Here is a 460042-nt window from a genome sequence, read left to right as displayed (position 1 = left end):
GCCCACGAGCAAGAGGTATTGCTGCAGCGAGGCTTCCGACTCGGTGAGCCGGTCAGCCGTCTCGACCATGGCATTGGCGGCCGTGTAGGCGTCGTAGTCCCCCACGATCTGGGCGCCATAGGAACCGAGCGATTCTGCCTGCGTGACGATGTCGAGGCTGCGCCCCTCGTAGAACTGGATATCGGCCACCATGAACGGCTCGAGCCGCGCCCCGAACTTGGATGCCGTGCGCCTGACGCCCTTGGCCACGGCCCTCACCTTGCCGTGCTGGCGCGTGAGCAGCGTGAGGATGCGGTCGGCTTCGCCCAGTTTGTGGGTGCGAAGCACCACGGCTTCGTCACGGTACAGGGGCATGCCTTCATTATCTCTCCTCCCCCTGACAGTGGCCGGTTACGCGCGCCGCCCCGGGCCGTGGTAGATGTAGGTGGTGACCCCCCTCTTCGTGATTCCGCTCTGGGCCGACCTGCTCGCCGTGGGGGTCGGCGCCGTGCAGGGGGCCATGTTCGCATCGCGTTTTCGCGAGAGCAGGCTCGACATCCTGGGTGTGGCCATCATGGGCATCGTGACGGGGCTCGGCGGCGGTATCGTGCGCGACCTGCTGCTCAATCAGGTGCCCGCGGCGCTGCGCAGCGACTGGTACCTGCTGACGGCCGTCGGCGCCGCTCTTCTCGGCATGCTGTTGCTCGCGATTTTCACGCGCCTGAACCGACTCATCATCGGCCTGGATGCCCTCACCATCGGGCTGTTCGGCGCGATCGGCACGACCAAGGCGCTGGCCGTCGGCATCCCGCCCGTGCCCGCCGTTTTCGTGGGCATGTTGTCGGCCGTGGGCGGGTCGGTGCTGCGCGACGTCATGCTCAACATCCCCATCGCCCTGATGCATGTCGGCTCGCTGTATGCCGTCGCGGCACTGGCGGGATGCGCGGCCCTCGGCGTGCTGTTCGTGGCGGATGTGCCCATCGAGGTCGGTGCCATCGTGTGCGTGATCGTGACGACGCTGCTGCGTATTCTCGCGGTTCGCTTCGGATGGAGCCTGCCCGAACAGCGCGCGCTCAGCAGTTGGCCACGCTGGCGGCGCGGGCGCGCCTGACGTCACCGGCACACAGAACGGCCGGGAATCTGCTGGCGTCATCCTGCGCCGCGATACGCGAAAGCGGGGCCGCCCTCTCGGACCGACCCCGCCTCACGTTCGTCTGACTTAGACCGTCTGCAGCTCGGGCTCGCGAACCTCGGCGCGGATGGCACGGTTGGCGGCCGAGACGACGGCCTTCAGGGATGCGGTCGAGATATCGCCGTCGATGCCGATGCCCCACAAGCGCGTGCCGTTCACGTCGAGCTCGACGTAGGCCGCGGCCTTGGCATCGCCCGAGGCGCTCATGGTGTGCTCGACGTAGTCGTAGAGCGAGATCTCGATGCCGCGGCCGCGCATGATCTCGATGAACGCGGCGATCGGGCCGTTGCCGGATGCCTGAGCGCGCGACACCTCGTCGCCGTCACGCAGATCGACCACGAGTTCGACCTCGCCCTGGAAGTCGCTCGCCGTGCGCGTTGACGTGAGCTCGAAGCGACCCCACTTGGCGTCGTCGTCGGCTGCGGGCAGGTATTCGTCCTGGAAGATGTTCCAGATCGCGTCGCTCGTGACCTCGCCTCCCTCGGCGTCGGTCTTGCGCTGCACGACGCCCGAGAACTCGATCTGCAACTTGCGCGGCAGGTCGAGCGCGTGGTCGGTCTTCAGCAGGTAGGCGACGCCGCCCTTGCCCGACTGCGAGTTGACGCGGATGACTGCTTCGTAGCTGCGGCCCAGGTCTTTCGGGTCGACGGGCAGATAGGGCACGGCCCACTCCAGCTCGTCGACCGTCTTCCCCGTGCGCTCGGCCTCGGCGGCCATGGCCTCGAAGCCCTTCTTGATGGCATCCTGGTGCGAACCCGAAAAGGCCGTGAAGACGAGGTCACCGGCCCAGGGGCTGCGCTCGGGCACGGGCAGCTGGTTGCAGTACTCGGCCGTGCGCTTGACGCCGTCGACGTCGCTGAAGTCGATCTGCGGGTCGATGCCCTGCGTGAACAGGTTGATGCCGAGCGCGACCAGGTCGACATTGCCCGTGCGCTCGCCGTTGCCGAACAGGCATCCCTCGATGCGGTCGGCGCCGGCCAGGTAACCCAGCTCGGCGGCGGCGATGGCCGTGCCGCGGTCGTTGTGCGGGTGCAGCGAGATGATGACGTTCTCACGATTGTTGAGGTGTCGACCCATCCACTCGATCGAGTCGGCGTAGACGTTGGGCGTGGCCATCTCGACCGTGGAGGGCAGGTTGATGATGACCTTGCGCTCGGGCGTGGGCTCGAACACGTCCAGCACCTGGTTGCAGATGTCGACCGCGAACTCGAGCTCGGTGCCCGTGTAGCTCTCGGGCGAGTACTCGTAGAAGACGGCCGTCTCGGGGATGGTCTTCTCCATCTCGCGGCACTTGCGGGCGCCGTGCAGGGCGATGTCGATGACACCCTGCTTGTCGGTGCGGAAGACGACCTCGCGCTGCAGGATGCTGGTCGAGTTGTAGAGGTGCACGATGGCCTGCTTGGCACCCTTGATCGACTCGTAAGTGCGCTCGATCAGGTGGTCTCGCGCCTGCGTCAACACCTGGATGGTGACGTCTTCGGGAATCGCGTTCTCGTCGATCAGGCTGCGAACGAAGTCGAAGTCGGTCTGGCTCGCGCTCGGAAAGCCGACCTCGATCTCTTTGTAGCCCATGCCGACCAGCAGGTCGAACATGATGCGCTTGCGCTCGGGGCTCATCGGGTCGATGAGTGCCTGGTTGCCGTCGCGCAGGTCGACGGCGCACCAGCGCGGCGCCTCGGTGATGCGCTTCGACGGCCACGTGCGATCGGGCAGCTCGACCCGGATCTGCTCGTGGAACGGGCGGTATTTGTGCACCGGCATGGCCGACGGCTTCTGGGTGTTCTTCATGGTCTTACAGCTCCTCGCGAATCGAATTCAGCCGATGACGAACTCCGCGACGAGGGAGGCCTGGGATTAGGACTCGTCGCGGCAGCTAAGGAGGAGCGCACCGAACAACACCCGCTCAGGCTACACCACGGCGCGCGGCTCGCGCATGTCACGAACGAAGCGTGCGGCATCCGCGACCGAGAGCTCGGGAATGTAGGAGCGCACGAGCGCGACGCCGATGGCCGGCAGATGCACGGCGTCGGGGTAGACGAGCCACAGCGGCACGAACGTGGGCTGGAACTTGCGCTTGAAGTTCAGCAGCGAGCGGAAGCCGTAGACGGGTTCGAGCGAGGTGCCGATGTAGTCCAGCAGGCGCGCGATGGTGGATGCCTCACCATCCGCGTGTCCCCCACCGCCCGATTTGGCGAGCGGCGCGCCCGACAGGCTCATGAACTGGATGCCCTCGACCTGCATGGTGGTCGCCGACTTGGCGATCAAGAACTCCATGGTGCCGTTCATGCCGTCGGCGCGGCGCCGCATGAAGTCGAGCGTGTAGCCGATCACGCCGTCGGCGCCGTATGACGGCAACCAGCTCGTGGCCGCCTCGATCTGACCCTCGCCGTCCACGGCCAGCATGATGCGCACGGCGGGGTCGGCCAGTTCGTCGAAACCGCCGAGCGTGAATTCCATCTCGGGCAACTCCTTATCGGCCACCCAGGCCTCGGACATAGCCTGCACCTGAGACCTCTTCGACAACGACATCTCGGGCCACGAGGTCCACTCGGCGACGATGCCGGCCCGCTCCGCGCGGTTGATCGACGTGCGGATGTCCTGCCACTTCTTGCCCGTGGTCGACCACTGCTGCGGCAGGACGATGGCTTCTTCGGCGATCTCGAGGCGATGCCATCCGAGATCGTCGAAGGCCGACACCGAGCGGTCGTCGATGCCGTAGAACGCGGGCGTCCAGCCGTTGTCGCCGCAGAAGCGGATGAAGCGGCGGATGACGGCCGGATCGTCGTGGTCGGGGCCGAACGGGCCGCCCGTGGTGACGGCGACGGCCCCGCGCACGCGATAAGCGACGGCCGCCCTGACCTCGCCGTCGAACCAGAAGCTGTTGCCCGGCCACGTGGACATGAACGCCAACGTGTCGCCGCCGCCCTGTTCGAGGAGCGCCCGGGCGCGCAGGCGATCGTCGGTGCCGGGAACCGCCGAGGGCGACAACACGAGACGGGCCACGGCGGCCACGAGAACCAGGCCGAACAGGATCGACGGGCCGTACCAGAACAGGTCGGCCCACGGCGTGACGGGGATGAACCCGAGGCCGTCGGACACCACGAACGACGGCGGCGCGAGGCGGAGCGGCAGCTCCTTCAGGATGTCGAGAGCCGAGACGGCGGGACGGAACTGATCGCGCAGCATCCAGGTGCCGACGAACGAGAGGGCCGCCGCCGTGAGAGCCCCCGCCAGGATGGTCGCGACGAAACGCCGAACTGCCGTGCGCGTCGATCGCACTGCGACGTGACGGCGCATGACGATGAGGAGAAGCGCAACCGCCAGGGGCAGAAGCGCACACACGATGAACGACACCAGGGCGCGACGGTCGATCGCGGTGTCGAGCTCGTTGATCGTCGGGAACAGCTGCGGGAGCGTGGCCGGCGTCAGGCCGAAGTAGATGGAGATGGCGCCGCTCAGCAGCACGTTTGCGACCACCGCCAACCACAGGGCGACGCGTCGGCCGAGGAACACACCCCACGCGATGAAGAGCATCGCCAGCATGGGAAACACCGAGATGAGGGCGACCGCCGAATGCGCGTCGAGCAACGAATCTGCCGTCGACGAGCAGGGTGCGCTCGCCGAACCGAGCGCACACAACACCCCGTCGGCGCTCGACACCGGGTCGAAGGACAAGGCCCCGTAGAGCGACAACAGGCCGTCACCCGTGCCGATCTGGCCGGCCAGGATCGGACCGACACCGCCGAGAGCGACGATGGATGCCAGCAGCACGCGCGTCTCGTGATGAGAGCTGCGCACGAGCCTGAGGCGGGACCGGCTGCCGCCCAGCAGGAAACCGATGCCCAATCCGATGGGGACGGCCAGGAGCGCGAACAGGTCGCCCGCTCCCCCGGCATAGAGAAAGAGGGTGACGGCGAAGAGCGTCGCGAAGAGGCGGATGCGACGCCGCCACAACGCGCCCGTGAAAGCGCTCGCGGCCATCGCGGCGCACACGACACCCGTCGCCGGCGAAAGGGTGTCGACCGACGCCGCGCTCAAGGGGACATATTCGAGCACCGTGCGCTCGGCATAGCTGATCGCGAAACCGAGCAGGGCCGCGGTTGCGCTTCCCCCCAGGTAGGCGACGAGGACGCGCCAGGTGCCCATCAGGCGTTCGGATTCACCGACGACCACGAGCAGGAGGGGCACGACGGCGATGAGCGACGGCCATCCGTCGGCGGCGAGGAACGCCGTGAAGATGCCCCACCAGTGGTGCTCGACGAAGACGTCGTCCTGGCCGGTGGCGAGGATGTCCCAGCCCCAGCCGTAGGTCGACGAGGCGAAGCCGGACACGCTGAGCGCGGCGATCACGATCGTGAGCACGATCGTCACCGGGCGGCGGCGGGCCCAGCGGCCGATGCCGGTGAACACCCGGGTCGCGCGCGATGGCGGTCCCGGCTCGCCGAGCTGTGCGGGCGCGGCGGGCCGTGTGTCAGCCGACGGGACCGTTCGGTGGATGTCGTCGCTCATTCTGTCTTCAATCCCAGTCGTTCTGCCAGCAAGGGGATGCCCTTGCCGAAGATGTAGGTCACGGTGTTCCAGTCGTGCGCGGTGCCGGGCGACACGATCTCGGTCGTCGACACGCCCGCGGCCTTCATGGCCGCCTCGACCGCCTGCGTCTCGGGGCCGAGCCGGGTGTCGAGGGATCCGTAGCCCACAATGGCCGCGACATCCTGATAGGGCGCGTTCTTGGCCAAGATGGCGGCCGGTTTTGCTGCGTCGTACGCCGACTGCGAGCCGCCGAAACCATCCCGGACCGTGTTGTCGCCGATCGTCGGCGCCTGTTCGCCGGCGATATCGAACCACGTGCGATAAAGCTCCGGATGCGCGGGGCCGAACTGCGTGGTGCACGTGGCGCCCTGCGAGAACCCGCCGATGCCCCAGTAGCGGTGGTCCGTCGTGGCGGGCAGGTTGGCCTGGATCCAGGAGGTGACGTCTTGCGTGATGTAGGTGGCCGAGTTGCCGAGCGGCGAGTCGACGCACATGGGGTTCTTTTCGGGTGCACCCAACTGGTCGGGCACGACGACGATGGGCGCGAGACCCTTGTGCGCGGCCGCATAGGTGTCGAGCGCGTGAGCGAGCCCGCCCTTCGCGAAGAGGTCGTCCGGGGCGCCCGGCTGGCCCGAGAGCATCACCATGACGGGCAGCTTCGGGGGCGCCGCGACCCTCGCCGCCGGGGGCAGGTAGACGACGGCATTACGCACGTCGAAATGCGAGAGGGTGGCCGGGATTCGGATCTCTCCCACGGAACCGGTCGCGGGCATGTCACCGGGTGGCGTCCAGGCGGCAGCGAACCCGGGAGTCGCGACATCCGCTGCCCCGGCCGGGGCCTCACGGGGCAGCGACAGGGCCGGCACCTCGCGCGGGGTGAAGATGTCGCCGATGGTGCGGTACTCACCGAAGTCCGCATTGATGAAGAGGGCCGAGGTGGCGGCTATCGAGAGGATGGCCGCCACCGCCACCAGTTTGCGCCAGAGCTTCGTGTGGCGAAAGCTCATGGCCGCGAAGGTTCCCCCGGCCAGCATGAGGGCGACCCACAGGCGGAAGGTGGCCGTGAAGGTGTAGTCGAAGACATCCCACACATCGCCCACCAGCCAGACCAGAAGGATGCCGACGCCGGCGGCTGCAACCGTGGCCACGAGTGTGGGCACGATCCACCGGCGGACGTGTGGCCGTACGAGCAGTATCGCGAGCAGGACGACCGTTACGCCCAGTGCCGCGAAGAGCACTTTCGGATGGTCGATGCGAACCGCCTGCAGCCAGTCGATCATGGTCGTCCTTTCCGAAACCAGATCGAGTATGGCAGCACACGGGCGCGCCAGACTGGAGGCGGAATGGGAGCCGGATGGGAAGTTGCCGGGGCGTCGGGGGCATCACTCCGCGCGTTCCATAGCGAGCATGTAACTCGAGATTTGCTCAGGACTCGCGCCCGCCATTTCGTCGACGATCCGGCCGTCGGCGAGGAAGACGATGCGGTCGGCATAACTTGCCGCCACCGGATCGTGCGTCACCATGGCGATCGACTGCCCATATTCGACGCAGGCTCGCGAGAGCAGGTCGAGCACCTCCCGGCTCGTGCGGGTGTCGAGGGCGCCGGTGGGCTCGTCGGCGAAGATCAGGTCGGGCCGTGATGCGAGGGCACGGGCGATGGCAACGCGTTGCTGTTGGCCGCCGCTCATCTCGTGGGGGCGGTGCGTGAGACGGCCCGTCAGGCCCAGCGAGTCGGTGAGCGAGTCGATCCAGGCGCGTTCCTCGGTCGTGGGCGTGTGCTTGTCGAGGTCGAACGGCAGCATGATGTTGGCGCGCGCATCGAGCGTGGGCACGAGGTTGAAGGACTGGAAGACGAAACCGATACGCCGGCGCCGCAGCACGGTCAGCTCGGAGTCACCGAGGCGTCCGATCTCGGTGTTGCCGAGCCAGACCTCGCCCGTCGTGGGCTGGTCAAGGCCGGCCATGATGTGCATGAGCGTCGACTTGCCGCTGCCCGACGGGCCCATGATGGCGGTGAATTGGCCTCGGCGTACGCCGATGGAGACGTCGTCGAGCGCGAGCACCGCGCCGTCCCCTCGGCCGTAGCGCTTCGAAACGTTGGTCACGCGGGCGGCGAGGCCCATGTCGAGTGTCGTGAAGGTCATGCTTCAACGCTAGGGAGGTCGAGCGGGTGCCGCGTCGTCCGGGCGGTCTATCGCCCGTGGGCCCCGAGGACGATTCCTGAGCGATGCGTCGGGTGAGCCCTCGAGGAACGGCTACGCGATGAGGCCGTGCTCATAGGCGAAGATGACCAGTTGCACCCGGTCGCGCAGGCCGAGCTTCGCGAGAACGCGCGAGATGTGCGTCTTCACGGTCGATTCGCTGAGGAATTCGGTCGACGCGATCTCGGCATTCGAGAGGCCCCTGGCGGCGAGCAGGAAGATGTCCCGTTCGCGCGCCGTGAGCTGCGAGAATTCTGCCGGCGGCTGCGGTTTGGGGGCGTCGCCCATCAGGTGTTTCATCAGGGCCTGCGTCTCACCCGGCGCGATGACCGCGTTGCCCGCGTGCACCGTGCGGATGGCGGCGAGGAGGAACGGCGGCTGCGTGTCTTTCAAGAGGAATCCACTGGCACCCGAGCGCAGCGCGTGAGCGGCTCCCTCGTCGAGGTCGAAGGTGGTCAGGACCACGATCTTGGGGGCCTTCGAACCGCTGCGAGCGGCGTCTTCGAGTGCTCGGACCGTGGCCTCGATGCCGTCCATGACCGGCATGCGCACGTCCATCAGGACGACGTCTGGGCGGGTCTCGGCGATGAGGGCGAGCCCCGCGCGGCCGTCGCCCGCCTCACCGGCGAAGGCGAGGTCGGGTTGCGATTCGATGAGCATGCGGATGCCGGCCCGGAAGAGGGCCTGGTCGTCGACGAGGGCCACGCTGATGCGGCCGTCGGGCTGGCCGCCGAAGGGTGAGGCGGGCGGTGTGAGGCTCATCGGATTCCGTTCGAGGGGGTGTGGGCGGCCGCCGGGATGAAGGCCGTGACTTGGAAGACACCGGGGGCGACTTCGCGCGCGTCGAGGCGACCGCCCGCGAGGGTGGCTCGTTCCCGCATGCCCGGCACGCCGTGGCCGACGGAGGGCATGGCGCGCGGGGCGGTCGGCGAGGTCGGCGGAGCGATGTGACCCGTGACCGTGGCGACGCTGCCGGTGCGGATGTCGTCGCGGCCGGCCGGGGCGGTCGGCACCGTCACCGCGTTCTGGATGTTGAGCACGACGCCGTTCGCGCGCCAGTCGAAACGCACTGACACCGGCGTTCCGGGGGCCCCGTGGCGGAGCGCGTTGGTGAGCCCCTCCTGCGCGATGCGATAGACCGCGATCTGGTGCCCGGTGACGACAGAGACCGGGGTTCCGACCGATTCGAGCCGCACATCCAGGCCCGCGCTCCGCATCTGTTCGACGAGATGTGGGATGTCGGCGATCATCGGCTGGGGGCCGTCGGTCTGTCGGTGCCGCAATTCTGCGAGCAGCACGCGAACGTCTCCGAGGGCTTCCCTCGCCGTCGACGAGATGGTTTCGAGGGAGCGGTCGACGACGGTCGGGTCGGATGCACGGGCATAACGTGCACCATCCGCTTGGGCGATGACGACCGCGAGCGAGTGGGCGACGACGTCGTGCATATCGCGCGCGATGCGGTTGCGTTCCTGCTCGACGATGACCTCTTGCTGCGTTTGCACGTTGAGCTGCTGGGCGACGTAGCGCTCGTAACCGGCGGCGCGTGCTTCGCGGCCCGTGCGCGCGAGCAGACCGAGCACCCACGACAGGGTGAGCACGAAGATGCCGGCGGCCGAGCCGACGGCGGTGGTGAACGTGTATTGGGCTTGCTGGTCGGGGTCGAAGAGGACGCTGACGAGGCCGCCGGCACCCGGTGTGGTTGCGGCGCCGATGATGAGGAGGGACGTGTAGGCGGCCGCGATGATGCCCCCGCCGAGTGCTGAGACGAGTCCGAGCCAGCGCACGCGTGGGCTGCCGAGTGACGCGGTCGAGTAGAGCACCACGAGGATGGCGATGTTGCTGACCTGCGGACTGACCATGCCGAGCATCTGGACGACGGCCGTGAGCCAGGCGAGCGTGAGGGCCAGTCCTGGCGATGCCCGGTGCAACGCGAGCGACACGGCCATGCCGAGCAACACCACGTAGGCGAGGGTGGGCTGCCCGATGAGCGCCGTGAAGCCCAGCCCGAGAAGCAGGCAGAACAGAGCGATGATGCCGTCGACCCACTTCTGGGTGGTCGTCAGGGGGCGGAACATGTTTCCCACGTTACGGGGTGCGGGCACGGGAGGTGTTGCCCGCGGCCGAACATGGTCCTCCCGATGGATGAATGACATGCCGTGGTGCCGGGTGAGATCTGCGCCGTTGACGCCCGCTGCCGCGCCGGCGCTAGAAGCCGAGACGCCCGAGCAGCTTCGGGTCGCGCTGCCATTCCTTGGCCACTTTCACGCGCAGGGAGAGGAAGACCCGCGTGCCGACGAGGGGTTCGATCTGGGCGCGGGCGCGTTCACCCACGTCACGCAGTCGCGATCCCCGGTCACCGATGATGATGCCCTTCTGACTGTCACGTTCGACGAAGATGTTGGCGTAGATATCGGTCAGGTCGGTGCCTTCTCGTGGCACGATGTCGTCGATCGTGACGGCCAGCGAGTGCGGCAGCTCGTCGCGCACACCCTCGAGCGCCGCCTCGCGGATGAACTCGGCGACGCGGTCCTCTGTGGACTCGTCGGTGACGGCCTCTTCGGGGTAGAGCGCCTCTGACCGGGGCATGAGTGAGACCAGCTCGGCGGCGAGCACGTCGAGCTGGGTGCCCTCGACCGACGAGATGGGGATGATGCTGTCCCACTCCCGCAGTTCTTGCACGGCGAGCAGCTGGGCCGCCACGTTCTTCTTCGAGGACGCGTCTACTTTCGTGATGATCGCGACCTTCTTGGCCCGGGGGAACCCGTCGAGCTGCTCGTTGATGAAACGGTCGCCGGGGCCGAGCTTCTCGGTGGCGGGGATGCAGAAGCCGATGACGTCGACGTCACCGAGGGTCGACTGCACGAGGTCGTTGAGGCGCTGGCCGAGCAGTGTGCGGGGGCGGTGGATGCCGGGGGTGTCGACCACGATCAGCTGACCGTCTTCGCGGTGCACGATGCCCCGGATGGCGCGGCGCGTGGTTTGCGGCTTCGACGATGTGATGGCCACCTTCTGCCCGACGAGCGCGTTCGTCAGGGTCGACTTGCCCACGTTGGGGCGGCCGACGAACGACACGAACCCGGCGCGGTAGTCGCCCTCGACCTCGTCGCGCTGCGGCTCGCTGGTGCCGCCTCGCGGTTTGCGGACCTTCTTATCGTGCGACTCGTCGGACGCCGCCGCGGGCTCGGTGACGGCAGTCTCGGTGACGACAGCCTCGTTGGCGTCGGCCGCTTCGGCGTGGCCGGATGTGCCCGATGCCGAGCTGTCGGGAACGATGCCGGTCGTGTTGTCTGCTGCGTTGTCTGCGGTGCCGTTGTCCACGGTCACTCCTTTGATTGGTCGAACGACGCTTGCACGTCGGCGAGGGCGTCGGTGCGTTCGACGATGACGGTTGTGAGGCGACCGCGTCGCCCCTCGGTGCGGTCTGCGGTGATGACGAGCCCGCCGACGGTGGCTTGCGAGCCCTGGACGGGGAGTCTGTCGAGCGTCTTTGCGAGCAAGCCGCCGATGGAGTCGACGTCGTCGTCGTCGAGTTCGATGTTGAACAGTTCGCCCACCTCGTCGGCGGCGAGCCGCGCGTCGACCCGGTAGCGTCCATCGCCGAGGTCGGTGACCTCGTCGGTGTTGGCATCGTATTCGTCGGAGATGTCACCCACGAGCTCTTCGATGAGGTCTTCGAGCGTGACGAGCCCGGCTACTCCGCCGTACTCGTCGATGACCATGGCGAGGTGGTTCGACTCGGCCTGCATCTGCTGCAGCATGGCGTCGGCCTTCTTGGATTCGGGAACGAACAGCGGTGGACGCGCCAACTCGCTCGCGATGCGCTCCCCCGACGTCGGACCGCCCTCGTGCAGCGCCCGCGCCAGATCGCGCAGGTAGAGGATGCCGATGACATCGTCGATCTCGTCCGCGCGGACGGGGGCACGAGAAACGCCCGTGCGCAACAGGACGCTCATGGCCTGGTCGACCGTGAGGTCGTCTTCGATGGTGATCATGTCGGTGCGCGGGACCATGACCTCGCGCACGACGGTCGAGTTGAACTCGAAAATCGAGTGGATGAGTTCGCGGTCGTCTTCTTCGAGGACATCTTGCTCGGCTGCCTCGTCGACCATGCTGAGCAGCTGCTGCTCGCTAGAGAACGACCGGTTGCGCGACACACCCGGTGTGACCCGGTTTCCGAAGGCGACGAGGGCGTTGGGAAGCGGCCCGAGCACGACACGCACGAATCGCACGACGGGCGCCGCGACCGTGAGAATGGCACCGGCGTGCGTGCGCCCGAACCCACGCGGGCTGGCGCCCACCAGGATGAACGACACGACCGTCATGACGAGGGCCGACACGACGAGCGCGATCCACAACTCGTCGATCGTGAACGAGAAGACGAGGGTGACGAGCACGGCCGCCGTCGTCTCGGCCGTGATGCGTACGAAGTTGACGGCGTTGAGGTGGGGCCCCGGGTCGTCGGCGATGGCGGTGAGCGATCTCTTCGCCCGCGAATGCAGCGCCAGGTCGGCGATGTCGGCGCGCGATTGCACCGTGATAGCGGCATCGACGGCGGCCATGAGACCGGCGAAGGCGACAAGGAGGAAGGCCGCCGTGATGAAGAGGGCTACCGGCATGTCAACCGCGTCGCTCTTGCATGGCGAAGCCGATCAGGATGTCGCGCTGAATGCCGAACATCTCGCGCTCTTCGTCGGGCTCGGCGTGATCGAAGCCCAGCAGATGAAGGATGCCGTGGGTGGTGAGCAATACGAGTTCCTGCGTCGTCGAATGCCCCGCGTCGTCGGCCTGCGACTCGGCGACCTGCGGGCACAGAACGATGTCCCCGAGCAGGCCGGCGGGCGTCGGGTTGTCTTCGGTGCCGGGCCGCAATTCATCCATCGGGAAGCTCAGCACATCGGTGGGGCCGGGCTCGTCCATCCACTGCACGTGCAGCTGTTCCATGGCCCCCGTGTCGACGAGCACGATGTTGAGGTCGGCCTCGGCGTTGACGTGCATCGCCTGGAACGCATAGGTGGCGAGCCGGAGCAGGGCAGCCTCGTCGACGGGCATCTGTGACTCGTTGTTGATCTCGATGCTCACGCACGGGGCCTTTCAGGAGTATGGGGGTGTGATGGGCAGACGCCTCTCAAGAAGCGCTACCGCGGCGCGGTTGCCGGTCTCGAGGTGCACCTCGACGCTCGGCCCGATTGGCGAACTCGGCCGCCTGCTCGCGCTCGAAGCGCTGGGCCTGCTTCGTCTGATCATATTCGCTGTAGGCATCGACGATGCGGCCGACGAGCGTGTGCCGCACGACGTCGTCGCTCGTGAGCTCGGCGAAATGGATGTCGTCGATCTCACGCAGCACGCGCGTGACGAGTCGCAGGCCCGACGAACCGGTGGGCAGGTCGACCTGCGTCACGTCGCCCGTGATGACCATCTTCGACCCGAACCCGAGGCGCGTGAGGAACATCTTCATCTGCTCGGGCGTGGTGTTCTGAGCCTCGTCGAGCACGATGAACGAATCGTTGAGCGTGCGACCACGCATATAGGCGAGCGGCGCGACCTCGATCGTGCCGGCTGCGAGTAGCTTGGGCACGAGTTCGGGGTCCATCATCTCGTTGACCGCGTCGTAGAGCGGCCGAAGGTAGGGATCGATCTTGTCGGTCAGAGTGCCGGGCAGGAACCCGAGGCGTTCGCCGGCTTCGACCGCCGGGCGAGTGAGGATGATGCGCGTGACCTCTTTGCGCTGCAACGCTTGCACGGCCTTGGCCATAGCCAGGTAGGTCTTACCCGTTCCGGCCGGGCCGATGCCGAACGTGATGGTGTTCTCGTCGATGGCCTCGACATAATCGCGCTGGCCGGCGGTCTTCGGACGAATGGTCTTGCCGCGCGACGACAGGATGGCCTGGCTCATCACATCGGACGGGCTCTGGCCCTCGTCGAGCATCTTGGCCGAGGATCGCACGCCCTCGGGGTCGAGGTCGAGGCCGTTCTTCACGAGGGAGATGAGCTCATCGACGAGCGCGGCCGCCTGATTCACCTCGGCGCGGTCGCCGCTCAGGGTGACCTCGTTGCCGCGAACGTGCACCGCGACGCCGGGGAACTGCTTCTCGATCGTCGATAGCAGTCGATCCTGCGGGCCCAGCAGACGCACCATTGCGACGCCGTCGATAGTCAGATGGCGGTCGACGTGGGTGCCGGCGGCATCGCCGGCTCCGGGTGCGGACACGAGCGTCGCGTCGACGGACGTATCGGGCGTGTTCGGCGTGGCCTGGGCGTCAGCCGAACGGGACGAATCGTCAGAATGTGGCAAGTGAGCCCTCCGAAAGGTCTCCCGCGAGGACGTGCGCGTGCACGTGGAAGACGGTTTGACCGGCGCTTTCGCCGGTGTTGAAGATGAGTCGGTAGTCGCCACCTGCGCGCTCTGCGGCGACGCGTGAGCCGACCTCGACCAATTCGGCCAGGAGGTCGGGCTCGGCGGCCGCCAACTCGGTGACGTTGCGGTAGGCCTCGGTCTTCGGCACCACCAGGACGTGGACGGGCGCTTTCGGCGCGATGTCTTCGAACGCGATCACACGATCGGTTTCAGCCACGATCGTGGCCGGAATCTCGCGAGATACGATGCGGGCGAAGATGGAGCGTTCAGAATCGGACATGGTTCCAGTCTAAAGAAACACGGCCCCGACGAAGCGGTTATCCACAGATCGGTTCGCTCTCAGCGTGGTGCGGGCGATGAGCCGACATCACGGCCATCGTCACCAGCGCCCGAGCCGCACATTCAATACTGCGAGGGCGGCGGGACCGGCCGTCGACGTGCGCAGGACAGTCGACCCGAGACGCACGATGCGAGCCCCCGCCGACGCCATCCGGTCGAGTTCTGCCGGCGACACACCACCCTCGGGACCCACGACGATGACGATTTCACCATCGGACGGGAGGTCGGTCTCGGCGAGGGTGGTCTCACCGCGGGGGTCGAGCACGAGCACGAGCGCTCGGGAGGCGCGTTCCGCCAGCTGAGCGGTCGATTGCAGCGGTTCGACCTGGGGCAACCAGGAGCGGATCGACTGCTTGGTCGCCTCGCGGGCGATGGTCTGCCAGCGCTGCCGCCCCTTCTCGGCCTTCTGCGCGTCCCAGCGGGAGATGCTGCGTTCGGCCGACCACGGGACGATCGCGTCGACGCCCAGTTCGGTCGCGGCCTGAACGGCGCGCTCGTCACGGTCGCCCTTGGCCAGGGCTTGCACGAGCACGAGCGCCGGGGTCGCGGCATCCGCCCGCTCTGAGTGCTCGACACGGATGACGACGCTCGACGGGCTCGACGCCTCGACCACGCCCGTGGCCAGGAGCCCCGCGCCGTTGCCGACGCTGACCGTTTCGCCCACGCGGACACGGTTCACGGTTGCTGCGTGTTTGGCTTCGGCGCCCGTCAATTCGACGGTTTCGCCGACGGGCGCCTCGGTCAGATCCTCCCGCAGGAACAGGCTGCTCATATCGGTGCCCGCTAGGCGTTCATGAAGCGGTCGCGCAGCTTCTGGAACAGCCCCTGCTGGAACTGTCCGAGCTTCGGGCCCGACTGCTTGCGGTGCGACGCGAACGACTTGATGAGCTCGCGCTCCTTGTGGTCGAGCTTCGTGGGCGTGACCACATGGATGCCGACGCGCAGGTCACCGCGACCCGAACCGCGCAGCTTGGTGATGCCGCGGCCCTTGATGGTGAGCACCTCGGACGACTGCACACCCGGGCGCACCTCGAGCGGCACATCTCCGTCGAGCGCGGGCACGGTCGTCTCGGTGCCCAGGATGGCGTCGGTCATGGGAACTTCGAGCGTGCACAGCAGGTCGTCGCCGTCGCGGCTGAAGATGTCGTGGTGTCGCACCTTCATCTCGAGGTAGAGGTCGCCGTTGGGGCCGCCCGCCTGGCCGATCTCACCCGAGCCGGGCATCTGCAGGCGCAGGCCCGTGTCGACGCCGGCGGGGATGTCGACGGGAACCGTGCGGCGCGCGCGAACGCGACCCTGGCCCTGGCAGGTGGCGCACGGCGCGGGGATGACGGTTCCGTAGCCGCGGCAGGTGCCGCAGGGCGCCGACGTGACGACGTTGCCGAGCAGCGAACGCACCTGGCGCTGGATCTGGCCCGAACCGTGGCAGATGTCGCAGGTCACGGGAGACGTGCCGGGCTGACAGCACGAACCTTGGCAGGTCTCGCAGAGCACGGCCGTGTCGACCTCGAGGTCGCGGTGTGTGCCGAAGATGACCTCGCTGAGGTCGAGCTCGACGCGGAGCAGAGCGTCCTGACCGCGCTCCTGGCGCGATTTGGGGCCGCGCTGCTGGCCACCGCCGCCGAAGAACGTGTCGAAGATGTCGCCGAAACCGCCGAAGCCGCCCGCGCCACCGAAACCGGCGCCGCCCTGATCGCCCAGGTCGTAGCGCTCGCGTTGCTGCGGATCGCTCAACACGTCATAGGCGTGGGTGACGTCTTTGAACCGCTCGGAGGCCTCGGCCGCCGGGTTCACATCGGGGTGCAGCTCACGCGCCAGACGGCGGTATGCCTTCTTGATCTCGTCGGGGGAAGCGTCGCGCGACACGCCTAGTACGTCGTAGTGGTCAGCCACCGAAGGCCTTTCGTCGATCCCGGTCGGAGGGGTCTCCGGGCCGGGAAATGTTCAGAGGGTAATGAGGTCGAGAAGTGGTGCAGAAAGTGTGGTGCAGAAAGTGTGGGGCAGAAAGAGAGGGGGTCAGCCGTCGCCGAGTTGCCGGGACAGATAACGGGCCACCGCGCGAACCGCGGCGATGTTGTTGGAGTAATCCATTCTCGTCGGTCCGAGAACGCCGAGGCGCGAGAGTTCGCCCGCAGAGGAACGGTAGTTGCTCGTGACGATAGAAGTCTGGGACAGACCGAACGACGCATTCTCCTGCCCGATGCGCGCGATGACGCTCGACGACGCGACGCCGGACGGGTCGGCCTGCAGCTCGCCGAACAGGCGCAACAGGATGACCTGCTGCTCGAGCGCCTCGAGCACGGGATAGATGCTGCCCGAGAAGTCCTCTTCGGTGCGAGCCAGGTTGGCGGCCCCCGCCATCACCAGCCGATCTTGACGATAGGCCGAGAGCTGGTCGATCAGGGCGGCGACGATGGATGCGATGAGCGGGGCCTCGTCGGGACGCGCATCGTTGGCGAGTCGCTCGAGTGCCGCCCCGGCATCCGCCACACCGATGCCGACGGCCGCCTGGTTGAAGCGCTGCTTGAGCGACTCGACGTCGGTCTCGAGCGTGACGAGCGGGGACTCGACGACGCGCTGCTCGACCCGGCCGTTATCGGTGATGAGCACGACGAGCAGGCGGTGGTCGGCGAGGAAGACGAGCTCGATGTGCCGAACCTGGGCCCTGGCGAACGACGGGTATTGCACGATCGCGACCTGGTTGGTGAGTTGAGCGAGCAGACGGACGGTGCGCGACAGCACATCGTCGAGCCCGACCGACTGCCCGAGGAATGCCTCGATGGCCTCACGCTGCGCGGCCGAGAGCGGGCGCCGATCGGCGAGCTGGTCGACGAACAGGCGGTAGCCCTTGTCGGTCGGCACTCGGCCGGACGAGGTGTGCGGGGCGACGATCAGTTCTTCGTCTTCGAGCTGCGCCATATCGTTGCGGATGGTGGCCGCTGAGACGCCGAACGAATGACGCTCGACGATGGCTTTCGACCCGACCGGCTCACGGCTGGCGACATAATCTTGCACGATGGCACGGAGGACTTCGAGACCGCGATCGGATGGCATCGGCTACTCCCCTCGGTGTCGGCAGTGTCGCTCGGCCGCATCGGGCGGCGGGCCGGTTGGCACTCGTTTGCTCAGAGTGCCAATTCTACCTCCGTAACCTCGGCTCGGCCAATTGCCGCACGGCACCGCGAGGCGCTACTTTGAGGGCATGACTGATGCACACGGGCAAGACCCGGCCGAGAAGAAACCCGACGACGCGTCGAACGGCGCGCCGGTGCCACCGATCGACGGCAGCGCTGCGGGCCGCCAGCCGGGCCAGCCCGAGGCCGCTTCACCGTACGGACAACCGCAGCAGCCCTCGCAGCCGCAGGCGCCCGAGCAGCCTCACGCACCCGAGCAGCCGCAGGCGCCCGGTTCGCCCTACGGCCAGCAGCCTGGCCAGCCGCCCTTCGGTGCACCCGCGGGGCAGTCGCAGCCCGGGCAGTCCCAGCCCGGTCACTTCGGTCAGCCGCCGCAGGGTGCTCCTTATGGCCAGCAGTCCCCGCAGCAGCCGTTCGGTGCGCCGAGCGGTCAGTCTCAGGGCCAGCCGGGACAGTACGGTCAGCCCCAGGGCCAGCCCGGACAATACGGTCAGCCCCAGGGCCAGCCCGGACAGTACGGCCAGCAGGGCCAGCCGCCCTATGGCCAGCAGCCGGGTCAGCCATACGGCCAGCCCGGCCAGCACGGCGGCCCCGGCGGCCCCGTTCCCCCGCAGTTCGGTGGGCAGCCCGGTTACGGCCCCCAGCCCCTCTCCCCCGCCGATGACAAGCTGTGGGCCAGCCTCTCGCACTTCCTCGGCGTGCTGTGGCTCCTGCCCTCGCTCATCATCTTCCTCGTCTTCAAGGACCGCGGCCCGCGCGTGCGCGAAGAGTCGAAAGAGGCGCTGAACTGGCAGATCACGTTCCTCATCGGCTACATCGCGCTGTCGATCGTCATCGGCATCATCCAGGCCATCCTCTACTCAACGGGTGCCTACGGCATCGCGGGCATCTTCGGCCTGCTGCAGGGTGCGCTCTACGTCGTCAACCTGGTCTTCTCGATCATCGGTGGCGTGCGCGTGACGCAGGGCGGCAGCTACCGCTACCCGTTCTCGCTGCGCCTCATCAAGTAGCGCGACACCAGCTCGACCAGAAGGGCCGCCCCACTCGGGGCGGCCCTTCTGCCGTTGAGAAACACGCGGGCGTCAGCCGAGCTTCACTCAGTAGTCGGTCAGGCGCCTGACGACCGCGTCGGCCATGAGACGGCCGGGACGAGTGAGCACGAGGTGTCCGCGCAGGGCGGCTGCGGCATCCACGAAACCGTCGGCGATGAGCCCGGCGACGGCCACGCGACCCTCGGGCGCGAGTGAGCGGATGTCGAGACCGTCAGCAATGCGCACGCCCAACATGATGCGTTCCATCTCTTGCACGTCGTCGTCGAGCGTTTCGCGCCCGGCGGCCGGTGAGGATCCCTCGGCCATGCGGCCTGCGTAGGCGGCGGGATGCTTCACGTTCCACCAGCGCACGCCACCCACGTGCGAGTGGGCTCCGGGGCCAATGCCCCACCAGTCGGCGCCCGTCCAGTAGGACAGGTTGTGGCGCGAGCGGGTGTCGTGGCCCGTTGACCAGTTGCTCACCTCGTACCAGCCGTAACCCGCATCCTGGAAGCGCCCGTCGGCGAGGTCGTACATGTCGGCCTGCAGGTCTTCGTCGGGTTCGGCCACCTGACCCGAGCGGATCTGGCGAGCCAGCTTGGTGCCCGGCTCGACGATGAGCGAGTAAGCCGAGATGTGGTCGGGCTGCGTCGCCAGGGCCTGGTCGATCGAGCGTTCCCAGTCGGCCAGAGTCTCGCCGGGCGTACCATAGATGAGGTCGACCGACACCTGCAGGCCCACCTCGCGCGCCCAGGCGACGACGAGCGGAACGCGTTCGGGGTCGTGTGTGCGCTCGAGCGTGGCGAGCACATGCGGCACCGCCGATTGCATGCCGAAGGACACGCGCGTGAAGCCCGCCTCTTTCAGGGTGGCGAGGTAGTCCCGATCGACCGAGTCGGGGTTGGCCTCGGTGGTGACCTCGGCCCCGGGGGCGAAGCCGTGTTCGTCGCGCACGGCGGCGAGCATCAGGGCCAGGTCGGCCGCCGGCAGAAGGGTCGGGGTTCCGCCCCCGAAGAAGACGGTCGACACGGGGCGCGGCGCGACGCCGGACTCGCGGAGCACGTGTGCCGACAGCCGCACCTCATCGACGGCCTGACCCGCGTAGTCGGTGCGTTTCGCTCCGCGCAGCTCATCCGACGTGTAGGTGTTGAAGTCGCAGTAACCGCAGCGCACGCGGCAGAAGGGCACGTGGAGGTACATGCCGAAGGGTCGGTCACCCGAACCGGCCGCCGCCGAAACGGGCAGCAGTCCGTCGGCCGGGGCCGGGTCGCCGAGAGGCAACGCTCCGGCCACTAGGAACCCTGAGCGGCGGACGCGGGCGGCGCCGAGGGGAATGCGGGCGAGAGAGCGCGCAGGTAGGCCTGCGTCAGGCGCTTGCGGCGACGGCGGTCGAGCACGGGCAGCAGGCGGTAGGTCAGCGTCAGCGGGCGTGTGAAGGCGCGCACCGTGAACCAGACCGAATCGTCGTCGCGGTGTTCGAGCTGAAACGACTCCTCGCCCGAGACGGGGTGGGCGTCGACGGTTCCGTAGGCGAAGGCGACACGCGTCGGCTCCTCGACCACATAGACGACACGGATGCGGGCGTCGACGTGCGCGCCGTCGACACTGCCGCGCAGATGCGCCGTCGTGCCCGCGGCGATGTAGGGCGAGCCATCCGACCCGAAGCGTTTCTCGCTGGCCGCGTGGATGGGCTCGAGCGCCGAACCGTCTTCTGCGTAACGGATTCCGCCGTACTGGGCGCCCTCATCGACGTGGATGTCGCTCACCGTGATGCCCGAGGCGTGCTGCACGCCCCACGTGAGCAGCTGAGCCGCGGCCGTGTGGAATCGTTGCTCGCCGCTGCCCAGGCGGATGGACGACTCGCTCGGCACGAAACCCTCAGGCGGGTACTGCATCAGGTCTGCTGCCTGGGTGGCGCCGACGGCCGCGTAGTTCACGGGCAGGTCGACGAAGTTGCTGCGACGCACGCTACTTCTTCTCCTTACCTTCGGTGTCCCCCGACAGGGCGGCGATGAACGCCTCCTGCGGAACCTCGACCTTGCCCACCATCTTCATGCGCTTCTTGCCCTCTTTCTGCTTCTCGAGCAGCTTGCGCTTGCGGGTGATGTCACCGCCGTAGCATTTGGCGAGGACATCTTTACGCATGGCGCGGATGGATTCGCGCGCGATGATGCGGGCACCGATGGCGGCCTGAATGGGCACCTCGAACTGCTGGCGCGGGATGAGCTTCTTGAGGCGCTCGGTCATGAGCACACCGTAGGCGTAGGCCTTCTCGCGGTGGACGATGGCGCTGAACGCGTCGACCTGCTCGCCCTGCAGCAGGATGTCGACCTTCACCAGGTCGGCCTCCTGCTCACCCATGGGCTCGTAGTCGAGCGAGGCATAGCCCTGCGTGCGGCTCTTCAGGTGGTCGAAGAAGTCGAAGACGATCTCGCCGAGCGGCATGCTGTAGCGCAGCTCGACGCGGTCTTCGCCGAGGTATTCCATGCCCAGCAGGGTTCCGCGGCGGGACTGGCAGAGTTCCATGATCGTGCCCACGTAGTCCTTGGGCGCCAGGATGGCGGCGCGCACGACGGGCTCGGACACGGCTTGGATCTTGCCGGTCGGGAACTCGGACGGGTTCGTGACCGTGACGGTCTTCTTGTCTTCGGTGCGCACCTCATAGATGACGGAGGGCGCCGTGGTGATGAGGTCGAGGCCGAATTCGCGCTCGAGGCGTTCGGTGATGATCTCGAGGTGCAGCAGGCCGAGGAACCCGCAGCGGAAACCGAAGCCCAGGGCCACGGATGTCTCGGGCTCGTAGTTGAGCGAGGCATCCGACAGCTTGAGCTTGTCGAGCGCTTCGCGCAGGTCAGGGTAGTCGCCGCCGTCGATGGGGTAGAGGCCGGAGAAGACCATGGGCTTCGGGTCGGTGTAGCCCGGGAGCGCATCGGTTGCGGGGCTCTTGAGCGTGGTGACCGTGTCGCCGACCTTGGAGAGACGCACGTCTTTCACGCCCGTGATCAGGTAGCCGACCTCGCCGACGCCCAGGCCCTTGGACGGGATGGGCTCGGGGCTCGAGACGCCGATCTCGAGCAGCTCGTGCGTGGAGCGCGTGGACATCATCTGGATGCGCTCGCGCGGCGACAGGCTGCCGTCGATCATGCGCACGTAGGTGACGACGCCGCGGTAGCTGTCGTAGACCGAGTCGAAGATCATGGCGCGCGTGGGCGCGTTGGCGTCGCCCTTCGGTGCGGGGATGCGCTCGACGACGCGGTCGAGTAGGTCTTCGACACCCATACCGGTCTTGCCCGAGACGCGCAGCACGTCGGCCGGGTCTCCCCCGATGAGGCTCGCCAGCTCGGCGGCATACTTGTCGGGGTCGGCGGCCGGCAGGTCGATCTTGTTGAGCACCGGGATGATCTCGAGGTCGTTCTCGAGCGCCAGGTAGAGGTTGGCGAGGGTCTGCGCCTCGATGCCCTGTGCGGCGTCGACCAGCAGGATGGCACCCTCACACGCCGCGAGAGAACGCGAGACCTCGTAGCTGAAGTCGACGTGGCCGGGGGTGTCGATCATGTTCAAAGCGAACGTGTCGGCGCCCTGCGACCAGGGCATGCGCACGGCCTGGCTTTTGATCGTGATGCCGCGCTCGCGCTCGATGTCCATGCGGTCGAGGTATTGGGCGCGCATATCGCGGTCGGAGACGACGCCCGTCATCTGCAGCATGCGGTCGGCCAACGTGGACTTGCCGTGGTCGATGTGGGCGATGATGCAGAAGTTCCGGATGAAAGCCGGATCAGTGGCAGAGGGCTCCTGCGCGCGGAGGGCTTTGGGACTCACGACATCCTCACGGGAAGTAGAACAGATGGACGAAGCCCCATTGTCCCACGAGTGGGCGTCGGGTGCCGTCGCCGGTCGTCTCGCGTGGCGGTGGAGGGCGGTCCGTCGTCAGTCGGTGCCGACGATGTCCCGCACGGCGGCGTCGAGATCGGGCTGTTCGAACTCATAGCCGGCCGCGGTCAGACGCTCGGGCAGCACCCACCGGCTCTTCAGGAGCAGCTCGGATTCGGTGCGGATGGCCGAGGCGCCGAGCTCGGTCATCCAGCGGAAGAGCGGCAGCCCGAGTGGCATCTTGACGGAGCGGCGGATGATGCGCATGAGCGTGCGGTTGTCGACGGGATGTGGCGACACCACGTTGACGGGCCCGTCGAGCTCGTCGTGCTCGACGAGGAAGCGGATGATGCGCTCGACGTCGCGCACGTGCACCCACGAGAACATCTGTCGGCCGTGCGTGGCGCGGCGCTCGTGGTAGACCCCGGAGGCGCGGCGGCCGGGCGTGCCGAACCAGCGACCGTCGTACTGCGGCCCACCGAAACCCGCGCGGGCGAGCGCGATGAGCGGGACGAGCGCCGAGCCGTGCCCGAGGACGATGGCCATGCGCAGCGCGACGCGGCGGGTGCCGGGCAGATCGCCCTCGAAGAAGGCGCCCTCCCATGCGCGGGCGACAGCGACCGAGAAACCTTCACCCAGTTCGCCCGTCGATTCGGTCTGCGGGTGGTCGAAGGCGTGGCGGTAGATGGTGGCGGTGCTGGCGTTCAGCCAGACGCGCGGCGGGTTCTCGGCGCGTTCGATGGCCGCGTGCAGCTGACGCGTGGTGGTGAGGCGGGAGTGCAAGATCTCGGCCCGGCGGGCGGCACCGTAGCGCGCATTGACCGAGCGGCCGGCGAGGTTGAGCACGACGTCGGCACCGTCGACAAGGGAGGCGATGGCGGCCGCGTCACCCCAGGTCGCGTCGGCATCCGCTCGCCCGATCGTCGCCACCTGGAAGCCGTCGGTGCGGAACGAATCGACCAGGTAGCGGCCGATGAAACCGGATGCCCCGGCGACCACGATGCGAAGAGGAGTTGCCATGGTGCGAGCCTAGCTGGCGGGCGCGGGAAGCTTCTCGAGCCCCTGCAGCAGGCGGCCGCGCCCGGTGGCGACGCAGATGCGGATCCAGCCCTCGCCCGAGCGACCGAAGGCACTGCCGGGCGCCACGGCCACGCGTTCCGTCAGAAGGAAGCGTTCGGCCCAGGAGGCGACGTCGCCGTGGGTCGCATGTGAGACATCCGCCCAGAGGTAGAAGGCGCCGCGCGGTTCGAGATAGCGGATGCCGCGCCGGTCGAGCAGGTCGGTGGCGGCTTTCAGGTTGTCGCGATAGTGCTTCTTGGCGTCGTCGACGGCATCCTGAGGACCGGTGATTGCGGCGATCGCGGCGCGCTGGGCTGGCGTCGACACGCAGCTGATCATGGCCTCCTGCAGCGTGCGCATGACAGCCGCGAGCCCCGGAGGCGTCACGAGATAGCCGACCCGGATGCCCGTGAGCGCGTAGGTCTTCGACAGCGAGAAGACGCTCAGTACCCGGTCGTCGGTGTCGCGGCTCGCCAGCGAGATGTGAGGCTCGTCATAGACGAAACGTTCGTAGACCTCGTCACTGATCACCCAGAGCCCGTGCCGCTGCGCGAGAGCCAGGATTTTGTCGACCACGTCGGCGGGAAGCACCGTGCCGAGCGGGTTCGACGGCGAGTTCACGATGATCGCCTTGGTCTCGGGCGTGATGAGGGTCTCGAGCGCGTCGAGGTCCGGCTGGAAGTCGCGTTCGGCACTCAGCGGGTAGGCGACGGGCACGGCGCCCAGCATGCGCGCGTTCATGGAGAAGGTCGTATAACCGGGATCGGGCACGAGCACCTCGTCACCCGGGTCGAGGATGAGGCCCATGGCCTGGAACAACGCCTGCGTTGCGCCGATGGTCACCCAGACCTGCTCGCGGTCGACATGGACGTCGTTATCGCGGGCGAGTTTGTCGACGATCGCGTCACGCAGTTCGGGCAGGCCGCCGTTGGCCGTGTAGTTGGTCTCGTCTCTCCCCCAGGCCGCCTGCGCGGCCTCGATGATGTGGGGAGCGACGGGCACGTCGGGCTCGCCGACCGCCAGCAGATTGACATCGTCGAGCGTGAGCGCGATTTCGAACAGGCCGCGGATGCCCGAGGGCGGAACGAGGGCGATGTGGGAGGCTATTTCCGGCATGAGCCAAAGGTATCGGCGGGATGTTGCGAGCGTGTGTCGCGGCGGCCTGCACGAATTGCCGCGAACCCCTTTCGCTGGTATCGTTACCTGTTGGCTTGCGTGTGGATTCTTCCACATGATTTTCGCCGGAAAGCGCCCCTCTCGCGTCGACCGGCACGCCCCCGGGTTCATCCCGCGGAGCACGTCTCGGGTTTTTCCCGAGGCTCGTCCAAACGTCGTCGAACGAAAGCGTAATAACGTGGCAAATATCAAGTCGCAGATCAAGCGAATTGGCACCAACAAGAAGGCTCAGGAGCGCAACAAGGCGGTCAAGAGCGAACTCCGCACGGTCGTGCGCCACGCGCGTGACGCCGTCACCGCTGGTGACAAGACCAAGGCCGAGGCCGCCCTCAAGCTGGCCGGCAAGAAGCTCGACAAGGCTGTGAGCAAGGGTGTCATCCACCAGAACCAGGCCGCGAACCGCAAGTCGGCTCTCGCCAAGAAGGTCTCCGCTCTCTAAAGAGGCGCCGCTCTCTAAGCAGTCTCTCTTGCGGACGGCCCCTTCCGAGGAGCCAGCCCGCACAAGTTATCGAGATAGCCCCGCTTCGGCGGGGCTTTTTCGTATACGCGGGGTGGGGCGAGGCCGGTCAGCGCAGGGAGCGGCCGCGGGGTGGGGCGAGGCCGGTCATCGCAAGGAGCGGCCGCGCGAGGCGATGCCGGTGACCATGCGTTCGAGCGCGAAGACGGGGTCGCGACCCTGTCCCTTGACCGCCGCATCCGTTTCGGCGACGAGTTGGATGGTGCGGCCGAGGCCTTCGTCGGTCCAGCCGCGGAGGTCGCGCCGAGCTCGCTCGACCTGCCAGGGCGCGAGGCCGAAGCGGCGAGCCAGGTCTCCCGTCGAACCGCCCGCGCCGGAGACCTTGGCCATGGTGCGGATCTTACTGGCGAACGCCGCGACGATGGGAACCGGGTCGGCCCCCGAGTCGAGTGCATGCCGCAGACCCACGAGGGCTTCCCCGTAGCGACCGGCGATGGCGGCGTCGGCCACGGAGAATGCGTTGGTCTCGACGCGGCCGCCGTAGTATTTCGCCACGGTTGCTTCGGTGATCTCGTCGGCCGTGTCGGCGATGAGCTGCTGACAGGCGCTCGCGAGTTCGGCGAGGTCGTCACTGAAGGCGGCGACGATGGCGCGTAAGGCCGCGGCGCGGATGCTCTTCCCAGCGAGCTGGAACTCCGCCTGGGCGAACTCGTACTTCTCGGCGTCTTTCTTGAGGTCGGCGCAGACCACTTCGAGGGCGACGCCCTTGGCCGCCCGGATGGCGTCGAGGAGCTTCTTGCCCCGCACGCCTCCCCCGTGACGCAGGATGACGGTGGCACCCTCTGGCGGGCTCTCGAGATAGCGCAGGGCGTCTTCGAGGAAGTCGTCGGAACACTTCTCGACGGCGGACACGCGCACGAGCCGCGGCTCACCGAACAGCGACGGACTCGCCAAGCTGGCCAGTTCGCCACGCGTGTAGCCGTCGGCCGCGACGTCGCTCACCTCGAGTGCCGGATCTTCGGCGCGCAGGAATTCTCGCAGCGACTTCATGGCCCGATCGGCGAGGAAGCCTTGGGGGCCGGAGACGAGGACGACCGGCGCGGGCCGGATCTGATTCCACGACACCTGCGGGATCGCCACTTTGCCGGCGGGCTTTGCGCCCCCGCGGGCGTTCGTCGTGCGTGCTGCCGCCACGATTCTCCTTCTCGTCTTCCTCCAGATTAGCCGCCACCACCGACGTCGGGGGCCGCGCCCGACGTCCACACCTCGAGCGGCCCTCGGCCCGGGCCGGCTCGTCCAGCGGGACCCGACGTGGGATCCTCGGGTGCACCGACCGCGATGATCCCGTCCCGGTCGGTTCGGCGCACAATCGTGCCGACGCGCTCCAGCGTCTCGAGAATGGAAGCCGTCGGATGCCCGTAGTCGTTCTCGCCGACGGAGACGAGTCCGAGGGTGGCCTGCAGCCTCTCGTAGAGCAAGCTGCTCTGGTCTTTGGACCCGTGATGCGCGACTTTGACCACGTCGACATCCGGTGGAACGAGACGTGAGCGACGCAATCGGTTCTGCGCATCGGCACCCAGGTCGCCGAGGAACACGGCTGAGAGGGCCGGATGCTTCACATCGGGTGCTCCGCGGACCGCGCTCCGCGTCTCGATCACGACGCTCGCGTCGTTGCCCGGTTCGACCTCACCGCGCGCGGGCGGCCACAGCACGCTCCACTCCATCCCCTCCCCCAGCCTGCCGCGCTCGCCCGCGCGAACCTGACGCACCAATGCCCCGCCGTCGGACAACGATTCGACGATGCGTTCGTCGGCCGCGCCATCCGTCGGACCCACGAGTACCTCGGCAACCCGGCCGACGACTACCGCGTAGGCGCCGACGTGATCCGTGTCGAAATGGGTCAGCACCAGCAGGTCGAGCCGGTCGACACCCAAACGGGCGAGGCAGCGCGCGAGGAGTTCTTCATCGGCACCGACGTCGATGAGTCCGAAACGTGAGCCGTCGCGCAGCACGGTGGCATCCCCTTGTCCGACATTGCACGAGGCGACCGCCCACTCCCCCGGTGGAGTCGACGAATCACGGACCGCGGCCGGCACCACGGAGCCGACGGCGCTGCCGAGCACCACGACGACTCCCATCGCGAGCACTTTCGCGAGAAGCATCCTCTGCGATCTCATCGCCAGCGCGAGACCGCCGACGAGCAGCAGCGTCAGTGTCGTCACGAGAACGCCCGCCACGCCGGGCGGGAGCGGCACCCTCGCTGCCGGCGCGTTCTCGAACCACGCTGCCACCTGGGCGATCCACGCCGCCGGCAGCCAGGCGACCCACGCGACGGGCAGGGCCAGCAACGGCGTGACCGAGCTCATGAGACACGCGACGAGGCCCAGGATGGTGGCAGCCGGCGCCGCGGGGCCGGCCAACAGGTTCGCGACGACGCCCCAGACCGCCAGGGTGGGTTCGAGCATCACCAGGACCGGCTGGCACGCGAGTTGCGCCGCCAACGGCAACGCGAAGGCGGCGGCGATCGGCCGCGGCGCTATTCGGGCCAGAATATCCGTGAGCGGACGCGTGAGGACCAGCAACCCACCCGTCGCGAGCACCGACAGCGCGAAGCCGTAGTCGCGCGAGAGCCAGGGGTCGGCAATGAGAAGCACGACCACGACGGTGCACAGCACGGCGAGGCCCGCCGCCGGTCGGCCGCTGGCGAGGGCCACCAGCACGGCACAGGCCATCACCGACGCTCGGATCACGCTCGACTCGGGAGTGACGAGCACCACGAACGCGACAAGAAGCACGAATGCCAGGCCGATCCTTGCACTGCGGCGCAGCGCCAACGCACCACCCAGAGCGAATCCGATCGCGACGACGATCGCACAGTTCGCCCCGGAAACCGCCGTGAGGTGGCTCAGCGAACTCGCTTTCATGGCTTCGTCGAGCTCGACCGAGACCGCGCTCGTGTCTCCGATGGAGAGGCCCGGCAACAACTGGCCGCCCCAGCCGGGGAGCACACTCGCGACCCCGACGAACGATCTCCGCAGCCCGTGCGCCCACCTCAGGGCATCCGGAGCGGTGGTGATCATGGCTGGGCGGTCGTCACTGAAGACGAGCGCCGACACACGGTCGCCCACACCGGCGAGCTGCCACCGTCCGCTCACCCGAACCACGCTGCCGAGAGGGGGGCCACCCGTCTCGGCGACGTCGGACGCGAAGACCAACACCGGAAACGTAGCTGCGCGAACCTCATTTCCGCGTTGCAGCTGGGAGACCTGCCCACGGAATCGCACACTCGACGCGGAGGATGTGTCGCCCCACTCCTTTGCAGTCGGCCCTTCGACCGGTGAGCTCAAGGACGTCACCGTGACCTCTGCCGTCAGGGAGCGGGAGCCCCCCGCCCACTGTTGCAAGACGTCGGGGTGCCGCCCCTCTGCTCGGACCGAGACGACGCCCGCGACCGCGCACGAGGCCGCCAGCGCGATCACGATCGCCACGGACACGTCCACCCGGCGAAAGGAACCCGGTTGCGCCCGGTCCCTCGCCGAGAGGCCCGCTTCGCCGGACGGCGTACGTTCAACGCTCAGCACAGATCGAATCCAAGCAGCAATGGACGAAGACCAGCGCCGACCCGACCTGTCAGCAGACCGAGCGCCACGGCGCCGCCATCCGATCGATTCGACGACGAGGACGGCGACGACGGTGAACGAGCAGACAGCGATCACGCTAAAAGCGGCCTGCGGCGACCCCACGAGAACCCCCGCCGTGGCCCACGTGAGCATCGCTGCGAAGACGAGACCACAGCGGCGGCTCATAGGGTGACGAGGTCTTTCAACGACTCGAAGGTCTTATCGCCGACGCCGTCGACGTCATTGAGGTCTTCGATGGCCGAGAAGGCGCCGTTCTCGGCGCGCCAGGCGAGAATCTTGGCGCTCATCGACGGACCGACGCGGGGCAACGTCTCGAGTTCGGCCGCCGTCGCCGTGTTGAGATTGACCTTGCCTGCCGAACCGGAGGGCCCCGCAACGGCTCCGCCCGACGAGCTGCCGCCGCCCGCCGCTGAGGCGGTGGCAGCAGTGCCCGTGGCAGCAGTGCCCGCCGACGCCGGATCGTCGGCCCGCGGAACGAGGATCTGTTCTCCATCGACCACGAAGCGCGCCAGGTTGACTCCGCCTTCGCGCGCCTCGGGCGTGACACCACCCGCCTTCGCGACGGCGTCGAACACCCGCGCGCCGTCGGCGACCTCGACCAGGCCGGGTTTCACCACAGCGCCCGAAACGTGAACAAAGAGCGAGCGCGTCGACCCCGACGGGTTGCCCGCGCTCGTCGTGCCGCTGTTCGTCCCCGCGGGTTCCTGCCCCGGAGAGTCTCCCCGGGCCGACGCGGCACCCGACACCGCTGCGGCGCCCGAAGCCGACCCGAGGCCTGATGCCGACCCGGCACCGGACGCTGACGCAACACCCGAGGCCGATACAGCTTTGAATGCCGGCGCACCGGTCGGAGAGGCTGTCGTCGCGGTCATCCCGATCGTCGTGAGTGACCCCGCGCTTTCGGCCGCGACCGGAGACAACCACCAGGCTGCGAGAAATGCCGCCACAGCTGTGCCCAGGACAACGGCCATCGTGCGCCTCTGCGTGCGCACCGACTCTCTCGCCCGGGACACCGCGCGAACGGCACGACCATGAAACGCGGCGGCGCCGTGACGGCGAGGACGACGCGGGAGGTTCGGAGCGGTCGGGGCGGGATCGGTGCGGGGCATGCAGACAAGCTATGTCCGGCTGGCAGAAGCCCGGCCGCGATTGCCCGATCGGTGGACAGCGACCCGAAACCACCCTTGTGGAGAGCGGGAGGGACGAGCCACATCGGTGTGCACTCGCTCTGCAAAAGAAGCCACGCTATGGCGAAGGGGCCCGCAACCTCACGGTCGCGGGCCCCTCGTCAGACAGGCTCGAGCTAGCCCTTCACGGCGATGTTCACCACGCGCGGCGCGCGCACGATCACGTTGGCGATCTCGCGGTCGCCCACGGCCTTCACGATGGAGGGCAACGCGCGGGCCAGCTTCTCGAGCTCGGCGCCGTCGATGCGCGGAGAGACCTCGAGGCGGTCGCGCACCTTGCCGTTGACCTGCACGACGCACGTCACCTTCTCCTCGACGAGCAGCGTCGGGTCGGCCTTGCGCCACTGCGTCGCCGCAACGGTGGCCTCGTAGCCGAGCATGTTCCACATGTCCTCGGCCGTGTAGGGCGCGAACAGGTTGAGCGCCATGGCGATGACCTCGGCGGCCTCGCGGACGGCGGGGTCGCCCGCGCCCGCCCCCGTATCGATCGTCTTGCGCGTGACGTTGACGAGCTCCATGAGACGTGCCACGACGACGTTGAACTTGTAGGACTCGACGAGACCCGGGGCATCCGCGAGGAAGCGGTGGGTCTGGCGGCGGAGGGCCTGGTCGCCGTTCTTCCACACCACGTCGGGCGCCGACGTGACGTCCTGGGCGATGCGCCACGCGCGAGCCAGGAATTTGGAGGAACCGGCGGGCGAGACATCCGCCCAGTCGATGTCGTCTTCGGGCGGGCTGGCGAAGGCCAGCGTCACGCGCAGGGCGTCGGCGCCGTACTTCTTCAGCTCGTCGGCAAATTCGACCAGGTTGCCCTTCGACTTCGACATCTTGGCGCCGTCCATGAGCACCATGCCCTGGTTGAGCAGGGAGGTGAACGGCTCGGTGAAGCTCAGGTAGTCGAGGTCGAACAGAACCTTTGTGATGAAGCGCGAGTAGAGCAGGTGCAGGATGGCATGCTCGACGCCGCCCACGTACTGGTCGATCGGGGCCCACTTCTCGGCCTGCTTCTTGTCGAAGGGCTGCGTGGCGTCCTTGGCCGACAGGAAGCGCAGGTAGTACCACGAGCTGTCGACGAAGGTGTCCATCGTGTCGGAGTCGCGCTTGGCGGGGCCGCCACACGACGGGCACGCCACGTTGATCCAGTCCTCTGCGGCACCGAGCGGGCTCGTGCCCTTCGGCTGCAGGTCGAGACCGTCGGCCGCGGGCAGGGCGACGGGCAGCTGGTCGAGCGGCACGGGAACCTCGCCACACGCCTCGCAGTGGATGATCGGGATGGGGGCACCCCAGTAGCGCTGACGGGACACGAGCCAGTCGCGCAGGCGGTAGTTCTTGGCGCTTTTGCCGAGACCGGAACTCGCCAGAGCTTCGGTGATCTTCTTGATGGCGTTGTTCTTCGACAGACCGTCGAAGGGGCCTGAGTTGATCAGACGGCCGGTGCCCGTGAGCGCCTCACCCGTGGCCTTGGGGTCGACGAGCGGCAGGTCGTCGGGCAGCTCGCCGTCGACGAGCACGGGGATGGCGCCCGTGACGGGCTGATTGACGTCGACGACCACACGCACGGGCAGGTCGAAGGCGCGCGCGAAGTCGAGGTCGCGCTGGTCGTGCGCGGGCACGGCCATGACGGCCCCCGTGCCGTAGTCGGACAGCACGTAGTCGGCAGCCCAGATCGGGATCCGCTCACCCGTCAGCGGGTTCTTCGCGTAGCGGTCGAGGAACACGCCGGTCTTCTCGCGCTCCGTGCTGAGACGGTCGATCTCGCTCGTGCCCTGGACCTTCTCGAGGTAGTCCTGGAACGCCATGCGCACCTCGGGCGTCGACCCGGACGCCAGCTCGGCGGCCAGATCGGAATCGGGCGCGACCACCATGAAGGTCACACCGTAGAGCGTGTCGGGGCGCGTCGTGTAGACCGAGATGGGCTCGGAGCGGCCCTCGATCGTGAACTGCACGTCGGCACCGGTCGAGCGGCCGATCCAGTTCTTCTGCATGCTGAGAACCTTGGTGGGCCACTTGCCCTCGAGCTGGTTCAGGTCGTCGATCAGGCGGTCGGCGTAGTCGGTGATGCGGAAGTACCACTGCGTCAGCTTCTTCTTCGTGACGAGGTGACCGCACCGCTCACAACGGCCGTCGACGACCTGCTCGTTGGCGAGGACCGTCTGGTCGTTGGGGCACCAGTTGACCTGGCTGGCCTTGCGGTAGGCGAGGCCCTTTTCATAGAGCTTCAGGAAGATCCACTGCGTCCAGCGGTAGTACTCCTCGTCGCTCGTGTGCAGCTCGCGATCCCAGTCGAACGAGGGCGCATAGGTGCGGAACGAGCGTTTCTGCTGGTCGATGTTGTCGTACGTCCACCCGCGGGGGTCGATGCCGCGCTTGATGGCCGCGTTCTCGGCGGGCAGGCCGAACGAGTCCCAGCCGATGGGGTGCAGCACGTTGAAGCCCTGCTGGCGCCAGTAGCGCGCCACCACGTCGCCCAGACCGAAGGCCTCGGCGTGGCCCATGTGCAGGTCGCCCGAGGGGTAGGGGAACATATCGAGCACGTACTTGCGCGGGCGCGTGTCGGACTCGTCGTCGGTGCGGAACGGCTTCATTTCGTCCCAGATGGGAAGCCACTTGTCCTGAATCGCCTGGAAGTCGTAACGGTCGGGGGCTCCCGATTCGGTGCCCGCTACCGACGGGGCACTCTCGGACACGGCACTCTCGGGCGTTTCACGCTCAGACACAGCACTCTCAATTCGTTCGGGTGAATGAAGCCGGGGGATGTCGCGGCATCCGCTCTCTGACGGCCCAAATCTCAATGCTACTAAACGTTCGGCGGGGGCCCGCCATTCCGTGACGGCACTCAGGCAGGCGGATGACCGGAGGCCCCGAGCGCTTCGAGCGGGGCCCGCGCTTTCAGCACCATCTCGTCGACTTCGGCTTCCGCATCCGACGACCAGGTGATGCCGCCACCCGCCCCGACGCTGGCCCCGTGCGCGTCCATGACGATGCTGCGGATGACCATCGAGAGGTCGAGTGTGCCGTCGGCGCCGATGAGCCCGAAGGCGCCGGCGTACATCCCGCGGGGTGCGCCCTCGAGGTCGCCGAGGATGTCGATGGCGCTCTGCTTCGGAGCCCCCGTCATCGATCCGGCGGGGAACGTCGAGGCGAGGACGTCGACGGCATCGCACCCGTCTGCCAGCTGCCCCGAGACGGTCGAGACGAGCTGATGCACCTGCGCATAGCTCTCGACGTCGAAGAGCGTATCCACGCGCACGCTGCCGACAGCCGAGACGCGCCCCACATCGTTGCGCATGAGGTCGACGATCATGAGGTTCTCAGCGCGTTCCTTGGCGCTGGCCTGCAGGTCGTCTGCGAGCTCGCGGTCGATCACGGCGTCGGATGATCGGGGCCGCGTGCCCTTGATGGGCCGCACCTCGATGCGCCCCGAGCGATCCAGTCCGAGAAACTTCTCCGGGCTGGCCGAGACGAGCGAGAGGCCGCCGAACCGGAGCAGGCCGCCGCGGTGTGTGGGGCTCGAGCGGCGCAGTGCACGGAATACCTCGACGGGCTCGAAGGCGCCCGGAACGTCGATGCGGTTCGTGAGGCAGAGTTGGTAGGCGTCACCCCGGCCGATGCTGGCGCGGCACCGGTCGATGAGCGCGCGGTAGGCGGCCCGGCCGTGACGCCAGACGGGTTCGGGATGCGCGAGCCCCGTCTTCGCGGCCCGCTCCCGCGCCTCTTCAGCGAGGTCGGTGTGGGTGCCGTCATCCGCGTCCGCGGCGTCTGTGTCTGTGTCGCTGTCTGCGTCTTCCTCTGAGCCGTGGGCCCGTTCGATCGCAACCACGACGACATCAGCCCAGTCTTCGCCCGCCTCGTCATCGATCCAGACGACTGATGCTCTACCCGCCGAATGATCGACGACCACCAACCGCGTCACGCGGAGGAAGGCGGCATCAGGCGTCACACGGTCGACGGGGCGCCCCGCGGTGTCCCTGTGCCGCGCCGTCGTGGTCGATGATCCGGCGGCCCGCCACTCATAGCCGAGGAAGCCGACCCAGCCCGGCGCGAATTCGCCGAGAGAAGGTCGGTTGCCCCCTGAGCCGGGTCGCTCGTCGAAACGCTGCCGAAAGTACTCCCCGATGTCAGCGACCACGGCGACGCGGCCGTCTTCGGTGACGGAGTCACGGTTCGTACGAATGCTCGATGCATCCCCCTGCACGACGATTTCGTCGCCCGTGCCGAGGTAGCTCAGGCCGTTCGCCGCATCAACGCCCGCATCCAGCCAGAAGCCGAACGGCTGCGCCGCGAAGAGTGCATCATAAAGATGCTCGGTGCTCACCTCATCCGGGAGATCGACGGACCGCTCGCCGGACGACGCGCCGCGCCGACGCTCGCGTTCGGGGCCAGAAGAGGGGGCGGATGTCACCCTCACAGCTTACGGTCGCCGCGCGTCGCTCAGCCGGGCGTCACCGTCGGAGCGCAACGTGAGGCGGCGGCTGAACAATCCGGCCGGAACATCCGTATGCGAGATCAGGATGACGGTGCGTCGATCGCCGGCCGCAGCAACCAGGTCGCGCACGAGGGCGTCGGCCAGGTCGGCTTCGACATTGGCGGTCGGTTCGTCGAGCACCAGCACGGGGAAGTCGTGCAGGAGTGCCCGGGCAAGGGCGATGCGCTGGGCCTGCCCGCCGGATACCAGTGAGCCACGCTCGCCGACACGCGCGTCGAGCCCGCCCCGCGCCGCGACCCAGGAGTCGAGGCCCACACGGCGCAGCACGTCGAGCAGTTGCGCGTCGTCCGCGTCGTCCTTGGCGAAGAGGAGGTTCTGTCGAATGGTCTCGTCGAACAGGTAGGGCGTCTGCTCCGAGAGCCCGACGATGCGGCGAACCTCGTCCTGTGGCATCCGTTGGGCGGGCACGCCGTCGATGAGATAGCCGCCGTCGACGTCGACGAAACGCACGAGCGCCTGAGCAAGGCTCGTCTTTCCGGCGCCGCTCTCGCCCTCGACGAGCAGTCGGTCCCCCGGCTCGAGCGTCACGGTGACACCGCGCACGGCCCTGTCGGTGCGCCCCGGCCACCGCACGCTGAGGTCCGTCAGCTGGATGCGGGGCACGCTGGACGCCGCATCGTCGCCACGACGGCCACCTGCGCCCGCTGCTACTCCTACGCCCCGGTCGCCGTCGACAGAAGCGGCCGGATCGTCAACGGGGATACCGGCGGGCACCGTTGCGGGCACCACCTCCGCGATCCGCGCCGCGCTCGACCGCACCTGGCGGAAGACGCCGACCGCGACGGGCACCATGGCCACGATCTCGAACACGGCGAGCGGCACGAGCGCGATGACGGCAAGCTCGGGAGCGCTCAGGTTTCCCGCCCCGAAGGCCGGGATCCCCGCGATGACGGCGACCACGACCGCGAGGCCCGAAAACAGGCTCAGGGTGGCGGCCGCGATGCCGGCACCGCCGGCGCGACGCACGACGGCCTGCGTGAGGTCGGCATCCGCTCGCTCGATGCGCCTCCGAGCCGCGGCGTCGGCACCGTAGGCGGTCAGCACGTCGAGATTGTTGAGGTAGTCGAGCAGCGCGTCGAGCACGGCTGCGCGGCGGGGCGCGATCGACCGTTCGGCGCGCGCCGCATAGCGCGTGACCCAGAGGGCGCTCACCGCGAAGGCCAGCACGAGGCAGACGGCGAGGCCGAGGGCCGCGACGGGCGACAGGAACGCGACGCCCACGACGGCGACCACGGCGACGCCGAGTGAGGTGACGATGGGCTGAACGACGCGCAGGGGCAGGTTCTGCAGGTCGTCGACATCCGAGACGAGGGCCGAGAGTAGCGAACCGCGTTTGGCGCGACCGAGACCGCCCGGCGCCAGTGGAATGAGGCGGCGCAGCACCTCGACCCGCACGACCTCGAGTTGCCGGAAGGCCGCGTCGTGGCTGAACAGGCGCTCGAGGTAACGGAAGAATGCGCGCCCGAGGGCGAACGCGCGCACCCCGACCACTGCCATGGACAGGAACAGGATGGGCGGCTGCTCGGCGGCCTTCGTGATGAGCCACGCGCTCGTCGCGAGCAACGCGACCGTGCAGAAGGCGGCGAGGATGCCGACCAGGATGCCGGGAAGCGCGACCCTCAGGCGCGGCTGAGCAAGCCTCAGGATGCCGCGGGCCTCGGCGCGAGCGTCGCCCACCGTATTGCGGCTCATCGTTCCGTTCCTTTCGGCACGCCCGTCGTTGCACCAGGCCGCGCTCGTGCGGTCACCCGTGTCGCCGACACTGGTCTGATGGCGACCACGGTGTCGGCGGCGGTCAGGAACGCCTGACGGTGGCTGACGACGATCACGGCGACGCCAGCCCGCGCAACCTCGCGCAGGCCATCGATCAACCGAGCCTCGGTCGCATGGTCGAGAGCCGAGCTGGGCTCATCAAGAATGAGCACGCGGCATCCGCGGGACTCGAGTCGGTAGAGCGCACGGGCGATGGCAACGCGCTGCGCTTGACCGCCCGAAATGCCCGAGCCGCCGACGCCGAGTTCGAGCCGCGGGTCGAGCCCGTCGATGGCGGCACGCTGGAGCGATCGACGCACGAGCGGCTCGTCGGGCTGCGCATCGCCCAGCGCCACGTTCTCGGCGACCGTGCCGAAGACGAGCCCCGGCTTCTGTCCCGCCCAGGCGAGCCAGGCGCGATCATCCGCCAGACGATCGGAGGCGATCTGCCGGCCGTCCACGGTTATGCCACCCGAAGCGGAAACGAACCCGTTCACGGCGGCCACGATGGTCGACTTGCCGGAACCGCTCGGCCCGGACAGCACCGTCAGCGAACCGACAGCGAACGTCGCGGAGAAGTCCTCTACCGCCACGGCATCACCATAGGCCACGGTCAGGCCAGTCACCGACAGCCCGGCGGCGGCACCAGCGTCAACGTCAGCGCCGGCGCCAGCGTCAGCGTCAGCGTCAGCGTCACGATCGCCACCCGAACCGACGACTCCACCGGGAACGGCAGGTGCACCCGGAACGACAGCACCACCCCGCGCAGCACTGTGCCCCTCACGACGCGCCCGCGCCTCGTCCAGAATCGCGAACGCCTCATCCGCCGCCGTCACACCCTCGGCCGCCGCGTGGAAGTTCGCCCCCACCTGCCGGATCGGCAGGAACGCCTCGGGTGCCAACAACAGCACGAACAGCCCGGCCGGCAGCAGCATCGAGCCGTCCACCAGCCGCAGACCCACCGAAACGGCGACGATGGCCACCGACAGGCTCGCGGCGAGCTCCAGCGCGAAGCTCGACAGGAACGACACGCGCAGCACCTTCATGGTCTCGACGCGGTACTCACGCGTGATGCGCGACATCCGCTCGACCTGTCGATTCTGCCGGCCGAAGATCTTGAGGGTCGCCAGCCCGCCGAGCGTGTCGACGAACCCGCGCGACAGTCGCCCGAGCGCCTGCCACTGCCTCTGCTGCACGGCCTGCGTGGCCCAGCCGATCAGGATCATGAAGACCGGGATGAGCGGCAGCGTGACGATCACGATGACGGCGGACAGCCAGTCGGTCACGAACATCGAGAGCACGATGACGGGGGTGGCGATGGCGGTCAGCAACAGCTGCGGGATGTACTTCGAGAAGTAGTCGTCGAGGGCGTCGACGCCGCGCCCCGCGAGCGTCGCGATATCGCTCGACGAGCGGCCAGACATCCAGGCCGGGCCGAGGGTAGTGGTGGCGTCGACGATCTGCGTGCGCAACTCGCTCTTCACGCGCGCCGCTGCCCGGGCCGAGAGGGCGTCGTTGGCCCAGACCAGAACCGCACGAACCAGGATGACCGCCACCAGTGCCCCGACGAACGGCCACAGCGTGTCGAGCGGAGCGCCGTCGATGGCCCGCGTGATGAGCGTCGTCAGGAGGAACGCGAAGGCGACGATGCACCCGGTGGTGGCGAGGCCGACAGCCCCACCGGCCACCAGGAACAGTCGCGCGCTTTTCGCGTAGCGCAGCAGACGCGGATCGAGGGGTTTCACCGTGTCAGGCTAGTGCGCGGCGGATTCGATGTGCGAACGGGAGACCCGCTTGCGGAACACCCAGTACGTCCAGCCCTGGTAGAGCAGGATGAGCGGCAGCGCGATCACCGCGACCCAGCTCATGACCTCGAGCGTGTACTGCGTCGACGACGCGTTCGCGATGGTGAGGCTGTTTGCGGGATCGTTCGAGGCGGGCATCACGGCCGGGAACAGCGCCACGAAGAGCGTCAGCACGGCCGCCGCGATGGTCGCGGCCATGAGGGCGAAGGCGCGCCCCTCCTTGCCGAGCGCGTTGGCGATGTAGGCCAGGATCAGCAGCACGGCGGCCGCGGCGGCACCGATCACGACACCCGACTTCTCGGGGTGCGCCAGCACGGTCCAGCCGAGGAACGTCGCGGCCACCAGGATCGTGACGATGCCCGAACGCGCCGCGAGCTTGCGGGCCCGCTCGCGCAGCTCGCCGTCGGTCTTGAGCGACACGAAGATGACGCCGTGCGTGAAGAACAGCAACAGGGTCGTGAGCCCGCCGAGCAGCGCATACGGGTTGAGTAGGGCGAAGAAGCCGCCGATGTAGTTGTGATCGGCATCGAGCGGCACACCCTGCACGATGTTCGCGAAGGCCACACCCCACAGCAGGGCCGGGATGGCGCTGCCCACGATGATCATGGTGTCGAAGCGCTTCTTCCACGACGCTTCGGGCCGCTGGTGCCGATACTCGAACGACACACCGCGGATGATGAGGGCCAGCAGGATGAGCAGGAGCGGCAGGTAGAACCCGCTGAACAACGTGGCGTACCACTCGGGGAAGGCCGCGAACAGGGCAGCGCCCGCCACGATCACCCACGTCTCGTTGAGGTCCCACACGGGCCCGATGGTGTTGATGATCACGCGGCGGTCGGTGTCGTCTTTGCCGAGGAACGGCAGCGACATGCCCACACCGAAGTCGAAGCCGTCGAGGACGAAGTAGCCCACGAAGAAGAAGGCGACGATCCAGAACCAGAGGATTCCGAGGTCCATGATTATTCTTCCTGTCTCGCTAGTAGACGGTGGTGACCGGTTGGTGGATGCCGGACTCTTCGTCGACGGCGGGCGCATCGTCCGGCCCCTTCTGGGCGGCCTTCTTGATGAGCTTGAACTCGACCACCGCGAGGGTGCCGTACACGGCCGTGAACGCGATCAGCGAGATCAGCACGTCGAGACCCGTGATGTTCGGGGACACCCCGTCGGCTGTCTTCAGCAGGCCGAAGACGAGCCATGGTTGGCGCCCCATCTCGGTGAACACCCAGCCGACGATCATGGCGGCGAGCGACGCCGGGAACGACCAGATCGCGATCTTCCACACCCACTTCTGCTCGGGCATACGCCCCTTGCGGGTGAGCCAGAGACCCGTGAGGGCCACGAGGATGTGGAAGATGCCGAGGCCGATCATCCAGCGGAACGACCAGTAGGTGACCCAGATGATGGGCGTGTAGTCGCCGGGGCCGTAGAGCTGCACGTACTGCGCCTGCAGGTCGTTGATGCCCTCGACGGTTCCGTTGAAGGTGTGCGTCGACAGGAACGAGAGCAGATAGGGGATGCGGATCGAGAACAGTTCGTGCACGCCGTCGGGGGTGCCGAGCGTGAAGATCGAGAAGGATGCATCCGCGCCCGTCGACGTGTGGTACATCGCCTCGGCTGCCGCCATCTTCATGGGCTGCGTCTGCACCATCGCGAGGCTGAGCTGGTCGCCCGCCAGAGTGGTGAGCGCGCCCGCGATGAGCATCGTCCACAGGCCGAATTTCAGGGCCGGCTTCATGGTGTCGAGGTGCTGGTTGCGCGAGAGGTGGTAGGCCGCCACCGTGATGACGAGACCGGCCGAGACCATGAAGCAGGCGAAGATCGTGTGCGGGAACGCCGCCAGCGCGACCTTGTTCGTGAGCACGTCGACGATCGAGGTGAGCTCGGCTCGCCCCCGCTCCTCGTTGATCTGGAATCCGACCGGGTTCTGCATGAACGCGTTGGCCGCGATGATGAAGTACGCGGACAGGATGCTGCCGACGGCCGCGGCCCAGATGGTCAGCAGGTGGATCTTCGGCGAAAGCTTGTCCCAGCCGAAGATCCAGAGGCCGATGAAGGTGGCCTCGAAGAAGAAGGCCAGCAGACCCTCGAGCGCAAGCGGGGCACCGAAGACGTCGCCCACGAAGCGGGAGTAGTCGGACCAGTTCATGCCGAACTGGAACTCCTGCACGATGCCCGTGACGACACCCATGGCGAAGTTGATGAGGAAGATCTTGCCGAAGAACTGCGTCATCTGCAGGTAGTGCACCTTGCCCGTGCGCACCCAGGCGGTCTGGAAGATGGCGACCGTGGTGGCCATTCCGATCGTCAGGGGGACGAACAGGAAGTGGTAGATGGTCGTCAGACCGAACTGCCATCGCGAGAGAAGCAGCGGGTCGAGTAATTCGTTCACTGAGAGCTCCGTTTTCAGAGGTCCGCTAGCGGCTGATCCCCCGGGCAGCGTGTCGCCGGATCGGCGGAATCGAGCGGGTTTGGTGTCCCGCTGAATCAATCGTAGCGCGATTTCGGCCTGTGGTCTGACCACACGCTCACCTTTTCGGAAAGGCACAAAAACGAGCCCCGATCACGGTGCGAATATCGGGTCTTCTCCAGCCTCGATCACTAGGCTGCGGCTCGTGAACGACATCCTCATGTGGCTGCTCGACCTCGTCCAGAGCGTCGACCCCGTGCTGCGCACGCTGCTAGCCGGGCTGGGCATCTTCCTCGAGACATCCGTGCTCGTGGGTCTCGTCGTTCCCGGCGACACCATGGTGTTGGTGGCCTCTACAGCGGTCGACGGGCCCGTGCAATACCTGTCGATGGTGCTCGTCGTGATAGCGGGCGCGCTCGGCGGCGAGTCGGTGGGGTTCGCGCTCGGCCGCTACTTCGGCCCCAAGATCCGCGCATCGCGCCTCGGCCGCAAGATCGGTGAGCACAACTGGGTGCGCGCCGAGAACTACCTGCAGCGGCGAGGCGGCATCGCGGTGTTCGTGTCGCGGTTCCTGCCCGTGCTGCACTCGCTCATCCCGCTCACCGTCGGCATGAGCACCATGACCTACCGCAAATTCATGGCCTGGACCATCCCGGCGTGCGTCATCTGGTCGACCGCCTATGTCACCGTCGGCTCGGTAGCTGCGGGCACGTTCCGCGAACTCTCCGAGAAGTTGCACTTCGCGGGGTACCTCTTCGTGGGCGTCATCGTCGTGTTCCTCGTGGCCGTCCTCATCGTCAAGAAGGTTCTGCACCGCAGCGAAGAGCGCCACATGACGGCGGATGTCGCGAGCGACGCGGTTGCAACCCCCGAGGCAGGCGCCGCAACCATGACAGACTTGTCGGGTGCCCCACGACAGCGACCGCTCCCCCGACGCACCCCTCGTCGCCCACGCTAGACGAACGCTCCACCGCGCCGCGCGCATCGACGATGCCGTGCAAGATTGGCGCCACCGTCGCGCCCGCAAACGCGGTGACATCGCCACGGTCGTGCCCTTCACGGGCTACGGTTCCACCACATGGGTGCGGGTCCTCGCGCGCGTCGTCCTCACGCCGCCCAAAGTCGCCACACCCGCGAAAGAGCTCGACAAACCCGACGAGCGCATCCGCGGGTGGCGCAGCTTCACGAGCATCCCCGTCGTCGAGGCAGACGTGTGGGTGCAGGTCGGCGACACGAAACACCGCGTGCAGGCCGACCGCGGCGGTGTCGTCGACGTCGTCGTCACGGCCGACCTCGAGCCCGGCTGGCAGAGCATCACGCTCGGCACCGAAGACACCGAACCCGTCGAGGCCCGCGTCTACATCGTCGACCCCAGCACGCGCCTCGGCGTCATCTCAGACGTCGACGACACCGTCATGGTCACAGCGCTCCCCCGGCCCTTCGTCGCCGCGTGGAACACCTTCGTTCTCGACGAACACGCACGCACACCCGTCCCCGGCATGGCCGTCATGCTCGAGCGGCTGACGCGCAGCCATCCGACCGTGCCCGTCATCTACCTGTCGACCGGCGCCTGGAACGTGGCACCCACGCTGACGCGCTTCCTGTCGCGCAACCTCTACCCGTCGGGCCCCCTGCTGCTCACCGACTGGGGTCCCACGCACGATCGATGGTTCCGTAGCGGGCGACTGCACAAGGAGACCAACCTGCGCCGCCTCGCGGACGAGTTCCCCGACATCCGGTGGTTGCTCGTGGGCGACGACGGGCAGCACGACGAAGAGATCTACGGCGCGTTCTCCGAGGAGCGTCCCGAGCACGTCGCGGGCGTCGCCATCCGGCAGCTGTCACCCGGTGAGGCGGTCCTCGCCGGTGGTCGATCGAAGCCCGACGAGCACGCGCCCTCGCAGGCGCACTGGATCTATGCGCCCGACGGTGCCGGGTTGCTCGCCCGCCTTTCGGAGTTCGATCTGTCCTAGGTGGTGTGATCGGGTCGTGCAACGGCCCGACGACCGATGCGAAGGGAGAACCGGATGCCGCGCCGAAACCGCTTGCGTTCGTTGACGCTCGCGACACCCATCCGCACCCCCAAGCGCCTGCCCTTCATCCAGGCCGTCAAGACGTCGGTCGCCACCATCGCCGCCTGGTTCGTGGCCATCACGGTTCTGCCGGGTCAGTTGCCCATCTTCGCGGCCATCGCGGCCCTGCTCGTGGTGCAGCCGAGCGTCAACCAATCGCTCGGCAAGGCCGTCGAGCGCAGCATCGGCGTCATCGCGGGTGTGCTCATCGCGTCGGGCATCGGTATCGTCTTCGGGCAACAGGGCTGGATCGTGCTCGCCGCCATCGTCGTGTCGATCCTGATCGGATGGGCGCTGCGCCTGACGCCCGGTTCGTCGAACCAGATCCCGATCAGCGCCATGCTCGTGCTGTCGATCGGCGCCACGACACCGGGCTATGCGGTCGACCGGATCATCGAGACCCTCATCGGCGCGGCCATCGGCGTGATCGTCAACGCTCTCATCGTGCCGCCCGTCATGATCGGGCCGGCGCGCGCGGATTCCGCAGCCCTCGTCGCAGAACTGGCCGCGAGCCTCGACCGTCTGGCCGACATCCTCGCCACACCGCACAGCCACAACGCCGTCGAGGGGGCCATGATCGAGGCCCGACTGCTGCGGCCCATGCGCGACAAAGCGGTCGAATCGCTGTCGAAGGGCGAAGAGTCGCTCACGTTGAACCCGCGGAGGTCGGCTCACCGCGACGAGCTGCGCCAGATTCGTGAGCTACTCGATCGGCTCTCCCCCGTGGTCACCCGCACGATCGGCATGACCCGGGCCGTGCGCGATCACTACGACGCGACCCTCTCCGAGGAATCGACCGTGCAGCAGATCGCGCGCGAGCTGCACCGTGCCGCGCACGACCTCCGACTGCTCAGTCGCCCGGCCGGCGAGGACCGCGACGAGGATGCCGAACCGGTCACGGCAGAGATCCCCGCGTTGACTGCGCCGCTGATCATTCAGCGGCCGCACCCCGACCACTGGATCCTGATCGGCTCCCTGCTCGAAGACCTGCGGCGCGTGCGGGAAGAGATCGTCGGCGCGAACTCCTGAGCGACCGCGCGTGCGCGGGGGCGCGGCGACCGGGTGGATGCGCACCTCTCCCCGATGCAGCGTTCGACCGCGGAATGAGCACGGAAGCTGGCGGGGCTCGTACGCCCCGGCGAAGGCGGAGACGCTCGACATCCAGGTCTCGAATGTTCACGATTCCCGCGCGCGCAGAAAAGCGGCGGAGAGTCCCGAGGGATTCTCCGCCGCTTCTGAGTGGCCGCGAGGGGCGACAGGCTGACGATTCGTCAGCGGATTGCGGGCGACGAGGATTCCGTCATCCCTGTCGTCTCTGCGGGCCGACGAGGTGGGACTACGCCTGGAGGGCGGCCTGCAGCTCGATGGTGATGGTGACCTTCTCGCCGAGCAGCACGCCGCCGGTCTCGAGGGCGGCGTTGTAGTTCAGGCCGAAGTCTTCACGGTTGATGACGGTGGTAGCGGTCGCGCCGGCCTTGTAGTTGCCGTAGGGGTCCTGGCTGAAGCCACCGAAGTCGAAGTCGAACGTGACGGGCTTGGTGACACCCTTGATGGTGAGGTTTCCGTCGACCTTGAAGTCGCCCTTTTCCTGGCGAACGGCGGTCGAGACGAAGTCGATGGTGGGGTACTTCTCGGCCTCGAAGAAGTCACCGGTGCGCAGGTGGCCGTCGCGGTTGGGCTCGTTGGTGTTGATCGACTCGACCTTGGCGTGCGCGGTGACGCTCGAGTCGAGGGGGTTCTCGCCCGTGACGAGCGTGCCCTCGAAGAGGTCGAACGTGCCGCGGACCTTCGAGATCATGAGGTGGCGGATGCTGAAGCTGACTTCGGAGTGCGTGGGGTCGATGACCCAGGTGCCGGCCTTGTAACCGGGAATGTCGATGGTGTCCGTCATGAGGTGCTCCTTGTTCGTTCTGTGATCCGGATATCGGACCGTGGCGGGCTCATCGCCACCGAACTATGCAAACACATGTAAATGGATCTCTATTCCACTTTCGCCAAACTTCTTCTGAACGATGTCGGATGCCGCGACATCCCGCCCCTGCCCGCGCCGCAACACCCCTGATAAGATCGGGTTTCATCGGTCACGGTCGCGCGAACCCGAAGCTCGCCGGCACATGAACGCATGTTGCACCACCCTGGCGTGTCGCATGCACGGCCGCTCGCAAGGATTGGGGTTTCCATGACGCAGCCCGTCGCCCACGCATCGGCCGAGCCGCTCGACGAGCTCGCCGGCGCCACACCCGTGAGTGCTGCAGCGCAGCGCGCCCTGCCCGTTCGCGATCGCATCCTGAATGCGGCGACGGCCCTGTTCTACGCCGAGGGCATCCGTGCCGTCTCCGCCGACAAGATCATCCAGGCCGCCGGCATCACCAAGGTCACGTTCTACCGCTACTTCCCGTCCAAGGACGACCTGGTCGTCGCCTACCTCGAGAATCGTGCCGCGTGGGAGCGCGCCGGCATCAGCCACGTGCTGGCCCGGGCCGCGAATCACCCGTCGATCGCGCTCGGCCTCGTGGCGCGTGCGCTCGGCGACGAGGCCTGCGTGCCGGGGTTCCGCGGGTGCGCGTTCCTGAACGCCGGTGCCGAATACCCCGACCCCGAGCACCCCGTGCGGGTGGTCATCGATGAGCACCGCCGCTGGGGCATCCGCACGGCGCGCGAGGCTCTCGAGAGGATCGGCGTGCCCGACGCCGAGTCGGTGGCCGAAGAGCTCATGATGCTGCGAGACGGCGCGATGATCTCGGGTTACGTCAGCGACCCTTCGACGGTCGGGCAGAACCTCTTCAAGGCGGGGCGCGCGGTCATCCAATACCGCGGCTGACGGACGCGGAGACCCGCCGCTCAGACCGTTTCGCTCCGAATGGTCCGTCGTTTTTACGCCTCGGGATTCGACACCTTCCGCGCAAAAAAAATATGGCCCGCAGACGATTCTGCGAGGCCATATTTTATGTTTTGGTGGATCTGAGGGGACTCGAACCCCTGACCCCCTGCATGCCATGCAGGTGCGCTACCAGCTGCGCCACAGACCCAGATTTTGTCTCCGATCGCTCGAAGCAACCTGTTTAGATTACTACACGAATCGGCCGAAGACGAAATCGAGACGGCACTTATCGAAGATCTTCTGTCGACGACTGCGTGACCTTCTCGGGCAGGGGCAAAACAGGGCAATCTTTCCACAGGCGTTCGAGCGAATAGAACATGCGCTCCTCTTCGTGGAACACGTGCACCACGATGTCACCGAAGTCGATGAGCACCCAGCGGCCGGCACCGTGGCCTTCGCGGCGCAGAGTCTTGTGCCCGGCCAGGTTGAGCTGATCTTCGACTTCGCCGGCGATGGCCTGGACGTTGCGTTCGCTGCGGCCGGTGGCCAGCAGGAAAATGTCGACGAACGGGAGGGGCTCTGACACGTCGAGCGCGACGAGGTCGTCGGCGCCCTTCGAGTCGGCGGCTTCGGCGGCGATGGCCAGAAGCTCGAGCGAGGTGTCGCGTGCGGTCACGGTGTGGATCCTTTCACGGTGGGGAGTCCCACCTGCGCCGCCACGGGCGGAGCGTTGATACGAGGGAGGGCTAGAAGGCGCCCACGACGAAGCCGACGATCACCACGGCGAGCACGGCCGTGAGCAAAGCTCCGGCGGTGATGGCCAGGATGATGAGCAGGCGGTGGTCGCGGCTGGGCGCCGGAGGGTTGATCACGTCGCCCGTCTGCGTGTGCGTGCTGACGGCACGCGCCGCCGAGACGGGGGTGCCGGCCGTTGCGGGCGCAGCCTCTTCGTCGGCCTCGAACATGGTGTCGAGTTCGGCTTTGTCGAAGTAGTTGGGGTGCTGCCCGGTGGAGGACAGGCTCGCGGGCAGGTCGATCGAACCCGTGACGATCACATTGCCGTTCGAGGAGATCGGCCCGGTGAGCGAATCGTTCGTCGGCATGGTGGGCAGAATGAGCGCGTTCGAGGCGGCTTGCGCCTCGGCTGCTTCCACACCACGCGCGATGATGCGGTCGAAGGGCTGCTCGTGCGGAACGGCCGTGCTGGACGCCGTGCCCGCTTCGAGAACTTGCTCGCCGAAGCCTTCGGCGAGTTTGGGCGCATCGGCGTCGGCCTCATCCGCCGCGTCATCTCCGGTCGCGTCGGCGTCATTCTTCGCCGCCGAAGAATCAGAGTCGCGCGAGTCCTCGACGACCTCGGGGACGACGATCGTTTCGCGAGGCTTCGCCGGGTCGGAGCCACGGGACGTCGATGCGGCATCGGTGTCCGAGTGAGCATCGGTGTCCGAGTGGGCCTCAGTGGCCTCGTCGCGACCAGCGCCGCCGGCGTCCTTCGTCTGGGCGTCGGCATCGTCCTTGGGCGTCGACTGTTCGACTGTCGTGTCACCAGCGCCGAGAGGCGTGTAGCTCGAGCGACGCGGACCGGGGCGACCCGAGGCCTCTTCGCCGTCGACCGAACCGGAATCGAGGCGCTCGATGAGGGGCGCGGCACTCGCGGCCGGTTTGCCGATGAAGGCGGGACGGATCGGAGCGACAGGCGTCGCAGGTTGCGCCGCCACACCGTTCGAGCCGGCAGCCGCTTCGGCCTCTGCAGCCTCGCGGGCAGCTTCTTCGGCGCGCTTGGCCTCTTGAGCAGCCTTCTTCTCGGCACGCTTGGAACGTTTGGATGACTTGGCGGGCGCCGTTTCTGCCGCGTCGTCGCCGCGGGTCACAGCGCCATTGGCCGCGTCATCGGAGGCTTCGCCTTCGCCGCTGTCGGTGTCGCTGCCGGTACCAGCATCGGAACCGCTGTTCTCGACAGCGCCATCGTCGGCGTTGCTGTCGTCGGCGTGGCTGTCGTCGGCGTTGCTGTCGTCGGCGTCGCTGTCCGTGACCACGGTCGCATCGGGTTCGGCGACGACTGCTGCAGAGGCCGCACGAGCGGCTGCAGCATCGGCCGCGCTGATGATGGGAACCGAGGCGGTCTTGGCCTTCTCGAGGTCGCGGGCCTGACGCCTCGTCAGCGGGATGCCCGCCTGTGCACGCTTCTCGAGCTCGGCGATCTCTTCGAGGGACAGAGCGGGTGCGGTCTGCCGCGCGGCTTCGGCCTTCTCGGCGTCGGTGGATGCATCGGCCGCGGCTCGCTCGGCCGCCTGCACATCGGGGATCTGGCCGCCGGCAACGGCGGCCGACGTGGAAACGCGTCGCGAACGGGTGGCGGGCGCGGCCGGAACCGTCTTCGCGGCATCGCCCGTGGTCGTGGAGCCTTCGCCGGCGCCGACGATGGGCACGCCTTGTGTGTCGACCCCGCGCCGCTCGCGCATCTGGCGGCGGGTGAGTTGTGGCTCGTCGGTGTTCGAACTCATGGGCTACTCCGGTAAAGGTGGTGTTTGGTGATGTACTGCACGACACCGTCGGGAACTAAATACCAGACCGGGAAGCCCCGGTTAACCCGGCTCCGACAGTCGGTGGACGATATCGCCAGCGCAGGAACCTCCAGCAAGCTTACGTCTTGCTGTGGCAGCCCCGAAATGTTGAGTGGATGTCCCGGACGACTCACAGCGACGAAATGTGCCAGCGACCACAGCTCGTCGTGGTCTTTCCAGCCGAGGATCTGGGCCACGGCATCGGCACCCGAGATGAAGAAGAACTCGGCATCCGGACGCTGCTTACGCAGATCACGCAGGGTGTCGATCGTATATGTGGGCCCGCCACGGTCGATGTCGACGCGACTGACGGTGAACTGCGGGTTGGATGCCGTGGCGATGACGGTCATCAAATAGCGGTGTTCGCTGCTCGTCACCGTCTGTTTATGCCACGGGCTGCCCGTGGGGACGAAGATGACCTCGTCGAGACCGAACGACTGCGCGACCTCGCTGGCCGCGACCAGGTGCCCATGGTGAATGGGGTCGAACGTGCCACCCATCACGCCGATGCGTGGCCGGGTGGTGCTCGCGGCGGAGGTCACAGGTCGTCGACTGCTATCTGGCGCCCGACTTAGTGGCCGTGGCCCGAGACGTCGTTGTCGTGGATGCGCCCCGCGCGGGCGTTGGCCTTGGCGGCGTGACGGTTGGCGACGTCGCGGTAAGAGAACGTGGCGAGGCCGAGGAGAATGAAGATGATGGCGGCGATCAGCGCGTACATCCAGGTCGGCATGGGCAGCTCGACGTGTGCTTCGGCCGCGGCCAGCACGATGGTCGCAAAGGACATCAGTTCTCCGTTCGATGTTTTTTCACGGCTCCGTGCGCGGTATCACGCCGAAAGAGCCTCGTAGTAGTGTACCGGCTCGGCACCGGCTAGGCGCGAACCTGGCCGGACCCGCGCACGATCCACTTGGTGCTCGTCAATTCGGGCAACCCCATGGGGCCGCGGGCGTGAAGCTTTTGAGTGCTGATACCCACTTCGGCACCGAACCCGAATTCTCCGCCATCCGTGAAACGAGTGGATGCATTGACCATGACGACGGCCGAATCGATCTCGGCGAGGAAGCGTTCGGCCGACGCGACGTCGTCGGTGATGATCGACTCGGTGTGGCCCGTCGAGTAGCGGCGGATGTGGTCGAGAGCTTCGTCGAGGTCGTCGACGATGCGCACCGCGAGGTCGAGCGTCATGTACTCGGTCTGCCAGTCCTCCTCGGTGGCCGGCACCACGTCGGGGGCGAGAGCGGAGGTGCGTGCGTCGCCGTGCACGGTGACACCGGCGGAACGCAGCCGCTCGAGCACCTGGGGCAACACGCGCGCCGCGGCATCCCGATGAACGAGCAGGGTTTCGACGGCGTTGCACACGCTCGGCCGCTGCACCTTGGCGTTCTCGACGATGTCGACCGCCCAGTCTTCGCGCGCCGAGGCGTCGAGGAAGATGTGCACGACGCCGGCGCCCGTCTCGATGACGGGCACCTGCGAGTCGCGGACGACGGTCTGGATGAGCGCAGCACTCCCCCGCGGGATCAGCACGTCGACGAGGCCCCTGGCCCGCATCAGCTCGGCGGCACCGGGACGGCCGAAGTCGTCGATCGTGTCGACGGCGTCGGCCGGCAGACCGGTGCTCGTGAGCGCCTCGCGGATGAGGGTGACGAGCACCCGGTTGCTGTTCTCGGCGGCCGTGCCACCGCGCAGGATGACGGCGTTACCGCTCTTCAGCGCCAGGGCCGCGATGTCGATCGTCACGTTGGGCCGAGCTTCGTAGATGGCGCCGACGACGCCGAACGGCACGCGCACCTGGTCGATCTTGATGCCGTTGGGCAGGGTGCTGCCGCGCACCGTCTGGCCGAGGGGATCGGTGAGGCTCGAGATCTGTCGCACGGCGGCTGCCAGCCCGTGCAGGCGCGCCTCGTCGAGACGCAGCCGGTCCAGGAGCCCCGGCGCGAGACCGTTCTTCTGACCGGCCTCCAGGTCGAGGGCATTGGCCGCGACGATGCGCTCGATGTTCGCCTCGATGCCCGTCGCGATGGCGTGCAGAGCTGCGACGCGTTGATTGCCCGTCGAACCGGCCAGGACGCGGGATGCCGCACGCGCCGCGATCAGCCGCCCGTGCACGCCCGCCACGACGTCGTCGACGGGCCCGCCCGCCGCGGTCGCCGCGGGGCTGTCATCACCGGAAACGTGCTGCGAAACATCGGCTGCCAGAGTCATGACCCGAGTTTAGCGATCGGGATGCTCGGGCGACACCGTGTGACGGCCCGACGGCCCCACGGCCAGACGGCCCGACGGCCCGACGGGCCGACGGCAACGGGGCGCGGCGCCGGCCGCTTAGCGCGGGTGCGGCTCGAACCAGGTGCCGATGGGCGCGCCGTCGAGCGCCTGCTCGACCAGGGCGGTTGCCGTCACCAGGACGGCGGTGCCGGCATCCGCTGCCAGTCGCGCGGCCGAGACCTTGGTGGCCGCTCCCCCGGTGCCGACACCCGAACCGGACTCGCCGAACGAGACGCCCTCGAGCTGTTCGCCGGCGGAAACGTTGTCGATGCGCTGGGCACCCGGCTCGCTGGGCGGTTTCGTGTAGAGCGCGTCGACATCGCTCAGCAGCACGAGCACATCGGCGCGCACGAGCTGAGACACCAGGGCGGCGAGTCGATCGTTGTCGCCGAAGCGGATCTCGTGCGTCGCGACCGTGTCGTTCTCGTTGACGATGGGCAGGATGCGGAGCGACAGAAGCCGTTCCATCGCACGCTCGGCGTTGCTGCGGTGCGTCGGGTTCTCGAGGTCGCCAGCAGTGAGGAGCACCTGGCCGGCGACGATGTCGTAGCGGCGCAGGCTGTCCTGGTAGCGGTAGATGAGCACGTTCTGCCCGACGGCGGCCGCGGCCTGTTGCGTGGCCAGATCGGTCGGCCGTGAGTCGAGGCGCAGGTGCGGCATGCCGGTCGCGATGGCGCCGGACGACACCAGGATGACCTCGACCCCACGCCCGAACGCCCGCGCGAGCGCATCGACCAGAGGTTCGATCTGGCCGGCATTCTCGCCCGAGATCGACGACGATCCGACCTTCACGACGACACGTCGGGCGGCGGCGATGTCGCCGCGCCCGCGCACCTGCACAGCTTGCGCCATGTGTTACTCGGCTTTCTCCTCGGAGGAACCCTCGTGTTCGGAGCCCTCGGCGCCGGATGTCGCAGCCGAATCGGCCTCGGCATCGTTCTCTTCGTCGACGTTCCACAAGCCGGCTTCGCGTTCCCGCGCCAGCTCGGCACGCGCCTCTGCCTTGGCATCCATGCGCTCGAAGTAGTTCTCGCGGCGCTGGTTGCGGGTGGGGCGGAAGTTGTCGTCGAGTCGGGCGTCGGCACCACGCGGCGTGGTGATGAGCTCGGCGGTCGACGTGAGCGTGGGCTCCCAGTCGAAGACGACACCCTGGCCGGGGCCGATGACGACGGTCGAGCCGGCGACGGCACCCGCCTTGAAGAGCTGGTCTTCGACGCCGAGCTTGGCCAGGCGGTCGGCGAGGAAGCCGACGGCCTCGTCGTTGGTGAAGTCGGTCTGCGCAACCCACCGCTGCGGCTTTTCGCCCAGGATGCGGTAGACGTTGCCGTAGGTTCCACCCTCGACGACGACCTTGAAGCCGCTGTCGTTGACGGCCTGCGGGCGGATGACGATGCGCGGGCGAGCGGCGGCCTCGGCCTCGCGGGCACGGCGTTCGGTTTCGACGAGCTCGCCGAGCGCGTAGGACAGCTGACGCAGCCCCTCGTGGCTGACGGTCGAGATCTCGAACACGCGATAGCCGCGGGCTTCGAGGTCGGGAGTTACGAAGTCGGCGAGTTCCCGGCCTTCGGGCACGTCGATCTTGTTGAGCGCGATGAGCTGCGGGCGCTCGAGAAGCGGCGTCTGGCCTTCGGGCACCGGGTACTTTCCGAGCTCGTTCAGGATGATGTCGAGATCGGTCAGCGGGTCACGACCGGGTTCGAGCGTGGCGCAGTCGAGGACGTGCAGCAGCGCGGAGCACCGCTCCACGTGACGCAAGAACTCGAGCCCCAGACCCTTGCCTTCGCTGGCACCCTCGATGAGACCGGGCACGTCGGCCACGGTGTAGCGAGCGTCACCGGCCTGAACGACGCCGAGGTTGGGGTGCAGCGTGGTGAACGGGTAGTCGGCGATCTTGGGCTTGGCGGCCGAGATGGCGGCGACCAGGCTGGACTTGCCCGCGGACGGGTAGCCGACGAGCGCGATGTCCGCGACGATCTTGAGTTCGAGGAAGACGTCGCCTTCCCAACCCGGGGTTCCGAGCAGGGCGAATCCGGGCGCCTTGCGCTTGGTGCTCGAGAGGGCCGCGTTGCCGAGGCCGCCCTGGCCGCCGGGGGCTACGACGAAGCGCATGCCGGGTTCGACGAAATCGACGAGTTCGTTGCCCTCGGCGTCTTTGACGACGGTGCCGACGGGCACGGCGAGTTCCATCTCTTCGCCCATGAAGCCGGCGCGGTGGTCGCCCATGCCGGCGCCGCCGTTCTGCGAGTGGCGGTGGGGGGCGCGGTGGTAGGCCAGCAGAGTGGTGGTCTGGGTGTCCGACACGAGGACGATGTCGCCGCCGTGTCCGCCATTGCCACCATCGGGGCCGGCGAGGGGCTTGAACTTCTCGCGTTTCACCGAAACGCAACCGTTCCCGCCGTTACCCGCACGCAAGTGCAGTGTTACTCGATCGACGAATGTCGCCACGAGCCCACCTCCTTCACCCTCAATTGTTCGCCGGATGTCGCCCGACGGTGTTGTAGCCAAAAAAACAGTGGGCGAGCCGAGGCTCGCCCACTGTCAGAAATCACTGCAGCGCCTTATTGCGCCGCACGCGAATCGATGCTTATTCGGCAGCCGATGCGACGATGTTGACGACCTTGCGGCCGCCCTTGTTGCCGAACTCGACCGCTCCGGCCGAGAGGGCGAACAGCGTGTCATCGCCGCCACGCCCGACGTTCACGCCGGGGTGGAAGTGCGTGCCGCGCTGGCGGACGATGATCTCGCCCGCGAGGACGACCTGACCGCCGAAGCGCTTGACACCGAGACGCTGTGCGTTGGAGTCACGACCGTTGCGAGTGGAACTCGCACCCTTCTTGTGTGCCATCTGTTCTTCTCCTCGATGCCTTACTTGATGCCGGTGATCTTGACGCGCGTGAGCTCCTGACGGTGCCCCTGACGCTTCTTGTAACCGGTCTTGTTCTTGAACTTCTGGATGACGATCTTCGGACCGCGAAGGTTGCCGAGAACCTCTGCCGTGACGGTCACCTTGGCGAGCGAACCCGCGTCGGAGGTGATCTTGTCGCCATCGACGAGCAGGACAGCAGCGAGCTCGACGTTGCCTTCTGCATTGGCCTTGATCCGGTCCATCGTGACGATGGTGCCGACCTCTACCTTTTCTTGCCGACCGCCGGCGCGCACAACTGCGTAAACCACTACTCGTACCTATCTTTGGGGAGCTCTACGCTCCGGTGAACATATTTCGGACAGTCACTGCCCGATGTTTCAGACAACTCCTGCACAGATTGAACGATTCCGGATGGATATCCACACCGCTCGAGACCTGCACCGGTTGATCTGTACCGCTCGGCACCCCGCGAACGGGATGACCTGTCGGTGTCAGAAAACCTGTGTGATGCGCGGATTGAACAACGCACACCAACGGTCAACTCTACTCGATTACTTCTTCGGCCACAAATGCGACCGGAGCTCTCTCGACACGTTCCTAAGATTGTCTCATGACCATCCTGATCGACCCTGCCGACTGGCCGGCGCACGACACGTTCTGGTCACATTTGGTGAGCGATTCTTCGATCGAGGAGTTGCACGCATTCGCGAAACGCAACGACGTTCCGGCGCGCAGTTTCGACCTCGACCATTATGACGTGCCCGCCCGCGCTTACGAGCGTTTGATCGCCGCCGGGGCGGTTGCCGTTCCGTCGAACGAACTGGTGCGGCGCCTGATCGCCTCGGGCCTCCGGGTAAAAGCGAAGGACCGAGCCCGTAAGCCCGGTCCTTCGTCACGCTGAGCCGCCCAGCGAGGTGCGTTCCCGCATCCGATGGGCAGCGCCGCCGCGTTAGTTTTCTTGAGTGTCTTCCGCGCGCTTCACGGGCGTGGGCTCGTGGCGCACAGGCGTGCCCTGCAGGGCCGCCGTGGTGACGCGACGGCTCTTCGAGCGGCCCTGACCGGGCTGCTTCGGCTCGGGCAGCGCGTCGAGCACGGAGCCGAGCAGATCATCGGCGTTGCGACGCGCCGGACGCTCGACCTTGTTCGCCACGATGGGGAGGTCCAAGATGCGGGCGGGTTCGGCCTGGCGCTCGGGTGCGGCTTCGCGGGGAGGGTTCGACGCCTCGGTCGCGGGAGCCTCGACGGGAGCTGAAGAGCGCTCGACAGGGGCGGCTGCCGACTCTGCCTGAGCTGAGGCATCCGAGCTGGATGCATCGGCCGCACGCTCGTCACGCGGCGCACGATCGTTCTGCTGCTTGTCGCGCTTGTTGCGGCTGCGCTTCTTGCGCGGCGACTCGGATGCCGAATCGCCCGACCCGTTCCGCTGCTGACCGTTGCCGGGCTGCTGACCGTCCTGAGCGTCGCGGCGACCCGTGTCGCCGTTCGCCTCGGTGGATGCCGCGGGCTCGCCGTGTGCGGCCGCCTGAGCGTCCTGCTCACCCTGCGCCGACTCGTCACCCGAGGAGTGCGCCGCGAGCGTGCTGGCGGCGATCTGGGCGAGAGCGTTCTTGGCGTCGTCGGTAATGGCGTGGGCGGCCTTGGCGGCCTGGCTCAGGGCATTCTGCCCGTTGCCGTTGCCGTTGTTGGCACCGCCGTTGTTGTTGCCACCGTTGTTGTTGCCACCGTTGTTGTTGCCACCGTTGTTGTTGCCACCGTTGTTGCCGCCGTTGTTCGACGAGCCGTTGTTCGACGAGCCGTTGTTGCCGTTGCCGTTCTGGCCCTTGCCGCCTCGGCGACGCTCCGGCTGGGGCGTCTGCTGCTGCTGGCGGTGCTTGAACACGGGTTCGTGGTGCACGATGACGCCACGGCCGGCGCAGGTCTCGCACGGCTCGGAGAACGACTCGAGCAGGCCGAGGCCCAGCTTCTTTCGCGTCATCTGCACGAGGCCGAGCGAGGTGACCTCGGCGACCTGGTGCTTGGTGCGGTCTCGCGAGAGGCATTCGACCATGCGCCGCAGCACGAGGTCGCGGTTGTTCTCGAGCACCATGTCGATGAAGTCGACGACGATGATGCCGCCGATGTCGCGCAGACGCAGCTGGCGCACGATCTCTTCGGCCGCTTCGAGGTTGTTCTTGGTGACGGTCTCTTCGAGGTTTCCGCCGGAGCCGACGAACTTGCCCGTGTTGACGTCGATGACCGTCATCGCCTCGGTGCGGTCGATGACGAGCGAACCGCCGGACGGCAGCCAGACCTTGCGGTCGAGCGCCTTCTCGATCTGTTCGCTGATGCGGTACTCGTCGAAGGAGTCCTTCTGGCCCTCGTAGCGTTCGACACGCTCGAGCAGGTCGGGGGCGACTCCGCGCAGGTAGCTTTCGATGACCTCGCGAGCGTCGTCGCCGTCGATGACCATCTTCTGGAAGTCCTCGTTGAAGACATCCCGGACGATCTTGATCAGCAGGTCGGGCTCGGAGTGCAGCAGGGCGGGTGCCTGTACGGACTCGACCTGACGCGAGATCTCGGCCCACTGGTTGATGAGGCGGTTGACGTCGAGCGTGAGCTGCTCTTCTGTCGCACCCTCGGCGGCGGTGCGCACGATGACGCCGTTGTTGTCGGGCAGGACCTCTTTGAGGATCTTCTTGAGGCGCGCGCGCTCGGTGTCGGGCAGCTTGCGGCTGATGCCGTTCATCGAACCGTTGGGCACGTAAACGAGGTAGCGGCCGGGCAGCGAGACCTGGCTGGTGAGACGGGCACCCTTGTGGCCGACGGGATCCTTCGTGACCTGCACGAGGACGCGGTCACCGGGCTTGAGGGCCAGTTCGATGCGGCGGGGCTGGTTGCCGGTTTCGGCGGCATCCCAGTCGACCTCGCCGGAGTAGAGGACGGCGTTGCGGCCGCGGCCGATGTCGACGAAGGCGGCTTCCATGCTGGGCAGCACGTTCTGCACGCGGCCGAGGTAGACGTTGCCGATGAGCGAGGCGTCCTGGTTGCGGGCCACGTAGTGCTCGACGAGCACACCGTCTTCGAGCACACCGATCTGGATGCGGCTGTGCTTCGAGCGCACGACCATCTTGCGGTCGACGGATTCGCGGCGGGCGAGGAACTCGGCCTCGGTCACGACCGTGCGGCGGCGTCCGGCATCGCGACCGTCGCGGCGGCGCTGCTTCTTGGCTTCGAGGCGGGTCGAGCCCTTGATGCGCTGCGGCTCGGTGATGAGCTCGGGCTCGCGCGGCTGACGCACCTTGACGACCGTGTTGGCGGGCTCGGTGCCCGATGAACGGTCCTCTTCGCCGGAGCGACGGCGGTTGCGGCGGCGGGCCGAGGAGGACTCGGTGTCGTCGTCGCGGTCGCGGTCCTCACGGGCACGGTCTTCCCGGGCGCGGTCGTCACGCGAGCGGTCGTCGCGGTCGTCACGGTCCCGGTCGTCGCGCGAGTAGCGGTCGGTGCGGTCGGAGGCGTTGCGGCCGCCCTGGTCGCGCGAACGTCGGTCGTCATCGCGCGAGCGGCGGTCGTCGCGGGAGGAACCCGAGCGGTCGCGCCATCCGCGGTCGTCGTCACGGTCGTCGGCGACCTGCGGCAGCACGGGAGGCGCCTGGAAGATGAGCAGAGTCGACGGTGCCGACACGAACGGCACCGGGGCCGCTTCGGGGGCGGCAGTCGGCGCGGATGCGGCGGCGGGCGTTTCAGCGCCTCCGACCGCTTCTCGCTTCGAGCCGGACGTCGCGGGCTCGGCAGCAGTAGCCGACGAGCCTGAGGTGGAGGACGAAGCGGAGGACGCGTCATCACTGCCGGCAGTGACAGGTGCAGAAGCCGCGGCCTCAGCGGCGCCAGAGCCGGAACCGTCGGTGTCAGTAGTGCCCGCGGTGCCCGCAGCATCCTGGACCTCGGTGGCGCCCGCAGCGTCAGCGTCAGCAGCGTCGGTTGAGTCAGCAGCGTCGGTTGAGTCAGCAGCGTCGGTGGTGTCGGCAGCGGCGGCGGTGTCAGCCGCCTCCGTGGTATCAGAGACTTCAGCGGAGGCCGAGTGGCCCGCGTCAGACGATGACTGAACGTCGTCGGTCGTGGCGCTGGGCGTCTCGGCACCGGCTGCCTCGGCGGACGGAGATTCGACCGGCGACGTCTCGTGCGTGGACGGCGCGTCGCTCACGGCTTCGGCCGACCCCGCACCTGCGAAGGGCGCCTCAGGCGCGACATGTGGCGTCTGGGTGTCGGACGTTTCGGTGTTGGGCGTTTCGGTGCTCGCGTCGCTCAGGGCGTCGTTCGCGGTGGTCTCGCCAGATTCGGACGAGTTGGAATCAATATTCTTTTTCACCATTACTGGTGCACTCCTCATCCGGCGAAGTGGCCGCGCCACCCTGCCGGGAAATCTCTGGTGGAGCAGCGCTGGTGCGCCGGTTCCACTCGTTAACACTCACAGCAACCGGCCACGTGGCTCTGGTCACCCTTCGGCCGATCACCGTGATCGGCACACAACTGCACTCTCCCCCGTATCAATTCGCTCGCGAAACACTCGCGGTGCGATTCGGATGACTCGGGTTCGGTGTAGCAAAGACATCATGCGGTGTCGGAGCGCGGCCCCGACGGTGCGCGTCCATTATCGCACGCACACGCCTCGGGGTGCGCGACATTCGAAGGGTTGGCTCGAACGCGCGTGCCATAATCCGACTGTGTCCCGAGAAACAGCCGCCCGCTCCCCCGAAAACTCCCGACGCACGTCTGACGTCGATGACGACATCGACACGAACGACGACACGCCAGACCGTGGCGACGATCACGAGGTGGGGCGAATTCATCCGCGCGGGTTGGCGATCTTCCTGATCATCGCCGGTGTCATCGGGTGGATCGCCGCATTCCAGCTGACGATCGAGAAGTTCCACCTGCTGCAGAATCCGGGTTCCACGGCATCCTGCGACTTCAACATCGTCGTTCAGTGCGGTGCGAACCTGGGGTCGGCTCAGGGTGCACTCTTCGGTTTTCCCAACCCGTTGATCGGTCTGGGGGCGTGGGTTGCGCCCATCGCGGTCGGCGTGGCGATCCTGGCCGGGGCCCGTTTTGCGCGCTGGTTCTGGGTGGCCTTCAACATCGGGTTGCTCGGCGCACTCGTCTTCGTCATCTGGCTCATCAGCCAGAGCATTTTCGTGCTGGGCACGCTCTGCCCGTGGTGCATGGTGACGTGGTCGGTGACGATTCCGGCGTTCCTCGCGGTGACGCTCTACAACCTCGGGTCGGGCAACATCCCCGTCGGCGCATCGGTGCGGCGCATCGCGCGGTCACTGGCCGGATGGGTGCCGCTCATCACCGTGCTCTGCTACGTGATGATCGCCATCCTCGCTCAGGCGCGACTCGACTTCCTGTCGTTCCTGTAGCCCTCCGCGCACACGAAAACGGCCGGTTCCCCTGAGGGAGACCGGCCGTTTTCGATGAGGTGGCTACTTGAACCAGAGCGCCAGTTCGCGGGCTGCCGACTCGGGGCTGTCGGAGCCGTGCACCAGGTTTTGCTGCACCTTGAGGCCCCAGTCGCGGCCGAGGTCGCCGCGGATGGTGCCCGGCAGAGCCGTGGTGGGGTCGGTCGCGCCGGCGAGGGCGCGGAAGCCCTCGATCACGCGGTCGCCGGCCACGCGGATGGCGACGATCGGGCCCGAGAGCATGAACTCGACGAGCGGCTCGAAGAAGGGCTTGCCCTCGTGCTCGGCGTAGTGCTCGGTGAGCAGTTCGCGCTCGGCCTCGACCAGCTTGATATCGACGAGCGAGTACCCCTTGGCCTCGATGCGGCGCAGGACCTCACCGGTCAGGCTGCGGGCGACGCCGTCGGGCTTCACCAGGACGAGTGTTTCTTGAACGGCCATTATTCGGTCTCCAGAGTGTTGTGCGAGTTGTTGCTGCGGTCTATGCGTCCTCCGGCATACATGGCGTACACCCAGATCGCGACGAACAGGATGCCGACCACGAACATGGCGGGCACGAAGATGCCGGTAGCCACGATAGCGGCTTGCAGCACCCAGCCGAGGATGATTCCGGCCCGCGTGTGCAGCAACCCGATCGCCGCGAACAGCGCCAGGCAGAAGACGGCCCCGCCGATCAGCGCGGGGGCGGGCGGCAACGCCTTGAGGCCGAAGATCACGAGCGCCGCCAGGAACACGACGACGGTTTCGAAGCCCAGGACGATCGAGGCGACGAGTTCGGTGACGCTGCGCTGGCGGCGGGGCCGGCCTGCGCGGCCCGCACCTCGGCCCGAGAAGAGTCCGCTCACGGCTTCCACTCCTCGTCGCGCGCCAGGTCGATGACCTCGCCGACGACCGTGATCGAACCGGTCACGACGACGAGCCGCTTGGACGATTCGGCGGCCCACTGACGAGCGTTCTGCACGGCGTCTTCGACGCGGTCGAGCACGAAGACGTCTTCGAGCCCTGTTGCCACGTGGGCGATCTCGGCCAGGGCGTCGGCCGGGATGGCTCGCTCCGATTCGGATTCGGTCACGTAGAGTCGCGTCGCGACGGGCCCGAGGGCCGTGAGGATGCCCGCGGCATCCTTGTCGTCGAGCACGCCCACGACGATCGCGACCTCGTCGAAGTCGAAGTACTCGTCGATGGCGACGCGCAGGGAGAGCGCCCCGTGGGGGTTGTGCGCGGCATCCACGAGCACCGTCGGCTCGGTGCCGACGAGCTGCAGTCGGCCCGGAGAGGTGACCTCAGCGAGCCCCTCGGTCAGGATCTCGGCCGACAGCGCGTGCCCTCCCGAACCGATGAAGGTTTCGACGGCCGCGATGGCCACAGCGGCGTTCTGGCCCTGGTGGGAGCCGTAGAGGGGCAGGTAGAGCTCTTCGTAGGTGGACGCGATGCCGCGGACGGCCAGCATCTGGCCCCCGACCGCGACCGTGTCACCGGTCAGCTCGAAGTCGCGTCCCTCGACCGCCAGGCTCGCCTCGCTGAGCTCGGCGGCGCGCTGCAACTCGGCGAGGGCTTCCGGCTTCTGCTCGGCCGTGACGACCTCGGAGGCCGGCTTGATGATGCCAGCCTTGGTGCGCGCGATCTCGGCGATGGTCGAGCCGAGACGCTGCACGTGGTCGATGTCGATGGGGGTGAAGACCGCGACGCGGGCGTCGGCGACGTTCGTGGAATCCCACTCGCCGCCCATGCCCACCTCGACCACGGCGACGTCGATGGGCGCGTCGGCGAAGGCCGCGAACATGAGCACCGTCAGCGCTTCGAAGAACGTGAGCGGGCCCTCGCCGCGTTCGGCGAGCCACGCGTCGGTCATCTCGAGGTAGGGCGAGATGTCATCCCAGTTGTCGCCCAGCGCGGCATCAGAGATCGGCTCGCCGTCGATGACGATGCGTTCGTTGAACGACACCAGGTGCGGGCTCGTGAAGAGGCCCGTGCGCAACCCGTAGGCACGCAGGATGCTCTCGATGATGCGCGATGTGCTGGTCTTGCCGTTGGTGCCCGTGAGATGGATCATCGGGTAAGCGTGGTGCGGGTCGCCGAGCAGTTCGACGGCGTGGCGGGTGGCGTCGAGTCGCGGGCGGGGCGAACCCTCTCCCGAACGGGCCATGAGCGCCTGGTAGACGCCCGCGGCGCGATCGGCGTCGTCCGAGAACAGGCCGTCACCGGCGGATGAGCGATCAGACATCGATGCTCCTTTCGATCTTGCGCACGGCCACCACGAAGCGACCCGCGTTAGCGAACTGAGTCGCCTTCACATCTTGGAAGAAGTCGGGCGCGAAGGGAACCGCCACGGGCAGCCACTCGGCGGGCGAGACGGCGCTCGAGGCGTCGAGGTCGAAACCGGTCGACGGCGAGGCGACCTCGAACGAGGTGGCCAGGGTCTCGCCGGGAACGTCGACACTCGAACGCGCCAAGGCGATGGCCTCGGCATCCCGCTCGTCGAAGAAGACGACGCCCAGGTCGATGCGATCGCTCACCTCGAAGCCGGCGGCCTTACGCGTGTCCTGCACGGCGCGGATGAGGTCGCGCGACAGCCCCTCGGCCTCGAGCTCGGGCGTGAGCTGGGTGTCGAGGATGACGAAACCGCCGCCCGGCAGCAACGCCAGGACGTTCTCGGCACCATCGACCGACTGCGTCTCGAGCACGAGGTCGTATTCGCCCTCGACGAGCTCGATCCCACCGGCCGTGACGACACCGTCGGTCTCGGACCAGTCACCCGAACGCGCAGCCTTGATGACCTGCTGCACGTTCTTGCCGAGGCGGGGCCCTGCGGCGCGCGCGTTCACCGTGAGGCGCGACGTGATGCCGTGCTCGGCCGCGCTCTCGTCGGTCTGCTCGGCCACGCTCACGCGCTTGACGTTGAGCTCGTCGCGCAGGATGCCCTCGAATGGCGCCAGCGCGTCGGCGTTGGCGGTGACGACCGTGAGCTCGGCCAGGGGCAGTCGCACGCGGAGGCCCGCCTGCTTGCGCAGAGCCTGGGCCGTGGAACTGATCTGGCGGATGCGGTCCATGGCCTCGACCAGGCGGTGATCCTCGGGCAGGTGCTCGGGGTTCGGCCAGTCTTCCAGGTGCACGCTGCGACCGCCGGTCAAATCCTTCCACACCCGCTCGGACACCAGCGGGATGAGCGGAGCCGCCACCCGGGCGAGGGTCTCGAGCACCGTGTACAGCGTGTCGAACGCCTCGCGACCGGCGCCGTTCTCGTCCACGCCCTGCCAGAAGCGGTCGCGCGAACGCCGCACATACCAGTTGGTCAGAACGTCGGCGAAGTCGCGCAGCTTGGCGGCCGCGATGGTCGCGTCGAGGTTCTCGAGGTTGTCCGTCACGTCGACGACGAGTTCGCGGGTCTTGGCCAGGATGTAGCGATCGAGGACGTCGGTGGATGTCGCATCCCAGCGCGCCTCGTAACCGCCCTCACGAGCGGTGTTGGCGTAGAGCGCGAAGAAGTACCACGTGTTCCAGAACGGCAGCAGCAGCTGGCGCACGCCCTCGCGGATGCCCTCCTCGGTGACGATGAGGTTGCCGCCGCGCAGCACAGAGCTGGACACGAGGAACCAGCGCATGGCGTCGGAGCCGTCGCGGTCGAAGACCTCGGAGACGTCGGGGTAGTTGCGCAGCGACTTCGACATCTTCTGGCCGTCGCTTCCCAGCACGATTCCGTGGCTGATGACGTTGGTGAAGGCCGGGCGGTCGAACAACGCGGTCGAGAGCACGTGCAGGAGGTAGAACCATCCGCGGGTCTGGCCGATGTACTCGACGATGAAGTCCGCCGGGTTGTGCGACTCGAACCACTCGCGGTTCTCGAACGGGTAGTGCACCTGGGCGAAGGGCATGGAACCCGAGTCGAACCAGACATCGAGCACGTCTGGGATGCGGCGCATGGTCGACTGGCCGGTGGGGTCGTCGGGGTTCGGCCGCGTCAGCTCGTCGATGTAGGGGCGGTGCAGATCGGTGGGGCGCACTCCGAAGTCGCGCTCGAGCTCGTCGAGCGAGCCGTAGACGTCGATGCGCGGGTAGTCGGGGTTGTCGCTCTTCCACACGGGGATGGGCGAACCCCAGTAACGGTTGCGGCTGATCGACCAGTCGCGCGCGTTGCCGAGCCACTTGCCGAACTGACCGTCTTTCACGTTGGCCGGAACCCAGTTGATCTCCTGGTTCAGGTCCTCCATGCGGTCGCGGAAGTCGGGCACGCGCACGAACCAGCTCGAGACGGCCTTGTAGATGAGCGGGTTGCGGCAGCGCCAGCAGTGCGGGTAGGAGTGCTCGTAGCTGGCCTGGCGCAGCAGTCGTCCCTCGGCCTTCAGCAGCTGCGTGAGCGGCTTGTTCGCGTCGAACCAGTGCAGCCCGGCGACCTCGGTGATCTCCGAGACGAAACGTCCGCCCGCGTCGAGCGAGAGGATGACGGGGATGCCCGCCGCCTCGCAGATCTTCTGGTCTTCCTCACCGTAGGCGGGGGCCTGGTGGACGATGCCCGTGCCGTCGGAGGTGGTGACGTAGTCGGCGACCAGCACGCGCCAGGCGTTCTCGGTGCCCCACGTCTCGGTGTCGGCGTAGTAGTCGAAGAGGCGGTCGTAGGCGACGTCTTCGAGTTCGCGGCCGACGACCGTGCGACGGATCGAGGCCTTCGCCTCGTCGGCCGAGTCATAGCCGAGCTCCTTGGCGTAGTTTCCGACCAGGTCGATGGCGATGAGGTATTCGCCGCCGAGCACCTCGACCGAGAGTGCGGGGTGCGATGCGGAGTCACCGGATGACTGGATGCTGCCGGGTGCGGAGCGCTCGTGTTCTCCGGCGCCGTCGCCCTCGCGGCGGGCCTCGGCCTGGGGCGCCGCTGGCGCGTGGTCGGCGGAGGCGTCGACCGAGGATTCCTCGCGCTGCACCGTCGCGTCGGGCGTGCCGTTCGGGCCGGCGGGCACTACCGCGTAGACGATGTCCGGACCGACCGCGAGGGCCATGTTGGTCGGCAGCGTCCACGGGGTCGTGGTCCAGGCGAGGGCGCGCACACCGGTGAGCCCCAGCGTTTCGGCCTTCGGCCCGACGAGTGGGAACGTGACCGTGACGGTCTGGTCCTGACGCATCTTGTACACGTCGTCGTCCATGCGCAGCTCGTGGTTGCTGAGCGGCGTCTCGTCGCGCCAGCAATACGGCAGCACGCGGTAGCCCTCATAGGCGAGGCCCTTGTCGTGCAGACGCTTGAACGCCCAGATCACCGACTCCATATAGGTGATGTCGAGCGTCTTGTAATCGTTGTCGAAGTCCACCCAGCGCGCCTGGCGCGTGACGTACTCCTGCCACTGGTCGGTGTACTTCAGCACCGAAGAGCGCGCGGCGTCGTTGAACGCGGCCAGGCCCATCTCCTCGATCTGGCTCTTGTCGGTGATGCCCAGCTGCCGCTCGGCCTCGAGTTCTGCGGGCAGACCGTGCGTGTCCCAGCCGAAGCGGCGGTGCACCTGCTTGCCGCGCATGGTCTGGAAACGCGGGAAGACATCCTTGGCGTAGCCCGTCAGCAGGTGGCCGTAGTGCGGCAGACCGTTGGCGAAGGGCGGGCCGTCGTAGAAGACCCATTCGTCGTCGCCGGCGCGCTGGTCGACCGAGGCCTGGAAGGTGCCGTCCTCTTTCCAGAACGAGAGGATGTCGGTCTCGATGTCGGGGAAGCGCGGCGACGGGGTGACACCGAAGGCTGCTCCGGGCACGCTGGGCTTGGTGTCGCTCGGCAGGGCGGCAGCAGCGCTTGCAGCGTTGGCGGATGCGGCAGCGCTGGCGTCAGCAGCGGCGGCGGATGCGGATGCGGCAGCGTCCGAGTTCGCGGGAACGGAATTCGAGGGGGCATCGCCCGATTGGGCACGGCGCGGGTACATGTCTCTCCTGGCAGGTCATCTCCTGCGAGGACGTCGCTCACGCAACGCGGTACCACCTCGCTTGCCCCCGCGACGGATGCTGTCGCGAGAACCGCTCATTCGGCTGTGACGGGCCCACCCGTTCGGTTCTACCGGCGCCCCGGCGAACCGGTGCGTTTTCTTCCGAAGGCTTCCCGGTGATGGCCGGATCGACGCCTGTACCTCAAGTCTACGACGTCAGGCGCCGAAACCCGAGCACACCGGGCGGATGGCTCGCTCGATGTCGTCGGAGAGCTCGCCACGCGCCACCCCGGCGCTGGCCCAGTGCATGGCTCCGGCCGCGGCTGCGGCGACGACGGCGGCCGCGAAGGAATGGACGACGAGGGGGTCGGTGCCCTCGGGAGCGGTGCCGGAGGGAACGGCCGGGACGCCGATCGAGCGCTCGATCATGGACATGGCTCGCGACATCCGGATGAGGCCCGATGCCTGCAACTCGGCCGACGTGCCCATGATCTCGCGTTGCGTGAAGCCCAGGGGAACGCGGCTGTGCGGGTGCCGGTGGGCGACCTCGGCGAGGGCGGCGCACACGGTGTCGATGCGCGCGGCGAAGGTGTCGGCAGCTTCACTTTCGGAGGATTCCGCGGGCGAGAGAGCCGCGTCGAGCGCGTCGAGGGCGGTGTCGACATCCACCCAGAGGAGGTCCGATTTCGAGCCGAAGTAGTTGAAGAACGTGTTGCGGCTGACGCCGGCCCGGCGCGCCACCTGATCGATCGTGGTGCCCGTGTAGGTCTGCTCGAGGAAGAGTTCGGCGGCGGCGTCTTCGAGGATCTGTTTCGACGACAGTTTGGGTCTTCCCACGGATGCGGAATATTTCGACCCCATCGAATGCTCACCAATCCTGTATATGTATTGAGTACAAATTTTCTAGCTAAGGATGCTCGTGTCGACTACACACTCTTCGCCCACCGCCGTGCGGGCATCGAACCCTCGAACGGCCAGGCGCGTCGCCGTGGCATCCCTCGTGGGGACCGCGCTCGAATCGTACGACTTCTACATCTACGCCTACTTTGCCGCATTCTTCGCGGGACCGCTCTTCTTCGATCCGCTGGGGCCGGTTGGTGCAACGCTGGCCGCGTTCCTCACGATCGCCGTGAGCTTCGTCGTGCGACCGATCGGTTCCATCATCTTCGGGCACCTGGGCGACCGCATCGGCCGACGCAAGACGCTCCTCATCACCATCCTGATCATGGGAATCGCGACGGGCCTCATCGGTCTTTTGCCGACCTACGCCATGGCCGGGTGGACGGGTGCCGTCATCCTCGTGCTGCTGCGCCTGGCGCAGGGCGTGTCGCTCGGCGGCGAGTGGGGTGGCAGCATTCTGTTGGCTTCCGAGCATTCCTCGCGCAAGAGCCGCGCGTTCTGGGCCGCACTCCCCCAGCTGGGTTCACCCATCGGCTCGATCCTGTCGGCAGCGTTCTTCCTCGTGCTCACGTCGGCCCTGCCCGCCGAAGAGATCGTCGCGTGGGCGTGGCGCATCCCGTTCCTCACCGCCATCCCGCTCGTCGCCATCTCGCTCTACCTGCGCTGGTCGATCGACGAGACGCCCGTGTTCGCCAACCTCGTCAAGAACGACAAGCGCGAGCGGATGCCGGTGCTGCGCGTCTTCCGTGAGCAGCCCGCCGCTCTCGCCCTCGCCATCGGCACGGCGCTCCTCGGCATCGGCTCGTACTCGCTCATGAACACCTACACGATCAACTACGGCGTCGCGGTGCTGGGCTTCACCTACGAGAACCTGCTCGTCGCGACCACCATCGGCGGCCTCCTCCAGCTCGTCACGATCCCCCTCTTCGGATGGTGGGCCACCCGCATCGGCTCGGCACGGGTGGTCGCCTATGGCGCGCTCGGCACGCTGCTGATCGCGTTCCCGATGTACTTCGTGTTGCAGCAGGCCACGTTCGGCATCCTCGTCGGCACCATGATCATCGGCGGCATCCTGCCCACCATGAGCTGGGCGGCGCTCGGCGGCACCATGGCCGACCTGTTCGGCGACCGTCACCGTTACTCCGCTCTCTCGATCGCTTACAGCATCGCGGCCGTCGTCTCGGGCTTCGTGCCCGCTCTCACCCTGGCGTTCGGCCAGGCGACGGGCCAGGCGTGGTGGCACCCGGGCGTCGTGCTCGCCGCCATGTCGGCCATCACGCTCGTGTCGGCGTGGGCGGTGCGCCGCTCGAGCGTCACGGCTCGGGATGCCGCGGCCGACGACTCCGAGGTCGCGGAACCCGCGCTGCAGAACTCGTAGCGACAGGGCTGAATCCCCGAGCGCCCCGGGCGGCTGACGCAGTTCGTTCTGCACAGCCGCGCGGGGCGTTCGTTCTGCACAGACATCCCGCGGATGTGCTCGGCGGGGTACGAATCGGTACGCTGGTGGGAGAGAACACACTCAGGCACGTACACACGGTGCCGCCCATAGCGATCAGGAGTCACAGCATGCCCGCGAGCGTTCCCGACAAACCGGCCCTCGAGGGCCTCGAAACCTCTTGGGGCACCCGCTGGGAAGAGTCGGGCGTCTACCGCTTCGACCGCACGGGCGTCACGCACGACGACATCTACTCGATCGACACTCCCCCGCCCACGGCATCCGGTTCTCTGCACATCGGTCACGTGTTCAGCTACACGCACACCGACGTCGTGGCGCGCTACCAGCGCATGTCGGGCAAGCGCGTCTTCTACCCCATGGGGTGGGATGACAACGGCCTGCCCACCGAGCGCCGCGTACAGAACTACTACGGCGTGCGCTGCGACCCGTCGCTGCCCTACGACGCCGACTTCGTGCCGCCGTTCGAGGGTGGCGACAACAAGTCGACCAAGGCCGCCGACCAAAAGCCCGTGTCGCGCCGCAACTTCATCGAGCTGTGCGAGCGCCTCACGGTCGAGGACGAGAAGCAGTTCGAGGCCGTCTGGCGGGCCCTCGGCCTGTCGGTCGACTGGACGCAGACCTACCGCACCATCGGCGACGAGGCCCTCTTCACCTCACAGCTCGCGTTCCTGCGCAACGTCGAACGCGGCGAGGCCTACCAGGCCATGGCCCCGACGCTGTGGGACGTGACGTTCCGCACCGCCGTCGCCCAGGCCGAGCTCGAAGACAAAGAGCAACCGGGCGCCTATCACCGCCTCGCGTTCCAGAAGGCCGACGGCGGTTCGGTCGAGATCGAGACCACGCGTCCCGAACTCCTCGCCGCCTGCGTCGCCCTCGTGGCCCACCCCGACGACGAGCGATACAAGAACCTGTTCGGCACGACCGTGACGACACCCGTCTTCGGCGTCGAGGTGCCCATCGTGGCGCACCACCTTGCGCAGCCCGACAAGGGCGCCGGCATCGCCATGATCTGCACCTTCGGCGACCTGACCGACGTCATCTGGTGGCGCGAGCTCGACCTGCCCAACCGCGCGATCATGGGCTTCGACGGCCGCATCATCGCCGAGGCACCCGACGTCATCACGAGCGAAAAGGGCCTCGCCGCCTACGCGCAGCTCGCCGGCAAGACCGTCTTCAGCGCCAAGCAGACGATCGTCGAGCTGCTGCGTGAAGAGGGCAGCCTCATCGGTGACCCGAAGCCCATCGTGCACCCTGTCAAGTTCTTCGAGAAGGGCGACAAGCCGCTCGAGATCGTGTCGACGCGTCAGTGGTACATCCGCAACGGCGCTCGCGACGAAGAGCTGCGCGCCAAACTGCTCGCCTTCGGGCAAGAGCTCGACTGGCACCCCGACTTCATGCGCGTGCGCTACGAGAACTGGGTCGGCGGCCTCTCGGGCGATTGGCTCATCTCGCGCCAGCGCTTCTTCGGCGTGCCGATTCCGGTGTGGTATCCGCTCGACGCCGACGGCAACCCCGTCTTCGATCAGCCCATCGTCGCCACGCGCGACATGCTGCCCGTCGACCCTTCCTCCGAGCCCGCACCCGGCTACGACGCGTCTCAGCGGGGCCAGGCCCGCGGATTCATCGGCGAGGTCGACGTGATGGACACGTGGGCCACGTCATCCCTCACCCCGCAGCTCGCGGGCGGCTGGGAGCGCGACGAAGAACTCTGGAACCTCGTCTTCCCCTACTCGCTGCGCCCCCAGGGCCAGGACATCATCCGCACCTGGCTCTTCAGCACGATGCTGCGCTCGACGCTCGAGTACGGCGAGAAGCCGTGGACGAACACCACCCTGTCCGGTTTCATCGTCGACCCCGACCGCAAGAAGATGTCGAAGTCGAAGGGCAACGTCGTCACGCCCGCCGACATCCTCGAGAAGCACGGCTCCGACGCGGTGCGCTACTGGGCCGCTTCTTCGCGTCTCGGCACCGACGCCGCGTTCGACCCGCAGAACCCGACGCAGATCAAGATCGGTCGCCGCCTGGCCATCAAGGTGCTCAACGCCTCGAAGTTCATCCTCGGTTTCGAGGTTCCCGCGGGTGCCCAGATCACCGAGCCGCTCGACGCCAGCATGCTCGCGCAGCTGGAACGTGTGGTTGCGGATGCCTCGGCCGCCCTGGCCGCCTACGACCACGCTCGTGCGCTCGAGATCACCGAGAGCTTCTTCTGGGCATTCTGCGACGACTACCTCGAGCTCGTGAAGGAACGCGCCTACGACGAGGATCACGAGGGTCAGGCATCCGCCGCCCTCGCTCTGCGCACCGCGCTCGGTGTGCTGTTGCGACTGTTCGCGCCCGTCATCCCGTTCGCCACCGAAGAGGCCTGGTCGTGGTTCAACGACGGCTCCGTGCACGTGGCCGCGTGGCCCACCGTGGCCGAGTTCGACGGGCTGCCCGACGGCGATGCGTCGCTGCTCACGCTCGCGTCAGAAGCCCTGACGAGCATCCGCCGCGCCAAGACCGATGCGAAAGCCTCGCAGAAGACCCCGGTGGCGCAGGCCACCATCGCCGGAACCGCCGAGCAGACCGAATCGCTCGCGCGCGCCGCCTCCGACCTCAAGGCCGTCGGACGCATCGACACCCTCACCTTCATCACCGCCGCCGAACTGGCCGTCACGGACATCGTGCTCGCGCCGGCCGACAGCTAAGGAGCACCACCATGTCCGAGAGCACCAGCGCTTCCCCCACCGCAGCCGTCACGATCCGCCCCATGCGCGACCGCGACTTCTTCTCGTGGCTGCCGCTCTTCGTCGAATACGGCGATTTCTACAACTCCCCCGTGACCGACCAGAAGGCCCTGCTCGTGTGGAGCTGGATCTCCGAGGGCAAGCATGACGTGCACGGCCTCGTGGCCGAGAACGCCGACGGCACGCTCGTCGGCTTCGCGCATTTCCGTGGATTCGCCCGGCCCCTCGCCGGCGAGGTGGGCGTCTACCTCGACGATCTCTTCGTGCAGCCCGACGCGCGCCGCAGTGGTATCGCCACGCAGCTCATCGAGGCCGTCGGCGAGGCAGCCCGCGCGCGCGGCGCCCGCATCGTGCGCTGGGTGACGGCCGAAGACAACGCCGACGCACAGAAGCTCTACGACCAGGTCGCGGCCCGCACCACCTGGCTGACCTACGACATGGGGCTCTAGGCTCATGCAGCTCGGCACACGTTGGACCTTCGGGCAGGACGCCCCGGCCAGCCTGCCCGCCGTCGTCACCGAGGCGGTGCAATCGGTCGAGGCCGAAGTCTCCGCCGGCGGCAGCGATGCGGCCGGTTGGCGCTGGACGCTGACCTGGCTCGAAGGCAAACCCGTGGTCGAGCTCGATGACGGCACCACCGTCACCTATCAGCCCGCGTCGGCCGTCGGGCCCGAGTCGGCGACCATTCGCAGCGCCGACACCGAGGACGACGAGGGCGCCTTCTAAGGGCACCCGCGCCGGCCAGGTGTCGTTACTTCGTGGCGAGGATCTCGCCGTGGGGCATCGCGAACCAGCCGGTCTTGTCGGCCACCCAGGTCTTCCAGGCCTCGGAGACCTCTTGCAGATCTTCGAGTGTGGCTGCCCCGGCCTCGATCGACTGGGGCGCGAAGCTCGACTCGAGGGCACGCACGGCCCAGTTGCCGCCCCACCACTCGCGATCCGCGTCATCCGCGAAGCACCAGATCGAGGCCCCCGTCGAGATGTTCTCGAAGCCGGCCTCCATCGCCCACGCCTTCAGGCTCGACCCGCCGTCAGGGTCGCCGCCATTGAAGCGCGCGACGGCCTGGTAGACATCCATCCATTTGCGCAGGCCCGGCAGGAGCGGGTGCCACACGGCGCCGCCATAGATGACGTCGCGCGCGGCGACGACGCCGCCGGGCTTCACCACGCGGCGCATCTCGCGCAAGACGGCGACCGGATCGGCGACGTGCTGTAGCACCTGATGGGCGTGCACCACATCGAACGTGTCGTCTGGGAAGTCGAGGTGATAGGCATCCCCCACCTGGAATTCGACGTTGGTCAGACCGTTGTCGTCGGCGAGGGCCCGCGCCTGGTCGCGGACGTCTTCGGCGGCATCGATGCCGACCACGCGGCCGCCGGCCACACGACGACCGATATCGACCGTGATCGTTCCGGGCCCCGACCCCACGTCGAGAACCGACGCGCCCGGCACCAGGTGTGGCGCGAGGTAGGCGGCCGAGTTGTCGACCGTGCGCCAGCTGTGGGTGCGCAGAACGCTGTCGTGGTGTCCGTGGGTATACCGTTCGATCGTTGCCATACCCCGACACTAACTCCCCCATCCGACGGCCTCGACGATGTGACGGCGGCGTAGGCTGGCGGGATGGCCGATACGACGAATCCCCTGATCGCACCCAGTCCGCTTCCGTACCGTTTGCCGCCGTTCGCCGATATCTCCGACGAACATTACGAACCGGCGTTCGAGGCGGGCATGCGGGCGCACCTCGAAGAGATCCGTGCTATCACGAGCAACGTCGACGAACCGACGTTCGAGAACACGATGATTCCTCTTGAACGCGCCGGGCAGATCCTGCACCGCGTCGCCACCGTCTTCTTCAATAAGAGCTCCTCCGACTCCAACGAAGCCACCAACGCGCTCGAAGAAGAGATCGCGCCCCGACTGGCGGCCCACGACGACGCCATCATGCTAGACGCCGCGCTCTACGCCCGCGTGCGCGCCGTGGCTCAGACATCCGACGCTCTCGACGACGAGTCGCGGTATCTGGTCGAGCGCTACCTCGCCGAATTCGAGCACGCGGGCGCCAACCTCGACGACGACGGCAAGGACCGGTTGCGGGCCTTCAACCAGACGCTGTCGACGTTGACCACGCGATTCGAGAAGAACCTGCTCGCCGACACCAACGACCTGGCCGTTCTCGTCACCGATGTCGAGGAGCTCGACGGCCTGAGCGACGGCGAGATCGCCTCGCTGGCCGCGGCAGCCCGCGATCGCGGCATTGACGACGCCTACCTCATCACACTCGTGCTGCCCACCGGACACCCCGTTCTGGCATCCCTCACCTCGCGCACACTGCGCCACCGCATTCTGGAGGCGTCGCGGGCGCGCGGCCGCCGCGGCGGACCGTTCGACAATCGCGAACTCGTGCTCGAGATCACCCGCCTGCGCGCCCAACGCGCCCGCCTGCTCGGTTTCAACAGCCACGCCGAATACGTGACATCCGAGCAGACCGCCAAGAGCCCCGAGGCCGTTTCGCGCATACTCGGTCAGCTGGCACCCGCGGCGGCCCGCAACGCGCGCGCCGAACAGGCGGCGCTGCAGCAGATCGTCGACGAGCACGAAGCTGAGCCGTTTGCCATCGAAGCCCACGACTGGGCGTTCTACAGCGAGCGGGTTCGCCAGGCCACCTACGACGTGGACACGCAGGCCATGCGGCCCTACTTCGAGGCCGAGCGCGTGCTGCGCGACGGTGTGTTCTTCGCGGCCACGAAGCTCTATGGCATCACGTTCACCGAGCGCCACGACCTGATGGCCTACCATCCCGACGCCCGCGTCTTCGAGGTGCACAACGAAGACGGCACCGAGCTGGGGCTCTACATCCTTGACCTCTACACGCGCGACTCGAAGCGCGGAGGTGCGTGGATGAACCCGCTGGTGTCGCAGTCGACGCTGCTCGACCTGCCGCCCGTCGTCGTCAACAACCTCAACGTGCCGAAGCCTCCGGCCGGGTCGCCGACCCTGCTCAGCTTCGACGAGGTCAACACGTTCTTCCACGAGTTCGGGCACGCGCTGCACGGCCTCTTCGCCCACGTCACCTACCCCAAGTTCTCGGGCACCAATGTGTTCCGCGACTTCGTCGAGTTCCCGAGCCAGGTCAACGAGATGTGGATGCTGTGGCCCGAAGTTCTCGAGAACTACGCGGTCCATCACCGCACCGGCGAGCCCCTTCCCGCCGACCTCGTCGAGAAGATCCAGGCGTCGGCCGCCTTCGACGAAGGACATTCGACCAGCGAATATCTTGCCGCCGCACTGCTCGACCAGGCCTGGCACCGCATCACGGCCGATGATGCCGTCGGCGATGTCGAGAGCTTCGAAGCGGATGCCCTCGCCGATGTGGGCCTCGACAACCCCGCCGTGCCCACCCGCTACTCGAGCACCTACTTCGCCCACACCTTCTCGGGCGGTTACGACGCCGGCTACTACTCCTACATCTGGAGCGAGGTGTTGGACGCCGATACGGTCGGGTGGTTCGAGGAGAACGGCGGGCTGACGCGTGAGAACGGCGACCGATTCCGCCGCCTGCTGCTGGGCGTCGGCGGCAGCACGGACCCGCTTGAGGCATACCGCGCATTCCGCGGCCGAGATGCCGTCATCGAACCGCTGCTCGCCCGCCGCGGTCTGGAGCACTGACGCGCCGAATCGTCGGGCGCAGCACGAAGGCCGGGAGGATATCTCCCGGCCTTCTTCGCGCAATACTCACTCCGAGGGTGAGACCCTACGCAGACTTGTCCTGACGCTGCTTCTGGCGCGGAACGAGCGTCGGCGCCGCGTTCTCGAGCACGGTCTCGCGCGTGACGATGACCTCGGCCACCTCGTCGGTCGAGGGAACCTCGAACATGATCGGCCCGAGCACCTCTTCCATGATGGCGCGCAGCCCGCGGGCGCCGGTCTTGCGCAGTACCGCGAGGTCGGCGATCGCTTCGAGGGCGTCGTTATCGAAGTTCAGCTCGACGCCATCAAGCTCGAACATGCGCTGGTACTGCCGCACGAGCGCGTTCTTCGGCACCGTGAGAATCTCCATGAGAGCCTCTTGGTCGAGCTGCGTGACGGTGGTCACGACGGGAAGGCGGCCGATGAATTCGGGGATGAGCCCGAACTTGTGCAGGTCTTCGGGCAGCACCTCGCCGAACAGGTTGACGTCGTCGCCCTTGGAGTGGAGCGGAGCCCCGAAGCCGATGCCCTTCTTGCCGGCCCGCGACGAGATGATCTCTTCGAGCCCGGCGAAGGCGCCAGCCACGATGAAGAGCACGTTGGTCGTGTCGATCTGGATGAATTCCTGGTGCGGGTGCTTGCGACCACCCTGCGGCGGAACCGACGCGACGGTGCCCTCGAGGATCTTGAGCAGCGCCTGCTGCACGCCCTCGCCCGACACGTCGCGCGTGATCGACGGGTTCTCGGCCTTGCGGGCGATCTTGTCGACCTCGTCGATGTAGATGATGCCCGTCTCGGCGCGCTTGACGTCGTAGTCGGCGGCCTGGATGAGCTTCAGCAGGATGTTCTCGACGTCTTCGCCGACGTATCCGGCCTCCGTCAGCGCCGTCGCATCGGCGACCGCGAACGGCACGTTGAGCCGCTTGGCCAGCGTCTGCGCGAGGTAGGTCTTGCCGCAACCGGTCGGGCCGATGAGCAGGATGTTGCTCTTCGCGATCTCGACGTCGTCGCCCAGTTGGTCGGCGGCCGTGAGCGTGTTGCGGGCGCGCACACGCTTGTAGTGGTTGTAGACGGCGACCGAGAGCGCACGCTTGGCGGCCATCTGACCGATCACGTACTCGTCGAGGAAGCCGAAGATCTCTTTGGGCTTGGGCAGTTCGAAGTCACCGGCGGGGGCGTCTTCGCCCGCTTCGGCCATGCGCTCTTCGATGATCTCGTTGCACAGCTCGACGCATTCGTCGCAGATGTACACTCCGGGACCAGCGATCAGCTGCTGAACCTGCTTCTGGCTTTTGCCGCAGAATGAACATTTGAGCAGATCGGCGCTCTCACCTATCCGAGCCATCCCGTCACGCTCCCTTTTCGCAGTTAGATCGTGGTTGTGCGTACTGTCGAGCCTAACCCGATTCGGCGTATTTGCCCCGAACCCGGCCGGTCGGTCGCGGCGCGTCGGATGCGTTCCGCCGAAGCGGTTGCGCGGCCCGAGGTGCGCCGTTCGTGTGTGGTCAAAGTCTGCGCCATGTCGCGCCGCCCACAAAATCGGTTCGCCCTCAGCGTGTGCCCCCGGCAGGGGACGTCGCCTGGCAGAGACAGAGGGCCGGATGCCGCGGCGTGCGCGTCATCCGGCCCTCTCCGTGCTGGGTGTCAGCTCGGTTGTTCTGTCTTACTGCGCGATGGCCGCGGGAAGCGACTTGCGGCTCGTGAGCACCTGGTCGATCAGGCCGTATTCGAGTGCCTCGCTGGCGCCGAGGATCTTGTCGCGGTCGATGTCTTTGTTGACCTGCTCCTGTGAGCGGTTCGAGTGCTTCGACAGCGTGGCCTCGAGCCAGGTGCGCATGCGCATGATCTCGGCGGCCTGGATCTCGATGTCCGATGCCTGTCCGCGACCGGCCTCGCCGACGGCGGGCTGGTGGATGAGGATGCGGGCGTTGGGCAGCGCGAGGCGCTTGCCGGGGGTGCCTGCCGCGGTAAGCACGGCGGCCGCCGAGGCTGCTTGGCCGAGGACAACCGTCTGGATCTGCGGACGGATGTACTGCATCGTGTCGTAGATCGCCGTCATCGCGGTGAACGAGCCACCGGGCGAGTTGATGTACATGACGATGTCGCGGTCGGGGTCCATGCTTTCGAGCACCAACAGCTGAGCCATGATGTCGTCGGCCGACGCGTCGTCGACCTGGACACCCAGGAAGATGATGCGGTCTTCGAACAGCTTGGCGTAGGGGTCTTGGCGCTTGTAACCGTAAGCGGTGCGCTCTTCGAAGCTCGGCAGGATGTAACGGCTGCCGGGCATCTGGACGCCGGATGCCTGACCCATCGAGCTCGTGGCGTTTCCACCGAATGTGGGGATGTTCATCTGTTTTCCTTCGTCGAGTTCGTGAGTCAGTTCGTTTCGGTTCCGCCGCCACCGGCGACGTCGGTGGCCGACTCGCGGATGTGGTCGACGAAGCCGTACTCGAGGGCCTCTTGCGCGCTGAACCAACGGTCGCGGTCACCGTCGAGGTTGATCTGCTCGACCGTCTTGCCGGTCTGGGCGGCGGTGATCTCGGCGAGGCGGCGCTTCATGTCGAGGATGAGCTGAGCCTGCGTCTGGATGTCGCTCGCCGTTCCGCCGAAGCCACCGTGCGGCTGGTGCAGCAGCACACGCGCGTTGGGCGTGATGTAGCGCTTGCCCTTGGTACCGGCGGTCAGCAGCAGCTGCCCCATCGAGGCGGCCATACCGATTCCGACGGTGACGATGTCGTTCGGCACGAACTGCATCGTGTCGTAGATGGCCATGCCTGCGGTGATGGAACCGCCGGGCGAGTTGATGTAGAGGTAGATGTCTCGGGTGGAGTCTTCAGCCGCCAACAGAAGAAGCTTTGCGGCGATCTCGTTGGCGTTGTCGTCGCGCACCTCTGACCCGAGCCAGATGATGCGGTCTTTCAGCAGTCGGTCAAAAACACTGGGTGACAGTGCTGGTTCGGCCATGTCGCGCTCCATTTCAGTTATCGCTTGGAATCGAATCTATAGGAGCTAACGTCGGCAAACGGGCGTGTTCGCCGTGGGCAGACGTTGCCGTGTCACTGCCGGGTCTTCTAGCGACGTGCGGCGTGTCGCACCCGCGCCGAATACATATCGGATGCCGGAGTGCCACGTTTGGGAGGGTGCGAGGTTTGCCCGCACCGAACGCACGAATGCCCCCGGCGTGAACCGGGGGCATTCGAGGTGTTCAGGCCGTGAGGCCGAACGTGGTCTTACTTCGCGTCTGCGTCGTCCGCAGCAGCGGCCTTCTTGGCGGCCGGCTTCTTGGCGGCAGCCTTCTTGGCCGGTGCTTTCTTCGCGGGCTTCTCGGCGGCAGCCTCGTCGGCCGGCGCGGCGTCGCTCTCAGCGGCGTCGGTGCTGGTCTCGTCGGTGGCGGCGTCGGTGCTGACCTCGTCGGCATTGGCGTCGTCGGCCTCGGGCACGAAGCCCGTGAGGTCGATGGCCTTGCCGTTGGTGTCGACGACCGTGGCCTTGCCGAGCACGACGGCGATGGCCTTGTTACGGGCTACTTCGCCGACCATGGCGGGGATCTGACCGTTCTGGTCGAGAACCTGGATGAATTCGCCGGGCTCCATGCCGTACTGCGAGGCACCCTGGATGAGGTACTGGGTGAGCTCTTCCTGGCTGACCTGCACCTTCTCTGCCTCGGCGATCGCGTCGAACAGCATCTGCTGACGGAACGTCTCGGTGGAGGAGACGCGAACCTCTTCGCGGTGGGCGTCGTCTTCGAGGCGGCCTTCGCCCTCGAGGTGACGGTGCACCTCGTCTTCGACGAGCTGCTCGGGGACGGGGATCTCGACCGACTCGACGAGCTGTTCGACGAGCTTGGTGCGAGCCTCGGCGCCCTGGCCGAAGGCCTTCTGGCGCTCGACCTGACCCTTGAGGCTCTCGCGCAGCTCGTCGATGGTGTCGAACTCGCTGGCGATCTGCGCGAAGTCGTCGTTCGCCTCGGGCATCTCGCGCTCTTTCACGGCGGTGACGGTGACGGCGATCTCGGCCTGCTCACCCTCGTGCTCGCCACCCAGGAGGGGGGCGCTGAACGTGGTGCTCTCACCGGCGGTGAGGGAGTCGAGGGCCTCGTCGATGCCCTCGATCAGCTCACCCGAGCCGAGCTCGTAGCTGATGGCGTCGGCGCGGTCGACTTCTTCGCCGTTGATGGTGGCGACGAGGTCGATCTGCGCGAAGTCACCGGTCTTGGCGGGACGGTCGACGCTGATGAGCGTGCCGAAGCGCGTGCGCAGGCGGTCGAGCTCTTCCTGCACGTCTTCGTCGGTGATCTCGGCGGGCTCGACCTCGACGGTCAGGCCCGAGTAGTCGGGCAGTTCGATCTCGGGGCGCACGTCGACCTCGACGTTGACCAGGAGGTCACCCGAGTAGTCCTTGTCGCTCGGCCATTCGATGATGTCGGCCTGCGGGCGGCCGAGCGAGCGGAGGCTGTGCTCTTCGACGGCGGCACGGTAGAAACCGTCGAGGCCTTCGTTGACGGCGTGCTCGAGGACCGCACCCTTGCCGACGCGCTGGTCGATGATCGCGGGCGGAACCTTGCCCTTGCGGAAGCCAGGAATGTTGACCTGCTCGGCGATGTGACCGTAGGCGTGCGTGATGCTGGGCTTCAAGTCGTCGGGCGTCACCGTGATGGCGAGCTTGACGCGCGTGGGGCTCAGCTGTTCGACCGTGGACTTCACGTGTTCAATCTCCTGTGTTCGAAACTCTTGTACTCGAACCCGGAACGACGCGGCAGTTGTCGCGTGGGGCGTTTCGGGCCGAGGATGACATGTGTGGTCGGGGCGACAGGATTCGAACCTGCGACTTCTCGCTCCCAAAGCGAGCGCTCTACCAAGCTGAGCTACGCCCCGAATGTCACACACTCGGTGAGGCAACCGCCGGGCGCGAACGCAGGCTGATTGACCTCGAAAGTCTAGTCTAGGGGGATGCCGCAGCGGTTGTGGCACTCAGCACGCCCGCGGCTGTAATAGTATGTTCAGGCACCGGTTCGCCGGGCACGGGGATGTAGCTCAATGGTAGAGCCTCAGTCTTCCAAACTGATGGTGCGGGTTCGATTCCCGTCATCCCCTCCGAATACGCTGACAGCCCGCCGATCACACCGATCCGCGGGCTGTCGTCGTATGTCCGCCCTGTTTTTGTCCGCCCTGTTTCGTCACGACGTCGGCGTGGTGAGCACCTCGCCGACGGTGTGGGCGTAGACAAGCAGACCTGAGATCGCGAGCACCCACCCGGCGATGCGGCCGCGGATCGAGGCGACCACGATGATCGCCGCGAAGATCATGAGCGGCAGACCGTAGCGAGATTGCGTGCCGATCGAGTGATAGAGCAGGTAGAACGTCACGGGCAGGAACACGAACGACAGCAGGATGCCCGCCGTCGCACTCATGCCGCCGACACGGGTCGTGTCGTCCGCCGCTGCGAGCGGCCTGAGCGCGAAAAGGAATACGCCACCGAACACGAGCGCCTGCAGGAGATAGCCGATGCTCCACAACTCGGGCGACGGCGGGAAACCGCTGTCGTGGATCGGTTGGAGAAGCGCCCGGACGCCGGAGAAGATCGCGTCGAGGATGCTGCCATCGGTGTACATGATGGTGTTCAATCCACCGTCGGGCTCGCGTCCGGGGACGCGACCCGCGATGCGCCAGGTATTCCATGCCGATTGCACGAGAAGCGGCAGGAGAGACAGCGCAATGCCGATGGCATATCTTTTCGCGTTTGCGCGGAAGTCGGACCGGAACGTCGACAGCGTCTGGGCACCGACGGGAAGGAACGTGGCGAACCAGATCCCGGCCGTGGCGAGCGGGATGAAGTTGGATTTGTTCAGGGCCGCCAGAACGGCGATCGTCACCGTGACGATGATGCGACGGCGCCACGACCCCCGCAGGGTCGCCGCCCAGACGATACCGGCAGCGAAGAGGGGGGCGAGGCCATCCGGGGTCACCGTCGACCCTTGTAGCAGGGCGAGTGGCGCGACCGACATGGCGAGGACGATGCCGATTGCGGCGCCTCGGTGGGCTCCGAGGCGGATCGCGACCGCCAGGAACAGCGCCGAACCGAGGGCGTAGAGGACGGAGGAGGCGGTGCGCGCGGCCTCGAAGAGGCTCATCCCCGTGACGGCTCGCAGCGGAACCGCGATGGCGGCGTCGAGGAGGTAGTACACCGGCGCGTACATGAGGACGTAGTTCACGCCGGCGACGGGGATCTGGTCGAGCGTGATGGGCGTGGAGCAGGTCGTCTCGGCGCCCCGGCACACGTATTCCTTCACCGTTTCGGGTGACAGCGTGTCGGCGACGGTGGGGAGCCCGCGCTCGTCGAGGATTTTGACGATGTAGTCGAAGTGCACCCCCTCGTCGAACTGGGTCAGGGGCGTGTAGGCGCGTCCGAGGATGATACTGATCACGAGCACGGCGATACCGACGGCCACCACGGCGACGACGTTCGCCCAGCGGGCGCGGCGTGTCAGGGCGGGGTTCGTCGCGGTGCGCGGGTTTGCCGCTTCGACCGCCTCGGAATTCGCGTGGTCGCCCTGCTGTCGGCCTCGATGTGATTCTGCGTCGTCGTCGGCGATATCTCGCATCGTTCCCCTGCTCGGTTCTGGCTCTGGCGGCTCGTAGAACCGAGCATAACGGTCCTCGATTGCCGTCCGGGAGCAGTCGAGGGCGGCGGCACGGGATGGCTCAGAACGGGCTGGCCCAGAACGGGCTGGCCCGGAGCGGGATGGCCCAGAGCGGGATGGCCCAGAGCGGGATGAGTCAGAGCGGGATGAGTCAGAGCGGGTTGACGAGGTCGGGCGAGTCGCCTGTCACGGGGCCGACGATGTGGAAGTCGAGCGCTTCGGCGACGGGTGTGGCCGCTTCGACCGCGGCGTCGACGAGCCCCTGGTCGCCCACGATGGTCGGGTCGAGCCACGTGTCCACGAAGTGCCGCGGCAACGTGACGGGTGTGCGGTCGTGGATGTCGCGCAAGCCCCCGACCGCCTCGCGGGTAAGTATCGTGGCCGTCAGGATCCACTCGTTTGAGCCCGGCGCACGCCACCACGAGTAGAGGCCCGCGAACGCCAGCGGCTCGTCGGCGTCGTGGATGTAATAGGGGGTCTTGGTCTTGCCGACCGTCTTCCACTCGTAGTAACCGGATGCCGGCAGGATGGCGCGCTTCGACCGCACCGAGTTCTTGAACGATGCCTTTTCGGCGGCCGTCTCGGACCGGGCGTTGAAGGTGGGGAACTTGGTCTTCAGCTCTCTCGACCAGGAGGGCACGAGCGACCAGCGGCCGGCCATGAGGCGGCGCACCACGGCATCCGGGTCGTCGCGTTCGGTGGCGTGGGCGTCGAACGCGGCTGCGGCGGCTGCCTCTGCCGAAGCCGCCCGCTCGTCGGTGTGGCGCGGCGACTCGAAGATGACGGGCACCGGATCGGTGGGGCGGATGTTCCAGGCCGGAGCGTTGGCATAGTCATCGAGCTCGGACACGTCGAAGTAGGCTCCGAGCTCTTCGCCCGTGAGGGAGTTCGTGAATCGTCCGCACATGCGCTTAGCCTATTGAGTGACGCCGACACTGCACAGGGCGAGCACGAGGATGCGACATCCGCGATGTGCCCCTGAGCGAGAAACCGAGAGAACGTGCTGAAAGTTCCTGCGACCTTCTGGTCGGGTCTGTGGACGATCGCGGGCGCGCTCATCTTCGTCGGCGCGGTTTTCGCCTTCGCGACGGCGCGATTCGGGTTGGGTGTCGCCCTCGTGGTGGCCACGCTCGTGTGCCTCAGCGGGAGCTGGCGCGCGCAACACCTCGCGAAGAAACGCGCTCGAGACCGACGGAGCTGACACGGGGCACGAGACCGACGGAGCTGACACGGGGCGCGACACGCTCGGTGTCCGGGCCTTGAGGAGCGCGAAACTCGGAGGCCACGAGAGCGGCGCACACCACGCGCATCGGCGTCGAGGGATGCGCAGCGGTCAGCGACGGGCGTGGAGCTCGGCGTTGCCGACGTAGCGGGCCGCGTTCTGGCGGATGCCGTCGACCTCCTCGTCCGTGAGGCTGCGCCGCACCTTTCCGGGCACACCGGCGACGAGTGAGCGCGGCGGAATGTGCGTGCCCTCGAGGACGACAGCCCCGGCCGCGATGAGGGATTCCTCGCCGATGACGGCTCCGCTGAGGACGACCGAGCCCATGCCGACGAGCACCGTGTCGCCGATGGTGCAGCCGTGCACGACAGCGTTGTGGCCGATGGACACGTCGCGGCCGATGGTGACGGGCCACGCGGCATCCACGTGCACGGCGACGCCGTCTTGGACGTTGCTGCGCTCACCGACCGTGATCGAGTTGTAGTCGCCCCGCAGGACCGCGTTGTACCAAACGCTCGAGGAGTCGGCGAGCGCCACATGTCCGACGATGCGTGCGCCCTCTGCGACGAAGGCGGTGGCCGCGAGGTGCGGGCCGTCGATGCCCGCGAGTGGGACGAGGGCCTGTGCGGCGGCGGCGGCGGCGAAGGAGGCGGCGTCGGTCATGCGGCCACGCTACCGGAGGGGCGGCGGGCGGCGGGGGCCGGTTTCTGCCACAGTGGTCCCACGATCGTTTCGAGGGGGAACCTCTGTGAATACCGAACCGTCGATGTGGCCGCCCCGGCGGGATGCACTCACCGACACCTCGCTGTGCCCGTCCTGCTTCGCCGTGCTGCGCGGCCCGGTGTGTGGGCGTTGCGGCTTCGACGCGAGCGTGCCGCGAGGGGCTGAACTGTTCGAGGCGTCGAAGCGGGTTCGGGATGCCGCGATCGACCGGTCTCGGCTCATCGGCCTCATGCGCGTCGAACAACAGGCGGCTGTGCAGGGGGCCTCGGCGTCGCGGGGTTCCGCCGAGACGATGTCGCCGCCGCCGATCGCGACCGCCCACGCATCCGACACTCGTGCCGCGCAACCGCACCCGGCACCCGGGGCTGGCCCCAAGGCACCCGAGGTCCCGTCCATCCCCGCTCGTCCTCCCCTGCCCGGGACGACCGACGGCCTGAGTGCCGCTTCGGCTTCGGCTTCGGCTTCGGCTTCGGCTTCGAAATCTTCTGGCACCGGCACTCCCGTCGGCCCCGTCACGCCCGGCGCGTCCCAGCCTTCCGCTTCGCCCGACTGGGGGTACCCGTCGGCGCCTGAGCCGCAACGCTCCGAGCCGCAGCCCTCCCCCGCGCAGCCTCCCGTCCCGCCCGTTCCTCCGACTCCGTGGTCACAGCAGAGCCCTCAGCAGGGCCACTCGACACCGGGCCAGCAGCCATACCCCTCGGCGAGCGCCGGTATGCCGCCGTTCCAGCCAGCGCAGGCCGCGCCTCCCGCGCAGCCGCGTCGCTCGGGCGTGCAGATTTTGCTGCTCATCGCCGGTGTGACGCTCGTCGGAATCGCCGCGCTCTTCTTCGCGGTCATCGCCTACGTGCTGACGTCGCCCGAGGTCCGCGTCGTCCTGCTCCTCCTGGCGGCGGCTGCGGTCGCGGCTCTCGGGATCGCGCTCCGCCGACGGCTGCCGGGCACGGCCGAGGCGCTCGTGACTCTCGGCATCGTCTTCGTCCTCGTCGACGGCCTCCTGGTCCGGTCGCAGGGCCTCTTCGGTTCTTCGGATGTCGAAGGCTCGACGTTCACGGGCATCTACGGCCTCGTGGCGTCCGCTGTCTTCCTCGGGCTCGCGCGGCTCACTCGCATGCGCGCGCCCTCTGTCGCCGCGGCCATCCTGATCCCCTTCGGCGGGTTCTTCCTTCTCGGAGGCCTCGTGGATGCCTTCTCCTCGACCGCCTCGTGGTGGGCTGCGGGTGTGGGTGGCGGCGTGTTGAGCGTTGCCGCAGCGTTCCTGTGGCCGCGTGTCGTCGGGCCTTTCCGCGGGGATGCTCTCTGGTTGCGCGGCGCCGGCGTCACCTTCGCGTCGCTCGCCACGCTCACCGCCGTGTTCGCGTTCCCCGAGTTGCGCTGGGCGACCCTCCTCACGTTCGGAGTCGTTGCGGCTCTCTGGGTCACCCTGGCGGCACTTCCTCCCGCCCCCAGTCCGCGCCCCCGCGCCCAGGGGTCGGATGCCCGGACATCTGCTTACGCGACGGCTTACCCGCCGGCCCAGAACGACGCTCCCCCACGCCCCGATGCCAACGCACAGGCACAGGCACAGGCACAGGCACAGCCGCAGTCTTCGACACCCCGTACCGAAGCCGGGAAGGCTCCCGATGCGGCGCCGCGCCACCCTGCGTCGCAGACATTCGCCGCGGTGGGCGCGGGCCTGTCGGTGGTCGCGGCCCTGGCGACGCCGATCTACCGGGTCGACGCCGATTGGTGGACGATCGTCCTCTTGGCTCTCACGGCGGGTGTGGGGTTCATCGCGCTCGCGGGGATCGCTCGCGCCCTGACCCGCACGAGTTGGCGCCATCGTTCCCGCGCCGCCGTGTGGGCCGGCGGTGTCGCCTTCGCGGGCGCCAGCTTCCCGCCGCTCGTCATCGGAAGTCTCCTGCCGTTCGGCTATGTCGCCATCGCGGGCCTCTCCCCCGCATTCTCGCTATCGGGGGCCGAGGGCTTCCTCAGGGAATCGCTCTTCGGCATGGGCGAGTACTACTGGCGGTTCGAGCCCGGGCTGGCGCTCCTCGTGGCTGCGGCCGCACTCGCCGTCGGCCTGGCCCTCCTCGGCCGACTGCGACGCGAGGCCTGGGCCCCGACCGTTCTCGCGAGCATGGGCCTTCTCACCGCAGCGGCCCTTCTGCCCGGAACGACGGGGGCCGCCGCCGGACTCGCCGTGGTCGCCGTGATCTTCACCGCCCTATGCGCTCCCGTCTTGCGGCGCCCCCGCGGCGTCACGGCCGTCTTCGTGATCTTCGCTGTCATCGCGCTCGGGCCCCTGGCGGTGGCCGGTCGACAGTCAGAGCCCCTGTGGCCGGTGGCGGCCCTCCTCGCGGTCGCCGTGCCGCTCGCCCTCCGGGTCTTCCTGCGTTCCGCGGGTCGCCGCTCTGCTGGCTTCCCTGGCTCTGCTGGCACCGCTGGCTCTGCTGGCACCGCTGGCCTCGCTGGCTCCGCTGGCACCGCCAACGCCGTCGCTCCGGCAACACCCCGGGGAACACGCTCCGGCTGGGATGCCGCGCGTGTCGCCCTGCTGGGACTGGCCATCTTCGGCTTCATCGGCGCCTTCTTCACCGCACCCGACTGGTTGGGGATCGACGGCGAAGCGGTGCCCACCCCCGCTCTCTGGGCAGCACTCGCCTCGCTCGCGATCCTCTGCGTCGCCCCCGCGGTGTCACGCAGATCGACGTCGCACGGCGGCAGCTCCCCCACAGCCGCTCCCGTCGCCTCCGATGCACCTGTCATCGGGACATTCGGCGAAACATCCGGCGCGACATCTGTTCGCTCCGTCCGCGGCGGTCGTTGGCTGTTGGCGGCACCCGATCGGATGGTCGTCACCTCCGTCTCCGGCATCCTCGCGGCCATCCTCGGCTTCATCGTCTTCGCCAGCTGGGTGACGTCGCGCGGGCCCCTCGGCGGATTCAGCGTGACCGACGGTGCCGGACGGGGCGATGCCACCTCGGCACCCCTCATCGCCGTTCTCGTGCTGGCCGCCGTCGCCGCCGTGCTGTGGCAAGTGCTGCCCGCCGTCGCCGACACGGCAGAGCGCCTCGTGTTCGCAGCCGTGGGCCCGCTGGTGATCGCGGGCGCCGCGACCGTCATCGTGCTCGATGCTCGGGGAGATACGGCACCCGCCCTCGCCCTGACGACCGTGGTGCTCGCGGCATCCGCTCTCGTGCTCTTCGCTCGGCGTTCCGCTCTGGGTCGACGCGCCCGTATCGTCTGGGATGCTTCGACGGCGCTCGTCGCCGTCCTCGGTCTGTTCGCCGCGGTCGGTGCGCCCGCCGACGCTCGATGGTTGAGCCTGCTGGTTCTCACCGTCGCCGCCCTGGTGCTGGCCTCGGGCGAGGGTGAGATCCTGCAGGGCGATCGCGCGCGCCACCACATCGCGTGGGCCGCCATTCCCCTCGGCCTCGCCGCGCTCTGGACCCTTCTCGCCGATGGCGGCGTCACGACCGTCGAGGCCTACACGGCACCCGTCGCCGGCCTCCTCGCGGCCCTGGCAGCGCTCTTCGTGTGGCGTCGCCCGGTGCCGACCGGACGTGCGGATGGTCGCATGATTCTGGCGGCCGCCGCCCTCACCGTCCTCGTGCTGCCGAGCGTCGTCATGTCGGGTGCCGCCGTCTCCGGGCCGAACCTGCTGCGGCCGGCTGCCTTGCTCCTCGGCGGGTTGGCCGTCGGAGCCCTCGCCGCGGCCTGGCCCACGGTGATCAGGGGGCTGCCCCTCCGCCGCATCCTCGTCGCCACCTCGCTCGTCGCGATCGCCGGTACCGGTCTCGTGAGAGGCCTCGGCGAGTTGCTTCGGGCGGGAAGCTACGGCATCCCCGATATGCCGTCGGGCTGGGGTAACGGCGATGACGGTGCACCGCCGTGGGTGTTGGTGCTGTTGGGCCGGGAACCCTGGCCCGCCATCGGTCCGCTGATCGAACCGTGGACGGGCCTCGCGGCCGCCGCGCTCGTGGTGCTCGCCATCGTGTGGATGCGGGAACGCGACGACAGGATGCCTCGGGCCGCCGTCCTCGCAATCGTCCTCGCCGTGATCGTCTTCGCACTTCCGGCCCTCATCATCACCCTGCGCCAAGACCTGCCGACCCTCGCGCCGTTCATCGCGGTCGTCGTGCTGTCGATCGTGTCGATCGTCGCCGCGGCCCATGACGCTCCCCCGATCGGGCGCCTCGTGCGCTGGACGGCGATGGGTGCGGCCCTCGTCATCACGGCCGCGGTTCTCGTCTCCGTCCCGCGACTGACGGGTGGGGCGCCATACGAGGCCGACATCTTGACGGTCATCGTCGGATCGGCTCTCGTCGTGGGCGGGCTCATCGATCTGGGCCGTCGCCCGGCCCTGCGCAGCTGGCCCGCGCTCGGCCCGGGACTCGTCGTCGCGCTCGTGCCGTCTCTCCTCGCCGACTACGGCCAGACCACCATCGCGCGCATCATCCTGCTCGGCATCGCCGCGATCGCCGTGTTGCTCTTCGGGGTGCTGCGCAAACTGCAGGCGCCCGTCATCATCGGCGCCGTCGTGCTGCTGCTGCACGCCCTCGCACAACTGTGGCCGTGGATCTCGGACCTCTACTCGGTCATCCCCTGGTGGCTGTGGGTGGGGGTCGGCGGCATCCTGCTGATCGTCGTGGCCGCGACCTACGAGAAACGCATTCGGGATGCGCGGGCGGTGGCTCGCAGCATCCGCTCGCTGCGGTGACCTCGGGCGAGCGACACCGATGCGGCCGCCACCGCGGATGCCGCCGCCAGGTGAGGGTAGCCTCAGCTCAAAACCTGCGCCGACCAGCGAATTAGCAGAGCCTAAACTTGCTTGCGGAATGTCTGAGCGTGAGTAGCGTTGGGGTCAACGTAGAGATCGAAGAGATCGAGAGAAGGGCACACACCATGACGAACGTCACCACCACCCACATCCCCCAGGCCGTCACCACCCCCGACACCGCCGCGGGAGTCGCCCAGTTCCTCAGCCCCGTGGTCGTCGACCTCACGGCCCTCGTCGTCAACGGCAAGCAGGCGCACTGGCACGTGCGCGGCGCCAACTTCATCGGCGTGCACGAGCTGCTCGACACGGTCGTCGCTCACGCGCAGGAATGGGCCGACCTGGCCGCCGAGCGCATCGTCGCCCTGGGCCTGCCCGTCGACGCCCGCCTCGAGACCGTCGCCGCGAAGAGCACCGCCGGCTCGCTGACCCCCGGGTTCCAGCAGTCGCAGGTCACCATCGCCGAGATCATCACCCACATCGACGCCGCCCTCGTCAACGTGAAGACCGCCATCGATGAGCTCGACGCCATCGACTTCACCAGCCAAGACGTGGCCATCGAGATCGCTCGCGGCCTGGAGAAGGACCGCTGGTTCCTCTTCGCGCACATCGCCGCGTAGTCACCGCCTGAGCGGCGGGTTCGCCCGTCGTCATAACAGAGCCGGGGTCACCATTGTGGTGGCCCCGGCTTTTCTGTGCGCGGCGGTGGTGCGACCCGTCGTTTCGGCGCGTGGTGGTTGGAGCGCCGTGGTCAGAACGCCGTGGTTGGAGCGCCGTGGTTAGAGCGCCGTGGTTAGAGCGCGTCGTGTGTGAACCGGCCGTTCACGAGGGTGGCGTCCACCCGGATGCGTCGTAGCGCGTCGGCGTCGAGCAGACGCGGGTCCTCGCCCAGAATCGCGAGATCGGCAGGCTCCCCGTCGGCGACCCGGGTGCGGGTGGACGCCCGAAGCGCCTCCTCGAGGGTGATCGCCTGCTCGGGATGCCACGGCTCCCGTCCCGCCCGCGACCGGTGCACGGCGGCCGACACGGCGACCCACGGGTCGAGCGGTGCGACAGGCGCGTCAGAGCCCAGCGCGAGCGCTGCGCCAGCATCCAACAGGTCCCGAAGCGGGAATGTGCGCTCGGTGTGACCGGCCCAGTGATGCTCGGCGACATCCCGATCGTCCATGGCGTGCTCGGGCTGCACGCTCGCGACCACGCCCAGCTCGGCGAAGCGGCGGATGTCGGATGCCTGCAACAACTGTGCGTGCTCGATCGACCCAGAAGCGCCCGTGTTCGCGAAGGCATCCAACGCGAGCGCGTTCGCCTGATCGCCGATGGCGTGCACGGCCGAGCGGATGCCGGCGCGGTGAGCCTTCGTCATGAGCGGTTCGAGCTGCTCGGGCGGAATCGTCAACGCCCCGTGATCCCCCTCCCCTTCCATGGGTTCGGGATAGGGCGCGAAACAGTAGGCGGTGCGGGTGTTGAGCGAGCCATCCGTGATCACCTTGTAGGGGCCCATGCGCAGCAGACCGTGCGTGTGAGCGATCGTCTGACCCGACTGGAGGCCGTCGGCGATGGCTCGGTCGAGGAACTGGGTGTAGACGCCGAACTCGACGCGCAGTTGCGTGTTGCCGCCCGCGATGCGGCGCTGCCAGACCTCCACGTTCCAGGCCATCTCCATGTCGACGATGCCGACGACACCACGCGCACTGGCCGCCCGAGACGCGTCGTGGGCCCACGCATCCGCCACCTCGTCTGGCACATCGTCGAGGCGTCGCAGCACCGTGAAGGCGTCCTCCTCGCGCAGAAGACCCGTCTCGTGGTCGGCGAGGCCATGCTCCACGAGGGCCAAACGGTTGAGCCAAGCCGCGTGCAGGTCACCCGAGATGAGGATGACGGGACGCCCGGGCGCGGCCGCGTCGAGGAGCGCTGCATCCGGCTCGTCGTCCCACAGGGCGTCGCGGAAACCGTAGCCGATGAGGGGCGCGTGGCCGAGCGACGTCTCGGCAGCGGTGGCGGCGCGCTCGGCGACGAGACGCGCGGCATCGGCGGCGGATGCGGCGACACCGACATCGAGGCGGCTCGCCGTGTGTGCCCACTGGGTGAAGTGCACGTGGGCGTCCCACAGGCCGGGCACGACAAACCGCCCCTGCAGGTCGCGGCGCACGGCGTGGTCGGACTCGGGGATCGTCGAAGCGGCACCGGCCGGGAGGACCGCCGCGATGGTTCCGTCGCGCAGGACGATGTCGCTGAGGGGGACGTCAGAACTCTCGGCGCCTCCCCGAGCATTCTCCCCCAGCGGCAGGACGCGTGCATTCGCGAGAACCGTGATGACACCTGACCCGGGGTTCGCCGCGCTCAACCTCAGCTTCATGCCTGCGGCACCTCAGGATCTAGAGGCACCTGGCGCACGCGGCGCATCTCGGCGGCCAGAGCGGGGTTGGGGTATTCGCTGCCGTTCTCGAGCTCGAAGATGATGGTCTCGATCGTGTCGTCGGGGCGGTTCTGGCTGAGCTTGCGCTTGCCCGTGACGCGCGTCGGGGTCAGCCGGAAACCGACAGTGCCCGCCGAGATGCGCGAGGCGTAGGCCGCGTTCTCGGGGGTGCCCTCCATGAGCCGGGGCTCGGGCATCCGCTTCTCGAAGTGTTCGACGAGGGCGCCCAGCACGCGGTAGTTCTCTTCGTCCGAGAGAATCTCGGGAACGCCGCTCAGGTGCGCGACGACGTAGTTCCAGGTCGGCACGGCCGGTTTGGCGTCGTACCATCCGGGCGAGATGTAGCCGTGGGGGCCCTGCACGATCACGAGAAGCTCGCCCTGGCCGAGCTCGAGGATCGCCTCGTCGGGCCGGCCGACGTGCCCCAGAATCGTGAGGTCGTCCCGGTCGGGATCGAGGACGACGGCGTAATGCGACGCCGCAAGACCGTTCGCCGTGTTCGCCACGAGGGTGACCCAGGGGTTCTCGGCGATCAATCGGCGGATGTCGGCCACATCGCCCAGCACGAAACTCGGGTTCTGACGCATCCGGTCCTCCTCAGGCCTGGCAGACGGGGCACCAATACAACTTGCGCGCCCCCATCTCTTCGAGCGAGATGTGGGTGCCGCACACGCGGCACGGCAATCCCTCGCGTTTGTATACCCAGTGACGGTCGGCGCGGCTGGCCATCGCCAGGCGGTAGGCCTCGTCGTCGAGATCGTCCATGGTCATCATCTGACCGGTCTCGATGCCGATCGCGAGCAGTCGCACCCAGTCGCGCCAGATGCCGCGCACGGTCTCTTCGGGCACGAGCTTGCCGGGCGTGTGCGGGTTGACCTTCGCGCGGAACAGCAGCTCGGCGCGATAGACGTTGCCGATGCCCGAAACGACTTTCTGGTCCATGAGCAGCAGCCCGATGGGCGTGGGTTTCTTGCGCACCGTCGCGGTGAAGCGGTCCTCGGCGGCCTTCGTGTCGTCGTGCTGCGGGTCGGGCCCGAGCGAATCGATGACGCGCTGCACATCAGCACCCGTGACGACCTCGCACGCCGTCGGGCCGCGCAGGTCGGCCACGGTCGTGTCGGTCAGCAGGCGCACGCGCACCGCACCGACGGGCTCGGGCGGGAATGTCTCGTCGTTCTCGGGCAGGCCTTTCGTCTGCTCCGACATGCGAACGCGGGCTCGGCGGGGCGCGCCGATGCTCGAGACCGAATCTTCACCGTCGGCGTCGCGCAGCTCGGCCAAGAGCACGTCGTCGCGCTTGTTGCCAGCGGCCGCCACGCGTCGCTTACCCGTGCGCGGGGCGTCGGATGCGGGAGCGTCGGTGTCTGCGTCGGCGTCGGCGTCGGCGTCGGCGTCGGCATGGGCGTCGGTGTCTTCAGCTCCAGAACCGGCCAGAACCGTCCCCCGCTGATTCGTCTGCCCCATGCGCCCGGCCGCCGACTCGATGGTCGGATCGGTCGTGATCTGGCCCGCGAAATCCCACGCGCCGTACATGCCGAGGTGCACGCGCAGCCAGACGTCGTCGCCGAAGTGCATGAACATCTGCTTGCCGACGGCATCGACATCCGTGATCGTGCGACCGTCGAGCACGGCCGCCCCCTCGGCGAAGCGGCCCTGCGGCGAGGCGGCGCGCACGGTCTTGCCCAGGAAGTTGTGCCGGAACTGCCGCGCGATGCGGTGGACGGAGTGACCCTCTGGCACTACTGGTCGACGCCCTTCCCGGCGATATCGCCGGCGGCCTCGTATTCGGCGAGCTGCGCGATGCGGCGCACGTGCCGCTCCTCGAAGCTGAACGGCTCGGCGATGAACGCGTCGATGAACGAGATGGCTTCGGCGACCTCGTGCTGGCGTGCGCCGATCGAGATCACGTTGGCATCGTTGTGCTGACGCGCAAGCTGAGCGGTGCTCAAGTTCCAGACGAGAGCCGCGCGCACGCCTCTGACCTTGTTCGCGGCGATCTGCTCCCCGTTGCCCGAACCACCGAAGACGACGCCGAGAGCCTCGATGCCGGCATCCTGATCGCGTACGACGGCCTTCGCCGCGTTGATGCAGAACGACGGGTAGTCGTCGAGAGCGTCATAGGCTGCGGGGCCGTGGTCGGTGACCTCGTGGCCCTGCTCGCGCAGATGCGTCTGCAGCTGCTGGCTCAGCTCGAGGCCGGCGTGGTCGGTGGCGATATGGATGCGCATGAGAAATCAGCCTAGCGTTCGGGGAGGGGTCGAATCGGGGTGCGGGTCAGTCGAAGATGGGGCCGACCGTGCGGCTGCGCTTGAGCTCGAAGAAGCCGGGGTATGCGGCCACCTGCACCACGCCATCCCACAGCTTCGCGGCCTCTTCACCCTTCGGCGCGGGCGAGATCACGGGGCCGAAGAAGGCGACACCGTTGACGGCGATGACGGGCGTGCCGACATCTTGACCGACGCGGTTGATGCCCTCGAAGTGCGAGGCGCGCATCTGCGGGTCGAACTCGTCGCTGTCGGCGTAACGTGCGAAGTCGGCGTCGAGACCCACCTCGGCGAGCGCCTGAGGGATGACCTCGTCGGGGTTGGTCGACCCACCGGGGTGGATGCGCGTGCCGAGCGCGTCGTAGAGCGGCTTGACGATCTGCTGACCATGGAGCTCTTTCGCAGCTGCGACGAGGCGCGTGTACTTGAGGGCGCGAGGGAAGAACGCGCGGTACTCCTCGGAGACGTCCTGGTCTTCGTTGAGCACGGCGAGGCTCATGATGTTGAACGTGACGTCGAGGTCGCGCAGTTTCGCCACCTCGTCGACCCAGCGTGAGGTCATCCAGGCCCAGGGGCAGGAGGGATCGAACCAGAATTCGACGGATGTGGGGGCAGCGGTTTCGGTCATGGTTCTAGCAAATCACGAAAGCCCCGGCACTAGGCTTTCCTCGGACACAATCCGCGAAAATGCTAGGAGCACACGTGCCAGGAGAAAACCTCACTCGCCTCGAGGCTGAGGAACGTCAATCGATCGTCCAGACCCACGCTTACGAGGTGTCGCTCGATCTCACTCAGGGGCCGGAAACCTTCCGGAGCACCACGACGGTGCACTTCGACGCTAAGCCGGGCTCCTCCACCTTCATCGACGCGATCACGAAGACCGTGCACTCCGTCACCCTCAACGGCCAGAGCCTCGACCCTGCCCAGGTGTCCGACGGCGTGCGCATCCAGCTCGACGGCCTCGCCGAGAAGAACGTGTTGGTCGTCGACGCCGACGCTTTCTACACGAACTCGGGCGAGGGTCTGCACCGTTTCGTCGACCCCGTCGATGACGAGGTCTACCTCTACAGCCAGTTCGAGGTTCCCGATTCCCGACGCGTGTTCGCGGTCTTCGAGCAGCCCGACCTGAAGGCCACGTTCCAGTTCACGGTGACGGCGCCCGACTACTGGGAGGTCGTATCGAACTCCCCCACGCCCGAGCCCACCCCGGCCGGCGACAGCAACTCCACGTGGGCGTTCGAGCCGACCCCCGTCATCTCGAGCTACATCACGGCCGTCGTCGCGGGCCCCTACGTCGTCGAGCGAAGCGAGCTGACGAGCGCCTCTGGCCGTGTCATCCCCCTCGGCGTCTTCGCCCGGGCGTCGCTCGCGCAGTACCTCGACGCCGACTACATCTTCGAGAAGACGCGTGAAGGTTTCGCCTACTACGAGGAGAAGTTCGACTTCCCCTACCCGTTCGCGAAGTACGACCAGATGTTCGTGCCCGAATTCAACGCGGGGGCCATGGAGAACGCCGGCGCCGTCACGTTCACCGAGACCTACGTGTTCCGCAGCAAGGTCACGGATGCGATCAAGGAACGTCGCGTCGTCACGATTCTGCATGAGCTCGCGCACATGTGGTTCGGCGACCTCGTCACCATGAAGTGGTGGAACGACCTGTGGCTGAACGAGTCGTTCGCCGAGTGGGCATCGACCATCGCGACGGCCGAGGCGACCGAATGGACCGAGGCGTGGACCACGTTCCAGGCCATGGAGAAGAGCTGGGCCTACAAGCAGGACCAGCTGCCCTCGACGCACCCCGTCGTCGCCACCATCAACGACCTCGAAGACGTGCAGGTCAACTTCGACGGCATCACCTACGCCAAGGGCGGCTCGGTGCTGAAGCAGCTCGTCGCCTGGGTGGGCATCGACGCGTTCTTCGCCGGCGTCGCCGCGTACTTCAAGAAGCACCAGTTCGGCAACACCACGCTGGGCGACCTGCTGTCCGAGCTCGAGACGACGAGCGGCCGCGACCTCAGCGACTGGTCGAAGCTGTGGCTCGAGACCGCCGGTGTCAACACGCTGCGCCCCGAGATCGAGACGGATGACGCGGGCACGATCACGTCGTTCCGCGTGCTGCAGTCGGCCGCGGCCGACTACCCCACCATCCGCCCGCACCGTCTCGCGATCGGGTTCTACAACCTGGTCGACGGCAAGCTCGTGCGTCAACACCGCGTCGAACTCGACGTCGACGGCGAATCGACCGACGTGCCCGAGCTCGTCGGCCAGGCCCGCCCGGCGCTCGTGCTGCTGAACGACGACGACCTCGCCTACGCGAAGATCCGTCTCGACGAGGTATCGCTCGCGACCGCTATCGAGCACCTGTCGAAGATCGAGAACCCGCTCGCCCGGGCCCTCGTCTGGGGTGCCGCCTGGGATGCCACACGCGACGCCGAGACGCCGGCGAGCGACTACGTCACGCTCGTGCTCGGCAACATCGCCTCCGAGACCGAGTCGACGACCATCCGCACGACGCTCAACCAGCTGTTGCTGGCCGCATCGAGCTACGTCGCACCTGAGAAGCAGAAGGCCACGTCCGAGCGCGTCGGCGACGCCCTGTGGACGCTCGCGTCCGAGGCCGAGGCCGGCAGCGACGCGCAGTTCCAGTTCGTGAAGTTCTTCGCGGCCATCGCGTCGACCCCAACGCAACTCGACAAGATCGAGGGGTTGCGCCGCGGCGATCTCCGCCTCGACGGCCTGTCGGTCGACACCGACCTGGCCTGGGAGCTGCTCATCGCCCTCGTCGCGGGTGGCCGCGCCGGCACGACCGAGATCGACGCCGAGCTGCTCGTCGACAACACGGCTTCGGGCCAGCAGTCGGCGGCGCACGCCCGTGCGGCCATCCCCACGGCCGAGGGCAAGGCGGCGGCCTGGTCCAGCGTGCTCGATTCGGACGACCTGCCCAACACGATCGTGCGCACCACGGGTCTCGGCTTCCAACGCGCCGCCGACGACGCTCTCCTCGAGCCTTACATCGACCGCTACTTCGAGAGCCTGCAGGGCATCTGGAAGGACCGCACCTACAAGATCGCCGAATACGTGGCCGTGCTGTTCTACCCGGGCGGTCTCGCCTCGGAGGAGCTGCGTCGCAAGACCGTGGCGTGGCTCGACGCAAACCCTGAGCCGGCGGCTCTCCGTCGCCTCGTGGTGGAGAACCTGGCGGGCACCGAACGTGCTCTGAAGGCTCAGGAGCGCGACGCGCAGTAACTCGGCATCTCGCAGTCACGACTCGTCTGCGCAGGCAGCACATCGTTCCACAGGGCGTCGGTCATCGCGACCGGCGCCCTGTCGTCGTTCGAGGAGAAGTCGCAGCGCAGGCACGGTGCAGCCATGGTGCAGGTACTGGGTTTTCAGGAGGGCCCGTGACGCGTCCATGCCGCGATCGGTCATCCCCACTCAGTGCCTTCCCACGCCGCGCCCCGTAAACTCGTCCGAATGGACTGGAACGCTTTTTGGACATCGGTGCAGGAATTTCTCGACACGACATTCCTCGGCATGTTGATCCAGATCGCCCTGATCATCATCTTCGCCGTCGTGGTCACGTGGGTGATGCATTTCGTGATCCGCCGGGTGGTCAATCAGATCGTCACGGGTGTCAAGAAGAACCAGAACGCGGACGACACCCAAGCGCTTGCCGCATCCCCGCTAGCCGCTGTGCGGGTCGTGCAACGCACGCGCACGCTCGGCTCGGTTCTCACGAACATCGTCAACGTGACCGTCGTGGTCATCACGGTCATTGCGGTCGTCAACACCATCGACTCGTCCCTCATCGGCTCGCTGGCCCTCCTGTCGGCCGCGATCGGTGCCGGCCTCGGTTTCGGTGCGCAGAACATCGTCAAAGACGTGCTGAACGGCCTCTTCATGGTCATTGAAGACCAGCTGGGTGTCGGCGACGTCGTGGATGTCGGGCCCGCCACGGGTGTCGTCGAGAAGGTCGGCGTGCGCATCACTCAGATCCGCGACGTCAACGGCACGCTGTGGTTCGTGCGCAACGGCGAGATCCTGCGCGTCGGCAACATGTCGCAGGGCTGGGCGCGCGTCATCGTCGACCTCGCCATCCCCTACGACACCGACATCGACGAGATGCAGGACAAGCTGCTCGAGACCGCGACGACACTCGCCAAGGAGCCCAAGTGGCGGCCGCGCGTGCTCGAACGCCCGGAACTCTGGGGCCTCGAGTCGATCTCGGAGGACGCTCTCGTCATCCGCCTCGTCATGAAGACGCGTACCTCGGCCAAGGATGACGTGGCCCGCGAGCTGCGCCTGCGCCTGAAGAAGACCGTCGACGGAATGGGCGTCAAGCTGCCCGCGTTGAATACCCTTGTGCTGACCGGTTTCGACGGCGCCGCGAGCGTGGGTGGGGCCAAGCCTCCCCGCACCAAGCCCGTCGAGGTGGTCAACCAGGCGCCCCGGCGCGGCAAGATCAAGCGCCAGCCGAAGCCTCCCATCGATCCGAAGGACACCCCGTGACGAACCTGCTGTCGAGCAATTTCTACGACGAGGTCGGCGGACGACCCGTCTTCCAGAAGCTCGTGCACGAGTTCTACCGCGGCGTGGCGGGCGACCCCGTGCTGAAGCCCATGTACCCCGAGGAGGACCTGGGCCCGGCCGAAGAGCGCCTGCTCCTCTTCCTCGAGCAGTACTGGGGCGGACCCGGCACCTACAGCGAACAGCGCGGCCACCCCCGCTTGCGCATGCGGCACATGCCCTTCAAGGTCAATCCGGATGCGCGCGACCGCTGGCTCCTGCACATGCGAGCGGCCCTCGACACGCTCGAGCTGTCGCCGATGCACGAGGCCGCCCTCTGGGACTACCTGGAACGCGCCGCCCACGCCATGGTCAACACCTTCGACGAGTAGCCCGCCGAGAGCGCCCCAGGGCGAGGGCTGACTCCGCGCCTAGAGCTTGACGAGCAGGTGTCCGCGCTGCGAACTCAGCCGCAGCCAGTTCGCCGTGCGGTACAGCGGGATCTCTTCGGGCTGCCCCAGGAACCCGAGGCCCACGGCACCGAAGGCGGCGCCGCCCGGCAACGGGCTCTCCCCCACGGGCCTCGACCAGACGGCCGACCGCACGTTGTGCACGATGTGGTCGCCTGCGTTGGTGGGCACCGCTTCGGCGATCTCGGCGGCCCCTTCGCGGGCGATGTGTTCGAGCAGCACCGAGTCGATCAGCGCGATCTTCTCCCAGCCATCCCGCGGTGCCGACACACCCGACCAGGGCGCCTGTTCGTCTTTCTCGGTGAGGCGGATGTCGGTGCGCTCGCCCCCGTCGAGTGCGGCGATGCGCTCCACCATGCTCTGCGGCGTCACGGTGCGGTCGAAGACGTCGATGGGGGCGGCGCGGAACGTGCGGAGCCCCAGGATGGTCGGGCTCTGGTCGAGGAGCCCTCGGCGGTATAGCACGGGCGCGTAGGCGGCGAGCGTGCCACCGCCGGCGATGAGGCGCACGGCTTTGTCGTCGATGCGGGCGGCGCGTTGCAAGTAGACGCGCAGGTCGGCCAGGGTGCGGGTGTCGTCGAGGTGGAGGGTGTCTGTCATGTCCCCTCTAAACTACCTAACGGGCTGGTGCGTCACTGCCGACGACCGTGCCCGACAGTGTTGTGGTGTGAGGAGTTGTGTATGCCGAATCCGTTGGAGTCTCTGCTCGAGGCGTTGACCTTGTCCGACACGGGCGCCCGAACCAGCGAGGACATCTTCACGGGTCCGTCGCAGTGGATGCCCATGGGCCGCGTGTTCGGCGGCCAGGTGTTGGCCCAGTCCCTCATGGCGGCCATGCGCACGGTCGCCCCCGACCGCATCGTGCACTCGATGCACGGCTACTTCTTGCGCCCGGGCGACGTGAACCTGCCGATCACGTTCTCGGTCGACCGCATCCACGACGGTCGTTCGTTCGGCACGCGTCGCACGCAGGCTTACCAGAACGGGCAGCCGATCCTGTCGATGATCGCGTCGTTCCAGGATGGCGGGCCCGGCCTCGAACACCAGGTCGTCATGCCGTCCGATCTCCCCGAGCCCGAGTCGCTGCCGTCGGCCGCCGAGTTGCTCGCGTCGGTGAAGCACCCGGTGGCACGATCGTGGGCTTCTGAGCGACCGTTCGATATGCGGCACGTCCCGTCGCCCATCTACCTCGGTGTCGAGGGTGAGCACGTCGCGCATCAGGCGGTCTGGTTGAAGGCCATCGGACAGCTGCCAGACGACGAGAACTTGCACCGCGCGGCCCTGGCCTATGCGAGCGACTATTCGATTCTCGAGCCGATCCTGCGGCGCCACGGGGTTCCGTGGGCGACGCCCGGCATCAAGGTGGCGTCGCTCGACCATGCCATGTGGTGGCACCGCTTCAGCCGTGTGGATGAATGGCTGCTCTACGTTCAGGAGTCGCCGAGCGCCTCGGGCGGCCGCGGTCTCTCGCAGGGCCGCATCTTCAACCGCGAGGGCATGCTGGTCGCCTCGGTGGCTCAGGAGGGCATGGTCCGCGTGCCGGACCCGTCGAAGGCTAGCCGCGGCTGAAGGCGATGGGTTCGCCCAGGTAGGGCTCCCACACCTGGCGTTCCGCGGGTGTGATGCGCCGGGGCTTGCCCGTTTCGGCGGAGGCCATGACGACGGCCGTGCGCGCACGAGCGACGAGCACGGGGCCGTCTGCTGCGGGCGAGTAGACCTCGTAGCAGACTTCCATGCTGGCGCCACCGATCTTGGACAGCCACATCTGCACGTCGAGCGGGTCGCGCTGATAGGGCACGGGCGCGAGGTATTCGATCTCGTGGTGCGCGACGAGCGTGAGCGTGTCGGTGTCGAGACCCGCGTCGATCACCGCTGTCGATGGGATGTCTTCGACGGCGCTTTCGGCCTGCCAGAACGCGCGCACGCGAGCTTCTTCCAGCAGTTTCAGCATCGACACGTTGTTCACGTGGTTGAAGGCGTCGAGGTCACCCCACCGCAGCGGGATCGGCACGTGCAGTCGCATTAGTCTCTCGTGAGCTTGCGGTAGGCGCTGCGGTGAGGCTTCGCGGCATCGGGGCCGAGGCGCTCGATCTTGTTCTCTTCGTAGGCTTGGAAGTTGCCTTCGTACCAGTACCAGTTGGCCGGGTTCTCGTCGGTGCCTTCGTAGGAGAGGATGTGCGTCGCGATGCGGTCGAGGAACCACCGGTCGTGCGTGATGACCACGGCGCAGCCGGGGAATTCGAGCAGCGCGTTCTCGAGGCTGCCGAGCGTTTCGACGTCCAAGTCGTTGGTCGGTTCGTCGAGGAGCAGCAGGTTGCCGCCCTGCTTGAGCGTCAGCGCGAGGTTGAGGCGGTTGCGCTCACCACCCGAGAGGATGCCGGCACGCTTCTGCTGGTCGGGGCCCTTGAAGCCGAACGTGGACACGTAGGCCCGCGACGGGATCTCGGTGTTGCCGACCTGGATGTAGTCCTGGCCGTCTGACACGACCTCCCACAGCGTCTTGTTGGGGTCGATGCCGCCACGCGTCTGGTCGACGTAGCTGATCTTGACGGTCTCGCCGATCTTCAGCTCGCCGCCGTCGAGCGGCTCGAGCCCCACGATGCTCTTGAAGAGCGTCGTCTTTCCGACGCCGTTGGGGCCGATGACGCCGACGATGCCGTTACGCGGGAGCGTGAACGACAACCCGTCGATGAGCTTGCGCCCGTCGAAGCCCTTTTCGAGCTTCTTGGCGTCGATGACCTGCGAGCCCAAACGGGGGCCGGCGGGGATGGTGATCTCTTCGAAGTCGAGCTTGCGCGTGCGCTCGGCTTCGGCCGCCATCTCTTCGTAGCGCGCGAGACGGGCCTTGGACTTGGCCTGGCGGCCCTTGGCGTTGCTGCGCACCCACTCGAGTTCTTCGGTGAGGCGCTTGGCGAGCTTCTGGTCTTTCTTGCCCTGAACCTGGAGACGCTCTTGCTTCTTCTCGAGGTAGGTGGAGTAGTTGCCCTCGTAGGGGTAGAGGTGGCCGCGGTCGACTTCGGCAATCCACTCGGCGACGTGGTCGAGGAAGTACCGGTCGTGCGTCACGGCGAGCACGGCGCCGGGGTACTTGGCGAGGTGCTGCTCGAGCCACAGGACGCTTTCGGCGTCGAGGTGGTTCGTCGGTTCGTCGAGGAGCAGCAGGTCGGGCTTCTGCAGCAGGAGCTTGCAGAGCGCGACGCGGCGCTTTTCACCACCGGACAGGTTGGCGATGGAGGCATCGGCCGGCGGGCAACGGAGGGCATCCATGGCCTGCTCGAGCTGCGAGTCGAGGTCCCACGCGTCGGCCGCGTCGATCTCTTCCTGCAGACCGCCCATTTCGCCGAGCAGCGCGTCGAAGTCGGCGTCGGGCTCGGCCATGGCGAGCGAGATGGCGTTGAATCGGTCGACCTTGTCCTTGATCGGACCGACACCCTCTTGCACATTCTCGAGAACGGTCTTCGACTCGTCGAGCTCGGGCTCCTGCATGAGGATGCCCACGCTGTAACCCGGGGTGAGCTTGGCTTCGCCGTTGCTGGGGGTGTCGAGCCCGGCCATGATCTTGAGGATCGTGGACTTTCCCGCACCATTCGGGCCGACGACACCGATTTTGGCACCCGGAAGGAATGCCATCGTGACGTCGTCGAGGATGAGTTTGTCGCCTACCGCCTTGCGGGCGCGGACCATGGAGTAAATGTATTCGGCCATATCGTCTACCAGTCTATGGCGCGCGTGTTGCCCACGAGACATTTGCCCGTGCCGAGGGCCGCAGCCACGGTGGAGTGGTAGCCGCCGACGCTCGGGCCGTTCTGACCGATCAGGCAGTTGTCGCCCATCTTCACCGAGAACTGGATCGAATCGGCCTTGTTGCCGATGGTGGTCGTGTCATTGGTGACCTCCATGGCCGCCTTGTCGAAACCGGCCGTGACGAGCCCGTCGACGAACGCGCGTCCGTCGGCCTCTGCGTTGGCCGCCAGGGTCTGCGTGTTCACCTGGTTGAAGTAGTCGAGGTTGCCCTCTGCACCCGCATCGGGCTGGTAGGCGAGCGGCGCCGCAGGAGTCTCAGCGCTCGCGGTGGCGGTCGGCGTCGGCGTGGCCGTGGGCTCGGCAGGCGCCGTGCACCCCGCCAGGAAGACCGTCAGGGCCAGCGCCCCGGCCGTCAGCAGCGTCGACGAGGTCGACCGCCGCACTCTCTCCGAAACCATCTTCACAGCGCACTACCCTTCGATGACCGTCTGCCCCACCGTCTGCCTCACCGCGTGCCCCACGGTGACGTTCAGCCGGAGATGTCGTCTGGCGAAAGTCTAGGGCGAGGGGGTTGCCGCGTTCCTCCGAAACCGCCGAGGGCGCGGCTCCCCCGGGGCCCGTCACACCGCCCGGGCCCGTCACACGAGCGCTCAGGCCGCCGATGCCGCGGCCACCGCATTCCCCATCTGTTCGGACGGAGGAGCCGTGTGCCACTCGGCCTGAGGGATGCCGAGGTCGGGCGTCGGCCGCGCGGCGTCGGGTCGGGGGCCGAGACTCTTGGTGAAGATCGTGCGGCCCCACAGGAGGTCATGCCCGACCGCCTCGGCATCGACCTCGACGGCGAGTCCTGATTTTTCATTCGCCTGCCAGTGCCGCACCTTCAACCGGCCCGTGACGATGACGCGATCGCCTTTCGTGAGCGACTCGGCGAGGTTCTCAGCGAGTTGTCGATAGGCCGACACGGTGTACCAATTCGTCTCGCCGTCGGCCCAGGCGGCCGCCGCCCGGTCGTAGCGTCTCTGCGTCGATGCGAGCCGGAAGCTCGCTATGGCGAGCCCCTCGGTGGTGTGGACGAAGCGCGGGATGGTTCCGACGATTCCGGTGGCCGTGATCATGTCGTTCATGGTGTGTCTCCCAGGTGGCGGGCCGGTGAGCGAGGTGCGCTCAGACATCCGATGTGCCCGTTGCTCGAGTGTGCAGCGGGCGGGCGAACAGGGGACGGCGGAACCCGGATCTGGGGAGAAAAAGCGAACGCCCGGCTCTGTGGAGAACCGGGCGTCGGCGTGAGCGATCAGACTCAGAGGCGCTCTGCCTAGAGGGCGTACTCCTGGAACTTCTTGCGCACCTTCAGAACCTTGGGGCGGGCCACGGCCATGCAATAGCCCTGACCCGGGTTCTTCGCGAAGAAGTCCTGGTGGTAGTCCTCAGCCGGGTACCACGTGCCGAGCGGAGAGATCTCGGTGACGAGGCCACCGTCCCACCAGTCGGATGCGCGGTCGCGAGCGGCCTCGAAGACCTGCTTCTGCTCCTCGTCGGTGTAGAACATCGCGGAACGGTACTGGGTGCCGACATCGGCGCCCTGACGGTTCAGCTGCGTGGGGTCGTGCAGGGTGAAGAACGCATCGAGAATGACCTCACCCGGGATGACGGTCTCGTCGAACGTGACCGCGACCGCTTCGGCGTGACCCGTGCGACCCGTGCACACCAATTCGTAGTTCGGGTTGGCCGTGTCGCCGCCCGTGTAACCGGACTCGACCTCGTGGACACCCTTGAGGTTGCGGTAGACCGCGTCGAGACACCAGAAGCATCCGCCGGCCAAGACATAGGTCTGCATAGAGATCCCCTTTCATCGAGCGCGGCGGGGACCGCGCACCTTTCTCCACAACCTACCGGTGCCTCGATTTGTTCCCTGTCACGGGTTGCGCCATCGGCCGACTTCTGCACTCAGTAACATGAGCGCATGACCTTCCTCGCTGACGAGAACCGTTACGAATCCATGCACTATGCCCGCACCGGCCGGAGCGGCCTCATCCTCCCCCGGGTGTCGCTCGGCCTGTGGCACAACTTCGGAGACGAACGCTCCTACGACACCCAGCGCGCGATCGTGCGGCGCGCCTTCGACCTCGGCATCACCCACTTCGACCTGGCCAACAACTACGGTCCTCCCCCCGGTTCGGCCGAGATCAACTTCGGGCGCATCCTGAAAGACGACCTGCTGCCCTACCGCGACGAGATCATCGTCTCGTCGAAGGCCGGCTACGAGATGTGGGCGGGCCCCTACGGCGAATGGGGTTCGCGCAAGACCCTGCTGTCGTCGCTCGACCAGAGCCTCGGCCGCCTCGGGCTCGACTACGTCGACATCTTCTACTCGCACCGCCCCGACCCCGACACCCCGATCGAAGAGACCATGGGGGCGCTCGCGACCGCCGTCCACCAGGGCAAGGCCCTCTACGCGGGCATCTCGAACTACTCCCCCGAACAGACCGTGAAGGCGGCCGCCGCGCTCGCCGAGCACAAGGTGCCGCTGCTCATCCACCAGCCGCGGTACTCCATGTTCGACCGCCACATCGAGGATGGCCTCTTCGAGGTGCTCGATCAGGTGGGCGCCGGTTCGATCGTCTTCTCGCCTCTGGCGCAGGGCCTCCTGACCGACCGTTACCTCGACGGCCAGGTTCCCGGCGACTCGCGCGCCGCGACGAGCCGTTTCCTCTCGGCCGAGAAGATCTCGGAGACCTACCTCGAGCGCGCCCGCGCCCTCAACGAGATCGCGTCGGGTCGCGGGCAGACGCTCGCCCAGCTGGCGCTCCGCTGGGTGCTGCGTCAGCCGCAGGTCACGAGCGCGCTCATCGGCGCCAGCTCGGTGAAGCAGCTCGAGCAGAACGTGGCCGCCCTCGACGCGCCCGATCTGACCGCCGATGAGATCGCCGCCATCGAACCCCACGCGGTTCACGGCACCGGGCTCTAGAGGTCACACGCTCTACCCGTTCCGCGCCTGGCGTGGATGTCGCGGCCGGTCCTGTTGTGGGGCCGGCCGCTTCGTCGTCCGAATGTCGGTGGTCCCCCGTAACGTCGGTCTCATCAGCAGATCGATCGATGACGGGAGAACACGATGACATCCATGCAGACCACGCGGGCGGCTCGATCAGCGCAGGCCGCACGGGCGGCGCGGGGCGGCGCATCGAGCTCGTCGCCGACCGCCCGTCATACGGTCTCGGGCGATGCCTGGGCGCAGTCGATCGAGCGCGTGGCGCAGGGGCGGCGGCCGGCCGTTGTCAGCGGGCTCGATCTGAAGCCGGTCAACGCGTCATTGTGGCGCGCGACGGCTCCCGATGGTCACGTCGTCGGCCACATCGAGCAGACCTTCTCGGCCGAGGGCGAGCGGTTCGTGGCCAAGCGCTACGCCCCGCACCGTTCGGCCTTCGTTGCCCTCGGCGAATTCTGGCAGCTGGCCGACGCCGCCGAATGCCTGCGCAATTCGTGAGCGAACTTCCAGGCCGTCGTCAGCACTCCTCGGGGCGGCTCAGACGCGCCGTTACGGCGATCGGCGACACGGCGGCGCGCATCCCGGCCGGGGCCCGTCCGAGAAAGTAGTCTGCCGCCATGCAGTGGTGGAATGAATTCGTTGCCTGGCTGACCGCGTCAGAGACCAGGCCTGTCCTTTTCAGCGCGGCGGTCATCGCCGTCGCCATCATCGTCGCGGCGCTTCTCGCGTCCGGCATCACCAAGGCCGCCGTGCGACGCCTCGTCGCCCAGCGGGATCGCGAGATGAAGGCAGCGGCTATCGCAGCGCTCGTCGACGCCTCCACCGAAGCGTCGGTGTGGTACTCGCTGACGCCCGGCGAACAGGTCCTCGCCGACCGCGCCGTGGGTCAGGCCGACATCCACATTCGCCTCCTTCCCATCAAGGGTGCGCCGCTGGCCGCCAACTGGGCCGCCCACCAGCTCGCCGAGATGAAGCGCAACTCATCGACCTTCGGCTACGAGCTCGAGCCCGTCGTCACCGAATTCCGCGACCGACTCGTGGAATGGCAGAACAAGCCCGGCCGCGCCAAGAAGATCTTCGAGGCCGACCTCGAGCGCTGGCGTTTCGAGAACACCGAGAACGAGCGTGCGCTCATCTCCGAGCAGGACAAGTGGTCGGCCAAACGTCACCGCGACGAGCACACCGACGACACCTCCTCCGCGAAGGCGTCGAAGAAATCCTCGACCGCCGACGACGTGTACCGGGACGACGAACGCGTCGTAGCCGTGCCCGCCACGGCCACCCAGCCGTCCGCTGAGTCCCCGCAGGAATCCGCACCCGAGTCGCACGCTACTCGCGCCTCGGCATCCCCGGCGGCCGAGACTCGCGCCAACCGCGAAGAGCCGGACTCCCCCTCGGCCGACTCCTCCTCCGCCGTGCCCACAACGTCGAGCTCCACCGATCCTGCGGCACCCGCTGCATCGGCCTCGGCCACATCTGCACCCGCCGCGGCGCTGCCCGCAGCTCCCGCAGCAACCGACCTGCAGACGCAGAAGCTCATGGACGACGTTGCGGCGTTGGACGCGCAGCTCGCCGCCGTCCGCAAGGACGACGAGCGCGACGACCAGGTCGGCGACGCCGGCCAGCGTACCGCCTAGGCTCGCGACCCGCCACGACAGACGCACGAAGAAGGCGCCCTCCCCACTCGGGACGGGCGCCTTCCTCTATGTTCCGGTCGTTATACGCTCAACGCCACCACTCGTCGGCGGGTGACACAGGCACGGTGCGCTTGTGCCGCGTCGCCGCGTAACGCGCCTCGATAGCTTCGGCGACGGCCGGGTCGACCTCGCGGCCCTCGAGGAAGTCGTCCAGGTCGGCGTAAACCAGCCCTAAGTTGTCCTCATCGGTCTGGCCCGGGTTCTCGTCGAGCAGATCGGCCGTGGGCGCCTTCTCATACAGACGGGCGGGGGCCCCCAGATGGCGCAGCACCGCCGCGCCCTGACGTTTCGTGAGACCGCTGAGGGGCAGGATGTCGGCTCCCCCGTCTCCGAACTTCGTGAAGAAGCCCGTCACGGCCTCGGCCGCGTGATCCGTGCCGACCACCAGATACCCGTATTGGCCGGCAAGAGCGTACTGCGCGATCATCCGAGACCGGGCCTTCACGTTGCCCTTGTTGAAGTCCGTGATGTTCTCGCCGGCCGCGTCGCGGAATTCATCCGCAAAACCCTCGACGGCGCGGTGGATGTTGAAGACGACCTGGCGGTCGGGTTCGATGAACGACAGCGCGAGCTGGGCGTCCTCTTCGTCGGCCTGTACCTGATAGGGCAGGCGGACGGCGATGAACGATGCCTCGGCTCCGGATTCGCGGCGACGTTCCACCGCGAGCTGGCACAAGCGGCCTGCGAGCGACGAATCTTGGCCACCGCTGATGCCCAGCACCAGCCCGCCGGCCCCGGTCGTCTCGAGGTAGTCGGTCAGAAAACGGACCCGGCGCTCGACCTCCGCGGCGGGATCGATCTCGGAGCGGACATCCAATTCGGCAATGATCTCAGCTTGACGTTCACGCATGCGACCAATCTACTCCGCGACGCGACCACGGACGCCCCCCCCGACTGGGCGGAGGCTGCCTCACTTCCAGGAGGCGATCAGCTCCGCGATCACGGGCACGGGGTGCGACAGGCGCCAGAGCGGACCGGGGTCGGGCAGCGACGCCTCGAGCAGCGCCGGGGCATCCCTTTCGGCGCCCGCAGCCGTCACGGTGGCCGTGCCGATGCGTTGGCCCTTCGTCGCGATACGCACCTCGTCGAGGGTGACGACGGGTTTTGCGGTGTCGGTCTTCCACACCATGCGCGGGGCGAGGCGCCCGGCCACGACGTCGGCCTCGCGGCCCCAGGCCGACGTCACCGTGCCGAGAACCGTGCCCGCGGGCAACGGCGGCGCGATCTGAACTCCCGCCTGGGCCGAATCCATGAGCGCCCGCACGCTCGCCTCGAGGCTCTCGTAGTCGGGCTGTCCGACGTAGGCGCCGTAGAAGGTGAGGCTCTGTCCTTCCTTGGAAACCGTGGCGGCGTAGAGGAAACTAACGCCCGCTGCATCCGTGTAGCTGCGCGAGAGGCCCGTCACGCCGAGGTCGGCGAGATAGGCGGTGGTGTTGTCGACGCCGCGCCGGGACGCCAATGCCGTCGACGGGTTGGACACGATCGCCGAGATGGCCTCGTTGTCGTCGGCTAGCTGGGCGATGCGCGCGAGATCGGATGCCGTCGCCACAGACTGCTCGGAGAGCCCCGTCGCGTCCGCCAGCGTCGTGTTCTGCATGCCGTTCTCGCGCAGCCAGGCGTTGGCTTCAGTGACGAACGTCTCGGTGCTGCCGAAGGCCCAGCGCGCCAACGAGTCCGCGTGGTTGTTCGACGAACCGAGCAGCAGCGCCTGCAGCATCTCGAGCTGCGTCCAGTTCTCGCCGAGGAAGACGGGAACCGTTCGTGCGCCGTTTTTCGCGTAATCGGTGTAGGAATCGAAATCGGCGCGCTCGATCGGAAGTGTGGCGCCCTGCTCGCCGGCGCCGAGCGGATGTTTGTCGAGGACGACGAGGGCCGTGATGACTTTCACGGTGCCGGCCGCCGGCAGAGGATCTGAGGTGCCCGCGGTGGCAATGGGTGCGTCGACGTCAGCCAGGGTGACGGCCGAAGAACCGGTTTCTGGAAGAGCGACAGGCGTGCCCATGACCTCGCTGGTCGCGGCGGCCGCTGGTTCGAACGTGGCGGCCGGCAGCGGGCCGATGAGCGTGGCCGGGCCGTAGAGGCCGACGGCCAGGATGGCGAGGGTTCCGAGCGGAATCCCGATGATGCGACCCCACCGCGCACGGGGTCGGTAAGAGGCACTCATGTGGTCAGAGTAACCGGATGACCGGGCGTGGGCGTTTAGCCCCACCCGAGTTCGTGCAACTTCTCGTCGTCGATGCCGTAGAAGTGGGCGATCTCGTGCACCAGGGTGACGTGGATCTGGTCGCGCAGCTCGTCGAGGTCGCGTGAGATGGCGAGGAGTGGTTCGCGGTAGAGGACGATGCGGTCGGGCATTTCGCCGAAGCCGTATTGGCCGCGCTCCGTCAGCGCGACACCGTCGTACAGGCCGAGCAGGTCCAGCGAGCCGTCCTCGGGGCGGTCCTCGACGACGAAGACGATGTTGTCGAGGCCGTCGACCATGTCGTCGGGAAGCTCGTCGAGTTCGTCGACGACGAGTTCCTCGAAGGGTCCCGCTGCGACGTCGAGGGGTTCGAAACCGGGGTGCGTCGACATCGGAGCCTCCGGTCACATTCGTGCGGATCGGTTCGAACACCCGGCCGAGATGCGAACGCGACTCGCCGGAACCAGAGTGCCTCTGGCATCGAATTCTACTTGGGGTGAGTAACGGGGCTTGAACCCGCGACCTCCTGAACCACAATCAGGCGCTCTACCAACTGAGCTATACCCACCATGCGCGTCTGAATCCCTCTCGGGCTCGAACGCAACTAGAAAAGTGTATTACATATCCAGGGCGAACTTGTCCACACTCGCCTGAGCGGCGGTTTTGGCCTCGTCGCTCGAGGGACCGGGGTCGGCTACGAACACGGCGTGGCGGTAGTAGTCGAGCTCGCGGATGGACTCGAGGATGTCGGCGAGGGCACGGTGGCCGCCGTTCTTCGAGGGGGCGTTGAAGTACACGCGCGGGAACCAGCGCTTGGCCAGCTCCTTGATCGACGACACATCGACGTTGCGGTAGTGCAGGTGCGCGTCGACGCGCGGCATGAACTTGGCGAGGAACGCGCGGTCGGTGCCGATGCTGTTGCCGGCCAGCGGCGCCTTCAGCTGGTCGGGCACATGCTTGAGGATGTACTCGAGCGTCTCGTATTCGGCCTCGGCCAGGCTCACGCCGTTGGGGATCTCTTCGAGAAGGCCCGAGGTCTGGTGCATGTTCGTCACGAACTCGCCCATATTGGCCAGCGCCGAGGCATCTGGCTTGATGACGATGCTGATGCCCTCGTCGACAGGCTTCAAGTCGAAGTCGGTGATGACCACGGCGATCTCTACCAATTCGTCGACGGCGAGGTCGAGCCCGGTCATTTCACAATCGATCCACACGAGGCGGTCTGTAACGCTACCCATGCCTCGATCCTAGTGTGGGCCCCCGACATAGGATTGAGCGCGTGACCGTTACCCTCGCCATCCTGCTTCTCGTGAACGCCGTCTGGAACGCCATCGTCTGGCCCCAGTTCTACAAACGCGTCAGCAAAGACACACGCGCTCGGGATGCCGCGGGCAAGCCCACCAAGTTCCTCATCGTGCACGCCGTGTTGATCGGCATCTCGCTTCTCATCGCGCTCGTATCGGCCGTCTTCGGCGTGATCGGCCTCGTGCAGGCCTGAGACCGCCCGGCGGCTGCGATAACCTGGAAGGGCAACCCTTCGCCTCCGTAGCTCAGGGGATAGAGCAGGAGCCTTCTAATCTCTTGGTCGCAGGTTCGAATCCTGCCGGGGGCACCACTTCTCGTGGCACTGAGCGCCGAGCGCCTCAGTCGGTGCGGACGACGGCATCGGCTCGCGCCCGATAGTCCGCCCGCGCGAGATAGTTGCGCCACTGGGCATCCCACATCTCCCAGTGGGCGTCGAAGGTGCCCGCGTCCCGTTCGAGGGCACGGCGCTTGCGAGTCTCGTCGGATGCTTCCACCCACACGAGCACGGCGGCGGGGTCGTCTGTCCAGCCGCTCGCGGCGCCGCATCCCTCGACGATGAGCGGATGTCCCGGCGGAATGTCGCGCCATCCCGCCGCAGCGTCGGCCGCCCAGTCCCAGCGCGCGTGGCCCGCGGGCTCGCCGTGACGCCAGGGGCCCAGCACATCGCGCGCGAGGATGGTGGTCGCCTCGTCGAGGCCGCCCCAGCCCGGGTAGATCTCATCCATGCGGATGAGGATGGCGCCCGTGTCGGAGAGAGCAGCGTGCAACTCGTCCGCGAGCGTCGATTTTCCCGAGCCGCTGGGGCCGTCGATGAGGAGGAGCCTCGCGGCCGGCGCGTGCGGTGTCGACGATGAATGGGTTGTCGAGGGCGGCGCAGAGAAGGTCGCGCCGTCCCTGAGGCGAGCAGATCTATCGTCCGGCGCTGCCGCCCAGGCGCGCCGCACGAGATCCGTCAGCGAGGCGAGGTCGGTCATGAGCCGCCCAGGATGAAGTTCCAGGTGCCCGCCGAAACGCTGACGACGACGGCCGCCGCAGCGATGCCGATGCCGATCAGGATGAGGACGGCATCCGCTCGGTGGAAACGTGAGACGCGCGACCAGGTGCGCGGGATGGGCGAGCCGAAGCCGCGGGCCTCCATGGCCGTGGCCAGCTTCGAACCGCGGCGGATGGCGAGCACGAGCAGCGCGATGCTCTGGCCCGCGAAACGTCGCAGACGGCCGGAGTCGGCGACGCCGCGGGCCCGACGAGCGAGGGCCAGCGAACGCCAGTCGTCGATGAAGAGGCCGACCATGCGCAGGCCGGCCAGGGCTCCGAGAACGAAACGGGCCGGGAGCTTCACGATCTGGGCGAGCCCGTCGGCCAGATCGGTGGGATCGATCGTGACGAAGAGAACGACAGCGGGCAGAGCGATGGCCACGATGCGCAGAGCCGTGGCCACACCGATCGCGATCGAACCATCCGTGACGTGCAGGATGCCGAACTGCACATAGGTTTCGCCGGAAGCCTGTCCATAGAGCACCATGCTGAGCCCGGCGAGCGGAGCCGCCAGCCAGATGGGCAGGGTGCGGCGCCAGAATTGCCGCCAGCCGAGGCCGGCCCAGCCGAGGAGCGCGAGTTCGAGCAGGAGGGCGACCGTGGCCGAGAGCCAGTCGAGCGTGAGCACGAGGGCGAGACTCAGCGGGATGGTGGCCGCGAGCTTGGCGACCGGGTTGATGCGGTAGATGACGGGGCCTGGGCGGGTGGATTCGGCGGGCATCGCTGATGCGGTCGTCATGCGATCACTCCCCCGAAGCGCTCATCCGTTCGGTGGGCCCCGCTCGTCGCGCGCACCTCGATGCGGCGGTCGGCCAGCACGCGCACGAAGTCGGCGTCGTGGCTGACGGCCACGATCGAGGTACCTCCGTCTCGGAGCTCGGCGAGCAGCGCCACGAGTTCGCGCCAGGTGCGGGCATCCTGCCCGAACGTCGGTTCGTCGAGCACGAGCACGCGCGGCCCCGTGACGAGCGCCGTGGCCACCGAGAGGCGTCGTTTCTCACCGCCGGAGAGCGTATAAGGGTTCGCCTCGGCGAGATGCGTGAGGCGCAGACGCTCGAGCACCTCGTCGACACGGGCGAGGATGTCGGCGGGCAGCGCCCTGCGTGAGCTCCCACCCGCGACGGCGCGCGGACCCACCAGGAGGTCTTCGCGCACGGTCGGCTTGAGGATCTGATGCTCGGGGTCTTGGAAGACCATGCCGATGCGGGTGAGGAGTTCTCGCGATCGCCAGCGGTGGGGTGAGACATCCACCCGGTTATCGCCCCGGAGCAGGTCGCTCGCGGTCACCGAGCCCGCCTGTGGGGCGAGCAGGCCCGCGAGAGTGAGCGCGAGGGTCGATTTGCCGGCACCGTTCGGGCCCTCGATCGCGAGGAGTTCTCGGTCGCGCAGGTCGAGCGAGAGATCGGTCTGCACGGGATGTTGACCGGGCCGTCCGACGGACAGGCCGGTTGCGCGCAGCAACACACCGTCGTCGGCACCAGCACCAGCACCAGCACCCGCACCCGCACCCGCACCAGCACCAGCATTCGCACCAGCACCCGTGGCCGTTCCAGAGGCGGAGCCCGATGCGATGCCCGAACTCGTTCCGGGCTGGGTACGCCGCGCGGGAGCCTCGGGGCGCCACCCGGGCACCCACACACCCGCCTCGCGCAAACGCTCGGCCGTCGCGGCATCCCCCAACACCCGCTCGACCGAGCCATCCGCGCTGACGCCGCCGTTCGGTTCGAGCACGACGACGCGGTCGACGACCGACGCCCAGGTGTCGACCCGGTGTTCGATCACGACGAGCGTCGCGCCCGTGCGTTCGAGCACGCGCGCCACGGCATGCCGCACCTCGGCCACACCCGCGGGGTCGAGGTTGGCCGTGGGCTCATCCAACAACAACAGGCCGGGATGCATCGCCAGCACACCGGCCAACGCAAGCCGCTGCTTCTGCCCACCCGACAACTGCGACGTGGGATGATCGAGCGCCACATCGAGACCCACCGCATCGAGTGCCCAGCCCACACGCCGCCAGATCTCGCCGCGGTCGACGCCGAGGTTCTCGCAGCCGAAGGCCACGTCGTCACCCACACGAGCCAGGATCACCTGCGAGTCTGGATCTTGCAACACGAGGCCCGCACGACCGCGGACGGCGGCGGGAAGCATCCCGTCGATGAGAAGGGAACCTCGTGATTCGCCCTCGTCGGCAGTGTCTCCGAGAACGCCGGCCAGGGCCTGGATGAGCGTCGACTTGCCGGCACCCGACGGCCCGAGGAGTAGCACGCGCTCCCCCGGCTCGATCGACAGGTCGAGCCCGTCGACCGCCCAGGCGAGCCGGCTGGCGTGCCGGAACGCCCAGCCGCGGGCCTCGACCCCGGCCGGGCGCACCGACATTGTCTCGTCGTCAGACACGTCGAGCGGATGCCCGTCCCGACGCGAAACGATCGAGCGCGCCCGTGCGAGCGAGCCCCTTGGCCGCGAGCCACGGCAACACTCCGGCGACGATGGCGCCACCGATGATCGCCGAGATCGTGTAGACGGCGACGAAGCCGAACGCCGAACCCGGGTACCACAGCACCAGGTCGTTGATGGCCATGGCGAGACCAGCGCCGGCGCCGGCGAGCATAGCGACGGGCAGGTTCCAGACGCGGTAGAAGAACAGCAGGAAGATGATTTCGGCGCCGAGGCCCTGCACGATGCCGGCCTCGATGGTGAGGAATCCTCCCCATTGGGTGCCGACGAGGGCCGAGACGGCCGCGGCGACGGTTTCGACGAAGATGGCCGCGCCGGGTTTGCGGATGACGAGGGCGCCGAGAACTCCGGCGGCCACCCACAGGGTGGCGAGCGATGCTTGCAGGCCGGGCAGGAACTGGAAGGGGGCGCTGATGGCGCTCCATCCAAGACCCCAGGCCCAGAAGACGATGCCGGCGGCGACGCCGAGAACGCTGGCCACGACGATGTCGACGACCCGCCAGCGGAACGGACTGGGGGCGGCCGGAGCCTGCGGTTGTGCGAGTGATTCAGTGCGCGTTGACACGATACGTGCCCCTTCTATTCGGTGAATGAGGGCACGGGTAAGGAGATGGATGCCTCCCTGCGCTGGCATGATCCAGATCAGGTTCGACGGTCGAAGGTTGAGAACCTTCCTCTCAGCCCGGCTCACCGGACTCCCGTGTTGACAAAATTATAGCCCCGCGGCGAGTTGCCGCGGGGCCGAGAAAGTGAGGACTACTTCTTGAGCGCCTTGATGATGCGCGCGAGGGCCTTACCCGTGACCCAGATGGCCGGGATGCCGACGGCGAGGAGCGAGACGACGTTGGGCTCGAAGCGGATGCCGTCGGCCGCCTTGACGTAGGCGCCGATCGGGATAGAGGCACCACCGCCGCCACCGCCCGAACCCGAACCGGCGACGTTCTCGTCGCCGTCTTCGATGTTCTCGCCTTCACCGGCGCCGAAGCCGTACCAGGTCAGTGCGACGGGAATGAGGGAGCCCCCCTCGAACTCGACAGGCTCACCGTAGACGGTTGAGACGCCGAGCGATTTGAAGGAGTTGGCCAGGTCGAGTGAAAGGTTGCTCATGCCCCAAAGTTACTCTGCGGGGCTTCCCCGTCCAAGGGGTTGCGGTCAGCTTCTCGACGCGCTTGGTCGGCCCGCTGGGCGGATGCGGCCGCCGCCTGATCGCGCCCGGTGCGCGTCGTTCCGCTGAGGAGCGCCGCCGAACCGATGGCGCCCGAGCCGAACCTCTTGCGCAGCGAGTCGATCATCGTCTCGGCCTCGCGCCACTCTTCGTCGGGATCCCACAGCAGGGCTCCGGGGCCACCCTCGGTCAGTTGCTCGGCTCGCACGCCGATGAGACGGATGGCGCGGCCATCGGTGTGCAACGCATCGAACAGGTCGGCGGCCTCTTCATAGAACCGCTTCGACACATTGCTCGGGTCTTCGAGCGTGCGCGAACGCGTGACGGTCGTGAAATCGGAGTATCGCACCTTGATCGACACGGTGCGCCCCGAAAGACCCGCCGCGCGCAGGCGCTGCCCGACGCGATCGGACAGGCCGAGGATCTCGCGTCTGATGCGCGCCGGATCGCGGATGTCTTCGTCGAACGTGACCTCGTGACCGACGCTCTTCTCGGTGGACTGCGTGACGATGCGCCGGTCGTCGATGCCGCGTGCGAGCTCGTGCAGCTTGCGCCCCGTGGCCGCGCCGACCGCCCGCTCGAGCACGGTCAGGGGCGCCGCGGCGACGTCGCCGACCGTGCGCAAACCCATGCGCAGCAACGATTCTTCGGTGCGCCCACCCACACCCCATAACGCACGGATGGGAAGCGGATGCAGGAACTGCAGCGTCTCGGCCGGCGGCACGACCAGCAGGCCATCGGGTTTCGCGGCCGACGACGCCAGCTTGGCCACGAACTTCGACCCGGCCGCACCGACCGAGCACGTGAGCCCCGTCTCTTCGTGGACGCGCCGGCGCAGCATGCGGCCGATCTCGGCGGGCGTGCCGAGCAGGCGGCGGGCGCCGGCCACATCGAGGAACGCCTCGTCGATCGACAGCTTCTCGACGAGCGGCGTCGCCTCTTCGAAGATGGCCATGACGCGCTTCGAGAAATGGCTGTAGCGCGCGTGATGCGGCTCGAGGATGACGGCCTGCGGGCACAGACGGATAGCCTTCGACACGGGCATGGCGGCCGTCACCCCGTAGCGGCGGGCCTCGTAGGTGGCGCTCGTGACGACCGAGCGGCCCGTCGGGTTGCCGATGATGACCGGCTTGCCGCGCAGCTCGGGATAGTCGAGCAATTCGACCGACGCGAAGAAGGCGTCCATATCGATGTGCAGAATGTGCGCGCCCTCGCCGGAGGCGTCGTCGTCGGAGACGCGACGCGAGAGACCATCTTGGCGGGACACACTTCATTCTCTCAGGCGCCACCGACATTCGAAGCGGGTGCTGGAGCCCGGGAATGGCTCGCGTGCCCGGGCGTTACAGTGGTCGGGGACACACCGACCGGGAGGCACCGATGACCGACTACGACTGGCTGGCACTGCAGCGCACCGCGCACGAAGAATTCACGCGCCGCCTCGAACAGGTCACCGATTGGGATGCCCCGACGCCCGACACCGACTGGAACGTGCGCCAGCTCGTGCAGCACGTGATCGACGAGCAGCAGTGGGTGTCCGCACTGCTCACCGGCATGACCACGCGGCAGGCGCAGGGGTTGCTCAACCCGCTGTCCGACGACCTGAAGGCCGAGTGGCACCGACACTCGGAGCGGGCCACCAACGCGTGGCAGGAAGCATCCCACGACGCACCCGTGCACCTCAGCTATGACACCGTGACCGTGCGCGAATACCTCGCCGAGCAGGTGTCGGATGTCGCGATCCACACGTGGGATCTCGCGAAAGCGGTGGGTGCCGACGAGCGGCTCGACGACGACCTGGTCGAGGCCGTATGGAGCGTCTTCGCACCCCAGAAGGAGACGCTCGAGGCATCCGGATTATTCGCGTCGCCTGTCGCGGTCGATGAAGATGCTCCCCTGCAGTCGCGCCTGCTCGCGCTCACGGGTCGCGACGTGCGCGCCCCCTTCGGCAGCTAGACCAGCCTTCACACGAGCGCCTCGACGATCGGTTCGAACCACGCCTGGAAGGCATCGGGATCGTCCCGCAGCGACGAGCTCACGACGATCGTGTCGGGCGCCACGACCCAACCGCCGTAGAGCGACAACGGAAGCACCGTGAGGTCGACACGGAACGAGTTGGATTGACGGCGCAGTTGCAGCTGTCGACGCTGGACGAGCCGGTAGATCGCCGGCAGCGACGACCCGCGCTGCCGGACCGAGCGCTCATATTCGGCGTGACGATCGATGCTCCAGCGCATGGCCGCGTCATAGTGTCGATAGAGCAGCTCCTGCAACTCGAGGGCTCGGTCGAACACCTCGAAATGCGGCGGGCGCACGGGCGACATGAATGGTCGCGTCTCGCGCAGGATGATCCCGGCCCACCATCCGCGCCACTGCGCCGCCAGCGCGACCCGGTCGATTCCCTCGAGGTCGGCGTCTGCAGCGGCTTCTGGCACCGGATGCACGGGCGGGATCGTCTCGGCGCACTCCCCCGCCAGGCCGGCCAGATCCCGGAGCGCAAGCGCGAGCAGCACGTCCCAGGGGCAGTCCTCTGTGACCTGCCAACGGATCGTACCCTCCACGAGCATGGCGTCATCGTAGACCTCGCTTCCGGAAACGCGCGAGGGGGTTGAGCCCGTGTATCTCGACTCAACCCCCTCGACGTGTCACGGGGCTGAAAGCGCCCGCGGCGAGTGGTTACTCTTCGACGGCCGCGGCACGCTCGAGCACGAGTTCGCGCACGCGGGCGGCGTCGGCCTGCCCCTTCATGGCCTTCATGACCGCGCCGATGACGGCGCCAGCCGCCTGCACCTTGCCGTCCTTGATCTTGGCCAGCACGTCGGGCTGCGACAACAGCGCCTCGTCGATGGCCGCGATGAGCGCTCCATCGTCGGACACGACCGCGAGGCCGCGCTTGTCGACGACCTCCTGCGGGGTGCCTTCGCCGGCGATGACGCCTTCGAGCACCTGGCGAGCGAGCTTGTCGGTCAGCGTACCGTCGTCGACCAGACGCGTGAGCGCCGCGACCTGCGCGGGTTCGACGAGCGAGGATGCCTCGACCCCCTGCGCGTTCGCGAGCCGGGAGATCTCGCCGGTCCACCACTTGCGTGCGGCCTGCGGGGTCGCGCCGGCCGTGACCGTCTCGGTGATCTCGGTGAGCAGACCGCCGTTGACGACATCCTGGAACTCGAGGTCGGTGAAACCCCACTCGCCCTTCAGGCGGCGACGACGCGCGGCCGGGGGCTCTGGCAGGGCCGCACGCAGCTCCTCGATCAGCTCGAGCGACGGCTCGACGGGCAGCAGGTCGGGCTCGGGGAAGTAACGGTAGTCGTCGGCGTCGGACTTCGGACGGCCGGCCGAGGTGGCGCCGGTGTCTTCGTGCCAGTGCCGCGTCTCCTGCGTGATGGTGCCGCCACCCTTCAGGATGGCCGCCTGCCGCTGGATCTCGTAACGCACGGCACGCTCGACCGAACGCAGCGAGTTCACGTTCTTCGTCTCGGTGCGCGTGCCGAGCTTCTTCTGGCCGCGGGGGCGCAGCGACACGTTGGCGTCGCAGCGCAGGTTTCCGCGTTCCATCTTGGCTTCGGAGATGCCGAGCGACACGACGATGTCACGGATGGTGGCCACATACGCCTTGGCGATCTCGGGCGCGCGGTGCTCGGCGCCATAGATGGGCTTGGTGACGATCTCGACGAGGGGCACGCCCGCGCGGTTATAGTCGACCAGCGAGTACTCCGCGCCCTGGATGCGGCCCGTCGAACCACCCACGTGCGTGAGCTTTCCGGCGTCTTCCTCCATGTGCGCGCGCTCGATGGGCACCGTCACGATGGTGCCGTCTGACAGCTCGACGTCGACGGACCCCTCGAAGGCGATGGGCTCGTCGAACTGCGAGATCTGGTAGTTCTTCGCCAGGTCGGGGTAGAAGTAGTTCTTGCGCGCGAAACGGCTCGACGGTGCGATCTCGCAGCCGAGCGCGAGGCCCAGGCTGATCGAGTAGCGCACGGCCTGGCCGTTGACGACGGGCAGCGAACCGGGCAGGCCGAGGCACACGGGCGACACGTTGGTGTTGGGCAGCGAGCCGAACTCGTTGGGCGCGTCGGAGAACATCTTGGTCTTGGTCGACAGTTCGACGTGCACCTCGAAACCGAGGACGGGTTCGAACAGTTCGAGTGCTTCGTCGAAGTCGAGCAACCGATCCTTCGCCATTATTTGCCTCCCAGGGCAGGTGCTTCAGAAATGAGGGTGTGGCCGCGGGCGTCGTCGAGCAGAGTCTCGAGCGCCGCGCCGACGCGGTAGAGACGCGCGTCTTCGCGGGCCGGGGCCATGAACTGGATGCCGACGGGCAGGCCGTCCTCGGGGGCGAGACCGATGGGCACGCTGATGCCAGGAACGCCCGCGAGGTTGGCGGGGATCGTGGTCAGGTCGTTGAGGTACATGGCCAGCGGGTCGCCGAGCTTCTCGCCCAGCTTGAACGCGGTCGTCGGAGCGGACGGCGTGGCGATCACGTCGACCTGCTCGAAGGCAGCGTTGAAGTCGCGCTGGATGAGCGTGCGCACCTTCTGCGCGCTGCCGTAGTAAGCGTCGTAGTAGCCGGCGCTCAGGGCATACGTGCCGAGGATGATGCGGCGCTTGACCTCGGGACCGAAACCGGCCTCGCGCGTGGCCGACATGACCTGCTCGACCGTTCCGCCGCCTGCGGGCTGAACGCGCATGCCGAAACGCACCGAGTCGAACTTGGCGAGGTTGCTGGATGCCTCGGCGGGCAGGATCAGGTAATAAGCCGACACCGCGTATTCGAAGTTCGGTGCCGAGATCTCGATGACCTCTGCGCCCTGCGCCTCGAGCTGCTGGACGGCCTCGTCGAAGCGGCTCTTGACGCCCGCCTGGAAACCGTCGCCCTGGAATTCGCGCACGAGGCCCACCTTGAGGCCGCGCAGCACCTGACCGGTGGCACCCTCGCGGGCGGCGGCGGCCATGGAGGGCCACTCGTCGCGGAGCGACGTGCTGTCGCGCGGGTCGTGGCCGCCGATGACGTCGTGCAGCAGACCGGCGTCGAGCACCGTGCGCGTGACGGGGCCGACCTGGTCGAGCGACGAGGCCAGCGCGATGGCGCCGTAACGGCTGACTCCGCCGTAGGTAGGCTTCATGCCGACGGTGCCCGTGACGTGGGCGGGCTGGCGGATGGAGCCACCCGTGTCGCTGCCGAGCGCGAGGGGCGCCTCGAAGGCTGCGACGGCCGCGGCCGAGCCGCCACCCGAGCCACCGGGGATGCGCGTCAAGTCCCACGGGTTCTTGGTGGGGCCGTATGCCGAGTGCTCGGTGGAGGAACCCATGGCGAATTCATCCATGTTGGTCTTGCCGAGGGGCACGAGGCCGGCCTCGCGCGCACGCTTGACGACCGTGGCGTCGTAAGGAGACATGTAGCCCTCGAGGATCTTCGAGCCCGAGGTGGAGGGCATGTCGGTGGTGACGAGGACGTCTTTCACGGCCAGCGGCACACCGGCGAGTTCGCCGAGCTGTTCACCGGCGGCGCGGCGCTCGTCGATGCGCTCGGCCTGCTGGATGGCGTGGTCTGAGACGTGCAGGAACGCGTGCACGTCGCCGTCGACGGCTGCGATGCGGTCGAGGTGGGCGCGCGTGGCCTCGACGGCGCTGATCTCGCGCGACGACAGCTTCTCGGCCAGTTCGGCCGCGGTCATGCGGATGATGTCGCTCACTGTTCCTCCCCCAGGATCGCCGAAACCTTGAAGCGGTTGTCGGCGTGTTCGGGCGCGTTCTGCAGCGCCTGCTCGATGGTCAACGTCTCGCCCACGACGTCGTCGCGGAACACGTTGGTGAGCGGGATCGGGTGGCTGGTGGCGGGGACGTCGTCGGTGGCGACCTCTTGCACCTTCTGGATGCTGTCGACGATCTGGCCGAGCTCTGTCGTGAGGCTCTGGATTTCGTCGTCGCCGAGGTCGATCCGGGCGAGGTTGGCGAGATGCGCCACCAGCTCCGGCGTGATTTCAGACATAACACTCCATCTGATTGGGGGTGGTGTGCCCTAATTCTATGGCCGACGCGCGTTCCGGCGGGTGCCCCGATCGCGCTCGACACCTAAAGTGGAGGCGTGAACCTCGAAGCGACCAACGAAGACGCGAAACCCTGGCTCAAGAGTTATGCCGAGGGGGTGCCCACCGACATCCCCACGCAGACCGGATGCCTGGTCGATCTCGTCGACGAATCGGCGTCCCAGTACGGCCGCACCGCCGCTCTCGAGTTCTTCGGCCGCACCACGAGCTACGACGAGCTGGTCGTGCAGATCGCGCGCGTGGCCGAAGCCTTGCGCCGGCTGGGCGTGTCGAAGGGCGACACCGTGGCCATCGTGCTGCCGAACTGCCCGCAGCACATCGTGGCGTTCTACGCCGTTTTGCGCCTCGGCGCCATCGTGGTCGAGCACAACCCGCTCTACACGGCGCGCGAGTTGCGGCACCAGTTCGAGGACCACGGCGCCAAAACGGCCATCGTGTGGAACAAGGTCGTGCGCACGGTGCAGGAGTTCCCCTCGGATGTCGCGGTCGACACCCTGATCTCGGTCGACGTCACACGCGCCATGCCCGCCCACACTCGAGCGGCCCTCACGCTTCCCATCAAGAAGGCGCGCGAATCGCGAGCCGCTCTCACCGAGAAGGTGTCGGGCACGGTGCTGTGGGAGAAGTTGGTCGCCTCGAAGAAGCTCGACGCGAAGCATCCTCGCCCCGAGACGGGTGACCTCGCGATCATCCAGTACACCTCGGGCACGACCGGGACGCCCAAGGGTGCGGCCCTGACGCACGGCAACTTGCTCGCCAATGCGGCGCAATCGCGCGCGTGGGTGCCCACGATCGAGCGCGGCAAGTGCACGGTGTATGCCGTGCTGCCCATGTTCCACGCCTACGGACTCACGCTATGCCTCACGTTTGCGATGAGCATGGGGGCGCGGTTGGTGCTGTTCCCGAAGTTCGACCCTGACCTGGTGCTGAAGGTGGCGGCCAAGCGCCCGCCCACGTTCCTGCCGGCCGTGCCGCCCATCGCCGACCGCCTGCTGCGCGCGGCCACCGAGCAGGGCGTGTCGCTGAAGGGCATCGAGATCGCGATCTCGGGCGCCATGACGTTGCCCGAGACGCTGGTCGAGCCCTGGGAGGCCGCCACCGGCGGATTCCTCGTCGAGGGTTACGGCCTGAGCGAGTGTTCGCCGGTGTTGATGGCGAACCCGGTGGCGAGCAACCGCAAGGCGGGCACGGTGGGGCTGCCGCTTCCCGGCACCGAGGTGCGCGTTGTCGATCAGGATGACCCGCGCGAGGTTCTGCCGATCGGTTCCGAGGGCGAGCTGTTGGTCCGCGGGCCGCAGGTGTTCGGCGGCTATTACCGCAAACCCGACGAGACGGCGGCCGTGTTCGTCGACGGCTGGTTCCGTACGGGCGACATCGTGTCGCTCGACGAGGACGGTTTCATGAGCGTCGTCGACCGCATCAAAGAGCTGATCATCACGGGCGGGTTCAATGTGGCACCGACCGAGGTCGAGAACGCGCTGCGCACGCATCCGTCGGTTGCCGATGCGGCCGTCGTGGGCGTGCCCTCGGTGCATTCGGGCGAGGATGTCGTGGCCGCTGTGGTTGCCGCGCCGGGCCAGACGATCGATGCCGAGGCGCTGCGCACGTTCGCGCGTGATCAGCTGACGCCGTACAAGGTGCCGCGCCGCATCGTGGTCGTGGACGAGTTGCCGGTGTCGCTCATCGGCAAGGTTCTGCGCAAGAAGGTGCGCGAGAACATCATCGCGGGCTAGTTGTCCGGGTGAGTCGCGCCGCCAGACCTGCAGGCGCGACGACCCGCTCACGCCTCGGGGAGGACGCTGCGTTCACCTCAGCGCCGTGCGGGAGCGTGCCGAGCTATTCAGCCGCTGGGTCCGAAGCCTCGGGCGACTTGGCCTCAGGGCCTTGGACCTCAGGGGCTTGGACCTCAGGGGCTTCGGCCAGCGCGGCCGGGCCTTCTTGCAGGAGAAGCGCGAACTGCTCGGCGTCGATGATGCGCACGCCGAGGGCCTCGGCTTTGGCGAGCTTCGATCCCGCGCCCGGGCCCGCGGCGACGAAGTCGGTCTTCTTCGAGACGCTGGATGCGGCTTTGCCGCCCGCCTGCACGATGGCTTCGAGGGCACCTTCGCGCGTGAACCCCTCGAGCGAACCGGTGGCCACGACCGTGACGCCCGAGAGCACTCCCCCGGCCTCGGTAGCGGCCCCCGGCCCGGGGTGACCGGGCGTCGAGAACTGCACGCCGGCCGCGGCCCAGCGCTCGACGATCTCGACGTGCCAGTCGACCTCGAACCACGCGATGAGCGCGTCGGCGATGATGCCGCCCACGCCGTCCACGGCCGCGAGTTCGTCGCGCGATGCGGCCCGGATCGCGTCGAGCGAGCCGAAATAGTTGGCCAGGGCCCGTGCGGCGACGGGGCCGACGTGGCGGATGCTGAGGCCCACCAACATGCGCCACAGCGGCTTGGTCTTGGCGGCCTCGAGGTTGGCGAGCATCTCGTGGGCGGTCTTCGACGGAACCGACGTCTCGTCGCCGTCGAACACGTCGGCCGCCGGATCGTGCGCGCCGTCTCGTTTGACGTTGCGGCGGCGGCGGAACGGGGTGTCGCGCTTGGGCTCGCCCTGTTCGGTGAGCTTCGGCATGCCCGTCTCGGAGTCGCGCACGACGACCTCGATGGGGAAGATGTCGGCCATCGTCAGGTCGAAGAGCCCGGCCTCGGTGGCGAGCGGCGGCGTCTCGGGCACGGCGGGCTGCGTGAGCGCCGCGGCCGCGACCTCGCCGAGCCCCTCGATGTCGAGCGAGCCGCGGGAGGCGATGTGCTCGACGCGCCCGCGCACCTGCGCCGGGCAGCTGCGCGCGTTGGGGCAGCGCAGGTCGATGTCGCCCTCTTTCGCGGGCTTCAGCGGGGTGCCGCATTCGGGGCATTCGGTGGGCATGACGAATTCGCGCTCGGTGCCGTCGCGCAGCTCGATGACGGGCCCGAGCACCTCGGGAATGACGTCGCCCGCCTTGCGCAGCACGACCGTGTCGCCGATGAGCACACCCTTGGCCTTGACGACCTGCTGGTTGTGCAGCGTGGCCTGGCGCACCTCGCTGCCGGCCACCTCGACTTTCTGCATGACGGCGAAGGGCGTTGCACGACCCGTGCGGCCGACGCTCACGACGATGTCGAGCAGTTTGGTGTTGACCTCTTCGGGCGGGTACTTGTAGGCGATGGCCCAGCGGGGCGCCCGCGAGGTGGCACCCAATTCTTCGTGCAGGCCCAGGTCGTCGACCTTGATGACGATGCCGTCGATCTGGTGCTCGACCGAGGCGCGCTGCTCGCCGTATTTCTTGACGAACCCGGCGACCTCGTCGATGGTATCGAAGACCCGGAAATGGGTGGAGATAGGCAGGCCCCACTGCTCGAGCAGGCCGTAGACCTCCGATTGCGAGGTGACGTGAGTGTCGCGCTCGAGCTCGCGCACCGGCCACGCGCCGATGCCGTGCACGAGCATGCGCAGGCTCTTCAAGCGATTCTGCATGAGGGCGAGCTTCTCGGCGCTCTTGCCCTCTTCTTTCTGGCGCAGCGACCCGGCGGCCGCGTTGCGCGGGTTGGCGAACACCCGCTCGCCGGCCTGGCGCTGGCGCTCGTTCAGCTGGTCGAACAACTCGACGGGGAAGAAGATCTCGCCGCGCACCTCGACGAGGGGCGGATGACCGGAGCCGGCGAGCCGCTCGGGGATGGTGCCCATGGTGAGCACGTTGCCCGTGACGTCTTCGCCGACGACGCCATCGCCGCGCGTGGCGGCCGTCACGAGCACACCGTTTTCGTAGCGCAGATTGATGGCGAGGCCGTCGATCTTCAGCTCGCTGAGGAAGCGCACACGCTCGGAACCCGCATCGCGCTCCACCTTGGCGGCCCACTCGGCCAACTCGTCCTCGCTGAAGACGTTGTCGAGGCTGAGCATGCGCTCGGCGTGCTCGACGGGCGCGAACTGCGTCGTCTCGGCGCGGCCACCGACGGTCTGCGTGGGGCTATCAGCCTTCTGCAGCTCGGGATGCAGCCGCTCGAGCTCGTCGAGCCGGCGCACCATTGCGTCGTAGTCGGCGTCGCTGACCGTGGACGCGTTCTTCTCGTAGTACTCGTCGCGCAGCGTGAGGATGCGATCGGTCAGCTCGTCGACCTCGTCGCGCGCTCGCTCGAGCTCGGCCACCTCGTCATGGGTGCGCTCGTCGACGGGGGCTGAAGAATCGCGGCTCGTGCTCATGGCACCAGTTTAGAGATCACCACCGACAAGCGAACGGGGTTGCGCCCCGTGCTCGAGCCCGGCAGCCGGGCAGCCGGGCACCCGACGGCTAGACCCCGACGGGGACCGCGCTGACCGTTCGATCGATCGTGAACTGGCCGAGAACGCGCGTGCCGACGTAGATGACGGCGGTCTGACCGGGGGCCACACCATTCAGCGCGATCTCGGGGGTGACGACGAACTCGTCGCCGTTCTCGGTCGACTGGATGCGCGCCACAGCGGGCACAGGGTCGGCGTGTGCGCGGATTTGCACCTCGCAGTCGAACGACTCTTCGGGGTGCTGCTGCGGGAGACCTGCCCAGGTGTAACGGCTTCCGGCGATCTCGGCGATGGCCAGCGCCTCCTTGGGACCGACGACGACCTCGTTGGTCTTCGGGCGCACCTCGAGCACGAAACGGGGGCGGCCGTCGGGCGCCGGCACGCCGAGGTTCAAGCCGCGGCGCTGTCCGACCGTATAGGCGTGCGCACCCTCGTGGGCGCCGACGGTGTTGCCCTCGCGGTCGATGATGGCGCCGTCGGCGATGCCGACACGCTCGCCCAGCCATCCCTTCGTGTCTCCGTCGGGGATGAAGCAGATGTCGTGGCTGTCGGGCTTCGAGGCCACGCTGAAACCGCGCTCGGCGGCCTCGGCACGCACGAGTGCCTTCGACGGCGTCTCGCCGAGCGGGAACATCGAGTGCGCCAGCTGCTCGGCGGTCAGGACACCCAGCACGTAGGACTGGTCCTTGGCCCAGGCGCTCGCGCGGTGCAACTCGCGGTTGCCCTGGTCGTCGGTGACGATGGTGGCGTAGTGGCCCGTGCACACGGCGTCGAAACCGAGGTCGATGGCCTTCTCGAGCAGCGCCGCGAACTTGATCTTCTCATTGCAGCGCATGCACGGGTTGGGCGTGCGCCCGGCCGAATACTCGGCGATGAAGTCGTCGACCACGTCGAGCTTGAAGCGCTCGGAGAAGTCCCACACGTAGTAGGGGATGCCGATGATGTTGGCCGCACGCTGAGCGTCGGTCGAGTCTTCGATGGTGCAGCACCCGCGGCTGCCCGTGCGCAGAGTGCCCGGCATGCGGGACAGGGCCAGGTGCACACCGACCACCTCGTGACCGGCATCGACCGCTCGGGCGGCAGCCACCGCAGAATCGACACCGCCAGACATCGCCGCAAGAATTTTCATCCGATAAGTCTACGCGCGTGTGAGAGCGGATGCGTCGGGGCCACTGTACGCGCGCCGGGAGGTGTCAGCGCGGGACGACCGCGCGGTCGGCGTGACCCGCCTTGCGCGCCTGGGCGTACGCCGACGGCAGGGCGGCCAGCAGCGCGTCGACGTCGGCGTCGGTGCTGCCGTGACCGAGGGTCATGCGCAGGGCTCCGCGCGACGCATCTTCATCGCGGCCCATGGCCCGCAGCACGTGGGAGGGCTCGGGGATGCCCGCCTGACACGCCGACCCGGTCGAGACGGCGACCCCCGCCATGTCGAGCAGGAAGAGGAGCGAGTCGCCCTCGCACCCGGGGAAGGAGAAGTGGGCGTTGGTGGCCACGCGGGAGTCGCCCGTCGGACCATTCAGCACGGCGTCGGGAACGGCCGCGCGCACCCCGTCCACGAGCCGGTCACGCAGACGAGCGAGCCGCGGGCCCTCGCCGGCCATGCGCTCGACCGCCGAACGCGCGGCGGCCGCGAAAGCCGCAGCGGCCGCGACATCCTGCGTGCCCGAACGCACCTGCCGCTGCTGCCCGCCGCCGTGCACGAGCGCCTCGATGGTGGCGCGACGCGAGAGCACGAGCGCGCCCGCGCCCACCGGTCCACCGATCTTGTGTGCCGACACGCTGAGCGCCACGAGACCCGCGCCGCCGGTGCTTCCGCTCGCGGCGCGCACCGCGGCCAGGTCGATGGGCACATGCCCGTAGGCGGCGACGGCGTCCACATGGAACGGCACACCGAAGCGGGCGGCGAGCGCCGACATCCGCTCGATAGGCTGGATGCTGCCGACCTCGTTGTTCACCCAGATGCTCGTGAGCAGCGACACACGGTCGCCGTTGTCGATGAGCTCGCGTTCGAGGGCGTCGAGCAGCACGAACCCGTCGCCGTCGAGTGGCAGCCAGTGCACCTCGGCCTGCTGCCGGTTGACAAGCCATTCGATGGCGTCGATGGTGGCGTGGTGTTCTCCCCCGGGCGCGAGGATGAGAGGCCGCGCCTCCTCGACGTTGCGCGCCCAGTGCAGCCCCTTGATGGCCGCGTTGATGGCCTCGGTGCCGCCCGACGTGAAGACCACCTCGATGGGGTCGGCGCCCACGCTCGTGGCAACGGTCTCGCGGGATTCTTCGAGCAGACGCTTGGCCTCTTGCCCCGCCGAGTGGATCGAGGACGGGTTGCCGAACGTGCCGAGGGCGCGCGTGTAGGCGTCGATCGCCTCCGGCAGCATGGGGGTGGTTGCCGCGTGGTCGAGATAGACCGCCATATCGTGCTCCTCAGACGCATTCAGGTGCTCGTAACATTGCCGTCGAACGCCCTTACTACTCTAGAACTCATGACAACCCCCGACCCGTTCGCGTCCCTCGGTGTGAGATTCGACGGGTCTGGCGGCCGCATCGGCGTCTGGTCCGCGAGCGCCACCCGCATCGAGCTCGTCCTGTTCGACGACACCGATCCCCAATGGGTGACGGGCCGGGTGCCCCTGACGCGCGGCGAATCGGATGTCTGGACCGCCAGCTCTCCCCTGCTCACCCCCGGGCGCCGCTACGCTCTGCGCGCCGACGGCCCCACCGGCCCGCGGCATCGCTTCGACCCCGACGCCCTGCTGCTCGACCCGTACGGCCGCGGTCTGCAACGTGTCGCCCAGGGCGAATGGCGCTCGACGGCCGTCGATGAATCCTTCGACTGGGGCGGCGTGCAGAAGCCGGCCGTGCCGCTCGATCGCACGGTCGTGTACGAGGCCCATGTGAAGGGGCTGACGAAGCTCAACCCGGCGTTGCCGGAGAACCTGCGGGGCAGCTACGCGGGGCTCGCGCATCCCTCGACCATCGAGCACCTCACGACCCTCGGGGTGACGAGCGTTCAGTTGTTGCCCGTTCACGCCTTCGTGTCGGAGCAACGGCTGCTGAAGCAGGGCATGACCAACTATTGGGGTTACAACACGCTGTCGTTCTTCAGCCCGCACGCGCCCTATGCGTCGCGCACCGCTCAGGCTGGTGGGCCCGCCGCTGTGCTGCGCGAGTTCAAGGGCATGGTGAAGTTGCTGCACGAGGCCGGGCTCGAGGTGCTGCTCGACGTGGTCTACAACCACACGGCGGAGGAAGGGCCGGATGGTCCGCGACTCAGCCTGCGCGGCCTCGACGACTCGAGCTACTACCGTCAGGACGATCGCGGGCGCTACGTCGACGTGACGGGCTGCGGCGACACGCTCGACACGAACTCGCCGGGCGGCCAGCGGCTCGTGCTCGACTCGCTGCGCTATTGGGCGAACGAGGTGCAGATCGACGGGTTCCGCTTCGACCTGGCGGCCGCGCTCGGGCGCAATGCGGGACACGAGTACGACCCCGAGCATCCGCTTCTCGCCGCGATCGTCGACGATCCAGCGCTCGCCGGCGTGAAGATGATCGCCGAACCCTGGGATGTGGGTATGGGCGGCTGGCAGACGGGCAACTTCCCCGACGGCTGGCACGAGTGGAACGACCGCTACCGCGACCGCGCCCGCAACTTCTGGTTGAGCGACGTGGACTATTCGCGGCGCGCAAGTGATCCGCCCGTCGGCATCGGCGGTTTCGCCACCCGGCTCGCGGGATCGTCGAACACGTTCAGCGCCGCGCGCGGGCCGCTGGCATCGGTCAACTTCGTCACCGCGCACGACGGTTTCACGCTGGCCGACCTGGTGTCCTACGACGTGAAGCACAACGTGGGCAACGGCGAATCGAATCGCGACGGCAGCGACAACAACCGCTCGTTCAACCACGGCGCCGAGGGCGAAACCGACGATCCGGGCATCCTGGCCACGCGTCGCAAGGCCATGCGCAACCTGCTGGGCACGCTTCTGCTGTCGGCGGGCGTGCCCATGATCACCGCGGGCGACGAGGTCGCGCGCAGCCAGCGCGGCAACAACAACGCCTACTGTCACGACAGCGAGCTCACCTGGTTGTCCTACCAGCCGACGCCTGACGAGCAGGCGTTGCGCCGGCACGTCGAAACGCTGACGCGTGTGCGCGCCGAGAACCCGGCGTTACGGCCCCGACGTTTCGGCAAGAGCGGTGTGCGCGTGCCGAGTGCGAGCGAGATGGACTGGTACGACGCCACGGGTGCGACCATGAGCGACGAGGACTGGACGTCGCCCCGCCACCGCACCTTGCAATATGTGGCCGCGTCGACGCCCGAAACCGAGGAGTTCAACCGCGTCCTGCTCATCGTGCACGGCGTCGAGACCGACGTGAGTGTCACGCTGCCGCATCACGACGGTGTGGTGCGCTATCGCTCGCTGTGGTCGAGCGCCGAAGATGAGGTGGCGGGTGCCGACGGCGCCGTCTTCGCGCCGGGCGATGTCGTCGACGTGTGCGCGACGTCGATGTGGTTGTTCCGGGCCGAAAACGACTAACCGCGGCGAGCGCTGACGACGGTGGCGTCGCCCTCGACCGAGCGGATGATCTCTGCCTCGAGTCCGGCCGCCCGCATCATCTGGGCCGACAGGTGTGCCTGCGCATTACCGGTTTCGACGAAGAGCGTTCCTCCCGGCGCGAGCCAGTCGGAGGCCCCTTCTGCGAGCCGGCGCTGGATGTCGAGCCCGTCGTCGCCGCCGTCGAGCGTGCCGCGCGGCTCGTACAGGCGGGCCTCGGGCGGCAGCAGCGCGATTTCGGCGGTCGGCACATAGGGCGTGTTGCAGACGAGCGTGCGGATGCGGCCCCGCAAACTCTCGGGCAGTGCGGCGTACAGATCGCCCTCGAAGACGTGCCCGCCCACCGGTTCGAGGTTCACGCGGGCCCAGGAGACGGCGCGGGGGTCGATATCGGCGGCGGTCAATTCGATGCCGGGCACCCGCCCGGCGAGGGCCAACCCGATCGCCCCCGACCCGCAGCAAAGGTCGACGACCGGGTCTCCCGGTCGGGTGACGGAAGCGGCCGCTTCGACCAACAACTCGGTGCGGTGCCGCGGCACGAAGACGCCATCCCCCACACGCACGCGGATGCCGTCGAACAGCGCCCAGCCGAGGACGTACTCGACCGGCACGCCCGAGACGCGTTGCGCCACCATCCGCTCGAGGGCGACTCGGTTTGCGAGGGGGTCCGGCCGCTCAGAACCGAGCATTTCTCCCACGAGCAAGGCGGCCTCTTCCTCGGCGAACACGCATCCGGCCGCACGCAGACGGCGCGCGACATCCGCTTCGATGTCGTGGGTGTCTCGGCTGCCGGGCTCGTTCACTGCCAGCCGATGCGGTTGCCATACCCGTCGACGAATCTGAGCTGCGGGAACTCGTGCGACAAACGCACCAGGAATTCTTGCCCCTCGGCCGTGGACACGGGCCACGCCCAGTTCTGCACGCCGCCCGAGCGTTTGAGCGCCTCGACGAACATGTCGCGTTCGGCTCCGGCGCCCTCATGACGCTTCGGCACCAGGACTCGCGTGATGCGCGCGTAGTCGTGCAGCACGATGAACTGGAAGCTCGACCCCGTCTTGTCGTCGCGCACGATGAATTCACGCGAACCCGGGATGTCGGGCGGAATCTCGACCGTATCGAACCGCCTGTTCGCCCCTGCCGCGGTCGACTGGCGATATGACCGTGCGAAGAAGAACAGCACCACCGCGATCATCGACATGACGACCAGGCCGCCGACGATGCGGCCGCCCGGGAACGCGTCGAGGTCGAACATCGGGTCAGCCCTCCGCGCGATCGGTGTCTGCGCCGCCGCCGTGGGCACCGTCCCCGTGGGCACCGTCCCCGTGTGCGCCGTGCCCGTGTGGGCCGTCCCCGTGTGGGCCGTCCCCGTGTGCGCCGTCGCCGTGGGCACGGCTATCCTCGCTGTCGGCGTGCTCATGCGCGCCGCTCTCCGACCAGCCGATCGCGTGCGAGGAACCCGCCGCGCCGGACCCGTCCGAATGGGAGTCACCGAAATCAGCGGGGCGCGAATCGCCGCTGTGGCCCCCCTGAGTCATCGGAAGCATCGTCTCGCCGAGCAATGACGGAACCCGCCCGAGCGCCTCGGCCGTCGCGACGCCCTGGCTGTCGTCGGGGTGGGCGATGAGCCCGAGTTCGCTGGGTGCCGCGAGGAGCGGATGCCGCGGCAATACTCGCACGGTGTAGCCGAACCCGCCCGAGTGCACGAGCCGGACCTCACCCTCGAAGATCGTCTCGCGCGATCCATCGGCCGGTTCATCCGGGGCCGTGCCCGCGTTCGCGCTCTCGGCGGGTCGCAGCTCGGCGATCCTCGTCGAGGTGAGTTCTCCATCGAAGGAGGCGGCACCGTAGACGACCTGCACGCTCAATTCATCCGGCGACAGACCCGCCGTGAGGATGCGGGCTCGCAGGCGCAGGACGTCGTCCACCTGCGGCACGTGCTCGAGTCCACCCGATTCGACGTGGGCGACCGCGACGCCCGGCCAGGCACCGCGCACGCGCTGCTTCCAGGCGGCCAACTCGCGGGCCGGGCGGGAGTTCTCGGGCGCGAGGGTAGCTCGCGAACGCGCCGCGGGAAGGTAGAGGTTCTCGACATACTCGCGCACCATGCGCTCGGCGCTGAGCTCGGGTGACAGGTGGGCGAGCGAATGCCGCACGCGCGACATCCAGGCCCTCGGCACACCGTCGTCGCCGCGGTCGTAGAACTCGGGCACGACGCGCGTCTCGAGCAGTTCGTAGAGCGCGTTGGCCTCGAACAGGTCGCGCTCCTCGCTGGCCCCCTCGCCCGGAGCCGTGGGAATCGCCCAGCCGTTGACGCCGTCGAAGTATTCGTTCCACCAGCCGTCGAGGATGGACAGGTTGAGCGAACCGTTCATGGCCGCCTTCATGCCCGAGGTGCCGCACGCCTCGAGCGGGCGAAGCGGGTTGTTCAGCCAGACATCCGTGCCCGGATAGAGCACCTGGGCCATGCGGATGTCGTAGTTGGTGAGGAACACGATGCGCCCGCGCACGGCCGGCTGCTGCGCGAACTCGACGAGCTTCTGGATGAGACGCTTGCCGTCCTCGTCGTGGGGGTGCGATTTGCCGGCGACGACGATCTGCACGGGTCGGTCGGGGTCGGTCAGGATGCGCGTCAGGCGCTCCTGATCGTGCAACATGAGCGTCAGTCGCTTATAGGTGGGCACGCGGCGCGCGAAACCGATGGTCAAGACATCGGGGTCGAGCACGTGGTCGATCCAGTCCGGCGTGATGCCGCCGCGGTTCTGCTCCAGCCACAGGGCCCGTTCGCGCTCGCGGGCATCCGACACCAACGCCTGCTTCATCTCGCGGCGCACGCGCCACAGGTCGTCGTCGGAGAGGGCTTCGGACTGCCAGTCGACGCTCGTCGTGTCGGTCGTGCCGAAACGCTCCTCGGCGAGCCGCACGAGCCGCGAATCCGTCCACGTCGCGGCGTGCACGCCGTTGGTGATCGACCCGATGGGCACGTCGGCCTGCTCGAAACCGGGCCACAACTTCTGGAACATGCCGCGCGACACGTCGCCGTGCAGCTCGGACACGCCGTTGGCACGCTGGGCCAGCCGCAAACCCATGAAGGCCATGTTGAACGCGGATGCGTCGCCGCCCGCGCCCGCGTCACCCCCGTCTGTCGGCTCGGCCCCGAGAGCGAGCGCATCGCCCGGGTCGACGCCCGGAAGCAAGTCGCCACCCTCGAGGTAACGCGCCACGAGACCCCGATCGAAGCGATCGATTCCCGCGGGAACGGGCGTGTGCGTCGTGAAGACCGTGCCGGCCCGCACGACCTCGAGAGCCTCGGCGAACGAGAGACCCTGCCCGATGAGCGACGAGATGCGTTCGAGGCCGAGGAACCCGGCGTGCCCCTCGTTGGTGTGGAAGACCGTCGGGAACGGGATATCGGACAGATCGCACCAGTATTCGACCGCTCGAACTCCCCCGATGCCGAGAAGAAGTTCCTGGCGCAGCCGGTGCTCGGTGTCGCCGCCATACAGGCGATCGGTGACGGCACGGTATTCGACCGTGTTCTCGGGGATGTCGGTGTCGAGCAAGAGGAGCGGCACGCGCCCCACCTCGGCGCGCCACACACGGGCCGACAAGGCTCCGCCGTCGGGCATCGCCAGGGTGACGACCACGGGGGTGGCGTCGGCGTTTCGCAGCAACTGGATGGGCAGGCCATCCGCATCGAGAACCGGGTAGCTCTCCTTCTGCCAGCCGTCGGCCGACAGCGACTGTGCGAAATAACCGGCCCGATAGAACAGGCCGACGGCCACGAGGGGCACGCCGAGATCTGACGCGGCTTTCAAGTGATCGCCCGCCAGGATTCCGAGGCCACCCGAATACTGCGGCAACGACGCCGCGATGCCGAATTCCGGCGAAAAATATGCGATGGATGTCGGCGCGTCGTCACCCAGCGATTGATACCAGCGCGGCTCCCGCAGGTAGACCTCGAGGTCGGAGCGCAGCCCGTTCGCCCACTCGACGAAGCCGCGATCGTCGGCCAATTGGCGCAGACGGTCGGCCCCGATCGCGCCCAGCAATGCCACCGGATCGTGCCCCGTGGACTCCCACAACTCGGCGCTCATCTCGCGGAACAGGCGCTTCGTCGGCTCGTGCCAACTCCACCGCAGGTTCGAGGCGAGCACGCCGAGCGCGTCGAGAGCGGGAGGGAGCACGGGCCGCACGGTAAATCGTCTGATCGCCTTCACCCGCTCAGCATAAACCGGTGGTGTGAACTCCCTCTTAGATGCTGTGCCCGGACGATACAACCCCTCACAGAGGCAGCCCGACTCCGGTACGGTCGGACAAGGACCAACGGTAAGGGGAGCGGCTCTCGTGGCAGCAGAAAAAGGCAACCGACGTCGGACACCGGCGAAGACCACCAAGAAGGCTTCGTCGCCCCAAGCGGCCGCGGCCGACGGGATTGTGACGAACCCGGGGGCAGTGGCCCCGGGCGCAGCGAACCCCGGCGCGGTGAACCCGGGCGCGGCGGATACCGTCGAAACCACGATCGTGGAACCATCACCGCCGACGCCGCCCGCGACGGCCGCGTCGCACACACCCGATTCACCGGCCGACGACGCTGCACCGGCCGCCGCCGACGCCGCACCGACCCAGCCGGGCACCGAGAACGTTCCGACCGAGGCATCGGGCGGCGACCTGCCGACGAGCGGTTCGACCGCCGGCGCCTCTGCCACGGCTGGCGCGGCCGCGCTCGACCTCTCGCTCGCTGCGAACCAGGGCGATTCCGCCACTCCGACGGCACCCGACGCTGCGCAGCAGGCGGCCAGCGACTTCCGACCCGTCATCGGTCGCATCCCCGTGCTCGACGTGACCCCCGCGCTCCCCGACCACCTGTGGCCGGCCAAAGCCGTCGTCGGCGAGGTCGTCGAGTTCGGCGCCACCGCCTTCCGCGAGGGGCACGACCTCATCGGCACGCAGCTGCTCCTCACCGACCCGTCGGGCACCACGACGGCTCACCGCCTCTCCCCCGGCGCCCCGGGCCTCGACCGCTGGGAAGGGCTCGTCCGCGTAGATGTCGAGGGCGACTACACCTTCCGCGTGCGCGCGTTCGCCGACGACTGGGCCACGTGGCAGCACGCCGCCGAAATCAAGGTGCCCGCCGGCATCGATGTCGAGCTCATGTTCCAGATCGGCGCGGGGCTCGCCGCCCTCGCCGCCGACCAGCCCGAACGCTCCGAAGACGCCCGCGCCCGCCTCTCGGCGGCCGCCCGCACGCTGCTCGACGACGAACGCTCGATCGACGAGCGCGCCGCCGTGATCGGCGACGAGACCGTGTCAGCGCTCCTCGCCGACATCCCGCTGGCCTCGCTCGAAAGCTTCTCCGACGAGCGCACCCTGCGCGTCGAGCGTCGCCGCGCCGGTGTCGGCTCCTGGTACGAGTTCTTCCCCCGCTCCGAGGGTGCCGTCAAGAATGCCGACGGATCCTGGCAATCCGGAACGTTCCGCACCGCGGCCCGGCGCCTCGAAGGTGTGGCGGCAATGGGCTTCGACGTGCTCTACCTGCCGCCCATCCATCCCATCGGCCACGCGTTCCGTAAGGGCCCGAACAACACCATGAACCCGGGGCCGCACGACCCCGGATCGCCGTGGGCCATCGGCTCGGCCGAGGGCGGGCACGACGCCATCCACCCCGACCTCGGCACCGTCGAAGACTTCGAATTCTTCGTCGCCGAGGCGCGGAAACACGGCATCGAGGTCGCCCTCGACTTCGCGCTGCAGGCGTCGCCCGACCACCCGTGGGTCACCGAGCATCCCGAATGGTTCACCACCCTGCCCGACGGCACCATCGCCTACGCCGAAAACCCGCCGAAGAAGTATCAGGACATCTACCCGATCAACTTCGACAACGACCCCGAGGGCATCCGCCAGGAAGCGCTGCGCGTGCTGCGGCACTGGATCGACCTGGGCGTGCACATCTTCCGCGTCGACAACCCGCACACCAAACCGCTCGACTTCTGGGAGTGGATCATGCACGAGGTGCGCCAGACGCACCCCGACATCGTGTTCCTCGCCGAAGCCTTCACGCGCCCCGCCATGCTGCAGGGGCTCGCCAAGGTGGGCTTCCAGCAGAGCTATAGCTACTTCACGTGGCGCAACACCAAGGAAGAGCTCGAGGAGTTCTTCCAGAGCATCTCCCACGAGACGAGCGACTTCCTGCGCCCGAACCTCTTCGTCAACACACCCGACATCCTCACCGAGTACCTGCAATTCGGTGGGCCGAGCGCCTACACGATCCGCGCAGCTCTCGCCGCGACGGCCGCGCCCGTCTGGGGTGTCTACTCCGGATTCGAGTTGTTCGAGAACGTGGCCCGACCGGGCGCCGAAGAGAACATCGACAACGAGAAGTACGAATACAAGCCGCGCGACTTCGCGGCCGCCGAACAGGCCGGCGCATCGCTAGGCCTGTACCTCGGGCTGCTCAACAAGATCCGCCGCGAGCACCCCGCCCTGCAGCAGCTGCGCAACCTGACGCTGCATGCGAGCGATGACGACAGCATCCTCGTCTACAGCAAATTCCTCGACGGCGCTTTCACCGAAAGCGGCACGAGTGACCGCATCCTCGTCGTCGCCAACGTCGACCCGCACTCCGTCCGCGAGACCACGGTGCACCTCGACACGACCGCGTTCGGCATTCCGCAGGGCGCCGCCTACGAGGTCACCGACCTCGTGACCGGCGACACCTACACGTGGGGGGACCACAACTACGTGCGACTGGATGCGTTCTCGCACCCGGTGCACATCTTCGAGGCGAAGGAGATCCGCCCATGACCCCTCCCCGTTTCCCCTGGTCCAAGAAGTCGGCCGACGAGCCCGACGAGACCACATCGACACCCGCACCGAAGGCTGAGGAACCTGTGACCGAACAGAACGAGAAGCCCGACGCAACCACGCCCGTCTCCGAAGCGCCGGGCGTGGAGCACGCGCACCACGCGGAGCCGTTCGGCGAATACGCCGGCCAGGACCGCGACCCCGAAACCATCTCGCCCGAGGCCGAGGCGCACGCCGACGAGGTCGAGGAAGAGCTGCCCGCCCAGGTCAGCCAGTTCGATGGCGATGCCTCGGATGTCGTGATCGACGTTCCCGGCAACGAGCCCGAGGCCGCGACCGCGACCGCGACCGAAGACAGCGCCGCCGCCCCCGAGGTCGTCCCGGCGGCCGACACCGCGACCGAAACAGCGGCCGACACCGCGACCGTCACACTGACCGCCGCGGCAACGGACGCACCGACGACCGATAGAGACGCATCCGCCGAGGTCGTCTCCTCCTCCGGCTCGCCCGACGACGGAGCGGCCGCATCGGCTTCAGCCCACGACTCTTCCGACGCACAGTCCTTGGAGGCGACCCCCGTCGACCCCACGGTCGACGAGTGGATTCTCGAAGCCGTCGCCGAGGGCCGGTACTACTCCCCCCACAGCGTTCTCGGCATCCACCCGCTCGGCGGTGGCCGCACGGTCATCCGCGCCCGACGCCCCTTGGCAGAATCGGTCACCGCGCACCTCGAGCCGGGCGGCACCGTCGCGCTCGAGCACGCCCACGCCGGCATCTGGCAGGGCGTCTTCGACGGCGACCCCGTCGACTACACCGTCGAGGCCACCTATGAAGACGGTCCCCCCTGGATCGCCGACGACCCTTACCGTTTCGCCCCGACCATCGGCGAACTCGACCTGCACCTCATCGGTGAAGGTCGCCACGAAGAGCTCTGGACCGCCCTCGGCGCGCACGTGCGAACCCACGGCGGCATCTCGGGCGTGAGCTTCTCGGTGTGGGCCCCCAACGCCCAGGCCGCACGCGTCGTCGGCGACTTCAACGGCTGGGATGGCACGGGCCACGCGCTCCGCAACATGGGTTCGACGGGTGTGTGGGAGATCTTCGTGCCCGGCCTCGAAGCCGACGCGCTCTACAAGTTCGACCTCCTGGGCCAGGACAACGTCTGGCACCGCAAAGCCGACCCGATGGCGCGTTTCGCCGAGCAGTCCCCCGGCACCGCGTCCATCGTCGCTCCGCCGTCGACACACGAATGGCAAGATGCCGCGTGGCTCGAGCAGCGCGCCACCACCGAGGTGCACCGCCGACCCATGAGCGTCTACGAGATGCACGTCGGTTCGTGGCGTCCGGGCCTCGGCTACCGCGAACTCGCCGAACCGCTCATCGACTATGTGCTCGCCCTCGGCTACACGCACGTTGAATTCATGCCGCTCGCCGAGCATCCCTTCGGTGGCTCGTGGGGCTACCAGGTGACGGGTTACTACGCCCCCACCAGCCGTTTCGGCAACGCCGACGACCTGCGCTACCTCATCGACCGTCTGCACGGCGCCGGCATCGGCGTTCTGCTCGACTGGGTTCCCGGGCACTTCCCCAAGGATGGCTGGGCGCTGGCGAACTTCGACGGCCAGCCGCTCTACGAGCACCCCGACCCGCGCCGCGGCGAGCAGAAGGACTGGGGCACACTCGTCTTCGACTTCGGCCAGCGCCAGGTCAAGAACTTCCTGGTCGCCAACGCGCTCTACTGGCTCGAAGAGTTCCACGTCGACGGCCTGCGTGTCGACGCCGTCGCTTCGATGCTCTACCTCGACTACTCGCGCAACGAGGGCGAGTGGCTGCCGAACCAATACGGTGGCCGCGAAAACCTCGAGGCGATCTCGCTGCTGCAGGAAGCCAACGCGACGGCCTACAAGCGCAACCCCGGCGTCGTCGTGATCGCCGAGGAATCCACCAGCTGGCCCGGTGTCACCAAGCCCACGAGCGAAGGCGGCCTCGGTTTCGGCTACAAGTGGAACATGGGATGGATGCACGACTCGTTGCAGTACATCCAGGAGGACCCGCTCTACCGTTCGTACCACCACAACGAGCTCACGTTCTCGCTCGTCTATGCGTTCAGCGAGAATTTCCTCCTGCCGATCAGCCACGACGAGGTCGTGCACGGCAAGGGGTCGCTCTTCAGCAAGATGCCCGGCGACCACTGGCAGAAACTCGCGAATATGCGCGCCTACCTCGCCTTCATGTGGGCGCACCCCGGCAAGCAGCTGCTCTTCATGGGCCAAGAGTTCGGGCAGCAGTCCGAATGGTCGGAGGGCCGCGGGCTCGACTGGTGGACCCTCGACCAGCCCAGCCACCAGGGCCTCTTCGACCTCGTGTCGCAGCTCAACAAGTCCTACGTCGCCAACCCGGCCCTGTGGGAGCTGGACGCGTCGCACCAGGGCTTCGAGTGGCTCGACGGTGGCGACGCCGAACGCTCGGTGATCTCCTTCATCCGCTGGGCTGAAGACGGCAGCGCGATCGCCGTCTTCGTCAACTTCTCGGGCTCTCCGCACCACGACTACCGCACGGGCCTGCCCTTTGCCGGCGAGTGGGACGAGATCCTCAACACGGATGCCGCGGCGTTCGGTGGATCCGGTGTCGGCAACATGGGCACCGTCACGGCGACCGACGACCCCTGGGCCGGCCGCAACGCGTCGGCGTCGATGTCGCTGCCGCCCCTCGGCGCGGTCTGGCTCAAGTACCGCGGATAGCGATACCCGTCACACGACGAAACGGCCGGGAGAGGATATGAATCCTTCTCCCGGCCGTTTCGTGTAAGCGGTGCGTGGACCGCGTCTAGAAGAGCAAGTTCGTGAGGCGCCCTCGCGCAATCGCGACTCGCGGGTCATCGAGCCCGACGACCTCGAACAGCTGCAGGAGACGCGCCCGGACGGTGTTCTTGCCGTCGGCGTCCTGCTCGGGGAACAGCATGAGCAGACGGTCGAAAGCATCCTCGACATGCCCGCCCGAGAGGTCGAGGTCGGCGACGTCGAGCTGGGCGCCGAGGTCATCGGGCTTTTGCGCGGCGGCCGAGCGGATCTCGTCGAGCGTCTTGCCGTTCAGGCGGTGCAGCAGGCTCACCTGGGCGAGCCCGGCGTGCGCCATCTTGTCGGTGGGGTTCTGCGCGATGGCCTTCTCATAGGCGCGGATGGCGGCCGGGTAGTCTCCCTGGTCGATCGCGTCGTAGGCCTCCTGGTGCAGCGGCGGCAGCGGCGGCTCCTCGGGGGCTGCGGCCTCCGCGCCCCCCTCGGCGGCCCCCACGACCGTGACCGAGCCCGAGACGCCGCTCTGCGCGGCGGCCTCGAGAACCTGCTCGAACACCTGGCGCACCTGGGGCTCGGGGATGGCACCCTGGAACAGTTGCAGCGGGCGTCCGCCGATGACGGCGGCGACCGTCGGAATGGACTGCGCCTGGAACGCCTGGGTCAGTTGCGGGTTCTGGTCGACGTCGACCTTGACGAGCACGAACCGGCCGCCGAATTCGGCGACGAGCTTGTCGAGGATGGGCGACAGCTGCTTGCACGGCTGGCACCACTCGGCCCACAGGTCGACGATGACGGGAACCTGAGCGGAGAGGTCGAGGAACTGGGTGAAGTTCTCATCGGTTCCGTCGAAGACGAGCCCGGGCAACTCGATAGCTGCGCCGGCAGCACCCGTGCCTCCGGGCTGGCCGGCCGCTGCCTGCCCTGGTGCGCCTGTGGGGGCCCCAGCACCCGCTCCGGCAGCCCCGGCACCATTTGTCGCGCCCGTGGCCTGTGCGGCCGCCTGAGCGTTGGCCCGGTTGACGAGCCCGGACAGGTCGACGGCTCCACGCAGAGCGGCGGGGTTCACATCGAGATTGGCCATGTCTTACAGATCCTCCAGTGATGACAAACAGTAGATGGCGGCGCGCTGCCTACGGCAGTTCGGTGGCGCTCACGAGCCCCTGGCTGAAGCCGAGCAGTCGAATCTTCTCGCTGCTTCCGGTCGGCGGCACGTAGAACAGCAGCTGATCTCCGTAGGTGCTCGTGACACCCTTCTTTGTCTCGGTGAGACCACTCAGTGCCGCGACGGCTCCGGATGTCTTCACGCTCGCGCCCTCTTCGACCGGCTTGACGGTCTCGGAGTCGGTCACGTTGACGGCGATGATGGCACCCGAGTCGTTCGTCGCGAGAGCCAGCGCCGGGCCGGATCCCGCCTTCGTGGCAAATTCGATCGACGCCGTGTCGGGCAGGTCGGCCTTCTTCTTCTCGCGGTCTTCTGACACCTGGGTGCGCAGCGTGTCGCCTTCGGCCGCGAACTGGGCCGCGTATTGCGACCCGTCGCCGTTGGCGAGCACGTCGGCGTAGGCCTCGGCGATCTTGTCAGGTGCGATCAGCAGGAAGCTCGAGTCCGGCGGGATCTGCGAGGCGCCGATGGTGGCGGGCGCGACATCCGGAATCTGAGCCTGGGGCTCGAGCCGCACGGAGTAGTCGATGAGGTAGTTGGCGCGCGGCGTCTCCTGCGTCAGCACGAGCAACGTCGGAGCGACGCTCGTGTCTTCGGCATCCTGGATGACCGTCATCACGGTGCGCGGCCACGTGTCGGAGGCCTGCGGCAGCGTGAGCGTGATGGGCGACGCGGGAATCGCGGCGGTCGCCTGAGCCTCTGCGTTCTTCGAACGGATCTGGTAGTTCGCCTTGCGCTCGTCGAGCGCGGGACCGGTCAAGCGCGTGGCCGCGACGTCGGCGCTCTTCTGCTCGTCGGCGTCGGCGACGACCGCCGAGATCTTCGACACGATGCGCTCGATCTGCGGCACGCTGACGACGGGCGCGGGCTGGCTGTCATCCGTGGCGGCCGCATCGGTCGAGGTGCTGGTCGGAGTGGCGCTCTGGGCCGGCGGCTGCGGCCAGAAACTCGGACTGCAACCGCTCAGGGCCAGCGACGAGACGAGGGCGACGGGGATGACCGCGATGAGGGCGTTGCGGCGTGCGGCTTTGGGGCGCTGGGCTTTGGGAGCGCGCGGCAGTTTCTTCTGGCCGTCGAGCGGCGGCAGCGACTTGCGGCGCGGGCCGCGCGAACGGCGCATGTGGCGCAGGCCCAGCAGGTAGAGCACGAGGCCGACAGCCAGCAGGATGATGCCGCCGACGATCAAAGGGCCTGCCCACGGTGTGGCGTTGTCGAGCGGCCACGAGAGCTTGACGGTGGAAGGGGCGGGCTCCGAGCCATCCGAAGCGATCAGCACACTCACGTCGTCGGGCACGCTCATGGGCGCAATGAGGGCGCGGTCTTCGGTGAACTCGCCGAGCCACAGGTCGGAACCGGCGGGGTCGGTCACGTCTGAGGCCGCATCGGCGTCGGTCGATGCGTCATCCCCCGAATTGGACCCGGTAGACGTGTCGGCGGGCTTCGGCGTCACGACGTCGGACACGAGCTTCTTCTCGTCATCGAGTGTCAGCAGGTTGTACTTCGACTCCCCCAGCCACGCCTTCACGTCGGATGTGCGGCCGTAGGCAAGATAGGCCTTCGACGAACCGGCCAACGTCACAGTCTGTTGACCAGGGTTGGCGTTCAGTGTGGTGCCGTCGATGACCGTGTAGGGCAGCTCGCCCGACACCTTCACGTCGACCGTCTGGGTCGGCGGACCCAGGAACACGGTGCGTTGAGCGATGCCCGTGATGATCATGGCGGCGGCCACGACGAACGCGGCTATAGCGAGTACGAATCGCACGAAATCTCCTCCTGGGTCGCCGTTGCGGGGGTTCTCGCACCCGTCGACAGGGGTTCGTGACGGGCGGACGGCGACGAACACAGACATTCCAGACTAGCGGCACAGTCTGAGAGGCGTCTAGAAAGTGAGCGGAGGCGCATGCGCAACGGGGTCGGCCCTCGGCGGGGCGGGGGCGCGCCGCGCGCTACGATGAAGCGATATTGCGGCCGGGGTCTCTCCGGCCGTTCGCGCCGAAGGGGCACCCATGAAGATTCAGAATCCGTTCCGGTTCGGCCTGGTCGCGACGCTCGGCGTCGGCCTCGGCCTGCTGATCATCACGTCGATCATCTCGCTGCAGACCATCCTGATCTATATCGGTGCGGCCCTCTTCATCGCCCTCGGTCTCGAGCCGATAGTCGGATGGCTCGAGAAGAAGCACTTCCCGCGCTGGTCGGCCGTGCTCATCGTCGTCGTGGGCGTCCTCGCGCTGGTCGCGGGCCTCGTGTGGATGCTCGTGCCCATCATCGCCGAGCAGATCACGAAGCTCGTCAAGCTCATCCCCACCATCCAGCAGCAGATCGGTGACCTGAGTCTCGTCGAGTACATCAAGGCACAGTTCCCCTGGGTGCCGGTCGACAACATCATCGGCGAGGTCGGCAAGTTCTTCAGCGACGTGAACAGCGTCGCCAACCTGACCGGTGGTCTGCTGTCCTTCGTCGTCGGAGTCGGTTCCGCGCTCTTCGGCGTGCTGATCGTCCTCATCCTCACCCTGTACTTCACGGCGTCTCTGCCCTCGATGAAGCGCGGCATGTACCAGCTGGTGCCCGCGTCGAAGCGTGCGAACTTCGCCGACCTGTCCGAGCAGATCACGTCCTCCGTCGGGCGTTACGTCATCGGCCAGGCATCGACGGCCGCCATCAACGGCGTGTTGTCGTTCATCTTCCTGTCGATCATCCAGGCGCCGTTCCCGGCCGTCCTCGCGGTCGTCGCGTTCTCGTTCTCGCTCATCCCGCTCGTGGGAACGCTGACGGGCTCCATCATCATCACGCTCGTCTGCTTCATTCCGGGCCTCGGCGGCGTGACCACGGCCATCACCGCGGCCATCTACTACCTCATCTACATGCAGATCGAGGCGTATGTCTTGAGCCCTCGCATCATGAGCCGGGCCGTCGCCGTGCCCGGAGCCGTCGTCGTCATCGCCGCCCTGGCCGGTGGCTCGCTGCTCGGACTCCTCGGCGCGCTCATCGCCATCCCGACGGCCGCGTCGATCCTGCTCATCATCAAACAGGTCCTCATCCCGCGCCAGAACGAGCTGTAGGACCTCCGCGCCGGCCGAAGCGTCAGCCGTTCCAGACGGTCGGCAGGGGCAACGCCTCGGGGTTCACGGCGCGCACGATCTCGGTCAGCACCGTGCGGGTCTGAGACTCCCCGACCCACAGGTGTTTGCCGCCGGCCACCGGGATGAGCGTCATGTCCGGAACCGACGCAAAACGTTCGGCCGCGGCATCCGGACGCAGGTATTCGTCGAACTCGGGGATCAGAGCGATGAGTGTGCGCGGGTCACCCTGCCAGGCCGCAACCTCCTCGGCCGTTGCGCGGTGCAGCGGCGGCGACAACAGGATGGCCCCGTCGACGTCGTGCTGTCGGCCGTACTTCAGCGCCAACTCGGTGCCGAACGACCAGCCCACGAGCCACGGATGCGGCAGCGAGAACTGCGCGACCAGGTCCATCGCCGCGCGCACATCGGCTTCTTCGCCGATGCCCTGCTCGAACGCCCCGTCGCTCGTACCCCGGGGAGACGTCGTTCCGCGCGTGTTGAACCGCAGCACGGCCAGTTGTGCCAGCGCGGGAAGCCTCGCCGCGGCCTTGCGCAGAATGTGCGAGTCCATGAAGCCGCCGTGGGTCGGCAGTGGGTGCAGCGTCACGAGCGTGGCGACCGGGTCGCCGTGTTCGGGGAGCGCCAGCTCGCCGACGAGCGTGAGCCCGTCCTCCGTGTGCAGCTCCACGTCTTGCCGCCGAGCGGGAAGCTCGACGCTCCCCCGGATCTCGATCTCGTCGCTCATACTCGTCCTGTCGCTTATCTTGTCGTTCTCTGTCTCTCGCCGCTGTCAGGCCACGTCATGCCGCGTCATGCCGCGGATGCCGCTGTAGCGCCGTGGATGTCGCCGCCGTAGTCTGGCTCAGGCGATGTTCCAACAGTGCAGGTGCCAGTGGCGCCGCGCGGCGAGGTCGGCCTCGTCACCCATGACGCCGTCTGCGCGCCACGCCACGATGTGCGCCACCCCGATCTGGATGCCGAGCTGGCACCCGGGGCAGATGTAGACCTTGGCGGCCTGGGTGGCCGACACCGGCTGCACGTTCCATTCACGGCCGCGGCGGGTTTCGGTACGCCGCCAACCCGACATCAGATAAGAGAGATCTTCATCGTTGTTCGAGGGTTTGCGCCCGCGGGGCCGGTTGCTTCTGGGCATGAAACCATCCTAGGGAACAACGAAGGGGCCGCATCCGAAGATGCGACCCCAGCGTGAGTGGTTCAGCGTTGTTCTTAGTACCAGTTCATGGCCTGCGAGTGAGCCCAGGCGCCACACGGGCTGCCGTAGCGCCCCGTGATATAGCCGAGACCCCAGGTGATCTGGGTGGCCGGGTTGGTCTGCCAGTCGGCACCAGCCGTCGCCATCTTGCTGCCGGGGAGCGCCTGCGGAATGCCGTAGGCACCCGAGGAGCCGTTGTTCGCGTTGACGCGCCAACCCGACTCCTTGTTCCACAGGGAAACGAGGCAGGAGTACTGGTCATCGCCCATGCCACGCGCCGCGAGCATGTCGCGCGCGATGGCCTTGGCCGACCCGGGGTCGGGGGCCGCGGCCACGGGAGCCACGCCCGAACCTGTTGCGGCCTTCTTGGTGGCGGTACCGGTGGCGGGGGTCTCGACGACCGGCGTCGGTGTCGGGGTCGGCTTGGGAGCCAACACGACCTCGTAGCCGTCGCGGTCGAAGCCGGTCTCGTACCCACCCGCGACGGCGACCGTCTGAGCGGCCTCGCCGTCGAAGCGTTGACCGGCCGGCTGGTAGTACGGCGACGCGATAGCGCCTGCCGTCGGGTCTACCACGTTGACCATGACGACCCCGGATGCCGCGGCGAATGCGAATGCGAAGAGCGCAATTCGCGACCGGGATCGAGGTCTGTGGAACGCCGCTCGAGTGCCTCGAGTCGGCTTGGATGCTGGAAGATTCACTACATGCTTACCCACGATCATCCGATTTTAGCCGAGATGTCGTGTATTAGCCACCCGAGGGGGGTCGGTTCAGCGAACCGCCAGCATGACTTCGACGACGCTGTCGAGGAGAAGGTCGACCTGCGACTCCCGATATCCCCCGCGCTGAGCGGAGAACGCGACCGTGCGGACCTGCTCTATATTGACCGGTTTTCCCTCTTCGAAATAGGCGATGAGGCGTTCGGCCAGGGCATCCACCTCTGACCGGCGGTAGCCCTTGGAGAGCACGCTCACTCGCGAGAAGCGTTCACCGTCGGGGCGGGCGAGCCGGTTCAGGATGACCTGCGCGGTCTCTCGAGCCGACGAGAGCCACTCGCGTTTCCCTGCCTCTTCGAACGCGCGCTCGCGTTCTCGCAGGAAGAAGGCGTCTTCGAGACGCTCGAGCGCGGCGTCCACATAGGCGGTCGAGTATCCACCCTTCTTCAGGCCGAACGACACGTGCCGAATCTCGTCGGATGTCATGCCACCCTCGTCATCGGCGTCATAAGCCGCGCGAGCCCGGGCGAGGAACGCGTCGACCTCGCGCTGGTCGTACCCTTTGCTGCGACGTTTGGCCGTCGGGAATGTCGTTGTCACGCGACTATTCTGCCTTACCGCGGCGGAGGCTCGGCGCGGAGCACGTGGCCCGCGTCATCCGAGCGGTGTCTGCAGGTTGACGATCAGGAACACGGCCAACGCGATGGGTGCCGACGGCAGCATGGAGTCGAGCCGGTCGAGGATGCCGCCGTGCCCGGGCAGCCACGAGCTCATGTCTTTGACACCCATATCGCGTTTGATCAGCGACTCGGTGAGGTCTCCCATGGTGGCGGTGCCCAGGATGAGCACGCCCAGGATGACTCCGACCCACCACTCGACCTGCAGCATGAAGATCGCCAGCAGCATGCCCGCGATGACCGCCGCGATGCCGGCCCCGATGAAGCCTTCCCACGTCTTCTTGGGGCTGATTCGCGGCGCCATCGGATGCTTGCCGAAGTTCAGCCCGGCCACATAGGCCCCGGTGTCGACCGAGACGACGAGGATGAGGAACGCGAGCACCCACCACTGGCCGCCCTCCTGCCGCACGAGGACGACGGCGAAGGATGCGAGGAACGGCACGTAGATCTGCACGAACGCTCCGGTCGCGAGGTCGGCGACGGTATCGATCGCGGATCGGCTCGTCTGGGAGGCCATCTGCGCCAGGAGGCGCCATACGACGACGACCGCGATCGAGCCGAGCAGAGCCGACCACCGCACGGCGCCGTCGCCGAGGTAGCCGGAAGCGACGATGCCGACGCCGAAGACGACCTGCGGTATGGCGTCGAGCCGGCGCCCCGACTTGTTGAGCGCCTGGACTAACTCGAAGGTCGTGATCGCGACGATGAGGGCCGCGAAGATGACGAAGACCCATTTGAGGAAGATGAGGCTCGAGATGAGCAGCAGACCGAGCACCAATCCGATGCCGATGGCGAGCACCAGGTTGCGCCCGGTGCGGGCCTCGATGCGCTCGTTGGCCTGGTCGATTTGCGCGCGCGTCGCCTGCACCTGCCGCTCGATGTCGGCGCGCTTGGCCTTCAGTTGCGACTGGAGTTCATCGCGGCTGAGGCGTTTGCGGGCAGCAACGCGCGGCACCTTCCCTGTGCGGGGTTCGTGTGGATCGGTCATCATATCGCCGCCTGGGGCGGACGCGGGTGTTCCACGAGGCGTCAGACCTCGAGGAGCTCCGCTTCCTTGCGCTTGAGCGCGTCGTCGATCTGGTCGATGTGGGTCTTGGTGAGCGCCTCGAGTTCTTTTTCGGCGCGGGCCACATCGTCGTCCCCGACCTCGCTCTTCAGCGCCTCGAGGTCATCCTTGCCCTTACGACGGATGTTGCGCACGGCGACCTTGGCATCTTCACCCTTGCCGCGCACGATCTTCACGTATTCGCGGCGACGCTCTTCGGTGAGCTCGGGAAGGGTGACGCGCACGATGGTGCCGTCGTTGGTGGGGTTGGCTCCGAGGTTCGGGGTGTCGCGGATGGCCTGCTCGATGTCTTTCAGAGCGGACTTGTCATAGGGCGTGACGATGAGTGTGCGCGCCTCTTGGTTCTGCAGCGATGCGAGCTGCTCGAGCGGCGTCGGCGTGCCGTAGTAGCTCACCTGGATCTTCTGGAACATCTGCGGGTTGGCACGGCCCGTGCGAACCGAGGCGAAATCGTCTTTGGCGACCTCGACGGCCTTGTTCATTCGGGCGCCGGTGTCTGACAGAACATCCGCGATCACGGGGACTCCTTCTCGTTGCGTGCAGTCGTCACCATTCTATGGTGAACGGATGATGACGACATACGGGTGGCGCCGGGGCGCCCGGGTGGGGTGGTGCTAGTTCTGGACCAGGGTGCCGAGGCCGGCGCCGAGGATGGCGGCGGTCACGTTGCCGGCCGGCTGCATGCCGAAGACCTGCATCGGCATGTTGTTGTCCATGCACAGGCTGAAGGCGGTCGAGTCGACGACCTTCAGGCCGCGCTGCAGGGCCTCCTGGTAGGTAATGTGGTCGATCTTGTGGGCGTCAGGGTTTTGGCGGGGGTCGTCCGAGTAGACGCCGTCGACACCGTTCTTGGCCACGAGTACGACGTCGGCACCGATTTCGAGGGCGCGTTGCGCGGCAACCGTGTCGGTGGAGAAGTAGGGAAGCCCGGCGCCGGCGCCGAAGATGACGACGCGACCCTTTTCGAGGTGGCGTTCGGCACGGCGCGGGATGTAGGGCTCGGCGACCTGCGTCATCGAGATGGCGGACTGAACACGCGTGGCGGCGCCGGCCTGCTCGAGGAAGTCCTGCAGGGCGAGGGCGTTCATGACGGTTCCCAGCATGCCCATGTAGTCGGCACGGCCGCGGTCCATGCCGCGCTGCGACAGCTCGGCGCCGCGGAAGAAGTTTCCGCCGCCGACGACGATGGCCACCTCGACCTCTTGGGCCGCCTGGGCGATCTCCTGGGCGATGGATGCGACGACGTCAGGGTTCACTCCGAGTGCGCCTGCACCGAATGACTCGCCCGACAGTTTCAGCAGTACCCGGCGCTTCTTCTTCTGGTCGGTCATGTGTGCACCCTTTCATCCTGATTTTCACTAAAGCTACTGTGTGCGCACCGCGCTCGGCGTGTGCGCACAAAAAAGGAGCTCGGATTGCGTGAATGCAATCCGAGCTCCTTCGGGGTATTAGGCCCCGACCTTGAAACGAACGAAGCCGGTGATGGTGAGGCCGGCGTCAGCCACAACCTTCTTCACCTGGACCTTGTTGTCTTTCGCGTAGTCCTGCTCGAGCAGTGCGACCTGCTTGAAGAAGGCGCCGAGGCGGCCTTCGACGATCTTGGGCAGGGCTGCCTCGGGCTTGCCCTCGTTGCGGGAGATCTCGGTGACGATCTCGCGCTCCTTCTCGACAGCGTCGGCAGGGACGTCTTCGCGAGCCAGGTACTGCGGGTCGGCGAAGGCGATGTGCTGGGCGATGCTGCGAGCGGTGTCGGCGTCGGAACCGGTGTACCCGACGACCACGCCGACCTGCGGGGGCAGGTCTTTCGAGGTCTTGTGCAGGTAGACGGCGAAGTCGTCACCCGTCACGACGGCGAGGCGGCGGAGTTCCACCTTCTCGCCGATGATGGCGGACTCTTCGTCGATGGCCTGGGCCACCGTCTTGTCACCGGTCGACGCGGCGAGTGCCTCGTCGACGGTGGTTGCACCGGCGGCAACAGCGGCGTCGAGGACGACCTCGGACAGGTTGATGAACTTGTCACCCTTTGCCACGAAGTCGGTCTCACAGGCCAGCTCGATGAGCGTGGTCGTGTTGCCGTTCTGCTTGGCGGCGACGAGGCCCTCGCTCGTGGAGCGGTCGGCGCGCTTGGCGTTCGACTTGGCACCCTTGAGGCGGAGGATCTCGACAGCCTTCTCGAGGTCGCCATCGGCTTCCACGAGTGCGTTCTTGCTGTCCATCATGCCCGCGCCGAGACGGTCGCGGAGCGCTTTCACATCAGCGGCAGTGAAGTTTGCCATTAATATCTGCTTCCTCGTTCTAGGAACTGGTAGGAGGGAAAATTATTCAGCGTCGGCGGCGGGCTGCTTCTCAGCCTCGGTCGCTTCTGCTTCGAGGCGAGCCTCGGTGTCGGCGTCGGCCTCGGGGGTCTTGGGGTCCTCGACCGGGGCGTCTTCCTTAGCCTCGTTCTTGGCCGCAACCTCGGCGTCGGCGTCGTTCTCTTCGGTGGGCAGCGGTGCGGCTTCGCTCTGCGCGAGCAGCTCCTGCTCCCACTCGGCGAGGGGCTCGGTCGGAGCGGAGGACTCGCCGGCTTCGGGCTTCTGGTGACGCTGGATGAGGCCCTCGGCGGCGGCGTCGGCGATGATGCGCGTGAGCAGGCTCACGGAGCGGATCGCGTCGTCGTTACCCGGGATCGGGTAGGTGACTTCGTCGGGGTCGCAGTTGGTGTCGAGGATGCCGATGACGGGGATGCCGAGCTTCTTGGCCTCGTCGATCGCGAGGTGCTCTTTCTTCGTGTCGACAACCCACAGGGCCGAAGGCGTCTTGGTGAGGTTGCGGATACCGCCGAGCGACTTGTGAAGCTTGTCGAGCTCGCGCTTCTTGATGAGCAGCTCTTTCTTGGTGAAGCCGGACTTCGACGAATCTTCGAAGTCGAGCTCTTCGAGCTCCTTCATGCGAGCGAGGCGCTTCGAGACGGTGCTGAAGTTGGTGAGGAGGCCACCGAGCCAACGCTGGTTGACGTAGGGCTGGCCGACGCGCGTCGCCTGCTCGGCGATGCTCTCCTGAGCCTGCTTCTTGGTGCCGACGAAGAGGACGGTGCCGCCGTGGGCGACAGTCTCCTTGACGAAGTCGTAGGCCTTGTCGATGTAGCCGAGCGACTGCTGCAGGTCGATGATGTAGATGCCGGAACGCTCGGTGAAGATGAAACGCTTCATCTTCGGGTTCCAACGGCGGGTCTGGTGCCCGAAGTGCACGCCGCTGTCGAGCAGCTGGCGAATGGTTACGACGGCCATGAGCCGTTCTCCTATTCTGGCGCCCCTGAGGAACGCCACTCGGTTGTTATCCCTGGCCGGATGGCCACTGATCCTGGTGCCCGGCACAGACATCCGCATCGCTCTTATTTGCTCGAACGAACGAGCAGGAAGAGGTGATGACCGATGGATGGTGTGGCCGAATGGGCACGCGTAGTCACCCCGACAAGCGAGGTGCTCGAATCAGCATACCAGTCTGGGGACTAGGAAACGGCTGACTTCTTCTTGTCCTTGCGCACGAAGAGCGTTTCGGCCTGCTCCAATTCCATGCCGTTCGTTTCGGGGATCTTGAAGAAGACGAAGAAGAACGAGAGGAGGGCGAAGAGGGCGTAGATGCCATAGGTGAGTGTGAGCGAGACATCTTGCGACAGGGGCAGGAACGTGACCGTGACGAGGAAGTTGGTCAGCCACTGGGCCGCCGCAGCAACACCGAGCGCCTTGGCGCGGATGCGGGTCGGGAAGATCTCGCCGAGCAAGACCCAGACGAGCGGGCCCCAGCTCACGCCGAACGAGATGACGAAGACGTTGGCGCCGATGAGCGCGATGGTGCCGAACGGGTCGTCCAGCACGGGCTTGCCGTCGACGATAGATGCCTGACTGAACGCCAGGGTCATGGCGGCGAGCGACAGCGTCATGCCGACCGAGCCGATCAGGAGCAACGGACGGCGCCCCACGCGGTCGACGAGCAGGATGGCCACGATCGTGACCGCGACGTTGGTGACGCTCGTGATGACCGAGATCGTGAAGGAGTTCGACTCGTCGAAGCCGACGGCCTGCCACAGCGTCGTCGAGTAGTAGAAGATGACATTGATGCCCACGAGCTGCTGCAGCATCGAGAGGATGATTCCGATCCAGACGATCGGGGCCAGGCCGAAGCGGTTGCCCTTCAGCGTTCCGGTCTTCTTGGCGATCTCGTCTTCCTCGATCGACTTCTCGGCCTCGCGCATGGCGCGGTCGACCTCGTCGGAGGGCCAGACGGTCGCGAAGATCTTCTTGGCTTCGGCTTCCTTGCCGCGGCTCACGAGATAGCGCGGCGACTCGGGCAGGCGCAGGGCGAGGATGCCGTAGATCACGGCGGGGATAGCGCAGGCGAGGAACATCCAGCGCCACGCCTCGAGCCCGAACCAGAACTCTTTGGCCGCGCCACCCGCTGCATTGGCGAAGAGGGCGTCACTCAAGAGGGCCGCGAAGATGCCGAGGGTGATGGCGAGCTGCTGCAGAGAGGCTAGGCGGCCTCGAATCTTGCGCGGCGCGATCTCGGCGATGTAGGCGGGCGCGATGACCGATGCGATGCCGATGCCGAGTCCACCGACGAGACGCCAGATGACCAGGTCCCAGGCGGCGAAGGCGAAACCGGCACCGATCGACGAGACGAAGAAGAGTCCGGCACCCAACAGCATGACCTTGATGCGACCCCAGCGGTCGGCCAGGCGGCCCGCCCCGTAGGCACCGGCGGCACAGCCGAGCAGGGCTGATGCGACGGCGAAGCTGGTGACGCCCGAGCTGAGGTCGAACTGACCCTGGATGGCGTCGACGGCACCGTTCACCACGGACGAGTCGAAGCCGAAGAGGAAGCCTCCGACGGCGGCGGAGATCGCCAGTCCGATGACCCTGCGGGTGAGTTGGGCTTGACTGGGCGGCGCCGGATTCGACGCGGTTGAGTTGGACATTTCGTAACCTCCCCAGTCAGGGCTCGCGGCATCCGAGGGGTGCCCGGCGAACTGACCTTCATTCTGGTCGTGTCGGTGCTGGCTGACAACCGTTTCTCCCGAAGCGCTGCGAGCGGAAGTCATCCACAGATCGCGGCGCAGGCAGCTGCACGGTTGCTCGCGCGGCCAGGCTGGTGAGCATGGCCCAGCAAGTATACGCACGCCCCCGCATCCCCTCCGGTTCAGGGGCGACGGCCCTTGCAGTGCCCGTCGGGGAGGTATACGTGTCGACGAAGCGGACTGTCGGGGCGCGATCATGGCCGTGTCCGTCGCTCCGGATTGCGCGCAATGTGGGCGTGACCAGGCACCGCGAAATTCCGCGATCCTCGGCTGACGAGGGAGACGCAGCTCGTTGTCCGAGCATGCGGCGGGACACCCGTGCTTTGGGGCCAGGAGCCCGAGACACTGCTCGGGGCCGTGGTCCGCTCATCCGCGGCGGGATATCGGGCGTGTTGATTTGTGTTTCCATTTTTGCCTTTGGGTTCGCGGACATGGCCGCGCACCCGGAATGGTCGGCGTCGGCACTACCCGTTGGTGCGCCAGCGGCATCGCCCCCGACATCGCCCGCCACTAGTGCGGCGGCAGCTCCCGTGGCAGCTCGATGGGTGTGGCCCGTCGGGCGGGGCCAGGTCAATCGTGCGTTCGAACGCCCGGTCGACGAATACGCGGCGGGCCACCGGGGCATCGACCTGCCGGCATCGATGGGTGAGGATGTCGTGGCCCCTGCCGCGGGCGTCGTTCTCTTTGCCGGAGTGGTGGTTGATCGGGGAGTCCTGTCCATTCGGCACGCCGATGGGACGGTGTCGAGTTTCGAGCCCATCTCCGCACTCGTATCGGAGGGCGACCAGGTGAGGTCGGGTCAGGCGGTGGGCCGAATCTCCGAGGGCGGGCACTGCGACTCGGAGTGTCTTCACGTCGGGGCTCGGGTCGGGGGCCATTACGTCGACCCCGAGCCCTACTTCGTGTTGAGGAGGAGAGCCGTTCTCGTGCCACTCGGCGATTTCGCTGCGCCGTGACATGCGGCGGCGGGTGGTTTGTCTAGGCCCGCGGATGGGCGCCGCGGTAGCTGTCTTTCAGACGTTCGAGCGAGACGTGCGTGTAGATCTGGGTGGTGCCGAGGGAGGCGTGCCCGAGCATCTCTTGCACGGATCGGAGGTCGGCTCCCCCGTCGAGCAGGTGTGTGGCCGCGGTGTGTCGCAGCGTATGGGGTCCGCCGCTCTCGAAGCCGGGCAGGGTTTCCAGGAGCCGGTTGACGACGTTATAGACGGCCTTCACGCCCATCCGCGATCCACGGGCTCCGAGGAACAACGCTCGATCTGAGCCGGCGGGCGCCGACATCGTCGTCGTGCCGGAATGAGTTGCGCGATCTTTCGATCGCAGGAGGAGTTCCGGTCGTGACCTCGTCAGGTAGTCGACGAGGGCGTTCTGTGCCGGCACCCCGAATGGGACGACTCGCTGCTTCGACCCTTTACCCGTAACCCGCGCCGTGAGCCGATCGAGGTCGACGTCGCCGACGTCGAGGCCGACCAGTTCCGAGACGCGTGTCGCGGACGCATAGAGCAGTTCGACGATCGCTACGTCTCGAATCGCGACCGCATCGCCGTCGTCGGCACGACCACGAAGGACTTCGACCAGCTGGGTCATCTGGTCCGCTGCGACGACGTGCGGCAAGTGGCGACCCGTTTTCGGCGAGCGCAACCGGGCATTCGCATCCGTCGCCGACGTGATGTGTGCCGCGTTCCACTTCGACCACCCGCGGATGGCGGCGGCCCGGCGGGCGAGGGTTGTCGAGTTCAACCCGCACTGCGAGCCGTGCCACAACCAGTCTCGGCCGAGTTCCAAAGTCACGTCGGATGCATCGACCACGTTGTTCTCGTCGCAGTATTCCCGCAGCTGTTCGAGATCTGACGCATAGGCGCGGACCGTAGCCGGCGACAGACGCCGGTCGTCGGTCAGGTGCGCCAGGTAGCGCTCCATCGATTCGCGAATCTGCATCTTCCTAGGATGCCGCGCCCCGGCGTCGACGATGCCCGCCACACCGGCAGCCTGCACTCTTCGGGGGTACTGATGCGATCGGAGCGGGCGGCGCCGGTGTCACCGGCGCTTCTGCGGCACATATAACCACCCCCTTTCCGTCGATGTCGCGGCTCCTCGCAGCTGGAGCGAACCCAGTTCGGCGACCACCTCGGTCAGGGGAAGCCCGGATTGCCGCGAAAGGTCGAGCGGCCGTCGCGGAGTGCGCGCGCTCAGGGCGTCGATCACGCGTCTCGCCCTCGGTTCTTCGTCTTTCGCATGACCGGGACCCGGATTGACGACCGGCGTCGATGCGAGAGCCTGTTCCGACGTCGACGTTGCAAGTGGCCCCGACGTCGACTTCTGATGTGAACCCGACGTCGAGGCTCGAGGCGGAATCGACGTCGAAGTCGGGCCCGCAGGCAGACTCGAAGTCGGCCGAGGAGCGGGAGCCGGCTGCGGGTCGGCCGGCGTCGATAGAGAAATTCGAAGAGGCTCGACGAGTTGCATCATCTCGTCGCCCGACGTGACACAGGTCGCGTCGTATTCGCGCAGGAGCCGGTGGCACCCGACCGAGTGCGCGGTGGTCACCGGGCCCGGCACCGCGCCGAGCGGCCGCCCGAGGTGTGCGGCATGGCCTGCCGTGTTCAGGGAGCCTGACCGCGACCCCGCCTCGATTACGACCGTTGCCTGGCTCGCGGCGGCAATGAGCCGGTTGCGTTGCAGGAACCTCCACTTTGTCGGTGTGGTGCCACACGGTACCTCCGAGACGAGGCCACCGTGCTCGATGATGGACTCGAGAAGAGCGTGGTGTCCGGCCGGATAGAGACGATCCACTCCCCCCGCGAGGAAGGCCACGGTTCGCCCGCCGGCTCGAATGGCGGCTCGGTGAACGGCTCCATCGATGCCATAGGCGCCGCCCGAAAAGAGCGTCACCCCTCGCCTGGAGAGATGCCAGGCCGCGTCGGTTGCGACCTGCTGGCCGTACGCCGAGCACGCGCGCGCGCCGACCAGGGCCACGGACGGGCGAGTGACGCCGAGGTCGCTCGGGCTCCCCCGCACCCACAAGACGATGGGCGCATGTCGGCCGAGGTCATCGACCCCGAGAGGCCAGTCGTCGTCCCCCGGGATCAGAAGCTCGGCGCCCACCGAACCAGCGACGGACAGGCTGAGGGACTGCTCGACGCGGTCGAGGCGCAGCATCCACGTTTCAAGAGATGCCGACACCCCCTTCAGCGCGGAATCGATGCGTGATCCACCGGAACCGGAGCTGCGATCAGCGCCCCGAGGCCGTCGGGGTGAGTCCACGCGGCCGCTGCGCGCGCTCCACTCCTCAGAGCGGAAAGGTTCGAGAACGTCGTCCCCCTGGTGCTCACCAGCTCTCGACGGGGCCAGGCTCGGCCCCTGGCCGCGTGCCCCGCCATCGAAGGAGGAGTCGCAGGCCGCAGCGCGCACACGGCGAGAGCGACCATCCCGATCTGACCCGGTCGCGCCGGGACCGGCTTCACCGCTTCCGGCACGGGAATCGGCGGCGGATCTATCGTCGTGCGCCCGAGCGCCGGTCCGCGCTACATCGTGGCCGCCGAGACCTGCGGCACCGTTCCGAGTCCGCCAGAGGCGATCCAGCAATTCGATCGCGCCGAATTCGACGAGGAGATCGCCGAGCACCCCGTCACCCGGTTCAGCGAGGGAACTGAGAATCACTCGCGATGTGCGTTCAGCCAGCCGTTCATCGCTCTCGAGCCGCGCAAACCGTGGACGGAGCATCGCGACCGTGTCGATGACACGGTGAGTAGCAGCCGGCTCGCGACGATGCCGGGACCGAACAGGACCGTCCGTGTTGGGCGACGTCTCGACACGACCTGTCGGGTCTGACAGCGCCGAGCGCCTCGGGCTGTCATCTGCCGGATCGAGCCGTTGGCGGTCTTTCGTCATGCTCGTGCCCCCTGTCGCATGAATGTGGCGAGGCCCAGATGCTCACCCGTTGGTGCTGCCGTGCCCTCGAGATCGGCCAAGGTCCACGCGATGCGGAGAACGCGGTCGTACCCTCGCATGGAGAGGGAACCGCGCTCGAGCGCGTCGTCGAGTTGCCCAGAGAGGCTGGCAGGCAGCCGGTGGGCGGAGTCGCGGAGCCAGTCACCCGGAACACGAGCGTTGAGACCCCAGGGCGTGCCATCCAGCCGTGCGGCGGCGCGCTGCCGTGCAAGGGCGACTCGTTCTCGCGCATCGGCCGTCGTGACGCGTCCGCTGCGCTCCGTGTGGAGAGCGGAAGCACTCACACGCTCGACGCGCACTCGGAGATCGACACGATCGAGCAATGGCCCCGACAGCCGCTCCTGGTATCGCCGCACCGATGACGGCGGGCACGTGCATGATCCGTCGCGCGAACCGAACTGGCCGCACGGGCACGGATTCGCCGCGAGCACCAATTGAAACCGTGCCGGGAACTGCGCCGTCACCCCCGAGCGATGGATGGTGAGCTGGCCCGACTCGAGAGGTTGCCGCAACGCGTCGAGCACGACCGCCGGAAACTCGAGCGCTTCATCGAGGAACAGGACTCCTCCGGTCGCTCGGGCCGCCAAACCCGGTCGTATCGTGCCGGACCCACCCCCCAGGATGGCGGCCGCAGAGGCCGCGTGATGCGGTGCCTCGAACGGCGGCCTCACGAGCAGATCTGGCCCGACCGCCTCACCGCCGAGGGAACGCACCGACATCACGTCGAGGGCCTCGTCGACCGACAGGTCGGGCAGGATGCCCGGCAAGCATTGCGCGAGCATGGTCTTGCCCGCGCCGGGAGGCCCGAGTAAGTAGATGTGATGGCCGCCGGCCGCCGCCACCAACAGCGATTGCACGGGCACGTCTTGGCCCGCTATTCGGCCCAGCTCGGGAACCACAGCCGGTGGAGCGACCCGACCGACGAAGGGAATCGCTTCCACGGTTTCGGGCGCGAGCGAGGCTCCATGGAAGATGGCAGCATCGCGCAGGCATGTCACGCCCACCGCATCGATACCCGGCACCAGCTGCGCCTCGGCCAGATTGGCGGCCGGAACCATGACGCGACGGCGCCCCGCACGAGCTGCCGCCAGCACGGCCGGCAGCACTCCGAAAATCGGGCGGAGCCGACCGTCGAGACCCAGCTCACCCAGGTGCACGATGTCGTCGATCGACGCGCGAGACACGACACCGTCTGCAGCGAAACAAGCGAGCGCGATAGCCAGGTCGAAGGCCGAACCATGTTTGGGCAGGCTCGCGGGTGACAGATTGACGGTCAGCCGCTGAGAAGAGAGGCTGCAGCCCGAATTGCGGGCCGCCTGCCGCACGCGGCCGCCGGCCTCGCCGAGCGATCGATCGGCTAAACCGATGATGATGAGCGCCGGGAGTTGCGCCGAGATATCCGCCTCGACTTCGATGACGGTGCCCTCGGACCCCGAGAGGGCGACAGACCACGTTCGCGCGACCGCCACGTCACACCGCCGCGAGGTGCTCGACGCGGGCAGCCCGGCCGCGCTGCAGGACGATGGCTACCGCATCCACTCGCACGCGCGCCTCTGGCCGGTCGCTCGACGCCCGCCACAGCTGCGCCAGGCGATACATGCGCACGCGTTTGGCCGGTGTGATGGCCTCGAACGGATGGCCGAACCGCTCGTTGGAACGTGTTTTGACCTCGACGGCGACGATGTGATCGCCCCGCCCCACGATCAGGTCGATCTCCCCGTGCCGGCAGCGCCAATTGCGCGCCAGCACCGAATAGCCGATCTTCTCGAAATGCTCGGCGGCGATGCTCTCGCCCAGCCGCCCCAACTCTGCGTTATGTCCCATGTGAACCTCCACAACGACTGTGGCGGCACAGGACACTCGCGCGGCGGCAGCTTCCCCATCTGTGGAGAAATCACGGCCTACGCGGGTTGTGCAGAACTACTCGTCGAGCGCGAGCTCTTTCGGCAATTCGAAGTCGCGCGTGGTCAATTCTTCGATGTTCACGTCTTTGAACGTGAGCACGCGAACCGACTTCACGAAGCGGTCGGAGCGGTACACATCCCACACCCAGACGTCTTTCATCGTGATCTCGAAATAGAAATCATGCTCGGTATCGCGTCGGTTGAGCTCCACCTCGTTGGCGAGATAGAAGCGTCGCTCCGTCTCGATCACATAGGTGAACTGGGAAACAACATCACGGTACTCGCGGTATAGAGCAAGCTCGACCTCGCGGTCGTAGTCCTCGAACTCGTCTTCATCCATCGTCCGTCCATCCTACGCGTAGGAGACGAGCCACGTGCGCCGGTGGAAGTCGCTCGGACCGAGCGCCCGCACGGCCTCCATATGCTGCGTGCTGCCGTATCCCTTATTGCCCGCCCACCCGAAATCGGGCCGAGTCTCGTGCGCGGCCACCATCAACTCGTCGCGGTGCACCTTGGCGATCACGGATGCCGCAGCCACCGACACGCAGTCGCGGTCGGCTTTCACGCGCGTGCGCACATCGAGCGGGCTGGACAGGATGGGATTCAGCCAGTCGCTGTTGCCGTCGAGCAGGATCGTGCTGGCGGCCACCGGAATGCCCGCCACATGCAACGAGCCGAGAGCCCGCTTCGCCGCCAGGCCGAGGCAGTGCACGATGCCCAACTCGTCGATCTCGTGAGGCGACGCCAGGCCGACGGCCGACGCGACCGACCACTCACGCAGAAGCGGTGCCAGCTCGACGCGCTTCTTCTCGCTGAGCAGCTTCGAATCTCTGACACCCGCAGGATGGGCGCCGCACGATGCCGACATGACGGACATTCCCACCGCAACGGGCCCGGCGATAGCGCCGCGTCCGACCTCGTCGACACCGATGACGAGCGTCGAGCCCGCCGCGAACAATTCACGTTCGACCAGATCGGTCGGTTCGACGACGGGCATTACTTCGACGGGCTCTCGGGAACGCCCTGGAATGTCTCGGGGTAGTTGCCGAGCCATCCGAAACGATCGAAGGGCCACGTGATCACGAACGCGCGGCCGACGACATCGTCGATGGGCACGAAGCCCTTGCCCGGGTCGTCTTGGTTGTAGCGCGAGTCGGCCGAGTCGTAACGGTTGTCGCCCATGACCCAGAGCGAGTCCTTCGGCACCGTGACGCTGAACTTGATCTCGGAGACGCTGTCTTTGCCCGGAGGCATGAGCACGTAGGGCTCGTTGAGCGGCACGCCGTTGACCGTCATCTGGCCGAGCGCGTTGCAGCACTCGACGCGGTCGCCGGGCAGCCCGATGACGCGTTTGATGAGGTGGTCGTCGCTGTCGGGCGAGGTGAGGCCCACGAGCGAGAGCACCCACTCGGCGCTGGCGGCGAGGGGGCCAGGATCGGGCTTGGGGGCGGCGGGAGGCAGCCACCCGCCCGGATCGCGGAACACGACGACATCGCCCCGCTCGAGCTTGATGACGTTGGGCACGAGCTCGTTCACGAGGATGCGGTCATCGATCTGCAGCGTGTCCTTCATCGACCCCGAGGGGATGTAGAACGAGCGCACCAGGAACGTTTTGATGAGGAAGGACACCAGCAACGCCACCACGAAGATGATGAGGATGTCGCGAACGAAAATCCAGCCGCCGCGCTTCTCGGAACGGTGGGCGCCCCGACGGGTCGTCGGATTCTCGAGGGTGGCCGCAGAATCGTCTGCAGCCGAAATGTTGTCTGTCATTTAACCGCCAAAGCTCCCCACCAGTGTATCGGCGGGGAGCCTGTAAGACGGCTGGAGCAACGCGCTTAGCGGTCGCGCTTTTCCTTGATCTTGGCCTTCTTGCCGCGCAGGTCGCGCAGGTAGTACAGCTTCGCGCGACGGACGTCACCGCGGGTGACGACCTCGATGTGGTCGATCACCGGGGAGTGCACCGGGAAGGTGCGCTCGACGCCGACCTGGAAGCTGACCTTGCGGACGCAGAACGTCTCGCGGATGCCCTCGCCCTGACGGCCGATGACGACGCCCTGGAACACCTGGATACGCGAGCGGCTGCCCTCGACGATGTTGACGTGCACCTTGACGGTGTCGCCGGCGCGGAAATCGGGGATGTCGTTTCGGAGGGATGCTGCATCGACGTGGTCGAGGATGTGCATGTTGCTTCGCTCTCTGTAACCGCCACAGGTCGACTACGAAAATAGGGGTTCGAATGAGATTTATGGTGTCCGACGTTGATGCTGGCTCCCCTGTGGCAGAGCAGGCCGCGGCACAATCGACCATTCTGCCACGCGGAGACCCCTCTTGGCAAAGCTCAGGGGCCCGCCCGGGCACAGCTCAGTTGCCCGAGGGGGCCTCACCCGAGCGGCGCTCCTCGTGGATGACGATGAACTCCTCGACCTGGGCCGGCTCTGACGGGCGCGGCATGCGGGGCGGCGAGGCGGGCTGACGGCTCATCTGCTCGTATTCGGCCATGGCGGCACGGGCGCGCTCGGCGGCACTGCGCAGCAACTGCCAGAGCTCGAACCAGAAGATCGCGATTCCGATGATGATGCCGGCGGTGGCGAGGATGGCGCTGGCGGGCGTGAAGAAGCCGAACGCAATGATCGTCGCGTGCCAGACCGAGAGGAGTGCGACATCCGCCCACGAGACGGCACGCTGCTGGCGCACGTCGAAGCGCGCGCGAATCAGGAAGGCGACGACCAGCAGGGCGATGAAGAGGATGGGCATCGCGACGACGAGTCCGAGGAACGTCCACCCGCTGCCACTGAAGATTCCGACGCTGATGAGCGGCCAGATGGGCAGCACGGCGGCTGCCAGGAACATCCAGTTGAAGAATGCGCGACGCACGAACATGGGAACAGCCTACGAGGATGTGGCTCGGAAAGCGCCGACAGGAGCCGGATTCAGGTCTCGCGTTCGCTCAGAGCGCGCCGACCGTTCCGCGCGGATCACTCCCCGTCGGGCAACAGATCGGGCCGCACGCGCTTGGTGCGCTCGACCTGCTGTTCATGCCGCCACCGGTCGATGGCTCCGTGGTTGCCGCTCAGGAGGATGTCGGGCACGCGATGTCCACGCCACTCGGCGGGCTTCGTGTAGCTCGGGTATTCGAGCAGACCGTCTTCATGCGACTCTTCGACGAGCGACTGCGGGTTGCCGACGACACCCGGGATGAGCCGACCGATCGCCTCGATCATCGCCATGACGGCGACCTCTCCCCCGTTGAGCACGTAGTCGCCCAGGCTGACCAGCTTGACGCGCGCACGCTGGGCCGTGTCGTCGAAGACACGCTGGTCGATGCCCTCGTAGCGGCCGCACCCGAAGATGAGTTGCGATTCGTGGCTGAGTTCACGGGCCATGGCCTGCGTGAAGACCTCGCCGGCCGGAGACGGGAAGATGACGACCGGTGCGAATGCCTCATCCGCGGTGTTCTCACCCAGGATCTGGTCGAATGCCTCACCCCAGGGCTCGGGCTTCATGACCATGCCCGCGCCGCCGCCGTACGGCGTGTCGTCGACGGTGCGGTGCCGGTCGTGCGCGAAGTCGCGCAGATTGTGCACCGAGAGGTCGATCAACCCGTTGGTGCGCGCCTTGCCGAGAAGGGAGATGTCCAGGACATCGAAGAACTCGGGGAAGATCGTGACGATGTCGAGTCGCATCGATCAGCCGGCGTTCGGAGTGGCCCGACCGCTGTCGGAATCGGCTGACGGGATGTCTTCGTCGGCTGGCGCATTCGCCTCGTCAACGTGCGCATTGGCAGCGTCGAAGTCGGTAGCCGAACCTTCGGCGGCCCCGCGCTCGGCATCGGCCGGGTCTTCGGGGATCTCTTCGAAGAGTCCCGTCGGGGGCGTGACCGTGAGGGTGCCCGCCTCGATGTTGACCTCGGGCACGATGGCGCCGACGAAGGGAACCATGACGTCGCCCTTCGGCGTGTCGATGATCAGCAGGTCTTGTGCCGGGAAGTGCTCGACGCGCGACACGGTGCCGACCTCGACACCGTCGCGCAGCACCTTCAGGCCCATGAGCTGGTGGTCGTACCAGGCATCCGGCTCGGACGACGCATCATCGTCGTGCTCGACCCAGAGGATGGCTTTGATGAGCGTCTCGGCGGCGTTGCGATCGTCGACGCCGACGAAGAAGCCGACAGGGTTCTGGTTGTACCAGCGCAGCTCTTTCAGCTCGAGCGTCTTGCCGTGCCACGGGGACGAGGTGGGCACCTGCAGCGAGAAGACGGCGCCGGGCACGAAACGCGCGGCGGGGTCATCGGTGTAGAGCTCGATCTTGAGGGCGCCCTTGAGGCCGTGCGCCTTGACGAGGCGGCCGACCCGGAGTTGGTCGGCCGGCGCCTGCGGGGTTTCCACGATCAGTTGTCGGTGTCGACGACGTCGACACGAACGCGTCGGCCATCGGCCAACGCGGCAACGAGCGTGCGGAGTGCTTTAGCGGTGCGTCCGGAGCGACCGATCACACGACCGAGGTCCTCGGGGTTCACACGAACCTCGAGGACCTCGCCACGTGGTGACGATTTCGCAACGACGCGCACATCGTCGGGATGGTCAACAATCCCTTTGACGAGGTGTTCGAGTGCGGGAGCGAGCAAGACTAGGCCTCGGTCGACTCTTCGGCAGCAGCCTCGGGAGCGGCCTCTTCGGCCGGCTTCTCGGCAGGCTTCTCAGCCTTGGGCTTCAGAACGGGCTTCTTCTTCTCGTCGGCGACGAAAGGAACCTTGGCCTCTTTCACGCGGACGGTGGAGACGGCGTCCTTGTCACCCTTGAACTTGCCCCAGTCGCCCGTGAGCTTGAGGAGAGCGGCAACCTGCTCGGTGGGCTGAGCGCCCACGGAGAGCCAGTACTGCGCACGCTCGGAGTCGACCTCGATGACCGAGGGCTCTTCGGTGGGGTGGTAGATGCCGATTTCTTCGATGACACGGCCATCGCGCTTGGTGCGCGAGTCGGCGACAACGATGCGGTAGTAGGGCGCGCGGATCTTACCGAGACGCTTCAGACGGATCTTGACAGACACAATTCTCCTGAAATTTTTGATGACTGATTCGTGCTCGATACCGAAAGGTGGGGGCACGCTCGGTACGAAAACTGTGATGGCGTCTGTACCCGTCTGATTAGAGGGTCGGATGGGTACGGACTCGACTAACCATTCTGTCAGATGCGGGGCCGTTTGTGATAATCCGAGACACGCGGATGTCGGGGCGTCGCACCTCCGTGTGAAAATGGCGGAAGCATCCGAACGGTAATCGGCCGAATGCACGAACAGACGAGGATCCACCATGCGTATCGATTTCGCCTCCTCGGAGCGCTCCACCGTCGGCCTCGAGTGGGAGTTGGCCCTCGTCGATCGGGACACGGGCGACCTCGTCTCTGCCGCCGATCAGGTGCTCGAGCAGCTGAGCACCGATGGCGCGCCGCATCCGCACATCACGGGTGAGCTGCTGCGCAACACGGTCGAGCTCGTCTCGGGTGTGCACCACAGCGTTCCGGATGCCATCGCCGACCTCTCCGGTCAGATCGACGAGGTCCGCGCCATCACCGACCCGCTGGGCATCGAACTCGTGGGCAGCGGCTCGCATCCGTTCGGGCAATGGTTCGACCAGGAGGTCACGGCGAAGGACCGTTACGCCAAACTCATCGACCGCACGCAGTGGTGGGGCCGCAACATGATGATCTGGGGCGTGCACGCCCACGTCGGCGTCGAGGACGTGCGCAAGGTGCTGCCGCTCGTGAACGGGCTCTTGACCTATTCGCCCCACCTGCAGGCGTTGTCGGCGTCCAGCCCGTTCTGGGGCGGCGTGGACACGGGGTATGCCTCGAACCGGGCGCTGATGTTCCAGCAGCTTCCGACCGCCGGTCTCCCCTACCAGCTCGAGCACTGGGGCGAATTCGAGTCCTACGTCGAGGACATGATGAAGACGGGCATCATCGAGGACTACACCGAGGTGCGCTGGGACATCCGCCCGTCGCCGCACTGGGGAACCGTCGAGATGCGTTCGTGCGACGGCGCCTCGAGCATTACCGAATTCGGGGCGTTGTCGGCCCTCATCCACTGCCTGGTCGAGCACCTGTCGTCGCGGCTCGACGACGGTGAGGCCCTCACCACACTGCAGCCGTGGTTCGTGCGCGAGAACAAGTGGCGCGCCGCCCGGTACGGCATGGAGGCCGAGATCATCGTGCGCCCCGACGGGCACGAGCGCCTGGTCACCGACGAGATCGCCGAACTGGTGGATGAGCTGAACCCCATCGCCCGGCGACTGGGGTGCGAGAAGGAATTAAATGATGCGCTCGTGATTCTGCGCGTGGGGGCGAGCTATCAGCGACAGCTGGCCGTGGCTCAGGCGAATGGCGGGAGCCTGCCCGCCGTGGTTCACATGCTGGCCAAGGAGCTGCGGCACGGGTTGCGCGTCGACGCCTGAGCGCTGCGCGAGTCGACGCGAGGCGCTGCGCGGATCAACATGGGGCGCTACACGCATCGGTGTCGGTTCCGAGGCGCTCGAGCCATCGCACGCAGAAAGCCGGGTCGGACATCTATGTGTCTGACCCGGCTTTCGTTCTGCGTCTGGCTTAGGAGCGACCGAGGAACTTCTGCAGCGTGGCGAGTTCTTCGGCCGAGGGGCCGGCTGAGGCATCCGCGCCCTTGGCACCCTTGGCGAGACCGAAGCCCGTGCCCACCGGGGCGGCGGGCTGGGCAGGGCCTGCCGCGAGACCGGCGTTCTCGGCCGCGCGCTTGGCCGGGTTGCCCGACTTGGAGCCACCCTTCTTCTTGGCGACGGGCTTCTTGGGCATGCGTCCGGCACCCGGGATGGGGCCCATGCCGGGCATCTGCGGCACGCCACCCTTGGCCACGGTCTTCATCATCTTGGCAGCCTGCTCGAACCGGTTGACGAGCGCGTTCACCTCGGTGACGGTGGTGCCCGAACCGCGCGCGATGCGCAGGCGACGCGAGCCGTTGAGCAGCTTGGAGTTGCGGCGCTCGGCGGGCGTCATCGACTGGATGATCGCCTCGGTGCGCACGAGCTCGCTCTCGTCGAAGTTCTCGAGCTGCTGCTTCATCTGGCCCATGCCGGGCAGCATGCCCATCATCTTCTTGATGGAGCCCATGTTCTTGAGCTGCTGCATCTGCTTGAGGAAGTCCTCGAGCGTGAACGTGTCGGTGGCAAACTTCTCTGCCATCTCGCGCGCTTCGTCTTCGTCGAACGCTTCTTGCGCCTGCTCGATCAGGGTGAGGATGTCACCGAGGTCGAGGATGCGGCTGGCCATGCGGTCGGGGTAGAACGGCTCGAAGTCGTCGAGGCTTTCACCGGTCGACGCGAAGATGATGGGACGCCCGGTGACCGACGCGACCGAGAGGGCCGCGCCACCCCGCGCGTCACCGTCGAGCTTCGACAAGACGACGCCCGTGAAGTCGACGCCCTCCTGGAAGGCCTTGGCCGTGGCGACGGCGTCCTGACCGATCATGGCGTCGATGACGAAGAGCACCTCGTCGGGGTCGATGGCTTTGCGGATGTCGGCGGCCTGCTTCATCATGTCGCGGTCGACGCCGAGGCGGCCGGCCGTGTCGACGATGACGACGTCGTGCAGCTTGGTCTCGGCATACTTCACGGCGTCCTTGGCCACCTTGACGGGGTTGCCGACACCGTTGCCGGGTTCGGGAGCGAAGACGGGCACGCCGGCCTGACCGCCGACGACCTGCAGCTGGTTGACCGCGTTGGGGCGCTGGAGGTCGGCCGCGACGAGCATGGGCGTGTGGCCGTCTTTGACGAGCCATTTCGCGAGCTTGCCCGCGAGCGTCGTCTTACCGGCACCCTGCAGACCCGCGAGCATGATGATGGTCGGCGGGCGCTTGGCGAACTGCAGGCGGCGCTGCTCACCACCCAGGATGTTGACGAGCTCTTCGTTGACGATCTGTACGACCTGCTGCGCCGGGTTGAGCGCGCGGTTGACATCGTCGCCGAGGGCGCGCTCGCGCACCGTGTTGGTGAACTGCTTGACCACATCGAACGCGACGTCGGCGTCGAGCAGTGCGCGCCGGATCTCGCGGACCGTGCCGTCGACGTCGGACGCCGAGAGCTTGCCCTTCGTGCGGAGGTTCTTGAGTGTGTCTGTCAGCCGTTCGGACAGTGAGCCAAATGTCGCCATGATCCGACAAGTTTAGTCGATCGGGTGCACGGAGTTCGCTGACCCCTCGAAACGGTTTATGGATCGAGTACACTAACTCGAAAAGCTTCCGGAAGGAGCCCGGCATGAGCGTCACCGTCAGCAGGACGATCGAGGCCGCGCGTCTCGTGCAACCAGGGTTCTCACCGCATCCGGTCGGGTATGGCGATGGTCTGCGACTGCAGCTCGACATCCACGCGGATGTGGTGGCGGATCGTTCACCCAACACGCTCGTGTTGCTCGAACACGAGCCGGTGTTCACGGCGGGTCGGCGCACGACCGACGACGAGCGGCCCGCGGACGGCACACCCGTGGTCGACGTGGATCGCGGGGGCAAGATCACGTGGCATGGGCCCGGGCAGTTGGTGGGGTACCCGATCGTCCGGTTGCATGAGCCCATCGATGTGGTGGCCTATGTGCGGGCCCTCGAGGGCATCCTGATCGAGGTGTTGAGTGGTTTCGGCATCACGGGCGAGCGCATCGAGGGGCGGTCGGGCGTGTGGGTGCAGCGGCCGGGCCTGGCAGCGGCCAAGATCGGCGCGATCGGCATCCGGGTGAACGATGGGGTGACGCGGCACGGGTTCGCCCTCAACTGCACGAACGACCTGGCGCCGTTCTCCGAGATCGTGCCGTGCGGGATCCGGGATGCCGGCGTGACGTCGATTCGCGAAGTGACCGGGCGGGATGTCGAGCCCGAGGCGGTCGCGGCCGTCGTTGCTCGCGCGTTCGGCGCGACGAAGGAGGCGTGGGCATGAGCGCGTGCGGGACGAGCAACGGGGCGCCGCACGGCGCGGCGACGACGGGTTGCGGAACGACGGGCGCTGCGGCAACAAGCGGCATGGCGACTGCGGGGACGGCGAGTCCGGCAGCGGGCGTGGGCGGGCGCAAGCTGCTGCGCCTGGAGGTGCGCAACGCCGAGACACCGATCGAGCGCAAACCGGCGTGGATCAAGACGAAGGCGCGCATGGGGCCCGAATACCAGCAGCTGCAGAGTCTGGTGAAGAGCGAAGACCTGCATACGGTGTGCCAAGAAGCCGGTTGTCCGAACATCTACGAGTGCTGGGAGGACCGTGAGGCGACGTTCCTGATCGGCGGTTCACAGTGCACGAGGCGGTGCGACTTCTGTCAGATCGATACGGGTAAGCCTGCCGACTACGACACCGACGAGCCACGCCGGGTGGCAGCATCCGTGCGAGCCATGCAGCTGCGCTACGCGACCGTGACGGGGGTTGCCCGCGACGACCTGCCCGACGAGGGGGCATGGCTGCACGCCGAGACCGTGCGTCGCATCCACGCCGAGAACCCGGGCACGGGTGTCGAGATCCTCGCGACCGACTTCTCGGGCAACCCCGACCTCTTGGGCGAGGTGTTCGAGGCACGGCCCGAGGTGTTCGCGCACAACGTCGAGACCGTGCCGCGCATCTTCAAGCGCATCCGCCCGGCGTTCCGCTACGAACGCTCGCTCGACGTGCTGACGCAGGCGCGGGCGGCCGGCCTGATCACGAAGTCGAACCTGATTCTCGGGATGGGCGAGGAGCGGCACGAGATCTCGCAGGCCTTGCGCGATCTGCACGACGCGGGCACCGACATCATCACCATCACGCAATACCTGCGACCGACGCCGCGCCACCTGCCCGTTGCGCGTTGGCTGCCGCCCGAAGAGTTTCTCGAGATCAAGGGAGAGGCCGACGAGATCGGTTTCTCGGGCGCGCTGGCCGGGCCGCTCGTGCGGTCGAGCTATCGCGCGGGTCGACTCTGGGCGCAGTCGATGCGCGCCAAGGGCCGCGTTCTCCCCGACGACCTCGCACACCTCGATCGCACCGACGGCGAGCCGGTGTTCCTGCAGGGGGTGTGATTCCGGCGCGCTACTCGACGATCGTGATCGAGACGGGTGTGACCGAACGACTGAGCGAGACGAGAAGCGCGAGGTCGGAGCCATCCGGATCGAGCGCGAACTCGAGGTCGACGAACGCCTCGGTGTCGGAGGACGCCGACGGGTGAACCGCCACGCGCGTGAGCACGAGCGAGCGGATGAGGTCGACGTCGAGGTCACCTGAGTGGTCGACGAAGAGGTCCTCGATGCCGTCGCCATACTCTTCGACGGCCTGCACGACGAACACCGACACATCGCTCTCGCGGTCGTCGACGGCCGAGAGCATGTCCTCGCGGGCCCGCAGGTCGAGGCCCTCGAGGGCCTGCAGCAGCGCCGCCGCGATGTCGAGATCTTCGTCGCTGACGCCTTCGCCGCGCGGAACGCTCATCGACAGGTCGACGTACTGATCGCCGACCTCGACCGATTCGGACCAGTAGAGCCCGCCGCCCGGCTGCTCTTCGATCAGGCCGAAGTAGTCGTGCTCGAGCGCCACTAGCCGACCAGCTTCTGCGCGAAGACGTGCGGCGTGAAACCGGTGAGGTCGTTGATGCCCTCACCCTGGCCGACGAGTTTGATGGGGATGCCGGTCTTCTCCTGCACGGCGAGCACGAAACCACCGCGAGCCGAACCGTCGAGCTTCGTCAGCACGAGACCCGTCACACCGGCGTGTTCGATGAACGCCTCGGCCTGCGACAAGCCGTTCTGGCCCGTCGTGGCGTCGAGCACGAGCAGCACCTCGCTGATGGGGGCCTGCTTCTCGATGACGCGCCGCACCTTGGTGAGCTCGTCCATGAGACCGCCCTTCGTCTGCAGGCGACCGGCCGTGTCGATGACGACGATCTCGGTGCCCGTGCGCTTGGCGTACTCGATGGTCTGGAAGGCGACGGATGCGGGATCTTGCCCCTGCTGCTGTGGGCGCACGATCGCGGCGCCGGCTCGCTCGGCCCACGTGGCGAGCTGCTCGACGGCGGCGGCGCGGAACGTGTCAGCGGCGCCCACGACGACCGTGCGTCCGTAGGTGCCGAGGAACTTGGCGAACTTGCCGATGGTGGTGGTCTTGCCGACGCCGTTCACGCCGACGACCAGCACGACGGCGGGGCGCTCGGTGAGCTTCAGCGTCGTGTCGTACTTCGACAGGCGCTCCTCGATCGACTCGCGCAGCATGCGCTGCAGGTCGCGCGGGTCGGTCGTGCGGTAGCGGGCGACCTTCTGCCGCAGGTCGTCGACGACGAACTCGGTGAGGTCGGGGCCGAAGTCGGCCGTGATGAGAGCGTGCTCCAGCTGATCCCAGGTGTCATCGTCGATGGTGGGTTTCTGGAACATGCCGCGCAGGGCGCCGGACAAGGACCAGGGTGTACGTTCTGCCATGCATCCAGCCTACGGCGTCGCCACGCGTTGACCGACGACAGCCGACACCCCGTCTTGACGCATCGACACGCCGTAGAGGGCATCCGCGATCTCCATGGTGCGCTTCTGGTGCGTGATGACGATCAGCTGGCTGGTCGAGCGCAGGTCTTCGAAGATCTCGAGCAGGCGGCCGAGGTTGGCGTCGTCGAGCGCCGCCTCGACCTCGTCCATGATGTAGAACGGGCTCGGGCGGGCCTTGAAGATGCTGATGAGCAGGGCCACGGCGGCCAGCGAGCGTTCGCCACCCGAGAGCAGTGACAGGCGCTCGATCTTCTTGCCGGCGGGTTTGACCTGCACCTCGATGCCCGTCGTGAGGAGGTCGTCGGGGTTCGTGAGCGAGATGCTGCCCGTGCCTCCCGGGAAGAGCACCGGGAACACTTCGGTGAAGGCGCGCTGCGTGTCGTCGAAGGCACTCCGGAAGATGGTCTGCATGCGGTCGTCGAGTTCGTCGATGATCGTGAGCAGGTCCTTGCGCGTCTTGGTGAGGTCGGCGAGTTGTTCGGTGAGGAACGCGTGCCGTTGTTCGAGCGCCGCGAACTCTTCGAGGGCGAGCGGGTTGACGCGGCCGAGCTGGGCGAGCTTGCGTTCGGCGCGCTCGAAACGCTTCTTCTGTGCGGCACGGTCGAAGGGGATGCCTCGGGGCGCGGCAGGCTGGGCGCCAGACGTGTCGTCGCCCCCGTCGATGCGACCCTGCGCGGAGGCGTCGGCGTTGTCGTCGCCGACCGGTGCGAGCGCCGTCTCACGGGCACCACTCACGACGGCGCCGGCGAATTCGCGGCGTGTGGAAGCAGCTACTCCCCCGCTGCCCGCCTCGGTCTCGGACTCGAGTTCGGCGATGACCGCGGCAGCGGCGGCGGCTTCCTGCGCTTCGAGCTTCTCCGCGACCGTGGCGAGCAGGTCCGCGTCATCCGGCACGAGTTGGTCGGGCCCGTATTCCGCCACGAGCACGTCTTCGACGAGGCCGAGCTCAGAACCGGCGCGCTCGAGCAAGCCCGAGAGGTGAAGCTTCTTCTCGTATATCTGCAGCTCGAGGCCGTGCACGTTCTCGGTGATGGCCTGCAGCCGCTCGCGCAGCCCGGCCTCCTGGCGACGCAGCGCCCCCAGTTCCTCGTTCTGGCTGCGCCGCTCGTCCTCGGCGGCGGCGAGACGCAGGGCGCTCTCGGCAACCGAACGGTCGACAGAGGCGAGCACGGCGGGGAGCGTCTCGATGACGTGGGTGGCCGCATCCACCTGGCGACGACGGATGACCGCGCGGCGTGCAGCCTCTTCGGCCTGACGACGCTCCTGGTCGCGGCGGCGCACGAGCGATCCGATGCGCGCGTCACCCTGGCGCACACGCTCTCGGGCCGTTTCGAGCGAGAGGCGCGCCTGCACTTCGGCCTCGCGGGCCGCATCGAGTTCGGCCATCACGGCGTCGCGCGCGCTGACGTCGAGGATGGGTCGCGGGCGAGACGAGGCCTGCTCGAGTGCCTGCGTGGCCTGGTCGAGAGCCGACTGGGCGTCGTTCACCGTGTTCTCGGCGAGGGCCAGGGCCGACCGGATGCGCTCGCACTCCGCCGTCGACGACTCGACCTGCACGAGCGCTCGGTTGACCTTCTCGCTGTGGGCGGCCAGCTCGGCGTCGTATTGGCGCAGCATCTGCAGCGCGTCGGCGGACTGTTTCTTCGCCACCTGGTTCTGCTGGCGCTGCTCGGTGAGTTCATACCGCAGGCGCTCGATGGTCGATGTGAGGCCCTCGAGGGCATCGGCCGCGGCGTCGCGTTCGGCCAACAGTTCGATGCGGCTGGGCTGTTCGCCCGAGCCACCCGAGAGCACGTGAGAGGTGAGCACGTCTCCGGTGTCGGTGACGACGGTCACCCGGTCGGGATGCGCGAGCGTGACGCGTTCACGGCGGGCGCTGTCGACATCCGGTGCGACGTAGATGGTCGAGAGGAGCGCAAGCACGCCGGCGGGGGCCTGCACGAGCGTGTCGGCGCGCACGAGGCTGCCGGCGCGCGCCGGGAGGTCGGTGGCGTGATCGACGGCCGCCTCTGCGTCTCCGGCGATGACGACGTCGACCCGCCCGAGCTTGTTGTCCCGGGCGTGGGCGACCGCGCGGGCCGCGTTCTCGTCGGTATCGGCCAGGACGGCCTCGGCGAGCGTACCGAGCGCCGCCGCGATGGCCGCCTCGGATCCCGGGGTCACCTGCACGTGGTCGGCGACGACGCCCAGGATGCCTTCGAGTCCAGCCGCCGTCAGGTCGGCCGAGCCGTTCTTCACGTCGAGGGCACGCGACAGGGCGCTCTTCTTGGCTTGCAGGGCGTCGCGCTCGCGCTCGGCCCGGTGCAGTTCGTCGCGCAGGCGTTCGATCTCGGCGTCGGTGTCGAACACCCGGGCCTGCGCGAGCTCGTACTCCTCGTCGAGACCCGACTGCCCGTGATCGGTGGGCGCCTCTTCACCCTCGAGCTCGGCCAGGCGGGCGGATGCGTCGAGCCGCCGCTGCTCGGCCGCCTCCAGCGCGTTCTGCTGCCGCAGGTGCTCCCCGCGCACGGCCGCCAGGCGGGACGCTGCCGTGTCGGCTTGCCCGCTGAGCTTCGAGATCTCGAGGTCGTGGCGTGACACGAGCGCGCTCTGGGCGGCGATCTCCTGGTCGATGCCGTCGAGGCCGGCCCGGGCCGTCGCGGTCTGGGCGGAGGCCCGCTTCCAGGCGTCGTCGGCATCGTCGACCGCGGCGGTCAGGCGCACGAGCTCGGCACGGGCCTCGTCGATGGTCGCCGCGCTCACGGTCGGCTGGGCGTCGGGCGCCTCGGCCTCGCTGCCGAGCAGCGCCAGTCGCTGGTTCGCCAACGTGTAGAGGCTACGCAGCCGCTCCTGCACCGATTCGAGCGCGAAAGCCGTGCGGCGGGCGGTGTCGACGGCATCGCCGATCTGCGCCTGTTCGAGACGCGAGGCACGCAACTGAGCCTGTTCCAGCTGCTCCTGTACGACGATGCGTTCGCTGTGACGCTCCTGCTCGCCCCGGGTGTGGTCGTCGAGGGCGCGGCGCAAAGCCACGACGTCGTCGGCCAAGAGGCGGGCTCGAGCATCCCGAACCACGGCCTGGATGCTCTGCGCCTCGCGTGCGATCTCGGCCTGATGTCCGAGCGGCTTCAACTGGCGGCGGATCTCGCCCGCGAGGTCGCTCAGACGTGTGAGGTTGGCCTGCATGGCGTCGAGCTTGCGCACGGTCTTCTCTTTGCGCCGACGGTGCTTCAGGATTCCGGCGGCCTCTTCGATGAACCCGCGACGCTCTTCGGCGCTGGCGTGCAGCACCTGGTCGAGCTGCCCCTGGCCCACGATGACGTGCATCTCGCGGCCGAGACCCGAGTCGCTCAGCAGTTCTTGCACGTCGAGCAGCCGGCAGCTGTCGCCGTTGATCGCGTATTCGCTGCCGCCGTTGCGGAACAGCGTGCGGCTGATCGTGACCTCGGTGTAGTCGATGGGGAGCGCGCCGTCGGAGTTGTCGATCGTGAGCAACACCTGCGCGCGGCCGAGCGGCCCGCGCGTCGACGTTCCCGCGAAGATGACGTCTTCCATCTTTCCGCCGCGCAGCGTTTTGGCGCCCTGCTCCCCCATCACCCAGGCGAGCGCGTCGACGACATTCGATTTGCCCGAACCGTTGGGCCCGACGACGCACGTGACGCCCTGCTCGAAGGCGAACGTCGTCGATTGCGCAAACGACTTGAACCCCTTCAGCGTGAGGCTCTTCAGGTACACCGGGTTCGCCCTTTCGGTGGCGGGAGACTTATCTTTCTACGCTAGCGGATGCGTTGCGCCGAGCCCCGGACATCCGCGCGTTTCAGGCCCTGTCGGCGGTGTGAGAAGCACCCACTGGCGCAGGTTTGCTCGTTGCACGCGGGCGCTTCTGGCAGAAGGGGCAGAAGTGCGAGCCCCGGTTCATGAACGAGACGCGTTCGATGGGGGTGTCGCAGCGGGTGCACGGTTTGCCCGTCTGGCCGTAGGCGTTGAGGCTGTGCGAGAAGTAACCGGATGCCCCGTTCACGTTGACGTATTGCGCGTCGAAGCTCGTGCCGCCCTCGGCCAGCGCCTTCTGCAACACGGTGCGCACCTCGTCGAGCAGCACGGCGGCCTGGCGACGCGTGAGGGCCGCGGCCTGCCGTTCGAAGTGCAGGCGAGCCGCCCACAGCGACTCGTCGGCATAGATGTTGCCGATGCCCGACACCACGGTCTGATCGAGCAGCACGCGCTTGATGCCCACCCTCTTGCGTGACAACGCCTCGAAGAAGGCGGGCTCGTCGAAGTGCGGGTCGAGCGGGTCGCGCGCGATGTGCGCCACCTGCGACGGGATGAGCGCGGCGGGCGGCACGTCGCCAGCGAAACCCGAGGGGAAGCCGTCGCGCGTGGGAACGAGGGTGTCGATGGCGAGCGAGCCGAAGATGCGTTGGTCGACGAAGTTGACGCGCAGATCGCCGTGCTCGGGATGCTCGAGCGACAGTCCGATGCGTGTGCGCTCGTCGAGCGTGCCGGGCTCCCGGAGGAGCATTTGGCCGCTCATGCCGAGGTGGCCGACGAGCGCGCGGGGGCGTTCATGCGGCTCGGTGTCGAGCGGGAACCAGAGGAATTTGCCTCGACGCACGGCGGCCGTGACGCGGCGGCCGCGGAGGAGTTCGACGAAGGTTCCGGAGGCGCGGTCGTGGCGGCGCAGCGACCGTTCGTCGTAGATGTCGATGTCGACGATGCGCGCACCCACGATGGCGGGTTGCAGGCCGGCGCGGACGACCTCGACCTCGGGGAGCTCAGGCACGGGGACCGCCTCGCAGCGCGTGTGTCGCTGAAATCACCGCGTGCGTTCGGGCTTCACGAAACCCGTAAGCTGCGACCAGGCGTCGAGTGCGGCGGCCATCTCGGCGTGCTTCTTGGACGAGCCCGTTCCTTCGCCGCGCGCGACGCGGCCGACCGTGACGATGGCCGTGAACCGGCGATCGTGGTCGGGGCCTTCGCTCGTGACGTCGTAGTGCGGCGCCGGCTGGTTCTGGCGAGCGGCGGCCTCTTGCAGGCTGGTCTTCGGGTCCATGGCGGCGCCGAAGCGCTCGCTGTCGGCGAGTAGCGGCCCGACGAGGCGGAGGACCAGGTCGGTCGCGACATCGGGACCGCAGCCCAGATAGACCGCGCCGATGATGGCCTCGACCGTGTCGGCGAGGATCGACGGTTTGCGCGCGCCACCCGTGAGGATCTCGCCGCGGCCGAGCAGGATGTGCGGGCCGAGCTCGATGCGCTCGGCAACCTCGGCGAGGGCGATCGTGGAGACCACGCTGGCTCGGCGCTTGGCGAGCTCGCCCTCTGACAGCTCGGGGTTGTCGCGGTAGAGCTTGACCGTGACGGCCTGACCGAGGATGGAGTCGCCGAGGAACTCGAGGCGCTCGTTGTGCGGCGTACCGCCGTGCTCGTAGGCGTAAGACCGGTGCGTCAGGGCCAACGACAAGAGCTCGGGGTCGAGGTCGACTCCGAGCGTGTCACGAAGAACGGACCGGTCGACCTGCTCTCCCGCACGGGGAGAAACAGCGTCGACCGATCCGGCAATTCTGCGTTCGGCGTTGTTCAGTTCGCGGCGGGGCGTCTTCTCGACAGGCGTGCTCTCGACAGATGCCACGGGTGAACCGATACCGAATGAACCGAGCGTCTGTTTAGACGTCGGCGACCTTGCGGCCCTTGTATTCGAGGAACAGCGCGGTGCCCGCGGAGTCTTCGACAACCTTGGCGCGGTGCGGCAGGCTGTAGGTGACCTTGCCGTTTTCGACCGTCTTCACCAGGGTGGGGACTTCGGCCTTCCACTGCGAACGGCGGGCGTGGGTGTTGGCGCGCGACTTTTTCCGCTTCGGGACAGCCATGGTTATCTCTCTTCTGTATCGGCAGCGTCGACGTCTCTCGAGCTGATGTCTGGGGTGAAACTCGCGAGCGCAGCCCAGCGAGGGTCAACGGGTTCGTGAGAGTCTTCGTCGGGTTGTTCAGCCAGCGGCTCGCCGGTTTCTAGGTCGAGACCGGGGCAGTCAGGCCGGCAAACCGGCTGAAACGGCAGTGACAAAACCACTGCATCTCTGATGAGAGGTTCAAGATCCACGTGGTCATCGTGAACCTCATACTCAGATGCTTCCTCGTTAGGATACGCGAAAAGCTCCTGGAATTCGACTTCGACAGGCTGGACGATGTCTTTCAGGCATCGACCGCACACTCCCGTGGCCCGGGTTTCGAGTTCTCCCGTGACCAGGATGCCCTCGTGCACGGACTCGAAACGGACGCGCTGGTAGAGCGGCTCGCCCTTCGGAACGGACACGAGACCCTCGCCGAGCTTCTCGGGCGACGGGATCTCGTAATCGTGCTCGCGCATCTCGCCCGGGTGCCGGACGATGTCCCGAAGGTTCACCGTAAATGGCGTCTTCTTCACATAACTCACCCCGCGAGTCTACCCGCCGCGTGCGGGGACGATACGCCGTTTCTCCGAGGGCGGACGCGGCGCGGCGCGGCTCAGTGCACGTCGGCGGGGGCCTGCTCGCGGCGAGCCGAGGGGGTGAGCACCGAAGCCGGCAAGGCGGCTGCCAAGATGCGGCGACCGGTCGGGCGAGAGCGTGCGAGGGCATCCAGAACCGTCGTCGTCGCTTGCTCGAGACTCACGCCCTCGGGCGGGCCCGAGGCGCGGTCACCGGCGAAACGGAGTCGCTCGACGGCCTCGAGGAGTTGGGTCAGGCGCGCGGACTCGAGCGGCGCGAACGGCACCTCGGCGGACAGAGACTCCGCGATCTGCCGGGGTGTCGCGGCGTCGGAAACCGAGAGGCCGAGATCGCGGGCGGTTTCGGAGATCTCGAGCCAGGCGACATCCGCCGACGCCGCTCCGGAACGCAGACGGCCGAGGCGGCGACGGCGACGCAGGGCTCGAACCGTGCCGGGGACGGCGGCGAGGACGAGCAGGAGGAGGGCGAGCAGCGGGGCCGTGGCGGGAGGGGTCGCGTCGTCGGCGCTTTCAGCGACGGATGTGTCGGTCGGGGCCGTGGCCGACGGCGTGGGCGTCGACTGCTGACCGTTCTGCTGTTGCGGGTCGACCGGGGCCGCCGAGGACGTCGACGACGTCGACTCGGGGATGGCGTAGTCGGGGACCTCGCCGCGGCTCGGCGTGGGCTCGAAGGGAACCCAGCCGACACCCTCGAAGTACAGCTCGGGCCACGAGTGCAGGTCATCCGACGAGACCGAGTACGAGATCTCGTCGCCCGAGGCCCCCGAACGCGTGCCCGGCAGGTAGCCGAGCGAGACGCGCGCCGGGATGCCCTCGAGGCGCGCCATGATGGCCATGGCCGAGGCGTAGTGCACGCAATAGCCCGACTTCTTCTCGAGGAACTGCGCGATGACGTCGAACCCGTCGCCGTCATAGCCCTCGTCGACGGGCGCCGATTCCGAGTAGAGGAAGTCCCCTGAGCGGAAGTACTGCTGCAGGTCGACGGCGCGCTCATAGGCCGTGGTGTCGCCATCGGTGGCCTGGTTCGCGGCATCCTGGATCGCGCCGGGCACATCGTCGGGCAGCTCGAGGAAGCGCGAGACATCCTCAGGGAAGCCCGCGGATGCCTCGGCCAGCTGCTCGGGTGTCGGCTCGATGTTCTGGCTGGTCGCCGTGTAGGTCTGGTCGCGCGTGCTCGAGATCCGGCTCGAGAGCGTCAGACCCTCGACATCCCACATCCACGTGCCGCGCAGATCGGAGACCTCGGTGCTGGGAAAGGGCACGGGAAGCCACGGGCTCTCCATGGTCTCGATCTCGACACGCGTCGTCGCCTCGGTGGTGGCGATATCGGGGCCGAGACCCGGGATGTCGATCGTCGTGTCGTCGTCATTGCGCTCGGTGCGATCGGAATCGGACGACGACCACGTGGTGCCGTCGAACTGGTCGAGCGTGAGGAGGCGGAAGTACTGGCGGTCCTGGCTCGTGGTGCTGTAGCGGAAGGCCTCGCTCGTGCCGGGTTGCCGCAGATCTTTGCCGAGGTCGATGAGCGGGCTCACTCCCCCGCCGATGCGCACGCCACCCGTGGATGGGACGAGCGAGGCGCCGTTGAAACCGGGCACGTTGAGAGTGGCGATCAGCGCGACGACGATGGCCGCTGCGCAGACGGCGGCCACACTGCCGAAACTGCGGCGGGCCAGGCGGCGGGCCCCCGCATCCGCCCACAACACCAGCACGTAGAACACGGCGCACAGAGAGAAGGACCACAGGTCGACGTCGCCCGTGAAGATGCCCGGCACGATGGCGAGCCCGATGACCGGCACGCCCACCACGGCGGGCATGCGGCCCGTGAACGCGACGACGTCGAAGAGCACGGCGAAGAGCCCAGCTCCCACGACGAGGAGGAACTGGATGCCGATGTCGAGCGCCGCGGGCGTCGCCTGCGAGTTGATGGACGCCGCACCGGCGTTGGCGAGAGACGAGATCGTATCGATGCTCGCGGGCGTGGGAATGACGAACAGGATCGAGTCGCCGGCCGCGAAGAGGACCACGATGCTGGCCAGCCAGATGACGGCCGCGCCGACCGAGGCCACCCAGCGCGGCGCGCCGAGCAGACGGATGATCTGGGCGCCCACGAGCACGACGATTCCGACGAGCGCGGGCTCGAACCACCAGTCGATGCCCTCGATGACGGGCGCGAGGCCGCTGATCGCGACCAGGAAGAGCGCCACGAGAGCGAGCGTGAGGGGCCAGAGCGTCGTGGCGCGAACGCGGCGGACGAAACGGGAGTGATCGGACACGGAGCGGTCGGCCGGGCGGTTCGGCGACGAGCCGCGGCCGCCACCGCTGCCGTTGCCGTTGCCGTTGCCGGAGGGCCGTGGAGCCGACGGGCGCGGAGGGGCTTGTGTGCTCATCGCCGAGCCCCCTCTCGATCGGTTCCGCCGACGGCGATCTGACGCCAGGCATCATCGATCGGGCGCCCGGCTGGCAGGTGGGCGGCGCGCCATCCGTTCGTCAGAAGAGAGTCGCGCAGCTCGGTTGCCGGGCGGGATGCTTCTGCAGCGACGATCGCGACGGCGGGATCGGCCGCGCCCTTGACGGCGGTCAGGCGGGTCGAACTCGCCGTTCCCGTGCCCGTGAGCACACAGAACACCGGGAGCATGCCGCCGAGGGATCGCAGGTGGCCGTCGACGCCCGACCACACGTCATCGTCGGGGGTAGTGCTCACACGTCGCACGTCGGCGAGGTCCATGAGCAACGTGGGGGCCGCACCGGGGCTGTAGTGGCGCACGCGGGGGGCTACGCGGTCGCCCGCGCGCTCGAGTGGCTTCGCCGTCTCGATGACCGTGACGGCGAAGCCGTCGGCCAAGAGCCGCACCGCGATGGATGCCGCAGCCTCGACTGCTCGCTCGAATTCCGCCTCTGCGGCCGAACCCGCCGCACCTGCACCCAAGCCCGGCGACGAGGCGCGCGGTGCCACGGTGGTATCGAGCACGACACACGCCTCGGGATCGCCCTGCTGCTCTTCTTGCCTCACCATCAACTCGCCACGACGTGCGGTCTGCCGCCAGTGCACGCGGCGCAGCGGATCGCCGGCGCGGTATTCGCGGGCGATCAACTCGTCGGCGCGGGGGTTCGAGGGCACATAGAGCTGGTGCCGGCCGCCCTCGCCCGAGGCGGTGAGCACGCCCGGCTGATCGAGAACGGTCACGCGTGGCGTCACGGTGAGCGTCGACACCTCGCCCGCCGGGCGGAGGGCGACGGCCAGGCCCAGCGGGTCGCCGTAGCCGAGCCAGAGGGGCCCGATGGGATAGCGGCCGCGCTTCGGAGCACGTACCCGGTATTCGACCATGCCACCGAAGCGTCGGGCGTCGGCACCGGCCGACCACAGGTCGCCACCCTGCTCGCCGAAGCCCGCGGGAAGCTGTTCGGCCCAGCGGTTCAGTCCGCGCGCCGAACCCGTGGCCTCGATGATCACGCGCACGGTCGCGAGTTCGCCGACGGCCACAGCGGGTTCGGCGAAACGTCGGCGCACCTGGACGCGGGGGCGCACCATCCAGACCAAAACGGCCGAGACGAGCACCAGAGTGAGCAGGAAGAAGCCCACGTAGAGACCCTCGCGCCGGTCGATGAGCGTCGAGGCCACCACGAAGGCGAGTGCTACTGCAAGAAATCCCCAGCCGCGCACGGTCGGGCGCACCGCGGCGCCGGAGGATCGTGAGCGTCTGGCCATGTTGTCTACCGCCCGGGAACCGGGACCGGCGTGTTCTCGACGATGCCAGCGAGGATGCCGGCGACGAGCTGATCGGCATACTGGTGCTGGCCGAGGGCACGGCCCGTTGGCACGACGCGGTGGCCCAGCACGGGCAGCACGAGCGCGTCGATATCGTCGGGCAGCACGAAATCGCGGCCCGACACGAGCGCGAGGGCCTTGGCCGCACGCACGAGCTGCAGGGTGGAGCGCGGGCTGCCGCCCAGGCGGATGTCGGGGTGCTCGCGCGTGGCCCGCACGATGTGCACGGCGTACTGCTTCACGGCTTCGGCGACATAGACGTGATGCACGGTCGCGATGACGCGTCTGAGGCCGGCCGTGGACAGCACGGGCTCGAGCGCCTGCAGCGGATTGGCCTCGTTGCGTGAGCTCAGCATGCGCAGCTCGGCCGTCTCGTCGGGGTAACCCATGGAGATGCGCGCCATGAAGCGGTCACGCTGGGCCTCGGGCAACGCGTAGGTGCCCTCCATCTCGATCGGGTTCTGCGTGGCCACGACCGTGAACGGGGTGGGCAGCGGATAGGTCGAGCCGTCGACCGTGACCTGGCGCTCCTCCATGCACTCGAGCAGCGCGGACTGCGTCTTGGGCGAGGCGCGGTTGATCTCGTCGCCGATGACGATGTTCGCGAACACGGCGCCGGGCTTGAACTCGAAGCGGCCGTCGACCTGGTTGTAGACCGAGATGCCCGTGACATCGGAGGGCAGCAGATCTGGCGTGAACTGAATGCGGCTCACGGTGGAGTGCACCGACTTGGCAAGGGCCTTGGCGAGCATGGTCTTGCCGACGCCCGGAACGTCTTCGATCAGAAGATGCCCCTCGGCGAGCAGCACGACGAGTGCCGTGCGGATCTCGGCCGATTTGCCGTCGATGACGTGCTCGACATTGGCCTGCACGCGCGCGACGACCTCGGTGGCCTCCTCGATCGTCATGGCGATGTCGGATGTCGCGGACGAGGCTTGCCCGTCGGTCGGCGCGCTGGTGGGGTAGGTGGTCATGATTCCTGCAAGAAGTCGGCGACGGGCGCGGGAACGTAGGGTCGGATGTCTCCGCCGAGGGAGGCGACCTGCCGCACGAGCGAGCTGGACACATGCGCGTGAGCGGGGTCGGGCAACAGGAAGATCGTCTCGACACCCGCCAGGTTGCGGTTCACGATGGCCATGGGCGTCTCATAGGCGACGTCGACCTGCGAGCGGATGCCCTTGACGAGCACGGTGGCTCCGACATCCGTGGCGTAGTCGACGAGGAGGCCGACGCTCCACGACGCGACGACGACGTTGGTGATGCCGAGCGCCGCGACCGACTTCTCGAGCAGGGCGACGCGCTGCGCGATGGGCAGCAGGGCCGCCTTGTCTGGGTTGTGGACGACGAGCACGTGGAGCTGGTCGAACAGCCCCGCGGCTCTCTCGATGACGTCGAGATGACCCAGGGTGACAGGGTCGAACGAGCCGGGAACAACGGCGATCCTCTGCATCGCCCCAGCTTACCGGCCGGTCGTTACCTTTCCGTGACGATCAGACAATCGTCAGGGAGGGTGAGGAAGCCTCTCAGTTCTTGGAGAGGGCAGCACGCTCGGCATCGTCGAGGCGGCGCTCGAGGGCCGAACGTAGGGCGGGATGCTGCGCCAGATCGGGATCGCCCGCGAGAAGTTCACCGGCGTGCTCACGGGCGCGCATGATGAGGTCGCCGTCGGAGACGACGCGCAGCAGCTTGAGCGAGGACCGCCCGCCGGATTGGCGGTTGCCCAGCACATCGCCCTCGCGCCGCAGCTCGAGGTCGATGGTGGCGAGCTCGAAACCGTCGATGGTGGATGCCACGGCCTCCACTCGCTCGCGTGCGGTCGTCTCGACGGGCGCACCCGTGACGAGCAGGCACAGGCCCGCGTGCTGCCCACGCCCGACGCGCCCGCGCAACTGGTGCAACTGCGACACCCCGAAGCGGTCGGAGTCGAGGACCACCATGGTGGAGGCGTTGGGCACATCGACGCCGACCTCGATGACGGTCGTCGCGACCAGGATGTCGATATCGCCGGCCGCAAAGGACTGCATGATGGCGTCCTTTTCCTCGGACGTCATGCGCCCGTGGAGCGCCTGGATGCGGAGCCCGGAGAGGGCGTCGAGCCGTTGCAATTCGGCGAGCGTGTCGACGACGGTGTGCGGGAGGGCGGGCGCTGGCTCGGCAGGGTCGGCTTCGGGAGCCGAGGCGTCATCGGCCGTCGCCGGCAGATTCTCTCCCTCTTCGGCGACGGCGCGGTCGATGGCCGAGCACACGACGAAGGCCTGGCGCCCCTTGGCGACCTCTTCGGAGACGCGCTGCCACACCCGGCCCATCCATCCCGGCCGGTCTGCCGTGGGCACGACGAAGGATTCGATGCCCGCGCGGCCCGCCGGCAACTCGTGGATGGTGCTGACGTCGAGGTCGCCGAACACCGTCATGGCGACCGTGCGGGGAATGGGCGTGGCCGTGAGCACGAGCACATGCGGGGGCACGTGGCCCTTCTGCCGCAGGGTTTCGCGCTGCTCGACGCCGAAGCGGTGCTGCTCGTCGACGACGACGAGACCCAGGTCGTAGAAGCCGACGGTGTCGGACAGCAGCGCGTGCGTGCCCACGACGATCTTGGCCTGGCCACTGACGACCCGCAGGAGGGCTCGTTTGCGCTCGGCCGTGGACAACTGGCCGGTGAGCAGGGTGGGCACGAGCTCGGCGGCGAGGTCGGGGCCGAGCGAGCGCACGATGGAACGGAGGTGTTGCGCCGCCAGCACCTCGGTGGGAGCGAGCAGCGCCGACTGGCCACCCGAGTCGGCCACGGCCAGCATGGCGCGCAGGGCGACGAGCGTCTTGCCCGAGCCCACCTCACCCTGAACGAGCCGGTTCATGGGCGCGGGGCTGCCCAGGTCGAAGAGAATCTCGGAACCGACGGACTGTTGGTCGCCCGTGAGAGTGAAGGGCAGCGCGTCGTCGAAGCGGTCGAGCAGCCCGCCGTCCTTCGGCACGCGCACGGTGGCGATGCGCGCTCGATCGCTCTGTCGCTGCTGCAGCAACGCCGCCTGCAGAATGAATGCCTCGTGATAGCGCAGCGTGTCGCGTGCGCGCATGAAGTCGGCGTCTTTCTGCGGGCGATGCATGAGTTCGTAGGCCTCACCGAGCCCGAGGAGCTGCTCTTCGGACCGCACCTCTGCGGGAACCGGGTCGTCGAGGGAGGGCAGCTGGTCGAGCACGAGCTCGACGGACTTCTGCACCTGCCAGCTGGCGATCGTCGACGTAGCCGGATAGATGGGGATGGGCATCTGAGCCCACTTCTTGGCCGCCTGCGAGTCGGCGGGGCGAGACGCCTCGTCGAACAGCTCGTAATCGGGATGCGCGAGCTGCAGCGCCCCGCGATAGGCACCGACCTTGCCCGCGAAGATGCCGCGCACGCCGGGCGACAGGTCTTTGGCACGCCACGCCTGGTTGAAGAACGTGAGGGTGAGGATGCCTTCACCGTCGGTGATCTTGACCTCGAGGATTGAGCCACGGCGGGCCCGCATGGGACGCTCGCGCACCTCGATGACCTCGGCCACGATCGTGACCGCATCGCCGATGGGCAGCTGATCGAGCGCCGTCAACTCGCCCCGGCGGGCGTAACGCCTCGGGTAGTGCGCCAGGAGATCGCCGACCGTGCGCAGGCCGAAGGCCTTCTCGAAAGCCGTTGCCGTGCGCCCACCGAGAATGCCCGACAGCGCGGCATCTAGCGGAGACTCGGTCATGGGACGAGTCTATTCGGGGCCACCGACATCGGCCGGTCGTCCCGCTATCGTGGAGCGGTGACCCGAATCGTCGCCGGCGCGGCCGGATCCCTCACCCTGCAGGTGCCGAAGCGCGGCACCAGGCCCACGAGCGACCGCGTGCGCGAGGCCATCTTCTCGGCCCTCGACGCCCGTGACCTCGTGCGCGGCGCGCGCGTGCTCGACCTGTACGCGGGGTCCGGGGCTCTGGGGCTCGAGGCCGCGAGCCGGGGGGCGGTCCACATCGACCTGGTGGAGCGCGGGGCCGAGGCGGCGCAGGTGTGCCGCCGCAACGCATTGGTCGTGCGCAAGGCGCTGGCCGGCGACATCCCGATCGATGTTCATGCCAAGTCGGTGCAGGGGTATCTGGACGGGACACCGGCGGGAAACTGGGACATCGTTTTCATCGACCCGCCCTATGACGTGGGTGAAGACGAGCTGACGGCGGTTCTGACGTCGTTGGCACCCCTCGTCGCACCGGGCGCGAGCATCGTCGTCGAACGCAGTGCCCGCACTCCCGAACCGACGCTGCCCGCTGCCCTCGAAGTCGAGCGCCGGAAAAACTACGGCGAGACCACGCTGTGGTGGGTCGGGCCCCTCGAAGAATAGGCGCGACCGAGCTGCGGGGGGTCCCCTCATCGCGGGGTAGGAGGACCTCGGGTCAGTGGCCGGCGCTCAGAGTCAGCCCTGCCCGCCGCCCCAGGAGCTGTACGGGTCCCAACCATGCGGGTCGACGTCGGTGCCGTCGAGGCTCACGCCCTTGCCCGTTATGACCCGGCCGATGACCGTGAAGCCCAGAGGGACGGCAGCCTCGGTCGGGAAAGTTGCGAGAAGTGAGTGGTCCTCTCCCCCGCGCAACGCGAACGGGCCGTGCGGTTCGAGGGCCGTGCTCGAGAGGTCGAGGCGCGCACCGGATGCCGCGGCCAGGCGTGACGCGTCGAGAAGCAGTCCGTCCGAGACATCCATCATGGCTGTGGCGCCGGCCTCGGACGCGATGACGCCGTGGCCGATCGGCGGGTGCGGGGCGGTCTGCGCCTGAATGAGGTCGGGGTATTCGGCGCGCAGGCGGGCTGTCGCCTCGACATCGGGGTGCCCATCGGCATCGACGCCCTGCCGGAACAGCAGGTCGAGGCCCTGGGCCGCGCGGCCCATCGAGCCCGCGATCGCGAGCACATCGCCGGTTCGGGCACCCGAACGGAGGACGGGTTCGCGGCCCTCGAGGTCGCCGAAAGCCGTCACCGCGATGGTCAGCGTGGCCGACACCGAGAGGTCTCCCCCGACGACGCCGCACCCCGGCGCCATGGCCGCACACCCCTCGCGGATGCCGTCGGCCAGCTGTTCGAGAAACTCGACGGGCAGGTCGGCCGTCGCCGCGAGCGCCACGACCAGGGCCGTCGGTCGAGCACCCATCGCCGCGACATCCGAGAGATTGGATGCCGCAGCCTTCCAGCCGAGCTCGAACGGCGTCGACCAGGCCATGCGAAAATCGGGCCCGTGCACCATGAGGTCGGTCGTGACGACGAAACGCCCGTCGGGCGCCCTCACCACCGCGGCGTCGTCACCGGGGCCCACGAGCGCCGCGTCGGCCGCGCGAAAACGCGGCAGGATGCGGGCGAGTAGCTCCGACTCTGCTGTGTGTCCGACGAGCTGGGGGTCGGAGCCTGAGGACGACATATCGACAACGGTAGCCTGGAAGCGATGTCTTCCCGAAAACGCCTCCTCCCCCTCGCCAGCACCTTCGGTGCCGTCGCGCTCGCCCTCGTCGTCACCGGTTGCGCGCCCACCGTGACCGCCACCTCGGCCCCCGACGCCAACAACCCGGCATGCGCCGACGTGACCGTGCGGCTGCCCGACACCGTGGCCGGCAAACCGCAGCGCGACACCGACGCGCAGGCGACAGGTGCGTGGGGAACGCCGGCCGCCGTTCTGCTGCACTGCGGCGTCGCCGTTCCCGGGCCGACCACCGACACGTGCGTGTCGCTCAACGGCATCGACTGGATCGCCGACGACAGCGACAAGCCCAACTACCGCTACACCACCTACGGCCGCACGCCCGCCATCGAGGTCTTCGTGAACTCGGATGCCGACACGGGCGGCGTCAGCGGCACGACGGCCCTCATCGACCTGGGGCCGGCCGTGTCGACCATCCCTGCGACGAAGGCGTGCACGGGCCCCGAAGACGTTCTCGGCGGTGTCGGCTCAGACAACGGCGACCCCACCGCCACGCCCGTGAACCCGGCCGAGCCGTCGACGGAACCGTCCGAGACGCCTACGCCGTAAGACGGCGGGCTCGGCTGCCGGCCTGGTCGCTGACTCGACCACAGGTGCCGCCGCGTGTGCGCACCATCCCCCAGGGCGACGACGGGCCGGCCCGGGGGGCCGGCGCTCCTAACCGCGTCGCGCGACCGCGACCTCGATGAGCTCGGTGATGAGCTCGGGGTAGCTCAGGCCCGACGCCATCCAGCACGTCGGGAACATCGAGATCGGCGTGAACCCGGGCATGGTGTTGATCTCGTTGACGACGAGGTCGTCGCCCGAGAAGAAGAAGTCGACGCGGGCCAAGCCCTCGGCGCCGATGGCGTCGAACGCGCGCACGGCGACGTCTTGCAAACCCGCGAGCTCGGCGTCGGTCAGGGCGGCCGGGCACACCAGCTCGATGCCGGGGGCGTCGAGGTATTTGGCGTCGAAGTCGTAGAAGTCGCGGCCCGTGATGATGACCTCGCCGGCCACCGAGGCTCGCGCGGGTTCGCCGGGGCGGCCACCGAGCACGGCGATCTCGACTTCGCGACCCGGCATGCCCGATTCGATGAGCACCTTGTCGTCCTCGTCGAACGCGATGCCCATGGCGCGGTGCAGTTCGGCCGCATCACTGACCTTGCTGACGCCGACGCTCGAGCCGGCGCGGGCCGGCTTGACGAACACGGGGGCGCCGAGCTCGTCGAGCGCCTGCTCGGCCACCGACGGTTCTGTCGCGTAGTCGAGGGCCGTGATGGTGCGCCATGGCGCCACCTGGATGCCGGCCTGCTGCAGCACGGTCTTGGTGAAGTGCTTGTCCATGCCGAGGCTCGACGCGAGCACCCCCGATCCCACATACGGGATGTCGGTGAGCTCGAGCATGCCCTGGATGGTGCCGTCCTCGCCGTAGGGACCGTGCAAGATCGGGAACACCAGGTCGATGTCGCCCAGCACCTCGACCGTGCCGTCTTCGCGCACGACGCGCAGTGTGCGCGAGCGCGTGCTGTCGGGCCACTGCACGCGCGTGCCGTTGTCGAGCACCTCGGGCAGCTTCACGGCGTTGAGTGCGAAGCGCGACGGGTCGTCGACCTCGAGCACGAACGCGCCGTCCCGCGTGATCCCCACCGGGATCACGTCGTAGCGTGTGCGGTCAATTGCCGCCAGAACCCCGCCCGCCGTGGCGCAGCTGATGGAGTGCTCGCTGGAACGGCCGCCAAAGAGAACTGCCACCGTCGGCTTGGGGTTCATCGTTCGTCCTTTCGCCCTGAGGTTCATCAGAGTCGGTGGTGAGGTGGGGGGCGATGTCTTTCGGGTTGAGAGTACCGTTCAGCACCTGTTCGACCTGTTGGACGATCGGCATGTCGACGCCGATGGTTCGCGCGAGTTCGAGAATGGGGGCCACGGATGCGAGGCCCTCCGCGGTCTGCTGCATCTGCTTCACGACGGCGTTGAAGCTGTAGCCCTGGCCGAGCAGCCGACCCGCCGTGTTGTTGCGGGACAGCGGGGACTGGCAGGTGGCGATGAGGTCGCCGAGCCCCGCGAGACCCGACAGCGTCTCGGCTTTAGCGCCGTGGGCGACCGCGAAGTCGGTCATCTCGACGAGACCGCGCGTGATGATCGACGCCTTCGTGTTCTCGCCGTAGCCGACACCGTCGACGATGCCGATGGCGACGGCGATGAGGTTCTTCAGCACTCCGCCGAACTCGGTGCCGATGACATCCGTGTTGACGAACGTGCGGAAGTAGCGGTTGCGCGCGAGCAGGGCCACGGCCTGGGCCGTTTCGAGGTTCGACGACGAGATGACGGCCGCGGTGGGCTGCTCCTTCGCGATCTCGAGCGCGAGGTTGGGGCCCGAGGCCACGGCGATGCGGGAGGGATCGATGCCGAGACCCTCTTCGAGCACCTGGCTCATGCGCAGGCCCGTGCCTTTTTCGACGCCCTTCATGAGCGAGACGACGATGGTGTCGGGGCCGATGAGCGGCTTGAGAGCGATGAGGTTGTCGCGCAGCGTCTGGCTCGGCACCGAAACGTAGATCTGCGCGGCACCACGCACGGCAGCCGCGAGATCGCTTTCGGCGGTCAGGTTCTCGGGCAGCGTGACGCCCGGCAGATAGTCGCTGTTGCGGTGGCGCAGGCGGATGTCGTCGGCCAGCTCGGGGCGGCGCGCCCACATGGTGACGTTCGTGCCGCCGTCGGCGAGGATCTTGCCGAAGGTCGTGCCCCAGCTGCCGGCACCGATGACGGCGACGCGTGTCGCGCCGGCGGGTTTACGACTCAAAGCGGCCCGTCTCCTTCTGGTTGTGCTTGGACGGGTCCCAGCGCTCGGCCGGTGCCTTCTCGCCCCGCAACTGCTCGAGCAGCTTCGTGATGTCATCCATCACGGCGGAGGTCGCCTCGGTGAGCGTTGCCGAGTCGAGCGGCCGGCCGGCGAACGCCGACAGGTCGACGGGCTCGCCGAGCAGCAGGTCGATGCGCTTGGGCGGGAAGAAGTTGATCTTCTTCGAGTAACGCGCCATGACCTTCTGCGTGCCCCAGTGCGCGATGGGGTAAACCGGGATGTCGTGGGTCAGGGCAATGCGCACCGCCCCCGTCTTGCCGCGCATGGGCCACATGTCGGGGTCACGCGTGAGCGAACCCTCGGGGTAGACGATGACGCCCTGGCCGGATTTCACGAGCTGCGCCGCGGCCGACACGGGGTCGTTGCCGCGCGTCGATCCTTCGCGTTCGACCGGGATCTGGCCCGCCTTCTTCAGCGTCCAGCCGAGGAGTTTGTTCTTGAACAGCCCCGCCTTGGCCATGAACCGGGGCGCGCGGCCGATCTTCCACACGGCGAGGGCGACCACGATGGGGTCGATCTCGCTGTAGTGGTTAGGCGCCAGGATGAACGGCCCGGTGCGCGGAAGCATCTCGGGATTGCGGATCTTGAGCCGCATCATGGACCACGACACGGGCACCACGATCGCCGCGAGGGGCCACAGGAAGGACGGTTTCGCCTTCTCGGGGCCCGCTCGCAGCCGGCCGGGTCGAGGGTTCAGCTCGGACTTCTGGTCAGGCATGGGTTCAGCCTTCGAGAACGAAGTCGGCTCCCAGCTGTTCCAGCTTGGTGATGAACTTCTCGTAGCCGCGGCTGATGATGCCGACGTTCGAGACGGTGGAGGAGCCTTCGGCGCTCAGGGCCGCGATCAGGTGCGAGAAACCGCCGCGCAGGTCGGGCACCACGATGTCGGCGCCGTGCAGCTTCGACGGGCCGGAGATGACGGCCGAGTGGTTGAAGTTGCGCTGACCGAAGCGGCACGCCTGGCCGCCCAGGCACTCCTTGTGGATCTGGATGGTGGCACCCATGTCGACCAGGGCGTCGACGAAACCGAAGCGCTGTTCATACACGGTCTCGTGCACGATCGAAACACCCTCGGCCTTGGTCAGGGCGACCACGAGGGGCTGCTGCCAGTCGGTCATGAAGCCGGGGTGCACATCGGTCTCGATGACCACGGGGCGCAGCGGCGTGCCGGGGTGGTAGAAACGGATGCCGTCGTCGTGGATCTCGAACTTGCCGCCGACCTTGCGGAACACGTTGAGGAACGTGAGCATCTCGGCCTGACGCGCGCCGCCCACGAAGATGTCTCCGTCGGTGGCGAGTGCGGCGGCAGCCCAGCTGGCCGTCTCGTTGCGGTCGAAGAGAGCGCGGTGCGTGTAGCCCTCGAGGCGGTCGACGCCCTCGATGCGGATGACGCGGTCGGTGTCGACCGAGATGATCGCGCCCATCTTCTGCAAGATGTTGATGAGGTCCATGATCTCGGGCTCGATGGCGGCGCCACGCAGCTCGGTGATGCCCGCCGCACGCACGGCCGTGAGCAGAACCTGCTCGGTGGCGCCGACGCTCGGGTAGGGCAGCTCGACCTTGGTGCCCGACAGGCCGTTGGGGGCCGTCATGCGGATGCCGCTCGGCAGCTTCTCGACCACGGCACCGAACTGGCGCAGAACCTCGAGGTGGTAGTCGATGGGGCGGTCGCCGATGCGGCAACCACCGAGGTCGGGGATGAAAGCCTCGCCCAGGCGGTGCAGCAGGGGGCCGCAGAAGAGGATCGGGATGCGGCTGGAGCCCGCGTGCGCGTCGATGTCGGCCATGTGAGCCGATTCGACGGCCGACGGGTCGAGCAGCAGCGTGCCCTCTTCGTCGCCCGGCGTGACCTTGACGCCGTGCACCTCGAGCAGGCCGCGCACGACCCGCACGTCGCTGATGTCGGGAACGTCGCGCAGCACGCTGGGCGTCTCGCCGAGAAGGGCGGCGACCATGGCCTTGGTCACCAGGTTCTTGGCACCCTTCACCTCGATCCGTCCGCGAAGAGGCCGCCCACCACGAATGGTGATGCGGTCACCCTTGAGGCCGACGCTCGCGCCGGCTCGGGAGGAATCTTGAAGAAGAGTAGTCATTTTCACCTGTATTACTTCGTTATCTGGCGGGAAGAGTCTTCGGGCGCCAGGGTGCTCGGGTTTCTTCGAATGCGGTGATCTGTGCTTCGTTGCGCAACGTCAGTCCGATGTCGTCGAGACCTTCGAGCAGCCGCCACCTAGTGTAATCATCGATGTCGAAGGAGACTGTGAGGTCGCCCGCCGACACGGTCTGTGCAACCAGATCGACCGTGAAGCTTATTCCCGGCTGTGCGTCGATGACCGCCCACAGCTTCTCGATGTCCTCCTCGGCCACCTCGGCAGCCAAGAGGCCCTGTTTGCCCGAGTTGCCGCGGAAGATGTCGGCGAAACGGGGGCTCAGCACGACCTTGAAACCGAAGTCGCGCAGCGCCCAGACGGCGTGTTCGCGCGACGAGCCGGTGCCGAAATCGGGTCCTGCTACCAGAATGCTCGCGCCCTGGAAAGGGGCCTGGTTCAGGATGAACTCGGGGTCTTGCCGCCATCCCGCGAACAGCGCGTCCTCGAAGCCCGTCTTGGTGACGCGCTTGAGGTAGACGGCGGGGATGATCTGGTCGGTGTCGACGTTGGAACGCTTCAGCGGGGCCGCGATGCCCTCGACGGTGATGAATTTCTCCATGATCAGTTCTCCAGGTCGCTCGGGCTCGACAGGGTTCCGCGGATGGCGGTGGCCGCGGCCACGAGCGGCGACACCAGGTGCGTGCGCCCGCCCTTACCCTGGCGGCCCTCGAAGTTGCGGTTGCTCGTGGAGGCGCAGCGCTCCCCCGGGGCCAGCTGGTCGGGGTTCATGCCGAGGCACATCGAGCATCCGGCGAAACGCCAGTCGGCGCCGAAGTCCTTGAAGATCTGGTCGAGACCCTCGGCTTCGGCTTCGAGGCGCACGCGGGCCGAGCCCGGCACGACCATCATGCGCACGTTGTCGGCCTTCTTCTTGCCCTTGATGATCTGGGCGGCCGCGCGCAGGTCGTCGATGCGGCTGTTGGTGCAGGAGCCGAGGAACACCGTGTCGACGGGGATCTGCTTCATGGGCGTGCCCGCGGCGAGGTCCATGTATTCGAGCGCGCGCTCGGCGGCGGCGCGCTCATTGGGGTCGGAGATGAGCGACGGGTCTGGCACGTTCTGCGAGAGCGAGACGCCCTGACCGGGGTTGGTGCCCCACGTGACGAAGGGCTCGAGGTCGTCGGCGTCGAGGAACACCTCGGCATCGAAGACGGCACCCTCGTCGGTCGGCAGGGTGCGCCAGTATTCGACCGCGGCATCCCAATCGGCACCTTCTGGGGCGTGCGGACGGCCCTTCAGGTAGGCGAACGTGGTCTCGTCGGGCGCGACCATGCCCGCGCGGGCGCCGGCCTCGATCGACATGTTGCAGATCGTCATGCGGCCCTCCATCGAGAGCGCGCGGATGGCCGAACCACGGTATTCGAGCACGTAACCCTGGCCACCGCCCGTGCCGATCTTGGCGATGACGGCCAGGATGATGTCCTTGGCCGTGACACCCTCGCGGAGCGTTCCCTCGACGTTGATCGCCATGGTCTTGAACTCTTTGAGCGGCAGCGTCTGCGTGGCCATGACGTGCTCGACCTCGCTCGTGCCGATGCCGAACGCCATGGCGCCGAAGGCTCCGTGCGTTGAGGTGTGCGAGTCGCCGCAGACGACCGTGATGCCCGGCATGGTCAGGCCGAGCTGAGGGCCGACGACGTGGACGATGCCCTGCTCGATGTCACCCAGCGAGTGCAGGCGGATGCCGAACTCCTCGGCGTTGTTGCGCAGCGTCTGAATCTGGGTGCGGCTCGTCAGATCGGCGATGGGCTTGTCGATCGCGACGGTCGGCGTGTTGTGGTCTTCCGTGGCGATCGTGAGATCCGGCCGACGCACGGGGCGACCCGCCAGGCGCAGGCCGTCGAAGGCCTGCGGGCTCGTGACCTCGTGCACCAGGTGCAGGTCGATGTAGATGAGGTCGGGCGTGCCGTTCTCGCCCTTCACGACGAGGTGGTCGGCCCAGACCTTCTCGGCGAGCGTGCGGGGCCCACCGTTGTCGGCGGCGACAGCTGCGGCCAAGGCGTGCGCGTCGGCGACGACGGCCTGCTCGGGCTGGCTCGTCTGGTCGGGCTGACTCTGGCGATCGGGCTGCCCGGCGAGGTTCGCGGCGCCCGTGGTGGAATCGGCGCTCGCAACCGGCGTGCCGGATGCTGACGTGTTCGATGCTTGCTGCATTGACGTTTTCCTTCGAGAAAGGGGGTGGTCAGGCACCGGCAAACTCCGCGTCGAGGGATGCCTGGAACTAGGCCTCGTCGCGGCAGCTAAGAAGGAGCAGACCGAACAACATCCCGTCAGACTACCATCCTGCGGGTCGTCTAGGCGTCGTCGGAGGGCGCGTGTACGGGCGGGGCCGTGACGCCGCGTTTGCGGTCCCGGCGGTCCTTGATGAGGCTCGCGATGGTGGCGATGGCCATGGCGCCGATGATGACGCCGAGCGAGGTCCAGGTGTCGATCTCGGGGGCCCACTCGATGTGCTCGCCGCCGTTGATGAAGGGCAGTTCGTTCTCGTGCATGGCGTGGAAGAAGAGCTTGACGCCGATGAACGCGAGGATGAACGCGATGCCGTATTTGAGGTAGTCGAGGCGGTCGAGCAGTCCACCCAGCAGGAAGTACAGCTGGCGCAGCCCCATGAGTGCGAACACGTTGGCCGTGAACACGATGAACGGGCTCTGCGTGATGCCGAAGATGGCGGGGATCGAGTCGATGGCGAAGATGAGGTCGGTCGTGCCGATGGCGATGAAGACCACGATCATGGGCGTGAAGAAGCGCTTGCCGTCGATGGTGGTGCGGATCTTCGAGCCGTCGAACTCGTCGGTGACCTTGAGCTTGCGCTTCATGAAGGTCGTGAGGCGCGTCTCGCCGTCCTCGGCGTCGTCGTTGTGACCGAAGGCCTGGCGGAACGCCGTGAACAGCAGGAACGCGCCGAAGATGTAGAAGATGAAGCTGAACGATTCGATCAGCTGCGCACCCAGCAGGATGAAGATTCCTCGCAGCACCAGAGCGATGATGATGCCCACCATGAGCACCTCTTGCTGGTATTTGCGCGGCACGCTGAAACGCGCCATGAGGATGACGAAGACGAAGAGGTTGTCGATCGACAGGCTGTATTCGGTCAGCCATCCGGCCAGGAACTGCCCCGCGAACTCACCGCCCGCGAACTGCAGCATGAGAAAAGCGAAGACGAGCGCCAGCCCGACGTAGAACACCACCCAGAGGGTCGCTTCCTTCATCGACGGGATGTGCGGGCGCTTCACGACATAGAGCAGGTCGAAGGCCAGCACCAGCAGCAGAACGACGTACGAGCCGATCTCGAACGGGAGGGGCAGAACGGGATGCATCGGCACGACGCCTTTCAGAGGGGTGCGCCCGGGCGCACGACGATGATCGAAAGTCTCTCCCGCGCCGATGGTGCCGGCGCCCCGTGCCCGGAACCGCGAAGATGCGGTTCGTGATGACGATCACGGTGTGAGTGGGATACTCCCCTTCGCAAGGGTCAAGCATAGACCCGGGGACGACGACGGGGTGGATGCTCGAGCATCCACCCCGTCTGTGTGAAACCGACCGCGCGAAAGGCTCAGCGGTTGCGGTTGCGTTTGGCCGCCTGCGCGTCGGGGTCGGGAACGGGCAGCGATGCCAGCAGCGTGCGCGTGTAGTCGTTGCGCGGCGCCGTGAGGATCTGCTCGCTCGTGCCCTCTTCGACGAGTTCGCCGTGATAGAGCACGCCGATGCGGTCGGCCAAGAGGTCGACCACGGCCAGGTCGTGGGAGATGAACAGCGCCGCGAAACCGAACTCGCGTTGGATCTCGGCGAAGAGTTCGAGCACGCGCGCCTGCACCGACACGTCGAGCGCCGAGGTGGGCTCGTCGGCGATGAGCAGCTTCGGGTCGAGCGCGAGGGCACGGGCGAGGCTGGCGCGTTGACGCTGTCCGCCCGAGAGCTCGTGCGGGTAGCGCGCGCCGAACGCCTTGGGCAGCTGGACGGCCTCGAGCAGTTCGCCGACCTTCTTCTGCGTCTCGCGTTCGCCGAGCGAGCGCCGGTGGATGCGCAGCGGTTCGGCGACGCAATCGGCGATCGTGAGCAGCGGGTTGAAGCTCGACGCCGGGTCCTGGAAGACGAAGCCGATGTCCTGGCGCGTCTTCTTGAAGTGACGCTCCTTGACACCGTTCATCTCCGTGCCGAGCACCGTGAGCGAACCGCCCGTGACCTGCGTGAGACCGGCGATGGCGCGACCGATAGTGGTCTTGCCGCTGCCAGACTCCCCCACGAGGCCGAGCACTTCGCCCGCCCGGATCTGGAACGAGACACCGTCGACGGCCGTGAACGAACCGCGGCCGAGCCGACCCGGGTATTCGATGCGCAGACCGGATGCCTCGACGAGCGTTTCGGCCGTTTCGAGCGATTCCTTCTTGGCGCGCTCCTCGGCCGAACCGTGCACGCGCTGGCCGATGCGGGGCACCGACTCGAGCAGCTTGCGCGTGTACTCGGCCTTCGGCGCGGCGAACAGCTCGCGCACAGGGGCCTCTTCGACCAGCTCGCCCTGATACATGACGGCGACGCGGTCGGCCAGGTCGGCCACGACACCCATGTTGTGGGTGATGAGCACGATCGCCGCACCGAACTCGTCGCGGCAACGGCGCAGCAGGTCGAGGATCTCGGCCTGCACCGTGACGTCGAGCGCCGTCGTGGGCTCGTCGGCCACGATCAGGCCGGGGTTCAGGACGAGCGCCATGGCGATGACGACGCGCTGCTTCTGCCCGCCCGAGAACTGGTGCGGGTAGTAGTCGACGCGCGTAGACGGGTCGGGGATGCCGACCTTGCCGAGAATCTCGATGGCCTGCTGCCTGGCCTCCTTCTTCGAGACCTTGTTGTGGGCGCGGATGCCCTCGGCGATCTGCCATCCGACCGTGTAGACGGGGTTGAGCGACGTGGACGGCTCCTGGAAGACCATCGAGACGTCGCGGCCGCGCACCTCGCGCAGACCCTTGCGGTCGAGCGAGAGGATGTCGTGCGAATCGCTGCCGTCTCGGCGGGCCAGAATGACCGCTCCACCGGCCGTCGCCGTCTCGGGCAACAGACCGAGGATGGTCTTGGCCGTGACGGTCTTGCCGCTGCCCGATTCGCCCACGATGGCGAGGACCTCGCCGGGCGCGACGCTCAGGCTGACGCGGTCGACGGCTTTGACCGCTCCCGCGTCGGTCGAGAACGAGACGTCGAGCTGCTCGATCGTGAGTACGGCGGCCGGACGGGTGGTCGAGGCATCCGCCCCGGGGGTTGTGACTGCGCTCATGGCCTGGTCTCGATTCCGTCGTCGCCGAATGTTTCTCCCGATTCGAGGCCGCCGAGACCCGCGGGCCCGGCGGTCTGTGCGCCACCCGGGACGACCGAGGTGGCGGCTACGGTTCCGGATGCCGCGGCGACACGTCGTCGCCCACGCAGGCGCGGGTCGGCCAGGTCGTTCAGGCTCTCACCCACGAGCGTGACACCGAGGACCGCGAGGACGATCGCGATGCCCGGAGGCAGGGCCGTCCACCAGACGCCCGACGACACGTCGACAATGGCCTTGTTGAGGTCGAAGCCCCACTCGGCGGCCGACGTCGGCTCGATGCCGAAGCCCAAGAAGCCGAGGCCCGCCAGCGTGAGGATGGCCTCGGACGCGTTGAGCGTGAAGATGAGCGGAAGCGTGCGCGTGGCGTTGCGCAGCACGTGGCGGAAGATGATGCGCGCGTTGCTCGCACCCACCACCTTGGCGCTCTCGACATAGGCCTCGGATTTGATGCGCACGGTCTCGGCGCGGATCACCCGGAAGTACTGCGGGATGAACACGACCGTGATCGAGATGGCGGCCGCGAAGACGCCACCCCACAGGCTCGACTGTCCGCCAGAGATCGCGATCGACATGACGATGGCGAGCAGCAGCGTGGGGAACGCGTAGATGGCGTCGCACACGACGACGAGCACGCGGTCGAGCCATCCGCCGAAGTAGCCCGACACGAGGCCGAGGAACACGCCGACGAAGATCGACAGGATGACGGCGACGACGACGACCGAAAGGGCCGTCTGCGCGCCCCAGATGGTGCGGGACAGCACGTCGTAGCCGCCGACCGTCGTGCCGAACAGGTGCTCGGCGCTCGGGGCCTGCTGCGAACCGAAGGCTCCGTCGTCGCCGCGCAACTGCGAATAGCCGTAGGGCGCGAGCAGCGGCGCGAGCAGGGCCGTGAGGATGAACAGCCCGGTGACGACGAGGCCGGCCACGAGCATGAAGCGCTGGATGCCCATGCTCTGGCGCACCTGGTGCACGATGGGCAACCGCGACAGCAGGCTGCGCTTGTGGTCGGGGGCGTCGGGAACGGTTTTGGGGGTCGTGACGGTCATGTCAGTACCTCACCCTCGGGTCGATGAGCGCCGCTATGACGTCGACGATGAAGTTGGTGAGCGCCACGATCACGGCGAGCAGGGCGACGATTCCCTGCACGGCCACGAAGTCTCTCGCCTGCAGGTATTCGGCCAGCTGGAAGCCCAGACCCTTCCACTCGAACGTGGTCTCGGTGAGGACCGCTCCGCCGAGGAGGAGGGCGATCTGCAGGCCGATGACCGTGATGATGGGGATGAGCGCCGGACGGTAGGCGTGTTTGCGCACGAGCCGGAGCTCTCCGACACCCCGTGAGCGCGCGGCATCCACGTAGTCGGTCGAGAGCGTGCCGATCATGTTGGTGCGCACGAGCCGCAGGAAGATGCCGGCCGTGAGCAGACCCAGCGTGATGCCGGGCAGGATGGCGTGCGCCAAGACGTCGCCGATGACGTCGGGGTTGCCGGAGCGCAGGGCGTCGATCAGGTAGATGCCCGTCTTGCCCTCGAGCAGCTGCAACTCGAGTTCGGACGACGTGGTCGCCCTGCCCGACACCGGCAGCACCTTGAGCTGCACCGCGAAGATGAGCTTCATCAGCAGACCCGCGAAGAACACGGGCGTGGCATAGAACAGGATGGCGAGGATGCGCAGCACGGCGTCGGGGAAACGGTCGCGGAAGTAGGCCGCGACCATGCCGAGCGGGATGCCCACGATGAACGCCACGATGAGCGCGTAGAACGCGAGCTCGAGGGTGGCGGCGCCGTAGGTGAGCACGACCTCGATGACGGGGCGGTTGTCGCTGATCGTCTGACCGAAGTTGCCCGTGAAGATCTGGCCGAGGTACTCGAAGTACTGCACGATCACGGGGCGGTCGTAGCCGGCCGCGACGATGCGCTCCTGCAGCTGGGCGCCCGAGAGACGGCCGCCGAGGGCTGCCGTGATGGGGTCGCCCGTCGTGCGCATGAGCAGGAACACGAGGGTCACGAGGATGAAGACGGTGGGAATGATGAGCAGGAAGCGGATCAGGATGTAGCGGCCGAGGCCGCCCGATCGACGCTTCTTCGCCCGGGACGAAGACTGTGGTGCGGGCGCGGCCGGAGCGGCTGCGGCATCCGCGAGTGTGGAGCTCAGGAGGATGACCCTTCTTCTGTACGGCATGAGCCGCACTCAACTGTGTGAGGGGGTGGAGCGGCGGAACGGAGGAACGGTGAAGCGGTGGAACGAGCCGGGCCGACCGGAGCCGGGGCCGACCGCGTGAACGATCGACCCCGGCTGACCGGCTGGTCCGTCGGCTACTCCCCCGGGAGGAAGCATCCGTCGGGCGTTGTTAGCCCTTGCTGAGCGGGGCGTAACGGAACTTGAACGACGCGTCGAGCGTGACGCCGTCGACGTCGGTGCCCGAAACGGCGACCTGGGCGCCCTGCAGCAGCGGCAGGGTGGACAGGTCTGCGGCCACGGCGGCCTGGATGTCCTCGATGAGCTTCGTGCGCTCGGCAGCATCAGGCGTGGAGGCCTGCTTGAGGATCATGTCGTTGACCTCGGTGTTGCTGTAGTGGTTGGCGAGGAAGTTCTCGGTGAGGAAGAACGGCGTCAGGTAGTTGTCGGCGTCGGAGTAGTCCGGGAACCAACCCAGCTGGTAGAGCGGGTAAACGTCGGCCGTGCGGTCCTTCGAGTACTGCACCCACTCGGTGGTCTGCAGGTTGACCTTGAACAGGCCGGACTCTTCGAGCTGCGACTTGATGAGCGCGTACTCGTCGCCCGAGGAGGGGCCGTAGTGGTCGTTCGAGTACTGCAGGTTGAGCTCGACGGGCTCGGTGATGCCGGCGTCGGCCAGAACCTTCTTGGCCTTGTCGAGGTCGGGCTTGCCCTCACCGTCGCCGTACAGGTCCTTCAGAACCGTGGTGGCACCCGTGAGGCCGTCCGGAACGTAGGAGTAGAGGGGCGTGTAGGTGCCCTTGTAGACCTCGTCGGCGAGTTCGTCGCGGTCGACCAGGTCGGCGACGGCCTGGCGCACGGCGAGAGCCTTGGCCGGGTCGGCGTCGTCGGTGGTGCCACCGAACGGCTGCGTGTCGAAGTTGAAGACGATGTAGCGGGTCTCGCCGCCGGGGCCGGTGTGGACCGTGACGTTCTTGTTCTTGCTGAGGTCTTCGACGTCGGTGGCCGACAGGCTGCGGTAGGCCAGGTCGATGTTGCCTTCCTGCACCTCGAGCTTGAGGTTGGAGGACTCGGCGTAGTACTTGACGTTGACCGTCTCGGTCTTCGCCTTCTCGAGCAGGCCCTTGTACTCGGGGTTGGCCTTGTAGGAGATGAGGTTGTTGAAGTCGTAGCTCGCGATCGTGTACTGACCGGCGAACGCGTCACCCTTCACGATGTCCTGGTCGGGCGTGAGAGCGTCGGCCGAGAAGACATCCTCGTCGACGATCGGGCCGGCGGGGCTCGAAAGGATCTGCGGGAAGACCTGGTCATTCTCGCTCTTCAGCGTGAAGACGACGGTGAGGTCGTCAGGCGCGTCGGTCTTCTCGAGGTTGTAGAGCAGCGAGGACGGGCCGTTCTCGTCGGCGATCTTCAGCTGGCGGTCGAACGAGAACTTCACATCGGATGCGGTGAGCTCGTTGCCGTTGGCGAACTTGAGGCCCTCTTTGAGCTTCACGGTGTACTCGGTGGGCGCGGTGAACTCGGCGGACTCGGCGATATCGGGTTCGACGTCGGGGCTGTTCGACGGCGTGTTCATGAGGAACGGGAACACCTGGTTCTGCACGTTGAACGAACCGTTGTCGTAGGAACCCGCGGGGTCGAGCGTGGTGACCTTGTCGGTGGTGCCGATCGTGAGCGACTTGGAGCCGCCCGACGAGTTGGAGCTGGATCCTCCGGCACAGCCGGAGAGGGTGAGCGCTGCAATCGCGACGCCTGCTGTGGCGGCTGCGATTCGGCGACCGGTGCGTGAAGCGGATGTCATATCCGTCTACCTCTTTCTGGGGTGGCAAGGCGCGGCACGGGCACAGTTCAACCGCGGCCGCTTTGCTGTGGTTGGGGATCATGCTTACACAGATCGCGCTCCCACGTCGGTCATTCCGGCGTTTGGCGCGCGGAAATAACATGACCGTAACCTGCCGAACAATGGCCGGAAACCTGGGATCGACGCGGATCGGGGCATGAAAAAATCCCCCTCTGCGATTTCTCGAAGAGGGGGATTTCGGTGCTGCGTTTCGTGAACGAATTCACTCGTGACCCCAGCGGGATTTGAACCCGCGTTACCGCCGTGAGAGGGCGACGTCCTAGGCCGCTAAACGATGGGGCCGTTTTTGCAACTTGACGATTATGACACGGATTCGAGGCACCGGGCAAATCGAGCGAGGAGGCGTCCGCGAGGCTTGCTCACGGCCGCGCGGAGGGGTTAGCTCGAACCATGAGACTGACCAAGCTGGAACACGCCGGACTACTACTCGAAGACACCAACAAGAAGCTCTTCGTCGACCCCGGCATGTTCACCACTCCCCTCACCGAAGTGGCCAACACCCTCGCCATCGTGATCACGCACGAGCACCCCGACCACTGGACGCCCGAGCAGATCGAGCGCATCGTGTCGAAGAACCCCGACGTGCAGATCTTCGGACCGGCTGGCCTCGCGCAGGCCGCCCCCGATCTGCCCCTCAACGTGGTGCAGGCGGGCGACGCCGTCGAGGTGGGGCCGTTCCGGCTGCGGTTCTTCGGCGGCAAGCACGCCGTCATCCACTCGAGCATCCCCGTGATCGACAACGTGGGTGTGCTCGTCAACGACACGCTGTTCTACGGCGGCGACGCGCTCGACGTGCCCGAGGGTATCGAGGTCGACCTGTTGGCCGCCCCCGTCGGTGCCCCGTGGCTGAAGATCGGCGAGGCCATCGACTATGTGCTCGCCGTGAAGCCGAAGCGCACGTTCCCCGTGCACGAGATGGTGCTGTCGAAGGCCGGCAAGGACATGGGCAACGACCGCCTCAAGTGGGCCACCGAGCAGGGCGGCGGCGAATACTTCGCGGTGCAGCCGAACGAGAGCCTCGACCTGTAGCGGGCGAGAGAACGACGACGGCGAGGGTCGGATGCTGAGGCATCCGGCCCTCGCCGCGTCACGGGTGTTGCGGGTGAGAAGACCTACGGGGTGCGCTGCGATCCGCTCGTCGACACGGTGTCGTCGTCGCCGCGAGCTTCGGAGGCCGCCAGGTGGGCGCCCGCACCGGGTTCGACGGGCTGACCTTCCGGTACGGCGACCGTAGTTGCCAGCGGGATCTCCTTGACGAAGAACAGCAGCACGAAGGCGACGAACATGAGGGGCACGAGGATCAGGTAGACCGGGCCCAAGGCGCTGGCGTAGGCATCCGCAACGGCGTCGTGGATGGGGCCGGGCAGGGCGTTGATGGCCGCCGGGGTGAGGCCGTTGGTATCGCCGACGGGAGCACCGGCCGGGAGCTGTTCGCTGAGCTGCGCGGTCAGACGCGAGACGAACAGGCTGCCCACGATGGCCGAGCCGAACGTGGCCCCGATCTCGCGGAAGAACGCGTTGGCCGCGGTCGCCGTGCCGAGGTCTTTGTGCTGCACCGAGTTCTGCACGATGAGCACCAGCACCTGCATCGACAGGCCGAGGCCCAGACCGAGGATGGCGAGGTAGGTGCCGCTCAGCCACGGCGACGTGTCGGCCGTCATGGTGGCGAACAGTGCGAGCGCCACCATCACGAGCGCGGCACCCGAGATGGGCATCCACTTGTAGCGGCCCGTCTTGGTGATGAGGAAACCTCCGCCGATGGCCGTCAGCATGAGGCCGCCGAGCATGGGCAGCAACAGCAGACCCGATTGCGTGGCGTTGACCGAGTTGACCACCTGCAGGAACGTGGGCATGTAGCCGATGGCACCGAACATGCTGATGCCGATCATGAGGCCGGCGATCGTCGTGATCGTGAAGTTGCGGTCGCGGAACAGGTGCAGCGGGATGATGGGCTCGGGCGCACGCGTCTCGGCCCAGATGAACAGGCCCGCGAACAGCACGGTCGAGACGATGAGGCCGATGATGAGCGGCGAATCCCAGTCGTATTCGGTGCCACCCCACGAGGTGACGAGCACGAGGCTCGTGGTGGCGATGGCGATGAAGACCGTTCCGAGGATGTCGAGCTGCGGTTTCTCGCGCTGCACCTTGGGCAGCTTGATGAAGACCATGGCCGTAACGATGGCCGCGATACCGAGCGGAACGTTGATCCAGAAGGCCCAACGCCACGTGAGCACATCGGTGAAGAGGCCACCGAGCAGCGGGCCGATGACGGCCGACAGTGCGAAGACCGAGCCGATGAAGCCGCCGTATTTCCCGCGGTCCCGCGCGGGCACCACGTCGGCGATGATCGCCTGGGCGAGGATCATGAGCCCGCCGCCGCCGATGCCCTGGATGGCGCGGCCCGCGATGAGCCACGGCATGTCCATGGCGAAACCGCCGACGAACGAGCCGACGACGAAGATGGAGAGCGCCGCGATGAAGAGCGGTTTGCGCCCGATGAGGTCGCCGAGCTTGCCGTAGACGGGCATGACGATCGTCACGCCCAGGATGTAGGCCGTCGCGACCCAGAGCATGTGGTTGACGCCGTCGAGGTCGCCGACGATGGTGGGGAGCGCCGTGCCGAGGATCGTCTGGTCGAGCGATGAGAGGAACATCGCGACCATAAGGGCGATCAGGATCGGGATGACCTTGACCGGAGGGGTCGCCGAAGCGGCGTCGCCCGGCGCGCCGTTCCTGGCTCGCTTCGTACTGGCGTTGGTGGGCGGCGGAGCCGTCGTGCTGTCGTGATTCGTCACGCTGTTTCCCTGTCTCGAAGGATTCTGGTGGTGTTCTCGACGGCTCTGTCGAAGTGGACGGCGAGTGGTTCGCCGCCCAGGTCTTCGCCCCAGGAACGGAACGATTGGTGGAAGAACGCGCCCATGATCGCAAAGATCGTGTAGGAATCGCGTGCGATCTCGGCGTCGGTGTGACCCTGGCGGCGCATGACATCGGTGACGAACGACGTGAAGTCGCGCTCGAGCGAGGTCATCTTCTCGAATTCGCGCTGCAGGAGCTCGGGATGCTGGGCCAAAACCTCGTGGCGCTTCTTGTTGACGCTCTGGATGGAGGCATCCCCGTCGCGATCGAGCGCGCGGAGCTTCTGCCGGAAGACGTCGATGACGACCGTGAGGGTGTCGGCCCCGGAGTAGTCGGCCAGGTCGACCTCGGGCAGCGGCTCGCGCTCGCGGTGCACGCCGAGGAAGGCGTCGTCTTTGTTGCGGAAATAGTTGAAGAAGGTGCGCGGCGTGACGTCGGCGCGTTCGGCGATCTGCTCGACCGTGACGGACTCGAAACCGTGCGCGTGCACGAGCGAAACCGCCGCAGCCTCGATGGCCGCGGCGGTTCGTTGCTTCTTGGTCTCACGAAGTCCCGGTTGTGTCACGTCTCCAATTTTTGCACGGTGTGCAATCTTTCGCAATGTGCAAATCAACCCCTGAACCGTTGAGGCGCTGACAAGTAGGAGCGAGACCATCCGGGCTCATAAAATGTGACGACGGTCACCGGGAGGTGGAGTTTCGCTGGGTCACAACAGCCCGTTCGTGATGTACTTCGAGAATCGATGCTGAAGGAGCCCGCATGACCGTCTTCCATCCCGATCTCGCGATCGGCCGCTTCATCCCGCCGGTATCGGTCGGGCCCCGGCTGGCGACGCTGGCGCAACGGGGTGGACGACGCGAACGGGAGATCCCCGAGGACATGCTCATCGACGACGTGCAGGTGCCGGGTGTGAACGGCGCTCCCCCGGTGGACGTGCGGCTCTACCGCCCGCGCATCCTGAACGGTGTGGCCCCGGCCCTGCTCTGGATCCACGGCGGCGGCATGGTGTTCGGCGATCACCTGCAGGACGAGGCCTCGAATATCGCGTTCGCGCGCACGCTCGGCATCACGGTGGCGAGCGTGAACTATCGGCTCGCGCCCGCCCACCCGGCGCCGGCCGCGGTCGAGGATGCGTACGCCGCCCTCTCCTGGCTGGTCGAGCAGGCGGCCGAGCGTGGCATCGACCCGTCCCGGATCGCTATCGGTGGCGCGAGCGCCGGCGGCGGCATTGCGGCAGGGCTCGCTCTGTATGCCCACGACCGGGGCGACATCCGGCCCGCTTTCCAGCTGCTGGTCTACCCCATGATCGACGACCGCACGGTGCTGCGGACCGATATGGACACGAAGAATGTTCGGGTCTGGACACCCGGGAGCAACCGGTTCGGCTGGACGTCCTATCTAGGCCAGGAACCCGGGTCGGCCGATGTGTCGCCGTATGCCGCCCCCGCGCGGCGTGAGGATGTCTCGGGATTGCCACCGGCGTGGATCGGTGTCGGCACGCTCGACCTGTTCCACGATGAAGACCTGCGCTACGCCGAACGGCTGGCGGCCGCCGGTGTGCCGTGCGAGATCACGCTCGTCGAGGGTGCGTTCCACGGTTTCGACGCTCTCTTCGCCCGCAAACCGGTGTCGCGCGAATTCTGGCGCACCCAGGCTGCCGCCCTACGCGGCGCGCTCTTCGCCTGACGATATCGTCAGAGACGGTCGACGGCCGAGGACCAGACCCACGCGCGTTGCACCACGCCATCCGAGTCGGTCCACTCGATGTGAACGGCGCGGCTCGTCCACTCGATGGCCCGGCCCTCGATGCGCGCGGAGGTCTCGGGGTAGCGCGTCCACGCGCGAACGGGGATCGGCTGACCGGGCCGGCGCACGGGATCGTGTTCGACGTCGAGCTCGGCATCGCTCAGGCTCACGGGTTTGGGCCGGATGAGGATCTCGGACAGCCGGCGCTCCATGAGCTTGTCGTAGTGATGCGCGTAGCGACGATTCGTGCCCATGACGACAGAATAGCCCGATTCGAACATATGTTCTAACGCGGAATGACGCGCGCTCGGGAGGCGGACCGCGGGGGTGCTGTGCGGAGGCGCTCACTGACGCGCCCGAGGATGCGCGCGAGATCGCTGGCGTCATCGTCATCGAGCGGCGTGAACAGAAGCTGATGCACGGTTTCGATGTGCCCCGGAAACACGACGGCGAGCACATCGCGGCCGGGTTCGGTGATCGTCACCACGGTGCTGCGCTCATCATCCGGCGACGGCGCGCGCACGATGAGCCCGCGCCGCTCGAGCAACTGCGCCTGGTAGGTGAGCCCACTGCGGCTATAGACAACCCCGTCGGCGAGGTCGGTCATGCGCAGGCTCCCCGCCGGCGCATCCCCCAGGCGCGCGAGCAGCTGGAACTGGATATAACTCAGTTCCCCCGCGTCGCGTAGCTGCTTCTCGACAGCGGGGCGAACGAGGCTGCCCACCTCGGTGAACGCCAGGTAGGCCTGGAGTTGCGTCGGCGTCAGGGCCTTCGGCGAATCGGTCATGAATCCATCTTAGGCGTTGCTTCGAGTTCGAAGCAGTGTTACAGTGACGTTATTCGCTTCGAATTCGAAGCATCTAACGAAAGGCAAGACCATGAAGGCAGTGCAATTCCACGAAGTCGGTGGACCGGAAGTCCTGCAGCTGACCGAGATCGACCGCCCCGAACCGGGCGCCGGGCAGGTGCGACTGCGCGTCGCCGCCTCGGCCTTCAGCGCGGCGGATGCCGGCATGCGCGGCGGCTTCCTGCCGATTCCGATCGAGCTGCCGCATGTGCCGGGATACGACGCGTCCGGCACCATCGACGCGATTGGCGAAGGCGTCGACGGACTCAACCTCGGCGACGCCGTCATCGCCTTCCTGCCCATGGAGCGAGATGGCGGCGCGGCCGAATACGTGATCGCGCCAGCCGAGGCGGTCGTCGCCGCTCCCACCCGCATCCCCCTGACCGATGCGGCCGGCCTCCCCTCCGTGGCCCTGACCGCCTGGCAGGCGCTCTTCGACAACGGACGGCTCACCGCGGGCCAGCGCGTTCTGATCGTCGGCGCCGGTGGCGTGGTCGGCAAATACGCCATCCAGCTCGCCGTGCGCGCCGGGGTGCACGTCATCGCCACAGCCAGCCCCCGAAGCTTCGAAGCCGTTCGCGACGCCGGGGCCCATCAGATCGTCGACCACACCACCACCGACGTCCTCGGCGCCATCGACGGCCAGGTGGATGTCCTCCTCAACCTCGCACCCGTCACACCCGAGCAGTTCGCCGCCAACGTCGCAGCCGTGCGCGACGGCGGAACCGTCGTGAGCACGACGGCATTCATGGAGACGCCGGGTGACGAGGAGCGCGGGGTGGCCGCATCCACGGTGTTCGTCGTGCCGAACCGCGAACGCCTCACCGAATTGGTGTCGCTCGTCGACGCAGGGTCACTCACGGTCGAAGTGACGCGCCGCATCCCCCTGGCCGAGCTGCCCGCCCTTCACGCCGAGGCAGAAACGGGTCGCATCTCCGGGAAAGTCATCGTCCTGCCCTGAGTCAGACGCCGCTGGTGAGCCCTCCCCCACGGTCGGCGACGGCGCTCCCAGCGTCAGCATCGGCAGCCGGATCCGCGCGGAGCGCCGAGACCATGCTGCGCAGGATGCGGAGTGCGGCGGCGTGGTCGGCGTCGGACAGGCCACTCAGCATTCTGACCTCGACCGACCTGACGGCCGCCGTCGCCTGCTCCAGGGAGCGGCGGCCGCGCGGCGTGAGTTTCGTGGGCAAAACCTTGCCGACGGGCGCCTCGCTCGGCCTGGTCACGAAGCCGTCACGCTCGAGCGCCTGCAGCAGCACGTTCATCGATTGCCGGGTAACGAAGGCGCCGCGGGCGAGGTCCGAGTTGGATGACCCCGGCCGCTGCGCGAGAAGTTCGAGACACGAGTAATGCGTGATCGTCATGTCGAGCGGCCGCAGCACCTCTTCCATCGCGGCGCGGAGAGCACTGGCCGCCTCTTTCAGCAGGTAGCCGAGGGAGGTTTCGAGATCGATGCCGGCGTCGTCTTGACTCATGTCAGATAACTGACACCAGCTAAGGAGAAGCACGATGCCCGCCACCGGACCCGATTTCATCTCACTACAGGTACGCAACCTCGATGCCTCGCAGGCGTTCTACGAGAAGTATCTCGGCCTCGTGCGTTCGCCCGCCGGGCCGCCGCACGCCGTCGTCTTCCAGACCCAGCCCATTGCCTTCGCGCTGCGCGACATCGTGCCCGGCACCGACCTCGCCGCCGCGGCCCAGCCCGGAATCGGCGTGGCCCTCTGGCTGCACGGCACCGACGTGCAGGAGATGCACGATGCCCTCGCCGCCGACGGCCACACCATCGTCCAGGCGCCCATCGACGGCCCGTTCGGCCGCACCTTCAGCTTCGCCGATTCGGATGGTTATCACGTGACGTTGCACGACCGCGCCTAGACATGGCAAAGGGCCCGCTCTGAGCTTCTGCTCGGAACGGGCCCTTTCGTCTTACTCACCGCGGGGCGGTGCTCCCTGGCGGGGAGGGGGAATTACTTGGTGGCGACGGTGATCTTGGCGACACCGACGAGCATTCCGCCGGCGACCTTGTCGGTGCCGAAGGTCTCGTTCAGAAGCGCAGCAGCGTCATCAGAGATGTGGACCGTGGTGCCCTCGAGGATCGCGTTGTCGCCATCCATCTGGAGCGGCTTCAGCGTGCCACCGTGCAGGTCGAACAGGACGGCGTCTTCAACAGCAACGGTTCCATCGACGGACACGTCACCCATGAGCTTCGAGGTGCCCGGGTCGATCACGAAGTTGCTGAGCTCGACGACCTTCGCGCCGGCGGTCAACGACAGGCCGGAACCCTCGTGGTCGATGGTGCCCTGAACGTAGGGACGGTAGTCCTCTTCGGGGTCGTAGTAGTCGACGTTGCCACCCGTGATCGGGAACGAGAACGTGCCATCGGTGAACGTGGCCGTTCCAACGGTGCCGGGAGTCAGACCCAGCGAGGTCAGAGCATCGACGAACGACGCGTCGACGGCGACCTGCGTGTCGACACCCTTCGAGAGGTCGGGGATCGACGCAACCGGAGTGGGCGTCGCGTCAGCCGACGACGAGGAGCTGGACGAAGGCGAAGAGCTGGACTCGGTGGTCGTGCCACCGGTCGAGCACGCGGCCAGAGAGAAAGCGAGAGCGCCAGCAGCAGCAACTCCGAGTGTGGTCTTCATGTACTTACGCATGGTGTCAATCCTTTGTTCGTGTGTGGGGCTGTGGGCGGAATGCCTGTGTGATGTGCCTGTCGTGCGGGGTGTTGATAGGGGTTCGGCACCCGCCCCTGAACGGATTGGTCTACCGCGCAAAAAAGTCTCCAACCCCCGGAAACAGGCGGGAGTTGGAGACTTTTTGGCGTGCGGTTGGGCTCAGACGCTGGTGGAACCCCAGGAGGCCGACTCGCCGGCGGGGGCCGTGGCGCGGGGCACCGAAGACGGGTTGCCGTCGCGCAACTCGGGCGGCAGCATCCGGTCGGGGGCGCTCTGGAACGCGACCGGTCGCAGGAAGCGGAGCAGCGCCGCCGTGCCGACCGAGGTCGACGAGTCGTTGGTCGTCGCGGGCCACGGGCCTCCGTGTTGCATGGCCGGGGTGACGGCAACACCGGTGGGCCAGCCGCCGAACAGCACGCGCCCGGCGTGACGGCTGAGGGCGAAGACGAGGCGGTCGAGGTCGGGCGTCTGCTCGGCGTCACCCGCATAGACCGTCGCCGTGAGCGAGCCCGGGAACAGGTCGGGCACGAGGCCAGCCAGATCGGTCGTGGTCGGGTCGTATTCGACGACGATGGAGAGCGGGCCGAAGGCCTCGTCGAGCAGGTCCTCCCCCGCCGACCTCAGCGTGTCGAGATCGACCGAGACGATCGTGGGCGTGACCCAGCCGTGGCCGTCGTCGTCGACCTCCACCGTGCCCGAGGCGATGGCGCGCACGCCGTCGACGCCGAGGATCGTGTCGCGGCGCTCCACGTAGCCCGACGTGATCTTGGGGTAGAGCAGGCGGTGGGCGGCTACAGCTTCGGCGGCCTCACGAATCGGAGCGTCGAGCTGCGCCAGGGTGCCGGTGGGCACGAAGAGGAAGCCCGGTTTGGTGCAGAGCTGGCCGGCCGAACCCGAGACGCTCGCGACGAAACCGGCGGCGAGGGCATCCGCACCCCCGGCCGAAACGAGACCATCGGCCGTGACGAACACCGGGTTGACGCTGCCGAGCTCGCCGAAGAAGGGGATGGGCGCGGGGCGCGAGGCGGCGATATCGGCGAGGGCGCGGCCGGCGTTCAGCGATCCGGTGAACGATCCGGCGGCGACGCGGGGGTCGCGCAGGGCCTCGATGCCGGCATCCTGACCCTCGATGAGCTGGAAGGTGCCGTCGGGCATGCCCGCCTCGGTGAGCGCGCGCAAGACGACCTGGGCCGTGAGGCGCGAGAGTTCCGGATGTCCGGGGTGCGCCTTGAGGATCACGGGGCAACCGGCAGCCAACGCTGCAGCCGTGTCACCACCCGCCACCGAGAAGGCGAACGGGAAGTTGCTGGCGGCGAAGTTGACGACGGGTCCGACGGGCACGAGGTAGCGGCGCAGATCGGGTCGGGCACCCAGAGCGAACCCGGGGTCGGCCTCATCGATGCGCACGTCGAGGTAGTCGCCCGCGCGCACGGTGTCGGCGAAGAGGCGCAGTTGCACGACCGTGCGGTTGAGTTCGCCCCGCAGTCGCGCCTCGGCCAGGCCGGTTTCGCGCATGCCTACAGGCACGAGCGTGTCGGCGTCTGACGCGAGCGCATCGGCCACGGCGACGAGCGCGTCGGCGCGGGCCCCGCGGTCGGTGAGGGCGAAGGGTGTCGAGGCGGCGTGAGCGCGCGCTGCCGCGTCGGCGGCGCTCGTGACGACTCTCTGCTCCTCGGTCGCCCGCGTCGCGGCGTCTGCGGACCCGGCCTCGGGGCCGTCGGGAGTGGTGTCGAGAGGGCTATGCGTCATCTTTTTCTCCTGTGAGCTATTCCTGCTGAACTATTCCAGATGGAATATTCCAACGGGAATAGTTCATCTGGAGGATCGATATTCGCGAAATCGTGTCGATGTCGGGCGCTTCGTCGGTGCATCGGCCACCTGCGAGGGGTGGTGTCGGCAGGCGGCGGCGGTGGCGCCGGGCGGTGGTGACGGCGGCGGCGGCGGTGACGGCAGCGGGCGGTCATGACGGCGGCGGGCCGCGGTGCCCGGCAAGCTGCGCCGGGTCGTTAGAGCTGGAAGCCCGTGGGGAAGGGGTCGCTCGGGTCGAGGAGGTATTGCGCCATCCCCGTCACCCAGGCGCGACCCGTGATGGTCGGGATGACCGCGGGCACACCCTCGACGGTCGTTTCGGCGATCAGGCGGCCGACGAAACGGCTGCCGATGAACGATTCATTCACGAAGTCGGTGTCGAGGGGCAGCTCGCCGCGCGCCCAAAGTTCGGCCATGCGCGCCGACGTGCCGGTGCCGCACGGGGAGCGATCGAACCAACCCGGGTAGATGGCCATGGCGTGGCGCGACAGCTCGGCCGTCGAACCGGGCGCGATGAACTCCACGTGGTGGCAGTGGTCGACCCCGTCGATGGTCGGATGCCGGGGCGGCGCCTGTTCGTTGATGGCCGCCATGATCGCGAGCCCCGCGTCGAGGATGTCGTGCTGGCGTGAGCGGTCGAACGGCAACCCGACGGCATCGAGGTCGACCATGGCGTAGAAGTTGCCGCCGAACGCGATGCTGTAGGGCACCGCGCCGAGACCCGGCACCTCGATGACCTGGTCGAGCCGTTCGACATAGCTCGGCACGTTCTCGAGCGTGACCGAATCGGCGTGGCCGTCGGAGACCGCCACCCGGGCGACGACGACACCGGCCGGCGTATCGAGCCGGATCGTCGTCACGGGTTCTTGCACGGGCACCATACCGGTTTCGACCAGGACCGTCGCCACACCGATGGTGCCATGACCGCACATGGGCAGGCACCCCGACACCTCGATGTAGACGACGCCCCAGTCGCAGTCATCCCGCGTGGACGGCTGCAGGATGGCGCCCGACATGGCCGAGTGCCCGCGCGGCTCGTTCATGAGGAACAGGCGCAGATCGTCGAGATGCTCGATGAAGTGCAGCCGTTTCTCGTTCATGGTCGCGCCCGGGATCACCCCCACTCCCCCGGTGACGACACGCGTGGGCATGCCCTCGGTGTGGGAGTCGACGGCCTGGATGACCCGAGACGATCTCACGTGATGCTCCTCAGAGTGAACGAACGGTTGAACGGATTGCCGAGTGCTAGCGCGTGGCCAGGTAGTCGAGGGCGCGACGCGTCTCGTGCGTGACCCGCTCGGCGTTCTCGGCGCTGAGCGGTCCGCGCGGCGGGCGCGTGGGTCCACCGTAGCTCTCGCCGGCGACATCGATCGACAGCTTGATGGCCTGCACGAACTCGGTCTTCGAGTCCCAGCCGAAGACGGGGACCAGCTCGCGGTAGAGCGTGCGCGCCTCGTCGATCTTGCCCGTGGTGACGAGCGTGTAGAGCTCGACGGCCTCGCGCGGGAACGCGTTCGGGTAGCCGGCGAACCAGCCCGTGGCGCCCGCGACCAGCGACTCGAACAGCAGGTCGTCGGCGCCGGCGATGACGTCGAGGTCGGTCTTGTCCTGGATCTCGAGCACGCGGCGGATGTCCGTCGAGAATTCCTTCACGGCGACGAGGTTCTCGAGCGACGAGAGCTCGGCCAACAGATCGGGCGTCAGGTCGACCTTGGTGTCGATGGGGTTGTTGTAGGCCATGATCGGCAGGCCGACCTCGTTGACCTTCGTGTAGTGCTCGATGACCTCAGAGCGGTTGGCGCGGTAGATGGTGGGCGGCAAGAGCAGCACGCCGTCGGCACCGTCCTCGGCGGCCAGTTCGGCCCAGTGGCGGGCCTGGTGCCAGCCGACACCGTGCACGCCGGCGACGACGAGGCCGCGGTCGCCAACGGTGTCGACGGCGACCTGGATGACCGTGCGACGCTCTTCATCGGTGAGGGACGAGTATTCGCCGAGCGATCCGTTGGGGCCGACGCCGCGGCATCCGTTCTCGATGAGCCAGTTGCAGTGCGCCGCGAACTTGTCGTAGTCGACGGCGAGCCCGGCCGGGGCGTTGTCGTCGGGTTTGAAGGCGAGCGTCGTCGCGACGATGACGCCGCCGAGATTGAGGGGGTTCTTGGCCATGGTGGCTGTTTCCTTCCGAGGGTGAGTGTGAAAAACGTTTCGTGGGTGTGGGAGGTGGTTGCGACGGGCGCGGGGTGGCCGCGGTCAGTCTTCGGCCGATCGCGCGGGTCGCGCATCGGGGAGGTCGAGGGGGTCGGGCGGGTCGAGAAAATCGGGCGCGGCAGAGACGACAGCGGCATCGCGGTCATCTGTCGAGCCGCCGAGGTCGACGGCGCCGAGCGATGGCCGGGCGGATGCCGCAAGCCCCGCCAATTCGCCGAGCCGAACGGGCGACACGATGGGTCGCCGATCGGTGCTCACGGGGGGACGGACGGGGTCGGTGCCGGAGTCGCCGGGCGCCGACAAAGAGGCGTCGGCTGTGACGGCCGGGTGTTTCGCCGAGGCCGTCGTCGAAACGGTCATCGACACCGAACCGTTCGCGGATGCCGAAGCCGAAGCCGGCGCGGCGTCGTGCTCGGCCGTGCGGATGAGCTCCTCGACCGTGCGCCCGCAGATGCGCGCCTGGCAGATGCCGAGGCCGGCCCGCGTGGTCAGCTTCACCGAGCGCACGCCCGTCTGTGCCGTGCGGCGCACGGTCGAGCGGATGGTTCCGCACGACACCTCCTCGCAGCGGCACGCGATGGTGTCGTCGCGCAACCAGCCGGTCCACCCGGCGCGGATGCCGTGCGCGCGCTCGAGGCGCGCGGCGAACGCGGTGAAGGTGCGACGGCGGCGGCGATCGGCGCGCAGCGACACGTCGGCCGGATCACCGCCCGCCGCCACATGTCCCGCCACGCTGCCCTCGGCCAGCGCGGCGTCGGCTCCGCCGATGCTCGTGATCTCACCCGCGGCGAAGACGCCAGGAATGCTCGTGCGGCCGACGTCGTCGACGCGCACGAAACGGTCAGAGGTGATGTCGCAGCCCGCGGCGATCGCGAGTTCGAGGCGCGGCGTGAAACCGTGGCTGACGGCGACCGCATCGGCGGCCATGCGACGACGCGTTCCGGGGATGGGGGCCCACGAGGCATCCACCTTCTGCACGGTGACGCTTTCGACGCGGTCGGTGCCGTGCGCCTCGACGACGGCCCAGCCGGTGCGGTACGGAATTCGGTGGCGCAGGTGACCGAGCGCGTAGTCGACGAGCTCGGGGGCCTTGCCGCGGGCACCGAGGAGCTCGAGGGGTTTCGACGACCAACCATGCAGGAGGCGAGCCGGGGTCGACGCTTCGAAGACGCCGACGACCCTCGCACCCGTCTGCGTGAGCGATTTGGCCACGGGCAGCAGGAACGGCCCGGCCCCGGCGATGACGACGCGGTCGCCGATCGAGACGCGCTCCCCCTTGGCGAGGGCCTGGGCGGCGCCGGCCGAATAGACGCCGGGCAGCTGCCAGCCGGGGAACGGCAGCGTGCGGTCGTGGGCACCCGTCGCGAGCACGAGGGCGTCGGGGCGGTAGGTCTGGGGCGTGCGGTCGGTTCCGTCGGGCGGGCCGACGAGCACATGCACGGTCACGGGACTCCGGCCGGCGGCATCACCGGTCTCGAGCGCCCACACCTGAGCCTCTGTCACGATCGTGCAGTCGGGATGCTGCGCCAACACGCTCCGGCGCCGCAAAAACCCCTGCCACCCGTGGTGCAGCCGCTCCTCGTGGGCCGCCGGACGAGCCGCCGGCAGGTGCCGCCAATACTGTCCGCCCAATTCGTCCGAGGCGTCGAGAAGCGTCACCCGGGCCCCCGCGGCTAGCGCGGATTCTGCGGCCGCGAGACCGGCCGGGCCGGCACCGACGACGAGCACGTGTCGAGCATCCGTCATGACGTCACCTCGGGAAGTTCATCGTGTTGCGTGCGCACCACGTCGCCGTCCTGTGCACGCCGCTGGCAGGCCCGGATGTCGCGCACCCCGTTGACCTCGACGATGCAGTCGAAGCACACGCCGATGCCGCAGAACACGCCGCGCGGCGAATCGCCCACGCTCGTGCGCCGCCACGACAGCACGCCCTCGGCCAGCAGGACCCCGGCGATCGTCTGCCCGCGCAGTCCCTCGTGCGGCGTGCCGTCGAGCGTGAGCCCGATGCGGTCGGCGCTAAGTGGTTGCACGGGGTCGTTCGATGCCCGGATCATGCGCGCGGCCATCACGCCACCTCCTCGAGGAACGGGGCCAGGCTCGGCCGGGACACCTGGAACGGCGCGGCATCGATGGATGTCGCGGCGCCCGACAGTTGGTCTGCCAGGAGTTCTCCGGTGGCGAGCGACAGCCCGATGCCCGCGCCCTCGTGTCCCGTGGCGTGCCACAACCCGGGCAGCCGGTGGTCGGCGCCGACGAGCGGCAGGTGGTCGGGCATGAACGGACGGAACCCGCCGTAGGCCCGCATGGCGCTGGCCGTCTCGAGGAACGGGAAGAGTCGCAGGGCCTTCGCGGCGACCTCGGCCAAGACATTCACGCGCAGGCTGTCGTCGAAGCCGATCTGCTCGCGGCTCGACCCGATCAGCACCGTGCCGGCCGCCGTCGATTCGACGACGCTGGAGGTTTGCAGGGCCGCATCGCTCGATTGCGTGGCGCCGAAGTAGTCGCCGTCGTAGACCTTGTGGAAGACGCGGTGCGGCATGCGGGTCGTCACGAGCACCATGCCGCGTCGGGGGCGAACAGGCAGCGGCGCACCCAAACGCTTGGCGACCTCGCCCGACCAGGGGCCCGAGGCCACGATGACGGCGTGGGCGTCGAAACGCCCGGCCGACGTCTCGACACCGATGAGACGGCCGTCGCTCCCCCGCACGGCGCCCGTGACGCTGACGCCCGGTCGCACATCGGCTCCCGCGAGGCGCGCCGAGGCGAGGAGCGCCTCGGTTGCCGTGACGGGTTGCACCTGGGCGTCTTCGGGGTAGAACACCGCGGCCGTGATGCCGCGGTTCAGCGAGGGCTCGAGCGTGAAGGCATCCTCGAGCGGGATGATGCGCGCGTCGACGCCCGCCGTGACCTGTCCGCGGGCGAAATCTTCGAGGGGCGCCGCACCCTCCTGGGTGGTGGCGACGACGAGGCCGCCCTTGCGCTCGAATTCGATCGAGGGGAAGTCGGGGCCGAGTTCATCGGCGAGTTGCGCTGCCACGGTCGGCCAGAGCGACGAGGCGTATTGGGCGAGGACCAGTTCGGGCCCGGCGCCCTTGTCCGAGAGCAGCAGGTTGCCTTCCCCGGCGGCACTCGTTCCGCTGGCCGCGGCCGCGCGGTCGAGCACGAGCACCGAGAGGCCCCGGCGGGCGAGGGAGCGGGCCGTTGCGGCACCGACGATGCCGGCGCCGACGATGATGACGTCCGTTGTCATGGTTCCGCCCCCTTCGTCCGGCCGATCCGTAGCTGTAGCTGTGTCCGTGTCTCTCAGTAATATGTCACACATTTACTCCGTGTGCACCGGTTTTCACCGGAATGACCCCGAGGTGTAACGCGCGCGTTACAAGACCGCGAGGTCGTCCTCGACGGTCTCGGCCCGGCCCGACCACCAGCCGAGCGCGTGATGGATGTGCCGATGCATGAGCGCGCCCGCGGATTCGGCGTCGCCGGCCACGAGATAGCCGAGCAATTCGTGATGTTCGGCGGCCGATTCGCTCAGTCGATCGCTCTCGAGCATGGCCGCCAGGCCCACGAGCCGCGTGCGGCTGCGCAGGTCGGACACCATCTCGGTGAGCAGCGGATTGCCGAGCAGGGCCGTCAACTCGCGATGGAACACCTGGTCGGCCTCGAGGTAGGCCTTGAGATCACCGGTCTGCGCACCCGCGACGATGGCATCGGCGCGCGCCGCGTGCTCGCGAGACTCGTCGGCGAAACCGCGACGGGCCAGCTCCTCCATGGCGGGCGGCTCGAGCAGCTGCCTCACCTCGACGATCTGGCGCAGGTGCTCGTCGCTCACGGCCGTGACCCGGAACCCCTTATTGCGCACCGACTCGACGAAACCACGCTTCTCGAGATCGAGCATGGCCTCGCGCACGGGCGTCGCCGACACGCGGAACTGCACGGCCAGCGTCGGCACGGACACGAGCGTGCCCGGGGCCAATTCGCCCGAGATGATGGCGGCCGACAGCGTTTTCTCGACCTGCGCGCGCAGGCTCGCCGGCTGCTCAGCTCGGTGGAGCGACGTGATGGTCACGGTGCGTATCCCCTCTCAGCCCGCCGTGCGGGAGCCGGTCGGGGCGGCGCGGTGCCGACGCATCCATTCTTCGATTCCGGACGCGTCGATGGGAAGCGCCTCCGACAAGACGTCGGAGCCCGACGGTGTTACGAGAATATCGTCCTCGAGGCGCACGCCGATGCCCCGCAATTCGGGGGGTACGGTCTCGTCGAACGAATGGAAGTAGAGCCCGGGCTCGACGGTCAGCACCATGCCGGCCTGCATCGTCGAACCCTGGTAGGCCTCGTAGCTCGATTTGGCGCAGTCGTGCACGTCGAGACCCAGATGGTGGCCGATGCCGCAGACCAGATAACGGCGGTGCTGCTGACCCTCGGCGCTCAGCGCCTCGTCGACCGACACGGGCAGGAGGCCCCAGTCGTCGAGGCCCTGCGCGATGACCTCCATGGCGGCCGTGTGGAAGTCCGTCCAGGCTCGTCCGGGGCCGACGGCGGCGAGACCCGCGCGGTGCGAGCGTTCGACCAGGTCGTGCACGGCGCGCTGTTCGGTGCTCCATGTGCCCGAGACGGGGAACGTGCGCGTGACATCCGCCGTATAGAAGGAGCGCGCCTCGACGCCCATGTCCAGCAAGATGGCTTCGCCCTCGTTCACGTCGCCGTCGCAGCGCACCCAGTGCAGCGTCGGGGCGTGCGCACCCGAGCCCACGATGGTCGAATAGCCCACGCCGTTACCGTGCGTGCGCGCGTGGCGGTCGAACGTGCCCTGCAGCCAGCGTTCGCCGCCGCCCGCTATGGCCTGGTCGAACTGCCCGATGACGGCCTCGAAACCGCCGACCGTGGCGTCGATGGCGTGGCGCAGTTGGCCGAGCTCCCAATCGTCTTTGATCATGCGCAGCTCGGACAGCGTCTGCCAGAGGGCCGCGGATGCCGCCACCCCCGTCAGCGCCTCGTGCACGTGGCTGCCCGCCAGGGTGGCAAGAACGTCGCGTTCGCCGGCCAGGTCGGAGTCGAGTAACGCGAGATCGCGCACGGTCACCTGGAGCGCCTCGGCCCAGTCGCCGAAGCCGGGAGCCGAGCCCACCCACAGTTCGCCGTGCGCGGCGTCCGCGAAGAAGCCGGTCTCGCCGGGGTAGGCCGGGGCGGGAACATAGAGGACCGCGTCGTGGCCGCTCCCCCGCGCGAACAGCACGACGACGGCATCCTCGGCCGTGCATCCCGTGAGCCAGTAGAAGTTGCTGTCGGGGCGGAACTCGTAATAGGCGTCGTTGCTGCGTACGGGCGCGCGTCCCGCGGCGACCACGAGCGTGCGGCCCGGGAAGGCGCCCGACAAGCGTTCGCGGTGCTGGGCCGATGCGGTGGCCACGCCGTCGACGGTCGGCGGCGTGCGGTCGGGGGTGCCCCAGCCCGTGGCCATGAAGTCACGGAAGGCCGCAACCTGGGTGAGACGCGGCAGGCGCGGATCCTTGGTCGCCGGGGCCGGCATCGACGACGCGCTCGCGGATGCCTCGGCGGGGGCCTGCCCGGCCGATACCGTCGCATCGATCGCCGTCTCGTCGGTTGTCGTTTCGTCGGTTGTCGTTTCATCGGTTGTCGTATCGTCGCTCATCGCGTCTCCTCGTTTGTCGCCGTCGCAGTTGTTGCCGATGCTGTCGATGTTGCCGCGGTTGTCGGTTCCGCCGCATCCGTCACGGTCACTGTGCCCACGACGCGCGCCATCGTCTCGGACGTCGCCTCCTCGGCGAGCGCCCCACCCCGTTCGGCGATCATCTGCCGCAACCGCGGGAACACGCGCGGCGAACCGATGCCGTCGTGCTCGTATTCGTTGGTCACCCAGGCGTGCGCGTTGCCGACGTGCGCCACGGTTTCGAGCTGCAGCCCCGCGTCGACATACATATCGTCGTAATACACGGCGGCGGCGAGCGGAACCTCGTTGGCGGCCAGCCGGTCGAGGTCGTAGAGCGGTTCCCAATCGGTGCGCTCGGCCAGCAGGTTCACGGCGTCGGCGAAGGGGCGCAGTGCGCGGATCTCGTCGAACATCCAGGGGTACATCATCTCCCCCGTGAAGGTGAGCGGCCTGGCCGTTTCGGCGAACTCGGGTCGCGAGTCGCGCTCGGCCTGAGCGGCCCAGCCCGTCGCCCCGGACGAAGCCTGCCCATAGATGCTCTCTTGCAGGGCCGCGAACAGCGGGTTGTCGTCATACGAGGACCGCGCCAGCACCTGCGCCAGGAACGTCTCGGTGAGCCCCGTCTCGGTGCGGTCGTCGAGCGCCTCGTCGACGAGCCAGTGCATGCGCTCGTAGCCGGGCTTCATACCGAAGTCGATGCCGAGGCTCTGGAAGCGCCGGACGGTCAGCACATCGCCGTCGGGCAGCCTCACATCGCCGCTCGACAGGCGGTCGGCAATGCGCGCGATCCGGTCGACGTCGTGCGGGTAGCGCTCGTAGAACTCGGCGTTCTTGGCCACAACGCGCGGGTAGGTGCGGCGATACACCTCGCGCGCATCGGGGCGGATGCTCGCGAGCCCGCCGGTCACATGGCTGGCGCTCAGGCCCTGCGGCGCCTGCGACAGGTAGGTGAGCGTGAGGAATCCGCCGTAGCTCTGGCCGAGCGTCTGCCAGCGCCGTCCGCCATAGAGCGTCTGACGCAGGTGTTCGGCGTCTTTCACGATGGAATCGGCGCGGAACATCGAGAGGTAGGCGGCCTGTTGCTCGGCCGTGCCGCGGGCGCGCAGGATGCCGCCCTCGATGCGTGTGCTGCGCCCCGTGCCGCGCTGGTCGAGCAGCAGCACGCGGTAGGACTTCAGGGCCTCGCCGATCCAGCCGTCGGGTCCCGTCGGCCGGGGGCCTTTCCCCCCGGGCCCGCCCTGCAGGTAGACGAGCACGGGCAGGTCCTCGCGCTGCCGCACGGGGTCGACGAGCTCGCGGGCGAAGAGCGTGATCGTCTCGCCGCCCGTGTGGCCCGCCGCATCCGCCCGCCAGTCGAGAGGAACGGGCACGGCATGATCGGTGATCCGGATGCCGGGAATCAGGTAGCTCGTCGAGGTGCCGGTCGAGCCGGCTGCGCTGGTCGTCATCGTCTCACTCTGCCAGTTCTTCGGCCAGGATCATCTCGGCGCGGCGACGCTCCCACTCGGGGTCGATCGTCGGAACCGCGCGCAGCAGATCTTTGGTGTATTCGTGTTGGGGATTGTCGAAGATCTGCTCGCGGTCGCCCTGTTCGACGATCTTGCCCTGCGTCATGACGGCCACACTGTCGGCGATCTGCCGCACGACGGCGAGGTCGTGCGCGATGAAGATGTAGCTGAGCCCGAGTTCGGATTGCAGGTCGCGCAGCAGCGTGATCACCTTGGCCTGCACGGACACGTCGAGCGCCGAGACGGCCTCGTCGCACACCACGATCTTGGGGTTCACGGCGAGCGCGCGGGCGATGCCGATGCGCTGAGCCTGCCCGCCCGAGAACTGGCCCGGGTAGCGCTGCACGTGATCGGGGTTGAGGCCCACGCGGTCCATGAGGTCGCGCGCGAGCTTGGTGTAACCCTGGGGCGCTTTGACGCCCTGGTACACGAGCGGCGCCGTGATGAGCTTCTCCACGGTGTGCCGCGGGTTGAGCGAGGAGAACGGGTCTTGGAAGACGACCTGCACATCGCTGCGGAAGGACTTGAGGGCCGCACCCTTGGCGCGCGATACATCCTCGCCTTCGAAGAGCAGCGAACCGCGCGTGATGTCGAGCAGTTTGGCGGCCATGCGAGCGGTCGTCGACTTTCCCGACCCCGACTCGCCCACGATCGCGAGCGTCTTACGCGCCGGCACCTCGAACGAGACGTCGTCGACGGCCACGAACGTGCGCTTGCCGGCGATGAAGGCGCCGTCGCCCCGGGTGGTGAACTCCTTCGTCAGCCCGCGGGCCTCGAGCAGCGGTGTCTCGCTCATCGGAGGCCCCCGTCCCGGGCGACGCCCAGCTCTTCGAACGGATCGTCGATGCGCGGCAACGCGTCGAGCAGCGCCCGCGTGTAGGGGTCGCGCGGGTTCGAGAAGATCTCCTCGGCCGTGCCGAATTCCACGGGGTCGCCGTTTCGCATGACCAACACGTCGTCGGCCACCTGGCTCACGACGGCGAGGTCGTGGGTGATGAACACCATGCCCATTCCGGTCTCCTTCTGCAGCGTCTTCAGCAGGCTGAGGATCTGCGCCTGCACGGTCACGTCGAGCGCCGTGGTCGGTTCGTCGGCGATGAGCAGATCGGGTTCGAGGCACAGCGCCATGGCGATCATGATGCGCTGGCGCATACCGCCCGAGAACTGGTGGGGGTAGTGGTCGACGCGTCGCGCCGCATCCTTGATCTGCACGCGTTCGAGCGCCTCGACGACCACCTGACGGGCGGCCTTGCGGGTGCCGCCGCGGTGCGTGCGATACGCCTCCTCGATCTGCAGCCCCACCGTGTAATAGGGGTTGAGCGAGGACAGCGGGTCCTGGAAGACCATGGCCATGCGCTCGCCGCGGATCTTGCGGTACTCCCGCTCCGGCAAACCGAGCAGTTCTCGGCCGCCGATCGCGATGCTGCCCTGCGTCACGCCGTTCGACGGCAGCAGGCCCATGATCGCGAGCGAGGTCATCGACTTGCCCGACCCCGATTCGCCGACGATGCCGACCGTGCGGTTGCGTTCCACCTGGAACGAGATCTTCTTGACGACATCCGTGTTGCCCGACGAGGTCGGGAACGTGACGGTGAGGTCGCGGACTGACAGCAGCGGGGCGTCGGAGGGTGCGGCATCCGCCTGGCGCCGCCGAGCTCGGAAGGACCCGGTCGGCGTTTTCTCGATGTGTTCGCTCATCGTGATTTGATCCTCACTCGGGGGTCGAGCGCCGTGTAGGCGAGGTCGACGACCACGTTGCCCACCACCACGAAGGCGGCGGCCAGCAGCGTGACGCCCAGGATGACCGGCTGATCGTTCTTCGAGATCGAGTCGGCCGCGAGCTTGCCCACACCGTTCAGGCCGAAGACCGTCTCGGTGATGAGCGCGCCGCCGAGCAACCCGGCGAAGTCCATGCCGAACAGCGTGACCACGGGGGTCAGCGACGGGCGCAGAGCGTGACGGCGCAGGATGAGTCCGGTCGGCAGGCCCTTGGCGCGGGCCGTGCGCATGAAGTTCTCGCCGAGGGTGTCGATGACATTGGCGCGCACGAGGCGGGCGTACATCGACGCATAGGCGAGGGCCAGAACCATCCACGGCATCAGGTAAGACGCGAACCACAAGCCGGGATCGTCGCCGAATGCCACGGCTGTCGGGAACGGCAGGATCTGCAGTTGGACCACGAGCACGTATTGCAGGATGAGGGCCACGAAGTAGTTCGGCAGGCTGATGCCGGCGAGCGCGACCATCATGGCGCCGCGGTCCCACCAGGTGCCCTGCTTGACGGCGCTCAAGAGGCCGCCCGAGACGCCCACGAGCAGCCACAGGATGGCGGCGCCGATGGCGACGGTGGCCGAGACGGGCAGGCGGCTCGTGATCATGTTGAGCACGGACTCGTTGGTCTGGAAGCTGTAGCCGAGGCACGGGGCCGCGCACGAGATCGCCGAGGCGCCCTCGCCATAGGTGCGGCCGACGAACAGCCCCTGCAGGAACTGCCAATACTGCGCCCAGAACGGCTGGTTGAGTCCGAGGTTCTCGCGGATCTGGTCGATGCGCTCGGGCGTGCAGGTCTTTCCGCAGATCTGCACGGCCGGGTCTGGCGACAGCACGAAGAAGATGACGTAGGTGAACAGGCTGATCAGCAACAGAATGCCGATCGCGGCGAGCACGCGCCGCACGAGATAGAGCACCATCAGGCAGCATCCCCCGCATCGATTGCTTTGCGCAGGTGGTCACCGAAGACGGTGAACGACAGCACGGTGAGGAACAGGAACATGCCCGGGATCACGAAGAACATGGGGTCGACCGTGTACCAGCCGACCGACGTCGCGATCATCTGACCCCAGGATGGCGTGGGCGGGATGACGCCGACGCCGAGGAACGACAGGCCGGCTTCCGTTCCGATGTAGCCCGGCACGGCCAGTGTGGCGATGACGATGATCGTTCCCCTCAGGTTGGGCAGGATCTCGCGGAACACGATGCGGGCCCCCGACGCGCCGGACGCCTGAGCGGCCTCGACGAATTCCCGGTTGCGCAGCGACATCGTCTGACCGCGGATGACGCGAGCGGTGTACGGCCACCCGAAAATGCTCAGCACCAGCACGAGCAGGACGGGTCGGTTGCCGGCGGGCAACGCCGAGAGGAGGGCGATCATGAAGATGAGGGACGGGAAGGCCATGAGGAAGTCCATGACGCGCGAGATGACCTGGTCGACCCAGCCGCCGTGGTAGCCGGCCAGCATGCCGAGCACGACGCCGACCGTGGTGGTGACGACCGTGGCCGAGGCGGCGATGAGCAGCGAGACCTGGGCTCCATAGGCGATGCGCGCGAAGATGTCGCGGCCGTTCTGGGGTTCGACGCCGAACCAGTGCTGGGCGCTGATGCCGCCGAGCTCGCCCTTGGGGATGCCGCCGAGGTCGGAGTCGATGGCCGACGAGTCGAACGTGTATGGGCCCCACCCGGTGATCGCGGACAGCCACGGCGCGAAGACCGCGAGCAGCACGACGAAGGCGAGGAACGAGACGGAGAGCACGACCGCCGGGGAACGGCGCAATTCGCGGATGACGCGGCGGGCGGGTGTGGGGGCGCCGCCCGTCGAGGGGCCGCCCTTCTCCCCCGCCTCGACGGCGAGATCGCTCGGGACTGTCGACATGTGAACCGTCTTTCGTAGTTTCTGTCGGAGTGTGAGGTCCTCGGGGTCGGCCGGCCAGGCGCTCGGCCGGCCGGCCCCGAGGGTGATGATTACTGCTTCGGGTCGGAGAGACCGACCGACACGAAGTCGATGCCACCGGAGAACGCGGCGTCGGAGTAAGCCCCGGCGACACCCTCGCCGACGACCATCACGGCCTTCTCGAACAGCAGCGGAACGGTCGGGGCCAGTTCGGCGATCTGCTCGTCGAGCGCACCCCAGGCCTTGTTGGCCTCGTCGGCGTCGGTCATGGCGTAGATCTCGTCGATCTTGGCGTTGACATCGGCGTCGTTCAGCTGGGCGATGTTCGAGTTGCCCTTCTCATAGATCTGGCGACCGTCGAACAGCGGCGGCAGGAACGTCGAACCCGACGCCCAGTCGGGGCACCAGCCGGTGATGGCGGCGTCGTGCTGCTGCGACGTGGTTCCGATGACCTCGTAGTAGGTCGCCGAGTCGATCAGGTTCAGCTCGACCGTGATGCCGGCCTTCGAGAGGGCCTGCTGCACGGCTTCGGCCTGCGCCTGCATCTTCGGCTGCGAACGGATGTCCATGGTTATCGTGAATCCGTCGGGAAGGCCGGCCTCGGCCAGCAATTCCTTGGCCTTCTCGGGGTCACCCTTCGAGTCCTTCGACGCGTACAGGTCGAAGTCGGTCTGGCCGGCGACCGTCGGGGGCAGCATGGTGGTGGCGACCTCGGCCAGCTGCGAGCCGCCCGTGGCATCCTTCACCGACTGCTTGTCGATGGCGTAGTTGATGGCCTGGCGCACGAGCGGGTTGTCGAGGTTCGGCTTCGTCGTGTTGAGGCCCATGTAGGTGGTGCAGCCCTGCACGCCCGAGATGGTGCGATCCTTCAGGGCGGGCGTCTGGATGCGGGCGATCGACGAGGCCTGAACGGTGCCGGCGATGGCATTCTTGTCGTTGCCCTGGCCGGCGATCATGCGCTCGTCGATGGTGGAGGCGTCGAGCCCGAACGTGAAGTCGAAACCGTCGGGGTAGGCGGCGCGCACGTCGTCGGTCTTCTTGTCCCAGTTCTCGTTGCGCTCGAGCACGAGCTTCGAGCCGCGCTGGTAGCTGGCCACCTTGTAGGGACCGGAGGAGATGGGCTGCTGATCGAGCGACGTCGTCGTGACGTCGGCGTCGGCGGGGAACGGGGTGAACACGTTCTGCGCGGCGGCCGACGGGAAGTCGGCGAACGGGCGGTTCAGCTTGAACGTGATGGTCTTGTCGTCGGGGGTGACGATCGAGTCGAGGTCGCCCGTGATGTAGGGGCCCTCGTAGCCGTCGGTGTCGGCGAGCAGCAGTTTGGCGTAGGGCGAACCGATCGACAGCGCCGGGTCGAACGAGCGCTCGACGCCGAACTTCACGTCGGCCGAGGTGATGGGCGAGCCGTCCTCGAACTTGACGCCGTCCTTCAGCGTGAACGTCCACTCGGTGGCGTCCTCGTTGGGCGTGCCGAGGTCGGTGGCGAGGTCGGGCACGATCTCGGTGCCCTTCGCGCCCTCGCCGACGCCCGTGGTGGTCAGCTGGCGGTAGATCAAGCGGTAAAAGTTGTTGACGCCGCCGTCGAAGCCCATGGTCGGGTCGAGGTGCGAGAAGTCGGCGTTCTGGAGGACGTAGAGCGTGCCGCCCTCTTTCGGCGTACCGCTGACGCCTGAGCCGCCCCCGGTGGAGGCGCCCCCTCCGCCCGTGCATGCGGTGAGCGCCAGGGTGGCGGCGAGGGCGAGCCCGGCCGCTGCGTAGCGTTTCTTCATGGGTGTCTACTTTCGTTCGGTGGTAACGGAAGGGATGTCGCGGCGCAGCCAGACCCGCATGGTGAGCGGTTCTCGGTTGCCCCAGAGGTAGTACGGGATGAGCGCCAGCTGGGTGGGCGACGCGTCGGGGGTGGTGGCGGGTGGGTTCCTCGCGGCGCGGGCGCCGGCCGTCGTGTCGGCGAGGCCCGACGTGGCGGCGGTGTCGGCAGATGCTGCGCGGCCGGACGTGAGCTCGGGATAAAGCTCGGAATAGGCAGGGGTCGCGGCGATCGTCGCGGGCAGGATGATGGCGACCGCCCGAGTCTCGGCGTGACCCTCCAGATCGGTCGGCACGACCCGAGCCCGGCTCACGTCGTCCACGCTCACGACGATGTCGTCGAGCGGCGCTTCGTTGTCCTCCTGCTCGGCGGCAAAAACGAGCGGGCCGCGCGCGATGGCGATCGCACCCCGCGTGCCGTCGACGGCCGGGTGCGAACCGTGGGCCCGCACGGGCATGTCGAGGTGCAGCTCGACGGTGTCGCGGACCGCCCACTCGCGCTCGATGCGCAGCCAACCGTCGGCGGCCGCAGCCCCGGCGGGCATGGTCTCGCCGTTCACCGTGACGGTGGCCGAGTGGCACCATGCCGGCACGCGCAGGGCGATGGTTCGTGGAGCATCCTCGCTCGCGGTCACGGTCAAGCGGATGTCGCCCTCGAACGGGTACGCCGTCTGCATGTCGAGGCTCAGACCATCCGAATCGATGCTCGCGGTCGTGTACTGGCCGATGAACAGCGTGTTCCCGTCGGCGCCCGCACCGGTGGTGGCGACGTGATCTTGCAGCTCCGACATCCAGCGCACGATGTTGGGCGGGCAGCAGGGGCACACGAACCAGGCGCGGCGCAGGATCTCACCGTCCGGTTCGGCGCCGGTGCGCTGCTGGTGGTCGGGGCGGCGCTGCAGCGGGTTGTCGTAGAAGAAGGCGCAACCGTCGCTCGAGAGCCCGGCGGCGTAGGCGTTGTAGAGCACGGTCTCGAAGGCATCGAGGTAGTGCGCGTCACCCGTGGCCAGGTGCAGGCGCCACGCCCACTGCATGGTGGCGATGGCGGCGCAGGTCTCGCTGTAGGACCGCTCGGACGGCAACTCGAACCGGTCGCCGATGGCCTCGTCGGAATGCCGGCTGCCGAGCCCGCCCGTGATGTAGAGCTTGGTGCGGCTCATGTCCCGCCACAGGCGCTCAGATGCCTCGAGCAACGTTTCGTCGCCGTTCTCGAGTGCCACATCGGTCGCCCCGGCGGCCAGGTAGGCCATGCGCACGGCGTGCCCGGTCACCGAGTCCAGCTCACGGAACGGCGCGTTGTCCTGGAAGTATTCGGCCGGGAACACCCTCAGCTCCACCGTGCCGTGCCCGCGCCGGTCGACCAGCAGCTCGGCCAAGGTGAGGTAGTCGCGGTTGCCGGTCTCGCGGAACAGCTCGACGAGCGCCATCTCGGCCTCGGGATGTCCGTCCACGGCGTTCTGCCCGTCGGGCCCGAGCTTCCGCACCGCCAGATCGGCGAACCGGCTCGCGATGTCGAGCAGCCGCCGGTCCCCCATCTGTCGGGATGCCGCGACCGCCGCCTGGATCAGGTGCCCCAGGTTGTAGAGCTCGTGTCCCCAGGCCAGGTCGTCCCACGGCTGCTTGTCCACGGTCTCGGCCTGGAAGTAGGAGTTGAGGTAGCCGTCGTCCTGCTGCGCCGATTCGAGCAGCGTGACGGCTTCCTCGAAGAAGTCGCGCGTTTCGGCGTCGGCCTCGCCGCGGCCGATCTCGTAGGCGATGCCCTCGAGCGTCTTGAACACGTCGGTGTCGAGGAACGGGTAGCGCCCGCGATACTCGGTCGGCGCGGCGCCCTGGGCCTCGCGCTCGATGGCCACGGGCGATCCGGGCTGAGCAACGGCCCGCAGATTGTCGAGGTTTCCTGCCGCCCGAACCTCACGAATGGTGTGATGGATGGTGCGGCTGCGGTTCCTTTCCTGCCACACGCCCCACAGCCCCTCGCCGCCGAGCCGCACGTTCGCGGTTCCCAACGGCCGCCGCGCGCCGCGCTTCGTCAGCACCGCACTCACGCCCCGCACCCCGCTGGGACGCTCAGATGCATCGCTCGCGCCGGGTGTTTCGACGACAACATTGTCAGTCATATCCAGGTCAGGCCTTTCTGTACCGTGTGACACATTACTGTACCCCAGTTCCTCGCGTTCGGTAGTGGGTGACACATTACCCTCGCTGAAACGGGTTTTTGGGCCCCGAAACAAACCCTTAACGCAACGGCAACAGAGCTGCCTCGGCGCCCGGTCAGTGGCTAGCCACTTCATGGGGGGTGCCTTTGGGCAACAAAAAAGCCCCCGCCGAAGCGGAGGCTTTTACTGCTGGGGTACCTGGACTCGAACCAAGAACAACTGAACCAGAATCAGTCGTGTTGCCAATTACACCATACCCCACGGGCCTTGGATAACTCCTCGGCACGAGTATCGACTTTACCCTAGGGAACCGGCCGACACCAAACTGACGCGCTACCGTTTTGCGTGAACCGCGTCCGCCAGGATCGCAGCCGAGACTTTTGCCCCAGCGCCAGCCGCCACGATGAGCTGCTGCGGGCCGGGCGGGGTGATGTCTCCGGCGGCGTACACACCCGGGAGCGAGGTGCGGCCGACACTGTCGATGCGCACGAGGCCGTCGTCGTCGCGGTCGAGCGGCAGGGCTGCGAGGTAGTCGAGCGGCGCCGTCCACACGGGGCGGATGAAGCCGGCGCGGATGTCGAGCGCGGTGCCGTCGTCGAGCGTGATGCCCGTCATGCCGGTGCGGTCGCCCGTGATCTCGGCGATGGGTCGGCGCTCGACCGCGACACCGGCCGCGCGCAGGGTTTCTTCGCCGACGACGCTCAGCGCGACATCCGATCCGTTGGTGAAGGCCGTGACGGTGTCGCTCCAGCTCGTGAGGAGCAGCGCGCGTTCGGCGAGGTCGTCGGTTTCGCCGATCATCGCGAGCGGCTGGTCGCGCTTGTCGTAGCCGTCGCATTCGAGGCAGCTGTGCAACGCGGTGCCGTAGTAGGAGCGGATGCCCTGGATGCGCGGCAGCGTCTCGGCGAGGCCCGCCGTGACGACGACGCGGCGGGCGGTGACGTCGCGGTCGGCGCTGCCCCGCACTCCGGATGCCCGCACGCGGAAGTGTTCGCCCTCTTGTTCGACGCTCGACACGAGCGCGAACTGGATCTCGGCTTCGTCGTATTCCGAGACTTCGTCGCGGGCGAGCTGGCGCAGGTCGAGCGGCGAGACGCCGTCGCGAGTGAGGAAGCCGTGCGAGACGAGCGTGGCCGAGTGCCGCGGACGGTTGCTGTCGAGGACGAGCGTCCGCTTGCGGGCACGAACGAGGTTCAGCGCCGCGGACAGACCGGCCGGGCCTCCCCCGATGACGACGACGTCGTAGTCGGGCTCGCCGTCGACAATTCGCAACGCCGGATCGTTCACGGCCGCGGCTTCGTCTGAGGCAGCGGCCGGGGTTGCGCCAGCGTCACTCATGACGCGTGCGAGGCGGCCAGCGCCTCCAACCGGGCGAGCGTGTCTTCCTTGCCGAGGATCTCCATCGATTCGAACAGCGGCGGCGAGACGCGGCGGCCCGAGATGGCGACGCGCAGCGGACCGTAGGCGATGCGCGGCTTCAGCTCGAGACCCTCGATGAGCGCACCGGCGAGCACGCTCTGCAGGCGCTCGGTGGCCCAGTCGGCGGCGTCGATGCCCTGGAGTGCGCCAATGGCGGCCTGCAGCACCTCGCCCGTGTTGACGGGCAAGCTCTTGGCCGCGTCGGCTTCGATGACGAGATCGGAGGTCTTGGTGTAGAGGAAGCCCAGCATGCCGGGGGCCTCGCCGAGCAGGCCGATGCGCTCCTGGATGAGCGGCGCGGCCTGGTCGAGGATGTGCTTCTCGCGATCGCCCAGGGGCACGTTCACGAGGTCGGCCTCGACGAGGTAGGGCACGGTGCGCTCGGCGAAATCGTCGACGTCGAGCTGGCGGATGTGGTCGCCGTTGATCGATTCGGCCTTCTTCAGGTCGAAGCGGGCGGGGTTGGGGAGCACGTCGACGACGTCGAACGCGGCCACCATCTCGTCGATGCTGAACACGTCGCGGTCACCGGTGAGCGACCAGCCGAGCAGCGCCAGGTAGTTGATGAGGCCCTCGGGGATGAACCCGCGGTCGCGATGGTGGAACAGGTTGGACTCGGGGTCGCGCTTCGAGAGCTTCTTGTTGCCCTCGCCCATCACGTAGGGCAGGTGCCCGAAGCGCGGGATGGCGGCGGCCACTCCGATGTCGATGAGCGCGTGGTAGAGCGCGATCTGGCGCGGTGTCGACGACAGCAGGTCTTCGCCGCGCAGCACGTGCGTGATGCCCATGAGCGCGTCGTCGACCGGGTTGACGAGCGTGTAGAGCGGGTGGCCGTTGGGGCGCACGACGACGAAGTCGGTGAACGACCCGGCGGGGAAGGTGATCTCGCCGCGCACGAGGTCGTCGAACGACAGGTCGGTGTCGGGCACGCGCAGTCGCAGCGCGGGCTCGCGGCCCTCGGCACGGAACTCGGCGCGCTCGGCCTCGGTGAGGTCGCGATCGAAGTTGTCGTAGCCGAGCTGCTTGGCGCGGCCGTTGGCCTCGTTGCGCGCGTCGATCTCTTCGGCGTTGGAGTAGGACTCGTAGACGTGACCGGAGGCCTTCAGCTTCTCGATGACCTCGAGGTAGATGTCGGTGCGCTCGGACTGACGGTAGGGGCCGTGCGGGCCGCCCACGTCGATGCCCTCGTCCCAGTCGAGCTTCAACCAGCGCAGCGCGTCGACGATCTGGCCGTAGCTTTCTTCGCTGTCGCGCGCCTGATCGGTGTCTTCGATGCGGAAGACGAGCTTGCCGCCCGTGTGGCGCGCGTAGGCCCAGTTGAAGAGGGCTGTGCGCACGAGGCCGACGTGCGGGGTGCCGGTCGGCGAGGGGCAGAACCGGACGCGAACGTCGGCGCCTGAGGCGGTGGTCACGGGGTGCATAGTGGTGTCAGACATCGTCGCCAATCCTACCGGGCCGGGCTGGTCGTCAGCCGGTCAGGCGACCGGGTTGGACAGCGTGCCGATGCCCGTGACCTCGACGTCGACGCGGTCGCCCGCGACGATCGGCCCGACGCCCGCAGGCGTGCCCGTGAGGATGATGTCGCCCGGCAGGAGCGTGAACACGGCGGACGCGTATTCGATGATGTCGGCGACCGAGTGGATCATGTCGGAGAGCGGAGCCTGCTGACGCACATCGCCGTTCACACGGGTGGTGATGGTGGCACCGCCGAGCGCGAACTCGGTTTCGATAATGGGGCCGACGGGGCAGAACGTGTCGAACCCCTTGGCGCGTGCCCACTGGCCGTCGGCCTTCTGCAGGTCGCGTGCCGTGACGTCGTTGGCGATCGTGTAACCGAAGATCACATCGGCGGCGTCGGCGTGCTTCACGTTCTTCGCCACGCTGCCGATGACGATCGCCAGCTCACCCTCGTGCTCCACCTGCTTCGACTGCGGCGGCAGCACGATGCGGTCGTTGGTGCCGATGACCGACGTGTTGGGCTTGAGGAACAGCAGCGGCGCCTCGGGGGCTTCTCCGCCCATCTCCTTGGCGTGGTCGTGGTAGTTCTTACCCACCGCGACGACCTTCGAGCGCGGGATGACCGGGGCCAACAGCACGGCGTCGGCGAGCGGCACGCGCTCCCCCGTCGTGTCGAAGCCAGCGAACATGGGGTCGCCGGCGAGCACGACGATGTCGGATTCGTCGACGATGCCGAAGTTGATGCTGCCGTTGTGGCTGAAACGTGCGATCTTCACGAAAGTTCTCCTCGTGGTTGTGTCGTAAGAGGGTGAGTGGCCGAACGCGCGGCTCAGGCGTCGAGGCGCGTGAGCCAGCCGTGGCGGTCGGGCAGGCGGCCGTACTGGATGTCGGTGAGCTCCTGGCGGATGGCCATCGTCAGCTCTCCCGCGGGCGCCTCGGCGTCGCCGATGGTGAAGTCGGGCGTCTTCAGCTGGGCGATGGGGGTGACCACGGCGGCCGTGCCGCACGCGAACACCTCGACGATCTCGCCGGCTTCGGAGTCGCGCTTCCATTCTTCGAGCGAGAAGCGACGCTCCTCGACCGTGTGGCCACGGTCTTTCGCGAGCTGGATGATGCTGTCGCGCGTGATGCCTTCGAGGATCGAGCCTGTGAGAGCGGGCGTGACGAGCGTGCCGTCCTTGTAGACGAAGAACACGTTCATGCCACCGAGCTCGTCGACGTATTTGCCCTCTTCGCTGTCGAGGAAGAGCACCTGCGCGCAGCCGTTCTCGTAAGCCTCGGCCTGGGGCAGCAGCGACGACGCGTAGTTGCCACCGCACTTGGCTGCACCCGTTCCACCCTTGCCGGCGCGCGAGTACTCGGTGGACAACCAGATCGACACGGGCTTCACGCCGCCTGTGAAATAGGCGCCGGCGGGGCTGGCGATGACGTAGTAGCCGACCTTCTGCGCGCTGCGCACGCCGAGGAAGGACTCGTTGGCGATCATGAACGGGCGCAGGTAGAGGCTCGTCTCGGGAGCGTCGGGCACCCACTGGCCGTCGGCGGCGATGAGCTGCTTGATCGACTCGACGAAGTCGTCGACGCCGAGCTCGGGCAGGGCGAGGCGGCGGGCCGAACGCTGCAGGCGCTCGGCGTTCTTCTCGGGTCGGAACGTGTAGATGGAACCGTCGGCGTGGCGGTAGGCCTTCAGACCCTCGAAGATCTCCTGCGCGTAGTGCAGAACGGATGCCGCGGGGTCGAGCATGAGTGGACCGTAGGGCGTGACGCGGGCGTCGTGCCAGCCGGTCTCGATGTCCCAGTCGATCTGCACCATGTGGTCGGTGAAGTGCTTGCCGAAACCGGGGTCGGCGAGGATGACCTCGCGCTCGGCCTCGGCGCGGGCGGCACTCGAGGGGTGGTGGGTGAAGCTGAGGGGGAACGTGGTTTCTGCGGTGGTCATGATGTGTCCTCTGGGGATCGGTCGGGGCGGGGGCCCGAGATCAATAGGTGCGGGCAGAGCCCGAAGAATCGGTTGCCGACGGTTAGCTGACGGAAGCGAGACGCCCGACGATGGCGTCGCCGACCTCAGCGGTGGTGCGGCTCTCGGCGCCGCGGTCGGCGATGTCGGCCGTGACGGCCTCGTTCACGAGTCGCGCCTCGTCGGCGAGCCCGAGGTGCTCGAGCAGGAGGGCGACCGACAGGATCGCGGCCGTGGGGTCGGCCTTCTGTTGCCCGGCGATGTCAGGAGCGGACCCGTGAACCGGCTCGAACATGCTGGGGAAGCTGCCACCCGGGTTGATGTTGCCGGAGGCCGCCAGACCGATACCGCCCGAGATTGCGCCCGCGAGGTCGGTGAGAATGTCGCCGAAGAGGTTGTCCGTGACGATGACGTCAAACCTAGCAGGGTCGGTGACGAGGAAGATCGTGGCGGCATCGACGTGCAGGTAGTCGACCGAGACCGCCGGGTATTCGGCTGCGACCTCGTCGACGACGCGCTTCCACAGTCCACCCGCGAAGGTGAGGACGTTGGTCTTGTGCACGAGCGTGAGTTTGGAGCGACGGGCCGCCGCTGCCCCGAAGGCGTAGCGCACGACGCGCTCGACGCCGTAGGCCGTGTTGACCGAGACCTCGTTGGCGATCTCGGCGGGCGTGCCCTGGCGGATCGCACCGCCGTTGCCGACGTAGGGACCCTCCGTGCCCTCGCGCACGACCACGAAGTCGACGTCTCCGTGCTCGGCCAACGGGCTCTTGACGCCCGGGTAGATCTTGGTGGGCCGCAGGTTGACGTAGTGGTCGAGGCTGAACCGCAGTTTGAGCAGCAGCCCGCGCTCGATGTTGGCGCCCGCCAGCCGCGGGTCGCCCGGCGTGCCACCGACAGCGCCGAGAAGAATGGCGTCGTGCGCCGCGATGGCCGCGAGATCGTCATCGGTGAGCACATCGCCCGTCTCGAGAAAACGACCGGCGCCCAGCGAATAGTGGGTCTGCTCGAACACGACCTCACCCGACGCCGTCACCGCTTCGAGCACCTTGATCGCCTCGCCGACGACCTCGGGGCCAATGCCATCACCGGGGATGACTGCGAGTGAAACGGTGCGCGACATGGGGCTCCTGCCTTCAGAAGTTGAGTGCTCTCAGCCTATCGCCGCGGTTCGGGCGGGATCGAGCGCACCCGCCGATCTGTGGAGGGACAAGCATCCATGGTGCCTGTGGAGAATGATCTGCAGTCCCAGAGGCGACGCGACTTAGCGCACGCGGCGCAGGCTGGTCGCCGCGACGACACCCGCGGCCACGATGAGCGCGACGCCGATCCAAGCCGCCACACCCACACCACTGTCGAAGGCGTGTCGGGCCGAATCGAGGAGGGCGGCTGCGGCATCCGCGGGAACCTGGCCAGCCACCGAGACCGCGCCACCGAGCGTTTCGCCCGCGGCCATGCGCTGCGCCTCGCTGAGCCCAGAGGGCAGAACCACGTTGGACCGGTAGGACGCCGTGAGGATCGTACCCAGGATCGCCGTGCCGAGAACGGCACCCAACTCATAGGCCGTCTCGGAAACTGCGGATGCCGCGCCTGCCTTCTCAACGGGCGCGCTCGCGATGATGAGCTCGTTCGAGACTGTCTCGGCCGCACCGATGCCCACACCCAGGGCGATGAACGCGAACGCGAGTCCCGCCGCCTGGATGTTTCCACCCGACAAGGCGACGGCCGAATAACCCGCAGCGGAAATCGCCAGCGCCACCGGGATGACGACGCTCGGCCGCACGCGTTTGGCGATCGGCACGATGACCAACCCCGCGATGATCATTGCCACGAGACCCGGAAGCAATGTGAGCCCGGCCTCGAGGGGCGCGAGACCCAACACCAGTTGCAGATGCTGCGTCACGAAGAACAATCCGCCCACGAAAGCGGTCACGCTCAGCAGGTTGACGCCCACAGCGCCACTGAACGATCCACGCGTGAACAGCGTCATATCGAGCATGGGCGTCTCGACCCGGCGCTGGCGACGCACGAAGAGGAACCCGGCGACGACACCCACCATGATGGCGGCGATTCCGAGCGGGTCGGCACCCTTTTCAGCGATCGACTTGATGCCGAAAACGATGGGCAACATGGTGAAGAGGGACAGCAGGATGCTCGGCACATCGATGCGACCGGGATTCGGGTCTTTCGACTCGGGCACCAGGAGCGGTGCCAGGATGACGAGCGGGATGAGCACGGGCACCGCGAGCAGGAACACCGAACCCCACCACAGGTTCTGCAGGAGCAGACCGCCCACGATCGGGCCGAGCGCGCTGCCCGCCGCGAAGCCGGAGGCCCACACCGCGATGGCCAGGCGGCGCTGATCGCGGTCGAGGAAGATGCTGCGCAGAAGCGACAGCGTCGAGGGCATGAGCATGGCGCCGAAGAAACCGAGTGCCGCACGGGCACCGATCAACGCCTCGGCGCTGGGGGCGAAGGCCGCGAAGATCGACACACCCGCGAACCCGACCGAGCCGATGAGCAGCAGCTTGCGGCGCCCGATGCGGTCGCCGAGCGAACCCATCGATACGAGCAAGCCCGCCAGTACGAGCGGGTAGATGTCGACGATCCACAGCAGACCGGTGCCGCTCGGGCGCAGGGTCTCTGAGATCTGCGGCAGCGCGAAGTTCAGCACCGTGTTGTCGACCGAGACGAGCAGAACCGGCAGCATGAGCACGGCCAGAGCGAACCACTCTCGAACGCCGGCGCGGGGAACGACGGTGGATGAATCGAGGGTGTGGGTGGTGCGTGACACGAGAGCTCCTCGCCGCACGAAGCGGCAATCTGGGTGTGGATGGAAAGCAAAAAGGCCGACGTCAACGCCGACCAGCTCGTTTACTATACCGACTAGACGGTATAGGGGTCAACCGACAACGAGTACGATCGGGTCATGAGCAAACCCGCCGGCACCCGCGAACGCCTGCTCGACGCGTATGAAGAGTTGCTCATCGAGCACGGCGAACGCGGCGCCACCCTCGATGCCGTCGCCCATCGTGCCGACGTCTCCAAAGGCGGCCTGCTCTACCACTTCGGCTCGAAAGACGCCCTCACCCAGGGCCTCGTCGACCGTCTGCAGCGTCTCACCGACCAAGACGTCGAAACCATGCGGCAGGCACCCGGCGGGCCCGTCGAACACCTCATCCGCACCTCGATCAACACCAACTCGCCGCTCGATGCCGCAATCACGGCCGTGGCGCGCCTGGCTCAGACATCCGCCCCGCGTGTCAGCGAAGCCCTGGCCGAGATGCGCCAGAAATGGCTCGACCTCATTCTCGAAACGGTTCCGGATGCCGCGACCGCCCGCGCCATCGTGCTCATCAGTGATGGGCTCTACTACAACTCGGCCCTGCTAGGCGTAGGTTTCGACTCGGGCGAGGTCACACAGGCCGATCTGGATGATCTCGTGCGCGTTGTGCGCCGCCTGACCGACTAGCGCCGTGCAACCCCTACCTCGGGGGCTCGCGGACACCCTATGCTGTGGCCATCGCCGTCTACAGAAGGAGCTCCCATGAGTCTCGGTGCAGGTATTTTCACATTCGTCGTCGGAGCCATCCTCGCGTTCGCCGTGAACATCACGGTTCCTTGGGTCGACCTCCGCCTCGTCGGCTACATCCTGATGGGTGCTGGCATCGTCATCATCATCATCGGCATCGCGCTGCTGGCCCGCAAGCGCAGCTCCGTCACCACCACGCGCGAGGGCATCGACCCCGTCACCGGTGCCCGCGTGCGTCAGTCGGAGCGCGACGACCGCATCTAGGGTGTGAACCGGTCGCGACGACCTCGCGATCGGCCACAACACACGAAGGCCCCCGTTCTGAGAACGGGGGCCTTCGTCGTACGAGGGTGCACGCTGCCGAGGAATGCGACGAGACCTCAGCGTCGGCGCCTCCCGCGGCGCGAAACGTCTACGCTACGGTGATGTCGATCTCGCGCAGCAGCGACGAGTCGATCACACGAGCCACATCGGCCAGGATGTCGTCGGTCACGGGCGAGTCGACGGTCAGAACCGAGAGCGCCTCTCCCCCGGCCTCGCGGCGCGCGATCTGCATGCCGGCGATGTTGATGCCGGCTTCGCCGAACTTCTGGCCATAGACGGCGACGATTCCGGGGCGGTCGGTGTAGACCATGACGATGTGGTGCGCCGCGATGGGCACCTCGACGTCGTACCCGTTGATCTCGACGACCTTCTCGATCTGCTTGGTGCCCGTCAGCGTTCCCGAGACCGACACCTGCGTGCCGTCGGACAGCGCGCCGCGCAGAGTGATGAGGTTGCGGTATTCCTCGGAGACCTCGTCGGTGATCTGTCGCACCTCGATGCCGCGCTGCTCGGCGAGCAACGGCGCGTTCACGTAGGAGACCGACTCGGAGACGATGTTGGTGAAGATGCCCTTGAGCGCGGCGAGCTTCAGCACGCTCACGTCGTAGCCGGCGAGTTCGCCGCGCACCTCGACGTCGACGCTCGTGAGTGGCGACGAGGCGGTGAGGGCGGCGAAGACCTGGCCCAGCTTCTCGACCAGCGGGATGCCGGGGCGCACGTAGGGGTCGATGACACCACCGGCCACGTTGACGGCGTCGGGCACGAGCTCTCCGCCGAGGGCGAGACGCACCGATTTGGCGACCGAAACGCCGGCCTTCTCCTGAGCTTCGTCGGTCGACGCGCCGAGGTGCGGCGTGACGATGACGTTCTCGAGCGACAGCAGCTTATGGTCGGTGGGCGGCTCGGAGACGAAAACGTCGAGCCCGGCGCCGGCGATCTCGCCCGAGACGAGCGCCTCGTAGAGGGCGTCTTCGTCGATGAGGCCGCCGCGCGCGACGTTGACGATGTAGGCGGTCGACTTCATGAGCTTGAGCTGATCGGTCGAGATCATGCCGGTCGTCTCGGGCGTCTTCGGCATGTGGATGGTGATGAAGTCGGACTGCTGCAGCAACTCGTCGAGCGTGACGAGCTGCACGCCGAGCTGCTGGGCGCGGGCCGACGTGACGTAGGGGTCGTAGGCGATGACGTTGACGCCGAACGCCTGCAGACGCGCCGTGATGAGCGCGCCGATGCGGCCGAGGCCGATGATGCCGAGCGTCTTCTCATAGAGCTCGGTGCCCGTGTACTTCGAGCGCTTCCACTGCCCCTGGGCCAGCGCGGCGTGCGCGGCGGGAATGTGGCGGGCGAGGCTCAGGATGTGGCCGACGGTCAGTTCGGCGGCCGAGATGATGTTGGATGTCGGGGCGTTCACGACCATGACACCGGCCGTGGTCGCGGCCTTGATGTCGACGTTGTCGAGCCCGACACCGGCGCGCGCGATGACCTTGAGCGACGGAGCGGCCTGGATCGCCTCGGAATCGACCTTGGTCGCGGAGCGCACCAGGATAGCGTCGGCATCGGCCAGGGCCTCGAGCAGCGCGGGACGGTCGGTACCGTCCACCTGGCGGATCTCGAAGTCGGGGCCGAGCGCATCGACGGTGGCGGGTGAGAGTTCTTCAGCGATCAGCACGACCGGTTTTGACACGGGTGTTTCCTTCGGCTTGCGGGCGACGGGAGAGATCGCGCCACAGACGCCGGGGCGCGGATGCTTAAACCCTAGTGCAGCGCCCACGCACGCCCGGCCGTGTGACGTGATGGAATGGCGACTATGACGTTAGAGACCATCCAGTGGATCGTGCGCATCCTGCTCGCCGCGGCATTCATCCTCATGGGCGTTCTGCACTTCGTTCCCGGCCCTGCCCGCGGGATGGCGGCGATGATCCCGGCCCCCCTGCGCTTTCGCAAACCGTTCGATCCGCGCTTCCTCGTCGCCTTCACGGGTCTGTGCGAGATCGCGGGAGGTGTCGGTTTGTTACTTCCCGCGCTGCACACGCTGGCCGGCATCCTGCTCTGCGTCTTCCTCGTCGCCGTCTTCCCCGCGAACGCCTACGCGGCCCGCCGCCCCGAGAAGTTCGGCAAGATGGCCACGCCCCTCGTGCCGCGCCTCATCGGCCAGATCGTCTTCATCGGCCTCTGCGCGTTCGCGGCCTGGCCGCTCTGACGATCGAGCACTGATGGTTGCGGTCACCGACAGCCGGCGTCAGCGAGGACGCCGAAGCCGGCGGCTCTAAGCGATGATGCTGGCGCTGGAGAACAGCGTCACGATGCTGAGGTACAGGGCCGAAGCCGCAGCCCAACCGGCCACATAGATGAGGATCTCCAGGAAGAATGCGCGGCGTCGCGCGATGAGGAAAGCCGCCACGAAGAGCAACACGGGCGCCAGGACGACGAGGATGAGCGACGCCCACCCGGTGCCCGTCACGGTCGTGCCGAGGCTCGCCGCGCCTTGCACGTTGAGCACGAGCCAGTCGAGACCCTCCCACACGTCGTAGGCATAGAGCAGTCCGAAGACGACGGCCAGGCTCGTCGCTCCCCAACGGCGGCTCACTCCGGAGGTGGTGCGCGGAGCGCCGGGACGCGTGGACACGGGACCCGTCTGCACGTCTTTCGGCAGGATGGGGGCTCGTTTGCGGACCGGCTGTCGCTCAGGTGTGGTGTCGCTCATCAGCGGGCTCCGATCACGAACGGCCAGGGAATCAGCACGAAGGCGCCGACGATGAGGGCGAGCACGAACCAGCGCGACTGGCGCCCGCGCGTGGCGAAGAAGCTGGCGGCGAACCACAGGGGCGCTGCCGCGACGGCGAGCACCTGGCCCACCGTGAACATGAGCGTGCGCAGGCCGTCGGAGGCTCCTGTGCCGATGCGCTGCACCGAGACGAACCAGCCGATCGTATAGAGAAGGAAGATGCCGCCCAGCACGCTCACCGCGATGAGGGCAACGGATGACATCTGCTCGCGAGGGGCATCGGCCGGGGAACTCGTCGCGGTGCCGGTCGCCGAACCGGTTCCGGCGACGACAGTGGTGTCGACGTCGGCATCCGCTCGGGCGTGCGCCGTCTCGGAGCGGGCGGGCGCAACCTCCCAGGCCGACACCTCGTCGACATCTCCGACGCTGACACCGGATGCCCGTGGGTCGTCGGATGCGGGGCGGGCTGCCCCAGCGTCGGTCGGCGTTGCTGACAAGTCGCCCGCGACGGACGGTCGATCGGTCGTCTCGACAGACTGCAGGGGCTCTGCCCGCTCGTCGACGCGACGTTCACCCACATCGAGCGTGGGGTCGTCGTCGCCCGCCCAACTCAGGGCGTCATCGTCTGGTTGCGCCGGCTGCCTGCTCATCCCCTCAGGATACTCGCGCAATATCTCCGCCTTCGCCCCTTGCGCCCGGCTGAAACACCGATGCGCCCGCACTCGGGCGGACGCATCGGTCAGAAACAACTATCAGCTATCGTGCAACGCTGCCGTCGACGCGGGGACGCTCTCAGCGTCCCCGCCATCAACACAGCATCATCGTGACGACTACGCCGATGTCAGCGTGCAACGCTGCCGTCGACGCGGGGACGCTCTCGGCGTCCCCGCTATCAACGCAGTGTCGTCGTGACGACTACGCCGATGTCAGCGTGCAACGCTGCCATCGGTGTAGTCGTCGTCGGCGGAGTTCCACGCGAAGAGCTTGCGCAGTTCGCGGCCGGTCTGCTCGATGGGGTGGCCTTCGCCCTTGGCACGGAGTTCGAGGAATTCGGGGGCTCCGGCATCCTGGTCTTCGATGAAGCGCTTGGCGAAGGTGCCGTCCTGGATGTCGGACAGCACGGCCTTCATGTTTTCCTTGACGTCGGGGCTGATGACACGGGGGCCCGAGACGTAGTCGCCGTATTCGGCCGTGTCGGAGATGGACCAGCGCTGCTTGGCGATGCCACCCTCCCACATGAGGTCGACGATGAGCTTCAGCTCGTGGAGCACCTCGAAGTAGGCGATCTGCGGCTGGTAGCCGGCCTCGACGAGGGTCTCGAAACCGTACTGGACGAGCTGTGAGGTGCCACCGCACAGCACGGCCTGCTCGCCGAACAGGTCGGTCTCGGTCTCTTCGGTGAACGTGGTCTTGATGCCGCCGGCGCGCAGTCCGCCGATGGCGCGGGCGTAGGACCAGGCGATGTCCCAGGCCTTGCCCGAGGCGTCTTTTTCGACGGCGACGATGACGGGAACGCCACGGCCGGCCTCGTATTCGCGGCGCACGGTGTGGCCGGGGCCCTTGGGGGCGATCATGATGACGTCGACGCCTTCGGGCGCTTCGATGTAGCCGAAGCGGATGTTGAAGCCGTGGCCGAAGACGAGCACCTTGCCGTCGGTCAGGTTGTCTTTGATCGAGTCGGCGTAGATGTGGCGCTGGTGCTGGTCGGGCGCGAGGATGACGATGACGTCGGCCCATCCGGATGCCTCGGCGACGCTCTTGACGGTGAAGCCCTGCTCCTCGGCCTTGGCGATCGACTTCGAGCCTTCCTTGAGGCCGATGACGACCTCGACGCCGGAGTCGCGGAGGTTGAGCGCGTGGGCGTGGCCCTGCGAGCCGTAGCCGACGACGGCAACCTTTTTGCCCTGGATCAGGCTCAGGTCGGCATCGGCGTCGTAGAAGATCTCGGTCACGTGGTTTTCTCCTTGGATTCGTGTCGAGGATGCGCGAGCATCCCTCGTCTGTTCCGTCGGGCTGGCGGCCCGGCGGTGGTGGGTGTTAGTTCTTGTAGACGCGTTCGCTGATGGATTTGGGGCCGCGGCCGATGGCGAGCAGACCCGATTGGGCCATCTCTTTGATGCCATAGGGCTCGAGCACCTTGAGGAGCGCGTTGGTCTTTCCCGAGTCGCCCGTCACTTCGATGACGAGCGAGTCGGTGGCCACGTCGACGACGCGGGCGCGGAACAGCGTCACGGCTTCGAGCACCTGCGACCGCGTGGTGTTGTCGACGCGCACCTTGATGAGCAGGTGTTCACGTTGCACCGACTGGTCGTAGTCGAGTTCGACGATCTTGATCACGTTGATGAGCTTGTTGAGCTGTTTGGTGATCTGTTCGAGGGGCAGGTCTTCGACGTCGACGACGACCGTGATGCGGCTGAGGCCGTCGATCTCACTGGCGCCCACGGCGAGGGAGGTGATGTTGAAGCCGCGGCGCGCGAAGAGGCCGGCGACGCGCGTGAGGAGGCCGGGCTTGTCCTCGACGAGCAGGCTGAGCACATGGGTGGACACGGTTACGCCTCCTCATCGAACGACGGGCTGTGGTCTCGTGCGTACTGCACGTAGGAGTTGCTGACACCCTGCGGCACCATGGGCCACACCATCGAGTCGGCCGAGACGACGAAGTCGATGACGACAGGTCGGTCGTTGGTCTCGATGGCCAGCTTGATGGCCGCGTCGACTTCTTCCATCTTGGTGACGCGGATGCCGAGCGCACCGTATGCCTCTGCCAGCTTCACGAAGTCGGGCACGCGCACGGTGTCGTGCCCCGTGTTGAGGTCGGTGTTGGAGTAGCGGCCGTCGTAGAACAGCGTCTGCCACTGTCGCACCATGCCGAGCGACGAGTTGTTGATGATCGCCACCTTGATGGGGATCTTGTTGATGGTGCAGGTGGCGAGCTCTTGGTTCGTCATCTGGAAGCAGCCGTCGCCGTCGATCGCCCACACGGTGCGGTCGGGCTGGGCCACCTTGGCGCCCATGGCGGCGGGGACCGAGTAACCCATGGTCCCGGCACCGCCGGAGTTGAGCCAGGAGTTGGGGCGCTCGTACTTGATGAACTGCGCCGACCACATCTGGTGCTGGCCGACACCCGAGGCGAAGATGCCCTCGGGTCCGGTGATCTCGCCGATGCGCTGGATGACGTGCTGCGGGGCGAGCAGGCCATCGGTCGGGGGCGTGTAACCGAGCGGGAATTCCTCGCGCAGCCCGTTGAGGTAGGCCCACCATTCGGCGATGTCGGTGGGGGCCGACGCCGTGGCGTTGGTGAAGGCTGCGGTGAGGTCGACGATGACGTCCTTGGCATCGCCGACGATGGGCACATCGGCGAACCGGATCTTCGAGATCTCGGCCGGGTCGACGTCGACGTGGACGACTTTGGCGTTGGGCGCGAAGAGCGCGGCATTGCCCGTGACACGGTCGTCGAAGCGGGCTCCGAGCGACACGATCAGGTCGGCCTCTTGCAGCGCCAGCACGGCGGGGACGGTGCCGTGCATGCCGGGCATGCCGAGGTTGTGCTGGTTCGAGTCGGGGAACGCGCCGCGGGCCATGAGCGTCGTGACGACGGGGATGCCGGTCGTCTCGACGAGCTCGAGCAGTTCTTCAGAGGCACGCGCACGGATGACTCCGCCACCCACGTAGAAGACGGGCTTCTTGGCCGAGGCCATGAGAGCTGCGGCGGCGAGGATCTGCTTGCCGTGCGCCTTGGTGATGGGGCGGTAACCCGGCAGGTCGATCTTGGGCGGCCACACGAACGGCGCGGTCTCTTGCTGCGCGTCCTTCGTGATGTCGACGAGAACGGGGCCGGGGCGCCCGGTCGAGGCGATGTGGTAGGCCGAGGCGATGGTCGCGGGGATCTCGGCGGCCGACGTCACGAGGAACGAGTGCTTCGTGATGGGCATCGTGATTCCGACGATGTCGGCCTCTTGGAAGGCATCCGTGCCCATGAGGTGGCTGAAAACCTGGCCGGTGATGGCGAGCATGGGAACCGAGTCCATGTGGGCGTCGGCGATCGCGGTCACGAGGTTGGTGGCACCAGGGCCGGATGTCGCGATGCACACGCCCGTGCGACCGGAGGCCGAGGCATAACCCTCTGCCGCGTGCCCGGCGCCCTGTTCGTGGCGCACGAGGATGTGGCGGATCTTGTCGGTGTCCATGAGCGGGTCGTAGACCGGCAGGATGGCCCCGCCGGGCAGACCGAACACATCGTCGACGCCCAGGAGTTCGAGCGTGCGGACGACGGCCTGTGCACCCGTCAACAGTTCGGGCCCCTGTTCGGGCGCGCCACGCTGGGCGGCGGCCTGAGAGGCGAAATCGGATGGGGATTTTGCGGTACGAGTATCCGCTGACATAACGAGTCCCTCTTCGATGGTGATGAGTGAGAGTGAAGGGCGAGAACTACCCCGTCGTCGCGCCTTCGGCTGCGGAGCGCACGAGTTTGGAGTATTTCGCCAGAACGCCACGGGTATAGCGCGGAGGAAGCGGTGCCCAGCCAGAGCGGCGAGCGTCCAGCTCTGCCTCGTCGACAAGTAGGTCGAGTGAGCGAGCTGCGATATCGACCCGTATCAGATCACCATCGCGCACGAATGCAATCGGACCTGCGTCGACTGCTTCGGGTGCTATGTGGCCGATGCACAGGCCGGTTGTGCCGCCTGAGAATCGTCCGTCCGTCAATAGTAGTACATCTTTTCCGAGGCCAGCGCCCTTGATGGCGGCCGTGATGGCAAGCATCTCGCGCATGCCCGGGCCACCCTTGGGGCCTTCGTAACGGATGATGACGACGTCGCCCTTGGAGATGCGTCCCTCGGTGAGGGCATCCATCGCGGCGCGTTCGCGCTCGAACACTCGCGCGGGGCCCTCGAACACGCTGGCGTCGAAACCGGCGGTCTTGACGACGGCGCCGTCGGGGGCGAAGGAGCCGTGCAGCACCGTGATGCCGCCTGTGGCGTGGATGGGGTTGTCGAGCGTGCGGATGACCTCGCCGTCGAGCGGGTCGGGGTTGATCTCGGCCAGGTTCTCGGCCACGGTCTTGCCCGTCACCGTGAGGCAGTCGCCGTGCAGCAGACCGGCATCGAGCAGGGCCTTCATGACGACGGGCACTCCGCCGTGGCGGTCGACGTCGTTCATGACGTATTTGCCGAAGGGCTTGAGGTCGCCGATGTGGGGAACCTTGTCGCCGATGCGGTTGAAGTCGGCGAGCGTGAGCTCGACCTCGGCTTCGCGCGCAATGGCGAGCAGGTGCAGCACGACGTTGGTCGAACCACCGAAGGCCATGGCCACGGCGATCGCGTTCTCGAACGCCTTCTTGGTCATGATGTCGCGCGCCGTGATGCCGAGGCGCAGCATGTTGACGACGGCCTCGCCCGAGCGGTGCGCGTAGTAGTCGCGGCGGCGGTCGGCCGAGGGCGGCGCGGCCGATCCGGGCAGGCTCATGCCGAGGGCCTCGGCGACGGATGCCATGGTGTTGGCCGTGTACATGCCACCGCAGGCGCCTTCACCCGGGGCGATGGCGCACTCGATGCGCTTGAGGTCTTCTTCGCTCATGGTGCCGGCCTTGCAGGCACCGACCGCTTCGAACGAGTCGATGATGGTGACTTCTTTTTCGGTGCCGTCTGACAGCTTCACCCAGCCGGGCGCGATCGAGCCCGCGTAGAGGAAGACAGAGGCGAGGTCGAGGCGCGCGGCCGCCATGAGCATGCCGGGCAGCGACTTGTCGCAACCGGCGAGCAGCACCGAGCCGTCGAGGCGCTCGGCCATCATGACGGTCTCGACCGAGTCGGCGATGACCTCGCGCGAGACGAGCGAGAAGTGCATGCCCTCGTGGCCCATCGAGATGCCGTCGGAGACGGAGATGGTGCCGAACTGGAGCGGGTAGCCGCCGCCCGAGTGGACGCCCTCTTTGGCGCCCTGGGCGAGTCGGTCGAGCGACAGGTTGCAGGGGGTGATCTCGTTCCACGACGAGGCGATTCCGATCTGGGGCTTATCCCAGTCCTCGTCTCCCATACCGACGGCACGCAGCATTCCTCGGGAGGTCGTAGCTTCGATTCCGTCGGTGACGTCGCGACTGCGCGGCTTCACATCGATTTCAGACATGTTACGAGTGTAGTAGCGTCACCGAGCCCGGATCGCCGCCTCGCGGGCCGTCGCCAGCGCCGCGAGCGTGGCCGCGACCTCGTCGGGGCCGCCCACGCGGAACGGCGCGATCGTGGCACCGTCTCCGCTCTTCAACGGCAGGTCTCCGGCGTGCAGAACGGCGAAGGCATCCTCGTCGGTGACGTCGTCTCCCGCATAGAGCGCGGCCGTGGCGCCGGTGTAGCGACGCAGCTCCTCGATGCCGTCGCCCTTGGTGGCCGAGCGCACCGAGAATTCGAGCACATCCTTGCCGTCGCGGATGGTGACACCCGGCAGCGAGAGGTCGGCGAGCGCGCGTTTTCCGGCCTCGAGCGCGACGTCGTCTGCGGCGCGGCGCGTGTGCAGCGCGAAACCGGCGGGCTTCCGTTCGACCCACACGTTGTCAGAGACCGCGGCGATCTGGTCGAGCAGGCGCTCCACCTCGGCCGCACGGGCGGACTCTTCCGGGGTGAGCGAGGCTTCGGCATCCGGGTCGTCGAGGCGCACTTCGACGCCGTGCGAACCGATGAGCAGGATCTTGTCGTCGGGCTCTGACACGTGGATGAGGCTGTCGAGCGCGCGGCCCGAGACGTAGGCGACCCAGGTGTCATCGAGGGCGACGAGACGCTGGATGGCTTCGCGCGCGGCGGGCACGGCTCGCGCGTCTTCGGGGCGGTCGACGGTCGGCGCGAGCGTTCCGTCGAAGTCCAGCGCGACGAGCAGGCGGTCGGTGGCGGCGAGCGCCTCGAGGGCCGCCTGCAGTTCGGCCGGGTCGGTCGAGGGTTCGGGCAGCGGTTCGATGGGCGTCATCGGCCGGGCTCCTCGTCGGTGCGCGACGCGGCCTCGGCGGCACCCGGTGCACCCGAGGTGTCCACGTTGTCGGCGACGGCCTCGCCGACGGGCGCGACCTCTGACCGGAACGCCGCATCCGGATCATCCAGGGACACGTCGGCGTTCTGGATGCCCGTCGGCCCGACCTCGGACGACTGGCGGGCCTTGCCGTCGTACCCCTTCTGCAGGGCGTCGAGGAAGGTCTCGGACCACTTCACGACATCGTTCTCGAGCACGCGTTTGCGCAGCGACCGCATGCGGCGCGAGCGCTCGGACTTGGGCATCTCGATGGCGCGCATGATGGCGTCTTTGGTGCCCTCGATGTCGTGGGGATTGATGAGCAGGGCCTGCTTCAGATCATCCGAGGCGCCGGCGAATTCGCTCAGCACCAGCACACCGTCGTTGTCGAAGCGGCAGGCCACGTATTCCTTGGCGACCAGGTTCATGCCGTCGCGCAGGGCGGTGACGAGCACGACGTCGGCGGCCAGGTAGAGCGCCACCATCTCTTCGCGCGGATAGCCGTGGTGCAGGTAGTTGATCGCCGTGTGGCCGATCGAGCCGAAGTCGCCGTTGATGCGGCCGACCGTGAGCTCGATCTCGTCGCGCAGGGCCTTGTAGGTCTCGACGCGTTCGCGGCTGGGGCTGGCGACCTGCACGAGCGTGACGTCTTCGACGTTGAGGCGGCCATCGGCCAGCAGCTCGCCGTAGGCCTTCAGGCGGTGCATGATGCCCTTGGTGTAGTCGAGACGGTCGACGCCGAACAGGATGGTCTTCGGGTTGCCGAGTTCTTCTCGGATCTCCTTGGCACGGGCCTGCACATCGGGGCGGCGCGCGAGCACCTCGTAGCTCTCGGAGTCGATCGAGATCGGGTAGGCCTTGGCGATCACCTGACGCGTTGCACCGACCGGTTTGTTCGACCGGGCGCGGCGCTCGGGGTTGGCGTCGAGCGGGCGGAAGATGCTCGACCCCTTGGTCTCGTAGGAGAGGAGGCGGCGCACGGCGCGCGTGAAGTTGCCGGCGTCGGCGACGCGCTGGAACCCGAGCACGTCGGCGCCCAGCAGTCCCTCGATGATCTGGGTGCGCCAGGGCAGCTGCGAAAAGAGGCCGTAGGCCGGGAACGGGATGTGGTTGAAGAAGCCGATGACGAGGTCGGGGCGCACCTCGCGCAACATTCCGGGCACGAGCTGCAGCTGGTAGTCGTGCACCCAGACGGTTGCACCCTGTTCGGCCAGGCGGGCTGCGGCATCCGCAAAACGCTGATTGACCTTCACATACGCCTCCCACCACTCGCGGTGGTAGCTCGGCGGGGCGATGACGTCGTGATAGAGCGGCCAGAGGGTGTCGTTAGAGAAGCCCTCGTAGTATTCCTCGATCTCCTGCTCGCTGAGCGGGATGGGGACGATCCAGGTGCCGTGATTGTCGAAAGGCTCGATGTCGAGGTCGGGGCCGCCGGCCCAGCCGATCCACGCACCGTTCGCTTTGGCCATGACGGGGTCGAGAGCTGTGACGAGACCGCCGGGAGACGTGCGCCACTGCACCTCACCGTCCTCGCTCGGAACACGGTCGACGGGCAGCCGGTTGGCCACCACGACGAAGTCGAATTGCCGCGTCTCGCCGTTCGAGGCGTCGGTCTTCTGTGACATGATCCACCTTTCGAAGCCCGAAAACCGGGCGGGTACCAGGCTATCAGCGAGCGTGATTCGACATCGGATGGTCAGAGTCCGGGTCTATCATTGGCCCAATGATCCGCATCGGCATGAGTTCCTCCTGCGTCTACCCGCTCGAGACGGAGCGGGCGTTCGCCTTGGCCGACGAGGCCGGCTACGACGGTATCGAGATCATGGTCACCAACGATCCGGTGACGCGGGATGCCGACGCCCTCCTCGCGCTCAGCGACAAGTACCAGCTGCCGATCATGTCGATTCACGCGCCCGTGCTGCTGCTGACGCATTTCGTGTGGGGCCGCGATCCGCAGATCAAGCTCGAGCGTTCGGCCGAGTTGGCTCGCACCCTCGGGGCATCCAGCGTGGTCGTGCATCCGCCGTTCCGCTGGCAGAAGAGCTACTCCGAAAACTTCCTCGACATCGTGCGCCAGACGGCCACCAACTCGGGTGTGCACATCGCGGTCGAGAACATGTTCCCCTGGGCCGTGCGCGGCCGCAGCATGAAGGCCTACGCCCCCGGCTGGGACCCGAGCGACTGGGACTGCGACGACATCACGCTCGATTTCTCACACGCCGCGCTCTCGGGCCAGGACAGCCTCGTCCTCGCCAAGAAGTTCGGCAAGCGCCTGCGCCACGTGCACCTGTGCGACGGTTCGGGCTCACTCGACGAGGGCAAGATCTTCGACGAGCACCTGCTTCCGGGTCACGGCGGGCAGCCCGTCGCGGCCGTGCTGCAGATGCTCGCCGCCGAAAACTGGGACGGCCAGGTGGTGGCCGAGGTCAACACCCGCAAGGCCAAGACCGAGTTCGAGCGACTCATCGCCCTGCGCGAGACGCTCGAGTTCGCGCGCGAACACCTCGGGCAGCAGCGCACCAGCATGGACCACCTCAAGGGTTACCGCCGCCGCACCATCAACAACCTGCTCCCCCACCACGAGAGCGAGCCGTCCTCGGATGAGCCCCGGCGCGAGAACGCGTCGACGGATGCCGTGAGCGACACGTCCACCGACGCGAACGGCGTTCTCGACCCCGAGCCCACCGAGTAATCGGGACGGATCGCCTGCGCCCTCGGGAGCTCGGGATCATCTGGCGCGCCTGTGGGACGGCCTGTCGGCACTCGCCGGCGCGCTGTCCTGGCGCCTCGGGCCAGTGTCCGCCCGTCGGTTACAGGAACGCCAGAGCGAGCGTAGCGCCGACGACGGTCAGCGGCGCGACGATGAGGCCAAGGAGCGCGTAGCGCGTCCAGGAGATGCGGACATCCATCGCGGTGAGGCGTTGGTGCCAGAGGAGGGTGGCAAGCGACGCCCACGGTGTGACAAGCGGGCCGAGGTTGACGCCGATGAGCAGTGCGATCAAACGGTCGGGGCTCGTGGCAGCGGGTTCGAGCGCCAGGTAGGCGGGCAGGTTGTCGACGAGGTTCGCTCCCACACCCGCGGATGCCGAGAGGCGCAGCAGGTCGGCCGGTGAATCGCCCGTTCCGGCGACCTGTTCGAGCACCGCGCCGAGCCCCACGTTGTGCAGCGCCGCCATCGACAGGAACAGGCCAGACGCCAACACGACCAGCTGCCACGGCACGAGGTCGAACCGCAGCACGCGCGGGTTGCGCCAGGCCGTCACGGCGATGAGCAGCAGGGCCGCGGCCGACGCGGGCAGCCACACGGGCAGGCCCGACACCAGCAACGGCAGCAGCAACACGAGCACGACGGCGGAGGTCACGAACAGGAGGCGATCGGAGGCGGGAGCTGCGGCATCCACCGTGAACCGCCCCGAGAGTGGCCGCCGATAGACGATGGCGAGCACGACGACGGGCACGATGACGCCCACGAGCGCCGGCCAGAGGGAGAGCGCGAGGAACCCCAGCGGGCCCACCCCGCCCAGGCGGTGCTCGGCGAGCAGGTTCGTGAGGTTGGAGACGGGCAGGAAGAGCGACGCCGTGTTCGCCAGCCAGACGGTCGTCAGCGCGAAGGGCAGCGGGCTGACGCCGATGCGCCGCGCCAGCACCACCACGATGGGTGTGAGGAGCACGGCCGTGGTGTCGAGTGACAGGAACGCGGTCGAGACGACGGCCATCAGCACGACGAAGAGCCACAACACGACCGTGCGACCACGGGCCAGGCGCGCGGCGTGACCGGCGATCGACTGGAACACCCCGGCCTGGTCGGCCAGCTCGGCGACGACCGTGATCGCGACCACGAAGAGCAGCACGGGCCAGATGCGGTCGGCGAGCGCCAGAACCTCGGTGCCGTCGAGGATGCCGAACGCCCAGGCAGCAAGCCCGAGGACGAGTAGGACGGCTCCGACGAGAGCGGTTTTCATGCGGGGGTCACGCGGAAAGTCGACAGCACGAAGTTCACAGTACAACCCCCTGCGGCGAGTCGGCCGGACACGCTAGCGTGGAAGTCTACGGAGGCTAACAACATGCGCAAATACCTTATGAACACGAGCATCCTGGGCGCGGTCACCGGCGCCTGGAGTGTCATCCAGACCACCCGCAAGGGTCCGCGCGACTGGCGTCTCGCCCTCGCCTGGGCCAGCTGGATCATCTCCCTCGCACTGGCCGTCGGGTCGGTTGCCGAAGAGAACCAGCGCAAGCTCAAGAAGTAGGTCCCCCGGTTCGGGCCGGCACGTTCAGCGTGTCGGCCCGTTCTGCTGCCCGTTTGCCCCTCGTCTCGGCACAAATCGGCGTGTCAGCAGGGGTTTCGGATGCCTCACGCGCACACTAGAGGCAACGACCGCCCCCTTCGCTCACCAACGGCGGTCCGGCAAGGAGCCTCACGATGTTCGGACGCCGTAGTCGCCGCTTGATCGCCGCCGAGAATGCCGCGCGCGCCGCAGCCCTCGAAGCCGGCGCCACCGGGTCGTCGCACCCCGACGCCCCTGTCGCCGAGGCGGCCGCACGAGGAGCCGTTCAAGACGGAACCGGTGTGGCGGGCGTCGAGCTCGGGACATCCACCACCCCTGTTGCCGCGCCCGTCATCGAGCTCAGCGAGGAGCGCGTCTTCGCGGCCGTGCTCGAGCGTTTGCAGGACTTCGTGGGCGAGAACGGCAGCTGGACGCTCACGCGACGCAGCGAATCCGACACCGAAGTCTTCTTCCATGACATGGCCGCACTGTCGCTGGCCCGAGCCGTCACGTCCACCCTCGTCGATGCGGCCGCGCACGGCGACATCACCGGCCGCGCCGGGCTCGACGACCTGTCCGAACTCGACGCCGCACGCGCTGCATCCGACGTGCTGCCGGTCGACAACCGCGCCGGCGAGGATGCCGCGGCCGACGCTTCGACCCGCGACCGCGCCGTTTCCCCCGCCGTGCGCACCATCATGGAGCTCGACACCATCGCCGTATGGGCCGACCCCAAGTCGCACGACCCCGCCTACATCGACGAGCGAATGCTGCACCCCGAGACGTCGCGCACAGCCGACGCCGACCGGGCGAACGGCCAGCGCCGCGCCTGAGTTAAGCACTTTGGCGTCTTCGCCCGAGCGATCAGGTCAGTGCAGGATCGCCTCGAGGAAGATGATCCCCGCCCCGATCGACGTGGATACGAGGCATCCGATGAGGCACCACCACCAGCGGTTTCCGCGGATGGCCAGCGCGCTGTAGCCGAGACCCGCGAGCGTCACGAGAACGACGCGCAGCGCCCACGCGACGGCTTCCTCGCTCGTCAGCGCGCCGAAGACGCCCAGGAGGAGCGGGATGCTGGGCAGGATCGAGGCCTCGAGCATGCCGACGGATTCGGCCAGGGCGTGCCGCAACGACCGGGCGACAGTGACCGTTCCGCGGTGCTCGCCGCCGTGGTGCCCGAGCGCCGCCGAGAAAACATGAGCGATCCAGAAGGCGACGAGTGTGACGGCGCTGAAGACGAAGATCGCACGGGGACCGTTGTCGTCGTCGGCCGCCGTAGCCGTGATGAGGCTCGCGTAGACGATCAGGCCGTAGATGGCCGATGGGCTAGCGAGGTGGCGCCAGAGTGCACGCAGATAGCTCATGCCGTCACATTAGCGCACGAAAAATGCCCCAGAATCGGCGAGATATCTGGGGCATTCAGTGCACCCCCTCGGACTTGAACCGAGAACCCACTGATTAAGAGTCAGTTGCTCTGCCGATTGAGCTAGAGGTGCATTTGGGACCGGAATTTTGCACTTCCGGACCGAGGAATACTTTAGCAGGAGAATTGCGGGGAGCGCGAATCGAGCCGCACGGCCGAGCATCCGGGGTCGATACGCTGGGGGTATGAGTGCCGACGCATCCCCCGTTTCTTCCGCTTCTGCCGACCCCCTCGCCGCCGGGAACGCGCTGGCCGATGACCTGCGGCTCGCGCTGCGCATCGCGGATGCGGCCGACACGATCTCGCTGGAACGCTTCCGGTCGAACGACCTCGACGTGTCGACCAAACCCGACCGCTCGTTCGTCACCGACGCCGATCTGGCGGTCGAGCGCCGCATTCGCGAGATCCTCACCGAGGAGCGACCGGAGGACGGCATCCTGGGCGAGGAGTACGGCACGGCCGGCTCGACCGCCCGGCAGTGGATCATCGACCCGATCGACGGCACGGCCAACTACCTGCGCGGCGTGCCCATCTGGGGCACGCTCATCTCGCTCGCCGTCGACGGCGTGCCCGTCGTGGGCGTCGTCTCCTCCCCCGCGCTCGAGAAGCGCTGGTGGGCCGCCGACGGTTCAGGCGCCTGGTCGTCGCTGCGGGGCGGCGCGCCCGAGCAGCTGAAGGTCTCGCGCGTGCAGAAGCTCGCCGACGCCTCCGTCAGCTTCCAGAGCGTCACGCAGTGGGACGATGCCGGCTACCTCGACCAGCTCGTCGCGCTGACCCGGGCCAGCTGGCGCGACCGCGCCTACGGCGATATGTGGGCGTACATGCTGTTGGCCGAGGGACTGGTCGACGCCGTGGGCGAGTTCGACGTCAAGGAGTACGACGTGGCGGCGCTGGTGCCGATCGTGCGCGAGGCGGGTGGTGCGACATCTGCCATCGACGGGACCGATCGCATCGACCGCCGCAGCTTCTTGGCCACGAACGGTGCGCTGCACGAAGAGATCCTCGGATTGCTGCACAGCTGACGCTCAATGGCCTAGCTGTGAGTCGGCTTTGAAAATGAGGCTCGCTCTGGATAGCATCATGCAACACGGAGTCGCATCCCGATCGGCGCCGCTCACACCCCGAATGGAACAGCATGCCCGCCCCGTCTCGCCTCAGCCGCCGCTTCCTCGCCGTGGGCGCCGCAACCGCTCTCGCCGCCTCGCTCTCAGGCTGCAGCCTGATCAACAGCATCATCGACAAGCCCGTCACGCGGGATGCCGAGACCGAGGAAGTCGTCGAGGCCGGCACGTCGAGCGTCTTCTCGATCAAGGTGGGCGACTGCATCAACGACGACAGCACGAGCGAAGAGGTCTTCGAGGTAGAGGCCGTTCCGTGTGCCGAGCCGCACGACCTCGAGGCCTTCTACGAATTCTCGCTCGACGGCTCGGAGTACCCGGGCGACGACGAGGTCTCTCAGCAGGCCGACACCGGGTGCTACGACCAGTTCACGACCTTCGTGGGCCTGAGCTACGAGGACTCGACCCTCGACTACGCCCCCTACACGCCCACCGAGGCGAGCTGGACCGAAGACGGCGACCGCCTCGTGAGCTGCATGATCGGCGACCCCGAGGGCCGCACGACCGGCTCGCTCGCGGGCGTCGCCCACTAAGCAGCGGCTAGGCGGTGTGAGCTGAACGCTTGCGCCGCTTGCGTGCCCCGAGGTCGAGGAAACCGAGCACCAACGCCACGGCCACGAGGGTCAGGGTCACGGCGAAGCCGGCCCGGAACGCGTCGTGGAACACCTCGAGTTTCGGCACCGACCCCGTCTCGGAGTAGATCGTCGCGTAGAACGCCGCACTCGCCGCCGCGGTGCCCATGGCCGTTCCGACGCGTTGGCCGAGCTGCGCCATCGAACCCGCGACGCCGCCCTGCTCGACGGGCACTTCGGCGAGCGTGAGCGTCTGGTTGGGCGAGATGACGAAACCGCCACCCGTGCCGGCGACCAGCATGCCGACACCCATGCCGTAGATCGCCACGTCGGCGGGCAGCAGCTCGGCGGCGAGCAGCACCATCGAGAAACCGATCAGCACGATGACGATGCCGATCACGACGAGCTTGCGACCCACCCGGTTGACGATCGTGCCGCCGTACCACGCCGTGACGGCCGACGAGAGCGCGAACGGGATGCTGACCATGCCGGCGAACACCGGCTCGAGCCCGATGCCCTGCTGCAGGAACAGAGTCGTCAACAGGAACATGGCGGGCATGGCCGCGAAGTAGGCCATGGCGATGAGCAGGCCGTTGCGATAGGAACCCTTGCGGAACAGGTCGAAGTGCACGACAGGCGATTTGCCGATGCGCTTGTAGCGGCGCTCCCACAGCACGAAGGCGGCCGCCGCGATGGCCGCCAGGATGAGCAGATACCAGCGAGCGGGCTGATCGTCTGGCCCACCCGTCGTGAGCACGAACGGCAACATGACGCTGAAGGTGGCGACGGCCAAGATGAGGATGCCGACGAGGTCGAGTTCGCGTGAACCCGGCGAACGCTCCTGCTTGGCGGGCAAGAGCTTGAGCGCGAACGGCAACAGGATGATGACGAGCGGCACGTTCATCGCGAAGATGTAGCGCCAGCCATCCGTGGGCCCGCCGACCGCGATGAGCAGGCCGCCGAGCGTGGGGCCGAAGGCGGTGGAGACACCGATCGTGGCGCCGAAGAGCCCGAACGCCCGCCCGCGCTCCTCGCCCTGGAAGAGCTGCTGCGTGAGCCCGATCACCTGGGGCATCTGGATGCCGGCCGCGATGCCCTGCACGATGCGCGCCACCATGAGGAACTCGATGTTGGGGGCGACGGCACACGCCAGGCTCGAGACCATGAAGAGGCTGAGGCCCACGACGAACATGGCCTTCCGTGAGTGCAGGTCGCCGAGACGGCCGGCCGGCACGAGCGCGAGACCGAAGGCCAGGGCATAGCCCGCCACGATGATCTGGAGTTCGGCGGGGCCGGCGCCCAGCGACTTCTCGATCGACGGGAGCGCGACGTTGACCTTGGACAGGTCGAGGATGGTGAGGGCTGCTACGGAGACGCAGACGGCGAAGGCCTGCCAGCGTTGACGGCCGCTGAGGGCGTTGGCGAGTGAGGACGACATATACGGGGAAGCATACTCCCGGCGGGCGCGGCCCAGGCGGCCCGCCGATAGGGTTGACGGGACGCGTTCCGCCGGTGCGGAGCGGCCGAGTGAGGAGCACCATGTCCGAGAAACGCGCGGGAGCGAAACCCGCCGGAACGATTCGCCGCCGCATCCGCACGACCGGGTGGCTCGCGCTGCTGGCCCTCGTGCTCGCCGTCGTGGCCTTCGTGGTGTGGACGCAGATCGTCATGCCCGGCGACCGCCGCGCCACCATCGAGGTGTTCGACGACGCGGCCGTGCAGGTGACCGACACGGGCGACAGCATCGTTATGACGCCGACGGGCGAAGATGGCGGGGCCGACGCATCCGGCGAGGGGCTCGTGTTCATTCCGGGCGCCAAGGTCGACCCCTACGCCTACCTCTACAAGCTCTCGGGCGCCGTCGAAGAATCGGGCCTCACAGTCGTCATCACGAAGCCCACGCTCAACCTGGCGTTCTTCGACCAACGCCCCCTCTCGACCTTCACCGAGGCCGCACCCGGTGTGACCGACTGGTTCGTCGGCGGCCACTCGCTCGGCGGCGTGCGCGCCTGCCAGTGGGCCGATAGCGAGGATGTCGCGGGTCTCGTTCTCTTCGGCAGCTACTGCGCCAACGACCTCTCGCAGTCGGGCCTGCCCGTGCTGAGCATCGGCGGCAGCAACGACGGCCTCTCGACCCCCGCCAAGATCGAGGATGCTTCGGGTCGGCTTCCCGCCGACACCGAGTTCGTCGAGCTCGACGGCGCGAACCACGCCGACTTCGGCGACTACGGTGTGCAGCCGGGCGACGGCACCTCGACGGTGTCGGACGAGGATGTGCGGGCCGAGATCACCGACGCGATCGACGCGTTCGTCGGCTAGAAGCGGTTCTGTCGCGTCGCCTCGCTGCGAAGCCATCAGGTGGCCGACGACACGACGAAGTTTGGAGCCCCGAGGAATCGTCAGCGAATCCGCGGCGCGCTTCTCCGTCAGCCTTCGAAGGTGACGGGGAGCCAGCGGTTCTTGTTGCGGCGCGTGAGCGCGGCCGTGCGCGCCTCGGCGATCGTGCCGAACACCGCGAGCGCGTGCTCGCCGACCTGGCGCGCGATCTCGTCGTCCTCGGCCTCGAAGCGCACGACGATGCGGGGCAGGCCGCCGACGATCTGCAGATCGGACGCTTCCACGACCGTGAGGGTGGCTGCGGCATCCGCGACCGTGGGGAGCACATCGGCGGGGTGGACGCCCGGCCGCACCGCGCCGACACCGATCGTCACGCGAAAAGAAGGCATCAGTCCAGAATAGGACGCCCAACCGCGACGAAAAAGCGGGCCGACACGAAAAAGCGGGCCGCCCCGAAGGACGGCCCGCTGGTGTCGCGAGAGTGTGAGAACGACCGATGGTGGAGATGGGGGGAATTGAACCCCCGTCCACTGCTGTGATTCTGCGCCTTCTACGGGCGTAGCCTGTTGAGACGTTCTACTCGGCCCCACCCTTTGCTACAGGCATCTAGGGTGACAGGCCCAGCCCGAGAAAAAGTCCCGCGTCGCCCTCAGGCGTGACGACGCAGCAAGCTCTCTAAATGGCGCCAGGGTCCGGGACGAGAGCGAACCCGGTCTGACGGACCTCGAAGCTAGCCTAGGCGGCTAGGGCGAAGTCGGTGCGCTTAGAATTGGCACCTATATTTTGCAGAGATCGTTTACGAGATAACCCTGCATCCTCGGCCCGCTTCTCGCAGTTTCGCAGGCAATGTCGAAACCGATCATCCCCTCGAAACACCGCGATAGATCGCAGCGGGTCATTCTCACACTCTGTTGACTTATGAACCGGCGGACCGGATCGAGCGCCTCTCGGACGCAGCTTTTCAGTATAGCCTTCATGCCAGCCGAGCGCCAGCGTCGATACGGACGACCGTGGCACCGCTGCCCTATTGCACGCCGCTGGTCGTGATGAGGCGAGTCCACGGTCCGGGCGGCGGCTCGTTGTTCTCGGCGAACCGCCAGCTCACGCGATCGGTGTCGCCGTTGAGATCGCGAAACCCGAGGCAGGCGTTGACGGCGGGTGAGACATCCATGCCGGCGCCGCCGTAGCGGGCGTTCTGCGGGCGGGCGTCGCCGGCTCCGAAGACGTAGGCCGCATCGTCGTACTCCCCCGGCCCGGCGTCCTGGATCTGGGCAAAGCACGTGCGATCGCCGAGGCGCAGCTCGACCCAACGATTCTTGAGATAGCTGAAGTCGCGATCGCCCGCGTGCTCGACATATCCCGGGTCGCCCGCCCACGGCACCACGGTGTCGCGCCGGCCGAAGGCCGCATCGTCGTTGATGTCGTCGAAGGGCAGATCGAGGTAGAACGGGTTCTCGGCGGGGGTCATGCTCGTCGGGAAGTAGTCGTCGGCCGCGAAACGACGTTCCGTCTGGCACACCGTGTCGACGACGATGCCGTCGCAGCCGCCGTAGCTCTGCTGCCACCGGGAATCGTAGGTCGAGTACACCTGCGAACCGTCCGAGGCCGACGGGTCGAACAGCTCGCCCACCCAGAAGGTCGTCGCCACGATGTCGGTGTGCCACGGATAGCCGGGCGTCGCGAGCACCCGCACCGTGCCCGCCGACGCACAGCCGGCGAGCACGAGGGTGAGGCCCAGCACGGCGCTCATTCCGAGCGCCGACGCGAGTGCCGACGCGAGTGCCGACGATCGCACCGCACCGAGCCCCACGTCACACCATCCGATCGGTCATGGGCTCACACTGCCACGGCTGGTCGCACTCTCGGTGGGAGTATGCGCCTCGACGGGCGCTGTGACGGGCGGCGGGGCCGCGGCGGACTTCAACGCGACCGACGTGGTGGGCGACACGGATGGCGCACCCACGCTGTCGTAGAGGGCGTAATCATCCGTCGTGATGCTGCCGTTGGCGAAGATGTTCAACCCAAAGCTGATGCCCGTGATGCCGGCCGGGATGGCGGGCGTCTGCCACACGGCCTGCGTGTAACTCGGGGATGCCGAGAACCACGGGCTCGAGGTCCAGTACTGCCAGCCGCCCGAGGCGTTCCGCACATAGACCGCGAACTGGGTGACGGTCGTCGAGGTGTACCAGGCCCGCATCGAGTAGGTCTTGCCCGGCGTGACCGCGGGGGCGCAACTACCGAGGTCGAAGGCCGGCAGCACCTTGGCGTCGCCGTCGGTGTAACCCGAGACCGTGACGGTTTCGGCCCGGGTGCCCGTGTGCGCGTTCGGTGTGGTGGCGAAGGTGGCCGTGTTGGCGCCGTAGCCGCCCTGCATCCAACATTTCGGCAGGCCGTTCGGGCCGTCGGTTTCGAGACCCGGGTTGACCACGCCGTTGGCACCGGCCGTCGGGGCGGGGATGGCGGGGCCCGCGACGGCAGGTTTCACGACTCCGCCGACGACATCGCCGACGGGTTTCACGACCGTGTTGCCCGTGGTGGCGCGCGGAGCCAACCAGCTCGTGAATTGAGCGAGCACCGTCGGCGTGACGTTGAGGTCGCCGCACCCCGAGGCGCACACGTTGTGGAACGTGAACTGCACCCATCCTCCGGCGGCTTCGGCGCGCGTCACCGAGTTCTTGAGGTCGGTCAGGGTCCAGGTGCTGTCGACCTGGTCGAGTGCCTTCGTGTAGTAGGGCTCGGCCGGCGGCACGGTTTCGGCATACGCGCAGTCGAGGCATCCGAACCGCGACCGGATGTCGCCGAGCATGCGTGCACTGTTGTACCCGCACGATGCGGCAGCCTGTTCGGCATCGGGTGTCGACGAGGCGAACGGGTAGGCGAAGCTGCGCACCGCATATCCCCACCCCAGCAGCGTCGAGCGGTCGTTGCAGATCTGACGGCGCACCTCGTCGGCGGGCAATGTGGCGAGGTCGGCGTGGCTGACGGTGTGTCCGCCGATCTCCTGTCCACCCGCCTTCAAGGTGTCGAGGTTCGCTCGGGTCATATAGCTGGGTGCCCCCACGAAACCCGAGACGATGTAGAACGTCGCCTTCATGTTCTGCGCGTTCAGGGCGGGCAGGGCGGCGAGTTGGTTGGCGTTGCCGTCGTCGAACGTGAGGCTCACGGTCGTGCGCGGCTTCACGGTGGCCGCATCGGCGGGCCCGGATGTCTTCACGAACGGCGACAGGATGAGTGCGAGTGCGGCCACCACGGCCAGGATCACGGCGATCATCGGAGGCCGCGTATCGGAGCGCTCGGAACGCCCGGGCTGCTGCTCGGCGTCGTCGCGGAGCGAGCTAAAGGTCAGTGTGTTCATCATTCGACCGTCACCGACTTCGCGAGGTTGCGCGGTTTATCGACGTCGAGTCCGAGCCGCAGGGCCAGTTCGCGGGCGAAGAGCTGCAGCGGCACCACCGCCTCGAGCGGACCCCAGCGGTCCATCCCGCCGACGAGCGGTCGGCTCACGCTCATGCCGACGGCGGGGATGGTGCTTCCCGCACCGCCTATGGTGATGACCCGGCCGCCGCGAGCCGCGACCTCCGACAGGTTCGACGCCAGCCTCGGGTCGCCGTTGTCGACCACGATCACGGGTGTGCCCTGGTCGACGAGCGCCAAGGGGCCGTGCTTCAGCTCGCCCGCCGGGTAATGCTCGGCCCAGCGATAGCTGATCTCCTTCAGCTTCAAGGCGCCCTCCTCGGCGAAGACGACGCCGGGGCCGCGGCCCAGGAAGATGAAGCCCGACCGATTGAGGACCTCGTCGACGATGCCGGGGACGACACCCTTCGAGACCTCGAGGGCCTGAGCCAGCAGATCGGGCAGCCGGCGCAGATCGTCGGTCAGATCGGCCGCGCGCGACCGGTCGATGCGCCCCGTGTCCACGAGGGCCGATACCGCGACCGCCACCCCCGTGATCACCTGGGCGACGAAGGTCTTGGTTGCGGCGACACCGATCTCGGGCCCGGCGTTGCAATCGACGACGCTCGAGGCCCGGCGGGCGACGCTCGACGCCGGGTTGTTCGTCACGGCCACGAGCCCCGCCGAAACGGGTTCGAGCTGATCGAGCGCCCGCAGGATGTCGGCCGTCTCACCCGATTGGCTGAGCGCCAGAATCAGGGTGCCCGGGTCGAGGATGGTCTCGGAGGCCTCCGACGCCACGACCGAAACCGTCGGGATGCCGCCCAGGGCGCCGAACGCGCGAGCGATGACACGCCCGGCGTTCAGCGACGTGCCACAGCCGAGCACCGCGATGCGCTCGAAGGCGGGCGCCTCGAGCGAGCGCCACAGCGAGCCGTCGGCGATGTGCGGCACCAGGTCGTCGAGGATGCGGGCCGCGATGGCGGGCTGCTCGTCGATCTCCTTCGCCATGTAGTCGGCGTGCGATCCGCGTTCGAGCGCCGCCGAGGTGAAGGGACAGAGGGCGGCCTGGGGGGTGGCCGTCCTCTGTCCGTCTCGGGTCCAGACCAGCTCGTCGGCGAGTTCGACGATGTCGCCGTCGACGAGGGTCCGGTATTCGTCGACCCAGTCGGCGATGGCGCCGATATCACTGGTGACGAAATCTCCGATCGCCGACGAGGCGACGATCAGGGGTGAATGGTGGGCGGCCGCGACGAGACGGCCCGTTTCGGCATCCGTCACGACGAGCGCCCACGAGCCCTCGAGGCGACGGGTGGCCGCGTGCACCGAGCGCAGCAGGTCGCCCGACGACTCGAGGTGGTCCTCGATGAGGTGGCACACGACCTCCGAGTCGACGTCCGATGCGAAGACGTGGCCGTCGGCCTCGAGCTCCTGCCGCAGGGCGCGGTGGTTCTCGATGATGCCGTTGTGGGCGACGCTGATGCGTCCCGTGCAATCTCGATGCGGATGCGCGTTGCGGGTCGTCACGGCGCCGTGCGTCGCCCAGCGGGTGTGACCGATGCCGAGACCCGTGAGGGGCGCACCCGACCAGGCCGCGACATCCGTCGTCAGACCGCCGACGCGGCCAACGGAACGGATGACAGCGGTCGAGGCATCCTCCGTCACGATGGCCACGCCGGCGGAGTCATAGCCCCGATATTCGAGGAGGGTGAGGGCCCGCAACAGGAACGGTGCCGCGCCGGCCTCGACCCGCGCGGCCACGATGCCGCACATCAGCGGGCCCAGCCGGCCTGGGCCACCTCGGCGACGCGGGCGCCGCCCTTGGTGGGGTCGACGATGGCCGAACGCTGGCGGTCGGCCTTGGTGGTCTCGGCGATGGCCGCCGCGACATGCGCGAGCGTCTCGTCGAGCGTGGTCCGCGGAACGAAACCGACCAGGTCGAAGGCCGCCGTGTTGTCGGGCACGCGGCGGCGCATGTCCTCGAATCCCTCGGAATAGGCCGCTTCGTAGGGGACATAGGTGATGCTGCTCGACGAACCGGTCACGCGCAGGGCGCGAAGGGCCAGCTGTTCGATCGAGATCTCCTCGGCGCCGCCCAGGTTGAACGCCCGGCCGACGGCCGCGGGGGCCTCGGCGATGCGCACCAGGGCGGGCACGACATCCCCCACGTAGGAGAAGCAGCGGGTCTGCTGGCCGTCGCCGAAGACCGTGAGCGGTTCGCCGCGCAGTGCCTGGCCGACGAGGTTGGGCACGACCATGCCGTAGCGCCCGGTCTGGCGCGGGCCGACCGTGTTGAAGGGGCGCACGATGGCCACCTGCAGGCCGTATTGCGTGTGATATGCGTGGGCGAAGGCCTCGTCGATACCCTTCGAGGCCGCATAGGTCCAGCGCGAGGTGAGCGCCGAACCGAGCACGCGGTCGGAGTCCTCCGAGAGCTTGTCGGCCGTGTTCTTGCCGTACACCTCGCTCGTCGACACCAGCAGCAGCTTCGCGTTGTTCGCGAGACACGCATCCAACACGTTCTCGGTGCCATGGATGTTGGTGCGCAGGCTCGACAGCGGGTGTTCCACGATGAGCCTGACCCCTACGGCGGCTGCAAGGTGGAACACCCGGTCGGCTCCGCGGATGGTGTCCTCGACCACCGAACGATCGAGGATGGAACCCTGCACCAGGCGGAGTTTCGGGTCGGCGAGCGCGCCTAGCAGGTTGCGCGGCGCTCCCGTCGACATGTCGTCCAGCACGACGACGTCGTCGCCGGCCGCGAGCAGATATTCGACGAGGTGGCTGCCGATGAAACCGGCGCCTCCGGTGATGACACTTCTCATGATTCTGTTCCCCTCAAGCGCTGCAAAAAAAGTCGGTGGGTGGTGCGGGTGTGGTGCGGATGTGGTGCGGTGCGGGTGTGTCCCGGCGAGCCGAGCCGCGCGCGTCAGATGACGCGGCTCTGGGCCAGCTCGGTGTCGCGGTAGGTGGCGTCCAGCACGAGCTGGTCGGTGCGCACCCAGTTCAGGTCCGTGCCCGTGTGCTTGGTGTGCAGCAGGATGAGGTCGGCGTCGAAACCGGCGGCATCGATGACGGCATCCACCAGGCGTCCGTCGGGCAGGCGCACACCGGCGAAGTGGTTGTCGACGAAGCCCACCGTCGCTCCGTGCTCGGCCAGTCCCGAGAGAATCTCGATGGCGGGCGATTCGCGCAGGTCGGAGACATCCGGTTTGTAGGCGATGCCGACCACGAGGATGCGAGCGTTGGCTAAGGCGATCCCACCGCGGGCGAGCACGTCACGCGCCCCGTCGACGATGCGGCCGGGCCGTGAGGCGATCTCGGTCATGGCCTGCGTGATGAGCGGTGCGTTGACGCGTTGCTCGCGCAGCTGCCACAGCAGATAGTGCGGATCGCACGGGATGCAGTGGCCGCCGACGCCCGGGCCGGGGTAGAACGGCATGAAACCGTAGGGTTTGGTCGCGGCGGCGTCGATCACCTCGGTGACGTCGATGTCGAGCGTCGAGCAGATGTCCGCGAACTCGTTGGCCAGGGCGATGTTGACGGCGCGAAACGTGTTCTCCAACAGCTTGGTCATCTCGGCGGCGGCAACCGACGAGACGCGGTGGATGTTGGTGGTGTAGCGCGAGACGACGCGCACGGCTTCCTCTTCGCACTCGGGCGTCGCGCCGCCGATCACGCGGGGCACATCGTCGTGGTCGAAGCGTTCGTTGCCGGGGTCGATGCGTTCTGCGCTGAAGGACACGTAGGCGTCGACGCCGATGCGGAATCCGCGGGCTTCGAGGGGCTTCTGCACGAAGTCCTCGGTGCAGCCGACGTAGGTGGTCGACGTGAGCATGACGAGCTGACCCGGCACGGCCTGCGCCACGACCATGTCGCACGCGCTCTTCAGGATGGTGAGGTCGGGGATGAGGTGACGGTCGACGGGCGTCGGCACGCAGATGATGATGGCGCGGGCCTTCGCCAGCATGGTGGGGTCGCTCGTCAGGTGGAAGCGTTCGTCGTTCTCGGCGACGTCGAGCCGGTGACGGTCGGCCTCGACGAGGTCGGCGCGGTGGCCGCGGATGTCGTCGAGCCGGCGTTCGGAGACGTCGAGGGCGAGCACGCGGCTGCCCCCGTGGTGATAGGCCAGGGCCGTCGGCAGGCCGACGTAGCCGAGACCCACGATGGCGAGGTCGTAATCGAACGTGGCGTGGGGTTTCGAGGGGGTCTGACTGAAGATCCATTCCGGGCGGTTGTCGGGTTCTTCCGGGTGATCTGCGGTGCGGGTCGTCGTGAGAGTAGACATGGGTTCTCCTGGGTATGTGGCAGTACCGCACGGCACACCGATCCGGGTTCAGGAGGTCGGGGGCCCTGCGGCACGATCGCGGTTCGGGCCGGATCGTGTGTCGGGTGAGCAGTCCGTCCAGGGTGAGAGTCCGGGTTGCCTGGTGCCACGATCCGCCGCGGATGGCCCGGCGGTCAACGCATTTCGCCAAGGGTGCGGTTAACGCGGCGGACCGCCGACCTCGATGCGGGTTTCCGGCGGCCCATGCGGTTTTCCGCAGTGACTCTGCGGGTGCGTGCGGGTTCGGGCGGCCGACATCCGCTTACCGTCGATCTGAACAGCCCCAACTTTTGGAGATCCGTGCTCACCTTCGCCATCGTGGTGTTCTTCACCATCGGCCTGAACACGCTCGTGTGGACGATCGCGGGCCTCAGCCGCATCGCCGTCGAGACCACGCGCGCCCTCCGCGTGCGCCATCGTCGTCACAGCGGCAAGATCTTCCCCGCGGATGCCCTCAGCCACCGTCCGACACGCGTCGATGTCGCCGTGGTCATCGCGGCGCACAACGAGGAGACCGTGATCGAGGAGACGCTGCGGGCGGCGGGCAGGCTCATCCCGCCCTACCAGATCTTCGTCGTGTCGGATGGCTCGTCAGACCGCACCGTCGAACTCGCCCGGGCCGCGGGCGCGAACGTCTACGACCTCAACCCGAACCGCGGCAAGGCGGGCGCCATCGTCGCGGCCCTCGAGTATTTCGACCTCGCGGGCCGATTCGATGTCGTCATGCTGCTCGACGCCGACACGCGTCTCGCCGAAAACTATTTCGAAACGGGCCTCGCGTTGTTCGACTCCCCCGACGTCGTCGCCGTGGCCGGGCGTGCGACGACCCTGCTCGACGGCCCGAGGCAGGGGCTCGAGGCGCGGATCCTCACCTCATATCGCGAACGCGTCTACATCGCCATGCAGTTTCTGCACAAGTTCGGGCAGGCCGCCCGGCACGCCGACGCCGTGGCGATCGTGCCCGGGTTTGCGAGCATGTATCGCTCACGCATCCTGGCCCACATCGATATCGCCGCCGAGGGGCTGACCATCGAGGACTACAACATGACCTTCGAGGTGCACGCCAAAAAGCTCGGCCGCATCGCATTCCATCCGTTCGCGTCGATCGCGCACACGCAAGACCCCGACACGCTGCGCGACTACATCAAGCAGGTGCGGCGATGGAACCTCGGCTTCTGGCAGACGCTGCTGAGGCACAAGCCGCGCCTCAACCGCTTCTGGGCCGCGCTGGCGCTCTTCGTGAGCGAGCTGGCCATCTCGAGCATCGTCATGGTGGCTCTCGTGCCCCTGCTGGTCGTCTCGACGCTCGGGTGGGCTCTCGAAACCGCGGGCGTTCTGACGACGGGCCCCCTCGTGGATGTCGCGACCATAGCCCCTCCGCTCGCCCTCCTGTTGGGCGTGGTCCTGCCCGACTACGCGCTCACGCTGCTCGCCGCTGTCGTCGCGAAGCGCCCGGGGTATCTCGTCCTCGGCATCGCCTATCCCCCGCTGCGCATCCTCGACGCCTGGTTGTGTCTGCGCGCGTTCGTGCAGGCGCGGTCCGGCACGTCGACGGGCGTCTGGCAGAGCCCCACGCGGCGGGCGACATCCGTTCCGGCATCGGGCCCGAGCGCGCCGGCGTCATCCACACCGAGCGCGCCGGCGACATCCACACCGACCGCGCCGGCGGCATCCAGCCCGGTCAGTTGAGCAGCGCCACCAGATGCGATCGCGACCGCGCCCCCGCCTTGCGATACACGCGCGTGAGCCGCAGCTCGACCGTGCGCACCGACACGTAGAGCGTCGCGGCGATCTCCTTGTTGCGCAGGCCCTTCAGCACGAGGTCGACCACCTGGCGTTCGTCCTCGTTGAGCGTGTCGAGGACAGCCGCCGTCTCAGATCGGTTGTCCGGGGGCGCCGCGACCCCGGCCGCAGCAGCAGTGGGCGGTGCGGCTCCGATCCAGGCGTTCGCTCCGGCGGCCTGGTAGATGGCCCGGGCCGTGGCGTGCGAATGCGAGGCTTCGTCGACCTCACCGCGCTCGAACTGGCGACCGGCGAGCATCTCCCAGGTGCGCGCCAGCAGGTACCGCGAGTCGTCGTCGCGGAAGGCGGCGATCGCCTCACGGAACAGCGGGAGGCTCCGGTCGGCGGGCGCGACGATCGCGCGGGTCAACGGAATGGACAACTCGATCCATCGACTCGGATGCTGCGCCTCGGCCGCCTGGAGCCGCGCCGACGTGCGTTCGGCCGCCGTTCGGTGCCCCGTCAGAACCTCGGCGAGAGCCAGATCCGGCAGGTGCCGCACGATGGCAGGGTTCGGCATGGCGTTGCTCGTCGCATCGGCGTCGTCGAGCAGGCGTCTGGCATCCTCGTATCGTTTCTGGGCGAGCGCGAGCGTGCCGAGAATCGCCGAGCTGATCGCCGAGACCGCCATGTTGCCCTCGACGGTGGCGCGATCGATGGCCGCGGCGAAAAGGGTGTCGGCCGTCTCGTAATCGCCCGTGCTCAGCGCATACCAGGCGCGCAGCTGAACGCGGGATGCGCGCGCGCCGAGATGCGGCGCCGCCACCTGCGTGCGGTGCCATTCCACATAGGCCTCGCGGGCACGTTTCATGGTCCCGGCGCGGATCTCGTTCACGACGGAGCGGAACCACACAGCCTCCCGCCACAGCGTATTCTCGTCGTCGAGACGCGCGAGTCCGACCGCGTAGAGGCGGCGCGCCTGGGCGTATTCCTCGGACATGCTGGCCGTGTCGGCCGCGAGCAGAAGCAGCCGCAGGGGAATCGTGTCGGCGTCGACGACCTGCAGATTCTGGGGTCGGTCGTAGGAGTCGATCAGGGCCATGAGCGCGTCGCGCAGCACCCTCTCGGCCGCGCTGGAGGTCGGCCCGACGCCGGCCCGGTCGATCGCACGCCGCGCCGACACGAAGTCCCGGCGTTCGGTATGCCAGTAGGCCGCGTCGATGAGCAGCCGCGTCGCCCCCGTGGGGTTGCGCGGGCCGTGCACGGCCACGGCGGTGTCGATCTCGTGTTCGGGAACGATGCCCGTCGCCGTGTAGTCGACGGCGGCCCGTATCTCGGCGAGAACGAAGGCTCCCGCCGCCCGGTCCCCTCCGAGCTGAGCATGCCTCAGATAACGCTGAGCCAGCCTCACCTCTCCGTGGCGGAAGAACGCGTCCACCAGGTCGAGCACGTGGCGCAGGAGTTCGTTCCGGGTCGGTGCGACGGCGATGGCTCGCTCCGCGTATTCGACCGCCGTCGACCGCCGCCCCGATCGCTCGAACGCGGCCGCCGCGTCGAAGAGTTCGCGGGCCGCGTCTTCATCCTCGGCGGTCGTATAGCTCGCGTGCCACACGGCGACCTCTGGCGCGTGGTCGACGGCCGCCTGGGCCAGCTCTGCATGCAGCACCCGCCGCACCTTCGGGTCGATGCCCCAATACAGGCTCGATCGCAGCAGCGTGTCCGCGATGCCGACGGCGCGATCGCGCACGCGCACGAAACCGGCGTTCACCAGGTCGTCGATCACCTCGGCGTCGTCCGCATCCGCCGTGAGCGCGTCGACATTGGCGGATGCCTGCAGCGAGATCTTCTGCAACATGAGCCGTTGTCGCGGCCCCAGAGCCCCTGTCCGCGCCACCGAGTCTTCCAGGACACGCGCAGTGTGCGGCAGCGGAAGGGGCACGGCCACACTGCCCTCGAACTGTTCGAGCGTCAGGTGTCGGCCCACGTCGATGAGCGCCGCGGGCACGCCGCCCGATTGCTCGCACACGATCTCGAGCACCCCCGCGTCAGCCGTGGGCGGGCACGTGGCGCTCAGAAGCGCCAGCGAGTCGGCAGGCCCGAGTGCCGGAAGTTCGATACGTGTCGCCGCCTGGAACATCTCTCCGCTCGGCACCCGCCGAGCGGTGCCGACGAGCCTGATCCCCGTGCCGGCCAGACGCCCGGCCATGAAGCCCAGCAGCATGAGGGATTCGCGGTCCATCAGGTCGGCGTCGTCGATCATCAGCAGAATGGGTTCGAGCCGCAGGCCCCGCAGCACCGAGAGCAGGTCCCGCGCCGCCTGGAACATCTGTTGCGGCTCGGTCGAGCGCAGCGTGAAGCGTCCACTGAATTCGATGGCACGAGGATCGTCGAGCGCGGCGAACAGGCGCGAGAAACCGGCCAGGGGCCACGTCGACTCGGCGGCCGTCGTGATGATCAGGGCCGTGCGCACTCCGCCGCGGGCGGCTGCTTCTTCGAGCAGGCGGGTCTTGCCGATCCCGGGTCGTCCGGTGATGAGGATGGCGCGCTCGAAGTGCTCGTCATCCGCGCCCAGAATGCGCTCGATCTCGGCGTCGCGGTCGAAGAAGGGCGTGCTATCGGAGACGGACGCGTGCATGGCGATGCCATTCCGCATGAACGTCGGCATTCATGGGGACCTCCCCTCCCGGCCGCGGTCGGGTCGCCGCCGGTAGGGGTGAGTCTAATCACACTCGCGAGAAATGCTCAAGCAAGTGCATAGCAGCAATCTGCGCCTTGATCGTACAAACCGCGCAATTCGTGCGCTCTGTGGATGAGGCTGACGACTCTATTCGCCGAGGTGGTTGCGCGACGCCATCGCGCGGGCGGCTTCGCGGGTGTCTTGGCGCTCGCGCAGGGCCTGGCGCTTGTCGTATTCGCGCTTACCCTTGGCGATCGCGATCTCGACCTTGGCCCGGCCGTCGCTGAAGTACAGGCGCAGCGGAACGATCGTGTAACCGCCGGGCGCCACCTTGTGCGAGATCTTGGCGATCTGCTCCTTGTGCAGCAGCATCTTGCGCTTCCGCCGAACGGGGTGGTTGTTCCAGGTGCCCTGGTTGTATTCGGGGATGTGCACGGCATCGAGCCAGGCCTCGCCACCCTCGATGAAGCCATAGCCGTCGACGAGCGAGGCGCGACCGGCCCGCAGCGATTTGACCTCGGTGCCCGTCAACACGAGACCCGCCTCATAGGTGTCCTCGATGAGGTAGTCGTGGCGCGCCTTGCGGTTGGTGGCCACCACCTTCTCACCACGTTCCCTGGGCACGGCGTCTCCTGTTCGTTCGAGCGAATTCGTTGCCCGAGCGGGCAGCCTCTCAGTCTAGCAACGAAAGAGCGGATGTCGCAGCCCGGGCACGTTCGACACGTGGGGCTCGCGACATCCGCCCGTCGTCTAGATCTTGAGGTAGCGCTTGATCGCGAAGTTGGCCGACAGCGCCGCCAGCACCACGCCGACCACGATCAGCAGTGGGATGACGATGAACGCGTCCTGCAGCCCGACGAAGTTGACGAACTGGGCCGAGGGAGCCAGGTAGCCGTCGACGAAGAAGTGCACGATCGCGAGGATGGCTCCACCCGCCAACAGCGATCCGATCACGGCCGCGAACACACCCTCCAAGACGAAGGGCGTCTGGATGAACCGGTTCGACGCGCCCACCAAGCGCATGATCCCGATCTCCTTGCGGCGCGAGTACGCCGACAATCGGATGGTGGTGGCGATCAGCAGCACGGCCGCGATGAGCATGAGCCCCGCGATGCCGATGGCCGTATAACTCGCCACGTTGAGCGCCTGGAAGATCGAGTCGAGGTATTGCCTCTGGTCGGTGACCGATTGCACGCCCTGCTTACTCGAGAACGCCTCGGACAGAACGGCCGACTGCGAGGGGTCCTTCAGGTTCACCCAATAGGTCTCGTTCAGCTGCTCGGGCGTCACGAGCTGAGCCAGGTCGTTGTCCTTGAACTGTTCCTGGAAGTTGTCGTAGGCCTGCTGGTGGTCTTCGAAATAGAACTTGTCGACGAAGGGCGCGATGGCGGGCGACTTCAGGTCGGTTTCGACGGAGGCCTTCTGGTCAGGGGTCGCTTCACCGCCCGTGCACGTCTCGTCGGTCGAGTCGGCCGTGCACAGATAGATGGCCACCTGGGCCTTGTCGTACCAGTAGTTCTTCATCTGGCCGATCTGCATCTGCATGAGCACGGCCGTGCCCACGAAGGTGAGGGAGATGAAGGTGACGAGCACGACAGAGATCACCATCGAGACGTTGCGGCGGAGCCCCGTCGTGGCTTCCTGCCAGATCAGACCGAACCTCATTTGACCGGACCCACGTTCTGCTCGTCGTCTCCTGCTTGTTCGTCGTCACCCGAGCGCAATCCGAGCCGGTCGACCAGCGAGAGGTGCGCGTTGACCTCGTCGGGGGTTTCGTCGCGGCGGGGCAGGTTCACGATGCCCGTCTGATTTCGGGTGGCGGATGCTGCAGCCCCCGTGTCGTTCTGGGCCTCGCGTCGCTCGGACAGCGGGGCCACCTGCGCGGTGTTCGCGGCATCCTGGTTGGCCTGGACGGCCTGCAGCTGGATGGCCTGGGTCTCGAGTTCGGCGGCAGCCGCGGCGGCGGCGAGTTCCTTGCGCGCGACATCCGCCTGTTCGCCCTTGACGACGGCTGGGCGCAGCTCGGGCACGACGCCCGTGTTGCCGTATCCGCCGCCGCGTTCGTCGCGCACGATGCGTCCGTCGACGAGTTCGATCACGCGGCGCTGCATCTTGTCGACGATGCCGGCCTCGTGGGTGGCCATGAGCACCGTGGTGCCCTGAGCGTTGATGCGGTCGAGCAGCTGCATGATGCCGGCGCTCGTGGCGGGGTCGAGGTTTCCCGTGGGCTCGTCGGCCAGCAGCACCTGAGGCTTGTTCACGACGGCGCGCGCGATGGCGACACGCTGCTGCTCGCCACCCGAGAGTTCGTGGGGCAGGCGGTCGGCCTTGTTGTCGAGCCCCACCATGGCGAGCACATCGGGCACGGCCTCTTGCACGAAACCGCGCGATTTGCCGATGACCTGCAGCGAGAACGCCACGTTCTGGTAGACGGTCTTGTTCGGCAGCAGCCGGAAGTCCTGGAACACGACGCCCAGGTTGCGGCGGAAGTAGGGGATCTTGCGGTTGGAGATCGTGCCGAGGTCGTTGCCCAGCACGAAGATGGAGCCGACGCTCGGCCGCTCCTCCTTCAACACCAGACGCAGGCAGCTCGACTTGCCCGAACCGGAGGCACCGACGAGGAAGACGAATTCCCCGCGCGCCACCTCGAGGTCGATACCCTCGAGGGCGGGACGTTTCGTCCCGGCATATTTCTTCGTGACGTTCTCAAAGCGAATCATGACGCATTGAGCCTAAGCAGGCATCCGTCATTCGGGCCGCAGACACGCCTAGACGTGAGCAGTCCACAGACTCCCACAGACTCGTCGGCTCCGACCCTCGGGGCCTAGTCGTCGGCCGGGGCCTTGCGCCAGCGGATGCCCGCCGAGATGAACCCGTCGAGGTCGCCGTCGAATACGTTCTGCGGGTTGTTGACCTCGTAGTCGGTGCGCAGGTCTTTGACCATCTGGTAGGGCGCGAGCACGTAGGAACGCATCTGGTCGCCCCAGCTGGCCGTGATGTTGCCGGCGAGCTCTTTCTTCTTGGCGCTCTCGGCCTCGCGCTGCAGCAGCAGCAGGCGTGACTGCAGCACGCGCATGGCGGCCGCGCGGTTCTGGATCTGGCTCTTCTCGTTCTGGCAGCTGACCACGATGCCCGTCGGCAGGTGCGTGATGCGCACGGCCGAGTCGGTCGTGTTGACCGACTGGCCGCCGGGGCCCGACGAGCGGAACACGTCGACGCGGATGTCGTTGTCGGGGATCTCGACCTCGCCGGCCTCTTCCATCAGCGGGACGACCTCGACGGCCGCGAAGCTCGTCTGGCGTTTGCCCGCCGAGTTGAAGGGGCTCATGCGCACGAGGCGGTGGGTGCCGGCCTCGACGCTCAGCGTGCCGAAGGCGTAGGGCGCGTCGATCTCGAACGTGGCCGATTTGATGCCGGCCTCTTCGGCGTAGCTCGTGTCGAGCACCTTGGCCGGGTATTTGTGCTGCTCGGCCCAGCGCAGGTACATGCGGAACAGCATGTCGGCGAAGTCGGCGGCGTCGACGCCGCCGGCCCCGGCGCGGATGGTGACGACGGCGGGGCGCGGGTCGTATTCGCCGTTCAGCAGCGTCTGCACCTCGAGTTCGCCGATGCTCTTCTGCAGTGAGGCGAGCTCGGCGGCGGCCTCGTCTTTCGAGTCGTCGTCACCCTCGTCGTTGGCCAGTTCGACCAGCACCTCGAGGTCGTCGAGCTGCTGCTCGATGTGGGTGATCTTGGCCAGTTCGGACTGGCGGTGGCTGAGGGCGCTCGTGATCTTCTGCGCGTTCTCGGTGTCGTCCCACAGGTCGGGTTTGCCGGCCTCTGCGCTCAGCTGCTCGATCTCGGCGCGCAGCCGATCGAGCCCCACGACCTCGCGAATGTCGAAGAAAGTGGTTCGGAGTTGGGCGATCTGATCGCCGAAGTCTAGCTCTACCATGTCACCCTCCAGCCTAGCGGCCCGGGCCCGAGGCGTAGGGTGAAGGTCTATGTCGAATGCCGCCCAGCCCTTCAACGTCAAGGGGCTCGCCGTCTCGATGTTCCTCCCCACCCTGCTGTTCTCCATCGGCGAGGGCGCGCTCATCCCGCTGCTGCCCGTGGCGGCGGGCTCGCTCGGGGCCAGCCTCAGCATCGCGGCCGTCGTGTCGGCCATGCTCATGATCGGTGAGCTCATCGGCGACATCCCGAGCGGATGGCTCGTGGCCCGGGTCGGCGAGCGCGCGGCCATGATCGGCGCGGCGTTCGTGTCGGTCGCCGCGGTCCTCCTCGCCATCCTCGCTCCGAACCCTTTCCTGCTGGGCGTCGCCGTGTTCCTCCTGGGGCTCGCGACGGCCGTGTTCGCCCTGGCCCGGCACGCGTTCATGACCACGTATGTGCCGCTGCGCTACCGGGCGCGGGCGCTGTCGACCCTCGGCGGAACGTTCCGCGCCGGGTTGTTCATCGGGCCTCTGCTGGCGGCCCCCGTCATCCATCTCACGGGCACGCCGCAGAGCGCGTTCTGGATCATGGCCACGTTCTGCGTGCTGGCCGCGATCATCCTGGTGGTGCTGCCCGATCCGTCGACCATGATCGGGCGGCCGAACGTCGAGGTCACGCCCGAGGGTGCGGTGGCGACATCCGGTGCCGAGCTCGTGGCCGAGGAATCGGTGGGGCTGTTCCGCACGGTGTGGCGGCACCGCGGCATTCTGCTGAAACTCGGCTCGGGGGCGGCCCTCGTGGCGGCGCTGCGTTCGGCGCGCACCGTGATGTTGCCGCTGTGGGCCGTCTCGATCGGCGTGTCCGAGGCCAACACGGCGCTCATCATCGGCCTGGCGGGCGCCATCGACTTCGGCCTCTTCTACCTGAGCGGCCAGATCATGGACAAGCACGGGCGCAAGTGGAGCGCCATCCCCGCCATGATCGGGCTCGGTGCCGGCATGGCGCTCCTGGCACTGACGCACGACGTCCCGGGCGCCGTCGCGTTCTTCATCGCCGCCGCCGTGGTGCAGTCGCTCGCCAACGGCATCGGCTCTGGCATCCTCATGACCCTCGGTGCGGATGTCGCGCCGCCGGCCGATCCCGCGCCCTTCCTCGGCGCCTGGCGCTTCACGACGGATGCCGGGGCTGCCGCTGCTCCCCTCCTCATCGCCGCCGTCACGGCCGTCGTCTCCCTGCCGGCCGCCGCCGCCGTCATGGCCGTGCTCGCGCTCGGGGGTGCCGGCATCCTGGCCCGCAACATCCCCCCGCACGCGAGTCTGACCTCCCACCGCTGACGCTCGGCCGATCTTCGACCAGCATCCAGGTTCGAGTGTGAGCATGGGCTGATGGGTATCGGTGTGATGTTCTGTGGGTTCGCGACCAGCATGGTCGTCGCAACCACGACCATCGTTCTCGGATGCCTTCTCGGCTGGCCCCAGCAGAACGACACGGCCGGCCAGGTGCTCGCCGGGAGCGTGTGGATCATCCCCGCGCTCATCGGTGGTTTCGCCGCCGGCTTCATCGGCCCCGGCTACGCCATCCCCGGCCCCGACCTGGGCGAGGAATACCACTCCCGCCCGCTCAGCGTGCTGCGCCGCACCATCATCGCGGCCGTCTCGGTCTCGGGCCCCGCGTTCCTCTTCATCTTCGGTTCGGTCGTCGCGGGCATCGCGCGCCCCGTGAGTCAGCTCGCCGTGACGGTCGGTTTCTACGGTCTCGTCTTCTCGGTGCTCGTGGTGCTGGCCGGTTCGGGCGCCTTCGCGCTCGCCTTCGCCTCGACGAGCCGCAGCCTGAAGCGCGCCGCTCCGCACCCCTTGTAGACTGATTCGCGCCAGCGGGAGTGGTGAAATTGGCAGACACGCAGGATTTAGGTTCCTGTGCCTTCGGGCGTGAGGGTTCAAGTCCCTTCTTCCGCACAGTTCGGCGTGCATGCTCGTTCTACATCCTTCGCCCGGGGGCGATGTCCTCCCGAAGGATGAGATTGAGCGTGGCCCGAGCATTTGCCATCGATTCGGCAGGATAGGCGGATAGGCTCTCACCGTGAATCACACCGCACTCATCCCCTGGCTCGACCCCGAGGCCATCATCACGGGCGTCGGCCCCTGGGCACTCCTCGTGGTGTGCGCGATCGTCTTCGCCGAGACCGGCCTGTTGATCGGCTTCCTGCTACCCGGCGACACGCTGCTGTTGATCACCGGCATCCTCACCTTCTCGGGCGTGATTCAGCTCGACATCTGGTGGGTGTGTCTCGCCATCGGCTTCGCCGCGTTCCTGGGCGGTGAGGTCGGCTATCTGATCGGCCATAAGTTCGGGCCGAAAGTGTTCGAGCGCAAAGAGTCCGGCCTGTTCAGTGTCGAGAACGTCAACCGCACCAACGCGTTCTTCGAGCGTTTCGGCGCCATGGCCGTCATCCTGGCCCGCTTCGTGCCCATCGTGCGCACGTTCGCGCCGATCGCCGCGGGCATCGGCCACATGAACTATAAGAAATACTCGCTCTACAACCTCGTGGGCGCGCTCATCTGGGGCGCCGGGCTCACGCTCGTCGGCTACTTCCTCGGCTACATCCCGCCCGTGCGCGACTTCGTGCAGAACTACATCGACCTGATCCTGCTGGCCGCCGTGGCCGTCACGGTCATCCCCACCGCGTTCCACTACGTGCAGTCCTCGCGCAAGGCCAAGAAGGCTCGACTGGCCACCGCCGCGACGGCTGCCGCCGAAAGCGCTCGCAACTCCGAATAGCCCCGCCACACGTTTCACCCTCGGGTGGATCACCGGCTCCCACACCTCTGCCCCGCCATTCGGCACGACAGAAAGAGAGAACCTCTGATGAAACCCGCACTCCTCGGCATCGACTGGCTCGACGCCGAATGGCTGATCACCTGGTTCGGCCCCTTCGTCCTCATCGGCGTCTGCGTCGTCGTCTTCGTCGAGACGGGCTTCATCGTCCTGTCCTTCCTGCCCGGCGACTCGTTGCTCTTCACGGTGGGCCTCTTGACCGCGACGGGCGTCGTGCCCACACCCATCGGCATCACGGCGCTCTGTGTCTTCGTGGCGGCTTTCGCGGGTGACCAACTGGCCTATGCCATCGGGCGCAAGGCCGGGCCTGCCGTCTTCCGGCGCGAACAGAGTCGCTTCTTCAACCCCGAGAACGTCGAGCGCACCAACGCCTTCTTCACCAAGCACGGCGGCAAGGCCATCATCCTGGCCCGCTTCCTGCCCGTGTTCCGCGCATTCGTGCCCGTTGCCGCCGGCGTGGGGCGGATGTCGTACAAGACGTTCATCACCTTCAACGTCATCGGCGCCTTCGCCTGGGGCGTCGGCCTCACGCTCGTGGGCTACTTCCTCGGCCAGATCGAGTTCGTGGCCACGTATAGCGAGTTCTTCATCATCGGGATCGTGTTGCTGAGCGGTATCCCCATTCTGATGGAGCTGACCAAGGCCGGGCGCGGCTGGCTGCGCGACCGCCGCGCGGGCACGACCGCCACTAGCGAGTAGTGCCGCAGCCCCTCAGGGGTGGACGGGCGTCTCGTGGGCGCTGTGCTGCGCGGGCTCGAGCTGGAAGGTCGAGTGCGCGACGTCGAAGTGGCTGCTCAGGCATCCGGAGAGGTCGTCGAGGAGCGAACCGGCCGAGCCCGACGAGAAGACCTCGGGCTCGACGACGACGTGGGCGGTGAAGACCGGCGCACCCGTCGTGATCGACCAGACGTGGACGTCGTGCACGTCGACGACGCCGCGCTGCCCGAGGATGTGTTCGCGGATGCGGGCGACGTCGGTGTCACGCGGCGCCGATTCTGACAGAACGTGCACGACATCCTTCAGGAGCACCAGAGCGCGCGGCACGATCATGGAGGCGATGACGAGGGAGGCGATCGCGTCGGCGGGGCCGAAGCCCGTCGTGAGGATGACGACGGCCGCGATGATGACGGCGATCGAGCCGAGCAGATCGCCCAGCACCTCGAGGTAGGCGCCCTTCATGTTGATGGAGCCGGCCGCGGCGGGCCGGAGCAACAGCAGGGCGACGACGTTGGCCACGAGACCTATGGCGGCGACGAGCAGCATGATCCCGCCCGTCGGATGCTCGTCTCCCCCGTTGACCAGACGGCCCACCGCCTCGATCGACACCCCCACCGCGACACCCACGAGGATGATGGCGTTGATGAGCGCCCCGAAGACCTCGGCGCGCTGGAAGCCGAACGTGGAGCGATCGGTCGCGGGCCGCGCGGCGACGACCGTCGCGATGAGTGCGATCGTGAGCCCCGCGAAGTCGGAGAGCATGTGCCCGGCATCGGCCAACAGCGCGAGCGAACCGCTGAGCACGGCGCCCACGACCTCGACCAACAGCACCGTGCCGACGATGCACATCGCACCGATCAGACGGCGCCGGTTGGTGGCGCCCGTCGCGTGGTCGTGCGTATGCGAATGGCCCATGATGCTTCAACCGTAAGCGCCGCGCACCCGCGGAACAAGCTGCGCCGCTAGATAGGAATGATGCCGGTTCTCATTACCCGCACGGGGTATTGCCCGGGCATCATCCGAGGCCGGCTCTCACCGGTCCAGCGCAGACGGTCAGGCGGTTTCGGCGGCCGCGACGATCGAGAGCGCGGGCACGATCTGGGCGAAGGCCAGGGCGCGGTGACTGACGTCGTTCTTCGCCGCGGGCGAGAGCTCGGCCGCGGTCAGTTCGCTGCCGTCTGGCACGAAGATCGGGTCATAGCCGAAACCGTTGTCGCCGCGCGGGCTCGTCGTGAGCGACCCGTGCCACTCCCCCACGACGACCTCCTCCGAGGCGCCGGCCGGGTGGCCCTCCGGCACGACGAGCGCGATGGCGCACGAGAAGTGCGCGCGCCGGTGCTCTGCTCGCACATCGCCCAATTGGTGGAGCAGCAGGGCGAGGTTCGCCGCCGAGTCGTGCGCGTGCCCGGCCCAGCGTGCGGAGAAGATGCCGGGCGAGCCGCCCAGGATGTCGACCGCGATGCCGGAGTCGTCGGCCAGCGCCACGAGCCCCGTGTGCGCCGCGGCTGCGCGGGCTTTGATCAGGGCGTTCTCCGCGAAGGACACGCCATCCTCGACGGGTTCGGGGCCGTCGTAGGCCACGACGCGCACCGAGGGCACGTCCCGCGACAGGATGCGCTGGAACTCCTCCACCTTGTGGGCGTTGTGGGTGGCCAGGACGATCTCGAGCGCCATCGTCACACGCCCGTGTAGCTGACGGCGGTGCTGCCGGCGATCGCGGGGCGCGAGCCATCCGCGTTGGTCAGAGCCGTGGTCTGGATCTCGGCCAGGTCGACGGCACCCGCGAGGGCGAGGTCGAGCAGGGCGTTGAGTTCGGCGCGGTCGAACGGCGCACCCTCTGCCGTGCCCTGCACTTCGACGAAGAGGCCGCGGCCGGTGACGACGACATTCATGTCGGTTTCGGCGCGGACATCCTCGACGTAGGCCAGGTCGAGCATGGGCTCGCCGTCGATGATTCCGACCGAGACGGCCGACACGCTGTCGATGAGGGGCGTGGCCTTCTGGCCGATGTACTTCTTGGTGCGTGCCCACTCGATGGCGTCGGCCAGGGCCACGTAGGCACCCGTGATGGCGGCCGTGCGGGTTCCGCCGTCGGCCTGCAGCACATCGCAGTCGATGACGATGGTGTTCTCGCCGAGGGATTTCATGTCGATGACGGCGCGCAGGCTGCGGCCGATGAGGCGCGAGATCTCGTGCGTGCGGCCGCCGATCTTGCCCTTGACCGATTCGCGGTCCATGCGGCTGTTCGTCGAACGCGGCAGCATCGAATACTCGGCCGTGACCCAGCCCTTGCCCTTGCCGGCCAGCCAGCGAGGAACGCCGTTCGTGAAGGACGCCGTGCACAGCACCTTGGTCTTGCCGAAGGACACGAGCGCCGATCCCTCGGCCTGGTCGCTCCAGCCGCGTTCGATGGTCACGGTGCGCAGTTCGTCGGCTGCGCGTCCGTCGGCACGGGTCTTCTCGGTCACGGGGTCTCCTCGGGGGTTGTGCGGGTCGAAACAGGGGGTGTGGATGCGGTGGGCACTGCGCTCTCGGCCGGTGCGGCAGATGCGGCGGGCGCTGAAGACGATGCGGATGCCGCGGCAGCTTCGGCCAGGCCACGAACGTCGATGACGCCCGTCTGCACGAGGTCGACGCGCTGGATCTCGCGGCCGATGAGGCGGTGCGCGAGGCGCAGGAACTCGTCCTCGCTCTGGCCGGTGGCCTCGTAGTGGTGCTCGGGCGCGGCGGGGGCACGGCGCTCGAGCCCGCGCGACACGAGCTGCCGATAGACGTCGTTCGCGGTCTCGGTGTCGCTCGAGACGAGCGTGACGCTCGGGCCCATCACGTAGCTGATGGCGCCCTTCAAGAAGGGGTAGTGCGTGCATCCGAGCACCAGGGTGTCGATGCCGGCGTGGCGGAGCGGCTCGAGGTAGTGCTCGGCGACGCCCAGGACCTCGCTGCCCGAGGTCACGCCGGATTCGACGAACTCGACGAAACGGGGGCACGCCTGCGTGAAGAGCGTGAGGTCGGGAGCGGCGGCGAAGGCATCCTCATAGGCGCGTGAATTGATGGTGCCCTCGGTGCCGATCACGCCGATCCGGCGGTTGCGGGTGACGCTCACGGCCGTGCGCACGGCGGGCTGGATGACTTCGACCACGGGCACGTCGTAACGCTCGCGGGCGTCGCGCAGAACCGCGGCCGACGCCGTGTTGCAGGCGATGACGAGCATCTTCACGCCCTGCGCCACCAGATCGTCGAGCACCTCGAGCGAGTAGCGCCGCACGTCGGCGATGGGCTTGGGACCATAGGGCGAACGCGCCGTGTCGCCGATGTAGAGGATCTCTTCGTTCGGCAGCTGGTCTTGAATGGCCCGGGCGACGGTCAACCCGCCGACTCCCGAATCGAAGATGCCGATAGGTGCGTCGCTCACGATCCCCCAGCCTACCCGTCGGTTTAGGCTAGATCCGTGAGCACATCGACGGCACTGCACACCGACCGCTACGAACTGACCATGATCGACGCCGCGCTGCAAGACGGCACGGCGCACCGACGCTGCCTCTTCGAGGTCTTCGCCCGGCGCCTGCCGGGTGCCCGGCGATACGGCGTCGTGGCGGGAACGGGCCGCCTGCTCAGCCTCATCGCCGATCTGCGTTTCGGCGACCGCGAGCTCGAGTGGTTGCGTGCCGAGCGTGTCGTGTCCGAGCGCACGCTCGACTGGCTAGCCGACTACCGCTTCTCGGGGTCGATCGACGGATATCGCGAGGGCGAGGTCTACTTCCCGAATTCGCCGCTGCTCACGGTCGAGGCGTCCTTCGCCGAGGGCGTGCTGCTCGAGACGTTGGCGCTCAGCGTGCTCAACTTCGACAGCGCCGTCGCGAACGCGGCCACGCGGATGGTGACGGCCGCTGCCGGGCGTCCGCTCGCCGAGATGGGGTCGCGGCGCGCCAACGAGAAAGCGGCGATCGCGGCATCACGCGCGGCCTATATCGCCGGGTTCGGGGCGACGAGCAACCTCGAGGCCGGCCTGCGCTGGGGCATCCCGACGATGGGAACGGCCGCACACGCGTTCACGTTGCTGCACGACAGCGAGGAGGAAGCGTTCCAGGCGCAGGTCGACGCCCTTGGGCCGTCCACCACGCTTCTCGTGGACACGTATGACGTGCAGAAGGGTGTCGAAACGGCCGTGCGTGTCGCCGGCACCGAGCTCGGGGCGGTTCGGCTCGATTCGGGCGACCTGCCCGTGCTCGTGTCCGAGGTGCGGCAGCAGCTCGACGCATTGGGCGCCCGCAACACCAAGATCACGGTGACCAACGATCTCGACGAGTTCACGATCGCGGCGCTGTCTCCCTCGCCCGTCGACTCGTTCGGCGTGGGAACCTCGCTCGTCACCGGCTCGGGGTCGCCCGCCGCCAGCATGGTCTACAAGCTGGTGGCTCGACGCGACCACGATTCCGAGGACTGGACTCCTGTGGCCAAGGCCTCGGCGGGCAAGGTGTCGCGCGGCGGCCGCAAGAGCGCCGTTCGCCGACTGGATGCCGCGGGCAAGGCATCTGCCGAGGTCGTGCGCGTTCTGGGCTCAGAGCCGCGCGAACGTGCCTTCGAGACGCGGGATGCATCTGAGCGCGGGCTCATCGTCCCGCTCGTCACCGAAGGGGTGGCCGATGAGCGTTACCTCGGCGTCGACGGCACGCGCGCTGCCCGGGCACACCGTGAAGAGGCTGTGGCCGAACTTCCGCTCGGAGCCTTGCGTCTCAGCCGCGGCGAGCCCGTGCTCGAGACGATCCTCGAATAGCGGGCGCGTTCGCTCGGTCAGTCCTTCTTCATCTTTTCGTAGATCTCTTTGCACGTGGGGCAGACGGGGAACTTCTCGGGGTCGCGCCCCGGTGTCCACTTCTTGCCGCACAGCGCGCGCACGGGTTTGCCCGTGAGCGCGGACTGCATGATCTTGTCTTTCGGCACATAGTGCGAGAAACGCTCGTGGTCGCCCGGGTCGAGGCTTTCGTTGCGCAGCAGCTCTTCGAGTTCACGATCGAGCGTGGCCGTTCCGCCGCCGTCGGGGATGGCTTGGGGGTCGAGGGTGCTCATGCGTGCGTTCATGTTCCTCATTTTACTCCGCGCTGATCGGATGCGCTGGATCGACCAAGCGCGGCTCAGATGCTGGTCGCGAACGCCATGATCTCGGGGCCACGCTTGGTGAAGGCGCGCCCGCCGGCCAGGACTCCGATGGCGAACACGATGACGCCCATGCCGACGCCGGCGAGGAGCGCGTAGAGCGGCCAGTCGCCACCCTCGAAGAGGCCCCGGGCCGCGAAGTAGAGCGCCGGCGCCGTGAGCAGAACCGAGCCGAGGAAGGAGAAGGACTGCACGACGGCACCCGTCGTTCCGGACGACTGCGGTTGCTGGAAGGGGCTGTCGCCCGGCGCCGAGGCCGGATAGGGGAAGCGCGCCGATGTGTAGCTCGAGATGCCCACACCCGTGAGCAGCAGGCTTGTCGTGACGCCGATCATGGAGGGCAGGGCATCCCAGTCGCCGAAGAAGGCGATGGAGATCATCGAACCCACGATGATAAGCGGCACGCCCACGAGCAGGACGGGGAAGGTGCGACCCAGGCGGTCTGCGGCGCCGCGCACACCGGAGGCGACGTGCAGCCAGATGGCCGACGAGTCGTGCGCGAGGTCGTTGTGCAGCGACCAGCCGAGGAACACCGACATGATCGGCAGCGGCAGAAGGGCGAGCGGCGCGGCCGGGACGCCGGCGACAATGAGCGGCACGATCATGATGAACGGCAGGATCGGCACCACGAGGAGCGACACGAGGTAGCGCGGGTCGCGGCCCCAGTAGGTGATCGAGCGTGCGGCGATGACGGCTCCTGGGCGGGCCGGCATGAGGTCGAACCAGCCGAGACCCGAGTAGGTGCGCACGGCCGGCGGGCGGTCGGCGGTCACCTGCATGCGTGCCACGAGCGCGCTCCAGGCGAGCCAGAGGAGGCCCAGGGTGGCGAGCGCGATGACGAGCTTCAAGAACCCGGTGGATGCCTGACCCAATGCGATATCGCCGGGCACCGCCCAGACGGCTCCGAACGGCGTCCAGCTGACGACGTCGGCCGCGTTGGACAGCACGGGGCCGCCGCCCGACGACCAGTCGACGCTCGAGAGGAAGATGGCGGCGGGCGCGACCAGGACGATGAGCACGAGCCCGACGATGGCGCTGAATTCACGCGAGCGCCGCGAGGCCAGCAGCAGCGTGGCGACCGAGGTCATGACGCGCGCGACGAGCACGCACGTAAGCACGGCGATGAGGGCCGACAGGATGGCCATGACCAGGGTGAACCCGTCGCGTGTCCAGGTCACGACCGTGAACGAGCTGAGCACCGCGATGACGATCGAGGGAACGCCGATGAGCGCCGCGGCGTAGAGTCCCAGGCTGAGCACGCGGTTGGGCACGCCGAAGAGCACGAATTTGCGCGGGTCGAGGGCGTCGTCGACGCCGAAGACGACGGGCAGGAGCGTGAAGCCGAGCACGACGAACGAACCGCCGATGACGAGGATGTCGCGCGCGAACTCGGTCGGCGCAACCCGCAGTGCCACGAGACCGAAGCTCGTGAGCCAGATGATGGCGACTCCGAGGCCGCCGCCCACCAGCATCCAGATCACCTGGGTGCCGCCCCGTTTCACGAGGTTGGCGTAGATCGAGAGTCTTAGTCGGAGAAGCTGTGCAACCATTCCATCCCCTCCGCGGCTTTGCGCCCACCGGCGAGTTCGACGAAACGTTCTTCGAGGGTGCCCGTGCCGCGCACCTCGTCGACCGAGCCCTGGGCGAGCACCTGGCCGTTGACGATGATGGCGACGTGGTCGCACACGCGCTGGATGAGGTCCATGCCGTGGCTCGAGAGCACGACGGTGCCGCCGTGGTCGACGTACTTTTGCAGGATCTCGATGACGTTCGCGGCCGACACGGGGTCGACCGATTCGAACGGTTCGTCGAGCACGAGCATGCGCGGCGAGTGGATCATCGCGGCGGCCAGCGCCACCTTCTTGGTCATGCCGGCCGAATAGTCGGTGACGAGACGGTGCAGGGCATCTTCGAGCCCGAATGCTTTGGCGAGGTCATCGACACGGGACCGGACGGTCGCGCCGTCGATGCCGCGCAGGACGCCCGAGTAATAGAGCAGCTGCGAACCGGTGAGCCTGTCGAAGAGGCGCAGGTGGTCGGGCAGCACGCCGATGCTGCGCTTGGCGGCGTCGGGTTCCTTCCACACGTCGATGCCGTTGATGGTGATGCTGCCGGAGTCGGGGCGCAGCAGCCCCGTGATCATCGACAGGGTCGTGGTCTTGCCGGCGCCGTTCGGCCCGACGATGCCGTAGAACGACCCAGCCGACACCTCGAGGTCGATGCCGTCGACCGCGACCGTGTCGCCGAAACGCTTCGAGAGCCCGCTGACGCTGAGGACGCCCGAACCGGCGTCGTAACTCGGCGCGCCGGCCGTGCGGCGTTCCTCGTCGATCGAGGACGGGGAGGCGGCCGAGTCGATGAGTCCGAGCGGCGTGGCGTGGGCCTCGGGCGCGTCGAGGGCGATGGCATCGATCGCGGCTTCCTGCTCCTCATCGACATCGGCCGCGGCGAAGCCCGCAGGCGCTGCTACGGGTTCGGGGGCTCTGTCGCGAGCTGCTTCGCGAGCATCGACGAGGGACGCTTCCGACGTCGTGTTCGCGGGCTCATCGGTTGTGCCGAAGAGAGTGTCCACAGCATCGGCGGAGTCCTCATCTCGGCCCGGGGTCGTCGACGCAGAACTTTCGTGAACGACCGGCGATTCCGTGTCGACCCACGAGGGGTCGGCGCCGAATGCGGCGATCTCCTCGTCGGTGAGCTCGATTTCCGGCTCGTTCGTGGCGGCAGCGCCGGGCAGCGCGTCTGAACCAGGCTGCGCAGTCTCGGACTGAGTAGCGTCGGACTGAGCGTCGGGCTGAGATGTTTCGACTCGGGCAGCATCGGCCGGAGCGGTCTCGCTAGAAGCGGCGTCGGGCTGAACGGATTCGGCCGGACCCTCTGCCGCGGTGTGCTTTGCGGCGACGCCTGCGTCGGGGGCGTCCACGAGTGCGATGAACGGCCACTTCTTCGAGAACACGACGCGGCGAGCCGGTTCTTCTGCGTGGCCCGCGGAAGTGGCGCCCGCCCGGGAACCCGAGTTCGACGCATCCGGGAGCTGGAGGACTTCGGTGCGGTCGTCATTCGCCGATGGGCGCGCATCGTGCTGCTCGGAGTTCCCCGGCGCAACCGCCGAGCCGTCGGCAGGAGTCACCGTCGGCAGCAGAGAAGTCGGCTGTTGCCACACCGGCCGCGTCGCATCGTCCGGAGCCGTGTCGTCCGGAGCCGTATCGTTCGTGGACGTATCGACCGGCGCCGGAGGCGGGCTCGATCGACGGTACTGAGGGGTGACCGGTTCGGGAGCCGCCGCGAAGAGTTCGGCCGCTTCGCTCGCCGAGAGCTGCGGTTTCGGTGGCGCGAGCGGGGCCGAGGGAAGTAGGGGCGCCGGAATCGACAGTATCGCCGTCGGCGCCGCATCGGATGCCGCGAGCACGGGTTTCTGCGGACGCTCATCGCTCGGGGCGCCGGCAGCAGCAGGAGAAGCGGAACCCACGGGGGCCTTCGATTCAGCGGAATCGTCGGTAACGCTGCCGATCGATCCCGCAGGAGACGCGCCGATGGAGGTCGATGCGGCCGTCGACTCGTCGGTGCCCGCGCTCGGCGTGGGTGCCGATGTCGCTGCGGTTTGTGGAGCTCCCGCCGCCTTGGCGGTGGTTGTTTTGGCCGCCGTCGTCTTGGCCGTCGTTTTGGCCGTCGTCTTCGAGGTCGTCTTCTTCGGCGTCGTGGCGCGAGCCGTCGTCCGCTTGGCCGCCGTCGGCTGCTTCACCGCGGAATCGACGAGCGATTCCGAAGCGGGGTCAGTGGCCGAATGAGCGGCCGTTTCCTCGGTCGCCGATGCGCTCGCGCCCGTTGCCTTCGTCGCGGCACTCTTCGTCGCGGCACTCTTCGTCGTGGACGTCTTCGCCGCCGTCGACCGAGGGGTCGTCGTGCGAGCGGTCGTCGTGCGGGGCGTCGTGGTGCGCGGCGTGGTCGTGCGCGCGGCAGGCTTGCGAGCGGGCTTCTGCGCGGCGGCAGTCGACTCGGCATCGGTGACGGATTCGCCGACCGGTGCAGCATCAGCGGATGCAGAAGTCTCGGTCGTCTTCTTCGGAGTCGTTCGCCGAGCCGCTGGTTTCTTCACGGCGGGCGTCGTCGGAGCCGACGGTGCCGGTGATCCCGAGGTCAGCGACGTTCCGCCGTCTTCCTGCGCCTCGTTGGCTGCGGCAGTCGAGCGCGTGCCAGTGGTGCTCGCCTTCTTCGTCGTGCCCGTGGCGCGCGCGGGCGTCTTGCGCGCGGGTGCTTTCTTCGCGGGGGTGGCCTTCGAGGGCGTCGCGGCCGGGCTTGCGGGCTGCGCGTCACGGGAGGCCGCGCCATCCATCGCCGCGTCGGCACCCTCGACCGTCGCCGCACCGGCACCAGTCACACCATCGACACCTGTCGAAGTAGCGGAGCGAGGGTCGTTCGGCTCGTCGGGCACGGTCTCGGTGGGGTCTGGCTCGGCGGAAGTCACCGGTCAAACCTACCAAGAACGGGGGGCAACGGCGAGGTAACGCATGTCGGCGGAAGCACCTGACTGGCTGGGAGAAACCCGAGTGCCGCATAACGAAATGAGCACGACTCGTCAAGACCAGTGACCCCCAAGAGGGTGCACCGCTATCGTGGAGCCTGGCATAACGAGGTGTCGTATCACTGACTTTCGGGTGAACAGCGAGAAATCCATCGCTCTGATTCCCCCGACGAAGAGTATTTTCGCCAGAGTCGTACCTCCGGGTCGCGGCTCAACCACGATGTTGAGGAGTTCACCCGTGACCACCCAAGTAGTCATTCTCGCCGCAGGAATGGGCAGCCGTCTCGGCCGCTCGCTTCCCAAGCCGCTCACGCAGCTGAGCGACGGCCGTTCGATCATGCAGCAGCAGTTCGATAACATCCGTCACGCTTTCGGCAACGATGCCAAGGTGACGATCGTTGTCGGTTACAAGCTCGACCACATCATCGAAGCCTTCCCCGACGCGTCCTACGTCTTCAACGAGCAGTACGACCAGACGAACACCTCGAAGAGCCTGTTGCGGGCTTTGGCGGCTTCGGCCCCCGGCGGCGTGTTGTGGATGAACGGCGACGTGGTCTTCGACCCGACCGCCCTCGATCGCGCGGCCGCCATGATCAAGCGCGACCAGTCGTTCGTCACCGTCAACACCGCCAAGGTGTCCGATGAAGAGGTCAAATACACGACGAGTGCGGAAGGCTACATCCGCGAGCTCTCGAAGACCGTCGTCGGTGGTCTCGGCGAGGCCGTCGGCATCAACTACGTGTCGCGCGACGACAAGGCCAAGCTGCAGCGTCAGCTTGCTCGCGTCGACGACCAAGACTACTTCGAGCGCGGCATCGAGCTCGCCATCGAGCAGGACGCCATGCTGGTCGAGCCGGTCGACATCTCCGACCTGTACGCCGTCGAGGTCGACTTCGCCGAGGACCTCGAGCGCGCCAACCTCTTCGTCTGATCCCCTGACCGCACAGGTCACCGAGACACAGCTTTCGACCAGCCCCGGTCGTGTCGGCCCGAACGCGTCGTCCTCTTCGGAGGGCGGCGCGTTCGGCATTGGTGGCGGCGCGCAGGCCGCCACGCACATCGCGGCATACGTTTGCGGATATGTTTGAGGCGTGAGTTCTCTGGCACCAGCGCGCCCCGCACGCTCCTCGTGGGGCCGATATCGTCATGCGCTGTGGCTGCTGGCGTCACGCGACCTGAAGGTGCGCTACTCGACGAGCTTCCTCGGCTACTTCTGGTCGATCCTCGACCCGCTGGTCATGGCCGGCATCTATTGGTTCGTCTTCACCCAGGTCTTCGACCGGCCCGTCGGCAGCAATCCCTACATCGTCTTCCTCCTCACGGCCCTGCTGCCGTGGACGTGGTTCAACACCACGATCAGCGAATGCACGCGCGCCTTCACCAAAGAGGCCAAGCTCATCCGCTCGACCACGATCCCCCGCACGATCTGGGTGAACCGCCTGGTGCTGTCGAAGGGCATCGAGTTCCTCGCATCCATCCCCGTCGTCGCCGCCTTCGCGATCTTCTCGGGCGCGCACCTGTCGATCAACGCGCTGCTCATCCCCGTGGCCATCGTGTTGCAGGCCATCCTCACCATGGGTGTCGGGCTCATCATCGCCCCTCTCGTCGTGTTCTTCCGCGACCTCGAGCGAGCCACCAAGCTGGCGCTGCGGTTCCTGTTCTACGCCTCCCCCATCATCTATGGCGTCACCGACCTGCCCGAGCAGCTGCACACGCTGGCGTGGTTCAACCCGCTCAGCGGCATCTTCAGCCTCTACCGCTCGGCGTTCTTCCCCGAGCAGCTCGACCTCATCGGCGTCGCCATCGCCGCGGGCATGTCGCTCGCCATCTTCGGCATCGGCCTCTTCGTCTTCAAGCGTTCCGAGCGTTCCGTCCTGAAGGAGATCTGATGGCCGAGGCAATCGCCGTCACGGGTGTCGGCATCCGATTCCGCCGCAATCGGGGCGGGCGCCGCAGCTTCAAGGACCTCTTCGGCCGCAGCGAGCGACGCGTGCGCCCGGGCGAGTTCTGGCCGCTCCGGGATGTCTCGTTCACGGTGCAGGCGGGCGAGGCCATCGGCGTCGTGGGCCGCAACGGCCAGGGCAAGTCGACCCTGCTGAAGCTCGTGGCCGGCGTCGTGCTGCCCGACGAGGGCACCGTGAAAGTCAACGGCGGTGTCGCGCCCCTCATCGAGATCACGGGCGGGTTCGTCAACGATCTGACCGTGCGCGACAACGTCTATCTCACGGCCGGGCTGCACGGCATGTCCAAGGCCGAGATCGACCGCCGGTTCAGCGACATCATCGAGTTCGCCGAGATCGGTGACTTCATCCACACGCCCTACAAGCACCTGTCGAGCGGCATGAAGGTGCGCATCGCCTTCGCCGTGATCTCGCAGCTCGAAGAGCCCATCATCCTGGTCGACGAGGTGCTCGCGGTCGGCGACAAGTCGTTCAAGGAGAAATGCTACCGACGCATCGACGAGTTGCTGGCGGGCGGCCGCACGCTGTTCTTCGTGTCGCACAACGAGAAAGACCTGCGCCGCTTCTGCACGCGCGGCCTCTACCTCGACCGGGGCAAACTCGTTTTGGATGCTCCCATCACCGAGGTTCTCGACCGCTACAACGCCGACTACAACAGTCACTGACCGGCGTCAACGGGCACCGACATCCGGGGCCCGCCCAGCGTCGGAGCGTAAGCTGAAAGCCGACGTGGAGGTTCACATGAGCAACGAACGTTTTTCCGATCAGCCCCTGATCGTGGGCGGCCCGAACGACCAGATGCAGCCCTCGCGCGACCCGGCGTGGGTGCGCAGCATCGACCGCGTCCTCGCCGTGCAGCGCCCCCTCATCGTGGCTTACATCCGGTCGCTGCGCCGCCGCTACCCGAGCGCCACCCCCGAGCAGCTCATCCGCGTGCTCGAGCGCCGCTATCTCACGGCCGTCACATCGGGCGGCGCGGCCGTCGGCGCGACAGCCGTCGTCCCGGGCATCGGCACGAGCGTCACCCTGGCGCTGTCGGGCGTCGAAACAGCAGGGTTCCTCGAGTCGACCGCCATCTTCGCGCAGTCGGTCGCCGAAGTGCACGGCATCGCCGTGAGCGACCCCGAGCGTGCGCGCGCCCTCGTCATGACGCTCATGCTGGGCAAGGCCGGCACCGACCTGCTGCAGCAGTTCACCGGGCAGGCGTTCCACAACGGCCCCGCCCGCAAGGTCTACTGGGGGGAGATGATCACGTCGAGCATGCCGCAGATGGTCATGGGGCCCGTCACCGACCGCCTCAAGCGCACGTTCCTCAAGCGTTTCGCCGTCAACCAGGGCACGTCTTTCGTCGGCAAGGCCCTGCCGTTCGGCATCGGGGCCGCGATCGGCGGCGTCGGCAACCACATGATGGGCCGACAGGTCGTGCAGGCCGCGCGCACCAACTTCGGCCCGCCGCCCGTGGTGGTGCCTCTCGAACTCGAGCCGATCCCCCAGGCCGACGGTGAGCGCAAGCAGGGCGCGCTCGCTCGGCTCACCCGCAAGCGTTCGTCCGGCACGCACGAGGACTAGCGCGAGACGAGGTCGGAGCCTCGCTGCGGCACTCGGGACTAGTCGTCCGAGTCGTCGCCGTCGTCCGAGCGCTCGCTCGGCGCTGTGCGGGCACCCGTCGACGCCCCGAGCTGCCCGTCACCCGAGTGCACGGCCGCATGCTCGTCCCAGCGATCCATGAGCTCCTGGATGGCGGCGTGGAAGCGCGCCGTCGTGGCGCCGGGCGTCGTGTCACCGAAGTAGCGCTCGACCCAGAATGCGAGCCGCTCGGCTGAAGCCGGGTCGGCGCGCACCGTTTCGATGCGCGAGACGATCTGCGGAGCGTCCGCGGCGTTGAGCCATTCGCAGGCCGACAGATAGCCGCCCTCGTCGATCTCGGCGTCGCGCGCCACGGGCCGCGTGATGAGCAATGGCTTGCCGCTCGCCAACCGGTCATAGACCATGGCCGAGATGTCGACGATGGCCACGTCGGCGGCCGACAACTGCCAGCCGAGCTCGGCGCCCTGGTCGAAGATGTGCTGAGCGCCGGGGTCGCGCTGGTTGGCCGCGGCCAGAAGCTCCTGGATCTCACGGTTGGCCTGACCGTAGGCGCGGTCGACCACGCCGCTGCGCGGGTGCGGCCGGTAGATCACGCGGTGGGTGCCCGTCTCGACCAGACGGCGCACGAGGGCGACACCGTGCGAGGCGATCGAACCATAGGCGGCCGCGGCGCGGTCACCCTCCCACGTCGGCGCATAGAGGACGACCGTGCGCTCGTCGGGCGTGTAAGGCAGCGTGCCCGAGTAGTGGTCGGCCTGCGGGCGCCCGATCGGGATGGCACGCTTGTCGAAGTCGTAGTCCCACAGCACCTTCTTGAGGCGCGCGATCGCGGCGTCCCCCGCGACGAGGCTGTAGTCGTAGGCCTTGAACTGGTTCGTCGTCATGTACATCTTGTCGCTCTCACCGTGGTTGATGAAAACGTGCCAGCGCTGCCCGTAACGGAACATCTGGAAGTTCTTCGCGTTCTGGTTGACGTACAAGACGATGCGGATGTCTTGTTCCGCCAGCGTCTGCTCGAGATCTGTCACGCGGCGCACGTAGGCGACCGGCAGTGGCGACTCCTCGTAGAGCGCCGTGGCGGCCGTTGGAGCCCGGCTGAGCACGACCACGGGCCACGTCTTCGCCAGCTCGGCGAGCGGCTTGTACCACTGACGGATCTGATAGAGATTGACGGCGCTATCGGCGAAGTAGACGGCGATCTTGTAGCGACCGGGCTCGAGCGGGGTGAGCTTGGCGAGTCTTTGGGAGAGTTCTGCGCGGGCACGCCGGTTGGCCAACACGTCTCTCGCGAGGGCCACCGCACGTCGAGCGTCGTTCAGCAATGGCATCTCTCCAGGCTACCGAACTTGGGCGCGGCCCGCCCCGAAACAGGGGGCAGCGAGGTCACACCTAGATAACGGGTGGACGGCCCGCCCGGGTCATCCGCAGCACCGTGCGCCACGACAGCGCGCGGCGGCCACCCGGGTTCTGCCGCCAGCCCTCGGCCCAGCCACGGAACCAGGCCCGCAGGTCGCCGGGCTTGCGCCACCAGCGGAGGATCTGGATGCCGGTCCACACGCCCACATAGACGAGGGCGAGCGGCACGGGGAGGTTGCGCTTCGCGAGCCACACGCGGTTGCGCGCGTTGAGCCGGAAGTACTCGGTGTGCCGGGTCGGCTGCACGACGGGGTGGTTGGCCTCGAGATCGCCCGCGTACCAGGCGATGAGGCCCTGATCCCATACGCGCCAGGCCAACTCGATGCCCTCATGGGCGTAGAAGAACGGCGCGGCCCATCCCCCGGTGCGGTCGAAAACCGGCCGCGGCAGGAACACGGCCGCTTCGAGGCACGAGAACATGACGCTCGGGTCGTGCGCGTCACCCTTGCGCGAGCGGGGAATCCAGCGCAGCGGGGCCGGGATGCCGGTGGGGTCGTCGAGGCGCGGCTGGATGAGGCCGATCTCGGGCCGCTCGGTGACGAGCCGCACGCACGCGAGGAGGAAGTCGTCGTCGGGCAGCGATGCGTCGTCGTCGAGGAAGAAGATGTAGTCGCCCGAAACGGCTCGGGCTCCCGCGTTGCGCCCGGCGGGGATGCCGACGTTCTCGGGCAGGGCCAGGGGTCGGGCGCCGCTCGGCAGATCGGTGGGGGTCCAGCCGTTGCCCACCACGACGATGTCGACCTCGACGTCGCGCTGGCGTTGCACCGACAGGATGCCGCGGTGCAGGTCGTCCGGACGCGTGCCCTGCGTGAGCACGACCACACCGATGCGCGGAAGCTGCCCGACAGCCCCGCGGGAGGCCTGGTTGCAGGGCACGGCTAAGCCCGCACGCGGTTCGACGTGATGATGGCGAGGAAGTGCCCGAAGAGCGTGAGGATGCCGAGACCCAGCAGCAGCACGAGCACGCCGCGCATGGCCTGCAGATCGCCGATGAACAGGCCGACGACGGCGGCCGCGAAGATCACGAAGCTCAGCTCGACCGAGTGGAACAGGCGGTGGAACGGCACGAATCGCGCGACCTTGCGGGCCGTGGCGAGCAGCCCCGTGCGGGGTGCGGATTCGGCGCTCGTGTAGGTGAGCTTGGCTGCGCCGTAGTTGGCCCGGGCCACGCGCACCATGTCGTTGAGCGCCTTGTTCAAGATGATGACGAGCGCGAGCAGTGCGCCGAGCGTGGTCCAGAGGTAGTCCTCGGGAGCGTCGAACGGGTAACCGGCGGCGCGGATGGCGAGGGCCAGAGGAATGAGCGCCTCGGTCGAGTAGTGCCCGACGGCGTCGAGGAAGGCTCCGGCGGGCGACGACGTCTTGCGCCAGCGGGCGACCTCGCCGTCGCAGCAGTCGATGAGCATCTGCAGCTGGCCGAACAACAGCGCGAGGAGGGGGCCCGCAAAACCGGGCACGAGCAGCGACGCCGCGACACACCAACCGGTGATGATCATGAGGCCTGTGACGCCGTTGGCCGAGATGCTCGTGCGCAGCAGCATCCAGGTGACGTAGGGCGAGAGATTGCGCAGGTAGAGCGACGCCGTCCAGTGCTCGGCGTTGCGGCGGCCGCGCACCTCGGGGGGCTGCGCGACGGCCTTCAGCTCGGCGATGGAACGGGGGCGGGCGCCCAGGTCAACCGGTCTCTCGGTCACGTGCGGCACCGCCTCTCTCGTTCGCTCGATCGGAGATGTTGCTGGCCAACGACAAGTAGCCGAGCAAGAAGCCGATCCCCCAGCAGAAGTGTATACAGGGCAGCACGATCAGGAACCACAGCATCGAGCGCGCGCCGTCTGGCCGGGCATAGACGAGGGTCGCGAGCACGACGAACACGAGGTAGAGAGCCGGGACGGCGAAGCCGAGGGCGGGCCACCAGACATCGGCCATCGCGCCCGTGACGAGGCCGACGAGCCCCAGTGCGAGGCCGAGCAGAACGCCCATCACCATGAGGGGCGGTGCGAAGTAACGCAGGGAGCGGCCGCCCGGGAAGCGTCGCGTGAGTTCGCCGCGCCACAGGCCTGTCGAGAGGAACTGGCGCGCGAGGCGAGAAAAGCTCGGGCGGGGGCGGTAGGTGACGCGCAGCGCGGGCGTGAACCAGACGGTGCCGCCGGCGGCTCGCAGTCGGTGGTTGAGTTCCCAGTCTTGGCCGCGTTTGATGCGCTCGTCGAACATGCCGACGGCCTCGAGCGGCTCGCGCTGAAAAACGCCCAGGTAGACCGTGTCGGCCGGGCCTTCTGCGCCGCCCACGTGGTGGGGCGTTCCGCCGAGACCGACCTTGGTGCCATAGGCGCGGGCGACGGCGCGTTCGAAAGCCGAGATGCCCTGAGCATCCATGATTCCGCCGACGTTAGCGGCCCCCGTGCGGGCGAGAGCCTCGACGGCGATTCGGGCGTAGTCGGGCGGCAGAACCGAGTGGGCGTCGACACGGATGACCACGGGGTAGGTGGTCGCGCGGATGGCGATGTTGAGGCCGGCCGGCGTCGAACCGACGGGATTGGGGATGACGCGCACACGGGGATCGGTGCGCGACAACTCTTCGACGAGCTCTGTCGTGCCGTCGATGCTGGGCCCGAGAGCGATCGCTACCTCGAAGGGGCCCTCGTAGTCTTGCGTCAGCAGCGAATCGACCGCTGCCCGCACGTGCGTGACGTCGTTGAGAACCGGCATCACATAAGAGACGCCCGTTGCAGGCGTCGGACCGCCCGCTGAAGAACTGTGACTCATGCTCTCCCACTACTCGGCAGACGTCATCCGCTTGAGCCTAGCAGCCGTCCGCGCACGAATGCCCGCACGCGGGGTGCGGGCATTCGAGCGGTCGAACAGTGGAAGGCCGAGCCGATGATCGGGTCGTGAGGCCTCTCGGACGGTTAGAGAACCAGCTCGCCGAGGGTCACGTCGACCGTGAAGCTCTTGCCGTCGCGCACGTAGGTGACTTCGGCTTTGCTGTTCGCGGCGAGGGCGCGCACCTGGGCGGTCAGGTCGTTGGCGTCGGTGACGGGGTGGCCGTTGAAGTTCGTGACGACGTCACCGGTCTTGAGCCCGCCCTTCTCGGCCGCGCCGCCGGAGCTGATGTCACCGAGCAGCGCACCCGCGACCGTGCTGCCGGACACCTGGGCGGCATCGCGCACCGAAGCGCCGAGCAGGCCGTGGGTCGCCTTGCCGTCCTTGATGATCTCGTTGGCGATGCGCTCGGCGGTGTCGGACGGGATGGCGAAGCCGACGCCGATGCTGCCGGACTGGCTGTCGGACGAACCCGAGCCGGCCGAGGCGATGGCCACGTTGATGCCGATGAGCTTGCCGTCGCTGTCGAGCAGCGCGCCACCCGAGTTGCCGGGGTTGATCGATGCGTCGGTCTGGATGACGGCGAGCGAGATGGACGACTGGGCCTGCGTTTGCGACTGCTCCTGGCCGGGCAGCTGGAAGCCGAACGGGTTGCTCGGCTTGTCGGTGTTGCTGTCGGAATCGCTGCCCGATTTGTCGGGCACGGCGGACGAGGCCACCGTGATGCTGCGGTTCAGTGCCGAGACGATGCCGTCGGTGACGGTTCCGGCCAGGCCGAGCGGGGCGCCGATGGCGATGGCCACGTCGCCGACGTTGAGCTTGCTCGGGTCGCCGAATTCCATGGGCTCGAGACCAGAGGCGTCGTCGAGTTTGATGACCGCGAGGTCATAGACGGGGTCGGTGCCGACGATTTTGGCCGAGTAGATCTTGCCGTCGTTCGCCGTGACCTGGATGGTGGGCTTGGCGTTCTGGCCGTCGAGCGTGATGACGTGGTTGTTGGTGAGGACGTAGCCGTCCTTACTGAGGATGACTCCCGAACCGGTTCCCGCGCCGTCGTCGCCCTGCACGGCGATCGTCACGACGCTCGGGGATGCCTTGGCCGCCACGGCCGACGTGCGGGTGACGCTCGTGGTGTCGTTGATCGTGACCGACTGGGAGCCGTTCGACGAGCTGGCCACGGGCGTGCCCGAACCGTCGATCAGGGCGTAGGAGCCGGCACCAGCCGCGCCACCGATGAGCGCGCCGATGGCGAGCGTGGCGACGAGCAGGGCGGCCGTGGGGCGACGCTTCGGCGAGGACGAGGACGATGACGGCTGGTGCTGCGGAGCTGCGGCCGGGCCGAAGGCACCGCCGTTGCCGTTGCCGGTGTGCGAGCCGCTGCCGGCGGGGGTGCCATGCTGCGCGTGGGCGCCGTGCTGGCCGGCCTCGGGGTGCTGGCCGGGCGCGCCCGTCGCCGGGTAAGCCGACGTCTGAGCGAAGGGGTTCGACGCGCCCTGGCGCGGGGCACCGTAGGCGGGGTAGGGCGTCGTGGGCTGGTTGGGCTGGCCGTTCTGCGGCGCACCGTAGGCGGCGTTCGCGCCGTAACCGGCGGCGGTCGGGAACGAGGCGGGGCGCTGCGGGATGGGGCCGTAGGCACCCTGGCCCTGCTGCGCGTTCTGCGGCGACTGCGGCTGCGGCGCCGCGTAGCCCTGCTCGGTCGGGCGGTAGCCGTCGCGGGAGTCGTGCGACGAGAGCGCGCCGGCACCGAAGTCTTCGGTGGGGGTCGCGTTCGGGTTGTGCGAAGTCTGGGGCTGCTCGGCGTCGTTCGAGCGGTCGTTGTTCTCGGCTCCTGTGGCGCCGGTCGGGTTTTCGGTCATCGGTTGCTCCTTCCAAGCAGGATCAGGTTCTCGCTCGAACCTGTGCTTATTCAATGGACCGACTGGGAACTGCCCAACGCCTAGCTGGGATATCGCTACATGGCCGAATCCGGTGTCCCTCGGGTTCCAGTTTAGCGATGCCGTAGGTTTGCACCAGGATCGCGCGCGGGGCTTGACCGCTCGCGAGAGACGCATGAAAGGAAGAATCCTCGGCATGGATGCTTCAGCCCCCTGGCAGCGGACCGCTCGCGCAGCAGGCCTCCTCGGGCCCACCGGCCGGCTGTCGCCGACGATCTTCGCCGAGATGAGTGCGCTCGCCTCGTCGACCGGCGCGATCAACCTGGGCCAGGGGTTCCCGGACGAAGACGGCCCGGCCGAAATCCTCGAGGCGGCGCGTCGGGCGATCTCGGCGGGCGCGAACCAATACCCGCCCGGTCGCGGCATCCCCGATCTGCGCGCGGCGATCACCGAGCACCAGCACCGTTTCTATGGCCTGACGGTCGATCCCGAGCGTGAGGTCTGTGTCACGGCGGGCGCGACCGAGGCGTTGGCTGCGACCATCCTCGCGTTTTGCGGTCCCGGCGACGAGATCGTCGTCTTCGAGCCCTACTATGACGCGTATGCCGCGCTGGCCGGGCTCTCGGGCGCGACGCTCGTGCCCGTGCCCCTGCGCTTTCCCGATTTTCAGCCCGACGAGCGCGACATCCGCGCCGCTGTGGGCGATCGCACCCGACTCATCCTCGTGAACACGCCTCACAACCCCACGGGAACGGTGTTCTCGACCGAGACCCTCGCCACGATCCTTGCCGAGGCCCGACGCGTCGATGCGCTGGTCGTGACCGACGAAGTGTATGAACACCTCACGTTCGGCACGGCGCACGTGCCGCTCGCGACGCTCCCGGGCGCCGCGGAACGCGTCATCACGATCTCGTCGGCTGGCAAGACGTTCAGCACAACCGGTTGGAAGATCGGCTGGGTGACCGCTTCGGCCGCGCTCATCGACCCGATCGTCACGGTCAAGCAGTTCCTCACCTATGTGAACGGTGCACCGTTCCAGCCGGCCATCGCGGCCGGTCTGCGTCTGCCCGATGCGTTCTTCGACGGGGCTGCGGCGGCACTGGGCGAGAAACGCGACATCCTGGCGGCCGGTCTGCGGGCCGCGGGCTTCGCCGTCTCGAACCCGGCCGGCTCCTATTTCGTCATCGCCGATGCCGCGCCCCTCGGCGTCACCGATGCGGCCGACCTCTGCCGGCGGCTCCCCGAACTGGTCGGCGTCGTCGGCATCCCGGTTTCGGCCTTCGTGTCGGCCGAGCACGCCGACGACTACCGCTCGCTCATCCGCTTCGCATTCTGCAAGAAACGGGATGTCCTCACCGAGGCCTCCGCACGCCTCGCGCAGCTCGGCACCGTGCTCGAGAACTGAGCTGAGAGACCGCTTCTACTCCCCCGGTACGACCCGGTACCGGCGCAGCTCGAGGGCAGGGTTTCGGCTGCGAACGGCATCGAGCTCGCCCCGGTCGAGCGTCGCGTCGACGACACCCGCAGCGTCCCCCAGCTCGGCCAGCACGATTCCCGCCGGATCGACCAGCACGCTGAGCCCCACACCCGTGGGACGCGGATGGTCGGCGGCGACCACGAAAGCGGTGTTCTCGATCGCACGAGCGCGCAGCAGAGTCATCCACTGGTCTTCTTTGCCCGGCCCCGGCACCCATTCGGCCGGCACGACCAACACATCGACCGCCGCGTCGATAAGGCGACGCGACACCTCGGGGAACCGGATGTCGTAACAGGTCTGCAGGCCGACCCGGAATGGCCCGACCTCGAAGGTCTGAGGCGCGTCGAGCGGCCCGGGCGCCACCCACTCCGACTCCCGCTGCCCGAAAGCGTTGTACAGATGCTGCTTGCGGTAGGTGGCGACGATCTCGCCCGACGCATCGACGGCGACGAGTGTGTTCGAGAACCGATCGCCGTCCTCTCGCGCCTCAACGAGCCCGACGACGACGTGGATCCCGCTGCGAGCGGCGGCGGCCCGGACATCCCGCAGGAAGGGGCCACCGAGGTCTTGCGCGGCGGCCACCATGCGCCCGTCCACCGGGTTGGCGAAGAAGCTCGAGTACTCGGGAAAGATCACGAGCTGAACTCCGGATGCCGCGGCCTCGGCGATCTGCGCACTCACGGCGTCGGCGTTCGCCGCCGCATCGGCCAGCGGCGCGAACTGAACGGCACGCACGCGGATGCTCGTTTCGAAGGACTCTGATGCTGCGGTCGCGTCGCTCGCACCGGATGAGGATGCCTCGGACATCGATTCCACGCGCGCGCTCTCGGTCATGCGCCCAGCCTAGTGAGCAGCCCCCGGGCAGCCAATGATCGGTCAAGTTACCGTTCCCCAGCCGCGCCGGCCAGGAGGCCGACCGGTTGCCCGTGAACCCGGGCACGACGAACGGGCGAGGCCCGAAGGCCCCGCCCGTTCTGACATCGTGTCTAGCCGATCTGCGCCGGAACTAATCCTTGCGCTTCACGCTGTTGTCGTTGGACTGCGTCTTCGTCTCACGCGAGCCCGGCTCGGGAACGATCTGCAACCCTTGGCCGCTGTTCGCCGAGGCGGTCAGCAACTCGAGCCACTCGCGGTTGATCGTGGGCTGCCGCCCACCCGAGTATTTGAAATACAACGGGATGCTCGGCTCGACCCAGATCGCACTGCGACCGTCGCCCACACTGGGGTCGTCGCGCCAGGTGAAGAAGAAACTCTCTCCCCGGCGGAGCTTGGCACCCATGACGAGCTGCACATGCGTCAGAAGACGGTCATCGAATTCGATCTCGATGCCTGCGTTCGCGTAAATCAACGAGCCCAACGGTCCTCCTAGCGTGACTCCCAGCTAGGACAGGATACTAGACGCTCTTCTTGCCGGTGATGAAGCGCAGGAGGAAGACGATGAGCGCGATGATGAGGAGCGCGAGGCCGACCCAGATGAGGAAGTTGAGCGACGAGGTGACGCCACCCGTGATCAACAGGATGACGGCGACGATGGCGATGATGATAACCAGCAGGTTCATGGGGTTCTCCCTAGTTAGGCGGATGATGCTGTAGTAAGAGCCTAACGAGGCCGCGCGACATCCGTGGCGCACGACGGCATTTATTCGCGCGCACACGTGAACCGCGCGCGTTGCACGCCGAGAACGACTCTGCAACCCCTAGATGATCCCCTGGACGCAGTCGTAACGTCGGTGACGTCCAGTTCCACAAAGCTAGGAGGCTCACTTATGAGCGCAGGAGACAAGATCGGTAACGCCGCAGAAAACCTCGTCGGCAAGGCGAAGGAAGCTGCAGGCAAGGCCACCGACAACGAACGACTCGAAGCTGAAGGACACACCGACCAGGCCAAGGCCAACGCCAAAAAGGTCGGCGAAGACGTCAAGGACACCTTCAAGAGCTAGAACGAAGGATGTTGCGTCTCTGACGCCCGAGGAGGTTCCGCGCTGCGGGGCCTCCTCCGTCGTTTAACCGAGTCGGCGAGCGGGGGACGACGCCGGGGTTCTCCGGCGGCACGTCTCCCCTGACGGTTCGGGCGCGTCAGCGGTTGTTCCGCGTGCGCCCGAGAGCGCCGACGCGGGCGTCGAGCAAACGGAGCGCCGCCAGGGTGACCGCGTCGCCGAAGTCCGCGCTCGTGCGGTTGAGGGTGCGCTCGGCCACGTGGTCGCTGCCGTTCGGAGAGTGCAGCGCGAAGTACACGATGACACCCGCCTGACTCTCGGGCGGGGCGGGCTGGTTGACGACCTGCAGAACGTCGGTCGTCGTGTCACCGAACTCCGCGATCGAGACCGGGGCTGTCACGGTGCGCGGCTCGTTCGCGGCAGGAGCAGGCTCATCGGTGCGCGCGACGACGACCGCGAGCGTGAGGTTGGCCCCCGTGACGCGCGCGGTGGCCCGCGCCATGTCCTGCGCCAGGGCCGCGTCGGCCGGACGATCGGCATCGAGCTGCAACACGTGCATCGACTCGTGCCCGGGGCGCGCGACGATATTTCCGGCAAACCAGGCACCCGACGGGTCGGATTGGGCCAGCTCGTGCGAAATGGCGCCACCGTCTTCGGGCTCGGTGACCGCGATGCTGATGCGGCAGCCGCGGGCGCGCTCGGAGATCGAGGCGGCGAGGGCGGCAACGGTGCGCCTCGCACTGTCCCCGCGGCGGTCGGGCACGGTATCGGCGAGCATGTTCTCATTGTCGCGCGGTGTCCCCCGAACGGGTAGGGATTGACAGGGATGCTCAGCTTGGCCTCGCTGAGCATCCGGGGTTTTGCCCATGTTGCCGTCGCGACGCCGACCGTAAGCTCGGTGTACACACCGCCGAGAACGAGGGGGCGACATGGCGCGACGCACGGACTCCGGCCGGCCGGACTCGAACGAGCAGCCCGGCGCGGGTGACTCGGCCGGCTCTTCCGGCACCGTGGCCAATCCCTCGCGCCGTTCGTTCCTGCGCGGCGCCGGGATCGCCGCGGCATCCACCGCCGCAGCAGGGGCGGCAGTGGGCGTCGGTGCCGCCGCCGTGAACGGTGCGCCCGCGACATCCGATCGCCGATCATCGGTGAACCGGCCCTCGTCTTCCGCCGCGCCGACGCTGCCCCCGCGCCCGGGCGGCCCCGGTTTCGACCACCTCGTCGTGGTCATGTTCGAGAACCGGTCGTTCGACAACATCTTCGGCTACCTCTACGACGACCAGACGCTGCCGGAGGGGCAGAAGTTCGACGGGCTGCACGCCGGCGACCACGCCAACGCGGCACCCGACGGCACACGGGTGCCCGCGCATCCCTATGCGGGTTCGACCGACCAGATCATGTCGAGCCCGCAGCCCGACCCGGGCGAGGAATACCCGCACGTCAACACGCAGCTCTTCGGCAGCGTCGCGCCCGAAAGCAACCGCGCCCTCAAAGCCGAGCGGATGACGAAACCCTTCAACGCACCCACCGACACCTCGCGGCCCACCATGTCGGGGTTCGTCGACGACTACGTCAACAACTACCTCTCCGACCACCAGGGTGAGCTTCCCTCGCCCGATCAGTACGGCGTCGTCATGGGCTCGTTCACGCCCGACATGCTGCCCGTCTTCTCGACTCTGGCCCGCGAATTCGCCGTCTACGACAACTGGCACTGCGCCGTGCCCTCGCAGACGTTCTGCAACCGCTCGTTCTTCCACGCGTCGACGTCGCACGGCTTCGTCACAAACCACGGGGATGGCGGCTACGGCAAGTGGCTGCGCGAAGAGAATGCCGCGCCCACGATCTTCAACCGCCTCGGCGAAGCGGGCCTCACGTGGCGCGTCTACTACGACCGCCGGCAGGTGGTGTCGATGACGGGACTCATCCACGGGCGCGCGCTCGAGCCGTTCTGGAAGAGCAACTTCCGCACCATGGAGCAGTTCTACCGCGACGTCGAGACCGGCAACCTGCCCGACTACGCATTCATCGAACCGCGCATGGTCTATGACCACAACGACATGCACCCGCCGGTGGGTCCGTTCACCGAGACCGACTACGACGGGCGCGTCGTCACGGGTGGCGCCATCTCGGATGTCCGCGCCGGCGAGCGTCTGCTGCATCAGGTCTATTCGGCCGTGCGTGCGAGCGCGAGCAAGACGGGCTCGAACGCCCTCAACACGCTGCTGCTCGCCACGTTCGACGAGCACGGCGGAACCTACGACCACGTTCCGCCTCCCGCTGCGACGCCGCCCGACGGACGTACAGACGGCGTCGGCCGCGACAGCAGCGACAGCGAGCGGGAACGCCGGCCCAACGAGATGGATTTCGCGTTCGACCGTCTGGGCGTGCGCGTGCCCGCCGTGGCCATCTCGGCCTACACGAAGAAGGGCAGCGTGATCAACGAGCTCATGCACCACGGCTCGGTGATCAGCACGCTGGCGGGCGCGCACGGCCTCGACCCGCTGACCGCGCGGGATGCCGGGGCGCCGACGCTGCAGAACGCCGTCATGCTCGAGGAGCCACGCCAGGTGACGGACTGGCCACAGACGCATCCGCAGTACGTGCCCGCCAACCCGGAGGCAGATCTGCCCGACGACTCGCCGTTCCCCTTCGGCCAGGAGGAACGCCCACTGAGCGCTCCCGGGGTGGGGCTCGTCGGCATGCTGACCGCGCGGTTCGCGCCGGGCGAGAAGATTCCCGAGACGTATGCCGAGGCGCGGGCTACTCTCGACCGCCACGGGCGCGGCTTATTCGGCACGACCGACTAGTCGCGAGAATTCTGACGACATCCGGACAAGAAAAAGGCCCGGAATCCGGTGAAATTCACCGTGATTCCGGGCCTATCTGTTGCGGGGGCAGGATTTGAACCTACGACCTCTGGGTTATGAGCCCAGCGAGCTACCGAACTGCTCCACCCCGCGGCACAAGAATTGACTCTAGCACGGATATTGGAGCGCCGCCAATCGTGGGCAGTTCGGCATCCGAATTCGGGGGTGAAACCTGCCTCAGCTTTCGCGACCGCTGCCGGGACGGGTCTGCCCCACCATGGGCTTCACGGCCGTGAGCGAATGCGCGAGCGGCAGCCACCTCGTGTCGTCCGGCCAGCCGTACATGCCGTCACCTTGCGTCTGCAGGCTCGGAAAAGCCTGCCACGGGATCTGGTAGTGCTCCTCGTAGTGGTCGAGACGCAACGTCGCGCCCGTGATGGCCTTCCAGAGGGCCGAAACCGTGTGCGACCACTCCCAGGTGCGCCCGTGCTCGATGCGGGCCTCCTGGTCGGCGTAGTCGGACGGATCGTCGATCACGAACGGCTCGGTCGACCCGTAGGGGTAGGCGAAGCGCGGGAACCCGTTCTCCAGGCCGTCGAAAACCCCGGCCACGGGATGCCCGTCGGCGAAGTAGAAGATTGCGCCGGGTTTCAGGAACCATTCGACGATGCTCGCCCACTCGGTCAGGTTGGGCAGCCACCCGATCGTCCCCCAGCTCGTGAAGACCAGGTCGAACGAGTCCGGCTCGGGCAGCGCATGCCGCAGGTCGTAGACGTCCGTCACGATGAAGCGGGCCCGATCGGCGAGCCCGGTTTCGGCGGCCAACTTGCGCGCCTCCTTGACGGCGGGGCGGGAGAAGTCGATGCCCACCACCTCGGCCCCGGCCTGTGCCAGCCGCAGCGTGTCGGCACCGAAGTGGCACTGCAGGTGGAGCACGCGCAGACCGCTGAGGTCGAACGTGCCGTCCTCTCCCCCGGGAAAGAGCTGCGCGAGTTCGGATTCCTCGATCGGCGTCAATCGGCCACGGCCCGCGCGGAGGGCCGTCAGATCGTAGAAGTCGCTGGCGACGTGGACGGGAACGCGGTCATCCCAGTTGGCGCGGTTGTCGTCGAGCCAGGATGATGCGCCATCCTGTTCATCGTGATCGTGCTCATCCGTGGTGTGTGACATCTGGCGGTTCCCTTCTTCGACGGCGCGAAGCCCTGGTGCGGGCCGGCGCTGGCCGGCCTTTCGATGCGTGCTGCGTGGTGCGTGCTGCGTGGTGCGTGGTGCGCAAACGCAAACGCACCGCCCCCAATGTACAAGCGGGGCGGTGCGGATGCGCGGGGTGTTTCATCGAGTGCGACTCGTGGTACTACTTGCCGCTGGTGAGCTCCAGAGCGCGGGCCACGGCCTCGGCGAGCTTGGCGTCTGCGGCGCCATAGGCGGCGAAGTCACCCTTCTCGAGCGCGGCCTGCTTGTCGGCGATGGCCTGCTTGGCCTCGTTCAGCGCCTGCTGCAACTGCGCATCGGTGGCGGGATCACCCGTCGTGACTCCCGTGTCACCGTCGGTGCCGGTATCGGTTCCCGTGTCGGAGCCCGTGTCCGTTCCGCCGTCGGTGCCCGTGTTGGGGTCGACGCTGGGAGTCTCGGGCGCGACGGTGGAGTCCGTGCCCGTATCACCGGCCTCGGCACCCGAGTCACCGCCGAAGAGGACGTCGAGCGCCTCGTCGAGCGTGTTCTCGAATGCGATCTGGTCGCCGAAGGCGACGAGCACCTTCTGCAACAGCGGGTAGGCCGTCTCGGCCGTCGACTGCACATAGACCGGCTGCACGTAGAGCAGACCGCCGCCGACCGGCACCGTGAGCAGATTGCCGTTGATGACCTTCGTCTGACCCTGCTTCAACAGGTTGATGGCCGAGGAGACGCTCGGGTCGGAGTTGAAGTTGTTCTGCACCTGGCCGGGGCCGGGCACCGTGTCCTCCTTCGGCAACGTCAGGAGCCTGAGCTTGCCGTAGTCGTCGCCCTTCACACCCTTCTCGGCGCCCGCATCGGCATCGGCCGCGAGGTAACCCGTGAGGATCGATCGCGACGAGTCGCTCGTACCTCGAGGGATGAACGAGGAGTACAGCGAGAACGCCGGGGCGTCCTGCCCGGGCATCTGCATCGTCAGGTAGTACGGCGGCTGCAGCGTGGTGTCGTTCGCCGTGGCTTGCGGGTCGGCCGGCGTGGCCCACGCGTCGGACCGCGAGTAGAACGGGCCGGCGTCGGTCACGTGGTACTGGCCGAGGATCTGGCGCTGCACCTTGAACAGGTCGGCCGGGTAACGCACGTGGCTCATCAGGTCTCCGGACATTTCGGAGATCGGCTTCACCGTGGACGGGTAGATCTTCTGCCAGGTGGCGAGCACCGGGTCTTTGTCGTCCCACGCGTAGAGCGTGACCTTACCGCTGTAGGCGTCGACCGTGGCCTTGACCGAGTTGCGGATGTAGTTGATGTTGTCGAGCGCGTACTGCTGGGTCTGCGTCGCCGAATCGGCGATGGCGTTCGACAGCGACTGCGTCTTGGCGTACGGGAAGTTCGCCGAGGTGGTGTAGCCATCGACGATCCAGACGACCTTGCCGTCGACGACCGACGGGTACGGGTCGGAGTCGAGCGTCAGGTAGGGGGCCGCCTTCTGCACGCGGTCCTTGGGGTTGCGGTCGTAGAGAATCTGAGACTCGTTGTTCACGGCATCCGACAGGAAGATCTGCTCGGACTGGAACTTGAGCGCGTAGATGAGTTTCTTGAACGCGTTGTCGAGCTTGGGCCCGCCGTCGCCGTCGAACGTGTTGTACGTCTCCTGCGAGTCGTCGGTGGCCGACGGGTAGTCGAGTTCGACGGGATCGGTGGACGACGGCGAACCGACGATCGAGTACTCGGGCGATTTCTCGCCGAAGTAGATGCGCGGCTGGAAGTCGCCCAGCTCACCCGAGGTGGGCACGCCCGACTCGAGGAACACGGGGAAACCGTCGGACGAGCGCTGGTTGCCGTAGGCGGCGACCAGACCGTAACCGTGGGTGTAGACGACCGTGTTGTTGTACCAGCTCTGGGCGTCTTCGAGGCCGGACTGGCTGAGCTCACGCACGGCCACCACGGCATCCTGGGTCTTGCCGTCGATCGTGTAGCGGTCGACATCGAGCGCCTTGTTGAACTGGTAGTAGTTCTTGAACTGCTCGAGCTGCGAGACCGTCGGGCTGACGACCGCGGGGTCGATGATGCGGATGTTCGCGGTGGTCTCGGCGTCGGCGCGCAGGGCACCGGGCTCGGCGTCGGTCGTGGCGTTGTAGGGAACCTCTTCGACCGTGTCGACGCCATAGGCCTCACGCGTGAGGTCGATGTTGCGCTGGATGTAGGGCGTCTCGAGCACACGCGCGTTCGGGTCGACCTGGAACCGCTGCACGACCCACGGGTAGGCCGTTCCGATGAGCAGGCCCGAGATGAGCAAGAGCACGAGGCCGACGACCGGGAAGCGCCAGCGGCCGATGAAAGCTGTGACGAAGAAGAGCAGGGCGACGAGGATGGCGATGCCGGCCAGGATGATGCGACCCGGGATCGTGGCGTTGACGTCGGTGTAGCTGGCACCCGTGATCAGATCGCCGGTCTGCGTGAGGGTGACGTACTGGTCGAGCCAGATGCTGACGGCCTGCAGGAGCAGGTAGATGCCCGCGAGGATGGCGATCTGGATGCGAGCGCTCTTCGAGATGCGCAGCTCGCGGCCGGCCACACGGATGGAGCCGTAGAGGTAGCTCACGGCCACGGTGGCGAGCACGGCGAGCAGGATGACGGCCGACGCGAATGCCACGACGCCGCGGTAGAACGGCAGCTCGAAGAGATAGAACGACGTGTCGAGACCGAACTGCGGGTCTGTGGTGCCCGACGGCGTGCGGTTGAACCACATGAGCACGACCTGCCAGCGCGTTGCCGTCGCGAAACCGGCGAAGAGACCCAGGATGACCGGGATTCCCCATGTGGCGAGGCGGCGGAGCGGTTCGACGAGCTCCTGGTAGCGGTCGAGCTGGCTCGAGAGCTTGGCGTACACCGGGCGCAGGCGGTAGGCCAGCTGGATCGAGATCCAGACGGGCACGGCCATGGCGATGAAGCCCACCAGGAACATGCCCAGGGTGGCGAGCCATCCGGTCGTCAGGACGGTTGCATAACCGAGCTGGTCGTACCAGAGGAAATCGGTGTATAAACCGGAGAAGATGAAGAAGGCCACCACGAGGGCGCCGACCACCGCGAGGGTGATGGCGAGGGGTGCTCGGGAACGCTTCGGTTGGGTCGGCTGTGCTGCTGTCGTGGATGTCACGGTGTCGGCCTCTTTGCTGTCGGGGTCACCGAATCAGTCTACGTTCCGATCCTGAGAAGACAGCCGCGCTCAGGGCGAACAGCCGCGGCTACTCGGTCGGTGCGGCCGCAGCCGTTTCGCACGTCGGCAGGGCATCGAGATCGCCCTTCTCGCGCACCGCATCGAGCACGGCCATCGAGTCGTTCAAGGTGGAGACACTGAAGACGCGGATGCCGTCGGGAACGTGTCCGACCACTTCGTCGCAGTTGGCCGAGGGTGCCAGGAAGATGGTCGCCCCGTCGTCGCGCGCCGCAAACAGCTTCTGGCGGATGCCGCCGATCGCGCCCACCTCACCCGATTCGGTGATGGTGCCCGTGCCCGCGACATCCGCCCCACCGTTGAGCTCACCCGGTGTGAGCTTGTCGATGATGCCGAGTGCGAACATCATGCCGGCGCTCGGGCCGCCCACGTTGTCGAGCTGGATGGTGACGTCGATCGGAAAGTCGTAGACCATGCGGGTGCCGATGCCGATGACCGTCTGCGTGTCTCCCGCGGCATCCTTCTGCTCGATGGGCGTCACCTCGATGGTCATGGGCACTCCCCCGCGCACGATGTCGATGGATGCCGGCTTGTCGGCGCCGTTGGCCGAGATGGCCGTGCGCACCGATTCGAGGTCGTCGACCGTCTCACCGTTGACCGAGACGAGATCGTCGTCGACCTTCAGCACGTTCTCGGCGGGCGAACCCTTGGCGACCGAACCGACCGCCAGGTGCTGCGGATAGGTGTAGCCGAGCTCGGAGAGAGCCGCAGCGACGGCATCCTGTTGCGAATCGACCATGAGCGTCGCGTTCTGCTCGGAGCGCTGCTCGGTGGTGACGCCGGGCGGGTAGACGGCCTCGAGAGGCACGACGGCGCGGCTCGGATCGAACCACGACATTGCCACCTCGAACCAGCTCGGGCGCTGATCGGGTGTTCCATTGACCTGCACGGTGAGCATGTCGAGGCTGCCGGCGGTGTCGTAGGTCTCGGCGCCCTGGATGTCGATCATGGGCACGTCTTTGTCGTCGTGCTGAACGGTGCCCAGCGTGTTGAAGACGGGCCCCGGCTGCTCGATGACCCACGGGCTCGGCCACAGGGCCAGAACACCCAGCAGGACGAAGGCGATGGCGAGCGACAGCCACCCCGCACTGCGGCGCCTCGACTGCGCGCTCCTCGCCGGAGAGACGGGGGAAGAGGGCTGGTCGTCGAAGAGCGTCACAGCGAGCCATCCTAGATGACCGCTCGATGGCCACCCCGGGAAACAGCCGTACGGCCGGATGACGGCGCACCGCCTGCAGACGCCGGACCTGTTCGCGGCGGGCGGACAGTGAGACCGCCCATCCCACGGTCTGCACCGGGTGGCACGGGTTAACGTTGAGAACAGAGCAAACGTTGCCCTGCGGAAAGGTGGCCATCGTGTCAGACGACGAGTCCAAGAAGCCCGAAGACGAATTTCAGGAGATGCTTCGCGAACTCCTGTCCGGCAACGGGGCGATCGACCCCAGCCAGCTCGCGGGAGCCGCCGGACTGCCCAACGACCCGGCCGCGCTGCAGGCCCTCATCGGCCAGCTGCAGAACGCCATGCAGGCCGCACCCGGTGGCGGGATCAACTGGCAGACGGCCACCGATCAGGCCATCGCCATCGCCTCCGAGGGCAGCGTCGCGACAACCCCCGCCGAGCGCAACGCCCTCGAGCAGGCCTTCCACGTGGCCGCACTCTGGCTCGACGAGGCCACCGTCGTTACGGCCCTCGCGCAGGAGCCCATCCTCATGACGCGTGCCCAGTGGGCCAAGGACACCATGCCCGTGTGGGCGCAGATGGCCGAACCCGTCGCGACGAGCATCTCCGACGCGCTCACGCGGGTCATGACCGATCAGGCACCCGAAGAGATGCGCCCCATGATGGCCGGCGCGAGCCAGATGATGCGCAACATCGGTGGTGCCCTCTTCGCCATGCAACTCGGCCAGGTCGTGGGGCAGCTGTCCCGCGAGGTGGTGTCGGGTGGCGACATCGGCATCCCGCTGCTCGACGAGAATCGCGCGGCGCTCGTGCCCCAGAACGTGGCATCCTTCGGCGAGGGGCTCGACCTCGGCGACGACCAGGTGCAGCTCTATCTCGCGGTGCGCGAGTTGGCGCACGCGCGCCTGTTCCGGCACGCGCGGTGGCTGCGGCTCGACCTCATCTCGTCGATCACCGAATTCGCGCGCGGCATCACGATCGATACCGAGCGGCTCGAAGATTTGGCGGAAGGGTTCGACCCGTCGAACCCCGAGGAGCTGCGCCAGGCGATGGTCGACGGTTCGCTCATCCCGCCGAAGAGCGAGGCGCAGCTGGCCACTCTGGCGCGCCTCGAAACGACACTCGCGCTCATCGAAGGCTGGGTGGATGTCGTGACCGCTCAGGCAACGACGCGTCTGCCCAAGGCCGACTCCGTGGCCGAGATGGTCCGGCGTCGCCGGGCGACCGGCGGGCCCGCCGAATCGGCTTTCGCCACGTTGGTGGGTCTCGAGTTGCGGCCGCGACGGTTGCGTGAGGCTGCGGCGTTCTGGCAGAAGGTCAGCGACGCCGTGGGCACCGAGGCGCGCGACGCCCTGTGGGCGCACCCCGATCTCGTGCCCTCAGGCTCGGATATCGACGACCCGACGGCTCTCATCGCCCGGCTCGAGGCCGAAGCGCGCGGCGAAACCCCCGAACCCGACGAGTTCGACACGGCGCTCGAGCAATTGCTGCAGCAGGAGGACTCGCGGGAGGACGATTCTGCCGGTTCCGAGGGCGATTCGGGTTCGACCGACGAGCGTCGGGACGATCCTCCCCACGTGTGATCGAGGCACGCCGGGCGAGCTGCTGCGGGTGAAAACAAAACCTGTGGATAACCGTCCCGCGGCGTGATTTTCGCGCCAGGCTGGACGCGTGATCCTTCGCATCGACCCCAGCCACGTGATGGTGTGGACGTCTCCGACCACCGTGCAATTCGGCATCGACCGCAGCGTGCTCACGCTCACGGTCGATCCCGTGCGCGAGCGACTCCTCTCGGCGCTGCAGGCGGGATGCACGTTTCGTGCGCTGTGCCGCGTCGGGCGTATCGAGGCCGTGCCGGCGCGTGTGGGGCTCGGCGAGGCGGATGTCGAGGGGTTCGTTCGCGCGCTTCGACCCGTGTTGCTGCGGCCGCACGGGTCGCGGTCGTCTCCGCCGCCGGTCGATGCTCCCGCGCGGGTGAAGGGTGCGCCTGCGCACGTGTCGGCTTCGGTGTCGGCCCCTGCGCATGTGTCGGTGCCGGAGTTGGTGCCCGAGTTGGTGTCCGAGTTGGTGTCCGAGTCGGCACCGGTGCACGTGCTGCAGTGTACGACGTCGGGTGCACCGATCGACGAGGCGGCTCCGGCGCGCGCGATCGCCGAACTATTGCGGGTGGCCGGTCGGCCGGTCATGGCCGGGCGCGGCATTCCCCCCTCGGCGCTGCACAAACCGGCGTTCGCCGTTCTCCTCGCCGCCTGGAGCGTGCCTCCCGCTGCGTTCCAGCGCTACACCAGCGACGGGGTTCCGCACCTGCCCGTCGTGTTCGGCGACGAATCGGTTCGGGTGGGCCCGCTCGTGCGGCCGGGGGTGGGAGCATGCGTGCGGTGTCTGCATCTGGCTCGCCGGGACCGCGAGCCCGCCTGGCCGGTCATCGCCGCCCAACTGGCGGGCACACGCGCCCCGCAGGAGGGCGGGGCACTCGCCTTCGACGCCGTGGGCCGGACCGCTCGCGTGGCGCGCACCTGGCTCGACGAGCGGCGCGATGTCTTGCGCGGCGGTTCGGTCAGCCTGCAGCTGCGGGCGCGGAGCGAGAGGTGGACCTGGCACCGGCCGCACGAGGAATGCGGGTGCCGATCTCCGTGAGAAAACGCGAACGCTCGCGCGGCTGGGTCGAGCGGATCCCACGCTCAGACCAGGAGAGGAAGAGCGTCCGGCGTGCGCGGGTGATGCCCACGTAGAGCAGACGACGCTCCTCGTCGATGGCCTCGAAGCCGCTGGCATAGCTGATGGGGACGAGCCCTTCGGACAGCCCGATGAGGAAGACGGTGTCCCATTCGAGACCCTTCGCCGAGTGCAGGGTGGCCAATGTGACGGCCGACACATTCGGCTCATGTTGGCCCGCCTGCCGCTCCAGCAACTCGTCAGAGAACTGGCGCAACGTCGTGCCGGGGGCCGCCTGGTCGACGAGGCCCATGATGGCGTTCAGAGACTCCCATCGGTCGCGAACGGCCCCGGCCGCCTCGGGCGCGTGATGCGACCATCCGAGGGAACTCAGCACGTCGCTCACCGACTTGAAGAGGGGCTCCCCCGTGATCGAGACCGAGGCGCCGCGCAACGCCATCAGCGCCTGACGCACCTCGGGCAGATCGAAGAAGCGTTTCGAGCCGCGCATCTTGGTCGACACCCCGGCATCGGCGAGCGCCGTCTCGATGGCCGCCGCCTGCACGTTGACGCGATACAGGATGGCGATGTCTTCGGGTTTCGTGCCACCCTCGATGGCCTCCAGCACCTGGGCGGCAACCGTGCGCGCCTCGGCATAATCGCTCGTGAATCCGGTGACCGTCGGCTCGACCGCCCCGGCGCCGTCGTGCACGGCGTGCAGCGTGAGAGCGCCCGGCCGCCCACGCATGAGCCGGTTGGCGGTGTCGACCACCTGCGGCGTCGAGCGGTAGTTCTGCTCGAGCCGCACCACGGTGGCATCCGGATGTTTGTGGCCGAAGTTCAGCAGGTAGTCGCTCGAGGCACCCGCGAACGAGTAGATCGTCTGGCTGGCGTCGCCGACCACGCACAGGTCGCGGCGGTCACCCAGCCACAGGTCGAGCAATTGCTGTTGCAGCGGCGACACGTCCTGATATTCGTCGACCACGAAGAATCGGTATTGCTCACGCACCTGCATAGCCACCGAAGGTTCCGACTCGATCATGCCGGCGCAGGCGAGGAGCACGTCTTCGAAGTCGAGCTGCCGACGCTCGTCCTTCAGGGCCTCATAGCCGGCCTGCAGGTCGAGCACCTTCTCGCGGTCGAGTCGGTCGGGGATCGGGCGGTGTTTGGCACCGTACTGATCGATGCTGAGACCCGAGACCTTGCGCCATTCGATCTCGGCCGCGACATCCCTAAGCGTTGCCGTGTCGAGTTTCAGCGCCAGTTTCTCGGCGGCGTGGCCCAAGAGGCGCGCCTTGTTGTCGAGCAACGCGGGAACCTGCCCGCCCACCACCTGCGGCCAGAAGAAGTTCAGCTGGCTGAGCGCGGCGGCGTGGAACGTGCGCGCGGCGACCTGGCCGGCACCCAGCTGGCGCAGACGTGTGCGCAGCTCGGCGGCAGCACGATTCGTGAAGGTGAGCGCCATGACACGGTTTCCCGCATAGGTGCCTGTGGCCACGCCATACGCGATGCGGTGGGTGATCGCGCGGGTCTTACCCGTTCCCGCACCGGCGAGCACGCACACCGGGCCCCGCAGGGCCTCGGCGGCGACACGCTGATCGTCGTCGAGCCCGGCCAGCAGAGCCTGCGGTTCGGTCGGATCGATCGCGGTCATCGGGCGGCAGGGTATGGGTCTTCGGTTCGGTCGTCGAGTGTCGGGCCACCATCGGCCGCGAGCCAGGCCTCGATGAGCGCACGGGCGATCGACGTGCGGCCGGGTAGAAGCAGGCCGGAGTTCTGGTCGCGCAATTCGTCGCGCGTGAACCAACGCAGATCGAGGATCTCCTCGCCGTCCGGGCGCAGGGCCGCGGGATCGGTGCCAGAGGCGACGCGCGCCTCGAAGCCCACCATGAGCGAACGTGGGAACGGCCAGGGCTGTGAGCCGAGATATGTCGGGTCGGACACCGTGATGCCCGACTCCTCCTCCACCTCGCGGATCACGGCCTGCTCGAACGATTCGCCCGCCTCGACGAAGCCCGCGAGCAGCGAATAGCGGTTGTTCTCCCAGAGGGCGTTCGACCCGAGGAGCAGGCGGTCGTCGTCATCGAGGACGAGCACGATGACGGCCGGGTCGGTGCGCGGGAAGAGCTCGTGACCGTTGTCGCAGCGACGCGCCCACCCCGAGTGGTCGTTGCGGGTGTCGGCACCGCATTTGGGGCAGAAGGTGTAGCCCGCGTGCCAGTTGACGAGGGCCATCGACTCGGTGAGTAGATCGGCGTCTCGCGCCGACAGCGCGTCACCCGAGGCCCGAAGGTCGAGCCATTCGGCACCCTCACGCTCGGGGGCGTCGTCGGGTTCGACGGCCAGGAGCACGGTCGTTCCGGCGGGTGCGTCGGGGGCGTCGTGGAGCGTGTGGCCGAGGTATCCCAAGAGGTGATCGGCGGGGACGTCCGTTCCCGAGACCAGGAGCAACGATGCTCCGCTCGCCAGGGCGCGTCGCGAACGGATGACGACGACCCTCGTCGCCGGCTCTGCGGCCATGTCGACCAGGGCGTTCTCCGGCAGGCGCGCCGCGTAGTTACGGTTGATGCCGGTTCGAGAGAGCGGGAGATCGGTGAGGGACCGAAGAAGAGAACTCATGCACAACCAATCATCCGGGCGTGGCGGGAGGGCCGCCGACCGTTGCTCGACCTAACCTAGATCCATGGCCAGATCCCCTCTCACTCTAGCCGCGTTGGCAACAGCGGCGGTGCCGGACCTCGTGGTGACGGGCAGCGGTCCGCTCGGGCATGGCGCCGACGGCAACTACGACTCCGCTCTGTTGCGCACGGACGACGACCGCGACGTGGTGGTGCGGGTTGCCGCCCACCAGCAGGCGCAGACGGAACAGTCCATCGAGCTTCTCGCTCTGCAGGCGATGACGGCGGGCATCCGCAGCCGCCTGCCCTTCCAGGTTCCGCAGGTCCTGGGCCAGACGCAGGCCTCCGGCGCTCGCGCGGTCGTCTACGACTTCCTCCCGGGTTACAGCGTCGCGGTCGACAAGATCCCCGCTGGGGACGGTGTCGCCACGTCGATGGGTGCTGCTCTGGCGGCCATCCATTCGTTGCCCGGTGGTTTCGTGTCCGAGGTCGGCCTGCCGCATCTGTCGGCGGCCGAGGCCCGTGATGAGGCCCGCAACGTGATCGAGCGCGCCGCCTCTACGCGGCTTCTGCCGGCTGCCGTGCGCACGCGCTGGTCGCAGGCGATCGACGATGACGACCTGTGGCAGTTCCAACCGACCGTGGTCAACGGCAGCATCGACGCGGGTTCGTTCCTGTTCACCGATTACGAGGTCGGCCCAGTCGTGTCGGGCGTCGTCGGCTGGGGTTCCCTCATGGTGGGCGACCCGGCTCGAGATCTGCACTGGTTGTCGGCCGCGGGTGAGGCGGGCGAGAGCGTTCTGGCCGCTTACCGCGCCAGCACCACGCGGCATGCCGATGGTCATCTGCGCCAGCGGTCGCTGCTGCACGCCGAGCTCGAGCTCGCTCGCTGGTTGCTGCACGGCGTCGACACGCACGACCAGGATGTCGTGGAGGAGGCGGTTGCACTGCTCGACGGCCTGGTGGAACACGTTCTGAACGATTCGATGAACCCGTTGTCGCACGACACCGGTGAGGTTCTCTCGCAGGAGGACGTGGAGGAGCTGCTGTCGCGCACTCCCCCGGCCGCGTCGCAGTCTCACCAGGGTTTCTCGTTGGAGACCGATAGCTACGAGAACTTCGATCTGGATGCTCTCGAGCATGGCGATGGGCGCGGTTCGAGCCGCCGCACGGCCGACGACTCGACCGAGGACGATTCCGACGCCGCGGATTCTGCCGGCGGCACGGGCGCGCACGCCTCGGATCGCGACGGAGAGTCGGCCGACCCGTTCGCCGACGCCGACGCCGATGAAGAGTCCGCCGATTCCTCTCGCGCCGAGCGCGACGCTCGCACTCTTCTCGCTTCCCGTGACCACACCGAGACCGGCCCGATCGAGACCGTTCGCGACATCGAACACGATGCGGGCTCCGACCGCCGCTGACGGCGCATCGCTGCAACACCGATCGCCGCTTGACGATGGACAGCGGTCGGCGGTCATCTGTTAGCGGTCAGCGGTCAGCGGTCAGCGGTCACGCCAGGCTGCAGTGGGACGCGCCGGTACCGCCTCGCCCCTGTCGCCGCGCCTCGGCGGTCGGCGGTCGGCGGTCGGCGGTCGGCGGTCGGCAGGAGTCGGCGTTACGCCCGTGACAGGGCTTCGGACCAGCGCCGCACGAGTTCTTCCTCGGAGTACAGCGTGCGCGGCCTGATCACGGTGTCCTCGGCGACGTAGTAGAAGACCGCGTCGATGTCCGCGGCCGGGATGCCTTTCCAGCGCGCGTAAGCCACGCGGTAGAGGGCAAGTTGATACTGCCGCTCCTCCAGTTCATCGTCGCCCTTCGGGCTGCGGCCCGTTTTCCAGTCGACGATCTGGTAGCGACCATCCGTTTCGTAGACGGCATCCAGTTTGCAGATGAGAACCTGTCCGCCGAGGGTCACATCGATTTCGATCTCGACGTCGACCGGTTTCCTCTCGGCCCATTCGGATGCCTCGAAGGTCGCCTGCAGTGCGCGCAGCGCGTCGAGCTCGGCGCCTTCGACGGGGTACTGGGTTGCGGTCAGATCATCTCCGTCGAGCTCGAGCACCGAAGCGTCGAGCACGTCGCCGGTTCCGGTCATGCCGGAACGTTGCTCGACCCACGAGTGGAAGAGCGTGCCGAGGCGCGTCTGTCGGTAGGGCTTTTCGGGCAGCGGCCGCCTGAGGCGCGTCGCTACCTCGGCGGGGTCGCTGACGAAGTCCTTGAATCGCGACGCGGGAACGCGCGCGGGCAAGGCGACACGTTGGTCGCCCGTTCGTCGATCTTCCCGCTCGGCGAGGAGCAGGGCGATGTCGGCGTCCCAGCGCGTGGGCCGCGCCGGGTCGGCCTCGCGCACGGCGCGCGCTGCCGCGGTCACCCGTTCGCGTCGTGGCCCCAGCGGGTCGAGCGGCCAGTCGAGGCGATGTTGGATGCCGGCGAGCGGGTTCTCCTCGAATTCGCTGTGCGCCGGCAGCCGGTCGCCCACCACGCCCGCGCCGCGCAGCCGTTCGAGCGCTTCTTCCGTCTCGCGCAGGTAGGTGCTGGCTTCGCGGGGTCTACTCTGGGTCGCCCAAAATGAACCGCCGAGGTGCAGGGCATCCCGTGCCCTCGTGATTGCGACGTAGGCGAGCCGACGCTGCTCCTCCGAGTTGCGTTGCTCGAGCTCTTCACCGAATCGCGTGTAGGCCTCGTCGAATTCGAGGTGCGTCTCGGCGCTGCGCCACTGCAACTCGGGCAGCACATCGCGGTCTCCGCGGAAGTCGAAGGGCAGCTCGCCGAAGGCGGTCCACCCACGTTTGCTGCGCAGCTTTCCCGGCATCTCATCGGCGACGAGCCGTGGCACGGCGACGCTGTCCCATTCGAGGCCCTTCGACCCGTGGATGGTGAGAATCTGAACCGTTCCGGGCTCGGGTTCGTCGCTGCGGGGGGCAAGTTTCTCGCGCTTTTCGGCTTCGTCGAGCCAGGCGAGGAAGGGTCCGAGCGTTCCGGACTCGTCCACCGCGAGGTAGGACTCCACCTGCTCGACGAACGCGTCCAGGCTGGCCTGGCCGAGCGTTGCGGACTCGTTGGCCGCGATCTCGATATCAAGCAGGAGTTCTTGAACGACGAGGGAGACGAGGTCGAGGAGGTCGAGGCCGCCTCGCCGGCGAATGCCGGCGAGTTGTGTCGCAGCGGCCCGCATGCGGCGTCGACCTTCTGCGGTGATACCGGCGAGCGCGCGGTGGGTGTCGGGCGCTTCGATGAGGAAGTCGATGGCTTCGACGAGTGAGCGAGCGTCATCGGGGTTGGTCGATTGGCGCAGCGCCTCGCGGGTGCTGTCGTCGAGCAGGGCGTAACCCGTGTCGCGGTCACTCAACCACGCGGCGAGGCGGTTGAGCGCGGCGATGTCGCGCGGACCGATCTGCCAGCGCGCGCCCGTGAGTAGCCTGATCAGTTCGGAACCGGCGGTCGGATCGTGCAGCACGCGCAGCGCCGCGACGAGGTCGACGATGACGGGCTGCTCGAGCAGCCCGGCCAGCCCCAGCACGTGATAGGGAACGTCGGCGGCATCGAGGGCGTCGGTGAACGGCGCGATGTTTTTGACCGATCGGCACAGCAGGGCGGCCGTGCGCTGCTTTCCGGAGGCCGTCGGCCGGCGCAGTTCGCGGTGGAACCACTCGGCCACCTCGCGCGCCTCGTCCTCGATGGTCTCGACGAACGATACGTCGACGCGCCCGTCCGCCGCGGCCGGGCTCGCCCGTAGTTCGGAGACGGGCACGGTCGGCAGCACGGGCAGGCGGCCGGCGACGGCGTTGGCGGCCGCCAAGATCTCGTGCGCATTGCGCCAGCTCGTCGACAGGGAGTAGGTGGCGGAGGGGCTCGCGGGAGCGAAGTCGGCGAGAAAACGGGCGAGGTTCGAGGCGCTGGCGCCCCGCCATCCATAGATGGACTGGTTGGGGTCACCGACCGCCATGACGGGGTGATCCGCGAAGAGCCCCGAGAGCAGATCGGTTTGCACGACCGACGTGTCTTGGTACTCGTCGAGGATGACCACTCGGAACCGCGAGCGGTAATCGTCACGCGCCCGGGGCACGCGCCGACAGATCTCGAGGGCCAAGGCCACCTGGTCGCTGAACTCCACAAACCCACGTCGGCGTTTCTCCCGCGCGAAATCGTCGGCGAGTGCGAGCAGCACGGGCAGCGCGCTGAGGTCTCGCACGGTGTCCACGACCATTTTCGACGGTGTGCGTTTGCGCGACCCCCACGGCATCTCTTCGAGCTGAACGACGCGCTCGACCATGCGCAGGATGTCGTCGCCGCGGTCGGCCGCATCGTTGTCGCTGAGCGAGCGGCTGAGCCAGACGACCGCCGAGGTGATCTGGTCGATGCTCTTGTCGAGGGCCACGAGTCTGTCGTCGTCGCTGCGGATGACGATGTCGCGTGCGAGGCGCCAGGCCGAGGCATCCGTGATGACGGTCGATTCGGGTTCACGGCCGATAGAGCGCCCGTATTCGCGGAAGATGCCGCTGGCGAAGGCGTTGTAGGTGGACACGGTCGGAGCCTCGAGGATGTCTCGACTGCCTGCCTCGATCACGCGCCCGAGCTGTTGGATGCGCGCGAGGATGCGTTCCTGCAGTTCACCCGCGGCTTTGCGCGTGAAGGTGAGCCCGAGGATCTGTGGCACCTCGACCAGCCGGTTGGCGAGCAACCAGACGATGCGGTTGGCCATGGTCTCGGTCTTGCCGCTGCCGGCCCCGGCGACGACCATGGCGGGTTGGAGCGGTGCCTCGATCACGAGGATCTGTTCGTCAGTGGGCCGGGGCAGCTCGAGCATCTCTGCGATCTCGACGGCCGAGTAGTAACGGCGGCCGGTCTCGGCGGGCTCACCGGCGCGTTCGTCGACCAGGGTGCTCATGCCGACACCGCCCCGACGAGGTGGATGCGGTAGACGAATCCGGCTTTCGGGTCGCGTTCGTCGAGGTCACTGACGCCCGGGAAGACGGCGGCGGCCATACCGTGTCCGGCGCCGAGCACACGTGTCTCGAAACCGGCCAACTCCTCGTCGGTCAGCGGCTTCTGGGTGAGCAACCGGTAGGACTTGCCGCGCACACCCTTCGACACGTAGAGCAGGGCTCCCCCGGCCGACACCTCGGTGCCTTCGACACCGGGAATCGCACCCCGGCGCCCGGCGAGCTGGTAGCCGCCGAGTTGCGCGTTCTGGTCGACGCTGGGCTGGCTGGGGGCGTTGCGCCCGGTCTTCAGGTCGACGATGACGATCTCTCCTTCGGCTGTGCGTTCGACGCGGTCGATCTTGCCGCTCAGGGTGACCTGATCGATGGTCACCTCGAAGGCGCCCTCGGCATTGACGAGAGAAGCTCCGCTGCGCAGGAAATCGGTGAGGTATTCGGAGAGCCCGTGCACGAGCGTGTCCACGGCTCGCCGCTGACGCTCAGCGATCCAGGGTGCCTCGAAGGTCAGCTCCGACCATCTGTCGTCGACGTGCTCCCAGAGCTTCTCAGGCATGACATCGACAAGCTCTCGGGCATCGGCGGTGTTCTCGAGCGCGCCGTGCACGATCGTGCCGACGTTCGCAGCGATCCCCGACGGCATGGCGGCCATCTTGTCGATGAACCAGGCGAGCGGCGTCTTCTCGAAGGTTTCCATCTGCGAGGGCGATACGCGCACGCGGGCCTCCTCGTCGGTGAGGTCGATCAGCGGGTCGGTCGTCGTCGGCTCGCTCAACCCGTACCACTCGTCGGGCGCCGCCCCGGGCACTCCCGCCGCAGCCAGGCGCGCGAGCGCGGCTGCCGCATCGGCAACGCCAGCAGCCGTGTCGGCATGTGCGTCCACGGCGCCGTCGGCGGAAGTGCCGCCAGCGAGGTCACCGCGTGCGCCAGCCTCGCGGGTCGGCGCGGCGACCTCGCGCCGCAAATGCCCTACCAAACCGCGCAACGTGAGCGGATGCTCGGCGGCACCCGTCTCGGCGGGCGGCACGCTCGGGAACCGCAAGAAAGGTGACGGATGCTCGTCTTCGCTGTCGACGGCGGCCAGCACGACGAGGCTGCGCGCGCGCGACACCGCCAGCTCGAACAGCCGCAGCTCGTCGGACAACACGGATGCCCGTGCATCGAGTTCTTCGACGGGCAACCCGGCGACGCGCTGGGTGAATTCCTGCGGATAGAGCAGTGTTCCGCGCACACGCGGGTTCGGCCACACACCGTCTTGCAGGCCGGCCACGACGACCACGTCGACCTCCGCCCCGACGACGGTGTTGGGTGTGCCGAGCCAGACGGCCTCGCCCGCCGAGGTGGGCGTCAGGCTGTCCTCGCGAATCGTGGCGCTGCGGGCTTCGACGATGAAGTTGGATGCCGGAGCCCCCGGCGCCCGCTCGACGAACCGTTTCGCCACCGTGAACAGGGCCATGACGCCGTCGAGTTGGCGGTTGGCCTCATCGGCTGCCAGCCCGTGCCCGAGGGCGGCGGAAGCCCACGGTGCCGCGAGGCCGCTGCGATCCCAGAGATGCCACAGCACCTCTTCGATGCTGCCCCCGTCGGCCGCCAGACGCGTCGCCTCAGCGAGCGTGCTCGCGAATCGGTGTGCGCGGCGGGCGGGCGTCGAATCGACGCTCGCGAATCCCACTCCGGTGAGCAGGGCCTCGTAGAGCAATTGCGTGCCCTGCTTCGCACCTCCACCCGCCAGCTCTTCGTGCCGCAACGCCAGCCGCAGCCGCCGGAGCGCCATGCGGTCGAGCCCCGAGAGAGGCCCGGTGAGCAGGTCGACGGCCGAGGCTTCCGTGAGAGGCTCAGCGCCGACCGCGACGGCCGCGGCCGTGAGAAGGTGCCCGGCGGCATGATGATCTTGCACGGTGCGCGAGCCGACCGAACCGCGCGTCGGTACATCGGAGAGCGCCAGAGAACGTTCGAGCGGCGCCAGCAGTGAACCCGAACGCACGACCACGCTCATCTTGGACCAGGGAACGCCGTGCAACAGGTGCTGCTCGCGCAGCACACGCCCGATGCGACGGTGCAGTCGAGCGGGAGTGTTCTCACAGACGTATCGGATGCTCGATCCCTCACCTGTCGGGGCGCCGGCCTCCGTATCGGCACGGGCGTCGGCATCGGCATCGGCATCAGCACCGCCACCGGCATCGGCGTCGGCATCGGCTGCACCGTCAACGCGACCGCCGCGACCATCCCCCTCGAAAGCCGCCTCGGCCTTTCGGTGCTCGACAACACCCGACGCGCCGATGCGCTGCGAGATCTCGCTCACGAGGCCGCGCACCTCGTCGCCGTGTCGGTGCACGGTGTCGAGCGTCAGAGTCTGGGCGTCGACGCCCAGTCGCCGCCCGAACTCGGCGAGCGCCAACGGATCGGACCCGCGGAACGTGGCCGCCGCGACATCCGGATCACCGAAGCCCACGACGGTCACGCCGCGCCCGGCGAGTGCGCGCAGGAACTCGAGCGTGGCGGCACCCTGCTCTTGCACATCGTCGACGAGGAGGAGCTCGAGCGCGCCGAGCGGCGCACCGTCGACGATCGATCGGGTGGCTTCGGAGATCAGCTCGGCCGAGTCGAGGTAGGGGGTGGGAAAGCTGTCGATCACGGCCTCGTAGTCGACCATGAAGTCGGCAGCAGCCACCCACTCGGGTCGGTCGTATCGCTCCCCCGCCGTGCGCAGGTCGCCGGGGCGCAGACCCGCCTCGGTGACGCGCATCATGAGCTCGCGCAGCTCGGTGCGGAAACCGGCGAGTGCGCGCACCTCGCCGTCGATCTGCTCGGGCCAGCGCGGCCCGCCCGAGACACCGGTCGCGCCCGCGAGCAGCTCGCTGATGATGCTGTCTTGTTCGGCGCCCGTGAGCAACCGGGGCGCGGGCTCGTCGTGCAACGTAGCCTGGGACTGCACGATGCTGAATGCCACGGACGTGACCGTGCGGGCCAGGGGGCCGTTGGTCGGCCGATCGACCCGCAGCGCGAGGCGATCGCGCAACCGGTTGGCCGCGAGACGGCTGGGAGCGAGAACGAGCAGCGCGCTCGGATCGAGACCCAGCCGGTGCACGCGGTCGACAGCGAACTGCACGAGAGTCGTCGTCTTGCCGCTGCCGGGAGCACCAATGACGATGGCGGAGTCGCGGAGGCCCAACTCGAGCACCCCCCGCTGCGACGCGTCGAGCCCCGGCTCGCCGGAGACATCGAGCCTGGGCTCGCCGGAGACACCGAGCCTGGGCTCGCCGGAGACACCGAGCGCACCCGCCTGTTCGCCTGCCACCACGGGCGCAAATCCTCGTATTGCCACGTCTGCAACGCTATCGCCCACCACCGACATCGGCGGGGTGGCGCTCGGCCGTCCGCGTGTTCGCTGTCGGCGAGTGCCGCGGGTGCATCCGGCCGCCGGTGGTGCCGTAATCTGGGCAGGTAGGCAATCGAAAGGCTCATCCTGTGGAAATCCGTATCGGTATCACCAACAGCCCCCGCGAAATCAGCTTCGAGACGACGCAGTCCGCGTCTGACGTGCAGGATGTCATCGCCCAGGCTCTCGAAGCCGGCAAGGCATTCTTCTCCCTGACCGACAGCAAGGGCAAGGTCTACCTCGTCCCCACCGTCAACCTCGGCTACGTCGAGATCGGTTCGGAAGAGTCCCGCCGCATCGGCTTCGTCGGCTAGTCAGCATGGAACTCCTCTTCGTCGTGCTCGGCGGCCTCATCATCGGCCTCATCGCTCGATACGCCCTGCCCCGGCGCAGCACCCACGGTGAAGCGCTGATCCCGGCAGTTGCGGCAATCGTCGCCGCCGTCGTCTGGGTGGCCCTCACCTGGGCCGGCTGGCCGTGGGATGGCGGATGGATCTGGGCGGTGTCGCTTGTCGCCTCCGGCATCGTCGCGGTCGCCGTCGACGTCCTGGTCGGCCGTCGCCGCGAAGAGGGCGACCGTCGCATGCTCGTCGAACTCGGCGGATAGCGCCGCACAGAAACACCAGCGATCGGCCCGCCAGCGCTCAGCGCGGCGGGCCGATCGTCGTCTCTCGCTTAGCCGTGAATGCCACCTAGCGACCGCCAGCATCGTCGCGGCACACACATGAACTGGTCTACGCGATCAGTCCCTCAGCGGTCAGGCCCTCAGCGGTCAGGCTCGACACGGTCAGACCCTAAGCGGTCAGGCCCAGGGCATCCATTCGGCGCGTGTGGGTGGCGATGAGCTCGGTGAAGACGGGCTCGACGCGAGCTTCTTCAGTGGCCGAGCCGGGGTTGATGCGCAGGGCGTGGTGCGCCAGCAGGAGTGTGTCGCCCACGAGGCGCCGGCCCCACATGGCGAGGAAATCGGCACGCTTCGGGTCGACATCGATCGCGTCGGTGAGCAGGGCGACGAGGCCGTTGGCCCCTGAATCGCTGCCCAGCAGACTGGCGATGCGCGGCCCGACATCGGACGGCAGCCCGTCGGTCAGACCGATATAGAGGTCGTCGAGAAAACCCTGCGTGATGTACACCGACAGCAGCGCCTCGTTCTTGGTCGCGCCGGCGGTGGACACGAGGAACTCGTCGACGGCGGGCGCGAACGGCGCCATGGCCTCGTCGGCCTTCTTCTCGCGGCGCACGATCTCCGACACGATGCCCTCGTGTTTGGCGAGCGCGAACCCGGCCGCCTGGGCGATGATCTGCTTGGCACCCAGATCGGATGTCGTCACGCTCAGCTCGCTCAGCACCTGGAAGAACCCGAGCTGCACGTAGGCGGCCTGACCGAGGTAGCTGTCCACGTCGGGCGTGAGGTCGGAGAAGTCGACTTTCTCGAAGCCCGTCGGACGACGGCGAGCGGACGAGCGTGACTGCTCTATCACTCCGCGACGACGCCGTACCCAGGAAACCACGGGTCCAGCTTAGATGCTCCGCTAGGGTGAGAGTGTCCCGGCGACGGATCGGGACCCTACGCCCGAAGTGACTGTGACAGGCGTAGACCTACACATTGATGACTGACAGGCGAATAATCGTGACTTTTTCCGATCTCGGCGTCGACCAAGACTTGGTCGATGCTCTTGCATCCAAGGGCATTCTCGAGCCCTTCCCCATCCAGGAACAGACCATCCCCCTCGGGCTGGCCGGCCAAGACATCATCGGCCAGGCCAAAACGGGAACGGGTAAGACCTTCGGTTTCGGTCTTCCGCTGATCCAGCGCCTCGGGCTCGACCCGGCTCCGGGGGTCCAGGCGCTCATCGTGGTGCCGACCCGTGAACTCGCCGTCCAGGTGACCGAGGACATCGAGCTCGCGGCGTCCAACCGCAAGACCGCCATCGTCTCCATCTACGGCGGCAAGGCCTACGAAGGCCAGATCGAGCAGCTGCGGGCCGGCGCCCAGATCGTCGTCGGAACCCCCGGCCGCCTCATCGACCTCAACAACCAGCGCCTGCTCGACCTGAGCAACGTGCGCGAGATGGTGCTCGACGAGGCCGACAAGATGCTCGACCTGGGCTTCCTCGCGGATATCGAGAAGCTCTTCTCGAAGACGCCCGAGAGCCGCCACACCATGCTCTTCTCGGCCACCATGCCGGGCCCGATCGTCGCCCTGGCGCGCCGCTTCATGACGAAGCCCATCCACATCCGCGCGAGCGATCCCGACGAGGGGCTCACGCAGGCCAACATCAAGCACCTCATCTACCGCGCCCACTCGCTCGACAAGGACGAGGTCATCGCGCGCATCCTGCAGGCAGAGGGCCGCGGCAAGACCGTCGTATTCACGCGCACCAAGCGCGCCGCGGCGAAACTCGTCGAAGAGCTCAACGATCGGGGCTTCAACGCCGCGGCCGTGCACGGCGACCTCAACCAGGAGCAGCGTGAGCGGGCCATGGCGGCGTTCAAGGCGGGCAAGCGAGACATCCTCATTGCTACGGATGTCGCGGCGCGCGGTATCGACGTCGACGACGTGACCCACGTGATCAACCACACCATCCCCGAAGACGAGAAGACCTACCTGCACCGCGTGGGCCGCACGGGCCGCGCCGGCAAGACGGGTATCGCCGTCACGTTCGTCGACTGGGACGACCTGCACAAGTGGGCGCTCATCAACCGCGCTCTCGAGTTCGGCCAGCCCGAGCCCACCGAGACCTACTCGTCGTCGCCGCACCTCTTCAGCGACCTCGACATCCCGGCCGGCACCAAGGGTCGCCTGAAGCCCGCCGCCGAGGTGGCACGTCCCCCGCGTTCGGCCACGGCCTCTGGGCAGTCGGGCTCTGGCCAGTCGGGCTCCGGTCGCGGCGGTTCCGAGCGTTCCGGTTCCGATCGTTCGCGCGGTGGCGACTCCGCTCGCGGCGAGGGCGGCTCGAGCCGTCCGCCGCGCACGCGCAACCGCCGTCGGGGCGAGGGCACGGGCAGCGAGTCCGAGCAGACGACGTCGGGTGCCACGGCATCCAACACGGCGGATGTCGCACCCATCGACGCGGCGGGCTCGACCTCGTCCGACCAGGCCCCCGTTGCCGCCGGCACGCACGACGGTCAGGGCACCGAGCACCACGACGGCAACAGCGCTCCGCGCCGCCGCAACCGCTCGCGTCGCCGCGGCCCCAAGCCCGAATAACCCCGGTTCGGTCGGCGCGCTGTGCGCCGACCACAGCCTGAGAAGCGCTCGACGTCCAGCCGGATGCTGGGCGCTTCTCGCATATCGAGTCGACGTGCCGGGGCCGCCCAGCAGGCCGCACGGCTCTTGGCACAGCCAACCCACACCGAGCACGAAGTACCTCGCCCCTCGATCCGACGAGGGTGAGCGAAGAACAGGCTGGGCCCGGCCGGCAACCGGGCCGACTGCGTTGCGCGCAAAATCCGGCCGCCCGGCTCCGCACGCGCGGAGTCTTCGCCGTGACCGCCGCTGCGGCGCTACGGCCGAACGGGCTCCCAGCCCGTCGCCTCGTCGGCGATGGCCTGAACGACCTCGGGGGCCGTCGTGTTCTCGCCGAGACGGTTGGGCTTGCCCGAACCGTGATAGTCGCTCGACCCCGTTATGCGCAGGCCATACGTCTCGGCCAGCTCGTGCAGTCGAACGCGGCCGTCGGGCGTGTTCTCGCGGTGATCGATCTCGAGCCCGAACAGCCCGGCCTCGGCGAGCGCCGCGATGTACTCCTCGTCGAGCACGTTGTCTCGGCCGCGCGTGGCGGGGTGGGCGATGACGGGGATGCCGCCGGCCGCACGCACGAGCCGCACGCCGTCGAGCGTGTCTGGGGCGTAATGCGGCAGGTAGTACCCCGTGGCCGGGTGCAGGATACCGGCGAAGGCTTCGCTGCGCGTGGGCACGAACCCGCGGGCCACGAGCGCGTCGGCGATGTGGGGCCGGCCGATCGTCGTTCCCGGGGTGGTCTGCTCGACGACATCCGCCCACGTGAGGTCGTAGTCGGCCGACAGCTTCTGCACGATCGTCTCGGCGCGTGTGAGCCGGGACTGCCTGATGCGCGCGGTCTCTTCGACGAGGTCGCCGTTGGTGGGGTCGAAGAGGTAGGCGAGCAGGTGCACGCTCCGCCATCCGTGCCGCGTGCTGAGTTCCATGCCCGGGATGAGCGTGATGCCGTTGTCGACGGCGGCCTCGGATGCTTCGTGCCACCCCGCCGTGGAGTCGTGGTCGGTGAGCGCCACCGTGCCGAGACCGGCCTCGCGGGCGGCACGGACGAGCTGGCTGGGCGTCTCGGTGCCGTCGGAGACCCGCGAGTGGGTGTGCAGATCGGCGGGTGCGGGGAAACCGGCCTCTGCAGTCATCCCCCCAGTCTATTGCGCCGTGCGCGGAGGTTTCTCAGGAGCGGCTGGTTAGGGTGATGCCGATGTTCAAGTTCCTGGGTGCGCTCGTCACCATCGCTGTCGCCGTCGGCCTGCTCGTGCTCGCGTGGCCACAGTTCTTCGGGTTCCAGGGCGCGTTCCCGGTCGCTCAGGCCGTGGCCTTGCGCGGGGGGCTCGTGCTTGCGGGGGTCGTCGCGCTCATCGTGTGCCTGCTTCTCGCGCTCGCCCGGCCGCTTCGTGCCTTCGCGGGCACCCTGGCCGTGCTCTTCGCGCTGTTCAGCGTCTCCAACGTGGCCATCATCGGCGTGCGCGGCATCACGGGCACCGAGGCGCCCCCGGCATCCGACGCGTCCGCCAGCGATGCCTATGCCGATGCCGATGGCGACGCCGCGACCGGTCAAGACATCACCGTGCTCTCGTGGAACACCCTGGGCGACGCGCCGGGTTCCGACAAGATCGCCCGACTCGCCATCGACTCGCGCGCCAACGTCATCGTGTTGCCCGAGACCACCGAAGCGACGGGGGTCGAGGTCGCGCTGCAGATGCGCGCCGCCGGTCTGCCCATGTGGGTCAAGACCGTGGCGTTCGACCAGATCTCTCCCGCCCGCTCGACCACCCTGTTGATCAGCCCCAGCCTCGGCGACTACGACACGGTCACGAGCAACGAGAACCGCGCCGAGAACACGGCCGTGCTTCCCACCGTCATCGCCACGCCCTCGGATGGCGTCGGCCCCACGATCGTCGCCGCCCACGCCGTCTCCCCCTCTCAACCCCAAATGCAGAACTGGCGAGCCGATCTGCGGTGGCTCGCCCGGCAGTGCTCGAGCGACGACGTCATCATGGCGGGCGACTTCAACGCCACGATCGACCACATGGCCGGGCTCGGCACGGGCGACGGCACCACCCTCGGCCAGTGCACGGATGCCGCGTCCCGAGCGGGTGCCGCCGGGCTCGGAACGTGGCCGACCGACGTCCCGGCCCTCCTCGGGTCGCCCATCGACCACGTCATGGCGGGATCCAAGTGGACGGTCACCGGGATGCGCGTCGTGACCGACCTCGACGACTCGGGCAGCGACCACCGACCCGTCATCGCGACGCTCTCCCCCACCCCCTGAGTCCGCTCCTCGGGCATCCCTCATATTCGAAGGCCCGGGTGGTGGGAGAATGGACGGATGAGCCATTCGACTGACACCGCGCACGCCGACTCCGTGCACACCGAGACCGCAGAGCAGCCCGTGCGCGCCGAGCAGGGCATCGAGCAGACCCAGCAGACCCAGCAGACCCAGCAGACCACCGAGCCTGCCCCGGGCGCCGAGCCCGTCGAGCAGCCCGAGGGCACCGAGAATCGCTCAACGACACCGTCGTCGAACCAGTTCCAGCAGTTCATCGGCTCGAAGTGGGCCGAGCGCGTCGACGAGCTTCCCGCGCCCCGCGAGCAGGCGCCCTTCGCCGCACGCCGTCGCGACACGCTCTCGGCCGCATTTCCCGGTCAACGACTCGTCGTGCCCGCAGGCTCCCCCAAGCAGCGCTCGAACGACACCGACTATCCCTTCCGCGCACACACCGTCTTCACCTACCTGACCGGATGGGGCAGCGACAGCGAGCCCGACGCCGTGCTCGTGTTCGAGCCAGCGGGCGACACCCACGAGGTCACGCTCTACTTCCGCGAGCGCGCCGACCGCACGAGCCCCGAGTTCTACGCCAACTCGGCCATCGGTGAATTCTGGATCGGTGCGCGGCCCTCCCTCGCCCAGGTCGCCGCCGATCTCGGCATCGAGACGGCGCACCTCGACGAGTTCCAGGCAACGGCCATCGACCGCACGGTCGAGGAGGACGCCGAGCTCACGCAGTTCGCCTCGGAGATGCGCCTCGTCAAGGACGCGTACGAGATCGAGCAGATGCGACAGGCCGTCGACGCCACCCAGCGCGGTTTCGACGACGTCATCGCCGACTTCGGCCGCATCACGCAGCACGAACGCGGCGAACGCCTGGTCGAGGGGGTCTTCTACACCCGGGCCCGCGCCGACGGCAATGCCGTGGGCTACGACACGATCGCGGCATCCGGGCCCCACGCCTGCATTCTGCACTGGACGCGCAACGACGGCCCCGTCACGCCCGGCGACCTCATGCTGCTCGACGCGGGCGTCGAACTCGACAGCCTCTACACGGCCGACATCACGCGCACCCTGCCGGCCAACGGCACCTTCACCGATGTGCAGCGTCTCGTCTATGAGGCCGTGCGCGAGGCAGCGGATGCCGCGTTCCACATCGTGAAGCCCGGCATCACGTTCCGCGACGTGCACGCCGAGGCCATGCGGGTCATCGCGCAGAAGACGGCCGAGTGGGGCTTCCTGCCCGTCAGCGCCGAAGAGTCGATGCAACCCGACAACCAGTATCACCGCCGCTACATGGTGCACGGCACCAGCCACCACCTCGGCATCGACGTGCACGACTGCGCGCAGGCCCGCCGCGAGATGTACCACGACGGCATCGTGAAAGAGGGCATGGTGTTCACGATCGAACCCGGCCTCTACTTCCAGCCCGACGACCTGACCGTGGCGCCCGAGTTCCGCGGCATCGGCGTGCGCATCGAGGACGACATCCTGGTGACCGCCGACGGCGCCGAGAACCTGTCGGCCGGCATCCCTCGCACTGCCGACGACGTCGAGGCGTGGATCGCGCGCCTCAACGCCTAGCGCGCACACCGAAGCGGGCTCTGACACGCGAGAGGCCGACATCCAGCACGGATGTCGGCCTCTCGGCGTTGTGCGCAGCGCAGGCTAGAAGGGCCCCTGGCCCCCCTGCCGGTCGCCAGACCCCTCGGGCTGGCTCAAAATGTTGCGCGCGCGGTTCGCCAACTCGGGCGCCACGATCACGGTGTAGCTCGTGGCGAGCACCTGCATGACCGACGTGAAGTCGCGGCGACGACGGTTGAGCGAATACGTGACGATGGTGAACATCATGCCGAAGGCCGCACCGATGAGGATGGCCGCGCCGACGAACGCGAGGCTCGACGCCGGGTTGACGATCACGAGCAGCAGGCCGAAGAAGAGACCCAGCCAAGCGCCGCTCAGCGCGCCGCCACCGGCCGCGCGGCCGTAGCTCAGCTTGCCCGTGACGCGTTCGACGCTCTTCAAGCCGTCGCCCACGATCGACAGCTGCTTGACGGGGAAGTCGGCGCCCGCGAGGCGGTCGACCGCCTGCTGCGCGGCCTCGTAGGTCTCAAAGCTCGCCACGGTCTCGCCGCGGGGAATCTGCCCGTCGAATCCGGCCCGACCGCCGGCACGTCCTGGTTGTTGTGTGCTCACCCCCTCATCTTCTCAGACCCGTCTGTGCGAGGCATCCGGCTTCGGGCGGGGCGACTAGATTAGAGGGGTGAGTACCACGAGGATTTTCGTCGCCCGCCTGGCCGGGTGCATCGTGTTCGACCCCGCGGGCGACCGCGTGGGCAAGGTTCGCGACGTCCTGGTGGTCTACCGAAAAAACGACCCGCCCCGTGTGGTCGGCCTGCTCGTCGAGATTCCGGGCAAGCGACGTGTGTTCGTGTCCATCGGGCGCGTGACCTCCATTGCATCCGGTCAGATCATCACGACGGGCCTCATCAACGTGCGTCGTTTCGAACAGCGGGGCGGCGAGGTGCGCGTGATCGCCGAGCTGCTCGGCCGCAAGGTGCTCTTCACCGACAAGCCCGGCGAGGCGACCATCGAGGACGTCGCCATCGAAGAATCGGCGCCCGGCGAGTGGGCCGTGAGCCAGTACTTCGTGCGCCAGCCGAAAGCATCCTCGTCGCCGTTCGCCAAGGGTGCCACCTCGTTCGTCACGTGGCGCGAGATCCGCGAGAAGCCGCAGGGCGGCGAGGCCCAGTCGGCCGAGCAGCTCATCGCCACCTACAGCGACCTGAAGCCCGCCGACCTCGCGAACACCCTGCTCGACCTGCCGCGCGAGCGCATGATCGAGGTGGCCGAAGAATTGTCCGACGACCGGCTCGCCGATGCGCTCGAAGAGATGCCCGAAAAAGACCAGGTGCAGATCCTGGGGCAGCTCGACGACGATCGCGCCGCCGACGTGCTCGACCACATGCAGCCCGATGACGCGGCCGACCTCATCGCCCAACTTCCCGAAGAGCGCGGCGAGCACCTGCTCGAGCTCATGGAGCCCGAAGAAGCCGAAGACGTGCGCATGCTTTTGAGCTTCGCGCCCGACACCGCCGGCGGTCTCATGACCACAGAGCCCATCATCCTGTCGGCCGATTCGACCGTGGCCGAGGCCCTCGCCATGATCCGCCGCGCCGACCTCGCCCCCGCGCTCGGTGCGGCCGTGTGCATCACGCTGCCGCCCTATGAGCCGCCGACCGGCCGCTTCCTCGGCATGGTGCACTTCCAACGCATGCTGCGTTACCCGCCGCACGAGCGCCTCGGGTCGATCATGGACCAGAGCCTCGACCCGGCGACACCCGAGACCTCGGCCGCCGAAGTGTCCCGCATCCTGGCGAGCTACGACCTCGTGTCGGTGCCCGTGGTCGACGAGAAACACCGCCTCGTCGGGGTGGTGACGATCGACGACGTGCTCGACTATTTGCTGCCGAACGACTGGCGTTCCCACGCCGACGACGATGGCCGCGCCCGCCGCACCCCCGCCGTGAGGAGGAACCTCCGTGGCTAAGATCCGTCGCACCGACAACAGCCGCCTCGACGCACCCAAGGGCCTGCGCCCCTCGGTGCTGCCCGCCCGCAACCGCGAATCGCGCGACCGCTTCGGCCGCGCCACCGAATGGGTCGCGCGCGCCATGGGCACGCCGTGGTTCCTGCTCATCCTCACGTTCTTCTGCCTCGTGTGGATCGGCTACAACACGTGGGGCCCCGAGAACTTCCGCTTCGACTCGGCGGCGCTCGGCTTCACGGCGCTGACCCTCATCCTGTCGCTGCAGGCGTCCTACGCCGCGCCCCTCATCCTGCTTGCGCAGAACCGTCAAGACGACCGCGACCGCGTGCAGATCGAGCAGGACCGCCAGCGCGCCGAGCGCAACCTCGCCGACACCGAATACCTGGCGCGCGAGGTCGTGGCACTTCGCCTGGCGATGAAAGACATGGCCTCGAAGGAGTTCATCCGGCAAGAGCTGCGCTCGCTTCTCGAAGAGCTCGAGAAGGACCGGCCCGAACCCGAGCAGACGGGAACCGCCGGCGATGGCGGGCGCTGACCCTAGCTCCGACCGGCCCGACGACGCGCTGCAGGACTCCCCCGTTGCGGCGCTCATCCGCCGGGCGCTCGACGGCGTCATCGACCCCGAGATCCGCAAACCCATCACCGAGCTCGACATGGTGGGAGACATCCGCGTGGGTGAGACGGGCGAGGCCGATGTCGCGATCAAGCTGACGATCGTCGGATGCCCCGCAGCTACGGCCATCGAACGTGACGTGACCGCGGCCGTCGCCGGCGTGCCCGGAGTCACCGATGCCCGCATCGCCGTCGGCGTCATGACCCCCGCCGAACGACGCGCCCTGACCGAGAAGTTGCGCGGAGACGGCGCCCGCCGCGAGATGCCCTTCGGCCCCGGCACCCTCACGCGCGTCATCGCCGTGACGAGCGGCAAGGGCGGCGTGGGCAAATCGACGCTCACGGCCAACCTCGCGGCCGAGCTCGCCCTCCGTGGTCTGCGCGTCGGCGTGGTCGACGCCGATGTGCACGGTTTCAGCATCCCCGGCGTGCTCGGTCTCGTCGACGCCGCCGGCCGGGCTCCTCGCCCCACGCGCGTCGACGACATGATCCTGCCGCCCGTCGCCCACGGTGTGAAGGTCATCTCGATCGGCATGTTCGTCGACGACACCCAGGCGGCCGTCGCGTGGCGCGGGCCCATGCTGCACCGCACCATCGGCCAGTTCCTCACCGACGTCTACTTCGGCGACCTCGACGTGCTGCTGCTCGACCTGCCGCCCGGCACGGGTGATGTGGCCATCTCGATCGGGCAGCTGCTGCCCAACGCCGAGGTGCTCGTCGTGACCACCCCGCAACCGGCCGCCGCGGATGTCGCGGAGCGAAGTGGCGTGGTCGCGCGCCAGACCGGCCAGCGCGTGGTCGGCGTCATCGAGAACATGTCTGGCCTCGCGCAGCCGGACGGCAGCGTGCTGCATCTCTTCGGCGAGGGCGGCGGCGCCCAGGTGGCCGAGCGCCTCGGCGCGTCGGTCGGCTCCCCCGTGCCGCTCCTGGCGCAAGTTCCCCTCAGCGTCGCTCTCCGCGAGGGTGGGGATGCCGGAGCCCCCGTCGTTCTCAGCGACCCGTCCGACCCCGCAAGCGTCGCCATCCGCGCTGCGGCGGACCAGCTACTCGCGGTCGGTCGTGGCCTCGCCGGCCGCAAGCTCGGTTTCAGCACTCGGTAGACAACGCGTCACCATCGCACTCCGGGTGTGCCACTCGTGAAAAAGCGTCGACAGGAGCGCGCACGGGTAGCGGCCTAGGTAGCTTCGGTGTCGAAGGGCGGGGCTCCGACCGCCTCGCCGCGCTGCAAACGCCCCACGCGGTCGCTGGCGGCAGCCAGGGCCACAGCACGGGGTGCCGCGGAAGCATTCATGGCCGGAGAGGTAGCGGCGCCGGCACCCGGTGCACTCAGGCGGGGAGGCGGTGCCGGTGCGTCTTCTTCGAGAAGGGCCTCGCGGATGATTCGACGCGGGTCGTATTGCCGCGGGTCGAGCTTCTGCCAGTCGACGTCGTCGAACTCGGGACCCATCTCGTCGCGCATGCGATCTTTCGCCCCGCGTGCCATATCGCGCACCGTGCGCACGAGTTTGGCGAACTGTGCGGCGTAGTGCGGCAACCGCTCAGGGCCGAGGATGAAGACGGCAATGACCCCGATGATGAGGAGCTTTTCGAAAGTCAGGCCGAACACAACATCAGACTACCGCGCCGCGCCTCACCGCCGGCCGCGAGTTCCCCCGATATCCTGACGTCAAACATCCCTGGGAGCAACCGTGTCAGAGCAAGATTCGAACTGGAAGTACGCCGACCAGATCGTCAACGAGGCCGAACCGATCGCGCGCGCCCGTCGGCACGCCCTCGAGATGGGCATCGAGCCGATCTCGCCCGCCGTCGGCGCACAGAGCGCACTGATCGCGGCCGCCACGAATGCCCAGAACATCGTCGAGATCGGCACGGGAACCGGCGTGTCGGGTCTCTGGCTGCTGTCGGCGTCGCCGCGCGCCGTGCTGACCTCGATCGAGGCCGAGACCGAGCTGCAGTCGGTGGCTCGCCAGTCGTTCACCGACGCGGGCATCGCGCCCAACCGCGTGCGCCTCATCACGGGACGCGCGCTCGACGTGCTGCCCCGCATGAACGAGAACTCCTATGACATCGTCTTCGTCGACGGCGACCCCGCGCAGGTGATCGAGAACGTCGAGCACGGCCTGCGTCTCGTTCGCCCCGGCGGAACCGTGCTCGTGCCGCGCGCGCTCTGGCGCGGACGCGTCTCCGACCCCGCCCAGCGCGACGAGGTCACCACGTCGTTCCGCACGCTCGTGCAGGAGATCGCCGCGTCCGACGCCGTCGTGGCCGCCCTCTCCCCCGTTGGCGACGGCCTGCTTCAGCTGACGACGCGCTACTAGCCGCGGGCGCCCGGCGCGCGCGGCGTTTAACGAACGAAGGGCGGATGCTGAAGCATCCGCCCTTCAATCGTTCGGGTTGATCAAGCTCCGGAGACTACTCCGGCCAGTGCATCGTGCAACTCTTTCGCTTCGGCATCATTCACCGAGACGACGAGTCGGCCCCCACCTTCGAGCGGTACGCGCACAATGATGAGCCGACCCTCCTTAACAGCCTCCATTGGGCCGTCTCCGGTCCTTGGTTTCATCGCTGCCATGCGATCCCCTTTCGTGGCTAAGTACTCCCTATTATCCGGTGTCGAACCGCCCTTTACGAAATCGCGCGCCAGTGAACTACAGGTGTCGAGCGAGTAATGCTCGTTACGGCGGCGTCCAGTCGGCGCCGTTGACGCGCCAGCACCACTCGAGCCAGACCCATTGGCCCGCCACGCTGAGCACGACGAGCGCCACCCGGTAGATCTTGTTCTTGGGCATGGCCAGCGCGCCGAGGAGGGGGAACATCGGCGCCAGCAGCCGGAACGTGCTCGACTGCGGGAAGAACACCGCGAGGAGATAGAGCGCGTAGCTTGCCAACCAGAGCCGCAGGTCGACGCCCAGGCGCTTCACGAGCGGCGTGAATAGAATGAGCGCGAACGCCAGCACGAGCGCGACGAGGAAGATCGTGCCGTAGACGGGCCCGAACCACCAGTGGAAGCCCTGGATCCACGGAGTGAAGGGCAGCAACTCCTGATAGCCGATGTAGTCGGCGCGCCACGACAGCTCGGTCTGCGTGTACGAATGGATGTCGCCCGTCACGATGCCGGCGATGGCGGGCCAGGCGAATCCGGCCACGAGCGAGGTCGCCGTCGCCCCGACCGCCGCCGCGATCTGTCGCGCCGGGAACGGATCTCTGCGACGCGTGAACCAGCGGTAGACGACGTGCAGCCCGAGGAAGAGCGCGAACGCCAGCCCCGTCGGCCGCACGAACGACATCACGATCACGACCGGGATGAGCGCGACATACCGCCGCTCGAGAGTCAGGTAGAGGGCGAGCGCGATGAAGAAGAGCTGCATCGACTCGGCATAACCCACCTGCAATACGGGCGAGGCGGGCGCGACCGAGAACAGGACGACCGCGAACAGCGACGAGCCGTGCCCCTGCACGCGGCGCATGAGCTTGTAGAACATGAGCGCCGCACCGAACCCGAACGCTATGGCGACGACGAGGGATACGGCGTTCCACTCCAGTCCCGTCACGGTCATGAGTCCGCGCACCGTGAAGGGGTACACCGGCATGAACGCCCACGCGTTTTGCTGCACGTGGCCCTCGGCGCTGATCGGCAGCACCGACGGATATCCCGAGAACGCGACGATGTTGTACCACCGGCTGTCCCACATGGTGGCGAAGGCACCGTAGTCGGGCGACGCGCCCGTCCACGCGTTCATGAGCTGCCCGCGCGCGAAGCCCATCATGATGACGGTCGTGACGCCGCGCGCGGCGGCGAAGATGAGAAGGACTTGCGCCCACCAGGGCAGGCGCGTCCAGCGTGCGATCACCGAACCGCCTCGGTGCCGTCCCCAGTACCGGCACCGGCCGCCTGGAGCCACGACCGCAGCCCGGCCTCGCAGTCGAGGATCTGCTGCACAGACACGCGCTCGTCGTCGGCATGCGCCTTCACGGGGTCGCCGGGGCCGTAGTTGACGGCGGGCACGCCGAGGGCCGAGAACCGGGCCACATCGGTCCAGCCGTACTTCGGTTTCGGGTCACCGCCGACGGCCTCGGCGAAGGCGCGCGCGAGCGGAGCGTCGAGCCCCGGCCGCGCCCCCTCGGCCCGGTCGACGACCGTGATGTCCCACGCCCCGAACAGGTGCTCGAGGTGGGCGATCGCCTGGTCGGCGGTCTTGTCGGGCGCGAAACGATAGTTGATGTGCACCATGCACTCGTCGGGGATGACGTTGCCGGCGATGCCGCCCGAGATGCCCACGGCGTTCAGGCCCTCGCGGTAGACGAGCGAATCGACCTCGACCTGAGCGGCCTCGTAGCGCGACAGCACGTCGAGCACGGGACCGGCGGCGTGGATGGCGTTCTCTCCGACCCAGCTGCGGGCCGAATGCGCGCGCGTGCCGAATGTTCGCACCTCGATGCGGATGGTGCCATTGCATCCGCCTTCGATCTGGCTGTTGGAGGGCTCGCCCAGAATGGCGAAATCGGCCTCGAACAGATCGGGGCGCGCCGCGGCGAGGATGCCCAGGCCGTTGAGCTCTGAGGAGACCTCCTCGTTCTCGTACCACATCCACGTGATGTCGACCCGGGGGTCGGTCAGCTCGACCGCGAGCTTCAGCTGCACGGCAACGCCCGACTTCATGTCGACCGTTCCACGGCCCCACAGATGGTCGACGCCGTCGATCTGCTCCCAGCGTGTCGGGAGATTGTCGTTGAGCGGCACGGTGTCGATGTGGCCCGCGATGACGACGCGTTCGGCGCGGCCCAAGCGGGTGCGCGCGACGACGTTGTGCCCGATACGGATGACCTCGAGGTGCGGCAGCCCCGAGACGGCGGCCTCGATGGCGTCGGCGAGAGCGCCCTCGTTTCCCGAGACCGACTCGATGTCGCAGATCTGCCGGGTGATCTCGGGGGTGGACTGGCTGAGGTCGAGTGAGGGCGTGGAGACGTCAGTCATGGCATCAGTTTAGGGTGAAGCCGGACACCGATCCTGGGCGTCACACGCGAACCCGCGTCGGCACCATTCGCTAGCCTGGAGACATGACCAGCGCGCAGACCTCCCCCGCCGACGAGACCGCCCGACCGACATCCGCGTGGGGTTATGGCCTCGCCACCATCGCCGGAGACGGCACCGTGCTCGACACGTGGTTCCCCGAGCCGCAGCTCGGCCGCATTCCCGAGGGCCGCGAGCGATGGATCGCCCCCGCCGAGATCGAGGCATTGGCCGGCGACGACGAGCGCCGCAACGTGCGCGTCGACATCGTCACGGTCGAGATCGACCTCGATGCAGCCCCCGCGTCCACGCCCGACGCCTACCTGCGCCTGCACCTGCTGTCGCACACGCTCGTGGCGCCCAACACGCTCTCGCTCGACGGCATCTTCGGGCACTTGCCCATAGTCGTGTGGACGAACGCTGGCCCTGTGCACCCCGACGACTTCACGCGACTGCGCCCGGCCCTGCAGCGGGCAGGCATCCATGCCACCGCGATCGACAAGTTCCCGCGCCTCATCGACTACGTCACGCCCCGCGGCGTGCGTATCGCGGATGCCTCACGTGTGCGTTTGGGCGCGCACCTCGCCCCCGGCACCACCGTCATGCACGAGGGTTTCGTCAACTTCAACGCCGGCACGCTCGGTCAATCGATGGTCGAGGGCCGCATCTCGCAGGGCGTGGTCGTGGGCAACGGATCCGACATCGGCGGCGGCGCGTCGATCATGGGCACCCTCTCGGGCGGCGGCACGCAGCGCGTGTCGATCGGCGAGCGGGCGCTACTCGGCGCCAACTCCGGCATCGGCATCTCGATCGGCGATGACAGCGTGGTCGAGGCCGGGCTCTACGTCACCGCCGGCACCAAAGTCGTCGTGCTCGACGGGCAGAAGAAGGCCGATGGCACGCCGCGCACCGTGAAGGCCGTCGAGTTGTCGGGGGTGGCCGGGCTGCTGTTCCGCCGCAACTCGGTGACGGGCGCCGTCGAGGTGCTGCCCCGCACGGGCGCGGGCGTCGTGCTCAATGAGGCGCTGCACGCCTAACCGCTTAGGCATCGAGCATCCGGCACATGACACACGAGAGCCCCGACCGATGATTCGGTCGGGGCTCTCGTCACGTTCGGGGCGTTCTACCGCTGAGGCAGGTCGCGCGCACCCGAGCCGATGTACAGCTGCTGCGGGCGGCCGATCTTCGTCTGCGGGTCGGTGTTCATCTCACGCCAGTGCGCCACCCAGCCGGGCAGGCGGCCGATCGCGAAGAGCACCGTGAACATGCGCGTGGGGAACCCCATGGCCTTGTAGATGACGCCCGTGTAGAAGTCGACGTTGGGGTAGAGCTTGCGCTCCTTGAAGTAGTCGTCTTCGAGGGCGATCTGCTCGAGCTCTTTCGCGAGATCGAGCAGCGGGTCGCTGATGCCGAGGGCCTGCAGCACCTCGTCGGCGCTCTCTTTGACGATCTTGGCGCGCGGGTCGTAGTTCTTGTAGACGCGGTGCCCGAAGCCCATGAGCTTCACGCCGTCTTCCTTGTTCTTGACGCGCTCGACGAAGCGCTGGACGCTCTCGCCCGAGTCGCGGATCTGCCCGAGCATCTGCAGCACGGCCTCGTTGGCGCCGCCGTGCAGGGGGCCCGACAGGGCGTTGATGCCCGCCGAGATCGACGCGTAGAGGTTGGCGCCCGTCGAACCCACGAGGCGAACGGTCGACGTGGACGCGTTTTGCTCGTGGTCGGCGTGCAGGATGAGCAGGCGGTCGAGCGCCTTCGACAGCACGGGGTCGATCTCATACGGCTCGGCCATGGTGCCGAAGTTCAACTTGAGGAAGTTATCGACGAAGTTGAGCGAGTTGTCGGGGTAGAGGAACGCCTGGCCGAGCGACTTCTTGTGCGCGTAGGCCGCGATGATCGGCAGCTTGGCAAGCAGGCGGATGGTGGTCAGCTCGACCTGCTCGGGATCGTTCGGGTTGGCGCCGTTCTCGTAGAACGTCGACAGGGCCGACAGGGCGCTGGAGATGACCGACATCGGGTGCGCGGTGTGCGGCAGCGCCGAGAAGAACCGCTTCAGATCTTCGTGCAGCAGCGTGTGGCGGCGGATCTTCTCGTCGAACTCGGCGAGCTGATCGGCCGTGGGAAGCTCACCATAGATGAGCAACCACGAGACCTCGAGGTAGGTCGAGGAGGATGCCAGCTGCTCGATCGGATACCCGCGGTAACGCAGGATGCCCTGCTCGCCATCGATGTAGGTGATCTTCGACTTGGTGGCGGCCGTGTTGACGAACCCGTAGTCGAGAGCCGTGTAGCCCGTCTGCTTGGTGAGGCTCGAGACATCCATGCTGGATGCGCCGTCTACCGACCGCACGAACGGGAACTCGGCCCGACCCCCCGGATAGGTGAGAAAGGCTTTCTCGGTCTCGTTCGGTGACTGCTGGTCGACGTCGCCCACGGCGCCTCCTTGACTTATGTGGCCTTCAGGATGCTGGCGGCGATCCGGTGGTGACCGTGCATCGCTGCCTTATACAGCCTAGACCGCCCACGCCCCCACTGCGTCATCGTGCAACGATGCTGGGCATCCCCTGGAGGAAACCTCTAGGCGCTTGCGCTCAGCCGCTCGGCCGCCGAAGCGATGCGCTCGTCGGTGGCCGTGAGCGACAGGCGCACGTGCTCCGGATAGAACTCACCGTAGAAATGACCCGGTCCGGCGAGGATTCCGAGATCGGCCAGGCGTTCGATGCTCTGCCAGGCGTCGCGACCCTCGGTGGCCCACAGGTAGAGGCCCGCCTCGGAGCGGTCGATGCGGAAGCCGGCGCGCTCGAGGGCGGGGCGCAGAATCTCGCGACGCACGCGGTATCGCTCGCGCTGCTCGGCCACATGCTCGTGGTCGCCCAGGGCCGTGACCATGGCTTGCTGCAACGGCGCGGGCAGCATGAGTCCGGCGTGTTTGCGCACCGTGAGGAGACGGCCGATGAGCGTGGCGCAGCCGGCGACGAAGGCCGCGCGATATCCGGCGAGGTTCGACTGTTTCGAGAGCGAGTAGACCGACAGCACGTTGCGGCGGTCGTCGCCGATCACGCGGGGGTCGAGAATCGAGGGGATGGCTTCGACATCCCACGGCGCGTCCCAGCCGAGCTCGGCATAACATTCGTCGCTCACGATGGTGGCGCCCAGCTCACGCGCGCGCTCGACGGCCGCTCGCAGCTCGTCGACCGAGAGCACACGCCCGTCCGGATTGCCGGGCGAGTTGAGCCACACGAGCTTGGTGTTCGCGGGCCACTCGGCGGGGTCGTCGGAGGGGAAGGCCTCGGCCCCGGCCAGCGCGGCACCGATGGCATAGGTGGGGTATGCGGCGCGCGGATGCACGATCACATCGCCTTCGCCCACCCCCAGCATGAACGGCAGCAGCGCGACGAGCTCTTTGGAGCCGATCGTCGGGAGCACGTTGGCGGGTGTGAGCATCGAGACACCGCGACGCTCGGCGTACCAGCGCACGATGGCCTCTCGCAGCGCCGGCGTTCCGGCCGTGGTCGGGTAGGCGTGCGCGTCGGTGGCGTCGGCCAGGGAGCGGCGGATCAGGTCGGGGGTCGCATCGACCGGCGAACCGATCGAGAGATCGACGATGCCGTCGGCATGCTGTTTCGCCCGGGCCGCGAAGGGAGCCATCTGGTCCCACGGGTAGTCGGGCAGTGGCTGCAGCGCCATGGGCTAGGCCTGGGGAGGCAGCGCGGCGATCACGGGGTGGTCGTATTTGATGACGCCCACCTTGGCGGCTCCGCCGGGCGAACCGACCTCGTTGAAGAATTCGACGTTGGCCTTGTAGTAGTCGGCCCACTGGTCGGGCAGGTCGTCTTCGTAGTAGATGGCCTCGACGGGGCAGACCGGCTCGCACGCACCGCAGTCGACGCATTCGTCGGGGTGGATGTAGAGGGAGCGTTCACCCTCGTAGATGCAGTCGACGGGGCATTCATCGATGCACGCACGATCTTTAACATCCACACAGGGGAGGGCGATGACGTAGGTCACAGTACTGAGGGTCCCTTCGACGATGACTGGTTCAAGTCTAGGCGCTGTCGCGCGAGCCGAAAGCCGTCGGGCGCGGCCCGGCGGCGTTCTGGCCGAGGTTCTGCCCGGGGCGCGGGGCGCTGTGGCCCAGGTTGCGTGGCCACGAGATCACGACGACGGCGATGAGAGCGGGAACGACCGACCAGACGATGCCCGTGAGGCCCTGCGGGATCAGCACCGACCCGCCCGCGCTGCGGAAGGAGAACAGGACGATCATGCCGACCACACCCACCGCCGACAGCACCGTGGCGACGCGATCTTCGAGCAGCAGGCGCACGCCCACGAAGAGCGCGGCCATGCCGATGAGCCCGAGCACGAGGCCGACGGGCAGAGCAGCGCCGAAGATCGTCACGGTGATCTGGTGCGCGACCGTGCCGACCGTGCCGAAGATGGCCCCGATGACGAGTGCGAGCACCCAGCCGAAGATGCGGCCTCCCGTTGTGACCTCGTCGCCGCTCTGCTCGACCGTGTCGGCATCCCCCACTTCGCGGGTGTTATCGAACGCGAACCCCGAAGAACCGGGGGTCTGCGGCGAGGGAGAGGAGGGAGGAAAGGTCACCGGCCGATTGTAGCTGGACAGGATGGGAGTCCCGGGCTAGTGTTCAAGTCGGTAAGGCAAGGCTTACCTCTTCTCACTCCCCCGAGATCGGCCGCTTTCACCGGCGCAGCGTCGACCGTCTCCTGTCTCCACCGAAGGTACCGTGTTCGCGAACTATCTCATCGGGCTCCGCGAGGGCCTCGAAGCCGCTCTCATCGTCGGCATCCTCATCGCCTATCTGGTCAAGATCGACCGCCGCGACCTGCTCCCCCGGGTCTGGATGGGTATCGGCCTGGCCGTCGCCGTGTCGCTCGGCGTAGGTGCCATCCTCACGTTCGGCGAATACGGCCTGTCGTTCCAGGCGCAGGAGATCATCGGCGGCGGCCTGTCGATCGTGGCCGTCGGATTCGTCACCTGGATGGTCTTCTGGATGGGGCGCACCGCCAAGGACCTCAGTCGCAACCTGCGCTCGGGCATCGATCGCGCGGCAGAAGGCGCCGGCTGGGGCATCGTCTTACTCGCCCTGCTGAGTGTCGGGCGCGAAGGCCTCGAGACGGCCCTGTTCGTCTGGTCGACGGTCGGCCCCAACGCCAGCGGCACCGAGGCGCTCGTCGGCGCCGTGCTCGGCATCCTCACCGCCATCGCCCTCGAGGTGCTCATCTACCGCGGGCTCATCAGCATCAACCTGTCGAAGTTCTTCACGTGGACCGGCTACGCGCTCATCGTCGTCGCCGCCGGCGTGCTGGCTTACGGCATCGGCGATCTGCAAGAGGCCGGCGTGCTGCCCGGGCATTCGTCTACGGCCTACGACATCTCGGCCGTCATCCCGCCCACCAGTTGGTACGGCGCGGTGCTCGGCGGCATCGTCAACTTCAACCCGGCACCCACCGTGCTGCAGGTCGTCGGATGGCTGATCTACATGATCGTGACCGTGCCGCTGTTCTGGCGGCTCACGCGTAAGAAGCTCGGCCGCCCGGCCGCGGCACAGACATCACCAACCCCCTCGACATCCGGCCTCGCATCCGCATCGGCCAACACCCCCGCTCCAGGAGACATCGCATGAGAAAAACTCACCTCGCCCCCGCTGCCGTCGGAGGCGCCCTGACCCTCGCCGTGCTGCTCTCGGGCTGCGTCGCCAACAACCCCGCATCGTCGGCGCTCACGGTCGACATCACGGATGATGGCTGCAACGTCTCGGCCGCCACCGCCGCCTCGGGCGCCGTGAAGTTCACCGCGAGCAACAAGGGCACCCAGGTGAACGAGTTCTACATCCTGGCCGACGACAAGCTGCGCATCGTGGGCGAGAAGGAGAACATCACGCCCGGCGCGACCGTCGACTACGTGGCCCAGCTCTCCCCCGGCACCTATTACACCGAATGCAAGCTCGGCATGGTGGGTGCGGGCATCGGCACCTCGAAGTTCACCGTCACGGGCGACGAGGTCGCTCTCTCGGGCACCGACAAGGAGCAGTCCGACACGGCCGTCACCAACTACGTCGCCTACATCAAAGAGCAGACGGATGGCCTCGTCACCAACGTCGCCGCCTTCACCGCGGCCTACGTCGCCGGCAACGACGACGAGGCGCGCGCCCTGTTCCCCACGGCCCGCACCAACTACGAGCGCATCGAGCCCACGGCCGAGGCGTTCGGCGATCTCGACCCCAAGATCGACTTCCGCGAGCCCATGGCCACGGAAGACGGCATCCCCTTCACCGGTTTCCACCGCATCGAGAAGGACCTGTGGGCTCCCGCGGGCTTCACGCCCAGCACGCCCGCCGAGCGCCAGGAGCTCGCCGACGGCCTGAACGCCAACGTCAAGCAGCTCTTCGACCTCGTGCGGGAGAAGGACTTCACGGTCTCGCTCTCGGACATCTCGAACGGCGCCATCGGCCTGCTCGAAGAGGTCGCCACGTCGAAGATCACGGGCGAAGAGGACGAGTTCAGCCACACCGATCTGTGGGACTTCCAGGCCAACGTCGAGGGCGCCTCGGTGGCATACGGCAACGTGCGCGACATCGCCGTCTCGAAGGGTGACGACGGCAAGAAACTCGTCGAGAAGATCGACAAGCAGTTCGACGCGCTGAACAAGCAGCTGGCCACGTATGGCAGTCTCGAGGCCGGTTTCGTGACCTATGACCAGCTGAGCACGCAACAGGTGAAGGAACTGTCCGACGGCATCAACGCGCTGTCCGAGCCGCTCTCGCAGCTCACCCACACTGTTCTCGGAATCGGCGAGTAGCCTCGGGCGGGCCCGGCGGCGCACACCGCCCGGCCCGCACACCCCGTCCCACCCGGCCGGCCCTCCCCCAGCCCGCCTCCCCGAAAGAAGACGCCCGTGACGACCCCCGACGACCGGATGCCTGACCAGCCCGAGCAGCCGCACGCCTCCACTCAGGCCGACCCTGCGTCGGATGCCCCGCCCAAACGCACGCTCTCGCGACGAGGCCTCTTCGGGCTCGCCGGCGCGGCCGCTGGCGGACTCGTCGTGGGCGGCGCCGGAGCCACCGCCGTGGCCCAGGCGACCGCATCCGGCACCTCGGGCGCCGCTGACTCCTACGCGTTCTTCGGCGCGAACCAGGCGGGCATCGTCACCCCGGCGCAGGACCGGCTGCACTTCGCGGCCTTCGACCTCAGCTCGACGGCGTCGCGCGAGGATGTGATCGAGTTGCTGCAGGACTGGACGCTCGCCGCATCCCGTCTCACCCAGGGCCTCGACGTCAGCGAGGACGGAGCAGTCGGAGGCCCGTCCCTCGCACCGCCCGACGACACGGGCGAGGCGCTCGGACTGCCCGCCGCGGGACTGACCATCACGATCGGTTTCGGCCCCACCCTCTTCAACTCGCGCGACGGCATCGACCGCTTCGGCATCGCCGACAAACGACCCGCCGCACTCGTCGACCTGCCGCACTTCTCGGGCGACACCCTCGACGACGCGCAGTCCGGCGGCGACCTCTGCATCCAGGCGTGCGCCGACGACCCCCAGATCGCCGTACACGCCATCCGCAACCTCTCCCGCATAGCCTTCGGCCGTGCCTCGCTGCGCTGGTCGCAGCTGGGCTTCGGCCGCACGTCGTCGACCTCGACCGCGCAGGCCACCCCGCGCAACCTGTTCGGCTTCAAGGACGGCACGGCCAACATCAAACTCGAGCAGCCCGAGATCGTCGACGATCAGGTCTGGGCACAGAAGACCGACGGCGCGGGCTGGATGGCGGGCGGCTCCTATCTCGTCAGCCGCAAGATCCGCATGCTCATCGAGAACTGGGATCGCGTGGCGCTCGGCGAGCAGGAGCGCGTCGTCGGCCGCGACAAGGGCGAGGGCGCACCGCTCTCGGGCGGCACCGAGTTCACCGAGATCGCGCTCGACAAGACCGGGGATGACGGCCGCTCGATCGACACCGCAGCTCACGTTCGACTCGCACACCCGAGCCAGAACAAAGGCCAACAACTCCTGCGCCGCGGGTACAACTTCGTCGACGGCAACGACGAGCTCGGGCGCCTCAACGCCGGACTGTTCTTCATCGCCTACCAGCGCGACCCGCGCACCCAGTTCATCCCGATCCAGCGCCAGCTCTCGCAGAACGACCTCATGAACGAGTACATCAAACACGTCTCCTCGGGCATCTTCGCGGTGCCTCCGGGCGCCCGCAACGCCGACGACTACATCGGCTCGACGCTCTTCGGCTAGTTCGACGTCCGACCGGCACCATCGTGGGCGCGCGGTTCGTCCTCGCGCAGTTCCCACGGCGTGTCAGCGGCGGGTTCATACTCGACGCGGCCGGCATCCGGGTCGTCGGCCGGTTCGGTGGTGCGCCCGAAAGCGTCGATCTCGGCGGCGCGACCCAGTCCCGCTAGCGCGGACGGCTTGCGACCCGTCACGCGAACGAGCGCGGCACGAAAGCGCGTGATGAGTGGCGTGTGGTCGAATTCATCCATCGGGCCCGCCTTTCTCATACCCGTCACGATAGCCGGGTCGAAGGCACCCGTCGAGGTACGGAGGGCCACCCCGAGCCGCTAGAGACATCGAGCACGCTTTAACGGCGGATGCCCCGGGCCGTGGGGCTCGGGGCATCCGATGTGGAGCGTTGCTCGTCGTGACGAGTGTTACTCGGACTGCTTCTTCAGGCGCGAGGTGTTGCGTGCGCGGGCCTGAGCGTCGAGCTCGACCTTGCGGATGCGAACGGCCTCGGGCGTGACCTCGACGCACTCGTCTTCACGAGCGAACTCGAGGCACTCTTCGAGCGACAGCTGACGCGACGGCGTCATCGACTCGAAGGTGTCCGACGTGGACTGACGCATGTTGGTCAGCTTCTTTTCCTTGGTGATGTTGACGTCCATGTCGTCGGCGCGCGAGTTCTCGCCGATGACCATGCCCTCGTAGACCTCTTCGGTCGGGTTGACGAAGAACGTCATGCGCTCCTGCAGGGCGATGATGGCGAACGGCGTGACGACTCCCGAACGGTCGGCCACGATGGAGCCGTTGTTGCGGGTGACGATGGCGCCGGCCCACTCGTCGTAGCCGTGCGAGATGGCGTTGGCGATGCCCGTTCCGCGCGTGATCGTGAGGAACTCGGTGCGGAAACCGATGAGGCCACGCGACGGGACGATGAACTCCATGCGCACCCAGCCGGTGCCGTGGTTGGCCATGTTTTCCATGCGACCCTTGCGGGCGGCCAGGAGCTGCGTGATGGCGCCGAGGTATTCTTCGGGGCTGTCGATCGTGAGGTGCTCGTAGGGCTCGTGCACCTTGCCGTCGACGCGCTTCGTGACCACCTGGGGCTTGCCCACGGTGAGCTCGTAGCCTTCGCGACGCATCTGCTCGACGAGGATGGCGAGGGCCAGCTCGCCGCGGCCCTGCACCTCCCACTTGTCGGGGAAGCCGATGTCGAGCACCTTGAGCGAGACGTTACCGACGAGCTCGCGGTCGAGGCGGTCCTTGACCATGCGGGCGGTGAGCTTGTGGCCCTTGACCTTGCCGACGAGCGGCGAGGAGTTGGTTCCGATGGTCATCGAGATGGCCGGGTCGTCGACCGTGATGGTCGGCAGGGGGCGCACGTCGTCGGGGTCGGCGAGGGTCTCACCGATGGTGATGTCGGGGAAACCGGCGACGGCGACGATGTCACCGGGGCCAGCCGACTCGGCCGGGTAGCGGTCGAGGGCCTTGGTGATCATGAGCTCGGTGACGCGCACGTTGTGCACGGACCCGTCGTGCTTCACCCAAGCGACCGTCTGGCCCTTCTTGATGTGACCCTGGAAGATGCGCAGCAGCGCGAGGCGACCGAGGAACGGCGAGGCGTCGAGGTTGGTGACGTGTGCCTGCAGCGGGTGCTCGTCGTCGTAGACGGGAGCGGGGATGTGCTCGAGGATGGCCTCGAACAGCGGCTCGAGGTCTTCGTTGTCGGGCAGCTCGCCGTTTTCGGGCTTGTTCTGGCTGGCGGCACCGTTACGGCCCGACGCGTAGACGACGGGGACGTCGAGCACGGTGTCGAGGTCGAGGTCGGGCACGTCGTCGGCCATGTCGGATGCGAGGCCGAGGAGCAGGTCCTGGCTCTCAGAGACGACCTCGTCGATGCGCGCATCGGGACGGTCGGTCTTGTTGACCAGCAGGATGACGGGCAGCTTGGCCTCGAGCGCCTTGCGGAGCACGAAGCGGGTCTGGGGCAGTGGGCCCTCGGACGCGTCGACCAGCAGCACGACGCCGTCGACCATGGACAGGCCTCGCTCGACCTCACCACCGAAGTCGGCGTGGCCCGGGGTGTCGATCACGTTGATCGTGATGGGCCCCTCGGTGGCGTGCTTGCCGTTGTAGGAGATCGCCGTGTTCTTGGCGAGGATGGTGATGCCCTTTTCGCGCTCCAACTCGTTGGAGTCCATGGCGCGCTCTTCGAGGTGCGCGTGCGCTTCGAAGGAGTTGGTCTGACGGAGCATGGCATCGACCAGGGTGGTCTTACCGTGGTCGACGTGAGCCACGATGGCTACGTTGCGGAGGTCGTTGCGCGAGGCAAGCGCCATGAAGAGATTCCTTACCGGGTGTGTGCCGCGTGGATTCTCACACGACGAAAGTGGATGGTAGTGCCAGAAGTGGCCCAAAATACCATTCTACTGTACCCGGCCAAATTAACGGCTAGGTACGATGGCGTGACCGCAAGACGCCGAGCCGAGGACATCGTGACCCCTGCACAGAACCCCGACCATTCCGCCGACGAGGCGCCCGCCGCACGCCGATCTGATGACCGTTTTGTGCGCATTCGCACGCGTTCGTCGTGGTGGATCTGGGGGTTTCTCGCGATTCTGACGGTGTTCTTCCTGGGCGATGCCGTGGTGCGCGGCGCGTGGGGTTTCGTGCTGCTGGCGCTGCCCTGGATGGCTCTGGTGCTCTGGGGCACGTGGGTCGTTCTGGTGCGGCCGAGCGTGACCCTGCGGCCCGATCGGCTCGTGGTTCACAACGTCTTCCGCGTGCACGACATTCCCTGGGCCGCCGTGGCGCGCCTCACCGATCGCTTCCAGCTCGTCGTCGAACTCGCGGATGGCCGCACGCTCGTCAGCTGGGGAGCCCCGACGGGTGGTCTCGGCAAGGCGTCCGTCTCGGGTGACGCCGCGGGCGTCACGATCGTGCGTGATAACGCCGAGGCCCCGCGCGACGGTCGCCGCACCATGGCCGACCGGCGCGGGCGTTCGGCCTCCACGCCCACCACGCAGTCGGTTGTCGACAAGGTGCGCCGCGCCTGGAACACGAGCGCCCCGAAGAAAGCCTCTCAGTCGGCGTCACAGGCTCAGCCGCTGCCGCAAGCGCACGTGGATGGCCTGGCTGTCGGCGTTTCGGTCGCGATCGTCATCTGGTGCGCACTCACGGCCGGCGTGTCGACCTTCCTCCTGTCGTTCAACTGACGCGGGCGCGCGAGCCACACGAGACGACGGAGAACGGGTAGATCTGTAAAAGGCCGGGCCGCGACATGATGTCGCGGCCCGGCCTTTTCGTGTATCGATGCGGTGACGGCATCACGCGCCGCCGCCGATCGAACGGGACTAAATACCGAGCTGGATGCCCGCTCCCGGGATGGCCTCGAGAAGCGCCTTGGTGTACTCCTGCTGCGGGTTCTCGAACACCTCGTCGGTGGTCGCGGCTTCGACGATCTTGCCGGACTGCATGACGGCCACGTTGTCCGCGATCACGCGCACGACCGCGAGGTCGTGGGTGATGAACAGGTACGTGAGCTTCAGCTCTTCCTGCAGCTCGGCGAGCAGCTGGAGGATCTGCGCCTGCACGAGCACGTCGAGCGCCGAGACGGCCTCGTCGAGGATGACGATGTCGGGTTTCAGGGCCAGTGCACGCGCGATGGCGATGCGCTGGCGCTGTCCGCCGGACAGCTCGTTCGGGTAGCGCGACACGACCATCTGCGGCAGCGAGACCTGGTCGAGCAGCTCTTTCACGCGGGCGCGCTGCGTCTTGCGGTCGCCGACCTTGTGCACGCGCAGCGGCTCGGAGATGATGTTGCCGATCGACTGCAACGGGTTGAGCGAGCCATACGGGTCTTGGAACACGGGCTGCATGCGGCGACGCAGCGCCAGCAGTTCGCGGCCCTTGAGCCCGTTGATGGTGTCGCCGTCGATGACGATGTTGCCCGATGTGGCCTCTTCGAGCTTCAGCAGCATCTTGGCCACGGTCGACTTGCCCGAGCCGGACTCGCCGACGAGAGCCGTGGTGGTGCCACGCTCGACGTTGAAGCTGACCTTGTCGACCGCGGTGAAGTCGATCGACCGGCCGGAGCCCTGACGGATCTTGAACACCTTGGTGACGTCGTCGACCACGATCGCGTTGCCGCGGTGACCTTCCGCCTTCTGCGCCTCGGCCCGCGACGCCGCCTGGGCGATGAGGTCGAGGTTGCTGTCGGCTTCTGGCCGGTGCTCGATGTCGACGAGGTCGGCACCGGTGGCCTGGATGCGGCGCGACGCCAGGCTGGGCGCTGCGGCCACCAGCCGCTGCGTGTAGGGGTGCAGCGGGTTCTGCAGGATTTCGACCGACGGACCCGACTCGACGACCTGACCCTTGTACATGACGACGAGCTGCTCGGCGCGCTCTGCAGCGAGGCCGAGGTCGTGCGTGATGAAGATCACGGCCGTGTTCGAGTCGCGCGTGAGCGTCTCGAGGTGGTCGAGGATGACGCGCTGCACCGTGACGTCGAGAGCCGAGGTGGGCTCGTCCGCGATCAGGAGCTTCGGGTTGGCCGCGAGGCCCATGCCGATGAGCACGCGCTGACGCATGCCGCCCGAGAACTGGTGCGGGTACTGCTTGAGGCGGCGCTCGGCATCCGAGAGACCGGCCTCTTTCAGCACCTCGATGGCGCGCTTCTTGACGTCTTTGCGGCCCTTGGCGATGCCGTTGGCGCGAACCGCTTCTTCGACCTGGAAGCCGATGTTCCACACCGGGTTGAGGTTCGACATCGGGTCCTGCGGCACGAAACCGATCTGGCTTCCGCGGATGTCTTCCATCTTCTTCTCGGAGACCTTGGTGAGGTCGACACCGTCGAAGAAGATCTCGCCACCCGTGATCTTGCCGCTGCCGGGGAGCAGGTTGATGATGGCCGAGGCCGTCGTCGACTTGCCCGAGCCGGATTCGCCGACGATCGCGAGGGTCTGGCCCGCGTTGAGCGTGAGGTTCGCGCTGCGGACAGCCTTCACCTCACCGTCTTGCGTGCGGAACGAGACGTCGAGGTTCTTGATCTGGAGGAGTGGTTCGGTCATCGCAGTGCCCTCGCCTTCGGGTCGAGTGCGTCGCGGACGGTCTCACCGAGCATGATGAAGGCGAGAACCGTGAGCGACAGAGCGAGTGACGGGTAGATCAGCACCTGGGGAGCCTGGCGCAGAGTGGTCTGGGCCTGGCCGATGTCGTTGCCCCAGGACATGACGCTCGAGGGCAGTCCGACACCCAGGAAGGACAGCGTCGCCTCGGCGACGATGGCCGACGCCAGCGAGATCGTCGTGATGACGATGACGGGGGCGATCGAGTTGGGCAGCACGTGCTTCCACAGGATGTTGAAGCGCTTGACTCCGATGGCCGTTGCGGCCGTGACGTAGTCGGCGTTCTTCACCCGCAGAATCTCCGACCGGAGCACACGGGCCGTCGCCGGCCAGGCGAAGATTCCGATGGCGAGCGAGATCACCCACACGTTGCGGTTCGAGGAGAAGACCGACATGATCACGACGGCCGCGAGGATGTAAGGAATCGAGAAGAAGATGTCACCGGCGCGCGACAGGACGGCGTCGATCCATCCACCGTAGAAACCGGCGAACGCACCGAACAGGATGCCGAGCGTGAACACCAGCACGGTCACGATGATGCCGACCGAGAGCGACGTCGACGTGCCGTAGATGATGCGCGCGAAGACGTCGCAACCCTGGCGCGTGAAGCCCAGGATGTGACCCTCGCTCGGGCCCGCGTTGCTGTTCGACAGCTCGCAGTTGTCGTTCGGCGCGGTCTGCGTGAACAGACCGGGGAACAGAGCGACGACCACGACGAGCAAGATGATGACGGACGAGATCCAGAACATCGGGCGGCCCCGCAGATCGCGCCAGGCGTCGATCCAGAGGTTGGACGGCTTGCCGTCGGTTTTGACGGAGTCGATGGCGACGAGAGGGGTCTCCTCGAGCGGCGCGACGAAGTGCCCGGGTGAGGGCTTCTGTGTGCTATTTGGCATAACGGATCCTTGGGTCGAGCACTGCGTAGAGCAGATCGACTAAGAGGTTGACGACCAGGTAGATCAGGACCATGACGGTGACGAAGGACACGACGGTGGGTCCTTCACCCTTCAGGATGGCCTGGTAGAGCGTGCGACCGACACCGGGCACGTTGAAGATGCCCTCGGTCACGGTGGCGCCCACCAGCAGAACACCGAAGTCGGTACCCAGGTAGGTGACGACGGGGATCAGGGAGTTGCGCAGGATGTGCACGGGGACGATGCGCTTCGAGGAGAGACCCTTGCTGTACGCGGTGCGCACGAAGTCGAGGTTCTTGGTCTCGATGACCGAGGAGCGCGTCAGGCGCACGATCTGCGCGAAGCTGATGCTCGCGAGCACGAGGGCCGGGAGTATCAGGTCTTGGATGGGTGCACCTGCGCCGACGGTCGGCCGGAACCATCCGAGTGCGATGCCCAGGAAGTACTGACCCAGGAACGCCGTGACGAAGATCGGCAGCGAGATCAGGATCAGGCTGACGACGAGGGCGCTCGCGTCGAAGATGCCGCCCTTGCGGATTCCCGAGACGAGACCGATCAGGATGCCGGCGATCATCTCGAACAGGAGGGCGAGGATGGCGAGGCGGATGGTGACCGGGAAGGTCTGCGCCAGAATCTCGGTGACCGGCTGACCGGAGTAGGAGACGCCGAAGTCGAAGCGGAAGATGCCGCCGAGGTAGTAGAGGTACTGAACGAAGAACGGTTCGTTCAAGTGGTATTGCTCACGCAACTGCTCGAGCAGTGCGGGGTTGGGGGTCTTGTCGCCGAAGAGCGCCAACAGCGGGTCTCCGGGCATGGCGAAGACCATGAAATAAATCAAGAACGTTGTTCCCAGCAAGACTGGGATCGCCTGCAGGAGGCGGAACAGGATATATCGGGCCATATCCTAGCTCGCCGTTCCTTGGTGCTTACTCATGTGAAGTTGAACCTATCTTTGAGGGCGATTGCGCCGCTGGTGGCGGACGCGTCGTGGGGCGGCAGCGGGTAAGCTGCCGCCCCACATCGCTAGCTGGTGGAACGTGACGGTCAAACCGTCAGACTACTACTAGCCCTTGGTCACGTCATAGTAGAGCGGAACGGAGTTCCAGCCGAACTTGACGTTGTCGACATCCTCGCCGTAGCCACCGTTGACGTTGGCGTACCAGAGGGGGATGACGGGCAGGTCTTCCATGAGGATCGCCTGAGCGTCCTGGAAGTCCTTGTTGGCGGCCTCTTCAGAGGTTTCGCCCTGGCCCTTCTTCAGCAGCGCGTCGAACTCGGGGTTCGAGTAGTCACCGTCGTTGGAGCCGGCGTTGGTCGCGTACAGCGGGCCGAGGAAGTTGAACAGACCCGGGTAGTCGGCCTGCCATCCGGTGCGGAATGCGGTCTGGATGGTGCGGTCGGTGATCGCGGTGCGGACCTCGGCGAAGGTCGGCGAGGGAGCGCCGGACGCGTCGATCTTGAGCGTGTTCTTCAGCTGGTTCGACACGGCGTCGACCCAACCCTGGTGTCCACCGTCAGCGTTGTACGCGATCTGGAAGGTGCCGGTCCACGGGGAGATGGCGTCTGCCTGGTCCCAGAGTTCCTTGGCCTTCTTGGCGTCGAACGTGAGGACCTCGTTGCCCTTGATGTCTTCCGAGAAGCCATCGATGACCGGGGACGTGAAGTCCTTGGCCGGGGTGCGGGTGTCCTGGAAGATCACCTTGGTGATCTCGTCGCGGTTGATGGCCATGGAGATGGCCTGGCGACGCAGCTTGCCCTCTTCACCCGAGAAGTGCTCGAGGCGCTCCGGGATGGCGAAGGACTGGAAGATGGCCGCAGCCTGGTTGACGGCACGGTCGCCCAGGTCGCTCTCGTAGGAGCCGAAAGCGGAGTCCGGGATGGCGTCGAGGATGTCGAGGTTGCCGGCGATGAGGTCGGAGTACGCGGCGTCCTGCTGAGCGTAGAACGTGATGGTCAGACCACCGTTCTTCACCTCGCGTCCACCCTTGTAGTCGTCGTTCTTCACGAGGGCGATGGACTCGTCGTGCTTCCACGCGCCTTCGCCGTCGAGCTTGTACGGGCCGTTGCCGACCGGGTTCTGGCCGTAGGCGTCGATGTCTTCGAACGCAGCCTTGGGCAGCGGGTAGAAGGCCGAGTAGCCGAGGCGCAGCGGGAAGTCAGCCGTGGGCTGCTTCAGCGTGACCGTGAAGGTGGTGTCGTCGACGACCTTGAGGCCGGACAGCGTGGCGACGTTCTCGTCGTAGCTGAAGCCTTCGATGTCTTCGAAGAAGTAGCTCGAGAGCTGCTTGTTGTCGAGGGCGGCGCCGTAGTTCCAGGCGTCGACGAAGTTCTGAGCGGTGACGTCTTCACCGTTGGTGAAGGTGTTGCCTTCCTTCAGCTTGATGGTGAAGGTCTGCGAGTCGTCGGTGTCGATCGACTCAGCCATGTCGTTGACCGGCTTGCCATCGGCGTCGTAGTAGACGAGGCCCGCGAAGATCGCGTCCAGGATCTTGCCGCCGCCAACTTCGTTGGTGTTGGTGGGGATGAGCGGGTTCTGGGGCTCGCTGCCGTTGGTGGTGATGATCGCGGATGCGTTGGCCGACGGCTTGCTGTCGGTTGTGCCTCCACCGGAGCAGCCGGTCAGGGCCAAAGCCCCTGCTGCGACCAGCGCCACGGCCGTCAGGCCGATGCGGTTGATTCTCAATGTTCCTCCTGTGCAATGGATGCAGCGCCGGACAGAGTTATGCCCTGACTGGCGTGCTGGATAAGAATGACGATAAGTAGCGCTTCTCGAATTTCCAAACGCAAGCTGCGAATCGTTACACACCGGAAACGCGATCGCCGGAATTTTGCACGTTGCGCACAAAATGTGCGGCGTACCGACATCCACCACACAGAAAGAGCGGGCCTCGCAATTATGAACAGCGAAGCGATGGACAATCTGCCTCCCGTTCACCCCGCCGTTACCGGGCGAGAGAGGCTTTTCGAGGGGCGTGCGGCCCTGCCCGGGGAGCGAGCGCGGGTGTGGTGGGAGATCGCGATCGTGCTGGGCTTGTCGCTCGGGGCATCCGCTGTGTATTCGATCGTGTCGCTGCTGTCGATCGTGACGGCGGGCAAGACGCTGGCGGGGTCGAGCACATCGCTCAACAGCAGTCAGTCGCCCCGGGAATGGCTCGACTTCACCTATCAATTCCTGTCGCTGTTCTTCGCGCTCGTGCCCGTTGCCCTCGCGCTGTATCTGCTGTGGCGGCCGGGGCGCAGCGCATTTCGGCGCGTGGGGCTCGACCTGACCCAGCCCGGGCGGGATGTCGGACGCGGTCTGCTGCTGCTCGCCGTGATCGGGGTGCCGGGCATCGCGTTCTATGCCGTGGGGCGTGTGCTGGGGCTCACGGTCGCCGTGAACGCCGCACCGCTCGAGGGCTACTGGTGGACCATCCCGATGCTCATTTTCTCGGCCATTCGCGCGGGCCTGCAGGAGGAGGTCATCGTCGTGGCCTACCTGTTCGAGAAGCTGCGGCAGCTGGGCTGGAACACGTGGTCGATCATCCTGTCGACGAGCTTGTTGCGCGGCAGTTACCACCTGTATCAGGGCGTGGGGCCGTTCGTCGGCAACGTCGTGATGGGCGTGGTTTTCGGGTGGTGCTATCAGCGCTGGGGGCGCGTGATGCCGCTCGTGGTGGCGCACGCGATCATCGACATCGTGTCGTTCGTCGGGTACCCGTTGGCTGCCGCGTGGTGGCCCGGAATCTTTACCGTCGGGTCTTAGACAAGCGTCGCTCGCGTGAGCGGATGAGCAGAAAACGACGAAGGGCCGCGCATCCGTGGGGATGGGCGGCCCTTCGTGTCTGAAGGACCGGAACCGTTAGGCGAAGGCCTCGGGCGGCGGGCACGCGCACACGAGGTTGCGGTCGCCGAACGCCTGGTCGATGCGTCGAACCGGCGGCCAGTACTTGCCACGGATGAGCGTGGACACGGGGTAGACGGCTTCCTCACGCGTGTAGGCGTGCTGCCACTCGCCCTCGATCACCGAACGCGCGGTGTGCGGGGCGTTGACGAGGGGATTGTCGTCGGCCGGCCACTCCCCCGCGGCAACCCTGTCGGCCTCCTGCTTGATGGCGATCATGGCGTCGATGAAGCGATCGATCTCGGCCAGGTCTTCGCTCTCGGTGGGCTCGACCATGAGCGTGCCCGCGACCGGGAACGACATGGTGGGCGCGTGGAAGCCGTAGTCGACGAGGCGCTTGGCCACATCGTCGTTGCTGATGCCCGTTGCCTCTTTGAGAGGGCGCAGGTCGAGAATGCACTCGTGCGCCACGAGACCCGCGTCACCCGCGTAGAGCACCGGATAATGCGGGGCCAGGCGCGCTGCGACGTAGTTGGCGGCCAGGACCGCTGCCCCCGTCGCCTGTGTCAGGCCCTCGAGGCCCATCATGCGCACGTAGGCCCACGAGATCGGCAGGATGCTCGACGAACCGAAGGGCGCGGCCGAGACCGCTCCCCCGTCGTGCGCGTAGCCCGAGTGCTCGTTGCGCTGCGCGAACGGGTGGCCCGGCAGGAACGGCGCGAGGTGCGCCTTGGCCGCGACCGGACCGACACCGGGGCCGCCGCCACCGTGCGGGATGCAGAACGTCTTGTGCAGGTTGAGGTGCGAGACATCCCCGCCGAACGATCCGAACTTGGCATAGCCGAGCAGGGCGTTGAGGTTGGCGCCGTCGACGTAGACCTGTCCGCCCGCGTCGTGCACGGCATCCGTGATCGCCTGGATCTCGTGCTCGTAGACGCCGTGGGTGGACGGGTAGGTGACCATGAGCGCGGCCAACGTGTCGGCGTGCTCGGCGATCTTGGCCCGCAGGTCGTCGAGGTCGACGTTGCCGAGCTCGTCGCACGCCACGACGACCACGCGCATGCCCGCGAGAACGGCCGAGGCCGCGTTGGTGCCGTGCGCGCTCTGCGGGATGAGGCAGACCGTGCGGGCCTCGTCGCCGCGGGACAGGTGGTAGCCGCGGATGGCGAGCAGGCCCGCCAATTCGCCCTGGCTGCCCGCGTTGGGCTGCAGCGAGACCGTGTCATAGCCCGTGAGCTCGGCGAGCCAGTCTTCGAGCTGCGCGATGAGCTTCAGGCTGCCCTCGACCTGCGCCTCGGGGGCGAAGGGGTGCAGGCCTGCGAACTCGGGCCAGGAGACGGCTTCCATCTCGGTGGCCGCGTTGAGCTTCATGGTGCAGGAACCCAGCGGGATCATGCCGCGGTCGAGCGCATAGTCGCGATCGGCCAGCGTCTTGAGGTAGCGCATCATGGCGGTCTCGGAGTGGTGCGCGTTGAAGACCTGGTGGGTTAGGAAGGGCGTGGCGCGGAGGAGGGCCTCGGGCACGCGGGCCGGGCGCGGAATGAACGCGTAGGAGAGCGACACAGGTCCACGAACGGCCTGAAGCACGGCGAGCACGTCGTTGAGCGTGGTGGTCTCGTCGACCGAGACCTGCACGACCGTGTCGCCAGCCTTCCAGAGGTTGATGCCGGCCTGGCGGGCCCGCTCGATGACGGCATCGGCTCCGTCGGGCACCCGGATCTGGACCGTGTCGAAGAAGTCGGCGTGCACGGTCTCGAAGCCCTGGTCCTTGAGCAGCGTTGCGAGGTTGGCAGCCCATGTGCCGACCTCGTTCGCGATGCGCTTGATGCCATCCGGGCCGTGGTAGACCGCATACATGCCGGCCATGACGGCCAGAAGGACCTGAGCGGTGCACACGTTGGACGTGGCCTTCTCGCGGCGGATGTGCTGTTCGCGCGCCTGCAGGCTGAGGCGATAGGCGGGGTGGCCGTCGGCATCCTTCGAGACACCGACGAGGCGGCCGGGCAGCTGGCGCTCGAGGCCCGAGCGCACCGCGAGGTAGCCCGCGTGGGGCCCGCCGAAGCCGAGCGGCACGCCGAAGCGCTGAGTGGTGCCCGCGGCGACGTCGGCACCCATCTGGCCGGGCGACGTGATGAGCGCGAGGGCCAGCAGGTCGGCCGCGACGACCGTGAGGGCGCCCGTGGCCTTGACGGCTGAGATGACCTCGGTGGGGTCCCAGATGAGACCGGATGCGCCGGGGTATTGGATGAAGGCGCCGAACGCTTCGGGCAGGCTCTCGTCGCCCGCCGCACGCTCGTCGCCCGCCGCACGCTCGTCGGACGCCAGCCACGCGGGGAAGTCGACCTCGACGATCTCGATGCCCGTCGCCTCGGCGCGGCTGTCGAGCAGGGCGCGCGTCTGGGGCAGGGCATCCGCATCGACCAGGAAGACGTTCGAACGGGACTTGGAAGCGCGCCGCGTGAGCAGCATGCCCTCGACAACGGCCGTTCCCTCGTCGAGCATGGACGCGTTGGCCGTGTCGAGCCCCGTGAGGTCGGTGACCATGGTCTGGAAGTTGATGAGCGCCTCGAGTCGGCCCTGGCTGATCTCGGGCTGGTACGGCGTGTAGGCCGTGTACCACGACGGGTTCTCGAGCACGTTGCGCTTGATCACGGCGGGCGTGATGGTGTCGTAGTAGCCCAGGCCGATCATCGAGCGTGCGACCTGGTTCTGGTCGGCCAGCGCGCGCAGCTCGGCGAGCGCCTCACGTTCGGAGGCAGGCTTTCCGAGGATGTCGTTGAGCGGGCGTTCGCCCTCCGGCACCTGGATGGACGCGGGAACGGCCGCGCGCACGAGCGCATCGACGCTGTCGTAGCCGAGCGCGTCGAGCATGTGCTTCTGCTCGGCGGAACCCGTTCCGATGTGGCGGGTGCTGAAACGCTCCGCCATTACTCGCCGACCAATGCGCGGTACTCGTCGTAGCCGAGCAGGCCGTCGGGCAGGGCCTCGAAGCGCACCTTGATGAGCCAGCCGTCGCCGTAGGGGTCGGTGTTCACGAGCTCGGGGGCGTCGACGACCTGGTCGTTGACCTCGGTGACGACACCGTCGACGGGCGCAAAGAGTTCGCCGACCGATTTGGTCGATTCGACCTCGCCGACGACCTTGCCGCTGGCCACGTCGCTGTCGACGTCGGGCAGGTCGACGAAGACGACGTCACCGAGCTTCTCGGCGGCGTAGTCGGTGATTCCCACGGTGGCGATGTCGCCCTCGACGAGAAGCCATTCGTGTTCGGGCGTGTACTTGAGGGCGGTCTTGTCGGCCATGGTCAGTTCTTCTTCCGTGAGTAAAAGGGCAGGTCGGTGACGGTGACGGGAATGCGGGTGCCGCGCACGTCGACGGCGAGTTGCGTGCCGGTGCGGGCCGATCGGGGGGCCACGTAGGCCATGGCGATGGGATGTCCGAGCGTCGGCGACAGGGCGCCCGACGTGATCTCGCCCACGGGTTCGGTGGGTTCGGCGCCATTCTCGGTCGCGGCGAACACGGAGTAGCCGGCACGCGGGGCACGGCGCCCCTCGGCGACGAGCCCGACGAGGACATGAGCCTCGGCATCCGGGCCCTCTTCGCTGGCGGCGCGTCCGACGAAGTCGCCGGGCTTCGAGAGGTCGACGACGCGACCGAGGCCGGCCTGCGCGGGGAACGCGCCCTCGCCGAGCTCGTGGCCGTAGAGGGGCATGCCGGCTTCAAGGCGCAGGGTGTCGCGGCTGGCGAGACCCGCGGGAACGAGGCCGAGCGGGGTGCCCGCGTCGGTGAGCGCCTGCCAGAGGGCGGGGGCGACATCCGGGGCGACATAGATCTCGAAACCGTCTTCGCCCGTGTAACCCGTGCGCGCGATGAGCACGGGGTGCTGGTCGAAGGTGCCAGCGACGGAACGGTAGTAGCGCAGCTCGCCCAGGACGTCGAGCGAGTCGCGGCCGTCGCGGTCGCCGCCGTCGATCGCGAGGCCCTGCGTGACGCTCAGGATCTCGAGTGACTTGGGGCCCTGCACGGCGACGAGGGCCATCTGCTCGGACTCGTCGAAGGTCTCGACGTCGAACGGGGCCGTGCGCGACTGGAGTTCGCCGGCCACACGGTGCGCGTTGGAAGCGTTGGCGACGACGAGGTAGCGGTCTTCGCCCGTGCGGTAGACGATGAGGTCGTCGATGACCCCGCCGTGGCGCGCGAGGAGAAGCGAGTATTTGGCCTGGCCGACGGCGATGCGGGACAGCGTGCCGGCGAGGGCGTAGTCGAGGGCTTCTCCGGCCTCGGGGCCGAGGACCAGGATCTCGCCCATGTGCGACAGGTCGAAGAGGCCGGCGGCCGTGCGCACGGCATGGTGCTCGGCGAGGTCGCTCGAGTAGCGCACGGGCATCTGCCAGCCGGCGAAGTCGGTGAAGCTCGCGCCGAGCGCCTCGTGCACGGCGTGCAGCGGGCTGTAGCGGATGCCGTCGGCGTGCGCGTCTTGAGCGGCCAACTCGTCGATCGGCACGGCCGTGGGCACAGCGTCGGGCACATTGCCGACGTCGGTGCGTTCGCCCGTGGGCTGAGCGGCGGGGTTGTTGTCGTGGGACATCGGAGTTCTCCATTCACTGCATGCAGTGGCACGGCGCACGGGTGCGCGTTCTGCCCACACGCGTGTGCGGGCTGGGAACTCCCCCTCTGTCATGGGCCTGAGAGCTTCGCGCGACCAACTCGTGGTCGTGCTTTCACCGTGGGCGAGGCTCGTGCGGCGACACCGAGGCGAATCCGTGACGAATTCGCGGGCGCGTCGCGCGTCCTGCTTTTCAGAGTGGCCAGTTCGATGCGGTACAGAACCTGAGAGATTGGCGGGGAGGCTTGCTCCTTCGGTGCTCGGCGAACCGAGCTCTCCCGCATCGCGTGTGCGGCCCACTATTCAATTGACGGCTCTCAGCCTAGCGGGTGGCTGCGTGGCATGAGCGGGGGTTTTGAAACGTCCTCGAAATACGGTGCGTTTCCGGTTTGAGTCATCCTGACTATAAGATGGCTCCAGCGAGTTCGGGTCACGGTGACTTTTACTCGGATGCTCGAGCTACACCACCCGACTGGAGCCCGCATGTGCCCTGACGACGATGCCGTCACGCTGGCCGTGTCGACCGTGATCTGTGCGCTCCGGCCCGATCCCGAGACGGGGGTCGCGGGCGTGTGGATTCCCCTGGTCCGTCGCATTCGCGAGCCCTATCTGGGGCTGTGGGCATTGCCGGGCGGGCCGTTGCAGAAAAGCGAGCCGCTCGAGACATCCGCGAGCCGCACGCTGGCCGAGACCACGGGGCTGACGCCGCAATACCTCGAGCAGCTCTATGCTTTCGGCGACCCCGACCGCTCCCCCGGGCCGCGCGTCGTGTCGATCGTCTACTGGGCTCTCGTCAAGAACGACGAGGCCGAACGCGCCGCCGAAAGCGAGAACGTGCGCTGGTTTGCGGCAGACCGGCTGCCCGAGCTGGCGTTCGACCACAACGAGATCGTCGAATACGCCCTGTGGCGGCTGCGCAACAAAATGGGATATAGCCGCATCGCGCACGCTTTTGTCGGAGAGACCTTCACGATTGCTCAGCTGCGCGAGGTGTATGAAGCCGTGCTCGGCAAAGCGCTCGACCCGGCGAACTTCCGGCGGCAGCTCGAGTCGTCCGGCACCATCGTGGCCACCGAGCATCGGCTCACGGGCACGCGGCATCGGCCGCCACGGCTGTATCGGTATGCGCCGCCGCCGACGTTCACGCCGACCGCCTCGGGTGTGGATGACGACTCCTCCGCCGCGAAGCTTTCCCCACGCGCGCAGCCCAGGCCCGCCTCGCCGTCGTCGCCGTCCTCGCCACCCTCCCCTGCCCTCTCTCTTTCCCCCACGGAGACCCGCCCGGGTGTTCCGCCGCTCGAACCCGGAGATGCCTCGTGAACACCCCAGCGTCAACACTCGCCGCCTCGGTCGACTACACCATCCAGCTCATCGAGAAGGGCGCGCAGGACGGCGCCACCTGCACACCCGACCTCGTGCAGGCGCCCTGGAATTTCGACGGCGGCGCGCCCTCCTACGGCCCCGGCGCGTCGATGGGTGACGTCATACCCGTGAACACGCCGCGCCAGGGCCAGCTGCCGCAGGTCTACCGCGACGCCTCGCCCGCCGAACTGCACGCGCGCATCATGCGCGCCAAACAGTTGCTGGGCGACAAACTCGTGATCCTCGGGCACTTCTACCAGCGGGACGAAGTCATCCAATATGCGGACTATGTGGGCGATTCGTTCCAGCTCGCCAACGCCGCCAAGGCGCGACAGGATGCCGAGGCCATCGTCTTCTGCGGCGTGCACTTCATGGCCGAGACCGCCGACCTGCTCTCGCAGGAGAACCAGGCCGTCATCCTGCCGAACCTCGCGGCCGGCTGCTCGATGGCCGATATGGCGAACATCGACCAGGTCGAGGAGTGCTGGGAGCAGCTGATGGAGCTGTACGGCGAGGAGGTCGACGAAGATGGTCGGGCTCAGGTCATCCCGGTCACCTATATGAACTCGTCGGCCGCGCTCAAAGGTTTTTGTGGGCGCAACGGCGGCATCGTGTGCACGTCGTCCAACGCCGAGACGGTGCTCGAGTGGGCGTTCGAGCGCGGCAAGCGCGTGCTGTTCTTCCCCGACCAGCACCTCGGGCGCAACACCGCCAAGGCCATGGGCGTTCCGCTGTCGCGCATGCCCATGTGGAACCCGAATCGTCCCCTCGGCGGCAACACGGCCGACGAGGTGCTCGACGCGCAGGTGCTGCTGTGGCACGGCTTCTGCTCGGTGCACAAGCGTTTCACGGTGGCTCAGATCGATCAGGCGCGCGCCGACTACCCCGATGTGCGCGTGATCGTGCACCCCGAATGCCCCATGCCCGTCGTCGACGCGGCCGACGAGTACGGCTCGACCGACTACATCACCAAGGCCATCGCGGCGGCCCCCGCCGGCAGCACGTTCGCCATCGGCACCGAGATCAACCTCGTGCAGCGGCTCGCGGCCGAGTATCCGCAACACACCATCTTCTGCCTCGACAGCGTGGTGTGCCCGTGCAGCACGATGTATCGCATCCACCCGGGTTACATGGCGTGGGTGCTCGATGGGCTACTCGACGGGCAGGTCATCAACCAGATCACGGTGTCGGATGATGTGGCCGTGCCGGCGCGTGTGGCGCTCGAGCGGATGTTGGCGGCGAAGCCTCCCGTTGCGGGTGGGGGCGGCGCTGTCGATGGTGCTGGTGGTGCGGGTGCTGCCGCGGACGTGGCGAACCGGGGCTGATCGTGGGCGGTGGAGAGCGCGGGTTCGCCGGAGGCACGGCGGGCGAGCGGCGACGAGAGGTTCTCGTGGTCGGGTCGGGTATCGCCGGGCTCGTGACCGCCCTGAGCGCCGTGTCGGGGCCCGAGCCCGCGCGGCCGAACGTCACGATCGTCACCAAGGGCGCGATCGACGAGTCGAACACGCGGTACGCGCAGGGTGGCATCGCCGCGGCGTGGTTCCCGGATGATTCGGCGGCCGCGCATGCTTCCGACACGTTGCGAGCGGGGGCCGGTCTCGCGGATGCCGCAGCCGTCGATGTCTTGACCGGTGAAGGCGCGGGTGCGATCGACGCGCTCATCGGCTGGGGCGTCAGGTTCGATCGCGACACCGCGGATCACGGCAGCAGCGACCGCGGCGTCAGCGACCTTGCCAGCACCGACCGTGCCAGCACCGACCGTGCCAGCAGCAAACATGTCAGCAGCAATCGTGAGGAAACGTATGCCCGCGGGCTCGAGGCTGCGCACTCGGTAGCCCGCGTGCTGCACGCCGGCGGCGACCAGACGGGTGCCGAGATCGAGCGGGCACTGGTGGCGGCGGTGCGTGCGGCCGGGATCCGCGTCATCGAGAACGCCGTGCTCGTGGATGTCGTCGTGGACTCGCGTTCTATGGCGGACTCGCGTTCTGCGGCGGACTCGCGCGTTGCCCGGGTCGCCGGGGTCTCGATCCTGCGCGAGTCGGCAGAACCAGATCGTGATGGCGGTTTGCTCGAGTTCGTCGCGGCCGACGACGTCGTGATTGCGACGGGTGGGGCCGGTCAACTGTTCGCCCACACAACCAACCCCGGTGTCGCGACGGGCGACGGCGTGGCCGCGGCGTGGCGCGCAGGGGCCGAGGTTGCCGACCTGGAGTTCGTGCAATTCCATCCGACGACGCTCGATGCGCCAGGAAATTTCCTCATCTCTGAAGCTGTGCGCGGCGAAGGCGCCGTCCTGCTCGGCGCGGACGGCGACCGGTTCATGACGCGCGTGCACGACGACGCCGAGCTGGCACCCCGCGACATCGTGGCCCGAGCGATCGCCGCCCAGATGGCCCGGCAGGGTGGCGCACCGGTTCTGCTCGACGCGACCGCCCTGGGCGCCGAATTCCTCGCCCGACGCTTCCCCGGCATCGACCGCGCCACCCGCGCGCTCGGCCTCGACTGGGCGCGGCAGCCGTTGCCGATCACGCCGGCCGCGCACTACTCGATGGGCGGAATCGTCACCGACCTCGACGGGCGCACGAACGTGCCCGGGCTTTGGGCTGTCGGTGAGGCCGCCCGCACGGGTGTGCACGGGGCCAACCGCCTCGCCTCCAACTCGTTGCTCGAAGGGGCGGTCTTCGGCATGCGGGCGGGGCGGATGTTGGGCGAACCCGCCTCGGCATCCGTGGCCTCTCTGCGAACATCCGCTGCGAATGTCAGTGCCGCCGGTGAGTCCGCGCCCTTCGACCGGGCCGCGCTGCAACGGATCATGTGGGAGCAGGTAGGACTGTTGCGCGACGAAGCCGGTTTGCTCGCGGCATCCACAGACCTCGATCGGATGATCGCACCCGCCGCCCTCGACCGACGCAGTGTCGAAGATCGCAACCTGCTCGACCTGGCGCGGCTCACGGTCGCTGCGGCGCTCGCTCGCACCGAGTCGCGAGGGGCGCATTCCCGGAGCGACATCCCCGAGACACGGCCCGGGCTGGCGCGACCCTTCGTGTCGGCCGCGCGGCCTTCGACCTCCACCTCGGTGCTCGGCACATCTTTCGTTTCGACGGCGCTTTCCGGCGAACCGGCCCTGACCAAGCCCAGCGATCAAGAGACCGAGACCCCGACGGCCCTCGATGCGTCGGTAGCGGCCGCGACCCGGATCGATCAGATCGATCAGTCCACGGCACGGGTGCTAGCTGATCCGCGCGATACCTCCGACACAGAAAAGACCTCAGCATGCTGACCGCCCGCACCATCGACCGCGTCGTTCTCCTGGCCCTCGACGAGGATGCGCCCTTCGGCGACCTCACCTCCGAGGCGCTCATCCCGGCGAGCGCCACCGCGACCGCCGCCCTCGTCGCGCGCGAGCCGGGCGTGTTCTCGGGCGGTGCCGTGTTCGAGGCCGCGTTCCGCCTGACCGATCCGGCCGCCACCGTGACCCTCTTGGCGGCCGACGGCGATCGGTTCGAGCCCGGAGACACGCTCGCCCGCGTTCACGGCCCCGCGCGCGGCGTGTTGCAGGCCGAACGGATCGGCCTGAACTTCACCCAGCGGATGAGCGGCATCGCCACCCTGGCGGCGCGGTTCGCCGACGCCATCCGCGGCACAGGTGCCCGCATCGTCGACACGCGGAAGACGACGCCCGGCCTGCGCGCCTTCGAACGCCACGCCGTGCGCTCGGGCGGCGGCCACAACCACCGGTTCTCACTGTCGGACGCGGTCATGGCGAAGGACAACCACCTCGCCGTGCTCACGGCCGACGGAACCGGCCTCACCGAAGCGCTCGCCGGCGTGCGGGACCGCCTGCCGCACACCACGCACATCGAGGTGGAGGTCGACCGTCTCGACCAGATCGAACCCGTGCTCGCGGCGGGCGTCGACACGATCATGCTCGACAACTTCACGCTCGACGACCTGCGCGAAGGCGTGCGCATGATCGCCGGCCGCGCCATCGTCGAGGCGAGCGGCAACGTCACCCTCGACACCGTGCGCGCGATCGCCGAAACGGGCGTCGATGTCATCTCGTCGGGCGCACTCACCCACAGCGTGCGATCGCTCGACCTCGGGTTGGATGTCGAACTGCACGTGGCCTCGGCATCCTGACCATGCTCTACCTCGACAACGCCGCCACCACGCCCGTGCGGCGCGATGTGCTCGAAGCGATGTGGCCGTTCCTGACGGCAGAGTTCGGCAACCCGTCGAGCCATCACACGGTCGGCGAGCGCGCCGCATCCGCGCTGTCCGACGCCCGCCGCACGGTGGCCGACTGGTGGGGTGTGCGCGCAAGTGAGGTCGTCTTCACGTCGGGCGGCACCGAGGCGGACAACCTCGCGGTCAAGGGCATCGTCCTCGCCCGTCAGCCGCGGGGCGCGCACATCGTGTCGACGCGCATCGAACATGAGGCCGTGCTCGAATCCCTGCACTACCTCGAGCGCTTCCACGACGCCCACGTCACCTACGTCGACACCGATGAGACGGGCCTCGTCACGCCCGAGGCCCTCGCCGCGGTGCTGCGCGACGACACCACGCTCGTAAGCATCATGCTGGCCAACAACGAGATCGGCACGGTGCAGGATGTCGCGAGTCTCGCTCAGGTCGCGCACGGCATCGGGGCAGCTTTCCACACCGACGCGGTGCAGGCCGCCGGATGGCTCGACCTCGACGTCGCCTTGCTCGGTGTCGACGCACTGAGCGTCTCGGGCCACAAACTGGGTGCCCCCAAGGGCATCGGCGCCGCCTACGTGCGCGCCCGCGTGGGCGTCGAACCCGTTCTGCACGGCGGCGGCCAGGAGCGCGGCTGGCGCAGCGGAACCGAGAACGTGGCGGGAGCCGTGGGCATGGCGGCAGCGGTGCGGGCCGCCGAAAACGAGCGGGTCTCAGCATCCGCTCGTGTCACCGCCGTGCGCGACCGCTTCATCGCCGAGGTCCTGCGCCAGGTGCCGGGCGCCCTGCTGACGGGCCACCCCACCCGGCGCCTGCCGACCATCGCATCTTTCTGCTTCCCCGGAACCTCGGGCGAGGCCGTGCTTCTCGAACTGGAACAACGCGGCGTCGTGTCATCCAGTGGTTCGGCCTGCGCCGCCGGAAGCGACGAACCCTCACATGTGCTGACAGCAATCGGCATCGACCCGGCCATCGCCCAGACCGCCGTTCGCTTCAGCCTCGCGAGCACCACTACCGACGAAGAGATGGCGGATGTCGCCACCGCCCTCACCGCATCGGTCGCGACGGTCTCAGGCCTCGGCTCGGCCTGACGGGCACCGCTGCCCATCGAGCGCGGCACACGGGGCCGATAACCTGAGCCCATGACGGACAGTTGGAACAACCGATACGAGACCTTTTCCACATCCGCTGACCCGCTGATCCCGCTTCCGCCCGTGGCACCAACGGGCCCTGCCCTGACTGCACTGCCGATTCATCGGTGGCGTCTCGTCAACCTGTATCTGCTCGGCATCCCCCTCATCGTGCCGGTCGCCCTCGTCGCGTCTTTCGTGTCCAGTCGCCGGGCGGAAAATCGCGGACGCACGCCGCTTCCGTTCGAGGTGTCGTTGCTGATCACCTCGATCCTCGTCGTGCTGATCATCGTCGTCCTCTACATCGACCAGGTGCGAGCGGCGCGACGGTGGCGGCTGCTGCGTGAGCATTTCTCGGATGCCCTGCTCATCGAGGTCGACGTCCCCAAACACACCCGGGCAAACGTGAGGATGCTTCGAGCCGCCCACTACCGCATGCGATCACATGCCGTCCTCATGGTCGGCCCCCACGGCATCGGCATCTTCGGAGACCCCACCCCGCTGCGCCCCGACCTCGCGCTGCGCTGGGACAGCGTCGGACGTGTCGCCACCACCGCGAGCCCCCGCACGGTGTGGATCATCATCGAGACACGCAACCCCGAGAACCCGGCGGAGAACGGCGTGCTCATCGACCTCAAGATGAGCCCGTTCCACGCGACGACGCTTCACTCCTACGTGAAGACGGAGCCGCAGCTCGCGACGACTCTGGCCCAGGTCGAGCCGTGGCGGCAGCGCCTCAGCGCGGGCGAGTGAATCCGCTGGCAACCCCTTTTCGCACGTCTGAGCCGTCGCTACGGTGGAACCATGACTGATGCACCGGAACACCACAACCCGAAAGACGCCGACCACGACCTCGAAGAGGAGCTCGAGCTCGCCCCCGAGGAGAAGAGCGACTGGCTGCCCGAGGCCGAGCCCACCGACGGCCCTGCCCCCTCGGTCTGAGTTTCGCTCACTGACGAAGAGGCCCACCACTGCGAGCGCGGGGTGGGCCTCTTCGTTGTTCGCGAGTGTCAGATGTGGCGAAGCCGACGCGGCGTCACCGCTTCGGGAGCGGGGATCTTCGGCGCCCTGATGCCTCGGTTCCGCCTAAGCGTCGTTGCCCGAATGCGGCCGAGACGCGTTGCCCGAAACCGACCGCGTCGATACCCCACGATCACTCTTGCAGCGTTTCACCGTGACCGTGAACCATACGGCCACCAAGACCACGGTCAGGCCGAGAACTCCGGCGGATATGAGGTACCCCATCGTTGCAACCATCGGACTAACCTAGAAGCACCCGCTGCAGAGCGCAAGGCGACCCGTTCTCGCGACCGCCGCCTGCACCTCTCCCTCCTCGCGCTCGCCCCGCCCCTCTCGCCCGGAAGCCTCATGACCTCCTCCGCCACACCGACTGCCCCGACCTCCGAATTCGACGAGCGGGTCGACGCGTTCTGGCGGGACTTCGACGAGACGCGCGGCGACGACCTGGTCGACGAGATGCAAGTGATCGTCGACAAGTCGGTGGGCGCCACGGCATCCGCTGCGCTCTATGAGCTGGCCTCGGTTCACGATGCGCTCGGGCAAGAAGATGACGCGATCCCCCTCTATGAGTCGGCGCTCGCCTCGGGGCTCGACGCCGCGCGCTACCCGCAAGCCGTCGTGCAGTTGGCCAGCACCTATCGCAACGTCGGCCGCCTGGATGATTCGGTCGCGCTCCTCGGCACGCTCGACCTCTCCGACCCCGCCGTCACCGACATCGTGGGCATCGCGCCGGCCGCCTTCCTCGCGCTCTCGCTGCACGACGCCGGCCACCCGACCGAGGCCCTCGCCCAGCTGCTGGCGGCGGTCGCGCCGACGCTGCCGCTCTACACACGCTCGGTCACGAACTACGCCGCGACACTCGAGCCGCCGCGCAGCGCCTAGCTCGCGCATCCGCCCGCCGCCACCGTTTCAGGCGTGTCGCGCGGCCCCCGCAGAACTTTCGCAGCCGCCGCTTACCCCGCGTTCACGCAACGTTTGGACAGCTATAAGTTGCTCCCCAGCCGCCTGCAACCTCTGATTCCTATCGTTGATCTCAGTTGAGACGGGATGATTCGCTCTCCCGGTCAGCTACACCACACCCAGCAAGTCCCCGTCGGCCCGAGGCCACGGGGACTTCGCCATTAACGCCCGCCGATCGCCGCCCGCCGACCGCCGACCGCCTCAGAGCGTGACCCGTTCGACCAGGATGAGCAGCAGGAACGACCCCAACCCCACGACGGCGATCGCGGCCATCAGTGCTGCCAGGATCTTGTTCCGTAGCCCGACGCTCTTCACCGTGCCCGCCACGACGAGCATCCCGAGGTAGAGCGCAACCGTCACCCCGATCGCCGCCGCCGGAACCGACACCTGGATGTCGAGCGCCAACACCAGCAAGACGACGACCACGAGCGCCAACAGTCCGCCGGGAACGAGCCACTGCCGCCGTCGCCCCCGCCGCAGCGCGTTCTGGTTACGCACCAGGGTCGGATCGTTCTGTCGTGCGTCGGCGTGCATGTGCCGAACCTCCTCCATCGTCGAATAGCCACCGTAAACAGCGAGTCGAACTCACGCGAGAGGATTGACAGCTGGCGGCGGGCTCGCTCGCCTGCTCTCCTGACAGCTTCCCTGGTCGAGCTCCGCGTTAGCTAAGCTGGAAGGCTGGCCTGTTTCGGTCACACCCGCACACGACGAATGGATGCCGCGCAATGACGCCCGCCGACACCACCCCATCCGCAACGCCCGCCAACGAGGGCTCTCTCGAGGCCACTCCTCCCACCGCGACGCCCACTGACGCGCCCCTCCCCGCCCCGGACCGCGCCGCCGCTGACGCCTTCTGGGCCGACTATGCGGCAGCCCACCCGGATGTCGTGCGCGTCGCCCCCGACTACACGGTGGAGTCGTTCGGCGATTCCCCGCGCCTCGCCGACGCCCTGCTGCGCGAGGTCACTCACGGAGCGAAACGCGCCACCGCCGAACTCGCGACCGCCTACCACGCCGACGGCGACCAGCTGCCGCGCATCGGCTCGCACTGGATCGCGTGCGACGGCCGCGGGCATCCCGCCATCATCATGCGCAGCACCGAACTGCGCCTCGTTACCTTCGACGAGGTCGACGAGGCGTTCGCCTACGACGAGGGCGAAGACGACCGCACCCTCGCCAGCTGGCGCCGCGAACACCGCCGCTACTGGGAGCGCACGTGCGCGGCCCGCGGTGTCGAGTGGTCAGAAGACGACGAGATCGTCCTCGAACGCTTCCGCGTGGTCTGGCCGCCAGAGTTCGCCGACTAGAGCGCGCCCACCGCGCTCACGCTCCCGCGCACAAAAAAGCGCTCCCTCTCACCGGGGGCGGCTGAGAGGGAGCGCTGCGTCTAATCATCATCATTGTGGCGGCCCGCCGCCCCTCGGCCAACACCCCAGTGCGAGGGTGGTCTAGGTGGCCGACGCGGCGCCGTCACCCGAGGTGGTTAGGCTTGCCGGATGGCAACGGTTCTTCTCGTGCGGCACGGCCGCACCACAGCAAATGCCGCTGGGATTCTGGCCGGGAGGGCCGCGGGCGTCGGTCTCGACCAGATCGGCCGCGACCAAGCCGCTCTGACCGGAGAGCGGCTCGCGGCCGTTCCACTGGTCGCGGTGGTGGCAAGCCCTCTCGAGCGTTGTCAGCAGACTGCCGAGTACATCATCGACCGCCAGGCGGGCACACCGCACACGTCGGTTGATCCCGATCTCACCGAGTGCGACTACGGGCAGTGGCAGGGCCGCACGCTCTCCGAGCTCGCGACCGAGGACCTGTGGCCGGTGGTGCAATCGCAACCATCCGCGGTCACCTTTCCCGGTGGTGAATCCATGGCCGCGATGCAGGCCCGGTCGGTGGCAGCCATCCGCCGACACGATGCAGCCGTAGAAGCCGAGCACGGGCCCGAGGCCGTCTGGGTCGCGGTCAGCCACGGCGACATCATCAAATCGATTCTCGCCGACGCGCTCGGTATGCACCTCGACCTGTTCCAGCGCATCAACGTGGGCCCGGCATCCGTATCAATCGTGCGCTACGGCGCCGGTCGGCCGAGCGTCCACGCGACCAACACAGAGGCGGGCGACCTGTCGTGGCTGGCGAAGGGCATCCGCTCCGGCGACTCACCGGTCGGTGGTGGCCCCGGGCACGGCGCGCCGTCGACGAGAGACGCTTAGGCTACTGACATGCCTCTACGTGTTCACGAGTTCGATTGGCCCGACCGAGCCGTCATCGGCACCGTCGGCCCTCCCGGGGCCCGCACCTTCTACCTGCAGGTGCGCTCAGGAACGAGGCTGATGTGCATCGCCCTCGAGAAGCAGCAGTCGGCCCTGCTCGCGCAGATGATCGACGAGATCCTCGACCAGCTCATCACGGTCGAGGGCAACCCGTTCAGCGTGCCCTCTGGCACTCCCCCGGAGCTCGTCGACAACGATCAGCTCGATCCCGTCGACGAGCACTTCCGTACCGGCGCCATCAACCTCGGTTGGGACCCGACGACTGCCCAGGTCGTCATCGAGGCCTACTCTCTCGCTGACGACGGTGTGGATTCTGAGGACGCCTTCCAGCTGCCTGCCGAGGACAACAATGCCGACGCCGAAATGCTCATGCTGCGGATGCCTGTGGGCACCGCCCGTGCATTCGCCAGGCGCACCAGGGAAATCGTGGGAGCCGGGCGCCCGGCGTGCCCGATATGCGGCTACCCGGTAGACCCCGACGGTCACATCTGCACGCTTCCCGAGGACTGATGTCGACGACAGACCTGATGACCACCGAGCTGAGGATCGTCGGTCGCATCAGGACGGCGTCCAACGCGACGTTCCTCGGGAGCATCGGCGATGTGAGCGTCGTCTACAAGCCGATAGCCGGGGAGAGTCCGCTCTGGGACTTCCCTGACGGCTGCCTGGCGCACCGGGAGGTGGCCGCCTACCGGGTCTCGCAGGCCCTCGGCTGGGATGTCGTGCCGCACACCTGGCTGCGCGACGGCCCCCACGGCGAAGGCATGGTTCAGCTCTGGCAGGAAACGGATGCCGAGCACACAGCCGTCGACCTCATCGGGGCTGAGCAGGAGCCCGAGTTCGGCTGGAAGCGCGTTTTGGAAGGGGTCGACGAGGACGACCAGCCGGTCATCCTCGTTCATGAAGACACCGCGGCGCTGCGGCGCATGGCCGTGTTCGACCTGGTGGTCAACAACGCCGACCGCAAGGGCGACCACATCCTTGCCCTGCCGGACGGCCACCGGCACGGCGTCGATCACGGCCTGACCTTCCACCGCGACTACAAGTTGCGCACGGTTCTCTGGGGATGGCTCGGAGACGCTCTCACCGCCGACGAGCTCGAAGGCGTCGATCGCATCAGCGAAGGGTTACAGGGGGCCCTCGGGGACGAACTCGCGGCCCTGCTCAGCGCCCCAGAAATCGACGCGCTCGCCGCTCGGTGCTCCGCGGTGCGCTCGGCAGGGCGCTTCCCCGCTCCCCTCGGTGGGATGCCGGCGGTTCCTTGGCCGCTGTTCTGACGTGGCTCGTCTCGCTTGCCGGCGCGAGCGTCGAACGCTCGGCCGCTAAACGTTGAAGCGGAACTCCACCACGTCGCCATCCTGCATGGTGTAGTCCTTGCCTTCCATGCGGGCCTTGCCCTTGGATCGGGCCTCGGCGCCGAATCGTGGGGCTATGGTCTATTCATCGAAAGGCCGCGGAGGCCCCTGCTTCGTCGAGTAGGAAGACCATTCCCCCGTCTTCTCGTACCACCGCACTGTCTTGTAGTGGTCCCCGAGCGCACGGCGAACAGCCGCTCGAACCACGAGAAACAGGATCCAGAAGAACAGAGCTGTCCAGCCTGCTATCCACAGCAAACTCAACCCGCCGAAATATGTGTCCATGGTTCCCCCAAAATCCGTTAACTACGGTCAATGTAGCCGAGAAAGCGGCCTCTGATTCAGCGAGAATGCCACGGAGCGCCTTCGCGGGTCCGCAGGGGCCCGCCGGGGCCCGAGGCAGCCGTTGACGACGCACGGGCGGCTCATCGTTCCCCGCCAACAAGCGAGTGTGAGGGCGATTCGTCGAAGTCAAAAAGTTAGGCAGCCACCTGCGGAAGCAGGTTGATCTTATCTAGGCCTTCAAGACGTTCCTTCGCCACGACGAGATCGAAGTGGCTCTGCAAGTTGAGCCAAAACTCCGGCGTCGTGCCCAGCGCGCGCGACAGGCGCAGTGCTGTGTCCGCTGAGATGCCCCGCTTACCGTGGGCAATCTCATTGATGCGACGGGGCGGAACATTGATCGCAACGGCAAGAGCGTTCTGCGTCGTACCCAGTGGGATTATGAACTCCTCAAGGAGGATCTCCCCGGGATGAATCGCGGTGCTCATCTTTCTCTCCTTCTGGTGCTAGTGGTAGTCGGTGATCTCGACATCGGACGGGCCTCCGGGGGTCCACACGAAGCACACGCGCCATTGATCGTTTATTCGAATGCTGTGCTCACCCCGTCGATCACCCGAAAGCGGCTCGAGCCTGTTCCCGGGCGGCACCTTCAGGTCACGGAGCTCATGAGCTGCGTGAAGCATTGTGAGCTTACGCAGCGCAACGCGCAAGATTGTCGAGTCGAGCTTGCGCGAGCGTCCCGTGGTCCACAACTCTTCGGCTGCGCGGCCTCGAAACGACTGGATCATGACCCCCAGTATAACGCTAGGCGTTATTAACGCATAGCGTTATATTTTTCAGCTTTTGAAGTTCGACCGCGTGGGTCTCGATTACCACGCGGCGAATTTCCGGCCTCAGGTTCACGCAGCCTCGAAAGTCTGGATTCTTCAGTTCTTGTTCCGGAGATCTCCGATTTAGACGTTGAAGCGGAACTCCACCACGTCGCCATCCTGCATGGTGTAGTCCTTGCCTTCCATGCGGGCCTTGCCCTTGGAGCGGGCCTCGGCGACCGAGCCGGTCTCGACGAGGTCGTCGAAGGAGATGACCTCGGCCTTGATGAAGCCCTTTTCGAAGTCCGTGTGGATGACGCCGGCGGCCTGAGGGGCTTTGGCGCCCTGCGGGATCGTCCAGGCGCGCGACTCTTTGGGGCCCGCCGTGAGGTAGGTCTGCAGGCCGAGCGTGGCGAAGCCGATGCGGGCGAGCTGGTCGAGGCCCGACTCGGTCTGGCCGGTGGACTCGAGCATCTCTGCGGCATCCGCCTCGTCGAGGTCGATGAGCTCGGATTCGAGTTTGGCGTCGAGGAAGACGGCCTTGGCGGGCGCGACCAGGGCGGCGAGTTCATCCAGTTTGGCGGCGTCTTGCAGGATGGGCTCGTCCACGTTGAAGACGTAGATGAAGGGCTTGGCCGTGAGCAGGCCGAGCTCGCGCACGGGGGCCAGGTCGATGGTGGACGACGAGAGGGGCTTGCCGGTGTCGAGGTATTCGCGGGCGGCCTTCGCCGTTTCGAGCACGATGGGCTCGAGCTTCTTGCCCTTGACCTCTTTTTCGAAGCGAGCTTCGGCCTTTTCGAGGGTCTGGAGGTCGGCGAGCACGAGCTCGGTGTTGATGGTCTCCATGTCGCTGGCCGGGTTGACCGCACCGTCGACGTGCACGACGTCGCTGTCGCTGAAGCCGCGCACGACCTGGGCGATGGCGTCGGCCTCACGGATGTTCGCGAGGAACTGGTTGCCCAGGCCCTCACCTTCGCTGGCCCCGCGCACGATGCCGGCGATGTCGACGAACGACACGGTCGCGGGCATGATGCGCTCGGAGCCGAAGATCTCGGCGAGCTTGTCGAGGCGCGGGTCGGGCAGGTTCACCACACCGACGTTCGGCTCGATCGTGGCGAACGGGTAGTTCGCCGCGAGCACCGAGTTCTTGGTCAGCGCGTTGAAGAGGGTCGATTTGCCGACATTGGGAAGTCCGACGATTCCGATAGTGAGAGCCACGGGGGTCTATCGTACCGGTGATTGCCGCATGACGTCCGCCGCCGTCGCCCGACGCGCGCCCACCTCCCCGCCGATGTCGGTGGTCGCTGCGATGCTTCACCCATGGACCCCCTCATTGCACTCATCCTCGGCCTGCTCGCGGGCGCCGTTCTCGGTGTCGTGCTGGGTCTCATGCTCGCCACGGTTCTGGGCCGCAGCGGTGGGCGTTTCGGGGCCGGCGGGCGCTACGGCTCGGCCAGCGGCGGCAGCATCGAAGCGGATGCCGCGGCCTCCGTTCTCGAGGCCCGCCACGCCGCCGAGATCCAGCGGGTTCTCACCGAGGAGTCCGAGCGGCGCGGCGCGTTGCGCGAGCAACTGGCGGCGGCGCAGGCGACGATGTCCGCGCTCGACGAGCAGTTGGGTGCGGCTCAGGAGCAGTATCGCGAGCTGGTCGAGCGCCACCGCGCCGAGCGGCTCGAGCAGGCCGAGAAGGAGCGCGCCGAGAGCCGCGTCCTGCAGGCCCTCGCGCCGGTCAACGAGACACTGGCGGCCATGCAGCGCAAGGTCGCCGAGCTCGAAGAGCAGCGCAGCGCGCAGCACGGTCAGATCAGCGAGCAGCTGCGCTCGGCCACCGAATCGGAGGAGCGCTTGCGGTCGACGGCCGAGACGCTCGCCTCGGCGTTGCGCGCCAACAACACGCGTGGTGTGTGGGGCGAGACGCAGCTGCGCCGGGTTGTCGAGGCCGCCGGGTTGATCGAGCGCGTCGACTTCGACCTGCAGGCCAACATCGTCACCGACGCCGGGGCCGGTCGCCCCGACATGGTCGTGCACCTTCCCGGTGGCAAGAACATCGCGGTCGACGCCAAGGTTCCGTTCACGGCCTACCTTGAAGCCACGAGCATCCGCATGGATGCCTCGGCCGCCGAGCAGGCACGCCGCCACACGCTCCTCGCCGCCCACGTGAAGGCCGTGCGCGAGCACATCGTGGCGCTCGGCAGCAAAACGTATTGGCAGGGGCTGCCCTCCTCCCCCGAACTCGTGATCGCGTTCATCCCGAGCGAGTCGCTCATCTCGTCGGCGCTCGAGAGCGACCCGTCGCTGCTCGAGTTCGCGTTCTCGAAGCGGGTGGCGTTGGCCTCCCCCGTCACGCTGTGGTCGGTGCTGAAGACCGTCGCGTTCAGCTGGCAGCAAGACGTGCTCACCGCCGAGGCGAAGCAGCTGTTCGACCTGTCACGCGAACTGCACGGGCGGCTCGCCACGACCGCGACCCACATCGACAAACTGGGGCGCTCACTCGAACGCAGCGTGAAGGACTACAACGGCTTCGTCGGCTCGCTCGAACGACAGGTGTTGCCGAGTGCACGCAAGCTGTCAGCGCTCGACGAGACGAAGATCATTCCACAGCTCACCGTCATCGACGAGCCGACGCGCAAAGCGACCGCGTACGAACTCATTGCGCACAGCGCGGACGAGCCCTCGGAGCGCTCGAAGGACGGCGATTCGGATGTTGCACCCCGTGAGCACGACGGGCGCATCCCCGAAGACGTTCGGTCGCGGGCCGCTGACACAACCGATGACAACCCGAACTCTCGAATGAGCGAGAAAATTGTCGATGACATGAATGCGCGAGCGGGCGAATAAGCCGCTAGCAGTAAGGGGCGTCGCGTCATGCTTCCGCGAGACGCGCATCCCTAGTAACGCACCTCCTAGTTCAGCGGCGCGAATGGCGACGCGGCGACCTAACGCTGCAGCGGCAAGCGGATCTCGAAGCGAACGCCGCCGCCCTCGACATCCACGACCTGGGCGAAGCCGCCGTGAGCCGACACGATCTCAGCGACGATCGAGAGGCCCAACCCAGAGCCACCCTGATCGCGGGAACGGGCGTCGTCGAGACGCTCAAAGCGCTCCCAGACGCGAGACTTGTCCGCATCCGAGATGTTCGCGCCGTCGTTTGCGACAGACACAACCGCGACGTTTCCCTGAACCGACGACGACAGCCAGACGCGGGAGCGGGCGTGACGAAGCGCGTTGTCACCCAGGTTGCGCAGCACCCGCGCAATCAGACGCGCGTCCGCCGGCGCCTGAGCCGCAGACACACCGCGCGCGTCGATGACGATCGGAAGCGACTGGACTCCGTCGGCAGGTGTGTCCGCAGACGTGGCCGCCACGAGTGCGCGCAGCCGGGACGCCTCGGCCAGCACGAGATCGTCGAGGTCTATGAGCTCGGTTGAGAGCGCCAGACCGTGCTCGTCGGCGCGAGCCAGCAAGAGGAGGCCCTCGACGAGGTCGGCCATGCGCTGCGACTCCTCGGACGTGGTTCGGGCGAACTCCTCGACCGGCACGCGGCCCGGGTAGCGCAACATGACCTCGGAGCTCTGGCGCAACGACGCGATCGGGGAACGCAGCTCGTGCGAAGCATCCGAGACGAAACGGCGCTGGCGCGATTGCGCGTTGTCGAGACGCTCGAGCATGCGGTTCATCGTCACCGCCAGCGCGTCGATTTCGTCGCCCGTGCCCGGCACACCGACGCGGCGGCTCAGATCGGCGGCCGAAACACCCTCGGTTTCGCGGCGGATGCGGTCCACGGGGCGCAAGGCGCGGCCCACCACCACCCAGCACGTCACAGCAACCAGCGCCACCAGCAGCGGCAGAGCGGCGAGCAGCAGAAGAGCCGTTGTCGAGATTGCCTCGCGTCGGGCCTCATCATCGACGCCGACGACCAACACGCCGTCGTCGACCTCGGAGGACACGATGAAGACCGGGTCGTCGTCCTCGGGCAGGGTTGCCTCGCGGCCACCCTCGAACTCTGAGTCGGCGAGCGCCGGAACCTCGTCAGCGTCGTCGGATGCCGCGAGCACACGACCGTCGTCGCCGACGAGTTGAGCGAAACCATCCGCGTCGTTCAGCGCCGACGGGCCCGACGCATCGATCAACGATTCGAAGCGGTCGAGTTGGGCTTCGGCGGCGACGGTCGCCTGTTCAAACAACGTGGACTGCAGGACGACAGCGAAACCGACCGCGCCCGCGGAAACCGTGACGGCGACGACAACGCTCGCGATCACCGTGATGCGCGCCCGCACCGACCGCAGCCGACGCTTTCGCAGAGGCTTGGGGGTGTGCCCGCCGTCCTGCCCGCGCTCAGACATCCGCGACCAATCGATAGCCCGCGCCGCGCACCGTTTCGATCGACGCGCGCCCGAACGGACGGTCGACCTTGTTGCGCAGCGTGCGGATGTAGACCTCGACGATATTGGGGTCACCCTCGAAGTCGAAGTCCCAGACGCCGCCGAGGACATCTTTCTTCGAGCGAACCTCACCCGGCCGTGACGCCAGGAACTGCAGCACGCTGAACTCGCGCGTCGTCAAGTCGATCGGAACGCCGCCGCGCGTGACGCGTCGGGACGCCGGGTCGAGCGTGAGATCGCCGACCGTCAGGAGGGTCGGCCGCTCTCCCCCGCCGCGGCGGATCAGCGCCCGCAGCCGAGCCAGGAGCACCTGGAACGAGAACGGTTTCGTGAGGTAGTCGTCAGCACCCGTGTCGAGCGCCTCGACCTGATCGAGGTCGCCATCCTTGGCCGTGAGCATGATGACGGGCGTCCAGTTCTCGTCGGCCCGCAGTTGCTCGCAAATGCGATAGCCGCTCATGCCGGGCAGCATGATGTCGAGCACGATGACCGCATACTCGTTCTCGCGCGCCAGCCACAGGCCGTCGACACCGTTCGTCGCGGTGTCCACGGCGAAACCCTCGGCCTCGAGCCCAGCCTCGATGGCACGCAGCAGGTTCTTCTCGTCGTCGACCACGAGAACGCGCATGTGTCACCTGCTTCGCATCAGAGGGGGTCATCGGGATGACTGGGGCCGGGTTTCAGACTATTCGACACGCTCAGGCGCCAGAGGTTAGCGCTGCGAGCGCACGACGCCGAAGGACTCGTCGAGGTCGACATCCACCTCGGTGCCGTCCTCGAGGCGCACCTCGACCTCGAAGCGGTGGTCGGCGTCGTCAGAGCGCTCGGCGTCGACGACGGTACCGCCACCGGCAGCCTTGATGGCGGCCTCAGATGCCTTCGCCAGCTCGTCGCCGACCAGGTCATCCTTGTCGACGGACGCACCGGTCTGCCCCGAGGAACCCTCGGTTGCGGTGTCGTCGGAGTCAGAGCCGGTCGACGACGAGCCGGAGCCCGCGCCGCCCGACACTCGCGCGCGGTCGTCGTCGCCGTCGGCGCGCGAAGACAGCACCGTGAACGAGTCGTCGAGGACGACGTCGTAGGAGACACCATCCGAGCCGAGCACATCGAGTTCGTAGCGGTTGTCGTCACGCTCGGCGTCGATCACCTCGCCGCCACCGACCTCTTTCACAGCAGCCTTCGACGCACGGTCGAGGTCGGCGCCGGTCACGGCATCCGAGCCCTCGAACCCGTCGGTGACCGCGTAGGCGATGCCCGTGCCACCCAGCACGATTCCGGCGGTGATGGCCGAGGCGGTGATGATCTTGGTCTTCTTCTGCATGGGATGCTCCTTCGTGGTTCGCTGCCCTGTTGCGGGCATGAAGAGAGCCTCTCGAACCGACGCTGAAGCCAACCTGAAGCGGCCAGAAACTCGCGAGCTCAAAGCGCGAAGCGACCGCACGGGGCACGTACGCACCCGTTAACGCGAATGTCGCACCGGGCCGAAGCCAGCGGTGCGACATCCACTCAGTTCTGAAGAACACTCAATTCAGAAGAACGTTCAGTTCACGCGAACGTTTAGAGCCACTTCTCGACGAGGTGATCGGCCACCACGCGACGCGCTGTGCCCGAACGCGACCGCAGCACGAGGCTCTCGGTGCGGATGATCGGACCCTTGCGCTGCACACCAGCCACCAGTTCGCCGTTGGTGACGCCGGTCGCCACGAAGTAGGTGTTGTCGCCGCGCACGAGGTCGTCACCCGTGAGGATGCGGTCGAGATCGTGGCCGGCCGCGATGGCCTTCTCGCGCTCGGCGTCGTCCTTCGGCATGAGCTTGCCCTGGATCAGGCCGCCCAAAGCCTTGACGGCGCAAGCCGTGATGATGCCCTCGGGCGTTCCGCCGATGCCGACGCACATGTCGATGCGCGACTCGTAGCGGGCCGCGTTGATGCCACCGGCGACGTCGCCGTCGAGCAGCAGTCGGGTGCCGGCGCCGGCCTCGCGGATCTCCTCGATGAGGTTGGCGTGGCGGGGGCGGTCGAGCACGGCGATGCGCATCTCTTCGACGCTCTTGCCCTTGGCCTTCGCCAGCGCGCGGATGTTCTCGCCGATGGGGCGCGAGATGTCGATGACGCCGTGGCCCTCGGGCCCGGTGACGATCTTGTCCATGTAGAACACGGCCGACGGGTCGAACATGCTGCCCCGGTCGGAGACGGCGATGACCGAGAGCGCGTTCTGGCGGCCGGCTGCGGTGAGGCTCGTGCCGTCGATGGGGTCGACCGCGATATCGCACGCGGGGCCCGAGCCGTTACCGACCTGTTCGCCGTTGTAGAGCATGGGCGCGTGGTCCTTCTCGCCCTCGCCGATCACGACGACGCCCTCGAAGTTGACCGTTCCGAGGAACTTGCGCATGGCGTCGACCGCGGCACCGTCGGCGGCGTTCTTGTCGCCCCGGCCGATCCACGGCGTGGCACGGATGGCTGCCGCCTCGGTCGCTCGCACCAGCTCCATTGCGAGGTTGCGGTCGGGGTGCAGGTATTGGGTTTGTGTTTCTTGCGTCACGGGAATCCTCTGATTCGATCGATACATCGGCTGCATATTTATCAGGTGCTGGGGGCCCACTCCCAGCCTAGCCGCCGTCATTTCGCGAGCACCGGTCAGATCGGATGCCCCGCACGAACGTGCACTCCGCGTGCGCACTGCGCGACATCACCCCGATCACTAAACTGGCTGCAGTAGTCCGATCTCGAAGGAGAAATCTATGCCCGTCGCCACCCCAGAGCAGTACGCCGAGATGCTCGACACCGCCAAGACGAAGGGCTTCGCCTTCCCGGCGGTCAACGTCTCGAGCTCGCAGACCATCAACTCCGTGCTGCAGGGCCTGACCGAGGCCGGCTCCGACGGCATCATCCAGGTCACCACGGGCGGTGCCGACTACTTCGCCGGCCAGACCGTCAAGAACCGTGCGGCCGGCGCCATCGCCTTCGCCAAGTTCGCCACCGAGGTCGCCAAGAACTACCCGATCACGGTCGCGCTGCACACCGACCACTGCCCCAAGGACGCGCTCGACGGCTTCGTCATGCCCCTCATCGCCGCGAGCGAAGAAGAGGTCAAGGCCGGCCGCAACCCCATCTTCCAGTCGCACATGTGGGACGGTTCGGCCGTTCCCCTCGACGAGAACCTGCGCATCGCCGAAGACATGATCGCCCGCACCAAGGCCATCAACGCCATCCTCGAGGTCGAGATCGGCGTCGTCGGCGGCGAAGAAGACGGTGTCAGCCACGACATCAACGAGCACCTCTACACGACGCTCGACGACGCGATCGCCACGGTCGAGGCCCTGGGTCTCGGCGAGAAGGGCCGTTACATGGCCGCCCTCACGTTCGGCAACGTGCACGGCGTCTACAAGCCCGGCAACGTCAAGCTCAAGCCCGAGCTGCTGAAAGAGATCCAGGACGGCCTGGCCGCCAAGTATGGCCACGGCCCCAAGCCGCTCGACCTCGTGTTCCACGGCGGCTCCGGCTCCACCGACGACGAGATCGCCGAGGCCGTGCGCAACGGTGTCATCAAGATGAACATCGACACCGACACGCAGTACGCGTTCAGCCGCTCGATCGCCGACACCGTGCTGAAGAACTACGACGGCTTCCTCAAGGTCGACGGCGAAGTGGGCAACAAGAAGGTCTACGACCCGCGCTCGTGGGGCAAGATCGCCGAAACCGCCATGGCCGCGCGCGTCGTCGACGCCACGCGCCAGCTCGGTTCCGCCGGAAACGCCATCTCGCGCTAAACCCTCGGTCGGCCGCGTGCGATGCGCGGCCGACCCGCAACGATAAACGCCCCGTGGATGCATCCGCGGGGCGTTCGTCGTTAATGCCGAAGCTGCTGCTCGCGCTCCGCGTGTGCTCGCGGCGCCAAGCGTGTGCCTGACCCATTCGTCGGGCCGGGCGAGTTGTCGTGTCTTAGCCGCGCTGGATGACCGCGTCCATGATCGTCGGGTCTGATGCGAAGCCCGCGAAGATGACGACCGTGGCGATGACGACGAAGATCACGCCGCACAACACGGGGATCCACCAGCTGAGCTTTCCTCGCCGGATGGCGCTCAGCGACCAGAGCAACGCGACGACCCACATGACGGCATGGATGGCGGCCGTGATCCAGCCGAGCGTGATGAGCAGGTCGGTGGGCGGCGTGGCCGTGACGTTCATCTGCTCGAACGCCTGCTTGACCGAGACGGGGAGCGCCGAGATGCCGCTCACCGAGTTGAGCACCGCGAGCAGACCGAAGGCCAGCAGGATGTAGGTGATGAGACGGTCGCGGCGGGCGGGGGCGACACCGTCGGCCGAGCGGTCGGCCGTGGCCGCGGCCGGCGAACTGCCGCCGAATGCGTTTGCGAAGAATCCGCCGGGGGCCTGCTTGCCGTTGGCCGAACCGGAGCCTGTTCCTGTGCCGGAACCGCTGGCGGTGCCAGAGCCAGAGCCAGAGCCACTGCCGGGCGTTGCTCCGTTGCCGCGTCCCGTAGCACGAGACGGCTTCGACGAGCCCGACCCAGAGGTGGAAGGCGCGTCCTGCCCGGTCGGCTGCGGAGTCGGTCGCTGCGCACCCGCCACCCGCTCGCCATAGCTGGCGGGTGAGGATGCCGCGTGACCATCGTGGTCGACGGGCGCAACGGGGGCGTCGGCGTCGGCTACGACCGGAACGCCCTCTTCGGTGTCGAACGGCACGCGGATGGCGGCACGCTGCTCTTCGGGTGTCGCGTATTCGCCGAACGCCGGACGTTCGGGACGAACGGGCGCTCCAGCCGCCGGACGGGAAGCCGAGGCGGAACCGGTCGCCGAGCCGGATGCCGCCGCAGCAGCCGCGGCCGCGTCGACGGTCTCGCCGTACGTCTTCCCGGTTTCGGGTGCGTCGGTGGGCACGCCGGAAACTGCACCCGTCTCGGGAGCATCACCGGGCTGCGGCGAACCGTCGCCCGTCACCGGGCCGGTCGTGGAAGGAGTGGTGTCTGTCGTGTCGCGGTCGCCGCTCACGAAGAGACCCGCCCGCCGAGCGCACGCGCTTCGCGCTGGCCCTTCAGGTTGGTGCGCAGTTCCTTGGGAAGCGAGAACATGAGGTCTTCTTCGGCCGTCTTGACCTGCTCGACGTCGAGGTAACCCGCCGTGGCGAGGTCTTCGAGCAGCTCCTGCACGAGCTCTTCGGGCACGGAGGCGCCCGAGGTGACGCCGACGGTCTTCACGCCGTCGAACCACTCCTGCTTGACCTCGTGCGAGTAGTCGACGCGGTAGGCGGCCTTGGCGCCGTATTCGAGCGCGACCTCGACGAGGCGCACGCTGTTGGACGAGTTGGCCGAGCCGACGACGATCACGAGATCGGAGTCCTGCGCGACCTTCTTGATGGCCACCTGACGGTTCTGCGTGGCGTAGCAGATGTCGTCGCTGGGCGGGTCTTGCAAGTTGGGGAAGCGCTCGCGCAGGCGGCGCACAGTCTCCATGGTCTCGTCGACCGAGAGCGTGGTCTGCGACAGCCACACGACCTTATCGGGGTCTTTGACGTGGATGTTGGGAACGTCGTCGGGGCTGTTGACGAGCGTGACGTGGTCGGGAGCTTCACCGGCGGTGCCCTCGACCTCTTCGTGGCCTTCGTGGCCGATCAGCAAGATCTCGAAGTCGTCGCGCGCGAACCGCACGGCCTCGCGGTGCACCTTGGTGACCAGCGGGCACGTGGCGTCGATGGCGAGCAGCCCGCGGTCTTGCGCCGCGTTGACCACGGCCGGAGACACGCCGTGAGCGCTGAACACGATGTGCGCGCCCGGCGGAACCTCGTCGACCTCATCGACGAAGATGGCGCCCTTGTTCTCGAGCTCGGACACCACGTGGATGTTGTGCACGATCTGTTTGCGCACGTAGACGGGCGAGCCATATTGCTCGAGCGCCTTCTCGACGGCGATGACGGCGCGGTCGACGCCGGCACAGTAGCCGCGGGGGGCAGCGAGCAGAACCTTCTTCTCGCCCTGAACCGGGGTATTCTTGAGCCTCGCCCGTGCGCCTGGGATCCGGGGCATTGGCAGGCTGATCGTTGCGTCACTCACCCTTCGATTCTAGGCGCTGCCGCTGGGCGTGAGGTTAGAGGAGGAACGCATGGCTGCCGAACGGTCGACGACGGGTCGAAGCCCGAGCACGACGGGGCCGTCTTTCCGCGCAAACACGGGCCCTGGCGGGGGTGCCGACGAGGTTTCCGGGTCGCAGCGGGCCGGCGCTCAGGCATCCGCGAACCCCGCCGCGCCGAGCGGGCCGTCGGCCGAACATCCCTGGCCCGTGTCGATGTTGGGCCAGAAACTGCGCGAATACATCGATCGCCTGGGCTCGGTGTGGGTCGAGGGCGAGATCACGCAGTGGGGCGTTTCGGGCGGAAACGTCTATGGAAAACTCAAAGACCTCGATGCCGACGCCACCATCTCGTTCACGGTGTGGTCGTCGGTGAAATCACGCATCCCGTCCGACCTGAAGCAGGGCGATCACGTGGTCGCCATGGTCAAGCCCAACTACTGGGTCAAGGGCGGCTCGCTCACCATGCAGGTCTTCGACATGAAACACGTCGGCCTGGGCGACCTGCTCGAACGCCTAGAACGCCTGCGCGCGCAGTTGAAAGCCGAGGGGCTCTTCGACATGTCGCGCAAGAAACCGCTCCCCTTCCTTCCCGGTTGCATCGGCCTCATCACGGGCAAAGACTCGGATGCCGAGAAAGACGTCCTGCGCAACGCCCAACTGCGCTGGCCCGCCGTGCGCTTCCGCGTGGTGCATGCCGCCGTGCAAGGTGAGCGCACCGTCGCCGACGTCTCGGCAGCCATCCGCACGCTCGACGCCGACCCCGAGGTCGAGGTCATCATCGTGGCGCGCGGTGGCGGCGACTTCCAGAACCTGCTGGGTTTCAGCGACGAACGCGTCGTGCGCGCGGCCGCCGACTGCAACACGCCGCTCGTGAGCGCCATCGGCCACGAAGCCGACCGCCCGCTCCTCGACGATGTCGCCGACTTACGCGCCTCGACACCCACCGACGCGGCCAAACGCGTGGTTCCGGATGTCTCGGAGGAGCTCGCGCGCGTGCAACAGGCCCGCAGCCGCCTCACCGTGCGGCTCACGACCTACCTGCAGCACGAGATCCACCGCGTCGAACAGCTGCGGTCGCGCCCCGCCCTCGCCTCCAGCGCCTGGATCGTCGACCAGCGCTCGCAGGACCTCACGCGTTATGTGGCGCGCGGTGCCGAGCTCGTCGACCGCGCGCTCGAGAAGGCGTCCACCGAGACCGCCCGCCTGCGCTCCGAATTGCGCGCCCTGTCGCCGCAGCGCACGCTCGACCGTGGCTATGCGATCGCGCAGCTGCCCTCGGGTCACGTGTTGCGCGACGCCGCCGACGCACCGGATGGCATCGCCCTCACTCTGACGCTCGCAACGGGTTCGATCGGCGCTACGTCCTCCGGTTCGACGGGCGAGGCGGATGCCGCAGACCCGCGCCGCCCGAGCGTCTGACCCCGGCCATCCGCCCGCCCTCAGCCGAGTAGAATCGGGGGCATGGCCAGCACCCCCGACGTCGCAGAACTCAGCTATGAAGAGGCGCGCGACGAACTCGTCCGCGTCGTCTCCGAACTCGAACAGGGGTCGGCCACGCTCGAGCAGTCGCTGGCGCTGTGGGAACGCGGCGAGGCACTGGCCCGCCGCTGCGAAGACTGGCTGATCGGCGCCAAGGCTCGCCTCGACAAGGCGCGCGCGGCCCACGACGAGAATGCGGCGGCATCGGCCGAATGAGCACCAACCCGCCGAGCGACCCGAACGCCGGCACCAACGGCATCGACTCCCCCCGCGTCGACTCCTCCAGTGTCGACTCCCCCCGCGCCAGCACACCCGGCGCGCCGAGACCTCGCAGTGGCACGCCAGCAGATCAGCGTGACGAACGCCGCCGCCAGCGCGTGGTCGCCGAGCTCGGCCGGCCCGAGACGCCCGAAGAGACGGCCGCCCGCAAGGCCGAAGACTCGCGCAAATACCGCATGCGCAAGACCGTCAACAACCTGGTCTTCTCGCTGCTCGTCACCGTCGCGGTGGTCGTGGTCATCGTCTTCGCCGTGCCCCGCAGCGATAAGCCGCTGCATCCCGACATCGATTATTCGCAGGTCGCGCAGACGACGCAGCAATCGCAGACTCAGATCCTGGCCGACCCCGAGCTGCCCGACACGTGGAGCGCGAACTACGCCGAAATCCGCACGAGCAAGGCCGCGGGCGTGGCGTCGTGGAACATCGGCCTGATCGCGCCGGGCAACGACTTCATCGGGCTCACACAGGGCTTCGACGCCAACCCCACCTGGGTCGGGCAGCAGCTCGAACAGTCGACGGCCACGGGCGTGACCACGATCGACGGCATCGAATGGACGGTCTACGACAACCGCGGCTCGAGCGACGACCTGGGCAACCTCGAATACGCGCTCACCACCGAGGCGGGCGGCAGCACCTACATCATCTTCGGAACCGGCACCGATGCCGAGTTCGAGGAGGTTGCCTCTGGCATCACGTCCGACATCCGGGCCAACGCCGATCGCGCGTCGGCCACGCCGACGCCGGCCGCCACCACGCCTGCCTCCTAGCTAGAGCTTCTGTCACACCCGCGTCTGTTCCCTCGAGAGAAAACGGAGTCCCGATGCCCACGAAACGCCCCGGAAAGGTCTGGTCCGAGATGGTGCGCGGAAACGTGCGCTTCGTCAACGGCGAGCCGCAGCATCCCCGCCAAGACGTCGAACACCGCGCGTCTCTCGCGCACAGCCAGACGCCCAGTGCGGCGCTCTTCGGATGCTCGGACTCGCGTCTGGCCGCCGAGATCATCTTCGACAAGGGCCTCGGCGACCTGTTCGTCGTGCGCAACGCCGGCCAGGTCATCTCGGACTCGGTGCTCGGATCGCTCGAGTACGCCGTGACGGTGCTGAACGTTCCACTCATCGTGGTGCTCGGGCACGACGAGTGCGGGGCCGTGCGCGCTGCCATCGACTCGCAGGTGCCGGGCGCCGAACCGCTGCCGCCCCACATCGACGGCATCATCCAGCAGATCGTGCCGGCCGTGCGCCGCGTCACGGGCGGCGAACCCGCCGACGACCAGGTGAACGCGCTCGAGGTCGGCCGCGAGCACCTGCGCGACACCGTCGCCGAGATGCTGGAGCGCTCCGAGATCATCAGCGACCACGTCGCGCGCGGCGTGCTGGCCATCGTCGGCGCCAACTACCGTCTGCTCGACGGCACGGCGATCGCCGATGTTATCGTGGGCAACGCTGACACTCACCAGCCATGAGCGACGAGAACAGGAACAACGTGGTCACCACCTCTCACACCGAATACCGCATCGAGCACGACACCATGGGCGAGGTGAGGGTTCCGGCCCACGCGCTCTACAGCGCCCAGACGCAGCGCGCCGTCGAGAACTTCCCGATCTCGGGTGCCGGCCTCGAGCCCGCCCAGATCGCTGCCCTCGCGCGCATCAAGAAGGCCGCCGCCACCGCCAACGCGCGCCTCGGTGTGCTCGACCAGGGCATCGCCGAAGCCATCGCCCGTGCCGCCGACGAGGTCATCGCCGGCAACCACGACGGCGAATTCCCCATCGACGTCTACCAGACGGGCAGCGGCACGTCGTCGAACATGAACATGAACGAGGTGCTCGCCTCGCTCGCGACGACGAGCCTCGGCCAGCCCGTCCACCCCAACGACCACGTCAACGCCTCCCAGTCCTCGAACGACGTCTTCCCGACCTCTGTGCACATCGCCGTGACCAGCGCTCTGATCGACGACCTCATCCCGGCTCTCGACCACCTGGCCGTCGCCTTCGAGAAGAAGGCCGAACTGTGGAAGAACGTCGTCAAGGCGGGTCGCACCCACCTCATGGACGCGACCCCCGTCACGCTGGGCCAGGAATTCGGCGGCTACGCGCGCCAGATCCGCCTGGGCATCGAGCGCGTGCGCACGGCCCTCCCCCGCGTCGCCGAGGTTCCGCTCGGCGGCACGGCCGTCGGCACGGGCATCAACACGCCTCAGGGCTTCCCTCAGCTGGTCATCCAGCTGTTGCAGGAGGACACCGAGCTGCCCATCACCGAGGCCGTCGACCACTTCGAGGCTCAGGCCAACCGCGACGGACTCGTGGATGCCTCTGGCGCTCTCCGCGTCATCGCCGTGAGCCTCACCAAGATCTGCAACGACCTGCGCTGGATGGGCTCCGGCCCCAACACGGGTCTCGGCGAGCTGCACATCCCCGACCTGCAGCCCGGATCGTCGATCATGCCGGGCAAGGTGAACCCCGTCATCCCCGAGGCCGTGCTCATGGTCGCCTCGCGTGTCATCGGCAACGACGCCACCATCGCGTGGTCGGGTGCGTCGGGCGCCTTCGAGCTCAACGTCGCCATCCCCGTCATGGGCACGGCGCTGCTCGAGTCGATCCGCCTGCTGTCCAACGCCTCGCGAGTGCTCGCCGACAAGACCGTCGACGGCCTCGAGGTCAACGCCGAGCGCGCAACGGCCCTGGCCGCATCGTCGCCCTCGATCGTGACGCCGCTCAACAAGATCATCGGCTACGAAGCCGCCGCCAAGATCGCCAAGCACGCCGTGGCCAAGAAGATCACGGTGCGCGAAGCCGTCGTCGACCTCGGCTACGTCGAGCGCGGCGAGATCAGCGAGGAGCAGCTCGACGAGAAGCTCGACCTGCTGAGCATGACGCACCCCGGCTAGATCCGGTTCACGCGTAACCGCCGCCTCTGCGGCGCACCCTCCGAGGGCCCCGAGAGATCGGGGCCCTCGTTCGTTCGAGTTGCCGCTGCCTCGCGCACCCGGAGGCGCTTCCCGCGCCAGCGCAGTCACCACGTGCCCCAGCATCTCTCGGCGACCAAGGCCAGCCAGAAGCCGACGATCAGCGCAGGGCCGATGGGGATGCTGCTCCCACCGTCGATCGCCCCACCCCGCTTGCGCGTGACTCGAGCCACACGACCCAGGCCGCCGAGGAACGCGCCGCAGACGCCCAGACCGACCGCGAGGACGACGACGCCGAAGCCGACCGAGCCCGCCGCGGCGCCCAGCAGGAAGGCGAGCTTGACGTCGCCGAAGCCGAGACCGCCGAACCACCAGGCCAGCGCGCACGACGCCCCGTAGACGAGGGAACCGAGCAGGATCCAGACGAGGGTCTCCCCGCCCTCGGAGAGCGGCTGGTCCAGGGCTCTCAGCGAGCCGGCGAGGACGCTCCAGGCGGCGAGCGCGAGCCCCGGCACGGTGAACCGGTTGGGGAGACGGTGGAACAGGACATCCGCCTGCGTGAGAGGCACCGAGACCGCGGCGACGTAGGCGATGAGCGCAACGCCGGGCGGGACACCTCCGGCGACGAGCACAGCACCTATGAGCGCCACCACGGCGCCGGAGGACGGCAGCCAGACTCCTCCTGCGCCGCTACTCACACGTCGAAGCATTCTTGAGCGCGGCGCTTGCAGACGAAGCATGTGCGAGCGCGGCACTCGCTGGCGGGGCATGTGCGATCGCGGCACGTTCACGCGAGGCATTCGAGCGCGAGGCGCTTGCGGGCGAGGCGGCTGAGGCAGGGCGGAGGTGACGGACATGCCGTAACCGTAGGAGCAGCTCGGCTCCCCCAGACATTGTTCACAGAACCGCGTCGAAAACCGGCCTGTGGAGAACGATTCGCCGAGCGCGAAGCCCACGAAAACGTCCGGCCGACCCCCGCAGGAGCCGACCGGACGGACGGAAGAAAGAGCGGCTAAGCCAGCTCGTTGCCCTCCAGCATCTCGGTGACGAGCGCCGCGATGGCCGACCGCTCGGACCGGCTGAGCGTCACGTGCCCGAACAACCGGTTGCCCTTCAGCGCCTCGATGACCGACGCGACACCATCGTGCCGGCCGACCCGCAGGTTGTCGCGCTGAGCCACGTCGTGCGTCAGCACCACACGCGAGTTCTGACCGATGCGGCTGAGCACCGTGAGCAGCACGTTGCGTTCGAGCGACTGCGCCTCGTCCACGATCACGAAGGCGTCGTGCAGCGAACGCCCGCGGATGTGCGTGAGCGGCAACACCTCGAGGATGCCCCGCTCCACGACCTCCTCGAGCACGTTGTTCGACACGACCGAACCGAGCGTGTCGAACACGGCCTGGCCCCACGGGTTCATCTTCTCGGCCGCGTCGCCCGGCAGGTAGCCGAGCTCCTGACCGCCCACCGCGTAGAGCGGGCGGAACACCATGATCTTCTTGTGCTGCTGCCGTTCGAGCACGGCCTCGAGGCCCGCGCACAGGGCGAGCGCCGACTTCCCCGTCCCCGCTCGACCTCCCAGGCTCACGATGCCGACCTCCGAGTCGAGCAGCAGGTCGATGGCGAGACGCTGTTCGGCCGAACGCCCGTGCAGGCCGAAGACGTCGCGGTCGCCGCGCACGAGCTTGAACTCGCGCCGTCCGGTCACGCGTCCGAGCGCCGAACCGCGCTCCGAGTGGATGACGAGCCCCGTGTTCACGGGCAACTCCTCGACCTGCCGCGACAGCCCCACCTCGGTCTCATAGAGGTCGCTCATCTCGTTGGCGCTGAGCGAGACATCCGCCATGCCCGTGTAGCCGGAGTCGACGGCCTGCTCGGCGCGGTACTCCTCGGCCGCCAGGCCCACCGAAGCGGCCTTCACGCGCAGCGGCAGATCTTTCGAGACGACCGTGACGTCGAGCCCGTCGCCGCGCAGGTTCATGGCGACGGCCAGGATGCGCGAGTCGTTGTCATTGAGTTGCAGCCCGCTCGGCAGCACCTGCATGTTCGAGTGGTTCAGTTCGACGCGCAGGGTTCCTCCCTCGTCGCTGACCGACACCGGAAAGTCGAGGCGCTCGTGTTTCACGCGCAACTCGTCGAGGATGCGCAGCGCCTGCCGGGCGAAGTAGCCGATCTCGGGGTCGTTACGTTTGCCCTCGAGTTCGGAGACGACGATCACCGGGATGACGACGGCGTGTTCGGCGAACCGGAACAGCGCCTTGGGGTCGGACAGCAGGACCGACGTGTCGAGAACATAGGTCTTCTCGGCGGTTTTGGCGCCGCGTGGACGCCTGCGCGAAGCGGTGGGGCTCTCCTGGCCCGCCGTCTCGGTGGTGCTCAGAATGTCTTGGGTTTCGTGCGCGGCCACAACCACTCCCACCCCGGGCGGCGAGCGCCCGGATCTCTTTTCGAGTCGGCCACGAAGCGGTTACGAGTCGAACTTATGTGGCCGTCTCGACCGGGCCCCATGCCCGATGAGTATGAAACTACGCGGTTGTAATTCGGTTGGCAAGACTCTTGCGTGGCAGCAGGTTTCCGTCAGATTAACGTTTGGAGACGGGCGGCAGAATGACCTCTACCTGGGCCCGGATCTGGGCGACGAGACTCTCGACGCTGCTCGTCGCGTTGGGGGTCGCGGCCAGCGTGGTGAACATGATGGCCGAGGCGACTTGGGCGCGCGTCGCCGCGTCATCGGGCGTGACGGAGGCGAGACGGGTGAGCACGGCGGCAACGGCCTCCGCGGTGGCCAGTGAGTAACCCACAGCATCCCGATGGTGTGGTTCGTCGTGGTCGCCGAAGACGATCTCGCGCAGGTAGGTGCGGCCATTGTCGACCTGCGTGCGGTTGCATTCGACGACGGGTGTGAGGATCGCCATGATCGCGTCGAGGGGGTCGTCGAGAGCGGATGCCGCGGCCGTGCCCCGTTCGAGGGCGTCGGCGTAGGCGGAGTTCTGCACGAGCAGCAGCAGCTCGCCCTTGGTCTTGGCGTAGAGGAACAGCGTGCCCGTGCCGATATCGGCCGCGTCGGCGATCTGCTGCGTCGTCACATCGTCGATGCCGTGCTGCGAGAAAAGCTCGCGTGCGGCGGCCGTGATGCGGTCGAGTTTGTCCTGCTTGTTGCGCTCGCGCCGGCCGGGCGCCGAAGAAGTGGTGGGCATATCGGTCCTCGAGGGGTAGAGTATGAGCGTACTCACTTTTGAGCGCACTCAGAAACGGGTGCGCTCAGATCGCTCGTCATCATTCTCGCACGCGGATCTCCCGCACCCGTGCCTCTTCAGAAAGCGAACCCCATGCCCACTCTCACCGACGCCATCGTCCTCGTCACCGGAGCCAACGGGGGCATCGGCACGCAATTCGTGCACCAGGCCCTCGCCCGCGGCGCCGCGAAGGTCTATGCCAGTGCCCGCACACCACAGACGTGGGATGACGAGCGCATCGTCCCCCTTCCCCTCGACATCACCGACGAGGCATCCATCCGTGCGGCCGTCGAAGCGGCAGGCGACATCACCGTGTTGATCAATAACGCGGGGGCCAATCCCCCGAGCGCCAGCCTGCTCGACATCAGCGAAGAAGACATCCGCCGCAACATGGAGACGAACTTCTTCGGGCCCGTTCTGCTCGCCCGCGCCTTCGCCCCCACCCTCGTCGCCGCGCCCTCGGCCGTTCTCGTCGACGTGCACTCGGTGGCGAGCTGGTACGCCTTCGGCGGCGTGTACAGCGCCTCGAAAGCCGCCCTCTGGTCGGCCACCAACTCGTTGCGCCTCGAGCTCGACCCGCAGGGCGTGCACGTGGTCGGCGTGCACATGGGTTATGTCGACACGGCCATGGCCGCACACGCCGACGGGCCGAAGCTCACCCCGAACGAACTCGTCGATGCCGTCTTCGCCGCGGTCGAGGCGGGCGCCTACGAGGTCATCGGCGACGAGCTGACGGCCGGTGTCAGAGCCGCCCTGAGTGCACCGCTCGAGGCGCTCTACCCCGAACTCGGCACGCACGGCGCCTGAACCCCACCCGATCACACAGACAGGAAACCCACCATGAGAGCGTTCCTCTTCGACGACTACAACCAGCCCCTCCGCGAGGCCGCCGTGCCCGAACCGGTCGTCGGCGACCACGACGTTCTGGTGCGCGTGCGTGCCGCGGGCGTCAACCACCTCGACGAGAAGCTGCGAACCGGCGAGTTCCGACAGATCCTCCCCTACCCGGTGCCCCTCACGCTCGGCCACGACGTCGCCGGCACCGTCATCCGCACGGGTTCACAGGTGCGTGACTTCGCCCCCGGCGACGAGATCTTCGCGCGCCCCCGCGACCACCGCATCGGCACGTTCGCCGAACGCATCGCCATCGACGAAGCGGATGTCGCACACCGACCGACGTCGGTCTCCATCGTCGAAGCGGGCTCACTCCCCCTCGTCGCCCTGACGGCCTGGCAGGCGCTCGTCGAGCGGGGCCACGTCACGCCCGGGCAAAAGGTCCTCATCCACGCGGGCGCCGGGGCGGTCGGTTCGATCGCCATTCAGCTCGCGAAACATCTGGGCGCGTTCGTCGCAACCACAGCCTCGGCCTCAAACGCCGAGCTGGTGCGCGGCCTCGGCGCCGACACCGTCATCGACTACCGCAGCGAAGACTTCGAGCAGCAGCTCTCGGGCTATGACCTCGTGCTCGACAGCGTGGGCGGCGAGACGCTCGAGAAGTCGCTGCGCGTCCTCGCGCCGGGCGGCCTCGCCATCGGAATCTCGGGCCCACCCACACCCGCGTTCGCGAAACGGGCCGGCCTCAACCCGGTCGTGCGCCTCGCCATCGCCGGCCTGAGCGGAAAGATCCGTCGCCAGGCAGCCAAGGCGGGCGTCGACTACGAGTTCCTGTTCATGTCGGCCAACGGCACCCAGCTCGCAGACATCGCGAAGCTCGTGGATGCCGGAGCCATCCACCCCCTCGTCGGTGCGACATTCGCGTTCGACGACACCCCCGAGGCGCTCCGCCAGGTCGCGGCCGGCACAGTTCGCGGCAAAGCCGTCATCACGATGCCGTAGCGCGACGAGAAGCGCGCTGCGGGAGCCGAGTTCAGTACGTGACGGCGGTGCCGAACGACACGAACGCGTCGCGCAGCATGGTCAACGTCTCGTCGGTCGTGCCCGCGTGGCACGAGATGCGCACGCTCCCCTGGCGCACCGTCGCGGTGAGCCCGTGGTTGTGCAGGCTGGCCGTCAGCGGGTTGAGCTGGTCGTCCTCCAGGTCGAGCACGACCATGCCCGCTCGCTCGTGTTCGGCACGCGAGGAGGCTACGGCCACGCCGAACTCGTCGGCCAAGTCGATGACCTGCGCGGTGCGTTCCGCGACGAGGGCGCTCACCTGCGGCACACCCACGGCGGCAAGGTCTTCGAGCGCCGCCGCGAAGCGGGACTCGGCGACCTTGTCGGCGTTGGTGGTCTGGAAGGCGCGCGCCGCAGAAGCGGGTTCGGACACGGCATCCCACCCGCCGGCGGTCGGGTCGTCCTCCTCGATGCCCGTCCAGCCCGAGAAGACGGGAACGAGCTCGTGGATGGCGCGATCGCTGAGGGCCAAGAAACCCGTTCCCCAGCCGGCGCGCATCCACTTCTGGCCACCCGTCGTCACGACATCCGCAACCTCGTAGGGGGCGTCGACGACCCCGAAACCCTGGATGGCGTCGACGATGAGCAACCGGTCGTCGCCGATGACCTGGCGGATGCCCTCGATGTCGGACAGGTAGCCCGTGCGCGAATCGACGAGGCTCACCGCCACGGCGACGGTCTGGTCGGTGAGTTGCTCGCGGATGCGTGCGGGCGTGACGCGTCCGCCGTCGGTCTCGAGCCACGTCGGCTCGAGCACGTGCATGTTCTCGGCGGCGCGCTGAACCGCGAACGTGAGGCTCGGGAACTCGTGGGGCGAGAGCAGGATGCCGCCCGTCAGGCCGAACATGACGTGCATGAGGCCCGTCGAGGTGTTCGGCTGCGTCACGATGTTCGCGGCCGGGAACCCGGTCATGACCGAGACGGCCTCGTGGAAACGATCGCCGGCGTCGAGGAGCGGTTCGAGGCTGCCGTGCCGAGCGCGGCCCAACACCTCGGCCTGCAGCATCATCTCGGAGCGCACGGCTTCGGACAGCGGCCCGATGCGGCCGTAGTCGAGGTAGCCGGGCTCTTCGCCGAATCCGGCGAGGTAGTCGTCGATGCTGCTCACGCGCGTGCTCCTTGCTGTGGGTGTGAGTCAATCCTGCCGTAGCCGTGAGGATGCCTCGAACCGGGTAGCCGCCGGGCAATCGCCGGGCAACCTCGGAACACCTGTCGCTCAGCCGCCGTAGCGCCGGTGACGCCGCGTGTAGTCGCGCATCGCACGCAGGAAATCGACCTCGCGCAGGTCGGGCCCCAGCGCCTCGACGAAGTAGAACTCGCTGTGCGCGCTCTGCCACAGCATGAAGTCGCTCAGCCGCTGCTCGCCCGACGTGCGGATGACGAGGTCGGGGTCGGGCTGCCCACCCGTGTAGAGGTGCTCGCCGATCAGGTCGGGGGTCAGCAGCTCGGCGAGCTCCTCGAGCGCGCCGCCCTGCAGGTGGTGGTTCTCGACGATTCGGCGCATGGCGTCGACGATCTCGGTGCGGCCGCCATAACCCACCGCGAGGTTGACGTGCAGGCCCTTCTTCTGGGCCGTGCGGCGTTCGGCGGCCTCGAGCGCGCCCACGAGCGGCTCGGGCAGGCCCGCGTTCGAGCCGACGTGTTTCACGCGCCAGTCGCGGTAATGCGACAGGTCTTCGGCGAGGTCGGCGATGATCTCGACGAGGGCGTTCAGCTCGTCGCTCGACCGGTTGGTGAGGTTGTCGCTCGACAGCAGGTAGAGCGTGACGACCTTGACGCCGATGTCGTCGCACCACTCGAGAAACTCGCGCATCTTCGCGGCGCCCGCGCGGTGCCCGTGCGCGGCCGTCTCGTAGCCGAGCTGTTTCGCCCAGCGCCGGTTGCCGTCGATGATCATGGCAACGTGCTCGGGCGGCTGATGCCCGACCAGATCCTTGCGCAGGCGCTTCTGGTACAGGTTGTACAGGAGTCCCGGGCGGGGCCGATTCTCTCCAGTTTTCACATCGCTACGTTAGTGCACGATCCCGTGAGAGTCCGCTCACCGGAATACGACCTGTCGTAGTCTGACGGTATGTCTCAGGAGAACACCCCGCACCGTCCGCAATCGGCGCACTCGGGCGACCCCATCGAAGACACGCGCGACCGTCTCGACCATCCGGTATCGGCCTCTGACCGGGCCGTCGCGCACGACGACGCGAGCGGCCCCGAGCTACCCAACCTGCCGCTCATCGACGCCTCACCGGCCGACGCCGCCGAAGTCAAACCGACGTGGCGCGGATGGCTGCACGCGGGCATGCTGCCCGTCTCCCTCGTCGCCGGCATCGTGCTCATCAGCGTGGCCCAGGGGGCGCCGGCCAAGTGGAGCTCGGCCGTGTTCATGGTCTCGTCGCTGCTGCTCTTCGGCAACTCGGCGCTCTACCACCGCTTCGACTGGAAGCCGCGCACGAAGATCATCCTGAAGCGCATCGACCACGCCAACATCTTCCTGCTGATCGCGGGCAGTTACACGCCCATCGCCGTGCTCGCGCTGCCGCCCGCCAAGGGCACGCTGCTGCTCAGCCTGGTGTGGGGTGGCACTGTGCTGGGAATCGCCTTCCGCGTGTTCTGGATCGGCGCGCCGCGCTGGCTCTACGTGTTCCTCTACCTCGCCCTCGGCTGGGCCGCCGTCATGTATCTCGGCGACATCCTCGAGTCGAACGCCCTCACGATGATCCTCGTCATCGCCGGCGGGCTGCTCTACACGGGCGGCGCGATCATGTATGCGCTGAAGCGGCCGAACCCGTGGCCCGGGCACTTCGGCTTCCACGAGCTGTTCCACCTGTGCACCGTTTTGGCGTTCCTGTGCCACTGGGTGGCGATCCTGCTGCTCGTCGTCGCCCCGACCTACAACGCGTAACGCCCGGGCGGCGACTCAGCGGTTGCGCGGGTCGGTGAACCGGTCGTCGTCGGCCTCGCCGGTCGAGCGGCCACCGTTCTCGTCGCTGGCGTGCGACCGCTCGTCGGGTGCCACATAGGGCTGCCCCGTGCGCTCGGCCTCCTCGCGCGCGGCGACCTCGTCGGCCAGGCGCTCGGCGATCTCGCCGCGATAGGTGGCACGACGGATGCGGCGCACCATGTCCACGATCAGCAACACCACGACGACCACGACGAGGAACGGCACGAGGAACCCGAAGATTCCGGGCGTGACCTGGTCGGGGTCGACCTTGAGCGTCGGGGTCGGGCTGGGCGTGGGGCTCACGGCCGTGTATGCGGCATCCCGGATCGCGGCGGTCAGGGCGTGGGTCATTCGGTGTCCTCGATTCCGGTGAACAGGTCGGTTTCGGAGTCGAGGGTTTCGACATCCGACCAGACGAGTTCGAAGTCTTCGTACGGCCAGGCGGCCCGCTGCAGGTCGTTCGACCAGAAGAAGAAGTTGCTGTCGGGCGAGACCTGGCAGGCGTGCGAGCGCAGGGCCTGGTCGCGCACCTCGAAGAAGTCGCCAGCCGGAACGTGCGTGGTCGACGTGTCGGGGCGGTCCTTCATCCACTCGAGCGTGCCCTGCAGTTCTTCGAGCAGAGGCGACTCGGGGTCGGTGCGGTGCAGCTCGTCGACGTTGGCTTTCATGCGCGGGTAGTTGAAGATGCGGTCGTAATAGAGTTTCGTCACCTTCCACGGCTCGCCCAGCTCGGGGTAGAGCGTCGGGTCGGCGGCGGCCTCGATGGCGGCGACCGAGATCTGGTGGGTGCGGATGTGGTCGGGGTGCGGGTAGCCGCCGTTCTCGTCGTAGGTCACGAGAACCTGCGGCTTGAACTCCCTGATCAGCTTGACGAGCGGCTGGCGCGAGATCTCGAGCGGGATGCTGGCGAACGAGTTCGCGGGCAGCGAGCCGTCTTCGCGGGCCATCCCGGAGTCGACGTAGCCGAGCCAGCGGTGTTGCGCGCCGAGTGCCTGTTGCGCGGCCGCCATCTCGAGGCGTCGCAGCCCCGGCAGGTCGCGTTCGGCCATGGCCTGGCGTTCGAGGTTCGGGTTGAGGATGTCTCCAGCCTCGCCTCCCGTGCAGCTGACGATCATCACCTCCCGCCCGAGCGAACGGTAGTAGGCCACGGTCGCGGCACCCTTCGACGATTCGTCGTCGGGGTGGGCGTGAACGGTCATCATTCGCAGGGTCACGAAGCGGTCTCAACTCTCAGCATTTGGCAATAGCCTTGTAGGACAAGCGTAATCGTTCCGCGTGTGGAGACTGATCCGATGTCACAAGTTGAGGGCCCGTCCGGCCGTCGTCCCGGCCAGGGGCGTCAGGGTTCGGGCAGCGGTGTTCCCGCGACGGGTTCGCGCTCCTCCGACATCCCCGCTACTGGGGGCAGACGCGGGTTGGTCGTCGAGGACGACGTCGCGGCCGAGGACGGTGCCGTCGGCGCCGAACGTCCCCGGCTGCCCGAGCCCGTCATCGCGGCCGGCAACGAATCGATCGCCGAACGCTATGGCCGCGGGCGCCGCACACGCTCGCGCGAGAAGACCGTGCTGGCGATCTTCGGCGGACTCATCGTCGTCGTGTTCGCAGCCTGGGTGCTGTGGGCGGGGCTCGACGGCAATGCGCCGGCGCTCGAGGCCCGCGACATCGGGCACAAGGTTGTCGACGAGCATCAGGTGCAGGTCACGTTCGAGGTCACGGCCGAGCCCGGCACCCCCATCAACTGCGTGGCGCAGGCGCTCAACGAGGAGTTCGCTCCCGTGGGCTGGAAGGTGCTCGAGATTCCGGCATCCGAGCAACGCACGCGCCAATTCACGACGGATGTCTTGACGACAGAACTCGGCAACACCGGGTTGATCTACCGTTGTTGGCTCGCCTAGACTGACCAGCTAATACGTTTTGACTTCCAGCGCCCCGGCCTTCGTCGGGGCGTTCGTTACTGTTAGGAGTTCCTCGTGGCCGATCAGACCGACGTCACCTTCCTCACCCAGGACGCGTTCGACCGTTTGCACGCCGAGCTCGATCGCCTGTCGACGACGGGTCGCGAAGAGATCGCCAAGCGCATCGAGGCGGCTCGCGAAGAGGGCGACCTGAAGGAGAACGGCGGCTACCACGCTGCCAAGGACGAGCAGGGCAAGCAGGAGGCGCGCATCCGCACCCTGACGGCACTGTTGCGCGACGCCAAGGTGGGCGTCACCCCCGAATCGTCGGGTGTCGTCGAGCCCGGCACCGTCATCACGGCAAACGTGGCGGGCGGCAGCGAGGTCTTCCTGCTCGGCAACCGCGAGATCGCCGCCAACAGCGACCTCGACGTCTACAGCGAGAAGAGCCCGCTCGGCGAGGCCATCCTCGGCCTGAAGGTCGGCGAGAAGACGAGCTACACGGCCCCCAACGGCAAAGAGATCTCGGTCGAGATCGAGAAGGTCGAGACCTACGCCGGCCAGTAGCCGGCCCGCTCTTCTCCTCCACTTTCCCCCTTTCCCCCTTTCCCCTCGTCCAAAAGGCTCCGGTGCCGCCGGGGCCTTTTGCGTGCTCGGGCACGACGACCGGCTATCGCGTACGCCGAGCTGCCACGCCTGCCTGCCACGCCTGCCTGCCTGCCTGCCTGCCACGCCTGCCTGCCACGCCTGCCTGCCTGCCACGCCTGCCTGCCTGCCTGCCACGCTGGCCTGCCACGCCCGCCTGCCACGCCTGCGGCTCGCCTCTCTTACCTGCCCGTCCCGGCCAGCCCCGCAGCGGCAAGGGCCTTGAGCGGCCCGAGCGTGACATGACGTGGTCCCTTTCGGCGTCGACGTGCCGACCTTTGATTGCGCGTTCGCATATTCCGTTTGGACTATTCCATCTGGAATAGTCCAACTGGAATAGTCAAACCCCCACAGATGTGTTGACGCCGGCCACTTGCCGGAGCAGAAACGCGGCGCGCGTCGACCGTACCGAGCAGATCGGGAAACTCGGATCCGCCGAGCGCGCAGCCGTCGGCTGTTCGAGCCTCCACACTGCTGGGCGGGCGGCAAAACGAAGGGCGCGCGGAAGCATCGACCGGAACGGTGCTCGCACTTCCCAGATGCGAGATTGGTGACCTCGCGGGGCTCAAGTCCCCGAGGATGAACCCGCGGGGATGACCCGGGCGGGTCTCAAGTCCTCGAGGATGACCTCGCGGGGATGACCCGGCGGGGCTCAGTCTTCGAGGATGTGTGGTTCGTAGCCCGCGGCGCGCAGCGTGTCGACGACGTGCTGACGGTGCTGCGGATCGCGCGTCTCGACGCTCAACTCGAGCTCGACCTGGCCGATCTGCAGGCCGTGCCCGTGCCGCGTGTGCAGCACCTCGATGACGTTGGCGTTGGCGGCGGCGACGAGTTCCGAGGTCCGCGCCAGCTGGCCCGGGCGGTCGGGCAACGGGATGCGCAGCGTCAGGTAGCGATCGGATGCCGCCAGGCCGTGTGCGATGACGCGCTGCATGAGCAAGGGGTCGATGTTGCCGCCCGAGAGGATGAGGGCGGTGGGCCCCGAAGCCGTCACTTTGCCCGCGAGCACGGCCGCGACACCCGCCGCACCGGCCGGCTCGACGACCATCTTGGCGCGCTCCAACAGCACCAGCAGGGCCTTGGCCATATCGTCTTCGGTGACCGTGACGACCTCGTCGACATAGTCTCGGATGATCTCGAAGTTCAACGCTCCGGGGCGCCCGACAGCGATGCCATCCGCGATGGTCGGGTTGACCGTGATGGTGGTCGGCTCCCCCGAGGCGAGCGACGGCGGATAGGCGGCGGCGTTCTGGGCTTGCACACCGATGACGCGCACGACGCGACCATCCTTGGCCGCCCTCTGTTTGACCGCCGCGGCGACACCCGCGATGAGCCCGCCGCCGCCGATCGGCACGACGATGGTCTCGAGGTCGGGCACGCTCTCATAGATCTCGAGGCCCAGCGTTCCCTGGCCCACGATGATGTCGGGGTGGTCGAACGGCGGGATGAAGATGGCGCCCGTCTCTTCGGCGTAGGCGGCCGCCGCGCGCAGGGCCTCGTCGACGGCCGTGCCCCCCAGCACGACCTCGGCGCCGTAGTTCTTGGTGGCCTGCAGCTTCGGCAGGGGCACGCCCATGGGCATGAAGATGGTCGAACGGATGCCGAGCTCGCGCGCCGCGAACGCCACACCCTGGGCGTGGTTGCCCGCCGACGCCGCCACGACACCGCGTGCACGCTCCTCGGCGGTGAGCTGCGACATCCGGTTGTAGGCGCCGCGGATCTTGTAGGAGCCCGTGCGCTGCAGGTTTTCGCATTTCAGGTAGACGGGCTGGCCGAGCAACTCGGCGAGGTAACGGGATGATTCGAGCGGAGTGTCTTGAGCAACCTTCGCGACGACGGCGCGGGCGGCCTCGAATTGCTCGAGCGTGGCGATCAGACCGCGTTCGGACGCGGAACCGGTATCGGAAGCGGCCTCGGAAAGCCCACCCCCCACCGATTCGGCCACGAGTTCGTCTTCGACATAGGTGCGGGAATCTTGCGTGTCACTCATTCGGGAGCCTGAGCGCCTTTCTTGCGAGCGGATGACCCGACGCGCGGGTTCCGCGGAACGGTTTGCCAGAGCGCGGAGCCCGGGACGACCTGGGGAGATAGCCCCGGCGTCTTCCAGACCCCACTCGCGACGTAGCGCACCATCACGTTGATGACGGCGGCGATCGGAACCGCGAAGAGGGCGCCGGGGATGCCGGCTAAGAGAGTGCCGCCGGCCACGACGAGCACGACGGCGAGCGGGTGCACCTTGACGGCGCTGCCCATGAGGAGGGGCTGCAACACGTGGCCCTCGACCTGCTGCACGAGCAGGACGATGCCGAGCATGAAGAGCGCGATCGCCCAGCCGTTGTAAACCAGGGCGATGAACACCGCGACGGCCCCCGTGACCACGGCGCCGACGATCGGCACGAAGGCACCGAGGAACACGAGCACGGCGATGGGGGCCGCGAGCGGCACGCCCAGAGCGAAGGCTCCGATGCCGATGCCCGCGGCGTCGATCGTGGCGACGAGAATCTGGGTGCGGGCGTAGTTGGTGAGCGTCGACCATCCGGCGGTTCCGGCACCGTCGACGGCGCTGCGGGCGCGGCGCGGCATGAGGCGCACGACCCAGCGCCAGATGCCCCGGCCGTCGATCAGGATGAAGAGCAGGCAGAAGAGGGACAGGAACAGGCCCGTCGCCACGTGGCCGAGCGTCGAACCGATCGAGAGCGCACCGCTGACGAGCACTTGAGAGTCTTGTTGGATCGACCCGAAGAGGCCCTGGATCCACGCGTTGATGTCGGCCTCGGTGACATGCAGGGGCGACTGCAGCAACATCTCTTTGAGGTCGTCGAAGGACTGCACCGTGCGGTCGCGCACCTCGCCGAACTGACGGGAGATCTGCCAGATGGCCAGCGCGAGCAACCCCGAGACCGCCACGAGCGCGCCCAGCACGGCGGCCGCGATGGCCAGACCGCGCGGCCACTTGTGCCGGTGCAGGAAGTTGACGAGCGGCGTGAGCAGAGCCGCGACGAGCACACCGATGAGCAGCGGGATGACGATCAACCGCAGCTGGATGACGAGGAAGACGGCGAGCGCCGTGACCCCCGCGATGACCAGGATGCGCCAGCCCCACGCCCCGGCGATGCGCATGCCGCGCGGCACCGCGTCCTCGTCGACACCGGAGTCTTCGATCACGACGACGGGCTCGTCGGACGGGGTCTGGAACAGGCGCTGCCACCAACTGCTCTTCGTCGTGTCGCTCATCGCTCAAGTCTAGGAGTAGGGCCATACCCATGGGGCTATACCGCTTGCCCCAGAACGGCCGCCGCGCGTGTCGGTGGCCGGCGATACTCTGACCCACATGAGAGAACAGGGGCGCGCATGACCGAGAAGGTGTCGATCACGAGCGCGCGCCGCATCGCGCTGGCCGCGCAGGGGTTCGGGCGCGAGGTGCCGGCGAGCGTCGGCACGCGTCAGCTCACCGGCACGCTCGACCGGCTCGGCGTCTTGCAGATCGACTCCGTCAATGTGTGGGAGCGCAGCCACTACTTGCCCGTCTTCGCGCGCCTGGGTTCCTACGACAAGTCGTTGCTCGACGCGATCACGCTGGCACCCCGCGCCCGCTACCTCGAGTACTGGGGCCATGAAGCCACGTTCATGCGGCGCGAGATGTTGCCGCTCTTCCAGTGGCGCATGGATCGGTACCGCGACCGCGCCCTGGCCGACTCCGACGGCTGGGTGCGCGAGAACCGCGCCACGCTCGACTGGCTGCTCGCCGAGATCGGCCGCGGAGGCCCGCGTGCCGCGAGCGACATCGAGCACGAAGACAATGTGCGTCAGGGGCCGTGGTGGGGGTGGTCCGACGTGAAGCGCGGGCTCGAGGTGCTGTTCCGCAGCGGCGAGCTCGTGTCTGCCGGCCGCAAGGGGTTCGAGCGGCGTTATGCCTTGCCCGCCCAAGTCCTTCCCGCTGACATCACCTCCCGCGTCGTAGCGAAACCGGATGCCATACGAGAACTCGTCAGCCACGCGGCCCGAGCCCACGGCATCGGCACGCTCGACGACATCGCCGACTACTTCCGCCTGCCATCGGCCGACACCCGTGATGCCATCCGAGACCTTGTCGACGCGGGCGAGCTGCTTCCCGTCGCGGTCGAGGGGTGGTCGCAGGGCGGCAAACCGCGTCCGGCCTGGCTGCACCGTGACGCACGGCGCCCGCGGCGCATGGATGTCGACGCACTGCTCTCCCCCTTCGACCCCGTCGTCTGGGCCCGCAGTCGCGCCCTGCGGCTCTTCGACTTCCACTACCGCATCGAGATCTACACCCCCGAGCCGAAGCGCGTCCACGGCTACTACGTGCAGCCCGTGCTGATCGACGGCATCATCGCCGGGCGCGTCGACCTGAAGAACGACCGGCAGAGCAAGACGTTGCTCGTGCAATCGGCGTGGCGCGAGCCATCCGCACCGCCCGAGACCGCCGAGAAGCTCGCGGCATTGCTCCGACGCGCCGCCGAGTGGCAGGGACTCGAAAAGATCTCGGTGCGCGACCGAGGAACGCTCAGCAGCGAGTTGCGAGCAGCCCTCGGAGACGCGCTCACGCACTAAAGCGTCTGTACCGAGTGGCGGATGGGGAGAAGTGCCCATGACATCCGCGTGTTTTCGGGCTTCTTACCCTCTTTCAGGGGTCCGAAAACTGCTACGTTTGCCACGACGCACCGAACACTGAGGACGAGTGATTGCCATGGCAGACGAAGAGCGCCCCGACCAGCAGGGGCAGAACGAGAACACCCACCGGCCCGAGAACGGCGAACAGCACGCCGGCTCGACGCCCCCGCCCATCCCGCCGCAGGGGCAGCAGCCCTTCGTGCCGCCGGTTGCCGGCCAGCAGGGCCAGCAGGGCTACGGTGCGCAGCAGCACGGCCAGCAGGCCTCCGGCGCGAACCAGCAGGGGCAGGCTCCCTACGGCGCCGGCCACGACGGACAAGCCGCGTACGGGTCCGGCCAGCAGGGCCAGGGTTCCTACGGTTCCGGCCAGCAGGGCCAGTCCGGGCAGCAGGGCCCGTCCGGCTCCGCTCCCTACGGCGCGGGCCAGACCGACCCTTCGCAGTCGCAGCCTCAGCCGCCCTACGGCGCAGGCCCGTCCGGTCAGGGTCAGCCTCCCTACGGCGCCGGCCAGCCTCAGCCGCCGTATGGCGCTCAGCCCGGCCAGGGTCAGCCCGGTCAGGGTCAGCCCGGTCAGCCCGGTCAGCCTCCTTACGGTGCCGGACAGCCCGGACCGTATGCCGGTCAGCCGGGGCAGCCCGGACAGCCCGGACAGCCCGGGTACGGCGCCGCGTACTTCCCGGCAGGTGGCCCCGGCCCCCAGAAGCCGCGCATGGATCCCAAGAAGAAGAAGCGCGTCATCCTGCTCAGCGTGATCGCCGCGGCAGTCGTGCTACTGCTCGCGATCGGCGGCATCGTGGCGGCTGTCGTCGTGGGCGCGAACAACGGCCCCGAGGCGCTCGTGCGCAACTACCTCACCGCGATCAGCGAGGGCAAGGCCGAAGAAGCCAACAAGCTGGTCGACCCGGGTCTCGGCGAAGAAGAGACCGTTCTTCTCACCGACGACGTGCTGCGCGAATCGCCCGAGTTCATCTCGAAGCCCAAGGTCTCGCGCATCTCTTCGAGCCGCGACAGCGCCTACGCCTCGATCACCTACGTGCTCGACGGTCGCACCTACGACGCCACGCTCGACCTGAGCAAGGACGACGGCAAGTGGACCATCGACAAGCCGCTGCTGTCCACGATCTACATGTACTCGTCGACGAACACCAAGGCCAGCGTCAACGGCACCACGGTGGACTTCACCGACAAGGGCAGCATCCAGGCCTACCCCGCCGTCTACGACATCGGCGCTCCCGAGGGCGACCTCTTCGAAGCCGACGCGCAGACCTTCACGGCCGGCACGGGCGGTAAGGCGAACTACGAGGGCATCGAGCTCGGCCTGAAGCCGACGAAGGCCCTCACGGACGCCGTGCAGAAGGAAGTCAACGCGCACCTCGACGAGTGTGTCGCCTCGACGGACACCAACCCCGAGGGCTGCGGACTGCGCATCCCCACCTACCTCGACTTCTCCTCGGTGTCGAGCGTCGCCTACAAGGTCAACACCTACCCGACCGTGACGGTCGACGAGAACGGACGCTACTTCGAGTCCGGCGAGGGCGACGTGGGCGCCACCGTCAACGGCACCAAGTTCGACGGCTCCGCAGGAACGGTCGAATACGGCTCGGACGACTGGGGCCCCTCCGGCAAGATCAGCATCGACGCCGACGAGAAGGTCACGCTCGAGTTCTACTAAACCGACAGGACGCTGAGACGCGGCTCGCCGGGAACGGAAAAGGGGCGGTTCGAACCGAGAGGTTCGGACCGCCCCTTCGTCGTCTGCGCGGAAGACAAGACCGGCGAGAAGTACCTCCGCCCGGTGGGCGTGCCCGACGATCAGCCCACACCGTATGGCCTGGCCCAGGGCACGAGATATGGGCCCAGCAAACGACCCCTTCGACCGAACACATCTCGGCTCCGTGTCATCTGGCCGGTCTGCGCTGCATGGCTGGACGACGAGTCAGCAGGTTTAGAAGCCGCCGCCCATGGTGCGCAGACGCTCGACCCGGTCGGGGATGGGCGGGTGCGTGGCGAAGAGACGATCCATGACGCCCGGCTTCATGGGGTCGGCGATCCACAGGTGCGCCATCGAGCTGTTCTGCTTCTGCATGGGTCGACCGTAGGCTGCGAGCTTCTGCAGCGCGCTGGCGAGCGCTTCGGGGTGGCGTGTCGTGAGGGCGCCCGTTGCGTCGGCCAGATACTCGCGCTGACGCGAGATCGCCAGCTGCACGACCGTGGCCACGAGGGGCGCCACGAGCATGGCGACGAGGCCCACGATCATGATGACCGGGTTGCCGCCGCCATTGTTGTTGTTGCGGTTGCCGCCGAAGAACGCCATGCGCAGGAACATGTCCGAGATGAAACCCACGGCGACGACGAGCCCGAAGACCACCATCGACACGCGGATGTCGTAGTTGCGCACGTGGCCCAGCTCGTGCGCCATGACGCCCTCGAGCTCGGGGTCTGTCATCAGGTCGAGCAGACCCGTGGTGGCCGCAACCGAGGCGTGCTGCGGGTCGCGACCCGTGGCGAACGCGTTGGGCGCCGGGTCGTTGATGATGTAGACCTTGGGCATCGGCGTGCCCGTGGCGATCGACAGGTTTTCGACGATGCGATAGAGCCGTGGGTTGTCGCGCTTCTCGATCTCTTGCGCGCCCGACACCGCGAGGGCCTGCTTGGCGGCGAAGAAGTACTGGAACAGCGCGTAGGCGGAGGCACCCAGGATCGTGAAGATCACGATCGTCGGGCTGTTGTAGATATAGCCGGCGAGCCAGCCCAGCCCGCCGATGATCAGCAGGAAGAACACGATGATGAAGACCGTGTTGCGTTTGTTCTTAGCTATTGCGCGATACATCTAGACCTCGTCGATCAGGGCGGGCCGGATGCCGCGACTAGAACTGCACGCGCGGAGGCTCTGCGATGGCCGCGCTGTCGGTGACCTCGAAGAACTCGCGCTCAGAGAAGCCGAGGTTCTTGGCGAACAGGTTGTTGGGGAACACCTTGATCTTGGTGTTGAGCTCGCGCACGCCACCGTTGTAGAACCGGCGAGACGCCTGGATCTTGTCTTCGGTGTCGACCAGCTCGCCCTGCAACTGCAGGTAGTTCTGCGACGCCTGCAGCTGCGGGTATGCCTCGGCCACGGCAAAGATCGACTTCAGAGCCTGCTGCATGTGGTTCTCGGCAACGGATGCCTCAGCAGGGCTGGCGGCGCCGAGCGTCTCTGCGCGGGCCTTCGTCACGTTCTCGAACACCGACTTCTCGTGGGCGGCATAGCCCTTCACGGCTTCGATGATGTTCGGGATGAGGTCGGCACGGCGTTTCAGCTGAACCGTGATGTCGCTCCAGGCCTCGTCGACGCGAACGTTGAGGGTGACGAGGGAGTTGTAGGTGACCCAGAAGTAGATGCCGATCACAGCGACCAGGGCGACGACGATGAGTACCGGGATGAGCCATTCCATGGCCTGGGCTCCTAAAAGTAGTGAGGCAGAAAAAGGTGCGGGTATGGGCAATCCTACTGGCCCCTGTCCGAGTGTCGGCTGTGTTTCAGCTGGGGCAGAAAGACCGGGCGGGCTGGGAAATACGTCCAAAGGCGGCGAGTGGGTTGCGGGAATCCGGGATGGCCGGGCTAAATGGTATGTGGTGGGGATTTCACGTATCAACCGAGCAGCACAAGCCCGGGCGCAGTCGTCTGTGTCGTCTGAGGCGAACTCGGCGATCCCCGGGCAGGCGCAGGATGCGAAATCCTCTCGCTTTCGTGGGATTCTCGGGGTCGCTCTTGCCGCGTTGATCGTGCTGACGGGCGCTTCGGTACTCACCGGCACCTCCGCGGCCTTCGCCGAGTCGACGCCCAGCCCCGCGCCTCCGGCCACGTCCCCCGCCCCGCTGCCGGCACCCACCATCACGTCTCCCGCGCCGGGCACTTTCGTCAACGGCACGAACGTGCGCGTGCAGGGCACCAAGGCGTCGGGCACGAGCATCCAGATTCTTGCGGGACCTGGGCAGGACAGTCTCTGCCAGGTTTCGGGCGATGCGGGAACGACGTTCGACTGCGTGGTGCCGGTGTCGCAGAGCGCCAGGCAGTTCGTGCTCACGGCCGTGCAATACGGCGGCGGTCAGGCCGAGAACCAGCGCGCTTCCGTGGCCATCCAGGCGCTCATGCCGCCCACCGTGAACGCGCAAAGCGGGACGACGCCCGGGCCGATCAGCGGCACGGGCTACCCGGGCGCCACCGTGACCGTGGCCTCGAACGGCAACGAGTTCGCCACGACGACCGTCACGAATGGCGGCACGTGGGGTGCCACCATCCCCGATTCGACGCCGTCGGGCACCTACAGCGTTCAGGCGACGCAAGCGTTCACGCCGGGGGGCGCCTCGTCCCGGCCGAGCGCCAGCGTGCCCATTCAGGTCGAGATCGAGAGCATCCCCGCACCGACCATCACGTCGCCGACCAACGGGCAGAACGTGTCGCCCGCCGGCGCCACCTACTCGGGCACGGGAAAAAACGGGCTCACCGTGATGGTCAACGCCGGCAACGAGCAGGGCGAGCGACTCGTGTGCACGGCGACCGTGTCGGGCGGGCGCTGGAGCTGTTCGGGGGCGGGTATGCCCTCGGGCGTCGCCACCCTCATCGCACTGCAGACCGACGGGAAGAACCTGCCGGCCTCGAGCATTCCCGTGAGCGTGAACTATGGCGCGGCATCCGGGTCGGCTGGTACGCCGACGACGCCGGGCACACCCGGCAGCGCCCCTCAGGCGCCGGGCACGAAGACCCCCGCGCCCACGGCAGCGCCTGCACCCGGGTCGACCGCAACCCCCGCGCCCGCGCCCGCCACCCCCGAACAGACGCCCAGCGACGGAGCCACTCCCCCTGGCGGTGGCGGCGGGCTGCAGGAGGACGGCGGCACCTGGGCCGAAAGCACGCCCTTCACGAACGCGCTGCAACCCACATCCGGTGTGCTGTTCACCGCGGACTGGTGGCGCGCCGTCGCGCTGGCCGCCGGAGCCATTGCGCTGCTGCTCGTGCCGGCCCGACTGCTCGCGAACATCGTCGCCGCGCGCATCTCGCCCGTCAGGCGTCACGGGCACGGCATCTCCCACTTCACCGGGCGCAACCGCTCGGCCGCCGAATTCGACCGCGCGCCCGAGCTGCCGAGTCCCGGCGTGTGGGTGACCGGAGCCTTCGGCATCGTCATGACGGCCATCCTCGTGATGCTCGCCAACCCCATCGAGGGCCAGCCCGGCTACCTGCGGCTGCTTCTCGCCTCGGTGATCGCGCTACTTCTCGTGAACGCCGCCGGAACGCTCGTGCCCGTCGTGCTCGCGCGGTGGTGGAAGGCCGGGCCCGCCACCATCAAACTCGCGCCGCGCTATCTGATCGCCGTCGCCGCGGCATCCGCCCTGTCGCGCGTGCTCGAATTGCAACCCGCCATCCTGTTCGGGCTCGTCTTCACCGTCAGCCTCGTGAGCGTGATCGGTGCCGAGCTGCGGGGCAAAGTGGCCCTCGCCCGCATCGCCGCCGTGTTCTCGGTGGGTGTGGTCGGATGGGTCACTACCGGCCTGATCGGTCAGCCGTCCGGGTTCTGGGGTGCGCTGGGGTCGGAGATCGCCGGCATCACGGCCATGGCCGGCGTCGGATCGGCGGCCATCATGCTCATCCCGCTGGGGCAGCTCAGCGGGCGGGCGATCTACTCGTGGTCGAAGCCGCTCTGGATGGTCGTGACGCTCATGATGTTCACGGCGCTGTTCCTGCAGCTCGGGCCCGTGATCGACAGCTGGCAAGGTGGAGTGGCCGCTTCGGTCGCCGTTCTCCTGGCCGCGGGGTTCGGTGCCGTCTCGCTGTCGCTGTGGTTGTGGCGGCGCTACATTCAGCCCGCGTTGCGCTGAGCGGGCTGAACGTCTAGCCGGGCCGAACGTCTAGCCGGGCTGGGGCTTAGCCGGGCTGGTTTCTGGTCGGACTGTTTAGCGGTCGCCGAAGACGACGGGCAGGCCGCTCTGGTGCCAGCCCGTGATGCCACCCACGATGTTGACGGCGTCGTAGCCCTGCTGCTCGAGGTAGTCGGTGACGCGCGCGCTGCGACCGCCCGAGTGGCACAGCACGTAGACCGTGGAGTCATCCGGGATCTTGTCGAGGTTCTCGGTGAGCGTGCTCATGGGCACGTGCGTGGTGCCGTCGACATGCGCCTCGGCCCACTCGTCGTCCTCGCGCACGTCGATGATGCGGGGGCTGTCGATGGCCTGCAGGTCGCTGGGGGTGATCTCCTTCATGTGTCCATCCTGTCACGCTCTCGGCCCGGCGATCAGGGGGCCATGGCGACGGATGTCGGTGGCTGCGGCGAGAATAGGGGGATGTTCCTCGTGCTCGATCGCCTGCCCGGCGGTTCGGCGCGCCTCACCGAGGTCGACGACTCGGGAGCCGTGCTCGACAGCATGACCCTCGCCGCCGACGAGGTGGCGCGCGAGGTCGACCGACGCGAGCGCGTTGCCGATGCGGCCGCGGCGATCGATGTGGATTCGGAAGCCGGTGCTGATACGAGTGCTCGCGGCGCCCAGAAGCGCGACGCGAGCTCAGGCGCCGCCCGGCCCCGCTGGGTCTGGGACGACACGTCGGTTTGGTATGGCGAGTTGCTGCAACACGGCGTGCTCGTCGAACGTGCCTGGGACTTGCGCCTGTGTCGCACCATTCTGCGCCGCGCCGTCTCGACGCGCACCAGCCGTCTTCGCGCGTCCCCGCTAGATGCCTGGGACGCCCCGCCCGCCTTCGTGCGCCCGACCCGGGGTGAGACGCTCTTCGACGGCCTGCTCGACGACGAGGCCCCGGCAGACTCCGGGCTGTCGGCGCTCGACGAGTTGCAGCGGCAACTCGAGGCGCTGGCGTCGAGCTCAGAACCGGGGCGCCTGCGGTTGCTCCTCGTCGCCGAGTCGACGGGCGCACTCATCGCCGCCGAGATGCGCCACAGCGGTGTGCCGTGGCGGGCCGATGTGCACGATCGACAATTGACAGACATCCTCGGTTCTCGACCCACTCACGCTGGGCGACCCGAGAAGCTCGAACGACTGGCCGACGAGATCCGGGGGCTGCTCGGCGCGCCCCAGCTGAACCCCGATTCGCAGCCCGAGCTGTTGCGGGCGCTGCGGCAGGCGGGCCTCGGCGTGACCTCGACGAGCAAATGGGAGCTGGGCGAGCTCACGCATCCGGTCATCGAGCCCCTGCTGCGTTACAAGAAGATGTCTCGACTGCTGGGCGCCAACGGCTGGGCCTGGATGGATGCGTGGGTGCGCGACGGCCGGTTCCACCCCGACTATGTGGTGGGCGGCGTCGTGACGGGCCGCTGGGCAACCTCGGGAGGCGGGGCGCTGCAACTGCCCGCACAGATCCGTTCGGCCGTGCAAGCCGACGACGGCTGGAAGCTGATCGTCGCCGACGCGGCCCAGCTCGAGCCGCGCATCATCGCGGCCATGTCCCGCGATACGGCGATGGCCGACGCCGGACGCGAACGCGACCTGTATCAAGGCCTCGTCGACGCGGGCGTCGTCGACACCCGGCCGCACGCGAAGCTCGCCATGCTGGGCGCCCTCTACGGCGCGACGTCGGGCGAGAGCGCGCGACTCATGCCGCGCCTGCTCAAGGCCTACCCGAAGGCCACGGGGCTCGTCGAGGCGGCCGCACGGGCCGGCGAGGCGGGCGAGCAGGTGAGCACATGGCTGGGGCGCAGCTCGCCGCTGCCCTCGGACGAGTGGCGTGAAGTCACGCGACTCATCGGGCAGGAAGGCACCTCCCCCGCCGACGAGAAACGCGCCCGCCAGGTGGCTCGCGATTGGGGCCGCTTCACGCGCAACTTCGTGGCGCAGGGCACGGCGGCCGAGTGGGCCATGTGCTGGATGGCGGGGCTGCGGTTGCGTCTGCGCTCGCTGCGCACGGCCGCGGGAACGCCGCAGCTCGTGTTCTTCCTGCACGACGAAGTCATGGTGCACGCGCCCGCCGCGGTAGCCGACGAGGTCGCGAGAGCCGTGCGCGAATCCGCCGCCGAGGCCGGCCGACTGCTGTTCGGCGGCTTCCCCATCGACTTCGCGCTCGAGGTGGCGATCGCCGACAACTACGCCGAGGCGAAGTGACGGCTGGCCACAATCCCATCATGGTGTCCGCTGACGCCTCATAACCCAGTGTCGCAGGCGATGCAAGACCCCCGTTTGACGAGCGAATCTCACCTATGGTCGCGTCATGGGGATTTCGAAAAAGACCACCACCCTGGCCACCGTCGCCGCAGCAGCCGTCGTGGTGGGGCTGACCGCCCTGCCGGCCGATGCGGCCACGACCACACGGTGGGCCGACTTCACGGATCTCGCCGGCGCGGCCGGCGCGCAGACCGGAGCGCTGAGCCTCGGCCTCGGGGCGTTCCCGGACGCGACCATCGCGACGGACGCGGGTACCCGGAACGCCGGAGTCGTGTCAGGCGCCACGACATGGCTCTCGCCGACGACCCCTGTGGGGTCGAAATACGGAACGTCGCGCAACCAGGAGTACCTCAACCTTCCCGCTACGACATCCAATGGCCCGTCGACCACCACGTACACCTTCGACGCCGCGACGCCGACCGCTGGCTGGGCCATCGTGCTGGGCGACATCGACGCCGATGCCGTGCGGGTGAGCGCTACAACCGCGACCGGTGCCGCCGTGCCGACCGCTCAATTGAACTACCGGGGCGGCTTCAATTACTGCTCGAACAGCGGGGCGGGTGAGCCATCCTGCACCGGCGCCGCGACCGATGTGCCCACCTGGGACCCGGCGACAGCGACCCTCACCGGCAACGATGGCGCCTCGGACACCTCGGGCGCGGCCGGGTGGTTCGAGCCTACGGCGGCCATCAAGTCGCTCACTTTCACCTTCACGAGCCGCAGCGGTTTGCCGATCTTCCAGACCTGGTTCACCGGACTCGCCCGGGACATCAGCGGGTCCGTCGCTTCGACCGCCGACGGCGGCTCGGCCTACGCGGGGGCGACGCTGACCCTGACCGATGCAAACGGTGATGCCGTCGCGACCACGACATCCGACGCGTCGGGGGCCTACGCGTTCCCCGGCTACACCGCGGCACCCGGTTACACCGTCGCCGTGGAGGTGCCCGCCGGCTGGACCGCGAACGGACCCATGAATCGCGGTGTCGACCTCACCACGCAGGATGCCGCGAACGTGAACTTCGAGCTCGCACCCCCGGTCGTCGCGCCATCGGGAACGATCGCCGGTTCCGTGCTCGACGAGGAGGGCGTGCCCGTGCCCGACGTCACCATCGACCTCGACGGAGCCCTCGCCGACGTCACGACGACGACCGACGCTGACGGCACCTACGACTTCGCCGGCCTCGATGTCGGCGATTACACGGTAACCGCGACGGCACCGGATGACTTCGAGTTCGTCGGTCCGGCGGCGCAGACGGTGAGCATCGACGACCCCGGAGCGGCGGTCACAGTGCCCGCCTTCCGACTCGCGGCCGTCGTCGCCGAGCCGACCCCGACGCCCACGCCCACGCCCGATCCCACCGCGACTGCCGCGCCGACATCGGTGCCGAGTCCGTCCGATGCCCCCACCGGTGCGCCCACTCCCGGGAACGTCGGTGGCCGACCGGGATCCGGCTCGTTGCCGGCGACGGGTGCTGAGACCCTCCCCGGTCTGACGATCACCGCTGGCCTCCTCCTCGGACTTGGCGCCCTGTTCGCCCTGGGCTCGGGCTCCGCGGCAGCTCGACGCCGCCGCGTCCACGCCCGTACCGAACGCTAGACCTGCAGACGGAACGTGGCGCCGCACACCCTGTGGTGCCGCGTTCCGTCCTTCCGGAGGCGGCCGTTCCCGCCCCGAACCGGGGGTATGCGAAAGACGCCGGATGCGGTTATCTGAGGATGTGTCCGATTCGACGCCGCCAGCTGTTGCGAAACGTTATCGGAGCCCCCAGGCACGGCCGACGGTGACCGACATCTACTCCTCCGATTCCGGATGGACGAGAGCACCGGGCGCTCCGCGTTTGACCCACTCCCTCGCCACTGAGCTGCGCGCTCAGGGGGTCACCATGGTGCGCACCCGGTGGCGGTTCACCACCAAGGAGTTCACGATCGCGTCGCTGATCCCGCCGGACTAGCCCGGCAGGCGTCCGAGGCCGTCTACGACCGGGATGGCCGCGAGCAGACGCTGTGTGTAAGCATCCTGAGGGTTCGTCCACACGCTGTCGACGGGCCCGCGCTCGACGATCTTGCCCGCGCTCATGACCGCGACGTCGTCGGCGATCACGCGCACCACCGACAGGTCGTGGCTGATGAACAGCAGAGCCGCGCCCGTCTCGACCGCCAGCTTGCGCATGAGCTTCGCCACCCGCGCCTGCAGCGACGCGTCGAGCGAGGCGATGGGCTCGTCCCCGATCAAGAGTTCGGGACCGGCCGCGATGGCCCGCGCGATGGCGATGCGCTGACGCTGACCGCCCGAGAACTGGTGCGGGTAGCGGTCGCGGCTCGAGGCATCCAGTTCGACGTGTTCGAGCAGCTGCGGCACATTCCAGGCATCGCGATCGGGGTTCACGCGCAGACCGTCCTCGATCTGGCTGCCGATCGTGCGGCGCGGGTTGAGCGACGCGAACGGGTTCTGGAACACCATCTGGATGCGCATGAGCGCCGGGTCGCGTTTGCGCAGCCCGAGCTTGCCGATGCGCTGACCGTTGAAGCTGATCGAACCGGCCGACGTGGGTTCGAGGCCGCAGACCGCGCGCGCCAACGTCGATTTGCCGCATCCGGATTCGCCCACCAGGCCGAGCACCTGACGGGGTTCGAGGTCGAAGCTCACCCCGTCCACGGCGTTGAGGGTGCCGCGTCCGGGCAGCTTGTAGGTGACGCGCACGTCGTCGAGCGAGAGCAGAGTCATGACAGACCGCCTTCGGTAGGTGCCGCATCCCGAGCATTCGCTGCACCGGCTTCATGGGGCGCATCGGCTGCGTCGGGCAGCGCCTCGATGAGCGCCCGCGTATAGGGATGCTGCGGATCGGTAATCACCTGGAACCGTGAGCCGTGCTCGACGATCTCGCCCATGCGCATAACCGCGATCGTGTCGGCCAGCGCCGACATCACGCCGAGGTCGTGCGTGACGAGGATGATCGCGATGCCGAGTTCGTCGCACAGCGTGCGCAGCAGCCGCAAGATTCCGGCCTGCACCGTCACATCGAGCGCCGTCGTGGGTTCGTCGGCGATCAGCACCGACGGCTCGCACATGAGCGCCGACGCGATGGCGATGCGCTGCAACTGCCCACCCGAGAACTGGTGCGGGTATTTGCGCAGGGCCGCCTCGGGACTCGGCACGGCCACGAGGCCCAACATCTCGAGCGCCCGCTGCTTCGCAGCCTTCTTCGACGCACCGGTGTGGTGCCGATAGTGGTCGATCAGCTGCGCCTCGATCGTGAGCATGGGGTGCAGGCTCGCGGTCGGGTCTTGGAAGATCATGGCGATCTTGGCGCCGCGGTATTCGTTCATGGCCCGCTGCTTGAGCTGCGTTAGTTCGACACCCTCGAAGCGGATGCTTCCACCCACGTTGGCGCCCGCGGGCAGCAGCCCGCACACGGCGAGCCCCGTCATGGTCTTGCCCGAGCCCGATTCGCCCGCAAGCCCCGTGATCTGGCCGGCCGGCACGTCGAGGTCGATGCCGCGCAGGATCTGCTTCTCGGCATCCCCCCGCCCGAAACTGAGGGTCAGTCCTTGAATTGTGATTCCGGATGCGCTCACAGCGCCCTCCCCTGAACGGCTTCCTGCGAGCGCGGGTCGAGCGCGTCCCGCAACGCGTCGCCCAAGAAGTTGAAGGCGAGCACGACGGTGAGAATGGCGAGGCCCGGGAATGCGGCGATCCACCACGAGGAGAAGTTCTGCACACCATCCGACACCATGGCACCCCAGTCGGGTGTGGGCGGCACGGCGCCGAGGCCCAGGAAGGAGAGGCCGGAGAGCAGCAGGATGGCCGTGCCCACGTCGAGCGTGGCGAGAACGACAACGGGCGACACGACGTTCGGCAGGATGTCCTTGCTGAGCGACGTGAACGGGCCGTTGCCGAGCAGGCGACCGGCCACCACGTATTCGGCGTTGCGCGCACCCAGCACGAGCGACCGTGTGACCCGGGCATAGGCCGGCCACGACACGATGAGCATGGCGATGACGGCGTTGGTCAGGCTGGGCCCGAGCGACGCGGCGATGACCATGGCCAGGATGATGGTCGGGAACGCGAACACCAGGTCGGCGATGCGCATGATGGTCTCGTCGAGCGCCTTGCCGAAGTAGCCCGCGATGGCGCCCAAGACCGAGCCGATGAGCATGGCGAAGATCACGAGCATGAGGGCGAGCGGGATCGACACCTGCGCACCGCTGATGACGCGCGACAGGACGTCGCGCCCCACCTGGTCGGTGCCGAACCAGTGCGCGGCGCTCGGTGCCTGCAGGCGGTCGAAGTCCTGCGCCAGCGGGTCGAACGGGCGGATGAGGGGCGCGAACACGGCGACCAGCAGCCAGAAGGCCACGATGACGCCGCCCGTGATGGCGAGCGGCGTGCGCAACTGCTTCGAGATGCGCAGACGGGAGCGGCGCTTGGTCTGAACGGCCAGGACGTCGGTCATGCCACCCTCACTCTCGGGTCGATGAAGCCGTAGAGCACGTCGACCAGGAAGTTGAGGCCGATGTAGACGAAGCCCACGACGAGGCCCACGCCCATGATGGCGGGGAGGTCGAGCTTGGTGGCGGCCGAGTAGGCGTACTCGCCGAGGCCGTGCCACGAGTAGACCTTCTCGACGAGCACGGTGCCCGACAGCAGCGAGCCGAAGGCGACGCCCAGCACCGTGATGATGGGCACGAGGGCGCCGCGCAACACATAGCGCGTCACGACGACGCGGCCGGGCAGGCCTTTGGCGCGGGCGGCGCGCACGAAGTCCAGGTCGAGCACCTCGAGGATGGCCGAGCGGGCGAAGCGCGTGAGCAGGCCGATCGTGTAGAGCGCCAACACCGAGGCGGGCAGGATGAGGTGAGCCACGGCATCCAGGAACGTGTCGACCTGCCCGGCCAGCAGCGAGTCGACCGTGAACAGCCCCGTGACGGTGGGCGGTGGAATGGCCGCGGGCGACAGCCGGCCCGAACCGGGGAACCAGTGCAGCTGCGAGAAGAAGACGAAGTAGACGACGAGCGCGAGCCAGAACGACGGCACCGAGATGCCGATGAGGCTCACGACACGGATCATCTGGTCGGTGATGGTGCGGCGCTTCAGGGCCGCCCACATGCCGAGGCCCACGCCGATGACGATCGAGATGACGATGGCGGTGAGGGCGAGCTCGGCGGTGGCGGGAAAAGCTCGGCCGAGTTCATCCGCCACGGCACCGCGGGTCTGCTGCGACGTGCCGAGATCGCCGTGCAGCAAGTTGGTGACATACGTGACGTATTGCACGGGGAGGGGCTTGTCGAGGCCGGCGTTCTCGCGGAACTGGGCGACGATCGCGGGATCGGCCGCGGCCTGCTCGCCGAGCGCCGCTTGCACGGGATCGGCGGGGACGAGGTTCGTGAGCGTGAACGTGACGAGGGTGACCCCGAACATCAGCAGGACCGTGAGGCCCAGGCGGATGCCGAGGTAGCGCGCGAGCGGGTGCAGACCCGCTCGCGCGCTCTTCGTCGGAGCGGTTTTACTGGATTCCGGCAAGATCGACGGTCCAGGTGGGGTTGAGCGGCACCGTCTTGATCGTGGTAGCGGTGACCACGTTCTGTGCGGGCTGCAGCAGCGGGATGAACGGGCCGGACGCGTTCTGGGCCTTCTGCAGGTCCTGGTACGCGGTGGCGCGCGCGTCGGTGTCGGTCGCGGCGATCGCGGCGGCGGCGAGGTCGGTCACGGTGGGGTCGGCACCGGCAGCCCAACCGGCGCGCAGGCCGACGAGTTCACCGGGCGTGAAGGCCAGGTAGTTCGACGGGTCCGGGAAGTCCGGGCCCCAGTACCAGAGGCCGACGGTCTCCTTGCCGTCGCGGTAGGAGTCGAGCTCCGTGGCGACAGGCGCGGGTGCGAGGGTGACGGTGATGCCGACGCTCTTCAGCTGCGCCTGCACCGATTCGGCGATGCTCTGCAGCGACAGGCCCTGCACCGTGATGTCGTTCGGGAAGTTCAACGTGACGGCCTCGCCGGCGTAACCGGATTCGGCGAGGGCGGCCTTCGCGGCGTCGGCGTCGAACTGGTTGCCGTCCTTCGCGTCGAGCGCACCGTTGAAGATCGAGGGGATGAATCCGCCGGGGCGCACAGAACCCTCACCCGAGAGGTCGACGATCTTGTCGTAGTCGATGCCGAGCTTGACGGCCTCGAGGAACTTGGGGTTGCTCGTGATCTTCGAGACGGACGGGTCCTGGTTCAGCAGCAGGAAGATCATGTAACGCGAGGGGTTCGCGATGATCGAGACCTTCGAGTCGTCGAGCTCGGCGACCTGGTCGGGGTTCAGGTCGAGGGCGACCTGCGAGTCACCGGCCTCGACGTTGAGCTTCTGCGTGGGGCCCTGCACGTTGCGCAGCACGACGCGCTCGTAGGCCGGCTTGGTTCCCGTGTATTCGGGGTTGGCCGTGAAGACCACCTGCGAGGCGGCGTCGAAGGACTCCAGCTTGTAGGGGCCAGAACCAGCCGATTCCTTGTTCAGGAACGCTTCGGCGTCGTCGTCGGCCGAGGTGCTGCCGCCGTTCTTCTCGACGATCTCCTGGTTGACCACGCCGAGGGCGGGGTTCGGCAGGATGAACGGCAGCGCCGGGTTGGGGGTCGCCGACGTCAGGGTCAGGGTCGTGTCCGAGGTCTTCTCGATCGTGATGCCGTCGAGCAGGAACGAGGGGTTACCCTTCACGCCCTGCACGCGCTGCAGCGAGAACACGGCGTCGTCGACGGTCACGTCGGTGCCGTCGGAGAACTTCTTGCCGTCCTTCATGGTCAGGGTGAGCACCGTGTTGTCGGCGTTCATCTCGTAGCTGGCGAGTCCGTCGACGGGCTTCGTCACGTCGTCACCGTCGAAGGTGAGGAGCGTTTCGTACAGCGCCTTCGCGACGATCGAGCCCGTGGTCTCGTATTCGCGGTTGGGGTCGGCGGTCTTCAGGTCGAACGAGGCGTCGACGACGAGGGATTTTCCGGAGGCGGCGTTTTCGGTGCCGCCCGCGGAGCAGGCTGTGAGGGCGAGAGCGGCGGCGACGACGAGGCCGACCGCTGCAGTGCCGCGTCGGGTAGCGCGGCGGGAGATTGGTGACAAGGTGGTGCTCCTTATCTGGTTGGAAGGATAGGGCTGAAAGTAGTGTGTTTGCCGATCATTCGTCAATTACAGATTGCAACGTACGGAAAAAATGTCTCGAAATTCGTGCGGCGATGCCATAACCTCTCAAACACTCACCCCGAGCACCCTCCCGTCTGGACAAATGGAGAAGACGATGCAATTGGATGACACGCACGTTCGGATGCTGGAGCTGCTGCGCGAGGACGGCCGCATGTCCGTCGCGGCCCTCGCCGAACACCTGGGCATCTCGCGCTCCAACGCCTATGCCCGATACGAGGCGTTGTTGCGATCGGGCGTAGTGAAGGGCGTGCACGCCGAGGTGGAGCCATCCGCTGTCGGTCTCGGGGTCGCGGCCATGGTGTTCATCACCCTGCGGCAGAGTCAGTGGGCCGATTTCCGGGCGCGGTTGTCGTCGGTGCAGGAGCTCGAGTACTTCGCGGTGACGACGGGCGAGCACGACGGCATGATGCTCGTGCGGGCGCCCGATGTGGCCGCCATCCACGAACTTGTCGCCACGCAGCTGGCGCAGTGGCCCTCGATCAAGGCGACGACGACCGTGTTCGTCATGGACGAGGAGCGGGCACAGGTGTCGCTGCGTATGGCGCGGTCGAGCCGCACGTCGGTCGAGGATTCGGGCGAGCGGTTCGGCATGACCCGGTTCGTGCGCACGAGTGACGAGCGCGCGCAACGGGTGCCCGAGCGGGCGCCTCGCGTGCCGGAACGCCGAGGGCGGTAGCTCGGTTCTTCTAGACAGTGACCTCGCGGCACACACTGACGTGAAGCTGCCCATCGGGGGTGCGGAACTCCTCGGTGAGCAACAGCGTGCCGTCGGTGTCGCGCGAGATGACGGATGTCGCCGCCCCCGTCGTCGTGTTGTCGTCGTGGCCGCGGTGCACGAAGTTCACGTCGATGCGGGCGTCGTGGCGCACACCGCAGAATCGTCCGACCGAGACGGTGTCGCCGATGTACTCCCCCCACAGCACCCCGGACTTCTCGTGATAGACGAAGCGCGTCGGTGCGCTGGCATCCACCGCACTGGCGGTCGACGAGACCATGTCGAAGACGCGGCGGTCGAGATCGATCGCGAGGGTGTCGGTGGTGTCGGGGAGGTTCGTTCCTGTCATGACGCTCATTGTGGAGATCGGCTCGAACGGCTGTCAACCGCGCCGCGATCCGTCCGCCGATCGGATGGCCGGGATCATCCGCCCGGGACGAATTTTCGAGAATCGGGCGCCGCCGCGGATGAATCGCCGAACGTCTGTGCAGCGACTTGACGACCGTGCCGCCCGGATGTCTTACTGGCAGCATGTCTGCCGAACCGTTCGCGTTTCGCGATCCCCGCACCCAGCCGTTGCCCGACACCGACGCGTTCCGCTCCTATATGGCGGCCGATTGGGGACCGGTCGACCGACACGTCGATCTGGTCGAGGGGGCCGCGGAGTCGGCGGCGGGCCACCGAGCCGCACTGAGCGCTCAGTTCGCGGGGCGCACGCTGGTTGTGACGTCCGGCCGGTCGGCCGTGCGGGCGAACGACACCGAGTACCCGTTCCGCGCTGACAGCGACTTCGTGTGGTTGACCTCCTGCCAGGCCGAGGGTGCCGTGCTGGTCATGACGCCCGCGGGCACCGGACACGACGCCACGCTCTTCATCCCCGAGCCCGCCCCGCCGGGCGACGAGGTGTTCTATGGCGATGCCCTGCGCGGCGAACTGTGGATCGGGCCCGTCGCGGGGCTCGCCGACTGGTCCGCGGCGCTCGGCATCGAGGTGCGCTCGCTCGACCTGCTCGACCGGGCTCTCGACGCTCTTCCCGCTGATTCCCTCGGCGCCGGCGCACCCGAGCCCCGCACGGCAACGCGCGTCCGAGAGTCCGGTGAGCTGCTGATGGCCCTCTCCGCCGCCAAACTCGTCAAGGACGGCTGGGAGGTCAGCCAGCTGCGCGCGGCCGTCGACGCCACCGTGGAGGGCTTCCGCTCCGTCATCCGTGAGCTACCCTCGGCTCTATCGTTCGGCGGCGAACGCTGGCTGCAGTCCACCTTCGAACGCCACGCCCGCACCTTCGGCAACGGCGTCGGCTATTCGACCATCATCGGCAGCGGCCCACACGCCCCCACCCTGCACTGGACGCGCTGCGACGGCCCGGTTCTCGCCGACCACGTCATCCTCATCGATGCGGGCGTCGAAGCCCGCACGCTCTACACCGCGGATGTCACGCGCTCGTTCCCCGCCGGCGGCACGTTCTCCCCGGCGCAACGCCTCGTGCACGACCACGTGGAGCGCGCCCACCGCGCCGCCATGGCCCAGGTCGCCCCGGGCAAAACGTTCCTCGACATGCGCAACACCGCCTACGAGTCCATCGCCACGTCGCTGCACGAGCTCGGCATCCTCACGGTCTCGGTCGACGAGGCCATGTCGCCGGGCGGCCAGCAGCACCGCCGCTACCTGCCGAGCGGCACGGGGCACCACCTGGGCCTCGACGTGCACGACTGCGCGAAGATCGGCGACGAACGCTACCTGCACGAACCGCTGCAGCCGGGCGCCGTCCTCACGGTCGAGCCGGGCCTCTACTTCCATGCCAACGACCTCACGGTCCCGCCGGAGCTGCGCGGCATCGGCGTGCGCCTCGAGGACGACCTGCTGGTCACATCATCGGGCCAGGACATCCTCTCGCGCGCGCTCCCCATCGACGCCCCGGGCATCGAAACCTGGATGCGCGGCTGACCCGGTTGGACTGACCGGTAGGTGGTGCCCCCACAGGGACTCGAACCCTGACTGAAGCGATTTTAAGTCGCCTGCCTCTGCCGATTGGGCTATGGGGGCTGGTGCGCGAAGAGCCCGCCCGGATGCCGGGACGGGCTCTTCGACGTACTGCTGAGGTTACTTCGTCTCGGCCGGGGTGGTGGTTCCCGTCGGGACGTCGGCCGGAGTGGGGTCTTCCACCGGGGCGTCGGCCTTCTTGGCGGGAGCCTTCTTAGCCGGCGCCTTCTTGGCGGGAGCCTTCACGGGCTCGGCGGACGTGCCGGCCGCGTCGGTGCTCGACTGCGAGGGAGCCTCGGAGTCGGACGGGGCCGTGTTGGCGGCACCCGAGGCGGCGTCGGTGGACGGCGACGACGAGTAGGAGGCCGGGATGGGCTTCTGAGCAGGCTCGGCCGGGGCCGCCGCGGCGGGCTTCGGACGCGAGGCGAACTGCTCGAACACGGCGCGCGGCGTCTGCACGGCGGAGATGCCGGCGATGTCGCGACCGAGGAAGAAGTTGCCGACCCATCCGCCGATGACGCGCAGCTTGCGCTCCCAGCTGGGCATGGCCAGACCGTGGTAGCCACGGTGTGCGAGCCAGGCGGGAACACCCTTGATGGCGATCTTGCCGGACTGGAAGACACCCACGCCGATGCCGAGGCCCGCGACGGCGCCCAGGTTCTCGTGCGAGTACTTCTGGGGCTGTTCGCCGCGCAGGTCGGCGACGACGTTCTTCGCGAGCAGCTTGCCCTGACGGACGGCGTGCTGGGCGTTGGGCACGCAGAAGCCGCCGACGCCTCCACCCGTGATGTCGGGGACGGCTGCGACGTCACCGGCGGTCCAGGCGTTCGGGATGAACTCGTCGTCGGTGCCGATGCGCAGGTCGGCGCGGGCCACGAGGCGGCCGCGCTCTTCGATCGGGAGGTCGGTGTTGCGCACGATCTGGGGGTTGGCCATGACGCCGGCGGTCCAGACGATGAGGTCGGACTCGAACGACTCTCCCGTTGACAGCTCGATGGTGCCGTCGACGGCGCTCTTCAGCTGCGTGTCGAGGTGCACGTTGGCGCCGCGCTCGGCCAGGTTTTTGAGCACCCAGTGGCTGGTCTTCAGCGAGACCTCGGGCATGATGCGGCCCATGGCTTCGATGAGGTGGAAGTGCGTGTCTTCGAAGTCGATCTGCGGGTAGTACTCGATGAGCGCCGACGCGAACGAACGCAGTTCGGCGAACACCTCGATACCGGCGAAGCCACCGCCGACGACGACGAACGTGAGCAGACGGTCGCGCTCGGGGCCCGCGGGCAGCTGTGCGGCCTTGTCGAAGTTGTCGAGCACGCGGTCGCGGATGGCGACGGCCTCTTCGATGGTCTTGAGGCCGATGGCCTCGTCGGCGACACCCGGGATCGGGAAGGTGCGCGAGACGGCACCGGCCGTGACGATGACCTGGTCGTATTCGAAGTCGTAGGCCTCGCCGAGGGGCGGCTGGATGGTCGCCTTCTTCTCGGCGTGGTTCACGTAGGTGACCTTGGCCGTGATGACCTTGGTGTGGTTGAGGTGGCGTCGGTGGGACACGACCGCGTGGCGGGGCTCGATCGAACCGGAAGCGACCTCCGGCAGGAACGGCTGGTAGGTCATGTAGGGAAGCGGGTCGACCATGGTCACTTCGGCTTCACCCTTGCGCAGGTGCTTCTCGAGCTTCCAGGCAGTGTAGAAGCCGGCGTAACCTCCGCCGACAATCAGGATTTTGGGCACGTTGGAAAAATCTCCTACCTCGGTCAGTATGCACACAGGCTACTCCCTGTGAGCCACCCGTCTGAAATGCCGGGTGACGCCGATGGCCCCGAGCATTACGAGAGTACCAGTTCCGAGAAGGACGGCTAGCGGAATGCTCACGTACAGCAGGGTCTCGGTGGTGGGCAGGAACGGGTTCGGGCGCGCGGCAGCGTCGGCGGGAGGCAGGGGCTTCGGCGTGGAGGTGTCGGTCGGCACGGGCACCGAGGTGGCGGATGCGCGGCGGTGCACGGTGATCCACTCCTGCAGCTGCTTGGCAGGGCCGGTGCCCGAGAAGGCGGGGACGTCGGCGGTGACAGCGGCTCGAGCATCCACGAGGCCGTAGCCGTAGATGGGGCTCGGGACGGCGGTGCCCTGACCCGGGGCCGGTGTGGCGGTTTTGACGACGCGGTCGATCACAGCGCCCGCGTCGAGGTCGGGGTACTTCGCTTTCACGAGGGCGACGATGCCCGCGACGATGGGTGAGGCGCCGGATGTTCCGGACCATCCCACGTAGCTGCCGTCGGGCGACACTCCCACGAGCTCTTCGCTGGGCGCGGCGACCGAGATGGTGATGCCCTGGCTCGAGGCGTCGAAGCTGGCGGTCTTGTCGCGTTTCACCCCGCCGACGACGAGCACGCCGGGGATGGTGGCCGGGGCTCCGACCTCTTCGGTGCCGCTCCCCCGGTTGCCGGCCGCCGCGACGACGACGACGTTGTGCTCGAAGGCGTATTTGAAGGCGTCGTCCCAGCTCTCGGGCCAGTCGAGCGTGTTGGTGGTGAGGGACATGTTGATCACGTCGGCACCGTTGTCGACGGCCCACCGGATGCCCGAGGCGATCTGATCTTCGAACGGGACGGTCGATCCGCTCGTGCGGAAGCCGACCGATACTGACAGGAGCGTGGCGTCGGGGGCTGCACCGAGCACGCCGTTGTCTCCGCCCGCACCGCGGCCCGCGGCGAGCGAGCCGACCCAGCTGCCGTGCTCTTTCTCGTCTTTCTGGCCGAGGGGCGTGCGCCCGTCTGGGCTGCCGACACCCGAGGCGTCGTATCCGGCGGCCACGGCTCCGTTGAACTCGGCGGGGCCGGAGGAGATGCCCGTGTCGATGACGGCGATGGTGACGCCGGCGCCGCGCGTGGTGTTCCAGGCGTCGCGGATGCCGTAGTCGGAGAGCCAGTATTCGGCGTCGCGAACGGCGTCGGCGTGCGCGGGTGTGACTCCGCCGAAGACCGTGGCGAGGCCGATGAGTGCCGCGATCGTGGCCGAGGCGGCTCGCGGAGCCCGCCCACGCGACCGTGTCGTTCCGCCCGCAGCGCCCATCCCCCGGTCGCTGCCCTTCCGTCCCCAGGCCATCGTCTACTCGCGACCGGTTGAATCGCCGAGGGCGGCGGTGGCCGAGGCAGGCGCGGAAGCGGACGTGGCCGGGGTGGCGGAAGTCGTCGCCGCGGCGGATGCCGAAGCGCGCGCCGTTGCAGAGGTGGGCGCCGATGCGGAGGTGGGCGCCGATGCGGATGCCGGCAGGTCGAGCGGCTCGTCGCTGACGTCGTCGCCGAGGTCGTAGACATCGCACTGGCAGACGTCGGGGCTCCAGGTGCTGCGTTCGAGCGCGAGGTCGCCGATGGGGTTGACGCCCGCACCGGCGGCGAGCGAGTGCCCGGCGAGTGCGTGCAGGCATTTCACGCGAACGGGCATTCCGCCCGCAGAGATGCCGTGGATCTCGTCGACGACGCCGATTCTCTCACGGTCGGCGAGATAGGCCTCGTGCGCGGCGCGGTAGCGCTGTTGCAGGTCGTCGTCACCGGCGAGCTGGTCGTTGTATTCGTTCATCACCTGGGTGGCTTCGAGAGCCGAGATGGCCGCCGTGGCGGCCGGGTGGGTGAGGTAGTAGAAGGTGGGGAACGGCGTGCCGTCTTTCAGGCGCGGGGCCGTGGAGACGACGGTGGGCGCTCCGCAGACGCAGCGCGCGGCGATGCCGACGACGTCGCGCGCGGGCCGCCCGAGTTGGGCGGAGACGGTGCGGATGTCTCGCGTGCTGACCGGTCCGAAGGGCGGGGTGCTCATATGTCCATTATCGGGTCTAGGGGGTGGGTGCGGGGCTGGATCCGCCGGTGCCGGGTGTGGTGCCGGCGCCGCCCGTGCTGCCGGGCCCGGGCGTGACGTCGGCGAGTCCGGAGCTCATGACCGATCCGAGGAGCGCTTGGCCCCAGTCGATGTCGGTTTCGGTGAGTGTGTCACTGACGGGCGTTTCGGTGTCGCCGAGGAGGGCGGGGTCGACGTCGTCGATGACGATGAAGCTGATCTCGCCGGGGTTGGCGTAGAAGAGGCGGTCGCGAGCCTGCGTGGTGACGTAGGTGCTGTCGTTCCAACGCTGGCGTTCGGCGGTGAGCTGGTCGATCTGGTCGGCGCGGTCGTCGACGGTCTGTTGCAGGGCGGCGATCTGTTGCCGTTGTTCGATGTACGCCTTGAGGTTGGGTGCCAAGACGACAACGCCGAGCACGATGACGGCGAGCATGAGCACGGTGAAACCTGAGAAGCGGATGCCGCGCAGCCAGTTGCCGCGCTCGGTCTCGGCTTGTGCGCGGCTCTCGTCGCCGGCGCGGTCGAAGCGGCTGCCCGAGGCGGTCGCCGCCGGGCGCGCTTTCGGGGCCGGCCGGTTGGTGACGGGCTTTTTCGGCACGGGCCGTCCTCCTGACGCAGAAAGCTCCGGGTGTCGCTGACGCGAAGCACCCGGAGCTTTCAGTGGTGCTTGTTACGCCTGGAAACGCGGGAAGGCGGAGCGGCCGGCGTACACGCCAGAGTCGCCCAGCTCTTCTTCGATCCTCAGCAACTGATTGTACTTCGCGACGCGCTCGGAGCGGGCAGGCGCACCGGTCTTGATCTGGCCGGCGTTGGTGGCGACGGCGAGGTCGGCGATGGTGGTGTCTTCGGTCTCTCCCGAACGGTGCGACAGGATCGCGGTGTAGGAGGAGCGCTGCGCGAGCGACACGGCATCGAGCGTCTCGGTGAGCGTGCCGATCTGGTTGACCTTGACGAGCAGCGAGTTGGCAGCACCGCGACGGATGCCGTCGGCCAGACGCGTCGGGTTGGTGACGAACAGGTCGTCGCCGACGATCTGAACCTTTTTGCCCAGCTCGGGCGTGAGGTGGGCGTAGCCTTCCCAGTCGTCTTCGTCGAGAGGGTCTTCGATGGTGACCAGCGGGTAGTTGGCGACGAGCTCGGAGTAGTAGGCCGTCATCTCCTGGCTCGAGAGCTGCTTGCCCTCGAACTGGTAGGCGCCGTCCTTGAAGAACTCGCTCGAGGCCACGTCGAGGCCGAGGGCGATGTCGGTGCCGGGCGTGAAGCCGGCCTTCTGGATGGCTTCGACGATGAGGTCGAGCGCAGCGCGGTTGTTGGAGAGGTCGGGGGCGAAGCCACCCTCGTCGCCGAGGCCGGTCGCGAAGCCCTGGGCCTTGAGCAGGCTCTTGAGGGAGTGGTAGGTCTCGACGCCCCAGCGGACGGCCTCGCTGAAGGACTCTGCACCGATGGGCAGGACCATGAACTCCTGGATGTCGACGCCGGTGTCGGCGTGCGCGCCACCGTTGATGATGTTCATGAGGGGAACGGGCAGCACGTGCGCGTTCGGGCCACCGACGTAGCGGTAGAGCGGGAGGTCGGCCGAGTCGGCAGCGGCCTTGGCGACCGCGAGGCTGACGCCGAGGATGGCGTTGGCGCCGAGGCGGCTCTTGTTCTCGGTGCCGTCGAGCTCGATCATGGTCTGGTCGACGAGGCGCTGGTCGTCGGCCTCGAGTTCTTCGACCGCCGGGGCGATCTCGTCGAGGACGGCGTCGACGGCCTTGAGGACACCCTTGCCCTGGTAGCGATCCTTGTCGCCATCGCGCAGCTCGTAGGCTTCGAATGCGCCGGTGGAGGCGCCGGAGGGGACGGCAGCGCGGCTGACCGTGCCGTCATCGAGCAGAACCTCGACCTCGACGGTCGGGTTGCCACGGGAGTCCAGGATTTCGCGAGCGCCTACTGCCTCGATGAGTGCCACTTGATGTGCTCCTTGCTGGGAAAGTGTTCGTTTCGTGGGCCGCACAGGCCCGGGGCCAGTCTAGCGACACGGGGTGTGAGGGCATCCGTGTGTGTCGACCTGTTGATGAATGTTCAGCTCGGCGACCTGTGCAGAACGATCTGCGGGCCACGACGGGCGTCAGCCGAGGGGTTTGAACTCGAGCTGGTCGACCGTGCTCGTGTCGCGACCGACGAACGCGAACGCCCCGAACCCGGCGGCCTCGACGCGATCGAGCGTGGCCTTGAGGTTCTTCGTGCGGCGCTCGAGGCGCACACGCTTACCCGCCGCCACGAGCGCCGTCTTGAGCAGCGCCAACTGCGCGGGCTGCGCGTCGGCGTCGTGCACCAGGACGACCTGGTCGGCGGCACCCGTCGCGTCGGCCTCGACAAGGTCGACGATGCGCTCGAAGCCGATCGAGAAGCCGGCGGCCGGCACGTCTTGGCCGAGGAAACGGCCGATCATGCCGTCGTAGCGACCGCCGCCGCCGAGCGAATAGCCGAAATCGGGGTGTTCGATCTCGAAGATCGTGCCCGTGTAGTAGCCCATGCCCCGCACGAGGAACGGGTCGAAGACGAGGACCGCCGCCGCGTCGGCCTGCTGCACCGCGGCGCCGATGTCGGCGAGCGACTGCAGCGCCTCTGGCGCGACACCCGACGGGACTTCGCGCTGGATCGACTCGAGCCCGAAGGGGTGGATGGTGTCGTCGACACCATCGCTGACCCGCGCCGTGAGGTAGGCGCCGAATGCCTCGACCGCCTCGGCCGACGAGCTGCGCTCGCGCAGCTCGCCCACGACACCCTCCGCGCCGATCTTGTCGAGCTTGTCGATGGTGATGAGCACCTGGGCGTGCTCGTTCGCAGCGAAACCGAATGAGTCGAGCAGGCCGAGCAGTACACGCCGGTCGTTGATGCGCACACGCGTGCCCGAGAGGCCGAGGGTGCGCAGGGCGGCGGCGGTCGCGGTGATCAGCTCCACCTCGGCCAGCGGGCCCGCCTCGCCGATGATGTCGATGTCGCACTGCACGAACTGGCGGTAGCGACCCTTCTGCGGGCGTTCGGCACGCCAGACCGGTGCGATCTGAATGGACCGGAAGACCGGCGGCAGCTCGGCGCGGTGCGTTGCATAGAAACGGGCGAGCGGCACCGTGAGGTCGAACCGCAGCCCGAGGTCGGTGAGCCCGGACTGATCGCCCGAATCGGCCGCGTGGGCGAGCGCCGTGGCGTCGAGCCCACGCTTCAGCACCGAGAAGGCGAGCTTCTCGTTGTCGCCGCCGAGCCCCGAATGCAGCCGCTCGAAATCCTCGACGACGGGGGTCTCGATCTCGTCGAAGCCGTGGGCCGAATAGACCGACCGGATGACGCCGAGCGCGTGCTCGCGACGCGCCTTCTCGGCGGGGAGGAAATCGCGCATGCCGCGCGGCGGGTTCACGGATGTTGCCATGCAGACGATTCTTCCACGGGGCGCGTGTGGCCCCCGCATCCGCTCGCCCGCTGTGGAGAAGAACGGGGTTCGCCGCCTGTGGAGAGCCGTCACGGCCCTGTCACACGCAGCGGCTATGCTCGGCCTGACCGATGACGGCAGGGGGAAGAGTGAGCATCGAAGTCGATACCGGGCGTGGCCCGACATCGGACGGAACGTCACCGCACGGGGGCATCATCGTGACAGACGTGAAGCGATCGTTCGGGGCGGTGCACGCCGTGCGCGACGCGTCATTCGAGGCGCACCCCGGTTCGGTGACCGCGCTCATTGGCCCGAACGGCTCGGGCAAGACGACACTCATGCTCATGCTGGCAAGCCTGCTCGCACCCCAACAGGGTAGCATCCGCGTGGCCGGTTTCGACCCCGTTGCGCAACCCCTCGAGGTGCGGCGGCGACTCGGGTGGATGCCCGACGCGCTCGGCTCCTGGGGCGCGCTCACCGTACGCCAGGCGTTGACCACCACGGCGGCGCTCTACGGAATGCCCCGCGACGAAGCATCCAGCCGCACCGAAGAACTGCTCGACATCGTCGACCTGGTTCCGCTCGCCGACCAGGCCAGCCGATCCCTTTCGCGCGGGCAGAAGCAGCGACTGTCGCTCGCACGCGCTATCGTGCACGACCCCTCGGTGCTCGTGCTCGACGAGCCGGCCTCGGGTCTCGATCCGGGCGCCCGCGCATCGCTGCGCGAACTCGTACGCCGGTTCGCCGGGCAGGGCAAGACCGTGCTGGTGTCGTCGCATGTGCTCGCCGAGCTCGACGAGATGGCCGACGCCGCCGTATACATCGAGCAGGGAGCCACCGTCAGCGCCGAACGAGTGGCTCGGGCTCGGTCGGGCCTGCGTGATTGGCGCATCCGGGCGACCTCCGCCGGGACGCCGCTCGGGCACGCGCTGCTCGCACTCGGGCTGCCGGCATCCCATATCTCGGCCGACAACCTGGGCACGCTCGTCAAGGTGGGCGGCGACGAACAGGCCGCGCGCCTACTGACCGATCTCGTCGGCCGCGGCGTCTCGATCAGCGCCTTCGCCCCCGCCGTCGGCGAACTCGAACACACCTTCCTCGATATCACCGACCGCGGAGGCCGACGATGACCGCCACCGAACCGCAGCCCGGCCGCTTCGTGCCGCACACTCCCCCGCCCAGCGCCGATGCACCCCGCGCCCGCGGTCTGAGCTGGTTCGGCGGCGTCGGGGTCATCATCGGGCTCGAACTGCGCCAGCGCGTGCGGGGCGTCTCGTTCTACGTCTTGCTCGGCCTCTTCGTGATCCTCATGCTGCTCGTCAGTGTGCCGCTCGGCATACTGGGCGGCAGCGACGACGCATTCGGGGGCGGCGGTTCCTACTACTCCGCCATCATCTACTTCGTCCTCCTGCTCGGCACGCTCATCGTCCCTGCCCTCTCGGGCAACGCCGTCAACGGCGATCGGGATGCCGGCACGCTCGCCACCACGCAGGTCACCCTCGTCGGCGCGGGACAGATCATCATCGGCAAGTTCGTTGCCGCGTGGATCACGGCCATGGCGTTCCTCGTGGTCTCGATCCCGTTCCTCCTCGTCGCCTTCGCGTCGGGAGACATGTCGGCGCGCACCATCGTCGTCTCCCTCGTGGTGCTCGCCGTCGAGCTGGCCGTGGTGGCTGCCGTCGGCGTCGGGTTGTCGGCCATCCTCACGCGGCCCCTGTTCTCGGTGACCGTGACCTATCTGGTGATCGCAGCCCTGTCGATCGGCACCCCGATCGCCTTCGCGCTCGGCGGCGTCGTCGCACGCACCCCGGTGACACAGACCTACATCTCGCTCGATTACAGCGAGGAGAATGTCGACCCCGAGACGGGAGACATCATCAACTCCGTCTGCCTGCCGCCCGTGACATCGACCTACGACATGCCTCGTTTCGACCTGTTCTGGGGTGTGTTGGCCGCGAACCCGTACGTCGTGCTCGCGGATGCCTCCGCCGGCGATTTCGACGCCAACGGTCAGGCGCGCGACCTGTTCTCCGGTTTCGCTTCCGGGATCCGCTCGGCGCAGATTCCGCCCGAGAGGGAGACGGTCATCAACGACTGCGCCAGCCCGGGCAGTGAAGGCTATGCCGACGACAACCCCACCCCCGAAGAGATTTTCGAGCGGACAGTGCCGTCGTGGTTCGTCGGGTTGGGCCTGCACATCCTTCTCGGCGCCGGTCTGATCGTGTGGGGCATCGCACGCACGCGCACGCCGGCTCATCGACTTCCCCGCGGCAGCCGGATCGCCTAGCCGGGCCGCCGGGCTGCGAGGCTACGAGGCTACGAGGCTACGAGGCTACGAGGCTACGGAGCTACGGAGCTACGGAGCTACGAGGCTACGGACACGCTTTCTGCCGAGCGCACGTCGCTTTCCAGTTCACGGATAGCCCGTCGCAACGCGCGTTCGGCATCGAGACCGGCGCCCCGCGCTTCCTGAACGTCCGCGAGGAGACGACGGCCGAGTTCGAGTTCCGCGTCCGCGCTCGAGTCCGGGTCTGCGTCCACATTCGGGTCTACGTCCGCGTTCGCGTTCGCGTTCGCGTTCGCGTCAGCGTGCGCGGTCGAGTCCACGTCCGCGCCCCCGCTCGGTTCACGGTGCGCGTCCCCGCTCGGTTCACGGTGCGCGTCCCCGCTCGGTTCACGGCGCGCATCCCCCGCTCGCTCGGGGTCGAGCTGCACTCCGCCGACCGTGACCCCGACCTTGCCTGCGCGCGACAGCACCTTGTCGGCGAGAGCGAGCGCCGGCATCCCCCGCGGGATCCCGTCGAGCACGCTCGTGCGCGCCGACTTCTCGGCGGCCTTCGCGCGAAACCACAGAGTCATGACCTCCTCGGGCGTCGTGGCGACCTCGTCGCCGAAGACGTGCGGATGCCGCGGCACCATCTTGTCGAGCGCGGCCTGCGCCACATCGTTCAGGTCGAACGGTTCGGCACCCGCACGCGACGCGATCTCAGCGTGGAAGAGCACCTGCCACAACACGTCCCCCAGCTCCTCGACGAGCTCCGGCCGAGTGCCCGTTTCGATCGCTTCGACGAGTTCATAGCTCTCCTCGATGAGGTAGGGCACGAGGGCGTCATGGTCGATGGCCTGCGTCCATACACAGCGATCGCGGATCTGGGTCATGGCGTCGACGAGACGTTCCATCGGGGTGTTACCAGCAGGTTGGGATGCCATGGTTCTCCTCGAATAGGGACGGGGGCTCTCCGACATCCAGCCTAGCCACGCGATAGACTGGTGGTTGGTGTGCCGGGAAGTCTGGTCGGCAGGAGCGTGTCTCCTTCAGTCCGCCGTCGAACCCGTCTTCCGGGAAATCGGAGAAACATGAGCATCATTCGTTCCGAGCGCTACGCCGCATTCTTCCTCCTCGCCGCCGCAGCGCTGGGCCTCATTCTGGCCAACACCGCCATCGGCCCCGCGATCATGGGCCTGCAAGACGCGCATCTCGCCATCCCCGGCACCCCGCTCGACCTTTCCGTGGGCCACTGGATCAGCGACGGTCTGCTCGCGGTCTTCTTCTTCGTGGCCGCCATCGAGCTGAAGCACGAGCTCGTGGCGGGCGAGCTCAACACGGTGGCCAAAGCCATCCGGCCTGCCATCGCAGCCCTCGGTGGCGTCATCGTGCCGAGCGTCATCTATCTCATCGTCACGGCGGGTTCGGGCTACGAGGGTGGATGGCCCATCCCCACTGCCACCGATATCGCCTTCGCCCTCGGCGTGCTCGCCGTCTTCGGCCGCAGCCTGCCCGGTCGCTTGCGCATCTTCCTCCTGGCCCTCGCGATCCTCGACGACATCATCGCCATCGTCATCATCGCCGTGTTCTTCACCGAATCGCCGAACCTGCTTCTGCTGGCCGCGGCCGTCGTCGGCGTCGTGCTCTTCGGAGTGCTGAGTCGTCAGCTGCACACCCGCGCGCGCCCGTTCGTCATGGCCGCCATGCTGGTCGTCGGCGTGCTGACCTGGAGCGTCGTGTTGCTCTCGGGTGTGCACGCGACCATCGCGGGTGTGGCGCTCGGTCTGGCCATGGCGCTCAAGCCGGCCATGCGCACCCGGCACGCGCTCGAGCCCGTCACCAACGGTTTCGTGCTGCCGATCTTCGCGTTCTCTGCCGCTCTGGTCGCGATCCCGCAGGTGGGTGTCTCCGAACTCGCCGCGCCGTTCTGGGCCATCCTCATCGCCCTGCCGGTCGGCAAGATGATCGGCATCGGCCTCGGCGGATGGATCGCGAGCTTCTTCGGGCCGAAGGGCCAGCGCCCGCATCTGACGCCGCTGTCGCTTCTGGCCGCCGGGTCGCTCGGGGGCATCGGCTTCACGGTCTCGCTGCTCATGAACGAGCTCGCCTTTGCGAGCCAGCCCGAGGTGGCGGATGAGGGCACGCTGGCCGTGCTGCTCGGCTCGACGATCTCGATCCTGTTGTCCGCCATCTTCGTGAGCCTGCTCTCGCGGCAGCACCGTCGCCAGAAGGCCGCTGCGGCGCTCATCCACGCTCGCTAGCCCAGGTTCGACAGAGGGCACCTCGGCGCCCCGACCAGCGTCGGCACAGTTCACCTCCGCTCGCTGGCCGCCGCCGGGAGGCGCTCCCCCGCCGCGTCAGCCCGCGTTCTGCGTGGCCGCCTCGGTTTCCTTGCTGTCGGGGAAGATGGCGCCCAAGAACTGCGTCACCCAGTCGATCAGGTCGGCGTCGGGCAACGGCTGATCGCCGACGCGCGGCATGGGCACGACGAGCGCGTTGGCCTGGGCGAGGTATTTCGCGCCCGGGTACATGCGGCGCAGGCGTGCCTGGATCGAGTCGGGCAGATCGGCCGGCGCCACGCGCACGTTCGAGCCCATGGCGACCAGATCGCTGAGCCCGGCCCGTTGCGCGCGCTGACGCAGACGAGACACCTTGATCAGGTTCTGCACCGCGAGGGGCGGCTCGCCGTAACGGTCGGTGAGCTCTTCGATGACGAGCTGGATCTGGTCGTCCTTCGCCGCGGGACCCGAGGCGGCAGACAGCTTCTGGTAGGCCTCGAGCCGCAGGCGCTCGCTGTCGACGTAGTCCTCGGGGATGTGCGCGTCGACGGGCAGTTCGAGCCGCAGCTCGGTCTGCCCCTCGGCCACGTCGCCGCGGAAGGTGGAGACGGCCTCACCGATCATGCGCAGGTAGAGGTCGAACCCGACGCCAGCGATGTGCCCGGCCTGCTCGCCACCCAGCAGGTTTCCGGCACCACGGATCTCGAGGTCCTTCAGGGCCACCTGCATGCCGCTGCCGAGCTCGTTGTTGGCCGCGATGGTCGACAAACGGTCGTGGGCGGTCTCGGAGAGCGGCTTGTTCTCGTCGTAGAGGAAGTAGGCGTAGGCACGCTCACGACCGCGGCCGACACGGCCGCGCAGCTGGTGCAGCTGGCTCAGGCCGTACTTGTCTGCGCGGTCGATGATGATGGTGTTGGCGTTGGAGATGTCGAGGCCGGTTTCGATGATGGTCGTGCAGACGAGCACGTCGAACTTGCGCTCCCAGAAGTCCACGACGACCTGCTCGAGCGCAGCCTCGCCGAGCTGACCGTGCGCGATGGCGATGCGCGCCTCGGGCACGAGTTCGGCGATCTGCGCCGCGATGCGGTTGATCGACGACACCCGGTTGTGCACGAAGAACACCTGACCCTCGCGCAGTAGCTCGCGCCGGATGGCTGCCGCCACCTGCTTGTCGTTGTAGGGCCCCACGAAGCTCAGAATGGGGTGCCGCTCTTCGGGCGGCGTGGCGAGCGTGGACATCTCGCGGATGCCCGTGACGGCCATCTCGAGCGTGCGCGGAATGGGCGTCGCGCTCATGGCGAGGATGTCGACGTTGGTCTTCAGCTTCTTGAGCTTGTCTTTGTGCTCGACGCCGAAACGCTGCTCCTCGTCGATGATGACGAGCCCCAGGTCTTTGAAGATCACGTTGTCGGTGAGCAGACGGTGCGTGCCGATGACCATGTCGACCTCGCCGCGCGTGATGCCGGCGAGCGTCTCGCGGGCCTCTTTGTCGGTCTGGAAGCGGCTGAGGGCGCGCAGGTGCACGGGGAACCCGGCGAAACGCTCCTGGAAGGTCTCGAAGTGCTGTTTGACGAGCAACGTGGTCGGCACGAGCATGGCGACCTGCTTGCCATCCTGGATGGCCTTGAAGGCGGCGCGCACGGCCACCTCGGTCTTGCCGAAGCCGACGTCGCCCGAGAGCAGGCGGTCCATGGGAATGGGCCGTTCCATGTCGGCCTTGACCTCGTCGATGGTGGTCAGCTGGTCGGGCGTCTCGGCGAAGGGGAAGGCTTCTTCGAGCTCGCGCTGCCACGGGGTGTCGGGCGGGAAGGAGTGCCCCTTGCTCGCCATGCGCGCCGAGTAGAGCTTCACGAGCTCGACGGCGATATCGCGCACGGCACGACGCGCCTTGCCCTTGGCCTGCGACCAATCCGAGCCGCCCATCTTGCTGAGCTGAGGAGCCTCGCCGCCCACGTAACGCGTGAGCAGATCGAGCTGGTCGGTGGGCACGAGCAGCTTGTCGCCCGGGTATCCGCGCTTCGAGGGCGCGTATTCGAGGACGAGGTATTCGCGCATGGTCTTGACGGCGTTACGGCCACCCGAGGACACCTGGCGCTGAGACAGCTCGAGGAACTTGCCGATGCCGTGCGTCTGGTGGACGACGTAGTCGCCCGCCTTGAGCTGCATCGGGTCGACGACGTTCTTGCGCCTCGACGCGAGCTTCTTGACGACGCGGGAGTCGTAACCCGCCGTGCGGCCGTAGAACTCGGTTTCGCTGACGACCGCGAACTTGATCTCGGGCATCTCGAAGCCGTGCTCGGCGTCGGCCTGCAGCAGGTAGGCGATGCCGGTCTCGGGCTCGGCGGGCAGTTCGTCGACGGGGCGGGCGGCCACTTCGCGCTCGGCGAGGACGTCGGCGGCGCGCTCGACCAGGCCGGTGCCGCGAGCCGTCACGGCCACGGTCCAGCCCTCGGCCAGGCGCGTCTTCACGTGTTCGATGGCACCCTCGACGTTGCCCTGGAAGCTCGGCACGGCCTCGGCGTCGATGCGCACGGCCAGCAGCTCATCCATCTCGAGCTCTTCGGGCAACACATCGGTGGGGCCCTGCTGGAACGGGCTGAACGTCCACCACGGGTGGCGACTCTTCGACCCGGATGCTTCGCGGTCGCGCTTCTCGGCGTCGTGCACCGCATCGCGCAGCTCGCCGAGCGGGATGAATTCACCCGATGCCAGGTCGATGGGAGCGTTGGCGCCCACCGTGGCGGCACTCCACGCGGCAGCGAGGAACTCTCGGTTCGTCTCGGCGAGGCTGATGGCACGCGTGGCCACGCGCTCGGGCGCCATGACGGCGACGGCCGCCCCCTCGGGCAGGTAGTGCGCGATGGTGACGAGGCGGTCGAGCAGCGCGGGCGCCAGCGATTCCATGCCCTCGACCGGGATGCCCTCGCCGATCTTCTCGAGCATGCTCGACAGGCTGGGGAACTCGTGCTGCATCTCGCGAGCCCGCTGGCGCACCGATTCGCTGAGCAGCATCTCGCGGCTCGGCGGCAGCTCGACCGAGCCCACGTCTTCGGGCAGCGAACGCTGGTCGGCGACCGAGAACTTGCGGATCTGCTCGACCTCGTCGCCGAAGAAGTCGATGCGGTAGGGATGCTCGGCCACGGGCGGGAACACATCGAGGATGCCGCCGCGCACCGCGAATTCGCCGCGGCGCGACACCATGTCGACGCGCGTGTAGGCGAGGTCGACGAGGCGCAGGGTGAGCTGCCCCAGGTCGTTGCCACGGCCACCCGTCGTCAAGGTGATCGGATCGAAGTCGGTGAGGTTGTCGGCGAGCGGCTGCAGCGCCGCGCGCACCGAGGCTACCACGACGAGAGGCGTCTCTCCCGACCACTCCTTCATGCGCCGCAGCGCCTGAATGCGCTTGCCCACGATCTCGGCGCTCGGGCTCAGGCGCTCGTGCGGCAGGGTCTCCCACGACGGGAACTCGACCACCTGGGTGCCCGGTTGGATGCTCTGCAGCGCCCCGCGCAGCCCCTCGGTGTCGCGGCCGGTGGGTGCGATGACGAGCGCCGCGGCCGGGAGGCCCGCCTGCTGACGCTGTTCGAGTAGACCCGCCAGGAGGGGCACGCGCAGGCCGTCGACCACCGAGAAATCGGTGTCACGGTTGGCATGCGCCAGGGCGTCGTCGAACGTGGAGGCGCGCGAAAGCGCTCGAGTAATGCCCTGCAAAGTCACTCGCCAAGTCTACGGCCGACCACCGACACTCGGGCCGGAGTTCGCGTCAGGCGGATGGCGAGACGGCTCTCCGGGCTCGGCACACAGCACGCGACGCCCCAGGGGCAGGGCGCACGACTCGGCGCTCGGCGCTCGGCGCTCGGCGCTCGGCGCTCGGCGCTGCGCTCTCGGCGCTCAGGCCTTGGGGCTGTGGAACTTCTGCTGCGCCGACGCGAGCCCGTCGGTGATGATGGCCTCGACGGCATCCGCGCCATCGGCGATGAGGTTCGACAGCATCTGCTTCTCGGTGCCCGAGAAATCCTTCAACACGAAGTCGGCGGCCGGCTGACGCGCGTGCGGGCGACCGATGCCCACCCGCACGCGCGTGAAGTCGGCGCCGCCCGTTGCGGCCAGGATGTCGCGGATGCCGTTGTGGCCGCCGTGCCCGCCGCCCGACTTCAAGCGGATCTCATCGAACGGGATGTCGAGCTCGTCGTGCACCACGATGAGGCGGTCGGGCTGCAGCGAATAGAACTTGAGCAGCGCCGCCGTCGGCCCGCCCGACAGGTTCATGAACGAATTCGGTTTGCCGAGCACGAGCTTCGGCCCGCCGAACCCCAGACGCCCCTCGGCGACCCGGTTGTTGCTCTTGTGGGCGCCGAATCGGGCAGACATGCGCTCGGCCAACTCGTCGAGCACCATCTGGCCGACGTTGTGGCGGTTGCCCGCATATTGCGCGCCCGGGTTGCCCAATCCGACGACGATCCAGGTGTTCTCGGCCATGGGTTCCTCCCGCTCGGGCGCTCGACGTTCTCCGCGCAACCATCTGCCGACACCCGCGAAATCAACCACCCCACGATGCTAGCGGGTGCAACGAAGGGGCGGATGCTCGAGCATCCGCCCCTTCGTGTGTGCGCTGTTGCGCGAGCCGCCGTGAAGCCGTGGCGGCGGTGAAACGTGCTTATTCGGCAGCGGCCTCGGTGGACTCGTCCTCTGCGCCCTCTTCACCCTCGGCCAGCGTGGCGGCCGGCACCATGATGCCGACGACGAGCAGCTCGGGGTCGCTGATGAGCGTGGCACCGGCGGGCAGCGGAACGTCCTTCGCGAAGACGTGCTGGCCCTCTTCGAGGCCCTCGACCGAGAGCTCGAAGCCCTCGGGGATGTGGGTGGCCTCGACGCTCACGAGGAGCGTGGTGGTCTCGAGCGAGGCGATCGTGCCGGGGTAGGACTCGCCCTCGACGCGGATCGGAACCTCGACCTCGACCTTTTCGCCCTGGCGGACGACGATGAGGTCGAGGTGCTCGATGACCTGGCGAACCGGGTCCTTCTGAACGTCTTTCACGAGCGTGAGCTGCGTGGTGCCGTCGATGTCGAGGGCCAGAACGGCGTTCGACTTACGGATGATGAGCGCGACCTGGTGGCCGGGCAGCGACACGTGCTGCGGCTCGCCACCGTGGCCGTAGATGACGGCGGGGATCTTGCCCAGCGCGCGCAGCTTGCGGGCAGCGCCCTTGCCGAAGGATTCGCGCAGTTCTGCGACGACCTTGTTTTCGTCAGCCATGATTTCTCCTCCGGGGCTCGTGGCCCCGATCGTGTGCCCAACGGATGCCGGAGCACACCGTTGCAGCGTGGAGCCGCCCGCCCGGTGGGCCGACGACAGATCTGTGGTTTTCAACTCGAACGCATGTCAGCGTGAGGAAAAGCTCTGGAACGCTTGCCCACCGCGTCGATCACGGATGCCGGAGCATCCCTCGCCGAAGTTCAGGTGCCTACTCTACCGCACGTGGGCACCCCCGGCCCAGCATCCTGAGCCACCGCTACATATTCCGGCCGTCCGAGGCGCGCTTTGCTAGCGTTGATCGGAGCGCTCCACACCCGCGAACCCCCGGGCTCGCATCCGATTTAGAGGAGAAGTTCAATGGCGGATTCCACCGCAACAGGCGACACCACCGCGCAGGCCAACATCGGCGTCATCGGTCTCGCCGTCATGGGCAGCAACCTGGCCCGCAACCTCGCCAGCCGCGAGGGCAACACGGTCGCCGTGTACAACCGGTCGGCCGAGAAGACCCACACGCTGACCTCCGAGCACCCCGAGGCCAACTTCGTCGCCTCCGAGACCATCGAAGACTTCGCGAAGAGCCTGCAGACCCCCCGCACGGCCATCATCATGGTCAAGGCGGGCGCGGGCACCGACGCCGTCATTGACCAGCTCACCAAGGTCTTCGAGCCCGGTGACATCATCGTCGACGGCGGCAACGCGCTCTTCACCGACACCATCCGCCGCGAGAAGGCCGTCAAGGAGACGGGCATCCACTTCGTGGGCGCCGGCATCTCGGGCGGCGAAGAGGGTGCCCTCAAGGGCCCGAGCATCATGCCCGGCGGTTCGGCCGAGTCCTACGAGACCCTCGGCCCCATCCTGTCGTCGATCGCCGCGGTCGCCGAGGGCGAGCCCTGCGTCACCCATGTGGGCACCGACGGCGCCGGCCACTTCGTCAAGATGATCCACAACGGCATCGAATACGCCGACATGCAGCTCATCGCCGAGGCCTACGACCTGCTGCGCAAGGTGGGCGGGCTCGAGCCGGCCGAGATCGCCGACGTCTTCACCGAGTGGAATCAGGGCGAACTCGAGTCCTACCTCATCGAGATCACGGCCGAGGTGCTGCGCCAGACCGACGCCAAGACGGGCAAGCCCATCGTCGACATCATCGTCGACGAGGCCGGCTCGAAGGGCACCGGCGTCTGGACCGTGCAGAACGCGCTCGACCTGGGCGTTCCCGTCTCGGGCATCGCCGAAGCCGTCTTCGCGCGCAGCCTGTCGTCGCACCGCGAGCAGCGCGACGTGTCGACCAACCTGCCCGGCCCGTCCAACCCCTGGACGGTCTCGGAGGACGACAAGAAGGGCTTCATCGAGGATGTGCGCCTGGCGCTCTACGCCTCGAAGATCGTCGCCTACTCGCAGGGCTTCGACGCCATCAACGCGGGCGCCGAGAAGTACGAGTGGAACATCGACAAGGGTGCGATCTCGAAGATCTGGCGGGGCGGATGCATCATCCGCGCGCAGTTCCTCAACCGCATCGCCGACGCCTACGACGAGCAGCCCGCCCTCGAGGCCCTGCTCACCGCGCCGTACTTCACCGAGGCGCTCGTGCGTGCGCAGGAGTCCTGGCGCCGCGTCGTCGCCGGTGCCGCCGGTGCCGGCATCCCCGCGCCCGCGTTCTCGTCGTCGCTGTCGTACTACGACGGGCTGCGCGCCGAGCGCCTGCCCGCGTCGCTCGTGCAGGGTCAGCGTGACTTCTTCGGAGCGCACACCTACAAGCGCGTCGACGCCGAGGGCACGTTCCACACGCTGTGGTCGGGCGACCGCAGCGAGATCGAAGCGGTCGACACGCACTAGCTCGTCGACGCGGTTCGTCTGCCGCGAAAGCGCCGGTCCTTCGGGGTCGGCGCTTTCGCGTTTTTCGGGAGGCGACGAGGACGCCCGCTCACTGGGCGTGCACGGCGAGCCGCGACGCGACCGCTTCGAGCCCCGTCACGAGGCCGTGCACGACGTCGTTCGTCGCCCGCCGCGAGGGCAGCGTGACGCCCACGGCGCAGGGGCTCGCTCCCCCGGGCACGCGCACCGCGAGGCACGCCACCCCGACCACGCTCTCCTCGAGGTCGATCGCGAAGCCGCGCTGGGCCGTGGCCCGCAGGTCGTCGACGAGCGCCTCGATCGTGGCGTGCGACCGATTGGTGCGCAGCGGCAAACCGCCTTGCGCCTCGGCCGCCGTCAACCGATCGTCGAGGACGTTGCTCGGCAGCCCCGCCAACATGGCTTTGCCCACGGCCGTCGAGTAGGCCGGGGTGCGTTCACCGACGGCGGCGCTGACCCGCACGACCTCGGAGCCGCGGCGCTCGGTGAGATAGAGGACATCCGCGCCGTCGAGGGCCGCCAGACGCACGTATTCGTGCCGCAGCGGAGTGGTCGATCGCACGATGGGTAGGAAATGGCTCACCACGGTGAGCCGGTCGAGGCTGGAATGCCCGAGCTCGATGAGCCGCAGCCCGAGCGCCCAGCCGGAGTGTGTGCGGCGCACGAGGCCCGCGCTCGAGAGCGACGTGAGTAGGTTGCTGACGGATGACTTGGCCAGGTCGGTGGCATCGGCAAGCTGTGTAACAGTGGCCACGCCCCCGAGCCCGTCGATGGCCTCGAGCATGAGCACCATGCGGCGGATGGCGGGCACGGGGGCCACCCGGGTCTTCTCGTTGGTCAGCACGTGCATCACCTCCTGTGATGCAAATAAACCTCAAGAACCCCCGCAAAGCAAGAGCGTTGTTCGACCTGTGGAACGATCGCCCAAATCGGCCCTGTGGAGAACGAAAAACGAAGCCCCGCCTCCGAAAAACGGGGCGGGGCTTCGACAGAAAAGCTAGCGGAAGATCAGGCCGCACCGTCGAACATCGACGTGACCGAACCCTCTTCGAACACGGCCTGGATGGCCTGGGCGATGAGAGGCGCGATCGGCAAGATCGTGAGCTTCTCGAAGCGCTTCTCTTCGGGGATGGGCAGCGTGTCGGTGACGACGACCGAGTCGATGGCGTCGCTCTGCAGCAGCTCGACGGCCGGGTCGCTGAACACGGCGTGCGTGGCGGCGACGACGACGCCCAGGGCGCCGGCCTTCTTGAGCGCCTCGGCGGCCTTCACGATGGTGCGGCCGGTGTCGATCAGGTCGTCGACGAGCAGGCACACGCGGCCCGACACATCGCCGACGATCTCGTGCACTGACACCTGGTTGGGCACCAGCGGGTCGCGACGCTTGTGGATGATGGCGAGCGGCGCACCCAGCTTGTCGCTCCAGATGTCGGCCACGCGCACGCGACCCATGTCGGGCGACACCACGGTGAGCGTGTCGGTCGCCATCTTGGCGCGGAAGTGCTCGAGCAGCACGGGCATGGCGAAGAGGTGGTCGACGGGGCCATCGAAGAAGCCCTGGATCTGTGCGGCATGCAGGTCGACCGACATGATGCGGTCGGCGCCGGCGGCCTTGAACAGGTCGGCGACGAGGCGCGCCGAGATGGGCTCGCGGCCGCGACCCTTCTTGTCTTGACGCGCGTAGGGGTAGAACGGCGCGACGACCGTGATGCGCTTGGCGGATGCACGCTTCAACGCGTCGACCATGATGAGCTGCTCCATGAGCCACTCGTTGATGGGCGCCGTGTGCGACTGGATGACGAAGGCATCCGACCCGCGCACGCTCTCGTCGAATCGCGCATAGATCTCGCCGTTGGCGAAGGTGCGCGAATCGGTGGGAACGAGCTCGGACCCGAGCTCTGCGGCGATCTCCTCCGCCAACTCAGGGTGCGCACGCCCCGAGATCAGGACGAGGCGTTTCTGGCCGGTGATTTTGATGCCGGACACGAACCCTGCTTTCTGCCGGGCGACCCGGCATCTTGCCTCTCGGCGGTATTTCTGTGATTAACCTTCGGTGGTGTTGCCCGCGGTTTCCGAAGCCTCCCGGGGAGAGGCGGCTTCGGCGGCCTGTGCTGCCTCGCTGCCCGGGCGGTGGGTCGAAACCCACCCCTCGAGATTGCGCTGCGGGGCGACGTTGATGGCGAGGGACCCGGCCGGCACGCTCTTGCGAACCACCGTGCCCGCGCCCGTATACGCTCCGTCGCCAATTCTAATCGGTGCGACGAAGACGTTGTGCGATCCGGTTCGAACGTGCGAACCGATCTCGGAGGCGTGCTTGTTGACGCCGTCGTAGTTCGCGAAGATCGTGCCGGCGCCGATGTTCGAGCCCTCGCCGACCGTGGCGTCGCCCACATAGGACAGGTGGGGCACCTTGCTGCCGTCGCCGATCGACGAGTTCTTGGTCTCGACGAAGGTGCCGATCTTGCCGTCGACGCCGAGGCGGGTGTTGGGCCGCAGGTAGGCGAAGGGGCCGACACTTGCACCCGCGCCGACGACGGCGAGCGTGGCATCCGTGCGTTTGACCGTGGCGTTCTCGCCGATCTCGCAGTCGAGGATGGTGCTGTCGGGGCCGACGGTCGCGCCCTCGGCGATGACGGTCGCGCCGAGGATCTGCGTGCCGGGGAGGATCGTGACGTCGGGGGCCAGCTTGGCCTGCACGTCGATCCAGGTGGAGGAGGGGTCTTGGATGGTGACGCCGGCCAGCTGCCAACGACGCAGAACGATCTGGTTGAGACGCCAGGCGGCGGTGGAGAGCTGCACGCGGTCGTTGATGCCCTCGGCGATCCAGGCATCCGACACGGGAACGGCGATGACGTCGTCGCCCGAGGTGCGCATGAGGTGGATGACATCGGTCAGGTACTTCTCGCCCTGCGCGTTGTCGACGCCCAGCTTGCCGAGCTGCTCGCGCAGTGCCGGGGCACGGAACAGGTAGACGCCCGCGTTGATCTCGGTGGCGGCCAGCTGCTCGGGCGTGGCGTCCTTCTGCTCGACGATCTGGTCGAGGGCGTCGTCGGCCGTGCGGATGATGCGGCCATAGCCCGTGGCATCGGCCAGGATCGCCGACAGGATGGTGGCCGAAACGGGCTGGCGGCGGTGGTGCTCGATCAGGTTGCCGAGCGTGTCGGCGTTCAGCAGTGGAACGTCGCCGTTGATCACGAGCACGTCACCGTCGAAGTCGGCGGGCAGGGCCTCGACCGCGAGTTCGACCGCGCGGCCCGTGCCGGGGATCTCGTCCTGGTCGACGATGACCGTGCCGGGCAGGTCGCGCTCGATGACCTCGACGAGGCGCTCACGCTCGTGGCGCACAACGGCGAGAACGTGCGCGGCATCGAGCGCACCGGCGGTGGCCAGCACATGCGAGACGACCGGCAAGCCGCCCAGCGGGTGCAGGAGCTTGGGGGTGCGGGATTTCATGCGCGTGCCCTGGCCGGCGGCCAGAACGATGATTGCGAGAGTCGAGTCCGTCATCACATTCCCTTGAGTCGGGGCCGGGCTGGAACGCCCACTGAACCGTATCGAGGCTACCGGACTCGTGCCCGCAAGAATTCTCGAGAGTGCGCTCCGCCTCCAGGACTCGAACCTAGACCTAACAGCTCCAAAGGCTGCCGTGCTGCCATTACACCAAGGCGGACCGTGCGCGTGCGCACCAGACAAGTCTGCCAGATGCGGCGGCCCCGGTGCGCGCGAGTGTCGGAGGTTCGCGCTCGGACGGCATTCGGAAGGGCTCAAAGCCTGCGCGCACCGGTGTCCCGACATAATGGACGAATGGATGCCCCGCACGACGAAGTCGACCGGATCGTCGAGGACTGGCGGCGCGAACGCCCCGACCTCGACTTCTCGCCACTCGAAGTGTTGAGCCGCGTGGGCCGGCTGGCCAAACACCTCGACCGGGCGAGGCGCACGGCGTTCACGCGGTCGGAGCTCGAGGCATCCGAGTTCGACGTGTTGGCGGCCCTGCGGCGCGCGGGCGAGCCGTTCGCCGCATCGCCCAAATACCTGTTGCAGCAGACGCTCGTGTCGTCTGGCACCATGACGAATCGCATCGACCGGCTCGTGGGGCGCGGGCTCGTCGAGCGCCGCACCGACCCGCACGACGGCCGCGGCATCCTGGTCGTCATGACGCCCGCGGGGCTGACCCGCGTGGATGCCGCCATCACCCGCCTCGTCGACGCGGAGGCCGAGCTGCTCGGCGCCCTCTCCCCCGCCGACCGCCGCCGCCTCTCGGCGCTCCTGCGCACGCTCAGCCTCGACTTCGACGAGCTGGCGCCCTGAGGGTCACTCGCTAGGACGAACGTGCCGCGGTTTCTCTCGGCCGCCGCGTCGTCGGCGGCGTTGATGCAGGCGTCCGCGGAAAAACTGAGCAATCACGTCAAACACAGCGCCGAAGACCTCGCCGATAACCTCGAAGAGCAGACTCATTCGGCAATCACCGTGGCACAGGACAACCGCACCATCAGACGTTCTCGCTCTCGCCCGCTGATCTCTCGGGAGTCGGAGTGCGCTGCGGAGCGGGATCGGGGCCCTGCGGTTTGGGGTTCTTCTTCAGCGTGACGATCGCCGAGATAGCGATGACGACGCCAAACCCGATTTGACCCCAGAAGCCGTTCCAGGATGAGGTCAGCACCATCATCAGCACGTTGACACTGACCGAGAGTGTGCCGAGAACGACGGCGAACCAGGCCCAGGCGCGCGCCGATTCGACGCGGCGGCGCTGTTGGAGGGGTGTTGTCACGGGAACAACCTAGCGGTGCCGCACAGATCGGGACAACGGGGCCGGGCGGCTGAAGACCGTTTCGACGCCCGGCGAGTAGAGGACGGAGTCCGGCGGGATTGCGGCGAGCGCGGCGAATCCGGCGGCCGCGAGGAGCGTGTCGTCGAGGTGGAGCAGCTCGGCGCGTTGCAGGGGCCACGGGCCGTGGTGGTTCGACCCGAACCAGGTGCGGCCGACATGGGTCTCGTGGAAGGCCCAGCGCGCGGTGAGGAACTCGGCGATCGGATCACCCGTGACGACTCCGGGCAGGGCGCGCGCGATGAGGTGGGTGGAGGCGCCGGGCACGTGGCCCGGGTTGCGTTTGTCGCCCAGGAGGCGGTCGACGAGGTGGCGGCGAGAACGGTAGGCAAAGAGCTCGCCCCGATCGTCGGAGCGGCGGCCCATCGACATCCGGGCCCAGCGATAGGGCAGGCCGAACGCGGCACGGGCCGTGAGTACGCTGACGAGCCGCGAGGCGTCGAGGGAGGCGAAGACGACGGCTCGGCGGCCCTGAGCGTCGAACGAGTAGAGCCGCACGTTGATCTCGGGGAACGTGCCGAAGTAGGGCACCGGGGGCAGGCCGAAGAAGGCACTGTCCGAGAGGCGGAAGGCGATGAGGCCCACCCAGCTCGAACCGTCGATGACGTCGGGGCGTGTGCCGGGCGGCAGGAGGGGCGCAACCTCGGCGGGGTCGACCCGCCAGTGCAGGAACGTGAGGTCGCTCCACCGTTGCGCGATGATGGCGCGGCCGGGCAGATCGGGGGCGTCGGGCCAGGTCGCCGTCGCGGGTTCGCTCATGGGCTCAGCCTAGGACGGGTGGCACGACGAAGCGGATGCCGCGGCCGGGGTTCGGCTCGCGACATCCGCTCGGGTGGGTCGATCAGCGGCGCAGGGCCTTGCGCGCCAGCCAGTTGCCGAAGAACTGAACGAGTTGCACCATGACGATGATGATGATCGTGACGACGATGGTGACTTCCCAGTTGAAGCGGCCGTAGCCGTAGACGATGGCGAAGTCACCCAGGCCGCGGCCGCCGATCGAACCGGCGATGGCCGACATGTCGACGATGGCGATGAAGACGAACGTGTAGCCGAGGATGAGCGGTCCGAGCGCCTCGGGCACGAGCAGAGTCGTGATGATGCGCCACGGGCTCGCGCCGACGGCACGGGCGGCCTCAATGGTTCCCGGGTCGATCGAGACGAGGTTCTGTTCGACGATGCGCGCGATGCCGAACGTGGCGCCCACGATCATCGTGAAGATAGCCGCAGTCGTGCCGATGGTCACACCGATGACCGCCATGGTGACGGGCTGCAGGGCCGCGATCAGGATGATGAACGGGATGGGCCGCACGATGTTGACGAGCACGTTGAGGATGGCGTTGACCGCCGTGTTCTGCAGGATGCCGCCGCGCCTGGTCGTATAGAGCAGGATGCCGAACACGAGGCCGAGGAAGCCGGCCACGAGCAACGTGACGGCGACCATGTAGAGGGTCAGCCACAGGTTCTCGAGCAGCAGGGGGCCGAGCTGGCCCCAATCGGTGGTGGCGGTGCGGATCATGCGGCCACCTCCTCGACCGTGGTGAGGGCTCTCAGGTCGGTCACGAGGCGCTCGACGTCGGCATCCGTGCCTGAAAGCTCGAGAGTGAGAGAGCCGAACGATTTCGACTGGATGGCGCTGATGCCGCCATAAACGATCTCGAAGCGCACGCCATAGCGCTCGTGCGCATGCGAGAGAACCTCGCCGACGCGCGCCGACTCGTGCACCTCGACGTTGACGATGCGACCCGTGTGACTGCCGCGCAGACGCTGGATGTCGTCGGTGGCTGGCTGATTGCGGATGACCGTGCTGATGAACTTCTTGGCCGTGTCGGTCTGCGGGTCGGAGAAGACGTCGAACACGTTGCCCTCTTCGACGATCTTGCCGTCGGCGAGCACGGCAACGCGGTCGGCGATGGAGCGGACGACATCCATTTCGTGCGTGATAACGATGATCGTGACGCCCAGCTCGGCGTTGACCTTCTTGAGCAGGCGCAGCACTTCTTGCGTGGTCTCGGGGTCGAGCGCCGACGTCGACTCGTCGGCCAGCAGCAGCTTGGGCGAGGTGGCGAGAGCGCGGGCGATGCCGACGCGCTGCTTCTGGCCGCCCGAGAGCTGCTCGGGGTAGTCGTAGGCGCGGTGCAGCAAACCGACGAAGTCGAGCAGCTCGGCGACGCGTTTGTCCCGATCGGCCTTCGACCAGCCGGCGACCCGGAGCGGGTAGGCGACGTTGCCCGCGATGGTGCGCGACCGGAACAGGTTGAACTGCTGGAAGATCATGCCGATGCCGAGCCGCAGGGGCCGGATCTCGCGCTCCTTCAGCGACGAGATCTCGTGACCGTCGACGACGACCCGGCCGCTCGTGACGCGCTCGAGCCCGTTGATCAGGCGCACGAGCGTGGACTTGCCCGCGCCCGAGTGGCCGATGATGCCGTAGATCTCGCCCGCTTCGACGGCCAGCGAGACACCGTCGACGGCGTTCGTTTTCTCTTTCTGGCCGTACGTCTTGACGACGTTCTCCAGTTCGACGAGAGGGGGCATGTTGGTCCTTCGGTTGATGCGGGGCGTGGTGCGGATGCTGCAGATGGTGCGGATGCTCGCACCGACGGGGTCGGGTGGCCGCGACATCCGCTGGCCGCCCGACCCCGAGGGTCACGAGCGAGACGTCATGGTTATTCGGACGCCTTCAACTGCTCTTCGATCTTCTTCAGTTCGGCGCGCAGCTCTTCGGGGGTCCAGCCCTCGACGAGCACGGCGCTGCCCTTCGACGCGGCGAGCACCTGGTCGGTGACCGACTTGTCGTGCCAGAGTTCGGCCACCTTGAGGTAGGCGGGGTTGTCGGCGTCGGCGCCGCGGGCCACGATCACGTTGATGTAGGGCGTGGCACCCGGGTCCTTGGGGTCATCCTTGAAGATGGCCTTGTTGGGGTCGAGGCCGGCGTCGGCGACATAGTTGTTGTTGATGATCGAGCCGTCGACCGAGTCGAGCGACAGGGCGGTCTGTGCCGCATCCACCGTGACGACCGTGACCTTGGACTTCGCGGCGTCGATGTCGGCGGGTGTCGGCGTGGCCTTGTCACCGGTCAGAGTGATGAGGCCGGCCTTCTCGAGCACGAAGAGGCCGCGGGCCTGGTTCGAGGGGTCGTTCGGGATGGCGATCTGGCCGCCCTCGGGGATGTCCTTCACGTCGGTCCACTTCTTGGAGTAGAGACCGAGGGGGACGATGACGGTCGAGGCGATCGGCACGAGGTCGTCACCCGTCTCGACGTTGTTCTGCGCGAGGAAGCGCAGGTGCTGGAACGAGTTGAGGTCGGTCTGCTTCTGCACGAGCGCCGGGTTGGGCTGCTGGTAGTCGCTGAAGTTGGTCACCTCGAGCGTGATGTTCTCTGTCGCGGCGAGCTTGGTGAGCGTTGCCCAGTAGTCCTGCGACGAGTCGGTGACACCGATCGAGACGGTGGTGGGGGCGGACGACGAGCCCGAGCCCGAACCGGCCCCGTTGGCCTCGGTGGATGCCGGGGCCTGCAAGTTGACGATCACGAGCACGACGGCCACGATGACCGCGATGAGCCCGACGGCGCCGCCGACGATCCAGCCGGTCTTCGACTTCTTGCGCTGGGGAAGCTGCGGGGCGTCGTTGGAGCCTGCGCCCGAGCCTCTGCCGGTGCCTGCGCCGGGGCCGCCGGCGGGGATGTTGGTGCCTGACATGGTGCCTCTTTCGTTCGTTGCCGTGTAAAAGATGAGGGGTGCTCGGGTGCGTGGTCACCCGGGCCGAAAACCGTGTGGGGCCGCCCCGTCGAGCGGCCGAGACCCCAATATGGCAAGGCCTCTGCGGGTTGGCGAATTCGTGTTCCGCTCTGTGTCGTCATGTTTCGTTTCATGACAGAAGCGCCGAAATGGATGCCGGGAGCCCCCGCTGTTCGCGGCACCCCGCTCCCCCGCCTACGCTGGACAGGTGGCACATCTTCTCGGGGCCGAGTCCCTGCATCTCGAATTCCCCACCCGCGTCGTTTTCGACAAGATCACCGTCGGCGTCAACGAGGGCGACCGTATCGGCATCGTCGGGCGCAACGGTGACGGCAAATCCAGCCTTCTGGCCATGCTCGCGGGCCGTCTCGAACCCAACGACGGCCGCGTCACCCTGCGCCGCGGCGTGACCGTCGGAGTGCTCGACCAGGCCGACACGCTGGGCGACGTCGGAACCGTCGGCGAAGCCATCGTCGGCGATATCGACGAACACGTCTGGGCCGGTGACTACCGCGTGCGCGACGTGATCGACGGGCTCGTCGCCGACCTCGCCTGGGACGCACCCGTGGCCTCCCTCTCGGGTGGTCAGCGACGGCGCGTGTCGCTCGCCAAACTGCTCGTGGGCGACTGGGACATCCTGTTCCTCGACGAGCCCACCAACCACCTCGACGTCGAAGCGATCGGATGGCTGGCGGCGCACCTGCGCAAGCGCTGGTCTCCGACATCCGGCGGGCTGCTCACCGTGACGCACGACCGGTGGTTCCTCGACGAGATCTCGACCGACACGTGGGAGGTGCACGACGGCATCGTCGAACCCTTCGAGGGTGGGTATGCGGCGTACATCCTGCAGCGCGTCGAACGCGACCGGATGGCTGCGGCCTCCGAGTCGAAGCGACAGAACCTCATGCGCAAGGAGCTTGCCTGGCTGCGCCGCGGAGCCCCGGCCCGCACCGCCAAGCCCAAGTTCCGCATCGAGGCGGCCACGCAGCTCATCGAGAACGAGCCGCCGCCCCGCAACAAGGTCGAGCTCAGCCAGATGGCCTCGGCCCGGCTGGGCAAGGACGTCGTCGATCTGCTCGACGTCTCGGTCAAATACGACGACAAGCTCATCTTCGAGGATGTCGAGTGGCGCATCGCGCCCGGTGAGCGCACGGGCATCCTGGGCGTCAACGGCGCCGGAAAGTCGACCCTGCTCGCGCTCATCACGGGCGAACTCGAGCCCACCACGGGGCGCGTCAAGCGCGGCAAGACCGTGAAGGTGGCAACGCTCACGCAGCAGCTATCCGAGCTGAAGGACATCGGCCACGAGCGCGTCAGCGACGTCATCGGGCGCTACCGAACGAGCTATGTCGCCGGCGGCAAAGAGATGACGCCCGGTCAGTTGCTCGAGCGCCTGGGGTTCACGAGCGCGCAGCTGTCGACACCCGTGAAAGACCTGTCGGGTGGGCAGAAGCGACGCCTGCAGTTGCTGCTCATCCTGCTCGACGAGCCCAACGTGCTCGTGCTCGACGAGCCCTCGAACGACCTCGACACCGACATGCTCGCCGCCATGGAAGACCTGCTCGACTCCTGGCCCGGCACGCTCATCGTCGTCTCGCACGACCGTTACCTCATGGAGCGCGTGACCGACCAGCAGTACGCGTTGATCGGCAAGCAGCTGCGACACCTGCCGGGCGGCATCGAGCAGTACCTCGAATTGCGCAAGATCGAGCAGAAGCACACCGGGCCGCTCGGCGACTCCCCCGCGGATGCCGCGGGCGCGGGTTCCGGGTCGGGTACCGGCTCGGCGGGCTCCGGCTCGTCCGGCGGCGCGGGCGGCAACACGACGCGCGGCGGACTGTCGATCGGCGGCGCCGAGCAGCGCAAGCTGCAGAAGGAGATCCAGGCGATCGAGCGCAAGCTGCAGAAGCTCGGCGGCGAGATCAGCGATGCCCACGAGAAGCTGGCCACGCACGACCAGAACGACTACGACGGCATCATGGCGCTGAACGCGAAGGCCCAGGCTGCGCAGGCCGAGACGGAGCAACTAGAGCTGCGGTGGTTGGAGCTGAACGAAATTCTCGGCTAGGCGTTCCGGGGCCAGCTCGGCAACGCCGGTCGGCCTCTCAGCCCGGCGGCGCGTCAGTCGTTGACGAGACGGGCGCCGTGCACCGGGCCCGTCACGCGAAGGGCCGTGACCCCCGACGCGCTCAGCGCGATCTGCAATTCGAGTGCCGAGTCGAGGTCGGCGGCGAGGAACGCCACGGTCGGACCGGAGCCCGACACCATGCACGACAGCGCGCCGCTCTGCTCACCCAACTCCATGACGCCCGAGAGTTCGGGGCGCAGGTGCAGCGCGGGGGCCTGCAGGTCGTTGTGCATCGAGGCGGCGAGCCTGTGCGCATCGCCCGCTCGCAGCGCCTGCAGAACGTCGGTGTCGACAACGGGCTGCGTGACGGCCGGCGAGATGTCGAGGGCGTGGCGGGCGCGGTGGGCGTCGAGCTCGCGGTAGGTGGCGGGTGTGGACATGCCGAAGCCGGCGAGGGCGAGCACCCACTGGAACTGCCCCGTCGCGAGCGCGGGACTGAGCTCATCGCCCCGGCCCGTGCCGATGGCCGTGCCGCCCGTGAGCGCGAAGGGAACGTCGGCGCCCAGCTCGGCGGCGAGGCCGAGCAGCTGGTCACGGGTGAGCCCGGTCTGCCACAGGTCGTCGACCGCGAGGAGGGTGGCTGCGGCATCCGCAGAGCCGCCGCCCATGCCGCCCGCGACGGGCACGTTCTTCTCGATCGTGAGGCTGACGCCGCCGCGGTAACCGGTGTCTCGTGCGATGAGCTGCGCGGCCCGGATGGCGAGGTTGGAGGCGTCGGTCGGAACGTCGCTCGTGTCGATCGGGCCCGTGAACGACACCTCGAACGCGTCGGAGTGACTCGCTCGGACGTCTTCATAGACCGAGACCGCTTGATAGGCCGTGGCGACCTCGTGGTAGCCGTCGTCCATCACGGCGCCGACAGCCAGGAAGACGTTGATCTTGCCGGGTGCCCGAGCGTGTGACGTGTTCGAGGGCGTCTCGCGGGTCATACATCCAACCTAGCTCAGCGGGCGCGGGTCGAATGCCGCTCACGTTTGCGCGGGAGTCGTCGGGCTAGTTGATGCAGGCCGTCTCGCCGAAGTTCTTCGGGGTGTCGGTGCTGGTCGGCGTCGGTGTGGGAGCCGCCTCGACGGGGGCCTCGGTGGCGGGCGGCGGCGCGGCATTCGGATCGGTCGGCGCCTGGTTGTCGGTGCCGATCGTCAGGGTGACCCCCGTGGCCGTGGCCGTGGTCGACGAGATGACCGACGCGTTCGGGTAGTAGGCGGCGAGGGCCTTCGCCTGCGCCTCCTGACCCGCGGGATAGCTGATCGTCGTCTTGGCGATCGTGGCGCCCGAGGTGGGCGGCTTCATCCGGAAGCCGAAAGCGGCCAGGGCGTCGGTGTTCGCCTGCGCCACACCGCCGATCGCCGCGCCGTTCACGACCGTCACGGTCGTCTCGGCGGGGGTTGCCGCCGTGGCAGCGCCATAGGCGGTCGGGGTTCCTACCACCTGGGCGATGAACTCGGGCATGGCAGCTTCGTCGATCTCGACGATCGAGAGCTTCTGCCCCCGCACCGTGATGGTGGGGGTGCCCGTGATCGGCACGGTCGCCGAGACGATGTTGTCGGCGCGCAGGTTGCGCACCTGGCCGGCGAGTTCGAGCAGGTTGAGCCCCGGGTCGGTTTCGATCGACGACGAGACCGCGTCGAGCACGTTCTGCAGCTTCACCGGATTGAGCAGGGTGCCGGCCGAGAGCATCTTGCGGGCCTCGACCGAGAGGAAGTACTGCTGGCGCACCTGTCGGTCGAGGTCTCCGTTCGGCAGGCCGTGACGCTGGCGGACGAAGGCGAGGGCCTGTTTCGCGTCGAGCGTCGACACACCGGCCGGCAGGTCGATGGTGGAGTACGGGTCTTTCACCGGGTTGATGAGGCACACGTCGACGGGGCCCAGGGCATCGACCACGTTGTAGAAGCCGAGCAGGGAGACCCGCACGAAGTGGTCGATCGTCAGCCCGGTCATGTTCTGGATGGTCTGAATGAGCAGCTGGGCGCCCGCCGAATCATCGCCGTTCTGGGCTCCGAGAGTGAAGGCGGCGTTCAGCTTGTTCATGCCGTAGCCCGGAATCTCGACCCAGGAGTCGCGCGGGAAGGACACCATGGTGACCTTGCTGCCGTCGGCCGGGATGTGCATGACGATCATGGTGTCGGTGTTGACACCGCCGCCATCGTCTTCGGTGCCCAGTTTGTCGAGCTCGGCCTGCGTGGCACCCGCCGGGCGATGGTCGTCGCCCACGAGCAGGATGTTCTGGTCTTGACCGTCGACGTCGTCGTCGGCGCTGTCGGTGGACTGCGGAATCGCATCGATGTGCGTGATCCCCGAGACGAAGCGCTGGTAGTTGTAGAACGCGTAGCCGCCGCCGATGAGGAGCACGGCGACGAGGCTGAACCCGACCCAGCGGGCGATGAGTGCGCCCGGGCCGCGCTTGCGGCGATGGGCGACCGGTTTCAGGTCGAGGATGCTCGGCTGATCGCTCATCGGATGCTGCCTCCGGGCGTCATTCGGGCGCGGGTCAGGCGCGAAGGCGCGGTGACGAGGCGGGAAAAGGGCGAGGAAAGCACACTCCAGGGTAGGGGATGAGTACTGGACGCGTGCTGGAGAGGTCATGCGAAAACGCCGTGCGAGGTCATCCGGGCGAGCTGTTCTCAACAGGCGCGATGCGTAATAGTTGTCCACATTCGAGCGGATGTCTGGGTGCCCGCCGCTTCACCTGGCAAGAATGAGGGCAGCACAGAAACGGAGCACCATGACGGACAACATCGCCTTCAATCTCTTCGAGATGAACTGCGTCGGCCATATCTCGCACGGTTTGTGGCGGCATCCCGACAACAATCGGCATCGATTCAACGACCTCGATTTCTGGGTCGAAGAGGCGAAGCTGCTCGAAGAGGGTCTGTTCGAGGCGGTGTTCCTGGCCGACGTGATCGGCACCTACGACGGCTACCGCGACGGTCCAGAGACGGCGCTGAAAGAGGCCGTGCAGATTCCGAACAACGATCCGCTCCTCGTCATCCCGGCCATGGCGGCGGCGACCAAGAACCTCGGTTTCGCGGCGACGTTCTCGACGACGTATGAACCGCCGTTCGCATTCGCGCGACGCGCCTCCACGCTCGACCACCTCACCAAGGGGCGCTTCGGCTGGAATGTGGTGACGAGCTATCTGCCCAACGCCGCACGCAACTTCGGGCACGACGACGAGGTCGCACACGGCGATCGATACGCCATCGCCGACGAATACCTCGACGTGCTCTACAAGCTGTGGGAGGGCTCGTGGGACGACGACGCGGTCGTGCAAGACCGCGAGAACCGCATCTACACCGATCCGTCCAAGGTGCGTTACATCGACCACGTCGGCGAGCACTTCCGCGTGAAGGGGCCGCACCTGAGCGAACCGTCCCGCCAGCGCACACCCGTCATCTTCCAGGCCGGTTCGAGCGATTCGGGCCGGGCGTTCGCGGCCAAGCACGCCGAAGGCGTCTTCGTCGGCGGCAACTCGCTCGAGGTGTACCGCGACAACATCGCCGATATCCGCCGCCGCGCGGTCGAGAACGGGCGCGGCGCCGACCATGTGAAGACCTTCGCCTCGGCGGTCGTGATCGTCGACCGCGATCGTGATGCGGCCCTGGCGAAAGCCGAGGAGTACAAGCGGTATTCGAGCGACGAGGGCTACCTCACGCACTCGGGCGGCGGCGGCATCGACCTCGCGGCATACCCCAAAGACGCCCTCATCAGCGACATCCTCGCCGCCGAGGCGAAGGCCGGCCGCGACAATGCCGGGGCGAACCGCCGGCACTACCCGCCCGGGGCGACGGTGGCCGACGCACTCGAGGCCGTGACACGATTCGACCGCCCGCCGTTCTTCGCCGTCGGCACACCCGTCGAGGTTGCCGACGCGATCGAGCGCTGGGTCGACGAGACGGGTCTCGACGGGTTCAACCTGCGCCAGTTCCTCACCCCCGGCACGGCGCGCGACTTCATCGAATACGTCGTGCCCGAGCTGCAGAAGCGCGGGCGTTACCGCACCTCCTACGAGGCGCCCACACTGCGCGAGCGCCTCTTCGGCGCGGGCAACGCGCGGTTGTTCCCCGAGCACCCCGGCGCGCGCTACCGCGGCGGCGCACACTTGCACGACTAGGCCACCACACACACATACATCCACGACCACCGCGGGTTTCGCCCGCCCTGGTCTCACCGCTCGAACGCGACCGGCTCCGAGCGCTATTCGTCGACCCGTCCGGGTCCGACGCGCCGCCAACGATTGGATCATCATGACCACCGACACGATCGAAAAGCACGAGTCGACGTCGACTCTCGCCACGCCTCCAACCTCTGCCGAACTGGCGGCGCGGTTCCGGCCCGTCTTCGACCGCATCCGAGACACCGCTGTCGAGCGAGAGAGCGACCGCCGGCTCGCCCACGACGAGGTGTCCTGGCTGCGTGAAGCGGGCTTCGGGCGAGTGCGGGTTCCCGTCGAGTACGGCGGTCTCGGGGCCTCGCTCAGCCAATTGGTCGAACTTCTCGTCGAACTCGGCGAGGCGGATGCCAACCTCCCGCAGCTCTGGCGCGGCCACCATGCCTTCGTCGAGTCGCGTCTCAACTCCCCCGATCGCCTCGACCAGAAGAAATGGTTCGACCTCATCGTCGCCGGAGCCGTCATCGGCAACGCCCAGGCCGAGCGCGGCCCCGAGACCGCCTCATCGGCGCTGCTCGAAGAGACCGACGACGGGTGGCGACTCACGGGCGAGAAGTACTACAGCACGGGCAGCATCTATGCCGACTGGATCTGGACGGGCGCGGTCCATGGCGGCTCGCAGGCGGGGTTGGCCGTTCGTGCCGATCAGCCCGGGGTCACGCGGCTCGACGACTGGGACGGGTTCGGCCAGCGGCTCACGGGCTCGGGCACCACGCGTTTCGAGCGTGCCGTCATCGAACCCGAACACATCGTCTTCGCGAACTTCGACGACGAACGCACGCAGGCCAACATCACGAGCTTCTACCAGACCGTCCTCCTGGCCGCGCTGGCGGGAACGGGCCGAGCGGTGCTGCGGGACGCCATCGACTTCGTCCGCGGGCGCACCCGCACCTTCGGGGTACTCGGCGCCTCCCGGCCCGCAGACGACCCGCTCGTGCAGCGTGTCATCGGCAAACTGAGCGCCCTGTCGGCCACGGCGGACGCGCTCGTGCGAGACGTCGCCCGGGCCCTCGAGTCGAACTTCGACCGCTTCCACGCGGGCGACTGGTCACAGGACGACTACGACGAGACCCTCATCACCGTGTTCCGCGCCCAGCAGCAGGTCATCGCCGTGGTACTCGAGGCCACCACCCTCCTGTTCGAGGTCGGCGGCGCCTCGGCCACCTCCAGCGCACGGCAACTCGACCGTCACTGGCGCAACGCCCGCACCCTGTCCAGCCACAACCCCGCCATCCTGCGCGAGCGTGCCATCGGCGACTACCTGCTGAACGGCACGCGCCCGGTCAGCGCCTGGTCGAAACGCGCCGAGAAGGCCGGCACCTCGGCCGAGGGCTGAGGTGGGCCGCGTCGCACGGGCGCGGTCCGCATGCGGGCGCTGCTCCGCGGCAGCGGTTCAGAAAGGGCCCGGGCACGTTCGGGCGATGCGATGCGACGCGTCGGCTATCCCGCCGAGCGGGCGATGGCGAGGAAGTCGTGCACGGTGAGCTGCTCGCCACGCGCGGTCGGCTCGATGCCCGCACGCACCATCTGCTCGGAGGCGGCCTGCGAGCTGCCGAGCAGCTGGCCGAGGGCCTGGCGCAGCATCTTGCGGCGCTGCTGGAACGCGGCATCGATGATGCCGAACGTGGCAATGCGCTCCTCCTCGGAGCCGAGCGGCACGTCGCGCTTCTCGAAGCCCACGAGCACGCTGTCGACATTCGGCACCGGCCAGAACACCTGGCGGCTCACGTTGCCGGCCAGACGCCACTTGCCATACCAGGCCGCCTTCGCACTCGGCGAGCCATAGACTTTCGAGCCGGGGTCGGCGGCTAGCCGGTGACCGACCTCCGCCTGCACCATCACGACGCCGGACTGCAACGACGGAATGTGCTCCAAGAAGTGCAACAACACGGGCACCGACACGTTGTACGGCAGGTTCGCCACGAGCCGCGTGGGCGCGTCGGGCAGCTCCGTGATGCGCAGCGCGTCCTCGGCGATGACCGTCAACGGCGCACCCGGATGCATCAGCTCGACCGTTTTCGGCAACTGCGTCGCCAGACGTGTGTCGATCTCGACGGCCACGACCGACGCCCCGACCTCGAGCAGGCCGAGCGTCAGAGAACCCAAGCCCGGGCCGATCTCGACGACGCTGTCGCCCGACCCGACCGACGCGACCTTCACGATGCGACGCACGGTGTTCGCGTCGATGACGAAGTTCTGGCCCAACTTCTTGGTGGGCTGCACGTCGAGGAGTTCGGCGAGGTCGCGGATCTCTGCGGGGCCGAGAAGGCTCATCGGGATGTCATCCAGTCGGTTCGGGTGAGGCGGCCGGGAGAGCCCGACAGTCGATTCTACGGGGCCTGAGACGGGGACGGCTGGTCGGCGAACGGGTTGGTCTGCGACGTCACCGGTTCGTCATCCCACCGGCCGTAGACCGACTCGGTGTTCGAGTTGATCTGCGCCGCCAACATCGTCACGTCGGTGCCGAGATGCGACGCCATGAAACGCAGGGTGTGCGGCAGCAAATAGGGCGCATTCGGGCGACCGCGGTAAGGGACAGGCGTGAGGAACGGAGCATCCGTCTCGACCAGGAGCAACGAGCGTGGCGCGCGATCGAGGGCCTCGCGCAGCGTGACCGCGTTCTTGAACGTGACCGTGCCCGCAAACGACATGTACCACCCGTTCTGCGTGCAGATCTCCGCCAGCTCCTCGCCACCCGAGAAGCAGTGGAACACCGTGCGCTCAGGCGCGCCGACCCGCTTCAGGGTGGCCACCACATCGTCATGCGCGTCGCGATCATGAATCTGCAACGCCAGGTTGTTCTTCTTCGCGATCTCGATGTGCGCCTCGAAAGCGCGCAGCTGCGCGGCTCGCCCGGCCGGCTCGGTCGTGCGGAAGTAGTCGAGCCCCGTTTCGCCGACGGCGCGGACGCGCGGCCTGGTCGCCAGCGCCGCAATCGCCTCGAGGGCCGCATCGAGCTCGCCGCGCTCCTCGAGCACGGCCGTCTCGTTCGGGTGCACCGCCACCGCCGCCAACATGCGCGGCTCGACGGCCGCCATCTCGGCACCCCATGTGCTCGTCGCCACATCGGTGCCGACCTGCACGATGCCGCGGATGCCGACGGCCGACGCGCGGTCGAGCTGCTCACGATACGTTAGCGGCTCGACGCCGTCGGCGATCTCGAGATGCGTGTGGTTGTCGTACACCCCGACGACGAGCGATTCGGGCGTCGGCGGATATGAGAGATCCTTCCGCTCACCCTGGTCGCGCTGTCTGACGTGCTGAGGCTCAGTCATACCCCGACGCTACCGCACCCCCGCGGGGGCCGGTCAGCGTTGACGAATCGCGGCGCCGAATCTACGCAGCGGGTGACGGGCCTAGGCTGCGGGCGTCTCGATGCGCGGGAACAACGGCTCGAGGCCATTGACGCTCGTACCGGCCGCCAGCTGACCCCACGTGGCCGCCTCGCGCACCGGCTGAGCCGACAGCTCGCCCAGCACGTCGCGGTGGCCGAGCGCCGTCCACAGCTTCTCGGTGGCCTGAGGCATGATCGGGTGCAGCAGCACGGCCAGCGCGCGCAGACCCTCGGCCGCCGTGTAGAGCACGGTGCCCAGACGCTCGCGGTTGGCGTCGTCCTTCGACAACTGCCACGGCGCCATGTCGGTGATGTAGCCGTTGAGCTCGTCGACGATCGTCCAGATGGCCGACAGAGAGTCGTGGATTGCGAGACGCTCGACGGCCGCATCTGCCGCCGCCGCGGCATCCGCCACGACCTTCTGAATGGCGAGGTCGGCCTCGGACGCCGGGCCCTGGGGCGGCACGACGCCCTCGAAGTAACGCTCGATCATGGCGACGACACGCGACGCCAGGTTGCCGAAACCGTTGGCCAGCTCGGACTGGTAGCGCGCCGACAGGTCTTCCCAGCTGAACGAGCCGTCTTGGCCGAACGTGATGGCGCGCATGAAGTAGTAGCGGAAGGCATCCGACCCGAACGTGTCGGTGATCTCGGTGGGCGCAATGCCCGTGAGCTTCGACTTGCTCATCTTCTCGCCGCCCACGAGCAGCCAACCGTGGCCATAGACCTGGCGCGGAACGTCGAGCCCCGCCGCCATGAGCATGGCCGGCCAGATGACCGAGTGGAAGCGCAGGATGTCTTTGCCGACGATGTGCGTGGCGGGCCAGCGGCGATCGAAGTTGGCGTCGTCTTGGCCGTAACCCACGGCCGTGACGTAGTTGAGCAGCGCGTCGAACCACACGTAGACGACGTGCGACTCGTCCCACGGAACCTTGACACCCCAGTCGAAGGTCGAACGCGAGATCGACAGGTCGCTGAGGCCCTGGCGGATGAACTGCAACATCTCGTTGCGCGCCGAATCGGGCTGCACGAACGTGGGATTGGACTCGTAGAGATCGATCAGCCGCTGCTGGAAGTCACTCATGCGGAAGAAGTAGTTCTTCTCCTGCAGGCGCTCGACGGGGATCGAGTGGATGGCGCACACCTTCTCGCCCTCGTACTGCCCCGTGCCATCGGCCAGCTCGTTGGGGAGTTTGTACTCTTCACACCCGACGCAGTAGAAACCCTCGTATTCGCCGGCGTAGATGAAGCCGTCGTCGTACAGCTTCTGCAAGAAGTCCTGCACGGCCTTCTCGTGCCGCGGGTCGGTGGTGCGGATGAAGTCGTCGTTGGCCACGTCGATCGTCTCGATGAGCGGCTTCCAGCTCTGCTCGACGAGTTTGTCTGCCCACTCCTGCGGCGTGACGCCGTTGGCCGTGGCGGTGCGCAAGATCTTCTGGCCGTGCTCGTCGGTGCCCGTCAGCATCCACGTGTCGTCGCCCGCCTGGCGGTGCCAGCGCGCCAAGAAGTCGGTCGCGACCTCGGTGTAGGCGTGGCCGATGTGGGGCGCATCGTTCACATAGAAGATGGGCGTGGTGACGTAGAAGGACTTGCCGCTGGACATGCTTCCCATTCTAGGGTTTCGGGGCGGCGGGCTTTTCGATGGCCGCCTGATAGAGGTCGCGCTTCGACATGCCCGTGGCCTCGGCGACCTCGGCGGCCGCCTCCTTCACGCGCATGCCCCCGGCGACGAGTGCACGCACCTGCCGGATGCCCTCCTCCGCGTCGATGATGCGCTCGGGGGCGCCCTCGACGACCACGCAGATCTCGCCGCGCACGCCCGGGTCGGCCCACAGCGCCAACTCGTGCGCCGTTCCCCGTTTGACCTCTTCGAACATCTTGGTCAGCTCGCGGCAGACGACAACGCGCCGGGTGGGGCCGAACGCCGCCTCCCCCGCCATATCGTGCAGCGATGCCGCGAGCCGGTTGGGCGACTCGAAGAACACCATGGTGCGGCGCTCGGCGGCGAGCCCGTGCAGGGCCTGGCGCCGCTCGGACGGTTTGCGCGGCAGGAACCCCTCGAAGCTGAACCGGTCGGTGGGCAGACCGGCGACGGCGAGCGCCGTGATGACGGCCGAGGGACCGGGCAGCGCCGTCACCGTGACGCCCGCGAGCGCGGCAGCCTCGACCAGGTGGAACCCCGGGTCGGAGACCGTCGGCATGCCGGCATCGCTCAGCACGAGCACGTCTTCGGTCTGCGCGATGGCGACCAGCTCGCCGGCCCGATCGCGCTCGTTGTGGTCGTGCAGGGCGATCAACCGCGGACGGTTCTCGATCTTCAGCCCGGCCAGCAGCCGCACGGTCGTGCGCGTGTCCTCGGCGGCGACGACGGTGGCGTTCTCGAGCGCCTCGACGAGTCTGCGCGACGCGTCGCCGAGGTTTCCGATGGGCGTGGCCGCGAGAATGATCATGGGGCCAGTCTTCCATCACTTCGCCAGCGACTCGCTGTGGCACCATTGCAGAGTGCAGCCCGAGAACCGTGAGCCCCTCGCCGATGTCGTCTTCGGCGCGTCCGCACCCGGTCAAGCCTCCGCGTCAGCGCAGCCGGCGACAGCAGAGGGCTCGGATGCCGCGGGCACACCCTCCGCGACGGCATCCGTAGCGACGACCGACGCCTCGGGGCACGGCCGACACGCCGATTCCGAGGACGCCACGGGAACTCGCGCCTCGGGTGCACGCGCCGCCTGGGACCGCATCCTCACCGGCAACCGCGATGGTTCGCACGCCGAGCCGCAACCGACCGAGACTCTTCTGCCCGAGCAGCGCGGCAGCCGCCTCGACGACTGGTTCGGCCGCGTCATCAACTCGCCGCGCCGCCTGCAGCTCTGGTACTGGGGCGCCCCCGCGCTGGTCACGCTGCTCGCCGCGGTGCTGCGGCTGTGGAACCTCGGCTACCCGCACTCCCTCATCTTCGACGAGACGTTCTATGTGAAGGACGCCTACACGCTGCTGAACAACGGCTACGAGTCGTCGTGGCCGACAGGCGCCGACGAGAAGTTCGCCGCGGGCGACACCGAGATCTTCCTCGACTCCCCCTCTTATGTGGTGCACCCGCCGCTCGGCAAGTGGCTCATCGCCGTGGGCCTCGGAGCGTTCGGGGCCGGCGACGCCTTCGGGTGGCGCGTCTCGACGGCCGTCATCGGCATCCTCGCGGTCGTGCTGATCATGCTCATCGCGCGCAAACTCTTCGGCAGCACTCTGCTGGCCGTCATGGCCGGTTTCCTGCTGGCGATCGACGGGCACGCCATCGTCATGTCGCGCGTCGCCATTCTCGACAACTCGGTCATGTTCTTCGCGCTCGTGGGGTTCGGCGCGATCCTGCTCGACCGTGACTATACGAACACGCGCATCGCCGTGAAGCTGCGCGCCCTGCAGGAGAAGGGCACCATGCCCGACTGGGGGCCCGTGCTGTGGTGGCGCCCCTGGCTGCTCGTCGCCGGCATCGCGTTCGGTGCGACGTGTGCGGTGAAGTGGTCGGGCCTCTACTTCCTGGCATTCTTCGGCGTCTACGTCATCGTCGTGGATGCCCTCAACCGTCGCCGGCTCGGCATCCCCTTCTGGCTGAGCGCCGCCGTTCTCAAGCAGGGCCCCATCGCCTTCATCCTGATGGTGCCGATCGCGTTCCTCGTCTACCTCTCGTCCTGGACCGGATGGCTCGTCACGTCGGGCGGCTACTACCGCGACTTCGCCGACCAGCCCGGCAACGCCTGGACGGGCACATTCGCGTGGGTTCCGCACGCTCTGCAATCGCTGCTGCACTATCACGAGAGCGCCTACTCCTACCATGTGGGCCTGCACGAACCGCACCCCTACATGGCGAACCCATTGGGCTGGCTGCTGCTGCTGCGCCCCACGAGCATGTACTACCAGGCGGTGCCCAACGGCGACTGCTTCTCGGACAACTGCGTGGGCGCCATCACGTCGATCGCCAACCCGCTCATCTGGTGGGCGGCCACAGCGGCCATCCTCTACCTCGTCTACCGCCTCGCCCGCTACCGCGAGTGGCGCGTGGGACTCATCCTCATGGGCATGGCCGCCGGCTACCTGCCCTGGCTGCTCTACCTGGGCCGCACGGTGTTCCAGTTCTACACGATCGCGTTCGAGCCCTACATGATCCTCGGGCTGGTGTTCACTCTCGGCCTCATCCTCGGCAAGAGAACGGATGAGCGCTACCGGCGCACCCGCGGCATCGGCATCGTGGGCGTGTTCATCGCTGTCGCAACGCTCTTGAGCGCGTTCTGGTATCCGCTCTGGACGGGCACGACCGTGCCGTACTGGTTCTGGCTGATCCACGAGTGGATCCCGTCGTGGATCTAGTCCGACCATGAGCGTCGCCGGCCCGTCGCCCGTGACGCCGCCCGCAACGCCGCTCGTCTCGTCGATCGTGGCGTCTTCGCGGCGCAACCTGCCGGGCCTCGGGATCGCCGGGGTGGCCGTGCTGGTGGCTTGGGGCGTGCACAGCGCGCTGCCGGCCGTGCCTCTGTTGACCGCGTGCGTGCTGCTCGGCATCCTGATCGGTCAGTTGCCCGCAACCAGACGATTGCTCTCGGGGGCCGCGAAGCCCGGCCTGTCGTTCGCGGCGAAGCGCCTCATGCGCATCGGCGTGGTGCTGCTCGGTCTGAAACTCAGCCTGATCGACGTGTTCTCGCTCGGCTGGGTGACGCTCGTGTCGACCATCCTGATCGTGTTCGTCACGTTCGGTGCCACGCTGTGGTTCGGCCGGCTCATGAAGTTGCCGGGGCATGAGCCACTGCTCGTCGCGACCGGGTTCTCGATCTGCGGTGCCAGCGCGATCGGCGCCATGGGTGGTGTGGTGCGCGCCGACGAGAAGGAGCAGGCAACGCCCGTCGCGCTCGTGACGTTGTGCGGAACCCTCGCCATCTTCGTGCTGCCCGCGCTGTGGCATCCACTGGGGCTCGACGCCACTCAGTTCGGGCACTGGACCGGGGCCAGCGTGCACGATGTCGGGCAGGTCGTCGCCACCGCGCAGATCGCCGGGCCGTCGGCGCTCGCTGTCGCACTCGTCGTCAAGCTCACGCGCGTGCTCATGCTGGCGCCGATCGTCGGTGTCGCCGGTGTGGTCGTCAGCCGACGGGATGCCGCGAGCGCACGCCCAGCCACGAAGCGCCCTCCCCTCATCCCCCTGTTCGTCGCGGGTTTCGTGGGCGCAGTGCTCGTGCGCACGCTTATCGACGTGCCTGCGCCGGTTCTCGCGGCCGCCGACACTCTGCAGACCGTGCTGCTCGGTCTCGCCCTCGTCGCGCTCGGAGCGGCCATCCGTGTCGCGGCGCTCGTGCGCACCGGATGGCGGGCGCTCATCGTCGGGCTGGGCTCCTGGGCTCTCATTGCCGCGCTCGCCTTCGGGGCCGTGCAGCTCGGTTGAGCCCGCGCCTATGACCGGATTGCGCATGAACCCGGCCTCCGACGCCGAATAACAACCTCTCGGCAACCGTTCGTTCACAAACGGTTTGCTGCGGCTGCTTACCGTGAAGGAACGGGCCCGGCGCCATCGCGCCCCCACGCCCGCTTCCCCCTTGCACAGCCGATACGGAGTTTTTCTTCAATGAGTATTTCTTCAGTCCAAGCGGGGTCTCCCCGCACGCGACGAGTAACACGATTCTCGATCGCGACACTCGGCACCCTCGGCCTTCTGGCCGGTTCGGTGGCCGTCGCCACGAGCGCCGCGCCCGCCGAAGCAGCCGTCACCTTCCCCACAACCTACCTCAGCACCGCCAACAGCACCTGGACCTACTCGGACAACAACACCGACCCGGCCGCCGGCAACGCCGACCGCCTCGTGTGGACGAAGCCCGCGTTCGACGATGCCGCCTGGAAGAGCGCCAAGGGTGCCTTCGGCGCCAAGAACGGCACCAAGAACATCGGCGCCGGCCTCACCATCAACACGCTGCTGAACCAGTACGCCAACGGAACGTCGACCCCCGATGTGAAGACCTATCACTTCCGTTCGGACTTCACGGTTTCGAGCGAGCAGCTCGCCGCCCTCACGGGCTTGCAGGGCACGATCGTCTACGACGACGCCGTGCAGGTCTTCGTGAACGGCACGCCGGTCGCCGGCTTCGTCGACGACAAGGTGAAAGCGGCTCCTGAAGCTCAGCGCAACCTCATGTACGCGGGCAACTCGGGCGGCGACCCCGCGTCGTCCACGTTCACGGTTCCCGCCTCGGCCCTGAAGTCCGGCGAGAACACCATCGCCGTCGCGCTCTACCAGGACCGCGAAACATCCTCGGACATCTTCCTCGACGTTCCGTCGCTCGCACCCGTGTCGGCCAACGCCGAAGCCGTGCTCTCGGACATCGTCATGACGGTCGGCGCCGACGAGACCTCGCGTCGCCTTGCCTGGTACTCCAACCTCGACACCGCGCAGGTCGCCCAGGTCGCCAAGAAGTCGGACATGACGGGCACCGCGTTCCCCGCGGCATCCGCGACGACCGTGCAGGCCACGGGTGGCAAGACCACGAGCGGCGAATACAATCGTTTCGCTCAGTTCGACACCCTCGCCGAGAAGACCGAGTTCGTCTACCGCGTGGGCAGCGAACAAAACGGATGGTCGCCCACCTACGACTTCCGCACCGCTGCCGCCTCGGGCGACTACAGCTTCTTTTTCGTCGGAGACCCGCAGATCGGCGCCTCGGGCAACGTGGCGAACGACCAGGCCGG

The 460042-nt window shown here is 67.7% G+C and carries 403 protein-coding genes, 12 tRNA genes, 1 other RNA gene, 2 pseudogenes and 2 riboswitches (2 of these 420 only partly in view); of the genes and pseudogenes, 128 read left to right on the top strand and 290 right to left on the bottom strand.

Translation table 11 applies throughout. The features are described 5' to 3' along the window. Positions 1 to 354, bottom strand: the beginning of a protein-coding gene (gene recO, locus ACZ6IE_RS06765) for a DNA repair protein RecO (RefSeq protein ID WP_464607310.1). It extends 384 nt beyond the left edge of the window; only the first 354 of its 738 coding nucleotides appear in the window; its start codon is at positions 352 to 354; the stop codon falls past the left edge of the window. A gap of 70 nt (positions 355 to 424) precedes the next feature. Here recO and ACZ6IE_RS06760 point away from each other — a divergent pair, with 70 nt between their 5' ends. Continuing rightward, positions 425 to 1090 (top strand): trimeric intracellular cation channel family protein, encoded by a 666-nt coding sequence (locus tag ACZ6IE_RS06760; protein WP_464607309.1) that lies wholly within the window; start codon positions 425 to 427, stop codon positions 1088 to 1090. A 108-nt stretch (positions 1091 to 1198) separates the two neighbouring features. Here ACZ6IE_RS06760 and leuA read toward each other — a convergent pair whose 3' ends face one another. The 14 genes from leuA to hrcA all read right to left on the bottom strand — a co-directional run bounded on the left by leuA (position 1199) and on the right by hrcA (position 17650). Continuing rightward, complete coding sequence (gene leuA / locus ACZ6IE_RS06755; protein WP_464607308.1) at positions 1199 to 2959, bottom strand: 2-isopropylmalate synthase; 1761 nt, start codon at positions 2957 to 2959, stop codon at positions 1199 to 1201. A 120-nt stretch (positions 2960 to 3079) separates the two neighbouring features. Then, positions 3080 to 5680, bottom strand: coding sequence for a phosphatidylglycerol lysyltransferase domain-containing protein (locus tag ACZ6IE_RS06750; RefSeq protein ID WP_464607307.1), 2601 nt, complete (start codon positions 5678 to 5680; stop codon positions 3080 to 3082). After that, positions 5677 to 6981 (bottom strand): alpha/beta hydrolase, encoded by a 1305-nt coding sequence (locus tag ACZ6IE_RS06745; protein ID WP_464607306.1) that lies wholly within the window; start codon positions 6979 to 6981, stop codon positions 5677 to 5679. The genes ACZ6IE_RS06750 and ACZ6IE_RS06745 overlap by 4 nt, the downstream gene beginning before the upstream one ends. A gap of 102 nt (positions 6982 to 7083) precedes the next feature. After that, positions 7084 to 7845: an ABC transporter ATP-binding protein gene (locus ACZ6IE_RS06740; protein ID WP_464607305.1), complete on the bottom strand. Its 762-nt coding sequence runs from the start codon at positions 7843 to 7845 to the stop codon at positions 7084 to 7086. Positions 7846 to 7956: 111 nt separating this feature from the next. Then, positions 7957 to 8664: a response regulator gene (locus tag ACZ6IE_RS06735; protein WP_464607304.1), complete on the bottom strand. Its 708-nt coding sequence runs from the start codon at positions 8662 to 8664 to the stop codon at positions 7957 to 7959. Further along, positions 8661 to 9977, bottom strand: a complete 1317-nt coding sequence (locus ACZ6IE_RS06730; protein ID WP_464607303.1) for a sensor histidine kinase — start codon at positions 9975 to 9977, stop codon at positions 8661 to 8663. Before ACZ6IE_RS06730 ends, ACZ6IE_RS06735 begins: the two co-directional genes overlap by 4 nt. A gap of 130 nt (positions 9978 to 10107) precedes the next feature. Then, positions 10108 to 11220, bottom strand: a complete 1113-nt coding sequence (gene era, locus ACZ6IE_RS06725) for a GTPase Era (RefSeq protein WP_464607302.1) — start codon at positions 11218 to 11220, stop codon at positions 10108 to 10110. 2 nt (positions 11221 to 11222) lie between these two features. Beyond that, the gene (locus ACZ6IE_RS06720; protein WP_464607301.1) at positions 11223 to 12518 is read right to left on the bottom strand and encodes a hemolysin family protein; all 1296 of its coding nucleotides are present in this window, start codon (positions 12516 to 12518) and stop codon (positions 11223 to 11225) included. A 1-nt stretch (position 12519) separates the two neighbouring features. Beyond that, positions 12520 to 12981, bottom strand: coding sequence for an rRNA maturation RNase YbeY (gene ybeY / locus ACZ6IE_RS06715; protein ID WP_077053325.1), 462 nt, complete (start codon positions 12979 to 12981; stop codon positions 12520 to 12522). A 46-nt stretch (positions 12982 to 13027) separates the two neighbouring features. Next, positions 13028 to 14038 carry a PhoH family protein gene (locus ACZ6IE_RS06710; protein ID WP_464608597.1) on the bottom strand — a complete coding sequence of 337 codons (1011 nt, stop codon included), beginning with the start codon at positions 14036 to 14038 and terminating at the stop codon, positions 13028 to 13030. A gap of 142 nt (positions 14039 to 14180) precedes the next feature. Further along, a complete protein-coding gene (locus tag ACZ6IE_RS06705; RefSeq protein WP_464607300.1) occupies positions 14181 to 14537 on the bottom strand; it encodes a histidine triad nucleotide-binding protein in 357 nt (118 codons plus the stop codon). Between the two features lie 99 nt (positions 14538 to 14636). Then, positions 14637 to 15368 (bottom strand): 16S rRNA (uracil(1498)-N(3))-methyltransferase, encoded by a 732-nt coding sequence (locus ACZ6IE_RS06700; protein ID WP_464607299.1) that lies wholly within the window; start codon positions 15366 to 15368, stop codon positions 14637 to 14639. An 11-nt stretch (positions 15369 to 15379) separates the two neighbouring features. Further along, the gene (dnaJ, locus tag ACZ6IE_RS06695; protein WP_464607298.1) at positions 15380 to 16489 is read right to left on the bottom strand and encodes a molecular chaperone DnaJ; all 1110 of its coding nucleotides are present in this window, start codon (positions 16487 to 16489) and stop codon (positions 15380 to 15382) included. A 123-nt stretch (positions 16490 to 16612) separates the two neighbouring features. After that, complete coding sequence (gene hrcA / locus ACZ6IE_RS06690; RefSeq protein ID WP_464607297.1) at positions 16613 to 17650, bottom strand: heat-inducible transcriptional repressor HrcA; 1038 nt, start codon at positions 17648 to 17650, stop codon at positions 16613 to 16615. Between the two features lie 148 nt (positions 17651 to 17798). Here hrcA and ACZ6IE_RS06685 point away from each other — a divergent pair, with 148 nt between their 5' ends. Further along, complete coding sequence (locus ACZ6IE_RS06685; protein WP_464607296.1) at positions 17799 to 18740, top strand: DUF4870 domain-containing protein; 942 nt, start codon at positions 17799 to 17801, stop codon at positions 18738 to 18740. An 87-nt stretch (positions 18741 to 18827) separates the two neighbouring features. On the opposite strand, the gene hemW is transcribed toward ACZ6IE_RS06685, so the two are convergent. The 5 genes from hemW to ACZ6IE_RS06660 all read right to left on the bottom strand — a co-directional run bounded on the left by hemW (position 18828) and on the right by ACZ6IE_RS06660 (position 24806). After that, positions 18828 to 20054 (bottom strand): radical SAM family heme chaperone HemW, encoded by a 1227-nt coding sequence (hemW, locus tag ACZ6IE_RS06680; protein ID WP_464607295.1) that lies wholly within the window; start codon positions 20052 to 20054, stop codon positions 18828 to 18830. Continuing rightward, entirely contained in the window at positions 20054 to 20728 is a 675-nt protein-coding gene (locus ACZ6IE_RS06675) for a DUF1990 family protein (RefSeq protein WP_464607294.1), read from the bottom strand. Before ACZ6IE_RS06675 ends, hemW begins: the two co-directional genes overlap by 1 nt. 1 nt (position 20729) lies before the next feature. After that, positions 20730 to 22580 (bottom strand): translation elongation factor 4, encoded by a 1851-nt coding sequence (lepA, locus tag ACZ6IE_RS06670; RefSeq protein ID WP_079727444.1) that lies wholly within the window; start codon positions 22578 to 22580, stop codon positions 20730 to 20732. Positions 22581 to 22688: 108 nt separating this feature from the next. Further along, positions 22689 to 23651, bottom strand: a complete 963-nt coding sequence (locus ACZ6IE_RS06665; protein WP_464607293.1) for an epimerase — start codon at positions 23649 to 23651, stop codon at positions 22689 to 22691. A 9-nt stretch (positions 23652 to 23660) separates the two neighbouring features. Then, complete coding sequence (locus ACZ6IE_RS06660; protein WP_464607292.1) at positions 23661 to 24806, bottom strand: pyridoxal phosphate-dependent aminotransferase; 1146 nt, start codon at positions 24804 to 24806, stop codon at positions 23661 to 23663. A 238-nt stretch (positions 24807 to 25044) separates the two neighbouring features. Between ACZ6IE_RS06660 and rpsT the strand changes: the two genes are divergently transcribed. Further along, a complete protein-coding gene (gene rpsT, locus ACZ6IE_RS06655) occupies positions 25045 to 25305 on the top strand; it encodes a 30S ribosomal protein S20 (RefSeq protein WP_079727441.1) in 261 nt (86 codons plus the stop codon). 165 nt (positions 25306 to 25470) lie between these two features. Here the strand turns inward: rpsT and holA are convergent, their stop codons facing one another. From holA to ACZ6IE_RS06610, 9 genes are all read right to left on the bottom strand, one after another. Continuing rightward, positions 25471 to 26520 (bottom strand): DNA polymerase III subunit delta, encoded by a 1050-nt coding sequence (holA, locus tag ACZ6IE_RS06650; RefSeq protein WP_077053943.1) that lies wholly within the window; start codon positions 26518 to 26520, stop codon positions 25471 to 25473. Positions 26521 to 26543: 23 nt separating this feature from the next. Continuing rightward, a complete protein-coding gene (locus ACZ6IE_RS06645; RefSeq protein ID WP_464607291.1) occupies positions 26544 to 28478 on the bottom strand; it encodes a ComEC/Rec2 family competence protein in 1935 nt (644 codons plus the stop codon). Positions 28479 to 29125: 647 nt separating this feature from the next. Continuing rightward, complete coding sequence (locus tag ACZ6IE_RS06640; protein WP_464607290.1) at positions 29126 to 29836, bottom strand: ComEA family DNA-binding protein; 711 nt, start codon at positions 29834 to 29836, stop codon at positions 29126 to 29128. Positions 29837 to 30267: 431 nt separating this feature from the next. Further along, positions 30268 to 32838 (bottom strand): leucine--tRNA ligase, encoded by a 2571-nt coding sequence (gene leuS, locus ACZ6IE_RS06635; protein ID WP_464608596.1) that lies wholly within the window; start codon positions 32836 to 32838, stop codon positions 30268 to 30270. A 149-nt stretch (positions 32839 to 32987) separates the two neighbouring features. Further along, complete coding sequence (locus ACZ6IE_RS06630) at positions 32988 to 34553, bottom strand: anthranilate synthase component I family protein (protein WP_464607289.1); 1566 nt, start codon at positions 34551 to 34553, stop codon at positions 32988 to 32990. Positions 34554 to 34562: 9 nt separating this feature from the next. Next, a complete protein-coding gene (gene cydC, locus ACZ6IE_RS06625; protein ID WP_464607288.1) occupies positions 34563 to 36329 on the bottom strand; it encodes a thiol reductant ABC exporter subunit CydC in 1767 nt (588 codons plus the stop codon). Continuing rightward, complete coding sequence (gene cydD / locus ACZ6IE_RS06620) at positions 36326 to 38134, bottom strand: thiol reductant ABC exporter subunit CydD (RefSeq protein ID WP_464607287.1); 1809 nt, start codon at positions 38132 to 38134, stop codon at positions 36326 to 36328. The genes cydC and cydD overlap by 4 nt, the downstream gene beginning before the upstream one ends. A 9-nt stretch (positions 38135 to 38143) precedes the next feature. Further along, positions 38144 to 39151 (bottom strand): cytochrome d ubiquinol oxidase subunit II, encoded by a 1008-nt coding sequence (gene cydB / locus ACZ6IE_RS06615; RefSeq protein ID WP_464607286.1) that lies wholly within the window; start codon positions 39149 to 39151, stop codon positions 38144 to 38146. A gap of 19 nt (positions 39152 to 39170) precedes the next feature. Next, a complete protein-coding gene (locus ACZ6IE_RS06610) occupies positions 39171 to 40583 on the bottom strand; it encodes a cytochrome ubiquinol oxidase subunit I (protein ID WP_464607285.1) in 1413 nt (470 codons plus the stop codon). Between the two features lie 223 nt (positions 40584 to 40806). Here ACZ6IE_RS06610 and ACZ6IE_RS06605 point away from each other — a divergent pair, with 223 nt between their 5' ends. Genes ACZ6IE_RS06605 through ACZ6IE_RS06595 form a run of 3 tightly spaced genes read left to right on the top strand, consistent with a single transcriptional unit; the run spans position 40807 to position 43702 of the window. Beyond that, positions 40807 to 41559: a DedA family protein gene (locus ACZ6IE_RS06605; RefSeq protein WP_464607284.1), complete on the top strand. Its 753-nt coding sequence runs from the start codon at positions 40807 to 40809 to the stop codon at positions 41557 to 41559. Then, the gene (locus ACZ6IE_RS06600) at positions 41507 to 42574 is read left to right on the top strand and encodes an App1 family protein (protein ID WP_464607283.1); all 1068 of its coding nucleotides are present in this window, start codon (positions 41507 to 41509) and stop codon (positions 42572 to 42574) included. Before ACZ6IE_RS06605 ends, ACZ6IE_RS06600 begins: the two co-directional genes overlap by 53 nt. 54 nt (positions 42575 to 42628) lie before the next feature. Next, a complete protein-coding gene (locus ACZ6IE_RS06595) occupies positions 42629 to 43702 on the top strand; it encodes an FUSC family protein (RefSeq protein WP_464607282.1) in 1074 nt (357 codons plus the stop codon). A gap of 307 nt (positions 43703 to 44009) precedes the next feature. Here the strand turns inward: ACZ6IE_RS06595 and ACZ6IE_RS06590 are convergent, their stop codons facing one another. Beyond that, positions 44010 to 44564: a YceI family protein gene (locus tag ACZ6IE_RS06590; RefSeq protein ID WP_077053343.1), complete on the bottom strand. Its 555-nt coding sequence runs from the start codon at positions 44562 to 44564 to the stop codon at positions 44010 to 44012. A 288-nt stretch (positions 44565 to 44852) separates the two neighbouring features. Between ACZ6IE_RS06590 and ACZ6IE_RS06585 the strand changes: the two genes are divergently transcribed. Continuing rightward, positions 44853 to 45494 (top strand): TetR/AcrR family transcriptional regulator, encoded by a 642-nt coding sequence (locus ACZ6IE_RS06585; RefSeq protein WP_464607281.1) that lies wholly within the window; start codon positions 44853 to 44855, stop codon positions 45492 to 45494. Between the two features lie 132 nt (positions 45495 to 45626). On the opposite strand, the gene ACZ6IE_RS06580 is transcribed toward ACZ6IE_RS06585, so the two are convergent. From ACZ6IE_RS06580 to rplU, 10 genes are all read right to left on the bottom strand, one after another. Further along, positions 45627 to 45702: transfer RNA gene (locus tag ACZ6IE_RS06580), tRNA-Ala, on the bottom strand. A gap of 78 nt (positions 45703 to 45780) precedes the next feature. Beyond that, complete coding sequence (rsfS, locus tag ACZ6IE_RS06575; RefSeq protein WP_077053344.1) at positions 45781 to 46170, bottom strand: ribosome silencing factor; 390 nt, start codon at positions 46168 to 46170, stop codon at positions 45781 to 45783. Positions 46171 to 46240: 70 nt separating this feature from the next. Beyond that, positions 46241 to 47998 carry a hypothetical protein gene (locus tag ACZ6IE_RS06570; protein WP_464607280.1) on the bottom strand — a complete coding sequence of 586 codons (1758 nt, stop codon included), beginning with the start codon at positions 47996 to 47998 and terminating at the stop codon, positions 46241 to 46243. Then, positions 47995 to 48600 carry a nicotinate-nucleotide adenylyltransferase gene (gene nadD / locus ACZ6IE_RS06565; protein WP_079727430.1) on the bottom strand — a complete coding sequence of 202 codons (606 nt, stop codon included), beginning with the start codon at positions 48598 to 48600 and terminating at the stop codon, positions 47995 to 47997. Before nadD ends, ACZ6IE_RS06570 begins: the two co-directional genes overlap by 4 nt. A 29-nt stretch (positions 48601 to 48629) precedes the next feature. Beyond that, a complete protein-coding gene (locus tag ACZ6IE_RS06560; RefSeq protein WP_464607279.1) occupies positions 48630 to 48842 on the bottom strand; it encodes a hypothetical protein in 213 nt (70 codons plus the stop codon). An 86-nt stretch (positions 48843 to 48928) separates the two neighbouring features. Continuing rightward, positions 48929 to 50263 carry a glutamate-5-semialdehyde dehydrogenase gene (locus ACZ6IE_RS06555; protein WP_464607278.1) on the bottom strand — a complete coding sequence of 445 codons (1335 nt, stop codon included), beginning with the start codon at positions 50261 to 50263 and terminating at the stop codon, positions 48929 to 48931. Between the two features lie 117 nt (positions 50264 to 50380). Further along, positions 50381 to 51175: a glutamate 5-kinase gene (proB, locus tag ACZ6IE_RS06550; RefSeq protein WP_464607277.1), complete on the bottom strand. Its 795-nt coding sequence runs from the start codon at positions 51173 to 51175 to the stop codon at positions 50381 to 50383. A gap of 3 nt (positions 51176 to 51178) precedes the next feature. Further along, positions 51179 to 52768, bottom strand: coding sequence for a GTPase ObgE (obgE, locus tag ACZ6IE_RS06545; protein ID WP_464607276.1), 1590 nt, complete (start codon positions 52766 to 52768; stop codon positions 51179 to 51181). Between the two features lie 139 nt (positions 52769 to 52907). Continuing rightward, positions 52908 to 53168 (bottom strand): 50S ribosomal protein L27, encoded by a 261-nt coding sequence (gene rpmA / locus ACZ6IE_RS06540; protein WP_077053348.1) that lies wholly within the window; start codon positions 53166 to 53168, stop codon positions 52908 to 52910. Positions 53169 to 53188: 20 nt separating this feature from the next. Then, complete coding sequence (gene rplU / locus ACZ6IE_RS06535; RefSeq protein ID WP_077053349.1) at positions 53189 to 53497, bottom strand: 50S ribosomal protein L21; 309 nt, start codon at positions 53495 to 53497, stop codon at positions 53189 to 53191. Between the two features lie 302 nt (positions 53498 to 53799). On the opposite strand from rplU, the gene ACZ6IE_RS06530 reads away from it, so the two are divergent. Continuing rightward, entirely contained in the window at positions 53800 to 54090 is a 291-nt protein-coding gene (locus ACZ6IE_RS06530) for a DUF4031 domain-containing protein (RefSeq protein ID WP_464607275.1), read from the top strand. Between the two features lie 48 nt (positions 54091 to 54138). On the opposite strand, the gene ACZ6IE_RS06525 is transcribed toward ACZ6IE_RS06530, so the two are convergent. Beyond that, positions 54139 to 57537, bottom strand: coding sequence for an Rne/Rng family ribonuclease (locus ACZ6IE_RS06525; protein ID WP_464607274.1), 3399 nt, complete (start codon positions 57535 to 57537; stop codon positions 54139 to 54141). 463 nt (positions 57538 to 58000) lie between these two features. Here ACZ6IE_RS06525 and ACZ6IE_RS06520 point away from each other — a divergent pair, with 463 nt between their 5' ends. Then, positions 58001 to 58588, top strand: a complete 588-nt coding sequence (locus tag ACZ6IE_RS06520; protein WP_464608595.1) for a vitamin K epoxide reductase family protein — start codon at positions 58001 to 58003, stop codon at positions 58586 to 58588. A gap of 63 nt (positions 58589 to 58651) precedes the next feature. Here ACZ6IE_RS06520 and ndk read toward each other — a convergent pair whose 3' ends face one another. From ndk to ACZ6IE_RS06495, 5 genes are all read right to left on the bottom strand, one after another. Continuing rightward, positions 58652 to 59068: a nucleoside-diphosphate kinase gene (ndk, locus tag ACZ6IE_RS06515; RefSeq protein WP_464607273.1), complete on the bottom strand. Its 417-nt coding sequence runs from the start codon at positions 59066 to 59068 to the stop codon at positions 58652 to 58654. Next, complete coding sequence (locus ACZ6IE_RS06510) at positions 59068 to 59472, bottom strand: DUF4233 domain-containing protein (RefSeq protein ID WP_464607272.1); 405 nt, start codon at positions 59470 to 59472, stop codon at positions 59068 to 59070. Before ACZ6IE_RS06510 ends, ndk begins: the two co-directional genes overlap by 1 nt. Further along, positions 59469 to 60851, bottom strand: a complete 1383-nt coding sequence (locus ACZ6IE_RS06505) for a bifunctional folylpolyglutamate synthase/dihydrofolate synthase (RefSeq protein WP_464607271.1) — start codon at positions 60849 to 60851, stop codon at positions 59469 to 59471. Before ACZ6IE_RS06505 ends, ACZ6IE_RS06510 begins: the two co-directional genes overlap by 4 nt. Continuing rightward, positions 60844 to 64521, bottom strand: coding sequence for an isoleucine--tRNA ligase (locus tag ACZ6IE_RS06500; RefSeq protein WP_464607270.1), 3678 nt, complete (start codon positions 64519 to 64521; stop codon positions 60844 to 60846). The genes ACZ6IE_RS06505 and ACZ6IE_RS06500 overlap by 8 nt, the downstream gene beginning before the upstream one ends. Positions 64522 to 64737: 216 nt before the next feature. Beyond that, positions 64738 to 65358: a TetR/AcrR family transcriptional regulator gene (locus ACZ6IE_RS06495; RefSeq protein ID WP_464607269.1), complete on the bottom strand. Its 621-nt coding sequence runs from the start codon at positions 65356 to 65358 to the stop codon at positions 64738 to 64740. An 82-nt stretch (positions 65359 to 65440) separates the two neighbouring features. Here ACZ6IE_RS06495 and ACZ6IE_RS06490 point away from each other — a divergent pair, with 82 nt between their 5' ends. From ACZ6IE_RS06490 to ACZ6IE_RS06475, 4 genes are all read left to right on the top strand, one after another. Continuing rightward, on the top strand, positions 65441 to 66799 hold the full coding sequence (locus tag ACZ6IE_RS06490; protein WP_464607268.1) for an MFS transporter: 1359 nt from the start codon (positions 65441 to 65443) through the stop codon (positions 66797 to 66799). A 188-nt stretch (positions 66800 to 66987) separates the two neighbouring features. Further along, a complete protein-coding gene (gene valS, locus ACZ6IE_RS06485; RefSeq protein ID WP_464607267.1) occupies positions 66988 to 69564 on the top strand; it encodes a valine--tRNA ligase in 2577 nt (858 codons plus the stop codon). An 11-nt stretch (positions 69565 to 69575) separates the two neighbouring features. Then, positions 69576 to 70052 carry an N-acetyltransferase family protein gene (locus tag ACZ6IE_RS06480; protein WP_464607266.1) on the top strand — a complete coding sequence of 159 codons (477 nt, stop codon included), beginning with the start codon at positions 69576 to 69578 and terminating at the stop codon, positions 70050 to 70052. 4 nt (positions 70053 to 70056) lie between these two features. Then, positions 70057 to 70329, top strand: a complete 273-nt coding sequence (locus ACZ6IE_RS06475) for a hypothetical protein (protein ID WP_464607265.1) — start codon at positions 70057 to 70059, stop codon at positions 70327 to 70329. A gap of 25 nt (positions 70330 to 70354) precedes the next feature. Here the strand turns inward: ACZ6IE_RS06475 and ACZ6IE_RS06470 are convergent, their stop codons facing one another. Beyond that, positions 70355 to 71161 (bottom strand): methyltransferase domain-containing protein, encoded by an 807-nt coding sequence (locus ACZ6IE_RS06470; RefSeq protein ID WP_464607264.1) that lies wholly within the window; start codon positions 71159 to 71161, stop codon positions 70355 to 70357. A 63-nt stretch (positions 71162 to 71224) separates the two neighbouring features. Between ACZ6IE_RS06470 and ACZ6IE_RS06465 the strand changes: the two genes are divergently transcribed. Further along, positions 71225 to 73270 carry a M3 family metallopeptidase gene (locus ACZ6IE_RS06465; protein ID WP_464607263.1) on the top strand — a complete coding sequence of 682 codons (2046 nt, stop codon included), beginning with the start codon at positions 71225 to 71227 and terminating at the stop codon, positions 73268 to 73270. 85 nt (positions 73271 to 73355) lie between these two features. Here the strand turns inward: ACZ6IE_RS06465 and clpX are convergent, their stop codons facing one another. The 5 genes from clpX to ACZ6IE_RS06440 all read right to left on the bottom strand — a co-directional run bounded on the left by clpX (position 73356) and on the right by ACZ6IE_RS06440 (position 78168). Then, on the bottom strand, positions 73356 to 74636 hold the full coding sequence (clpX, locus tag ACZ6IE_RS06460) for an ATP-dependent Clp protease ATP-binding subunit ClpX (RefSeq protein ID WP_079727415.1): 1281 nt from the start codon (positions 74634 to 74636) through the stop codon (positions 73356 to 73358). Between the two features lie 318 nt (positions 74637 to 74954). Next, complete coding sequence (locus tag ACZ6IE_RS06455) at positions 74955 to 75644, bottom strand: ATP-dependent Clp protease proteolytic subunit (protein WP_077053362.1); 690 nt, start codon at positions 75642 to 75644, stop codon at positions 74955 to 74957. Positions 75645 to 75670: 26 nt separating this feature from the next. After that, on the bottom strand, positions 75671 to 76258 hold the full coding sequence (locus ACZ6IE_RS06450) for an ATP-dependent Clp protease proteolytic subunit (RefSeq protein WP_077053953.1): 588 nt from the start codon (positions 76256 to 76258) through the stop codon (positions 75671 to 75673). 266 nt (positions 76259 to 76524) lie between these two features. Continuing rightward, entirely contained in the window at positions 76525 to 77997 is a 1473-nt protein-coding gene (gene tig / locus ACZ6IE_RS06445) for a trigger factor (protein WP_464607262.1), read from the bottom strand. A gap of 94 nt (positions 77998 to 78091) precedes the next feature. Further along, positions 78092 to 78168 (bottom strand) — tRNA-Pro (locus ACZ6IE_RS06440). 148 nt (positions 78169 to 78316) lie between these two features. Here ACZ6IE_RS06440 and ACZ6IE_RS06435 point away from each other — a divergent pair. Then, positions 78317 to 78387: transfer RNA gene (locus tag ACZ6IE_RS06435), tRNA-Gly, on the top strand. An 83-nt stretch (positions 78388 to 78470) separates the two neighbouring features. Here ACZ6IE_RS06435 and ACZ6IE_RS06430 read toward each other — a convergent pair. Together ACZ6IE_RS06430 and ACZ6IE_RS06425 are read right to left on the bottom strand one after the other, a co-directional pair. After that, positions 78471 to 79895, bottom strand: coding sequence for a glycosyltransferase family protein (locus tag ACZ6IE_RS06430; RefSeq protein WP_464607261.1), 1425 nt, complete (start codon positions 79893 to 79895; stop codon positions 78471 to 78473). 190 nt (positions 79896 to 80085) lie between these two features. Continuing rightward, positions 80086 to 80841 carry an SOS response-associated peptidase gene (locus ACZ6IE_RS06425; RefSeq protein ID WP_464607260.1) on the bottom strand — a complete coding sequence of 252 codons (756 nt, stop codon included), beginning with the start codon at positions 80839 to 80841 and terminating at the stop codon, positions 80086 to 80088. 93 nt (positions 80842 to 80934) lie between these two features. Here ACZ6IE_RS06425 and ACZ6IE_RS06420 point away from each other — a divergent pair, with 93 nt between their 5' ends. Continuing rightward, entirely contained in the window at positions 80935 to 81135 is a 201-nt protein-coding gene (locus ACZ6IE_RS06420; protein ID WP_464607259.1) for a hypothetical protein, read from the top strand. Positions 81136 to 81267: 132 nt separating this feature from the next. Here the strand turns inward: ACZ6IE_RS06420 and ACZ6IE_RS06415 are convergent, their stop codons facing one another. After that, the gene (locus tag ACZ6IE_RS06415) at positions 81268 to 81819 is read right to left on the bottom strand and encodes a gamma carbonic anhydrase family protein (RefSeq protein ID WP_464607258.1); all 552 of its coding nucleotides are present in this window, start codon (positions 81817 to 81819) and stop codon (positions 81268 to 81270) included. 85 nt (positions 81820 to 81904) lie between these two features. On the opposite strand from ACZ6IE_RS06415, the gene ACZ6IE_RS06410 reads away from it, so the two are divergent. Further along, positions 81905 to 86578, top strand: a complete 4674-nt coding sequence (locus ACZ6IE_RS06410; protein WP_464607257.1) for an SCO7613 C-terminal domain-containing membrane protein — start codon at positions 81905 to 81907, stop codon at positions 86576 to 86578. Positions 86579 to 86763: 185 nt separating this feature from the next. Next, a complete protein-coding gene (locus ACZ6IE_RS06405) occupies positions 86764 to 87255 on the top strand; it encodes a Dps family protein (protein ID WP_445997517.1) in 492 nt (163 codons plus the stop codon). 173 nt (positions 87256 to 87428) lie between these two features. Here ACZ6IE_RS06405 and ACZ6IE_RS06400 read toward each other — a convergent pair whose 3' ends face one another. From ACZ6IE_RS06400 to ACZ6IE_RS06380, 5 genes are read right to left on the bottom strand one after another with little or no spacing between them, the layout of a single operon-like run. Further along, a complete protein-coding gene (locus ACZ6IE_RS06400; RefSeq protein ID WP_464607256.1) occupies positions 87429 to 88991 on the bottom strand; it encodes an amidohydrolase in 1563 nt (520 codons plus the stop codon). Further along, a complete protein-coding gene (locus ACZ6IE_RS06395) occupies positions 88988 to 89638 on the bottom strand; it encodes an FMN-binding negative transcriptional regulator (RefSeq protein WP_464607255.1) in 651 nt (216 codons plus the stop codon). The genes ACZ6IE_RS06400 and ACZ6IE_RS06395 overlap by 4 nt, the downstream gene beginning before the upstream one ends. Before the next feature lie 10 nt (positions 89639 to 89648). Continuing rightward, on the bottom strand, positions 89649 to 90791 hold the full coding sequence (locus tag ACZ6IE_RS06390) for an Fpg/Nei family DNA glycosylase (protein ID WP_464607254.1): 1143 nt from the start codon (positions 90789 to 90791) through the stop codon (positions 89649 to 89651). Further along, positions 90791 to 91279 carry a ribose-5-phosphate isomerase gene (locus ACZ6IE_RS06385; RefSeq protein WP_464607253.1) on the bottom strand — a complete coding sequence of 163 codons (489 nt, stop codon included), beginning with the start codon at positions 91277 to 91279 and terminating at the stop codon, positions 90791 to 90793. The genes ACZ6IE_RS06390 and ACZ6IE_RS06385 overlap by 1 nt, the downstream gene beginning before the upstream one ends. 46 nt (positions 91280 to 91325) lie before the next feature. Further along, complete coding sequence (locus tag ACZ6IE_RS06380) at positions 91326 to 91943, bottom strand: mycothiol-dependent nitroreductase Rv2466c family protein (RefSeq protein WP_464607252.1); 618 nt, start codon at positions 91941 to 91943, stop codon at positions 91326 to 91328. 74 nt (positions 91944 to 92017) lie between these two features. On the opposite strand from ACZ6IE_RS06380, the gene pepN reads away from it, so the two are divergent. The 3 genes from pepN to ACZ6IE_RS06365 all read left to right on the top strand — a co-directional run bounded on the left by pepN (position 92018) and on the right by ACZ6IE_RS06365 (position 96213). After that, on the top strand, positions 92018 to 94561 hold the full coding sequence (pepN, locus tag ACZ6IE_RS06375; RefSeq protein WP_464607251.1) for an aminopeptidase N: 2544 nt from the start codon (positions 92018 to 92020) through the stop codon (positions 94559 to 94561). A 228-nt stretch (positions 94562 to 94789) separates the two neighbouring features. Continuing rightward, positions 94790 to 95824: a mechanosensitive ion channel family protein gene (locus tag ACZ6IE_RS06370; protein WP_464607250.1), complete on the top strand. Its 1035-nt coding sequence runs from the start codon at positions 94790 to 94792 to the stop codon at positions 95822 to 95824. Then, positions 95821 to 96213 (top strand): globin, encoded by a 393-nt coding sequence (locus ACZ6IE_RS06365; protein ID WP_407668733.1) that lies wholly within the window; start codon positions 95821 to 95823, stop codon positions 96211 to 96213. Before ACZ6IE_RS06370 ends, ACZ6IE_RS06365 begins: the two co-directional genes overlap by 4 nt. A 39-nt stretch (positions 96214 to 96252) precedes the next feature. Here the strand turns inward: ACZ6IE_RS06365 and ACZ6IE_RS06360 are convergent, their stop codons facing one another. After that, positions 96253 to 96891 carry a DUF8185 domain-containing protein gene (locus ACZ6IE_RS06360; RefSeq protein ID WP_464607249.1) on the bottom strand — a complete coding sequence of 213 codons (639 nt, stop codon included), beginning with the start codon at positions 96889 to 96891 and terminating at the stop codon, positions 96253 to 96255. Between the two features lie 81 nt (positions 96892 to 96972). On the opposite strand from ACZ6IE_RS06360, the gene ACZ6IE_RS06355 reads away from it, so the two are divergent. Beyond that, complete coding sequence (locus ACZ6IE_RS06355; protein ID WP_464607248.1) at positions 96973 to 97860, top strand: acyl-CoA thioesterase; 888 nt, start codon at positions 96973 to 96975, stop codon at positions 97858 to 97860. On the opposite strand, the gene ACZ6IE_RS06350 is transcribed toward ACZ6IE_RS06355, so the two are convergent. From ACZ6IE_RS06350 to msrA, 5 genes are all read right to left on the bottom strand, one after another. Further along, entirely contained in the window at positions 97847 to 98314 is a 468-nt protein-coding gene (locus ACZ6IE_RS06350; RefSeq protein ID WP_464607247.1) for an acyl-CoA thioesterase, read from the bottom strand. The genes ACZ6IE_RS06355 and ACZ6IE_RS06350 overlap by 14 nt on opposite strands. Further along, positions 98314 to 99996: an energy-dependent translational throttle protein EttA gene (gene ettA, locus ACZ6IE_RS06345; RefSeq protein ID WP_077053377.1), complete on the bottom strand. Its 1683-nt coding sequence runs from the start codon at positions 99994 to 99996 to the stop codon at positions 98314 to 98316. Before ettA ends, ACZ6IE_RS06350 begins: the two co-directional genes overlap by 1 nt. 5 nt (positions 99997 to 100001) lie before the next feature. Continuing rightward, positions 100002 to 100493 (bottom strand): DUF6993 domain-containing protein, encoded by a 492-nt coding sequence (locus tag ACZ6IE_RS06340; RefSeq protein WP_464607246.1) that lies wholly within the window; start codon positions 100491 to 100493, stop codon positions 100002 to 100004. A 192-nt stretch (positions 100494 to 100685) separates the two neighbouring features. Then, positions 100686 to 101159, bottom strand: a complete 474-nt coding sequence (gene ssb / locus ACZ6IE_RS06335) for a single-stranded DNA-binding protein (protein WP_464607245.1) — start codon at positions 101157 to 101159, stop codon at positions 100686 to 100688. 188 nt (positions 101160 to 101347) lie between these two features. Then, a complete protein-coding gene (gene msrA, locus ACZ6IE_RS06330) occupies positions 101348 to 101869 on the bottom strand; it encodes a peptide-methionine (S)-S-oxide reductase MsrA (protein WP_077053379.1) in 522 nt (173 codons plus the stop codon). 126 nt (positions 101870 to 101995) lie between these two features. Here msrA and ACZ6IE_RS06325 point away from each other — a divergent pair, with 126 nt between their 5' ends. The 3 genes from ACZ6IE_RS06325 (at position 101996) to ACZ6IE_RS06315 (ending at position 104655) form a co-directional block, all read left to right on the top strand. Next, positions 101996 to 103000 (top strand): aldo/keto reductase, encoded by a 1005-nt coding sequence (locus ACZ6IE_RS06325; protein WP_464607244.1) that lies wholly within the window; start codon positions 101996 to 101998, stop codon positions 102998 to 103000. A 153-nt stretch (positions 103001 to 103153) separates the two neighbouring features. Continuing rightward, entirely contained in the window at positions 103154 to 103516 is a 363-nt protein-coding gene (locus ACZ6IE_RS06320) for a hypothetical protein (protein WP_464607243.1), read from the top strand. Between the two features lie 119 nt (positions 103517 to 103635). Beyond that, entirely contained in the window at positions 103636 to 104655 is a 1020-nt protein-coding gene (locus tag ACZ6IE_RS06315) for a hypothetical protein (protein WP_464607242.1), read from the top strand. An 88-nt stretch (positions 104656 to 104743) separates the two neighbouring features. Here the strand turns inward: ACZ6IE_RS06315 and nadE are convergent, their stop codons facing one another. From nadE to orn, 5 genes are all read right to left on the bottom strand, one after another. Beyond that, positions 104744 to 105565: an ammonia-dependent NAD(+) synthetase gene (gene nadE, locus ACZ6IE_RS06310; RefSeq protein WP_464607241.1), complete on the bottom strand. Its 822-nt coding sequence runs from the start codon at positions 105563 to 105565 to the stop codon at positions 104744 to 104746. Positions 105566 to 105625: 60 nt separating this feature from the next. Continuing rightward, positions 105626 to 106879 carry a D-alanyl-D-alanine carboxypeptidase family protein gene (locus ACZ6IE_RS06305; protein WP_464607240.1) on the bottom strand — a complete coding sequence of 418 codons (1254 nt, stop codon included), beginning with the start codon at positions 106877 to 106879 and terminating at the stop codon, positions 105626 to 105628. A gap of 35 nt (positions 106880 to 106914) precedes the next feature. Continuing rightward, a complete protein-coding gene (locus tag ACZ6IE_RS06300; RefSeq protein WP_464607239.1) occupies positions 106915 to 107289 on the bottom strand; it encodes a metallopeptidase family protein in 375 nt (124 codons plus the stop codon). 100 nt (positions 107290 to 107389) lie between these two features. Continuing rightward, a tRNA-His gene (locus ACZ6IE_RS06295) sits at positions 107390 to 107465 on the bottom strand. Positions 107466 to 107514: 49 nt separating this feature from the next. Beyond that, the gene (gene orn, locus ACZ6IE_RS06290) at positions 107515 to 108135 is read right to left on the bottom strand and encodes an oligoribonuclease (protein WP_464607238.1); all 621 of its coding nucleotides are present in this window, start codon (positions 108133 to 108135) and stop codon (positions 107515 to 107517) included. A gap of 41 nt (positions 108136 to 108176) precedes the next feature. Between orn and ACZ6IE_RS06285 the strand changes: the two genes are divergently transcribed. Further along, a complete protein-coding gene (locus tag ACZ6IE_RS06285; protein WP_464607237.1) occupies positions 108177 to 108395 on the top strand; it encodes an SCO4848 family membrane protein in 219 nt (72 codons plus the stop codon). A 41-nt stretch (positions 108396 to 108436) separates the two neighbouring features. Beyond that, positions 108437 to 108512 (top strand) — tRNA-Arg (locus ACZ6IE_RS06280). 28 nt (positions 108513 to 108540) lie between these two features. Here ACZ6IE_RS06280 and ACZ6IE_RS06275 read toward each other — a convergent pair. The 6 genes from ACZ6IE_RS06275 to ACZ6IE_RS06250 form a co-directional block, all read right to left on the bottom strand. Continuing rightward, a complete protein-coding gene (locus tag ACZ6IE_RS06275) occupies positions 108541 to 109176 on the bottom strand; it encodes an AAA family ATPase (protein ID WP_464607236.1) in 636 nt (211 codons plus the stop codon). Next, the gene (locus ACZ6IE_RS06270) at positions 109173 to 109976 is read right to left on the bottom strand and encodes an energy-coupling factor transporter transmembrane component T family protein (protein WP_464607235.1); all 804 of its coding nucleotides are present in this window, start codon (positions 109974 to 109976) and stop codon (positions 109173 to 109175) included. The genes ACZ6IE_RS06275 and ACZ6IE_RS06270 overlap by 4 nt, the downstream gene beginning before the upstream one ends. Next, on the bottom strand, positions 109973 to 111613 hold the full coding sequence (locus ACZ6IE_RS06265; protein WP_464608594.1) for an ABC transporter ATP-binding protein: 1641 nt from the start codon (positions 111611 to 111613) through the stop codon (positions 109973 to 109975). Before ACZ6IE_RS06265 ends, ACZ6IE_RS06270 begins: the two co-directional genes overlap by 4 nt. A gap of 10 nt (positions 111614 to 111623) precedes the next feature. Further along, the gene (locus ACZ6IE_RS06260; protein ID WP_464607234.1) at positions 111624 to 112256 is read right to left on the bottom strand and encodes an ECF transporter S component; all 633 of its coding nucleotides are present in this window, start codon (positions 112254 to 112256) and stop codon (positions 111624 to 111626) included. A gap of 37 nt (positions 112257 to 112293) precedes the next feature. Next, positions 112294 to 112403, bottom strand: a riboswitch (TPP riboswitch). A 44-nt stretch (positions 112404 to 112447) separates the two neighbouring features. Then, positions 112448 to 112798, bottom strand: coding sequence for a hypothetical protein (locus ACZ6IE_RS06255; protein ID WP_077053389.1), 351 nt, complete (start codon positions 112796 to 112798; stop codon positions 112448 to 112450). Next, positions 112795 to 114123, bottom strand: coding sequence for a DNA polymerase IV (locus ACZ6IE_RS06250; RefSeq protein WP_464607233.1), 1329 nt, complete (start codon positions 114121 to 114123; stop codon positions 112795 to 112797). The genes ACZ6IE_RS06255 and ACZ6IE_RS06250 overlap by 4 nt, the downstream gene beginning before the upstream one ends. Positions 114124 to 114233: 110 nt before the next feature. Between ACZ6IE_RS06250 and ACZ6IE_RS06245 the strand changes: the two genes are divergently transcribed. Continuing rightward, positions 114234 to 114809: a TIGR03086 family metal-binding protein gene (locus ACZ6IE_RS06245; protein ID WP_464607232.1), complete on the top strand. Its 576-nt coding sequence runs from the start codon at positions 114234 to 114236 to the stop codon at positions 114807 to 114809. 8 nt (positions 114810 to 114817) lie between these two features. Here ACZ6IE_RS06245 and ACZ6IE_RS06240 read toward each other — a convergent pair whose 3' ends face one another. The 4 genes from ACZ6IE_RS06240 to gatC form a co-directional block, all read right to left on the bottom strand. After that, positions 114818 to 115420, bottom strand: coding sequence for a hypothetical protein (locus ACZ6IE_RS06240; protein WP_464607231.1), 603 nt, complete (start codon positions 115418 to 115420; stop codon positions 114818 to 114820). Between the two features lie 109 nt (positions 115421 to 115529). Beyond that, positions 115530 to 117038 carry an Asp-tRNA(Asn)/Glu-tRNA(Gln) amidotransferase subunit GatB gene (gene gatB, locus ACZ6IE_RS06235; RefSeq protein ID WP_464607230.1) on the bottom strand — a complete coding sequence of 503 codons (1509 nt, stop codon included), beginning with the start codon at positions 117036 to 117038 and terminating at the stop codon, positions 115530 to 115532. After that, positions 117038 to 118549, bottom strand: a complete 1512-nt coding sequence (gatA, locus tag ACZ6IE_RS06230; RefSeq protein WP_464607229.1) for an Asp-tRNA(Asn)/Glu-tRNA(Gln) amidotransferase subunit GatA — start codon at positions 118547 to 118549, stop codon at positions 117038 to 117040. The genes gatB and gatA overlap by 1 nt, the downstream gene beginning before the upstream one ends. After that, positions 118546 to 118845, bottom strand: a complete 300-nt coding sequence (gatC, locus tag ACZ6IE_RS06225) for an Asp-tRNA(Asn)/Glu-tRNA(Gln) amidotransferase subunit GatC (protein WP_077053394.1) — start codon at positions 118843 to 118845, stop codon at positions 118546 to 118548. Before gatC ends, gatA begins: the two co-directional genes overlap by 4 nt. A 96-nt stretch (positions 118846 to 118941) precedes the next feature. Here gatC and ACZ6IE_RS06220 point away from each other — a divergent pair, with 96 nt between their 5' ends. Further along, positions 118942 to 120636 (top strand): long-chain-fatty-acid--CoA ligase, encoded by a 1695-nt coding sequence (locus tag ACZ6IE_RS06220; RefSeq protein ID WP_464607228.1) that lies wholly within the window; start codon positions 118942 to 118944, stop codon positions 120634 to 120636. 103 nt (positions 120637 to 120739) lie between these two features. Here ACZ6IE_RS06220 and ligA read toward each other — a convergent pair whose 3' ends face one another. The 3 genes from ligA to ACZ6IE_RS06205 all read right to left on the bottom strand — a co-directional run bounded on the left by ligA (position 120740) and on the right by ACZ6IE_RS06205 (position 125619). After that, positions 120740 to 123130, bottom strand: a complete 2391-nt coding sequence (ligA, locus tag ACZ6IE_RS06215; RefSeq protein ID WP_464607227.1) for an NAD-dependent DNA ligase LigA — start codon at positions 123128 to 123130, stop codon at positions 120740 to 120742. Between the two features lie 88 nt (positions 123131 to 123218). Then, positions 123219 to 124337, bottom strand: a complete 1119-nt coding sequence (mnmA, locus tag ACZ6IE_RS06210; protein WP_464607226.1) for a tRNA 2-thiouridine(34) synthase MnmA — start codon at positions 124335 to 124337, stop codon at positions 123219 to 123221. Positions 124338 to 124401: 64 nt separating this feature from the next. Then, the gene (locus ACZ6IE_RS06205) at positions 124402 to 125619 is read right to left on the bottom strand and encodes a cysteine desulfurase family protein (RefSeq protein ID WP_464607225.1); all 1218 of its coding nucleotides are present in this window, start codon (positions 125617 to 125619) and stop codon (positions 124402 to 124404) included. A gap of 69 nt (positions 125620 to 125688) precedes the next feature. Here ACZ6IE_RS06205 and glgX point away from each other — a divergent pair, with 69 nt between their 5' ends. Beyond that, entirely contained in the window at positions 125689 to 127743 is a 2055-nt protein-coding gene (gene glgX, locus ACZ6IE_RS06200) for a glycogen debranching protein GlgX (RefSeq protein ID WP_464607224.1), read from the top strand. On the opposite strand, the gene ACZ6IE_RS06195 is transcribed toward glgX, so the two are convergent. The 3 genes from ACZ6IE_RS06195 to glgP are packed head-to-tail and all read right to left on the bottom strand — an operon-like array spanning position 127740 to position 131978. Beyond that, positions 127740 to 128564: a putative protein N(5)-glutamine methyltransferase gene (locus ACZ6IE_RS06195; RefSeq protein WP_464607223.1), complete on the bottom strand. Its 825-nt coding sequence runs from the start codon at positions 128562 to 128564 to the stop codon at positions 127740 to 127742. The genes glgX and ACZ6IE_RS06195 overlap by 4 nt on opposite strands. Beyond that, complete coding sequence (locus ACZ6IE_RS06190; RefSeq protein WP_077053401.1) at positions 128561 to 129013, bottom strand: hypothetical protein; 453 nt, start codon at positions 129011 to 129013, stop codon at positions 128561 to 128563. Before ACZ6IE_RS06190 ends, ACZ6IE_RS06195 begins: the two co-directional genes overlap by 4 nt. A gap of 4 nt (positions 129014 to 129017) precedes the next feature. Then, complete coding sequence (glgP, locus tag ACZ6IE_RS06185) at positions 129018 to 131978, bottom strand: alpha-glucan family phosphorylase (protein WP_464607222.1); 2961 nt, start codon at positions 131976 to 131978, stop codon at positions 129018 to 129020. A gap of 451 nt (positions 131979 to 132429) precedes the next feature. Here glgP and ACZ6IE_RS06180 point away from each other — a divergent pair, with 451 nt between their 5' ends. After that, positions 132430 to 134562, top strand: a complete 2133-nt coding sequence (locus tag ACZ6IE_RS06180; protein WP_464608593.1) for an alpha-1,4-glucan--maltose-1-phosphate maltosyltransferase — start codon at positions 132430 to 132432, stop codon at positions 134560 to 134562. Further along, entirely contained in the window at positions 134559 to 137303 is a 2745-nt protein-coding gene (glgB, locus tag ACZ6IE_RS06175) for a 1,4-alpha-glucan branching protein GlgB (protein WP_464607221.1), read from the top strand. The genes ACZ6IE_RS06180 and glgB overlap by 4 nt, the downstream gene beginning before the upstream one ends. An 85-nt stretch (positions 137304 to 137388) precedes the next feature. Here glgB and ACZ6IE_RS06170 read toward each other — a convergent pair whose 3' ends face one another. Next, entirely contained in the window at positions 137389 to 138438 is a 1050-nt protein-coding gene (locus tag ACZ6IE_RS06170; protein ID WP_464607220.1) for a tetratricopeptide repeat protein, read from the bottom strand. Positions 138439 to 138487: 49 nt separating this feature from the next. After that, positions 138488 to 140281: a DUF8094 domain-containing protein gene (locus tag ACZ6IE_RS06165; RefSeq protein WP_464607219.1), complete on the bottom strand. Its 1794-nt coding sequence runs from the start codon at positions 140279 to 140281 to the stop codon at positions 138488 to 138490. Between the two features lie 244 nt (positions 140282 to 140525). Between ACZ6IE_RS06165 and ACZ6IE_RS06160 the strand changes: the two genes are divergently transcribed. Further along, positions 140526 to 141578, top strand: coding sequence for an AI-2E family transporter (locus tag ACZ6IE_RS06160; RefSeq protein ID WP_464607218.1), 1053 nt, complete (start codon positions 140526 to 140528; stop codon positions 141576 to 141578). Between the two features lie 22 nt (positions 141579 to 141600). Here ACZ6IE_RS06160 and ACZ6IE_RS06155 read toward each other — a convergent pair whose 3' ends face one another. The 10 genes from ACZ6IE_RS06155 to ACZ6IE_RS06110 all read right to left on the bottom strand — a co-directional run bounded on the left by ACZ6IE_RS06155 (position 141601) and on the right by ACZ6IE_RS06110 (position 150207). Beyond that, complete coding sequence (locus ACZ6IE_RS06155) at positions 141601 to 142323, bottom strand: alpha/beta hydrolase (RefSeq protein ID WP_464607217.1); 723 nt, start codon at positions 142321 to 142323, stop codon at positions 141601 to 141603. Positions 142324 to 142440: 117 nt separating this feature from the next. Next, positions 142441 to 142731, bottom strand: coding sequence for a hypothetical protein (locus tag ACZ6IE_RS06150; protein WP_464607216.1), 291 nt, complete (start codon positions 142729 to 142731; stop codon positions 142441 to 142443). A gap of 74 nt (positions 142732 to 142805) precedes the next feature. Beyond that, a complete protein-coding gene (locus ACZ6IE_RS06145) occupies positions 142806 to 143375 on the bottom strand; it encodes an aggregation-promoting factor C-terminal-like domain-containing protein (protein WP_464607215.1) in 570 nt (189 codons plus the stop codon). 186 nt (positions 143376 to 143561) lie between these two features. Further along, entirely contained in the window at positions 143562 to 144107 is a 546-nt protein-coding gene (locus ACZ6IE_RS06140) for a DivIVA domain-containing protein (RefSeq protein WP_464607214.1), read from the bottom strand. Between the two features lie 54 nt (positions 144108 to 144161). Next, a complete protein-coding gene (locus ACZ6IE_RS06135) occupies positions 144162 to 145172 on the bottom strand; it encodes a phosphatidate cytidylyltransferase (protein ID WP_464607213.1) in 1011 nt (336 codons plus the stop codon). Positions 145173 to 145213: 41 nt separating this feature from the next. Beyond that, positions 145214 to 145768, bottom strand: coding sequence for a ribosome recycling factor (frr, locus tag ACZ6IE_RS06130; RefSeq protein WP_079727364.1), 555 nt, complete (start codon positions 145766 to 145768; stop codon positions 145214 to 145216). A 96-nt stretch (positions 145769 to 145864) separates the two neighbouring features. Further along, positions 145865 to 146581, bottom strand: coding sequence for a UMP kinase (pyrH, locus tag ACZ6IE_RS06125; protein WP_464607212.1), 717 nt, complete (start codon positions 146579 to 146581; stop codon positions 145865 to 145867). A gap of 117 nt (positions 146582 to 146698) precedes the next feature. Beyond that, positions 146699 to 147526 carry a translation elongation factor Ts gene (gene tsf, locus ACZ6IE_RS06120; protein ID WP_077053410.1) on the bottom strand — a complete coding sequence of 276 codons (828 nt, stop codon included), beginning with the start codon at positions 147524 to 147526 and terminating at the stop codon, positions 146699 to 146701. Between the two features lie 42 nt (positions 147527 to 147568). Beyond that, on the bottom strand, positions 147569 to 148519 hold the full coding sequence (gene rpsB, locus ACZ6IE_RS06115; protein ID WP_079727362.1) for a 30S ribosomal protein S2: 951 nt from the start codon (positions 148517 to 148519) through the stop codon (positions 147569 to 147571). Between the two features lie 221 nt (positions 148520 to 148740). Then, a complete protein-coding gene (locus tag ACZ6IE_RS06110) occupies positions 148741 to 150207 on the bottom strand; it encodes a sugar porter family MFS transporter (RefSeq protein ID WP_464607211.1) in 1467 nt (488 codons plus the stop codon). A gap of 179 nt (positions 150208 to 150386) precedes the next feature. Between ACZ6IE_RS06110 and ACZ6IE_RS06105 the strand changes: the two genes are divergently transcribed. Next, positions 150387 to 151262, top strand: coding sequence for a murein hydrolase activator EnvC family protein (locus ACZ6IE_RS06105; RefSeq protein WP_464607210.1), 876 nt, complete (start codon positions 150387 to 150389; stop codon positions 151260 to 151262). Between the two features lie 22 nt (positions 151263 to 151284). Here the strand turns inward: ACZ6IE_RS06105 and ACZ6IE_RS06100 are convergent, their stop codons facing one another. Together ACZ6IE_RS06100 and dprA are read right to left on the bottom strand one after the other, a co-directional pair. Then, positions 151285 to 152241 carry a tyrosine recombinase XerC gene (locus ACZ6IE_RS06100; RefSeq protein WP_464607209.1) on the bottom strand — a complete coding sequence of 319 codons (957 nt, stop codon included), beginning with the start codon at positions 152239 to 152241 and terminating at the stop codon, positions 151285 to 151287. 99 nt (positions 152242 to 152340) lie between these two features. Then, positions 152341 to 153486, bottom strand: coding sequence for a DNA-processing protein DprA (gene dprA, locus ACZ6IE_RS06095; RefSeq protein ID WP_464607208.1), 1146 nt, complete (start codon positions 153484 to 153486; stop codon positions 152341 to 152343). 318 nt (positions 153487 to 153804) lie between these two features. Here dprA and ACZ6IE_RS06090 point away from each other — a divergent pair, with 318 nt between their 5' ends. Next, positions 153805 to 154134 carry a hypothetical protein gene (locus tag ACZ6IE_RS06090; RefSeq protein WP_464607207.1) on the top strand — a complete coding sequence of 110 codons (330 nt, stop codon included), beginning with the start codon at positions 153805 to 153807 and terminating at the stop codon, positions 154132 to 154134. A 56-nt stretch (positions 154135 to 154190) separates the two neighbouring features. On the opposite strand, the gene ACZ6IE_RS06085 is transcribed toward ACZ6IE_RS06090, so the two are convergent. From ACZ6IE_RS06085 to rpsP, 11 genes are all read right to left on the bottom strand, one after another. Continuing rightward, on the bottom strand, positions 154191 to 155723 hold the full coding sequence (locus tag ACZ6IE_RS06085) for a YifB family Mg chelatase-like AAA ATPase (RefSeq protein WP_464607206.1): 1533 nt from the start codon (positions 155721 to 155723) through the stop codon (positions 154191 to 154193). Position 155724: 1 nt separating this feature from the next. Next, positions 155725 to 156078 carry a YraN family protein gene (locus tag ACZ6IE_RS06080; protein ID WP_464607205.1) on the bottom strand — a complete coding sequence of 118 codons (354 nt, stop codon included), beginning with the start codon at positions 156076 to 156078 and terminating at the stop codon, positions 155725 to 155727. A gap of 96 nt (positions 156079 to 156174) precedes the next feature. Next, positions 156175 to 156498, bottom strand: a complete 324-nt coding sequence (locus tag ACZ6IE_RS06075; RefSeq protein WP_077053416.1) for a DUF2469 domain-containing protein — start codon at positions 156496 to 156498, stop codon at positions 156175 to 156177. 12 nt (positions 156499 to 156510) lie between these two features. Further along, entirely contained in the window at positions 156511 to 157155 is a 645-nt protein-coding gene (locus tag ACZ6IE_RS06070) for a ribonuclease HII (RefSeq protein ID WP_464607204.1), read from the bottom strand. Further along, positions 157155 to 157931, bottom strand: coding sequence for a signal peptidase I (lepB, locus tag ACZ6IE_RS06065; protein WP_464607203.1), 777 nt, complete (start codon positions 157929 to 157931; stop codon positions 157155 to 157157). Before lepB ends, ACZ6IE_RS06070 begins: the two co-directional genes overlap by 1 nt. Before the next feature lie 65 nt (positions 157932 to 157996). Next, on the bottom strand, positions 157997 to 158344 hold the full coding sequence (rplS, locus tag ACZ6IE_RS06060) for a 50S ribosomal protein L19 (RefSeq protein ID WP_077053419.1): 348 nt from the start codon (positions 158342 to 158344) through the stop codon (positions 157997 to 157999). Between the two features lie 178 nt (positions 158345 to 158522). Beyond that, complete coding sequence (locus tag ACZ6IE_RS06055; protein ID WP_464607202.1) at positions 158523 to 159041, bottom strand: hypothetical protein; 519 nt, start codon at positions 159039 to 159041, stop codon at positions 158523 to 158525. A gap of 95 nt (positions 159042 to 159136) precedes the next feature. Next, positions 159137 to 159844, bottom strand: coding sequence for a tRNA (guanosine(37)-N1)-methyltransferase TrmD (gene trmD / locus ACZ6IE_RS06050; RefSeq protein WP_464607201.1), 708 nt, complete (start codon positions 159842 to 159844; stop codon positions 159137 to 159139). Positions 159845 to 159847: 3 nt separating this feature from the next. Further along, positions 159848 to 160549 carry a ribosome maturation factor RimM gene (gene rimM / locus ACZ6IE_RS06045; RefSeq protein ID WP_464608592.1) on the bottom strand — a complete coding sequence of 234 codons (702 nt, stop codon included), beginning with the start codon at positions 160547 to 160549 and terminating at the stop codon, positions 159848 to 159850. Continuing rightward, entirely contained in the window at positions 160549 to 160785 is a 237-nt protein-coding gene (locus ACZ6IE_RS06040) for an RNA-binding protein (protein WP_077053423.1), read from the bottom strand. Before ACZ6IE_RS06040 ends, rimM begins: the two co-directional genes overlap by 1 nt. A 2-nt stretch (positions 160786 to 160787) precedes the next feature. After that, positions 160788 to 161207: a 30S ribosomal protein S16 gene (gene rpsP, locus ACZ6IE_RS06035; RefSeq protein WP_077053424.1), complete on the bottom strand. Its 420-nt coding sequence runs from the start codon at positions 161205 to 161207 to the stop codon at positions 160788 to 160790. Between the two features lie 262 nt (positions 161208 to 161469). Between rpsP and ACZ6IE_RS06030 the strand changes: the two genes are divergently transcribed. After that, on the top strand, positions 161470 to 162609 hold the full coding sequence (locus tag ACZ6IE_RS06030) for a glutamate--cysteine ligase (protein WP_077053425.1): 1140 nt from the start codon (positions 161470 to 161472) through the stop codon (positions 162607 to 162609). 148 nt (positions 162610 to 162757) lie between these two features. Here the strand turns inward: ACZ6IE_RS06030 and ffh are convergent, their stop codons facing one another. After that, positions 162758 to 164332 carry a signal recognition particle protein gene (gene ffh / locus ACZ6IE_RS06025; protein ID WP_464607200.1) on the bottom strand — a complete coding sequence of 525 codons (1575 nt, stop codon included), beginning with the start codon at positions 164330 to 164332 and terminating at the stop codon, positions 162758 to 162760. A 104-nt stretch (positions 164333 to 164436) separates the two neighbouring features. On the opposite strand from ffh, the gene lipB reads away from it, so the two are divergent. Together lipB and lipA are read left to right on the top strand one after the other, a co-directional pair. Beyond that, on the top strand, positions 164437 to 165105 hold the full coding sequence (lipB, locus tag ACZ6IE_RS06020) for a lipoyl(octanoyl) transferase LipB (protein WP_464607199.1): 669 nt from the start codon (positions 164437 to 164439) through the stop codon (positions 165103 to 165105). A gap of 83 nt (positions 165106 to 165188) precedes the next feature. Then, on the top strand, positions 165189 to 166205 hold the full coding sequence (lipA, locus tag ACZ6IE_RS06015) for a lipoyl synthase (protein ID WP_464608591.1): 1017 nt from the start codon (positions 165189 to 165191) through the stop codon (positions 166203 to 166205). A gap of 10 nt (positions 166206 to 166215) precedes the next feature. On the opposite strand, the gene ACZ6IE_RS06010 is transcribed toward lipA, so the two are convergent. The 12 genes from ACZ6IE_RS06010 to ACZ6IE_RS05955 all read right to left on the bottom strand — a co-directional run bounded on the left by ACZ6IE_RS06010 (position 166216) and on the right by ACZ6IE_RS05955 (position 181605). Further along, complete coding sequence (locus ACZ6IE_RS06010) at positions 166216 to 166716, bottom strand: DUF2004 domain-containing protein (protein WP_464607198.1); 501 nt, start codon at positions 166714 to 166716, stop codon at positions 166216 to 166218. Further along, positions 166716 to 167591 carry a signal recognition particle-docking protein FtsY gene (gene ftsY / locus ACZ6IE_RS06005; RefSeq protein ID WP_077053429.1) on the bottom strand — a complete coding sequence of 292 codons (876 nt, stop codon included), beginning with the start codon at positions 167589 to 167591 and terminating at the stop codon, positions 166716 to 166718. Before ftsY ends, ACZ6IE_RS06010 begins: the two co-directional genes overlap by 1 nt. A gap of 9 nt (positions 167592 to 167600) precedes the next feature. Beyond that, entirely contained in the window at positions 167601 to 171365 is a 3765-nt protein-coding gene (locus ACZ6IE_RS06000) for an AAA family ATPase (RefSeq protein WP_464607197.1), read from the bottom strand. An 82-nt stretch (positions 171366 to 171447) separates the two neighbouring features. Next, entirely contained in the window at positions 171448 to 172413 is a 966-nt protein-coding gene (gene mutM / locus ACZ6IE_RS05995; RefSeq protein ID WP_464607196.1) for a bifunctional DNA-formamidopyrimidine glycosylase/DNA-(apurinic or apyrimidinic site) lyase, read from the bottom strand. 33 nt (positions 172414 to 172446) lie between these two features. Then, positions 172447 to 173190, bottom strand: a complete 744-nt coding sequence (gene rnc, locus ACZ6IE_RS05990; RefSeq protein ID WP_464608590.1) for a ribonuclease III — start codon at positions 173188 to 173190, stop codon at positions 172447 to 172449. A gap of 103 nt (positions 173191 to 173293) precedes the next feature. Continuing rightward, the gene (gene rpmF, locus ACZ6IE_RS05985; protein WP_077053432.1) at positions 173294 to 173497 is read right to left on the bottom strand and encodes a 50S ribosomal protein L32; all 204 of its coding nucleotides are present in this window, start codon (positions 173495 to 173497) and stop codon (positions 173294 to 173296) included. A 2-nt stretch (positions 173498 to 173499) separates the two neighbouring features. Further along, positions 173500 to 173994 (bottom strand): YceD family protein, encoded by a 495-nt coding sequence (locus tag ACZ6IE_RS05980; RefSeq protein WP_077053971.1) that lies wholly within the window; start codon positions 173992 to 173994, stop codon positions 173500 to 173502. 137 nt (positions 173995 to 174131) lie between these two features. Next, a complete protein-coding gene (locus ACZ6IE_RS05975) occupies positions 174132 to 176504 on the bottom strand; it encodes a transglutaminase TgpA family protein (RefSeq protein ID WP_464607195.1) in 2373 nt (790 codons plus the stop codon). Then, positions 176501 to 177823: a DUF58 domain-containing protein gene (locus ACZ6IE_RS05970; RefSeq protein WP_464607194.1), complete on the bottom strand. Its 1323-nt coding sequence runs from the start codon at positions 177821 to 177823 to the stop codon at positions 176501 to 176503. The genes ACZ6IE_RS05975 and ACZ6IE_RS05970 overlap by 4 nt, the downstream gene beginning before the upstream one ends. A 5-nt stretch (positions 177824 to 177828) precedes the next feature. After that, entirely contained in the window at positions 177829 to 178857 is a 1029-nt protein-coding gene (locus ACZ6IE_RS05965; protein WP_077053435.1) for an AAA family ATPase, read from the bottom strand. Continuing rightward, on the bottom strand, positions 178854 to 179333 hold the full coding sequence (gene coaD, locus ACZ6IE_RS05960; RefSeq protein ID WP_077053436.1) for a pantetheine-phosphate adenylyltransferase: 480 nt from the start codon (positions 179331 to 179333) through the stop codon (positions 178854 to 178856). The genes ACZ6IE_RS05965 and coaD overlap by 4 nt, the downstream gene beginning before the upstream one ends. A gap of 73 nt (positions 179334 to 179406) precedes the next feature. After that, complete coding sequence (locus ACZ6IE_RS05955; RefSeq protein ID WP_464607193.1) at positions 179407 to 181605, bottom strand: ATP-dependent DNA helicase RecG; 2199 nt, start codon at positions 181603 to 181605, stop codon at positions 179407 to 179409. A gap of 57 nt (positions 181606 to 181662) precedes the next feature. Between ACZ6IE_RS05955 and ACZ6IE_RS05950 the strand changes: the two genes are divergently transcribed. Next, the gene (locus ACZ6IE_RS05950; RefSeq protein WP_464607192.1) at positions 181663 to 182232 is read left to right on the top strand and encodes an RsmD family RNA methyltransferase; all 570 of its coding nucleotides are present in this window, start codon (positions 181663 to 181665) and stop codon (positions 182230 to 182232) included. Positions 182233 to 182304: 72 nt separating this feature from the next. Here ACZ6IE_RS05950 and thiL read toward each other — a convergent pair whose 3' ends face one another. Next, positions 182305 to 183297, bottom strand: a complete 993-nt coding sequence (gene thiL, locus ACZ6IE_RS05945; protein WP_464607191.1) for a thiamine-phosphate kinase — start codon at positions 183295 to 183297, stop codon at positions 182305 to 182307. Between the two features lie 24 nt (positions 183298 to 183321). Between thiL and ACZ6IE_RS05940 the strand changes: the two genes are divergently transcribed. Beyond that, on the top strand, positions 183322 to 183903 hold the full coding sequence (locus ACZ6IE_RS05940; protein WP_464607190.1) for a DUF3515 family protein: 582 nt from the start codon (positions 183322 to 183324) through the stop codon (positions 183901 to 183903). Between the two features lie 108 nt (positions 183904 to 184011). Here ACZ6IE_RS05940 and ACZ6IE_RS05935 read toward each other — a convergent pair whose 3' ends face one another. From ACZ6IE_RS05935 to ACZ6IE_RS05880, 12 genes are all read right to left on the bottom strand, one after another. After that, complete coding sequence (locus ACZ6IE_RS05935) at positions 184012 to 185106, bottom strand: D-alanine--D-alanine ligase family protein (protein WP_464607189.1); 1095 nt, start codon at positions 185104 to 185106, stop codon at positions 184012 to 184014. Further along, positions 185009 to 186136 carry an NAD(P)H-dependent glycerol-3-phosphate dehydrogenase gene (locus tag ACZ6IE_RS05930; protein WP_464607188.1) on the bottom strand — a complete coding sequence of 376 codons (1128 nt, stop codon included), beginning with the start codon at positions 186134 to 186136 and terminating at the stop codon, positions 185009 to 185011. Before ACZ6IE_RS05930 ends, ACZ6IE_RS05935 begins: the two co-directional genes overlap by 98 nt. Continuing rightward, positions 186126 to 186914, bottom strand: a complete 789-nt coding sequence (locus ACZ6IE_RS05925) for a lysophospholipid acyltransferase family protein (protein ID WP_464607187.1) — start codon at positions 186912 to 186914, stop codon at positions 186126 to 186128. The genes ACZ6IE_RS05930 and ACZ6IE_RS05925 overlap by 11 nt, the downstream gene beginning before the upstream one ends. Positions 186915 to 186918: 4 nt before the next feature. Further along, entirely contained in the window at positions 186919 to 188289 is a 1371-nt protein-coding gene (gene murA / locus ACZ6IE_RS05920) for a UDP-N-acetylglucosamine 1-carboxyvinyltransferase (RefSeq protein WP_077053444.1), read from the bottom strand. Between the two features lie 19 nt (positions 188290 to 188308). Continuing rightward, entirely contained in the window at positions 188309 to 188905 is a 597-nt protein-coding gene (leuD, locus tag ACZ6IE_RS05915; RefSeq protein WP_464607186.1) for a 3-isopropylmalate dehydratase small subunit, read from the bottom strand. A gap of 2 nt (positions 188906 to 188907) precedes the next feature. Further along, on the bottom strand, positions 188908 to 190500 hold the full coding sequence (gene leuC / locus ACZ6IE_RS05910; RefSeq protein ID WP_464607185.1) for a 3-isopropylmalate dehydratase large subunit: 1593 nt from the start codon (positions 190498 to 190500) through the stop codon (positions 188908 to 188910). 140 nt (positions 190501 to 190640) lie between these two features. Continuing rightward, entirely contained in the window at positions 190641 to 191663 is a 1023-nt protein-coding gene (locus ACZ6IE_RS05905; protein WP_077053446.1) for a TerC/Alx family metal homeostasis membrane protein, read from the bottom strand. 236 nt (positions 191664 to 191899) lie between these two features. Next, the gene (locus tag ACZ6IE_RS05900; RefSeq protein ID WP_464607184.1) at positions 191900 to 193612 is read right to left on the bottom strand and encodes an ABC transporter ATP-binding protein; all 1713 of its coding nucleotides are present in this window, start codon (positions 193610 to 193612) and stop codon (positions 191900 to 191902) included. Beyond that, a complete protein-coding gene (locus tag ACZ6IE_RS05895) occupies positions 193609 to 194697 on the bottom strand; it encodes an ABC transporter permease (RefSeq protein WP_464607183.1) in 1089 nt (362 codons plus the stop codon). Before ACZ6IE_RS05895 ends, ACZ6IE_RS05900 begins: the two co-directional genes overlap by 4 nt. A 1-nt stretch (position 194698) precedes the next feature. Continuing rightward, positions 194699 to 195829, bottom strand: coding sequence for an ABC transporter permease (locus tag ACZ6IE_RS05890; protein WP_464607182.1), 1131 nt, complete (start codon positions 195827 to 195829; stop codon positions 194699 to 194701). Between the two features lie 169 nt (positions 195830 to 195998). Continuing rightward, positions 195999 to 197627, bottom strand: coding sequence for an ABC transporter substrate-binding protein (locus ACZ6IE_RS05885; protein WP_464607181.1), 1629 nt, complete (start codon positions 197625 to 197627; stop codon positions 195999 to 196001). A gap of 269 nt (positions 197628 to 197896) precedes the next feature. Continuing rightward, positions 197897 to 197969, bottom strand: a tRNA-Glu gene (locus ACZ6IE_RS05880). A gap of 108 nt (positions 197970 to 198077) precedes the next feature. On the opposite strand from ACZ6IE_RS05880, the gene ACZ6IE_RS05875 reads away from it, so the two are divergent. Beyond that, entirely contained in the window at positions 198078 to 198716 is a 639-nt protein-coding gene (locus ACZ6IE_RS05875) for an MBL fold metallo-hydrolase (protein ID WP_464607180.1), read from the top strand. An 83-nt stretch (positions 198717 to 198799) separates the two neighbouring features. On the opposite strand, the gene ACZ6IE_RS05870 is transcribed toward ACZ6IE_RS05875, so the two are convergent. Continuing rightward, complete coding sequence (locus ACZ6IE_RS05870) at positions 198800 to 200482, bottom strand: MDR family MFS transporter (RefSeq protein WP_464607179.1); 1683 nt, start codon at positions 200480 to 200482, stop codon at positions 198800 to 198802. Continuing rightward, positions 200479 to 201108, bottom strand: a complete 630-nt coding sequence (locus tag ACZ6IE_RS05865; RefSeq protein ID WP_464607178.1) for a TetR/AcrR family transcriptional regulator — start codon at positions 201106 to 201108, stop codon at positions 200479 to 200481. The genes ACZ6IE_RS05870 and ACZ6IE_RS05865 overlap by 4 nt, the downstream gene beginning before the upstream one ends. A gap of 194 nt (positions 201109 to 201302) precedes the next feature. On the opposite strand from ACZ6IE_RS05865, the gene ACZ6IE_RS05860 reads away from it, so the two are divergent. Continuing rightward, positions 201303 to 202229, top strand: a complete 927-nt coding sequence (locus ACZ6IE_RS05860) for an alpha/beta hydrolase fold domain-containing protein (protein WP_464607177.1) — start codon at positions 201303 to 201305, stop codon at positions 202227 to 202229. Between the two features lie 8 nt (positions 202230 to 202237). Here the strand turns inward: ACZ6IE_RS05860 and ACZ6IE_RS05855 are convergent, their stop codons facing one another. Both ACZ6IE_RS05855 and ACZ6IE_RS05850 read right to left on the bottom strand, forming a co-directional pair. Further along, the gene (locus ACZ6IE_RS05855) at positions 202238 to 202543 is read right to left on the bottom strand and encodes a hypothetical protein (protein ID WP_079727317.1); all 306 of its coding nucleotides are present in this window, start codon (positions 202541 to 202543) and stop codon (positions 202238 to 202240) included. 32 nt (positions 202544 to 202575) lie between these two features. Further along, positions 202576 to 203076 carry a MarR family winged helix-turn-helix transcriptional regulator gene (locus ACZ6IE_RS05850; RefSeq protein WP_464607176.1) on the bottom strand — a complete coding sequence of 167 codons (501 nt, stop codon included), beginning with the start codon at positions 203074 to 203076 and terminating at the stop codon, positions 202576 to 202578. Between the two features lie 91 nt (positions 203077 to 203167). Between ACZ6IE_RS05850 and ACZ6IE_RS05845 the strand changes: the two genes are divergently transcribed. Then, the gene (locus tag ACZ6IE_RS05845) at positions 203168 to 204097 is read left to right on the top strand and encodes an NADP-dependent oxidoreductase (RefSeq protein ID WP_464607175.1); all 930 of its coding nucleotides are present in this window, start codon (positions 203168 to 203170) and stop codon (positions 204095 to 204097) included. A gap of 1 nt (position 204098) precedes the next feature. On the opposite strand, the gene ACZ6IE_RS05840 is transcribed toward ACZ6IE_RS05845, so the two are convergent. After that, positions 204099 to 204611 carry a MarR family winged helix-turn-helix transcriptional regulator gene (locus ACZ6IE_RS05840; protein WP_464607174.1) on the bottom strand — a complete coding sequence of 171 codons (513 nt, stop codon included), beginning with the start codon at positions 204609 to 204611 and terminating at the stop codon, positions 204099 to 204101. 34 nt (positions 204612 to 204645) lie between these two features. Between ACZ6IE_RS05840 and ACZ6IE_RS05835 the strand changes: the two genes are divergently transcribed. Beyond that, positions 204646 to 205014 (top strand): VOC family protein, encoded by a 369-nt coding sequence (locus ACZ6IE_RS05835; RefSeq protein ID WP_464607173.1) that lies wholly within the window; start codon positions 204646 to 204648, stop codon positions 205012 to 205014. Between the two features lie 92 nt (positions 205015 to 205106). On the opposite strand, the gene ACZ6IE_RS05830 is transcribed toward ACZ6IE_RS05835, so the two are convergent. From ACZ6IE_RS05830 to ACZ6IE_RS05720, 23 genes are all read right to left on the bottom strand, one after another. Next, positions 205107 to 205796, bottom strand: a complete 690-nt coding sequence (locus tag ACZ6IE_RS05830) for a hypothetical protein (RefSeq protein ID WP_464607172.1) — start codon at positions 205794 to 205796, stop codon at positions 205107 to 205109. 180 nt (positions 205797 to 205976) lie between these two features. Next, a complete protein-coding gene (locus ACZ6IE_RS05825; RefSeq protein WP_464607171.1) occupies positions 205977 to 207566 on the bottom strand; it encodes an aldehyde dehydrogenase (NADP(+)) in 1590 nt (529 codons plus the stop codon). Between the two features lie 257 nt (positions 207567 to 207823). Next, complete coding sequence (locus tag ACZ6IE_RS05820) at positions 207824 to 208825, bottom strand: proline racemase family protein (protein WP_464607170.1); 1002 nt, start codon at positions 208823 to 208825, stop codon at positions 207824 to 207826. 46 nt (positions 208826 to 208871) lie between these two features. Next, positions 208872 to 209789, bottom strand: coding sequence for a dihydrodipicolinate synthase family protein (locus tag ACZ6IE_RS05815; protein WP_077053461.1), 918 nt, complete (start codon positions 209787 to 209789; stop codon positions 208872 to 208874). A gap of 84 nt (positions 209790 to 209873) precedes the next feature. After that, positions 209874 to 211577: an FAD/NAD(P)-dependent oxidoreductase gene (locus ACZ6IE_RS05810; protein WP_464607169.1), complete on the bottom strand. Its 1704-nt coding sequence runs from the start codon at positions 211575 to 211577 to the stop codon at positions 209874 to 209876. Continuing rightward, positions 211574 to 211897, bottom strand: a complete 324-nt coding sequence (locus tag ACZ6IE_RS05805; protein ID WP_464608589.1) for a (2Fe-2S)-binding protein — start codon at positions 211895 to 211897, stop codon at positions 211574 to 211576. Before ACZ6IE_RS05805 ends, ACZ6IE_RS05810 begins: the two co-directional genes overlap by 4 nt. Next, a complete protein-coding gene (locus tag ACZ6IE_RS05800; protein WP_464607168.1) occupies positions 211897 to 213081 on the bottom strand; it encodes an NAD(P)/FAD-dependent oxidoreductase in 1185 nt (394 codons plus the stop codon). Before ACZ6IE_RS05800 ends, ACZ6IE_RS05805 begins: the two co-directional genes overlap by 1 nt. A 126-nt stretch (positions 213082 to 213207) precedes the next feature. Next, positions 213208 to 213900 (bottom strand): GntR family transcriptional regulator, encoded by a 693-nt coding sequence (locus ACZ6IE_RS05795; protein ID WP_464607167.1) that lies wholly within the window; start codon positions 213898 to 213900, stop codon positions 213208 to 213210. A 15-nt stretch (positions 213901 to 213915) separates the two neighbouring features. After that, positions 213916 to 215484 (bottom strand): aminopeptidase P family protein, encoded by a 1569-nt coding sequence (locus ACZ6IE_RS05790; protein ID WP_464607166.1) that lies wholly within the window; start codon positions 215482 to 215484, stop codon positions 213916 to 213918. Next, complete coding sequence (locus ACZ6IE_RS05785) at positions 215481 to 216950, bottom strand: alpha/beta fold hydrolase (RefSeq protein ID WP_464607165.1); 1470 nt, start codon at positions 216948 to 216950, stop codon at positions 215481 to 215483. The genes ACZ6IE_RS05790 and ACZ6IE_RS05785 overlap by 4 nt, the downstream gene beginning before the upstream one ends. A gap of 4 nt (positions 216951 to 216954) precedes the next feature. After that, positions 216955 to 217806: an ABC transporter ATP-binding protein gene (locus tag ACZ6IE_RS05780; RefSeq protein WP_464607164.1), complete on the bottom strand. Its 852-nt coding sequence runs from the start codon at positions 217804 to 217806 to the stop codon at positions 216955 to 216957. After that, positions 217803 to 218708, bottom strand: coding sequence for an ABC transporter ATP-binding protein (locus ACZ6IE_RS05775; RefSeq protein ID WP_464607163.1), 906 nt, complete (start codon positions 218706 to 218708; stop codon positions 217803 to 217805). Before ACZ6IE_RS05775 ends, ACZ6IE_RS05780 begins: the two co-directional genes overlap by 4 nt. Then, positions 218705 to 219700 (bottom strand): ABC transporter permease, encoded by a 996-nt coding sequence (locus ACZ6IE_RS05770; protein ID WP_445997439.1) that lies wholly within the window; start codon positions 219698 to 219700, stop codon positions 218705 to 218707. Before ACZ6IE_RS05770 ends, ACZ6IE_RS05775 begins: the two co-directional genes overlap by 4 nt. After that, complete coding sequence (locus ACZ6IE_RS05765; RefSeq protein ID WP_077053469.1) at positions 219700 to 220659, bottom strand: ABC transporter permease; 960 nt, start codon at positions 220657 to 220659, stop codon at positions 219700 to 219702. Before ACZ6IE_RS05765 ends, ACZ6IE_RS05770 begins: the two co-directional genes overlap by 1 nt. 89 nt (positions 220660 to 220748) lie before the next feature. After that, positions 220749 to 222446, bottom strand: a complete 1698-nt coding sequence (locus ACZ6IE_RS05760; RefSeq protein WP_464607162.1) for an ABC transporter substrate-binding protein — start codon at positions 222444 to 222446, stop codon at positions 220749 to 220751. A 6-nt stretch (positions 222447 to 222452) separates the two neighbouring features. Beyond that, entirely contained in the window at positions 222453 to 224600 is a 2148-nt protein-coding gene (locus ACZ6IE_RS05755) for a glycoside hydrolase family 127 protein (protein WP_464607161.1), read from the bottom strand. A gap of 228 nt (positions 224601 to 224828) precedes the next feature. Next, positions 224829 to 224900: transfer RNA gene (locus ACZ6IE_RS05750), tRNA-Gln, on the bottom strand. Positions 224901 to 224972: 72 nt separating this feature from the next. Beyond that, complete coding sequence (locus ACZ6IE_RS05745; RefSeq protein ID WP_464607160.1) at positions 224973 to 225977, bottom strand: NAD(P)/FAD-dependent oxidoreductase; 1005 nt, start codon at positions 225975 to 225977, stop codon at positions 224973 to 224975. Continuing rightward, positions 225974 to 227494 carry a glutamate--tRNA ligase gene (gltX, locus tag ACZ6IE_RS05740; RefSeq protein ID WP_464607159.1) on the bottom strand — a complete coding sequence of 507 codons (1521 nt, stop codon included), beginning with the start codon at positions 227492 to 227494 and terminating at the stop codon, positions 225974 to 225976. Before gltX ends, ACZ6IE_RS05745 begins: the two co-directional genes overlap by 4 nt. A gap of 39 nt (positions 227495 to 227533) precedes the next feature. Beyond that, positions 227534 to 228292, bottom strand: a complete 759-nt coding sequence (locus tag ACZ6IE_RS05735) for a fumarylacetoacetate hydrolase family protein (protein WP_464607158.1) — start codon at positions 228290 to 228292, stop codon at positions 227534 to 227536. 53 nt (positions 228293 to 228345) lie between these two features. Further along, positions 228346 to 229455, bottom strand: a complete 1110-nt coding sequence (locus ACZ6IE_RS05730; RefSeq protein ID WP_464607157.1) for a branched-chain amino acid aminotransferase — start codon at positions 229453 to 229455, stop codon at positions 228346 to 228348. Positions 229456 to 229537: 82 nt separating this feature from the next. Further along, complete coding sequence (locus ACZ6IE_RS05725; protein WP_464607156.1) at positions 229538 to 230596, bottom strand: 3-isopropylmalate dehydrogenase; 1059 nt, start codon at positions 230594 to 230596, stop codon at positions 229538 to 229540. A 141-nt stretch (positions 230597 to 230737) separates the two neighbouring features. Beyond that, positions 230738 to 232267: an MFS transporter gene (locus tag ACZ6IE_RS05720; RefSeq protein ID WP_464607155.1), complete on the bottom strand. Its 1530-nt coding sequence runs from the start codon at positions 232265 to 232267 to the stop codon at positions 230738 to 230740. Between the two features lie 135 nt (positions 232268 to 232402). Between ACZ6IE_RS05720 and ACZ6IE_RS05715 the strand changes: the two genes are divergently transcribed. Beyond that, positions 232403 to 232945, top strand: a complete 543-nt coding sequence (locus tag ACZ6IE_RS05715) for a TetR/AcrR family transcriptional regulator (protein WP_464607154.1) — start codon at positions 232403 to 232405, stop codon at positions 232943 to 232945. 75 nt (positions 232946 to 233020) lie between these two features. After that, positions 233021 to 233269, top strand: coding sequence for a DUF6458 family protein (locus tag ACZ6IE_RS05710; protein WP_077053479.1), 249 nt, complete (start codon positions 233021 to 233023; stop codon positions 233267 to 233269). A gap of 148 nt (positions 233270 to 233417) precedes the next feature. Here ACZ6IE_RS05710 and serA read toward each other — a convergent pair whose 3' ends face one another. Then, positions 233418 to 235013 (bottom strand): phosphoglycerate dehydrogenase, encoded by a 1596-nt coding sequence (serA, locus tag ACZ6IE_RS05705; RefSeq protein WP_464607153.1) that lies wholly within the window; start codon positions 235011 to 235013, stop codon positions 233418 to 233420. Between the two features lie 123 nt (positions 235014 to 235136). Here serA and ACZ6IE_RS05700 point away from each other — a divergent pair, with 123 nt between their 5' ends. Continuing rightward, positions 235137 to 235529 (top strand): DoxX family protein, encoded by a 393-nt coding sequence (locus ACZ6IE_RS05700; RefSeq protein ID WP_464607152.1) that lies wholly within the window; start codon positions 235137 to 235139, stop codon positions 235527 to 235529. Between the two features lie 66 nt (positions 235530 to 235595). Here the strand turns inward: ACZ6IE_RS05700 and ACZ6IE_RS05695 are convergent, their stop codons facing one another. The 8 genes from ACZ6IE_RS05695 to otsA form a co-directional block, all read right to left on the bottom strand. Continuing rightward, positions 235596 to 236033 (bottom strand): hypothetical protein, encoded by a 438-nt coding sequence (locus tag ACZ6IE_RS05695; protein WP_464607151.1) that lies wholly within the window; start codon positions 236031 to 236033, stop codon positions 235596 to 235598. Further along, positions 236033 to 236704: a hypothetical protein gene (locus ACZ6IE_RS05690; RefSeq protein WP_464607150.1), complete on the bottom strand. Its 672-nt coding sequence runs from the start codon at positions 236702 to 236704 to the stop codon at positions 236033 to 236035. The genes ACZ6IE_RS05695 and ACZ6IE_RS05690 overlap by 1 nt, the downstream gene beginning before the upstream one ends. A 276-nt stretch (positions 236705 to 236980) precedes the next feature. Beyond that, positions 236981 to 238006, bottom strand: a complete 1026-nt coding sequence (gene ilvC / locus ACZ6IE_RS05685; protein WP_464607149.1) for a ketol-acid reductoisomerase — start codon at positions 238004 to 238006, stop codon at positions 236981 to 236983. Between the two features lie 85 nt (positions 238007 to 238091). Further along, the gene (gene ilvN, locus ACZ6IE_RS05680) at positions 238092 to 238601 is read right to left on the bottom strand and encodes an acetolactate synthase small subunit (protein WP_077053484.1); all 510 of its coding nucleotides are present in this window, start codon (positions 238599 to 238601) and stop codon (positions 238092 to 238094) included. A gap of 2 nt (positions 238602 to 238603) precedes the next feature. Then, on the bottom strand, positions 238604 to 240436 hold the full coding sequence (locus ACZ6IE_RS05675) for an acetolactate synthase large subunit (RefSeq protein ID WP_464607148.1): 1833 nt from the start codon (positions 240434 to 240436) through the stop codon (positions 238604 to 238606). A 46-nt stretch (positions 240437 to 240482) separates the two neighbouring features. Continuing rightward, positions 240483 to 242177: a dihydroxy-acid dehydratase gene (gene ilvD / locus ACZ6IE_RS05670; RefSeq protein WP_077053486.1), complete on the bottom strand. Its 1695-nt coding sequence runs from the start codon at positions 242175 to 242177 to the stop codon at positions 240483 to 240485. A gap of 18 nt (positions 242178 to 242195) precedes the next feature. Then, the gene (gene otsB, locus ACZ6IE_RS05665) at positions 242196 to 243005 is read right to left on the bottom strand and encodes a trehalose-phosphatase (RefSeq protein ID WP_464607147.1); all 810 of its coding nucleotides are present in this window, start codon (positions 243003 to 243005) and stop codon (positions 242196 to 242198) included. After that, positions 243002 to 244669, bottom strand: a complete 1668-nt coding sequence (otsA, locus tag ACZ6IE_RS05660; protein ID WP_464607146.1) for an alpha,alpha-trehalose-phosphate synthase (UDP-forming) — start codon at positions 244667 to 244669, stop codon at positions 243002 to 243004. The genes otsB and otsA overlap by 4 nt, the downstream gene beginning before the upstream one ends. Positions 244670 to 244782: 113 nt before the next feature. Between otsA and ACZ6IE_RS05655 the strand changes: the two genes are divergently transcribed. Beyond that, positions 244783 to 245736, top strand: coding sequence for a sugar phosphate isomerase/epimerase family protein (locus ACZ6IE_RS05655; protein WP_464607145.1), 954 nt, complete (start codon positions 244783 to 244785; stop codon positions 245734 to 245736). Between the two features lie 118 nt (positions 245737 to 245854). On the opposite strand, the gene ACZ6IE_RS05650 is transcribed toward ACZ6IE_RS05655, so the two are convergent. Further along, positions 245855 to 247006 (bottom strand): SLC13 family permease, encoded by a 1152-nt coding sequence (locus tag ACZ6IE_RS05650; protein WP_464607144.1) that lies wholly within the window; start codon positions 247004 to 247006, stop codon positions 245855 to 245857. Positions 247007 to 247108: 102 nt separating this feature from the next. Between ACZ6IE_RS05650 and ACZ6IE_RS05645 the strand changes: the two genes are divergently transcribed. Then, the gene (locus tag ACZ6IE_RS05645; protein WP_077053490.1) at positions 247109 to 247294 is read left to right on the top strand and encodes a hypothetical protein; all 186 of its coding nucleotides are present in this window, start codon (positions 247109 to 247111) and stop codon (positions 247292 to 247294) included. A 173-nt stretch (positions 247295 to 247467) separates the two neighbouring features. Beyond that, entirely contained in the window at positions 247468 to 248145 is a 678-nt protein-coding gene (locus ACZ6IE_RS05640) for a hypothetical protein (protein WP_464607143.1), read from the top strand. 36 nt (positions 248146 to 248181) lie between these two features. Here ACZ6IE_RS05640 and ACZ6IE_RS05635 read toward each other — a convergent pair whose 3' ends face one another. After that, positions 248182 to 248679, bottom strand: coding sequence for a hypothetical protein (locus ACZ6IE_RS05635; RefSeq protein ID WP_464607142.1), 498 nt, complete (start codon positions 248677 to 248679; stop codon positions 248182 to 248184). 59 nt (positions 248680 to 248738) lie between these two features. Further along, a tRNA-Lys gene (locus ACZ6IE_RS05630) sits at positions 248739 to 248811 on the bottom strand. A gap of 112 nt (positions 248812 to 248923) precedes the next feature. Between ACZ6IE_RS05630 and ACZ6IE_RS05625 the strand changes: the two genes are divergently transcribed. Together ACZ6IE_RS05625 and ACZ6IE_RS05620 are read left to right on the top strand one after the other, a co-directional pair. Next, positions 248924 to 249760, top strand: coding sequence for an inositol monophosphatase family protein (locus tag ACZ6IE_RS05625; RefSeq protein ID WP_464607141.1), 837 nt, complete (start codon positions 248924 to 248926; stop codon positions 249758 to 249760). A 113-nt stretch (positions 249761 to 249873) separates the two neighbouring features. Then, the gene (locus tag ACZ6IE_RS05620; protein ID WP_464607140.1) at positions 249874 to 250389 is read left to right on the top strand and encodes a septum formation family protein; all 516 of its coding nucleotides are present in this window, start codon (positions 249874 to 249876) and stop codon (positions 250387 to 250389) included. Between the two features lie 7 nt (positions 250390 to 250396). Here the strand turns inward: ACZ6IE_RS05620 and ACZ6IE_RS05615 are convergent, their stop codons facing one another. Then, a complete protein-coding gene (locus ACZ6IE_RS05615) occupies positions 250397 to 251866 on the bottom strand; it encodes an MFS transporter (protein ID WP_464607139.1) in 1470 nt (489 codons plus the stop codon). 101 nt (positions 251867 to 251967) lie between these two features. Between ACZ6IE_RS05615 and ACZ6IE_RS05610 the strand changes: the two genes are divergently transcribed. After that, positions 251968 to 252747: an alpha/beta hydrolase gene (locus ACZ6IE_RS05610; RefSeq protein ID WP_464607138.1), complete on the top strand. Its 780-nt coding sequence runs from the start codon at positions 251968 to 251970 to the stop codon at positions 252745 to 252747. A gap of 107 nt (positions 252748 to 252854) precedes the next feature. On the opposite strand, the gene ACZ6IE_RS05605 is transcribed toward ACZ6IE_RS05610, so the two are convergent. The 7 genes from ACZ6IE_RS05605 to ACZ6IE_RS05575 all read right to left on the bottom strand — a co-directional run bounded on the left by ACZ6IE_RS05605 (position 252855) and on the right by ACZ6IE_RS05575 (position 260446). Next, entirely contained in the window at positions 252855 to 253154 is a 300-nt protein-coding gene (locus tag ACZ6IE_RS05605; protein ID WP_464607137.1) for a hypothetical protein, read from the bottom strand. Positions 253155 to 253262: 108 nt separating this feature from the next. After that, positions 253263 to 253632: a transfer-messenger RNA gene (gene ssrA / locus ACZ6IE_RS05600) on the bottom strand. Between the two features lie 157 nt (positions 253633 to 253789). Beyond that, on the bottom strand, positions 253790 to 254575 hold the full coding sequence (locus ACZ6IE_RS05595) for a hypothetical protein (protein ID WP_464607136.1): 786 nt from the start codon (positions 254573 to 254575) through the stop codon (positions 253790 to 253792). 18 nt (positions 254576 to 254593) lie between these two features. Then, positions 254594 to 256120, bottom strand: a complete 1527-nt coding sequence (locus ACZ6IE_RS05590; RefSeq protein ID WP_464607135.1) for a polysaccharide deacetylase family protein — start codon at positions 256118 to 256120, stop codon at positions 254594 to 254596. Further along, positions 256120 to 257931, bottom strand: coding sequence for a glutamine--fructose-6-phosphate transaminase (isomerizing) (gene glmS, locus ACZ6IE_RS05585; RefSeq protein ID WP_464607134.1), 1812 nt, complete (start codon positions 257929 to 257931; stop codon positions 256120 to 256122). Before glmS ends, ACZ6IE_RS05590 begins: the two co-directional genes overlap by 1 nt. Then, the gene (locus ACZ6IE_RS05580; protein ID WP_464607133.1) at positions 257931 to 258983 is read right to left on the bottom strand and encodes an NAD-dependent epimerase/dehydratase family protein; all 1053 of its coding nucleotides are present in this window, start codon (positions 258981 to 258983) and stop codon (positions 257931 to 257933) included. Before ACZ6IE_RS05580 ends, glmS begins: the two co-directional genes overlap by 1 nt. 104 nt (positions 258984 to 259087) lie before the next feature. Further along, entirely contained in the window at positions 259088 to 260446 is a 1359-nt protein-coding gene (locus ACZ6IE_RS05575) for a nucleotide sugar dehydrogenase (RefSeq protein WP_464607132.1), read from the bottom strand. Positions 260447 to 260785: 339 nt separating this feature from the next. On the opposite strand from ACZ6IE_RS05575, the gene ACZ6IE_RS05570 reads away from it, so the two are divergent. Continuing rightward, positions 260786 to 262174, top strand: a complete 1389-nt coding sequence (locus tag ACZ6IE_RS05570) for a glycosyltransferase family 2 protein (RefSeq protein WP_464607131.1) — start codon at positions 260786 to 260788, stop codon at positions 262172 to 262174. Here ACZ6IE_RS05570 and ACZ6IE_RS05565 read toward each other — a convergent pair. The 5 genes from ACZ6IE_RS05565 to prfB all read right to left on the bottom strand — a co-directional run bounded on the left by ACZ6IE_RS05565 (position 262167) and on the right by prfB (position 268818). Next, complete coding sequence (locus tag ACZ6IE_RS05565; RefSeq protein ID WP_464607130.1) at positions 262167 to 264860, bottom strand: AAA family ATPase; 2694 nt, start codon at positions 264858 to 264860, stop codon at positions 262167 to 262169. The two genes, ACZ6IE_RS05570 and ACZ6IE_RS05565, sit on opposite strands and share 8 nt — an antisense overlap. Before the next feature lie 171 nt (positions 264861 to 265031). Further along, positions 265032 to 265508: an SsrA-binding protein SmpB gene (smpB, locus tag ACZ6IE_RS05560; RefSeq protein WP_077053523.1), complete on the bottom strand. Its 477-nt coding sequence runs from the start codon at positions 265506 to 265508 to the stop codon at positions 265032 to 265034. Between the two features lie 126 nt (positions 265509 to 265634). After that, complete coding sequence (gene ftsX / locus ACZ6IE_RS05555; RefSeq protein ID WP_464607129.1) at positions 265635 to 266549, bottom strand: permease-like cell division protein FtsX; 915 nt, start codon at positions 266547 to 266549, stop codon at positions 265635 to 265637. Beyond that, entirely contained in the window at positions 266546 to 267604 is a 1059-nt protein-coding gene (ftsE, locus tag ACZ6IE_RS05550) for a cell division ATP-binding protein FtsE (RefSeq protein ID WP_464607128.1), read from the bottom strand. Before ftsE ends, ftsX begins: the two co-directional genes overlap by 4 nt. A 104-nt stretch (positions 267605 to 267708) precedes the next feature. After that, on the bottom strand, positions 267709 to 268818 hold the full coding sequence (prfB, locus tag ACZ6IE_RS05545; RefSeq protein WP_464607127.1) for a peptide chain release factor 2: 1110 nt from the start codon (positions 268816 to 268818) through the stop codon (positions 267709 to 267711). Positions 268819 to 268867: 49 nt separating this feature from the next. Between prfB and ACZ6IE_RS05540 the strand changes: the two genes are divergently transcribed. The 5 genes from ACZ6IE_RS05540 (at position 268868) to ACZ6IE_RS05520 (ending at position 272330) form a co-directional block, all read left to right on the top strand. After that, positions 268868 to 270130, top strand: coding sequence for an MFS transporter (locus ACZ6IE_RS05540; RefSeq protein WP_464607126.1), 1263 nt, complete (start codon positions 268868 to 268870; stop codon positions 270128 to 270130). Positions 270131 to 270181: 51 nt separating this feature from the next. Beyond that, positions 270182 to 270655 carry a hypothetical protein gene (locus ACZ6IE_RS05535; protein ID WP_464607125.1) on the top strand — a complete coding sequence of 158 codons (474 nt, stop codon included), beginning with the start codon at positions 270182 to 270184 and terminating at the stop codon, positions 270653 to 270655. 14 nt (positions 270656 to 270669) lie between these two features. Beyond that, positions 270670 to 270751: transfer RNA gene (locus ACZ6IE_RS05530), tRNA-Leu, on the top strand. Positions 270752 to 270875: 124 nt separating this feature from the next. Further along, entirely contained in the window at positions 270876 to 271574 is a 699-nt protein-coding gene (locus ACZ6IE_RS05525; protein WP_079727262.1) for a DedA family protein, read from the top strand. A gap of 87 nt (positions 271575 to 271661) precedes the next feature. Further along, a complete protein-coding gene (locus ACZ6IE_RS05520) occupies positions 271662 to 272330 on the top strand; it encodes a DedA family protein (protein WP_464607124.1) in 669 nt (222 codons plus the stop codon). Between the two features lie 12 nt (positions 272331 to 272342). On the opposite strand, the gene ACZ6IE_RS05515 is transcribed toward ACZ6IE_RS05520, so the two are convergent. From ACZ6IE_RS05515 to murI, 4 genes are all read right to left on the bottom strand, one after another. Beyond that, positions 272343 to 273263, bottom strand: coding sequence for a cation diffusion facilitator family transporter (locus ACZ6IE_RS05515; protein WP_464607123.1), 921 nt, complete (start codon positions 273261 to 273263; stop codon positions 272343 to 272345). Positions 273264 to 273401: 138 nt separating this feature from the next. Continuing rightward, complete coding sequence (gene rdgB / locus ACZ6IE_RS05510; RefSeq protein WP_464607122.1) at positions 273402 to 274022, bottom strand: RdgB/HAM1 family non-canonical purine NTP pyrophosphatase; 621 nt, start codon at positions 274020 to 274022, stop codon at positions 273402 to 273404. A gap of 2 nt (positions 274023 to 274024) precedes the next feature. Next, positions 274025 to 274816, bottom strand: coding sequence for a ribonuclease PH (gene rph / locus ACZ6IE_RS05505; RefSeq protein WP_464607121.1), 792 nt, complete (start codon positions 274814 to 274816; stop codon positions 274025 to 274027). Further along, entirely contained in the window at positions 274813 to 275760 is a 948-nt protein-coding gene (gene murI, locus ACZ6IE_RS05500) for a glutamate racemase (RefSeq protein ID WP_464607120.1), read from the bottom strand. Before murI ends, rph begins: the two co-directional genes overlap by 4 nt. 36 nt (positions 275761 to 275796) lie before the next feature. On the opposite strand from murI, the gene ACZ6IE_RS05495 reads away from it, so the two are divergent. Then, positions 275797 to 277122 carry a nicotinate phosphoribosyltransferase gene (locus tag ACZ6IE_RS05495; protein WP_464607119.1) on the top strand — a complete coding sequence of 442 codons (1326 nt, stop codon included), beginning with the start codon at positions 275797 to 275799 and terminating at the stop codon, positions 277120 to 277122. Positions 277123 to 277139: 17 nt separating this feature from the next. Here the strand turns inward: ACZ6IE_RS05495 and ACZ6IE_RS05490 are convergent, their stop codons facing one another. Genes ACZ6IE_RS05490 through ACZ6IE_RS05480 form a run of 3 tightly spaced genes read right to left on the bottom strand, consistent with a single transcriptional unit; the run spans position 277140 to position 281964 of the window. Continuing rightward, entirely contained in the window at positions 277140 to 277427 is a 288-nt protein-coding gene (locus ACZ6IE_RS05490) for a DUF3039 domain-containing protein (RefSeq protein ID WP_464607118.1), read from the bottom strand. A 53-nt stretch (positions 277428 to 277480) separates the two neighbouring features. Beyond that, a complete protein-coding gene (locus ACZ6IE_RS05485; RefSeq protein ID WP_464607117.1) occupies positions 277481 to 279052 on the bottom strand; it encodes a hypothetical protein in 1572 nt (523 codons plus the stop codon). Next, on the bottom strand, positions 279028 to 281964 hold the full coding sequence (locus tag ACZ6IE_RS05480; RefSeq protein WP_464607116.1) for an ATP-binding cassette domain-containing protein: 2937 nt from the start codon (positions 281962 to 281964) through the stop codon (positions 279028 to 279030). Before ACZ6IE_RS05480 ends, ACZ6IE_RS05485 begins: the two co-directional genes overlap by 25 nt. A 295-nt stretch (positions 281965 to 282259) precedes the next feature. On the opposite strand from ACZ6IE_RS05480, the gene ACZ6IE_RS05475 reads away from it, so the two are divergent. The 4 genes from ACZ6IE_RS05475 to ACZ6IE_RS05460 all read left to right on the top strand — a co-directional run bounded on the left by ACZ6IE_RS05475 (position 282260) and on the right by ACZ6IE_RS05460 (position 285551). Next, entirely contained in the window at positions 282260 to 282952 is a 693-nt protein-coding gene (locus ACZ6IE_RS05475) for a phosphocholine cytidylyltransferase family protein (protein WP_077053536.1), read from the top strand. Between the two features lie 169 nt (positions 282953 to 283121). Beyond that, positions 283122 to 283910, top strand: coding sequence for an ABC transporter permease (locus ACZ6IE_RS05470; protein ID WP_464608588.1), 789 nt, complete (start codon positions 283122 to 283124; stop codon positions 283908 to 283910). Then, positions 283910 to 284647: an ABC transporter ATP-binding protein gene (locus ACZ6IE_RS05465; protein WP_464607115.1), complete on the top strand. Its 738-nt coding sequence runs from the start codon at positions 283910 to 283912 to the stop codon at positions 284645 to 284647. Before ACZ6IE_RS05470 ends, ACZ6IE_RS05465 begins: the two co-directional genes overlap by 1 nt. A 76-nt stretch (positions 284648 to 284723) precedes the next feature. Beyond that, positions 284724 to 285551 (top strand): hypothetical protein, encoded by an 828-nt coding sequence (locus ACZ6IE_RS05460; protein ID WP_464607114.1) that lies wholly within the window; start codon positions 284724 to 284726, stop codon positions 285549 to 285551. Positions 285552 to 285589: 38 nt separating this feature from the next. Here ACZ6IE_RS05460 and ACZ6IE_RS05455 read toward each other — a convergent pair whose 3' ends face one another. The 5 genes from ACZ6IE_RS05455 to ACZ6IE_RS05435 all read right to left on the bottom strand — a co-directional run bounded on the left by ACZ6IE_RS05455 (position 285590) and on the right by ACZ6IE_RS05435 (position 291661). Then, complete coding sequence (locus ACZ6IE_RS05455; RefSeq protein ID WP_464607113.1) at positions 285590 to 286897, bottom strand: CDP-glycerol glycerophosphotransferase family protein; 1308 nt, start codon at positions 286895 to 286897, stop codon at positions 285590 to 285592. Between the two features lie 61 nt (positions 286898 to 286958). Further along, positions 286959 to 287861, bottom strand: a complete 903-nt coding sequence (locus ACZ6IE_RS05450; RefSeq protein ID WP_464607112.1) for a glycosyltransferase family 2 protein — start codon at positions 287859 to 287861, stop codon at positions 286959 to 286961. A 2-nt stretch (positions 287862 to 287863) separates the two neighbouring features. After that, positions 287864 to 288679, bottom strand: a complete 816-nt coding sequence (locus ACZ6IE_RS05445; RefSeq protein ID WP_464607111.1) for a CDP-alcohol phosphatidyltransferase family protein — start codon at positions 288677 to 288679, stop codon at positions 287864 to 287866. After that, positions 288660 to 289748, bottom strand: a complete 1089-nt coding sequence (locus ACZ6IE_RS05440) for a glycosyltransferase family 2 protein (RefSeq protein ID WP_464607110.1) — start codon at positions 289746 to 289748, stop codon at positions 288660 to 288662. Before ACZ6IE_RS05440 ends, ACZ6IE_RS05445 begins: the two co-directional genes overlap by 20 nt. Positions 289749 to 289891: 143 nt before the next feature. After that, a complete protein-coding gene (locus tag ACZ6IE_RS05435) occupies positions 289892 to 291661 on the bottom strand; it encodes a S1C family serine protease (RefSeq protein ID WP_464607109.1) in 1770 nt (589 codons plus the stop codon). 214 nt (positions 291662 to 291875) lie between these two features. Here ACZ6IE_RS05435 and ACZ6IE_RS05430 point away from each other — a divergent pair, with 214 nt between their 5' ends. Then, on the top strand, positions 291876 to 293084 hold the full coding sequence (locus ACZ6IE_RS05430; RefSeq protein ID WP_464607108.1) for an aminotransferase class I/II-fold pyridoxal phosphate-dependent enzyme: 1209 nt from the start codon (positions 291876 to 291878) through the stop codon (positions 293082 to 293084). 15 nt (positions 293085 to 293099) lie between these two features. On the opposite strand, the gene ACZ6IE_RS05425 is transcribed toward ACZ6IE_RS05430, so the two are convergent. The 3 genes from ACZ6IE_RS05425 to ACZ6IE_RS05415 all read right to left on the bottom strand — a co-directional run bounded on the left by ACZ6IE_RS05425 (position 293100) and on the right by ACZ6IE_RS05415 (position 294715). After that, positions 293100 to 293990, bottom strand: a complete 891-nt coding sequence (locus ACZ6IE_RS05425) for a carbon-nitrogen hydrolase family protein (protein ID WP_464607107.1) — start codon at positions 293988 to 293990, stop codon at positions 293100 to 293102. 172 nt (positions 293991 to 294162) lie between these two features. Further along, a complete protein-coding gene (locus ACZ6IE_RS05420) occupies positions 294163 to 294513 on the bottom strand; it encodes a DUF7882 family protein (protein ID WP_464607106.1) in 351 nt (116 codons plus the stop codon). 37 nt (positions 294514 to 294550) lie between these two features. After that, a complete protein-coding gene (locus ACZ6IE_RS05415; protein WP_179100204.1) occupies positions 294551 to 294715 on the bottom strand; it encodes a hypothetical protein in 165 nt (54 codons plus the stop codon). A 207-nt stretch (positions 294716 to 294922) separates the two neighbouring features. On the opposite strand from ACZ6IE_RS05415, the gene ACZ6IE_RS05410 reads away from it, so the two are divergent. Beyond that, on the top strand, positions 294923 to 295096 hold the full coding sequence (locus ACZ6IE_RS05410) for a CsbD family protein (RefSeq protein WP_077053544.1): 174 nt from the start codon (positions 294923 to 294925) through the stop codon (positions 295094 to 295096). Between the two features lie 136 nt (positions 295097 to 295232). Here the strand turns inward: ACZ6IE_RS05410 and ACZ6IE_RS05405 are convergent, their stop codons facing one another. After that, complete coding sequence (locus ACZ6IE_RS05405; protein WP_464607105.1) at positions 295233 to 295871, bottom strand: hypothetical protein; 639 nt, start codon at positions 295869 to 295871, stop codon at positions 295233 to 295235. Between the two features lie 151 nt (positions 295872 to 296022). Between ACZ6IE_RS05405 and ACZ6IE_RS05400 the strand changes: the two genes are divergently transcribed. Then, complete coding sequence (locus tag ACZ6IE_RS05400; protein WP_464607104.1) at positions 296023 to 297900, top strand: alkaline phosphatase family protein; 1878 nt, start codon at positions 296023 to 296025, stop codon at positions 297898 to 297900. Positions 297901 to 297979: 79 nt separating this feature from the next. Here the strand turns inward: ACZ6IE_RS05400 and ACZ6IE_RS05395 are convergent. The 4 genes from ACZ6IE_RS05395 to ACZ6IE_RS05380 all read right to left on the bottom strand — a co-directional run bounded on the left by ACZ6IE_RS05395 (position 297980) and on the right by ACZ6IE_RS05380 (position 303464). Continuing rightward, positions 297980 to 298053 (bottom strand) — tRNA-Met (locus tag ACZ6IE_RS05395). 84 nt (positions 298054 to 298137) lie between these two features. Further along, positions 298138 to 299070 carry a class I SAM-dependent methyltransferase gene (locus tag ACZ6IE_RS05390; RefSeq protein ID WP_464607103.1) on the bottom strand — a complete coding sequence of 311 codons (933 nt, stop codon included), beginning with the start codon at positions 299068 to 299070 and terminating at the stop codon, positions 298138 to 298140. Positions 299071 to 299254: 184 nt separating this feature from the next. After that, positions 299255 to 302227, bottom strand: coding sequence for a UPF0182 family membrane protein (locus ACZ6IE_RS05385; RefSeq protein WP_464607102.1), 2973 nt, complete (start codon positions 302225 to 302227; stop codon positions 299255 to 299257). Positions 302228 to 302315: 88 nt separating this feature from the next. Beyond that, positions 302316 to 303464 carry a YlbL family protein gene (locus ACZ6IE_RS05380; protein WP_464607101.1) on the bottom strand — a complete coding sequence of 383 codons (1149 nt, stop codon included), beginning with the start codon at positions 303462 to 303464 and terminating at the stop codon, positions 302316 to 302318. Positions 303465 to 303661: 197 nt separating this feature from the next. Here ACZ6IE_RS05380 and ACZ6IE_RS05375 point away from each other — a divergent pair, with 197 nt between their 5' ends. Next, positions 303662 to 305068 (top strand): zinc-dependent metalloprotease, encoded by a 1407-nt coding sequence (locus ACZ6IE_RS05375; RefSeq protein WP_464607100.1) that lies wholly within the window; start codon positions 303662 to 303664, stop codon positions 305066 to 305068. Between the two features lie 88 nt (positions 305069 to 305156). After that, complete coding sequence (locus ACZ6IE_RS05370; RefSeq protein ID WP_464607099.1) at positions 305157 to 306122, top strand: hypothetical protein; 966 nt, start codon at positions 305157 to 305159, stop codon at positions 306120 to 306122. Here ACZ6IE_RS05370 and ACZ6IE_RS05365 read toward each other — a convergent pair. Together ACZ6IE_RS05365 and nudC are read right to left on the bottom strand one after the other, a co-directional pair. Continuing rightward, on the bottom strand, positions 306043 to 307794 hold the full coding sequence (locus ACZ6IE_RS05365; RefSeq protein WP_464607098.1) for an ATP-dependent helicase: 1752 nt from the start codon (positions 307792 to 307794) through the stop codon (positions 306043 to 306045). The genes ACZ6IE_RS05370 and ACZ6IE_RS05365 overlap by 80 nt on opposite strands. Further along, positions 307791 to 308759 carry an NAD(+) diphosphatase gene (gene nudC, locus ACZ6IE_RS05360; protein WP_464607097.1) on the bottom strand — a complete coding sequence of 323 codons (969 nt, stop codon included), beginning with the start codon at positions 308757 to 308759 and terminating at the stop codon, positions 307791 to 307793. Before nudC ends, ACZ6IE_RS05365 begins: the two co-directional genes overlap by 4 nt. A 64-nt stretch (positions 308760 to 308823) precedes the next feature. Here nudC and ACZ6IE_RS05355 point away from each other — a divergent pair, with 64 nt between their 5' ends. Further along, entirely contained in the window at positions 308824 to 310179 is a 1356-nt protein-coding gene (locus ACZ6IE_RS05355; RefSeq protein ID WP_464607096.1) for a phosphotransferase, read from the top strand. Between the two features lie 194 nt (positions 310180 to 310373). Here ACZ6IE_RS05355 and ACZ6IE_RS05350 read toward each other — a convergent pair whose 3' ends face one another. Both ACZ6IE_RS05350 and ACZ6IE_RS05345 read right to left on the bottom strand, forming a co-directional pair. Next, positions 310374 to 313646: a UvrD-helicase domain-containing protein gene (locus ACZ6IE_RS05350; protein WP_464607095.1), complete on the bottom strand. Its 3273-nt coding sequence runs from the start codon at positions 313644 to 313646 to the stop codon at positions 310374 to 310376. Continuing rightward, positions 313643 to 317023 (bottom strand): PD-(D/E)XK nuclease family protein, encoded by a 3381-nt coding sequence (locus ACZ6IE_RS05345; RefSeq protein ID WP_464607094.1) that lies wholly within the window; start codon positions 317021 to 317023, stop codon positions 313643 to 313645. The genes ACZ6IE_RS05350 and ACZ6IE_RS05345 overlap by 4 nt, the downstream gene beginning before the upstream one ends. Positions 317024 to 317166: 143 nt before the next feature. Between ACZ6IE_RS05345 and ACZ6IE_RS05340 the strand changes: the two genes are divergently transcribed. Then, positions 317167 to 317391: a DUF3107 domain-containing protein gene (locus ACZ6IE_RS05340; protein ID WP_077053555.1), complete on the top strand. Its 225-nt coding sequence runs from the start codon at positions 317167 to 317169 to the stop codon at positions 317389 to 317391. 5 nt (positions 317392 to 317396) lie between these two features. Further along, positions 317397 to 317684, top strand: coding sequence for a hypothetical protein (locus ACZ6IE_RS05335; protein WP_464607093.1), 288 nt, complete (start codon positions 317397 to 317399; stop codon positions 317682 to 317684). Between the two features lie 187 nt (positions 317685 to 317871). Here the strand turns inward: ACZ6IE_RS05335 and ACZ6IE_RS05330 are convergent, their stop codons facing one another. Then, complete coding sequence (locus ACZ6IE_RS05330; protein WP_464607092.1) at positions 317872 to 318588, bottom strand: ferritin-like fold-containing protein; 717 nt, start codon at positions 318586 to 318588, stop codon at positions 317872 to 317874. A gap of 116 nt (positions 318589 to 318704) precedes the next feature. Between ACZ6IE_RS05330 and ACZ6IE_RS05325 the strand changes: the two genes are divergently transcribed. Continuing rightward, entirely contained in the window at positions 318705 to 320288 is a 1584-nt protein-coding gene (locus ACZ6IE_RS05325; protein ID WP_464608587.1) for a DEAD/DEAH box helicase, read from the top strand. 296 nt (positions 320289 to 320584) lie between these two features. Here ACZ6IE_RS05325 and ACZ6IE_RS05320 read toward each other — a convergent pair whose 3' ends face one another. Then, positions 320585 to 321454 carry a PHP domain-containing protein gene (locus ACZ6IE_RS05320; protein ID WP_464607091.1) on the bottom strand — a complete coding sequence of 290 codons (870 nt, stop codon included), beginning with the start codon at positions 321452 to 321454 and terminating at the stop codon, positions 320585 to 320587. A 62-nt stretch (positions 321455 to 321516) separates the two neighbouring features. On the opposite strand from ACZ6IE_RS05320, the gene ACZ6IE_RS05315 reads away from it, so the two are divergent. Together ACZ6IE_RS05315 and ACZ6IE_RS05310 are read left to right on the top strand one after the other, a co-directional pair. Further along, positions 321517 to 322587 (top strand): endonuclease/exonuclease/phosphatase family protein, encoded by a 1071-nt coding sequence (locus tag ACZ6IE_RS05315; protein WP_464607090.1) that lies wholly within the window; start codon positions 321517 to 321519, stop codon positions 322585 to 322587. A gap of 57 nt (positions 322588 to 322644) precedes the next feature. Beyond that, entirely contained in the window at positions 322645 to 324168 is a 1524-nt protein-coding gene (locus tag ACZ6IE_RS05310; RefSeq protein WP_464607089.1) for an aminopeptidase P family protein, read from the top strand. A gap of 84 nt (positions 324169 to 324252) precedes the next feature. Here the strand turns inward: ACZ6IE_RS05310 and ACZ6IE_RS05305 are convergent, their stop codons facing one another. Continuing rightward, positions 324253 to 324780, bottom strand: a complete 528-nt coding sequence (locus tag ACZ6IE_RS05305) for a YflT domain-containing protein (protein WP_464607088.1) — start codon at positions 324778 to 324780, stop codon at positions 324253 to 324255. Positions 324781 to 324847: 67 nt separating this feature from the next. Between ACZ6IE_RS05305 and ACZ6IE_RS05300 the strand changes: the two genes are divergently transcribed. The 3 genes from ACZ6IE_RS05300 to ACZ6IE_RS05290 are packed head-to-tail and all read left to right on the top strand — an operon-like array spanning position 324848 to position 327846. Next, entirely contained in the window at positions 324848 to 326134 is a 1287-nt protein-coding gene (locus tag ACZ6IE_RS05300; RefSeq protein WP_077053562.1) for a magnesium transporter MgtE N-terminal domain-containing protein, read from the top strand. Position 326135: 1 nt separating this feature from the next. Next, positions 326136 to 326669 (top strand): DUF1003 domain-containing protein, encoded by a 534-nt coding sequence (locus ACZ6IE_RS05295; protein WP_464608586.1) that lies wholly within the window; start codon positions 326136 to 326138, stop codon positions 326667 to 326669. Further along, positions 326656 to 327846, top strand: a complete 1191-nt coding sequence (locus ACZ6IE_RS05290) for an Mrp/NBP35 family ATP-binding protein (protein WP_464607087.1) — start codon at positions 326656 to 326658, stop codon at positions 327844 to 327846. Before ACZ6IE_RS05295 ends, ACZ6IE_RS05290 begins: the two co-directional genes overlap by 14 nt. Before the next feature lie 74 nt (positions 327847 to 327920). Here ACZ6IE_RS05290 and ACZ6IE_RS05285 read toward each other — a convergent pair whose 3' ends face one another. Then, positions 327921 to 328352: a twin-arginine translocase TatA/TatE family subunit gene (locus tag ACZ6IE_RS05285; protein WP_464607086.1), complete on the bottom strand. Its 432-nt coding sequence runs from the start codon at positions 328350 to 328352 to the stop codon at positions 327921 to 327923. A gap of 82 nt (positions 328353 to 328434) precedes the next feature. Here ACZ6IE_RS05285 and ACZ6IE_RS05280 point away from each other — a divergent pair, with 82 nt between their 5' ends. Further along, positions 328435 to 329064 carry an O-methyltransferase gene (locus ACZ6IE_RS05280; RefSeq protein WP_077053564.1) on the top strand — a complete coding sequence of 210 codons (630 nt, stop codon included), beginning with the start codon at positions 328435 to 328437 and terminating at the stop codon, positions 329062 to 329064. An 80-nt stretch (positions 329065 to 329144) separates the two neighbouring features. Here ACZ6IE_RS05280 and ACZ6IE_RS05275 read toward each other — a convergent pair whose 3' ends face one another. From ACZ6IE_RS05275 to dapE, 3 genes are all read right to left on the bottom strand, one after another. Then, positions 329145 to 329318 carry a DUF3117 domain-containing protein gene (locus tag ACZ6IE_RS05275; protein ID WP_077053565.1) on the bottom strand — a complete coding sequence of 58 codons (174 nt, stop codon included), beginning with the start codon at positions 329316 to 329318 and terminating at the stop codon, positions 329145 to 329147. Positions 329319 to 329421: 103 nt separating this feature from the next. Beyond that, entirely contained in the window at positions 329422 to 330597 is a 1176-nt protein-coding gene (locus ACZ6IE_RS05270) for a hypothetical protein (RefSeq protein ID WP_464607085.1), read from the bottom strand. Continuing rightward, complete coding sequence (gene dapE / locus ACZ6IE_RS05265) at positions 330594 to 331721, bottom strand: succinyl-diaminopimelate desuccinylase (RefSeq protein ID WP_464607084.1); 1128 nt, start codon at positions 331719 to 331721, stop codon at positions 330594 to 330596. The genes ACZ6IE_RS05270 and dapE overlap by 4 nt, the downstream gene beginning before the upstream one ends. Before the next feature lie 83 nt (positions 331722 to 331804). On the opposite strand from dapE, the gene dapD reads away from it, so the two are divergent. After that, positions 331805 to 332794, top strand: coding sequence for a 2,3,4,5-tetrahydropyridine-2,6-dicarboxylate N-succinyltransferase (gene dapD / locus ACZ6IE_RS05260; protein ID WP_464607083.1), 990 nt, complete (start codon positions 331805 to 331807; stop codon positions 332792 to 332794). Positions 332795 to 332880: 86 nt separating this feature from the next. Here dapD and ACZ6IE_RS05255 read toward each other — a convergent pair whose 3' ends face one another. The 4 genes from ACZ6IE_RS05255 to ACZ6IE_RS05240 all read right to left on the bottom strand — a co-directional run bounded on the left by ACZ6IE_RS05255 (position 332881) and on the right by ACZ6IE_RS05240 (position 336360). Continuing rightward, positions 332881 to 334188 (bottom strand): citrate synthase, encoded by a 1308-nt coding sequence (locus ACZ6IE_RS05255; RefSeq protein WP_464607082.1) that lies wholly within the window; start codon positions 334186 to 334188, stop codon positions 332881 to 332883. A 143-nt stretch (positions 334189 to 334331) separates the two neighbouring features. Continuing rightward, positions 334332 to 335441, bottom strand: a complete 1110-nt coding sequence (gene dapC, locus ACZ6IE_RS05250) for a succinyldiaminopimelate transaminase (protein ID WP_464607081.1) — start codon at positions 335439 to 335441, stop codon at positions 334332 to 334334. Between the two features lie 3 nt (positions 335442 to 335444). Next, on the bottom strand, positions 335445 to 335762 hold the full coding sequence (gene fdxA, locus ACZ6IE_RS05245) for a ferredoxin (protein WP_077053570.1): 318 nt from the start codon (positions 335760 to 335762) through the stop codon (positions 335445 to 335447). Positions 335763 to 335799: 37 nt separating this feature from the next. Beyond that, complete coding sequence (locus ACZ6IE_RS05240) at positions 335800 to 336360, bottom strand: DUF6113 family protein (RefSeq protein WP_464607080.1); 561 nt, start codon at positions 336358 to 336360, stop codon at positions 335800 to 335802. 142 nt (positions 336361 to 336502) lie between these two features. Here ACZ6IE_RS05240 and efeU point away from each other — a divergent pair, with 142 nt between their 5' ends. The 3 genes from efeU (at position 336503) to efeB (ending at position 340023) form a co-directional block, all read left to right on the top strand. Continuing rightward, positions 336503 to 337402 carry an iron uptake transporter permease EfeU gene (gene efeU / locus ACZ6IE_RS05235; protein WP_464607079.1) on the top strand — a complete coding sequence of 300 codons (900 nt, stop codon included), beginning with the start codon at positions 336503 to 336505 and terminating at the stop codon, positions 337400 to 337402. Next, complete coding sequence (gene efeO / locus ACZ6IE_RS05230) at positions 337399 to 338577, top strand: iron uptake system protein EfeO (RefSeq protein ID WP_464607078.1); 1179 nt, start codon at positions 337399 to 337401, stop codon at positions 338575 to 338577. Before efeU ends, efeO begins: the two co-directional genes overlap by 4 nt. 117 nt (positions 338578 to 338694) lie before the next feature. Further along, positions 338695 to 340023, top strand: coding sequence for an iron uptake transporter deferrochelatase/peroxidase subunit (efeB, locus tag ACZ6IE_RS05225; RefSeq protein ID WP_464608585.1), 1329 nt, complete (start codon positions 338695 to 338697; stop codon positions 340021 to 340023). Here the strand turns inward: efeB and ACZ6IE_RS05220 are convergent. Further along, the gene (locus ACZ6IE_RS05220) at positions 340020 to 340271 is read right to left on the bottom strand and encodes a hypothetical protein (protein ID WP_464607077.1); all 252 of its coding nucleotides are present in this window, start codon (positions 340269 to 340271) and stop codon (positions 340020 to 340022) included. The two genes, efeB and ACZ6IE_RS05220, sit on opposite strands and share 4 nt — an antisense overlap. Before the next feature lie 168 nt (positions 340272 to 340439). Further along, the gene (typA, locus tag ACZ6IE_RS05215) at positions 340440 to 342347 is read right to left on the bottom strand and encodes a translational GTPase TypA (protein ID WP_077053573.1); all 1908 of its coding nucleotides are present in this window, start codon (positions 342345 to 342347) and stop codon (positions 340440 to 340442) included. A 126-nt stretch (positions 342348 to 342473) separates the two neighbouring features. Between typA and ACZ6IE_RS05210 the strand changes: the two genes are divergently transcribed. Further along, positions 342474 to 343223: a PH domain-containing protein gene (locus ACZ6IE_RS05210; RefSeq protein WP_464607076.1), complete on the top strand. Its 750-nt coding sequence runs from the start codon at positions 342474 to 342476 to the stop codon at positions 343221 to 343223. Between the two features lie 138 nt (positions 343224 to 343361). Here ACZ6IE_RS05210 and ACZ6IE_RS05205 read toward each other — a convergent pair whose 3' ends face one another. The 4 genes from ACZ6IE_RS05205 to ACZ6IE_RS05190 all read right to left on the bottom strand — a co-directional run bounded on the left by ACZ6IE_RS05205 (position 343362) and on the right by ACZ6IE_RS05190 (position 348731). After that, on the bottom strand, positions 343362 to 345077 hold the full coding sequence (locus ACZ6IE_RS05205; protein WP_464607075.1) for a dipeptide ABC transporter ATP-binding protein: 1716 nt from the start codon (positions 345075 to 345077) through the stop codon (positions 343362 to 343364). Beyond that, positions 345074 to 346030: an ABC transporter permease gene (locus tag ACZ6IE_RS05200; RefSeq protein WP_079727216.1), complete on the bottom strand. Its 957-nt coding sequence runs from the start codon at positions 346028 to 346030 to the stop codon at positions 345074 to 345076. The genes ACZ6IE_RS05205 and ACZ6IE_RS05200 overlap by 4 nt, the downstream gene beginning before the upstream one ends. After that, the gene (locus ACZ6IE_RS05195; RefSeq protein ID WP_077053577.1) at positions 346020 to 346949 is read right to left on the bottom strand and encodes an ABC transporter permease; all 930 of its coding nucleotides are present in this window, start codon (positions 346947 to 346949) and stop codon (positions 346020 to 346022) included. The genes ACZ6IE_RS05200 and ACZ6IE_RS05195 overlap by 11 nt, the downstream gene beginning before the upstream one ends. Before the next feature lie 162 nt (positions 346950 to 347111). Beyond that, entirely contained in the window at positions 347112 to 348731 is a 1620-nt protein-coding gene (locus ACZ6IE_RS05190; RefSeq protein WP_464607074.1) for a peptide ABC transporter substrate-binding protein, read from the bottom strand. Positions 348732 to 348959: 228 nt separating this feature from the next. Here ACZ6IE_RS05190 and ACZ6IE_RS05185 point away from each other — a divergent pair, with 228 nt between their 5' ends. Next, positions 348960 to 349793 (top strand): CPBP family intramembrane glutamic endopeptidase, encoded by an 834-nt coding sequence (locus tag ACZ6IE_RS05185; protein WP_464607073.1) that lies wholly within the window; start codon positions 348960 to 348962, stop codon positions 349791 to 349793. 96 nt (positions 349794 to 349889) lie between these two features. Here ACZ6IE_RS05185 and gcvP read toward each other — a convergent pair whose 3' ends face one another. Genes gcvP through gcvT form a run of 3 tightly spaced genes read right to left on the bottom strand, consistent with a single transcriptional unit; the run spans position 349890 to position 354459 of the window. Continuing rightward, positions 349890 to 352799 (bottom strand): aminomethyl-transferring glycine dehydrogenase, encoded by a 2910-nt coding sequence (gene gcvP, locus ACZ6IE_RS05180; protein WP_464607072.1) that lies wholly within the window; start codon positions 352797 to 352799, stop codon positions 349890 to 349892. Continuing rightward, positions 352799 to 353173 carry a glycine cleavage system protein GcvH gene (gcvH, locus tag ACZ6IE_RS05175; protein ID WP_464607071.1) on the bottom strand — a complete coding sequence of 125 codons (375 nt, stop codon included), beginning with the start codon at positions 353171 to 353173 and terminating at the stop codon, positions 352799 to 352801. Before gcvH ends, gcvP begins: the two co-directional genes overlap by 1 nt. A gap of 2 nt (positions 353174 to 353175) precedes the next feature. Next, complete coding sequence (gene gcvT / locus ACZ6IE_RS05170; protein ID WP_464607070.1) at positions 353176 to 354459, bottom strand: glycine cleavage system aminomethyltransferase GcvT; 1284 nt, start codon at positions 354457 to 354459, stop codon at positions 353176 to 353178. 221 nt (positions 354460 to 354680) lie between these two features. Beyond that, a riboswitch (glycine riboswitch) is annotated at positions 354681 to 354768 on the bottom strand. 192 nt (positions 354769 to 354960) lie between these two features. Between gcvT and ACZ6IE_RS05165 the strand changes: the two genes are divergently transcribed. From ACZ6IE_RS05165 to ACZ6IE_RS05130, 8 genes are all read left to right on the top strand, one after another. Continuing rightward, positions 354961 to 355797 carry an NUDIX hydrolase gene (locus ACZ6IE_RS05165; RefSeq protein ID WP_464607069.1) on the top strand — a complete coding sequence of 279 codons (837 nt, stop codon included), beginning with the start codon at positions 354961 to 354963 and terminating at the stop codon, positions 355795 to 355797. After that, positions 355794 to 357164, top strand: coding sequence for a quinolinate synthase NadA (gene nadA / locus ACZ6IE_RS05160; RefSeq protein ID WP_464607068.1), 1371 nt, complete (start codon positions 355794 to 355796; stop codon positions 357162 to 357164). The genes ACZ6IE_RS05165 and nadA overlap by 4 nt, the downstream gene beginning before the upstream one ends. A gap of 2 nt (positions 357165 to 357166) precedes the next feature. Further along, entirely contained in the window at positions 357167 to 359119 is a 1953-nt protein-coding gene (locus ACZ6IE_RS05155; RefSeq protein ID WP_464607067.1) for an L-aspartate oxidase, read from the top strand. After that, positions 359113 to 359979, top strand: a complete 867-nt coding sequence (gene nadC / locus ACZ6IE_RS05150; RefSeq protein ID WP_464607066.1) for a carboxylating nicotinate-nucleotide diphosphorylase — start codon at positions 359113 to 359115, stop codon at positions 359977 to 359979. Before ACZ6IE_RS05155 ends, nadC begins: the two co-directional genes overlap by 7 nt. A 2-nt stretch (positions 359980 to 359981) precedes the next feature. Continuing rightward, positions 359982 to 361130 (top strand): cysteine desulfurase family protein, encoded by a 1149-nt coding sequence (locus ACZ6IE_RS05145; RefSeq protein ID WP_464607065.1) that lies wholly within the window; start codon positions 359982 to 359984, stop codon positions 361128 to 361130. A 51-nt stretch (positions 361131 to 361181) separates the two neighbouring features. After that, positions 361182 to 361922, top strand: coding sequence for a hypothetical protein (locus ACZ6IE_RS05140; protein WP_464607064.1), 741 nt, complete (start codon positions 361182 to 361184; stop codon positions 361920 to 361922). A 51-nt stretch (positions 361923 to 361973) separates the two neighbouring features. Further along, a complete protein-coding gene (locus ACZ6IE_RS05135; RefSeq protein WP_179100206.1) occupies positions 361974 to 362111 on the top strand; it encodes a hypothetical protein in 138 nt (45 codons plus the stop codon). Positions 362112 to 362537: 426 nt separating this feature from the next. Further along, positions 362538 to 363071, top strand: a complete 534-nt coding sequence (locus ACZ6IE_RS05130; RefSeq protein ID WP_464607063.1) for a tetratricopeptide repeat protein — start codon at positions 362538 to 362540, stop codon at positions 363069 to 363071. Positions 363072 to 363350: 279 nt separating this feature from the next. On the opposite strand, the gene ACZ6IE_RS05125 is transcribed toward ACZ6IE_RS05130, so the two are convergent. Next, positions 363351 to 363683 (bottom strand): hypothetical protein, encoded by a 333-nt coding sequence (locus ACZ6IE_RS05125; RefSeq protein WP_464607062.1) that lies wholly within the window; start codon positions 363681 to 363683, stop codon positions 363351 to 363353. A 191-nt stretch (positions 363684 to 363874) separates the two neighbouring features. Between ACZ6IE_RS05125 and ACZ6IE_RS05120 the strand changes: the two genes are divergently transcribed. From ACZ6IE_RS05120 to ACZ6IE_RS05105, 4 genes are all read left to right on the top strand, one after another. Continuing rightward, on the top strand, positions 363875 to 364456 hold the full coding sequence (locus ACZ6IE_RS05120) for an ASCH domain-containing protein (protein ID WP_464607061.1): 582 nt from the start codon (positions 363875 to 363877) through the stop codon (positions 364454 to 364456). A 189-nt stretch (positions 364457 to 364645) separates the two neighbouring features. After that, positions 364646 to 365353 (top strand): histidine phosphatase family protein, encoded by a 708-nt coding sequence (locus ACZ6IE_RS05115; RefSeq protein ID WP_464607060.1) that lies wholly within the window; start codon positions 364646 to 364648, stop codon positions 365351 to 365353. A 9-nt stretch (positions 365354 to 365362) separates the two neighbouring features. Continuing rightward, on the top strand, positions 365363 to 365923 hold the full coding sequence (locus ACZ6IE_RS05110; RefSeq protein ID WP_464607059.1) for a DUF3090 domain-containing protein: 561 nt from the start codon (positions 365363 to 365365) through the stop codon (positions 365921 to 365923). Further along, complete coding sequence (locus ACZ6IE_RS05105) at positions 365923 to 366690, top strand: SCO1664 family protein (protein WP_464607058.1); 768 nt, start codon at positions 365923 to 365925, stop codon at positions 366688 to 366690. The genes ACZ6IE_RS05110 and ACZ6IE_RS05105 overlap by 1 nt, the downstream gene beginning before the upstream one ends. A 45-nt stretch (positions 366691 to 366735) precedes the next feature. Here ACZ6IE_RS05105 and ACZ6IE_RS05100 read toward each other — a convergent pair. The 4 genes and pseudogenes from ACZ6IE_RS05100 to ychF all read right to left on the bottom strand — a co-directional run. Further along, positions 366736 to 366828: pseudogene (locus ACZ6IE_RS05100) on the bottom strand (DUF933 domain-containing protein); the annotation flags it as partial. Positions 366829 to 367247: 419 nt separating this feature from the next. Continuing rightward, positions 367248 to 367538 (bottom strand): HigA family addiction module antitoxin, encoded by a 291-nt coding sequence (locus ACZ6IE_RS05095; RefSeq protein WP_464607057.1) that lies wholly within the window; start codon positions 367536 to 367538, stop codon positions 367248 to 367250. A gap of 18 nt (positions 367539 to 367556) precedes the next feature. Beyond that, positions 367557 to 367838 (bottom strand): type II toxin-antitoxin system RelE/ParE family toxin, encoded by a 282-nt coding sequence (locus tag ACZ6IE_RS05090; RefSeq protein ID WP_464607056.1) that lies wholly within the window; start codon positions 367836 to 367838, stop codon positions 367557 to 367559. A 165-nt stretch (positions 367839 to 368003) separates the two neighbouring features. Next, the gene (gene ychF / locus ACZ6IE_RS05085) at positions 368004 to 369077 is read right to left on the bottom strand and encodes a redox-regulated ATPase YchF (protein WP_077053592.1); all 1074 of its coding nucleotides are present in this window, start codon (positions 369075 to 369077) and stop codon (positions 368004 to 368006) included. A 102-nt stretch (positions 369078 to 369179) separates the two neighbouring features. On the opposite strand from ychF, the gene ACZ6IE_RS05080 reads away from it, so the two are divergent. After that, positions 369180 to 370697, top strand: a complete 1518-nt coding sequence (locus ACZ6IE_RS05080) for a DNA recombination protein RmuC (RefSeq protein ID WP_464607055.1) — start codon at positions 369180 to 369182, stop codon at positions 370695 to 370697. 98 nt (positions 370698 to 370795) lie between these two features. Here the strand turns inward: ACZ6IE_RS05080 and ACZ6IE_RS05075 are convergent, their stop codons facing one another. The 4 genes from ACZ6IE_RS05075 to glpX all read right to left on the bottom strand — a co-directional run bounded on the left by ACZ6IE_RS05075 (position 370796) and on the right by glpX (position 374818). After that, on the bottom strand, positions 370796 to 372202 hold the full coding sequence (locus ACZ6IE_RS05075) for a sensor histidine kinase (protein WP_464607054.1): 1407 nt from the start codon (positions 372200 to 372202) through the stop codon (positions 370796 to 370798). Beyond that, on the bottom strand, positions 372195 to 372869 hold the full coding sequence (locus ACZ6IE_RS05070; protein WP_464607053.1) for a response regulator transcription factor: 675 nt from the start codon (positions 372867 to 372869) through the stop codon (positions 372195 to 372197). The genes ACZ6IE_RS05075 and ACZ6IE_RS05070 overlap by 8 nt, the downstream gene beginning before the upstream one ends. Positions 372870 to 372953: 84 nt before the next feature. After that, positions 372954 to 373562: a PepSY domain-containing protein gene (locus ACZ6IE_RS05065; protein ID WP_464607052.1), complete on the bottom strand. Its 609-nt coding sequence runs from the start codon at positions 373560 to 373562 to the stop codon at positions 372954 to 372956. A gap of 236 nt (positions 373563 to 373798) precedes the next feature. Next, a complete protein-coding gene (gene glpX / locus ACZ6IE_RS05060; protein ID WP_407668751.1) occupies positions 373799 to 374818 on the bottom strand; it encodes a class II fructose-bisphosphatase in 1020 nt (339 codons plus the stop codon). Positions 374819 to 374981: 163 nt separating this feature from the next. On the opposite strand from glpX, the gene fbaA reads away from it, so the two are divergent. Continuing rightward, entirely contained in the window at positions 374982 to 376010 is a 1029-nt protein-coding gene (gene fbaA, locus ACZ6IE_RS05055; protein ID WP_464607051.1) for a class II fructose-bisphosphate aldolase, read from the top strand. 172 nt (positions 376011 to 376182) lie between these two features. Here the strand turns inward: fbaA and ACZ6IE_RS05050 are convergent, their stop codons facing one another. After that, positions 376183 to 377250 carry a DUF6264 family protein gene (locus tag ACZ6IE_RS05050; protein ID WP_464607050.1) on the bottom strand — a complete coding sequence of 356 codons (1068 nt, stop codon included), beginning with the start codon at positions 377248 to 377250 and terminating at the stop codon, positions 376183 to 376185. After that, entirely contained in the window at positions 377247 to 378281 is a 1035-nt protein-coding gene (locus ACZ6IE_RS05045) for a 4-hydroxy-3-methylbut-2-enyl diphosphate reductase (protein WP_077053598.1), read from the bottom strand. Before ACZ6IE_RS05045 ends, ACZ6IE_RS05050 begins: the two co-directional genes overlap by 4 nt. 259 nt (positions 378282 to 378540) lie before the next feature. Between ACZ6IE_RS05045 and xseA the strand changes: the two genes are divergently transcribed. The 5 genes from xseA to ACZ6IE_RS05020 are packed head-to-tail and all read left to right on the top strand — an operon-like array spanning position 378541 to position 382971. Beyond that, positions 378541 to 379746, top strand: coding sequence for an exodeoxyribonuclease VII large subunit (gene xseA, locus ACZ6IE_RS05040; protein ID WP_464608584.1), 1206 nt, complete (start codon positions 378541 to 378543; stop codon positions 379744 to 379746). A 42-nt stretch (positions 379747 to 379788) separates the two neighbouring features. Further along, positions 379789 to 380022: an exodeoxyribonuclease VII small subunit gene (locus ACZ6IE_RS05035; protein ID WP_077053599.1), complete on the top strand. Its 234-nt coding sequence runs from the start codon at positions 379789 to 379791 to the stop codon at positions 380020 to 380022. Beyond that, positions 380019 to 380852, top strand: coding sequence for a DUF4245 domain-containing protein (locus tag ACZ6IE_RS05030; protein ID WP_464607049.1), 834 nt, complete (start codon positions 380019 to 380021; stop codon positions 380850 to 380852). The genes ACZ6IE_RS05035 and ACZ6IE_RS05030 overlap by 4 nt, the downstream gene beginning before the upstream one ends. A 53-nt stretch (positions 380853 to 380905) precedes the next feature. After that, on the top strand, positions 380906 to 381547 hold the full coding sequence (locus tag ACZ6IE_RS05025; RefSeq protein ID WP_077053600.1) for a carbonic anhydrase: 642 nt from the start codon (positions 380906 to 380908) through the stop codon (positions 381545 to 381547). After that, positions 381544 to 382971, top strand: coding sequence for a class II fumarate hydratase (locus ACZ6IE_RS05020; protein ID WP_464607048.1), 1428 nt, complete (start codon positions 381544 to 381546; stop codon positions 382969 to 382971). The genes ACZ6IE_RS05025 and ACZ6IE_RS05020 overlap by 4 nt, the downstream gene beginning before the upstream one ends. A gap of 125 nt (positions 382972 to 383096) precedes the next feature. Here ACZ6IE_RS05020 and ACZ6IE_RS05015 read toward each other — a convergent pair whose 3' ends face one another. The 3 genes from ACZ6IE_RS05015 to ACZ6IE_RS05005 form a co-directional block, all read right to left on the bottom strand. Further along, on the bottom strand, positions 383097 to 383687 hold the full coding sequence (locus ACZ6IE_RS05015; RefSeq protein WP_464607047.1) for an A24 family peptidase: 591 nt from the start codon (positions 383685 to 383687) through the stop codon (positions 383097 to 383099). A gap of 314 nt (positions 383688 to 384001) precedes the next feature. Then, a complete protein-coding gene (locus ACZ6IE_RS05010) occupies positions 384002 to 385366 on the bottom strand; it encodes a PhoH family protein (RefSeq protein WP_464608583.1) in 1365 nt (454 codons plus the stop codon). A gap of 202 nt (positions 385367 to 385568) precedes the next feature. Next, the gene (locus ACZ6IE_RS05005; protein WP_464607046.1) at positions 385569 to 386183 is read right to left on the bottom strand and encodes a TetR/AcrR family transcriptional regulator; all 615 of its coding nucleotides are present in this window, start codon (positions 386181 to 386183) and stop codon (positions 385569 to 385571) included. 132 nt (positions 386184 to 386315) lie between these two features. Here ACZ6IE_RS05005 and ACZ6IE_RS05000 point away from each other — a divergent pair, with 132 nt between their 5' ends. Continuing rightward, a complete protein-coding gene (locus tag ACZ6IE_RS05000) occupies positions 386316 to 387029 on the top strand; it encodes an SDR family oxidoreductase (RefSeq protein WP_464607045.1) in 714 nt (237 codons plus the stop codon). Between the two features lie 33 nt (positions 387030 to 387062). Continuing rightward, a complete protein-coding gene (locus ACZ6IE_RS04995; RefSeq protein WP_464607044.1) occupies positions 387063 to 388058 on the top strand; it encodes an NADP-dependent oxidoreductase in 996 nt (331 codons plus the stop codon). Positions 388059 to 388089: 31 nt separating this feature from the next. Here ACZ6IE_RS04995 and ACZ6IE_RS04990 read toward each other — a convergent pair whose 3' ends face one another. Both ACZ6IE_RS04990 and ACZ6IE_RS04985 read right to left on the bottom strand, forming a co-directional pair. Then, positions 388090 to 389226, bottom strand: coding sequence for an aminotransferase class V-fold PLP-dependent enzyme (locus tag ACZ6IE_RS04990; protein WP_464607043.1), 1137 nt, complete (start codon positions 389224 to 389226; stop codon positions 388090 to 388092). 108 nt (positions 389227 to 389334) lie between these two features. Next, complete coding sequence (locus ACZ6IE_RS04985; protein WP_464607042.1) at positions 389335 to 390120, bottom strand: isoprenyl transferase; 786 nt, start codon at positions 390118 to 390120, stop codon at positions 389335 to 389337. Positions 390121 to 390189: 69 nt separating this feature from the next. Between ACZ6IE_RS04985 and trhA the strand changes: the two genes are divergently transcribed. Further along, on the top strand, positions 390190 to 391014 hold the full coding sequence (gene trhA / locus ACZ6IE_RS04980) for a PAQR family membrane homeostasis protein TrhA (protein ID WP_464607041.1): 825 nt from the start codon (positions 390190 to 390192) through the stop codon (positions 391012 to 391014). Between the two features lie 15 nt (positions 391015 to 391029). Here the strand turns inward: trhA and ACZ6IE_RS04975 are convergent, their stop codons facing one another. Both ACZ6IE_RS04975 and mca read right to left on the bottom strand, forming a co-directional pair. Continuing rightward, positions 391030 to 391404: a hypothetical protein gene (locus ACZ6IE_RS04975; RefSeq protein WP_464607040.1), complete on the bottom strand. Its 375-nt coding sequence runs from the start codon at positions 391402 to 391404 to the stop codon at positions 391030 to 391032. Then, positions 391401 to 392252, bottom strand: coding sequence for a mycothiol conjugate amidase Mca (gene mca / locus ACZ6IE_RS04970; protein WP_464607039.1), 852 nt, complete (start codon positions 392250 to 392252; stop codon positions 391401 to 391403). The genes ACZ6IE_RS04975 and mca overlap by 4 nt, the downstream gene beginning before the upstream one ends. Before the next feature lie 93 nt (positions 392253 to 392345). On the opposite strand from mca, the gene ACZ6IE_RS04965 reads away from it, so the two are divergent. Next, entirely contained in the window at positions 392346 to 392948 is a 603-nt protein-coding gene (locus tag ACZ6IE_RS04965) for a DUF4307 domain-containing protein (RefSeq protein ID WP_464607038.1), read from the top strand. 75 nt (positions 392949 to 393023) lie between these two features. Continuing rightward, positions 393024 to 393515, top strand: coding sequence for a transcription elongation factor GreA (greA, locus tag ACZ6IE_RS04960; protein ID WP_077053611.1), 492 nt, complete (start codon positions 393024 to 393026; stop codon positions 393513 to 393515). A 730-nt stretch (positions 393516 to 394245) separates the two neighbouring features. On the opposite strand, the gene ilvA is transcribed toward greA, so the two are convergent. Next, positions 394246 to 395583: a threonine ammonia-lyase gene (gene ilvA, locus ACZ6IE_RS04955; RefSeq protein ID WP_464607037.1), complete on the bottom strand. Its 1338-nt coding sequence runs from the start codon at positions 395581 to 395583 to the stop codon at positions 394246 to 394248. Next, on the bottom strand, positions 395580 to 396827 hold the full coding sequence (locus ACZ6IE_RS04950) for an AI-2E family transporter (protein WP_464607036.1): 1248 nt from the start codon (positions 396825 to 396827) through the stop codon (positions 395580 to 395582). The genes ilvA and ACZ6IE_RS04950 overlap by 4 nt, the downstream gene beginning before the upstream one ends. A gap of 117 nt (positions 396828 to 396944) precedes the next feature. Here ACZ6IE_RS04950 and ACZ6IE_RS04945 point away from each other — a divergent pair, with 117 nt between their 5' ends. Together ACZ6IE_RS04945 and ACZ6IE_RS04940 are read left to right on the top strand one after the other, a co-directional pair. Further along, positions 396945 to 398165: a winged helix-turn-helix domain-containing protein gene (locus tag ACZ6IE_RS04945; protein ID WP_464607035.1), complete on the top strand. Its 1221-nt coding sequence runs from the start codon at positions 396945 to 396947 to the stop codon at positions 398163 to 398165. 136 nt (positions 398166 to 398301) lie between these two features. After that, the gene (locus ACZ6IE_RS04940) at positions 398302 to 399897 is read left to right on the top strand and encodes a hypothetical protein (protein ID WP_464607034.1); all 1596 of its coding nucleotides are present in this window, start codon (positions 398302 to 398304) and stop codon (positions 399895 to 399897) included. Between the two features lie 273 nt (positions 399898 to 400170). On the opposite strand, the gene ACZ6IE_RS04935 is transcribed toward ACZ6IE_RS04940, so the two are convergent. Both ACZ6IE_RS04935 and ACZ6IE_RS04930 read right to left on the bottom strand, forming a co-directional pair. Further along, entirely contained in the window at positions 400171 to 401055 is an 885-nt protein-coding gene (locus tag ACZ6IE_RS04935) for a M48 family metalloprotease (RefSeq protein WP_445997343.1), read from the bottom strand. Between the two features lie 37 nt (positions 401056 to 401092). After that, a complete protein-coding gene (locus ACZ6IE_RS04930) occupies positions 401093 to 401659 on the bottom strand; it encodes a LemA family protein (protein ID WP_077053616.1) in 567 nt (188 codons plus the stop codon). A 232-nt stretch (positions 401660 to 401891) separates the two neighbouring features. Between ACZ6IE_RS04930 and ACZ6IE_RS04925 the strand changes: the two genes are divergently transcribed. Beyond that, positions 401892 to 404084: a hypothetical protein gene (locus ACZ6IE_RS04925; protein WP_464607033.1), complete on the top strand. Its 2193-nt coding sequence runs from the start codon at positions 401892 to 401894 to the stop codon at positions 404082 to 404084. Between the two features lie 75 nt (positions 404085 to 404159). On the opposite strand, the gene ACZ6IE_RS04920 is transcribed toward ACZ6IE_RS04925, so the two are convergent. Then, a complete protein-coding gene (locus ACZ6IE_RS04920; RefSeq protein ID WP_464607032.1) occupies positions 404160 to 404465 on the bottom strand; it encodes a rhodanese-like domain-containing protein in 306 nt (101 codons plus the stop codon). An 81-nt stretch (positions 404466 to 404546) separates the two neighbouring features. On the opposite strand from ACZ6IE_RS04920, the gene ACZ6IE_RS04915 reads away from it, so the two are divergent. From ACZ6IE_RS04915 to ACZ6IE_RS04905, 3 genes are all read left to right on the top strand, one after another. Next, positions 404547 to 406313: a bifunctional 3'-5' exonuclease/DNA polymerase gene (locus ACZ6IE_RS04915; RefSeq protein WP_464607031.1), complete on the top strand. Its 1767-nt coding sequence runs from the start codon at positions 404547 to 404549 to the stop codon at positions 406311 to 406313. A gap of 106 nt (positions 406314 to 406419) precedes the next feature. Beyond that, positions 406420 to 407970 (top strand): carboxypeptidase regulatory-like domain-containing protein, encoded by a 1551-nt coding sequence (locus tag ACZ6IE_RS04910; RefSeq protein ID WP_464607030.1) that lies wholly within the window; start codon positions 406420 to 406422, stop codon positions 407968 to 407970. A gap of 184 nt (positions 407971 to 408154) precedes the next feature. Beyond that, positions 408155 to 408325, top strand: coding sequence for a hypothetical protein (locus ACZ6IE_RS04905; RefSeq protein ID WP_464607029.1), 171 nt, complete (start codon positions 408155 to 408157; stop codon positions 408323 to 408325). On the opposite strand, the gene ACZ6IE_RS04900 is transcribed toward ACZ6IE_RS04905, so the two are convergent. Genes ACZ6IE_RS04900 through ACZ6IE_RS04880 form a run of 5 tightly spaced genes read right to left on the bottom strand, consistent with a single transcriptional unit; the run spans position 408322 to position 413461 of the window. Then, a complete protein-coding gene (locus ACZ6IE_RS04900) occupies positions 408322 to 409098 on the bottom strand; it encodes an ABC transporter ATP-binding protein (protein ID WP_464607028.1) in 777 nt (258 codons plus the stop codon). The two genes, ACZ6IE_RS04905 and ACZ6IE_RS04900, sit on opposite strands and share 4 nt — an antisense overlap. After that, on the bottom strand, positions 409095 to 409949 hold the full coding sequence (locus ACZ6IE_RS04895; protein WP_464607027.1) for an ABC transporter ATP-binding protein: 855 nt from the start codon (positions 409947 to 409949) through the stop codon (positions 409095 to 409097). Before ACZ6IE_RS04895 ends, ACZ6IE_RS04900 begins: the two co-directional genes overlap by 4 nt. Then, the gene (locus ACZ6IE_RS04890; protein WP_077053622.1) at positions 409946 to 410827 is read right to left on the bottom strand and encodes an ABC transporter permease; all 882 of its coding nucleotides are present in this window, start codon (positions 410825 to 410827) and stop codon (positions 409946 to 409948) included. Before ACZ6IE_RS04890 ends, ACZ6IE_RS04895 begins: the two co-directional genes overlap by 4 nt. Then, positions 410824 to 411894: an ABC transporter permease gene (locus ACZ6IE_RS04885; protein WP_445997337.1), complete on the bottom strand. Its 1071-nt coding sequence runs from the start codon at positions 411892 to 411894 to the stop codon at positions 410824 to 410826. The genes ACZ6IE_RS04890 and ACZ6IE_RS04885 overlap by 4 nt, the downstream gene beginning before the upstream one ends. Next, positions 411878 to 413461 carry an ABC transporter substrate-binding protein gene (locus ACZ6IE_RS04880; RefSeq protein ID WP_464607026.1) on the bottom strand — a complete coding sequence of 528 codons (1584 nt, stop codon included), beginning with the start codon at positions 413459 to 413461 and terminating at the stop codon, positions 411878 to 411880. Before ACZ6IE_RS04880 ends, ACZ6IE_RS04885 begins: the two co-directional genes overlap by 17 nt. Positions 413462 to 413636: 175 nt before the next feature. Here ACZ6IE_RS04880 and ACZ6IE_RS04875 point away from each other — a divergent pair, with 175 nt between their 5' ends. After that, positions 413637 to 414218, top strand: coding sequence for an Lrp/AsnC family transcriptional regulator (locus tag ACZ6IE_RS04875; RefSeq protein ID WP_445997335.1), 582 nt, complete (start codon positions 413637 to 413639; stop codon positions 414216 to 414218). A 10-nt stretch (positions 414219 to 414228) separates the two neighbouring features. Here ACZ6IE_RS04875 and ACZ6IE_RS04870 read toward each other — a convergent pair whose 3' ends face one another. Then, positions 414229 to 414606, bottom strand: a complete 378-nt coding sequence (locus tag ACZ6IE_RS04870) for a hypothetical protein (RefSeq protein ID WP_464607025.1) — start codon at positions 414604 to 414606, stop codon at positions 414229 to 414231. Positions 414607 to 414788: 182 nt separating this feature from the next. On the opposite strand from ACZ6IE_RS04870, the gene ACZ6IE_RS04865 reads away from it, so the two are divergent. Next, complete coding sequence (locus ACZ6IE_RS04865) at positions 414789 to 416201, top strand: aminopeptidase P family protein (RefSeq protein WP_464607024.1); 1413 nt, start codon at positions 414789 to 414791, stop codon at positions 416199 to 416201. A gap of 22 nt (positions 416202 to 416223) precedes the next feature. Here the strand turns inward: ACZ6IE_RS04865 and ACZ6IE_RS04860 are convergent. From ACZ6IE_RS04860 to hisS, 7 genes and pseudogenes are all read right to left on the bottom strand, one after another. Continuing rightward, positions 416224 to 416300 (bottom strand) — tRNA-Leu (locus tag ACZ6IE_RS04860). A gap of 57 nt (positions 416301 to 416357) precedes the next feature. Then, on the bottom strand, positions 416358 to 417965 hold the full coding sequence (locus tag ACZ6IE_RS04855) for an NAD(P)/FAD-dependent oxidoreductase (RefSeq protein ID WP_464607023.1): 1608 nt from the start codon (positions 417963 to 417965) through the stop codon (positions 416358 to 416360). Between the two features lie 39 nt (positions 417966 to 418004). Next, positions 418005 to 419336 (bottom strand): S8 family serine peptidase, encoded by a 1332-nt coding sequence (locus ACZ6IE_RS04850; RefSeq protein ID WP_464607022.1) that lies wholly within the window; start codon positions 419334 to 419336, stop codon positions 418005 to 418007. 207 nt (positions 419337 to 419543) lie between these two features. After that, positions 419544 to 420044 (bottom strand): annotated as a pseudogene (locus ACZ6IE_RS04845) (DUF501 domain-containing protein); the annotation flags it as partial. Between the two features lie 16 nt (positions 420045 to 420060). Continuing rightward, entirely contained in the window at positions 420061 to 420660 is a 600-nt protein-coding gene (locus tag ACZ6IE_RS04840; protein WP_464607021.1) for an FtsB family cell division protein, read from the bottom strand. A 72-nt stretch (positions 420661 to 420732) separates the two neighbouring features. Further along, positions 420733 to 422013 carry a phosphopyruvate hydratase gene (gene eno, locus ACZ6IE_RS04835; protein ID WP_464607020.1) on the bottom strand — a complete coding sequence of 427 codons (1281 nt, stop codon included), beginning with the start codon at positions 422011 to 422013 and terminating at the stop codon, positions 420733 to 420735. A 159-nt stretch (positions 422014 to 422172) separates the two neighbouring features. Next, complete coding sequence (hisS, locus tag ACZ6IE_RS04830) at positions 422173 to 423474, bottom strand: histidine--tRNA ligase (protein ID WP_464607019.1); 1302 nt, start codon at positions 423472 to 423474, stop codon at positions 422173 to 422175. A 149-nt stretch (positions 423475 to 423623) separates the two neighbouring features. On the opposite strand from hisS, the gene ACZ6IE_RS04825 reads away from it, so the two are divergent. Continuing rightward, positions 423624 to 424604, top strand: a complete 981-nt coding sequence (locus ACZ6IE_RS04825; protein WP_464607018.1) for an ABC transporter ATP-binding protein — start codon at positions 423624 to 423626, stop codon at positions 424602 to 424604. Then, on the top strand, positions 424601 to 425761 hold the full coding sequence (locus tag ACZ6IE_RS04820) for an ABC transporter permease (protein ID WP_464607017.1): 1161 nt from the start codon (positions 424601 to 424603) through the stop codon (positions 425759 to 425761). Before ACZ6IE_RS04825 ends, ACZ6IE_RS04820 begins: the two co-directional genes overlap by 4 nt. Before the next feature lie 77 nt (positions 425762 to 425838). Here ACZ6IE_RS04820 and ACZ6IE_RS04815 read toward each other — a convergent pair whose 3' ends face one another. Then, positions 425839 to 426654 carry a nucleoside triphosphate pyrophosphohydrolase gene (locus ACZ6IE_RS04815; RefSeq protein WP_464607016.1) on the bottom strand — a complete coding sequence of 272 codons (816 nt, stop codon included), beginning with the start codon at positions 426652 to 426654 and terminating at the stop codon, positions 425839 to 425841. A gap of 177 nt (positions 426655 to 426831) precedes the next feature. Between ACZ6IE_RS04815 and ACZ6IE_RS04810 the strand changes: the two genes are divergently transcribed. Next, positions 426832 to 428001, top strand: a complete 1170-nt coding sequence (locus ACZ6IE_RS04810) for a Na+/H+ antiporter NhaA (RefSeq protein WP_464607015.1) — start codon at positions 426832 to 426834, stop codon at positions 427999 to 428001. 96 nt (positions 428002 to 428097) lie between these two features. On the opposite strand, the gene mfd is transcribed toward ACZ6IE_RS04810, so the two are convergent. The 3 genes from mfd to ACZ6IE_RS04795 form a co-directional block, all read right to left on the bottom strand. Continuing rightward, on the bottom strand, positions 428098 to 431736 hold the full coding sequence (gene mfd / locus ACZ6IE_RS04805; protein ID WP_464607014.1) for a transcription-repair coupling factor: 3639 nt from the start codon (positions 431734 to 431736) through the stop codon (positions 428098 to 428100). 174 nt (positions 431737 to 431910) lie between these two features. Continuing rightward, positions 431911 to 432498 carry an aminoacyl-tRNA hydrolase gene (gene pth, locus ACZ6IE_RS04800; RefSeq protein WP_464607013.1) on the bottom strand — a complete coding sequence of 196 codons (588 nt, stop codon included), beginning with the start codon at positions 432496 to 432498 and terminating at the stop codon, positions 431911 to 431913. A 178-nt stretch (positions 432499 to 432676) separates the two neighbouring features. Further along, positions 432677 to 433276 (bottom strand): 50S ribosomal protein L25/general stress protein Ctc, encoded by a 600-nt coding sequence (locus ACZ6IE_RS04795; RefSeq protein ID WP_464607012.1) that lies wholly within the window; start codon positions 433274 to 433276, stop codon positions 432677 to 432679. Between the two features lie 357 nt (positions 433277 to 433633). On the opposite strand from ACZ6IE_RS04795, the gene gndA reads away from it, so the two are divergent. Further along, positions 433634 to 435112 carry an NADP-dependent phosphogluconate dehydrogenase gene (gene gndA / locus ACZ6IE_RS04790; protein ID WP_464607011.1) on the top strand — a complete coding sequence of 493 codons (1479 nt, stop codon included), beginning with the start codon at positions 433634 to 433636 and terminating at the stop codon, positions 435110 to 435112. A gap of 88 nt (positions 435113 to 435200) precedes the next feature. Here the strand turns inward: gndA and ACZ6IE_RS04785 are convergent, their stop codons facing one another. The 4 genes from ACZ6IE_RS04785 to ACZ6IE_RS04770 all read right to left on the bottom strand — a co-directional run bounded on the left by ACZ6IE_RS04785 (position 435201) and on the right by ACZ6IE_RS04770 (position 438800). Further along, positions 435201 to 435974: an IclR family transcriptional regulator gene (locus ACZ6IE_RS04785; protein WP_464607010.1), complete on the bottom strand. Its 774-nt coding sequence runs from the start codon at positions 435972 to 435974 to the stop codon at positions 435201 to 435203. Positions 435975 to 436138: 164 nt separating this feature from the next. After that, on the bottom strand, positions 436139 to 437116 hold the full coding sequence (locus ACZ6IE_RS04780) for a ribose-phosphate diphosphokinase (protein ID WP_464607009.1): 978 nt from the start codon (positions 437114 to 437116) through the stop codon (positions 436139 to 436141). 57 nt (positions 437117 to 437173) lie between these two features. Beyond that, on the bottom strand, positions 437174 to 438637 hold the full coding sequence (gene glmU / locus ACZ6IE_RS04775) for a bifunctional UDP-N-acetylglucosamine diphosphorylase/glucosamine-1-phosphate N-acetyltransferase GlmU (RefSeq protein ID WP_464607008.1): 1464 nt from the start codon (positions 438635 to 438637) through the stop codon (positions 437174 to 437176). A 91-nt stretch (positions 438638 to 438728) separates the two neighbouring features. Then, positions 438729 to 438800, bottom strand: a tRNA-Gln gene (locus ACZ6IE_RS04770). Between the two features lie 134 nt (positions 438801 to 438934). Here ACZ6IE_RS04770 and ACZ6IE_RS04765 point away from each other — a divergent pair. Continuing rightward, a complete protein-coding gene (locus ACZ6IE_RS04765) occupies positions 438935 to 439441 on the top strand; it encodes a MarR family winged helix-turn-helix transcriptional regulator (RefSeq protein WP_079727148.1) in 507 nt (168 codons plus the stop codon). 181 nt (positions 439442 to 439622) lie between these two features. Here ACZ6IE_RS04765 and ACZ6IE_RS04760 read toward each other — a convergent pair whose 3' ends face one another. From ACZ6IE_RS04760 to ACZ6IE_RS04740, 5 genes are all read right to left on the bottom strand, one after another. Next, positions 439623 to 439901, bottom strand: a complete 279-nt coding sequence (locus ACZ6IE_RS04760; protein ID WP_464607007.1) for a hypothetical protein — start codon at positions 439899 to 439901, stop codon at positions 439623 to 439625. Positions 439902 to 439910: 9 nt separating this feature from the next. Continuing rightward, the gene (locus tag ACZ6IE_RS04755) at positions 439911 to 440717 is read right to left on the bottom strand and encodes a YqjF family protein (protein WP_464607006.1); all 807 of its coding nucleotides are present in this window, start codon (positions 440715 to 440717) and stop codon (positions 439911 to 439913) included. Between the two features lie 82 nt (positions 440718 to 440799). Continuing rightward, a complete protein-coding gene (locus ACZ6IE_RS04750; protein ID WP_077053641.1) occupies positions 440800 to 441474 on the bottom strand; it encodes a methionine ABC transporter permease in 675 nt (224 codons plus the stop codon). Then, on the bottom strand, positions 441471 to 442493 hold the full coding sequence (locus ACZ6IE_RS04745; protein WP_464608582.1) for a methionine ABC transporter ATP-binding protein: 1023 nt from the start codon (positions 442491 to 442493) through the stop codon (positions 441471 to 441473). The genes ACZ6IE_RS04750 and ACZ6IE_RS04745 overlap by 4 nt, the downstream gene beginning before the upstream one ends. 131 nt (positions 442494 to 442624) lie before the next feature. Then, the gene (locus ACZ6IE_RS04740) at positions 442625 to 443656 is read right to left on the bottom strand and encodes a MetQ/NlpA family ABC transporter substrate-binding protein (RefSeq protein WP_464607005.1); all 1032 of its coding nucleotides are present in this window, start codon (positions 443654 to 443656) and stop codon (positions 442625 to 442627) included. A gap of 247 nt (positions 443657 to 443903) precedes the next feature. Here ACZ6IE_RS04740 and ACZ6IE_RS04735 point away from each other — a divergent pair, with 247 nt between their 5' ends. After that, positions 443904 to 445763 carry an ABC-F family ATP-binding cassette domain-containing protein gene (locus tag ACZ6IE_RS04735; RefSeq protein ID WP_464607004.1) on the top strand — a complete coding sequence of 620 codons (1860 nt, stop codon included), beginning with the start codon at positions 443904 to 443906 and terminating at the stop codon, positions 445761 to 445763. Positions 445764 to 445816: 53 nt separating this feature from the next. On the opposite strand, the gene ACZ6IE_RS04730 is transcribed toward ACZ6IE_RS04735, so the two are convergent. After that, a complete protein-coding gene (locus tag ACZ6IE_RS04730) occupies positions 445817 to 446752 on the bottom strand; it encodes a 4-(cytidine 5'-diphospho)-2-C-methyl-D-erythritol kinase (RefSeq protein ID WP_464607003.1) in 936 nt (311 codons plus the stop codon). Between the two features lie 64 nt (positions 446753 to 446816). Then, positions 446817 to 448277, bottom strand: a complete 1461-nt coding sequence (locus ACZ6IE_RS04725) for an LCP family protein (protein ID WP_464607002.1) — start codon at positions 448275 to 448277, stop codon at positions 446817 to 446819. Between the two features lie 268 nt (positions 448278 to 448545). Between ACZ6IE_RS04725 and ACZ6IE_RS04720 the strand changes: the two genes are divergently transcribed. After that, on the top strand, positions 448546 to 449934 hold the full coding sequence (locus ACZ6IE_RS04720) for an LLM class flavin-dependent oxidoreductase (RefSeq protein WP_077053645.1): 1389 nt from the start codon (positions 448546 to 448548) through the stop codon (positions 449932 to 449934). A 133-nt stretch (positions 449935 to 450067) separates the two neighbouring features. Then, positions 450068 to 451327: an acyl-CoA dehydrogenase family protein gene (locus ACZ6IE_RS04715; protein ID WP_464607001.1), complete on the top strand. Its 1260-nt coding sequence runs from the start codon at positions 450068 to 450070 to the stop codon at positions 451325 to 451327. A gap of 104 nt (positions 451328 to 451431) precedes the next feature. On the opposite strand, the gene rsmA is transcribed toward ACZ6IE_RS04715, so the two are convergent. From rsmA to rsmI, 4 genes are all read right to left on the bottom strand, one after another. Then, positions 451432 to 452265 (bottom strand): 16S rRNA (adenine(1518)-N(6)/adenine(1519)-N(6))-dimethyltransferase RsmA, encoded by an 834-nt coding sequence (rsmA, locus tag ACZ6IE_RS04710; RefSeq protein ID WP_464607000.1) that lies wholly within the window; start codon positions 452263 to 452265, stop codon positions 451432 to 451434. A 56-nt stretch (positions 452266 to 452321) separates the two neighbouring features. After that, positions 452322 to 453266 carry a TatD family hydrolase gene (locus ACZ6IE_RS04705; RefSeq protein WP_464606999.1) on the bottom strand — a complete coding sequence of 315 codons (945 nt, stop codon included), beginning with the start codon at positions 453264 to 453266 and terminating at the stop codon, positions 452322 to 452324. An 81-nt stretch (positions 453267 to 453347) separates the two neighbouring features. Further along, the gene (gene metG, locus ACZ6IE_RS04700; RefSeq protein ID WP_464606998.1) at positions 453348 to 454928 is read right to left on the bottom strand and encodes a methionine--tRNA ligase; all 1581 of its coding nucleotides are present in this window, start codon (positions 454926 to 454928) and stop codon (positions 453348 to 453350) included. Between the two features lie 10 nt (positions 454929 to 454938). Beyond that, positions 454939 to 455775, bottom strand: coding sequence for a 16S rRNA (cytidine(1402)-2'-O)-methyltransferase (gene rsmI / locus ACZ6IE_RS04695; RefSeq protein ID WP_464606997.1), 837 nt, complete (start codon positions 455773 to 455775; stop codon positions 454939 to 454941). On the opposite strand from rsmI, the gene ACZ6IE_RS04690 reads away from it, so the two are divergent. The 3 genes from ACZ6IE_RS04690 to ACZ6IE_RS04680 form a co-directional block, all read left to right on the top strand. Continuing rightward, positions 455774 to 457681, top strand: coding sequence for a dolichyl-phosphate-mannose--protein mannosyltransferase (locus ACZ6IE_RS04690; protein WP_464606996.1), 1908 nt, complete (start codon positions 455774 to 455776; stop codon positions 457679 to 457681). The two genes, rsmI and ACZ6IE_RS04690, sit on opposite strands and share 2 nt — an antisense overlap. A gap of 7 nt (positions 457682 to 457688) precedes the next feature. Next, positions 457689 to 458747: a YeiH family protein gene (locus ACZ6IE_RS04685; protein ID WP_464606995.1), complete on the top strand. Its 1059-nt coding sequence runs from the start codon at positions 457689 to 457691 to the stop codon at positions 458745 to 458747. Positions 458748 to 458927: 180 nt separating this feature from the next. Continuing rightward, positions 458928 to 460042, top strand: partial view of an immunoglobulin-like domain-containing protein gene (locus tag ACZ6IE_RS04680; protein WP_464606994.1) — the 5' portion only. The gene runs 1612 nt beyond the window's last position; only the first 1115 of its 2727 coding nucleotides appear in the window; its start codon is at positions 458928 to 458930; its stop codon lies off the right edge, out of view.

Source organism: Okibacterium sp. AC114 (assembly GCF_979253355.1).
The sequence above is the reverse complement of the archived record's forward strand: the minus strand, read 5'-3'. Positions and strand labels throughout refer to the sequence as shown.

Bases quoted from the DNA above. Each gene is read 5' to 3' on its own strand.
- leuA (WP_464607308.1), bottom strand. From the start codon at position 2,959: ATGAAGAACACCCAGAAGCCGTCGGCCATGCCGGTGCACAAATACCGC.
- ACZ6IE_RS06750 (WP_464607307.1), bottom strand. From the start codon at position 5,680: ATGAGCGACGACATCCACCGAACGGTCCCGTCGGCTGACACACGGCCC.
- ACZ6IE_RS06745 (WP_464607306.1), bottom strand. From the start codon at position 6,981: ATGATCGACTGGCTGCAGGCGGTTCGCATCGACCATCCGAAAGTGCTC.
- ACZ6IE_RS06740 (WP_464607305.1), bottom strand. From the start codon at position 7,845: ATGACCTTCACGACACTCGACATGGGCCTCGCCGCCCGCGTGACCAAC.
- ACZ6IE_RS06735 (WP_464607304.1), bottom strand. From the start codon at position 8,664: ATGAGCCTCACACCGCCCGCCTCACCCTTCGGCGGCCAGCCCGACGGC.
- ACZ6IE_RS06730 (WP_464607303.1), bottom strand. From the start codon at position 9,977: ATGTTCCGCCCCCTGACGACCACCCAGAAGTGGGTCGACGGCATCATC.
- ACZ6IE_RS06720 (WP_464607301.1), bottom strand. From the start codon at position 12,518: ATGCCGGTAGCCCTCTTCATCACGGCGGCCTTCCTCCTTGTCGCCTTC.
- ACZ6IE_RS06710 (WP_464608597.1), bottom strand. From the start codon at position 14,038: ATGGTGCGTCTGCTGGGCCCGCAGGATCGACTGCTATCGACGATCGAG.
- ACZ6IE_RS06705 (WP_464607300.1), bottom strand. From the start codon at position 14,537: ATGTCCGATTCTGAACGCTCCATCTTCGCCCGCATCGTATCTCGCGAG.
- ACZ6IE_RS06700 (WP_464607299.1), bottom strand. From the start codon at position 15,368: ATGAGCAGCCTGTTCCTGCGGGAGGATCTGACCGAGGCGCCCGTCGGC.
- hrcA (WP_464607297.1), bottom strand. From the start codon at position 17,650: ATGCCATCCGATCGCGGTCTCGAAGTCCTCCGTGCCATCGTGCAAGAT.
- ACZ6IE_RS06685 (WP_464607296.1), top strand. From the start codon at position 17,799: ATGACTGATGCACACGGGCAAGACCCGGCCGAGAAGAAACCCGACGAC.
- ACZ6IE_RS06665 (WP_464607293.1), bottom strand. From the start codon at position 23,651: ATGGCAACTCCTCTTCGCATCGTGGTCGCCGGGGCATCCGGTTTCATC.
- ACZ6IE_RS06660 (WP_464607292.1), bottom strand. From the start codon at position 24,806: ATGCCGGAAATAGCCTCCCACATCGCCCTCGTTCCGCCCTCGGGCATC.
- ACZ6IE_RS06640 (WP_464607290.1), bottom strand. From the start codon at position 29,836: ATGACCGCGACGACAGCCTCTCCGACCGGTGCGCCGGCATTCAAAGCT.
- cydC (WP_464607288.1), bottom strand. From the start codon at position 36,329: ATGAGCCGCAATACGGTGGGCGACGCTCGCGCCGAGGCCCGCGGCATC.
- cydB (WP_464607286.1), bottom strand. From the start codon at position 39,151: ATGGACCTCGGAATCCTCTGGTTCTGGATCGTCGCCTTCTTCTTCGTG.
- ACZ6IE_RS06595 (WP_464607282.1), top strand. From the start codon at position 42,629: ATGCCGCGCCGAAACCGCTTGCGTTCGTTGACGCTCGCGACACCCATC.
- ACZ6IE_RS06590 (WP_077053343.1), bottom strand. From the start codon at position 44,564: ATGACGGACACCATCGACATTCCCGGTTACAAGGCCGGCACCTGGGTC.
- ACZ6IE_RS06585 (WP_464607281.1), top strand. From the start codon at position 44,853: ATGACGCAGCCCGTCGCCCACGCATCGGCCGAGCCGCTCGACGAGCTC.
- ACZ6IE_RS06570 (WP_464607280.1), bottom strand. From the start codon at position 47,998: ATGAGTTCGAACACCGACGAGCCACAACTCACCCGCCGCCAGATGCGC.
- ACZ6IE_RS06560 (WP_464607279.1), bottom strand. From the start codon at position 48,842: ATGTCCTTTGCGACCATCGTGCTGGCCGCGGCCGAAGCACACGTCGAG.
- ACZ6IE_RS06555 (WP_464607278.1), bottom strand. From the start codon at position 50,263: ATGACTCTGGCAGCCGATGTTTCGCAGCACGTTTCCGGTGATGACAGC.
- proB (WP_464607277.1), bottom strand. From the start codon at position 51,175: ATGGCGCAAGCTGTGCAGGTGCGCGGGCGCGGCGACATCGCCGCCGCC.
- rpmA (WP_077053348.1), bottom strand. From the start codon at position 53,168: ATGGCACACAAGAAGGGTGCGAGTTCCACTCGCAACGGTCGTGACTCC.
- ACZ6IE_RS06530 (WP_464607275.1), top strand. From the start codon at position 53,800: ATGACCATCCTGATCGACCCTGCCGACTGGCCGGCGCACGACACGTTC.
- ACZ6IE_RS06525 (WP_464607274.1), bottom strand. From the start codon at position 57,537: ATGGTGAAAAAGAATATTGATTCCAACTCGTCCGAATCTGGCGAGACC.
- ndk (WP_464607273.1), bottom strand. From the start codon at position 59,068: ATGGCCGTTCAAGAAACACTCGTCCTGGTGAAGCCCGACGGCGTCGCC.
- ACZ6IE_RS06505 (WP_464607271.1), bottom strand. From the start codon at position 60,851: ATGTCTGATCGCTCATCCGCCGGTGACGGCCTGTTCTCGGACGACGCC.
- ACZ6IE_RS06500 (WP_464607270.1), bottom strand. From the start codon at position 64,521: ATGTACCCGCGCCGTGCCCAATCGGGCGATGCCCCCTCGAATTCCGTT.
- valS (WP_464607267.1), top strand. From the start codon at position 66,988: ATGCCCGCGAGCGTTCCCGACAAACCGGCCCTCGAGGGCCTCGAAACC.
- ACZ6IE_RS06480 (WP_464607266.1), top strand. From the start codon at position 69,576: ATGTCCGAGAGCACCAGCGCTTCCCCCACCGCAGCCGTCACGATCCGC.
- ACZ6IE_RS06475 (WP_464607265.1), top strand. From the start codon at position 70,057: ATGCAGCTCGGCACACGTTGGACCTTCGGGCAGGACGCCCCGGCCAGC.
- ACZ6IE_RS06470 (WP_464607264.1), bottom strand. From the start codon at position 71,161: ATGGCAACGATCGAACGGTATACCCACGGACACCACGACAGCGTTCTG.
- ACZ6IE_RS06465 (WP_464607263.1), top strand. From the start codon at position 71,225: ATGGCCGATACGACGAATCCCCTGATCGCACCCAGTCCGCTTCCGTAC.
- clpX (WP_079727415.1), bottom strand. From the start codon at position 74,636: ATGGCTCGGATAGGTGAGAGCGCCGATCTGCTCAAATGTTCATTCTGC.
- ACZ6IE_RS06455 (WP_077053362.1), bottom strand. From the start codon at position 75,644: ATGAACATCCCCACATTCGGTGGAAACGCCACGAGCTCGATGGGTCAG.
- ACZ6IE_RS06450 (WP_077053953.1), bottom strand. From the start codon at position 76,258: ATGGCCGAACCAGCACTGTCACCCAGTGTTTTTGACCGACTGCTGAAA.
- ACZ6IE_RS06430 (WP_464607261.1), bottom strand. From the start codon at position 79,895: ATGCGAGATATCGCCGACGACGACGCAGAATCACATCGAGGCCGACAG.
- ACZ6IE_RS06425 (WP_464607260.1), bottom strand. From the start codon at position 80,841: ATGTGCGGACGATTCACGAACTCCCTCACGGGCGAAGAGCTCGGAGCC.
- ACZ6IE_RS06415 (WP_464607258.1), bottom strand. From the start codon at position 81,819: ATGACCGACGCCGCCTCCTTCGCCGCCGCCGCCGCCGCACAGGCCCTC.
- ACZ6IE_RS06405 (WP_445997517.1), top strand. From the start codon at position 86,764: ATGACGAACGTCACCACCACCCACATCCCCCAGGCCGTCACCACCCCC.
- ACZ6IE_RS06400 (WP_464607256.1), bottom strand. From the start codon at position 88,991: ATGAAGCTGAGGTTGAGCGCGGCGAACCCCGGGTCAGGTGTCATCACG.
- ACZ6IE_RS06395 (WP_464607255.1), bottom strand. From the start codon at position 89,638: ATGCGTCAGAACCCGAGTTTCGTGCTGGGCGATGTGGCCGACATCCGC.
- ACZ6IE_RS06385 (WP_464607253.1), bottom strand. From the start codon at position 91,279: ATGCGCATCCATATCGCCACCGACCACGCCGGCCTCGAGCTGAGCCAG.
- ACZ6IE_RS06380 (WP_464607252.1), bottom strand. From the start codon at position 91,943: ATGACCGAAACCGCTGCCCCCACATCCGTCGAATTCTGGTTCGATCCC.
- ACZ6IE_RS06370 (WP_464607250.1), top strand. From the start codon at position 94,790: ATGGACTGGAACGCTTTTTGGACATCGGTGCAGGAATTTCTCGACACG.
- ACZ6IE_RS06360 (WP_464607249.1), bottom strand. From the start codon at position 96,891: ATGACAGACACCCTCCACCTCGACGACACCCGCACCCTGGCCGACCTG.
- ACZ6IE_RS06355 (WP_464607248.1), top strand. From the start codon at position 96,973: ATGCCGAATCCGTTGGAGTCTCTGCTCGAGGCGTTGACCTTGTCCGAC.
- ACZ6IE_RS06350 (WP_464607247.1), bottom strand. From the start codon at position 98,314: ATGCGACTGCACGTGCCGATCCCGCTGCGGTGGGGTGACCTCGACGCC.
- ettA (WP_077053377.1), bottom strand. From the start codon at position 99,996: ATGGCCGAATACATTTACTCCATGGTCCGCGCCCGCAAGGCGGTAGGC.
- ACZ6IE_RS06340 (WP_464607246.1), bottom strand. From the start codon at position 100,493: ATGGTTTCGGAGAGAGTGCGGCGGTCGACCTCGTCGACGCTGCTGACG.
- ssb (WP_464607245.1), bottom strand. From the start codon at position 101,159: ATGAACGACATGATCACGGCCACCGGAATCGTCGGAACCATCCCGCGC.
- msrA (WP_077053379.1), bottom strand. From the start codon at position 101,869: ATGCAGACCTATGTCTTGGCCGGCGGATGCTTCTGGTGTCTCGACGCG.
- ACZ6IE_RS06325 (WP_464607244.1), top strand. From the start codon at position 101,996: ATGACCTTCCTCGCTGACGAGAACCGTTACGAATCCATGCACTATGCC.
- ACZ6IE_RS06320 (WP_464607243.1), top strand. From the start codon at position 103,154: ATGCAGACCACGCGGGCGGCTCGATCAGCGCAGGCCGCACGGGCGGCG.
- ACZ6IE_RS06315 (WP_464607242.1), top strand. From the start codon at position 103,636: ATGCAGTGGTGGAATGAATTCGTTGCCTGGCTGACCGCGTCAGAGACC.
- nadE (WP_464607241.1), bottom strand. From the start codon at position 105,565: ATGCGTGAACGTCAAGCTGAGATCATTGCCGAATTGGATGTCCGCTCC.
- ACZ6IE_RS06305 (WP_464607240.1), bottom strand. From the start codon at position 106,879: ATGAGTGCCTCTTACCGACCCCGTGCGCGGTGGGGTCGCATCATCGGG.
- ACZ6IE_RS06300 (WP_464607239.1), bottom strand. From the start codon at position 107,289: ATGTCGACGCACCCCGGTTTCGAACCCCTCGACGTCGCAGCGGGACCC.
- orn (WP_464607238.1), bottom strand. From the start codon at position 108,135: ATGGGTAGCGTTACAGACCGCCTCGTGTGGATCGATTGTGAAATGACC.
- ACZ6IE_RS06275 (WP_464607236.1), bottom strand. From the start codon at position 109,176: ATGACCGACCTCGCCTCGCTGACGGATCTCGTGCGGCGCGCCTGGGCG.
- ACZ6IE_RS06270 (WP_464607235.1), bottom strand. From the start codon at position 109,976: ATGACGACCGCATCAGCGATGCCCGCCGAATCCACCCGCCCAGGCCCC.
- ACZ6IE_RS06265 (WP_464608594.1), bottom strand. From the start codon at position 111,613: ATGTCGGTGCGCCCGGCCGGGGTCGAGGCCCGCGGCTGGGCGTTCCGG.
- ACZ6IE_RS06255 (WP_077053389.1), bottom strand. From the start codon at position 112,798: ATGAGCAACCTTTCACTCGACCTGGCCAACTCCTTCAAATCGCTCGGC.
- ACZ6IE_RS06245 (WP_464607232.1), top strand. From the start codon at position 114,234: ATGACCGACTACGACTGGCTGGCACTGCAGCGCACCGCGCACGAAGAA.
- ACZ6IE_RS06240 (WP_464607231.1), bottom strand. From the start codon at position 115,420: ATGCTCGTGGAGGGTACGATCCGTTGGCAGGTCACAGAGGACTGCCCC.
- gatB (WP_464607230.1), bottom strand. From the start codon at position 117,038: ATGGCGAAGGATCGGTTGCTCGACTTCGACGAAGCACTCGAACTGTTC.
- gatC (WP_077053394.1), bottom strand. From the start codon at position 118,845: ATGTCTGAAATCACGCCGGAGCTGGTGGCGCATCTCGCCAACCTCGCC.
- ligA (WP_464607227.1), bottom strand. From the start codon at position 123,130: ATGAGCACGAGCCGCGATTCTTCAGCCCCCGTCGACGAGCGCACCCAT.
- mnmA (WP_464607226.1), bottom strand. From the start codon at position 124,337: ATGAAAATTCTTGCGGCGATGTCTGGCGGTGTCGATTCTGCGGTGGCT.
- ACZ6IE_RS06205 (WP_464607225.1), bottom strand. From the start codon at position 125,619: ATGGCGGTCTATCTCGACCACGCGGCAACCACCCCCATGCTGCCGGAG.
- glgX (WP_464607224.1), top strand. From the start codon at position 125,689: ATGACAACCCCCGACCCGTTCGCGTCCCTCGGTGTGAGATTCGACGGG.
- ACZ6IE_RS06190 (WP_077053401.1), bottom strand. From the start codon at position 129,013: ATGTTCGACCTCGACGCGTTCCCGGGCGGCCGCATCGTCGGCGGCCTG.
- glgB (WP_464607221.1), top strand. From the start codon at position 134,559: ATGACCCCTCCCCGTTTCCCCTGGTCCAAGAAGTCGGCCGACGAGCCC.
- ACZ6IE_RS06170 (WP_464607220.1), bottom strand. From the start codon at position 138,438: ATGGCCAATCTCGATGTGAACCCCGCCGCTCTGCGTGGAGCCGTCGAC.
- ACZ6IE_RS06160 (WP_464607218.1), top strand. From the start codon at position 140,526: ATGAAGATTCAGAATCCGTTCCGGTTCGGCCTGGTCGCGACGCTCGGC.
- ACZ6IE_RS06155 (WP_464607217.1), bottom strand. From the start codon at position 142,323: ATGAGCGACGAGATCGAGATCCGGGGGAGCGTCGAGCTTCCCGCTCGG.
- ACZ6IE_RS06150 (WP_464607216.1), bottom strand. From the start codon at position 142,731: ATGCCCAGAAGCAACCGGCCCCGCGGGCGCAAACCCTCGAACAACGAT.
- ACZ6IE_RS06145 (WP_464607215.1), bottom strand. From the start codon at position 143,375: ATGGTCAACGTGGTAGACCCGACGGCAGGCGCTATCGCGTCGCCGTAC.
- ACZ6IE_RS06135 (WP_464607213.1), bottom strand. From the start codon at position 145,172: ATGACCGATCCACACGAACCCCGCACAGGGAAGGTGCCGCGCGTTGCT.
- pyrH (WP_464607212.1), bottom strand. From the start codon at position 146,581: ATGACCGACCAGAAGAAGAAGCGCCGGGTACTGCTGAAACTGTCGGGC.
- tsf (WP_077053410.1), bottom strand. From the start codon at position 147,526: ATGGCAAACTTCACTGCCGCTGATGTGAAAGCGCTCCGCGACCGTCTC.
- rpsB (WP_079727362.1), bottom strand. From the start codon at position 148,519: ATGGCCGTCGTAACCATTCGCCAGCTGCTCGACAGCGGCGTGCACTTC.
- ACZ6IE_RS06110 (WP_464607211.1), bottom strand. From the start codon at position 150,207: ATGTCCAACTCAACCGCGTCGAATCCGGCGCCGCCCAGTCAAGCCCAA.
- ACZ6IE_RS06105 (WP_464607210.1), top strand. From the start codon at position 150,387: ATGGCCCAGCAAGTATACGCACGCCCCCGCATCCCCTCCGGTTCAGGG.
- ACZ6IE_RS06100 (WP_464607209.1), bottom strand. From the start codon at position 152,241: ATGCAGATTCGCGAATCGATGGAGCGCTACCTGGCGCACCTGACCGAC.
- ACZ6IE_RS06080 (WP_464607205.1), bottom strand. From the start codon at position 156,078: ATGGGACATAACGCAGAGTTGGGGCGGCTGGGCGAGAGCATCGCCGCC.
- ACZ6IE_RS06075 (WP_077053416.1), bottom strand. From the start codon at position 156,498: ATGGATGAAGACGAGTTCGAGGACTACGACCGCGAGGTCGAGCTTGCT.
- ACZ6IE_RS06070 (WP_464607204.1), bottom strand. From the start codon at position 157,155: ATGCCCGTCGTCGAACCGACCGATCTGGTCGAACGTGAATTGTTCGCG.
- lepB (WP_464607203.1), bottom strand. From the start codon at position 157,931: ATGACAGACAACATTTCGGCTGCAGACGATTCTGCGGCCACCCTCGAG.
- rplS (WP_077053419.1), bottom strand. From the start codon at position 158,344: ATGCACATCCTCGACCACGTCGATGCAGCATCCCTCCGAAACGACATC.
- ACZ6IE_RS06055 (WP_464607202.1), bottom strand. From the start codon at position 159,041: ATGTTCGTGCGTCGCGCATTCTTCAACTGGATGTTCCTGGCAGCCGCC.
- trmD (WP_464607201.1), bottom strand. From the start codon at position 159,844: ATGCGACTCGACATCGTCACGATCTTCCCCGAGTTCTTCGATGTCCTG.
- ACZ6IE_RS06030 (WP_077053425.1), top strand. From the start codon at position 161,470: ATGCGTATCGATTTCGCCTCCTCGGAGCGCTCCACCGTCGGCCTCGAG.
- ffh (WP_464607200.1), bottom strand. From the start codon at position 164,332: ATGGCGACATTTGGCTCACTGTCCGAACGGCTGACAGACACACTCAAG.
- lipB (WP_464607199.1), top strand. From the start codon at position 164,437: ATGAGCGTCACCGTCAGCAGGACGATCGAGGCCGCGCGTCTCGTGCAA.
- lipA (WP_464608591.1), top strand. From the start codon at position 165,189: ATGGCGACTGCGGGGACGGCGAGTCCGGCAGCGGGCGTGGGCGGGCGC.
- ftsY (WP_077053429.1), bottom strand. From the start codon at position 167,591: ATGGCAGAACGTACACCCTGGTCCTTGTCCGGCGCCCTGCGCGGCATG.
- rpmF (WP_077053432.1), bottom strand. From the start codon at position 173,497: ATGGCTGTCCCGAAGCGGAAAAAGTCGCGCGCCAACACCCACGCCCGC.
- ACZ6IE_RS05980 (WP_077053971.1), bottom strand. From the start codon at position 173,994: ATGCGCGAGCACGATTACGAGATCCCGTCGCCCGAGAAGCTCGGCGAG.
- ACZ6IE_RS05975 (WP_464607195.1), bottom strand. From the start codon at position 176,504: ATGAGCACACAAGCCCCTCCGCGCCCGTCGGCTCCACGGCCCTCCGGC.
- ACZ6IE_RS05970 (WP_464607194.1), bottom strand. From the start codon at position 177,823: ATGGCCAGACGCTCACGATCCTCCGGCGCCGCGGTGCGCCCGACCGTG.
- ACZ6IE_RS05965 (WP_077053435.1), bottom strand. From the start codon at position 178,857: ATGACCACCTACCCCACCAGCGCGCCGACCGACGGGCAAGCCTCGTCC.
- coaD (WP_077053436.1), bottom strand. From the start codon at position 179,333: ATGCAGAGGATCGCCGTTGTTCCCGGCTCGTTCGACCCTGTCACCCTG.
- ACZ6IE_RS05955 (WP_464607193.1), bottom strand. From the start codon at position 181,605: ATGACCGAGTCTCCGCTAGATGCCGCGCTGTCGGGCATTCTCGGTGGG.
- thiL (WP_464607191.1), bottom strand. From the start codon at position 183,297: ATGTCGTCCTCAGGCTCCGACCCCCAGCTCGTCGGACACACAGCAGAG.
- ACZ6IE_RS05940 (WP_464607190.1), top strand. From the start codon at position 183,322: ATGTCTTCCCGAAAACGCCTCCTCCCCCTCGCCAGCACCTTCGGTGCC.
- ACZ6IE_RS05935 (WP_464607189.1), bottom strand. From the start codon at position 185,106: ATGAACCCCAAGCCGACGGTGGCAGTTCTCTTTGGCGGCCGTTCCAGC.
- ACZ6IE_RS05925 (WP_464607187.1), bottom strand. From the start codon at position 186,914: ATGCCTGACCAGAAGTCCGAGCTGAACCCTCGACCCGGCCGGCTGCGA.
- murA (WP_077053444.1), bottom strand. From the start codon at position 188,289: ATGACTACTCTTCTTCAAGATTCCTCCCGAGCCGGCGCGAGCGTCGGC.
- leuD (WP_464607186.1), bottom strand. From the start codon at position 188,905: ATGGAGAAATTCATCACCGTCGAGGGCATCGCGGCCCCGCTGAAGCGT.
- leuC (WP_464607185.1), bottom strand. From the start codon at position 190,500: ATGCAGCAAGCATCGAACACGTCAGCATCCGGCACGCCGGTTGCGAGC.
- ACZ6IE_RS05905 (WP_077053446.1), bottom strand. From the start codon at position 191,663: ATGCATCCCGTTCTGCCCCTCCCGTTCGAGATCGGCTCGTACGTCGTT.
- ACZ6IE_RS05900 (WP_464607184.1), bottom strand. From the start codon at position 193,612: ATGAGCGCAGTCACAACCCCCGGGGCGGATGCCTCGACCACCCGTCCG.
- ACZ6IE_RS05895 (WP_464607183.1), bottom strand. From the start codon at position 194,697: ATGACCGTCACGACCCCCAAAACCGTTCCCGACGCCCCCGACCACAAG.
- ACZ6IE_RS05890 (WP_464607182.1), bottom strand. From the start codon at position 195,829: ATGCCGTACAGAAGAAGGGTCATCCTCCTGAGCTCCACACTCGCGGAT.
- ACZ6IE_RS05885 (WP_464607181.1), bottom strand. From the start codon at position 197,627: ATGACATCCGCTTCACGCACCGGTCGCCGAATCGCAGCCGCCACAGCA.
- ACZ6IE_RS05875 (WP_464607180.1), top strand. From the start codon at position 198,078: ATGAGACTGACCAAGCTGGAACACGCCGGACTACTACTCGAAGACACC.
- ACZ6IE_RS05860 (WP_464607177.1), top strand. From the start codon at position 201,303: ATGACCGTCTTCCATCCCGATCTCGCGATCGGCCGCTTCATCCCGCCG.
- ACZ6IE_RS05855 (WP_079727317.1), bottom strand. From the start codon at position 202,543: ATGGGCACGAATCGTCGCTACGCGCATCACTACGACAAGCTCATGGAG.
- ACZ6IE_RS05850 (WP_464607176.1), bottom strand. From the start codon at position 203,076: ATGACCGATTCGCCGAAGGCCCTGACGCCGACGCAACTCCAGGCCTAC.
- ACZ6IE_RS05845 (WP_464607175.1), top strand. From the start codon at position 203,168: ATGAAGGCAGTGCAATTCCACGAAGTCGGTGGACCGGAAGTCCTGCAG.
- ACZ6IE_RS05840 (WP_464607174.1), bottom strand. From the start codon at position 204,611: ATGAGTCAAGACGACGCCGGCATCGATCTCGAAACCTCCCTCGGCTAC.
- ACZ6IE_RS05835 (WP_464607173.1), top strand. From the start codon at position 204,646: ATGCCCGCCACCGGACCCGATTTCATCTCACTACAGGTACGCAACCTC.
- ACZ6IE_RS05830 (WP_464607172.1), bottom strand. From the start codon at position 205,796: ATGCGTAAGTACATGAAGACCACACTCGGAGTTGCTGCTGCTGGCGCT.
- ACZ6IE_RS05825 (WP_464607171.1), bottom strand. From the start codon at position 207,566: ATGACGCATAGCCCTCTCGACACCACTCCCGACGGCCCCGAGGCCGGG.
- ACZ6IE_RS05815 (WP_077053461.1), bottom strand. From the start codon at position 209,789: ATGGCCAAGAACCCCCTCAATCTCGGCGGCGTCATCGTCGCGACGACG.
- ACZ6IE_RS05810 (WP_464607169.1), bottom strand. From the start codon at position 211,577: ATGACGGATGCTCGACACGTGCTCGTCGTCGGTGCCGGCCCGGCCGGT.
- ACZ6IE_RS05805 (WP_464608589.1), bottom strand. From the start codon at position 211,897: ATGGCCGCGCGCATGATCCGGGCATCGAACGACCCCGTGCAACCACTT.
- ACZ6IE_RS05800 (WP_464607168.1), bottom strand. From the start codon at position 213,081: ATGACAACGGACGTCATCATCGTCGGCGCCGGCATCGTCGGTGCCGCA.
- ACZ6IE_RS05790 (WP_464607166.1), bottom strand. From the start codon at position 215,484: ATGAGCGACGATACGACAACCGATGAAACGACAACCGACGAAACGACA.
- ACZ6IE_RS05785 (WP_464607165.1), bottom strand. From the start codon at position 216,950: ATGACGACCAGCGCAGCCGGCTCGACCGGCACCTCGACGAGCTACCTG.
- ACZ6IE_RS05780 (WP_464607164.1), bottom strand. From the start codon at position 217,806: ATGAGCGAGACACCGCTGCTCGAGGCCCGCGGGCTGACGAAGGAGTTC.
- ACZ6IE_RS05775 (WP_464607163.1), bottom strand. From the start codon at position 218,708: ATGAGCGAACACATCGAGAAAACGCCGACCGGGTCCTTCCGAGCTCGG.
- ACZ6IE_RS05770 (WP_445997439.1), bottom strand. From the start codon at position 219,700: ATGGTGCTCTATCTCGTGCGGCGCGTGCTCGCCGCGATCGGCATTCTG.
- ACZ6IE_RS05765 (WP_077053469.1), bottom strand. From the start codon at position 220,659: ATGTCGACAGTCCCGAGCGATCTCGCCGTCGAGGCGGGGGAGAAGGGC.
- ACZ6IE_RS05760 (WP_464607162.1), bottom strand. From the start codon at position 222,446: ATGAAGAAACGCTACGCAGCGGCCGGGCTCGCCCTCGCCGCCACCCTG.
- ACZ6IE_RS05755 (WP_464607161.1), bottom strand. From the start codon at position 224,600: ATGACTGACAATGTTGTCGTCGAAACACCCGGCGCGAGCGATGCATCT.
- ACZ6IE_RS05745 (WP_464607160.1), bottom strand. From the start codon at position 225,977: ATGAGTGACGCTGGCGCAACCCCGGCCGCTGCCTCAGACGAAGCCGCG.
- gltX (WP_464607159.1), bottom strand. From the start codon at position 227,494: ATGTCTGACACCACTATGCACCCCGTGACCACCGCCTCAGGCGCCGAC.
- ACZ6IE_RS05730 (WP_464607157.1), bottom strand. From the start codon at position 229,455: ATGACCACCGCAGAAACCACGTTCCCCCTCAGCTTCACCCACCACCCC.
- ACZ6IE_RS05725 (WP_464607156.1), bottom strand. From the start codon at position 230,596: ATGTCGCGCACCGTTTCACTCGCAGTCATCCCCGGTGATGGCATTGGC.
- ACZ6IE_RS05715 (WP_464607154.1), top strand. From the start codon at position 232,403: ATGAGCAAACCCGCCGGCACCCGCGAACGCCTGCTCGACGCGTATGAA.
- ACZ6IE_RS05710 (WP_077053479.1), top strand. From the start codon at position 233,021: ATGAGTCTCGGTGCAGGTATTTTCACATTCGTCGTCGGAGCCATCCTC.
- ACZ6IE_RS05700 (WP_464607152.1), top strand. From the start codon at position 235,137: ATGACGTTAGAGACCATCCAGTGGATCGTGCGCATCCTGCTCGCCGCG.
- ACZ6IE_RS05695 (WP_464607151.1), bottom strand. From the start codon at position 236,033: ATGAGCGACACCACACCTGAGCGACAGCCGGTCCGCAAACGAGCCCCC.
- ACZ6IE_RS05690 (WP_464607150.1), bottom strand. From the start codon at position 236,704: ATGAGCAGGCAGCCGGCGCAACCAGACGATGACGCCCTGAGTTGGGCG.
- ACZ6IE_RS05675 (WP_464607148.1), bottom strand. From the start codon at position 240,436: ATGTCAGCGGATACTCGTACCGCAAAATCCCCATCCGATTTCGCCTCT.
- ilvD (WP_077053486.1), bottom strand. From the start codon at position 242,177: ATGTCTGAAATCGATGTGAAGCCGCGCAGTCGCGACGTCACCGACGGA.
- otsB (WP_464607147.1), bottom strand. From the start codon at position 243,005: ATGACGCCCATCGAACCGCTGCCCGAACCCTCGACCGACCCGGCCGAA.
- otsA (WP_464607146.1), bottom strand. From the start codon at position 244,669: ATGTCACAGAAGACCGACGCCTCGAACGGCGAGACGCGGCAATTCGAC.
- ACZ6IE_RS05655 (WP_464607145.1), top strand. From the start codon at position 244,783: ATGAGTTCCTCCTGCGTCTACCCGCTCGAGACGGAGCGGGCGTTCGCC.
- ACZ6IE_RS05650 (WP_464607144.1), bottom strand. From the start codon at position 247,006: ATGAAAACCGCTCTCGTCGGAGCCGTCCTACTCGTCCTCGGGCTTGCT.
- ACZ6IE_RS05645 (WP_077053490.1), top strand. From the start codon at position 247,109: ATGCGCAAATACCTTATGAACACGAGCATCCTGGGCGCGGTCACCGGC.
- ACZ6IE_RS05640 (WP_464607143.1), top strand. From the start codon at position 247,468: ATGTTCGGACGCCGTAGTCGCCGCTTGATCGCCGCCGAGAATGCCGCG.
- ACZ6IE_RS05635 (WP_464607142.1), bottom strand. From the start codon at position 248,679: ATGAGCTATCTGCGTGCACTCTGGCGCCACCTCGCTAGCCCATCGGCC.
- ACZ6IE_RS05625 (WP_464607141.1), top strand. From the start codon at position 248,924: ATGAGTGCCGACGCATCCCCCGTTTCTTCCGCTTCTGCCGACCCCCTC.
- ACZ6IE_RS05620 (WP_464607140.1), top strand. From the start codon at position 249,874: ATGCCCGCCCCGTCTCGCCTCAGCCGCCGCTTCCTCGCCGTGGGCGCC.
- ACZ6IE_RS05615 (WP_464607139.1), bottom strand. From the start codon at position 251,866: ATGTCGTCCTCACTCGCCAACGCCCTCAGCGGCCGTCAACGCTGGCAG.
- ACZ6IE_RS05610 (WP_464607138.1), top strand. From the start codon at position 251,968: ATGTCCGAGAAACGCGCGGGAGCGAAACCCGCCGGAACGATTCGCCGC.
- ACZ6IE_RS05605 (WP_464607137.1), bottom strand. From the start codon at position 253,154: ATGCCTTCTTTTCGCGTGACGATCGGTGTCGGCGCGGTGCGGCCGGGC.
- ACZ6IE_RS05590 (WP_464607135.1), bottom strand. From the start codon at position 256,120: ATGAACACACTGACCTTTAGCTCGCTCCGCGACGACGCCGAGCAGCAG.
- glmS (WP_464607134.1), bottom strand. From the start codon at position 257,931: ATGTGCGGCATCGTGGCCGCGCGGGTCGAGGCCGGCGCGGCACCGTTC.
- ACZ6IE_RS05580 (WP_464607133.1), bottom strand. From the start codon at position 258,983: ATGAGAAGTGTCATCACCGGAGGCGCCGGTTTCATCGGCAGCCACCTC.
- ACZ6IE_RS05575 (WP_464607132.1), bottom strand. From the start codon at position 260,446: ATGTCTACTCTCACGACGACCCGCACCGCAGATCACCCGGAAGAACCC.
- ACZ6IE_RS05565 (WP_464607130.1), bottom strand. From the start codon at position 264,860: ATGCGGAATGGCATCGCCATGCACGCGTCCGTCTCCGATAGCACGCCC.
- ftsX (WP_464607129.1), bottom strand. From the start codon at position 266,549: ATGAGGTTCGGTCTGATCTGGCAGGAAGCCACGACGGGGCTCCGCCGC.
- ftsE (WP_464607128.1), bottom strand. From the start codon at position 267,604: ATGATTCGCTTTGAGAACGTCACGAAGAAATATGCCGGGACGAAACGT.
- prfB (WP_464607127.1), bottom strand. From the start codon at position 268,818: ATGGTAGAGCTAGACTTCGGCGATCAGATCGCCCAACTCCGAACCACT.
- ACZ6IE_RS05540 (WP_464607126.1), top strand. From the start codon at position 268,868: ATGTCGAATGCCGCCCAGCCCTTCAACGTCAAGGGGCTCGCCGTCTCG.
- ACZ6IE_RS05535 (WP_464607125.1), top strand. From the start codon at position 270,182: ATGGGTATCGGTGTGATGTTCTGTGGGTTCGCGACCAGCATGGTCGTC.
- ACZ6IE_RS05520 (WP_464607124.1), top strand. From the start codon at position 271,662: ATGAAACCCGCACTCCTCGGCATCGACTGGCTCGACGCCGAATGGCTG.
- ACZ6IE_RS05515 (WP_464607123.1), bottom strand. From the start codon at position 273,263: ATGGGCCATTCGCATACGCACGACCACGCGACGGGCGCCACCAACCGG.
- rdgB (WP_464607122.1), bottom strand. From the start codon at position 274,022: ATGGCGCTCGAGATCGTCCTGGCCACCCACAACGCCCACAAGGTGGAG.
- ACZ6IE_RS05490 (WP_464607118.1), bottom strand. From the start codon at position 277,427: ATGAACGCACGCATGAGCACCCTCGACCCCCAAGCCATCCCCGACGGC.
- ACZ6IE_RS05485 (WP_464607117.1), bottom strand. From the start codon at position 279,052: ATGGTTGCACAGCTTCTCCGACTAAGACTCTCGATCTACGCCAACCTC.
- ACZ6IE_RS05465 (WP_464607115.1), top strand. From the start codon at position 283,910: ATGGCCGAGGCAATCGCCGTCACGGGTGTCGGCATCCGATTCCGCCGC.
- ACZ6IE_RS05460 (WP_464607114.1), top strand. From the start codon at position 284,724: ATGAGCAACGAACGTTTTTCCGATCAGCCCCTGATCGTGGGCGGCCCG.
- ACZ6IE_RS05455 (WP_464607113.1), bottom strand. From the start codon at position 286,897: ATGCCATTGCTGAACGACGCTCGACGTGCGGTGGCCCTCGCGAGAGAC.
- ACZ6IE_RS05440 (WP_464607110.1), bottom strand. From the start codon at position 289,748: ATGAGTCACAGTTCTTCAGCGGGCGGTCCGACGCCTGCAACGGGCGTC.
- ACZ6IE_RS05435 (WP_464607109.1), bottom strand. From the start codon at position 291,661: ATGACCGAAAACCCGACCGGCGCCACAGGAGCCGAGAACAACGACCGC.
- ACZ6IE_RS05430 (WP_464607108.1), top strand. From the start codon at position 291,876: ATGGATGCTTCAGCCCCCTGGCAGCGGACCGCTCGCGCAGCAGGCCTC.
- ACZ6IE_RS05425 (WP_464607107.1), bottom strand. From the start codon at position 293,990: ATGACCGAGAGCGCGCGCGTGGAATCGATGTCCGAGGCATCCTCATCC.
- ACZ6IE_RS05415 (WP_179100204.1), bottom strand. From the start codon at position 294,715: ATGAACCTGCTGGTTATCATCATCGCCATCGTCGCCGTCATCCTGTTG.
- ACZ6IE_RS05410 (WP_077053544.1), top strand. From the start codon at position 294,923: ATGAGCGCAGGAGACAAGATCGGTAACGCCGCAGAAAACCTCGTCGGC.
- ACZ6IE_RS05405 (WP_464607105.1), bottom strand. From the start codon at position 295,871: ATGCTCGCCGATACCGTGCCCGACCGCCGCGGGGACAGTGCGAGGCGC.
- ACZ6IE_RS05400 (WP_464607104.1), top strand. From the start codon at position 296,023: ATGGCGCGACGCACGGACTCCGGCCGGCCGGACTCGAACGAGCAGCCC.
- ACZ6IE_RS05390 (WP_464607103.1), bottom strand. From the start codon at position 299,070: ATGTCACACACCACGGATGAGCACGATCACGATGAACAGGATGGCGCA.
- ACZ6IE_RS05365 (WP_464607098.1), bottom strand. From the start codon at position 307,794: ATGACCGCGATCGATCCGACCGAACCGCAGGCTCTGCTGGCCGGGCTC.
- nudC (WP_464607097.1), bottom strand. From the start codon at position 308,759: ATGAGTTCTCTTCTTCGGTCCCTCACCGATCTCCCGCTCTCTCGAACC.
- ACZ6IE_RS05355 (WP_464607096.1), top strand. From the start codon at position 308,824: ATGGCCAGATCCCCTCTCACTCTAGCCGCGTTGGCAACAGCGGCGGTG.
- ACZ6IE_RS05350 (WP_464607095.1), bottom strand. From the start codon at position 313,646: ATGAGCACCCTGGTCGACGAACGCGCCGGTGAGCCCGCCGAGACCGGC.
- ACZ6IE_RS05335 (WP_464607093.1), top strand. From the start codon at position 317,397: ATGGAACTCCTCTTCGTCGTGCTCGGCGGCCTCATCATCGGCCTCATC.
- ACZ6IE_RS05320 (WP_464607091.1), bottom strand. From the start codon at position 321,454: ATGACTGCAGAGGCCGGTTTCCCCGCACCCGCCGATCTGCACACCCAC.
- ACZ6IE_RS05315 (WP_464607090.1), top strand. From the start codon at position 321,517: ATGTTCAAGTTCCTGGGTGCGCTCGTCACCATCGCTGTCGCCGTCGGC.
- ACZ6IE_RS05310 (WP_464607089.1), top strand. From the start codon at position 322,645: ATGAGCCATTCGACTGACACCGCGCACGCCGACTCCGTGCACACCGAG.
- ACZ6IE_RS05290 (WP_464607087.1), top strand. From the start codon at position 326,656: ATGGCGGGCGCTGACCCTAGCTCCGACCGGCCCGACGACGCGCTGCAG.
- ACZ6IE_RS05275 (WP_077053565.1), bottom strand. From the start codon at position 329,318: ATGGCAGCGATGAAACCAAGGACCGGAGACGGCCCAATGGAGGCTGTT.
- dapE (WP_464607084.1), bottom strand. From the start codon at position 331,721: ATGACTGACGTCTCCACGCCCTCACTCGACCTCAGCCAGTCCACCCCC.
- dapD (WP_464607083.1), top strand. From the start codon at position 331,805: ATGACCAGCGCGCAGACCTCCCCCGCCGACGAGACCGCCCGACCGACA.
- dapC (WP_464607081.1), bottom strand. From the start codon at position 335,441: ATGGCGCTGCAGCCACTGCCCGACTACCCGTGGGACCAGATGGCTCCC.
- efeO (WP_464607078.1), top strand. From the start codon at position 337,399: ATGAGAAAAACTCACCTCGCCCCCGCTGCCGTCGGAGGCGCCCTGACC.
- efeB (WP_464608585.1), top strand. From the start codon at position 338,695: ATGCCTGACCAGCCCGAGCAGCCGCACGCCTCCACTCAGGCCGACCCT.
- ACZ6IE_RS05220 (WP_464607077.1), bottom strand. From the start codon at position 340,271: ATGGATGAATTCGACCACACGCCACTCATCACGCGCTTTCGTGCCGCG.
- typA (WP_077053573.1), bottom strand. From the start codon at position 342,347: ATGGCGCTTGCCTCGCGCAACGACCTCCGCAACGTAGCCATCGTGGCT.
- ACZ6IE_RS05205 (WP_464607075.1), bottom strand. From the start codon at position 345,077: ATGACCGAACCACTCCTCCAGATCAAGAACCTCGACGTCTCGTTCCGC.
- ACZ6IE_RS05200 (WP_079727216.1), bottom strand. From the start codon at position 346,030: ATGCCAAATAGCACACAGAAGCCCTCACCCGGGCACTTCGTCGCGCCG.
- ACZ6IE_RS05195 (WP_077053577.1), bottom strand. From the start codon at position 346,949: ATGGCCCGATATATCCTGTTCCGCCTCCTGCAGGCGATCCCAGTCTTG.
- ACZ6IE_RS05185 (WP_464607073.1), top strand. From the start codon at position 348,960: ATGGACAATCTGCCTCCCGTTCACCCCGCCGTTACCGGGCGAGAGAGG.
- gcvP (WP_464607072.1), bottom strand. From the start codon at position 352,799: ATGGCGGAGCGTTTCAGCACCCGCCACATCGGAACGGGTTCCGCCGAG.
- gcvH (WP_464607071.1), bottom strand. From the start codon at position 353,173: ATGGCCGACAAGACCGCCCTCAAGTACACGCCCGAACACGAATGGCTT.
- gcvT (WP_464607070.1), bottom strand. From the start codon at position 354,459: ATGTCCCACGACAACAACCCCGCCGCTCAGCCCACGGGCGAACGCACC.
- ACZ6IE_RS05165 (WP_464607069.1), top strand. From the start codon at position 354,961: ATGTGCCCTGACGACGATGCCGTCACGCTGGCCGTGTCGACCGTGATC.
- nadC (WP_464607066.1), top strand. From the start codon at position 359,113: ATGCTGACCGCCCGCACCATCGACCGCGTCGTTCTCCTGGCCCTCGAC.
- ACZ6IE_RS05145 (WP_464607065.1), top strand. From the start codon at position 359,982: ATGCTCTACCTCGACAACGCCGCCACCACGCCCGTGCGGCGCGATGTG.
- ACZ6IE_RS05140 (WP_464607064.1), top strand. From the start codon at position 361,182: ATGACGGACAGTTGGAACAACCGATACGAGACCTTTTCCACATCCGCT.
- ACZ6IE_RS05135 (WP_179100206.1), top strand. From the start codon at position 361,974: ATGACTGATGCACCGGAACACCACAACCCGAAAGACGCCGACCACGAC.
- ACZ6IE_RS05130 (WP_464607063.1), top strand. From the start codon at position 362,538: ATGACCTCCTCCGCCACACCGACTGCCCCGACCTCCGAATTCGACGAG.
- ACZ6IE_RS05125 (WP_464607062.1), bottom strand. From the start codon at position 363,683: ATGCACGCCGACGCACGACAGAACGATCCGACCCTGGTGCGTAACCAG.
- ACZ6IE_RS05120 (WP_464607061.1), top strand. From the start codon at position 363,875: ATGACGCCCGCCGACACCACCCCATCCGCAACGCCCGCCAACGAGGGC.
- ACZ6IE_RS05115 (WP_464607060.1), top strand. From the start codon at position 364,646: ATGGCAACGGTTCTTCTCGTGCGGCACGGCCGCACCACAGCAAATGCC.
- ACZ6IE_RS05110 (WP_464607059.1), top strand. From the start codon at position 365,363: ATGCCTCTACGTGTTCACGAGTTCGATTGGCCCGACCGAGCCGTCATC.
- ACZ6IE_RS05105 (WP_464607058.1), top strand. From the start codon at position 365,923: ATGTCGACGACAGACCTGATGACCACCGAGCTGAGGATCGTCGGTCGC.
- ACZ6IE_RS05095 (WP_464607057.1), bottom strand. From the start codon at position 367,538: ATGAGCACCGCGATTCATCCCGGGGAGATCCTCCTTGAGGAGTTCATA.
- ACZ6IE_RS05090 (WP_464607056.1), bottom strand. From the start codon at position 367,838: ATGATCCAGTCGTTTCGAGGCCGCGCAGCCGAAGAGTTGTGGACCACG.
- ACZ6IE_RS05080 (WP_464607055.1), top strand. From the start codon at position 369,180: ATGGACCCCCTCATTGCACTCATCCTCGGCCTGCTCGCGGGCGCCGTT.
- ACZ6IE_RS05075 (WP_464607054.1), bottom strand. From the start codon at position 372,202: ATGTCTGAGCGCGGGCAGGACGGCGGGCACACCCCCAAGCCTCTGCGA.
- ACZ6IE_RS05070 (WP_464607053.1), bottom strand. From the start codon at position 372,869: ATGCGCGTTCTCGTGGTCGACGACGAGAAGAACCTGCTGCGTGCCATC.
- ACZ6IE_RS05065 (WP_464607052.1), bottom strand. From the start codon at position 373,562: ATGCAGAAGAAGACCAAGATCATCACCGCCTCGGCCATCACCGCCGGA.
- glpX (WP_407668751.1), bottom strand. From the start codon at position 374,818: ATGCAGCCGATGTATCGATCGAATCAGAGGATTCCCGTGACGCAAGAA.
- fbaA (WP_464607051.1), top strand. From the start codon at position 374,982: ATGCCCGTCGCCACCCCAGAGCAGTACGCCGAGATGCTCGACACCGCC.
- ACZ6IE_RS05045 (WP_077053598.1), bottom strand. From the start codon at position 378,281: ATGCCCCGGATCCCAGGCGCACGGGCGAGGCTCAAGAATACCCCGGTT.
- xseA (WP_464608584.1), top strand. From the start codon at position 378,541: ATGTTGGGCCAGAAACTGCGCGAATACATCGATCGCCTGGGCTCGGTG.
- ACZ6IE_RS05035 (WP_077053599.1), top strand. From the start codon at position 379,789: ATGGCCAGCACCCCCGACGTCGCAGAACTCAGCTATGAAGAGGCGCGC.
- ACZ6IE_RS05030 (WP_464607049.1), top strand. From the start codon at position 380,019: ATGAGCACCAACCCGCCGAGCGACCCGAACGCCGGCACCAACGGCATC.
- ACZ6IE_RS05025 (WP_077053600.1), top strand. From the start codon at position 380,906: ATGCCCACGAAACGCCCCGGAAAGGTCTGGTCCGAGATGGTGCGCGGA.
- ACZ6IE_RS05020 (WP_464607048.1), top strand. From the start codon at position 381,544: ATGAGCGACGAGAACAGGAACAACGTGGTCACCACCTCTCACACCGAA.
- ACZ6IE_RS05005 (WP_464607046.1), bottom strand. From the start codon at position 386,183: ATGCCCACCACTTCTTCGGCGCCCGGCCGGCGCGAGCGCAACAAGCAG.
- ACZ6IE_RS05000 (WP_464607045.1), top strand. From the start codon at position 386,316: ATGCCCACTCTCACCGACGCCATCGTCCTCGTCACCGGAGCCAACGGG.
- ACZ6IE_RS04995 (WP_464607044.1), top strand. From the start codon at position 387,063: ATGAGAGCGTTCCTCTTCGACGACTACAACCAGCCCCTCCGCGAGGCC.
- trhA (WP_464607041.1), top strand. From the start codon at position 390,190: ATGTCTCAGGAGAACACCCCGCACCGTCCGCAATCGGCGCACTCGGGC.
- ACZ6IE_RS04975 (WP_464607040.1), bottom strand. From the start codon at position 391,404: ATGACCCACGCCCTGACCGCCGCGATCCGGGATGCCGCATACACGGCC.
- mca (WP_464607039.1), bottom strand. From the start codon at position 392,252: ATGACCGTTCACGCCCACCCCGACGACGAATCGTCGAAGGGTGCCGCG.
- ACZ6IE_RS04965 (WP_464607038.1), top strand. From the start codon at position 392,346: ATGTCACAAGTTGAGGGCCCGTCCGGCCGTCGTCCCGGCCAGGGGCGT.
- ilvA (WP_464607037.1), bottom strand. From the start codon at position 395,583: ATGAGTGACACGCAAGATTCCCGCACCTATGTCGAAGACGAACTCGTG.
- ACZ6IE_RS04950 (WP_464607036.1), bottom strand. From the start codon at position 396,827: ATGAGCGACACGACGAAGAGCAGTTGGTGGCAGCGCCTGTTCCAGACC.
- ACZ6IE_RS04945 (WP_464607035.1), top strand. From the start codon at position 396,945: ATGACCGAGAAGGTGTCGATCACGAGCGCGCGCCGCATCGCGCTGGCC.
- ACZ6IE_RS04940 (WP_464607034.1), top strand. From the start codon at position 398,302: ATGGCAGACGAAGAGCGCCCCGACCAGCAGGGGCAGAACGAGAACACC.
- ACZ6IE_RS04935 (WP_445997343.1), bottom strand. From the start codon at position 401,055: ATGTATCGCGCAATAGCTAAGAACAAACGCAACACGGTCTTCATCATC.
- ACZ6IE_RS04930 (WP_077053616.1), bottom strand. From the start codon at position 401,659: ATGGAATGGCTCATCCCGGTACTCATCGTCGTCGCCCTGGTCGCTGTG.
- ACZ6IE_RS04920 (WP_464607032.1), bottom strand. From the start codon at position 404,465: ATGAAGGAGATCACCCCCAGCGACCTGCAGGCCATCGACAGCCCCCGC.
- ACZ6IE_RS04915 (WP_464607031.1), top strand. From the start codon at position 404,547: ATGTTCCTCGTGCTCGATCGCCTGCCCGGCGGTTCGGCGCGCCTCACC.
- ACZ6IE_RS04910 (WP_464607030.1), top strand. From the start codon at position 406,420: ATGGGGATTTCGAAAAAGACCACCACCCTGGCCACCGTCGCCGCAGCA.
- ACZ6IE_RS04900 (WP_464607028.1), bottom strand. From the start codon at position 409,098: ATGACTCTGCTCTCGCTCGACGACGTGCGCGTCACCTACAAGCTGCCC.
- ACZ6IE_RS04890 (WP_077053622.1), bottom strand. From the start codon at position 410,827: ATGACCGACGTCCTGGCCGTTCAGACCAAGCGCCGCTCCCGTCTGCGC.
- ACZ6IE_RS04875 (WP_445997335.1), top strand. From the start codon at position 413,637: ATGCAATTGGATGACACGCACGTTCGGATGCTGGAGCTGCTGCGCGAG.
- ACZ6IE_RS04870 (WP_464607025.1), bottom strand. From the start codon at position 414,606: ATGACAGGAACGAACCTCCCCGACACCACCGACACCCTCGCGATCGAT.
- ACZ6IE_RS04865 (WP_464607024.1), top strand. From the start codon at position 414,789: ATGTCTGCCGAACCGTTCGCGTTTCGCGATCCCCGCACCCAGCCGTTG.
- ACZ6IE_RS04850 (WP_464607022.1), bottom strand. From the start codon at position 419,336: ATGGCCTGGGGACGGAAGGGCAGCGACCGGGGGATGGGCGCTGCGGGC.
- hisS (WP_464607019.1), bottom strand. From the start codon at position 423,474: ATGGCAACATCCGTGAACCCGCCGCGCGGCATGCGCGATTTCCTCCCC.
- ACZ6IE_RS04820 (WP_464607017.1), top strand. From the start codon at position 424,601: ATGACCGCCACCGAACCGCAGCCCGGCCGCTTCGTGCCGCACACTCCC.
- ACZ6IE_RS04815 (WP_464607016.1), bottom strand. From the start codon at position 426,654: ATGGAACGTCTCGTCGACGCCATGACCCAGATCCGCGATCGCTGTGTA.
- ACZ6IE_RS04810 (WP_464607015.1), top strand. From the start codon at position 426,832: ATGAGCATCATTCGTTCCGAGCGCTACGCCGCATTCTTCCTCCTCGCC.
- pth (WP_464607013.1), bottom strand. From the start codon at position 432,498: ATGGCCGAGAACACCTGGATCGTCGTCGGATTGGGCAACCCGGGCGCG.
- ACZ6IE_RS04795 (WP_464607012.1), bottom strand. From the start codon at position 433,276: ATGGCTGACGAAAACAAGGTCGTCGCAGAACTGCGCGAATCCTTCGGC.
- gndA (WP_464607011.1), top strand. From the start codon at position 433,634: ATGGCGGATTCCACCGCAACAGGCGACACCACCGCGCAGGCCAACATC.
- glmU (WP_464607008.1), bottom strand. From the start codon at position 438,637: ATGACGGACTCGACTCTCGCAATCATCGTTCTGGCCGCCGGCCAGGGC.
- ACZ6IE_RS04765 (WP_079727148.1), top strand. From the start codon at position 438,935: ATGGATGCCCCGCACGACGAAGTCGACCGGATCGTCGAGGACTGGCGG.
- ACZ6IE_RS04755 (WP_464607006.1), bottom strand. From the start codon at position 440,717: ATGAGCGAACCCGCGACGGCGACCTGGCCCGACGCCCCCGATCTGCCC.
- ACZ6IE_RS04750 (WP_077053641.1), bottom strand. From the start codon at position 441,474: ATGATCCGCACCGCCACCACCGATTGGGGCCAGCTCGGCCCCCTGCTG.
- ACZ6IE_RS04745 (WP_464608582.1), bottom strand. From the start codon at position 442,493: ATGCCCCCTCTCGTCGAACTGGAGAACGTCGTCAAGACGTACGGCCAG.
- ACZ6IE_RS04740 (WP_464607005.1), bottom strand. From the start codon at position 443,656: ATGTCAGGCACCAACATCCCCGCCGGCGGCCCCGGCGCAGGCACCGGC.
- ACZ6IE_RS04730 (WP_464607003.1), bottom strand. From the start codon at position 446,752: ATGACCCGCGAGACGCCCTCGAACACGTCACACGCTCGGGCACCCGGC.
- ACZ6IE_RS04725 (WP_464607002.1), bottom strand. From the start codon at position 448,277: ATGAGCGATCAGCCGAGCATCCTCGACCTGAAACCGGTCGCCCATCGC.
- ACZ6IE_RS04720 (WP_077053645.1), top strand. From the start codon at position 448,546: ATGACGGACAACATCGCCTTCAATCTCTTCGAGATGAACTGCGTCGGC.
- ACZ6IE_RS04715 (WP_464607001.1), top strand. From the start codon at position 450,068: ATGACCACCGACACGATCGAAAAGCACGAGTCGACGTCGACTCTCGCC.
- rsmA (WP_464607000.1), bottom strand. From the start codon at position 452,265: ATGAGCCTTCTCGGCCCCGCAGAGATCCGCGACCTCGCCGAACTCCTC.
- ACZ6IE_RS04705 (WP_464606999.1), bottom strand. From the start codon at position 453,266: ATGACTGAGCCTCAGCACGTCAGACAGCGCGACCAGGGTGAGCGGAAG.
- metG (WP_464606998.1), bottom strand. From the start codon at position 454,928: ATGTCCAGCGGCAAGTCCTTCTACGTCACCACGCCCATCTTCTATGTG.
- ACZ6IE_RS04690 (WP_464606996.1), top strand. From the start codon at position 455,774: ATGGGGCCAGTCTTCCATCACTTCGCCAGCGACTCGCTGTGGCACCAT.
- rsmI (WP_464606997.1), bottom strand. From the start codon at position 455,775: ATGATCATTCTCGCGGCCACGCCCATCGGAAACCTCGGCGACGCGTCG.
- ACZ6IE_RS04685 (WP_464606995.1), top strand. From the start codon at position 457,689: ATGAGCGTCGCCGGCCCGTCGCCCGTGACGCCGCCCGCAACGCCGCTC.